Origin of the sequence: Mucilaginibacter sp. R-33 (assembly GCF_049949235.1) — a bacterium.
Taxonomy (GTDB): domain Bacteria; phylum Bacteroidota; class Bacteroidia; order Sphingobacteriales; family Sphingobacteriaceae; genus Mucilaginibacter.
Window position 1 is genome coordinate 5,592,828 of record NZ_CP188089.1, and the last position, 461,373, is coordinate 6,054,200.

Genomic DNA, 461,373 nt, shown 5'->3' on the forward strand with positions numbered 1-461,373 from the left:
CTTTTACCTCGGTCTTAAAATAGCTCTTCCAGCCTGCACTCCTCCAGTATTATCCTTTCACTTTGGTTTTGTGCGTTATATTCCCATTTTACGAGGCGGATTTGGCCATCGGCAATTTCAATGCCTGTTATATCGCCATCATCGTAACAACAGCAGCCGCTATTGAAATAGCTTGGGTCGCATGCGCTAAAATCGGGAGCCACATCACCCTTCACTTGCCGATTAACGATCTGTTTATTTAGTTCATCGGCCAGGTTATCGTCTCCGGCTTTCCTTGCTTTCGCGATATCGTTATACAGTTTTTCGAGATGGGTTAATGACCTGAATACCGGTTGATGTGTGTGCCCGGTTATTAGCAGCGTGTTTTTTTGCCTCTGGCTCCATTCATACATAATGCGGTTATGATCTGTTTTGAGCAAGTCGTTATTTGCCGGGGTATTAATATTAACCTTCAGATATGCCTGGAAAGGTGCCCATACATTGGATACAAACCATTTACTGAACCAGTTGCCATCGCTTTGCAAATCGCCCTGGTGGCCATGCGTCATGAATATATTTAGTGGTTTACCATTAACTGTTGTTTGTAGTACAGCTCCTTCATAGATCTTAATTACTTCATCATAAATTTGCTTTAATCCAACTGCCGCTAAAGGGTCATTGTCCCAAAACAGATCATGATTGCCAAATATTTTCATGAATTCTTTACGTTGTATGAACCGTTTTTCGCTTTCAAATGTGGCTTTGTTGTGCTTTTTTATGGTGATGAATAAGTTTTCCCAAAGCTCCTCGCTGTCGCCAAGATTGATGTAGAAAAATTGTTGGCTGTAGTAATAATCAAGTGCTGTAAGGTAGTTCTTCTCGGCAAGGGCGAAGATATCCATATCATCACGAGCGCCTTTATGTTGATCGGACAGGATAATGAATTTACCTTTTTCTGCATCGAAAGGTATTAAAAGGCCTTTTTTACCCGACCCGGTTAGCAGGCTTTTGTATAACCGGTTCAATGATCTGTTAACCCGCTTCTTATCCGGTCGTGACGAGAGCCTGTCGGCCAACCGGGCAACCGGCTTGGTTAACAGTTTTTGTAAAAACTTGCGCATGACTTTTTAACGTATGATATAGTGTATTGTGTTGTAAGTTGACAGTTACTTTTACCGTGTTTAAACGGGATAAAAAACGGTGAAATGACGGATGTGATATTTAGCAATAATTATATAGATTGGAGGCTAAATTTAATCCCCCAATTATATGGAAATTATTGACTTAAAAGCAGCCCGCGAAATGGTGGAAAGGTATAAAAATACCCGTAAAACCCTTATTGATAAGGAACATAGCGTTCGTGACACGGAGTCTACATGGATCCCGATTGATAAATTAAAAGCGTTTATTGACAATTTACCGGCGCATGCTACCGGGGTAAGGTTACACTTTGGTGTTCACGCCGCCGACCATGGCTATGCGCCGCACCAAACATCAGTTGCTATTGTTGGTACAGTGGCCGGAACAGGGGAGGATGAACATATTGATGCTATACAATCGGATGCTGTTGAGGCATTGGCAGGCAGTGGGCTTCAGGCTTTGAGTTCAGGAAAAGAATGTCCGCCAATGTGCAAGGCATAGAATAAATTAACCATTTGCATGAATGCTGAAATAGATGCGTTATTTTAGCATTCATGTTAGAGAGTTTTTATTTTGTAACGGATGTGGTGGCTTTTTTTTGCTGCCTTTTTACATACCGGTTGCTCGACAATAATTTTAGAACCTTGTTGCCGCTGTTAAGTTTTATCCTTGTTTACGATTTTGTAAACCTTTTTAACTGGCTAAATCTTCATCATTCAAACGCATGGTGTAATAATATTGAAGATATCCTGTTGTTTGCTTTTTTTACAAGGTTTATACAGGCATTTGATGAACGGCCCAAAAGGCGTAAAAAGGTTTTTATTGCTGCCGGTATTGTTATATTACTCTCAATTGCTGATATTTTGTTTATACAGGGGGTATTTAAAAGAGCAACCGCAGCCACAGTTATTCAAGATTTGTTTTTGATATGGATGATCTGTAATTATTATTACCGCCTTCTGAACAATGATACTGACGAATATATTGAGCTGATAACTCATCCCCCGTTTCTGGCATTAACAGGCATATTTTTTTATTACTTATCTACAACGTTTTTTTATTCATGTTTCAGTTATATGGTTTATCGAAATAATTATCATTTTTATCTGATAGCGGCAACGCTGCTTAACCTAACAACTTTTGCATTGAATTTTTTATTTTCAATAGCCTTTATATGCTCTTTCAGGAAGAACAGGTTATCCTCGTTATAATAGCGGGTTCTGCGCTAATGCTGTTGCTTGGCGTATTTATCATTGGCTTTATGCTGATGTATCAAAAAAAGCAAAATAAGAACCAGCTTGAAAAAGAACATCTTAAAGCCTCATTTAAGCAGGAGATGCTTAAAACGCAGATAGAGATCCAGGAGCAAACACTAAACGATATAAGCCGCGAGATCCATGATAATATTACCCAGGTGTTATCATTTGTGAAATTGAACCTGGGCCTGCTTAACAATAGCCTTGATGATGAAAAAAAAGCCCGTGTAAATGAGAACCGCGAACTGGTTTCGCAAACCATTAATGATTTGAGGCACCTTTCAAAAAGCATGAGCTTTGAGCATATCAGCTCACAGGGGCTTATAAAAACCCTCGAAACCGAAACCGAACGTTTAACCCGCAGCGGTATCATCAATGTTATTTTTGATGTTGAAGGAGATGTATATAGTTTAGGCGAACAGCGCGAGCTGGTGATATTCCGGATCTTTCAGGAAGCGGTAAATAATACTTTGAAATACGCTAAGGCAGCTAACCTTAAAATCGGTTTGTATTATACTGCACAAATGTTTAATTTGCTCATCGAAGATGATGGTGCTGGTTTCAATACCGAAAAGGTTGATAATAAGGGCGGTTCGGGATTGCGGAACATTGAAAACAGGGCAGCTTTAGTAGGCGCGGACGTAATTATTGCCAGCTCGCCTGGTAAGGGTTGCCAGATAAAATTGTCGTTCAATCCCCTGGTACAACAAATTTATGCTAAAGGAACCCATTCAAATAGCCTTAGTTGATGATCATAAACTCTTCAGGAGCGGTATGGCTGCTCTTGTCACCAATTTTAAAAGATACAACATACTATTTGAGGCCGCAAACGGTCAGGAACTAATTGATACGATAAGCAAAGGCATAGTCCCTGATATTATACTGTTGGATATCAGCATGCCGGTTATGGATGGGGTTGAAGCTGCACAGGTGCTGCGGGCCAAACATCCCGGTGTCAGGATTATTATTTTATCCATGTTCGAAGATGCCGAAAAGGTGCTGATCATGGTAAAAATGGGTGTAAAAGGCTACCTGCTTAAAGATTCGGAGCCGCATGAAGTTGAAGACGCCCTTTTGAAAGTTGCGCAGGGAGAGCTTTATTACCCCGAGTTTGTAACCCGTCATCTGATCACTAACTTTAACAGTAAGTTAGAAAACATAAAGCTTAATCCCCGCGAGATCGAGTTCCTTCGCCTTACCGGTACCGAACTTACTTATAAAGAAATTGCCGAAACCATGAACATCAGCGTGCGCACCGTTGATAGCTATCGCGACCAGCTTTTTGAAAAACTCCAGATCAAAAGCCGCGTAGGGCTGGTTTTGTATAGCATAAAAAATAAACTGATTGAATTGTAATTTGCTAATAAATTTAGCAAATTTGTTCGATGTCACATGAGGAAAATCCGGATTTTTTTAAAGGACGAGGGGCGCAGGTAAATACGCACAATAAGTTTCTGAAAAACAAGTATGTACTTGATCATATCGAGGGTATTGACGAGCCTTTGCTTGAAAATAGCAACACGCAGCTTTTTGAAGAAACTCCAAAAAAAATAGTAAGCGAATCCAATAGTCCCGATCTGAGCCATATGTACTCGATCAACCCGTACCAGGGTTGCGAGCATGGTTGTATTTACTGTTATGCCCGTAACAGCCATGAATATTACGGCTTTAGCGCCGGGCTCGATTTTGAGCGCAAGATCATTATTAAACCCAATGCCCCCCAGCTGCTTGAGCAATATTTCAACAAAAAAAATTATAAGCCGGTTTGCATCATGCTGTCAGGCAATACGGATTGTTATCAGCCTGTTGAACGGAAGCTTAAAATAACCCAGGCCTTGCTGGAAGTTTTTTGGAAGTATAAAAACCCGGTAAGCATCATCACCAAAAACAACGTTATACTGCGGGATCTCGATTTGCTTACAGATATGGCCAGGCTGAACCTGGTACATGTAAACATATCCATCACCTCCCTTAATGAGCAACTGAGGCAGAAACTTGAGCCGCGCACTGTAACAGCAACAGGCCGTTTGGCGGTTGTTCAAAAGCTTTCGGAAAAAGGCATCCCGGTACGGGTAATGGCAGCGCCGATCATTCCCGGGTTAAACAGTAATGAAGTGCCTAATATCATTAAAGCCGCCGCCGACAGAGGCGCTTTAGCCGCCGGTTTTACCATGGTGAGGCTCAATGGCAGCATAGCCGAAATTTTTAGCGACTGGATCTATAAGGCTTTTCCAGATCGCGCCGAAAAGGTACTGAATATGATCCGCTCGACGCATGACGGCAAGTTGAATGATAGCGATTACGGTCGCCGGATGAGCGGCGAGGGCAAGGTGGCCGAATCCATTCACCAGATGTTTAAAATGGCTTGCAAACGCTTTATGAGCGATAGGCAGATGCCAGAATATGATTATAGTTTATTTGTACCAAGGAAGGGGAAACAGACGAGTATGTTTTGAGAATTTAACAAATACCAATAACAGGCTTTGCTTATATTTAGGGACTTAAAACTTAAATCTTATGCAATCAAAAATAGAACGTTATAAAGAACAGTATACAGAAGATGATATGCCCGGTTACGATGCTATTGCTTTAAAGGAAAAAGAAGTATATGGCGAGCAGGAACCAATGCATTGGGCTACAGTTGTGCCTTATGAGTTGGGAGGCGAAGATCCTTTATGGGCTGTTGACTGCTTTGTCAGTGAAATACAGCAGTCGCATTTGCACTTTATAACTCTTGGTTTTTCAAATTTATATTTTGATGATAAGCTTGTCGAAGAAGAAGTGAGTGGTTTTGGATTTGAGATAACTTTCAGGTATTTGCCGTTAGAGGGTGAAGACAGGAAAATTGCCTGGCCTGCCAACCTGCTGCAAAACATTGCCAAATATGTTTTCAAAACCCAGCGAGGATTTGATCAATACCACTATATGTCGGCGAATGGCCCTTTACGGGTAAACACTGATACAGAGATCACGGCCTTTGTATTTTATATAGATAGCCAAATGGGTACAATTGAAACGCCACATGGCAGTGTTAAGTTTTTACAACTTTATGGCTTAACAAGTGGCGAGTATATTGGCTTGCGCAATAAGGATTTTACAGCAAAAGAACTTTTAGATAGTCATAGGGTTACAAATCCGTTATTGATCACTGATTTAAACAGGAGATAACGTTTTTTATCGCATTTTATCAATCCCAACGCCTATCCCCACCCCAAAAACATAACACAACAAATCGCCCCACAAAAAGCCCTCACCTAAAACGAGCCTGCCAAACAGTGTGTGCCTGATGGCATCTATCCATGGCGCTTTATAAAGCTGGCTAAATTCTATCGCGAAGCAAAACAGCAAAGCCGCTATAACATTGAACTTGGTAGTTTTGGTAATAAACAAAAACCTCATGATAAAGTAAACCATCGTAGCCCATAAGATGTCGCCTATAAATAAAGGGATGAATGTAAAATGGCGGGATAACAAACCGAGGATAATGGTTGCTATTGTTAATATAAAATAGGTTATCCTGGTTTTAGGCATGAGATAAATATCGGCTAAATAAATGCAAAAAAAAAGGCACCCGCCGGATGCCTTTAATATATTTAATTTTATAAATGGTTGCTTATGCTTCTTCAGCTTCTAAAGCCATTTGCTCGTCAACAAGGATACGTCCGCAATGCTCGCAAACGATGATCTTTTTACGCTGACGGATGTCTGACTGGCGCTGAGGCGGAATTTGGTTAAAGCAACCAGAGCATGAATCACGCTGAATGGTTACAACTGCAAGCCCGTTTTTAGCGTTTTGACGTAAACGGGTGTAAGCAGTTAATAAACGCTCTTCGATGTTGTCCATAGCTTTTGCAGCCTGGGCATTTAATTCGGTCTCTTCTTTTTCGGTTTCGGCAGTAATGGTGCCTAATTCTTCTTTCTTGGCGTCAAGGTCGGCCTGACGGGCTTCCAGATCGGCCAATGCTTTTTCGTAAACCTGGGTTTTGTTGGTGATTTCGAAACCGTATTCACGGATCTTCTTTTCACTCACCTGTATATCTAAGCCCTGGATCTCAATTTCTTTTGAGATAGCATCATATTCGCGGTTGTTTTTAACCTCGTTAAGCTGGCCTTCGTATTTTTTGATGTTCGCCTGAGCTTCTTTGATCAGGTTTTTACGGGTAACTATGTCATCTTCCACATCGTCAAGTTCACCTTTGATCTTTTGGATGCGGGTTTCAAGGCCTGCAACGTCGTCCTCAAGGTCGGCAACTTCCATTGGCAATTCGCCCCTTACCTGGCGGATCCTGTCAATCTTGGTGTGGATAGTTTGTAGTTCGTATAAAGCTTTAAGCTTTTGTTCTACGGTTTGTTCCATTAAATAAAATATTTGACGGGGTTTGTATTTACTTCTGTTAAACGGACGGCAAAGATAGGGAATTTTTTTCTAATTATTTCATACAATAATTGCTGCGTAAATTGTTCACTCTCAAAGTGTCCGATATCTGCAATAACTATCTTTCCTTCGGCATCAAAAAACTCGTGATACTTGTAATCTGCAGTGATAAAAACGTCGGCCCCTGCGGCTATGGCATGCTTTAGCAAAAAGCCCCCCGAACCGCCGCACACAGCTACTTTTTTAACGTGTTTGCCCAATAATTTAGTATGCCGTATCACATGCGTGCGCATCTTATCCTTTACATGAAACAGGAAACTTTCTTCATTAAGCGGCATTTCCAACTCGCCTATCATACCCGAGCCTACCTGCTGGTGCTGGTTGGTTAAATTGTAAAGATCATAGGCAACTTCTTCATACGGATGGGCCAGGATCAAAGCCATCAGGATCTTGCTCTCCAAATTGGCCGGATATACGGTTTCTATCCTTACTTCATTTTCCTTGTGGCGTTTGCCCGCTTCACCAACATAAGGGTTAGCGGCTTCATTACCCTTGAATGTTCCGGTACCTTCGGCATTAAAGCTGGTCTCGCTGTAATTGCCAATGTTGCCTGCTCCTGCATTAAACAATGCGTCGCGCACAGCGTCGGCATGGCTTAACGGAACATAGGTAACCAGCTTTTTGATAAGGTTATGTTTTGGCAAAAGTATGCGGGTGTTTTTTAAACCCAAAGTTTCGCAAATGCGGGCATTAACACCGGTCATGATGCTATCCAGGTTGGTGTGAATAGCGTATATAGCAATACCTTTACGGATAGCTTTTTCAACCACGCGTTCTACATAAGTTTTACCGTTGAATTTCTTGAGCCCTTTAAATATTATAGGGTGGTGAGATATGATCACCTGGCAGCCGGTGGCGATGGCTTCATCAACCACAGCTTCGGTGCAATCAAGCGAGACCAGGGCCTGGCTTACCTCCTGCTCCGGGTTGCCAACGATCAGGCCAGAATTGTCATAATCTTCCTGATAGTTGAGCGGTGCGAGGCTTTCAAGGTAAGCGGTTAAGGCAGATAGTTTCATTAAGTTTTTTTAGAGATAAATAACGGCTTTGTTTAGCTGCTCATTTTAGCCATTTGGTAGCTTTCATAAGCCATATTCTTATTATACTCCAAAGTTATCGACTTATTGTTGATCAAATCCACAATAGTGCCAATCCAGCAAAAACCTACTGTTAGCAAATAAACAATACCCATCCCAATCTGGCCTAATACAAAGCGCTGAATGCCGGCAAAACCTACAAAACCAAGCAAGGTAAATAACAATATATCCTGCGAGTTTTTGCGCTTATTGCTATAAACCATGTAAAAATATTTTTTCTGGCTTTCTGTCAGATCGGGGGTGGCGTGCTGTAAAAATCCCAACTCTTCTGGCGAAAAACCGGCAAACGTACTATGTGGGTCCTGGTACATGTTCATATAGGTAAGGCTTATTAAAAAGTAATAAGCCAAATTTAAATATTTACCGCATTAAAACTATAGGTTAAAAAATGATTTAAAAATTCTTTTCCATACGTAGGGGTAAACAATAGTGATGTTGTAATACCTGTATGAAAGTTTTAGTAACCGGGGCAACAGGGTTTATTGGCAGGCAGCTCACGTTGTCGCTGGCTATGCATGGTTATGATGTTAAAGCCTTATGCCGTAATACCGATCATCCATGTTTAATAAAGCATAAAAATATTGAACCGGTTACAGGCAATATCCTGTACCGGCAAAGCCTGGGCAGGGCAATGCAGGGCTGCCAGCAGGTGTATCATACAGCCGCCATGGCCAAAATGTGGTGCCGTAACCCCGATGATTACCATGAAACCAATGTTGTTGGTACCCGTAACGTGCTTGAAGTTGCGGCAGGTGCCGGTGTACAGAAAATAGTTTACACATCAACCTGCGGTGTTTGGGGCCCAACAGTAAAACATCCCATGAGCGAGAATGATCCAAGAATAGCTGGTTTCCCCATTGCTTACGAGCGTACCAAATACCTGGCCGAGCTTGAAGTGAAAAATTTTGCAAAGCAGGGAGGGATATACATCGTTACAGTAAATCCATCACGCGTATATGGCGAAGGGCCTTTTACCGAAAGTAATACAGTAGGTAAAATGGTTTCGGCCTATTTACGCGGCAAATGGCATTTTATTCCTGGCAATGGCGAACAGGTAGCCAATTATGCTTTTTTAACCGATGTGGTTGATGGACATTTGGCGGCTATGAATAATGGAACCAGCGGCGAACGCTATATTTTAGGCGGAGAGGATATTAGTTTTAATGATTTTTTCAAAACAGTACATCAGGTATCAGGTAAACAACATCGTCTCATTCATCTGCCGTTAAAGGCTATTGAATTTTATAGCCATTTTGAAAAGCTTAAATCACAGCTTACCGGGCTGCGCCCTTTCTTTTTGCCTGAGTTTGCCGAACGTTTAAAGTATGATCAAAAATACAGCAGCAATAAGGCCATAACGCAGCTTGGTTACCGGATAACCCCTTTTACAGAGGGGATGCATAAAACCATTAATTACCTTCAACAAGCCTGAAGCATGATAGATCAGACAGCCATTATAACCGGAGCCAGCGAAGGGTTGGGTAAATCGTTTGCCATTGAACTGGCGTCGCGGCAAATAAACCTGGTACTGGTATCATTGCCAGCTACCGGATTGCCTGAGCTGGCATCCTTTGTCCGTAAAAACTTTGAGGTTAAAGTGAATTATTTGGAAATTGATTTAACACTTGCCGAAAGTTACCCTGCAGTTTTTAATTACCTTAGTGATGAGCAAATTACGGCCCACCTGCTCATCAATAATGCGGGTTTAGGTAACTGGTCGTGGTTTGAAGATTTGAACATTGGGTTTTATAAAAAGCAAATTGAACTGAACGTGATTACACCTGTACTGCTTACACGCTTGTTCCTGGCCCAGGCCGATGTCTCTGCTACCTCTTATATATTGAATGTAGGGAGTTTGGGCGGCTTGTTTGTGGTGCCTAAAAAGCAGGTTTACGGTGCTACCAAATCATTTATCAGGTATTTTACCAAATGTTTGCAGCTGGAACTTCATGGCTCAAATGTGAAGATCAGCTTGCTTAGTCCTGGAGGGATCAATACCAAGCCCGAGTTGCTGGTAATGAATAATAAACTCAAAGGCATATCAAAGGCAACCATTATGGAGCCCGGGCACGTAGCACGTATAGCGGTGGATGGTTTGCTGAAAGGGAAAAAAGAGATCATCCCGGGTGTGGTAAACCGGATGCTTGTTTTATTAAACAGTTTGCTGCCTGCCTGTGTTAAAGAAATCATTATAAGGCAGCGACTGGCCACCATTATTAAAAGCTGACAGCATGATCATTTCATTACTTACCTATCGGCATATTAAAAACCTTTGCAGCTTTTTTAAGCGCACCCGCAATAGTTTTAAGCTTATTAATAATGAGCGGATCGTTATTATTTCGGGCAGCATGCGCGGATTGGTATTGTATTTTGACCGCGATGCATGCGAGGTGAAAAATGGAGAAACAGATTTTATCAGTATTGATATAACGCGCGATTTTTCGGTTGAGATGCTGATGCGGATCCTGGTTAATCACAACATGATAACTCCTGTTTTTGAAGGTTGATTGCCCTCCGGGTGCCCGCGTTTCAATTTTCCTGAGCTATTTCATCTGATGCGGAATTTTAAATTCGTACACCCGTTGTAACGTATCCGAACGATATTATCTGTCCATGTTTTTAATAAATTGATTATTAATGGTTTATATCATGGCTCGAATTTTGAAGACACAAAATCCCAGATCTTCGTTAGTAACCCTTAGCCTTTGTAATCATGATCAGAACTTACTTTAAACTTGCCTACCGCAATTTAATTAAGGATAAAGCTTATTCTATTATTAATATATCAGGTTTAGCTGTTGGCCTTGCAGCAAGTATCCTGATATTGCTTTGGGTACAAAACGAAACAAGTTATGATCAGTTCCATAAAAATGCAGGGCAATTATACCGTATAAACTGGGATGTTGATGGTTTAACTGTGGCCGGTACCCCTACCGCAATGGCCGCATCCGTAAAATCACAATTGCCGGTTGTTAGAAATGCGGTGCGCATCAGCCCGAAGAGTTACCTGTTTGAAGCCAACGATAAAAGGTTTATAGAAGACAAAGTAATTTATGCCGATCCTAATTTCCTGGATGTATTTTCATTTCCGCTTGTAAAAGGTGATCGTGCAGAAGCTCTAAAGCAAATAGATGGCGTTTTAATAACAGAAGCAACAGCCGCGAAATATTTTGGCGATCAAAATCCCGTTGGTAGGTTTTTAAAGAAAGACAATAGTGAAAACGTAATAGTGACCGGGGTTTTAGCCAACGTCCCTGCTAACTCGCACATGCAATTTGATTTTGTAATGCCAACGGCAGCGTTATACAAAGCTAACCCTAAGGTGGAAAAATACCAATGGGAGGCGCCCTATTTTCATACTTATGTTCAGTTAGATAAAAATTTTGACCCAAGCCCTGCCAATTTAAAAAAATTGGAAAGTCAGATTTTTCAGATCTATCATAAATACGAACCACAAATGAAAAGTGCGTTCCATCTTCAACCCGTTACCCAAATTCACATGGCCCCGGCGATAGAGATGGATTTACCCGGACACGGTAATGCGCTGTACCTAAAAATGTTTTTTGTTGTAGCTATTTTAATACTTGCCGTTGCCTGTATCAATTTCATGAACCTGGCTACTGCGCGTTCGGCCCGAAGGGCTAAGGAAATTGGTTTGCGTAAAGTAGCCGGAGCGCAAAGGTTTCAATTGATATTCCAGTTTTTAAGTGAAGCCGTGTTCATTGCTTTTATCGTTGTTGCTGGCACTTTGGATAGTGATTTTAGTTCTGCCACAGTTTAATCAGTTAGTTGGTAAGCAACTCGCAGTTAATTTCGGTGATGCGAAGCTCTGGCTTAGTTTGCTGTGTATTGCCTTGGTAACGGGGGTGATATCGGGCAGTTACCCGGCGCTGTTTTTATCCGGTTTCAACCCTGTTAAAGTGCTTAAGGGGAATGTGAAATCAATGGGTGGTAATTTAATTTTTCGCCACGCTTTGGTGGTTACCCAGTTTGTTGTTTCGGTGGTTTTACTGATAGGTACGATAGTTATTTACCAGCAACTTAAGTTTGTACGAGAAAGAAATCCCGGCTTTAACAAATCCAGTCTTTTATATATGGATATGAACGGTGACATGGTAGATAAAGAAGCTTTGCTGAGAAATGAGCTACGGCAAAATCCGCTCACCAGTGATTTTGCTATTACCAACGAACTTCCTATAGATGTGGGAGCCGGCGCAAACGTTTCATGGCCGGGCAAGGATCCCAAAACACTTGGTAACCCGACACCCGGGTTATATGTAAGTGAGAATTTTGCCCATCTATTCGGATTGAAGCTACTGGCAGGTCGTTTCTTTTCCGAGTCGATCAAAACCGATTCAAATAATTGTGTCATTAACCAAAAGCTACTGGGCTTGATGGGCTTTACTGATCCTGCAGCAGCCATTGGCAAACCGATGACATTGCACAACAAACCAAGTATTATTATTGGTGTGGTTAAAGATTTTAATTTTAAACCTGCCCAGTCGGCCATCGAACCCTTGATCATTGCTTTAACAGGTGGCGGTGGTACAATGGTTATACGAACTAAGCCCGGAGCAACCTTTGCAACTATAAAGGCTCTGGAGAAAATGAGTAAAGAAATTAGTCCTGCTTATCCTTTCAGCTTCAATTTTGTTGACCAGCAAATGGCAAGCCTTTACCATGGAGAGCAGCAGATGGGTAATATTTTTAAACTATTTGCGGCAATAGGCATTTTTATTTCATGTCTTGGTTTATACGGTTTATCGGCGTTTATTGCCGAACAGCGTACCAGGGAAATAGGCGTACGCAAGGTATTGGGCGCATCGGTATTTAACCTGGTTTATTTATTATCATCCGGAATTACCAGGTTGATCCTGATAGCTATCTGTATAGCATTACCGGTTGCGTGGTACGCGGCAAATACCTGGCTGGCTGGATTTGCTTATCATATTAATGTTAGCTGGCTGATATTCTTGGTGGCATCGGGGTCAGCTTTGGGTATAGCCTGGCTTACGGTTAGCTATGAATCTATCAAAGCCGCAACCGTGAACCCTATTAAGAGCTTAAGAACTGAGTGATGCTTGCGTTACATAAATGAACACCCAATTGTCCGTATCCGAACGATAATGTGCTGTTGCTTTCATTTAAGTTGTTGACATGTAGCTATTTGTGATATTGGCACTGTTTTGCATGCCACACAATTAAATAAAACGGATTTTTATGCTGAAGAACTATATCAAAACCGCCTGGCGGAACCTTGTCCGCAATAAGTTTTATTCGGTGATCAATATTGCCGGGTTAACCCTGGGCCTCGCCATTGGGATCCTGATCCTGCTTTGGGTGCAGGACGAATTTAGCTTTGATAGCTTTCATAAAAACGCATCAAATATTTACCGGGTAGAGCTTTTTGGCGGTACAGGGGCCAGCAAACAGATCTGGCAAACAACAGTGGCACCGATGGGGCCGCTGGCTAAACAGGAACTGCCCGTTGTGCAAGATCAGGTGCGCATAACCAATAACTGGTTTTTCTCATTATTTAAATACCAGGATAAAATTTTTAACGAGCAGGCGGTAGGCTTTGCTGATCCCTCCCTGTTTACTGTTTTTGATTTTCCGCTGATTGAAGGTAACAAGGCAAAGCCTTTTACGAACGATAATTCCGTAGTGATTACAAAAAGAACGGCAAAAAAATATTTCGGTAATGAAGATGCTTTAGGAAAAGTTATTGTGGCCGATAATAAAGAGAATTTTACTGTATCGGGCGTTATTGATGATTTCCCGCTTAACTCAAGCATTAATTATGATATGATCATGTCCATGAGCTATCATATCAAATATATGTTTACCAACAATAAGGTTGATCTGAACCATGATTTCAGCAATTACGCTTATGAAACCTATTTGTTGTTGAAACCGGGCACTTCTTTAAAAAAGCTATCGGCCGATTTGAATAAAGTTCACCTGAAACGGAAGCCTGAAGATACCGATGCCGATTACCTCTTGCTGCCCGCAACTAAAATGCATCTTTATAATGCGGACGGTACCGACCGGGGGATCAGCACTGTACATATCTTTATCATTATCGCCTTAGTAATATTAGTGATTGCCTGTATCAACTATGTTAACCTTTCAACCGCGCGGGCCACGCTGCGCGCCAAGGAAATAAGCATGCGAAAGATCATCGGCGCGGCAAAAACACAATTGTTTATGCAGTTTGTGGTAGAAACAGCTTTGCTGTTTATCCTTTCGTCGGTTTTAGCAGTGTTGGTAATTTATAACGTAATTCCTGTATTTAATGAAATTGCGGGTAAGCAACTGGTATTTAATCTTTCCAACTACCATATCTGGTTGGTTATTGCGGGTACCATCACTGCTACACTTGTATTGTCCAGTATTTACCCGGCGCTACTGCTTTCATCTTTTGAACCATTAAAAGCACTCAAGGGTAAAATCTCCAATGGTATTGGAGATGTGCTTTTCCGTAAGATCCTGGTAGTGGTGCAGTTTACCTTTTCAGTAGTATTGATCATCAGTACCATTGTGATCACCAGCCAGCTTAATTACATCCGGTCAAAAAATTTAGGCTATGATAAAAGTCACGTGTTTGCTTTTTGGATGCGCGATATGAAAGATCATTATGATGCTGTTAAAGCCGAACTTTTGAAACAACCGGGTGTTGAAGCCGTAACGCGTTCAAGCGGCAATATTGTTAATAATGGTGGTATTTCCGGCGATAACGATTGGGATGGTAAAGCCACCGGTCAAACGTTTATTGTACATCCCCAAGGAATTGATAAAGATTTTATTTCTTTTTTCAAGATAAAAATGGCTGCAGGTCGCGGTTTTGATGGCTCGGTGAGTGATTCGGCTCATTATATACTGAATGAGGCGGCAATTAAGGAGTTGGGCATGAAAGACCCGATTGGCAAACGTTTCAGGTTACGTAAAACCGAAGGGACAATCATAGGCGTGGTAAAGGATTTCCATTTTGCAAGTATGCGTGAAAAAATTGGGCCGATGGTGTTTTTCTACGCCCCGGATACGTATGCTTCACTGTATATTAAAACAACCGGCGATGGTGCGCCAAAAGCCATAGCAGCTGCCGAAAAAGAGTTTAAACAATACAATGGGCAATTTCCGTTTGGTTACACTTTCCTGGATGACATATTCAACAAACTTTACCAGGGCGAACAGCGGGAAGGTACATTGTTTAACTATTTTGCGGGGATAGCTATTTTAATCTCCTGCCTTGGCCTGCTTGGTTTGGCAGCTTACACCGCTCAGGTACGTACCCGCGAAATTGGTGTGCGGAAAGTTTTGGGTGCTACCGTAACAAATGTTGTTGCCTTGTTAGCAAAAGATTTTATTAAGCTGGTGCTTATTGCTATCGTTGTGGCTTTCCCGATTGCCTGGCTGGCCATGAGCCACTGGCTTGATGAATTTGCTTACCGAGTTGGCATAAGCTGGACAGCCTTTGTATTAGCTGCCGTGATTGCCCTATTGATTGCCTTTATCACTATCAGTTTTCAATCGGTTAAGGCCGCGCTGGCTAACCCGGTTGATAGTTTGCGGAGGGAATAAAGATTGATTTAGAAACGTAGAGACGCATCACATGCGTCTCCCGAATGACTGGTTTTGCGCTGATTGCTTACCTGTCCTCATGGGAGACGCATGTGATGCGTCTTTACTTTGAAAACTTAAAACAACTCCACCAGCCGTTCCAAAGCCATCCCTGTTGATCCTTTGGACTGTTGGACACTCCACTTATTAAATATTTTTTGCTCTTGATATTTTGCTTTAATTTTAAAGCGCTGTTCCAACATGGCGTTTTTATGAAAATATTCTTTAGCCTGATCCTTACCCTTTTTGCACTTTATTCATTTGCTCAAACTGAGAGTGAATTTCCCAATCAAATACATACAGTTAAGTCCGGTAAGCTTGTAAGAATAACCGGAACTAAGGTTTATATGCAGATACCTAAAGATTATCGGTATATAAAAGAGTTGGCCCGCTATCAAAAAAATGATAAGTTGTATATACAAGTTGTTGAATCAACTGCTGCAAATTTTAATAATGCCAAGACTGGTTTTACGAGGGAAGCAATTGAAGCCAAAGGGGCAAAAATTGATGTTGTAAAAGGCATTAAATTAAATCAGTTTGACGGCATTTTTGGCGATGGACCTTCCAAATATCCCGACGAAATAAAAGTGATGTTAGTTTTTGGTGACGAAACATTTGTTACCTTGATTGCGGGCGTTTGTAAAACAGCAGACGGACAAGGAAAAAAGGAGTTATTAGATATCTTGAGATCAGTTTACTATGACAAGGAATTGAAATCAGATCCGCTGGAATTGGCTAATTTTGAATTTGATCATTCCATCACCAATTTTCAATATGCTATGACCGCTTCAAATATGTTTATGTATAATGAAAATGGTAAAGCTGATGTGAACAACTCACTGGCCAATTCTTTTATCATTGCGTCACTCCCTAAAGTTACGGAAGAGAAAGCGAATGAGTTTGCCAATGATATGCTTTGGCGATACGAAAAAAAGGGTATCAAGCTTGACAATAAAACAATAAGCAAAACCAAAATAGGTAATTATACTGCCTATGTTTTAAATACTAAAACAACACTTAACGGAACGGCTGGCGTAATGTACCAGGTAGCATTGGTAGGTGAAAATTCCAGTCTTCTTTTTATGGGAAGTGCTTACAGCAATACAAGCAATTACCTTGTTAAGTTTAAAAAAACAGTAGAGTCGATAAAGATTAAGTGATTAGTTTAAAACAATTCCACCAACCGCTCTAAAGCCATTCCTCTTGATCCTTTGATCAGGATAGTTGAATTGGTAATAGGCTGTGCTTTCAAAGCAGCAATGGCATCTTCGGCAGTTTCATAAAACTTGTCCATGGTCCATGGTCCACGGTCCACGGACTGCGAAGCACCTAAAAAATCCTTTCCGATAAAGATGCGTTCATCAACAGGGGTGTCCATCGCTTTGCTGATAACAGATGCATGTTCAACAGCCGCTTCCGGCCCCATTTCAAACATATCGCCCAAAATAAGCACCTTCCTTTTAGCCTCTATTTTGCCCACGTTTTCAATAGCCACAAACATGCTGCTTGGGTTGGCATTGTAATAATCGCAGATAAGCGTATTGGTAGCCGTTTGTACAATTTGCGAGCGGTTGTTTTTAGGCTGATAACCCTCGATACCGGCGTTGATTTCATTAGCCGGTAAACCGAGATATGTTCCGATACATATGGCTACTAAAATATTGGGCAGGTTATAAGTACCAGTTAGCTGGGTTTTAACTTGATAGCTGTCGCCGGTTTTATTATTGGTCCACTCCAAAGTAAGTAAGGGAGAGTTTTCCAACAGTTCACCGCTAATGAGATTATCAATGGCATCAGTACCATAATACTCCACATGACGCAAACGACGGGCCGCAGCCATCTCCATTAAAACAGTATCATCGCTATTGATAAAGACAGCACCATCTGTTTTGCTTACTCTCCCTTTAGGGGGCAGGGGGGCAAAATAATCATACAACTCTCCTTTACCCTTCTTTACACCTTCAACTCCGCCAAAACCTTCCAGATGCGCTTTACCAACATTGGTAATTAAGCCAAGCGATGGTTGAGCAATGCTGCAAAGCAGCTCGATCTCTTTTTGGTGATTGGCCCCCATTTCAATAACGGCCACCTCGTGGCTGGCATCAATGGTTAAAATGGTAAGTGGTACACCAATATGGTTATTTAAATTGCCTTGGGTAGCCTGGGTTTTAAAATGCTGCGATAATACGGCATTGATCAGTTCTTTGGTGGTGGTTTTGCCGTTGGTACCTGTAAGTCCGATAACCGGGATGTCAAGCTGACGGCGATGATAACGCGCTAAATCCTGCAAGGTAGTTAAAACATCCTCAACCAATAAATACTGTTCGCCCAGTTGATATTCGGCGTTGTCAATTACTGCGTAAGCTGCACCGGCCTCAACTGCTTTTTGTGCAAAAGTGTTGGCGTCAAACTTATCGCCTTTGAGGGCGAAGAACAGACTGCCAGGCACGATCTTCCGGGTGTCGGTGCTAATTACGGGGTGTTTGAGGTATATATCGTACAGTTGGGTTGTGGTAGTCATGTGTGTTGAACAAATACAATTCAAAAATATGTCATCATTAGCTTGCGCACGTTTGCAACGAGTGCTTAACGTGGCTCGGCGATTGTATCGCCGGGCTTGCGTTTTAAACGCAAGCCCATTTTAAGCGCTCGTTGCAAACGAGCGCAAGATTGTTCTTTCAAACTTAACAAAAATTATTCCCCCTTGTTCATCCAGCCAATTACAGCTTTGATTTCACCGTAGCTGTAATCATCGCCTAAAACTTCTTTTAAGGGCGATAGTCTTTCAGTTCCATAACTTTCAACGGCGTCGGCAATAACAGCGATCTTTTTCTGCGGAACTATTTCGGTGATATCCAGATCGCCGTTTTGTACATAATAACTCAGGTGTGTTTCTATGGTAGCTGTAGTGAACCCGCGCTCAGCAGCTATTTCGGCAACGGTTTTTCCGGAGCGATATAGGTTAAACGTTTCGGCTTTAGTATCATTGCTTCGCGAAGAAGATTTGGTTTGCCCCGGTGATTTCGCCTTCCGCTCCCGTTTAGGCGATTTCTGTTTTATTTTTGAGCCGAGGCCTTTTTCAGCACAATAAATCTTAACCGGTTCAAGCAGTTCGCGACCATAACGGGCCAGTTTAATATCGCCAAAACCAGAAATCATTCGCAGTTCATCCAAACTTTGCGGTAGGTAGGTAGCCATTTCCTGCAGTGTAGCATCGGATACAATAACATAAGCCGGTACATTTTCACCCTCGGCAATGCCCCGCCTAACTTCCCTTAACCGGTTGAATAACGGAATCTCATAAGGCAGGTTTTCTTCATGGTGAACCTCTTCAACTTTTTCTATCTCAATAAACTCAACCTTTTGCCCGCCCTTTAATACGTCGGTGCTCTGCGCGGTAAGTTTTAATACCGGGTATTCATCGCCGGCGGTTTGCAGATAGCCCATACTAATCAACTCGCGGATGTGGTGCTGCCAGTCGGCCTTGCTGATATCTGCACCGATACCGTAGGTTTTTAACTGCTTATGTTCTTCACGGATCTTATCGCTTTTTGATCCCCGCAAAAAATCTATTACATAGTTAGCCCCGAAACGTTCATTTAACCGGGCTACCGCCGAGAGCGCTTTTTGAGCGATCAGCGTGCCATCAAAACGTTTATATTCGGTTAAGCAAACATCGCATGAGCCGCATTTGGCCGGGAATTCTTCGTCGAAGTATTTCATCAGGTATTGCCTGCGGCACGATAGCAGCTGGCAATATTTAACCATATCATTAAGCTTATTAAGCATGATGCGGCTTTGCTGCTCATTGCCTTCTACTTTGGCAAAAGCCTGCAATTTCATTGCATCGCCGGGCGAGTAAAGCAACAATGCTTCCGATGGAAGCCCATCGCGCCCTGCCCGGCCTGTTTCCTGGTAATAGCCTTCAATGTTTTTAGGCAGATCAACATGCACTACATAACGCACGTTTGATTTATTGATGCCCATACCAAAGGCGATGGTAGCTACAATGATTTTGATATCATCTCGCAAAAATGCTTCCTGGTTACGGGCTTTTATTTCGTTGCTTAATCCGGCATGGTAGGCTTCTGCAGCAAAGCCTTCACCTTTTAAATCCTCGGCCAATGCCTCGGTAGATTTGCGGGATAGGCAATAAATAATCCCCGACTCATCCTTATGTTCATTTAAAAAGGCGATGAGCTGTTTAAAGCTGTTCTTTTTAGGCGCCACGCGGTAAGTAATATTTGCCCTGTTAAATGAGGATACAAATATTGCCGGCTTATGAAGGTTGAGCTTTTCAAGGATATCTTTTTGCGTAAGCTTATCGGCTGTAGCCGTAAGTGCTATAACCGGCACCGACGGAAACTCTTCCTTAAGCCCGGCAAGCATTAAATACTCAGGCCTGAAATCATGTCCCCAAGAGGAGATACAATGTGCCTCGTCAATAGCTATCTGTGCAACTTTCAGCGTTTTTAAAAAAGGAATAAGCTTACTTTCTTTATTTTCTTTGCTTTCGGCACTGAACAAACGTTCGGGGGCAAGGTAAAGTAGTTTGATCTCATTGTTTCGGAGCCGGTTTACAAGCACCCTCGTTTCCTCGGGATTTAACGACGAATTGAGGAAAGCCGCAGGGATGCCGTTAACGTTCAGGCTATCTACCTGGTCTTTCATCAGCGCAATAAGCGGTGATATTACAATGGTCAGCCCATCGAGCAGAACAGCAGGTAACTGGTAGCACAATGATTTGCCGCCACCGGTAGGCATCAGCGCCATTACATCCTGCCCCTTAAGTATATTTTGAATGATAGCCTCCTGCTCATGCCTGAAGGTACTATAACCAAAGTATTTTTGCAGGGCCTGGATAGGTGTCATGTTTGTTAATTGCAGATATGCAAATGTGCAGATTTCAGATTATAAATGTGCGGATTTCAGATGTGCAAATTTTAGATAATGCGCATCCTATTTGTTTTGTGTTTTTATAAATAAATTCAGTGTATTTTCTAATCATTTACATATCTGCACATCTGAAATTTGCACATCTAACAATTTGCCAATATTTTTCTGCATATTAGCTTATCTCTTTTCTCCTATATATCTATTATTTATTTATGATAAAAAAACATTTACTCCTTTTTGTATTTGTAAGTTTTTTTTGCCCGGCCTTTGCGCAAAAGATCCAATCGCCGCAGGAGTTCCTGGGTTATAAACTGGGTGAGCATTTTACTCCACATTATCGTATCGCCGAATATTTTAGATACGTTGCGTCGGTTTCAAAAAATGTAAAACTTCAGCAGTTTGGTACTACCAACGAGGGCCGGCCTTTACTGGCGATGTTCATCGCTTCTGATGAAAATATTGGCAGGCTGGAAGAGATCCGTCATAATAACCTTAAACTGGCCGGGATTGAAAGCGGTGGCGGCAGCACTGCCATGCCTGTTGTTACCTGGCTAAGCTATAATGTACATGGTAACGAGCCTGCATCAAGCGAAGCTTCGATGTGGACTTTGTTTGACATGGTTGATCCGGCAAATGCTGCTACTAAAGCCTGGCTTAAAAATATGGTTGTTGTTATCGATCCTTGTTTAAACCCCGATGGGCGCGACCGCTATGTTAATTTTTATAATTCGGTAGTTGGCGCTGCGCCAGATCCCAGCCCAACATCGCGCGAGCACGTTGAACCGTGGCCGGGAGGCAGGGTAAACCATTTTTATTTTGACCTTAACCGTGATTGGGCCTGGCAGCAGCAAAAAGAAACCCAGGCCCGCGTAGGCTTATACAACCAATGGCTGCCGCAGGTTCATGTTGACTACCATGAGCAGGGTTACAACGCACCTTATTACTTTGCCCCTGCTGCCGAGCCTTACCATAAAGATATTACCCAATGGCAACGCCAGTTCCAGATCACCATTGGTAAAAACAATGCCAAGTACTTTGACCAGAACGGCTGGATGTATTTTACAAAATACGAGTTTGATTTACTGTACCCATCATATGGCGATACTTATCCTTTATACAATGGCTCTATCGGCATGACGTATGAGCAAGGTGGTATCAGTGCCGGTTTGGCTGTGGTTACCCGCAGTGGCGATACCCTTACCTTGGTGCAACGTGTGGCCCATCACCATTCAACAAGTTTAAGCACGCTTGAAATAGCCGCGTTAAATACTCAAAAGCTTTTGGATGAGTATAAAAAGTTTTTTGACAACAGTCGGGCCAATCCCCCGGGCGATTACAAAACCTATGTTATTAAAAACGATAACAATAATAAAATTAACGCGTTGGCAAAAATGCTGGGCCGCAACGGCATCCAGTATGGTTTTGGCTTAGCTAATAAAACCGTTACTGGCTTTAACTATGTTACCCAAAAAACGGAGCAATATAATGTTGGCGCAAACGATCTGGTAGTTAATGCCTATCAGCCTAAAGCAGTATTACTGCATGTGCTTTTGGAGCCCAAAACTTTTATCCCGGACTCTAATACATATGATATTACAGCATGGTCGCTTCCATACGCTTATGGTTTAAAGGCCTATGGGTTAAAAGAATCATTTAAGCCTGCCAGCACCGAGTGGAGTGTTGCTGCACCTAAGCCGCTGGTAAATACCCATGCCTATGCTTATGTATCGGCATGGCAATCGGTTAACGATGTGAAATTTTTGGCCGCTTTGCTTAAAAAGAAGATTAAAGTGCGTTATGCCGAAAAGCCATTTGAAGCAGGGGGCAGGCAATTCACAGCAGGTTCATTAATTGTTACCCGTGCAGGCAACGATCTGGCCGATTTTGACCAGGTGGTTACTCAAACCGCTGCATCACTTAATCAGGAGATCACCCCTATTTCAACAGGCTTTGTTGATAAAGGATCGGATATCGGTTCGGATGCGGTAAGGTATATCCATCAGCCTAAAATAGCATTGATTGCCGGAGATGGTATAAACTCCGAAGCAATGGGTGAGGTTTGGCATTTGTTTGAGGCACAAATTGGATATCCGGTCACTTTAATAAGGTACCAGGATTTAAGTCGCACAAAACTGGGCGAGTTTGACGTAGTGATTTGTCCCGATGGGCGTTATGAAGATTTTCCTTCAGAGAAATTACAGAACTGGATCCGTGATGGCGGTAAGCTGATAGCCGTGGATAATGCTGTATCATTACTGGTTGATAAAAAAGGCTTCCTGATTAAGCATAAGGAAGAGAAAAAAGAAGACAAGGATAAAGAAAAGGACAAGGATAAAACCGTTAAATTATATGGAGATCGCGACCGGTTAGCGCTTAGCGAGTCCATCCCCGGTGCTATTTATAAACTGAACCTTGATAATACACATCCGCTTGGTTTCGGTTTGCCTGATTATTACTATTCGTTAAAGCTGAACGACGATATCTACGACCTTTTTTCGGGCGATGATGGCTGGAACGTGGGCACCATAAAAAAGGATGGCTATGTATCGGGCTTCGTTGGTGCAGAATCAAAAAAGAAGATCAACAACGGATTGTTGCTTGGCGTACAGCCTATGGGCCGCGGTTCGGTAGTTTATATGGTTGATGATCCGTTGTTCCGTAGCTTCTGGGAAAACGGTAAGCTGTTGTTCAGTAATGCAGTATTTATGGTGGGGCAGTAGTGCAGTTTGCAGTTTGCAGTTTGCAGTTTGCAGTTTGCAGTTTGCAGTTTGCAGTTTGCAGTTTGCAGTTTTTGAATTAGCTGATTAAGTTACGATGATTTGTTAAAAAGAAAAGCGCCGGATGATAAGCCCGGCGCTTTTCTTTTGGTGAATGGGCAACTGTAAACTACCCGGTAATAACTGCAAACTGCCCACTGGCAACTAATTAGCTCCCTTTACCCTTCCTTTTTCATCATCGGCGCCGCTGCGGTGCTGACGCATTTTGATAGAACTGTTACCAAAGTTATAAGTAAAAGTAAGGCGCATTACCCGGGTATCATTTTTTTGTTTGATAACAAAGTTATTGTTCACCACCTGGCTGCTCAAATCATTGCGGCGAATGTTGAAGATGTCATCGCATGAAGCTTTGATGTTGAATTTCTTTTCCATGAATGATTTACTAACACCCATATCTACCGAGTAGCGTGGCCTGATCTTATAAATACCGTAGGTTAATGACGATTGGTAATCGCCGGTTACTTCAAAACGGTAGCCTGAAAACTTGAATGTTTGTGTTGTACGGCCCTGGAAAGCCCATTGCCCATCATTGAACTTTTGACCGGCAAGGGTATCCGACTTAAAGCCTAGGTAAAACGCGGTTGCGTTAACATTGCCCTCCCACCATTTGGTAATGGTGAATGGTGTGTTGATGTTGACATTGTAACCGGTTTGTGTTTGCAGGTTTTGATGTGTTTCAAATGAACGCTTGCCTTCTGTTAAAATCAGCTCTGTAATAGCATCGGTTGTGTGACTGTAACCAAGGCTTACATTGATAGTTTTATTATAAGTATAATTAAGCTCAAAATTTTGAGTGTATTGCGGGTTCAGGAATGCATTACCTTGCGAATAAGTGTAAGGGTCAAGGTAATAAACAAAAGGGTTCAGGTCGTCATAGCCCGGACGGTCGATACGGCGGCTGTATGAAAAGCTTATCTCGTTTTTATCATTAATGGTTTGGTTAATAAATACGCTTGGGAACAGGTTTAAATAGCTCCTCTTAACAGGTGTACTGCCAATCAGGTTACCTGTAGACCGGGTTTGCTCGGCACGTAAGCCTAATTGTACCGAGAATTTTTTGAACTGTTTGTTCAGGTTCAAATATCCGGCGTTGATTTTTTCGGTGTAAATAAACCGGTTGGTACGTGTAGTATCATTAATATAAGCACCGTTGCTGAAGATCTGCGCTTGCAGGTCATTATCAGTTTTAACGCTGCTGAATTTTACCCCGGCTTCCAGTTTGATGGTTTTGGTAAGCGGTTTGGTATAATCGGCTTTACCGGTGTATATGCTTATGGTTGACGGGGTTTGGTTACGCAGCATTTGTGGTTCATGCTGTATACTTCCATCAGGCAAAAAGTAGTCGGTATTGTACATAGCATTTGAGTTATTCTTGAATTTCGAATAATCCAAATCAATGCTCAGCTCCTGGCCGCTGGTATCAAGCTTAAGCCTGTCGTTAAGGTTAAGGGCGAAGTTTTTATAGGTTTGCCTGATATCTGATGTAGTGTGCAACGAAGAATCGGGCACGCCAAATTGTTTGCCGATAATTGTGCGGTTATCATTCAAGTCTTTTTCGCTGTTTGAATAGCCGCTTACCACAAAACCTATGGTATGTTTCGGGGTTAGGTCATAGTCGGCACCTAAACGATAGTTGTTGTAATGGTTGATGCTTGGCAGGCTTGATTTCTGGTTGAAATAAGTTTTATTGCCAAGCGAATCAGTAATGATACGGTCAATGCCAATATCATGGCCGCGTTTGTTATCACCCCTGCTTAATGAGGTAAATACATTGAGATTGCCTTGTTTGTGATTAAGGTTTAGGCTGCTGTTATCGCGCCAGTATTTGCTTTTTGCCCCACCTACAGTAAGGCTGCCGTTTGTGCCCGATTGTGTATTCTTTTTTAATTTGATGTTGATGATCCCTGAGTTACCTGCTGCATCATATTTTGCCGATGGGTTGGTAATGATCTCTATAGATTTAATGGTATTGCCATCAGTTGAACGCAGTAAAGTAGCCAGCTGCGCTGCTGTAAGATAGGTTAGCTTGTCATTGATCATGACAGTTACACCCTGTTTACCTTTCAGGCTGATGTTATCGTCCTTATCAACAGTAACGCCCGGTGCACGTTCTAAAATTTCCATGGCTGTGTTGCCTGCTGCCAGTACGCTGTTTTCAACGTTCATTACCGTACGGTCAATTTTACGCTCAATGAGCGGTTTGGTAGCAGTAATAGTTACTCCCTTTAATTCAGTACTGCCTGTGTGCAGGTTCAAAGCCGGAGCTGTAACATGCGGTGTATTTGCAGGCACGGTGAAGCTTTTGCTTACAGCTTTTTGATAGCCAACAACAGTGGCTTTAATAATATAGTTGCCCGCTTTTATGTTGTCAAAAACATAAACACCGGCATCGTTACTTAAGGCTCCTTTAACCACGGTTGAATCAGATGCGCGCAAAAGGCTTACCGTTGCATAATCAAGTGGTTTGCCCTGTTCATTGAGTAAGGCCCCGGATACCTTGGCGGCAGGCGCGGCCTGCTGGGCAAAGGATACACTACAGCTGATAGCAACAAGCAGCAGTGTATAAAATATGTTGTGTATGATAGCTTTCATTTTTAGTTCGGTTTAAAAGTAAGGGCAATACAATGCCGTTAAAGGATTGCTCCTTTTTTAAAATTTGTAAATAAGTTTTCTTTAGTTTCCGGCGTGTTTTTCCGGTTTTTAGGTTTTAGTAATTATGAGATATAGGCGATTGTTTTCATAGTATTCATGCTTTTGATTTAAATTTAGCAAAACAATCCCACCTGGCTCTTAGGCCATTTTTTAACGATTATTAAATTTATGTTGCCGGATCACCCGGAAATGGTAACTGTGTTGCTTTTTATAGTAAGATGCAAAAACAGGGGTGTTGGTTACAGATTATTTTCACTTTTTAATGCGGGCATTAAATTTTTTGCTATATCCTTAATAATCCGGAAGGTAATTGGCATTTCATTTTGGCGGGGAATGTTTGATTTGAGGTTGGTTACTCTGCTGTTTAAAAGCGGGTTACCGCTTGGTTGAAGTAGGAAGTAGAAGGGTATAATAAGCCCGCTAAAAATTAGCAGGCTTATATATTTAAAAAGTGTTTTCACAGGGAAATGGTTTATTGGGCTTTTGCTGTATCTGCGGGGCTTGCCGGTAAGGTATCCTGTTCCTGTTTGAGCGCCTTTAAGCTATCGGCTTTGAATTTAGCTGCCTTTATCGGGTCAACTTTGCATTCCAGCCCACTGGCGGTCATGATATAGGTGGCTGTGGTAATGCCATCACCATCGCTTTTGCACTCATATATATTAAAGTTGATGTTACGGTCGAGTTTTTGATCGATAATGATCTTAGCATTAAGCGGCACCTTTAAGGTAAGGTGCAGTTCCTGCCCGCGCCATAAAAAGCCTTTAGGCATTTCCAGGTGGCGGTCAAAATTTAAAACTGAATCTTTTTGTTCAAAGCGATAGGCCGCGCTGCGGGCGTTGATCAGGGCCTCCTCAAGATTGCTACCGCGGGCGCTGAAGGTTTCGATAAGTACAGGTTGTGGCACATCACTTTTTTCAATATCGATGGTAACATTGCGGTTTGGCATATCATCGCCATTAAAATCATCATCTAAAATGATCATGCCTTTAAAGCGCTCATTTATTTTTAGGCGGGTACTATCCTCATTGCTTAAATACTTGGTATCGTTCAGCTGCAGGTAATAGGTGTTATTCGCAGTTGGCTTAAGCTTAACTGTTTGGGTAAATTTACCGCCCTCACGAAAGCCGGCCGCCGTTTTTACGCCATAATATGAAACCGCACCTAATGAAGCTAACCAGATACATAACAAGGTGGTACCAATTGAGCGGTTAAATGAAGCTTTTTTAAACAGGAAGCCTATCGTTGATAAAATAATAGCTAATAAAGGTATAGATAGTACTAAAAAGCCGCTTGCCATAAAAATGCCGTTGGCCTGGTGATTAGTTATGTTGAACGGAAACAGGTTATAGATGCCCATATTACCCGCCGCAAGTAAGGCGACAAGCGAAACGATGAGCGCTATGGTCATGCCAAGGCAGGCCAATAAAACAGCAGCAGCCAATAGTTTGCCAAGCAAACTGCCGGTACCTCTTAAAAAGGCTGCAAGGTGTTCAAAAATATCGCTGATCAGGTCGCGCACCTGGTAAATGAACGGTTTGGCTTCATGTTTAAAGTTTTGAAGGTTTTCGCGTACGGTACTCAACTCTTCTTCAAAGTTCTTTTTAAAACCCTTCAAGTCCTGCTTTTCACCCTTCATGGCCATACGGTCGGCGCGGGTAATGGCTTTCGGGACAGCCATCCATAGTATAATATATATAATAAGGCCCATGGCGGCAAAAGGTACCAGGATAGCGAAGGCCAGCCTTACCCAGGCCGGGTTAATGTCAAAATAATTGGCAATACCAGCACATACACCACTGATGAGGTGATCATCCGGGTCGCGGAAGAGCCTGCGGCGTTCAGTATTATATTCAAACGGACTGCCGCCTCCTGATTTGGCATCGGTTTCGGCAGTTTCAAAATCCTGTACGCTGCCCATTTGCCCGATAACTTCCTTTACATCTGTTTCCACGATAACTTGTTTGGCATCGCGGGCAAGGATCTCGTTAAACATTTCGGCAATGCGGTTTTCAATGTCGGTAGTGATCTCCAGGCTATCGGCCGAAGTAGAAAAATGACGCTTTACATCCGTCATATAGTTCTTCAGCACTTCGTAGGCATCTTCTTCAATGTGAAAAACCATGCCGTTTATATTTATGATAATTGTTTTGTTCATGATTATAGTGAGTTTGTAGGTTTTTCTATTTTCTGTCCCCGATAGCTGTTTGAACAGCGAATACCAGTTCCTGCCAGGTTTTATCTAATTGTTCAAGTACCGCCCGGCCTTCGTCCGAGAGCACATAGTACTTTCGGGGCGGCCCGGAAATTGACTCCACCCAGTTATAGGTGAGCAGTCCGTTATTTTTTAAACGGGTTAAAAGAGGATACAGAGTACCCTCAACTACAAGCAGTTGGGCTTTCTTAAGTTCAGCAATTATGTCTGATGCATATGTTTCGCCCTTAGCTATGATGGAGAGGATGCAATACTCCAGTATGCCTTTCCTCATTTGGGTTTGGGTGTTTTCGACGATCATAATACAAAGATATATGTTTTAGATTGTATTATGCAATACATAGTACTATAATTATTATTCTTTTAGCTAAAACTTGGCTTTTTGAAAAAAAAATGAGGTTTTGAAAGAAATTACTTGACTTTTTGATAACGTAACATTACTTTTATGATTAATTAACTATTAACTGATCTTATTATTAACGAAATGAAAAAACTTCTACTCGTAAGTTTGTGCTTACTTGTGTTGTCTATGACGCAAGTATTCGCGCAAAACCGTACAGTTACTGGTACGGTTACGGCCAAAGACGACGGCCTACCCATTCCGGGAGTAACAGTAAAAATCAAAGGGACTACACAAGGTACCCAAACCAACGCAGCCGGTAAATACTCTCTCAGCGTTCCGGCAAATTCAACACTCGTTTTCTCTTTTATTGGTATGGCTTCGCAGGAAGTTCCCAGTGGCAGCAGGAGTATTTTAAACGTAGTGTTGGAATCTTCAGCAAGGAGCCTTGGTGAGGTACAGGTAACAGGTGCATTAGGTGTTAAGCGCCAGGCAAAAGAGCTTGGTTATGCTGCTACAAACATTTCAAACAAGCAACTTACCGAAACCCGCCCTACCAACTTTACCAACGGTTTAACAGCTAAAGTTGCTGGTTTGGTTGTAAGTACCGTTAACAACGGCCTTAACCCCGATACCCGTTTTACCCTACGTGGTAACCGTCACATTATTGGCAATAACTATGCGCTGGTGGTATTGAACGGTACCCCGGTTTCTCCAAACGAGGTTTCCACCATTAACCCTGATGATATCGAGAGTGTTAACGTATTGAACGGTGCGGGTGCTGCGGCCCTTTACGGTTCTGAGGCATCAAATGGTGCGTTGGTTATTACTACCAAACGCGGTAGCGGCAGCGGCCAGCCAACCATTAGCTATTCAAACACTTATTTATTAGAGTCAGTTGCCTACATGCCTGCTTTGCAAAACAAGTTTGGTGGTTATGGCGGTGAAGGTGTTCCTTACCAGGATGCGGTAACCGGTTTTATCACTACTAATGTTCCTTATGAAAACCAGTCATATGGCCCTGCTTATGATGGTAGCATGCAACAACTGGGTATCCCGCTGGAGGACGGCACTATCCAGTCATTCCCATACCAATCACCTAAAGGTCAAAGCTATGCCCGTCGTTTCTTTAATACCGGTCACAGCGATCAAAACAACATTTCATATTCATCGGGTGATGCGGCAAACTCGTTTAACTTCTCGGCTTTCCGTTTAGATCAAACAGGTATCGTTCCGAAAGATAAATACAACAAAACCCAGATCCGTATTTCTGGTACCAAAACCGCAGGTATCTTTAAAGTTGACGGTACAGCAAGCTTTTCACAAGGCAACACCGATACTTATGGTAACTACGGCGATATCTTAAGTACTATCTTCAATACACCAAGCTGGGTGCCGTTACAAAACTATAAAGATCCAACCAAACCATTTGCTGATCCAAGTACCTACTTTAACTCATATGGTATTAACCCATACTGGAGTATCAATAACTCAAGGATTACCAAACGTACGGATGTGTTTAATGGTAGCTTTAACGGCATTATTACTCCAACCAAATGGTTTGATGGTACTTATCGCTTAAGCTACAACGGCGGCACTTACCAGGAGCAAAACAGGCGCGCAGAAATTGACTACACCCCTTATGCACTGAGCGATCCTACAAACGGTGGCAGTACTGTTGGCGCAAGCTATGGTGCGTTAATTAACCCGGGTACTGTAAGTAATGTAAAAGTATTTGGCGATGGCAGCATCCCAACCAATAACAACTTTGCAGGTCCGCAAGGGTACAACCGTTTACAACAAGACCTTTTGGCCAACTTTCACAAATCATTTTTCAATGACCAGTTAAAAGCAAATTTATTGCTTGGTAATTCGATCTGGCAGCAATATGCTGATTACGTTCAGAACGGAACCAACAACTTATTGGTAAAGGATTTTTATAACGTAAGCTATTTGTTAGGTGTTCCAAGCGCTACACAGGGTACATTCAAAATCAGGCAGGTGGCTTATTTTGGTGACTTATCATTAGGTTGGAAAGACTATGCTTTCATCGAAGGTACTTTACGTAATGACCACGATTCAAGGCTGTCAGGCGCTAACCGCTCAATCTGGTATCCATCAGTAAAAGGCTCATTCGTATTTACATCGGCTTTTGATGCCTTGAAAAATAACAAGATCATCAGCTACGGTAAATTAAGGGGCGGTTACAGCCGTGTAGGTGACGTAAACGTAGGTCCATACAGCTTATTGAATACCTTCACTTCTACATCTGGTTTCCCATACGGTAATACAGGTGCATTAAGCCAAAGTACTGTATTGAACAATAAAAACCTGAAACCAGAGTTAACTTCTGAAGTTGAGGTTGGTGCTGATTTAGGTTTCCTGGATGGCCGCATTAACGCGAATGTTACTTATTACAATACGCATACTAAAAATCAAACTTTGCCAATTTCAGTTTCTCCTACTACAGGCTATACCGGTACTGTACTTAACATAGGTGAAACACAAAACACAGGCTATGAGTTTAAGTTAGATGTAACCCCATTACAAAAAACACAAACAGGTGTTGGTGTAACATTAGGCGGTAACTTTGCTATCCAAAATTCAAAAGTATTATCGTTATTCGGCGAAACCAAACAGCTTTCATTAGGTGGTTACACTATTGCAAACACCCGTGCAGTTGTAGGCCAGCCATATAGCGTTTTATATGTAACCGATGTTAATCGCGATCCGCAGGGCCGCGCTATTGTTGACCCGGTTACCGGCTATCCATCAGCTAACCCTAACCTGGTTAACGCAGGTCAAACTACTCCTAAATATGTATTAGGTTTAACACAAACTGTAAGCTACAAATTCATTACCTTATCGGTTACAGAAGAGTATCGTTCAGGTAACGTGATCTTTAGCCAAAGCTTGCAATCAGCAACTGCTGCCGGTGTATCTCAGTTCTCTGTATCTTCAGACCGTCAGCGTTTTATTTTCCCGAACTCTGTTATCAATACAGGAACCGCTGCTAACCCGGTTTATACGCCAAACACCACTGTAAGTGTTCAGGACGGTGCTTTAGGTTTCTGGGATAACGGTGCATTCTACCAGTCAGGTTCTACTTATGTAACCAGTGGTGCATTCTGGAAACTGCGTGAAGCCAACTTATCTTTCGATCTTTCAAAATGGATCAAAAAGACAGGCTTTATCAAACGTGCCAACTTTGCAATAATTGGTCGTAACTTGTTTATGTGGAGGCCTAAAACCAATAACTGGGTTGACCCTGAGTTTGCTAACAGCGCTACTAACGGCGATATTGGCGTTAACAGCACCCAGCAAATGCCGGCAAGCCGTATCTATGGTGCTAACTTAACACTGACATTTTAATTAACGTAACAATGAAAAAGTATTTATCTATCATATTTGCAACGCTTACGTTAGCGGGAAGCAGTTGCAAAAAGGACTACCTGGAGTTGTCGACCAACCCCAACCAACCGGTAACAACAACGCCGAAGCTGGCTTTAACCGGTGCTTTAAAAATAACAGCAGATATCACTAATAACGTTGGCCCGGGTGGACTCGGCTCTTACGTTAATTATGCCTGCTGGATGGGTTACCTGAGCTGGAGTACAAGCTACCAACCTAACATCGCCTTGCTTTCATATCAGATCACATCGGCAAGTTATGATTATTGGACACCACTGTATCTGAACATTGCAAACTATAACGCGATGAAGGCCTCAACTACCAATCCTTATTATCAGTCTATTGCCGAAATTATGATCGCGTTTGATTACCAGGCGCTGGTTGATAACTATAACAATGTGCCATATACTGAAGCTTTGCAGGGAACCAAAAACCTGAACCCTAAATATGATAAAGGTTCGGCCATATATGATGACCTGTTAAAACGTGTGGATGCAGCTATAGCAGCTATTCAAGCTGCTCAAAAAGCTGCCGTACCTCCGGCGGCTCCGGGTACTGAAGATATCATGTACAAAGGAGATATGACCAAATGGTTAAAATTTGCCAATACCCTTAAATTGCGTTTGGCGTTGCGTCAAAGCAACGTAGCCGGTAAAACAAGCGCCCTTAAAGCGGCCGTTGCAGCAACTCAAAGTATCGGTTATATTGACGCTACTTCCTCGGCTACCGTAAACCCCGGATATCTGAACAGCGATGCTACCGGTGGTCAGCAAAGCCCGCTTTGGAGAAATTACGGTACTACACAAAACGGCGGCGCACAAGCTAACAAAAACCAATACCAGGCTAATACCTACGGTGCTACCGTGCTTACATCAAACAGCGATGTTCGTGGTTTTGCAGTTTACACCACCACTAACGGAGCAATCAGTGCAACTGCATTGGGTGTAACTCAACCTCCTGCTGTAGCCCCAAGTAAAGTTGGTAGCGGCTTATTGAAATCAGCAACTATGGATGCTGTGATCATGTCGGCTTCCGAAGGGTTATTTTTACAGGCCGAAGGTGTTAAAAGCGGTTATATTACAACCGGCGGTTTAAGCGCGGCTAATTTATATAATGCAGGGATCTCTGCATCATATGCTGATCTTGGCTTAACCACAGCGCAGGCAAACACCTATATCGCTGCCAATCCATATCCGGCTGCCGGCACCGATGCGCAACAGGAACAAGCTATTATTACCGAAAAATGGAAAGCACTTGCTATTTACGGCGCGTTTGAGGCATTCAACGAGTTTCGCCGTACGGGTTACCCTAATGATATCCCGCTTTCAGTTTATCCTGGTGCTAATCCACCAAATCAGGTAACGCGTATCCCTTATCCTTCGGTTGAGTATCAAACAAACGCGGCAAACGTAGCCGGCGAAGGTACTATATCGGTATTTACCTCTAAAATATTTTGGGCTAAATAACATTTAAAACGAAAAGAAATGAAAACGAGATTATATATAAAATTAGCTTTAGCCGCGGTGGTTACCATGACGGGTTTTAGCTCTTGTTTAAAGGACGATAAGCATTACGTTGATTTTGCGGGTGCTGCGCCTTTGGTAGAATTACCTGCTGCAACAGGTGTCGGCAGTAAAGGAGGCATACTTCAGCCTGCCGGCCTTGATATATCGGCTACACCTGTGCCAATCAATTTATTAGTTAATTTAGCTTCACCTCATACTTTATCATCTGATTTAACGGTTAAGGTATCTTTAGATCCAGCTGCATTAACGAAGTATAATACAGACAATGGAACTGATTTTGTAGCATTACCACCTGCCTACTATAGCAGTACTTTTACAGCGGTAATTCCTGCTAATAAAAATCAGGCATATGTTGTGATCAATGTTAAATCAAACCTTATCGATCCGTCAATAACTAACTATGCTTTGCCTTTAACTATTACAGACGGCGGAGGTCAGAAGATCAGTAATTACAAAACTGTGATTTTCAACGTTCAGGCGAAAAATCCTTATGATGCTGATTATACCGAAACTGGTTATAAGTTTCACCCAACTGCAAGTGCAAACCATGACTTTAAGAGTGTAACTGTCTCCGTTTCAACTGTAAATGGTGTTACAAGTAACACTGCTGTTGGCGATTTAGGTGGTTCTGGCTACAGCTTCAATTTTGATGTTGCTGCTGATGGAAAACTAACTAACTGGGCAGTTCCGGCAGGAGCAGCTACACCGCCTCCTCCTGCTTCAGGTTTCTTTACAGAGGACAACCCTGGTGGTATCGACTATCCAACTTCAGATGGTACAGCTCCTGGCAAGGCTCCTTATGTACAAACAACGTTCAATAACACTTACAATGCCGCCAGCAAAACATTTTACATGCATTATGGCTATGGCTCTGGCGCGGGTAACCAAGCCGGATGGTCACGTAATTTTTATATAAAATTAGTTAGAAAATAATTAGCTATTTTACGTAGATAATAAAAGAGGCCGAAAGTATTCGGTCTCTTTTATTTTATAATGGTCTGTACAGAAATGCATGCTTCAATGAATAAATTTAAGATTTGCTTATTGGTTTTATTGATTATAATAGGCTGGTTATCGGCTTGTAAATCGAATAAGGCCCGAAAAACAAAAATTATTATATATACCAGGGCTCCTATTGGTTCAAAGCTCACAATTGAAAATATTGCTTTTGGTGATGATAGTCTTTTTTTGGCCGATTCCGCAACAATAAAAAATAACCATGATAGTCTTGTGCTATACGTGCCAAAAGATTATGAAAGGTTATATAGAATTAAGCTATCGGGATCGCGTTTGCAGATGATAGTCATAAACGATTCAAAACTGATCAGGATCCATGTTAATTACTTTTTTAAGAAGTATTCGATAGAAGGGTCAAGGGCTACTGCAAGCTTAACTGCGTTAGCCGATAGAAGGATTGCAATAATCGGTGTAAGAAACCGTCTTATCAGAAAGGTAGACTCGTTAAGCAAACTTAATATAAAAGGAGCGGCTGTCGATTCTTTAAAATTATCACGGGATTTGAGTGTTAAAATGCTGCATAACAATGATGTAGCTTATGCAGACACCGTTGCTAATCCTGCTGCCTTTTTGGAAATTAACAGTTTAATTGATTTTGATCAGGATTTTGAGGGTTATAAAAAGTTTATAATAAGAGCATCTAGTAGATTTCCCAATTATCGGCTCATCAAACAACTTAGGGAGGACGCTATTGCAAATGCTAAAATTTTTGAGGAAGAATATTTAGTTGGCGATAAGCTGCCTTATATAACACTACCTGATGAAACCGGGATACCATATTCAACAAGTACTTTAAATGGGAGGTATTATTTGATTGATTTTTGGTCGACCTGGTGCCAGCAATGTAAATTGTTTACCAAAGCCGAATACAAAATACTGCAAGAAACAAGTAATGTGAACCTTGCGGTAGTAAGTGTGGCGCTGGATGATCAAGAGGATGTATGGAAAAAAACCATAGTCAAAAATAAATTTAACTGGGTCCAGTTAATAGATACAAAAATGTGGCAGGGTACAGCCGCGCGTACTTTAAAATTTGATAGCATCCCTTTTAATTTCCTGGTGTCACCTAAAGGAAAAATCATAGCAAAGGCTATTAAACCGGATTCTCTTGAAAGCATCATCTCCCGGCTTAGTTTAAACAAGAAATAGGTATGCTATCGTCATGATAATTGCCTGGGAGATTACTATTAAATGAAGTGTTATGAATATGTTACAATTCGGATTTAATAGTCTGTATCAAAATATATAACTTTTCCGTCATATACATAAACCTTATATTGAATACATGAAAAAGATATTTTTTTTCGCCCTCATCACAATTAGTAAATTAAGTTTTGGCCAAACAGTTGCTGTTAATGGCACAATAACGGATTCAAAAGGTAAACCGGTTCCCTTTGCCTTTGTAAGCGATTCCCAGCACCCCTACGCAACTTATTCAGATCCTAACGGCACATTCAGTTTGCAGGCTGATCCTGCTTCAAAATTGATTATAACGGCTAATTTTCATAACGAGGTAAAAGTTAACCTCCAAAACCCAACAAATATTAAAGTTGTGATGACCGGCGATTCGGTAAGCAATAATGCGCCTGCCGAAACAAGCAACGTTAACTTTTTTAAGATGGATGATAACATAGTTGATCATAACGTATCTGTCAACAGGATTGGGACCGGGCAGGAAGGTTTGCACGGCAGCAGGTTTTTATTTAGCGATTGGGTGCACGGCTTTGGCATTACCCCTAAGGATTCCATCAAACAAAGCGATGTGTACCTGTTTAATTACGACAAAGTGGCCGGAAATTTAATATTCACCCGTACCAAAAAAACGGCGATGATCGTTGTAAAAGAAGAGATAAAGGGCTTTACCCTGTTTGATGAAAACGCGCAGCCCTATGTTTTTGAAAGTGTAGAGAGTATCAACCCTAAAAAATATGTGCAGGTTTTGTCGTCGGGCAAAAAATATAAGATTTACAAAGACCTTGGCACAACGTTTATAAAAGCGAGTTTTACTACCAATGGTATCACATCGAGCGGTAATAACTATGACGAGTATAAAGATGAGGCGGTTTATTATATTGTAAAGGCAGGCGGGCAGCCGCAAAAGGTTGAATTGAAAAGCAAGGCGATTAAAGCCGCATTTCCCACGGATGCGGATAAGGTAAAAAAGTTCTTCTCGGATAATGAAGGGGACATCGACGATAATTACCTGAAAGCGCTGGGGGATTATTTGAATCAGTAATTTATTTAACCTCATCCTTAATAAAAGGATGAGGTTATTTTAGATGATATTTGGGTTCGGTTAAAGTCCGAATGTTGCGAGACCTTGATAAGTGATTGTATTTCCATTCACAAGATTTATTGTCACGTTTATATTGCAGGTTTGACTGTCAACAACTGTAAGGCTTCCGCTTGCAGAAGCCGTTTCTAAATGAGTATGCGGCGGTGCCAGTAAAGTAACATTATACCCCGAGGTAATTGTAGTGCCCGAGTATAACACTGAATATTCATAGCCATCTTTATCAAAAGTTATTACTTGTAAAGTTCCAGGACCTGTAGCGGGGGCCGGTGTTGGATAGCTAATCGGAGCAAAGGCAAAATGAGAGCCTGAAGTGGTTCCGATCAATTTTCCTGTCACCTGAACAAAACTTGGGTTTGAGCTGCCATCGCCATAAGTTGTTTTAATATAGCTGGAGGCCTGGGGTATTGCTGAACTAGGCTGGTGTGAAGAAATATAATTATCCAGAGCATTGATATAGGTAGTTACATCATTAGTAAATAATTGTCTGGCAGTAAAAGATGCGGTTGCTACCCCTACTATAAAAATGTCTTGCCCGCCAGCATTTGAAGTTGTAATTTGGTTTTGGTCTCCTACCGAATAGCCGCCTCCGGTACAGGGTACTCCATCAACCAGATTCGGGTATTTATCGTGGTCCCAGGTTGGGGTAGCCTGCATTTTAATGCTTACGCCACCCCAGTTTCCGATATAAGTGTCAAAGTTTTCTCCGGGCTGGCGCGCCAATAATGTTAATTCATTATAGGTTCCCGGATTAGTCGCGGCAACCCTTAATTTGTCTTTGCTACCAACCGAAGTTTGTTCAACAGGTTTAAAAGAATCCTTTTGGCATGAGCTGAAACCTGCCATCAAAAGCAGCATGCCCCATAATAATTGTTTTTTCATATTGATTTGTGATATATTTTTATAAATATATAAATCAATATGTTTCGTGCCAATAGGTGTTTTAACGGTATTTGATAAATCTTTAATTGATAATAGCGGAAACGGTTGCTTTAATATTAAATTAATGTAATTATTTTTTATCCACGCTATATTTCCCTGGCCCAATAAATATTAAACCGGCAAACATAATGGCGTCTTCAATGGCATGTGCTGCATCGCCCAGCCCGCCTCCGGTGCCCAGGTGCATTAACGCGGCTACCACGAGATTTATAAACAGCAGGATGCAAACCGGCCGGAAAGCCAACCCGATGATCAGCAGGAAGCCTCCAAAGCATTCTGTAACTGCTGCAAGTAATCCCCAAACTACCGGCCAGAAATGGATTCCTACATATTTCATTGATTCGCCAATATCTTTCCAGTTTTGGGTACCACCCATCAGTTTGGGATAGCCATGATAGATAAACATAATACCCAACCCGATGCGGATGACCAGAAGTCCAAGATTTTTGTAATTGCTTAAATTGCCTAAAAGTGCCATTTAAAGATATTTTGTTGATGTGAGGGCTTAAGGTAATAAAAATGTTGGAAGGTATTAAGATATGAGAATAATTCCCCTTTGAGCGCGCGCGTTGGAATAACGATGGAGCTTCAATATTCACATCGCTGCTAAACACAGTCCTCCCCGCCGACTTCTATGCGAGACCACGCGATTATGCGCTTTTTCTTATTTAACTTGATGGCCACCCAGCTCCAGTTTGCCGACGATTTAGGTAACCCTATATGTTTATTAAATAATTGATCTTCAATAACTTGTGTTCGTATAATCGAAATTGTGTTAACCCTGTTAACCCCCTTGCTGGCTTAAGTTAACGGCTCTGTCATCTCACGAAAAGAACCACGCTTGCCACTTTTATTGGGGCTCATAGCTATTACTCCCCAATCTATCATATTCAAACTATTGTGCTTATATTACTATCACTAAACAACCCGTATGAAAGCAAGCCTTACTTTATCCTTATGTGTTTTTTCGTTACAAGCATTGGCGCAAAAAAACCCGCTGCGCCAGCATGTAAATGCTAAAGCCGATGCCTTGCAGGAGCAGGTAACAACCTGGCGGCGTGATTTTCATGAACATCCTGAATTGGGTAACCATGAGGTGCGCACCTCAGCCATTATCGCAAAGCATTTACAATCATTAGGTATTGAGGTAACAACCGGTATAGCTACTACCGGTGTGGTTGGGGTGTTGAAAGGCGGGCATCCGGGCCCGGTTGTGGCTCTGAGGGCGGATATGGACGGGTTGCCGGTTATTGAGCGTACACCTGTGCCATTTGCATCTAAAGTAAAAACTACTTATAACGGACAGGAGGTTGGCGTGATGCATGCCTGTGGGCACGATTCGCACATGGCCATACTGATGGCGGTTGCGCAGGTGCTATCGTCAATGAAAGCAGACTTGCACGGAACCGTAAAATTCATTTTTCAACCCGCCGAAGAGGGTGTTGAACCCGGACAAAAAGGCGGGGCAGAGCAAATGGTAAAAGAGGGCGTGCTGGAAAGCCCCAAAGTTGACGTGGTTTTTGGTTTGCACATTAATTCGCAAACGGAGGTTGGCAAAATAACCTATCGGCCGGGCGGCACCATGGCAGGGGTTAATGATATGCAGATCATCGTAAAAGGGAGATCCGCACATGGGGCCTATCCATGGTCGAGCGTTGACCCTATCGTAACCTCTGCCCAGATCATTAATAACCTGCAAACCATAGTGAGCCGCAATGTTAATATAACCGAAAACCCGGCAGTGGTAACTATAGGTGCTATAAAAGGCGGTAACCGCTCAAACATTATCCCCGAATCGGTTGAAATGCTGGGTACCCTCCGCTCCTTTACCCCTGCCGACGAAAAATTACTGATTGCGCGGGTAACAGAAATAGCCACTAAGACTGCCGAAGCGCAGGGAGCAACAGCTACGGTAAAAATACCCTACAGCAACCACTATCCTGTAACTTATAACGATCCCGCGCTTACCCAGAAAATGCTGCCGAGCCTGCAGCAAACTGCCGGTGCCGCTAATGTGCTGTTGCGCCCGCCTGTAACCGGTGCCGAAGATTTTAGCTTTTACCAGGAAAAGGTACCGGGCTTGTTCATATTTTTGGGCGGTATGCCAAAGGGAGGCGATCCGTTGAAAGCACCATCGCACCATACACCCGATTTTTATATTGATGAAAGCGGCTTTAGTTTAGGTGTAAAAGCTTTGTGCAATATGACTATTGATTACATGAACAGCAAAAGATAAGTTAAATGTCACCCGATGACTCTTTTTTATTGCTGCTGAAACAATAGTGATCAAAAAGTATTTTTACAACGGCTTATTCGTATATTGAACGGCCTTAATAGCATAGTGTGAAATTGTTAAGATCATGAAAAAGCATTTACTACCCCTTTTATGCCTGTGCGTGTTTATGAGCAGTTTGCCTGGTATTGCAGTTTCGGCAAAAATGATGCTGCCTGCCGATACGGTAGCTAAATTAAAGCCCGAGGTGCGCCAGGTTGTTGAAACAGTAATAAAAGCTTCCGGCACTTTCAGCATCGAAGCGGTATCTGATCTTTACGCTCCTAATGCAGTAGTGGCCGATGAACAGCCTCCTTTTTCGTGGAACGGGCAACTAGCTGGTGTACAATGGATAAATTCCGTACAAAAAGCGGTTAAGGATTTTAAGATTAGAGATTTTAAAGTTGATCTGCAGCGCATTAAAACTTTTCAGCAAACGGAGGAAATAGTTTACCTCGTAGCCCCCGTGGAATATACCGGCCTTGTGAACGGCGAGCATTTTGAAGAACAAGGGGCTTTTTCGTTCGTATTGCGGATCGTGAGCGGTAAATGGCTCATTAAAAGCCAGGCCTGGGTGCCGCGCAACGGCATGTAAAATGCCTCCTGTATTATAAACACTGCTACTTTTGCAATCTGAATTTAAAATTAAGGTTGACAAAATTTCCGCTTCAGCAAAGACGCGGGTTTTATTTATAACTTAGCTTTCATGAACGCTATCCTGCATATATTAAATGGCGATGCCGCGTTAGATGGTTTTGATCAAACCGGGCTCGACGGGGATGTTATGGTTTGGCGCGAGGTGTTTTCTGAAGGTCCTTTACAGGAAAATATCCTTTCAGGAAGTTTCTGGAGCGCGCGGCGCGATTGGATTGGGAGAACATTCGATGCCCCGGCAGATGAATATCAGCATAAAGTGATAGATGAGCTTGGCAAACTAAACAGCCGGTATACCGAGATTAACCTGTGGTTTGAATTTGATTTGCATTGCCAGGTAAACCTGCTGGGTGTATTGGAAATGCTTTCGCTAAAAACCGATATGTCGGCCCCGGCCATTTACCTCATTTGCCTGGCCGATTGTGTTCAGTTTGATAATAAGAAAGGCCTGGGTGAATTAACCGGCGAACAATTTGAAGAATTGTATGATGCCCGCGAGCGCCTGAACGAATGGGAGCTCGGCCTGGCCGCCGATGCCTGGAGGCTATATGTTAATAATGACCTCGCCGGGTTAGAAAAATGGCTCAACGAAAATACCTTTTGGGGCGGCCTCCCGCTGCTTAAGCCTGCACTACAGGCACACCTTAAACGGATGCAAACCAATGCGGATGGGTTGAGCTATATCGAACAAAAACTACTGGATATTTATAATAACGGCGCTAAAACCAAAACGGCCATTTACCACGCCTTTTGGAAAAATGAAAGTATTTTTGGCCTGGGCGATAGCGAGATCGATATCTATCTCAATAAACTGAAGGAAAAAGGGTTGATTGAGTTATAAGTTGTGTAATTTCCTGACTGAGCAGAGAGGGGCTGAACATTGGGGCGAAAGCGAGATCTTATACGCCCGGCTTAAACGCATTGCGTACCCGCCTGCTTATAGTACATAAGATCTCTCACCCGGTCCTCGTTTCGAAATGACAACGGGATATTAAAGCATTACGGCACCGTGACCGCTATCGTTGGCGACCTTTCACTCTCATTCTTCATCCTATCTAATGCTGTGACTACATAAAAATAAGTTTTACCCTTAATAACAGTATTATCATCATACCCCAGTGTGGGATCATATTTGATTTTGAGAATGTTTTTAGGGTTGTCGATGTCTATCTTTTCACCATCGTTAAAGCGGTAGATCACGTACCCATAAACCGGCTCTTCGTCTTTAGCTAAAGTTGGAGTAAGCCACCTTACCACTACACTTTTACCCACGGCTTTAGCCGTAACCTGCTGAGGGGCATTAGGCGGTATCGAATCGCGCCATAGCATTACCGGCGGCAACGCAGGATATTGGTAATAATTGTCACGCAACGAGTCGGTAAAGCCAAGCGGGTTGCTGGTGAGTGAGTTGGAACTAAAGTAAACACTGCCCTGCACCCTTGGGTTGTTACGAATAAGTTCTATTTGCTGAGGTAGCTGAGCCGGGTTTCTGAAAGCCTGAACCTTGCGCTCGTTGATGCGGTAAGCCGCCTGGCCTACATACAAATGCCTGCCATAAGTATTGTCGCCCCACCAGTCGAGCAGCTTTTGAAAATCGGCGGCACGGTTGCCTATCTGCCAGTAAAGCTGCGGATTAATATAATCAATCCAGCCTTCTTTTACCCATTTGCGGGTATCGGCATAATTTTCATAATATGATGAGCCGCCATTAGTTTCAGACCCTTCCTCATTTTGCGCTTTATTAGCCCAGATGCCAAAAGGGCTCACACCAAATTTCATGTTAGGATCATGCGCATGAACGCTATCGGCAATCATATGTATCAGCAGGTCCACATTGTGACGGCGCCAGTCTTTAATATTATCGTAACCCTCACCGTACTTTCTAAATGTTTCCTCGTCGTTTATTTTTTGACCGGCAATGGGATACGGATAAAAATAATCGTCCATGTGTACGCCGTCTATGTCGTAATTATCCACAACATCCAGTATTACCTGCACAATATAGTCGCGCACTTCGGGCAGGCCGGGGTTAAAAGTTTTAATACCGCCATAGGTAAAGAACCATTCAGGCTTAATTTTGGTAATATGCTGCGGACTAAGCGCTGCAAAGTTGCCGTCAAAAGTAGCGCGGTAAGGGTTAAACCAGGCGTGCAGCTCCATGCCGCGTTTATGTGCTTCGGTGATGGCAAATTCAAGTGGGTCATAATTAGGGCTGGGGGCCTGGCCCTGTTTACCGGTTAAATATTTCGACCAAGGCTCACGGCTTTTGGCATAAAATGCATCGGCAGCGGGCCGCACCTGTAGCATAACTGCATTGATCCCGGTTTCCTGGTGCGAATTTAATATATCGATAAGCTCTTGTTTCTGCTTTTCTGAAGGGGATTTGGAGTTGGTTGGCCAGTCGATGTTAACCACTGTGGCTATCCATACTCCCCTGAATTCGCGTTTGGGCTGCATTTTTACATCAACCGGTGCCGGTACAAGATCGGCCGGCTGCGCATTAACTGTTAAACTTGCAAACAGGATTATAATCAGAAGTATGAACCGTTGGTATATATGCATCAAATAGAATTAAATTGAAAGTTGCAAAGATATAAACTCATAACGTAGCAGGTTTATTATGAAGTATAAAAATTGAAGCCTTATTGTGTTTTAAACATTTTGTAGTTATTTTAGCTCAACGCCTAAAACAATTGATGTAATAATTTTTTAAAAAATCATATTTTTAGTGTTTTAACGTTCAATATGTTAACCATTAAGGATAAACGCATCTGTATATACTTGCAGGAAAGCGCTTTACATCAATTAACAGTTGATATTTCGTTAAAAACTAAACACTATAGCTAAGCTTTTGTTATACCACTTGCTTAACTATGCTAAAACTTAACATTTAATTGCTATGGAAAACCAATCTGGGCAACAACAACCTAAGAAAAACTCAAACGTCATTTATTTTCTTATTGTAGTAGTGCTTGCTTTATTGGGTACCGATGTGTATCTGTACCTGCAAAAAAACAACTCCGATAAAAAAATAGTTTATCAGCATGATGAGCAAACAAGGCTGCAAACCGAGCTCGACAGTCTTGAATCGCAGGTTGAACAGGTCACTGCAGGCAAAGCCAAGATGACCGCGGCACTAACCGCCAAAAACGATTCGTTAAAATCTACCATTAAAGTTTTGAGGGCCAAACTGGCCAAAGGTAAACTTACCGCACAAGAACTTGCCAAAGTACAGGAGGATGTAAAACAACTCCGTTATTTTGTAACCAAGTATACTGCCGACATTGATGAGCTCAAAAAACAGAACACATCGCTCACCACCGAAAGGGATACTTTAAAAACCAATTTGGCAACGGTTGCCAAAAAGGTGGATACGCTATCCAAACAAAATGAAGACCTTGGCGCTAAAGTGAAAGTAGCCCAGGCGCTTAAGCTGGCAACATCAGATGTGGTGGCCTATAAAATAAAAGGCAGCGGAAAAGAGGTTGATGTAACCCGTGCAAACCCAGCCAAAAAACTGAAGATTAACTTCACTGTGGCCAGCAATACTTTGGCTACAAAAGCTATGCATGATATTTATGTACGCGTCATTGATCCAACCGGAAACCTGATTACAGCACCTGATTCAGGAACTTTCAGCGCCGATGGCCAGGACCTGCAATACACCTACAAAACATCCATTGATTTTAAGGATGATGGCACACAATACACCATCGACTGGATAAACCCAACCCTGCCATTCCAGAAAGGTACTTATACCATTATGCTTTATGCTGATGGCGGCACCATGGGTAAAACAGGTGTAACGCTTAAATAATTATCGGCACTAATTTTTTCGAATTAAGTCGAATTTCACGAATAAAAAGGAGAGGCCAGGTTTGCTATGCAAACCTGGCCTCTTTGTGTTTGATATTCTAAAAGCACGTTATTGCAATAACGATGGAATTATGGATTATTCCAATTCGTGTAATTCGACTTAATTCGAAAAATTAGTGATCATTACATCTTCATTAATGCCGGGCTTATCCTTAAATAAACTTCAAAGCCAACAGGCGTGTTACCATAAAGCGGCTTTAACGCCGATGGTGAAACATTGAGCGTAGCCTGTACACCGCCAGTAACATTGGTGCTTTTGAAGCTGCTCAAAATCCGGTTTACGCCCAGGGTTAAAGCATTGATATTAAAGTTGGGGTTAAGCGGATAGGCATCGTGCATGTCCAGTTCTTCGGCATCTTTTTGCACAAATTCATATCTGCCATAAACAGCGGTTTTGTTGAGCTGTAAAGTATTCTCTAATAAAACAGACGGCTGCGTTTTATGATTGTCCGAATAATGGTTTTGCCCGTAAACCAGTGTAGTTGCTACGTAGCTGTTTTTGTTCAGCATTTTGGTATGGATGGCCGATGCAGTGAACCTGTTTACGTTTTGCCCCGGCTCGGCTTCTTCCGCGCTGTGGATCCATCCGTCTGATACTTGCAGCGCCCACTCTTTGGATGGATTATAGGATAAACGGGCCGAGTATGAGTCAAACCGCATTTTATCAAAATCATAGCGGTGCTCATCCGGCTCGCGGCCGGTAAATATGGACCCCTCCAGCTTTACATTTTTTAAGCGGAAGCCCAATGTTACAACACCAAAGGTGATATGTGTAGCATCCTGGTAATGATGACCAAGCGGCGCATCGGGGTCATTGATGGCCGAAAGGCGGTGCATAAATACCGGCGGACCTAAAGCCGGCTCTCCCGGGTAACCGAACGAGAGATAGAGGTCAGCATCCTTAGCCACGCGCTGGGTATAAGCTATACTCAACTCGGCAAAAAGATCGTGTGGGTGCTGTTTGTCGACCAATTTTTGTCCTTTGTAGGATTCGCCGGTTTGATACAGGAGCGGATAGCCGCCGTTGCCCACTAAAAAGGGATCGAACGAGAACATGGTATTAATGGAGAACAGCCCATTATTGCCTACCTTTCGCTGGGTCATGAACATAAGCCAGTTGGGTACATCAATTCTGTTACTGCCACCTCTCTTGCCCGAATTAAACAGGTCCTGGTTGTTATAGCGCGCAAAAAAGCTACCATGTACCATGCTCATCCATTTTTTACCATGGATCATGTAGGCATACATCGGAGTTTCATCAGGCAACCCACGAAGTACCTGAACCATCGCGGTTCATGGGGAGATCGCGCGAGAACTGGCTCGTCATCATCATATGGTGCATGAGCGTATCCTTTTTCATATTGCCCATATCCATAACCATAGGTTTGGTGCTGTTCATGCGCATATTCTTTTTTGTGGTATCGCTCATCTTCATATCGTGATGGTGCTGAGCGGATGCGCCCACGGCAGCCAGGCTTAGCGCAATGAACACAATATATGCTTTCATAGTAGTGTAAGTTAAAGATTAAAAAAGTTGTACTCCAGCCTGATGAGGTACATGTTTTTAGTATTCCGTTGCATATCATTATAGATAGGCGTACGGTACGAGAAATCAAGCCGGCAGGTACTGTTAAATATCAGTTGCAAAGCGGGTGCAACGTCCAGATAACTTTCGTTATGCCCTGGGTTGGTTTTGCCCAGCAGTTCACAATACAAGTTTAAATTTACCTGCTTGTAGTCGCGATAATTACGCGGCAAAAGCAAATAGCCGCCAGATAAGGTATAAGCCGCGGCATTACGTACTCTATTGGTTGAAATTTCATAGTTCCCGCTGTTATTAAACGCCCGCAAATAGCTTGCCGAACCTGAAAGTGCCAGCTTATGCAGCAACTGGGTGAAAACCACCCCGCCTTGTGCTCCGCTGTTATCCCCTTCCAAAGTGATTTCACGGTTGACTACGGGGTTGTTGATGCTTGATAGTTTAGCAAAAAATGCCCCCCTGAAATGTCGCTGAACGGTATCGATAGATAGGAACCGGTACTTGGCGTACACGCTGCCACCTTCAAAGTGCTGGCTCGAATTATAATAATCAGACATGTAAACCGAGCCATGCACCATCAAATGCCGGCTAACACCATACATGGCCTCAATAGTACTGCGGTTTTTGTACGAAGGCTTAAAGTATCCCTGGTTTTCCACGCGGATGCCCAATGAGCCGGTTGCCATATTGCTGGCCGGTTCCGTATTTACATACAGTTCCTGCGCCAATACAGGGCGTGCCATTGCCATAAGGCAAGCAGCCAATAATATCCTCTTCATAAAAAATGATGTTAAATGAAGAATTTAGATAGCTAAATGATAAACGCGGCCACTTGCAGGGGCAGTATCGGTAACCTGGCCAAGGTATTTTTTTGATACCGATTTGGGTGCGAAACCATTGTCAACCACGGTAAAGCTCACATCGCCGGTAAATGATTTATCGGCAGCGTTAAGCAGGCGGTAAGTATCGCCCCCGTAGTTAAATGTATTCTCGGCAACTTTGGTATTGGCAAAATTATAAGTGGCTTTTAAACTGTTAACCGAAAATCCCGAGCCCTGAACCTTTTTGCTGATCTGCTCGAAATTTACCGGCACGTCATTTTTAAAGGTAATGAGGTAAGTGTTACGGATCAGATCAGTTTTGATCTCGCCAATAAACGGCAGTGTGCGTAATGCTTTTTCGGTTGATTTGGCGCACAGGGCGCAGGTAAGACCGCTAACCTGGAGTTCGGCTTTGGTAAATTGGGCTTTAGCTGCTGTTACTGAAAGCGCAAATATGATGATGAATATTTTTAAAGTTTTCATGTTGATCGTGTAATTAATTGTTAGAGAATAAACTATTGATAAGGTTTACCGGGTTTAACAATTAACAGATCAAATGCGGAAGATACAGTTGCGGATAAATGTGGCGATGCCCTGAACCGATGGGTCGGGAGGGCTGCGGTCATAAAATTTGTCGGAAGAAGAAGATGGCAAGGCCGGAAACAGGCTATCGAACGACCAGCTTGGCAATTCAAAGCCAAACATCTTTGCTAAAAACGAAGTTGATTCGCCCTGGTGAGCGTCTTTTACTTTTACTTCAACCTGTTTATCCTTGCAGCATTTCATTTTGCCGCCTTTTTGGTCCATTTTGCAGTTAACCGCTGGGGCATCAATTTTTACAGATGCTACATAGTCGCCGCAAATATGGAAATTAAGAGCAAAGCCCAATACTGTAACTGTATACAGCATAGTGAGTAATATCGCTCCTGATCTTTTTACCATACTGCAAAAGTAGGTGATTAACTTGTTGATTACAAAATGTTTTTATCAGCTGGAACAACGCATTGTTTAACAAATGTGCAAATAGTGATTTTGGCATATACAAAAAAGCCCCGGCTTTGTGCCGGGGACTTCCTCTTTAAACTATTAACTGATCTTATTATTTATTCACTGTGTTACTGGGCAGCTTGTTTAGCCTGCTCCTTCATTTTTTCGTTTGCCACAATGGTGATCTCAACCCTGCGGTTTTGTGCGCGGCCATCGGCAGTGGTATTATCGGCAATTGGTTCGCTTTCGCCTTTACCGGTCACTGTCATACGTGATGAAGCTACATTACCCGCAACTAAATATGATTTTACAGCATCCGCCCTCTTTACTGAAAGTGTTTGATTATAACTGTCAGATCCGGTATTATCGGTATGGCCGATGATGGTAATGTTAGTTTCAGGGTTTTTTTGTAACGACGCTGCAAGGTTTTGCAGGTTAGTTTGAGCGGCAGATTTCAAATCTGATTTATCGGTATCGAATAAAATACCTGAATCAAATTTAACCAAGATGCCTTCGCCTTCGCGGGTTACTGTGGCGCCCGGCACGGTTTGTTTAATTTCGGCAGCTTGCCTGTCCATGTTACGGCCGATAAAAGCACCTGCGGTACCACCTACAGCACCACCTATAATAGCACCTAAAGCGGTATTACCGGCAGCTTTACCAATAAACGCACCTACTGTACCACCGGCACCTGCGCCAATAGCAGCACCTTTTTGTGTTTTTGTAAGTGAATTACATCCTGAGCCTAATATGCCTGCTGTAGCTAATGCTATACCAAGGGTGGCTACTTTTAATTTAAGCGTTCTCATCGTACTTGTATAATTATGTTATACCGTACTTTTTACAAAGCAGATGCCAAAAAAAGCGGATGGCAGTATTATGCACCGCTTCTATTAAAAGAATATCCCCCATCAATCATAGCAACATTTTTTTAATGATAAGTAAAGTTAATTTCAATGAAGTAAAGAATACAGTAATATTGATTTTTGCAACACTGCCCGATTTTTAGTACAAAGCAGCAGTAAAATTTTTGCTGCAGTACAATTTGGCATGCCTTTTTGCAGTTTTAGGAAATTACTATCAGTGTAGCCGGGAAAATAAGTTTAAAGGTACTTCCTTTATCTTTTTCAGAAATTACATTGATTTCAATATCATGAAAGGCCGCTATTGATTTTACAATAGGCAGGCCCAATCCAAAGCTGTCTTGTTGTAATGACTGTCTGAATTTTTTAAAGCGGTTAAAGATCAGCGGGATGGCGTCTTCATCAATACCAATGCCAGTATCAGCTATACTGATCATATATTTATCATTTACAGTAATGCCTGTTACCTTAATGCTGCCGCCCTCATGATTGTATTTAATGGCATTGTTAATAAGGTTAAAAAACAGGTTAAAGAGTAAAAATTTATTGATGTTGACAAAATGCCAGTTCTCTGGCATCAACATTTCGTAGCTGATGTTTTTATCCTGCAGACGAATGGAGATCTCGTCGTAAACCTCCTGTAATAGTTCGGATACCGATACCTTGTCTTCTTTTAAAAACTGTTCGTTCTCTATCTGCGAAATGAGCAGCAGCGTTTTCGTAATGCTCTTCAACCGGTTCAGGATCTTTTGCATCTCCAATAACCTGCCTTTAAGCTCATCGTTGATATCCTCCTCCTCAAACATATTTTCGATTTTTGATTGAAGAATAGAGATAGGTGTCATAAGCTCATGCGATGCGTTGGAAATAAACTCCCGCTCTTTATGAAATTTATCCGCAATGGTTTCAATCATGTTATGGATACTGATATCCAGGTGCTGAAAATCTGATGTGGTAGTACGTACCTGCCGGTAGGTATGAAAATTAGGGAATTTTTGCCCTACAAGCTTGGTTTTAATAATAAGCCGTAAAGGCTTAAGTACGTAGGTTGAATATACCTGGTCGGCCAGTACGGTAAGCAAAATCATTCCCAGCAATACCTGGAAAGCTATATTTTGCAGCGGGACGCTGGTTTCATCCAAAGTATCTACACTTTTGCCAATTTCCAGCAGGTAATTTTTGTTCTTAACCTTAAAGGTATGGCTTAATATGCGATACTCTAAAGTATCCCCCTCACTAAAAAGGCGCTTACCTCTTTTTATAGTATCCAGGAAATAATCGGGATCAACTTCGTCCAGGCTGATATATTCTTCCTTAAGCGGGAGGTAGCTGCCGTAGCCTTCGCCGTTTTCGATATAGGTTTCAATGCCCTTGCTTTTTACAATTTGCAGCAGCTTGTTTTTTTGTTTGATAAGCTTGCTGTCGACATAATTACGGCTGATATTTTTGATCAATACAGGAACAAGCAATACAAACAGTATCACGATAACCAGCTTGGAGATGGCGTTGAAAAGGGTAAGTTTTGTTCCTAATTTCAAATACTCAGGCGTTGATCTTTATTTTATAACCCAAACCACGTACCGTTTCCAGCCAGTCGGGCGGGGCATAGGCATTTAATTTTTTACGGATATTTTTAATATGCGCGTCAATATAATTGCTGTCATAGTCATTATTCACCACGCTGCCCCAGATATGCTCGCTCAGCTGCATGCGGGTAAGCGTACGGTTTTTATGTAAAATTAAATAGGCTATGAGATCAAATTCTTTTTTGGTAATGGTATTAACAACGCTATTATAATAGGATATAGTACGTGCGGTAAGGTCAATCAGGAAACCACCCAGTTCAACAATATTATTTTTAACACCAAACTTACGCCTGATGATGGCCTGCATACGGCTTTGCAGCTCAAGCAACGAAAAAGGCTTAGGCAGATAATCGTCGGCGCCAAGGTCGAGGCCTTTAATCCGGTCATTGATCTCTGCGCGGGCGGTGAGTATAATACATGCCGCCTCCGAATTAGTCTTTTTTGATTCCCTGAGCAGATCAAGGCCGTCATAATCGGGCAGGCCCAGGTCTATCAATATAAAATCATAAAGGTTTGTGGCAATTTTTTCGGATGCCGAAGTGCCGTCAAAACAAACCTCGCAGATATAGTTATAGTTTGAAAGAAAAATTTCAAGTTCGTGGGCAAGTGCTGTTTCGTCTTCTATTATTAAAACATTCATGTATTATGACTAATAAAAAACGTAGTAAAAAGTTAAATTATAAAATGACTCGCGCCGGTTAAGCAATACTCCTTCTACGTTAACAGGGATAGAATATTTGTACGAAAATTCAAACGTATAATGCGGCCGGTTATAAGCCACCGGGATTTTGAAGCTGTAATTAAGCATGTTGAACCGGCGGTTACGGCTCGCATAACGCGGGTCATATTGTATAGAAATATTGGCGGCCTCGTCCCTGAAATGATGATCAAGTGAATAGCGCTGAACAAAATTCTGCGTGCCCAGGATGAAATTAAAGGAAGGGTTAAAGGAAAGAAAATCCTGGTCGTCAAAAATGCTCCAGCTGCTTTCCCAGTATTTTGAATTGCTTATGGTTAAAAAAATGTCGTTCGATTTGCCGAAAAGATAATCAAGCACGGCACTTGTTTTCAGGTAATGCCAATCGTATGAGTTTTTAAAATTGATATCATTTGAGGAGGCCGATTTAATTACCTGCGCGGCATCCCTGGCAAAAAAGAACCGCGTATAACTTACTGAGCCTGAAAAAGCCTTCGAAAATTTGTAAAAATAACCTCCACCCAAATCAACCTCGTCAACAGGGGCATAACCCAAAACCTTAAAAGCCGACCCATATAAAAAGATACCCGACTTGGTATTATAAATCAGATCGGCAGTAACAAAAGGATATTTTACCGGGCCGGTACGGCCAAAAAACAGCACGTCGCTGCCATAACTTACCCCGGCCGAAATTGACCGTTTACGAATAATGGTGTCAGAATCGGCTACTAAGGGATGCTTACCGGCAAAAAGGCGCAAATCAGTATCCGCACCAAATACGGTGCCGCTTGCAGCCATAAAAAAAAGTAAGCAAAGGTATTTCATCAATATGGTAAATTGTTTAACCGGTTTAACTGCCATTTCTCCTCGGTATTTCGGGCGGGCGCTCCATGCCTTCGGGCCGGCGCTGCCTTTTTGGTTTGGGCTTAGGCGGTACGGCATCGTCGTCAACGGTAGCCGGCTTAGCCTGCCGCTTTGCTTTGGCTATTTCTTTTATTTTTTTCTTTTCATCCTCCAGTTGCTTTTTGGTTTTGGTAGTAGTATCAGCCGCTAATAAAGTATACGACAATGCACCCGGTTTTTTGTTACCGGCATGAGCAAGTGCATCAATGTTTTTTGTAAGGGCATTGGCAAATGATATACGTGTTGCAAATATCAATAACAGGACAATATACGCAAACCACTTTATCATTGAGGAGAAGAAAAGGTAAAAATAAGGCTCAAATAACGGTCAATTTAAATGTTTACACCAAAATGAGAAAGGTACAACAAATAACAATTCATTTACAGAAGCACTTGTAAAAATGCCGATGCAAATGAATTATAACAGATCACAATTATGATGAAAGGTTTATGAGTGTACTTGAATGTTTGAAAGTCAGAGAGCGATGTCTTTTGACGGATAAACCCGGTTTTGATCATCAATAATAACGCAGGCAACCTGGTTAAGCTGATTGATCATGTATAAGCCGGCGTTAACACCTATGGTGAGTATCGGTGTGGCCAAAGCGTCGGCAAATTCGGCAGTAGGGCTAAGGATGCTTACGCTTGTAATACCGCTAACCGGAAAACCTTTTTTAGGGTTAAATACGTTGGTGAATTTTTTATTGCTGATACTTGCATATTTTTCGGCATTAACCGATGTTGCAAAAGCAAGATTACTGATCTCCAAATCAGCAAAGGGTTGGTTTAGCTGGCTAATGTCGGCATCGGCAACAGTCCAGGGCTGCAGGTTTGGCTGTAAGCCCCATGCAAGCAGGTCACCACCAAAATTGATCACGCCGCTGCTTACACCGTTCATTTGCAATACATATTTGGCCCTGTCGGCGGCGTAACCTTTGCCGTTTGCGCCAAAACCTATGCGCATCCCTTTTTCTTTTAGAAAAACAGTTTGTTTTACAGCATCAAGCACTATGTTTTTATAGCTGGCCAGTGGAAGTGTACGTTTGGCAGTTTTTACCGAAGCGTTTTCGGCTGTGTTTTCGTTAAACGCGTTATCAGCCAGGTAGGTAATATCAAAAGCGCCGTAAGTAAGTTCTGATATTTGCAGTGCCCTGTTAATGAGCCTGAAAGTTTCACCGTCGGCTTTTACCGGGGCAATACCGGCATTACGGTTTATGTGGTTGATGCTGCTGTCATCGCTAAAAGCTGAAAGCAGTTTTTCAACCCTGTTAATTTCATCAATGGCAATGTCAATTTGCTCATCGGCCAGCAGGGGGTTATTGCCCACTACACTAATCTCAAATTTATCGCCCATTAAACGTATGTTGCGTTTGTAGACTGTTAAATTATCGGTTAAAGTTTTTATAGCCAGCATAATAATAATCTTTTAAGTATCTAAAAATGAACACACAATGCACCGTAAATTACCTTACGCGAGTTTGATCAATTACGCTACATCACTCTTTTACAAAAACTAAAGTAGCGGCGCTTTATGAAATTGAGATGAAAAAGGCTTTTTAATTAATATAATTAACTGATTTTGACATTTTTTAACACTTAAATGATAAAAAGAGTTAAAGCCGAAAAAAAACGCTAACCGAAGAGGGCAAAACTGCAGCAAGATGGAACTTGGAATTTAATAAATTTTCAGCCTGGGCATTTTGTGGAAAATCTTGAAAGTAATATAATCCATATAAAACCTGATGATGTCCGTTTTATCAGCTTGTTTTATTATCGAAAATTACGGACCAATTATCAATGATTTTCCTTTTAACGTTTAATGGCCCGTTTTTTTTGGTAATTCAATTTAAGGTTTCATAAAAACAAACGCCTATAGCCCGGTAAAAACCAGGCTGTAGGCGTTTCAATAATTTGAGTAAAAATTTATTCCAGCGTTATTTGCCTCCTGATACTTTCTTCAAGCGAAATGAAGGTTTCGGTACGTTGAATGCCTCTTACACCCTGGATCTGCTCATTCAAAACTTCACGCAGGTGAGTGGTATCATGACATACAATTTTAGCAAAAATGCTCCATTCGCCGGTAGTGTAATGCAGCTCGACAATCTCTTTAATTGTTTTTAATTGCTTTACAGCTTCATTATACTGTGATCCTTTTTCGAGGTAAATACCCAGGAATGCAGTGATGTCATATCCTAACTTTTGCGGATCTACCTCAAGGCTGGCCCCTTTTATTACACCCATCTCCTCTAACTTTTTCATCCGCACGTGTATGGTTCCGCCAGAAACAATCAACTCTTTAGCTATCTCGGTGTATGGAGTGGTAGCATTTTTCATTAATATTGATAAAATCTGGATGTCAAGATTATCAATTTCTAAATTTTGAGCTTTTCTGTGGGACATAAATTTGAATATCTATATTGAAATACAAGTTTAATTAAAATTCGATTAAAAATAAAATATTTTTGTTGAAATATTTGCAAGAAATAGATAGTCCTATTAAATTTGTATCAAGCAAAAGGGAAATGCTTAATGTTCTTTAAAGTAAAAACAATGTTGGGTGGTGAAATTTTTGGCAGACACACCTCCTTGTCCCGGTGGCGGAGATCATGGAAAACCCGAAGCGGGCTAACCACTCTGTGAAGGTTCGAATCCTTCCCCAACAGCAAGTTTAAGTACAAAGTCAGAAGTCTTAAGTCAAAAGACTTAGAACTTCAGACTAACGACTTAAGACTTACAACACTGTAGGATGGTGAAATTTTTGGCAGACACACCTCCTTGTCGCGGTGGCGGAGAAATTGGGAAACTTTTAGCAATAAAAATAACCACTCCGTGAAGGTTCGACTCCTTCTCCTACAGCTCTTCTCATAATTTAGGTTTATAATTGGTTAGTAAAGGCCCCTGCCCATCAGGGGCTTTGCTGTTTTTATAGCTTTTTTATTTTGCATTCGCCAAAATATTGTAATCAGCCTAAGTCAATTGCATAACCTTATCCGGATATCTTCATGTGCAGCCTGCCGAAAAAAGCAGGAAAAGAAATAGCCTTTCTGTATATGACCGGGCGCAACAAAAACCGTCAAAATTACAGTAAAAAATAATGTGTCATTTTTACACATTGGGTATTGTTTCGTAAAGATTTAGTTATAAATTTGGTTGGCAACAATTTATTGCAATCGATTGTGGTATATTGCTGCCTTAAGTCCTGAAACCGATCCGAACACCAATTAACCCAATCTGCAATTAAGTCGATATGAAAAAAATCGTCCTGATGGTTCTTGTGGCATTCAGCTGCATTTACTTATCCTGTAACAAAACACGCCCCAATAAACCGCGCGTGCTTATCTTTTCAAAAACAATGGGCTTTCACCATGCATCCATCGATGCAGGCATAGCCGCTATCAAAAAGCTTGGCGCCGAAAATGGCTTTGAGGTAGACACTACAAAAAACTCGGCCATGTTTAACGAGGACACCCTCAAAAAGTATTCAACTGTTATTTTCTTGAGCACCACCGCCGATGTACTTGATTACAGGCAGGAAGCGGCTTTTGAACGTTATATTCAGGCGGGAGGTGGTTATGTAGGCATTCACGCCGCTGCTGATACAGAATATGACTGGGGGTGGTATGGTCGCCTGGTTGGCGCCTGGTTTTATGACCACCCGGGTATCCATGATAAAAACCCGAATGTACAGCCCGGTACTTATAATATAGTTGACGCCAACAATGATGCAACTAAAGATCTGCCTAAAGTATGGAAACGTACCGATGAGTTTTACAGTTTCCGCAAGCCATTAGCCACGGATGTACATGTACTCATTACCCTTGATGAAAATAGTTACAAAGGAGGGAAGCGTATGGGCAACCACCCTGCCACCTGGTATCATGATTTTGACGGCGGCCGTGCATTTTATACAGCCATGGGCCATACCGACGAAAGTTATAAAGAAACAGGCTACCTGAAAATGCTGCTTGCCGGTATTAAATACGCCATAGGCGAAAATAAAGAATTGGATTACGGCAAGGCTAAAACCCAGCTGCCGCCCGATGAGGATCGCTTTAAAAAGACACAATTATCAACCGGCGAATTTTTTGAGCCAACCGAGATGACCATATTGCCGAACCTGGATATTATGGTGATCCAACGCCGCGGCGAGATCATGCTGTACAAGCACGATACCCAGAAGGTAAAACAGGTTGGCTTTTTTGATGTGTATTGGAAAGCCCATGTACCCAATGTAAATGCCGAAGAAGGGATGCTTGGCCTGGCTAAAGACCCTGAGTTTGAAAAAAACAACTGGATTTACATATATTATAGTCCTGCCGATAGTTCGGTAAACCGCCTTTCAAGGTTTACGTTTAAAAACGACACACTGGATAAAAAAACCGAGAAAGTTATTTTAGAGGTAAAAGCGCAGCGCGAGATCTGCTGCCACACAGGGGGCTCGATAGCCTTTGGTCCGGGGCCTGATAAAACCCTGTTCTTCTCGGCCGGAGATAACTCAACTCCGTTTAATGAAAAAGGACAGAAATATGTAAGCAGTGGCTATGCTCCGCTTGATGACAGGCCAGGGCACTTGCAATTTGATGCACGCCGCTCGGCCGGTAATACCAATGACCTGCGCGGTAAAATTATGCGTATCAACCTTAAGGATGATGGTACATATGAAATCCCGGAAGGTAACCTGTTCCCGAAAGGTACACCGAAAACCCGCCCGGAGATTTATGTAATGGGCGACAGGAACCCTTACCGGATCTCGGTAGATCAGAAAAACGGCTACCTGTACTGGGGCGAAGTGGGGCCGGATGCGCATAATGACAGCCTTGACAACCGTGGCCCCATGGGATACGACGAGGTTAACCAGGCTAAAAAAGCGGGCAATTTTGGCTGGCCATATTTTGTGGGCGATAACAAACCGTACCACCTTTATGATTATGCCACAGGCAAATCGGGCCCGGCGTTTGATCCTAAGCACCCGGTTAATAACTCGCGTAATAACACAGGTTTAATCGATCTGCCGCCGGCACAACCGGCATTTATCTGGTACCCTTATGGCCCATCAGCAGATTTCCCGCAGGTTGGCGCAGGGGGCAGGAACGCTATGGCTGGTCCGGTTTATTATACCGATATGTTCCCCGAAGAAACCCGCCTGCCTGATTATTATAACGGCAAGTTCTTAGCATACGACTGGATGCGCGGCTGGATAAAGGCCATCACGCTAACTCCTGAAGGTGATTTTGACAAAATGGAACCTTTCTTCCCTAAATTGAAGGTAAACTCCATGATTGATATGGAGGTTGGTCCCGATGGCAGGCTTTATGGTTTGGAGTACGGCAGTGGCTGGTTCTCACATAACCCGGATGCAGGCCTGTTCCGCATTGACTATATCTCCGGAAACCGCCCGCCTGAAATTTCATCGTTCAAGGCTGATAAAACATCGGGTGTGCTGCCATTTACAGTTAAGCTGACTGCCAAAGCCGCTGATCCGGAAAAAGATAATATTTCTTACACCTGGAACCTTGGCAATGGTGTTACTAAAGAAACAACCACCCCATCGCTTAGCTATACTTACACAACAGTTGGCGATTACAAAATTACTGTTGAAGCAAAAGACGATAAAGGTGCAGCAAGCAAAAGCGCGCCGGTTGGGATTTACGCAGGTAACGAGCAACCAACTGTTACTATCGCTATTACAGGCGGCAATAAGTCATTTTACCTGCCTGGTGTGCCGTTCAAATACGCGGTTAACGTAACCGATGGACCTGACACCAAAGCGATAGATCCAAAACGCATTTATGTTGGGCTTGATTATATCGAAGGCTTCGATAAAGCACAATCAGCCACGCAGCATGAGCAGGGCGAGCCCGAAAATCGTGGCAAAACCCTCATGCTAACTATGGATTGCAAAAGCTGCCACAAAGAAGACGGCAAATCCATAGGCCCGTCATTTGTTCAGGTTGCGGCCAGGTACAAAAAAGATCCTAATGCCATGGCCAAACTCACCCAAAAGGTAATTAAAGGTGGTGCCGGCGTTTGGGGTGAAACAGCCATGTCTGCCCATCCAAACATTAAGCAAGGCGACCTTGATCAGATCATTAACTGGGTACTTTCGCTCGATAACAGCAATCAGAAACCTTCGTTAGCGGCATCGGGCACTATTATGCCTGCTCCGCCCGAAAAACAACAAGCGGCGGCGCTGGTATTATCGGCTAAATACACCGATGATGGCGGTAACGATATTAAGAAATTAACAGGTAGCAGCATTGTATCGTTAAACAGCAGTACTTACCAGTTTAAAGGCACCGAGAAATTCAACGGGTTTACCGCCTTTAAATACAATGGCATTAACCTGATGATCTATCCGGCTACCGACGGTTGGTTTGCATTGGAGAATATCGATTTAACAGGCGTACGCTCCATTAACCTAACCAATTTCTGGCAAGCACCACCAACTGCTCCGCTTAATTTTGAATTAAGGCTCGATTCGGAAACAGGAACCCTTGCAGGTAAAGGAAGTATGCCTGTGCCTGCTAAGGATGCTAAAGGCGGCGCTGTTCACCTGGTACTTACGCCGGTAACTGACGGTAAAATGCATAAGCTGTTCTTTATATACAAACCGGCAAGTAAAGCCGCTATGACAGCAGGGGTAACATCAGTTGTGTTTAGTGCGAAGTAGCTTTCACGTGTTATGGCGGGCGGAGTTACGAGATTATCATACTATTCGCTGGCATAATTTTATTTAGATCTACAAAATCAAAAAACCGTATCATAAAATAAATGATACGGTTTTTTGATTTTGCGGTTAATGCGTCGGCATTATTAAGACGGTTTCGGATCGTTTTTAATATTATATCTTAGTGCAAATTTTGAACTTGAACCTTGCACTTCTTATGATATTACAACGGATCGGTGCCTTTTTATTATCATTTCTGCTACTTATAACAGTTAACGCCAATGGCCAGGCTCCGGCTATAAATGCATTTTCCCCTTCAAGCGGTCCTGTTGGTACAATTGTTAATCTCGATGGCGCCAACTTTAATGCAAATGCTTCCGGTAATACGGTTTATTTTGGACCGGTAAAGGCAAATATTATATCGGCAAGTAATACACATTTAACTGTTAGCGCTCCCAAAGGTGCAACTTGTCAGCCCATTACTGTTACCAATAATAGACTTACCTGTTACTCCAAACAGCCTTTTATTATAACGTTTAATAGTACACCTTTTACTGCCAGTTCATTAAACGGAAAGATTGATTTTCAATCGGGTAATTACCCTTATGGTCTTGCCATAAAGGATTTGGACGGAGACGGTAAGGCCGATATTGTATGCGTTAACAGTGGCGGCAATAATGTTTCGTTTTTAAAGAATAACAGCCAGCTGGGTGTACCAGTCTTCACACTCGCCACTCAAAAAGCAGTAAATAATTATTCAAATGGCTTAGCTGTTGATGATTTAGACGGGGATGGTAAACCAGATGCTGTAGTTGCAAACTTTGGCAACAACACTATTTCTATATTCAAAAATACGTCTGCTAATAATCAGATCAATTTTGATAATGCTGTTACATTTAATACAGGGCAAAGTCCCTACGCTATCGCGATTGCTGATTTTAATGGGGATGGTAAACCTGATCTGGCAGTTACCAACGAGTATAGTTATCCGTCGTACATTTCGATATACACTAATTCAACGCCGCCAAACGGCCCGATTTCTTTTTTAGCAGAAAGGGATTTTCCTTCATTAACCAATTCCAGAGGGATCAGCGCTACCGACGTAAATTTAGATGGCAAAGCAGATCTTATTGTGGCCAGTCAGGACGGTTTTGTCTCGGTATTTAAAAATACCTCTGCCGGCAGCACCATCAATTTTGATGCGAAAATTGACTACAGCGTGCCGTCAAGTGGCGGAGGGGCTGAAAGTGTTGTAGTTTTAGATTTTGATGGAGATTTAAAACCGGATATTGCAGTTGCTGATAATAATTTGCCTGGTAGTGTTTCCGTATGGAAAAACAATAGCTCGGCAGGTTCAGTTTCTTTTGTAAGCAGGCAGGATTTTTCTACAGGCCAAAACCCTTTTAGTATTTGCGCCGGAGATATCAATGGAGATGGTAAACCAGACCTTGCCGTAACCAACCAGGTTGATAATTCGATATCGGTACTTATAAACAGCAGTTCGTCGGGCAATATTAATTTTAATAACAAATTGGATTTTGCGACTGGTAATTATCCAAGAAGCGCTGTTATGGGTGACATAGACGGAAGTGGCAGGCCCGATCTTATTGTTGGAAACAACGCAGGCAGCACCGTGTCGATATTGTCGGCAAACAGCCAAAAACTGCCGTCAATAATTACTTTCCCGCCTCCCGAAACGATGAATATCGATAATGATAATATTCTGCATCCGGGAGCAACAAGTACAAATACTGAAACTCCTATTATCTATACAAGCAGTAATCCCGCTGTTGCTTATGTAGATGCAAACGGCTTGATCCATGTTATTGCTCCGGGTGTAACGGTAATAACTGCTTCGCAAAATGGCAATGATAATTATGACCCGGCAACTCCGGTTCCTGAAACTTTTACGATTAAGGAGAAACTCTTGCTCGTTTTCCCTCCGTTTGCAAACAAAACTACCTGTACCACCGACTTCAATGCCAATGTTAGCAGGAGCAATGCTACAATACCTGTAATGTATACCAGCAGCAATCCTGCCGTCGCTACCATAAATGCCCAGGGACTAATCCATATTACAGGCCCCGGATCCACTATTATTACGGCAAATCAAAGCGGCGACGACTTGCACAATGCCGCCACTCCTGTGTCACAGCAGCTAACCGTTATTTTGCCGGTTAGCCCGGCAGTAACTATAGCCGTCGATAATAGTCCTGTATGCGAGGGGACATCCATTAACTTTACCGCAACTCCAACAAATACGTCGGGCGGCACAATAAATTATCAATGGCAGATAAACGGCGTAAATACAGGAACAAACAGTCCGGTACTCACAATAACTTCGGCTACAACTACGGATGTTTTCGCCTGTACTATCACTGAAGTTGGCTCCTGCACGTTATCAGCCAGTTCAAATAATATAACCAACATAATCTTTTTGCCTTATAAAACCCCATCAGTGGTTATTACGTCGTCCGTTCAAACCCCGGTATGCAGCGGTACATCTGTCAGCTTCGCAGCGGTGCCAACTCCTGCAGGCGGCAATGTAATTTACCAGTGGAAAGTTAATGGCATACCGGCAGGAAATGGATTACCCACTTTTACCACTAAAACACTCAGCAATAACGACAAAGTGAGCTGCGATATAACCAATACCAGCAGCCCCTGTCTCGTTAACGCCTATGCAACATCAAACGTCATTTCAGCAGGCATAATTGGCAACTCCGGTCCTTCATTAACGGTTTCAATAAGTGCTTCCGAAAATAACATTTATGAAGGCGCCCTGGTTAGTTTTGTAGCTACATCATCAAATGCAAGTATGGTAAGCAACTACCAATGGCAGGTAAACGACATAAATGCTCCAAATGGCAACAGTTATATATTTAACACCAACCAATTAAAAAACAATGATGAAGTAACTTGCATAATTACCAGCACCGATGCCTGTAGCATACCGGTAACAAGTAGCCCAATTAAAATAACGGTACAACTTCTAAATGTTACTATACCCAATACGTTTAGCCCAAATGGCGATGGGGTAAATGATTTTTGGAGCATTCCTGCTTTATCCAACTATCCTAATTGTTCTGTGAGGATTTTCACCCGTTATGGGCAGGCGGTATATGATACAAAAGGATATGGTAAACCCTGGGACGGGACTTATAAAGGAAAATTATTGCCGGTATCAACCTATTATTATATTGTTAAACTGGATAATAAAACCCAACCTTTTAGCGGATATGTTACTATCATCAGATAGAGATTACAACCTAATCATTGGTAATTACTTTTAATTAGATATAAAACAGGGCTGTTCATGATTTATGACAGCCCTGTTTTATATTAATCAACATGTCCCTCACAGACATTATCAACTTAAAAAATCTTAAAGCCCACACTCAGTGCCCAAAGGTTTTGGCGTTTAGCAAAGCTATCGCTAACTTTGGTTAAACCGCCTTCGTAACGCAAATCGGCAGTGATTGAACCAATATCAACACCGGCCCCGGCCTGGAAACCAATATTGCTTTTGTTAAAATCATTGAATGCATTACCCACGTTATTACTTACGCTGGTGCTTTGATCAAGCGTGTAAGTATAAATAGGCCCTGCCATAATGCGGAAGTTCAGATCTTTTTGGCCAAATGACTTACCTACCAATAATGGCACATTCAGGTTAGTGAACCTTACCTTGCCACTAAATGCGGTATTATTATCATTTGATTCAAATTTACCGCCGGTGCCGCTCAGGTAAAGCTCTGGCTGTAAGTAAACGCCGTTGCCCACGCGGGCAAATAAACCAGCCTGGTAACCGGTCAGGTTTTTGTCGTTAAAATTATCGGAGCCAATTTTTGAAAAATTGACACCTCCTTTTACGCCTAACGAAAATTGTGCTTTTGCACTGATGCTTACAGCTATCAGCAATACTGCACTTAATAGATACTTTTTCATGATTTTCGATGTTAAATGTAAAGCCATAAACGGACGTTATCCTTTAAATTGTATACGGCCCTACGCTATTAATTTACTTTGGTTATAACCCGGCCCATTTTTGAGCCGTATCAGGTATTATCAATACACGAGCCAAACAATTAACAGTAGCAACTTGGTATTTTTTATATTTTTGCTGAAAATAAATTGAACATGGCTGAAATCAGTATTACCAACAAGGATTGGGAACGCGTAAAAATTAAGATTCAACGTAAATACAACCACCTTACAGACGAGCAGTTAAAATACAGCGAAGGGCAGGAAGAAAGCTTGATTACCAAACTGATGGATCTGGTAAACCGCGATCGCAAATATGTGGTTTTCACCCTAAAAAAGGCGCTGGTGAATATTGATACCAACCGACTGTAAAATAGACACTGCGGTTATACAAACTGGATAGCTTTTTTGTATTTTTATTTTTTTCGAGGATAAATGATGAAACAGGGGTTAGTGTTCAAAAAAGGATACAAAAGAGCAGGCTTATTTGCAGGTATTGCATTGCTGGCCGCGGGCATAGTGGGTTTTAATGACGACCTGTTCCAGATCTCGAAGAACCTTGATGTTTTTGCCTCTGTTTATAAAGAGGTTAATATCAATTACGTTGATGACATCAATTCGGCCAAGCTGGTAAAAACCGGTGTTGATGCTATGCTCGATGGCCTTGACCCTTATACCGAGTTTGTGCCCGAATCAGAAATTGAAGATTATAAGCTGCATTACGTAAGTACCCAATATGGCGGCATTGGTGCCAGTATTTTTTTGCGTAACGGTAAAGTATTTGTATCGGAAGTGTTTGCGGGCTTCCCGGCCCAAAAAGGAGATGTACACCCCGGCGATCAGCTCCTGAAGATAAACGATGTTGACCTTAACGGCAAAAATAACGACCAGGTAAGCCAGTTGCTTAAAGGCTCAAAGGGTGCGGCCATAAAACTGTTCATCAAACGGGATAATACACCTCAGCCATTTGAAAAAAACCTGGTTCGTGACGAGATCAAACAGCCCAATGTATCGTACTTTGGCATGGTTGGTGGCAACATGGGGTACATTAAACTGGATAAGTTTCTTGAAAATTCGGCTGCCGAAGTTACCAATGCCCTCGTGGAGCTAAAAAAGAAAAATCCCAACGGTATCATTCTTGATCTTCGCTCAAACGGCGGCGGTATATTACAGGAAGCCGTAAAAATAGTGAACCTTTTTGTGCAGAAAGATGTGGAGATTGTATCGCAAAAAGGGAAGATAAAGGAAAAGAACTTTACTTACAGCACCATCAGCGCACCGCTCGAACCCGATTTGCCGTTAGTTGTATTGGTTAACAGCCATTCGGCATCGGCGAGTGAAATTGTTGCCGGCGCCCTGCAGGACCTCGACCGCGCGGTGATTATCGGGCAGCGCAGTTATGGTAAGGGACTGGTACAGCAAACTTTCAATTTACCATACAATAGCCTGGTAAAAATTACCATCGCCAAATACTATGTGCCTTCGGGCCGCTGTATCCAGGAGCTGGATTATACCCACCGTAAGGACGATGGCAGTGTGGTAAAAGTGGCCGATTCGCTGATCCATGAATTTAAAACAAAAAACGGCCGTTCTGTTTATGACGGCAGTGGCATTTACCCGGACCTGTTTATCAAACAGGAAAAATTTGCCAACGTTACCCAGGCATTGGTGGGCAAGCTGCTGATATTTGATTATGCCACCGTTTACCACGATAAGCACGCTAAAATTGCCGATGCCCGTTCGTTTACGCTATCTGATGGCGAATACAATGACTTTATAAAATACCTGGCCGATAAAAATTACAGCTACACCACCGCATCCGAAAAATTATTAACCACCTTAAAAGTTGAAGCCACGAAGGATAAACAGTTCAACGATATCCAGGCCGAGTATGAAGGTTTGAAAACCAAACTTATTGCCAGCAAAAAGAACGATCTTGTTCAACATAAAGACGAAATAAAGCAAGTACTTGAAAACGAAATAGCGTCACGCTATTACTACGAAAAAGGCCGTTACGAAACCAACTTTAAATACGATAAGGAACTTGCGCAAAGCGTAAAAACTATGCAGGATAAAGCCCAGCTGGCATCAATATTAAAAGGTGAAGGCAGCTATAAAGTTATCGGAAAACCTGTATTGGCCATGGCAGCTAAAAAAGCAGCCGACAAAGATGACGACGACGAATAGGCTGAACACCAATCTGTTTCAATTCAAAACACACATTGTATCCAATTAGTTACCCCTTGCAATAGGTAAGGGAGTTAAACTTTTATGGCTTGTTATTGTCATATACTTACAAACAAACAATAACACCAAATGAAAAAGATAATTTTAACAGCTGCCATATTATTAAGCAGCTTAACCGTAAAAATAGCCGGCGCGCAAATAAGCTTAAATATCAACATAGGCAGTCAGCCGGCATGGGGGCCTGTAGGTTATGACCATGTAGATTATTATTACCTGCCCGATATTGACGCTTATTACGATATCAATGCCCATCAGTATGTTTATTATGATAACAATGTTTGGGTGCATGGCGCTATGTTGCCGCCGCGCTTTGGCAACTTTGATGTTTACCGCAGCTACAAGGTAGTAGTTAACGAGCGCACCCCTTGGGTTAGGAACGATGTTTACAAACGTAAATATGCTTCATACAAAGGCCGTCATGATCAGGTTGTAATTCGTGATAGCCGCGATGAAAAATACCGTAACCATTGGGTTGAACGTAAAACCGTGCGCAGGGTTGACGTAAAACAAAAATCAAATGGTAATAAACGCGGACATGATGGTCACGACAATCACGGCAATGGCCACCGCGATTAAGTTTTTGTATTGTTATAATTTTGATTGTTTTTATGAAGGACTGTCCCCCAAAAAGGACAGCCCTTTTTTCTTGCAATTCCCCTTATATCTTCCCTTAAGGGGCATAGTTGGCCTTCGGCACAAAAGTTGCCCCTTTATGTCACATTCCGGTTAACTTTAATAGTTTACCTGTATAGGTTAGCTATAAACGGACATTATATTCGTTACTTAGCTAACCGATTTATTGTTAAACGATTTAAATCAAATTACACTATGAAATATCGAATATCCATTTTGGCCCTGCTTGTAACAGCAGTATTAGGCCAAAGCTGTGTAAGCAGCAAAAAATACAAAGAGCTGGATGCTAATTACACCCAATTGCAGAACAGCACCAAAGACCTGAGCATTAAATACCAAACCAGCGAACAGGCCCTTGCCGTGGCACGTGGCCGTAACAAAAGCCTTGAAGAGCAAATTGAGCAGCAAAAAACAAATGTAACCGCTTTGCAGGATGCCTTGAACAAATGTTTAAACTCAAGCAGCCAGGGCAATGTGAATATATCAAAGCTGGTTGATGAGATCAATGCTTCAAACCGCTATATACAGCAGTTGGTTAACGCTAAAAACAAAAGCGATTCGCTTAACATGGTGTTGACCAACAACCTTACCCGCTCATTAACTCCGCAGGAAACCCAGGATGTTGATGTAAAGGTATTGAAGGGAGTGGTTTACATTTCATTATCTGATAACATGTTATATAAATCAGGTAGTTATGAAATATCTGATAAGGCTGGCGCTACTTTAAGCAAGATAGCCAAGATCATTATGGACTATAGCAATTATGATGTGCTGATTGAAGGTAATACGGATAATGTTCCTATCTCGCAGAAAAACATCCGCAACAACTGGGATTTAAGTGCTTTACGTGCCTCATCAGTAGTGCAGGCCCTGCAAACCACTTACCAGGTTGATCCTAAACGTTTAACTGCCGGTGGCCGTGGTGAGTATAATCCTATCGCGGATAACTCAACCCCGAGCGGTAAAGCACAAAACAGGCGTACTCAAATTATCATAACACCAAAATTGGATCAATTTATGGACCTGATAGGCAAAGCACCGGCCGATCAGCCCGCGCCGCCTAAACAATAATTGTAGTTTAGCTATCAATTTCAAGCCACCCGGTTAGGGTGGCTTTTTTTATGCAGCTATTTTCGTATGTTTTTGCATACAGTATTTCAAGGGCTAAAGCAGGGCTCCGGGAATCCCGGAAAGCTTTTATTTGCCATATCATTATTAACCGAATGATAACAAAAAACAGTTTTTTTAATTTGGAATATTGCTCATTTAATTAAGACGGAAAATAACTAACATTTGCTGTGTTGCAATTAATTGAGCTTGCTTCATTACACTAAGGTTGCCATTACAATGGCATTTGTTTTGAATAAATGGAGCAACAGATATTGAGACAGGTTAAACCATGGGCTTTAACCATAGTCATATAAATATAACTTATTACACGCGTTATGAAAAAGATGATTTTATCGGTAGTTATTTTGTTAAGTTGCTTCTCTGCAAAAATAGCTTCTGCACAGGTTAGTATTGGTTTGGGTATCAACATAGGCAGCCAGCCCGATTGGGGGCCTGTAGGCTATGATCATGTTGACTACTATTACATGCCTGACATTGATGCTTACTACGATGTGCCAACCCATAATTATATTTACTATGAAAACAACGTATGGGTACACCGCAGGTATTTACCTGTAAGGTATCGTAACTATAATGTTTACAATGGATATAAAGTTGTGGTAAATGAGCGTAACCCTTGGATACGCAACGCGTACTACAGGGATCATTATTCCGGCTATCGCGGCCGTCATGATCAGGTGATCATCCGCAACAGCCGTGATGTAAGATATGCCAATCACTGGCGCGGCGGCGACCGCGGATGGCATGGCGGTAACCCAAACAGAGGCGGATGGCACGGTGGCGGTGATCATGGTCATGGTGGCGGTCACGGTGGTGACGGCGGACATGGTCACGGCGGTGGTCACGGACATCACTAATAAACATTATTATATAGCATAGGCTTCCTGAAAAGGAGGCCTATTTTGTTTCCAGGGCATATCTATAAGTTCATTGAGGCTCAGTTTAAGGCATATTTACCTTCCAGCCTTCAAATGGTTTGACCGTAGCACAAATGGGACTGCCGTCTTTTGCTGTTCCCGGAAAGCTCGTTATAAGGAATGCAGTCGAATGGTGGCCAAGCTGGGTTATCATGTCCCAGGTTACTCCGGAAAGTGGAACTTTAACTCTGCGGCTCCAGCCTCCCACCTGGCCTGCATATTCACCAACGTCAATATAAAGGAATTGGCTTGCGGGCTTTCCCTGTACAAACGGCCCCGAAAATCGAGGATCATTGATCTTCTGCGGATCGCTTTTTAATTGGATCGTCAGATTAAATTGGATATCCAGCCCATCGGACCGTTGTGTCTGAATGGTTTCATATCTGTTTCCGCTGCCCTTTTGAATTCCGAAATCTACCCCCGCCGGAGGATTTTGCAGAAGAATACAAAGTTGAATATCCATATACAATTATAATTAAAACCAATCTTCAAAAGTTTATCCGGAGTATTTTCTTTTAAGCCGGGGCACTACCTAACGTTCAGGATGTAATAAGCGCTTTACTTTTGCTTATGTTTGTGTTTTATCAAATTGATTACTGATGTATACGCTTTCGGAAGAAAACTATTTAAAAGCTATTTATCGCCTTGCATTACAAGGGAAGGATTTTAAAATAACACCCACCGCCATTGCCGAATCACTCAGCAATAACCCGGCCTCAGTGGTAGATATGATCCGTAAGCTTACCGAAAAACAATTGATAGAATATGATAAAAAAAATGGCGTAAGGCTAACCCAGCAAGGCTTAAAGGATGCTACATTAATTGTACGCCGCCATCGCCTTTGGGAAGTTTTTTTACTGGAGAAATTAGGCTATCACTGGGATGAGATCCACGATATAGCCGAAGAACTGGAACACATTAACGATGCTACCCTTGCCGACAGGCTGGATAAATTCCTGGGCTTTCCTGAATATGACCCACATGGTGACCCTATACCAAAGGCGAACGGTAAAGTGCCTAAATCTTATTCCGTAAGCCTTTCTGAGCTTAAACCTGGTTCCCAAAGCCATGTTGCCGCCGTGCGCGATACCAGCAGTTCATTTTTGCAATACCTTCAACGGTTGAACATAGGGATAGGCACAAAAATTCAGTTGATTGAAAAAATTCCGTATGACAATTCGCTGGTGATAAAAATTGAAAACCGCGGGGATACCACGGTTTCGCAAAAGTTTGGCGAGAATATATTAGTAGATTAATTTTTTTAGGTTAAAGGCGAAAGGATAAAGGTGAAAGGTTTTGTTACGCTTTACAAAAAAAACCTTTTACCCTTCACCTTTGTCCTTTTACCTCTTTTATGGTTTCCCCGTTACTCTTGATGATTCTGCAAGTTCACCGTCAACGTCTACATCAAAGTAGAGGCGGTAGATCTCCCATTCATTTTTGGGTTTGTAAAACATAAATGTCATGCGGGCCGGTTGGCCTTCGTGTTTAAGCAGATAGCTGTACAGTACCAGGCTGTTTGAAGCCTTCCGCTGCATGATCAGGTCCTTGCCGAGATATTTGCCTATTACACTGCGCATGGAATCTATTTTGACAATAATCCCGGTAAGCCGGGTTGAATCCATCTGCTTATTGCTTTTAAAAATATCAATCACTGCACGGGCTGTGCCTTGCTTGTCGTATTCTTTAAAAAACTTATCAATAAAGGTTTGTACCCCGGTTACCGGAGCCGCGGCCGGAGCTGCGGTGGCAGCGGCCGCCTGGGTTTGTGCCGAAGCAACATTGCCGGTTAATACCAGCGCCGATACAATAAAAAATAAGGGTTTAAATGCTTTAAAGTAGGTGTATCGCATGTTCAAAAATGTTAATTTTTAAAAGTAGGCATTTTTTGCAAATCCCCCAATAATAGCTGTTAAGATGATTGAAATGTGGCAAAGCGGGCAGCTAAAATAAAGTTTCAAAAAATAAAGAGCCCGGTATGAGAATACCGGGCTCTTACATATTTTATATTAAAACGATTACTTGGTAACGTACATTACTTCTTTAACCGCTTTGATCACCCTTTCAGGGTTTGGCAGGTACTCCTGAATCAAAGTTGGGGCGTAAGGAAGCGGAACGTCACCGCCCATGATACGCAGGATCGGCGCGTCAAGGTAATCAAACGCGTCTTTTTGAACTTTAAAAGCAACCTCGGTAGCAATTGAACCTAACGGCCAGCTTTCTTCAATAATTACCAGGCGGTTTGTTTTCTTTACCGATTCAATAACTGTAGCATAATCGATAGGGCGTACAGTGCGCAGGTCGATCACTTCAGCGTGGATACCTTCTTTTTCAAGTTCGGCAGCGGCTGCAACAACCACTTTCATGATCTTGCCAAAGCCAACTAAAGTAACATCAGTACCTTCTTTAACAACTTTTGCTTTACCCAATGGGATATAGTAAGTTTCTTCAGGCACTTCACCTTTATCGCCATACATTAATTCCGACTCCATAAAAATAACCGGATCAGGATCAAGGATGGCTGATTTTAATAAACCTTTAGCATCGTATGGGTTTGATGGTACAACCACTTTTAAGCCAGGGCAGTTGGCATACCAGTTTTCAAAGCACTGGCTGTGCTGTGAGCTAAGCATACCTGCATTACCGGTAGGGCCGCGGAAAACAATCGGCACCGAAAACTGGCCGCCGCTCATTGACATCATTTTGGCAGCGCCATTGATGATCTGGTCGATAGCTACCAGTGAAAAGTTGAAAGTCATGAACTCGATGATAGGGCGTAAGCCGTTCATTGCCGAGCCGATGCCGATACCGGCGAAACCCAATTCAGAGATGGGCGTATCTATAACACGCTTTGCGCCAAATTCGTCCAGCATTCCCTGGCTTACTTTGTACGCGCCGTTATATTCGGCAACCTCTTCACCCATCAGGTATATATTCTCGTCGCTGCGCATTTCTTCGACCATGGCCTCTCTTAGCGCTTCTCTGAATTGTATTTCTCTCATTATCGTAAAATGATGTTTTTTTGCGAACGCAAATATAAACACTAATGTGTTAAATGCAATTAACCGTGGTATTGGTTTGATTTTTAATACATATATTTTACATTTTCATCATTCTGCAAGAAGTAAAACTTCAAACCGAACCTCAAAAACACAAATAAATACTACATTAGTTCCTAAACCTCACACAAATGAAATTCCCGTCATTAAAAAACCTGTTACAAAGCGCGGTAAATACCATTAAACGTTATCCGTTTGAAACACTTTTTGCCTTAGCTGGCACCATAGCAGCTACTATAGAGATCGAACTTAATCACCTTAACCGTATAAGCGAAAACTGGTGCATGCGCACTATCATGATAGCCAACCTTGGTTTCCTGCTTAGTCTTTCAGCTACGCTGTACACGCAAAGCAAAGGATGGAAAACAACCAAAATAGTATTAGCAAAAATTGCAGCGGCTGTGATAGCTGTACTGTTCATATTTATTATTAATCCCCCCGAACGACAGGCAGATTATACCCGGTTCTTTTTGCTTAGCCTGGCTTTTCATTTAATGGTTTCTTTTGCTGCCTTTACCGGCAAAGGCCAGATACGAGGATTTTGGCAGTTTAATAAAACTCTTTTTTTACGCTTTTTGGCATGTATGCTGTATGGCGTAGTATTGTTTGCTGGGCTGGCCGCAGCAATAGGAGCTACCAACTTTCTGTTTAATTTTAAGTTTGAGTGGGATACTTATCAGATTTTATGGGTATGGATCACAGGGATGTTCACTACTACCTTCTTTTTAGCGGGAGTACCAACAAACACTCGCGCGCTTAATGAAGATGAAAGCTACCCCAAAGGCCTAAAGATCTTCACCCAATATGTACTCATCCCGCTATCAACAGTATATGTGCTCATTTTACTGGCTTATGAAATCAAAATACTCATTGAATGGAAGCTGCCCAAAGGCCTTGTATCAAACCTGATATTAGGTTATGCCGTATTTGGCATATTATCGCTCCTGTTGGTATACCCCATCCGCGAGCAAAACGAAAACAAATGGCTCAAAACCTATACCCGCAGCTTTTACTTTTTATTAATCCCATTGCAGATATTGCTGTTTGTTGCCGTTGGCACAAGGGTATTTAGCTATGGCGTTACCGAATTCAGGTATTTTTTGATAGCACTTGCTTTGTGGCTGCTGTTCATCTCGCTTTATTTTTTACTGTTTAAAAAACAGAATATTAAGATCATTCCCATCTCACTCTGCATGCTAACCCTGCTTAGTATCTACGGGCCACAAAGTGCATTTACCATGAGTATGTATTCGCAAAGGGGTATGGTGATTAGCTTTTTTAAAAAGCATAATGGATTTAAAGATGGAAAGCTGACACTTGTTGATAGCACAAAAATCAACATGAAGGAAGGAAGCCTCGGCGCAAGCAGGCTCAGCTATTTCATTTATCATTACGACCTAAAGGGCTTGCAACCCTATTTTAAAAGAGATTTAAACATAGTTGCTGATTCATTAGCAAAACAAAAGGGGGAGTACAACAACCTGCTGGTTGACAGGGAGGGGTTAAGGACTTTAAAATATCAATGGGCAAAAAAACAATTGGGCCTAGGCCGTTTCAGTGATTATTATTATCCCTTTGCTAAGACAACAACCGATTTTTCAGAGAGCGAAAGCTATGTGTTTAGTCAAAAAGAAAATATCACGGTTGTTAAAGGATATGATATTGAACTTGCAAGCAACCTGGGGGCAGATACTGTGATTAATAACTATAATGGCATCACTATAAAGCAAGTTTATTTTGCCGAAACACACAGGTGCAGCTTAATGCTTAATAACGATATAGTTAAATTTGATCCCATTGAGATTGTGAATAAAATGATGACCGATACTACTACGCTCGAAAAATATCGTAGCAAAAAGAATAAAGATAACCTTTATATGCCAAAAGGCTATGAGCTGCCAGCAAATCTGATGCAGGTAACCAGACAAACGCCCGGTTATACTGTAGTATTTCAATTCAGCAGTATTTACTTTGATCGTTCAAAAAAAGGAAACCCAGATATAAAAAACTTTAGTGGAACATATCTCATCAAAATAAAGTAAACAGTCAGCTTATATCTTAATCCGGATATTGATTTTATCCAATAACCCCGTGAGCCATACCATTACAAAAGCAAATACAATGCATTTTATGAGGCCCCCGGTGCCCTGGCTCAGGTATTCGGGGTAGCCTATCCTGCTCATTTCATATATGGGATAAAATAGGAAGGGCACTATGTAACAGGTAAAAGTGTTGGTGCCGGCGGGCTCTATCACCTTAAACCAGTTGTATTTATTTTTAACATCAACCAGGAAAATAAAGAAAGCATATACCACCAAACTAATGCCGGTACAAATGAGCACCCATGAAGGGGTATCGCGTTCTTTGGAAATGCCGCCACTAAAATAGCGTACTATAAAGCCCAGGTTAAACAAAATTATTGCAATCAGGATCATGGCCACCCAAAGCATCTTCATTTCATTATTGGCCTTGAGGCGCATGTACAATACAGAAATAAATACCCCTGCCATGGTGAACGATTGCATGGCGCCATTACCCGCAATCCAGATATAGCCCTGCAGCTTGTCGATAAAATCAAGAAAGCCGAAATGCACATCCAGGTTAAAGAAAATGAAGAACATCCAGGCCGCCAGTTGTACCCATAAATGCCCGTCGGAATAGTAATAGATAAGTGCGCAAAGCATGTATGACCAGCCTATCAGGCCTAAAATACCCCACCAGGTAAAGTGAAGCCAAGTATGCCCGGGGTCGCTGGTACGATATAGCAACGCCATGCCTGCAAGTAACAATATACCGAAGCCCTGCAGCAAATAACGTTTAGTGGGTGACGTGTCCTTGCCGTAATCTAAAAAAATAAAGAAGAAGCTGAATGTAACCAGGCTTTCCCAAACTGGTTTGGGTAACAAGGTGGCAGCTTCATTGTAGGTTTCCATGTTGGCATGGAAAAAACCTATAAAAATGAGCGCGAATGAGCGGCTCACTATCCGTGATAATAGTTTGAAATTATCGCCCTGCTTTAACCTGTTTTGAAAAGCAAAGGGAATCGAAAGCCCGACTATAAATAAAAACGCGGGAAAAATAGTGTCGGCCAAACCCAGCGCATCAACATTTGAGCCCGCGTGTTTAAGCCATGTTGGGGTATTCGGAATGCCATCCAGGTCATTCACAAATATCATGAGGAACATTGTTACAGCGCGGAATGCATCTATTGAACGTATGCGGCTAAGAAAATTATTCATTCAGTCATGTAAATGCAACAAGCAGCGTAAATGTTTTAATTTAACGGTAATTAAATTAAAACATTACTATTACAAGGCTTTTTTAATCTCTGTCGCGGCTTAGCTTGCTGAATAAAAGTGGATTTTCATTAAGTTCGAGCCCTTCCCTGCGGTTCTTTACAATGTGGATAGCTGTAAACAGCGCTTCGCGGAAGGAAACCTCAGAAGCCTGGTTTTTTCCTGCTATATCATACGCAGTTCCATGATCGGGCGAAGTGCGCACAAAGTTTAGCCCGGCTGTAAAATTAACACCTGTTTCAAAGGCGATCTGTTTAAAAGGGATCAGGCCCTGGTCGTGATACATAGCCAGTACAGCATCGAACTGCAAGTAAGTGCCATTTGCGAAAAAACCATCGGCCGAGTATGGGCCAAATGCCAGTATATTATTTGAGCGGGCTTCTTCAATAGCAGGTATAATGATATCTTTTTCTTCGCTGCCGATAAGGCCGTTATCGCCAGCGTGCGGGTTAAGGCCTAATACCGCAATTTTTGGTTTGCGTACCCAAAAATCATTTTGCAAACTGTGGTTCATCAGTTTCAGTTTAGCCAATATTTTTTCCGGGGTAATGCTTTCGGCAATTTTTGATACCGGGATATGGCCTGTAACCACGCCAACACGTAAAGTATCGCTCACTAAAAACATCAGCGATTCGGCAGCACCATCGTATTGCTGTAAATATTCGGTATGGCCGGGAAAGTGGAATTTATCGTTCTGTATATTATCCTTGTTAATAGGAGCGGTAACCAATGCATCTATATAACCTTCCTTCAGGTCATAAACAGCGCGCTCCAATGATTTAAAAGCGTACTTGCCTCCTGCTTCCGTAACCTGCCCTATATCAATCTTTACATCCTCTTCCCAACAGTTGATCATGTTAGGTTTGCGAAAATGAGTTTGTGAAGGATCATTGATCACCAAAAAATTAAGCTCATTAATCTGGGTCGCGCGGCGGTGGAACGAAGCCACTTTGGTATGCCCGTAAACAATAGGCGTACAATAATCATAAATCTTACTATCGGCCAAAGTTTTAATAATTATCTCTAAACCGATGCCGTTTACATCGCCAATGCTGATCCCAATTTTTAATTTATCGCTCATTTTTATATGTTGATTTCACCGATTAGTTCGTGATTTCACCGATTGCCCAATGATTACACAGAATTTTAACAGTGATGATTATTAATGGTTTATAAAAGCTCAGTACTTAAAGTAAAGCTTTTACCTTTAACCTTTCGCCTTTAACCTATCTTTACACCTGCAAATAAAAGATTTTAAGCTTATAGTTCCTGATAAAAGCACAAATATGATTTAATTTGCTCAAATATTTGATTAATAATGACATTGGTAAGGGCAAAAAAACATTTAGGGCAACATTTTCTTACTGATAAAAACATAGCAGCAAAGATAGTTGACAGCCTGAAACCCGAAGGGCGTTTCGGCCATGTGCTTGAGGTGGGGCCGGGCATGGGTGTACTGTCTAATTTTCTGCTGCAAAAAAGCGAGTACGAAACATCACTCATTGATATTGATACCGAATCGTACGATTTTCTGAAAAAAAAATACCCGCAATTAGGTACCCGCCTTATCAATGCCGATTTTCTGGAGCTTGATTTTAAAAGCATTTTTCCCGAAAACTTTGCCATTATCGGTAATTTCCCCTATAACATCTCATCGCAAATACTTTTTAAGGTGCTTGACAACCGCCAGCAGGTGGTTGAGGTAGTGGGCATGTTCCAGAAAGAGGTTGCTGAACGCTGTGCCGCCAAACCAGGCAGCAAGGAATATGGTATACTCAGCGTGTTTTTACAAGCCTATTATAAAGTGGAATACCTGTTTACGGTGAAGGCCGGTGTATTTAATCCTCCGCCCAAGGTGCTTTCGGCAGTGATCAGGCTTACACGCAACGATAAACAAACACTTGATTGCGACGAGAAACTATTTTGGCAGATAGTAAAAGCGGGTTTTAATCAGCGCCGCAAAACCCTGCGCAACGCCATATCATCACTCATCAACAAAGAAAAATTGACTGATGAACCTGTCCTCGATCTTCGTGCGGAAAGATTGAGTGTAGAGGATTTTGTAAAACTTACTAACGCGGTTTCAGCGAGCAGGTAGGTAATTAAGGTTTCAGTCCCCTCCCAATCACCGACAAAAGGGAAGAAATGAGGTCTCTATATTTTTAACCCGCTACTAAAACCTGCAACTGCTGCTAAAAAATCAATGCTTATTTCCAAATCCAAATTCCCTGTATGAATTTGGTACGTCATCGGTATTGCTGAAGGCAAAGGTGAAAGTAGTACTCCAATTCTCATAGTCGGCTTTTTTATCCTGCGATGGTTCAACATGGGTTGAGCTAACCATATATACCCCCTCACGGCTCAGTTTAAAAAATACCAGGCCATTGCTGTCGCTCAATAATTTTTGCGGAACGATGGTGCCGTTCAAAGTACGTACATATTGCATCACCACAGCATCTTTCATAGGTTTACCTCTAAAAAGCACTTGAGCGGTAACATCATCGCCATAGCTTGATTTATAAGGGTTTTGCTGTATTACAATTTCATATTCCTCACCCAGGGGTTTATCGAAGTCCTTACCGTTAGCTTTATCAACAGAAATAAGGGTTTTGCTTGACTGGTGATACTTTTCAACAAAGTATTGCTGACTACTGGCCCGGGCTTCTTCGGCCATTTTATCAAGGCCTTCACTTTCAAGTGCTCTGATAAATTTATTCCTTTCCGATTCTGTTTCATCATCCCTTACCAGTTCAAAAAGTGCAAGACCGGAGTTTTGCAGCTCATAGACAAGCAGACTGCTATCGGCAGAGTTACTGACTTTTGAAAGGTCCGTTTTCTTTGAGCCTTCATACAGCATAAATTTAGTTGCCTTTGCTGTGGCAAACTTAAATTCATTTTCGGGTTTAAACTCGTTGCCGCTCAACAAGTGCAGGTTAAGCTTATCGCCTTTGTGAACGTAAAAATTATGTGGCAATAAGAAAAAATCCTGCGAACTGGCCGCAAAGCCGATCATGAGCAGTAATATAATGATGAAAATAGAGGTGCGCTTCATAGTTTTTGGATAGTATCACCAAACATACAAAGTTTTAAAAACTTCAGTAGTTTTACGTTATGATTTTTGACAGGAAAAACCTCGATAATGATACTTTGCTGGAATTTTATAAAAAAATGCTGTTTCCGCGCATGGTTGAAGAGAAGATGCTGATCCTGCTGAGGCAGGGCCGCATTGGCAAATGGTTTTCGGGTATTGGCCAGGAAGCCATAGCAGTTGGCAGCGCCCTTGCTATGAATGCCGACGAATATATTTTGCCTATGCACCGCAACCTCGGTGTTTTTACATCGAGAAATATCCCTTTGTCGCGGTTAATGGCGCAATGGCAGGGTAAACCCTCGGGCTTTACTAAAGGGCGCGACCGCTCCTTCCACTTCGGTACCCAGGAGTATAAGATCATTGGGATGATCTCCCATCTCGGTCCGCAGCTTGCCCTGGCCGATGGCATTGCCTTAGCGGATGTATTATCGGCTAAAAAAAAATCAACCCTTGTTTTTACCGGCGAGGGTGCCACCAGTGAAGGGGACTTTCACGAAGCACTTAACATAGCTTCTGTTTGGAAACTGCCGGTAATATTTCTGATCGAAAATAATGGCTATGCCCTTTCAACCCCAACCAACGAACAATATAATTGCCGCGAACTGGTTGATAAAGCCGTAGGCTACGGTATTGAAGGCCGCCGTATTGACGGCAATAACCTGCTTGAAGTTTATAACACCATAACCTCACTTAATAAAGCTATTCGTGAAAATCCGCGCCCTGTTTTGCTGGAATGTATGACCTTCAGGATGCGTGGCCATGAGGAAGCATCAGGCACCAAATATGTTCCCACTAATTTATTTGAGTGGTGGGCAGGAAAGGACCCGGTTACAAACTTTGAAAAGTACCTGATTACCGAAGGGGTTTTGTTTAAAGACATGATCTCTGTTATCCGTAAGGAGTTCGCCGCCCTTATTGAAACCGAAATTGAAAAGGCTTATGCCGAAACAGATCTTATACCGGATGTGGCCACCGAGGTGCAGGATATGTACAAGCCTTACAGCTTTCCTGCTGTACAGCCAAAATCATCGCCGGTTACCAGTAAGCGCTATATAGATGCCATTAGCGACGGGCTTAAACAAGCTATGCGCAAACACCCCAACCTGGTGATCATGGGACAGGACATTGCCGAATACGGCGGCGCATTTAAAATTACCCAGGGCTTTGTTGAGGAGTTTGGTAAGGCCCGTGTACGTAACACCCCCATTTGCGAATCGGCAATTGTTGGTGCAGGCATGGGACTTGCGCTTAACGGCTACAAAGCTGTGGTTGAAATGCAATTTGCAGATTTTGTTACCTGCGGCTTTAACCAGGTTATTAACAACCTGGCCAAAACGCATTATCGCTGGGGGCAGGGGGTTGATGTAGTAATACGGATGCCCGCGGGTGCAGGTACCGGGGCAGGCCCCTTCCACTCGCAAAGCAATGAAGCCTGGTTTACCAAAACTCCCGGCTTAAAAGTGGTTTACCCGGCTTTTCCGGCAGATGCCAAGGGACTACTGCTTGCCGCTATTGACGATCCTAACCCGGTAATTTATTTTGAACACAAATACCTGTACCGCAGTATCAGCGCCGATGTGCCTGATAATGATGTAATGATAGAGATAGGCAAGGCTAATGTGATTAAGCAAGGCGAAAAGGCCAGTATAATTACATTTGGCCTCGGTGTACACTGGGCATTGGAGTATGCAGACAAACATCCCGATCAATCTATAGAGATCATCGATCTGCGCAGCCTGCAACCCTGGGATCGGGAAGCGGTGGAAACCAGCGTTAAGAAAACAGGCCGGGTGCTGATTTTGCATGAAGATACGCTTACCAATGGTTTCGGCGCCGAAATTGCGGCCCATTTGGCCGAACATTGCTTTAAATATCTTGATGCCCCCGTAATGCGTTGTGGTAGCCTCGATACAGCCATCCCCATGAACAAAGCTTTGGAAGATCAGTTTTTGGCCAAGGCGCGATTGGAAGAAAGCATGGAACGGCTGCTGGCTTATTAGCAGGGCCCTCGAGCTATACTTCTATTCCTTTAGGTTTCATGTCGCACTGAGCAGCACCGCTAAATATTGATCTTAAATGATTATGGGCGATTAATTTTGAGTATAATGAAAGACTTACTGCTTATCTCATTGCCTTTTAAGTGAAACACATTGAGTTTTTAGAAGAAGCATAACTATGGTTAATATTTTAAGAGTTTTAAATTATTTTTCAATAAAAAAGGATTGTTCAACGGGTATTGCCGTTTGCAGTTTAGGCTCATGGCTATTACCATATTGCCAGGCTACCACGGTAACTTTTACCGGGAAACGGCTTCTCGGCGGAATAGCTGTAATATTTAATGTATTGCCTGATAGCTCCGCCGGGCCTTCTAATACATAAAACCCTACAGGCACATGTGCATCTGAGCTGGCATCCAATTTTATTCCCTTTGCATGTGCCTTTTGGTTGGGGACCGGTAAAAATGTAATATGCTGTTCCCTCCCTGCTGTATTGTGTGGCGGCACAAGCATTTGTGATTGCTGTACGGCCGGTTTATACTCAACATCTCCAGAATGGGTAGCAGCAAACCACAACTCATAACTATGCGGGTTCTCCCAAAAACCGGCCTGCGGGCTCAATCTGAAAGTGGAATCATTTATCTTGATAACCGGGCCTGTAATGCGGTTAATGGCAATAGGAATATTCCCGGCAGCATGCCCTATAGCGGAACCAACCGGCATGCCTGCCCAAACAGGTAAACGGGGACTGCCCCCGGGTACCGTATCATAAAATGCAGCATGGAGTTTAAAAGTGATGCCATCGGCTTCAGGTTCAAATTTCAGGTTTACTTGCTGGTGCGTATTACGCTGTTCAACCATTTGGCCATGTTGTACATAACCTATTAACTGGGGTTTTTGATTGCGATGTTTTGCCTGGTAAGTTATTGTTGCCCGTGCTGTTTCTTCATCAAAATACCAAAAGGCTTTTGAAGCATCGCCATTATACCTGCCTACCGGTGCTGCATCCGCGGCGGGCAATTCATTATAGCGCCATTTATCAACCAGCCAGCCGGTTTTTGTCGGATCGATATCAATCAATTTCGGAACGGTACCCCGAGGTACATTTTTTGGCAAGCGGTACTGCATGGCTTTTTTAATGTAGAAGGCCAGGTAACCGGTTTTTTCAGGCGTGGCAGCGAAATGCCCCTGTGCAGGGTTGGATAGCATACTCAACGGCAGCAACGGATGTTCCTGTCTTTCTTTTAATCCTTCATCGCTCCAGGTGTTGGCAGCTTCGTATTCGCCCATTGTTTCCAAACAAGGGATATAGTCCAGGCTTTGATCTTTACGCCAGATATCGGGAGCAAAAACGTTTCTTACATATGGCCATTGCCCGCTTACCGAGATGCAAGCAAGCGTACGCGAAGGGTTCCATGCACCAAAATAATAAGGTGCGCTTGCCGCTGCCGAATGCCCGATAGGGATCACCGGCGCTGTTTTTAATTCGCTATAACCTGAAATATCAGCGAGGTCATTGATCAACGTGTTAAACTGATCTCCGGCGCCCTCATTAAACAAAAACTTAAGATTGAAAGCCGGGCTAACCCAAATCTCCGCAACACCCAACTTGCCCATTTCCTTTCTGAATTGAGGATCTTCCAATATGGATTGCTCCTCCATATTGTTCTGGGCGAATATGACCGCCTTCACTTGCTTACAATTCGGCGATATCCATAAAAAAGCCCTCGACGGATCCCGCTTAGTACCAGCAGGCTTAACCGGCACCGACCATTGCCAAACAGCAGCTTTTGCTACCGGCAGATCCGCCAACATCAGCGAACTTAAAAAAATAAAATAAAGACAATACCTTTTCATAATTCTAATTCAATACAATTTTTAACATCGGCGCTTGCCGGCATATTAAAACACCATTGTTTATTGCCGAGCTGATTTATCGGCTCGCCTTTTATCGTAACATTATTGAGTGTGATAGTATGGTGGGCAGGTAATATGAGGTTTGATATAATTCTGCGGGCTTTTCATCAGTGCTTAACTTTATAAAATTTAGCGCCGAATAAAAAGATCACCGCGTAGCATATAATTGGCAGATAATAAGCGTGGGCTACACTATGATTGGCTATCAGCCCCATAACCATTGGAAATACCGCACCGCCTACTACGCCCATTGCTATGAAGGATGAAGCCTGTTGTGTATGACTGCCCAGGTTTTTGATCCCCAAGCTAAAAATAGTGGGGAACATAATGCTAAAAAAGAAGTTGATCATCAGCAGAGCGATGTATGATGTCCAGCCCAGGCTCTGTGCAACTATCAGGCACATTAAGATACTGCCGCAGGCAAATGCCGCTAATAATTTATTGGGCGCGATATAAGTCATTAACGACGTGCCCACAATACGCCCCAGCGCCATCATCCCCATAAAAATAATCATAAAGTAACCGGCCTTTTCATTACTGAAATGCATAATATCCACACCGTAGTTGATGAAATATGCCCATGTGCCGGCCTGTGCCGCCACGTTAAAAAACTGTGCCGCAACTGCCCATACAAAATGCGAATGCTGATATAGTTTTTTAGATGGTTCCACGTCCACGTTAACCGCATCAGGATTGACGGCCGAAGTTTCTGCATGCGGATCTGTTAAAACCGGAATTTTCAAAAACATAAAAGCAACTGCTATAAGTATAATCACGCAGCCGATGGCCACATACAGCGCTTTTACTGAGCTTAGGTCGGTTGTGTGGATAGCTTTAGGTCCAAATAAAAAATACGTGCCAATACCGGGGCCAATCATAGTACCCAATGCATTAAAAGTTTGCGCAAAATTTACCCGCTGGTCGCTCCGGCGCTGATCGCCCAGGGCCGCCGCAAATGGATGAGCAACAGTTTCTAAAGTAGCCATACCGCAGCCCATAATAAATAAGGCTATCCTGAAAAAAGTAAATGAAGCCGCGTTGGCCGCAGGCACAAACAGGAATAAGCCCGAGGCAAATAAAACCAAGCCTAGGATTACACCCGGTTTGTAGCCAAACTTCTTTAAAAAATAACCAGCGGGGATACTCATAATAAAATAAGCCCCGAACACGGAAAACTGAATTAAGCCCGACTGAGATTTGGAGAGATGGAGCACATTTTGAAAATGCTTATTCAAAATATCGCTCATGGAGTGCAGCAATCCCCACATCAAAAACAGGGAGGTAACAAATACAAAGGTTACGATGAATTTTTTCTCGGTAAAAGCTGGTTTATTGGTCATATTGTTGTTAAAATTAATTACCCGGATGATTGGCGTTAAATAAGATATTAAGTCCTCGCCTGCTATCAAAAGCCGCAGCAGCACCCATCAGTGCCGCGTCTTCTCCCAATAAAGCTAATTTTATTTTTAAACTTCCAGAATATGCTGTTAACCTGGCGGTAAGTTCATCCAGAAACATGAACGATGCTTTTGCAATATTGCCACCAATAACAATTACATCAGGACCTTCGGTTTGGATAATATCCCGGAGGAATAAAGACAGGTTGACCGCAAACTCATCAAAGATGTTCCTGACCACAGCGCTGTGTTTGGACATTGATATCAGCGAGCTCACTCCGGTAACGGACAGTCCGGTTGTTTCATGATATCGCCGTAAGAACCATCTTGTAGAGAAATAATCATCTGCAATGCTATCTTTATAAGGTTCGCCGCCCAGGTTTAAATCGTTCACAATACCATCAACGCACAAAGCTGAACCAAACCCTGTGCCCAGCGTAAGCCCAAGAACCTTACGGGAGCCGGTGCCTGCTCCCGCCACAACTTCCCCTTGTAAAAATGCTTCGGCATCATTTCGGAACAGGATATCTGCAGCATCTATCCTGAGCTCTTCAGACAGGTATAACTTAATATTTAAACCATAAATGGCCTCATACTTATGCAGGTCTTTGATCAGTGAAATCCCATTTTCATAATCAAATGGACCAGGCATGGCCAGGGCAACCTGCTGAGCCGGAGATCCGAATTTTTCATAAGCCTGTGTTAATGCTTCCGCCCAGGTTTTAAGTATTTCAGTTGCCGTTCCATGGGAGTCCACAGTTAACCGGGTACGGGTATCTTCAATGATCATTTTTTTTTCCAGATCAATGACCGCTGCCGTAATATGCGTACCGCCGATATCTGCACTGATTACATAATTATTTTTATTCTGTTGGCTCATGTATGCTATATATATTATGGATTATTTTTCCGGAGTTAAGTAAACCGCCTCTCCGCCTGATGGCAGCAGGGCAAGTTTTAATACTGTTTTACTGTTGACAGTTTTACTGCTGACCCTAACATGCGTCTCAGTATTCACCGACGGGTCATCGCTGTAAATAGTCGCTTTATACTTTTTACCGGGTTCTAAAAAACTTAGGTCAAGTTTGATTTCACGTGCATCATTGTTGGTGATAGTACCTACAAACCAATCTTTTCCGCTTCTGCGAGCTGTGGAAATGAATGCGCCGGGTGTTCCCTGCACTATTTTCGTTTCGTCCCATGTGGTTGGGATCTTGTCCCAAAATTCCAGTTCGTGCTCATTATGCTCCGCCGATGGCTTGTCATACCAATACAACGTTTGCAGCGGGCTGTAATAAATTGCGGCCAGCGCCAATTGATGGGCATGGGTAGTTTTAATACGTTTATTAAAATAACAGAAGGTATAATCGGCTGCTCCGGCAATGTATCGCGTAAAAGGCAGCACGGTATTGTGCGTGGCATCGGGCATTTCCTCGTTACCACGGATCCCTTCGGCCGACATCAGGTTTGGCCAGGTACGCTGCTCGCCGGTTGGCCGCCAGTCGTCATGAATATTTACCATGATTTGGGCAGCAGCCGCCTGCTGAATTGCTTTTTCCACCCAGGTTGTCCAGCGGTGGGATCCCTGCTGCACAAAACCAAATTTTACGCCTTTTACACCCCATTTATGATAAATGGCAAATAAACTGTCACTTTGAGCTAATAAACCTTGCTGATTAACATATAACCAAACACCAACGCCCTTATCCTTGCCATATTTGATTATACCGGAGAGGTCAAAATCAGGTATAGCAACCTTGGTAGCATCCGAGCTAAAGCTAAATGCCGGTCCGTACCATTTCCAATCAAACAGAATATATTGCAGGTTATGCTTTACCGCGAAATCAATATTTGTTTTTGCCTCATTTGTTGTCATGGCCATTACCCGCATGATTTTACCGGGTTTAATCCAATTAGTGTTGGCTATTGCCGATGGCTCATTAAGATTTAACATCATGTAATTATGTTCAATCAGGTCGCCCGGTTTTTCAGCTATCATGATTGCCCGCCATGGTGTGCCTACCGGCGAGATGAGTTGCGCCCCGCCAAACATAGAGGTTACCAGGGTGGATGATTTATCGGCACTCAGCTTAAATTTGGTGCGTGCATAATCAATTAGTTGTGCTTCCCCCAGCGCTGCAAAAAGGCCGTTAGGCAATTCGATGGTTAACGGCCGTTCGCTTTCGCCGGGCCAGTTTTTTAGCGACAGTTTGTAATACGGCGCTTGTGCCCAATTGGCAAACCAGGCCTGGGTGCCTTCAGGCATGTGAAACTCGGTGTTTTCCGCAGTGATGTTGTAGTAGGTTCCTTTAGGATTTTCGGGGAAATAATACCGGAATGCAACCCCCTCGTTATAAACCCGTACCTGCACCTGCATTACATAAATGGGATTGTCATCCTTTACCAGCGTAATATTCATTGCGTTGTAATGATCCCTGATCATAGCCCGCTCTCCGGTAACTGGTGCCCATGTGGTATCATGCCGGGAGGAATCAACGCCAGTGGTCAACAGGTTTTCGCACCAGTTTTTATGCTGATCTACCTTCAGCGCCATTGCTTTTTCTGAAAGGTTATTATCCAGTTGCAGATCGAGGACCGACTCCAGAATTACCGGTTTGTTTTTATAATCCACGCTATAGTACATGCTACGCTTCCCGGTCTCAACTTTTTGACGGAACCTGAATGTTATATTTTTATCCGGCGACCGAAGGCTAAGTACAGAATCTTTTATTCCCTGTCCCCGAACCACGCTGATAAAGCAGCTTAACCATAAACCGGTAATCAATATTATTACGTTTTTTTTCATGTCAGATAGTATTTATCCAGGTAAGACAAATAATTTCATGATTTATAATCATATGAAAAGCAATTAGCAGTAATAATTATAAAGTTGATTCCGATCTTCTTGAAAGATAGTATATTACAGATAGGTAAGGGTAGATAAATAGGAGCTAAAAAAGTGAGAGCCTGACCTGTGCGAGCATGTGCAAATTGAACCGGCCACTTTTAACCGCCCATTGGCAGCCTTCAAGGTTGAATTTCGGCCCATGGTATGATTCTCCTTCCGGATAGTTCATCAAACTCTCATCTTAAATGCCCGGGCTTGCCATAAGCTCTGCAACGTTGCAAAACCCTAACCGGGAGGAGCGTTGTTTCATGCGTGACTCAAGGTTTGCCCGATAGGTAAACGTAAAGGGCGTCAGCACCACCACTGCTTCCGAATAAAAAAAATTTGATAAGTATTTACGCAGCATTCGAAATATACTTCACCAGGCTTCTTTTGGCCACCGGCAGCAGCGTTTGTTCAAGCGGAAAAGTGATATCGCTGTGTACATAGTAAACAGCTGGGTTGGGCATAAACTTGTTCCGGTTTATGAGATGCAGTTTAATACTTTCGGGGGTATTGGTGATACTTTGTTCGTAGGCATCAACAAAAGCTACGTTAATGCCCCGGTATTTATCATCCTTGCCTTCAAAAATAGTGATCTGGTACTCGTAGATCCGGTTGGTGCGTTCTTTGCCATTCTGTAACGAAAAATAACCGTGATAGGGCATTAAAGGGATAATGCCCACCGGATCAATATTCACATGGCTTTCTACAAAATCATAAATGTCCCTGCCGGTTTTTATAGCCGGGTCCATTTTGCCTAATGCGTAAGTAATGATCTGCTCTATCTCCTGCATGCTTTGATCATCCATAATGATCTTTTGATAGGTGAGTTTTACAGCGTCGATATCAGCCTGTGTTAAGCGTTGCGGAAAGGCCTGCTGTAGCAGCGATTTATTTTTTTTAAAATCGATGAGGTTGTTATAATGAAATATCAGGTCGGCCAGGTTGGGATATAACCGGCTGTTATCGAAGTGACTGTTAATCTCCTGAAGGTAACTTAACAGGATATATTTTTTGTATTCAAAATCAATATGACCTTCAATAAACCAGTTTGCGCCTAATTGCCTCATTTTTCAGCCTCCTTTTGATAGCTTAAATTAAACAAAAAACACCAACTTTGCAATATGCCCTATGGAACCCTTTATTTAATTCCCGTACCGCTGGCCGATGACGCGGCCGCAAAATCATTTACGCCCTACCTTACTGATACCATAAACAGTATCAAAGAGTACATCGTGGAGAATGAAAAAACCGCCCGTCGCTTTTTAAAAGAGGCCGGCTTGAAAACCCCGCAAAGCGAGCTGGTAATCCATGATTATGGCAAGCATAACCGCGACATGGGCAAGGCCGATTTTTTTAAAGGCCTGCAAGCGGGTAATGATGTTGGGCTGATGAGCGAAGCCGGCTGTCCGGGTGTTGCCGATCCCGGTGCCGAGATTGTGGATAAAGCCCACCGCATGGGCATTAAGGTAGTACCACTGGTTGGCCCAAGCTCTATTTTGCTGGCGTTGATGGCTTCGGGCTTCAGCGGACAAAGTTTTGCATTTCACGGCTATTTGCCTATTGATAAGGTGCTTCGTGCTAAAAAGATCAAAGAGCTGGAAAGCACAGCCATAAAGCTTGATCAAACCCAGCTATTTATCGAAACACCTTTCCGCAATAACCCCATGCTTGAGGAGATCCTGAAAACAGGCAATCCCAAAACCAAGCTTTGTATAGCCTGCGACCTGACCGCTGCAACCGAGTTTGTGCAAACTAAAACCATTGCCGAATGGCAAAAGAAAGTGCCTGATCTGCACAAGCGCCCAACTATCTTTTTACTCTATCACGGCAATAAATGACCATAAGCCAGCAGCATACCCCGGTTGTAATAGTAGGCGCGGGCCCATCAGGTTTGATGATGGCCGCTCAGCTTTTACGCTATGGGATGCAGCCGGTAATTATTGATAGCAGGCAGGGACCAACCACACATTCAAAGGCGCTTGCCGTTCAGGCACGGTCTATGGAGATTTACCGGCAGATGGGCGTTATCGATAAAGTGCTCAATGATGGTAAACGGGGAGGGGGTGTACAGTTTAACCAGGACGGTGAAGAGGTTGCCAGTCTTTCGCTTGCCAATGTTGGCGAAACGCAAACGGCTTTTCCATTTATCCAGATGTACCCGCAGAGCAAAAACGAGCGGTTATTACTTGATTTGATTACCCTCAACTGCTGCCCGGTATACTGGAACACATCGCTGCTGTCACTAAGCCAGGATGCTGATAAGGTAACACTGAAACTGCAAAGCGGCGAGGATAAACAAACCATTACCTGTGATTGGCTGGTTGCGGCAGATGGTGCCCATAGCACTGTGCGTAAGCAACTGAGCATTCCTTTTAAGGGGGATACCTACCAGCATCAATTTTATTTGGCCGATATAAAAATAGAGGCCGACTTTGGCGATAAGGTTAACCTGTTCCTCTCAAAAAAAGGTTTCGCGGGCTTTTTCCCCATGCCCGATGAACGGAGCTATCGTGTGGTAGGCAACCTGCCCGATGAGTTTGATAAAAAGGACGAGCTTCAAATTGGCGAGGTGTTACCACATTTGCGGGATGTAACCCAACAACAGATCATTGTTGAACATACCAACTGGTTCACTACCTACCGCCTGCATCACCGCATGGCCGATAAATTCAGGGAGCAGCGCTGCTTTTTAATTGGTGACGCCGCGCATATCCACTCGCCGGTTGGCGGACAGGGGATGAATACCGGCTTGCAGGACGCCTATAACCTGGCCTGGAAACTGGCAGGTGTAATTAATAACCAGCTTAAGGTATCGGTGTTAGATACCTATGCGCAGGAAAGGATGCCGGTAGCAAAAGAGCTCCTTAATACTACTGACCGGATCTTTAAAATGATCCTGTCGCGTAACTGGTTCATTAACTTACTAAAGAAATATTTGCTGCCTGTTATTTTAAAATGGGTATGGAGGAAACCCAGCCTTCGCGAAGCCTTTTTTAAACGGGTATCGCAAACCGGTATCTCCTATCGCGACAGCGCCATAAACCTTAACTTAAGCCATGCCAGCCAGATCAAAGCAGGCGACAGGCTACCTTATCTCAAAGTGTTCGACGAAAAGCGGGAGGTGGAAACCGACCTGCATGAATGGTGCAGTAAACCGGGTTTTACGCTCATCTGTTTAGGCAAGCTCAAAGAGCTCGACCTGTTTACCATTGCCAAATGGATCACCCAAAACTATGGGGCCAGTCTTAATTTTTTTTACCTGCCGCCATCAGCAAAAAATCAACACATTTTCGATGCTTTCGCCATCAAAGAAAACCAAAAAAAAGCGCTCATCACCCGTCCGGATATGCATATCGGTTTTTTAAATGATGTGGTGGATATTGATATGATGGATAATTATTTGCTGAATGTAGCGGGGGTGAAGCCGATCATAGTTCATGGTTCATAGACCATGCTTGCCTGCGAATTGTTCCTGCCTGCGTATTTTCGCCATGAACTATGAACCATCAACCATGAACTAACGAACCACCATCACCCAGCCGCTCATCACATTGCCATTCTTTAAATCTATCACATAATAATATGTTCCTGACGGAATATCCTGGCCGTTAGATCTGCCATCCCAGGCTTCAGGATAGCCTGTGCTTTTAAACACCAGTCCGCCATAGCGGTTAAATACCTGCGTTGTCGAGGTTTGGTAAGTATTCAACGCCTCTATCGCCCAGGTATCATTAACCCCGTCACCATTGGGTGTAAAAGTATTGGGGATAACTACTTTTTTATAAACACGCACAAATACCTGGTCGGTTGCTTCGTCACCGCAGCCCGAGTTTGATGCCACGTGCAGGGTGTAGGTGATATCTTCCATTGGTGAAGCGGTAGGCGTAAGCTCAAGGCTGCTGCTCAGGTTATCGGTCGGTGTCCAGTAATAGCTTACGTTGGTTCCTTTGGTGCTGCCGTTAAGTGTTGTTGACTGGCCCTGGGTAATGTACCTGTTGGGCCCGGCATTGGCCACAGGCTTTTTTATAATATCTACTTGTACTGTGGCTGTCGAGGTACAAGTGCCGTTACTTACTGTTACAGTATAAAGTGTATTATCTGTTGGGCTGGCTACCGGGTTAGCGATACTGGCATCTGAAAGGCCCGTTGCCGGCAACCATGAATAGGTTGAGCCTCCGCTGGCATTTAATGTAACCGAACTCCCCTCGCAAATTGGCTCAACCGCATCAACAGCCGCAACGGGCTGGGCGTTTACTACCACTGTCACTGGCACCACAACCTCGCAGTTAGAGGATGATTTAACCGTAACATGATATGTTCCTGCAGCAGCAGCGGTCACATTGCTGATAGTTGGGCTTTGAATGGCCGATGTAAAACCATTTGGCCCCGTCCATTGATAGCTCACCCCGGTTGATGCACTTAGCGTTAACGTTGTGCCTGCGCAAACCGGTGTATTGGCCGTTGCTGTTGATTGAGGCGGTGCGCCAACCGTAAGTGTAAGCACATTTGATGCAGACCGGCAAAGGGCCGAATTAATATTACCCGCCTGCGCCGTTACTGCCCGGTAGTAATAAGTACCAGCCACTGATGGCGATGTTATCTGGTAATTTGAACTGGTGTTATTTGCTCCGGTAAGATCCGTCCAGGCCCCACCGCCGTTTTTGTATTGCCATAAAACGGTATAGCCACTGGGGATGGTCGTATTGAGTGTATAGGTTTGCGGAACATCTGAACAGGCCGATGCTGTATTGGCTGAGTTTGAAGTGCTGAAGCTGGCCTCTATCACAGGACCATAAGGTCTGAAAACAATATCATCAATGGCAAGGTCATTGGCAGGGGCACCGCCGGCGCTGTTATTGATCATTTTGATCACCAGATCGCCGACACCAGCCGGTAGCGTAAAATTGAACGACTCCTGCACCCATTCATAATTGTTGCTTGTGCGGGCAATGGTGCCGGTATTAAAGCTTTGAATAATTGTTCCGTCAGTTTTTTCGATGGCGAAAGTGATGTTAGGCGGGCTGATATCATTGCTCCTTAACAAATTCACTACCCAGGCCGAAAACTGGTAGGTGGTATTGGAACATAAACCGGTAATGGCGCGCTTATAAAAATAATCGGTTTTGGATACGCTGGCATTTACCACCATCATATAGCCGCCTGTATTGCCTGTATGGTCTGTGGCCGACCACCAGACGTTGCCTGCACCCGCGGTAGTATTTTCAATTGTATACGAGCCGTCGCTTGGGAAATTGGCACTGCTATATGTATAACTGGTTGAGCCCGAATCGGCAGGCAAGGCACCGGAATGTGTTGAACTGCCTGAGCCAAAGGTAATGCTCACCACAGGATCGCCAAGGCTTTGCGCGTTTGTTTTACGAACTAATATAATGAGAAAAAAGCTGATTAGGGGGAGTAACTTTTTTGCTTCCAACGGAATACTGTTTTTAAAAAAGCGCCTGCATGTAACTACTAACACACAGACGCTACTATCGCAACTATTATGAAAAGGGGTATTAATAAACCATTTATGGGGTTATAATTGGTTTATGATATAAATATTGGGACAAAGCTGGTTTTCATCAATAATGTATCGATGAATAGCGCTTTTGTATTGGTGAATGTAAAAAGGATTTGCAAAAGAGTTTAAAACGCTTGTAAATAACCGGATAATCAATACCTGATCCGTTTGGATAACCGTAAACAGGGCAGTTCTACCAGGCGATAAAACAGGTAAGCAAAACTGATACTTACAGCGATGCCTGTTAAAAATTCAAACGCCCTGAATCCAAATGTTTTTGGCAGGTGCATACCCATAAAAGCTACAAGACTGCTCCCAACAACATCATGGGTAAGGTATAGCGAAAAAGAGATTTTGGAAAAAAACGCAATAACCGGGTGGCGTTTTAACGGCAATATTAAAAGGGCAAGTGCCGTAAGGCCGGCAGCCATAGGAAGCCACCCTGCACCATATAAACCAATGGCAGTTACAGCTACGCCATATATCAAAACTTCAGTTAACCCTCTTTTACCTGTCAGGTACAGGTAATATAATATCCCAAGAGCAAAAAAAGGAAAAACGTTTAACAGTGTTGATCCGGGTACGGGTATAAATAAAGGCAATAAGCAAATCAGGGGCAGGGAGATGGCGCCCCATTTTTTTATAATAATTGGAAAGAAAACGCCGATGAACAGGTAATATTGAAACTCAATCCCCAGCGTCCAGTAAACGGGGTTTAGGTATGGGCGACCAGTAAAATTGTTGATATAAGCTAAGTGGGTTAATATGTTACTGATATCGGGCCGATAATTTGTGTTTAATAAATACCCGGCCAAAATGGTTAATAATATGGAGGCTATGTAAGGTGGCTCAATGCGTGTTATTCTTTTTAAAATGTACTTGGGGAATAAGGCCCAGCTATAATTTTCAGGAATAGCCCAGCAAATTATAAAGCCTGACAACAGGAAAAACATTTGAACGCCCAGCCAGCCGTAGTGCAGGCCGGGTAATGATTTGCCGCCAAGATGAAACAAAGCTACCGCCAATGAAGCTATTGCCCTGATATAATCAACCTGCTGGATATGTTGCCTGGTTTTATTCTCTGTTAAAGTCATTATATAAAAGCCAGTTGATTAATTTTATTGATAAGCCAATCAAGAGAATTGCGTTCATTTTACTTCTGTTTCGACCAGTTGCGTGCAAAATCATTATAGCTTTCGCTTACCGGCAGCTCAACATTTGTAAGCCGCACCTTACGATTTTGAATAGACCGGATCTTGTTGACAGGTACGATATAGCTGCGGTGAATGCGCTGAAATTTGGCGGAGGGCAATTTCTCCAATACCTTTTTCATGGGTATCAGCGTAAGGATGGTTTTATCATTAGTGATATGGATCTTGATATAATCCTCCATACTTTCAATATATTCAATAGTATCCAGATCTATTTTAACCATGCGGTATTCGGAGTATACATACAGGCTTTCGTCAGTTTCGTCGTCGGTGGGCTTGTTTTTGTACTTGTAGTAATCAAACGCCTTTTCAACAGCTTTGGTGAAGCGTTTAATATCTATCGGTTTTAAAATATAATCAATCGCTTCCAGTTCAAAACCCTCATACGCAAACTTTTTATAGGCGGTAGTAAATATTACCATGGGTTTAGTCTGCAAAGAGCGCACAAGGTCAATACCGGTAACATCGGGCATGTTGATATCAACAAAAAGAAGATCTATTGGGGTGTTTTTTAAAAATTCGGCGCCGGTTATAGCATCTTCAAAAGTATTAACCATTTGCAATGCCGGGAAGCGTGATACATATTCGCTTATAAGCCTTAAGGCCAGCGGTTCATCATCAATGGCTATACATTTAAGCACCATAATTTAAGTTTGTAAAGTAAGTTGAACAATATACTCATTATTCAGGCTGCTTATATTGAACAAATGCCTGCCAGGATATCAATGTCCAGGCGCTGTTTGGTGTTGTTTATGCCGATGCCGGTATGCTGGTAATCACTTTTCCGTAAACCAAAAACCCGGTTTTTGCAGTAAAATGAAATATTGCGCTCATTAATATTAATTCTAATATCAATAGCAGCAGGTTCGCGCTTGCTTACGCCATATTTGCACTGGCCCCGGGTATTTAAAAAAACAGCGGAAAGGCCATGAACAGTCTTAAGTTAAAAGTCTGTAGTTTAAGTAGTAAGTGAAGCGTACAGGTCAACACGTCAAAGCTTCGATTCAGACTCAAAACTTACCCATGAATAGTTTCACCTTTACCGTAGTTCTGAATTACCTGGGCTTCATACTCCAGAAATTGTTTCCAGCGGGCTTCAACATCAATTTCTTCAGAGTATTTTTTGGCCAGCCGAATAAACATAGAGTAGTGGGTTGCTTCGCTTACCATTAGTTCGTGGTAAAAAGTTGCCAGTTGTTCATCATTAATATTTTCGGACAGCACTTTGAAGCGTTCACAGCTCCTGGCTTCTATCATAGCCGAAAACAGCAGCCTGTCAATCAGCTGAGCTTCGCGGCCACCGCCTGTGATGATAAATTTTCTGAGCTCGTTCACATAGTTGTCCTTCCGCTCGCGGCCGAGGTTATAACCGCGTTTCAATATAATATCATGTACGCGTTTAAAATGATCCATTTCTTCCTGCACCAGCAGGGCCATTTCCTGTACCAATTCGCTCAGGTTGGGATTTTGAACAATAAGCGTAATGGCATTGCTGGCTGCCTTTTGTTCACAAAAAGCATGGTCTGTCAAAATTTCTTCAATATTGCTCTCTACCACGTTTTTAACCCAAAGCGGATCGGTAGGCAACTGCAGTTTTAGGATGGTTTTCTCACTCACAGCACAAAGATAGTTTTTGGAGGTGAAAGGTTAAAGGCGAAAGGTAAAAGGTATTTTTACCGTGGAGATAAAAAAATGAAGACCATCTTTGTGGGATAGTCTTCGTTATTAGCGCTTGATCCGGTATGAGTACCGGTTGCCGTGTTTAGCACATCATGCCGGCAGTAAAAACCATAACAGTTAAGTTTTTCTATACCATCAATTAAATCAACTAAAACTAAGCAGATCAATTGTAAATACCAAAACCGAATTTGCAGGGATGCTTCCGGCCGCACTATTGCCGTAGCCTTCTCTTGAGGGAATCAACAAAATAATCCGACCGCCGGTTTTTACATACGGCAGGCCCGATTGCCAACCCTTGATAAGGCCCTGCAGGCTTTGGTTAATGGTGCCCGAGTCAAATGTAGTTCCATCCAATAGTTTGCCGGTATAGGTTACTTTAACGGTCGATTTAATGGTTGGATTTGCACCTGTTCCCTGGGTTACTATCTTGTAATAAACACCAGAGCCATCAGCAGTAGCATGAAAAGCAGTGTCAGTACCGATATAAGCTTTAATAGCGGCATCATCCGTGGCTGCCTGTTTTGAGGCATCGAATTTGTCTTTTGAGCACGAGGTGAGGATCACCAATGGGGCGAATACGAATAATAGAAATTTCTTCATTAGTTAATAGTTCTGTTTGGATTAGTTTGACGCGTAAAAGCTACAGAACGCTACAATAATTGAACTTATTTTGGGAAGATTAGTTAAATTCTGTTAAATCGACAGTGAAAACCAATACCGAATTTTCGGGGATACGGCCTACGCCATTTGCACCGTAGGCAAGGCCCGAGGGTACAATGAGCAATATGGTGCCGCCCTGTTTTACCAATGGAATACCTATTTGCCAGCCTTTTATCAAACGGTCTAACGAGCTTGAAAAACCGCTTGCTTTATCAACTACCATATCATTTAACAGCGCTGCGGTATAATTTACAGTGACCAACGAATTTTCGTTAGGGTTCCTCCCCTTACCTTCGGATAAAACCTGGTAATAAATACCGGAGGGGTGTTTCTGCACTTTGATCTGCGGGTTGGCCTTCAGGTAAATGCGGATCAGCGAATCATCTGTTTTGGCTTGTTTAGCCCGGTTTAATTTCGCTGAGTTATCACATGACATCATCAGTGTAATAATAACCGCGCTTAGCAATAGAATGTGTTTTTTCATGATAGGGGTCCAAATAAAAGCCCCCTTTGCAATAAAGGAGGCTCAATTTATGTTTTGGGTTGATTAAACCGTTGTTTTTATTTTTAGTTCGGTCATTTGTGCTTCGGCAATGGTTGATGGTGAATCGATCATCACATCGCGGCCCGAATTATTTTTAGGAAATGCGATCACATCGCGAATTGAATCCAAACCTGCAAATATCGATGCCAAACGATCGAAACCAAACGCGATACCACCATGCGGAGGTGCTCCATATTCAAAAGCATCCATCAAAAAGCCAAACTGTTTCTGTGCTTCCTCCGGCGAGAAACCAAGGTGCTTGAACATCAATGATTGCAAGCCGCGGTCATGGATCCGGATAGAGCCACCACCAATTTCGGTACCGTTGATCACCAAATCATAAGCATTGGCACGTACAGCTCCCGGTTCGGTATCCAGCATGGCAATGTCTTCGGGTTTTGGCGAGGTGAACGGATGGTGCATAGCATGATAACGGCCACTTTCTTCGTCCCACTCCAGCAGCGGGAAGTCAACAACCCATAGCGGTGCAAAAGTATTTTTATCGCGCAGGCCTAAACGGTTACCCATTTCTAAACGCAGTTCGTTCAGTTGTTTACGCACCTTATCAGCGCCACCGGCCAGGATCAGCATCAAATCGCCTTTTTCGGCATTGAAAGCAGCAGCCCAGTTGGTTAACTCGTCTTCACTATAAAATTTATCAACCGATGACTTCAGGGTGCCATCCTCATTGTAACGGCAATAGATCATGCCGGTTACACCAATTTGCGGGCGTTTTAACCACTCGGTAAGCTCATCAACCTGTTTACGGGTATAACCTGCGCAGCCTTTGGCGTTTATGCCTACAACCAGCTCGGCATTGTCAAAAATGCTAAATCCTTTACCTTTAACAATGTCATTCAGCTCAACAAACTCCATCCCAAAACGCAGGTCGGGTTTGTCAGATCCGTATAAACGCATAGCATCTGAATACAACATGCGCGGCAGTTCAACCAAATCAATACCTTTTACAGTTTTGAACAGGTGACGGGTAAGGCCTTCAAAAATATTCAGGATATCTTCCTGGCTCACAAACGAAAGCTCGCAATCAATCTGCGTAAATTCAGGTTGGCGGTCGGCACGTAAGTCCTCATCCCTGAAACATTTTACGATCTGGAAATAACGGTCAAAACCGCTCACCATCAATAATTGCTTGAAGGTTTGGGGCGATTGCGGGAGGGCGTAAAATTCACCTGCGTTCATGCGGCTTGGCACCACAAAGTCACGCGCGCCTTCTGGAGTCGATTTGATCAGTACCGGGGTTTCAACTTCGATGAAATCAAGCTTATCTAAATATTTACGCACTTCCTGCGCCATCTTATGGCGAAGTACCAGGTTGTTGCGGATAGGGTTACGGCGCAGGTCGAGGTAGCGATATTTGGCACGCAGTTCCTCACCGCCATCGGTTTCGTCCTCAATCAGGAACGGCGGCAACTTGGCGGCATTAAGTACTTCAATATCAGTAACGGCAATTTCAATTTCGCCGGTTGGGATTTTGGTATTCTTGCTGGCCCGTTCAATTACATCACCGGTAACTTTGATCACAAACTCACGACCAAGCCCGCGGCTTTTTTCGCGCAGGGTAGCATCTGTATCTGTGTTAAATATCAATTGGGTTAAACCATAACGGTCGCGCACGTCGATAAAAGTGGTACCGCCCAAATCGCGCGATTTTTGTACCCAACCGCATAAAGTAACGGTTTGGCCTAAATGGCTGATATTTAATTCGCCGCAGGTATGAGTTCTAAGCATAACAATGTTTTATAAAAGTCTGCAAAAGTAGGGTTTTAGTTGGAAGTCTGGAAGTCCGAAAGTCGGAAAGTCCGAAAGTAACAGTATTCTTTCTGCATAATCTATAGGCTTACTGGCTTTTGAGTGCAGATATTCAGCTTTCGGACTTCCTGACCATTGACTTTCGGACTTAAATCCTATCTTTGCCTCATATAATTCTCAAGGGGTGCCTTGCTTTGGTTGCAAAACAAACTGCAGATTGTTTTACCAAACTGAAAGACAGGCTGAGATCATACCCAGGGAGTAAGTCAATAAGTACTAAGTTTTAAGCCTTAAGTCAAAGCGACTTTGGACTAATGACTTCTAACTCACGACTTCCCCCACACCTGATCCGGATAATGCCGGCGTAGGGATAAAGGTAAATAAGTTAAGTGTACTGCCGCGTTACCCTGGCGCGCAGATGGTTTAACTCAATTTTTGTTTTACAACATTTTGAAAAATTTATTTTTGGCTGTTATGGCCCTGTTGTTGCCTGTTATGGCATCGGCCCAGCTTTCCATTTCGGGGAAAGTGACCAATCAATCCGGCGAAGCATTGCCCGGCGCAACTATTACTATTTTAAACCCGCAGCAAAGCACTATTACCGACGCTGCAGGTAAGTATAGTTTTAACGATCTGAAAAAAGGCAATTATACCGTTAAAGCCAGCTATATCGGCTATCAACCTTTAACCAAAAGTGTTACACTTGCTGCTAATCAATCAATCAACTTTTTATTGGGCGGCAGTACATTTACTGCTGACGAGGTTACTGTAACCGCTACCCGTGCAGGTAAAAACTCACCTACAGCATTCACTAACCTCAGCAAAAAAGATCTCGAAAAAAACAACTTTGGTCAGGACCTGCCTTATTTGTTAAATCAAACGCCATCGGTAGTGATCAACTCGGATGCAGGTACAGGTATAGGTTACACAGGGATCCGCATCCGCGGATCAGACGCATCGCGCATTAACGTAACGGTTAACGGCATTCCTTTAAATGATGCTGAAAGCCAGGGCGCATATTTTGTCGATTTGCCCGATTTTGCATCATCTATCAACACCCTGCAAATCCAGCGTGGTGTGGGTACCTCAACCAATGGAGCAGGTGCCTTTGGAGGTAGTATCAATGTACAAACCGCTACCCGCAGGGATACCGCCTATGCTCAGCTCGATAACTCGGCAGGTTCATACGGTTCACTAAAAAACACCGTAAGCGTAGGGACTGGTCTGCTTGGCGGCAGGTTCAGTATCGACGGCAGGTTATCGCGCATCCGTTCCGACGGGTATATCGCCCGTGCATCGTCCCGGTTAAAATCCTTTTTTGTAAGCGGGGCTTATTATGGTGATAACAGTACTTTAAGATTAAATGTGTTCTCGGGCCATGAACGTACCTACCAGGCCTGGAACGGCGTAGCCGATTATGTAATAGGCGATGATACCCGCCCGGATAACCATACTTATAACGAATTGGGAGATATGGGCAATGGCGCGTTTTATAAAGACCAAGTTGACGACTACCTTCAGAACCATTATCAATTACTATACGATAAAAAGTTTTCGGATAAACTCTCATTCAGCGGGGCTTTACATTATACCCATGGCGAAGGTTATTATGAAGAGTACAAAAAAGGTGATGCTGTAAGTAATTACGGCTTAACACCGGTTATTTATGGTACCGATACCATTTCAACCACTAATCTTGTTCGCAGGCTTTGGCTTAATAATGATTTTTATGGTGTTACTTATGCCTTAAAATATCAGCCAACTACAAAATTGAACTTTAACTTAGGCGGCGCCTATAACGAATATAAAGGAGCACACTATGGCAATATCATTTCTGCCGAAGAAAGCATAGGAGTAGGCCCTAACTACCAATACTATCGAGATGATGCCAAAAAGAAGGACTTTAATATTTTCGGCCGCGCCGAATGGCATGTAGAGAAATTTTTGCTGTATGCCGACATGCAGTACCGCCATATTAATTATTCGTTTTACGGCATCGACAAAAACCTGAATAATGCCCAGCAAACAGCAGAGTTAAACTTTTTTAACCCTAAAGCCGGGGTTACTTATCAATTTAACGGACATAGTAACTTATACGCTTCCTTCGCGGTAGGAAACCATGAGCCCAACCGCGATGATTATGTCGACTCGCCGCCGCAAAACCGCCCTAAATCCGAAAATCTGAAAGATTTTGAGGCTGGCTACCGCTTCAGCTCACCTGTTTTTAGTGGAGAGTTGAATGGTTTCTACATGCTATATAAAAATCAGTTGGTATTAACCGGTTCATTGAATGATGTAGGCAGCCCGGTGCGTACCAACGTAAAGGACAGCTACCGCGCGGGTTTCGAATTTAGCGGAAAAGTCAAAATCACTGATCAGTTAAACTGGAGTGCTACCGCAACCCTCAGCACTAACAAGATTAAAAACTATCACCAGTTTTTCTCCAATTATGATGATGGCTCACTTGTTGAGGAAACTTTTGCCAAAACAGATATCGCCTATTCACCGTCATTTACCGGTACAAGTGTGATCAGTTACAGTCCTGTTAAAGACGGGGAAATTGCTTTCATCAGCAAATATGTAGGCAAGCAATACTTAGATAATACCATGAACCGTAATCCCGAAGGTTTTGGCATTGCGCCTGATAATGCTGCTAATCCTTATGCCGCCAACCGTTTGCTGAACAGCTTTTTTGTGAACGATGTGAGGTTGAGGTACAGCTTCAGTGTGCGCTCGGTTAAAAACATAACTGTTGGCCTGCAGGTTAATAATATCTTCAGCGAGAAGTATGAAAATAACGGTGCTACTTATCCGGATATTGAGGGGGGACACGTAATTAACTACAACTATTATTTCCCGCAGGCCCCGCGAAATTTTATGGCATCGTTGAGTCTGGGATTTTAAATGAGCACTAATTTTTACGAATTGGATCGAATTTTACGAATTGAGGATTAGGATATGCAACACTGGCTCGACCTGTTCGTTGAACAAATAAAGGAAACCACCTGGCTGCAATGGCTTGCCGTTGCGCTGGGTGTTACCGAGGTGCTGCTGGCCCGCATTAACAACATATTGCTGTACCCTGCAGGGATACTGGGTACTGCCATATCCATATTTTTGTTGATGGAAGTTCACCTGTATGCCGAATCGGTGTTGAACGGCTATTACATTGTAATGAGCATTTACGGCTGGATCCACTGGGTAAAGAAGCGTAACGAGCCTCCGGTAAAAATTACCTACTCCGCCAAAAGTGAATGGATAATAAGTTTGGCGATCAGCATTGTGGGTTGGGTGGTATTTTATTACATGATCAAAAACCTACCTGCTAAGTATTTTACACCGTCAAACGTGCCCGGCTGGGATGCTTTGGTATCCTCTACCGCCTGGGCAGGTATGTGGTTGCTGGCACGCCGTAAAATGGAGAATTGGATTTTTTTGAACATTTCCAACTTCTTCGCGGTGCCGCTTCTGTTTTACAAAAAGCTGCCTATGTTTGCCATGCTCACCATCTTCCTGTTTATTATAGCGATATGGGGGTATTTTGAGTGGAAGAAACAGGTAGAGACAGAGCGGTTGGTGGTTGGAGATTAGAGGTTAGGAAGAATGTTCAATGGCCAGACTGTATCAGGTGTTCAATTTTAAAAAGTGTAAACACCCGGCGTTTTTTGAAAAATAAACATAGTTGATAGTCAATGCTTTACGAATTGGTTAAAATTCAATTTTAATCAAGTTGAACGCCTTGGTTCTGGTAATCAGCGCTTTGTGTTTTTAAGGAGCCGAAACGTTGAACACCCGTTTTTCAAAAATTGAACACTGACAAAATACTGTCAGTATCTTTTGTTATCCTGAAGGTAAATTGAGTATTGTCTGTTACGCTTTAAGCCTTTTGCTTTCAGCTTTAAGCTAAATAAAAAATGCATCCATCACAAAATTTAAAACCCGAATGGGTTGATATCATCCGGAAAGATGCTCCTGCAGCCGAGCAGGCCGGCAAGTTGCAGCCCGATCAACTGGCGCTTATTTATGAGCAGGGCTGGTTTAAATTTTTAGTGCCGAAAGCTTATTCCGGTTTGCAATTAGCCTTGCCGCAAATGGTACGGCTGGAAGAAAGCCTGGCCTGGGCCAATGGCAGCCTGGGTTGGGTAGTAACCTTATGCAGCGGTGCAGGCTGGTTTGGCGGTTTTCTTGATGCCGGTTTAGCTGCGGAGATCATGACCGATCCGCAATTATGCCTGGCCGGCAGCGGGGCCTCAACCGGCACGGCTACCATCAGCGGAGATGGCTATATCATCAACGGTACCTGGCAATATGCCAGCGGTGCGCATCATGCAACCTATATAACTGCAAATTGCATCATTAAAAAAGGCGATGAAACTGTTTTGAATGATGAGAGCGAACCGCTGGTATTACCTTTTATTTTTGATAAAAAAGATGTACGCGTTTTTCCGGCCTGGAAATATGTTGGCATGATGGCTACCGGAAGTGATGCCTATGAAGTAAAAGACCTGTACGTTGATAAAAACCGCAGTTTTAAGATCGATCCGCAGTATACGGTTGTTAATGAGCCGTTGTACCGCTACCCCTTTCTGCAATTAGCTGAAGCAACTTTAGCAGCGAACCTTTCGGGCCTGGCGGTTCATTTTGTTGACCTGTGCGGACCCGTCTTTGATGAACGGATGAAAAACCCGCGTTTAACCGAGCCGCAAAAAGAATACATTAAACAACTATTGGCCGATCAAACCATCTTACTCAATGAAATCCGTGCGGAATTTTACGAGGCTGTTGATAACTCATGGAACAACTTTGACTCCGATGATAATAATGGCTTACAGGAAGTAAGTTTAATGAGCCGGAAGCTGGCCAAAGTTTCGCGCGAAAGTGTGGATAGGCTTTATACCTACTGTGGTTTATCTGCCGCCAACCCGGATACGGAAATTAACCAGGTATGGCGGGACCTTCATACCGCAGGTCAGCATTCGCTGTTAACCTTTGAATCGATTGATTAAAGGTATTCATTTAGCTCGTTTCTTGAAATAGCAAACACAATCAGTTGCCTGCCGGTTAACGTACCATCAGGTCTCTCACAGATTTAATTTTACCCACAAAATTGCTTGTCGTTTAAACAGCAAGTCGTCGTGTTTTGCCACTCTGGGGCAAAGGATATTTTATAACTTTACAAGCTACAAACCTTTTGCACCTCTGGTGCATCTGTCCTTGGGCAATTAATACATGTTTATTAAATTGTAAAATCCCCCAGAGGGGGAACAGGTTTGTAGAATAACGTCACACCCCTTACCCGAACCCCAGAGGGGTTCAACTTATCAAGATTACCCAAATTGACTATTGATTTTGTGGATAAACTTAAATCTGCGAGAGACCCTGAGGGAACATAAACTTTATTCCTGTAAAACACACCTTTCGCCTTTCACCTTTATCCTTTCACCTCAAATCAAACCTTCGCAAATTTCTTCACCGTTTCGGTTACATGTGCCAAATGGTGGTTGCTGTGCCATGCGTACAGGGCCAGTCCTTTTTTCAGCGATATCGTTTCGCCCGAGGCCGGGTGAACAAATGTGCGTGCCCATTCGTTTTCGGTGAAACTTTCAAACAGGGCTACAAAATGCTGATGGATGCCTTCCAGCATTTTTAATGATGGCTCAACCGGCAGGCGATAATCTGGTAGTAGCGCCCAGTCGGCCTCTTCATATGGCTTTATAGTTGGGTTATTTTCGGTAAGGGCAAGCTTAAAGCGGGTAATGGAATTCATGTGGCTATCGGCCAAATGGTGAATCACCTGGCGCAGTGTCCAGCCGCCGGTGCGGTATGGCGTATCCAGTTCCTGGTAATTAAGGCCGGCAATTGCATGACGCAGCTTCCCCGGCAGGGTAGCAATATCTTCAATCCAGCCGCGCATATCTTCGGTAGTGTAAGAAGCCGGGGGCGCAAACTTTCCTATAGGGTATTTCATTTGTTCGTCTGTCATCATAAATGTTAAAAAAATTTAAATTAGGTATTATTTTATACTACCACAAGCTTTTGGCCTATTTTAGCGTTCTGTAGATTGTTAATTTAACTAATGATAAAAAAGTTACTGGCGGTACTTTTAGTTTTTAACTGTACGCTATCCTTTGCGCAAACCATTAAAACCGATATATTAGTTGTAGGCGGAAGCGCAAGCGGAACAGCGGCCGCCATACAGGGTGCACGAAGCAAACTAAAAACCATGCTGGTTGAACAAGGCCCCTGGCTTGGCGGCAGCATGACAGCTGGCGGGATGAGCATAGTTGAAGGTAACCGCAATTTACCAACAGGCATCTGGGGCGAGTTCAGGCGCAGGGTAAGGGATTTTTACAGCAAAACCCCGGGTTATGATACGGCTTACAATGCTACGCTAAGATTTGAACCTTATACCGGGGCGGCTATCCTCAAAAAAATAACCGATACGGTAAAAAACCTCACTATAAAATTAAATACCCCATTTACAGGCATTAAAAAAGATGGCACCGGTTGGGATGTAACTATCACTCTCGACGGGAAAACCGCTACCGTAAAAGCCAAAGTAGTTATTGATGCTACCGAAACCGGCGATGTGGCCGCCAAAGCAGGCGAAACCTATGTTTATGGTTTTGAGAGTAAAAAGCAAACTAACGAAGCCCTGGCGCCCGATAATGAATCGGCACAGTTGCAGGACCTTAGCTGGATTGCTATTTTGAAAGATTTTGGTGCCCCGGCAGATAAGACCATTCCCAGGCCCGAAGGCTATGATGCCTCTGCTTATGCCTGTCTAAAAGGAAAGGATCTTAAGCAAATGCTCAATGATGGCAAGCTGCCCAACGATAAATACATGATCAAATGGGCCGAATGCGGAAACCAATTCCCTGTTACCCCTGATAATTTAAAGCCGGAAAACCGGGAAGTTTTTTATGCCAAAGCACGCTTGCATACTTTGGGTTTGATCTACTATCTGCAAACCGAACTGGGCTATAAAAACCTCGGGTTGGACGAAGGCTTTACTACACCCGATCATTTGCCATATCTCCCATATTTGCGCGAAGCTGGTCGCGCGACAAAAGGATTCGTGAGGATGATGCTGGATGATGTGTACAAACCTTACGACCGCGAATCAAAACTTTACCGTACAGCCATTGCCGTTGGCGATGCTTCCCCGGGCCAGCATTATACCGATGCCAATGCATCGAAAGTTAATTACCCGCCTTTTCCTGCCTATGGTGTGCCGCTGGGGGCTATTGTGCTTAAAGATCTGGATAATTTACTGGTAACGGAAAAGGCCATGTCGGTAACGCACCTGGTAAATGCCAGTACCATGTACCCCTCGGTACAAATGGCTATTGGGCAGGGTGCCGGTGCAACCGCAGCCTATTGCGCCTTTTTTAAAACCACCACCCAAAACTTAAATGTGCGGATAATCCAGGGCGAACTGCTCGATTTTAAAGCCAGGATCATGCCTTTTGCGGATGTTAAACCAACCGATCCGTATTTCAGGGCGATACAACAAATAGGTGCTTCCGGACTATTAAAAGGCGTACAAAAGGCAGATGGCAATACCGCGCGTTTGTTATTTCAGCCTGATTCCTTAGTTGCCACAGCCGAAATCAAACCAACACTGGAAGAGATTTATACCCGGGGCTTTTTATGGTTTAATAAAGAGAAGCCCGGCCCGGTGTTCACGGTAGGAAACCTATTATCGTTTATCAGCGAAACCACGCTAACCGATCCGCATACTTTGGAAATTGCCATGCAAAAGGCCTGGAAAGATCAATATAAATTCAGTTCTGCTTTTGATATGAAACGGCCGGTAACCCGCCGGGAGTTTGCCATACTGGCCAACAGGTTTTTTAATCCTTTTGCAAGGTCGGTGGATATTGCGGGGAGGATGGTGAATTGACGATCATTTAAAAATATCATTTTGACCTAAAAAGAGAAGTGCTGTTCGAAGTCTCTGACTTCGAATTAAGTATGCCTGCAGTCTGAGACGACAGAACCCAAAACATTTCCTGTAGTTATAAACTACAAATATAATGGTCCAAAGTCAAAGACTTCGGGCAGTGGGGGTGACATGATTAAAAACGGGTGTCATGCTGAGTGTTTAAATCCGTGGCCTCTGAAGGTGAAATGACATCTGCGTCACGTCATTGCTGTAAGGAATGAAGCAATCCCCGACAGGCTGGTAACGGGCTTCATTAGTATTTGACTTACATCGTCGCGCTCTTAGCCGCGCGGGGCCAGTTACTTTTGTCGCCACAAAAGTAACCAAAAAGGCTTGCAGCAGAGAGGCTTCTTTGCGCACAACCTGGCCCCATAGCCATCGGCACGGCCTTCACCCTGCAAAACGAACAGAACCACGGGCTGCAATTATTTTGCCCCGATTCGCACGCAATGCCTCCGCTTCTGCAAAAACTTGCTATGCCCCTGCAGCCGCACCGCCCAGCATCATTCTGCTCGTTTTCACCCGAAGCTGATCTGCTGCGAAAAACCACATTTTTTATCTTGTCATGGGTAGGCTCTAGAAGCATGGTGGGCTGGGCCTCTGTGCGCGACCCTTCGACAGGCTCAGGGTGACAGGCCCTCTTTTGTTATTTCGCTTTGAGAGCCCACCGGATTTAAACGCTACTCATGACAAAAAACAGGTAATGATAAACCTGTCTCGGCAATCGTTAACATGCCCCTGCATAACCAAGTTTTTACAACTCCAATTCCAACTGATGTCCCGGCCCAAGCTCTTTATCATCCCGCTGCTTAACCGGCAATTCGCCAAAGTTTGAAAGCGAAATGCCCAACAGCCGCACTTTTACATCATCAACACCTGTGGCAGCCATCAATTGTTTGGCCGTATGGCTGATTGTTTCCAGATCATTTACCGGTGTGGGGAAGGATTGATTGCGGGTGATCTGTTTAAAATCGTGGTATTTTACCTTGAGGGTAATGGTGCGGCCTTTCAATTCATATTTAAGCAGCCGGGTATGTACCGTGATCGCTATTTTATCCAGTTCAGCCTCCATTTCCTCAAGAGTTGTCAGGTCATAGGCGAAAGTATCTTCGGCACCCAGGGATTTAGTCTCGCGGTGGGGTTGGACTTCCCTGTTATCAATGCCGCGCACTATCTGGTAGTAAAATTTGCCAACCTTGCCAAAGTGTTTTACAAGGTCACTTTCTTCCAGTCGTTTCAGGTCGGCCCCGGTGTGCAGGCCCATCTGTTTCATTTTTTGAGCGGTTACCTTGCCTACACCAAAGAATTTTTCGACAGGCAACTGCTCCATAAAATTTTCGATGCTTGATGGCCCGATAAACTTCAGGCCATCGGGCTTATTGATGTCAGATGCTATTTTGGCTACAAATTTATTGATAGACACCCCGGCCGAAGCGGTGAGCTGCAGTTCGTCTTTAATAGCCTGTTTAATGAGTTTGGCTATTTCTATGGCCGAGCCGATGTCCTGCTTATCGTTGGTTACATCCAGGAAAGCTTCATCTAAAGAGAGCGGTTCTATCAGGTCGGTATAACGGCTAAAGATCTCCCGGATATGCTGTGATACCTCCCGGTATACATTAAACCTTGGCCTTACAAACAAAGCATGCGGGCAAAGCTGTAATGCTTTTTTTGATGACATGGCCGACCGGATGCCAAACTTCCGGGCTTCGTAACTGGCGGTGGCCACCACACCTCCCCGACCTTCGGGCAAACCGCCCACCACCAAAGGTTTACCCCGGTACTCCGGAAAATCCCGCTGCTCAACCGACGCGTAAAAAGCATCCATATCAATATGGATAATTTTACGATGGGTATTTGATGATTGCTCCGTCATGGTGATGAAAGCAAATATAGCTGGGTTGCAGGCTTGCTGCAATTGTTGTGGCAGGTTTGAGTGTCGCTAAACTCAAGTGCTACAGCAAGCGCAATGTTATTAAGTTAAGCGAACGACAGGTTGCACCAGAGGTGCAGAAGGTTTGTAGAAATCAAATAAACAGTTTTTAGTGTGCCAGAGGTACACAACCAAGGTGTTCCGTATTAACTCGCGCTCGTTTTTAACGAGTACGTAACTGGGTTTGCGTTTATAACGCACAGGCGATACAATCGCCAAACCATATTAAGCCCTCGTTGCAAACGAGCGCAAGATTGGAGAGAAATCTTCTACATCAGGCTCTACAACTATGCCTGTAAAAGTAGGGTGTAGAAGATTTCTCCTTACCAGCTCACGCACGACCCCCTCCGTTGGATCGTCGAAATGACATTTTTTTATCAATGATGAGGTTTATAAAGATGTGTCCGCACGTAGCTCTCAAGAGGGGATTTTAAAAAATGATCTTCAACTCTCCGTATCTCCCGGCAAAAACTTAAGTTTCTGCTGAAAATACACATCCCAGCTGTGCTGTTGCTTACGATCTGTCATGTGAGCCGTGTCTTCGTCATAATCGGCATTGAGCTGTTTGTATTTGGCGTCGATGCGGTTAAAGATGGCCATCGCTTCGTAGTTGTAATTATTGCTGAAACGGGTGTTGCTTACTATGCGTAACAGCTCCTGCTGCTCTAAAAACGCAATGGTGTAATGGCCCTGCTCATGTTTCAGTATTTCGCTGAGTTGCTGCGGCGTATTAACCCTGCTTTTATCAAGCCATGATTTATTGTTGTTAAGGATGAGCCTGATGTTAAAATTAAGCCGGTAGCCCCTGCCTTCGCGCCGGGCCTGGTACCGGTAATCGATGGTGCAATTGGTATAAGCTACAACGCCGCCGGCATTAGCCCGCGGCGTTCCCCAAAAATCATTGGCAGTTAGCTGGTGAAATGATTGCGCCGAAGCCGGAGCAATCATCATTAAAACACACATGGCCGCAGGGCCTATCACTTTCACTATATTTCTTTTCATTTAAAAAACTGGCGGTTTCAAACTTTTACTTTTTGACGTTGTCGGTATGTAAAAGGTTTAAGGCCATCATTTCTTTTAACGTATGTTGCATCTGATCTGTTGAGCCATCCAGGAAAATAACATTCCCTTTTGAGTTTTCGGAGAAGTGTTTGATGGATTCTGTCCACATAGTGAACAGTATAACCGAGGTATCCATATTAGCTTCGGCCATTTCTTTAGCTGCTACAGTCATACCGCGGGCAACTTCCTCACGAAACAGGGCTATACCTTGTCCGCGTAATTGCGCTGCCTCACGCTCGGCCTGAGCCGAAATCTTGATGGCGTTACCTTCTGCTTCGGCCGCTTTGGTTTTGGTGATGAGCAGGGCCTGACCTTCGTTCTCGGCAGCGGCTTTCAGGTTGTTTGAAGCAACTACCTGGCTCATTGATTTCATGATCACATCATCAAAAGTAATATCGTTTAACTGGAGATCCTGCAGGTGGTAACCCCAGCCTTCCAGTATCACATCTAACTGCTCTTTTACGTGTTCCACAATATCGCGGCGTAATATCAGTACCTCGCTCTGGCGTTTGGTGGCTACAAAAGCACGGATGGAGCCTTCAACTGTACGGATCAGGGCCTGCATCAGGTTGCGCTCATCAACAAATTTGAAAGCTACGTTTTTGATGGTTTCTTCCTGCTGGTCCAATACCGAATAAAGCAGCATGGCCTTAAAATACACATTTGCCTGATCATAAGTTACCGCCTGGAACTCCAGCTCAACCGAGCGGTTCTGGATAGAGATTTTGGAGTAAATGTTTTCGATAAAAGGGATCTTGAAATTAAGCCCCGGGGTTAGGATGCGGCGGTATTTGCCAAATACGGTGATAACTACTATAGTGCCCTGTTTTACAGACACAAACGAGGTAAAAATAGTAATAAGGATAACAACAAAAATGATGATTGTTATCAATGATCCAAATGATTCGGGCATGGTTTGGTTTATTATGTTTAAAATAAAAGTAGCATTAATTATTGGTGTGTTATTTGTTTTTTAAAAAAATGCTTATAAAAAACAACACACCTGTCATGAACTTAAAACGAACTTTTGGAGCTATATTGAGCGTGCTTGGTATAGTTGGCCTTATTTATACCGGTGTAGCTATCATAAACCATAGCGCGCAAATAACCACCATGGTGGTTATAGGTATCATCTCATTAATATTTTTTACAACGGGTATCAGCCTGGTGCGGAATACTAAGGATGAAGCAGCTTAAACGTGCACATTAGCTGCAAATTGCATAGTTTACTCACCCGGTCTACGCTTCGCTGGACCACCCTCTCTTTTCCTTCGGGAAAAGAGTGTAGAAAAATAAAGATCCCCTCTTGAGAGGGGGCGCGGAGAAGCGAGCGGGAGCAGGGGTGTGTTTCTGCTACAAGTTTACCAAAGTAGCAACACATCCCTCCGCTCCTTTCAAGAGAGAATCGCACAATCCCGCGCTTTTTTCTCTTAAGTTTAACAGCGAAGTCGGAGTGAGTAGATACGGCGTTTAATTCCTGCCCTGGTATCTATTTATAAATTCTCGCTCTGAATAACCGGATTAAGGCTGATCTCGCCCTTGTCGGATATCAGTAATCCGGCATTAGGGAAATCAGCTTCTGTAAGTTCCCTGATCCGGATAGCAGCACGGTTAAGCGAATCAAGTTCAAGCCCTTTATCATGCGCTTGCCTTAGGGATATGATGCGTCCGTTTAAAAACTCCCCCTTTTTGTTCATCTTTACTTTTAATAATGGCGCCAGGCCGCAAACCCCTGCCACACTTACTGATTTATAAGTACAAAAGTTACCGAGACTGTAAGCGATCAGCCGGTTTTTATAAACCTCCATTGCCCGGTTCACGTGCGGACCATTGCCCAATATAATATCCGCACCGGCATCAATAGCATTATGGGCAAAGGCATTTACATCGCCGCGCTTTTCACTGATGAAGGATTCCATTGCAAAAGGAATATGTTCGTAAGCTACACCCTCGCCACCACCATGAAACGATACAATGAGAATATCACATTGCTGTTTCAATTGGCTTATGATACGGGTTGCGTTCTTTAGGTCGAGAATAGGCAGGGTATTGGCATTGGGGGCAAAAGCGCAAAAGCCATATTTAACACCGTTACGTTCGAACACTGTGGAGGGGTGGCTAAGCAGTCCGCCATAATTAATCCCTATGCTATCAAGCACGTGAGTGGTACTCATCCGGCCCGTATCGCCAAAATCGCCTATATGGTTATTGGCCAGGCTCAGCAAGTTAAAACCGGCGTTTTTAAAAACGCCTGCATAGGCTGTAGGCATCCTGAATAGATAGGCCTTGCTTCGTTGATGCAGTTTATAGTGGGCGGGGTTCCCTCCGTCAAGCAAACTGCCTTCAAGGTTGCCAAAGGTTACGTCGGCGTTTTTTAGTTCGTCGGCAATAACATTAAAGCTGTTTTTAGCGCTGTCAGGCGGGAGGGTATAATTATTAGGGTACGATGTTCCGAGCATCATATCGCCAACTGCGGCAATGGAGACGGATGAATCAGGCTGAACAACCGCTGCGGTTGTTGTAGTGGTTGTATCCGGTTTAGGTGCAGGGGCCAGGATTTGTTTTTTATTTGGCGGATGGTTACACGCCTGTAAAAGCAGCGCCAGGCAGGCTGCCGTAAGCAATAAAAATTTCATTATAAAAAAAATCCCCTCACCGGGATGAAGGGACCAAATTAGTTTATTTATTTCAAAATCGTTTAGTTCTTGCTTTCGTCTACATCGTCTCCCATATCGTTGTTACCCGTCGATGCCGAACCTTTAAACTCGTCTTTAAACGAGGCTAACAACCTGCCGCCTTTATAAAAGAAACGGCTGTAGTAAGCGTCGTCAAGACTGCTGATGGCAACACCCCTTGATGATGCATGGGCAAATTTATTATTACCCAGGTAAATACCTACATGCGAAATGCTGCGGCTGTGGATCTTAAAGAAAACCAAATCGCCCTCTTTTAACTCATCCTTACCAACAGGGTTAACCATGCTGAAAATATCGCGTGAGTTACGTTTAATATCAAGGTTAAAAACTTCGCTGTACAATTCTTTGGTGAAAGCTGAGCAGTCAATGCCTCTTCTTGAGCTTCCGCCAAAATGGTAAGGGGTACCAATCCAATCGTAAACAAAGTGAAAAAGTTTCATGTTTGAGGTAGCAGATAAAGCAACTCCCATAATTTGGGAAAAGTATGCTTTACCTAAACTTTCCTGGTCGTCTTTGTTATCATCACTGGTGCTTTGGGCACTTTTGGTTTGAGCTTGTGAAGCTACGACGCTGAAAAGTAAGGCAATAGCCAGGGCAAATTTCTTCATTTAATCAGTTTGTTTGTTGAGTTAGGACAACAAATTGTTTATTAAATCAGACACTATGTCTATCGTGCTCTACAAAACTATTTATATTTTTTAAAATTGCAAATAAATGCAGCTTATTTTTCAAAAAATATAAAAAAGTGCTTTTTATTACACATCCTTTTAATAAACAGGCTTTTGTACGTGTCTTAATGTAATTTGGTTGTAATTATTTAAAGGCGTTTTTTAGTCTTTCGCGAAAAACAACGCTTCTAAAACTTCGCAAAACGATAATTTATTGCCTCCTGGTGTGTTTTTTTAAGTTCTATTTTAACCTAACAGGCTATGCCAAACTTATAAACAGCCGGTTTGTTGTGTTTAAACACACTTCAAGGCCACCAAATAAAATTTTGCAACAATTTGCTTGAGGTTTCGATATTTTGCAGGATATAATTAGATTTGCGCTTTACTCCAAAAAGGTTGTTTAATACATGAGTTCAATCGAAATAAACAAGGACACCTACCTGATGTGGTACGAACAGATGCTATTGATGCGCAGGTTCGAAGAAAAAACAGGACAGTTATACGGACAACAAAAGATCAGGGGCTTTTGCCACTTATATATTGGGCAGGAGGCTGTTTTGGCCGGAGCCATGTCTGTAATTAAACCTGAAGACAGTATGATTACCGCATATCGCGATCATGCTCATGCACTTGCTAAAGGTGTAACTCCAAACGCCATTATGGCCGAAATGTACGGTAAAGCTACCGGATGTTCAAAAGGTAAAGGCGGTTCTATGCACATGTTTGATAAAGAAAAACATTTTTATGGTGGTCACGGCATTGTGGGCGGCCAGGTACCGCTGGGTGCCGGTATCGCTTTTGCCGAAAAATATAAAGGTACCGAGTTTGTGAACATTGCCTATATGGGCGATGGTGCCGTACGCCAGGGCGCGCTTACCGAAACCTTTAATATGGCTGCGCTTTGGAAACTGCCCGTAATTTTTGTTTGCGAAAACAATGGTTATGCCATGGGTACTTCTGTTGAGCGTACAACCGCGCAGACTGATATTTATAAATTAGGCCTCCCTTATGGCATTCCTTCATCACCGGTTGATGGTATGGACCCTGCTGCGGTACACGTAGCAATGGACGAAGCTGTTCAGCGCGCACGTGCAGGCGAAGGCCCAACCTTCCTTGAAATGCGTACTTACCGCTATAAAGGTCACTCCATGTCCGATCCGCAAAAGTATCGTACTAAAGAGGAGTTGGAAAGCTATAAAGCGAAAGATCCTCTTGAGGCCACCAAGCAAACTATCCTTGCCGAAAAATATGCTGATGAAGCATGGTTTGACGAAATGGACGCTAAGATCAAAGCTATTGTGGACGAAGCGGTGAAATTTGCTGAAGAATCACCATGGCCGGATGCATCTGAATTATATACAGATGTATATGTTCAAGAAGATTATCCTTATATCAGGGACTAAGTTTTAAGTCACAAGCCGATAGTCATAAGTATTAAGTTTTTTGACTTCAGACTTTGGGCTTCCGACTTTCGACTAAGAACTAACTATATTTATACTGAATTTATAATACTATTAATATATGGCCGAAGTAGTAAAAATGCCTAAGATGAGCGATACCATGACCGAAGGGGTATTGGCGAAGTGGCATAAAAAAGTTGGCGACAAGGTTAAATCGGGCGATGTACTGGCCGAGATTGAAACTGATAAAGCTACCATGGATTTTGAATCGTATCAGGATGGTACATTGCTGTATATCGGTATACAGGAAGGTGCTGCCGCCCCGGTTGATTCTGTAATTGCCATTTTAGGTAAAGAAGGTGAAGATTACAAGTCTTTACTTGACCAGGCTGGCAGCGGCGATGCTGCAAAACCGGCCGAAGAACCTGCTAAAGAAGCCGCACCCGCTGCCGACAAAGCACCTGCCGCTACTCCGACACCAGCCGCACCAAAGGTTGACCTGTCAAGCATCCCGGCTACGGTGATCCGCATGCCATTGCTAAGCGATACCATGACCGAAGGTACCATTGAAAAATGGAACTTTAAAGTTGGCGATAAAGTAAAAGCAGATGATTCACTGGCTGATGTGGCAACCGATAAGGCTACCATGGAAGTTGTGGGTTACGAAGCCGGTACCTTGTTATATATAGGTGTTAAAGAAGGTGAAGCCGCTAAAGTAAATGATATCATTGCTATAGTAGGTAAAGAAGGCACCGACATCACTCCGTTATTACAGGATGGTGGTTCGGCCCCTGCCGCCGCTGAAGCTGCACCTGCTGCTGAAACTAAAGCGGAGGCGACTGCAACTGCTACTGCCACTGAAGCTTCTAACACTGATGACAGCCGCGTAAAAGCATCTCCGCTGGCGCGTAAAATAGCTAAAGATAAAGGTATCAACCTTAATGATGTAAAAGGCAGCGCTGAAGGCGGCCGTATCATCAAAAAGGATGTGGAAGAATATACACCATCAGCGAAACCAGCTGCTGCTCCTGTTACTGAAGCTGCACCTGCTGCCGCTCCGGCTGCTGCTGCAAAAGCACCTATCGTATTGCCAACCTTTACAGGCGAAGAGAAATTCAGCGAAAGGCCGGTTACTCAAATGCGTAAAGCTATCAGCCGCCGCCTAAGCGAAAGCTTGTTTACTGCTCCGCATTTCTATGTAACCATGAGCATTGATATGGATCAGGCTATTGTGGCCCGTACCCGTATGAACGAGATCGCCCCGGTTAAAATTTCATTTAATGATTTTGTTGTTAAAGCCTGCGCTGTTGCCTTAAGGCAGCATCCTGCTATCAACTCATCATTCCTGGGTGATAAGATCCGCACTAATGAACATGTTCACGTTGGCGTTGCCGTTGCTGTTGACGAAGGTTTATTGGTACCGGTTATCAAATTTGCCGATGGTAAATCATTAAGTCACATTTCGGTTGAAGTGAAAGAGTTTGCAGGCAAAGCAAAATCTAAAAAACTACAGCCAAACGAAATGGAGGGTTCAACCTTCACCATTTCAAACCTTGGTATGTTTGGCGTTGACGAGTTTACTGCCATCATTAACACACCAAACGCATGTATCCTTGCAGTAAGCGGTATTCAGGCTGTTCCGGTTGTTAAAAATGGTGCGGTAGTACCTGGCAACATCATGAAGGTTACCCTGAGCGCCGACCACCGCGTGGTTGACGGTGCTACAGCTGCCGCCTTCCTGCAAACATTAAAACAATTATTAGAAGAGCCGGTAAGGCTGTTGATATAAGTCGGAAGTCTTTAGTCGGAAGTCCGAAAGATAAAATGAAAAGCGATGGGTTTAGGCTCATCGCTTTTTTTGTTTAAGCTATGTCTGCAAAAAATGACACGATGACCTAATGACTTCAATGACCTTTATATCGTATATTCACGGCAAATTTTGATGTATGACACTTTATAGCTTTTTTAAGGAATTCCATTCCGGTTTCAGGTACATTGTTATTGTACTGGTATTGTTGGCCCTTATACGCGCGTTTATGGGCTGGCTGGGTAAAAGACCTTACGGCGAGGGCAACCGCAAGCTTAACCTGTTTGCCATGATCTCGGTACATACGCAATTTTTGCTGGGAATTATTTTGTTTTTTATCAGTCCGATGGTGCAGTTTAGCAAGGAGACCATGAAAAACCCTGTCACCCGTTATTTTACGGTTGAGCATTGGGTAATTATGCTTATTGCCATTGTTTTGATCACTATCGGTCACAGCAAATCGAAGAAAGCTGCCCTGCCAGAGGCTAAGCATAAAGCCATCGCTATCTTTTATTTGATCGGGATTGTACTTATTTCGGTAGGTATTATGCTTATTCCACAGTAATTCTACGTAGCTAATAGGATTTAGCAAATAAATAATTTCACAAAAAATTTGACAATTCAAATTTCTTTATAAATTTGTGACCGCGATGATTAAAAACACACATAAAAACAGCTGGTGGCACCAATTAAATTGGCAGCCGGCTTGCGCTTTTTGATCAGAGACAACCTAATCAATTGTGAACCTAAATAGGAAACCCGGCGACCCCAATTCGCCGGGTTTTTTTGTTTTAAGATATTTAAAAAATAAACATGAGCACATTTAAAATTACTACTACTTATAAAAAACTGCTGGCCGACACCACCACACCAGTGAGCATTTATCTTCGCCTGCGCGATGTATTCCCTAACTCACTGCTACTGGAAAGCTCCGATTATCACAGCCGCGAAAACAGCACCAGCTACATTTGCTGCGAACCGCTCAGCGGCATCGTGCTCAATAACGGTATCCTAAAAAAACAATACCCCGATGGCAGCCAGGAAGTACATGAGGCTGGTACGTTTGATTTGATTGAACAGCTTAACAATTTTACCGGCAGCTTTGAAACCGACTCGCTGCCGCTAAAAATGATCACTAATGGTTTGTTCGGTTATTTTACCCATGAGGCTGTTGAGCATTATGAAACCATCAAGCTGAAGCAAAGCGATAATACAGATCGGAAGATCCCGGTAATGCAGTACCACGTTTACAGGTATATCATCGCTATCGATCACTTCAAGAATGAACTCTACATATTCCACAACCAGCCCGAGGGAGCACCAACCAATGGCGGTATCGAAAAGCTGGAATACCTTATCAAAAACAAAAACTTTCCCGAATACAGCTTTAAAAGCAAAGGCGATGAAAAATCAAACCTCACCGGTGACGAGTTCATTACTATCGTAGAAAAAATGAAGCAGCATATTTACCGGGGCGATGTTTTCCAGATAGTTCCATCGAGGGCTTTCTCCCGCACCTTCCTGGGGGATGAGTTTAATGTTTACCGCGCCCTGCGTTCTATCAACCCATCACCATACCTGTTTTATTTTGATTTTGGCGATTTCAGGATCTTTGGTTCATCACCCGAGGCGCAGATCACCATTAAAAATAATGTAGCCAATATATTCCCGATAGCCGGGACCTTTAAGCGCAGCGGCGATGATGAAAAAGATGCCGAGCTGGCCCGCAACCTCGAGAATGACCCTAAGGAGTCGGCAGAACACGTGATGCTGGTTGACTTGGCCCGTAACGACCTGAGCCGTCATTGCGAAAATGTAACTGTGAAGGCATTTAAAGAGGTTCAGTATTACTCGCACCTGATCCATTTGGTATCACACGTAAGTGGAAAACTAAAGCCCGGTGTATCGGCCTTTAAAGTTGTAGCTGATACTTACCCGGCGGGTACATTGAGCGGCGCTCCAAAATACCGCGCTATGGAGATCATCGACGAAAACGAGAATATCAAACGCAGCTTTTACAGCGGTGCTATAGGTTTTTTGGGTTTTAACGGAGATTTTAACCATGCTATTATGATCCGCTCGTTTTTGAGTAAGAACAATACACTGCATTACCAGGCAGGCGCGGGCATAGTCGCCGGTTCGATCCCCGAAAGTGAGCTGAGGGAGGTTGATACCAAGATCTCGGCTTTGAGAAGGGCTTTTGAGTTGGCGGAGGAGCTGTAACTGGTGGTTAGAGACTGGAGATAAGAGATTAGTTGAATTTTAAGAAATGAACATGAAAAATATTTTAATAATAGATAATTACGATTCCTTTACCTATAACCTGGTGCATTTGGTTAATGAGCTTGGCCTGGAATGCGAGGTTTGGAGGAACGACCAGTTTGCTATTGAAGATGTGGACGCTTTTGATAAGATCATCCTATCGCCAGGGCCGGGGATTCCTTCAGAGGCTGGTTTACTGCTGGATGTAATAGCAAAGTATGCACCCACCAAAAGCATATTTGGTGTGTGCCTTGGTCAGCAGGCTATTGCCGAAGCATTTGGCGGGAGCCTGTACAATCTTAACCAACCTATGCACGGCATAGCGACGCCGATAAAAGTTACTGATGGCGGTGAAGAACTATTTGCCGGTTTGCCCGAAAGCTTTAAAGTTGGGCGTTACCACTCCTGGGTAGTAAGTGGTAATGATCTGCCCGATTCATTGCAGGTTACCGCTATTGATGAGGCCGATAATTCTATCATGGCGCTTAAGCATAAGCAGTACGATGTAAGGGGCGTACAATTTCACCCCGAATCAATCCTGACCGATTATGGTAAGGAAATGATGCAAAACTGGCTTAAGGCTTAGTTTTATGAAATAATGATAACTTTGAAAAATTGATATAACGTCCCATCAGGGTCTCCCGCAGAGGACCCTGATGTCTGCGGCCATGCATGCGGTAAGCCGCAGGGGCTTCTGCGAGAGACCTTGCGGAGAGCGGGACACTTAGCGGTGCGCAGTGGCCGCGTTAGGGATTGCAGTGTAAAGCCCACAGCGCGGATGGGGATTGCGGGCCGGAAAGGCGAGGACTTGCAACGAAAAGCCCGGGCCGCAGGCAACGCACAGGATATAAAAATTGATTAAAAATATACTTAATAACCAATAACTTACAACGATGTCAATATAAGGAACAAAGCAATTACCCCCTGTAAATCTCCCACAGAAAGAGAGGCTTCAAATGCATTTAAAATCCTCTCCTCTGGAGCGGGTTGGGTGGGCTAATTGCTTGGTACCTCGCAATAACATAAATATTAGTGCTTCGATCCTATGACGATACTTGATAAAATAGTTGCCAATAAAAAAAGAGAAGTTGCTTCGGCAAAAAAACGTACATCATATACCGTACTTGAAGAATCGGATCATTTTCACCGTGAAACCTATTCATTCAAAGAATTTTTGCTCGATCCCTCACGTACGGGTATCATAGCCGAGTTTAAGCGTAAATCGCCTTCAAAAGGTATTATTAACGATAAGGTGCGGGTTAGCGCCGTTACAACAGATTATGCCGCTGCCGGCGCTTCGGCACTTTCAGTTTTAACCGACCGCAACTTCTTCATGGGGCGCAAAGCCGATCTGGTGAAAGCGCGTTCGGTAAACAGCATCCCTGTATTGCGCAAGGATTTTATGATAGATGAGTACCAGGTGATAGAGGCCAAGTCATTAGGCGCCGATATTATCCTGCTCATAGCCGCTATACTTACACCTGCCGAAATTGATACCCTGGCCAAACTTGCCAAAAGTATAGGCCTTAACGTATTGCTTGAGGTACATAACCTCGAAGAACTGGAACGCAGCATTAACCCCAACCTGGATGCCATTGGCGTAAATAACCGCAACCTGGCCGATTTTACCGTGTCGGTTGAAACCTCTTACAAATTGGCTAAACATATCCCCGCCGAGTTTATGAAGATCTCGGAAAGCGCCATCAGCGATCCTCAAACTATCCGGCACCTTAAACTGGAAGGTTTCAATGGTTTTCTTATTGGCGAAACTTTCATGAAGCAGCAGGATCCGGGACAGGCAATGCGTGATTTTGTAGCTTTGTTATAAGCCAATCCGGATCTTTATAATATTATTATATCGGAGCCGGGGCTGAAACGCTTACCGGCAGATCCCGTAATTGTACGAGGTACACTATCATGCCTCTTTTATACCTGGTTATTTCCTAACCGGGTATTTTTTTAACCTATAAAAGAAATAATTTCACGAGGGTTTCATTGTTCATTTTATTGACGTTTTATCAAACCTATTTTTAGTATTTTACGTAAAAAGGCGCACATCATTGCCGGGTTGGTATAAAATAACAGTATTGTTTGCCAATCTTAAAACTGTGCTCAATAAGGGGAGTTGTTAAAATGAGCCGCTTGCAGCCACATTTATTGAGTATAAAGAGACTTATGAAGAACATTAATAAGCCGTTGCTTGTACTATTCCTGTTGGTTATTTGTTCATTAGCAGGGTATAGTCAAGTTTGTACATTGAATGTAACTATATCCTCAACAGCTAATACGATATGTTCGGGAAAGACTATAACATTAACCGCTAATCTATCAGGTGGTACAGGCCCGTTCACGTATATCTGGAATACCGGTGAAAATACGCCATCTATTGATGTAAACAAAGCCGGAACGTATACGGTAACGGTTAGTGATAAAACCCCGGGCTGCCAGCCAAAAGCTGCCAGTATTCAGATTACTGCTGTAGCTTCTCCAAACCCGCCTACGGTTGCTAATCAGGTTGTTTGCCCCAACACTTCAGCAACATTAACAGCAACGGCCCCCGGAGGAACTTACCAATGGTACGATGCTGATGGCAATTTCCTGTTTACAGGTAATCCATATGTAACAGGCCCAATTACCCAGGGCACCGTTTTTTATGTGGAAACAACAGTAGGCAGCTGTACCAGTACGCGAAGCTCGGTTGTTGTTAACGTAACAGGCAGGCCGGGCATCCAGGCAGATCCGGTGTGTTATGGTACCCCCGCAACGTTAATAGCCTCGGGTGCCGACAGTTATGCATGGTATGCGAATTCCTCGGGAACAGGAACTCCATTGAGCAACGATGCAACCTATATAACGCCTCCATTATTTACAAATACAACTTATTATCTTTTTACAGTAATTAAAGGTTGTGCCAGCTCCGGTATACCTGTAGTTGCCCGAATCAATGCGCCACCCGCGGTTCCTGTACTCCCCGCCGGTGGCTACAGCACTTGTTCCGGATCGGCTATTACGCTGCATGCTGATGCCTCGGGGGTAGCGGAGTGGTTTGATGTGCCTTCAGGGGGCACGCCGTTAATTTCAAGCCCTGACTATACAACACCGGTGCTCACCTCCGCGGTAACTTATTATGTGCAAACACGGGTAGGCGATTGCACAAGCGACCGCATTGCGGTGCCGGTATCTGTAACGCCAATACCGTCCGCGCCACCTTCGCAGTCACCGTCTGCCTGTTATGGCACCGGTATTACCTTAACTGCCGATCCATCGCCTACCGGCACATATAACTGGTATACAGCAGCCACAGGTGGCAGTTCGGTTGGTACCGGCAATACTTTTCAAACCCCGGCTTTAACAAGTAATAAAACTTATTATGTTGAGCATACTACCGGCGGTTGCACAAGCGAACGTACCCCGATAACAATTACTGTTACCCCTGCTCCGGATGCACCGGTTGTACCCGACGGGCCTGTAATTTGTAATGGAGCAACAGCCTCTTTAACAGCAACGTCGGCACAAGGCGGAAGTTTTCAATGGTTTACCGCAGCCACCGGCGGTACCTCTATATTTTCGGGCGATACATTTACAACTCCCGCTTTAACAGCCACCACAACTTATTATGTTCAAACCACGGTAGGAACATGTATCAGCGAGAGGTCGGCAATTACTGTTACTGTTCTTGATCCGATCCCTGCGCCTGCTGTGCAACCGGTTCCGGCAATATGTGCCGGTACAGCGGCCACACTTACAGCAACAGGCTCGCCCGATGACTATGAATGGTATGACCAGGCCACCGGCGGCAACCTGTTAATAACCGGCAATACCTATGTTACGCCCGAGCTAACAGCAAATACCACATATTACGTACAAAGTACAGCCAATGGCTGCAGCAGTCCACGTACTGCGATAACCGTGCAGGTTAACCCGCCGCCTGCCGCTCCAACGGTTAATGGAACAGCAACGGTATGCCCAGGCAATCCGGCCAATTTGAGCGTAGTGGCTTCGGGTACAACCATTCAATGGTATACTAATGCTACAGGTGGTGCACCGGTGCACACCGGTAATACTTATACTACCGATCCCCTGTTTACGCAAACCACTTTTTACGCCGAGGCCGTTAATGGCACATGTGTTAGTCCGCGTACCGCTTTCACAGTATCAATAACTCCGGTTATTGACCCCCAGTTCCGGTATCCTTCGGGCACGATATGTACTTCAGGAAGTAATGTTAAACCCACTATTTATAATCCGGCCGGAGGTACTTTTTCGTCGGCACCGGGGCTTGTTTTTGTGAGTAATACTACCGGCGAGATCAATGTGGCGGCAAGTATTCCCGGAAAATATACCATTACCTTTACCTATGGGGGCTCATGCCCGGGAACGGCCAGCCAAAGCATCTCCATAGTAACAACACCGGATGCTACTTTCAAATATGATGGTCCGTTTTGTACTAATGTGAAAAACCCGCTGCCCGTTTTTGGGGCAGGCGCCAGTGCCGGTGTTTTTAGTGAACCAACGGGTGATTTAGTATTTAAAAATGCCAGCACCGGCGAGATAGATCTGGAACAAAGCAAGGCCGGAACATATACTATAACTAATACCATAGCTGCAAGCAGCGGTTGTGCTCAAAGTATTGCCACCAGCCAGGTGAGTATTTACTATAGGGTGATAATTAGCGCAGGGCCCGATCAAACAGTATCACCGGGTGTACCGGTACAATTGGCCGGGGTTATTACAGGAGGAACTACAACAGGAAAATGGACAGGTGGCGCGGGAACATTCTCCGACCCAACAAAGAAGGATGCTGTTTACACCCCGGCCCCCGGCGAAAAAACCGCCACACTTACTTTAACTTCTGATGATCCTGTTGGCCCTTGCAACTTTAGGACGAGTACGGTAACAATTAATATAAACCCGGTGCCTGCAGCTCCAACCGCCCCCGGTAAATCTGTTTGTACAGGCAGTACAACCAACCTCGTAGCTACAGCGCCGGGCGGCACATACCGCTGGTATAGCGATGCTACCGGTGGAACACCTCTTAAAGTTGGCCCGATATTTACTACCCCGCCAATACTAAACGATATTACTTATTATGTTGCGACAACTGTGGGCGGTATTACCAGTGCGCGTACCCCTGTTTTGGTTAAGGCTATACCCCCTCCGTCAGCACCTACGGTTGGCACCAATAACACAGCAACGGTTTGTGAAGGCCAATCTGCTATACTTACCGCAAGCGGCTCAACGGGTACTTATACATGGTACAATGTTCCTGTTGGTGGCACTCCCATAAGCCAAAGTAACCCGTTTACTACTGCTCCATTAACCATCAACAGAACTTATTATGTAGAAACTAAGGTTAATGACTGTATTAGTGAGCGCACTAAAGTTGAGGTAACGGTTACTCCCGCTCCACAGGTAATAAGCAGCGCCACAGGCGATCCGATATGCAGCGGTACCGCGCTAAATTACGCGATCACTGCCGACCAGCCCGGTACCACTTTTTCATGGGACCGCCCTGCTGTTGCCGGCATCAGTAATCCAGCGGTAACGGGGCAAACATCCAGCTCAATTACCGAAACACTGTTAAATAACGATGCAAACGGCGCGGCTGTTGACGTGGCTTATAAAATAACACCATATTTAAACGGTTGCCCCGGGCCTGTATTTACATACATAGTAAAGGTAAATGCCACCCCTGTGGTTAAAAGCGCTCCGCCCGGCCCGGTTTGTAATGGTACAAGCACCAATTATGAGGTTAAATTTAACACCCCGGCAACAAGCTTTACATGGGGCAGGGAGGCCGTTCCGGGTATCAGCAATGCTGCTGTAGCGGGCCAGGCGTCACCTGTTATAAAAGAGGTGCTTTATAATACTACCAATGAGCCTGTTGAAGTTACCTATATGTTTAATTTTAAAACGGGCGACTGTGCGGGAGTTCCGTATCCGCTTAAGGTAACGGTTAACCCGGGAGCGTTAATCACCAATCCGCCGCCGCTGTCGTCTGTTATGTGTAACAACACCCCACTTGGGCTTACTTTAACATCCAATATATCTACGGCTACGTTTTTATGGAGCAGGTCGGCTGTCACCGGCATCAGCAATGCCGCGGTTACCGATCAAACCGCTAACCCTATTAATGAAGCCCTGGTTAATACTACAACAAGCCCTATCCAGGTTTCTTACACCATAACACCTGTAGCATTCGGCTGTCCGGGCACTCCAGTTAAATATACGGTAACTGTAAGGCCCCAGACATTAAAAATAGAAGGGCACAGCAACAGCCCCGTTTGCGAAGGCAATGATATTATACTGCAAACCCAGCCTATAGCGGGTGCAACATATTTATGGACCGGCCCCAATAATTTCAGACTGGAAACTCAAAGCCCAAGCACAACCATTCCAAACGCCACAGCTGCTAACGCGGGTCCTTATAATTTGTATTTGATAATCAATAACTGCCCGGGCGAACCAAGTGATCCAGTAGACGTTAAGGTTAATCCGCTTCCAATTGTTGATGCCGGCCCTTCGCATAACGTATGCGTTAATGATCCATTTATACAACTTGATGGCGATGTGAAGAGCGTATATAGAACCGGTATCTGGAGTACCAGCGGTAGTGGCACTTTCTCTAAACAAGATGACCCGAAAGGTAAGTATTTTCCATCAACAGCAGATAAGAATGCCGGTTCGGTTACTTTAACCCTTACATCAACAAGTCCTGATGGGTGTTCGGCCGTATCCAAAGATGTGATATTTAAGTTTGCGCCAGATCCTGGTGCCGATGCCGGGCCGCCAAGCATTGATAATGTTTGTAACCAAAACCCTATGGTGCAATTAAATGGCCAGCCGCTTTCAGGCACTACCGTAAAGTGGACATCGGCATCGGGCTTAGGTAGATTTATTCCTTCGGATGATGTATACGCTCCAACCTTTCAGCCAGATCCTATTGATATTGCCAAGGGCTCGGTTAAATTAACGCTTAGAGCAACCCAAGCCGATAATTGTCATACCCCCACTGATGATATCACCATCAATTTTGTTCCGCCGCCAACAGTGCAGGCAGATGCAGCCGGCGATACAAGATATGTTTTAAAAGGGCATACCATTACTTTAAACCCGGTGGTAGGCAGCGAAAACGTAAGCTATGAATGGACTCCGGCCACCGGTCTGGATAACCCTACAGCTAAAAACCCTGTAGTAACCGGCGATCAGGATATAATTTACAAACTTAAAATCACTGATAAATCAAACGGCTGTGTGAACGAAAGCCAGGTTGCAGTTAAGGTTTCGCCGGTAATAAACGTTAGCAACACCTTTACACCAAATGGTGATGGGGTAAATGATTTTTGGGAAATTAAAGGCTTAGTAGCGTATGAAAACAGCACAGTTGATGTTTACAACCGCTACGGGCAACTTTTATTTCATTCTGTTGGATATCCTAAGCCCTGGGATGGCGCTTATCAGGGAAAACCGCTACCGTCCGGTACTTACTACTATATAGTAAATACAAAGATGAATAACATTGTTATTTCGGGCTATGTAGTGATTTTGAGGTGATGGAATGCAATTAACAAACAATTTAATGAGTTACCGACGCTTGATTGTTAACCAATAAGTTTTCAGCCGCCCTGATACTGCATTTTTGATATTTTACATAAGCCGCAACTGCCCGCTTCCGAATGCTTGATTGCGATTCGTTATTGACATAGCCTGTTATAGCATCATGAAGAGTGTAGGCCTCGGGACACATGAGCCCGGTTGTTAAAAGCAGGGGATTAGCTTTGGCAGTACTAATAAAATCGCCAAAATATTTTTTGCTGATACAGGCCAAAATGATGCAATCCCGGGTTTTACTATCTGCATTTTTAAATTCGTTGGGTAGTTTGAAGTCCATCAGGCCATCATGACCAATATAAGCCAGCAATTGCGCATTGCCATTAATGCCTATAACCCGTCTGTTATAATGTATGGTATCCTTTAATTGGCCCGCGCAACTGAATAAAAAATCTTCGGTAGTTTTTTCAATAGCCTGGCCATCCCAGGCATCGGCTACTAAATAAACGTTTTTTGTGCGATGCCGAAAGATGAGCCTTTCCAATATTATTGGGCCCCTTTTTTGTTTTTTAAGCAATTGCCAGTCTTTACTTTTTATAAAATAGGCGCGCACACCGTTATTGCAGCCCCAATATAAATTGGTTTCGGGATCCTGACCATTTCCAATTGCGGGCGGCACAGGTACTATTCCCTGATATTTATTATCGCAAAGGGCAACAAAAACATGGATTACTTTAAAAGCGGTATCAGTATAAGCAATGGTTTTGAATTTGGGCACTGCTGCATGGCTGCTACCAGTTTGGGCAGGCTGTTTTACAGATGGTTTGCACGAGCAAATGAATAAACATATCGATACCGTAAAAATCCGGATCTTGATATGTGCTATGTAACTCATCGCCTGTGTAGTTAAAAATAACGCATTATTATTTTATTGATAGCCATCCCCCAAAACTGCCCTAAAGCTTCGGCCCCTTTTTTATTGGGGTGAAGATAAAAAGTACCTTGCTTACCATTCTCCGGGAAGAGATCAGTTAAATGATTTTTTTCGAAGTAGGCGAACGCTTTGGTGTCGCCCACAAAAACCTGTTTGGGATTTGTTGATGCATATTTTTTTGCAAGCGCATCTATCATCGGCATATAACTCTGCAATCTGCTCAGGCCTTCCTGCAAATATTTGGAGCCATTATAGGTGTTAGGGCTATACCATAACGGGTGCTGGAAAATGATAACCGCTTTTGGAAAATCGGCTAAAAGCTTGTCAGCTATGGTCTTTAAATTTTTTTGATAATCTTCGGGCGATACGGGTGCGCCATGCGGCCCTTGCATGGCACTGTCATTTGTACCAAGTTTTATCGAAAATATCAGCAGCGCGTTCTTAGTTGTAAAAGCGCTGGCAGCTTCTTCAACTTTGGCAAGAGTGCCGGTACCGGGTAAAAAATCAAGTGTAGTATAACCACTATGCCCCTGGTTGCTGAAGCTTACCGTATCAAAGTTCTTTTGTTTTTGCAGATAAGCTGCTGCCGTGGCTGGCGGCGCTTCAGTTGCCGGATCGGCCAACTGCACGCCCTGGGTTATGCTGTTGCCTATGAATACAATGTTTAAATTTGGTTTTTTATGCTGCGCGAATGTTATTGCCGAAGCAACGAATAACAGAACAACAGCAAACAGGTATTTTTTCATTTATAAATTGAGTATTGAAATTAAAAAATCGTTACCATTTTATACCCATATTCCAAAACATGAAAGCCCATTTATCAACCTGGCCGTTTATTAACTGGGCTGTACTTTGGCCTGCCCCATGACCGGCATTGGTTTCAATACGGATAAGTGTTGGTGCCGCTCCCTGCTGGTATTCCTGCAGGCGTGCCGCAAATTTAAAGGAATGGGCAGGTACTACACGGTCGTCATGATCGGCAGTGGTAACCATGGTAGCCGGGTAAATGCCCGGTTTAAGGGCATGATAAGGTGAATAGTTATAAAGATATTTAAACATCTGCTCTGAATCTTCGGCAGTGCCGTAATCATAGCTCCATCCGGCCCCGGCGGTAAATTTGTTATACCGGAGCATATCCATTACACCAACAGCGGGGAAAGCTACTTTAAACAAGTCGGGACGCTGGGTTAACATGGCGCCGATAAGCAAGCCGCCGTTTGAGCCACCCGAAACCGCGAGATAATCTTTCGAGGTATATTTGTTTTTGATAAGATATTCGGCGGCTGCAATAAAATCATCAAATACGTTTTGTTTTTTTAGCTTGATGCCTTTGCGGTGCCAGGTTTCGCCGTATTCGCCACCGCCCCGCAGGTTCGGTACAGCGTAAATGCCCCCATGTTCAAGCAATACGATGTTTGATGTACTGAAAGCCGGAGTTAGGCTAACACCGAAACCTCCGTAAGCGTACAGCAAAGTTGGATTTTGACCGTTTAGTACCGTCCCTTTTTTATAGGTGATGATCATCGGGATCTTTGTTTTATCCTTCGAGGTATAAAACACCTGTTTTGATTCATACTGTTCAGGATCAAACTTTGCCCCCGATTTTTTATAGACAGAGGAGGTACCGGTTTCAATATCCAGCTTAAAAATAGTTGGCGGGTATATGTAATTGGTAAAAGTGTAATAGGTAACCTTCTCTTCTTTTTTTGTGCCGAAACCCGACGCAGAGCCTATTGACGGCAACTGGATAGTACGTTCAAGTTTGCCATCCATATTATATTGCTGGATCAGCGAGGTGGCATCCTGCAGGTATTCAGCAAAAATTTTACCTCCGCCGGTAGTGGCGCTTAATACGTTTTTAGTTTCGGGGATGAGGTTTTTCCAGTGGGTGATACCCGGCTCGGCGGCATCAACAGTAACTATTTTAAAATTGGGCGAGTAGATATTGGTGAGGATATAAAGCTTGCTCCCCACATTATCCAAAACGCTGTGCTGGTTGTCAAAGTTATTTACAACGTTAATGATCTGGCTGCCGGATTTACTTAAGTCCTGGATGTAAAGCTCGTTGCCGGTTGTTGAGGTGGCGGCTGTGATCACCAAAAAACGTTCATCTTCGGTAAGATAAGCGCCTATGTAACGGCGGGGGATTTTATCACCGCCGAAGATCAGCTTATCGGCACTTTGAGGTGTGCCCAGCTTATGGTAATAAAGTTTATGAAACTGTGTCATTCCCGAAAGCTGGCTGCCTTCTGTCGGCTTATCATAGCTACTGTAATAAAAGCCATCAGTGCCATGCCATGCCAGTCCGCTAAATTTTACGTCTTTTAAAGTGTCGCCAACAACAGTTTTATCTTCGGTGTTAATAACGATGACCTTGCGCCAGTCCGAACCGCCTTCAGAGATCTGGTAGGCTGCCAGCTCACCGTTTTTGCTAAACTCGATGCCTTGTAAAGAGGTAGTACCATCGGCAGAGAATTTATTGGGATCAAGGAAAACTTCGGGCGCGCCGTTATCGCCCAACTGGCGGTACAATACATTCTGGCTTTGCAGCCCGTCGTTTTTATAAAAGTAAATGTATTTACCTTCCTTAAAGGGGGCGCTATATTTTTCGTAGTTCCATAAAAACTCCAGGCGCTTATGAATGTCGGTCCGGTACGGGATCTGATCGAGATAGTTGAACGTTACCTTATTTTCGTCCTGTACCCAGGCTTTGGTGTCATCGGCATGGTCATTCTCCAGCCAGCGGTAGGGATCGGGCACCTGTGTGCCAAAATAGGTATCAACAACATCAACTTTTTTTGTTTTGGGGTATGGAAGTGTTTTTATAGTCATTTGTGCATGTGTATAGCTGCAAAATAAAACAGCTAACGCTAATAAACAGAACGTTTTTGTCATGGTTGTTTAAATTACAGGCAACTAAAGATAGCCATTCGGGTTACATTGCCGCAAGGCAATAACGGTTCAAAAGGTTAAAAGTTGTTAATTTTGCACCCGGTTGCTGTTTAATTGCCAGTAGCAGGCTATATTAGCGGCGTGAAAAAACTGCTGTAAAATAAGGGCAAGTTATTAAAAACTAACCCCTTTAATTTTTTGCAGCTGATACCCGGTGTGATTTTTAACCAGAAAGCGGAGCCTGTTATCAACGAAGTATCAATAATAATGCGTTTTTTTACACGTTTGCTTTGCGGTTAAGGATGCAGCGGCAACTTACGGTAATACAGTTACATAATAACAAACATGAAACAAACCCTTACTTTTTTTACAGCAGGCCTTTTAATGCTGCTGGCATTTACTTCAAAAGCTCAGGATACCAACGATAAAGATGACGAAACCAAAGTAAAACTTAAACCTTATGTTGGCTTAGGTATGGGTATTTCTTATCCGTTAAGCGATTTCCAAAAGGTGGATTATAAGAATAATAAATCGGGCTTTGCAAACAAGGGCGTTACCTTCCAGCTTGACGGAGCATATTACATCTACAGAAATTTTGGTATCGGCTACACTTTCTCATACCAGGACCAAAGCAATTTTTCATATGATGACGACCTGATACTATCGCAGGGCTATACAACCGATTTTAAAGCCGACCAGGGAACTGTTACCGCTGATAAACGTTACCGTAGCTTTAACCTGTTAGTAGGCCCGCAATATACCTTTGTATGGCGAAGCCTGTCATTTGATTTAAGGGCATCGGCAGGTGCTATAAAAAGCCAAACATCACCGCAGTTAACCATTAGTGTTACCGGCGTTGACGCGCAAAGCGGCAGCATTACACAGCAAAGTGCCAAAGGCTATGCTTTTGCATATGGAGGCAGCGCGGCTATCAGGTTGGATATGGGTGCCGGCTGGGGATTATCGCTTAAAGGTAATTATGTTAAATCGCAGGGATATGATGTAACAACAACCGGGCGTACGCTTAATGTAGGCCGTTTAGTCACCAAACAGCCAATTACCGAAGGACAAATTGTATTTGGCTTATACAAAGCTTTTTAATTGAAGCTAAAGGCGAAATGCATAAAGCTTAAGGCTAAAAAACCTTAATAAGATTATTCTCTTATAAACAAGAAAAGCAGATCAACGATCTGCTTTTCTTGTTTATAAGGCATTGATAGCTTATTAGTTAACCGTGATCTGCTCTGGTTTATCGGCTACAATTTCGGGCTGACCTTTAAAAAACTCAAATGTGCCGGTTGCGCATACGTGTTTTCCTTTTATGACAGATAGGTCAAGCTTTATTGTGCTGCCTTTTACAGCTATGGTATATTTTTGCCTTGGGTAAGCTGCGCCCATGTTCAAAAGGGTAAGCGTGTCGCTCACTGCTTTGTACGAGTAAACGGTATCGCACAATGTGCCTGTTTTGCCTATATTGGCTTTAAAATCGGCCATGGTAAAACCTTTTGACTGTGCAGATGCCTTGCCGGCAAAAACAACCATGATCAATGCCGGCAGTAATATTTTTTTCATTGCTTAATATATCAGTGCTTTGGCGATTGCTGGTCTTCGTCTTTTTTATCCGGAGCAGGGGCATAGCCATCTTCAAAATTTAAAGTAAACGCTGATTCTGATGCCCGGGAGGCCGCGTTCAGTCCGGCTACATCCGGTTCGCTGTTATCAATTATTTCGTTACCGGTGTCCTGGCCTTCATTCTGCTCATATTCATTGCCGGGGTCTTTATCTTCCTGCGCATCGTCAAGATTTGGGTTTTCGGGGATTGCCATAATTTTAATGTTTAATGTATGCTGAATAACCACTAAGATACGGCGTTGTTTGTTGGGTATTGTGTAACAATCTTTATCTTTTCTGTTTGGCTGTTAAAACGTATTTTTGCCGGATATGCCGGTTCGCGACAAACTCTATTTTGCTTCTGATGTTCATTTAGGCACGGGCACATACGCCTCAAGCCGTCAACGCGAAGATAAGATTGTGCGCTGGCTGGATAGTATTAAGCATGATGCCGCCGAACTATTCCTGGTTGGCGATGTTTTCGACTTCTGGTTTGAATACAAAACCGTAGTGCCCAAAGGCTACATCCGTTTTCTTGGCAAACTTGCTGAACTTGCCGATGCCGGTGTAAAGCTTTACTTGTTTAAAGGCAACCACGATATGTGGATGTTTGATTATTTTGTAAATGAACTGGGCGCAACTATTATTAGCAACGAATTAAAAATTGAGCGCGGCGGAAAGAAATTTTTCATTCATCATGGCGATGGGCTCGGCCCCGGTGATAACTTTTACAAGTTTTTAAAAGGTTTTTTCAGGAGCCGGTTTTGCCAGTGGCTGTTTGCACGCATTCACCCAAACCTTGGCGTGGGGATAGCCAATAAATGGAGCCGCCACAGCCGGGATACCAATGCAAAAAAAGAAAACCCCAAACCGGGGGAGCAGGAATGGCTGGTAAATTTTTGCCGTGAAGAATTAAAGATCAATTTTTACGACTACCTTGTTTTTGGCCATCGCCATATACCGCTTGATATTCAAATAACCCCTCAAAGCCGTTATATTAACCTTGGCGAATGGATTTCATATTTTTCTTATGCCGTTTTTGATGGCAAGGAACTGAAGTTGGAATATTTTGTTTAGTTCATGGTTCATGGTTAATAGATCATGGTTCATGGTTTTTGATTGGTCTAATTGATATTGATAGGGTGGCTTTGCTATGATCCATGAACTATGATCTATAAGCCGAGCTACCTATGTCCCTAAACTATGATCCATAGGTGGCGCTCTATGATCCATGAACCATCATCTATAAACTAAGAAAAACAACTTACAATCCGCTGAATTAAAATATGCAGTAAAATGCGTACTTTTGTGCACTTTTTTGCAGCAAGCCTGTAAGCCGCCCGAAACATTAAATATTTCATAAGCCGGTTCAATATCAAACAGTTTTAGCTGCATCATTATTTATAAAATATGTTAGATAAATTAGAGCTGATATACGAGCGCTGGAAAAATGTTGAAGGTGAGCTAAGCAATCCTGAGGTAATGCAGGATATGAAGCGTTTTGCCCAGTTGAATAAAGAATATAAAGACCTTGCCAAAATTGTTGACGAGTATCATATATACCGCAACATTATGAGCAATATCGAAACCAATAAAGAGATCCTTGCTACCGAAAAAGATGAGGAGTTTCGTGAGATGGCCAAAATGGAACTTGACGAACTGCTTGCTCAACAGGAAGTAAAGGAAGAAGAAATTCGTCTGATGTTGATCCCTAAAGATCCTGAAGATTCGAAAAATGCTATTGTGGAGATCCGTGGCGGCACCGGCGGTGATGAAGCTGCTCTTTTTGCAGGTGACCTTTACCGCATGTATATGCGCTATTGCGAAAAACGCGGCTGGCGTACCGAACTGGTGGATTATACCGAAGGCACCAGCGGAGGTTATAAAGAGATCGTTTTTAACGTAAACGCCGAAGACGCTTACGGGACCCTGAAATATGAATCGGGCGTACACCGCGTACAACGTGTGCCTGATACCGAAACACAAGGCCGTGTACATACTTCAGCAGCTTCGGTGGTTGTATTGCCCGAAGTTGATGAGTTTGATATCGACCTGCAGGTTAGTGATATCCGTAAAGATCTGTTCTGCGCTTCAGGCCCGGGTGGACAGTCGGTAAATACTACGTATTCGGCAGTAAGGTTAACCCACATCCCTACAGGTATTGTTGCCCAGTGCCAGGACCAGAAATCACAATTAAAAAACTACGATAAGGCTTTACAGGTACTGCGTTCGAGAGTGTATGAAATGGAGCTGCAAAAGCACCTGGAAGAAACATCTAAAAAACGTAAAACCATGGTATCAACTGGCGATAGGTCGGCTAAGGTACGTACCTATAACTATCCTCAGGGACGTTTAACTGAGCACCGTATCGGACTGACTATTTACAACCTGCCTGGCGTATTAAACGGCGACCTGCAGGAGATCCTTGAATCGCTTCAGTTTGCAGAGAATGCTGAGAAGCTGAAAGAAGGGACAGTAGCGTAAAATTCGGTTAGATAATATTGAAAAGGTCCCCAATCGGTAGGTTGGGGACCTTTTTTGTTCAACCAGAATTAAAAATTATATCGAACAAAAAGAAGCGTCATTGCGAGGTACGAAGCAATCTCAAACTATACAGGGCGGACCTGCAAATCGGGGATTGCTTCGTACCTGGCAATGACGCTTTTAGATCATAAGAGAGGATAGCTTACAACTTAAACTTACCTTTCAACGCAGCCAGCTTCAAGGCCATATCGGTTTCCGGTTCTTTTTCAACCCTTTTATTAAAGTTGGGCTTGTTGTTATTGCCTTGCGGACGGCGGTCATCGTTCCTGCGCTGGTTCGGTTCGCTTTTGTCGTTCTCTTTCATGGATAGGGCAATGCGCTTGCGGTTCACATCAACCTCGGTAACAGTTACCTCAACCTTTTGATGTACTTTCAATACTTCATTAGGGTCTTTAATGTAGCGATTGGTGATCTGGCTCAGGTGAACAAGGCCATCCTGGTGAACGCCGATATCAACAAAAGCACCAAAGGCTGTAATGTTGGTGACGATGCCCGGCAGCTTCATGCCAACTTTCAGATCGCCGATGGCATTTACACCTTCTGTAAAGCTGAAAGCTTCAAACTGCTCGCGCGGGTCCCGGCCCGGTTTGGCAAGTTCGGCCATGATATCATTCAGGGTTGGTAAACCAACGGTTTCGGAAACATATTTTTGCAGCGGAATGCTTTTGCGCAGGGTTGGATTGCTCATCAGGTCTTTCACCGTACACTTCATATCAGTAGCCATTTGTTCAAGCAAGCCATAGCGCTCCGGGTGAACCGCACTGGTATCCAACGGGTTTTCGGCATTGTGGATACGGAGGAACCCTGCTGCCTGCTCAAATGCCTTATCACCCAAACGCGGAACTTTTTTCAGTTGCTCGCGGCGTTTAAAAGCGCCGTTCTGGTTGCGGTATTCTACAATGTTCTGTGCCAATTGCGGACCAAGGCCTGATACATAAGCCAGGATCTGTTTTGAAGCTGTGTTTAGCTCAACCCCCACTGCGTTCACCGCGCTAATCACAGTGTCATCTAAAGAGGTTTGCAGCTTGTTTTGGTCAACATCGTGCTGGTACTGACCTACGCCAATCGATTTTGGGTCGATCTTTACCAGCTCGGCCAGTGGGTCCATCAAACGGCGACCGATAGATACGGCCCCTCTTACGGTGACATCATAATCCGGAAACTCTTCCCTTGCCACTTCAGATGCCGAATAGATAGAAGCACCGCTTTCATTAACCATTACAATAGTCACGCCCGGTAAATTCAGGTTGCGAACAAATACTTCTGTTTCGCGGCCTGCGGTGCCGTTGCCAATAGCAATAGCCTCGATATTATATTTCTGGAACAGGTGCTGTACTGTTTTTTCGGCTTCGCGGGCCTGGCCTGCACCCGTGTGTGGATAAACAGTGGTATTTTCAAGCAGTTTGCCCTGCTCGTCCAGGCAAACCAGTTTACAACCGGTACGAAAACCCGGGTCAAGCGCCATTACACGTTTTTGACCAAGTGGCGCGCTCAGCAATAGCTGGCGGGCATTCTCGGCAAATACGCGGATCGCTTCCTCGTCGGCTTTCTTTTTGGTAAGCAGGCGCACCTCTGTTTCCATCGATGGTTTTAACAGGCGTTTGTAGCCATCGGTGATAGCCAGGCGGATTTGTCCGGCAGCCCGGTTGTTTGCCTTGATAACTGAATTTTCCAATATCTCCAGTGCATCATCTTCTTCAGGTTTCAGGTCGAGCCATAGGATCTCTTCCTTTTCGCCGCGGCGCATGGCTAATACGCGGTGCGATGGCGCTGATTTAACAGGCTCAGTCCATTCAAAATAGTCTTTGTACTTAATGCCTGCCTCTTCTTTGCCTTCAACCACTCTTGATGCAAAAGTGCCTTTTTCAACAAACAGCTCGCGGATTTTGGTACGTATTTCAGCATTTTCGGCTATGGTTTCGGCAATGATATCCCTTGCGCCGGCTAAAGCTTCTTCAACGCTGGCTACGCCTTTTTCATCGCTGATATATTCCGCAGCTATCAGTTCGGGGTCGATATTTTTTTGTTCCAATAAAACATCGGCCAATGGCTGCAGGCCTTTTTCGCGGGCTGTAGTAGCACGGGTTTTGCGTTTTGGGCGGTACGGAAGATAAAGGTCCTCCAAAGTAACCATTGTTTCTGCTTCGTTGATCTGTTTTTCAAGCTCGGGCGTTAGTTTGCCCATATCTGTAAGCGATTTCAGGATAGCCTCGCGGCGTTTATCCAGTTCGCGCAGTTGCTGTACACGATCACGAATAGTGGCAACCTGTACCTCATCCAAACTGCCGGTAAGTTCTTTACGGTAACGGGAAATAAACGGAACAGTAGCTCCTTCATCAAGCAAGCCTACCGTAGCGGTAACCTGCTTTTCAGCTACAGAAAGCTCTGCAGCTATTATTTTATAATGAATACTCATAATCAAAATTCGGACTGCGAAGTTGAGGGAATAGGCTTACAATTCAAAAAAAGATTGTTAACAAAAAGTTGAAAGTTTTGATTGGGCTATTGTTGGCAATGTAAATATAGGGTACATTTTGTTAACCGGCAGTTTTAAATTGTCTCTGCGCGGACTAAATTGCCCGATGTTAAAAATTATCCCGATAAGTAATATTGGCGCAATGGGTAATTGCGTAATGGCAATTCGGGAGATATGTGGTCATCTATATCTTTTGCTTCGCCTTTATTTCCAGGTAGCGGTTTACTGTGTTTATTGTAAGATTTTGGGGGGATGTTAGTATCGACTGGATGCCGTGACTGGCCAGCTCTTTAACCATCAGCTTTTTATCGTAAGCAAACTTTTCGGCAATAGTTTTTATGTAGATGCCTTCAACATCTTTGGCCGGTTGTTCGCTCAGGGTTTTTAATTCCGTATTTTCAAAGAAGACTACTAACAGCAGGTGAAACTTGGCTATCCGTCGTAAAAAAGGCAACTGCCTTTGTAATGCAGGTAAGCTTTCATAATTAGCGAATAAAACAACGAGACTTCTTTGTTTTATTACCCTGCGTACAGTAGTATAAAGCGCCTCCATGTTGGTTTCAAGGTAACGGGTTTTTTCCTTATATAAAACCTCCAGGATCTTATTAAGCTGAGTGTATTTGCGATCCGCAGGTATAACAGTCCCAACTTTTTCCGATACCGTGATCAACCCTGCTTTATCTTCTTTTAACAGCGCCACGTTTGATAAAACAAGACTGGCATTTATGGCATAATCAAGCAGGCTCAGGCCTTCAAAAGGCATTTTCATTGAGCGCGACTTGTCAATTACACAATATACATGCTGCGATTTTTCATCAACGTATGAGTTCACCATCAGGTTGCTGTGCCGGGCGGTAGCTTTCCAGTTAATGGTACGATAGTCATCACCTGATACATAGTTTTTCACCTGCTCAAATTCGAGGCTATGCCCAATCCGCCTGATCTTTTTTATGCCGATATCAGTTAAGCGGTTTGAAATAGCCATAAGTTCATACTTCCGCATTTGTAAAAATGAGGGATAAACCGGTAATATTTCGGTCTGTTCAAAATTGTATCTGCGCGAGATTAACCCCAACGGTGATTTCACAAACACCCTGATAAAACCAAACTCATATTCGCCGCGGCGGGTAGGCCTTAAGAGGTAAAGGATCTGCTTGTGTTCCCTGGGTTTCATCATGGTTTTAAACCAAACGTCACGCTTCTGAAATTGCTCAGGGATCTCGTCAATGATGCCAATATTTATATTAAAAGGGTAAAAGCTCTCTATATAAATACCTAATTCGTTTTCGTCGCCATTGCTTAACCTTTCAGGAGCTATCCGCTTTGCAAATACGCCGTTTGATGTTCTGTAAAGCATCAACAGATCAAGTATTACCAGGAGCACAACTATCCAAAACGCCAGCCTCGGTATGATGCCAAGCCAGGGGAAAAAGAAACCGAATATAAACAGCACTACGCTGCCGGCAAGGCAGGCGAATAGCCTGTTGTTAAAAAAAAGGTTCTTATAAAACAATCCGATCAGCTTTTTCACAGCAGCGTATTAGCGGGGAACTTCTATTTTTTGTATTATTTGTGCAATCACTTCATCAGGGCTTACACCTTCCATCTCCTTATCGGGCGTAAGCATGATGCGGTGCCTTAAAACAGGCGCAGCTACATATATTATGTCTTCGGGGGTTACAAAATCACGCCCTTTAATTGCAGCAAGTGCCTTAGCCGCGTTTATAATAGCTAATGAAGCCCGGGGCGATCCGCCAAGCTGTACCGATTTACTATTGCGGCTTTCATGAATTATTTTGGCTGCAAACTCAAGCAGTTTGGGTTCAACATGTAAAGCACGTACCTGCTGCCTTACCTCGGTAATATCCACAGAAGACAATACCGCGCTGATCTGATTTAGCTGATCGGTAGTTTTTTGCTGATGTTGCTGGGTTACAATGGCTATTTCCTCTTCAAGCGTTGGATATTTGATCTCCACCTTAAATAAAAACCTATCCAGCTGCGCTTCAGGCAAACGGTAGGTGCCTTCCTGCTCAACAGGATTTTGGGTAGCCAGCACTGTAAATGGTTCTTCCATTTTATAGCTGTGCCCATCAATAGTGAGCTGGCGCTCTTCCATCACCTCAAATAATGCCGACTGCGTTTTTGCGGGCGCCCGGTTTATCTCGTCAATAAGGATAATATTGCCGAATATCGGTCCTTTCTTAAATTCAAATTCTGTTGTCTTAGGATTAAAGACCGAAGTTCCCAAAATGTCCGAAGGCATCAGATCGGGTGTGAATTGGATCCGTGAATAACGGGCGTCAATAGCTTTAGCGATAAGTTTAGCGGTAAGGGTTTTGGCAACACCAGGCACACCTTCAATAAGGATATGACCATCTGCCAGCACCCCCGCTATCAATAGGTCAATAGATTCTTGCTGGCCTACTATAATTTGGGCAAGTGTAGCCTTGATTTGTTCAACAGCAGTATGCAGCTTACCCAGATCAGTACGTTGTTCAAAAAGTTCGTTTTCCATGTTTTACCTGGATTGGATATAAAATTGTTCAATAAGTTGGTTCAGTTTAATCAACTCATGATCTGCAATGTCTTCATGAGTAGTAATAAAATTCAAAGCCGTAGTCAGGTTAGCAGCCAGCGAATGAGGAATGCCACTTTTTTTGGCGAGCATATCAGTAAACTCCTCATCAAGGTTATTGGTTCTTAACGAATACTTATCCCTGATATAGCTTAAAAGGTAAAGAGCTTTTTTATGAGCAATATCGGCATTGTCACGTTTCTCATAATATACCTGCCCAACAACGGTAACAAAATCAACAGTAGTATTTTTTAGCGGTTCAACTACTGGTATGATTCGCTGCCGGCGTTTTGCTTCATATACTATAAAAAGTGCCATGCTGAAAAAGGACAAATAAAATGCCCACCGCAAAGAAGGGTTTCGTAAAAATACACGCATGGTTGTTTCGTCTTCTGGTCGGCCCAGGGTATAATACTGGTCCCATATTAAATTACCATCATTTTTCACAACAGATAGTGCCTTTGCCGCATAATCCATGCCCCCGCTGGTCAATAAACTGTAATTGGTAAACATAAGCGGATTAGCATTCAAAAAAATATGCCCTTTTCCAATGGTATATTTTAAAAAATTGGTTTTGTGCTTTGTGTTTTTTCCGAGTACCAGAGCTTTGGCAGTGTCAATTTTGCTAAAGTACCCGGTATTCATACCCCTTTCTGCATTGTAAAGCTGCGTAGTATCTATTTTGGGATTTGAGAAGCGAATACCGAGCGCATCTTTATTTTCAAATACAACCTGGGTTTGTACTTTAAGGTCCTTTCCCAGTTCTTCACCAAAGTATGATGCGGCTATAAAAACATCATTGCCTTCATTCACAAACTTCCTCAGCTTTATATAATCGTATTCGTTGAGGTTTATCGAGCTGCAAATTATAAGATAGGTTGCGTGCTTTATTCCGTGATCATTTATAACATTATAAAGCGGCTCGCGGTATGTAGTAACATTTGCGGCAGGAAATATATCGTTGATTTGGCTGTACAAAATATAAGTACCAAAAGGGATCTTGTCATTTACATCCAGCGTTTCGTTCCAATTAATGGCTTTTGGCCGGTTATATTGCGCAACCAGGTAAATAAGCATTAAACTGCCCAATGCAATAAGGTAAACCCTTAAACTTTTCATGACAGGCTCTGTTTAAATTCCTGAAAAATGTTATTTATCCGTTGATATGATTGTCCGTCTATCGGGAAATCCCCATACCAAACATATTCAAACTGCCTGGTAACAACTGTAAATTGTTCGCGCTGGCCTGCATTAGTTAATTCGTTAATATAGGCAGTATTGGTTTTTTCAATTTTCCAGTTTATCAGGTTAAGATCACTCAATTGTTTAAGGCTGCGTAAATAAAGCAGCCTTACCGCAAGGCGGTAATTCTTGTTTGATAAAGCATCATCTATAGCTTCGTCAAAGCTTATTTCATGAATGTTTTCAACAGCTTCTGAGTAGGGAACCGATGCGCTTTTAGCCTGCTTTTTAAAAAGATGGGGGAAACTGATGCCTAACAATTTTATTATACAATAAATGATAGCAAAAGCACCCATACCCAGTATCACATATTTTATAACATTAGCAGAGCTTTTGCCCATATTGGCACTCCCGAATAACTTTTGAAACAATTCGGCAACCCAGTTCCAAAAGCTTGCCCACAAATGCCACACCCAGCTCCAAAAGTGGTCCCACCAGCTTAGGCCTTCTTTTATAACATGGTAGTTAAAGTCTTTATCATTTTTATACTTATCCATTGCCGCTTCATTAAAATGCTTCACAGGAACGTCTACAGTATCAACTTTAATAAAAGCAGGGGCGTGTAACGGAGATGCTTTACCGGCAGGTACAACATGCCCACCCATAGCGAGATTTGTTTGATGCAGGATGTTTGATGGTTTAAACATAAGCCGGTTAGTATTGCTCTGTTGAAAACTGATCAGCAGCGGGATCATTTTTACCAAATGATTTGATCCTGTTTACAAGATTGTTTGCTTCCTTATGTTCAGTTAAGCTAAAATAAACCAATGTAATTGATATAACGGGCAGCAACCACAAAAACTGGCAAGCATGCTCAATAATAGCCTCAACTATCGCATATGTGGTGTTATAATAGGTGCCTGTTAGCCATTGGCTGCCACCATAAAATATCATTGCCGGGATAAACAATGCCATTACCGTTGCTAAAACAATAATTGACATCAGTAATATAACCCCGAATGTAAACCACCAGTTCTCTTTAATGATTTTGAATGATTTTCTTATCGCAAATTCGACACTCCCGTTCTCTATAATCATTATTGGAGTAACTAACCCAAAAATGGGAGCAAGGTATACCGAAGGGAAAAAGCAAAAGAAAAACGCGATAACCAGGGCAATACTCAATAAAATCTGGGTACCCAGCACCCTGAAAAAATAATATTTAAAATAAGCCCAAACTTCAAGCGTGGTAGGTGGCTGGTTTTCCTTTTGCTGGTATACTGCCAGATAGCTTATCGCCGTTAACACTAAAGCCGAATAGTTAACCTGCTCAAAAAGGATTTTTGCTATTCCCCAAAATGAAAACGCCGAATACTCGCCCTCCTGTGTATGCTGGAAATTAGATAGTATGGTTAACAAAGTGCTGGTTAACAAAAACATACCACATATTGCAAGGTATGATTTAAATAGCGGTTTAAAATTTTGCCGTACAATAACAAAAGTATCGCTGATGATATCTCCAAACTCACGTGTTTTACTTAACTCAATATTCTCCTTCATTTGCGATTTCAACAATTTTTAAACGGTGTGACAGGTACGCAGGATAAACTACAACATACCAAATTATAAATAAAAAAGAACCTCCCAAAATCAAGCTACTGAGCCATACCGGCATTTCTGTATGGCGTGTGATGAAGCTTTCAAAAACAGCGGCGGTCACCACAATTGGCGATATTCCAAGCATAATCTTAAGTCCGTTAAGTGCGCCTTTTTTTAACGATACCATACGGCTAAACGTTTTAGGGAATAACAGGCTATTGCCAATTATAAGCCCGGCTGCACCGGCCAGAATAATAGTTGATATCTCGAGCGTACCGTGAATCCAAATCACCAAAACCGACTGTATACCCAGACCTTTGCTAATGAACAAATATTGAAAACAGCCAACCATGAGCCCGTTACGGAATAAATTGATCACCGTTCCGGCCGATAAGGTGATACCCAATACAAAAGTGATTGCGGTTACCGTGAGGTTATTCTTCGCAATCATCCAAAACATCACAAATTCATTCTGACTTTTAAAAACACCAAATGGATCGCCCTTACTGATATTTTCATTAGTCATGTTCACATAATCATCCGAAAGAACAAACCTGATGAAGGTGCGGTCATATTTGGCTGATATAATGCCAATTAAAAAAAAGGTTATGAAAAAAATAAACGAATACAATATTTGCCTTTGATACTGTTTAAATAGCAACGGTAATTCCGTTTTCCAAAAAAACACAAACCGGTTAGCTTTTTCCTTCTTGTTTTTATAAATAGATTGATGGAAGCCTGCTGCTAACCCATTCAAATACAAAGTGGTTTTTGACTTTGGGTAAAATGTTTTTGAATAGGCCAGATCGTCGGTAACGATTATGAATCGCTCGGCAAGTTCATCAGGGTCTTTTGCAGGCTCAGTTTCATAACTTTTCCATTTGGCCGAGTTCTGTTTTATAAATAATGGCTCACGCATGTGAAAGGCTCAGTAATTTTTTGTTAAAATAATAACAATATTTGATGTTGAGATATAAAGAATTAAATTGTTAATTATATTTATTGCATGCAAACAGTAAAGATACACACTTCACAAAATATTGAAATTGATTATGAAGTAGCAGGTTTAGGCGAACGCGTTTTGGCGCGTATTGTTGATATGGGCGTTTTTATGGGAATAGGATATATTTGTTACTTTATAATTATCTTCTTTTTTTTAACAACAATACAAAACTTTAAAGGCGATAGCATTCCTGCAGTATTAATAGTAATAGCTATAATATATTCGCTTGCAGCTGTTTTTTACGATCTCGTTGCCGAAGTATTTTTTAACGGCCAAACTATTGGCAAATACGCGGTAAAAATCAAGGTAGTAAGCATCAATGGTTCACGGCCATCATTTGGGCAGTTTTTGCTTCGCTGGGTATTCAGGCTTGTTGACTTTGGGATTACTTTTGGGATAGGGGCGCTGATATCTGTAGCAGTATCCGAAAAAAAACAACGCATTGGCGATATAGTTGCCGGCACAACGGTCATAAAAACCACACCCAAAGCCCAATTAGGCGACCTGGTTTTTGCTTACCAGGATGATGAATACGAACCCACATTTAGTAACGTAGCTGATTTAAGAGATTCAGACATTACGTTGATACATGAAGTAATAAGTAATTTTAAAAGTACAGGTAACAGCCAAATAGTATATGATATGGCTGTGCGTGTTAAGGAATATATTCATGCCGATATTCCGCAGGGAATGAATGAGTATGACTTTTTGTTAACTGTAATTAAAGATTACAGCCACGTGGTTGCGCGTATGGGCGTTTAAACCGGGCTTTTTTAAAGATTATATAATTTATATAAGTACGCGATCAGTATGATGTTCCCGGTTATCAGGTAAAGCGTTTTTTTTGCGATGTGCTTTTTATCAAATTTTAACCGGCCATCAAGCAATACAAAAACAAAAGTAACGAGCAGGGGAATGGTAGCAGGGTATAACTGTAAGCTATCATGCATATGACCTTTCAATAAGGCAATAACAGAACGCTGAAAGCCGCAACCCGGACAATCATAGCCGGTGAATTTCTTAAAAGGACAGGGTATTAAATGATTTTGCAGCCATTGAATGAATATCAAATGGCTGCAAAATAAATTATAACAATGCATAATAATTATGCTTGCGGATCAAAAGGTTTTTGGTAATCGCCGGAGCCAAAACGATTGTTCATATTGGCTTCTTTGGCTGATGGGCCTAAATATACGGCATCTCCAAAACCTAAAATCATAATAAAAATAGGGTGTAACAATATAAGGCCAACAGTAAAACCTTCGCTTTTGCCAAAACTTTTACTTACCAAATTAGCCACCCATATTACAAATATAAAATTGATACAAGGGCAAATCATTAAAAGGAACCACCAGATAGGTTTACCTACTATTTCACAAAGAACAATGTAGTTATAAATGGGTATCAGGACGGCCCATCCGGGTTTGCCGGCTTTCACAAATACTTTCCAGGCTGCTGCTGCTGTTAAAATAAATATAGCCAAATAAATTACAATGACTACAGTGGGAATGCTGCCCAATCCGGGCGAAGGGTAATTTTCCATTTTAAGTGTTTAAGTTGAGGTTTTTGTTTATATAACTTATTGCAAAATATAAATTTTTTTAAATAAAAATTAAAGAGAACGTATTTATTATAGAACCTGTAATTATAATTTATCCTTAATTTTGACTTGATGCAAAGAGAACAGATTTCGGTTTTTGATATGTTTAAGATAGGCATTGGCCCGTCGAGCTCGCATACGCTTGGCCCCTGGCGTGCCGCGCAGCAGTTTGTGCAGTCGCTTGAGCAACAGGGGGTACTGCCGATGGTGCAGCAGGTTAAGATCTTATTATATGGCTCATTAGCCAAAACAGGTCATGGGCACGGTACCGATATAGCTATATTATTAGGCTTAAGCGGCGATGATCCGGTTACTTTTGAGGTTGACCAGGTAACGCCTAAAATTGAACAGATCAAAAGTTCGCATCAACTGATCATCGGTGGTATTTTACCATTAAGTTTTTATGCTGAGGATGACCTGCTGTTCCTTTTTAACGAAAGCTTACCTTATCATCCAAACGCGGTAACTTTCCAGGCATTTTTAAGTACCGGAAAGGCAATTTCTGAAACATACTACTCGATAGGAGGTGGTTTTGTCGTGAAAGAAGGTGCTTCAGGGCACTCAAAAGCGGAGGTTGACCTTCCCTTCCCTATTGATACCGCAGCCGATCTGCTGCACTGGTGTATCAAAACGGGTCTTCGGATTTCGGAAGTCGTGGCCGAAAACGAACTGGCCTGGCGCAGCGAGCAGGAAACACGCACAGGCGCATTAAATATTTTCAGAGCATTAAAAGAGTGCATTTACCGGGGGTGTCATACCACCGGTCAGTTGCCCGGCGGATTAAACGTTGCAAGGCGCGCCGCAAAATTAAACGCAAGGCTCATCGGGAATAATAAATACAGCAATTATGATGAATGGGTTGCGGCCATCAGGAATACCGGCGACAGCTTTAAAAATACTTTAGATTGGGTAAGCTGTTTTGCCTTGGCTGTTAACGAAGAAAATGCCTCATTTGGCCGTGTGGTAACCGCGCCAACAAACGGCGCCGCAGGCGTTATTCCTGCAGTGCTCCAATATTATATTGCTTTTTGCGATGGCAATACCGAGCAAAAGATCGTCAACTTTTTATTTACAGCAAGCGAGATTGGAAGTATCTTTAAAAAAGGCGCTACCATATCGGCAGCTATGGGTGGCTGCCAGGCCGAAATAGGCGTATCATCGGCCATGGCTGCTGCTGCTTTGACCGAATGTATGGGCGGTACCCAGCGCCAGGTGCTCATGGCTGCCGAAATAGCCATGGAACATCACCTCGGCCTCACCTGCGATCCTATCGGCGGGTTGGTACAGGTCCCCTGCATTGAACGGAATACTATGGGGGCCATTAAGGCAATAACAGCATCTCAATTAGCGCTGCAAAGCAATCCCGAAAAAGCAAAGGTAAGCCTTGATGCCGTAGTGAAAACGATGTGGCAAACCGCGCTCGACATGAACTCGAAATACAAGGAAACAAGTGATGGCGGATTGGCAATCAACATCCCGATTAGTTTGCCCGAGTGTTAATTGCTTACTTCTTAAACAGTCTTGAATCAAATTCAAAAAATTCGGTATTAATAATTTTTACGGCTTTAAAATCGGGGTGTAGAGGGTTGAGCAGGTAGTTGAAATCGCCCGCAACAGTGGCCGATGGTACCTGGAGCGCTAAATATTTGTTGGCTTTCACAAAGCTGTCCCCAATTTGCTGTGTTGCTTTGATCAGGGGGTTACTATTCCACTTTTCGGGTAACTGAGCAGTGCCAGGCTTGAAAATCTCTGCATTATCAGGCAGCTCAATCGTCGCCATAAAATAATCAGAAGGCATAAGTCCAAGCGGTGTATGTACGGCAACTTCGAGTACAGCCAAAGCGCGTGACGAAGAGGTATAAACCACGGCGGTTCCTTTACTGTTCCAGCGCCCGCCGTTTAGTTCAGCTCCCCTGCCGCTTAAGTCTTTAATGTAAGCTTGTTTACTTAAACGATAAACGATCATGCAAGTATGCCGTGTTCAATGCGCCCCAACTCATCGCGAATCATGTTAATACCAAAAACTGTATCCAAAAGCTCTTTAGGCTTTACCCCGCCCAGGGGAATGCTTTTATAATCCATCCAGGCGTAAAACTTATTTTCATCGCCAAAAACCTCAATACCCTTTTTATAAAGTAATTCAATCATGATTATCTTTTCAGAATATATGGGATCAAAGGTTTTGTTTTCTTTTTTATAACGTTGAATTGTACGCTCGGAAAGATGAAGGTACGAAGCCCAGTCATCAATATTAAAATGGATATGATTTGATAATTTGGTAAGATAAGGAAATGATATGCCCTCCCTTACCATGAAGGTTAAATTAACCTCATCGTCTTCAAGAAATTTATATGGCTTTGGTGCGCTCATGGCCTTTATTGTAAATTGACCATAAATTTACGACAATTGTCATGTAAAAACAAATCTTATTTTCAATTTACTTCTTTATAAAAACAGCGCCTACGTCTACTTTCAATTTATCAACCCACATCCCATACATTTTACCTGATGGATGCAAACCGTCACTGGCCAGCAAGGAAAGGTCATTTGCCGCCAATTTGGAGATGCCTGTTATCTCGACATAATTAACTTTGGCATTGCCACTTATTTTACGGTTAATATCATTGAACTGATCTATCTCAGGGCCTATTACGGCATCGTTGCCATGAGCAAAAGGAGTAACGCCATAATCGGGTATAGACAGCACAAACACATGATCCCTGATACCGCCAGCAAATTTAACGGCCGTATTTAAAACCTGTTCAAACTTAATGCGATAATTTTCCTGGCTTAAGCCATCATATTGATCATTTACACCTATCAGCAGCGTGACTAAATCATAAGTATTGCTTTTGATATTGCTTTTCTGAATAGCTTCAATGAGTTGATCGGTTGTCCAGCCGGTGCGGGCAATGATGGTTGGCGTATTTACTTTGAGGCCTCGTAACTGGTTAGCCAGTTGATTAGGAAATGCCTGTTCAGGGGGCACAGACTGGCCTATGGTATATGAATCGCCGAGGGCAAGGTATGTTAGGGTATCCTGTATCACGGTAACTGGTTTTGACGGGGGATTATAGCTAACCGGCGCCGGTGTGTTTTTGCCTGCACAGGCCGATAATGTAATTGCTGTGAGTAAACTGAAAATTATTCCCTTCATTATAATATCTCCATACCAAAAAGTACGGAAATATGATGTTTAAGGATTTTTTTTACTTCATTAATATCAACCTCATACCCAAGTTCCTGCTGCATGGAGGTAACAGCCTTATCGTCAATACCGCAGGGCACTATGTTTTTAAAATAGCTCAGATCGGTATTTACGTTAAGGGCGAGGCCGTGCATAGTAACCCAGCGACTGCAGCGTACACCCATGGCGCATATTTTACGGGCTTTGTCATTATCGGCATCAAACCACACGCCGGTATAACCTTCATAGCGACCGGCCTGCAAGCCAAAATCGGCGAGGGTAAGGATCACTGCTTCTTCCAGCGTACGCAGGTACAGGTGTATATCAGTAAAAAAATTATCAAGGTCGAGTATCGGGTATGACACAATTTGCCCCGGCCCATGGTAGGTAATATCACCGCCCCTGTTTATCGGGTAATAAACAGCCTGCTTTTCTTTCAAGCCTGCCTCATCTAACAATAGATGCTCGGGCTTGCCGCTTTTACCCAGGGTATATACATGTGGGTGTTCACAAAAAACCAGGTAGTTGAAAGTTTCATCGGCTTCAATAGTATCATAAGCTACCGCAGTCCCGGTATTTTTAGCAGCGGCTTCATAAGCCGTTTCGCGGTTACGGTTGTCTATTTTAGTTTTAACCGTTTCACTAAAAAGGGTTTCCTGTTTATCCCAGGCCTGCTGGTAATCAACCAGGCCCCAATCCTGAAAAAATACTTTCTTGTTTTTCATCATTCGCCCTTTACGTAGCCTATCATATAATCTTCATATTGCAGATAGCCCACGGTATAATCAATGGTGATATCTTTTTTATTCAATTGCGCATTCACTACGCCATGATGCTCAAACTGAAAAGGCTCCAAAAAAATGTTATCGGCAAACGAAACCTCTTTTTGCCCGTTGCACTTATAAACAGCTTCCTTGGCGCACCAACAAACATATAATTGCTCAATTTTTTGCGGGCCATTTATAAATTTCAGCTCTTCCTTACGCATAAACTTGTTGGCGATACGCTCAACTTTTTGCTTAATCTGCTCTATATCAATTCCAACCTTGTAGGTTTTGCTGATCATCACAGCGGCATAATCAAACGAATGACTCAAGGAGATATGGTAAGGGAGGTTTACCAGGTAAGGCTTGCCATGCTCATCAACTTTACAGTCAATATACTCATCGGTACGGAGCATTTTACGCAACAGCACGCGGGTCCCCAGCCAGTGCAGGTGCCGCTTGCCATTGCTCAGGCTTTCTACAAAATCCTTTTCCTGCTGATCAAGTTGCAATTGGCTGTACAGGTCTGTAGCCTCCTCCTCGATACGCCAGAGTGCAAACTCGGTGTCATCATCAATACGCTGCCTGTATGCTATCGCCATAAAAGTAAAATTGCAAAATAGGTTGCAAACATATGTCAAAAAAAATTAAATAATATCAGCGCAGCTACATATTCGTAATCAGCTGAACCATATCAGGTTTATGAGTTGTTTCTGCGCTATCTGAACGCCTTTTGCCTGCCAATATTGTTTATAAAAGCCGGCGCCGATTAGGCTAATTTTCATAATTTAGCGCCAGCAATAACCTGCCTGTATGATACTATCTGATAAGCGCATCCTCGAAGAAATTGAACAAGGCCATATTATTATTGAACCATTTAACCGCGAATACCTGGGCACTAACTCGTACGACGTTCATTTGGGCAAATATTTAGCTACTTACCGTAGCCGAGTGCTTGATGCCAAAGTTCATAATGAGATAGATGGCTTTGAAATTCCGAAGGATGGTTTTGTGCTTCAGCCCAATACCCTTTACCTGGGCGTAACGATGGAGTACACCGAAACACACCGGCATGTTCCATTTTTGGAAGGCAAATCAAGCACCGGACGTTTAGGTATCGACATTCACGCAACAGCGGGTAAAGGTGATGTTGGTTTCTGCAATACCTGGACACTTGAAATTTCATGTGCCCAGCCGGTGCGCATTTACGCCGGCATGCCCATTGGCCAGCTTATTTATTTTGTAGTTGAAGGCGAGATCGAAACGCTGTACAACAGCAAAGCCAACGCCAAATACAACAATCCTACTACACGCCCTGTTGAAAGCATGATGTGGAAGAATAAGTGGTAGGTTTAAGCCACAAGTCTTAAGTCGGGAGTCTCAAGTCGGTAGCCTTAAGTACCAAGTAGAAAATATAAGTCAAACTTTTGACCAAAGACTTCGAACTTCAGACTTAATATGACTTGGTACTTTTTTTGCGTATCTTGGTAGTTCAAGATTTATCTTTCTATGAACCTAAAACGCCTATCGGTTGGAATCCTGATCACCTTAATTGCCGGTGCTACCTTAGCTTTTATAAAACCCGATGATGAACTGGTAACAAAAATCATTGCCCAGCTTGATAAATGGCGCACCGAGCATCCGCAGGAAAAAGTTTACCTGCACTTTGATAAGCCCTATTATGCCATTGGCGAGGATATCTGGTTTAAAGCCTATGTTACTATAGGCAGTGAGCATAAGCTTTCGGCTTATAGCGAAACCCTGAATGTTGACCTTATTGATGATAACGATTCGGTAAAACGCAGCCTTAAACTGCCGTTAACAGCTGGCCTGGCCGCGGGCGATTTTGCTTTGGCCGATAGTATGACTGAAGGAAATTACCGCATCCGCGCTTATACCAACTGGATGCGAAACGAAGGCGAAGCCTATTTCTTTAATAAAACCATCACTGTGGTAAATGGCATCAGCAACAAGGTTTTCACCAAAACAGCCTATACCTACAGTACCTTAAATGGTAAACAAAAGGTAACTGCCGTAATTACCTATACCGACCTGAATGGTGTAGCCTACGTTAATAAGCCGGTAAATTACGAGATTGAAATAAATGGAAAATCCATCACAAGGGGTAAAGGCATAACCGACGATAAAGGCAACCTAACAGCCGGTTTTACTACTAATCAGGCAGTTTCAATAGCATCCGGCCATATCAATACCGAAGTGAAGCTTGATGAAAAGCATACCATAGCCAAAGCCGTACCTATAAAAACGCTATCAAATAAGGTTGATGTTCAGTTTTTCCCGGAGAGCGGAAATTTAATTAATGGTGTTTTTGAAAAAGTAGCTTTTAAAGCCGTTGGCGCCGACGGGTTAGGGGTTGATATTAAAGGCTTTATTGCCGATGATCAAAACAACCAGGTTGCGCAATTGGGCGAGAGTCATTTTGGCATGGGTACTATAACCTTTGAGCCTGAAAGTGGTAAAAACTATAAAGCGCACATCACTTATGCCGATGGCTCTGAAGGTATTTTTGATTTGCCCAAAGCCGTTGATAACGGCTATGTATTAAGCGTTAACAGCATGCGCGACGATAAGGTGTTCGTATCCATCATTCCTGGTAAAAGCACCGGTAACGGCACAGCTTCATTATCGGGTTTAACGCTGATAGCGCAATCTGGCGGCGAGCTTTGTTATGCAGGCAAAAGTAAGGATGGGGCAACATCCTTTTCGGCTGCCATCCCTAAAAATAAATTCCCATCAGGCATTGTACAGTTCACGCTGTTTTCGGCAACTGGCGAACCGCTGAATGAGCGTCTTATCTTTGTTCAAAACCCCGATCAGCTTAAGCTAGCTGTTACTTCCGAAAAACAGAACTATAAACCCCGCGAAAAAGTGACCATAAACCTCAACGCTAAAAACAGTGAGGATAAGCCCGTCGTCGGCAGCTTTTCAGCATCCGTTATTGATGAATCAAAAGTTAACACTGATGAAGCAAATGAAAGTTCTATATTTTCAACACTGCTGCTCACCTCCGACCTGAAAGGGTATATTGAAAAACCGAACTATTACTTTACTAATGTAAGTAACGAAACCAAAGCCAACCTTGACGCACTGATGCTTACCCAGGGCTACCATCGCTTTGAATGGAAACAACTGCTTGCTGATAAATTTACCCCAATAGTCTTCAAGCCTGAAAAATCACTGGAGGTAACAGGACACCTTAAAACTTTTGGCGGCAAGCCTGTACCTAATGGCAAGGTTACCCTGTTTTCAACATCGGGAGGTACTTTTATTATTGATACCGTGGCTGATGCCGAAGGTAAGTTTACTTTTAAAGACCTTGTTTTTAGGGATAGTATCAAGTTTGTGATTCAGGCGCGCACTGCTAAAGACCGCAAAAATCTCGACATCACCCTTGATAATGTAACTCCGCAATCTGTTGGCCCAAATAAAAACGCACCCGATATCCAGGTCAACATCAACGATGGCGCATCGGCCTACCTTTTAAACAGTAAAAAGCTTTATGACGAGCAGGTAAAATACGGTATTGGCAACCACACTATCGTATTAAAGGAAGTAGTGATCCGCGAAAAGCGGGAAAACCCATTTAAAAACTCTTCTAACCTTAATGGACCCGGCAATGCAGATCAAACACTTACCAGCAAAAATCTGATGTACGGGGGTGGAATGCTATCCCAAATTTTACAAGGCAGATTAACCGGTGTGATTTTTCGTAACGGTACGCCTTATTCAACCCGCAGCCCGGGAACTCCCATGCAAATTGTACTTGATGGAACCTATGTAGGAAGCGATTTCCTGGATAACTTAAATGTAAATGATATTGCCACTATTGAAGTTTTACGCAGCATTGGCAATACCGCGATTTACGGATCAAGGGGAGCTGGCGGCCTGTTGATTATCACAACCAAACGCGGCGGCGAAAGTGTTTATAATAGATATGCTCCGGGCATTGTTACTTATGCCCCTAGGGGATATTATAAAGCGCGCGAGTTTTATTCGCCTAAATATGATGATCCTAAAACCAATGCCCAAATGCAGGACCTTCGCAGCACCATTTACTGGGCACCAGGCTTATTAACTGATAAGGATGGCAATACGTCCTTGAGCTTTTTTAACGCCGATGCTAAAGGTACATATCGTGTAATAATTGAAGGTATTGATGCCGACGGTAATTTAGGCAGGCAGGTTTATAGGTATAAGGTGGAGTAATATTAAGCCCTCATTCGGCAAGTCCGGAAGATTTAAGCAATGCTAATGTTTAAACCTTTCGGGCTTATTGTTGACAACCAAACTTATTTACTGCTCAAATAATACTTCTCCCAAAAATCAACGGATTTTGACATTTCGCCTGCACCGCCCGCTGCACCACGGCCCATACCGCCGCCCATGCCATTACGACCGCCTCTTCCACCACGGCCGCCACCCATGCCGCCTCCGCCCATTCCACCTCGTCCGCCGCGACCACCGCCGCCGCCAAAGCTGCCACCGTCTTGCTCGCCCCCACCTGTGCCTGCCGGTCGCTGGAAACCGTTGATCTTAAAATTAAAAGCCCACTCATTTTTAAAAGCATCGTTACCGGCGTGGAAAAAGCTTAAGGGTATGGCCGCTTCATAAACCAAATCGCCATTGGCATCGTAATTTATGGCTGTTTTAATGCCGTAGGTGTTTGATGTGGTGATCATATCGCCATCAATATCCTTAAACCCAACAACCTTAATATATCGCAGCTTAGTTATTCGCTCGCGCATCAGCTCGTCACGGTCGGCCTGGGTAATTTCGCCGTTATCATCTTTTGGCTTGGCAAACTCCGGCTTTTCATCCGGGGCTGCCAGTGGAAAAGTAAGCATAAAACTATCTTTCTTTTTCCCTTTGGGATCAATGCTTATTGTAATCCCTGCATTCAACACTTTCATTTTATCAAGCCTGTCGCTAATGCGGATAGCGGCATACAGGTAATCCTTATCATTGGCCAGCACGTAGTTCAGCTTCTTCTCTTCATTATAGTAACGCAGGCTGTCGCCCCAGTCTTTCAGGCTACCATCAATGTTAATATTAGTGGGTGGGCTCTGTAAGCTGTTTTTAGTACTTTGGGCCGCTGAATGGTGAGCTGTTAAAAGTTGTGCAGTTAATGCTAAAACAAAAGCCGGGGATGCTTTTTTCATGTGAAGTTTTTTAGGGGTTTTATGTAACATGATTTTTAAGACCATGGAACACGATTTTAACTTTTTTATTATTGTTTTTGAGTAAATTTGTAGTTACGTATGCCAACTGAAGTACAGGAAGAAACATTTACCCTCGAAGAGTTACTTGCAGGACTTAAAGAGATGCATCGTTTAATACTCTGGAACGATGATTTTAACACTTTTGACCACGTGATCCACTGCATGATGAAATACCTGGATTACTCTGAACCCCAAGCCGAAAAGATAGCATGGAAAGTACATAACGAAGGCAAATGCGCCGTACTGGAAGGCTCCTTTACCGAAATGGAGATCTACCGGAAGATCCTTCAGCAGGAAGGGTTAACAGTTTCAGTAGAATAAAACACTAAAAACAACCGACATGTTAAAAAGATCATTTTTATTTTTTTTATTAGTCGGTTGGGCAAGCCTGACCGCCTGCGGCCAGGGCAAAAACCTGAAACTGGTAATCATCCGCCATGCCGAAAAGCCCGATGTTGGGGATAACCTTTCGTGTGCCGGATTTAACCGCTCGCTTAAACTACCCGAAGTTTTAAAAGCCAAATTTGGCCTGCCCGATCATATTTATGTGCCGGCAATGCACCTGGGTAAATCAACCGCGAGGGTGCGCATGTTCCAAACCATCTCGCCGTTTGCTGCAAAATATAACCTTTCTATCAATAGTAATTTTGAAGAAGAGGATGATAACGGCGTTGCTAAAGAGCTTACCTCAAAAAAAGGCACCATCCTTATTGTATGGGAACATAATCAAATTAAACCTTTACTGAAAGCTTTAGGTATGAAAGTTAAAGACCTGGAATGGCCCGATAGTGATTTCGACAGCATCTGGATAGTGACTTTCAAAAAAGGCAAACCGTCGTTAACGATGGATAGAGAAGGGATTACACCGGCTTCGGGGTGTAGTTTTTAAATTAAATAAGCGTCATTGCGAGGTACGAAGCAATCCCCAACAAGCAGGTCCACCCTGTATAGTTCGCGATTGCTTCGTACCTCGCAATGACGTGAAAGGGATGCCCCTGCCGACATTCAGTCTACACATATAGCATAAAACGAAAAACGCCCCGGATTTTCCGGGGCGTTTTTCGTTCTTATCTTGGGAATGCTTATGCGCTAACCAGGTAGTTCCAGCCGTGGGTATCCGGAACATTACCATATTTAATGGCATCCAGTGTATCAAATACTTTGTTCGAAAATTCGCGTGTTTTCGGATCGCTCAGGAAATACTCCTGACCTTCGTAGCTGATTGAAGCTACAGGAGCTATAGTTGCGGCAGTACCGGCACCAAAGGCATCGGTAAGTTTGCCATTTTTAGCACCTTCAACAATCTCGGCTACAGAAACTTTGCGTTCTTCAACAGTGATACCCCACTCTTTGGCTAAGGCTATAACGGTATCGCGGGTTACACCATCTAATATTGTGTCTTTTGCTTCGGCCGTGATCAGTTTACCATCCAGCAGGAACATCGCGTTAGCAGCGCCCATTTCTTCAATAAACTTATGCTCTTTGGCATCAGTCCAGATCAGTTGATCAAAACCTTCTTCGGTTGCTTTGCGGGCCGGCAGCATGGAGCTTCCGTAGTTACCGGCAGCTTTGGCATAACCCATACCGCCTTCGGCAGCGCGGGTGTAGTGTGTTTCAATTTTAACACGCAATGGTTTTGAAAAGTACGGGCCAACAGGGCCAATCAATACCATATATTTATAAGTTGAAGATGGTGTTACCCCCAGGTACGGATCAGTAGCGAACATGAACGGGCGGATATACAAAGCATGGTTTGGCTTTGAAGGAACCCAATCGCGGTCAAGGTCAACCAGAGTAGCTATACTTTGCAAAAAAATCTCTTCGGGTAAAGTAGGCATGCAAAGGCGCTCGGCCGATTTATTAAAACGGATGGCATTTTTATCCGGGCGGAAAACGGTAATTTTTCCATCAGCATGTTTATAGGCTTTCAGTCCTTCAAAAAACGCTTGTCCGTAATGAAGTGCTGAAATTGCAGGGCTTAGACCAATTTCGCCGTAGGGAATGACCGAGAGATTTTTCCATTCACCGTCCGCGTAATCGGCCACAAACATGTGGTCAGAAAAAGTTTTTCCAAAAGGTAAGTTGTCAAAGTCCGTTTGCTGCAAACGGGAAGCAGGTGTCCTGCTGATCTTGATGTCTAATGTCTCGGTCATGGCATTAAAAATTAATAAATTATAGAAAATGGCAAGTTAGGCATTTTTATGGCCTACGCCAAAAATTTGCATAGTTAAATGGTGATTATCACATATAAAACATTATTTTGACAATATGATTGCGAAGCTTAAATACTACTCAGCACGTCATCAACCCAAGCCTTACCCCAGTTCTCTTTTTCCTCTTCGCTCCATACCCAGGGATAAAAGATTCGCTTTTGAAAGCGCGGCGGCAGGTACTTTTGCCAGTTAGTGCCGCCTGTTGCCTTAATATCCTCCGGCTCACGATTAAGGTAACGCACCGCCGATTTATAATGTGAAAGCGGCCAGTTTACGTTGACATTGATATCCAGTTGACGCAATTCGTTACGCAATTCAGGAGTCAGTTGTGATGACGAATCAAATTGTTTAGCCAGCGTATTAAAGTTATGCTTAACAGCGGCCTTGCCCAGTTCAATAAATGTTTTTGAATATTTTTTCTCGAACTGTTTAAGCGTCAAAGTCTTTTTTCCGGTGGAAAGTTCGGTAGCTCCAAACTTCCAGTACAGGTATTCAAATTGTGCTTCAATAGTTGCATGTTGCAGTTCCTCACGTTTATCTTTAGCAACCAGGTTTATAAAATCCGTAGCGTAGATCTCAATCATGCGGTACTGTCCCGATTGAAAACCGCTTGCCGGCAGCAACGACATCCTGAATTTCAGAAACTGCTCTTTCTCCATGCCATCAACCATGATCTCGAACGAGTGGGTTAAGGCACGAAAATATCTGTTGATCCTTTTTAACCGCGCTGTAAAAAACTCGGCTGTCAGCGGCGCTGCTTCAGCAATTTGCCTGCACTCATGCAGGGCAAGCTTAAAATATAATTCAGTGATCTGATGATAAATGATAAAGATCTCCTCGTCGGGAAAAGGGGTTTTAGGGTTTTGTAAGCTCAACAGGGTATCCAGGTGGATATAATCCCAATAGGTTAAAAAATCGGCATAAAGCAGGCCATCAAGGTATGAGTTCATATCCTGGCCCATAGCTTCGTACTTTTCCTGCAGTTGATTTAACCGGTCTTCAATTTCGGGAGAGAAATGCATACTTCAAAGGTAATAAAATAGTGTACTGCTAAAACATATCCGTATTAGGTTGTTATAATGGATACAAGCCTTATAAATATTATTATGAAGATCAGGAAGATACTCATCGGTATTGATGAAAGCGAATTTTCACGTTATGCAGCGGCCTACGCTTTTGATATAGCCCATACCTATAATGCCGAAGTTGGTTTGGTACACATAGTTGAACCTATTATTGTGCCCACTGATACCCAGGACGGTTTATTAGGAGGGATGCCATATGATCCTAATATAAATCTGCCAGGCACAGAATTAGAAACATTGCAAACCGAGCGCTCTGCCGCATTGCTGGATCAGACGGCAAAAGAATGGGGCGAGGGACTGGAAATAGCTCAATTTACCCAGTACGGTTCTACAGCTGAAGGTATTATTGAATGCAGCCAGGAGTTTAATGCCGACCTGATAGTTTTAGGTACCCACCGTCGTACCGGTATCGATAAATTCTTTTTAGGAAACGTTGCCGAGCAGGTGGTCAACAAATCATTGATCCCTGTATTGGTTGTGCCTTATAATGAAGAGAAAAATTAATATAAAAGCCTGAACTTAATGGTATGCTCAATCGCTTTTAACTCGTTCAATACTTCAGTATCATAGCCTGTATTAACATCGGTGATTACATAACCTATTTGCGGGTTGGTAACCAGGAACTCACCCACAATGTTAATATTATGGCGGGCAAATACATCATTAATTTTAGCCAGTATCCCTGGTACGTTTTTATGGATGTGAATTAAACGGTGGGCATTGTTAACACGCGGCGGCTGCAGATCGGGAAAATTACAGCTGGTATGTGTTTTACCTTCATTCATGAAAGCCATTACCCTTTTTGGCAAAAAGTCATTACTGTGTGGGTTATGTCTTGGGTCGTCAAATATAATAATTCCGTTTTCGGCAGCGGCATCGGCCAGCTTGCGGTTACATTTGCCAAAAATACCAATCACCTTTAACCTGCCTGCATTTTGAACTTGTTCGGCACTTGGCTGATGTTCTTCGTCACAAAATAACACACCGGCTTCCTCAAGATATTTTTCTTCAACATCGTCGCGGTGGCGCATGTTGTAACCCTCTTTTTTAAGCTGGTCTAAGGCATCCTCATCCACGTTGCCCACAACCAAACATTTAATACGGTTTTTAGGGTAGGAGATGGCACGCGGCAGTTTATTCAGATAGAGGAACTCGTCAAAGCTTGGGGTAATATGGTCGGCCTTTTCAGCTACTGATTTACGTTCGATGTTTTCGGTAAAAGCGAAAAACTTTTTGATCATGCCCGATTCCTTTAACTGGAAATCAGAATAACCATCACCGATACCATAAATATCGCCCGGTAACTGAAGCTCTTTCAGCAGCTTTACCTTACCGCCCTCCTGCGAAAGCGGATTTTCGCGGTCGTAACCTATAATATTGCCTTCTTCGTCAAACACAAAAGTGTTGGCGTAGATATTTTCTCTTTTAATATGATATTCGGTAACTACCGGCGTAATGAACTCTTTGAACCCACCGGATACGATCAACACCTCGTCCTGGTGATTTTTAAAGAAGATAGTATTTCGCGAAAAAGAAGTAGAAACTTTCTTTTTAAGATGGCTGATCAGTTGCTTTAAATGATCGCGATTGGCATTGAGCAATTTCACCCTGCGTTCTAAACTTTCGGTAAACGATAGCTTACCTTCCATTGATGCATTGGTCAAATCTTCTATCTGTTTGTAGATATCTTCGCGGTCGGGGCGATTTTTTAGAGAGATCCGGGCCAGTTCATCAAGGGCCTCAACCTGTGTAAAGGTGCTATCGAAATCAATAATAAAGTACTGTTCCATCTTGGCTGCAAAGGTGCGAAAAAATTTGCTGAGGAAGTATAGAGAGTTTGTAGTTTAAATAAAAATAACCTTTTTTTGGTAATTTTATTTTTTTGTATATATTTGATTTAATTAACATTTCCCATAACCTATTAATCTCAAAATGAAATATCTAAAATCATTCACACTAAATAAGCCTTAATAATGCAGGTAATTATTGAAGATCACTTTCTGGGCGAAGTGGCCAATTACAATAAAGTTGCCGGAAAATCACCTTTTCCGGACGAAGTGATCAAAGCTTTTAGAAAACGATTGTATCAAATCAAACAGGCAAAAAGCACTGCTGATTTGAGGATGATTAAAAGTTTACACTTTGAAAAACTAAAAGGAAAGAAATATGAAGGAAAGTATTCAATACGATTGAATATATCTTACCGTTTAATATTTCGGATTGAAAACAACGAGATCAGCAGGTTAGAGATTATTTGCATTGAAGAGATCAACAACCACTACTCATAAAACTCGGGCCAGGAGCCCTTTATACTTACTATGAATAATCAGGTATTAGATCATAATGGTAAGGAAATTGAAATAGAAGCATTTCATCCGGGCGAATTTTTGCAGGAAGAAATTGAAGAAAGGGCAATCCTTAAAAAGGATGTAGCTAAAGCCCTCCATATTTTGCCGCACCATTTAAGTGAAATTTTTGCGGGCAAAAGAAATATTTCTGCAAAGCTCGCCGTAAGGCTTGAAAAGTTTTTAGGGATCAGTTCCCATTACTGGTTAGGATTGCAAATGGAATATGATTTATTTATTGCCAGAGCAGAAGAGTTATCGGTTTAACCTCTTATTATTTTAACGCCTCACAAATTTCCCCTACCGTCTTACTGATGGGCTTAAATTCAAAGCCTATCGCCTTTTTAATTTTTGAATTATCAAACTCGCGGGTTAATGAAGCTGTTTGTGCCGATGTTTTATCTATAGCCGGAACACCACCGGTTATAGCCGAAACAAAAGCGGCTCCGCGCCAGGCCAGTTCCATCATCCAGGGTTTAGCAAAAATAGCGGGCGGCTTGATGCCGAAACCTTTTGCTATCTCGGTAACCATACCTTTGTAGTCCCGGTTTTCGGCGCTGATGATATAACGCTCGGCCGTAATATTGCTGTGCATTAAACCTACCATGCATTTGGCAACATCTTCTACATCAACAAAACCTATAGTGCCCGAGGTATAAAATTTAAGCCCCTTACGTACCGTGTTGAATAAGGCGCCGCTGCCCTGGATACCGGCACTCGCGCCAATTATCAGCGAGGGGTTAACGATAACAGCGTCCAAACCTTCGGCAATGCCCCGCCAAACTTCCATTTCGCTTTCCAATTTGGATATGGCATAGCCATCATTTTCTGTTGATTGCTCCAGGTGATGGTTTTCGGTAATTAACTCTCCGGGTTTGGCTGCGCCAATAGCAGCAATTGAGCTTACATGCACCATCCTTATGCCACGGTCGTTGCAAAGGTTAACCAAATTGGCAGTCCCGGTAACATTGGTGTTGATCATCGACTTTTTATCCGCCTGCTTTAATGATACCCAGGCGGCACAATGGTAAACTTGGGTAACGCCATCAAGAGCATCGGCTAATGCAAAAATATCCATTATATCGGCGTCAACCCAGTCGATGTTTTCCTGGTATGGCAACAGTAACTTTGGAATAACTGAACTTGCCCTTTTGGTGCAGCGGATTCGCTGCCCGTTAGTGGTAACCAATAGTTTTGCCAGTTCGGCCCCGAGAAAACCAGTTGCGCCAGTTATTAAGATCATGATGCAAATGTGATTATTTTTTAGCTCAAAGCAGAAAGCCTGAGGCCGAAAGCTTTCTTTTTTAAACTTAAGCAACATGGTAAGAAAAGCTTTCTGCTTTTAGCCTTAAGCTTTAGGCTAAAAAATCTGCACATTTGTACATCTGAAATCTGCACATTAAATAATTATGTCATTAGCTGATTTTTTTACGCCGATTGATCTTAAAAAGATAGCTCCTAAAAAAGGCTATTATACCAGCCAGCTTGGCGATAAAATTGTGCATTATTCTGTCGATTTTCCAGATCTGGAAGAGAAAACGGATATCGCTATTATTGGTGTTATGGATGATCGCAATGCAACCGGCAATCCCGGCTGCTCGCTTGCTCCCGATTATATCCGCGAAAAACTTTACCAGCTAAATGAAGGCGGTTACTCTGTAAAAATCGCTGATCTCGGAAACATCCGTGCCGGCGAAAAAGTAACCGACACCTATTTTGCCGTTAAAACTGTAGTAGCCGAACTGATCAAAAAAGACATCATCCCCGTTATTTTAGGCGGGGGGCAGGATCTTACTTACGCCCAGTACCTAGGTTATGAGGAGCTTGAACAGAAGGTTGACCTGGTGGTGATCGACTCACATTTTGACCTGGATGAAGATGATCACGGCGGCAGTATCGAAACAACTTCCGGCTCTTATCTCAACAAAATATTCCTGCATGATCCAAATTACCTGTTTAACTTCAGCAACCTTGGCTACCAAACCTATTTTGTAAGCCAGGACAGCCTGCGGGTAATGGATAAGCTCTATTTTGATGTACACCGCTTAGGCGAACTAAGCGGCAATATTGCTGTTACCGAACCTGCTATCCGCAATGCCAGCATGGTAAGTTTCGATATCGGCGCAATTCGCGCTGCCGATGCCATGGGGAATGCCAATGCCACACCAAATGGTTTTTATGGTGAAGAAGCCTGCCAGCTCTGCCGTTACGCTGGCTTTAATGATAAACTTACCTCGATAGGTTTTTATGAATTTAACCCGGCTTATGACAGTAACGGACAAACTGCCTGGCAACTGGCCCAAATGATCTGGTATTTTATTGACGGTTTTTATAACCGTAAGCGCGATTTTCCGCTTAACCCTAAATCACAATACCTTATTTATAAAACCAGCTTAACCCACGACGACCAGGAAGTAATATTTGTAAAAAGCAAAAAGTCCGACCGGTGGTGGATGCAGGTGCCTTATCCTTCGGCAGGTTCGCCTAATGAGCGTTTTCATTTGGTGCCCTGCAGCTATGCCGACTATAAAACGGCAACATCAGGCGAATTGCCGGACCTTTGGTGGCGCACATATCAAAAATTAAACTGATATTCACAATTTTAACCCTTGCTCAAACGTTAGCAGCGTAGAGTTTTTATATATTTTAATGAAGAAATTATTTTTTTACATAGCCGCCATGCTGCCGGCAACGGCGCTTGCACAGGCTACAGATACCTTTGTTATTAATGGTAAATTAGGCAATGTCACCACACCTGCCAAAGTATATTTATCGTACCAACTGGGTGCTAATAATGTTACCGATTCGGCCAATGTGGTTAACGGGGCATTTTCATTTACCGGCACTATCTTTAACCCCGTTAATGCCACATTAGCGGTTAACTACAAGGGCTTACCCCTCGAAAAATTTATCGACGGCAACTATAAATATGCTGATAACGGCAGCCTGATTTCAAAGACGGCAGACGACATAGATTTTTTCCTGGAAAAAGGTACCATCACCATCACCAGCAAAGATTCGATAGATAAAGCGCAGATCACAGGGTCGCAACTTAATACAGATAATGTAAAACTCCAGGCACAGTTAAAAGCCATCATTAAAAAAGGCGAAAAGCTAATGGCTGAGGCCAAGGCTGCAACGCCGGAGCAGCAAAAATCGGCAGCTTTCAGGAGTGCCATGCAGGCAAGGTATAAAGCCCTGCAAACAGAGCAAAAGACAACTTTAAAAAGCTTTATTGCAGCCAACCCCGATAGTTATTTAAGTTTACTTGCACTAACCTCGGTAAGCGGTCCTGCTCCCGACCTTAGCGAGGTTGAGCCATTATACAATTCGTTATCTCAAAAAATCAAAGATACCGAAGCCGGTAAAATGATGAAGGTGCAGCTCGACGCCCTAAAAGTTACGGCTATCGGCTCCGAAGCTCCTGATTTTATACAAAACGACGTTAACGGAACTCCTGTAAAGCTATCGTCGTTCAGGGGCAAGTATGTATTACTTGATTTTTGGGCATCATGGTGCGGTCCCTGTCGTCAGGAAAACCCGAACGTGGTACGTAACTATGCAAGGTTCAAAAACAAAAACTTTACCGTAGTTGGGGTTTCGTTGGATAGGCCCGACGGCAAATCGGCGTGGCTTGCTGCCATTAAAAGCGACGGATTGGAATGGACGCAATTATCTGATCTTAAATTCTGGAACAACCAGGCTGCGGCTTTGTACTCGGTAACATCTATCCCTCAAAACTTCCTGATCGATCCGCAGGGAAAAATCATTGCAAAAAACCTCCGTGGCGAAGATCTTGATGCCAAACTGGAACAGTTATTTGGAAAATATAATTAATTGATACTAAGGCCCTGCCTGGGCGATATTAATTAATATGTCATATTCACCGTTGAATTAGCCGGATATTTAATACCCGGCTAATTTTATTATATTGCGATATGAACTTGACCTCAATTAAAAAAATAGCTTTAACAGCAATTGCAAGCGCCCCTGCTTTAGCTTTTGCCCAGGATGCCCAATATACTGTGCAAGGTAAAATTGGCGCCTATAACGCACCGGCGAAAGTCTATGTGCAATATCGTAAAGATGGAAAAACGGTTGTCGATTCGGCAGTATTGAACGAAGGAGCCTTTAAATTTACCGGTAAAACAAGCACAACAACACCTGTAAGCGGTTATATTTTGTTTAACCCCAAAGGTACCGGTCTGCATAGCTCAGAAGATTATCGTTCCATTTACCTTGAACCAGGTACCATCAACGTAAGCGCAACTGATAAAATTGCTGATGCCAAAATAGAAGGCACCAAAACCAATAACGATAACGAAAAATATAACCTGGCCGAAAAACCGATTAATGATGCCTATGAGGCGCTTTCGGCAAAACGTAAAACCGCCACGCCGGACCAACTTGCCGAACTAAATGCTGAGGAAAAAAAGATCGACGACCAGGATGCGCAGGTCAATAAAAAGTTTATCCAGGAAAACCCCGATTCATATGTAAGCCTGAACGCGCTTGAATCATATGCCTACAGTGCCGATTACGTAGATATTGCCCCATTGTTCAACAGCTTCAGTCCTGCTATTAAAGCAACGGAAGCAGGTAAGAAATTTGCCGAACGCCTGCCAAAATTAAAAGCTGTGGCATTAGGTGCAACCGCACCCGAATTTGCCGAAGCTGATACTGCCGGTAAAATGGTTAGCCTGTCATCATTTCGTGGTAAATATGTCCTGATAGATTTCTGGGCATCATGGTGTGGCCCTTGTCGTCGTGAAAACCCTAATGTGGTAAAGGCTTACAACGCTTATAAAGGCAAAAACTTCACCATACTTGGCGTGTCGCTTGACAGGCCGAACGCGAAAGATAAATGGCTGGCAGCTATCCACAAAGATGGTCTTACCTGGAACCATGTATCCGATCTTAAATTTTGGGACAGCAAAGCAGCCGATCTGTATGCGGTACGCGGAATCCCTCAAAACTTTTTATTAGATCCTAACGGAAAGATCATCGGTAAAAACCTAAGGGGCGAAGATCTGCAAAACAAGCTTGCCGAGATCTTTGGGAAAATTTAATAATACCAAATCATTGATCAAAGGAAAGAGGCTAATAGCCGCTTTCCTTTGATTTTTGCACCAATCAGTTGAGATTTGGTTTGCGCTTTATATGTTCCCTATCGCGCCAGCACCTTTGGTGAAATAGTTATCCCTGTTGAATCGTCCCAGTGAAAAATGATCTGTGTTGCGGTCACTTCCATACTGCCCTCGTAGTCCGTGTTAATATCCTGGCCAAAGCCCGCATAAAACTTATAAACACCTTCCTTTAGTACGGGTTGATAAAATGCATAATTATTATGTGCTGTCAATACCGCTGTACCAGTGCAAGTGGTATTAGCCAGACTCTTTATAACAGCACCGGTGAAATTTATATAATACTTATCATGTAAAGGAAATGGTACAAAAAGGCTATAGGTAAACATAAAGTTGGTGCAATATTTTTTTTTGGTGCTTATGGTAAATGCAAGGTATGCTGAATCAGACTTGGCGCTTTTTACATACTGCGGCACAAAGGTGATCGAATCACTTTTATCGAACGGAATAAAATACACCGGAGGCGCATATACAGAATCGATAACAGTTATAACTATACTTTTCGAAGTAATATCACTATTTTTAGCGCTGATGGTATAATTTCCGGCTTTGGTGAACTTTATCCGGGCAGCATTTTTTGCAGTGCGAATGGTATCAAAACCTGAAGGGGCTACCATCCAGGTAACCTCCTTGTTATCTGCTCCCACCAGCAACATCGAGTCAGGCTCGTTTATTTTTACCTTTAATTTACTAACGGCAATTTCTCCCTCAGGAGCGTTAGGCTCGCCATTCTTTTGGCACGAGGATACTACACAAAAGCACAATGCAAGTATAGCAAGGTAAAATAATAACTTTCTCATTATAAGGGATATGAATGAGCGAATTTAAAAAAAATAACTATAATTGGGATTAATAAATTTTGAGGGAAGGGGCCTTTTCAGTATTGTTCCGCTCTATTCTGACAAATCTGAAATACATGCGTAATATAGTTGCAGCGTGCTGATCAGATGTTTGGAAAGAAAAAGTTAGCAACATCAAGATATTTACAAGCAGGCGATATCCTTTTACAAGTATAAAAACTATTTTTGAGGGTCATCCCTGATTGTCAATCTATGCTAAAACGCTTTACTCTTATAGCTCTTATACTTGCTGCTTTTACTGCAACCCACGCACAAAATAAGATCAAACCTAAGAGAGACACCACCGAACTTAAACCGGTGATCATCAAAGGTTACCTGAGCGACCAGCCTGTGATAAGCGTACCGGCGTCGGTAAGTGTGCTTAACGCAGCCCAGCTCAGGATCCAGCCCGATAACTCATTTGTTAACGCGCTAAATACGGTTCCGGGGGTACGTACCGAGGAGCGTTCGCCGGGCAGCTATCGTTTATCCATCAGGGGCAGTTTATTACGTTCGCCTTTTGGCGTGAGGGACGTAAAGATCTATTTTGATGATATCCCGCTTACCGACGCCGGGGGTAACAGTTATTTAAATGCTATTGATATAGCAGCCATCCAAAAGGTTGAAATATTAAAGGGGCCGGATGGCAGCCTATTTGGGGCTAACTCGGGCGGTGTCGTGATTCTTAGTCCGCTTAACCGTTATAACGACAGCACTTATATTTCGGCGGGGGTAAACGGTGGTTCGTACGGGTTGTTTCATGAAAAAGCAGCAGTACAATTAAAAACTACCAATTACCTGCTCAACATTAACCAAAGCTTTCAAACCTATCATGGTTACAGGCAAAACAGCGATACCCACCGCAATTATCTGCAACTGGCCGATAGCTGGAACTACAGCGGTAAAAACACCTTAAAAGCATTGGGCATTTATTCCGATTTGGCCTATCAAACACCGGGTGGCTTAAACCTGGCCCAGTATACCGCCAATCCGAGATTAGCCCGCCAGCCTACGGCAACTTTGCCTGGGGCTATTCAGCAACGCATAGGTATTACTACCAAAATGTATTTAGGCGGCTTAACCAACGAATATCATTTTAACGACCACATCCGCAACGTGCTGGCTGTGTTTGGCAATCACGTTGATTTTGCCAATCCGTTTATCACCAACTACGAACAACGCAGTGAAAATACCTATGGCTTCCGCACCTATTTTGAACTAACCGGCGATAAGAAACCCAATTTAAACTGGAAAGTTGACCTCGGTTTTGAATGGCAGCAAACCAACTCGCACATTGCCAATTATGGTAATAAGAAGGGGGTAAAAGATACCACCCAAACAGTTGATGATATCCACACCAACCAGCATTTTGTATTTGCCCGTTATGCTGCAGATGTGTATAAACGCCTGCATATTGAAGCCGCGGTAAGCTTAAATGACTATGGTTATAACTTTAAAAATGTTTACCCGCTAAACCAAAACAGCTTTACTAACCGCAACTTTAGCGCGCAATTAATGCCGAGGCTTGCTTTGTCATACCAGATCATCAATCCCTTAGCATGGCGTGCGAGTGTAAGCCGGGGTTACTCAAGCCCTACAACTGCCGAGGTACGGCCAACTGATAATATTGTAAACACAAGCCTGCAGGCCCAATACGGCTGGAATTATGAAACAGGTTTCCGCCTGCGCAACAGCGATGAAACTTTTATGCTGGATGCATCTGTTTACTACTATCGCTTAAACAATGCCATAGTACGCCGCCTAAATGCTAATGAAACCGAACATTATATCAACGCCGGTGGCACCAACCAGCTTGGTACCGAGGCCTCGTTGTACTATTGGATCATCCGCCCCGGTAAATACGGCTTTATTCGTGGATTACAGTTCAATGAATCTTTCACATATAGCCATTTCAGGTTCAGGGATTATATTGTTACCAATGCTAATTATTCGGGCAACAGGCTGACTGGTGTGCCTAAAAACGTATTTGTAAGCAGTGTTCAGATCAGGTTTCCGGAAAGCCTCGCATTGTTTGTTCAGCATACCTTTACTGCAAAAATCCCGCTTAATGATGCCAGCACGGTATACGCTCCAAAATACAACCTGCTGCAGGCAAGGGTTAGCTACCAGCCAACTATCGGCCGTAAAACACACTTTGAAATATTTGCTGCAGCAGATAACTTGTTGAATGAAAAATACAGCCTTGGTAATGATTTGAATGCTGTGGGTAACAGGTATTATAATGCTGCTCCGTTGAGGAATTATTCGGTTGGGATGAATTTTATGTATTAGATGGCGGGTAGTTGATGGTTCATAGATCGTGGTAATGCACACAGCAAGCAGTGCAGACGCTCGGCTCCTGCCGAGTGTCGATTATTTCCAGGCCTCTGGCCTGTGTACGCCTTGCTTGTTTACGGCGGCCGGAGGCCGGGGGATAGTTGCCACTCGGCTGGAGCCGAGCGGCGGCGATCTTTTTCTGACTTGCAAACTGCAAACCCAAAACTGCCAACTGAAACTACGGATTCAGATTATTACTTCCTCCCTCAGCCACATTACCACCCCTGCCTTTTGGATCAAAAGCGCGGAATTTGATAACGCCACCGTTGTAATTAACCGGGCCAGTGTAAACCTTACTACCAGCGTCAGGATCTTTACCATTGGTTGTATACCGGATAGTCAAGCCTGGAAACTCTACGTTACTAAAATATTTACCATCCTGCAGGCTGATCCCTGGCTTAGGCACCCGGTAACCATAACCACCATTGTAATAAGTTAGACGCGGCAGTTCACGTTTGCCTAACACATTCAGGAAATTTGACCAGGATACCTGGTATGCCTCTTTACTTTTTACAGGGTCTTTTTCGGTAGCCCATGCCGGGTCTTGCGCCCAGGCGCGTTCGGCCAGGCCAAGCAGTCGAGGGAAAATCATGTAATCCATCCGTTCAGGGCCTTTCACTGTTTCGGCCCACAGCGCGCCCTGCAAGCCCACGATATTGCTTTTGCCATAATCCGTGAGGCGTTGCTTGCCGATGAAGATATTCCTGTTTATCGGGTTGCCTTGCTTATCAACATCAGCATTTTTAAAATAGTCGTATGGAATAAACGAAAAGAATTTATCTATCCCTAAAAACGCGCCCCAGTAATAACCCGGCTCATCAAATGATTTGTAGTTGGCCATATCGAAATACAGGTTGGTAACGCAGGTTAGCACAACCTTGTAACCACCATTAGCCAAACGGTAAGCCAAATCTTCCTGCCCTCCGCCTAATACGTTGTTCCAAACATCAACCTGTAAGTGTTCTTTCGTAAAATCCGGATTAGGTACGTAAGCCGGCTGACCGTCGAGCGTAGTTTTACGAAGCGCCATTTCTTCCCAACCTGAAAGACGAATGCTTTTTGCTTTCAGGATTTCATTAATCCTTCCGTAGAAATAATACCAAAGATCATTGGTGCTTTGTATTTCGGGATGTGTAACCCTGAGCGCCGCATAAGCCGGTGATTTTTCCCATACATTCGCAGGAACCTCATCGCCACCGAAGTGGATGGTGGGCAGTGGTGCTTCGGCTTCTTTATAAGTACTGATGATGTCATTTACAACAGTCTCAACAAAGTTATAGGTTGAAGGGAGCGATACATCGATCACGTTATCATTCCAATACTGTACCGAGCGATACTCAGATTTATCATTAAGATCATATAGCAAATATTTTTCAGCTTCGGCCTTTTTTCCTTCGGCCATTAGTCGGTCATAACGGGCATTCATCGCTTTAATAGCTCCACGGGCATGACCGGGAGTTTCAATCTCGGGTACTACGGTGATATGACGATCGTTGGCATATTTCAGGATCTCGATATAATCTGCTTTCGTATAATAGCCGGTGCCAAAAGGATTGTTAACCTCCGGGCCGGAACCGTGCGATGGAGGCAGATGGTGTTTACTATCCAGTGTATGGCCTCGTTTGGAAGCGACGGCAGTAAGCTCGGGTAGCGACGGAATCTCTATTCTCCATCCCTCATCATCCGTTAAATGCAGGTGCAACACATTAAGCTTGTACAAGCTCATCGCCTCCAGCAGTTTCAATACCTGCTGTTTTGACTGAAAGTTACGGGCTACATCCAGCATTACGGCACGGTATGCAAAACGAGGGGCATCAGCAACTTCTACACATGGGATTTGTACCGATGATGGCGTTTTAGCCAAAGCACTTGCAGGGATCAAACTTTTGAACGATTGGATGCCATAATAGATGCCAGTACTGGTCGATGCGCGGATAACCACAGCAGCTGGTTTCACACTTAGCTCGTAAGCTTCATCGCCTAAGCCGGCTTTATATTCAAATGAAATAATTTTACCTGAAGATTTCCCGGCGCCCTTTTTTTCGAAGAGGCCAGCAACATAATTACTTAAAACAGATGTTTCTTTGCTGAACCGCGCATCGGCCGATGAAACCTGAACACCTGCAGTGAACGAAAAACTGCCGCTGCTTAGGCTATAACTTACCGGTGTAGGGAAAACTTTCAGTAACTGATCGGCAGGAATATCGGCAACTGTTTTATTCCTATCGAAAACAATCTCGGGTGTTATCAACCCCTGGTAAGTTGGTTTGTACAGCGTAATGTCATACGAGCCGAAAGAATAGCCTTTTTCAGGGGCGTTATCCCAAACAAGGTATGGCCCTTCAGGCGCATCGGTAATATTTACCACGGGGTCATCGCACACAAATTCAATGCGGGCGGTTTCGCCGGGTTTCAGGTCTTTGAAGCCGGATGTTGGGGTTATGCTGTATAAATCTCCGTTAACCTGTTCAATTAGGGCGTTATCGCTGAGGGCTGCTTTGGTAAAACCACGCCCCGAATTGAAATAGATCTTCCATCCTCCGGCAGGCAAAACCTCATGACTTTTATTGGTAATCACCAGTGCGGTGAGGGCCTGATTTTTATTTTGATAGTTATTATCCATTACCTGCCAGGTGAGGTGCAGGTTGGTTACGTTCGGTTTTTTATCGTCATTAATTTTAAAACCGCTGCATACAAAAACCGCGGCGATAACCATCAGCGTAAAAATTTTGTTCATAATTGATCCTGTGCCTGGGAGATAGCAGACAAGTAAATATATTGCTTTTTAAATTATTTTAATAAGTATTTTAAAGAAGTCTTTAGTCTAAAGTACTAAGTCTTAAACAAGCATTTATCTGTCGCGGGTTTAGAGGTAGCGTACCCCGTGACTGGCATGATTGAAGTTTCCAGCTTCACTTATTTTACTTAAGCTGGAAGCTTCAGTAATGGTTCGCCACAGGTTACGCTATCGCTAAACCTGCGGCAGTATTTTACAACGAAAACTTAATCCATCCTTCACCTTCATATCCAAATATGAACTGTTTGGGGCGAATGATCTCGGCCAGGATCTCGATGGAATCAACGATGCGGGGGCCGGGGCGGTTAAAATATTGATTACCATCGGCTATATAAAACCTGTCGTTTTTTACGGCTTTGAGTGATGCAAAACCCGGGCGGTCCAAAAGGAGGTTGATCTCCCGCATGGTGCGTTCAATACTGAAGCCGCAAGGCATCACCACAATAATTTCCGGGTCCTGCTGCAGGATCTCATCCCACTCAATATAGGGCGAGTGCTTCCCTTCCTGTGCTAAAACGGGCGTTCCGCCTGCTATGTTTACCAGGCCTGGTACCCAGTTGCCGGATATCATTACTGGCTCCAGCCATTCAATACAGGCAACGGTGGGTTTGCTATCTATAAATTTCAGTTTATGCTTAATGATATCAACCCGTTCCTGCAGGCTTTCAAGCAGTTCGGCACCGGCCGCGGGTACGTTCAGTGCATTGGCAACGGTAACAATGTCGTTAAAAATATCATCGAGACTGTTAGGCTGCAGCGATATAATTTGTGCCTGTTTATCCAGGTAGTTTTCAAGCGCCTCTTCAACATCTTTTAACGATACCGCGCAAACCTCGCACTGGGCCTGGGTTACTACCACATCCGGCGCAAGGGTTTTAATTTGTTCGCGCTTTACAGTATAAACCGATAGTGCATCGGCCAGGATCTCTTTCACTTTCACATCAATATCGGCGCTGCTCAAATCATCCGGAAAATTAGCTTCGGTACATACAGGTAACTGTTTAACAGACGCCGGAAAATCGCACTCATGCGAACGCCCCACCAGGTTTTTCTCTAATCCTAAGGCACAAATTATCTCGGTAGCGGCCGGCAGTAATGAAACTATTTTTTCAGTTGGCATGTTAACACGTTTAAAGTTTGCAAATGTAAGGATTATAGATGTGCAAATTTCAGATGTGCAGATGTGTAAATTGAAGAATTAGGCGGTGTAGTTATTGCAGCTTTCATCTGCACATTTAAAATCTGCACATCCGCAAATCTGAAGTTTGCCAACTCCAATTAACAACCTATCTTTGCTGCAATGATATTTTTGACTTTTTTCATCGGGCTTATAGCTAATTTCATAGGCTATATACCACCCGGCAATATAAACCTAACTTTAGTACAGATCACTATAAACCGTGGCATAAAAGAGGCTGTACGTTTTATTACAGCTTTTTCGGCAGTTGAATTTTTCTTTACCTATTTTATTATGCATGCTGCCCGCTGGCTTTCCGGACAATTGAAACTGGGCACCATCATCGACTGGATCATGGTGGTTTTGTTTGGTGTAATGGGTTATATCACCTGGATTCATCGCAATGCCCCACCTAAAGCCAATTACTCTGAACACGCCAGTATTAAATACGGTATTTTATTAGGCTTTCTAAACCCCATGCAGGTGCCCTTCTGGATGGTTACAGGCACATACCTCATCACGCATGAATGGATCCTTGATGGCCGTGTAGCTCTTGTTATTTTTAGTATGGGTTCGGCAGCAGGTGCTTTTTTATGCTTGTTTATCTACGCCAAGTTTGCCAGGTATATACAGCAACGATTTGCGTTAAGCACCAGGCTTATCAATACCAGCATAGCTATATTATTTTTTGCTTTCGCGATGTATCATGTTGTGAAACAGATTTACTTATCGTTCTTTAAACACTAAAACAGAACCATGATTTGCTTGATTTAAGGATTGCCTGATACGGCTGATAATCGATATTAATTTCAAGATAATCCTTAAATCAAGCACATCAAGGTTCCCTTAAAAATCAAGATTCAGCACATCTACCTTATCCTGAGCCAACTGCACTTTTAATTCATCAAGCGATGAAAACTTAACATCGCCACGGATGTAATGGTGAAACTCCATCCGGATAGTTTGATTATAGATCTCTTCGTTAAAGTCAAAGATATTTACCTCGATATTGCGGGTAAGGCCATTAACCGTTGGGCGGCTGCCGATGTAGGCCATCCCTTTATACTTCTGATCAGCTATAATTACTGTTACCGCAAAAATACCATCGCATGGAATAAGCTTATATTTTTCTTCAACCACGATATTGGCTGTCGGATAACCAAGCTGACGGCCGATCTGATCGCCGCGGACAACCTTTCCCGTAATAAAGAAAGGATAGCCTAAAAAGGCATTAGCCAAATGAATATCGCCGCTTAACAGGGCGTTACGGATGCGGGTTGAGCTGATGGCCACCTCGTTAATATCCTGTTCGGGAATTTCTACCACATCAAAACCATACACAGGGCTAAGGCGCTGCAGGTCTTCAAAGCCGCCCTGCCTGTCTTTACCGAAGCGATGGTCATAGCCTATTACTATTTTTTTTGTACCAATTTTGTTAACCAGCACATCGCGGATATAGCTCTCGGCAGATTGATTGGAGAAATCTCTTGAAAAAGGGGTTATAATGAGATGGTCAACCCCGATGCGTTCCAGTAGTTCGGCCTTTTCGGCTATGGTGGTGATCAGTTTAAGGCTTTCATCCTCCGGGTGCAGGATCATGCGCGGATGCGGAAAAAAAGTAAGGATCACTGTTTCGCCACCCGTGCTTTCGGCCAGCTCCTTAATGCCTGCTATAATTTTACGGTGCCCTATGTGTACCCCATCAAATGTACCGATAGTGACTACTGCATTTTTTACCGCCGAAAACTCGTCAATGTTATTATAAACCCTCATTAATTATATGAGTAAAAACACAAAGTTAATTTTTAGTTGATGGGATTAACAACCAGAATGTTTGCGCTTTGTAAATTTCTTTTACCGTGCAGTATGCACATCTGATACCTTTAATTCCCTCACGGTGTTTACCAGTTCCATTACCTCCCAGGCGTCCTCAATCCTGAAGTTGCCGCTGCGGGTGCGCCTTAGTTTTGAAAGATAAGCCCCGTTGCCTAAAGCCGCACCAAAATCATTCACCAGCGAACGGATGTAAGTACCCTTACTGCACACCACCCTGAAATCCACCTCGGGCAGCTCAATACGGGTTAGTTCAAACCCGGTTATAGTGACGTTACGCAGCTTCAGTTCCACATCCTCGCCCCGGCGTGCCTTTTCATATAAACGTTCGCCATCAACTTTTATGGCCGAGTGCGCCGGTGGATATTGCTGAATATCGCCAATGAACTGTCGGCAGTTGTTACGCAGCATTTCTTCAGTGAGTTGGCTGATGTCGAAACTTTTGTCTGGTTCCGTTTCCATATCATATGAGGGCGTAGTTGCGCCCAATACCATGGTCCCGGTATATTCCTTTTCTTCGGCCTGGAAAGTATCAATCTGCTTGGTCATTTTACCGGTGCAAATGATCAACAGGCCTGTAGCCAGCGGATCAAGCGTGCCTGCATGGCCAACCTTAAGCTTAAGCGGCTTAAATGAATTGCGGAGCTTGCCAACCACATCAAAGCTTGTCCATTGGTATGGTTTATTAACCAGCAGTAGCTGACCTTCAGCAAATTCCTCTATTTTAGTGTACGTGTTCTTCAAATCTTTTATTTATGTCGGATCAATTTATCCGATTTTTCGCAAAGGTACGATTTTCGCCCCTATTGCCTGACAAGCTATAAATTACTGCGCCGGATCAATCTCCTTTGGTATGAGACTGATCCGGCGCGACGCAAATTAACGCGATATACTTAAAGGTTTATACTGTTTGCAACGGATGTCCGCTCAAAATTAATCCTATAATAACAGCTCCAACCACGATACGGTACCAGCCGAAAATCTGGAAGCCACGGCGCTCAAGAAAAGTAATGAATGTTTTAATAGCCAGCATGGCAACAATAAAAGCAATGATATTACCTATGGCCAGCAGTTTAATTTCTTCGCCAGTAAATACATGCCCCTCTTTATGGAAGTCATATAGTTTTTTTGCAGTCGCGGCAAACATAGTCGGCACCGCCAAAAAGAATGAAAACTCGGCGGCTGCAGTACGGCTCAGTTTCTGTGCCATACCACCAACAATGGTAGCGGCCGAACGTGATGTGCCCGGGATCATAGCCAAACACTGAAAAAAGCCTATTTTAAGTGCCGTTAAATTGCTGATATCCTTTTCTTCTTTAATCACCGGCTTGTTGAACCATTTATCAACAAACAATAAAATAATGCCGCCAACAAACAGGGTAATACCAACCGTAAGCGCGCTCTCCAATAAAGCATCTATCTTTTTGCTAAACAATACGCCAAATACCGCTGCAGGTATAAAAGCGATAAACAGTTTTAAATAAAAATTAACCGATTGGAGGAACCTTCTCCAGTACAGGAACACTACCGATAAGATGGCACCCAGCTGTATGGCAATAGTAAAAAGCTTAACAAAAGGATCGGCTGCTATGCCCATTACTGATGAAGCAATGATCATGTGCCCGGTTGATGATACAGGTAAAAATTCAGTTATCCCTTCAATAATTGCAAGGATAATAACATGGATTAAATTCATTGGGGTTTTAAGGGGTTGAGGTAGAGATATACGTTATTACAGTAGATATCTTTCACTAAAACATATCTACTGTAAAATTCAGCATGGTTACTGTATTAATTAGCCGAAGGCTTTTTAAGGATAGCGAAGAAACCCAAAGCAAAACCGCCCAAAACTACTATTGGGGCGATAACTATTTTGGTAGTGCTGTAAATGTCAGTTGTGCCCGACATCAGGACAAAACCGAAGGCAACAACAGCCACGCTGATGATCAGCATGCGGTAATTGCTTTTATCAAATATAAATTGTACCGGTTGTGCAGGCGCAGTAGCTTTTGCAGCACCGGTAGCTGCCGGCGATGTTGCAGTAGTTGTTTTTCCAGGGCCGGCTGGTTTAAATTTTTGTGCCATTTATCTTTTAATTACTGAATTATTGAGTTAATGAATTAGTGGTTGAAAGTTCAGATTAAGCCTTTAAGCTTAAACCTTTTGCCTTTAACCTCTATCTGTACAGATCGTATATTTTTAAACGTAAAAACTTGTTAACTGCTAAAAAGGTACTGAAGCCTGATATAAAAATACCCAGCCCAACTACAACTAAAAACACGATGCCAAACTCGGTGTAGTTTTGTAAAAACACCAAGTCGGGTACGTTGTCATAAGCAACATATAAAGTACCTATCAGCAGGATAATAGCAATTAACCCGCCTAATAAACCATGCCAGATCCCGTACAGTAAAAAAGGCTTGCGGATAAATCCTTTGGTTGCGCCAACCAGCTGCATCGATTTGATCAGGAAACGCTGCGAATAAATGGCCAGCCTGATGGTATTGTTAATCAACGCTACCGAAAGCACCACAAAAATACCGGCAAAGGTAAGGATGATCAAACTGATGGTCGTTACATTCTGGTTCATTTGGTCAACCAGCGATTGCTGATATTTAACCTCCTTTACTAATGGGTTCTTAAGCAATTCGGCTTTAAACTTTTCAATATCCTTGTTATTGGCATACTCCGCTTTCAGGTAAACATCAACTGACTGCGATAGCGGATTGTAACCTAAAAACTTTACAAAATCTTCGCCAAGATCTTTTTGCAGGTTGCGGGCGGCAAGCTCTTTACTTACGTATTGGGTTTGTTTTACCATTACGTTGCCATCCAACTGTTTTTGAAGTTGCAATACGTCGCTTTCGTGGGCAGCATCATCAACAAAAATATTAAGCACGATGTTTTCTTTAACATAGCTCGAAATATTTTTAGCGTACACCAGTATTAAACCCAGCAGGCCTACCATTAACAGCACCATGGCAATACCAAATACAGTTGAAATGTAGATGGTTTTTGTCTTTTTAGAGGATGCGCTTGCTTCAAATTCTTCCATTTACTCTTGTTAGATGTGAGATATTAGACATGAGATTTGAGATCACTATCCCCCCTCAAGTTAACATCATATTTCTGCGAAAATAAGAAACCCTCCCTAAAGGTAAAAGTTTATTGCTTATAAATATGTTTAATAACGCTTTAGCTTAACAGATTTAACATTTATTAACAACAGAACCGTTGATTTTGTCAGAACTCGAATTAAACGAATTAGATGAATTAATGAATTGCCTTGCATTCGATAAATTCCTTAATTCAAAAGATTCGAGTTCAGACAAAATTCTGATTCAGACAAATTAAACATCAAATTCGGATCTAAACCTGGAGTTAAACAAAGCGCTACCGCTATTGTTATCAATACATGACAAAGCCAGCAAACGAAAAAGATAAACCTTCGCCATCAGATACCCCGACCCACAGCCCCAATGACAACGGGCATAAAAGCAAGGTGCGTAAAGAAGATAAACAATATCACGCCGATAATCCGCATGGAGGCGATATTGCCAAAAAGCATGAGAAAGAAGAACAACCGGTTCATTCGGTGAAGAGTGTACCGAAGAAGTGAGTCACACAATATTTGTCATTGCGAGGAGGAACGACGAAGCAATCTCGTAGCTATGCATATCGAACATGCATTGGCTATGGGATTGCCACGCTGCGCTCGCAATGACATGATTTAATATGTATCTATCTCGCAATTCCCGCCGAGTTAAACTGAAGGTCGTACAATTTCCGGTAGTGGCCGTTCTCAATTTTAAGCAATTCCTGGTGACTGCCCGTTTCCATGATCTCGCCGTGATCAAGTACAATGATCCTGTCGGCGTTTTGAATGGTGGAAAGCCTGTGGGCTATCACTATAGCCGTGCGGCCTTCCATTAATTTATTGATGGCATTCTGGATCAGGATCTCGGTTTCCGTATCAACAGATGACGTAGCTTCGTCCAAAACCAGGATCGCGGGATTATAAACCAGCGCCCTGATAAACGAGATCAGCTGCGATTGCCCGGCCGAAAGTGTTGAGCCGCGTTCCATCACATTATAATCGTAGCCGCCGGGTAAACGTTCAATGAAATCATGTGCACCAACATCTTTGGCTGCAGCTATGATCTGCTCACGGGTAATAGTGGGATTATTGAGGCTGATATTATTGGCAATGGTATCGCTGAACAAAAAAACATCCTGTATCACGGTGGCTATCTGCGAGCGCAGGTAGTTTACGTCGTAATCATGGATATCGTGCCCATCAACCCTTACACAGCCTTTGCCAATTTCATAAAAACGGTTCAGGATATTAATGGTTGATGATTTACCTGCGCCGGTTGCCCCTACCAAAGCCAGGGTTTCGCCGGGTTTGATATGGAAGCTGATGTTTTTCAGCACCCAGTTTTCATCGTTATAGGCAAACCATACTTTATCAAAGCTAATATCGCCCTGCAGTCTGCCTGTTGTAAGTGTGCCTTTATTTTCGGCCACCTCGTCTGTATCCAGTACTTTAAAAATCCTGTCGGCACCAACCATGCCCATTTGCAGGGTATTAAACTTATCGGCCAGCTGGCGGATAGGCCTGAATAACATATTCAGCAATACTATAAAGCTGGTGATTAATCCGGGAGTAATTCCCTTGCCTGATGCGGAGATAGTTAGCATTTGACTATCTGACAGCATTCGTTTACAACCATACCAAACCAACAGGCCCATGCATATGGCAAACAGAATTTCTACTACAGGAAAGAATATCGAATAATACCAGTTGGAGCGGATATTGGCATCGCGGTACTTCTCGTTCACGGCTTTAAATTTGCGCATCTCCTGGTCTTCACGGGCGAAGATCTGGATCACGCTGATCCCTGAAATGTGCTCAGCCAGGAAAGTATTGAGCCGTGCCACCTGCGTACGCACCTCCTGGAATGATGACTTGATAGCCTCCTTAAACACATAGGTTGAAGCAAATAGGAAGGGCATCGGAATGAGCGTGATCAGGGCCAGTTTCCAGTCCTGCCAAAGCATATAGCCTATCACTGCAACCACCAACAGCATATCACCCATAATAGAGATCAACCCTTCGGAAAAAATATCGGCAATAGTTTCCAGGTCGGACACCGTACGGGTAATAAGCATACCGATAGGCGTACGGTCGAAGTATTTTAATCTTAAACTGGTAATGTGGTTAAAAATATCGATCCTCAAATCGCGGATCACATATTGGCCCAGCGCATTGGTTAAATAAGTTTGGTAGTACTGCACAATAGTTTGAATGAGAAGCTGTGCTATCATGAGCTCAACCATAAAAACCAACCCATTATAATCATCGTTCAAAATATTAACATCCAATGTACGTTGGATCAGGATTGGCTGCAGCAAAGCATTGGCTGCTATAAAAATGGTGAGGAAAGTAGCTATAACAAAGGTTTTATTATACGGCTTAACGTAATGCATTACCCGGCCGAGTAGCTTCCAGTCGAGGGCCTTTCCGGTTACGCCCCCAGAAGGGGGGGCTGCTTGCTTGGTTGCTCCCTCATTTGCTGAGGAGGGAGTTTCCTGTTTATTATCTTTTTCTTCTTTAGCCACTATATCAAAGTTAAAGTATAATTATCTATCGTCAAATCTCATCCACATTATCCACCATTGTTCCCCCTTCAGGGGGCTAGGGGGCTAATGGAGCGACCAGTTGGTAAGGATATTTAACTTCCGTCAAATACAACCCGCAAGCCGGTACGCTGGTGCCGGCATTGGAGCGGTTTTTACTTTCAATAATTTCACGGATACCTTCCGGTTGCATTTCTTCCCGGCCAATCATCATCAAGGTACCTACAATGGCCCGCACCATGTTGCGCAAAAACCTGTCGGCAGTGATATGGAAAACAATGCCGTTTTCGGTTTTCACCCATTCGGCACGGGTGATTTTGCAGTTATTGGTTTTTACCTGGGTGTTTGATTTACTGAAACAGCTAAAATCAATGTACTCCATCATAATGGCCGCGGCTTGGTTCATCAAATTAATATCAGGCATATCGCGCAATTGCCAGGAAGCCCCTTGCAAAAAAGGGTCTTTATTAAAGTGAACATGATACTGATACGAGCGCGATGTGGCATCAAAACGGGCATGTGCATCGGCATGTACCGGGATAATATTTTTTATAGCGATATCAGGTGGAAGCAGGGCGTTGAGGCCCCTCACCACCTGTTCATGGTTAATAGTTGATGGTTCATGGCCGTCAACTTTGCCATGTTCTATGAACGATGAACTATTACCCTCAACATCAAAATGCGCGAAGAATTCTTTGGCGTGCACGCCCGTATCTGTGCGGCCGCAGCCGGTTGTTTCTATGGGCTGCCGTAAAATTGTGCTTAGTGCCTTGTTCAGCAATTCCTGTACACTTACGGCATTTTGCTGTATTTGCCAGCCGTGATAGGCAGTGCCATTGTAGGCCAGTTCAATAAAATAACGCTGGTTGTTGCTCACGAGGCAAAGTTAACAATCTGCCGCCTATGCCGGGTTCATAATTTGGTCATAGTATTATGCGGGTTCGGTTATATAGGCCTTATAGATAGCCTCAAACGCCAGTTTATTTTTAACAGCCAGATTAAAAGGCTTATTGATAAAGGTATTGCTATAGCCAATGGTTTTTGCCAGGTTACGCAAAACATCAAAATAGGTTATTTCAATACCTTCGATGATCTGCACATAAAATACAATGAACACATCACGCTCCATGGCGGTTTTCCCGGTTTTAATTGCCGATATATAAGCTTCAAGCGTCATGGCTTTTATGCCAAGTACCGTCGTTTTTGATGGCGTTTCATTAATGGCGCTGTAAATAGAATCGAGATGGGTAAGCTGCTTTTGGGTAGCTTCATGACATTCCTGTACGGCCTCCTTCAAATAAGCTAAGGATGCAAGCTCTTTTATCTCTTCAAAAAAATCAATCAGATGTTTTTTACCAAAATAAATACTGTTCAGGTGCTCAAGGAAAATCCTTTTTAAATGGACGTTCTCAAATTTAACATCTTCGGGGTTTTGTTCACTAATGCGGGGCATTTGACAATTGTTTAAATACAAATAAATATACATTAAATAATTATCATTCAAAGCAAGCGATATCGCTATTAAATTAGTGCTTCTCCAATAAGCAAAACATTTATATTTGCCTTTATAATTTTTAATATCATGCTGCAACGCATCCAAAGCATTTACCTTTTGTTCGCCAGCCTTGTGCTGTTCGCCCTTTTCTTTTTTCCGCTTGCCCACAACGTCTATGTTAATGATAAACCCTCAAGCATTATGGTTACCGGTATTTACCAGGATGTGAACGGCGTACAGCAACATACCCAAACATTTGTGGCACTCACCGCTATAACAGCTATTGTTGCCCTCATTCCCCTGGTCATCATTTTTCTATATAAAAACCGAAAACAGCAAATAGCCTTCTGCTACAGTGCTATACTGGTACTTATTGGCTACAGTTTCTGGATGGCACAAACTGTTAAAGGCGCAGCAGGCAGCATTACCCTTGATACACGCACGATGGGCATTGGCCTGTTCCTTACTTCACTAAGCATTATACTGATCATCTTCGCACAAAAAAGCATAAAAAAAGATGAGAAGCTGGTAAAATCGGCCGACAGGTTGAGGTAAACCCGGGTTAGTGTTAAGTCGACAGTACTAAGTCGACAGTACTAAGTCGGCAGTTATAAGTCTGGTTTCCTTTTCTATATTTAAAACTTATGACTAACCTAAGTTCATTGTTTGCAATCCCTTTGTAAAAACCAGGTAATAGATTATGATTTTCATGCTTAATAAAGCCCCTTGTTATCTGAAAATCGGGCTTTAAAAACCGGAGAAAAAAGTAATCCTTGTTATGAAATTATTAATTAACTGGTTTTTTTTCAGTCAATTAGTAGCTTATTCTCAATAATACTACCAAACTTCATTTTATCTCAACCCACCTATTGGAATTATAAAACATTAACACTATCTTTGCGCCCGATTTGACGATGTTGTCAAATTCGTTATTTAAATTCATGAACAACCCATTTATTGAACTGGGAATCCGTCATGATATTGTTAATGCCATCTCTGAGTTAGGATTTGAGAATCCTACACCAATCCAGGAGCAGTCAATCCCGGTATTGTTAACAGGCAGCAACGATTTTGTCGGATTAGCCCAAACCGGGACCGGAAAAACTGCTGCCTTTGGCCTACCATTATTGGAACTGCTTGATTTCGAAGAAAATCATCCACAGGCACTTGTTTTATGCCCAACGCGCGAACTTTGTTTACAAATCGCGAACGACATTAAGAACTACTCCAAAAAAATGAGCAACGTACACGTTGTTGCTGTTTATGGCGGAGCAAGCATTATGGACCAGTTACGCCAGATTAAACGCGGCGTACAGATCGTAGTTGCTACACCAGGGCGTATGCTTGATATCATTAACCGTAAGGCTATTGATTTTTCGGCTGTGAAGTATGTAGTATTGGATGAGGCTGATGAAATGCTCAATATGGGCTTTCAGGAAGACATTGATAGTATCTTATCTACCACACCCGAAGAGAAAAAAACCTGGCTATTCTCGGCCACTATGCCTGCCGAAGTAAGGCGGATCGCGAAAAAATACATGACCGATCCTTTCGAGCTTACCATGGGCGCAAAAAACACCGGCAATGCCAATATCGAGCATGAGTACTATATAGTACGTGCCCGTGACAAGTATGCCGCGTTTAAACGTATTGTTGACTTTAATCCTGATATTTTTGGTATCGTATTTTGCCGTACCAAAATTGAAACCCAGGAAATTGCTGAATCGCTGATCAAAGACGGCTACAATGCCGATTCATTGCACGGTGACCTTTCACAGCAACAACGCGATAAAGTGATGAAACGCTACCGTGAGCGCAGCCTGCAATTATTAATTGCTACTGACGTTGCCGCACGTGGTATCGACGTTAACGACGTAACTCACGTTATTAACTATTCATTACCCGACGAGATTGAAAACTACACTCACCGTAGCGGCCGTACAGCCCGTGCAGGTAAAACCGGTGTATCAATCTCTATCGTTAACGCCAAAGAATTAGGCAAAATTCGCCAGATTGAGCGTGTTATTGGTAAAAAATTCGTGAAAGCTGAGATCCCTACAGGTTTTGATGTTTGCGAAAAACAATTATTCTCTATCGTTCACAAAGTACATAACGTAACTGTTAACGAAGAGCAGATTGAGCAATACCTGCCACGCATTTATGACGAGTTTAAAGATTTCACCAAGGAAGATTTCATCAAACGATTTGCTTCAATTGAATTTAACCGTTTCCTTGATTATTACAAAAACGCTCCTGACCTGAATGCCAGCGTTGAAGAAGGCCGTAACAGGTTCGAAGATCGCGGCGAACGCGGCAATGGTGTACGTGGCAACTTTACCCGTTTATTTATAAACTTAGGTTCGGTTGATGAATTTAACCGCGGCGATTTGTTAGGTTACATCTGTAACACTACCAAAATAAGCGGCCGTACCGTGGGTAAAATCGATGTTAAAGGTGTGTACTCTTTCTTTGAAGTACAAAACGAAGATGTTGATAAAGTGATGGCCAGCTTTAAAGAAGCCGAATATAAAGGTCGCCCCGTAAGGATCGAGATCTCTGGCGAGGGCACCAGCGATAACCGTAGCGGCGGCGAACGCCGTGAAGGCGGATACCGCGGTGGTGATCGTCGTGAAGGCGGATACCGTGGCGGAGATCGCCGTGAAGGTGGTTACCGTGGTGGCGAGCGTCGTGAAAGCGGTGGTTACCGTGGCAACGAAAGGCGCGAGCACAGCAATGGCGGTGGTTTCCGCGACTTTTCAGGCAAACCCCGTGAAGATCGCCCTGAGCGCAGAAGGAGATTTTAATTATCCATCATAAAAAAACCACCGATTGAAGTCGCAAGTTTAAAGTCGAAAGTTCTAAGTCTTATTTGAAGTCGTTTTATCGATTTAAGACTTAGAACTCATGACTCCAGACTTGAGGCCCAAAGGGTGGTTTTCATGAGCTTCCTTTAGTAAGAAGCATTAGTTTTAGTTTAGTTTTGTTAACAAAGCCTTTTTACCGCTGCATACGGGAACAAAGGCTTTTGTTTTATATATAAGCCCGCCTTTTCTGGTCATAAGCAAACTTCACAACCTATCCATAAAACTTATGAGCTTTAAGCATTCAGCTTTCAGCCTACATTAACGGCTAAATTCAACAATGTCCGAATCAGGATAACAAAGCGTTAGCTTACTGTCGGTAAGTTCCTTAATAAAAAACTTAGTATAAGGCCTGCTTCCCTGGTATGAGGTATAAATGGTATCATTTTTTACAAAATAATCCTCTTTGCTGGCCTGCCCGTCGTCCATAATAAAATCTTTATCCGTTATCGAAAGCTTGGTAGCACCATCTTTTGATTTCCAGTTACCTTCCAGCTTTTTATTGGCAGCCGGCGGCTGAGAACAAGCGTATATCAATAACATGCCTGCAACTGCAGCAAATATGGGAGCAAACTTTTTCATGACGGATCAGGATTTTTTTAGAACGGCTTACGCCTTTGTTGAATTTAATTATTGGGTAGGTTTATCTATCAGTTCAGATTTTTTCAGATAAACCCGGTGACCTTTTTTATTCACATAAAAATAATGCGAATATTTATCAATGTAAATGGTTTCGCCATTAGGGCCAACCTTGCCGGCATATTTCTTATCAGCTACTGTAGCTGCGCCTTTGGCCGCAACTTCGGATGTTTTATGGCCTATTTTTTTTGTGGTTTTGCTGATCTTACCACCGAGGGTTGAATCCTTATGCGTTTGAGTAAAGCCCGGGCTAACCATAAATGTACCGGCAGCAAACAGGGCTATTTTAAACAGATTTTTCATATTGACGGTAATTAAGTTTTTTAATAAAATCAACTCAATTTTTCGGCCAAATTTCTCATTTCTATCACAGGTGAGCGCTTTTGATATAAAATAGCGTAAACCGCCTCGCAAATAGGGATGCTTACACCGTATTGCTTATTAACTTCATGTAGGCAATTTACTGCATAGTACCCCTCGGCAATCATGTTCATTTCCAGTTGGGCCGATGTTACTGTATATCCCTTGCCTATCATGTTACCAAAGGTGCGGTTACGGCTAAATTGCGAATAAGCAGTAACCAGCAGATCGCCCAGGTAAGCGGATTCTTTAATATCCCTGTCGATAGGATGTACAGCGGCCACAAAACGTTCCAATTCGCGAATGGCGTTTGATATCAGCACCGCCTGGAAATTATCTCCATAGCCCACACCGTGGCAAATACCACTGGCAATGGCATATACATTCTTTAAAACAGCCCCGTATTCTGTACCATAGATATCATCAGAAATGTTTGTTTTGATATACCGGGTATTGATCATTCCCGCAAACCGCGAGGCAAGTCTTGTATCTCCGGAAGCTATAGTTAGATATGATAATTTTTCGAGCGCTACTTCCTCAGCATGGCACGGACCGCTGATCACCATAAAATCATCAAACGATATATCGTATTTTTGATGAAGAAACTCGGCAATTATCAAATTTTCATCGGGCACGATACCTTTTATAGCCGATACTATCTTTTTACCTTTCAGATCGGCAGCAGTTATATCTTTTAGCGCATCTTTCAAAAAAGCAGCCGGTACATTAAGCAACACAATGTCAGCAGCTGCGATAAGCGGTTTCAGATCGGTAGATATATTTTGTTCGGGAAGTTTGATCTCCACCGAACTCAGGTAATGCGGATTACGCGCAAACTTTTTCAAATGTTCCACAGCTTCGGCGTTACGCATCCACCAAAAAATTTCTTTTGGGGTGGTGTTATCGATAAGCATTTTAATATTAGCCGTAGCCCAGCTCCCCCCGCCAACAACTGTGATCTTGTTTAATTTTTTATCCATCAATAAATAATAGAAATATCGCTGCCTGGTTTTAATCGGCTAAGCAAATTAATGAAATATTATGCAGATTGGCGAATGATAGAAAAAGTGGGCTTAACTACTTTTTTGAGTCTTTTTGCAAGACAATAATCTGGCTCCGGGCCGATGCTTCCGTTTTTCTTTTCTAAGAAGCTGTTTAAGAATGAAGAATATTAATTGCCGTTGGTTTTAACCAACGGATTAAGAGCCGAAAACTCCTGGCTTTAGCCTAATTATGCAAGCGGATTTGGGCTGAAGCCCTCTTGTTGTGAATGCTTTATTCCGTTGGTTAAAACCAACGGCAATGAAGTTTTATCTACCGGTAAACGATATTTGTCAAAAATAAACAGTTTCTAAGATAAAGAGTTTAAGATAGTTTGCATGCTCCAGGGTTTCTTTTGTCGGGATGGTAGGTTAAAGAATAGCAGGGGAGCGCAAGATGCTATTAGTTGTTAAGCATCAATTCAAAAACACCTCATCCAAAAACACCCAGCCCGGTTTGCCTTTGGCCGGATGCCATGCCGGCACGCTTTTAAGCGGTTGGGCAACCAGTTTGATGCAGGATATCTTTTGTTCGGATTTTAACTTACATTCCAATGGAATCAAAGCAAACGGATCAGACTTTTTTGGTACCCCTGTTTTAAGTGTGCTTAATAGCTTGAGATGGTTTTGATCGGTGCCTCCCCAAACCTCAACCCCGGCGGGCAAAAAGATCTGGGAACCTGTATTGCGCATTACATTGAGACCAACCGAATGCAGATCAATTGGTTTATTAAACCACATGATCACCGTCAGATCCTTTTGCGATGCAACCCATTTTCCGTTGCCAAAATTGTCGCCGCCTAATTCTTTATCGATAATTGTTTTAGCGCCATCGCCTTTGTATTTGTCGTCAGGATATTTGACAAAGCTGATGCTATCGGGCGTATAGGCACATTTATAAACATTGAATTGCACGGTATCGCTGCCAATCCATCCCGCTTTAAACGCCCTTGTCCTGATCGCAGTACTTCGGGTAAGTATAATTCCCGGTTTGTAAGATGCAGCCTTGATACTATCAGGCACCGAACCATCAGTAGTGTACCGAATATCCGCACCTTTTATAGGGTTGCTAAGTAGTAAAGCATAACTCTGCTTAAATATAACTGCCGTATTTTTTAACTGCGGACTGGTGAGCTTAAGCGCCTTACCATCATCCTTAAAGCCGGTTAACAGGCTCAGTTTGGGGTTTTGTTTTTGAAGCGATTGCAGATCGGCCGGGTTCAGGCCGCTATTCCATACCGCCAGTTCATTGAGGCTTTTTATAGCGACGAGCTGTTTTACATCGGCTATATTAAGTTTAACACCCGTTAGTGAAATACTTTTGAGGTATTTTAAACCTGCTAATTCCTTTAAGCCTTTGCCCGTAACATCACTGAAGTTAAGGTTTAGCCTGCGAAGGTTTTCAAATTTGGCAATCGTTTTCAGGTCGGTATCCTTTACGGGCATCTTGTTCAGATCGAGCGATACCACCTGTTTTTTTATAGAACTTAACTCCTCCAGCACTTTTACATTATAGGTGCTTTTATTGTAAATATTAACCGCCAGCGCCGGCGACTCGCTGGCCAGCGGATAAACCACCCGGTAGTTGTTGTTCAGCTTTTGAATTTCCTTTTCGTTAGCTGCCGAAAAGTCATAAACCTCTTCTTCGCTTTCTGCGGGTTTTAAGTGGGTGGCGGCTATCATCCGTAATGAATCGTTAGCTGGCAGGTCGATCACTTTTTTGCCGAAGCGTGCCTTGCTTTTTACCCACAGGTAAAGCAGCATTTTTTCATCATCGGTAAGCTGCGTTTTGCCGGTAGGCGGCATGTGTTTCTTTTCGGTTTCGGGCAGGTGCACACGTTGCAGCAGCAGGCTCATGGCCGGGTCGCCGGCTATGAATAGCTTGCCGGTTTTGCCGCCTTTCATTATCGCTGCCGAATCGGTAAGCATCAGGCCACCTTTCTTTTTATCGATATTATGGCAGCTTTGGCATTTAACCTCAAATATCGGGCGGATCACATCGTTATAAACCAGGGCCTGGTCTATCGGTACCACGTTTTTGCTCTTATCCATTACCGGGCCCAAAACAAAATCATTGCCATGGGTAAGGTTGCCGCCAAGGTGCCCGGCAACAATTAAACAGAAAACGGTTATTATAGCTCCGGCTTTAGCGAGCTTTATGGTATATTTTGAGGTATGGCGGATGAGGTACACTCCATACCCGGCAAAGGCCACGCTTACTCCAAACCATTTATGCCATTGTAAAGTATCGCCTTCATAGCCCGACTCCCTTGAAAGGAACAAGCCCATGATCACCGTTATTGATGACAGTAATGCACCCAGCAGCAGCAGGTAACTTGTAAAGGTTTGATACAGTTTTTCGTTAATAAACTCGGCCCGATAACGGAAAAACTCCATCACCATGGCCAGCATCAGTATCACGATGGGGAAATGCAGAATGAGCGGGTGCATACGGCCAACCGGTTGCAGCCAGCGGGGCACAACCAGGCTATCGCCGGCTATAAGCAGCACTACAATAAAAATATTAAGGGCAAATAATGTCCCTTCCGCAAAACCTTTGTGGCTGCTTTTCATATACGCCGGGCTATATGTGTATTAATTAAACCCTTGTGAATTTATAAGGATATACTTTGCCTGATGCCCATTGGGCTACGTACAAATTCTCGTCGTTATCCACACAAACATCATGTGGGTTCAGGAAAATCTTTTCGGCCTGGGCCATTGGTTGCAGTACGCCGTCGGTATACACTGGTTCGGTACCGCCAAGGTTGGATACTACTTTGTTGTTTTTATCTAATATGGTAGTAAAGCCGGTATTCTCCTTGCTCAGGTCGGGCGAGCGAAGTACGGCAGCATACAAATGATCGCCCTTAATTACCGGGCGGCAAACGCAGGCTCCCGGAAGCTTGATCACTTCCTGTAGTTTGCCATCCATGCTGAAGCGCTTAAAGCAGTTACGGGTACGATCGGTGACCAGTAATGTCGGTGTATCATATCGCCTGTCAATCACGATACCGTGCGCATTATCTAAATGTTCGTCGCCTTCGCCCTTACCGCCGAAGAAGCCTTTTAGCTTGCCATCCTTATCATAATGGGTAACGTATTGGGCCCCATAGCCATCGGCAATAAAAATGTCGCCATTGCTGTCAATAGTGGTTTCTGTAGGGATAAACTCTTCGGCCTTTTTGTAAACGCCGGTTTCGAGCGGCACATTAATGGTCATTAATATACGGCCATCAAGCGTGGTTTTATAAACCTGGTGTTTTACGGTATCGGTTATGAACAGTACTTCGGTGCCGTTTTCATTAAACAGGGTGAGGCCATGTGCGCCGGGAAAATCATGCCCCCAGGTACTTAGCAGCTTGCCCGATTTATTATAAATGAGTACATTGTTCTTAGTCTCGTTAGTGAGCAGTAAAATGCGGCCTTTTGAATCCTGTACCATCTCATGGCAATCATTCACCGGGTTCTTCTGCGAATCGGCCTTGCTCCAGTTTTTATCCATGCGATAGCGCATATTTCCGTGGCCGTAAATTGGCCCGTTATCTTTTGCTAACATGTCTTTAGCTATAAAAAAGCCTGCTGATAAAACTGAAGTGTGCTTGATAAATTCTCTTCTTTCCATACCGTTGATTTTTATGATTGCGTTGATTTCGCTGATTATTTCTTTTGATTACACCGATTTTTTGAATTCTTGTTCATCCCGTCATTGCGAGGAACGAAGCAATCGCGAACTTTACAGGGCGGACTTGCATAGTGCCTCGGCCTCCGTGCGATTGCTTCGTACCTCGCAATGACATAGTTGAATGGGGAGGGTTTAGAGGGGGCTACGCTATTATCCCCTTCACCACATTCCCCGCTACATCCGTCAGTCTATATCTCCTGCCTTGGCTTTTATAAGTTAGTTTTTTATGGTCGATACCTAATTGATTTAAAATGGTGGCATGGAAATCATGCACGTGCACCGGATCTTTTACGATGTTGTAGCCAAACTCATCTGTTTCGCCGTAAACTATGCCGGGTTTGATACCGCCTCCGGCCATCCAGATGCTAAAACAGCGGGGATGATGATCGCGCCCATAATTAGCTTTCTCCAACTTACCCTGGCTGTAATTGGTTCGTCCGAACTCACCGCCCCAGATCACCAGTGTTTCATCCAGCAGGCCGCGTTGTTTCAAATCGGTAACCAGCGCTGCCGATGCCTGGTCGACATCTTTGGCCTGCCCTGCCATTTCCTGTGGCAGGTTGCTGTGCTGGTCCCAGCCCTGGTGGTAGAGCTGCACAAAGCGCACGCCGTTTTCTGATAGCTTACGGGCCAGCAGGCAGTTAGCTGCATAGGTACCAGGGATTAAGCATTCTGGGCCATACATTTTCACAATGTCGTCCGACTCCTTGCCTACATCCATAATTTCAGGTACCGCGGTTTGCATGCGGTACGCCATTTCATATTGCTGTACTTTGGTGTTTATTTCCGGATCACCGAACTCCTTATAATTCATGTCATTGAGCTCGGCCAGTTTATCCAGCATTTTGCGGCGTTCGTGACGGTTCAGTCCTTCAGGATCATTCAGGTACAGGATTGGGTCTTCGCCGCTGCTGAACTGTACACCCTGGTGAATGGAATCTAAGAAACCGTTACTCCATAGTTTGGAGTAAACACCCTGCCCGTTTCCCTTGCCTTTAGAGAGCAATACGGTGAAAGCCGGCAGATTTTTATTCTCGCTGCCGAGGCCATAGCTTACCCACGAGCCCATGCTTGGCCGGTTGCCCTGCTGTGCCCCGGTTTGGAAAAAGGTAAGTGCCGGATCATGATTGATGGCATCGGTGTTAAGCGATTTAATAATGCAGATGTCATCGGCAATTTTGCCTATGTGCGGGAACATATCGCTGATCCAGGCTCGAGACTCGCCATATTGCTTAAAATCATAAAATGAACCTACCAGCGGGAACGAAGCCTGCTTAGCAGTCATGCCTGTCAGGATCTGATTGCCACGAACAGATGCAGGTAATTCCTGCCCCATCATTTCGCGAAGTTTTGGCTTGTAATCAAATGATTCCAGTTGCGAAGGTGCCCCATCCTGAAACAGGTAGATCACCCGTTTGGCTTTAGGCGCAAAATTGGGAATGCCAGGAATAAAATCAGCTTCGGCTTCATCTCCCTTGCCGCTAAACAGATCAGGAATGAGCAATGAACCCAATGCTACGCTGCCAATACCCAAACTGAGCCTGGATAGAAACCTGCGCCGGTTGATGTTAAGCCTGTTTTCTAAAAAATCTTTTTCCATGTGCTCAGGTTTTTGTTATGGCTTCTTCCAGATTATACATGGTATCAACCACTTTCATCATAGCTGCCAGTGTTATTTTATCCAGATTGGCCGGTACCGGGTATTCGCCCACGGTTAGCAATTTTTCGGCATCGGCCTTTTTCATGGTTTTTAGTTCATCTGTATAGTATGAAGTTAAAATAGCCAGTTCTTTTTCCTGCGGATGGCGGCAGAGGATCAAGCGGAACGCTTTGGTGATCTTTGCTGTCGGCGTGCTTTTATCATGCAAAAGCTTTGCAGCTAAAACCCTCGCGCTTTCCAATACGGTTGGGTCATTGAGCATTACCAGTGCCTGCAATGGGGTATTGGTACGCAGGCGTTTTACTTCGCACTGGTCGCGGTTGCTGGCATCAAAAATACCTAAGGATGCTGGCGGAACGGTACGTTTAATTAGGGTATACATTCCCCTGCGGTACAGGTTTGGCCCATGCACCTGTTTGTAATTCGCCAAAATCCCCCTGCCCGAGGTGGCATTTTCCCAAAGGCCCGGCGGCTGGTAAGGGTTAACACTCGGACCGCCGATGGTTGGATTAAGCAGCCCGCTGCTGGCCAACACCAGGTCACGGACAAATTCCGCAGGTAAACGGCCCCTTGGGCCCCGGGCTAATAACGTATTATCCGGATCTTCCTTTAGTTTTTCGGGTGTGGCCGCTGCCGATTGCCGGTAAGTGGCCGACATTACCATCTGCTTTACCAGCCGTTTAATATTCCAGCCATGATCGCGAAAATCAACAGCGAGCCAGTCCAGCAGTTCGGGGTGCGATGGCAGATCGCCCTGCATACCGAAGTCGCCGGAGCTTTTTACGATGCCCTTGCCGAAAAACTCCTGCCACATTTGGTTTACAAATACACGTGCGGTAAGCGGGTTATTTTTGTTGAATAGCCATTCGGCCAAGCCTAAACGGTTTTTAGGGTAGTTATTGGTAAATGGCAAAATGGATTTCGGCGTGCCGGCCTGCACCTCATCGCCATGGGCATCATAGTTCCCTCGTTTGAGGATGTAGGTTGGCCGCACTTTGTCACTATCCGTCATGATGGATACGATGAGCTTATCGGTATCGCGCTTGTTCACAAAAGTCAGGATCTTTTTAACATCGTCGTTGCTGATCTGCATCATCGGGTTTTTAGCGTAGGTTTCGGGCCCACCAACGGTTGATTGCAAGCCCACTTCCTTCACATTGTTAAAAAAGGCATAAACCTGGTAGTACTCTTTTTGCGAAAAAGGATCGTATTTATGGTCATGGCAATGGGCACATTCCAATGTAACGCCCAACATGGCTTTGCCGAATGTGTTGGTACGGTCGGTTACATAGCTTACCCGGTATTCCTCGTCAATTACGCCACCTTCTTCGGTTATTTTATGGTTGCGGTTAAAGCCTGTTGCCAGCAACTGTTCCTTAGTGGCGTTGGGTAGTTGATCGCCCGCCAGCTGCCAGGTAATGAATTTATCATAAGGCAGGTTTTCGTTATAGGCATGGATCACCCAGTCGCGCCATGGCCATTGGGTGCGGTAATTATCATCCTGATAACCGTGCGAGTCGGCATAGCGGGCAACATCCAGCCAGTGCAACGCCATTTTTTCGCCGTATTGCGGAGTTGCCATCAGCTTGTCCACCATTTTTTCGTAAGCATTGGCGCTTTTATCGGCTAAAAACTCATCCATTAAAGCAAGGGATGGCGGCAGACCGGTCAAATCGAGTGAAATGCGTTTCAGCAGGCGTTCTTTATCCGCTTCGGGATTAGGCTCCAGGCTGGCCTGCTCCATTTTTTGCAGTACGAAATTATCGATAGCATTTTTAGGCCATGCCGTGTTTTTTACCTGCGGAACCGGGTAATTTCGCGGAGCGACAAAAGCCCAGTGCTTTTCATATTTGGCGCCCTGTTTTATCCACTTGTGAATGAGTTCGACTTCATAGGGCGATAACCTCTTTAAATTGGATGACGCCGGCGGCATCTGCTCGGTGGTGTCTTTGGTAGAGATTCGGCGATAAACCTCCGATTGCATGGGATCTCCGGGGACAAGCGCGTGCGATGATGGGTTATCTTTTAATGCCTTGTAGGCGCTCTCCGGAAGATCGAGCCTAAGGTCGGCTTCGCGATGGGACGCATCGGGGCCGTGGCATTTATAGCACTTGTCTGAAAGTATTGGGCGGATATTAAAGTTGTAGCTGATGGTATCGGGCACCTGTTCTTCGGCTATCCCGCCTGATGAATGGCAGGAATAAAGCGTGTACAGCATGCAGATGGCTATTGTAAGCCACACATAATACAACTTCCGGTACATGGGTTTAAAATTGGTTAAACAGAAATTAAAGTTATATAATTTATAGCACAATTTGCAAATACATATTTATGTACTCAAATTGATTTAACGAGGGCAATATAGCATGAAAAATGATATGTTCATACATTTTGTACAAATGTTTTAACATATAAGCAGAGGAGGACATTTTTAAAGAATAAAAGTGGAATAGCCGATGAGCCAAAAATTGAATCGACGGGATAATATTTGTTTTTTTTAATGTAAACGAGCAATGTTCTGATTGCTCATCTTTTCCAACTTTTTAATATCCCGGTAAACGATATACAAAGGGATGATCCCAAAAATACCGAAGCAGCAGTCAATGAACCGCCAATAAACGGGGATACCGCGGATTGGGCCGGCAATAAAGGCCAGCGGGAACACCATTACACAGGCAATCATGCCAAACTCAATTATCCAAATGTTTTTAACCGGATCTTTCAGCGGACCAACAAATGCCATAGCAATAACCAGGTGACCGAAAGCCAGCCAGTCGGTACCATAAGCCAGGTAAGGATAGTTTTGATTGGTTGTTTTTACAGCGAGATAAACATTGGTTAGCCAGTCCTGCATAAATCCTGGAAATACAGAGGCATGATTAGCAAGCCAGGCAAGTTCAGTTTCGATAGGGAAGGCGGTTACACCACTTAGTACCAGACCGATGATAAATACAATGACCCAGGTTTTTATTTTTTTGCGAAGTTCAGGTTCGGTTTTCATAACAAGAGCAAGGTAGGGAATTTGATTGTAGATTGTATATTCCCCTTTAGGGGGTTAGGGGGCGCAATACTTCTTTATAAAATTATCGGCTTTATCGCTGCCTATGTTGCGGATAAAATTCCAGTCATGGCAGGCACCTTCTTTGTCGCCTTGTTTAAATTTTTCGCCGGCCTGGCTTAGTACATCATTAATAAAATCATCATCGTAGCCAAGTTGTTTTTTGAGGTTAATAATGATAGCCTCTTTGGTGGTATCGGCCTTGCCTTTGTATTTATTGCTGTAGTAATTGGTCACTGCGTTTTCCAGTTCCTGCTGAGCTTTATAGCTGGCAATGGCGCTTTGCATGTCGCGGATGCTGGTAGGCCCGCAACGTGCGGGATCAGGGTCAAAACGGATGGGTTGAACGATATTGGTTTTAAGATTATACCCCGCCGGAACCACCCACTGGCCCGATGTAAGTTTAATAACCCTCAAAGCTTCATCGTCAAGGTCGATACCGGGGCCATCCTGTACTTTAGCATCATGTACCATACCATCTTTATCAACCATAAACGAAACATTGATGGTTCCCGAAATACAATTTTGCCGCGAATATTCAGGATAAATGATCTTTGTCTTCAGAAAATCATTAAACGCCTGCTGTCCGCCTTTAAACGCAGGCTGCTGGGCAAGCAATGTACTCGCTGTAAAAATGATCAACGCGATATGGAGACAAAGTGCTTTAAGCATAGTATAAATATCGACAATAAATTGTGGATTATGTTTAGATAGCCTTAGAAAGAATTATGGTTGAATAACTAAACGGATAGTCATATTTGTTTCAGTATCCCATTTGCAAGGCGGCTTACCAATCGACTTGCTGTCATTTCTTACCACCTGTTTTATCTGTACAACTAAACCGAAATCGAAGATCCGAATTCCCAAATCAAAGCACCTGGTTAAACTCCAGCCGCTCGCCATCCGGCCCGGTGATGTTGAAATATTTGCAGCCATTTTTCCAGAATTGTAAAAACACGGGCTCTGGTTCAAGCACGTTAAAGCCGCCCTCTTTAATAGTTTTAAAGGCGAGGTTGATATCATCAACATCAAAGGCTATATGATCAATGTGCCCGTTTGATCTTGAACGGATCCCGGCCAGCGAAGCTTCAGGCAATTGGTAAAGCTCCATGATCATATTGCCGCGCTGCATCATAACGCAGGTGCCGGTACCGCTGTTATCGGTAAAAGGGGCTTGCATTACATTGTTAAAGCCCAGTCTGGCGTAAAATTGTTGTGATGCTTCAATATTGGTTACCGGCACGCCGATATGTTGTATTCCGTTTATTGCTAAATTTATATGATTGCTCATGCTGATAATCAGTTGTTTATTATCGATCTAATGTATGTTTAAACACTCGGTAACAGATATGGTTGGCAACGCCGGCAAAATAAATATGCAGTAATTATCATCCATCCATCATTTTACACAAGCTTAACACATTTGATGTAAATTGCAGTTAAACTTGCACCAATTAAAACATATTAATGAAGATCGGAATTGTTTGTTACCCAACCTTTGGCGGAAGCGGGGTTGTTGCCACTGAACTTGGTAAAGCCCTTGCAGACCGTGGTCACCAGGTTCATTTTGTGACCTATAACCAGCCGGCGCGGTTGGATCTCTTTTCCGAAAACCTGTTTTATCACGAAGTTTCGGTTTCCAACTATCCGCTGTTCGATTTTCCGCCCTACGAGCTGGCCCTGGCAAGCAGGCTGGTTGATGTGGTACGTCATGAACAATTGGATGTACTGCATGTGCATTATGCTATACCCCATGCTTCGGCCGCGTTTATGGCCAAGCAAATATTAATGACCTATGGTATTTATATCCCTGTGGTAACTACACTGCACGGTACAGATATTACGTTGGTTGGTAAAGACCGCACCTTTAAACCCGTTGTTACTTTTTCCATCAACCAAAGTGATGGTGTAACAGCCGTATCGCAAAACCTTAAAGAGGACACCTATAAGTTTTTTGATATTAAGAAGGATATCCTCGTGATCCCTAACTTTATTGACCTTAGCAGGTTTAGCCTTAAACCTAAAGATCATTTTAAGAAAGCGATTGCTCCTTCGGGCGAAAAGATCCTGGTGCATACCTCCAACTTCCGTAAGGTTAAACGTACCGAAGATGTAGTGAAGATTTTTGCTAAAGTGATTAAAAAGATCCCGTCGAAACTATTGATGGTAGGCGACGGCCCCGAACGTTCCATGTGTGAGCAGCTTTGCCGCGATTTGGGCGTTACCGATAACGTGCGCTTTTTAGGTAAACAGGATGCTGTTGAAGAGATCCTTTCAGTATCCGATTTGTTCCTGATGCCATCGCAATCAGAAAGTTTTGGTTTAGCAGCGCTTGAAGCTATGGCTTGTAAAGTGCCGGTGATCAGCAGTAATGCCGGTGGTTTGCCCGAATTAAATATTGATGGCGTAACAGGCTTTTTGAAAGAGCCAGGAGATGTAGAAGGTATGGCAGAAAAAGCAATATTTATTTTGGAGGATGAAGAACGTTTAGCTAAATTTAAAGAAAATGCACTGGCACACGCCAAAGAGTTTGAATTATCTACCATTTTGCCCAAATATGAAAACTTTTACCTTGAGGTAATTGAGCAAAATAAAGCTAAGCTGTTTAACCAACAGTTGTAATAAACCTGATACAATTCAAAAAATATTCTTTAAAAGTTAAATTTTATCGGTTTCGTTAATTAATTTAGTTTTTCACTCCTAAAAGTTAAAACTTATGGCAAAGCACACACTAAAAAGCGGACAACTCCTTAAGTACATCGGAAAGAAATGGAAAAACCTGCACATTGGTCATCCATTAAAATTTATGGGGTACGATGAGAATAGTTTCGCCGACATCTGGGTGGAATACCAGGGTAAATTAATGCTTCTGGCACTTAAGGATGTGGAAACACTAAGCGTTGCTTAAGTAGATAACTTGAGCCGGTCTGTTCAAAAGACAAGGGAAAATAGCCTTACTCATGCATACGTGCTAAGTAAGGCTATTTTATTTTGTAGATTTTAGATCCCCTCTCGAGAGGGGGCGCGGTGGGAAGGAGCATTAGTAGGGGTGTGTTTGTACGATTGCCTTACTAAAGCAGAAACACACCCCTACACCCCTCTCAAGAGGGGAATCGCACATCCGGAGCTTTTAAAACTTTTGTTTTAGAACAAAAGAAACCTATATTAGCGTCACAAAAGGAAATGGTGTCTTCCTACTTAACCGCCCTAAAAAGCTGATGGCGCCTACAGACAATTAACTCACAGGCTTTTATCCTGTGCTAATTTTTTGTGGGTACATAAATATCAGCAACATGCAAAATCAAAACCAACTTTTTTCTTCGCAACATTTCGAAATTCTTAAAAACGCCCTCCGGTGGACGGTCATTATCATCCCCATAGCTGTTGTTATTGGCAGCGCGGTTGCTTTATTCTTGTGGTTGTTGAGTTGGGCTATCTATTTTAGGTTTGCACATAACTGGCTGTTGTTTTTGCTGCCATTGGCAGGTATCGCGATATTTTTCATTTATAAATTTTTTGGTGGTCCGGCCGAAAAGGGGAATAATTTAATTATTGATGAAATCCATAACCCCGGTGGCGGGGTCCCTAAGCGTATGGCCCCACTGGTGCTGATTACTACTATTATCACTCATTTGTTTGGCGGCTCGGCCGGGCGCGAGGGTACGGCAGTACAAATGGGCGGCAGCTTAGCACAAATGATAGGCAAATGGCTTAAACTAAATGATGCTGATACCCAAACAGTACTTACCGCGGGCATAGCGGCAGGTTTCGGTGCGGTATTTGGTACGCCGTTAACAGGTGCTGTTTTTGCAATGGAGGTGCTGACTATAGGCCGGGTGCAATATAATGCGCTGCTGCCCTGTCTTATTGCGGGCATTGCCGGCGATATTACGGTGGCCGCCTGGGGTGTTCATCATACGCCTTATCATATTGATATTATCCCCGTTATCCCGCATTGGTTTTCAGGCTATGTTTCAACCGACCTGTTAATGATCTTCAAAACTATAGTAGCTTCTATCGCTTTCGGGCTGGTCAGTTACCTTTTTGCCAAAATGGTACATGGCATCAAAAGTTTTTTTACCCAATACATTAAAACACCCTGGTTGATCCCGTTTATTGGCGGGCTGATCATTATCGCGCTTACTTTTGTTAATGGCAAACCCGATTACCTGAGTTTAGGGGTAGATGCCGAACATGTTGGCGCTGTTACAATCCCTTCGGCTTTTCATGCCGGCGGTGCCGATACCTGGAGCTGGCTCTGGAAAACCATTTACACTACCGTAACCTTAGGTACTGGTTTTAAAGGCGGCGAGGTAACACCGCTGTTTTATATTGGCGCTACTTTAGGCAATACGCTATCCGGCTTACTTGATGCGCCGGTTAGTTTATTTGCCGCTTTAGGTTTTATAGCGGTTTTTGCAGGCGCAACTAATACGCCGCTGGCCTGTACTTTTATGGGGATAGAGTTATTTGGCGGCGAACATGCCCTGTTGTTTGCCGTGGCCTGTTTCACAGCCTATCTTTTTAGCGGGCATACGGGTATATATGGCTCCCAAAGAATTGGAGTTACTAAGTTAACCGGTGGACCGGCCGATGACAAAACGCTTTCGGAAGCAATGAAAAGGCGCGGATATTTATATCATAAGCTGGCAAAATATAGTTTCCTTAAAGCGAAGGAATAAGCATTATTTAGTGGCTGTAACCACAATATAAGGAGATAATAGCTTGGATTCTACCGGTATGATTTTGGTAAAAACCTTGCCTGCTACCCAAACCAGCTTGGTGATGGCTTTAGCTATGGCAGGCTTGTTAGCCTTATCTTCCAGCCAAACCGAAAATTTGCCGTAATAATATGCCTCAACATTTTTTAAGCCCAATTCCTTGCAATAGCTGGCCAATAATGGAGGGTTCATACTATTGATGTTGTGTTTTTCGTAATTATTAAGGTCATAGTTGCGTTGTACCCATCCGTTAACACCGGTAAAGTTAGGCAGGGTAATAAACAGTGTGCCTCCCGGTTTAAGGAAAGAGAGGTGTTTTTCAATAATGCCTTTCGTGTCGTTAAAATGTTCAATCAATCCGCATGAAAGTACCAGGTCATATTCGGTTTCAGGTTGATATTTGAACAGGTCACCCTCAATAACCACGATGTCCCGATCATTAAGCTGATTGGCATCCAGTACTTCCTTCAAAACTTTTGGGTGCACATAAAAATCGAACAGCGTAGTTTTTAACCCGAAATACTTCTTTAAAAAAATGGCAAAATAACCCGGAAAACCTCCAAGCTCAATAGCCGACGCAGGTTTATTGGTATCGATAGTCTTTTTTAGCAGCTTATGAAAAGTATAATTAGCCGGCACATTAAAAGCCAGGTCTTTTTTTGATTCCCAGTAACCGGCCCAAAATGCCTTGTCGGTGAGTTCGTTGCTCATGGGTGCAAAGGTATAAAAAGTAGGCAGTTTCCGGTTGGCGGTTTTCAGTTGGCAGTTTTCATTGTGCAGTAAGCAGTATTTAATAAATGGGAATGTTTAACAACTTACAGTCGCCAACAGAGTACTGCCAGCTGCTTACTGTAACCCCTTAAAACTATACCCTTCCTTACTCCAAACCTCCAAAGCTCGCGGCAGTACATATTCCAATCGATCAAAAGCTTTGATGCTGTCATGAAATACTACCATCGATCCTGCTTCGGTATATTTAAGCACTCCTTTTAGGCAATCTTCAGGTTTAAGGGCCGCATCAAAATCGCCGCTGAGCACATCCCACATAAAAATATTCAACTCAGGCTTTATGGTTCTCAGCGCCCGGATCTGCGCCCTTTTTATCCGCCCATACGGGGGACGAAACAATGGCGTATCCAGCAATTTATCGGCCTGTAAAAAATTATCAAGATAGGTTTGGGTATCGGTTTCCCACCCTTTGAGATGGTTGAAAGTATGATTGCCTATGGCATGGCCGCCGGCTTTTACCTGTTCAAAAATATCGGGGTGCTTGCGTACATTGTCGCCAATGCAAAAAAAGGTGGCTTTGGCATTGTATTGTTTTAAAATATTTAATACAGCCGGTGTAACAATTGGTATAGGGCCGTCGTCAAAAGTGAGATAAATGCAACGGTCAGTTGATTTTATATCCCAGGTAAGTTGGGGATAAAGCTTTTTTAGCGGCCAGGGAGTTTTAACCAGGTACATACAGATGAGGTAGTTTGTGTTTTATCCCTATTAACAACATTTAACAAAAATAAACACTGCAATGTAATGAACAGTTGCTTACCATTGTATAGAAAAACCTTATGAAACTAAAATTATTACTATCAGTTAAAGCAACGCTCATTTGCACAATTATATTTTCGGTATGCAGCTTTAATGCCGGCGCGCAGGAAGTAATAGGCTTGCAAAAGGCAGTAGACCTGGCCCTTGAACGTAACCTTACTATTAAACAAGCCGAGTTCACATCTGCCATCACCAACGAAGATCTTAAACAGTCGAAATATAATCAACTGCCAAATTTAGCCGTAAGCCCACAGGGCTCATTCAACTTTGGCCGTAATATCGACCCTTCAACCAACCAGTTCAGCAACCAGCGTATTTTGGCGGTAAGCGGTAACTTCACCTCACAAGTTACCCTCTTTCAGGGCGGACAATTGCGGAATACGGTAATCCAGAATAAGATTTTGCTTGATGCCGATAAAACTAATGTTGCCAAAGTAAAAAATGACCTGATATTGAACGTAGTTACAACTTATCTGCTGGTATTAACCAATCAGGATCTGGTAAAAGCGGCCCAGCAGCAAATTGATGTATCTAAAATAGCTTTAGATCGCGCTCAGAAAAGTTTTGACGTGGGTAATCAAACCCTTGCCGATCTGTCGCAGGCAAAAGCGCAGCTCTCAACCAACGATCTGAATTACACCAATGCTGAAAATCAGTTGGAGCAATCGCTCCTGACTTTAAAGCAATATATGGAGATGGATCCCGGCACTGATATTAGAGTTGAAAGGCCCGACATCAGTAAGTTAAATAATGTAAAAACGGTGTACGATGCCCAGGAGGTAGTAAAAACAGCTCTTGCGGTAAACCCTGATGTTTTATTAGCCGAACAGCGTCAAAAAGCCGCTGCGCAGGGTGTTAAAATAGCGAGAGGAAATTATTATCCGTCGGTGGTTTTGTTTGGTGCTGCCGGCTCTTATTTTTCTGATGCCAAGAATACGCCTTTTGGCGCTACACCAACCGGTAAATTTGATACCGTTGGCTTTGTTCAAAACTCGCAGCAGGCGGTTGTGGTGCCTAATTACAAAGTAGGCTTCAAGAGCAACCCCTTTTTCAGGCAACTGGGTGACAACTTTAACCAGTCGGTAGGGGTAAGCTTGCAGATTCCGATATTCAACAGGTTCCTTTCGCGCACTGCGGTACGGAAAGCGAAACTGCAAAACCAAAATGCCGAAGTAACTGCGCAACTGGCGCGTAATAACCTGAGCAAAATCATTTACCAGGCAGTATGGGATTTACAGGCCGCCGATAAGCGTTATGCATCGGCGACACAGACCTACAATGCCAATAAAGATGCGTTTAATATTATACAGCAACGCTATACAGTAGGTTTGGTTAACTCGCTTGATTATAATACATCGCTGACCAATCTCAACAAATCGCAGTTTGATATGATTGAGGCACAATACCAGGTGATTTTCAGGAGCAAAGTAATCGACTATTATTTAGGCAACCCTATAACACTTTAATAAAATCTTAACCGTAAAATATCCAAATTCACCGTCATGGGAAAAACTACTAAATATATTCTGATAGGTCTTGGCGCACTGATTGTCCTGCTGATTATTGCTAAGGTAACGGGCCTGATAGGCAAGCCCGCGCTAACCCAGATAGCTACCGAAAAGGCCGAAACACGCGAAATAAATGAAACCGTATCGGCCAGCGGAAAGATCAAACCACATGTTGAGGTTAAGATAAGCCCCGAAGTATCGGGTGAGGTGGTTGAGCTGCCAATAAAAGAGGGTGATGTGGTTAAAAAAGGCCAATTGCTTTGTAAGATCAGGCCCGACATTTTAAAGTCGGGTTATGACCGGGCTATCGCGTCATACAATACCCAAAAAGCAAGCGTAGGTAATTCAAGCCAGATGCTTAAACAAGCCGAAGCTACTTATGCTAACCAGGCCGGTATTTACAAGCGCAGTAAAGAGCTTTATGATAAAAAAGTGTTAACGGTTTCGGAATTTGAAAATGCCAAAGCTGCATATGAAGGCGCTAAAGCATCGCTTGAAGCTGCCAAACAAAATGTGGTAGGCTCGCAATATGGCCTGGCACAATCACAGGCATCAGTTAAGGAAGCACAGGATAACCTGGCGAAAACAACTATCTATTCGCCGGTTGATGGGGTGGTTTCAAAGCTATCTGTTGAAAAAGGTGAGCGTGTTTTGGGTACCCAGCAATTTGCCGGTACTGAGATCATGACTATATCTGATCTGAGCAAAATGGACGTGAATGTTGACGTGAATGAAAACGACATCAACCGTATCTCCCTTGGCGATTCATCAAAAATTGAAGTAGACGCGTTTTTAGGCAAGAAATTTACCGGTGTGGTAACTGAAATAGGCAGCTCGGCAAACGTGGTAGGTACATCTGCCGACCAGGTAACAAACTTTACTGTAAAGGTAAGGATCAATGCCGATTCATATGCCGCCCTGTTAAAGAAAACAGCCGATAATCCATCACCTTTCCGTCCGGGGTTAACAGCCACTGTTGATATCAGCACCAATTCGGCCAAGGCTCTGTCGGTACCAATCCAATCGGTAACCACCCGCGAGGAAAAGAAAGAAAATAACGGTCCGCCTAAAGCTGATGAAGATAAGAGTAAACCACAAATCAGTCCGGTAGCCAAAGAATACGTATTTGTACTAAACGCAGGTAAGCTTAAACAGGTACAGGTAACTACGGGTATCCAGAACGATAGTTACATCCAGGTCTTGTCCGGCCTTAAGGGTGGCGAAGAAGTTGTATCAGCTCCATATTCGGCTATTTCAAAAACGCTTAGCGATGGGCAAGCTGTTCAGAAAGTAGATAAGTCAAAATTATTTAACGCTGATAATACTAAGTAATTGATATACGGATGTACAGATTTCAAATGTGCAGATGAATTAGTTTTAAGACGCCCGGTTTCGCCGGGCTTTTTTTGTGAACGGAATTTCCGATGATTTAAACACTCGTAAAAAAGCGCGAATTTAAGTTGAACAGTTGACAAGGTCGGGCCCTCGAAGCGTGGACAGAATGCCAGCGTGCAACCCTTCGGCCACTATTATATAGTAACTCACCGGCAATTTAAAAAAGCATATAACTCACATGCTTCAACACCTGGCGTAATTTTTCGAGGGCGATGCTCATCTGGCGCTCTACTGTTTTAGGGGAGATATTGAGCTGCACGGCAATTTCGCGATATTTCATATCGCTGAAACGGCTCAGTACAAAAATCTCGCGGCATTTTTCGGGAAGGGTAGCTATGGCAGCTTCTATCTGCAGGGCGAGTTCTTTTTCCTCCAGCCCGTTTTCGAGCGTGTTACGCAGTTCATCAAACAGGTTGTTTTTTTCGAGATAATTAACGTAAAGGTTTTCTATCTTTTGGCGCTTGAGATAATTAAGGCTCCGGTTTTGCACCATTTTAAAAAGATAGGAACTTATCGAAGCACAAAAGTTAACCTCATGCCCATGCTCCCACAAGTGAGTAAATACATCGGCAGTAATTTCTTCTGCAACGGTTAAATCATTTACAAAGCGATTGGAGAACAAAGTTAAGCGGGTATAATATAGCCTGAACAGGGTTTCGAACGTTTTCACGTCACCCTGTGTAAATGAGGTTATAGGTAGTTTGTTTTCCTGGATCATTAATCCCGCCTTTAATTAATCCGAATACTTTTTAAAAAACTTTAACAAGTTACAGAGTTTTTCATTCCGTATCAAATTTAATATGGAAATAATGAAAAGCTAAGCACAAACATTCTGTAAAAAAACAGTTATGCGTAACATGCGGGGTGCATTTCTCCGGGTAGCCGAATAAAATTGAAAAATATTTCAACAGGCTTTGAGGGTATCGGTTTTTTCGATTGTCTTAACGATAATATTACAAATGGATAACGAAGAAGTAAAACTGCTGTTGGTAAAATACATAACCGGTGAAGCTACCCCACAGGAGATGGAGCAGGTTAAACAGTGGATAAGTGCGCACCCCGAGAACGAACAGTATTTTGCACAACTGTACGAAACCTGGCACAATATGCTTTACCTGCAACCCGCGGTTGTAAATAAAGACAATGCTTATAACAAGCTTTCGGCCGATATCGAGCCAAAGCAGCCATCGCGCTATGCAAGGCTGATCACCTGGGGCAAAGTTGCCGCGGCTATTGCTTTGCTTGCGGCTGTTACTGTTACCTTATATAACAGGTACTCAAAAAATGTTGAAAGCGTAAGGCAAATAGCCGCCAACCCCGGCGCCATTAAAAAAATTGTTTTGAGCGATGGCACACAGGTTTGGCTTAACGCGGGCAGCAAGCTTAATTATACGGCCGATTTTGGTAAAACAACCCGTACCGTTTACCTGGAAGGCGAGGCATTTTTTGATATCGCGCCGGGTAAAAAGGAGGTCCCTTTTATTGTAAATACAAAAAACTACACTATAAGGGACATCGGTACAAAATTTAACCTTAAGGCCTATGCTTCCGACCCGTTTTTTGAAACCACAGTTGTAAAAGGCGAGGTATCTGTAGAAGGAAATGTAGATAACAACGCGCATGAAATGAGCCGCATTTATGTAAAGCCGCGGCAGGTGCTCCGGATCTATTATCACCCCAAAAAAGAGAATTACAGCTACGCAACCCCCGAGCCCAAAAGCCTGAACGAGATCCAGGTATCAGAGATTGACTCGGCAAAGCTTGATCGTTATGACGGCTGGAAGGAAAACCTGCTGGTATTTGATGGCGCTACCCTTAGCGAGATAGCTAAAGTGCTTGAACGAAGATATAACGTCACTATTAACATGACCGATGCCGAATTGAGCAGCATCCGTTATTCGGGCAGTTTTAAAAACATTCCCAGCATTGAAAAGGTGCTGGCTATTATAAAGGCCAATACCGCCATCAATTATTCGGTGAATGGCAATGCAGTAAACATTACACGAAACAACAATAATGATTAACCACTAAAAAAACAAAAGGAACCCTATGATCAAAAACTAACATTCTCTTTTACATAAAAACCCGGATGTGCTACCAACACGCCCGGGCCTAAAGCAATCAAAGCTAATACCCTACGCTTGGGGAAGCATCGTATTAACTGATTAACAAACAAATTTATGATTAATTTTTACAGAAAGTCCGCTCTGGCCGCCGGCCCGTGGCAAAAAACGATCAAAATTATGAAGCTGGTAACCGTTCTGCTCTTAACGGGCATTATGCAAATACACGCTGCCGCTTATTCACAAAACGTTTACAACTTTAGTGTAAGCAATATTTCTGTTAAGCAAATGTTTAAGCAAATTGAAAAAAACAGTAAATACACTGTTTTTTATAGGCTTGACCAGGTTGATGTTGACAAGAAAATAAACGTGGACGTGCAGGACGCGCCTATTGAAACCGTGATGCAGAAGGTACTGCAAAAACAGCCTTTAACTTTCCAGGTGGTTGATGATATCATCATTATAAAACCTGCCGATGCAAAGCCTGTTGTCACGGTAACTGTAACCGGTGTAGTTAAAGATGTGAGCGGTCAACCCTTACCGGGTGTTAGCGTAAAGCTCAAAGGCAGTAATTTAGGCACAGTTACCGACATCAACGGTAAATATACCCTAACCCTGCCCGACGGTAACGGCTCACTTGAATTTGGTTTTTTAGGCTTTACCACGCAGGTTATTCCGGTAAACGGACAAACAACCATCAACGTAACTTTGCTTGAAGAGTCAAAAGCGCTGAACGAGGTGGTTGTGGTTGGTTATACCACGCAGAAAAAGAAAGACCTTACCGGCGCCGTTGCGGTAGTTAACGTTAAAGACCTCAACAAACAGGCATCGTCATCAGTAAACTCGCAATTGCAGGGCCAGGCATCAGGCGTTACCGTTACCGGGTCAGGACAACCCGGCGAAGAGCCGCAGGTACACATCAGGGGTTTTAATACTTTCGGAAATAATACTCCCTTATACGTAGTTGACGGTGTGGAAACATATGATGTAAGCACGCTGAACCCTAACGATGTGGAAACCTTCCAGGTGTTAAAAGATGCGAGTTCGGCATCAATATATGGTGCAAGGGCGGCAAACGGCGTTATCATCATCACTACCAAACGGGGCAAGGGCAAAGTAAATATTCAATATGACGCCTACTACGGTACGCAAAGACCAAAAGGCGGCAATGTCTGGAATACCATTACGCCGCAGCAAATGGCCGATCTGAAACTTACGGCTAAGAAAAATTCGGGCGATAACAGCATTAAAGATGCCTTGTACAACCCAACTGGTACAGGCTCGGCTTTTACACTGCCTGATTATATCACCCCGGCCGGTGCTAAAGAAGGTGACCCATCTGTCGATCCATCAAAATACTATGTAAACCCTTTTTATACATCAGCTGCAGACCTGGGTAATTTTTACAGGATAACAAGGGCCAACAAGGCCGGTACCGACTGGTATCATGAGTTGTTTAAATCGGCCCCGATGAATAGCCACAATATATCGTTGAGCGGCAGTACTGATAACGCCAGCTATTTATTCTCGTTAAATTATTTTAACCAGCAAGGTACACTGATTGATACTTATCTTAAACGATACACGCTGCGCTCAAATACCACCTACAATGTAACTAAACACATCAGGGTGGGCGAAAACCTGGCTTATTCTATAACCAGGCAGCCGCAGGTAAATGACGGAGCATCACATTCGCAGGTTAGCACTAATGACCCGGACGGCGTTATTGCACATGCCCTGCGCGAACAGCCTATTATTCCTGTTTACGACATTAAAGGTAACTACGCGGGCAGTTACGGTACGGGCCTTGGCGATGCCAATAACCCGGTTGCTATACAGCAGCGTACAAGAAACAACCAGTCAACAAGTTATCGTTTGCTCGGTAACGTATTTGCCGAAGCCGACATTATTCCCGGCCTTACCTTACGTACCAGTTTTGGCGGCGATATCATCAACAGCAACAACCATTCGTTTTCGTTCCCTACGTATGAAAACGTTGAAAACTCTTCAACAAATACTTACAGCGAAGGCTCGGACAACAGCTATACCTACAACTGGACCAACACCCTTAGCTATCAAAAAGTATTTGGCAAACACAATGTTAACATAGTGGTAGGTACCGAGGCCGTTGAAGATCATGACCGTTATGTTGGCGGCAGCATTCAGGGTTTTTACACTTTTGATCCTGATTATGTAAACCTATCTACCGGTACCACCAATAAAAACACCTACAGCGGCAAATCTAACAACTCATTATTTTCGGAGTTTGCCCGTTTAGATTATACCTATAACGACCGCTACCTGTTTAACGCCACTATCCGTCGTGATGGCTCATCAAAATTCCCTGTTGATCAACGCTATGGTTATTTCCCTGCATTCAGCGCTGGCTGGCGTATCTCGCAGGAAAACTTCATGAAAAATATTACCTGGCTTACCGACCTGAAGCTAAGAGGCGGCTGGGGTATTATGGGTAACCAGATCAATATGGGCAGTAAAGACGCTTACGTTACGTTCAGCAATGATATTGGCCAGTCGTATTATCCTATTGACGGCTCTCTTAATCTAACTCCGGGCTTTTACCAGGACCAAACAGCCAACCCTCACGCACTTTGGGAAAAAGATATTAACTCCAACTTTGGCTTTGATGCAACCTTATTTGGCGGCAAAATAGCCGTAACTGCCGATTACTACCGCAAAGACATTAAGGACTTGTTATTTAATGCTACCCAGTTAGGTACTGCGGGCAACGGTGCTTTCCCGGCACAAAACGTTGGTAAAATGAAAACCGATGGTCTTGACCTTTCTGTTACCGGCAATTTCCGGGCCAGCAGCGATCTGAGCTTTAATGCTACCGGTACTTTAACCACTTATAATAATAAAGTATTAAAAGTATCTGATGACAGGGATTACTTCCCCGGCTCAGCAACAAGCAGGTTTGATAACCCAATTACCCGCAGCCAGGTAGGTCATTCTTTAGGCGAGTTTTATGGCTACCAGATCGTGGGCTTCTGGAATTCGCAGGCCGAAATTGACGCAGCCGACAAAGGTGTACAAACCCGCACCGGCGATCCGAATGCTTACTATCAATCAGATGTAAAGGTTGGCCGTTTCAGGTATAAAGACGTAAACGGTGATGGTGTCATTACCGATGCCGACCGTACTTTTATCGGTAATCCAAACCCGAAAGTTACTGCCGGCTTAAACCTGGGTGTAAACTATAAAAACTTTGATGCCAGCGTTTTCCTTTACGGCTCATTCGGCAATAAACTATGGAACAGCGTTAAATACTGGCGGGATTTCTATGCTTCATTCGGTACAGCAAAAAGCTATACCGCGCTTAACGATTCATGGACACCAACTCATCAAAATGCAAAGGCACCTATCCAGGAACTTGACGCATCAACCAGCAGCGGCGCTACACCAAACTCATACTTTGTTGAAAACGGCACTTACCTGCGCATGCGTAACGCGCAGGTTGGCTACACCTTTAACATTGCAGGGCTTAAAAAGGCGGGGATCCAAAAATTAAGGATCTATGTATCGGCAACCAACCTGTTTACCTTAACAGGTTACAGCGGTGTTGATCCTGAACTAAGCGGCAACACCAAAGATTTTGGTATTGACGAGGGTAGCTACGCGAGCCCGCGCACCTTCATATTCGGAGTTAATTTTTCATTATAACAGCAATATTTAAACGGATTACAATGAAAGCTAAAAAACTTATTTCCATAGCGCTTTTAAGCACACTATCGCTTGGCGCCTGTAAAAAATCATATCTCGATAAGCCTATCAACGGCGCCCTCGAGCCTCAATTTCTCGAAACAGAATCAGGAGCTAATGAACTGCTTGTAGGTGCTTATGCAGTGTTGGATGGCCAGCAGGGCGGCGATGCCGCAGTGGGCGGCGGCGGAGCATGGGAAGCATCACCGGATAACTGGGTATATGGCGGTGTAGTAGGCGGTGATGCGTCAAAAGGCAGTATTGCCGGCGATCAGCAACCGATAGAACCGATGATGAAATACAACGCCGATGCCAGCAATGGCTTTTTTGACAGCAAATGGCGGGCCGATTACGAGGGGGTATCACGCACAAACAACACTATCAAAATAACCAATAAGGTTACTTCCATATCAGCCTCAAACAAAACCAATATACTGGCACAGGCCCGTTTCTTAAGAGCGCATTATTACTTCGACCTGAAAAAGATGTTCAATAATGTGCCCTATCTTGATGAAACAACAACCGACATTAATCAACCTAACAACACAGATATTTGGCCAAAGATTGAAGCGGATTTCAAATACGCTTACGACAATCTGCCTAATACCCAAACCGAAGTTGGCCGCGCCAATAAATGGGCTGCCGGTGCATACTTAGGTAAAACATACCTGTACGAGCATAAATATGCTGAAGCAAAGGTTGTATTTGATGCGGTTATTGCGCAGGGTGTAACTTCCGATGGTAAAAAGTATGCACTTAACGCTAAATTCAACGACAATTTCAGAACGGCTACCAACAATAGCGCCGAATCTGTTTTTGCTGTTCAGGCTGCTGCCAATACTGACCCTAACGGCCCTTCACAAGCCAATAACGGCGATATGCTTAATTTTCCGTATGGCAATAGCAGTCCGTTTAGCTGCTGCGGTTTTTACCAGCCATCAATTGATCTGGTTAATCATTTCCGCACCAATTCGGCTACCGGTTTACCATATCTTGACGATTATAACAGTCACGCTATAAAAACAGATATGGGCCTGGCATCGGCCGACGATTATACCCCGGATGCCGGCACAATTGACCCGCGCCTTGACTGGACCGCCGGTCGCCGCGGAATCCCTTATCTTGACTGGGGCTTACATCCGGGAGCCGACTGGATCCGAGATCAGCAGTACGGTGGCCCTTATTCGCCTATCAAAAACGTTTACGGCCAGGCCGAGCAGGATGTAAACGGCGATAATACCTCATGGGCGCCAGGCTCAGGCATCAATTATAACATTATTCGTTACGCCGATGTACTGTTAATGGCCGCTGAGGTTGAAGCACAGGTTGGTAGCCTTGATAAAGCCGAAAGCTATGTAAACATGGTGCGTAACCGCGCAGCTAATCCCGAAGGTTTTGTACATAAATACAAAGATAATGATGATCCTACGGCAGGTTTCACCACCCAGGCTGCTGCTAACTATAAAGTGAGCCCTTATCCCGGCGGCGCTTTTGCCAGCAAAGATTTTGCGCTTAAAGCCATTTATTTTGAGCGTAAAATTGAGCTTGCCATGGAAGGGCACCGCTTTTTTGACCTTGTACGCTGGGGCATTGCCGATACCGAGCTTAATGCTTACATAGCATATCAAAGCACGTTGACCAATGATGTAAAAGGAGGTAAATTCATTAAAGGTAAAAGCGAATATTTCCCCATACCACTGGTAGAGATTGACCTAAGCGCCAAAGGTGGTACACCGCAATTGAAACAAAATCCGGGTTATCATTAAATTGAAGCTGAAAGCAAAATGCGCAAAGCTAAAAGCTAATAAACTGGTGGTCAGTTGGTAACAGGCAAATGCGCAAAAATTATAAATAACCTGGCAACTTACCGGGAAGCATACTTCCCGGTAAGTTTATTATATTGCCTTAACATCCCTGCTTTTGAAAGCTGATTATAAACATTTTTAACCCATTTTATGGACAAATCATCATCGCGGTTTTTATCGCTGGATGTATTTCGTGGCATGACTTTATGCTTCATGATCATTGTAAATACGCCGGGCAGCGGAGCAGCCCCTTTTTCGCCACTTGAACATGCCGCATGGCACGGCTTCACCCCAACCGATCTTGTGTTCCCTTCCTTTTTGTTTGCCGTAGGCAATGCCATGAGCTTTTCAATGAAACGCTACCAGGAAATGGGCAACGCGGCTGTGCTTAGCAAAATTTTCAGGCGTACGCTGCTTATATTTTTAATAGGGTACCTCATGTACTGGTTCCCATTCTTTTCAACCAGTGGCGGCTTTCATTTAAAACCTATTACACATACCCGCATCATGGGTGTTTTGCAACGCATTGCCCTGTGTTATTGCTTTGCCTCACTTATGATCCATTTCCTGTCCAAACAAACAGTCTTTATTTTATCCGGTTTGTTTTTAGTGATCTACTGGATCATCCTGCTGGTGTACGGTAACCCGGCTGATCCGCTGAGCATGACCGGCAATGCGGGCATTTATCTTGATAAATTTTTATTTGGTCCGGATCATTTATATCATGGTGAAGGTATTCCCTTCGATCCGGAAGGTGTGTTGAGCACTTTACCGGCCATTGTAAATGTAGTGGTTGGTTACTATGCCGGCAAATTCATTCAGCAAAAAGGGAAGGGATATGATACTACTACCAAACTGTTGTTAACAGGCTGCCTGTTTATCTTCTTGGCCTTATGCTGGAACATGGTTTTCCCGATCAATAAAAAACTGTGGACAAGCTCTTTTGTGCTGGTAACCACCGGGTTGGATTTAGTGATCCTCTCAGCCTTGATATATGCTTTGGAGATCAATAATTGGAACAAAGGTAATTGGGCGCGCTTTTTCACCACCATGGGCAAAAACCCGTTACCAATCTATGTACTTTCCGAAATACTGCTGATCCCGGTAAGCATGATCATAATAAGCGGCACCAACGCTGTTGAATGGATCAACACCTCCTTTTACCAGGCTATAGCTCCGGGACCTATCGGGTCATTGCTGTTTGCCATCAGCTTTATGATGATATGCTGGCTGGTGGCCTATATCCTTGATAAACGGAATATTTATATCAGGGTGTGATTGGAATTTTGGATTTCGAATGTTCGATTTCGGATTTTTTGGGTTTCATCAATTGATTTTTGATTTCACCGATTTTGTCTGAACAGGAATTTTAAGGAATTAAATAATTACAGAACGCTCTGCAAATTCAAAAAAGAATCTAATAATTCTTTTAAAATTCGAGTTCAGACAATATCCTGTCCTAAAAATCATGGTTCAGAAAATACACTTCTTAATATTATTTAAAAAGTTTAATTTGCGTACATCCAATTAAATAACAATTCTTTATGAAGAAATTATCCTTATTGCTTTGCGGCTGTATGGCACACCTGCTTTCTGCGGCCCAAACAGCGAAACCGGCACTCGCGCTTATTCCGCAACCGGTAAAAGTTACCCAAACTACCGGCCAGTTTGTGCTGCCCAAAACAGTAATTGTAGAAGCCGGTTCATCTGCCGATGTGGCAAACGTAACGGCCTACCTTAAACGAAAACTATCTGCGTCAACAGGAGCGTTCATAACCGTAAAAAGCACTGCACCAACAGCGCCCATCAGGCTAATTCTAAATAAAACAGCCGATACCGTACTCAAAACTGAAGGCTATAAATTATCTGTAACTCCTAGAAAAGTAGTGATCCGTGCTAATGATGCCGCGGGATTATTTTATGGCGTACAAACGTTTTTCCAGCTGTTGCCTAAAGAAATTGAAGGACTGGAAGTAGCCAAGGACGTAAAATGGACTGCCCCGGCAGTCGAAATTACCGACTATCCAAGGTTTGGCTGGAGAGGATTGATGTTTGATGTATCCCGTCACTTTTTTACCAAAGCCGAGGTTAAGCAATATATCGATGCTATGGTTAAGTACAAATTTAACCTGCTGCACTTGCACCTTACCGATGATGAAGGCTGGCGAGTGGAGATCAAAAGCCTGCCAAGGCTAACCGAAGTAGGATCGCACAACGTAAAAAAAGTAGGCCAGTTTGGTACGTTTACTCCACCTACACCTGATGAACCACGTACCTACGGCGGTTTTTATACCCAGGAAGATATCAAAGAGTTGGTACAATACGCCAAAGACAGGTTTGTGAACATCCTGCCCGAAATTGATGTTCCGGGCCATAGTCTCGCCGCTGTGGTTGCTTATCCCGAGCTTTCATGCACACCGGGTGCCGATAAATATGTGGTGAACTCCGGCGAGCCTTTCATGGATTGGAGCGGCCCGCATAACCGCGCTATTGTTGATAACACGCTTTGCCCGGCCAATGAAGCGGTTTATACTTTTATGGATAAAGTGGTTACCGAAATTGCACAGTTGTTCCCCTTTGGCTATATCCATTTAGGGGGTGATGAGTGCGCCAAAAACTTCTGGGAGCAAAGCGACGCTATCAAAGCATTAATGGCCAGAGAAAACCTGAAAACGATGAGCGAAGTACAGGCTTATTTCGAAAAGCGACTTGAAAAAATCGTAGAGTCGAAAGGTAAAAAATTCATGGGTTGGGACGAGATCATTGAGGGCGGTCTGGGTCCTAACGCCGCGGTTATGAGCTGGCGCGGTATCCAGGGTGGCATCATTGCCGCTAAAGCAGGTCATGAGGTGGTAATGAGCCCGACAACATTTGCATATCTTGACTATATGCAAAGCGATCGTGTAAACGAAACCAAGATCTATGCCACACTTCGCTTAAACAAAACCTATTCATGGGAGCCTGTACCTGATAGTGTTGATGCACGCCTCATTAAAGGCGGGCAGGCCAACTTATGGACCGAGCAGGTATACAATATCCGCCAGGCTGAATATATGACCTGGCCACGTGGAATGGCTATTGCCGAGGATGTATGGTCGCCAAAAGGAACTAAAAACTGGGACGGATTTTTCAGCCGGGTGGAGAAACACTTCCCGCGCTTTGATGAAGCCGAAACCAAGATAGCCCCGAGTGCTTACGACCCGTCATTTGATGCGGTGTTGAATCCTGATAGCACGTTAAAAATCACTTTAACCAATGAGGTAAACGGGCTGGACACTTATTACAGCTTCGACAACTCGTTCCCCGACAGGTTTTATCCAAAATATACAGCGCCGATAGATGCCCCTAAGGATGCAACCACGCTAAGGGTAATCACTTATCGTGGTAAAAAACCGATTGGCCGTATGGTTACCATGCCATTGGCCGAGTTGAAGAGCAGGATTAAGAAGTAAGAATAATTCATAAATAGAAAGCCCTCCGGATTGAATTTCGGAGGGCTTTCGTGTTTAAGTACGCTTATACTATCGCCAACGCTCGGCTCCAGCCGAGTGGCAACTATTAAGCGGCCTCTGGCCGCCGAAGTTCTGTTATTTTCTTGCGCTCGTTTGCAACGAGCGCTTAATATGGTTCGGCGATTGCATCGCGGATATCGCATTACAAACGAGCGCAAGGTATTTTCGCTTCGGCGGCCAGAGGCCGCTTAATAGTTGCCACTCGGCTGGAGCCGAGCGGCGGCGGCTTTTTCTATTGGCTTCATTTTTATTTCAGCTCCGGAAATTTGGCAGCCTCAAAAATACTTTTCTCGGTAGCAGCTTTTTCAACATCCTGCCATTTGCGAGGTGCATCCATTGATAGGATAGTACCCTTATCTTTACCAATGACCACGTCATCTTCAATACGTACACCTATATTCCACCATTTTTTATCACATGGACTGCCGGCAGGGATATAAATGCCCGGCTCAACGGTGATCACCCAGTTTTCTTCCAAATTACCGCGACCGCCTTTGTCATGCACATCGAGCCCTAAATGATGCGAACAGCCATGCGGGTAATATTTACGCACTTCCGAAGCATCCTTGATGATACCGAGTTTAATCAGTCCGGCCGATAATACTTCTACCGATTTTTGCTCAAGATTGGCATAGGGAACGCCTGCTTTGCATAGTTTAAAAATCTCTTCCTGTGCGTCGTATACCAATTGATAAATGGCTTTTTGCTCCTCGGTAAATTTGCCGTTAGCCGGTACAGTACGGGTAACATCGGCAGAATATCCGTGGTACTCCGCACCAACATCCATCAGCAGCAACTGGTTATTGATTTTTGTGGCCGAGTTTTCTTCATAATGCAGGATACAGCCATTTGCGCCTGCACCTACAATTGGTGGATAGCCCTCGTCTTCTGCTCCGTATCTTTTATGCACGTAAGTCATGATGCCTTCAACCTCGCGCTCGCTCATATTGGTTTTTACCGATTTCATTACTTCCAAATGGGCAAGGCTTGAGATCTCAACCGCTTTTTTCAATACGGCTATTTCCTCCGGTGTTTTTACGCCGCGCAGCTTTGAAGTAAATTCACTATATCCGGTGTTGCCGCCGTAAGTTGTGCCAATTTTTGCCTTAACATCGGCAAGCGTTGCAGAATCGGGTTTGGCCACCAATTGTTGTATAAGCGGATTGTTTTTGTGATCCTCATCAGCAAACTTATCTTTAAAATAAGTCATGAAACGGGCTAAATTTTGAGGAGTAACCATTCTTGCTATCAAATTAAGATCACTCATAACCTGCCTGTTGGTTTCCGTTATACCAGCCTTATTTTTAAAAGCTGCGATCAGTTTTTTTAGCTCGCCGGTCGATCCATCGCCGGTAACATCTTCGGGCAGCGCATCATAATACACATTGGCAAACTTTTTAAAATCAACGGGGAATTTCGCGAAATCCTCGCTGTTGTAGGCCCGCTTAAAACCAAGCTGCGATTTAGCGCCCTCAACGCCTAAACGCCTGCCTGTCCACTGCTCACGACCGGCATCCCGGTGACGTACAAACAGCACCTCGTTATAGCTGCTGTCGCCCACAGCCTGCATCTCTTTAAATACCAATAACACTGAGTTGGGTTCTTTGTAACCCGAAAAATAATACAGATCGGGATTAGGATGATAAACGTAGTTAACATCGTTCGAAAACACCTGTTCAGGGTACGAGAAGATCACCATCACCGAATTAGCGGGCATCAGGTCGCGAAGGGCCTGTCGCCTTCCGGCATGAAATTCTTTGCTTAAATAATCGGTGGGCAAGTTTTCGGCGGTTTGTCCGAAACAGCGGCTGCTGCCAGTCAGGGCAAGTAAAATTACTAATGCCCGAAAAAATGATCGCGTCATAATGATAAAGGAATAATGTCAGTCAAAAAACGGTTTAAGATACTAAATATCAGGAATTATCATGCTCACCCTTTTAGGGGGAAAGATTGATGTGCATAGTAATAAAAAACGTCATTGCGAGGTACGAAGCAATCCCAAACAATACAGAGACACTTGCATAGCTGCTCTGCCTCTTGGGGATTGCTTCGTACCTCGCAATGACGGATGTAGAAATATATTTGGGGGGCTATTTAATCTTCCTTGCCGTTACACCTTCATTGGTGATCTTAACCGGCAGGATCTTGCCATCCTTGTCAAAGTACATTTTATCAATGCAGGTAACACGATGGTTGCCATCTGTTTCGGTTAAGGGGCGGCGGTGGTAAACTATATACCATTCGTCCTTACCCGGCACCTGGATCACCGAATGGTGACCTGCTCCTGTAGCAATATTCGGGTCCTGTTTTAATATTGTCCCGATACGGTTAAAAGGACCAAACGGCGAATCGCCAATAGCATAAGCCACGCGGTAATCCGGACCAGTCCAGCCGCCTTCGCTCCACATAAAATAATATTTGCCTTTGCGTTTAAACATCACCGGGCCTTCAACATAATCTTTAGGGGTGATCAGTTTATAGGTTTCTCCGTCTTTAAACGGTTCGATACCTGTAAAGTCGTTTTTTAGCTTTACGATATTACATTGGCCCCAGCCACCGTAAATCATGTAGTATTGGCCGTCGTCATCCTTAAACACAAATTGATCTATAGGCTGCGCTTTATTGATGATCTGGCCAATGAGTGGTTTGCCCAAAAGGTCTTTGAACGGGCCTTCAGGTTTATCGCCAACGGCAACACCTATACCGCCAACTTCGTTATTGTTCTGAATATCGTTAGCGCCAAAAAAGATATAGTATTTACCGTCTTTTTCAGTTACTGCCGGAGCCCACATAGCACGTTTAGCCCACTTTACAGCGGCAGTATCGATAATGAGGGGATGCTTAGTCCAGTTAACCAGATCGGGTGATGAAAAGGCATCCATAAATACCTGGTCGTTATATTTAGCCGAATAGGTTGGATATACCCAGTATTGTTTATTGAAGATTTTGGCTTCCGGGTCGGCATACCAACCTTCAACAATAGGGTTACCTGATGTTTTCTTCTCTTGTGCTAATGCCTTATTTTCAGATATGATAATTGCCGCACCAAACGTTGCCAGTAAAACCAGTTTTTTAGGAATGATCATTGGGAAATAGATTTTTGGTCTAAGATATTAAAATAGATAAAACGTTTTAGTAATGAAACACGAATTTATTCGAATTGAAGCGAATTACACGAATTAAGAATCCTGTTCCCCGCCGGCATCCTCTGTGAGAGCCCTAAAGGAACAGAGTTCGTGTAATTCGATTAAATTAAATCAATACCCCAAATGGTATTCGTGAAAACTTTTTAATTACCCGTATTCTGCTGTTTCGGCTTCTTTTTACCCCAGCGACGGTTAGGTTTCCTTTTGGCATCTCCTTGAGGCTGTTCGGGCTTCAGGGGCTGTATCGTGGCCAGTTCATCCGGCAGCGCCATCAGCTTTATCGGTTTTTCAATCAGTTTTTCAATATTTTTAAGCTTGCGCTCATCGCGGTGGTTAACGAAGGTTATTGCGGTACCGGTGGTAGCGGCGCGGGCCGTACGACCAATACGGTGAATATAATCTTCCGGATCGCCGGGAACATCGTAGTTAATCACCAGGTCGATGCCCTCCACATCAATGCCGCGCGAAAGGGCGTCGGTACCGATGATAACCGGTAATTGCTTGTTTTTGAATTTAAGGAGAATCTCTTCGCGCTCTTTCTGCTCCAGATCGGAGTGGAAAGACATGGCGTTGATTTTGATAGCCTTAAGTTCTTTGTATAGCGCTTTAACGATCTCCTTGCGTGATGCAAAGATGATGATACTTGTAAATGCCGAATCTTTCAGAATATGCTGTACCAGCGGCGTTTTTTGCTGATCATGAACCCGGTAAACCTGCTGATCGATCCCTACAGCCGGCTGTGAGATAGCGATATTGATCTGCTCCGGATCTTTCAAAATAGCTTTTGCCAATGAGCGGATGCGGCCGGGCATGGTGGCAGAAAACAACAGCGTTTGCCTTTCTTTAGGCAGATAGCTGATGATCTTCATGATATCGTCCGAAAAGCCCATATCCAGCATCCTGTCGGCCTCATCAAGCACCAAATGGGTAAGGTGATTAAGCTTCAGCACGCCCGATGTAAGGTGGGCTATCAGCCTGCCCGGCGTAGCTACAATGATATTTACATTGTTTTGAATGCCGCGGCGCTGTTGTTCGTAAACAATGCCGTCGCCGCCGCCAAAAACAGCAATAGAGCTGATACCGGTAAAATAGGCAAGGCCTTCAACCTGCTGATCTATTTGCTGGGCAAGCTCACGGGTTGGGGCAAGTATAAGGGCACTGGTATGGTGTTTATTTGTTTTGCTGATGCTGTTTAAAACAGGAAGCAAGTAAGCGCCGGTTTTACCTGTACCGGTTTGAGCGCATGCAATCAGGTCGCGCCCTTCCATAATGGCCGGGATGGCCATAGATTGTATGGGTGTGGGGTTTACGAAACCCATGCTCTCTACACCTTCAAATAATTGCTCGTTAAATTTAAAATCCTGGAAAGTCACTATATCTTATAAGTAAATTATGCAAGGTATAAAAATTTAACGGTAAATGAGGGTTTTAGCATAATTGAGCTTCCCTTAAAGGGGTAAAATAAATCCGGTCACCTTTTATATGACACTCAACTTACCTGTACAATCAATTCAAAAATATATTTTTGAAAACCTATGAATATTATCACTCAAACACCACGCTTGCTGATCCGTGAATTTACAGCCGAAGATGAAGAACTTGTTACCGCAATAGATGCCGATGACCGGCTTACTCAATATGTGAAAAAACGTACTCCGCAAGAGAGTAAACAGGTTTTTAAAGATACGCTTAAGGAATACCAGAACGGATCGGGCCTGGGCAGATGGGGGATTTTTAATATCACAGATAACGATTTTATAGGTGTTTGCGCCCTTAAACCAAGCGATTACGACAAGAGCCGCATTGAGCTCGGCTATCGGCTGCACCTCAAATACTGGGGACAAGGTATAGCTACCGAACTTGCCGAAGCACTGATCAGTTATGGATTCAATGATATAGGACTAAAAGAGATTTGCGCCGTTACCCATCCGCAAAACGCAGCATCGCAAAGGGTGCTGATTAAAGCCGGTTTTGTACGTGAAGGGGTTGTGTTTTGGTATGGGGAGGATGTGCCGTTTTTTAGGGTGAAAAACCCCACCCAACCCTCCCCGGAAGGGAGGGCTTAAAGACATTTATTAAAAGTCTCCCCCATTGGGGGGAGATTTAGAGGGGGTGTAACTCTTCAATAATATCCCTACATCCGTTTTCAATCAGCTCAAAAACCGGTTCAAACTGGTTATCGTCATAGTATGGATCGGGAACAACCTTATCGCCTAAAAGGAGTTTTACTTTAGCAGCCTGTTCTTCGTTGCGGGCCATGTCAAGCACATCGCTCAGGTTATTACGGTCCATCACAAAAATATGGTCGAACTCGTCAAAGTCGCTTCGTTTAAACTGACGGCAAATCTGTTTGCTAATATCAATGCCATGGTTCCGTGCTGCGCGGATTGAACGTCTGTCGGGCGCTTCGCCCACATGCCATCTTCCGGTACCCGCCGAATCAACATCCCAGCCAAGTCCATTTTCATCTGCCAGGTGCTGCATAACCCCCTCCGCCAGCGGCGAACGGCATATATTACCCAGGCATACCATTAGTATTTTCATTGTTTAGTTGATTGGGTGAGTGGTTGGATTAGGTGAGTGGTTTCTCATGTTGAAAATCGACCGGTATGCAACCGCTCACCTAATCAACCCAATAAACCACTCACTCAAAAATTATCCAAATATCTGGTTCAGCAAACCGGCCAAACGTACGCCGGCTTTAACCATTTGCTGGTTAAGGGTTGCTATATGGCTAAAGTTGTATTTGTAACCAAGTTTATCACCGGTTTTGGTTTCGGCGTACAGCTTATCAGCCATCTGGTTGCTTTCGTATATCCACTGGCTCATTGGCGCTTTTTGTAACTCTGTGCGTTGAGCGGCTGTGGTGTGGTTTATCATCGCGGTGTACTCGGTGTAGCTTAACTGTTGAAGGTCAATCAGCTCGCTGTCCCAAACCGAATGCAGGTTACTCTCTTTACCAAACCATTGTACTTTTACATCGTTACCGCCCTTATCACTCAAGTGACCGGTGTGCAGTGGTTGGTGCACATCTTCAACAATATGGATCAGCATGCGCAGGTAAAGCAACTTGTTGGTTTTGGTAGTAGTTTTCTTTTTAAGTTCGGCCACCAGGAAATTCATTTTGGTATAGGCATCAGTAATAGTGTCGACCTTTAAATAAGCCTGCAGGTCCGGATAGCTGTAGGGTTTTTCCAGGTTGATAAAATGCCAGTTATACAGGTAATTGTAAGCAGGGTCTGATTTAATAAAGTCGGCCCAGTTGCTGGTAATGGCAATCGACTCATTACCCAAAATGGCTTGAATAGCTTTACGGGCTTTGGTGGTTAGGTAGCTATCCGCAACCTGGCCGCAAATGCGGTGCCCATTAGTGCCCCAGGCCATACTTTGCAGGGGGATATAAAATATCGCCACCAGCAATAAAAGTTTTTTTAAGGTTTGTGTTTTCATTACAATGGTTTTGGAATGCAGCTTGTTCTTTTTATTAAATGCGCGTTAATAGGTATTACGTTGGATGTACTTACAAACCGGATCAGCGAGTCGCTTTGCTTATGAACCTTAAAATATTCTTCATAATCGCCAAACCTGAAACAACCCTGCTCATTTTTATATGAGCCATCGGCATTGCAAAACTGCCCCTTAATGTGGAGCGTGTCCCGCCGTTGCGAATAAGTTCCCCGTATATATTCATCCCAATGGCCTTTGCTCATACACGTATCAGCCCCGTAATTAACCTTGCTAACGGTACTGATCTTCAAAAGAAATGAATCACAGCTGAATTTAATATCATATAGCGAATATGTTACCAGGCTTTTTTGCGCGGGTACTGAGTCCTGTTTCCATTCGCCCTGTAAATAACCCTCGCCGGGCGTTTGTTTATCCGGGTTCACGGTACAAGAGGCTATTATGAGGCCAAAGGCGAAAGGTGAAAGGCGAAAGGCTTTTTTTAAGCTGAAAGCTGAGGGCAGAAGGCTTAAAGCCTTAGTTATTGAGAGATAGCGCAAATTAAAGCGTTTTGGCATAAACTGCATGCATTAAAAAGCCCCTCTCCATCCGGAGAGGGGTTTGGGGTGAGGCTTATTTTAAACTGCCTATCATATTTTCGGGGCGAACCCACTCGTCAAACTGCTCGTTGGTTAGCAAGCCTAAGCCAATAGCTGCTTCGCGCAGGGAACTGCCGCTTTTTAAAGCTGTTTTGGCAATTTTGGCGGCGTTTTCATAACCAATGTGCGGGTTAAGCGCGGTTACCAGCATCAGTGAATTTTCAAGGTGTTTTTTGATGCCATCATAATTAGGCTCAATGCCTACTGCGCAATGATCATTGAACGACACACAGGCATCGCCAATTAACCTTGCCGATTGCAGGAAGTTTGCCGCCATAACCGGTTTAAATACGTTTAACTCATAATGGCCGTTTGAGCCGCCGATAGAGATGGCCACATCATTCCCCATAACCTGTGCAGCTACCATCGTAACCGCTTCGTTTTGGGTTGGGTTAACTTTACCCGGCATGATAGATGAACCCGGCTCGTTATCGGGGATATGGATCTCGCCAATACCCGAACGCGGACCAGAAGCCAGCATCCTGATATCGTTAGCAATTTTCATTAACGAAACCGCAATTTGTTTCAAAGCGCCATGGCTTTCAACAATGGCATCATGAGCGGCAAGGGCTTCAAATTTATTTTCGGCAGTGATGAACGGCAAGCCGGTAAACTGGGCAATGTACTCAGCAACTTTTACATCATAACCTTTAGGCGTGTTGATGCCTGTACCTACGGCAGTACCACCAAGAGCCAGTTCAGAAAGGTGATCAAGCGTATTGCGCAGGGCTTTTAAGCCGTGGTTCAATTGCGATACATAACCTGAAAACTCCTGGCCCAAAGTAAGCGGGGTAGCGTCCATCAAATGGGTACGACCAATTTTCACTACTGATTTGAAAGCCTCAACCTTAGCCTGCAAGGTATCGCGCAGTTTTTCGATGCCCGGAATGGTTACATCAATCAGGATCTTGTATGCCGCGATGTGCATGGCAGTTGGGTAAGTGTCGTTTGATGATTGTGATTTATTCACATCATCATTTGGGTGAATGAAGGTTTTGCCTTCGCCCAGTTTGTTGCCTTGTAATACGTGGGCACGGTTAGCAACCACCTCGTTCACGTTCATGTTTGATTGCGTGCCCGAGCCTGTTTGCCAGATCACCAGCGGAAACTCCGAAGCCAGTTCGCCGGCCAGGATCTCGTCGCAAACCTGTGCTATCAGGTCGCGTTTTTCTGCCGGCAATACACCTAAATCGGTATTGGTAAAAGCGGCAGCCTTTTTCAGGTATGCGAAAGCGTCGATAATTTCCTTTGGCATTGACGCCTCCGGACCAATTTTAAAATTATTGCGTGAGCGTTCGGTTTGCGCTCCCCAGTATTTGTCGGCAGGTACCTGTACCTCGCCCATGGTATCGTGTTCGGTTCTGAAACTCATGGTATTAAATTTTGCAGGGGCAAAGTTATGTTTTTATATGATGCGGGGGAATGCAGGGTGTAAACTTTTTGATAGGATAAATATATAAAGCCAAGCACAGGGAAACTGCTTTTAACCACATACGAATTGAAAAACAATAAATGAAAATTTTTCACACTAATTTTTACGTATTAATCGAATTACACGAATTGAATCAATTTAAGATTCGTGTAATTCGATTAATTGTGGAGCGCTTGCAAAGCATTTGTGTTGAAATTTTTCAGCACGAGATTAGTAATAAAGAGCGAATTATTTTAAATGCTCATTCCCTGTAGCCAAGCACAGGGAATGAGCATTGCGATTTTTACTATGCCGGTTTAAAAATTGACATAAAAATCCTAACAATCCCAAAATCCTAAAAATCATGGTTCAGATATGGGCGTTGCCTGCGGCCCGGGCTTTCCGCTCATACGCCTGCAGGCATTACGCTCGTGAGCCAGTATCCGCTTCAATCCCTAACGCAAATTGGGATTTAATTGTGCAATTCCATTTACTAAATCATGCCTCTACCACTTCACATCCTCAATTTTCACAACCTTGTAATCAAAGCCCAATCTTTTGGCATTCTGTTCAACTGTTTGATCAAAACCGGCCTGTTTACGGCGCTCATTTACTGTAGCAGCATCTTTTATCGGCCAAACATAATAACCAATTTTTTGGCCGTTGCACAATGGCTTAGATGTAGCCTGCGAACCGTAGATTTGCTCTTTACCTTCATACATCAGCTGCCTGTCGAGCATCATGGCGTACAACCTGAAAGGCAGTTCTTTGTTTTCGGCAGCCGTTTTTATCGCGGGCAGGTACTTATCTATTTTAGGGGAATGCTGCACTACCGACCACGCAGCTTCATTAGTTGGTTCGCCAACAAGCGTTTTGCCGGGGTAACCGTACTTGTTAAACACGTTCTCGATAAAAATCAAATTGGTTGAATCAGCCTGGCTCTGAAGCATCCAGTAATGGCCTGTAGCTTCTTCTGGTTTAACCGGTAATGTTTTCAAAACCGAATCCTTTTTGCTCGGATCCATCAGATAAGTTAAGATCTCGCGATATTTCTGATCAAGTGCTAATACACTGTCAAGCTGTCTCTTCAAAACAGGGTTAAACTTTTGCTGTGCGGATGCTGTGCTTGCCGTTATCATTAACAAGGCGATGATCAGGTTTTTCATGGTCAATAAGGTTTAAGCAAATAAACGCAAAAACCTGTATCACAAGTATAAACTATCCGCCTTTTCAAACAATTTTTTATTGCATTCGGTGGCACCTAACGAATAATTGAATCGCGATAATGCATACAGCAGCGGCAGCTTGGCCGGCGCTATCTCATTTTGCTGCAGATCGTTGAGCCAGTCGGCACCGTCAAACTCTGCCCGGTATTTTTTTTCGAGGCGATCATAGATCCGGTAGGCATCATCATAGCTAAGCCACTCCGGTTTGATGTACAGACCGGTGAGGTCGCCCATTTTTTTTCGTTCCTCCGCTTCTGCCGTATCGGCGCTGCCAAATACAAAATAAAAATACAACCACAGGGCCAGGCCAATGGCCCCGATTAACAAAGCGGTTGAATCCCTTTCGCTAAAAAAGAAGATGAAAGCAATAAAGGCTATGATCACCGAAAACATGCGCGCGTAGCCTGCAATGATGCTTTGATGATTAAGCGGAATATTAAACCCGTTACGGCTTCGCCAGGCCGACCGGGTTACCAGCATGGAACTGGTTGGGAACAGCGGAATGCCAATAACCACAAATTTGGTCTCTATCCACTGCCCGTTAACCTCATGCACTTTGCCCAAAAACAATGATCCTATTAACATATCAGGTATAATTTAGTCGCGTTATTATAAACCACAACTTATAAAAGTGCTTTTAAACAAATGTTAAATATTTATTAAAAACTAAATATTAATAAACGGCACTCCAATTATCTGTCGTTTTTTATTTACAAATAAGAAAATCAAACTTAATTAACTAAAAAATGTTAACTGTAAAAACAAATACATAAACACTACTATGAAAAAGTTAAGTTTAATTGCAATGATGGCCCTGGCGGCATTATCATTCCAGGCCTGTAAAGGCGGAGCAAAAAGCGGCAGCGGCGATAGCACAGCAGCTGCAACAACTGACACTGCCGACAGTGCCAACAAAGTAAAAGACACAACTACTACCGGCGCTACAGGCATTGCCGTTACCGCCGATGATGCAAAATTTGCAACCGAAGCGGCCAATGCCGGCTTAGCCGAAGTTGCTGTTGGCCAATTGGCCAGCGAAAAGGCAACCAATGCCAAAGTAAAAGATTTTGCTAAAATGATGGTTACCGACCACAGCAAAGCAAACGACGAACTAATGGCCATAGCCAAAACCAAAAACATTACCCTGCCATCGGCACCTGATGATGAGCATCAGAAAATGAAAGCCGACCTGGCAGCCAAAACAGGTGCTGATTTTGACAAGGACTATGTTGATGCTATGGTTAAAGGCCATAAAAAAGTTGAATCACTGTTTGAAGATGCTTCAAAAAATTGCAAAGATGCCGACCTTAAAGCATTTGCAGCTAAAACATTACCTGTTATCCAGCACCATTTAGCCGAAATTGAAGCTATTCAAAAAGGCATGAAGTAATCAGCTATTGATTAATTCAAGATAGAAAAAGGGAGATGTAACAATCTCCCTTTTTCTGTTTAATTCCCTTGTACAGGTGTAGCTAAAACGATACTTTTAACACAGCAAAATCTACTTTAATATGTCGAAACCAATAGTAACCGGCCTCATGGCCTACGGAATGTCGGGCAGGATTTTTCATGCACCGTTTTTAACTACCAATCCGGGCTTTACTTTTAAGGCCGTGGTTGAGCGCCATGAAAAAAAAGCCGGCAAAAAATACCCGGATGTGATGAGCTATGATAGCATCGACCAGCTGCTGAATGACGAGGAAATAGAGCTCATCATTGTTAATACCCCTAACAACACCCACTTTGATTATGCTGTACAAGCTCTAAATGCAGGTAAACATGTACTGATTGAAAAACCCGCAGCCGTAACTTCAAGCGAGGTGAAAGCGCTGTATGATTTGGGTAAAAAACTTGATTTGAAAGTGATGATCTACCAAAACCGCCGTTATGACAGCGGTTTCCTTTCGGTAAAGGAGGTGATTGAAAGCGGCAGGTTAGGGGAGCTGATCGAGGTTCATTTCAGGCTGGACAGGTACCGCATGGGCATCGGTGCAAAACAATTCAAGGAAACGGCGGGCGTTCCGGGCGGTGGCCTTACCTATGATCTGGGCGCGCATTTGGTTGATAATGCCATCAGTATCTTTGGCAGGCCGTTGAGCTATGAAAAAACTACCGCTGCATTCAGGCCAAACTCGCAGGTTGATGATTATTTCAATATCCACCTTAAATATCCTAATCAGCTTAATGTATACCTAACCTCGGGGTTGCTCATTGCCGAGCATACTTATGGCTTTGTGGTGCATGGCACATTAGGCAGCTTTGTAAAAATGCGTACCGATGTTCAGGAAGCACAGCTTGATGCCGACATGATGCCTACCGACGAAGGTTTTGGCATCGAACCCGAAGGCAGCGACGGTAAACTGGTACTTATGGGTGCCGACGGGCAAAAGACCGTGGAATGGATAAAGTCACCCAAAGGTAATTATAATGGGATATTTGATGCTGTATATCATACTGTGCGCCAAAATGCGTTATTCCCGGTAACCGAGGAGCATGTTGCATGGCAAATTGAATTGCTTGAAAGCTAAAAATGTTGTAACTATGCTTATTAAATGCTAATTAAAATAATGAAGAAACTGTATTTACTGCTTTGTCTGATTATTGCCACCGGGTGCAGCCAGGCACAAACGCCACCTGCTAACTCGGGCTTACCGCCATATCACATCCTCACTACAGACAGTGTTTACGTTACTCCTGCCAACCTGAAAAAAAACAAACCGGTAATGGTGATCTATTTTTCGCCCGATTGCAGCCATTGCCAGCACCTGATGTATGATCTGAAACCCGAGCTACCCAAATTAAAAAATGTGCAGATAGTGATGATCACTTTTATGCCGATGCTTAAAGGCATCCAAACTTTCCAACGCGATTTTGACCTGGCCAAATACCATAACATTACCATCGGCACCGAAGGCTACACCTACCTGGTACAAAAATTTTATAATGTGCAAACAACTCCATATATCGCTATTTATGATAAGTATGGTAAATTATTTCAAACTTATCCCAAAGTACCTAAGATCCCGGTGTTGATGGAAACGATTAAAAAAGTATAAAGTAGCTAACTTATAGCTCAAGCCGGTTAACGCAACGTTAACCGGTTTTTTTGTTTAACGTCCCATCAGGGCCTATCGCAGCCTAAGTTACCTCACAAAACTGTTGTCGTTTAATCAGCAAGGTGTGTTGTTTTGCCCCGCTGGGGCAATGGATATTTTTATAACTTTTCATGCTACAAACCTTTTGCACCTCTGGTGCACTTGCCTTTAAAAACATCTCAATAATGTTGTTTAATAAAATATACAAATCCCCAGAGGGGGAAAGGTTTGTAGAAAACAATGACCCACCCCTTATCCGAACCCCAGAGGGGTTCAACTTACTTAAACTCGCAGCGGCTATAAGAAGATCATAAAGCAATCAACAAAATCAAAACCAATCAACCGTACCGATTACGCTTCATAATAGTTACCTTTGCGGCCAATATTTAAGTTGACGATGAAGAATACCGCATTAACCGATATCCACGTAAAAGCCGGTGCCAAAATGGTTCCATTTGCCGGTTACAACATGCCCGTTCAATACACAGGCATTAACGCCGAACACGAAACCGTGCGTAAGGCTGTTGGTGTTTTTGACGTAAGCCACATGGGCGAATTCATTTTAAAAGGAGAGAACGCGCTTGATCTGATTCAGCGGGTTACCAGTAACGATGCCTCAAAACTATACGATGGCAAAGTGCAGTACTCATGCCTGCCGAATGAAAACGGCGGTATTGTTGACGACCTGCTGGTTTACCGGATCGACGAAAAAACCTATATGCTGGTGGTTAACGCTTCAAATATTGAAAAAGACTGGGACTGGATCTCCAAATACAATACCAAGGGCGTAGATATGAAAAACATATCCGACCGGACTTCATTGCTGGCTATCCAGGGGCCCAAAGCTGCCGAAGCTTTACAAAGCCTTACCGAGGTAGATCTGGTATCGATGGAATACTACACCTTTAAAAAAGGAACCTTTGCAGGTGTTGACAATGTATTGATATCAGCTACAGGCTATACCGGTGCAGGCGGCTTCGAGATCTATTTTGAAAACCAATATGCAGAGCAGATCTGGGATGCAATTTTCAAAGCCGGCGAGCCTTTTGGTATTAAGCCAATTGGCTTAGGCGCACGTGATACCTTACGTTTGGAAATGGGTTTCTGCCTATATGGTAACGACATTGATGATAACACCTCACCGCTTGAAGCCGGCTTAGGCTGGGTAACAAAATTCAATAAAGAATTCACTAATGCTGAAGCACTACAGGCACAAAAACAAGCTGGTGTAAACCGCAAACTGGTAGGTTTTGAAATGATAGACCGCGGCATCCCCCGCCATGATTATGTTATAGTTGACGCTGATGGCAATACCATAGGTAAAGTAACTTCAGGTACGCAATCGCCATCCTTGCAAAAAGCTATTGGTATGGGTTATGTGGATACAGCTTTTGCCAAAGAAGGCACCGAAATCTATATCAGCATCAGGGACAATAAAATTAAGGCACAGATTGTAAAACCGCCGTTTTATAAATAAGGCCCCCTAACCGCTGAAGGGAGGAACCTTCAAACTCCCCTCTCGAGAGGGGGCGCGGAGGAAAGAGCGGTTGCAGGGGTGTGTTATACATCGTTTATTGGCGCATATTAACACACCCCTCCACCCCTCTCAAGAGGGGAATCGCGCAGTCCCGGCTTTTTATCTCTTTTGTTATAATTCATTAATTAAAATTAAAAGATGTCTGAAAATACAACTACCCAAACTCCCCCTTCAGGGGGCTGGGGGGCACACGTTTGCCTAACCCCTGCATTACTGCCGCTTTTTAATGTGGAAGAATATATTGTAGTGGTTATTGATATTTTCAGGGCAACATCATCTATATGTTATGGTATTGAAAACGGTGCTGAGGCTATTATACCGGTATCACAAGTTGAGGAGTGTGCCGCGTATAGAGAGAAAGGGCTGGATTACCTTCTTGCCGCCGAGCGCGACGGATCGGTAGTTGATGGTTTTGATTTTGGCAACTCGCCATTTTCATACACTAAAGAAAAGGTGGCCGGTAAAACAGTAGTGTTAACCACTACCAACGGCACACATGCGCTCCATTTATCACGAAGTGCAAAAAAAATTGTTATTGGTTCGTTCCTGAACCTTTCCGCTTTAAGCAACTGGCTTAATACCCAAAACGAAAATGTGCTGCTGGTGTGTGCCGGCTGGAAAAACAATTTCAATTTGGAGGATACCCTGTTTGCTGGCGCCGTAATTGAGCAGTTAAAAGATAAAGGATTTTTACTGGACGATGCAGCCTTAGCCGCTAATGATCTTTTCCAGGTTGGTAAAAACGACATCAACGGGTATCTCAAGAAAACTTCACACGGCGAACGTCTGAAAAAATTAGGCATCGAAAAAGATATTGAGTTTTGTTTACAGGTTGATTTAACTACCGCCATTCCTGTTTTGGACGGGGAGAAGCTGGTGAAGTTGGCGGTGTAAGACACAACGGCAGTTGAAGCAAACGATAAAGAGGGCCATCACCCTGATGAGCCTGTCGAAGGGTCGCGTGCAGAGGCCCTACGCACGATGCTTCGACAAGCTACCCATGACAAGATAAAAAATGTGGTTTTTCGCAGCAGATCAGCTTCGGGTGAAAACGAGCAGAATGATGCTGGGCGGTGCGGCTGCAGGGGCATAGCAAGTTTTTGCAGAAGCGGAGGCATTGCGTGCGAATCGGGGGCAAAATAATTGCAGCCCGTGGTTCTGTTCGTTTTGCAGGGTGAAGGCCGTGCCGATGGCTATGGGGCCAGGTTGTGCGCAAAGAAGCCTTTCTGCTGCAAGCCTTTTTGGTTACTTTTGTGGCGACAAAAGTAACTGGCCCCGCGCGGCCAAAAGCGCGACGATGTAAGTCAAATACTAATGAAGCCCGTCACCAGCCTGTCGGGGATTGCTTCATTCCTTACAGCAATGACGTGACGCAGATGTCATTTCACCTTCAGAGGCCACGGATTTAAACACTCAGCATGACAGTCTTTTTTACATGTTATGATAAACGAAGCAATCCCGATTAGCAGGGCCACCCTGTACAGTTTGGGATTGCTTCGTTCCTCGCAATGACGTTCTATTTTGATTAGTTTTATTCCGCAGCAAACTCTACAAGCGCCTTTTCAATCCTGCTGATGGTTTCTTTTTTACCAAGCAGGGCGACAATATCAAATACATGTGGACCAAACTTACCGCCAACCAGCATAATGCGGAAAGGCAGCATTACATCCCCAACTTTTAAACCTTTTTCTTCGGCAAGGGCTTTGAATTTAGCTTCCAGGTCATGCGCTTCAATAGTTGCTTCGTTAGTTAGCAAAGCAATGAACGCGTGATAAAACTCTGTTTTGGCATCGGTCCATTTTGGTTTTACCGCGTTAAGGTCATACTCCTTAGGCTGCTCAAAAAAGAAGCCCGCCTGCTGGTAAAAATCAGGCAATAGCACGCAACGATCTTTGATTAAGCCAATAACTTTAGCCAGATACTCATCGTCATTAACCGTAACACCCTTATCAGCAAATACCTTTATTACCTCCGGTTTCAGGCTTTCGACCCCAGACTTCTTAATCCACTCGGCATTGAACCATTTGGCTTTCTCAAAGTCAAACTTGGCGCCCGATTTATTAACGCGTTCTATCGAGAATTTTTCTATCAACTCATCAAGCGTAAAAATCTCCTGCTCGGTACCGTCGTTCCAGCCCAAAGTTGCCAGCAGGTTCAGGAAAGCTTCCGGTAAAAAACCTAATTCACGGAAACCCGGCGTCAACTCGCCTGTTTTTGCATCAAACCAGTTCATGGCATACACCGGGAAACCCAGTCGGGCTCCATCACGTTTGCTCAGTTTACCGTGACCATCCGGTTTCAGGATTAACGGTAAATGCGCCCATTGTGGCATATCGGCCTTCCAGCCCAGGTATTCCCAAAGCAGCAAATGTACCGGGGCCGACGGCAGCCATTCTTCGCCACGAAAAGCATGCGTGATCTTCATCAGATAATCGTCAACCACAACGGCCAGGTGATAAGTAGGCATGCCATCGGCTTTTAATAACACTTTATCATCAACCAGGCCGGTTTCAAAGCTCACATATCCGCGAATCATATCATTGAAACTCACTGTTTCACCCTCCGGCATTTTAATGCGGATCACATGCGGCGTACCTGCATCAAGCAAGGCATCAACCTCGTGCTGAGGCAATGAAAGCGAGTTTCTTAGGGTATGGCGATAGGCCAGGCCGTACTGAAAATTGGGGATCTCCTTCCGGTTTTTGTCCAGCTCTTCGGCGGTATCAAAGGCATAATAAGCATGCCCTTCCATAACCAGGCGTTCGGCATATTCGCGGTAAAGTGGTTTACGCTCGCTTTGGCGATATGGCGCGTAAGGGCCGCCGGCAACCGGGCTTTCGTCGGGCTGAAGGCCGCACCATTTAAGGCAATCTAAAATATATTCTTCGGCACCTTCCACATAGCGGGTTTGGTCGGTATCCTCAATTCGCAAAACAAAATCACCGCCATGTTTTTTGGCGTATAAATAATTGAATAACACGGTGCGCACGCCGCCGAGGTGTAAACCACCTGTAGGGCTTGGCGCAAAACGGACTCTTACTTTTTTATCGGTCATGATGGGGGCAAAGATATGTTATTAAGCGCAAAGCTTATAGTTCATAGATCATGGTTCATGGCATTATAAAAGAAATGGCGCTGCTATGAACAATGATCCATCAACTATGAACTACTAACAAAAATTATATTTTACAAAGCAATTTTACGTTATTTGGGCTGTGCCCAGCATGAACCCATATCAACAGAAAAAACGTTGGAAATATTTGCTCCTTGCCTTTGCAGTGGTAATTGCCAGCGGTTCGTTATTTTACACCAGCTACCTGGTAAAAAACATTGCCCGTTCTGAGCGTACCCGTGCCCAGGTTTGGGCCATGACTATGAGGCAGTTACTAAACTCAGACGATGACGATTTTTTTAGTTATGTAATTTCTGTTCGTGACAGTTTAACCGTCCCCGCAATTATCACCGACGAAAAAGGCGAAATTATTCTATGGCGCGGATTAGACACCACCAAAACCTACAACAAGCTCGAAGCCGAGAATAAAAAAGGAAAAAAATACGACCCAACATATTTTGAGAATGAGCTGCAATACATGAAAGGCCAGCACGCCCCCATAAAGTACAAAGTTTTGGGCGACGACAATTATGTTTACTATAAAGATTCTCCTTTACTTACGCAGCTCCGGCTGTTTCCCTACGTACAGCTTACAGTAATTGCTATATTTCTATTGATGGCTTATACCGCCTTCAGTTCCTCACGTAAATCGGAACAGGACCAGGTTTGGGTGGGCCTGGCCAAAGAAACAGCACACCAGTTGGGTACGCCTATATCATCGCTCATGGCCTGGATTGAGCTAATGAAGGAAAAATTCCATGCCGAAGACGATGTTCTGATGGCGGAAATGGAAAACGACGTAAAGCGCCTTGAAATTGTGGCCGACCGTTTTTCGAAGATCGGATCCAAACCGGTACTGGAGGAGCACGGGGTTTATGCTGTAGTGAAAGATTTTGTTGATTACTTCAAAGTTCGTGTCAGCAAAAACATCAGCTTTGAAATGACGGGTAATCCGCACCTCAAGGCCGGGCTCAATATTCCGCTGTTTGACTGGGTACTGGAAAATTTGTTAAAAAATGCTGTTAACGCCATTGAGGGCAAGGGTAACATTAAGGTTGAGATTAGTGGCAACAAGGTTAAGAACCAGATTTTTATTGATATTACAGATACCGGCAAAGGCATTCCGCGCTCTAAGTTTGACACTGTTTTTCAGCCTGGCTATACCACTCGTAAACGCGGCTGGGGGCTGGGTTTGTCGCTCACCAAACGGATCATGGAGAACTACCATAACGGGCAGGTTTTTGTAAAAGATTCGGAAATAGGTAAAGGAACAACTTTCAGGATAGTACTAAAAAACACGCGCAATGATAACAAAACCAGAACCAGGTGATTATTCACCATTTGCAGCGGGATATGTGGGCCTTGTTGGCGACAATGATGTAATTAACATGCTTGAACAGCAAATGGATACCAGTTACCAGCTATTCAGAGGTTTAACCGATGAGCAGGGATTGTATGCTTATGCACCCGGCAAATGGACAGTTAAGCAGGCATTGGGCCATATGATTGATACCGAACGTACCTTTGCCTATCGTGCCCTCGTATTTTCGCGCAATCATATCGAGCTGCCAGGCTTTGACCAGGATGTTTATGTTAATAATGCCGATTTTAACAGCCAAAATATACAAGACCTCGCCGAAGAGTTCCGTGCATTGCGCCAGGCAAACCTTTATATGATTAAAGCATTCAGCGATGAGCAGCTAAATCGTAACGGTATTGCCAGCAACCATTTGTTTACTGTTGCGGCATTTGTATTTATGCTGGCCGGCCATGAGCGCCATCATTTAAATTTATTTAAAGAGCGGTACGGGATAGGGTAAGGTATTACATTATATAACGTGTCGTAACCAGTGGGGAGAATTTTTATTCTTAGTGAGGAGACGGCAAGATCGTTAAAGATAAAGACTTACGAAGTTCTTTTTAAACTTCGTAAGCCTGAGCTCCGCAATTTGCGAGAGTAAAAGAGAAGCCGTAGCTATTTTTTTATTTCTCTTTGTACAATTCTTCTTTATCCAGCACTTCTCTTTTCTCGATGCGGTATGATAAAAACAAGCCCGCCCCTCCAAAAATAGCGATCAGTGATACATATAAAAAGAAAACATCATCGTCAAAGCTATTGAATATGCCCCGGTTTAAAACATAGGCTAAAAACAAGCCGATACCAGAACCAATGAGCAGCAAACCCCATTTTAAATTTTGATAAGGAGCCGATTGTGGCTTATAACTCCTTGGATCCATGTTTCGTTCTATCATTGCTAATTTCTCCCGTTTGTTTAAGTAAACGATGCCGAAGATCATCGCGAATAAGCTGAGGGGTATTATTATTCCGGCTAATACGCCCAATTGTCCAGGTCCCATAATATTTGTTTTTTTAATTAAGTTAATACTGTTTTTTCTCTCTGTAAACACGCCACTGCGGTGTATTTGTAAGCTATGACCACATGTTTTTTAAACAGGTTACACCCTGATTGAAAAAAATTATTACTCCCTTTTAGGAGGGCGGATGGCATTTATTAACTTTGCTTTAATGATAAGTGCGGCTACTCCTTTTAACCTGCTGGGTCAGGATCTTTTATTATTACCACAAAAAGCTATTTACTGGCAGCAGCAAAGCGCCCTGATAATTGCCGATGTGCATTTGGGCAAAGTGGGCCATTTCCGTAAAGCGGGTATAGCTATACCGCGGGATATGGAGCAAAGCGACCTGGCCGTACTTTCTGATCTTATTTATGAACACAAGCCGGAAAAGTTAATTTTTTTGGGCGATCTGTTCCACAGCGATATAAATAACGATTGGGATTGGTTTATCCTTTGGCGCAGCCAGTTCCCCGCGTTAAAGATCATCCTGGTCCGCGGCAACCATGATATCATTGCAGATAAGCATTATCATAACCTGAATATCGAGCTGCATGACGAACTGTTGATCGGCCCTTTCCTCATGATGCACCACCCGCTTGCCAATGACGGGGACGAAAAAGCGGGTTACGTTTTTTGTGGGCATATCCATCCAGGGGTAAACTTAAGCGGCCGGGCACGTCAAAGTATTACATTGCCCTGCTTTGCCTTCGGCAATAAACAGGGAATTTTACCATCCTTCGGAAAATTTACCGGGCGGGTAGCTATCCGGAGCCTTCAAAACGACAGGATCTTTGCCGTTTTGAAAGATAAAGTTGTGGCTATAGCCTGATTTTCATCTCCAAAATGTACTGAATTCATCAATTTCCCTGTCATCGTATTGTATTTGGATGTTGAATACCAGGGCATTATTTTAGATTGATTCTAAATAGCTTTTTGGTCTCCAATAAGCCAAAACCTCTTCTATGTTTTGTTATTTAATAAATACTTTTGCCTAATAAATCCAATTCATAATGAGCGAATTCAAACAAACCTTAAACTCGTCGCTGGGCAAAAAGCTGATCATGGCTTTAACAGGCTTGTTTCTGTGTACCTTTTTAATTGTGCACGTAGGCGGCAACCTGTTGTTGTTTAACAACGATAACGGTTTCAGTTTTAACGTGTATGCCAACTTCCTTACGCATTTTCCGCCTATTGAAGTTATAGCATACTTGTTGTACCTTTCCATTTTAGTGCATGCACTATACGGTTTGATCCTGACTGTCAAGAACCGTAAAGCCCGCCCTGTACGCTATGCGGTAGCGGCAAAATCTGATGCCTCATGGTCATCAAAAAACATGGGCCTGCTGGGTTCAGTCCTGTTCCTGTTCATCGTTATCCACATGGGCGATTTCTGGTTCCGTTACCATAACGACAAAACCATGGGCTTTAAAGAGTACCGTACCGATTTGGCAACAGGCGAAACAAAGGTTAGCGATTACACCCCGGCCAATGCCGAATTCAGCCACTCGGTATCAACAGAAAACAATGTGGAAGTTGTAAGGGTAAAAGACCTGCACGCGCGTGTTGCTTACAGTTTCAGCAACATTATCTACGTTATATTTTACGTAATAGCCATGGGTGCTGTAGCATTTCACTTGTTACATGGTTTCCAGAGCGCGTTCCGTACGCTGGGCTGGGTACACCGTAAATATACACCGGTAGTTTACTTTATTGGTACATGGCTGTTTGCAGTTATCATTCCGCTGCTTTTTGCCGCCATGCCGGTTTATTATTACTATTTATCAACCCAGGGAGCTCACTAAGTTTAGCTGGCCAAAAGCCACAAACATAAATACAAAGAAGAGATGACATTAGATGCTAAAATTCCTCAAGGCCCATTAGCCGAAAAATGGAGCAAGCATAAATTTGATCTGAAGCTGGTTAACCCCGCCAACAAGCGTAAATACGATATCATCATTGTAGGTACCGGTTTGGCAGGCGCTTCGGCAGCTGCCACTTTAGGCGAGCTGGGTTACAACGTTAAGGCATTTTGTTTCCAGGACAGCCCACGCCGTGCGCACTCTATTGCAGCACAGGGTGGTATCAATGCCGCTAAAAATTATCAGAATGACGGTGACAGCGTTTTCCGTTTATTTTACGATACCATTAAAGGTGGTGATTACCGCGCCCGCGAAGCCAACGTTCACCGTTTGGCCGAGGTTTCGGTAAACATCATTGACCAGTGCGTTGCACAAGGTGTACCTTTTGCCCGCGAATACGGCGGCTTGTTAGACAACCGTTCATTCGGTGGTTCGCAGGTATCGCGTACATTTTACGCGAGGGGACAAACAGGACAACAATTATTATTAGGCGCTTACTCTGCGCTTAACCGCCAGATCCATGCCGGTAAAGTAAAAATGTATACCCGCCACGAAATGTTAGATGTAGTAACTATCGATGGTCATGCCAAAGGTATTGTTACCCGTAATATGCTAACCGGTGCTATCGATACGCATGCAGGCCACGCGGTATTATTATGTACCGGTGGTTACAGCAACGTATTCTACCTGTCAACAAACGCCATAGGTTCAAACGTAACGGCAGCCTGGAGGGCACACAAACGTGGTGCTTTCTTCGGTAACCCTTGCTATACTCAAATTCACCCAACCTGTATCCCTGTAACCGGCGATCACCAGTCTAAGTTAACATTGATGTCTGAGTCGCTGCGTAACGACGGTAGGGTATGGGCTCCTAAAACTGTTGAAATTGCCGAGCAGCTGCGCAAAGGCACTTTAAAGGCCGATCAGGTTAAAGAGGATGATCGTGATTACTTCTTAGAGCGTAAATATCCTGCTTTCGGTAACCTTGTTCCGCGCGACGTGGCTTCACGTAACGCCAAGGAAATGGTTGAAGAAGGCAGAGGTGTAGGAGGTTCTGGCTTCGCGGTATTCCTTGACTTTGCCGATGCTATTAAACGTTTAGGCGAAGAAACTGTTAAAGCCAAATACGGTAACCTGTTTGATATGTACATCCAGATCACCGACGAGAACCCATATAAACAACCAATGCGTATTTACCCTGCGGTTCACTATACCATGGGCGGCCTTTGGGTTGATTATAACCTGAGTACTACCATCCCTGGTTTATATGCTTTAGGCGAATGTAATTTCTCCGATCACGGCGCAAACCGTTTGGGTGCATCTGCATTGATGCAGGGTTTATCAGATGGATATTTCGTGATCCCTTATACCCTTGGCGATTACCTGGCTAAGATTGGTCCTAAAAAGGTTGATACTAACCACCCGGCGTTTGAAAAAACCAGGCAGGATGTAATTGCCCACGTAAACAAACTATTGTCGTTAAAAGGCACTAAAACCACTAACGAATACCACCGCGAACTTGGCCACATTATGTGGGAGTACTGCGGTATGGCCCGTACCGAGGAAGGCCTGAAAAAAGCCAAAGGCCTGATCCAGGCTTTGAAAGCAGATTTCTGGAAAAATGCTATCGTAACCGGCGAAAACGAAGAAGTAAACGCTTCGTTAGAAAGAGCTGGTCGCGTGGCCGATTTCATTGAACTTGGCGAGCTGATGATTGACGACGCTTTAATGCGTAAAGAATCATGCGGTGGCCACTTCAGGGTTGAATCGCAAACTGCAGATGGTGAAGCACTTCGCGATGACGAAAACTTCGCGTTTGTAGCAGCGTGGGAATTCAAAGGTGAAAACCAACCAGAAGAGTTACATAAAGAGCAACTGACATTTGAAGCAGTTCATTTATCACAACGTAATTATGCATAGTGATTGGTTGATTAGGAGAATGGTTGATTAAGTTAAACCCATTTCTCCAATCATCTATTCACTCAATCAACAAAACAACGATAACTCAAATCTAAAACAAAGATGAGTAACGGAAATATGAACCTGACGCTTAAAGTATGGCGTCAAAAAAATGCTCAAACCTCGGGTAAATTTGTAAGCTATAAAGCTGAAAATATTTCGCCCGACATGTCGTTCCTTGAAATGCTCGACGTGGTTAACGAAAGCCTGACCCACAAAGGCGATGAGCCAATTAACTTTGACCACGATTGCCGCGAAGGGATTTGCGGTATGTGTTCATTATATATCAACGGTCACCCGCACGGACCAAAACGCGGTATCACTACCTGCCAGCTGCACATGCGTACCTTCCACGACGGTGAAACCATCACTATCGAACCATGGCGCGCTCAAGCATTCCCGGTCATAAAAGATTTAGCGGTTGACCGCTCTGCCTTCGACAGGATCCAACAAGCTGGTGGGTATGTTTCGGTAAACACCGGTGGTGTACCTGATGGTAACGCTATTCCAATTCCTAAAGTTATTGCTGATGAAGCGTTCAACTCGGCTACCTGTATTGGTTGCGGAGCCTGCGTTGCTGCCTGTAAAAATGCCTCGGCTATGTTGTTCGTATCGGCTAAGATCACCCAGTTGGGTTTGTTACCACAAGGCCAACCTGAGCGCTACCGTCGCGTACAATCAATGGTTGCCCAAATGGACGAAGAAGGTTTTGGCAGCTGTACCAACACCGGTGCCTGCGAAGCCGAGTGTCCTAAGGAAATTAAATTGACTAACATTGCCCGCATGAACAACGACTATTTTAGCGCGAAACTGTTCAGGGAAGAAGAAGTACATGAGCAAGGTCATTAATTGATCTTTCTGTTAGGATATAGTAAACGGCCCGGCTTGTCCGGGCCGTTTTATGTTTTACTCAGAAGTTTTTAAAACGGCTTGATAAAATGAAATAATAAAATTTTTAGGGAATAAGCACGCAAATTTTTTTGATCCGGCTTAAGACTTAGAACTTAAGACTTCCGGCTTACTCCTCTCCCACCAGCTTAAATACCATCCCATCCATATCTTCAGAGATCCTGATCTGGCAAGCCAACCGACTTGCAGGCGGAGCGTAGGGGAGCGTATCCAATACGTCGAGCTCGGTATCCGTAGCAGTAAAATACTCTTCGGGCCCTTCTATCACCTGTACGTGACAGGTGGCACAAAGCGCCATACCACCGCAGGTGGCCAGTATATCGTACTCAGATGCCTTCAGTACTTCCATCAGGCTCAGGTTTATGCCTTCCGGAATTTCAACGGCCCTACTGCCTCCGTCGCGGTCAATTATGGTTAAATTTATCATGGCTAAAATGCGCTTACACCGTAAACGGTGGTGTATTTAAAACTCAGTTTTTGCTCGGGGTAAACATATTTGAAAGCACTTTGGGCCATTAACGCACTTTCATGAAAACCGCAGAGTATCAGCTTAAGCTTACCCGGGTAGGTATTGATATCGCCAATGGCATAAATGCGTTCGATATTGGTGCTGTAATCAACTGTATTTACCGCGATGGCCGATCTGTCGATATTCAACCCCCAGTCGGCAATCGGGCCAAGCTTAGGGCTAAGGCCAAATAAAGGAATGAGGTGATCGGCTTCAATATGGCTTACCTGCTGGTCCCGGTCAAGCAGGGTGATCTCCTGCAGGCGGTCATCGCCGGTTAAGGCAACTACGTTTGATTTAAGGATCAGGTCGATCTTGCCTTCCCTGGCCAGCTCAAATACTTTTTCGGCACTATCGGGCGCTCCGCGAAAAGTATCTCCCCGATGGACCAGGGTAACCCGCTCGGCTACATTGCTTAGAAAAACAGCCCAGTCCAGGGCGGAATCGCCGCCACCTGCAAGCACCACTTTTTTATCCCGGAAATGTTCGGGGTTCTTCACCATGTAGGCTACGCCTTTTCCCTCAAAATCCGTAAGACGGTCAATTTCTGGTTTGCGGGGTTCAAAACAGCCAAGGCCGCCGGCAATTACTACTACCTGGCAATGAACGATTGTGCCGTCGTTAGTAATGATGTCATAGGAACCGTCATTATTGCGTTGCAGGTTTTCTACCCGCTCGCCCAAACTAAAGGTGGGGTGAAACGGGGCTATCTGCAGCATCAAATTATCCACCAGTTGCTGTGCGGTAACATCAGGATAACCGGGAATATCATAAATAGGTTTATGCGGATAGATTTCGGAAAGCTGGCCGCCAACCTGTGGCAGCACATCAATAAGGTGGCAGCGCATTTTTAGCAGCCCGGCTTCAAAAACAGCAAATAAACCAACAGGTCCCGCGCCTATAATGCAGATATCGGTAGTAATTTTTTCCATGTATGATCGCCTTTGATTCAGCAATCAAATTTGCCGCTAAACTAACTGGCAATCAAATGATATAAAGTAATATGCGATTACTTTAAGTTATAATTAGCAAGGCAAAAACGTTTGAAAAGCTCAATCAATTTACTGTGTTTGCCATGCAATTGAATGAACTGAAAAGTGCGGAAAATCTCTAATCCTTTAACATCAATAATGGTGAGCTCGTTGTATTTTAATTCGCTTACTACTGATTGAATGGAAAGAAATGTCGCTGTTTCTGAGTATAAAAGGTATTGTTTTATGGCGATACTGCTCTCCAGTTGGATCTCGATGTTTAGGTCTTTAGGGTTGATTTGCACGGCGGCCAGGGCATTGAAGATAACATCCAGGGTGCCCGATCCGGCTTCCCTTAAAACCAGCGGAATGGCGGGTAATTGTTTAGGAGTGATCTCGGTTTTTTTGGATAACTTATTGTTAGCACTGGTTACCAGTACAATTTCGTCTTTAGTAAAATCGGTGTAGGATAATTGCGGCGAATGGGCAGCCCCTTCTACAATGGCAATATCTATTTTTTCGGCTAACACCAGCTGGGAGATCTGATCGGTATTGGCCTGGATAAAATTGAAAGTAACCTTGGGATATGTTTTTTTAAACATGGCCAGCAGCTTGGGCAAAATAGTTTGCGCCACGGTGGTACTGGCCCCTATGTGCAGTGTACCGGCTTCCAGGTTGTTAAGCTGTGCCAGTTCAGTTTCCAGGTCGGTGTAGGTTTGAAAAATTTTCTCGGCGTATTTTTCAAGGATCTTGCCGGCAGCGGTAAGGGAAATATTATTGCCGTTTCGTTTAAACAACTGTACACTGAGTTGCTGCTCCAGTTCCTTGATATGTTTGGTGACCGCCGGCTGGGTGATAAATAACTCGGATGCAGCTTTGGTAAAGCTTAACCGTTGTGCAACCGTATAAAAAACCTTCAGCCTGAAATCAAATATCATTGAGCCAATTTAGGAATAAATACTTTTTATTCAGCATGTCACTACGAGCGAAGCGTGGCAACCGCATACTATACAGTGCGAATATGCATTGGCTGTGAGATTGCCACGCTTCGCTTACAGCAATGCGATAATTTATGTCAATGTATCTATTTAATTCGTAGCCAATTGTGGGCTGGCATCCTTGCGTTTCAGGATCAAAGCTGCTATCAGCGCAATCACCAGGCCAACGGGCAGTATCTCCATATAAGTAAGCACGATTACGCCGAAGGGGCTTTTGTACATATTAACATAACCGGCCATGCTTGCTTCCTGTTGCTTAAGTTCGGTAGCCGTAGCACCATTGGCTTTGGCTTCCCTTAAAACATGGGCGACGTATTTGGTCATAAAATCGGGGTAAAAGTTATAGAACTCTATTAACCACACAATCACATAAACTGTTGAGGTGATCAACACAATGTAAAGACCGATCATAAAAGCTTTGCCGAAACTAATTATACCTTCGTTGTATTTATCACGGTAATTTTTGATGGCTGCAAATATCAGCGAAAACGCCAGCAACATGGAGCCATAGCCCACCCACATGTTGCCCTGAAAGTTGGGGTTGTTATAGCAAAGGGCTCCCGAAACTCCCCCGGTAGCAGCAATGATCAGGCTGGAGATTGATCCAAAAACAAATACATTCTTTTTCATATCGTTTATATTTTGATAGAGCAAATTTGGCTTGTCAGAAACTTTTCGGGCTCATACTTTAGGGTGATTTTGGAAAATATGCTGCCATTAGTACTAAAGTATGAAGCGGGTTAAGGAATAATGCTGAGCCGCTTCCCCATTTCCACGGCCTGGGTGCGGCGTTTAACCTCCATTTTTTCAAACACCTTTGCAGAATGTGTTTTGATGGTATTCAACGATACAAATAAACGCTCTGAAATTTCCTGGTTACTTAATCCTTCGGCCATTAATTGCAAAACATCAAGCTCGCGCTTGCTGAGGCCAAGCTTTTCCACCTCTGTCTGGTTAATGATAAATTCAGGTCCGTTATTTACATAAACCTGTTTTTCAACAACTACTGTTTTGGGTTTGGTAAGTTTAAGCGCCAGCCAAATTCCTAATACGGTAAAAAATACTGCTATGGCACCCATGTAAACTTCATAGGCATTATCAACAATGATCAGTTTAAGTTCAAGCCATTTCAGCAAAAACAATAGCAGCGCGAGTGCTACCGCGTACAGTATGGTATGTTTGTTTTTTGCCAATAAATTTGAAGCCATGTTATGATCACCGATTGATCTTAAAATTAGGATTATTTAAGAAAGCAGAAAAGCACACAAAACAAAAAAGCGGAAAAACATCCCGCTCTTAAATTTATAATCTGTCAAGGGCAATCCCTTAATCCTGAAAGCCCTGGCTTCGTTTATTCATCAGCTTTAGCCGCGTCCTTCTTAGCTTTTTTATCGGCTTTTAATTTTGCATAGGCTTTTTGTTGTTCGGGAGTGAAAATCTTGTTTAAGCCGGCGGCAGTACGTTGTTTAATCTTTTGATCGGCCAGGTGGCTGGTCTTTTTATCCTGTTTCAGTTTTTTCAGGCTATCGATACTTGTTGCCTGGGCAAGCAGGATAACGTTCACTTTTTTAGCCTGGTCGGCGGTAAGTTTTAAGTTTTTTTGCAGGTGTTCGGTTTTGTTGGCCGCTTTTTGAGCAGGCGTTTTTTCAACCTTTTGTTGTGCATTGGCTGCGAAATTTAGTCCGCAGGCAAGGGCGAGCAGCATCAGTAGTTTTTTCATATTTTTTATTTTTGCAGATAATTAATTTATTGACAATATAGATGAGTTTTAGTTTAAATAGATATGCATATAAGTTTCTTTGACAATTAAATTAAACCAAAGGGCTTTTTCATGGTCATACTAATGCAAAAGTTAAATTTTTAATTTAATAACCCGGATACTATGAAAAAGGCTGTTAAGTACTGGTGTGGCTTTGTTGTGTTGTTGTGTTTGTTTACCGTATTTACTGCCTTTTTGCCGGGCTATCCTATTGCAAGTTTAAAATTTCCCTATAAACAGGCGGGTTTAACGCCCGAACAGGCCGCGGCTCATTTACTGAGCCGTTTTACTTATGGGGCAACCCCGGGCGAAGTAGAAGAAGTATCCAAAATCGGCCCTGAAAAGTGGTTTGCCCAACAGTTGGATGCCCAACTTCCGGATGATTCCCTTAATCAACTCTTAAATAAATATGATGCCTTAAAACTGAGCAATACAGAAGTTGTTGCCCAATACCCCAAAGGCGCGCAGGTTTTGCGAATGGCTGTAAGGGATGGTATAGTTAACAAAGATTCGGTAAAAACAGATCGCAAAGCTTATCGCGATCAGTTGCAAAACTACATGCAGCAAAATGGATTAAAGCCCGAGCAGGAGCTGTTACGCCAATTTATCAACCAAAAAATATTAAGAGCTGCTTACAGCAATAATCAATTACAGGAAGTAATGACCAGTTTCTGGTTCAATCATTTCAATGTATCTATAGTAAAAAACGACTGTTCGCAATATATCCCCGCTTATGAGCGCGATGTGATCCGCCCTAATGCCCTTGGCAAATTTAATGATTTGTTATTGGCCACTGCCAAATCGCCGGCCATGCTATATTACCTGGATAATTTTAGCAGCTCGGGGAATAAGGACAATATGGAGCAAAGTAACAGGCCGATCCGCCGCCGGCTGATGCAGCAAATGAAGGGTGCGGATACAGGTCGTTTTGCCAATATGCCCAAACTAAACAAAGCAAAAAAAGCACAGGGGCTTAATGAAAATTACGCCCGCGAGGTAATGGAACTGCATACCCTTGGCGTTGACGGCGGCTATACCCAGCAGGATGTTACCCAGGCGGCTAAAGTACTTACCGGCTGGTCGGTTTATCCAATGGGCACTTACGGGCAGGCAGGCCAAAAACTCGTGAACCGTATTGGGGATGAAAAACTGCAAAGCCGCGGTTTTGTGCATGAGGGCGATTTTATATTTAACCCTAACAAGCATGATAATGGCGAAAAGACGGTATTGGGCCATCATTTTGCTGCCGGGGGCGGGTACGAGGAGGGCGTGCAACTGCTTAATATGCTGGCACGTCAACAAGCTACGGCGAAATTTATAGCAAAGAAAATAGCTGTGCGCTTTGTGAGCGATAACCCGCCGCAGAGCCTTATTGATAAAATGGCCCGTACCTTTATGAATAAGGATGGTGATATTAAACAGGTATTGATCACCATGGTTGACGCGCCTGAATTTTGGAGCGCGGCAGCCGTAAGGGAAAAAACAAAATCACCTTTTGAGCTGGCCATCGGCTCGGTGCGTTCATTGCATGCCGATATTACCCAACCTTACCAGCTATTTAACTGGATCAATAAAATGGGCGAAAAAATGTACTATTACCAGGCCCCAACCGGCTTCCCTGATAAAGGCCAATACTGGATCAATACCGGCGCGCTGCTTAACCGCATGAACTTTGGTTTGGCGCTGGCATCGGGCCGGATCCCCGGCGTAAAGGTTGACCTTGTTGCACTCAATAACCATCACGAACCCGAAAGCGCACAGGCCGCACTTATCACCTATAGTAAAATCATTATGCCCGGCCGTAAGCTTGATGAAACCATCAAACGGCTTACCCCCATGCTTAACGATCCCAAACTTATGGAAAAGGTTGGCGAAGCCAGCGCTAAAACTCCTGCAGCAACCGCGGTACCGACGGCTGCCAATGATGAAATGATGGATCAGCAGGCGGGTTTAAAGGGCAAACGGAAAAATAATTTTATAGCGATGCAAAGCACCTCCGGCAATAATTCTATGCTGGCGCAGGTGGTTGGCGTTATCATTGGTTCACCCGAATATCAAAGGCGTTAATTGCAGGAGGATTTAAAAATGGTATCAAGAAGAGGCTTTTTAAAATCGGGCGGACTGGCCCTTTTAGGTGTAGGGTTACTGGGCGGCATACCCGGTTTTTTAGCTGAGGCAGCCGCAAGCGAAAAAATCTTATCGCCCTATAAAAAGAAAAAAACGCTGGTATGTATCTTTCAGCGGGGGGCTATGGATGGCCTGATGGCTGTTACCCCGTTTACAGATGATTATATGAAAGTTGCCCGGCCAAACCTGTTCATGTCGGCTGCCAAAAGTGGTACAAATAATCCGCTGATAGACCTGGACGGGCGTTTTGGTTTGCACCCTGCCATGAAGGCCTTTGAGCCCATGTTTCGCGAAAAACGTTTGGGCATTGTTCACGGCATAGGCTCGCCTAATAATACCCGCTCGCATTTTGATGCGCAGGATTATATGGAATCGGGCACTCCATTCAATAAAGGTACCTCAAGCGGCTGGCTTAACCGGGCTGTAGGTTTGCTTGGGCATGACGCGCTTACCCCGTTTACAGCCGTGAGCATGACATCGGCCACGCCACGTTCTTTTTATGGCGACAACCCCTCGGTGGCCATCAGCAATTTGCAGGATTTTGCCATTCAAATGCGGGGCAACCCCGCCGGAGCCAATATCGCGGCAAGAAGTTTTGAAGATCTGTATGATCAAACCGCATCCGGCTTACTGAAACAAACCGGAAAGGAAAGTTTTGAGGCGATGAAAATGCTGCAGAAAACCGATGTTAAAAATTATACACCGGCCAATGGTGCTGTTTACCCCAGCTCGGCATTGGGCAATTCGCTGAAACAAATAGCCCAACTCATTAAAATGGATGTGGGACTGGAAGTTGCCTTTGCCGAATCAAACGGTTGGGATACCCACTTTAACCAGGGAACCGAAAACGGCATCTTCGCCCGGAACGTTGCCGACCTAAGCAACAGCATAATGGCCCTGTGGACCGACCTGGGCACCTACCAGGACGATGTTACCATAATGACCATGACCGAGTTTGGCCGTACCGTGCATCAAAACGGGACTGGTGGTACCGATCATGGTCGTGCTTCATGTAACTTTATTTTAGGTAATGATGTAAGCGGCGGGTTAGTGTATGGCGATGTAAAGCCGCTCGCTGTTGACAACCTTGAAGATGGCCGCGACCTTGCGGTAACTACCGATTTCAGGAGCGTGTTCAGCTCAGTAGCGGATAAGCATCTTGCGATAAATAATGATCATATACTGTTTCCCGACTGGAAAGGGGATAGGGTGAATGTAATGAAGGGATAAAAGCAGGCTGCCGCGGTTTTAGCGATAGCATAACCCGTGATTGGATATCCCCGAAGTTTCTAACTTCAGCTCATTCACTGGCCCAAGTTGTGCGATAACGTAAATCGGCCTAAAACCGGGCAAAGCATTTTGCCTGTGAAAGCAACAACTTTTAGCCATTAAAAATGGTGGCGCCGTTTTGTCAGTACTTTTTTCCAAAACCTTTCAGGTTTATTTTTGCTCAAAAAACATCAAAAAATCGGTGGTATAAAAGCCTTCGAAAAAGCACTGTTGAAACATTAACTTTATATTCTCTAAAGTTTTAATCATTGATTGTCAATTATTTGGCCATGTTTCACTAAAAATGTTAAAAAATTGATTATCAGCACTTATGGTGTTTTGATACGTTTCGTGTTTCACTCTTGAAATTTGGAACATGATGTTGTTTTTGAAAAAGGGGCCTGGTAATTTTTTAATTTTTTATGGGGAATTAAAATTTTGGGACACCACGTTTGTTACAATCGATTCGTATGCAACACCTCAACCGCTTTGATACATATCGACTAAAAACTGAATCAATTTTGATAACAGCTGTTTATAGTTTGTATCTAAATTTGTTTAAATCGATACGCCCATGAAAAAATTTGCCTGGCTATTATGCTTCCTGTTACCCGGCCTCGCGGTTTCGGCCCAACAAATTAAGGGGAGCTATGCTATAAAAAATGAGCAAACCGGGATGCTATTACGGGTTAAAGACGCACATTCAGAAAATGGTACCCCCCTGGTTGCTTACTATCCTGAAAACTGGAAATGCGTGACCTGGAATTTTAAACATGTTGCAGGGAATACCTATCAGCTTCAGAATTTGCTTACCAATAAAACATTTCAGCCTAAGGGCGATGCTGATGTAAACGTAGCTTTAGAGGAACAACCGCTTAATGCGAACAGCGCCAATCAGCAATATGAGTTTGAGGCGATAGACAATGATACTTTCATGATTAAACTGAAAGGGACAGACTTATACATTACGCCATCTGATAAAAAGGGCGTAGTTAACTCACAGATAGTTTTAGCTAAAAAGACGAACACAAAAGATCAGTATTGGAATATTTACGAACAATCGCCTACCATGTGATTCACTATCTGAAGATGCTGTGCTAACCAGTAATATTACAACAAGGCTTGAAATAGGATTCTGCAACTGTACCCGGCTGCAAAAGGGCGTTAATCGGCCGTAAATATAAGATTCAGCGAAACTGCTATCTCGTCGGTAACAACTGTGTTTTTTACAGCCGAAAAGAAATCCCATGCTTCCCGCTTAGGCTGCATATCGATTTTCCACTTGATGCGGTCAATTGTGGTATTTGCCTTAGCGCTGATGATATCGTTCTTTTTAATGATAGCTGCCATAAATTCAATGGGGTTGCTGATCCCTTTTATGGTAAGGATGCCGGTCACTTTAAAGTTGATTGACTGGCCAACGCGCGTAATTTCTTTAACAACCATGGTTGCTTCCGGGTACCGGTCTACTGAAAAAAAGCCCTCTTTTTTCAATTCTTCATCTACCTTTTTATTCCCGGCAGCATCGGCATGATCGGTACTGTGTATGGTATTCATATTCAGGCTAAAGGTGCCGTTTTTTGGTTCGCCGGCAACCGTATACTCCAGGCTGCCCGATTTAAAAAGCAGATAGCCGTAATGGCCGCCCATGGTTTTGCGGGTATCCCATAAAACTTTACTTTTTTTAATATCTAAATGGTAGGTTTGTTGCGCAGCGGCCGGGAGCAGGGCCATGGACAGCAACAGAATAATTGCGTATTTTCTTAACATAACATAAGTGATTTATTTGGCAAACCTACTCAGCTTCAGCGCGTTTGTTATTGCCGATATTGTAAATAAAATTGTAAACTTTGTAAATTAAATCTCAGGAATATGGCCGGTTCCAAACTACCAATGAATAAGACAACCAAACGCTTGCTGGGGCTTGGTTCCCTGCTGCTCATGACCCTTTTATGTGTTGCTTTCAGCTTTACCGGTAAGGATGACTTTGATATGGCCCGGCAGGAAATTCTACTCCGGAAAATTGGGCATGAAGTGCTATTATATTCGGGTGATAGTACATCTCGGGTGATGCCGGTACAAAAGGTTGCCGAAAATGAGTACCAGTTACGGTTTGAGAATGAATTTTCTTTTCAGCCCGATTCGCTCGAAAAAGCAATCAGCAGTGCGCTGGCAAAGGACAACCTGGCTAACGACTATATTGTGAGCGTTTTGAATTGTACAGGGAAGGATGTGATATTTGGCTATGCTATATTCAAAAATAAAAAAGATAACATAATGCCCTGCCTGGGGCGGAAACAACCTAAAAGCTGCTATGTGATCAACCTCAAATTCAAAAGCCAGGGATTGAATATGCCCTCAAAAGGCTATCTAATTGGCGGGATACCCCTACTGGCATTTATTGGGTTTGTAATTTCAATGACGGGTAAAGGCCGGAAAAATACAGTTGTAAACAGCCCTGTCCCGGATAATGGTTTTAAAATAGGTAATATTATATTTAACCCGGCCAGGCGGCAGCTGCAAAGTGCCGGAATAATTACCGAACTTACCGTAAAAGAAAATAAACTGCTGCTCATCTTTGCCCGGTCGCCAAATGAGATCATTGAAAGGAGCAGGCTTCAAAAAGAGATTTGGGAAGATGAGGGCGTAATTGTTGGCCGGAGCCTTGACATGTTCATATCAAAACTGCGAAAAAAAATGGAGCATGATCCGGCTATTAAACTGGTGAATATACACGGCAAGGGATATAAGCTGGAAATCAACGGGTAATTACTTTTGTAACTACAAGCTTCACTGCATATATGTAAAGATAAGTTACTGTCTAAATGCAATAACATGTTTTTTATAAATGATTTTTGGCGACGATAAACTTCATCAAACTTTCCGTCAAAAAAAACAGCCGATTTATCGCATCCAGGTAAATTTCGATACGATTTTGAAAGGCCCTCCCTTTATTCACTACTTTTGGATGCCGGCCAGCTTTACTTGTGGATATAATAAACATCCAAAGTAAAACCTAAAGGTGTTACATTTGCTAAAAACGCCCTGCATCTTCAGCGCTTTATTTATCACCATAATTGAAAAACAAAATGAGTAAAATTACAGTAAAAGACGGAACCGAAATTTATTACAAGGACTGGGGAACCGGGCAACCATTAGTTTTCCATCACGGCTGGCCTCTATCTGCCGACGACTGGGATGCCCAGATGTTCTTTTTCCTTGAGCAAGGTTATAGGGTGATTGCCCATGACCGCCGCGGCCATGGACGTTCAAGCCAAACCGCAACAGGCAATGAAATGGATACTTATGCAGCTGACGTTGCAGAGCTTGTTGAGGCGCTTGACCTGAAGGGTGCAATCCACATCGGTCACTCTACAGGTGGCGGAGAGGTCATCCACTACGCTGCGAAATATGGAAAAGGACGTATCGCCAAAGCTGTGCTGATCAGCGCGGTTCCTCCGGTTATGGTTCAAAGCGAAAGCAATCCTGATGGTGTTCCGATTGCAGTATTTGACGAGATACGCGAAAACACCGCAACCCAAAGGAACCAATTTTACCAGGACCTGACTATTCCGTTTTACGGCTATAATCGCGAAGGCGCTAAAGTTTCACAGGGTATCAGGGACAACTGGTGGCGCCAGGGTATGATGGGCGGTATAAAAGCACATTACGACTGTGTTAAAGCTTTTTCGGAAACAGATTTCACAGAAGATCTTAAAAGTGTAGATATTCCCGTACTTATTTTACACGGGGAAGATGACCAGATCGTTCCGTTTGCAAACTCGGCACTAAAGTCTATCAAACACCTGAAAAACGGCAAATTGATCTCCTATCCGGGTTTCCCGCATGGTATGCCTACTACCGAGGCTGCAACCATCAACAAAGATCTTTTAGCTTTTATTAAAGAATAATTTTTTCATCAATTACTGTATTGCATAAGGTCGCCTCTTTTGAGACGGCCTTTTTGTTTGTATTGACATACCAATGATCTATCCGAATCTCATTTTATACACATCTGAAAACTTGCTGTTGAAATGTTTATTATTTTTGGATGATGCATCCGGAATTTGAAACATATCTGCGAAGGAGCGACCTGGCTGAGGAGGCGGTCCGCAAGGTCAGTGATCTGGCAGTGGCAAGAAAATTGCGCCGTAATGAGCTCCTTTTTAGTGCGGGCGAAATTTGCCGGCACAAGGTATTTGTTGTAAGCGGGCTGTTGCACACCTTCAATATCTCGGCTGGGGGTAATCAGCATATTCTGCAATTTGCACCGGAAAACAGCTGGACGCTTGATGTTGAAAGTTATGACCGGCAGGTGCCCTCGCAAGTGAGCATAGGAGCAATAGAGCCCAGCACAATACTCTGCTGGCAAAAAAAAGATTTCGATATGTTACTGGCAGAGGTGCCGCAACTAAAAAAATTTGCCGAAGGCCTTATTGCCCGTAATATCCACTATAGCCGGAAGCGGATCCTGATTTCATTAAGCGCAACGCCCGAGGAAAAGTATGAGGATTTTATCCAAACCTTTCCGGACTACCTGGCTCGTTTGCCCTTGCGTATGATTGCCGCTTATTTGGGCATCTCCATAAAAACCCTTACCCGTATCCGTCACGCGCAGCTTCAGCGCTAATTGAAATTATGGTCAGTTGACCATCTTTAGCGGGATTTTATTGGAGATTTTTGGATCAAATAAAATCATTGACTTATGCGTGTATTTGTAACCGGAGCCTCAGGATTTGTAGGCTCAGCAATAGTAAAAGAACTTTTAGGGGCAGGCCATGAGGTACTTGGCCTTGTCCGTTCAGATAAAGGCGCTGAACAATTGGCATCAACCGGAGCCGAAGTATACCGTGGCGATATCAACGACCTGAAATTTATTCAGCAAGGCGCCGCCGCGTGCGATGCTGTAATCCATACGGCTTTTAATCATAATTTTTCACAGTTTAAGGCCAATTGTGAGGCCGACCGGAAGGTAATTGAAGCTCTGGGCGATGCACTGGCCGGAACAAGTAAACCTTTAGTTATTACCTCCGGAGTAGGGCTTTTGAACTATGGCCGGCTGGTTAACGAAGATGACGCGCCGCCTGCGGGATCAGATGTTATTCCACGCGTAGCTTCAGAAGAGGCCGCCGCGGCTGCCGCGGCAAAAGGTGTAAAAGTTTATACGGTGCGCCTGCCGCCGAGTGTGCATGGCGAGGGCGACCATGGTTTTGTACCGATGATCATTAATATGGCCCGGGAAAAAGGAGAATCGGCCTTTATAGCTGAAGGGAGCAATCGCTGGCCTGCCGTTCACCGTTCAGATGCCGCGGTTCTATATCGCCTGATCATAGAAAAGCAGCCTGAGCTTCGTGTGTTTCACGCCGTAGCTGAAGAAGGTATCGCATTTCGCGAAATTGCCGAAACAATAGGTCAGGGTCTGCATTTGCCTGTACTGAGCAAAACAGGTGATGAAGCGGCGGCACATTTTGGCTGGTTTTTACACTTTGCATCATTGGGCTGCCCTTCATCCAGCGAAAAAACACGCGCGGTTTTAGGTTGGCAGCCCCAAGCTACCGGTTTAATTGCTGATATCGGAGCCGCTGGTTATTTCAAGAATAACATTGATTAAACTTTTAGTTTGCTCAAAGCACAGAAGCCATCGTATACTTTTACGGCGGCTTCTGTGCGTTTATTTATTGGGTAAACAAATACTCTTATTATTCACCCCTAAGTTGATTGCTTAATCCTGGGTTTGAGGAATAGATTGCCTTTAAAAAATAAAAGCCTCCCAACCTTGCGTCGGGAGACTTTCAACCTAAACCTTATCACAATTAAACCGGTAAGTTTACCAGTTCGCACTTGTTATTACAATCCCTGTGCCAAAATTGGAAACTTTTTAAATTTTTTGTTAATGTATCCTTGTTGATACATTAACAAAAGGTTAAAAGGGAATTTACTTTACAAAAAGTGTGCAATTAAGTGTCAAAAAGACACCATGGGTTTTATTAGCATATAGAAAAGTGAACACTTTATGCCTCTTTTGCAGCTTTTTTTCTACGCAGGTAACTATCGGTTAAAAATAGCGCCAAAATTACATCAAACACGAAAAAACTTTTCATCAAAGCGTTATTAAAAATGGTATTAGCTGCAGGCAATTTTAAATTTGCAGGTAGTTTAATGTTTACAACACTGAACGGATTTCCTGAAATTTGGACATTTGACAAGGTGATAGCCAGCAGTGCCAATATGCTTAGCACAAAAAAGGCCGCAATACCAAGTATAATCTTTTTATTTATTGTTGATTTTAAAGGTGCCAGTGCCCGGTCGGCCCTAATAGCCTCCATTACATTATAGGTAAAGGCCATTGATGGTTCATCAAGTTGCAGGCCGGCAAATTCCTGGTTTAGTACAAGCAGCTCTGTGTACTTTTGTTTGTACAGCTCATCGTCCTCAATAAGCCGGGCAATGGCTTCCTGCTCAGCCGGCGTGCAGGTACCATCAATATAGTTCCAAAGTTTTTCTTCGATGGTGTTCATATCAGTTCTTTCACCTCGTGTTTTAAATTGCGCTCCAGCTTTTCTTTCAAACGCTGGCGTGCCCTAAATAGTTTAACCTTAACGGTATTTGTTTCAATACCCATTGTTTGGGCAATTTCTTCTAACGATTGCTCCCCCTTATAAAACAGGGTAATAATAGTGGCATCATCGGGCAGTAATTGTTCAATTGCCTGGTTTAGGTAATATGACCGCGATTTGTTTTCTGCGTTATTGGTATCATATGCCGATTCATGGCTCTCAACCTGCACAAATGTACCTTCATCATCAATCGAATCGGTATCTACCCGCTTCTTTCTTAAAAATGTCATAGCTGTAGTATAAACTATACTATATAGCCAGGTACTAAATTTTGACTGCCCCTGGAACGAAGCCAGCGAGCGGTATGCTTTTATAAAACAATCCTGCGCAATTTCTTCAGCATCTTCCCGACCCTTTGCAAAACGCAGGGCCAACGTGAAAACAAAACGCTGGTGCCGCTTAACCAAATCTGCGTAGGCAAATTGATTACCCGCCAGGGTTTGCTCAATAAGTTCGATATCTGAAAGCTTGCTTTGCATTATATAACCTCTGTGACTACGCTTTTGCGGGCCAGGTTACACCTTTATGTAAATATAATTTATTTTGATGGTAATAGATATTGGTATCAGGGATTGTGTGTGGGGATTTGATTGCAGTGTAAAGCCCGCAGCGCGTATAAGGGTTGCGGGTAGGAAAGGGCCGTAGGCAACGCCATTGTCTGAACCCGAATTTTAAGAATTTACTTAGCATTCTGTTAATTCTTTAATTCAAAAAAATCGAGTGCAGACAAACGACAATACCTCACGCAAGTTGAAGTTACTAATCTCAAGCGCTCCCTTTATTCGTAACATACGCCCCAACATTCAATCTCATAATTTTGTATTTTTACATTTATAAAAGGGATATTGTACGTTGATGGATGAAAACAGGCTAAATATTTTAAATAGCTCAAACAGGATGCTCAGCAAGCTTCAGTTGCTGTCGGTATTTTTTGAAGATGAACTCATTTATAAGATCTATCTGCGTACCCAGGTTATCCATAAGCTTTTTGAAACCAATCCCCAAATCGATATCAACAAGCTGGAACTTTTTCATGTGCAATTTACCACCAGTTTGGTCGACCTGCTCCGCAAGATCAAGAAGAACAACGAGAACAATGTAAGCCTCGTGCTCGACGAGATCCAGCTTACCCGGGAGATGGTTGATAAGATGGACGACAATGTGCTCACCGAGCAGGATTTCAAGATAGACAGGCAACGGCAGGCGCTGAAAGTAAACCTTTCGTTGCGGAAACTTTACCAGGTACTTTCAGATAACTCGGCTGATTATCCTTTCTCCAAAAATATCAATGCCTTCAGCCTGCGCTATGGTTCCGATTTTTTTTATAACATAACTCCAGATCTGTATAATGAACTTGTGCAACATAACTATAATGATACCTATCATAATAACTACGCTACTATTCAGCGTAAGCTGATGGGGGTATTGTTAAAACGCGAGTTCCGTACAGAGTTTTACTGTGGGTTAAAGGCCGGTAACCTGATACTGGAAGTGTATAAATTTATGGATGAAGACAGGCACTTTTTATTTTCGCCTGCCAATAATTTATTCCTATTTTGCGATGTTACAAAGCTTTCGGGCATCGAGCAGAATAACAATCTGTCAAAAAGGGAAAAACTGATGCATGAGCTGCAGGACAAAATTGATAAGCTGCAAAGCGATGTAGTTACCATGAAAGCTTACATGCCGCCCGAAATAAAAAGCCTATTAGCCGAAAACTACAAAAAAATAGCCGACATCAACTTTTTACAAAGCCTGAGCGACGTGGATGTGCAGGCCAATATTTTAAAAGCAATGCTTAATACCGATATTATATAATTTATGGAGTTTTTACATTACCTGCTTGGCCCCGACCTTAAGGCCGGCCTATTGATTGTCCTAAACCTGATTGTTATTGAGAGCCTGCTCTCCGTTGATAATGCTGCCGTACTGGCTACTATGGTACTTGACCTGCCTCCGCATCAGCGTAAAAAAGCACTACGTTATGGTATTATAGGTGCATATGTTTTACGGGGTGTTTGTTTGTTTTTAGCGGCATGGCTGGTATCTGTTTGGTGGCTGAAACCACTTGGAGGCCTTTATTTGATATACCTGAGCTTCAATTATTTTAAAGGCAAACTGAAAAAGGCCGACGGCGATGCTGAAGAGGAAACGGTTGATAAAAACAAAAATTGGCTTTACCGCTCAACCGTTGGTTTGATAGGTAATTTGTGGGCAACCATAGCTTTAGTGGAGCTGATGGACCTTGCCTTCTCTATTGATAACGTTTTTGCGGCTGTTGCTTTTACCGACCATAAGATGTTAATTTATATTGGCGTGTTTATCGGGATCCTGGCTATGCGATTTGTTGCCCAGGCTTTTGTAAGACTGATGGAGAAATTTACCTTCCTGGAAACTGTAGCTTTTATAGTAATTGGCGTGCTGGGGATTAAACTGGCCTCATCGTTATTCGTTCACCTTTATCCTGAAGCGGGATTTTCAAAAGTGATGGAAGGGGAAAGCGCTGATATTTTCACTTCGGTGTTTACTGTGGCTTTATTTATTATCCCTGTACTTACGTCATTACTGTTCAACTTCCCAAAAAGACATACTATTGAACCAGAAGTTGCAGAAGCGGCAGAGGATGTGCTGGATAAACAGTAGGTCAGTTGGCAGTGGCAGTTAGCAGTAGGCAGCAGTAAAAAGCGCAGAACTCGTGCGATTCCCTCCCTTGGGAGGGTGTAGGGAGGGGTTTCCTGAACTTTGTATGATTTTGCAAAGCGGATAAACCCCTCTCTGCCACAACACAGCTAGTCGCACCCTCCCTGCGGAGGGAATGAAAACATTACTTGAAATAACGATACAAATTAAATGTTCCTAAATAAAACAATAGCGTCTATTTTCGGCATTGGCTTTTTGAAAGGCGGGGGTACTTACGCCTCTATAGTTACCTGCGGCTTTATCTGGCTGCTATGGCAGAGCCCGGCTTTGCAAAATCCCTGGTACCTGTTGGCTATTACCATATTTGTTACCGCGCTTGGCGTATTTGTAGGCAATAAGGTTGAACCCGACTGGGGCGAAGACAGCTCGCGTGTGGTAATTGATGAGGTTGCCGGAATGCTGATAGCTATGCTGTTTATCCCTGCTAACCTGTATTTCCTTTTAGCCGGATTGGTATTGTTCCGCTTTTTTGATATTGTGAAGCCGCTTGGTGTTCGTAAAATGGAAGACCTTGGCGGTGGCTTGGGTGTAATGATGGACGATGTATTGGCCGGCGTTTACTCAAACATCCTACTTTGGGTAGGATATTTTGTGTGGATGAAATTTGGAGTACATTAGTGAAAAGAGCGGGTTTGTGAAGTTCCTCTTCCAGGTTTAATTTAACCCATAAAATCAATATGTTGGTTACATAGCTAACTTGGTTAAGTCCCCTTGAGGCTTATATCACACAAATAATTTTTTCAAAACAAAATTAACCCTGAGTTCAGTTAATCAGCAACTTATACCCTCGTCCGTGTACGTTGATGATCTCCACGTTAGGGTCGTCTTTCAGATACTTACGGATCTTGCTCAAAAATACATCCATGCTCCGACCGTTAAAGTAATTGTCATCATGCCAGATGTTCAGCAGCGCTTCTTCGCGGGTAAGCACTTCGTTTTTATGCACACACAACAGGCGCAGTAATTCAGCCTCTTTGGTAGATAGCTTTTGCTGGTTGTCTGCTGTCATGATCATCTGAGTGGTATAATCAAACGTATATTTCCCAATTTTAAAGGAGGTTTGTTTCTCCTCTTCCTTTTTGCCGATATTATCGGTACGTTTTAGCAGGGCATTTATACGAAGTAATAACTCCTCAATGCGGAAAGGCTTGGTGATATAATCATCTCCCCCCAAATTAAAAGCCTGGGTTTTATCTTCAATCATGCCTTTGGCCGTCGCAAAAATAATAGGCACCTGGGCATTGATCTTACGGATATCCTTACCAAGTGTAAAGCCGTCCTTTTTAGGCATCATCACATCCAGTATCAGCAAGTCATATGTTTGTTTGGTAAAGGCGCGTAGGCCTTCTTCGCCATCCTTACATAAAACCACGTCAAACTTACCTTTCAATTGCAGGTAGTCTTGCAGTAACAGGCCCAAATTGGCATCATCCTCAACCAGTAGTATTTTTTTCATATGTTTTTTAGTTCCGGAAGTCCGAGGTCGGAAAGTCCGGAAGTTCTTTAATCATGTCGGGAGATAGGCTGAGCTTATCTTATGGACTTTCGGACATCCCGACTTTCCGACTCGTAGATCTACGCCACTGCAAACTTCAGCTCAAACTCCGAGCCTTTCTCTTTTTCTGATTTCACGCTTATGGTGCCATTCAGGCGTTTTACTATAGTATTAACATAGCTTAAGCCCAGCCCAAAACCTTTAACGTTGTGCACGTTGCCGGTAGGGATGCGATAAAACTGCTCAAATATTTTTGATTGCTGGTCGCGGCTCATGCCTATGCCTTTATCAGCTACTTTAATAACAATCTGTCCGTTTTTAACAAAAGTACTTATCGTTATATCTGGCGCTTCGTTGCTGTATTTAATGGCGTTATCAACCAGGTTGTATAATACGTTCGAAAAATGCAGCTCATCGGCAATAATATAGGCTTTTTCGGCATCAAGGTGGAGTGTGGTTTTAGCATTGCATTTTTGCAATTTGAGCGCCATACTGTCAAGCACTATGCTCACCATCTCATTTACATCAACCGGTTTTTTCTCCAGTTTAAAGTCATTGCGTTCAATACGGGCAATGTTTAATACGCGCTCGATATGGCTGCCTAAACGGGCATTCTCTTCAAAAATGATGTTCGCTAAACGGGCTACCCGGTTTTTATCTTCGGCAATTTCATTATCCCTTAAAGCTTCACTGGCAATCATGATGGTTGACACCGGGGTTTTAAACTCGTGGGTCATGTTATTGATGAAATCGATCTTCATTTCCGAGATCTTTTTCTGCCTCAATATCGAAAAGATAGTGTAGCCGAAGCAAAGGATCAGCACCATGGTAAGGCCGCCGGTTGTAGCCATTGTAGCAGTCATATTGCTTAAGATCAGCGAGTTTTTTTGCGGAAACGAAAGCCTGATCTTTCCGGGGTCGTTGATCACCTCTTTGGTGAAAATAGGGGTTTGATAAGTATTTGCCGCCACAAACACAGGCAGCTTTTCGCCCTGGCTGTCGCTGGCATTTGAAAATATGAGCGAGTCGCTGTTGGCGGTTGTAACTTCGTAGCTGAAAGGCAGAAAAATGCCTTTATTATGAAGCTCAAAACGCAGTAACGAATCTATCCAGAAAGGGTTGATCCTTTTATTCAACGGTTCGCCCGATTTACGGTACTCTTCGGCCAGGTTTTCAATAACAGTAGGTTTGGCACCGGCACTATTCACTTTTTCAAGTGAATCGGTCTCCAGCATTTTTTTGATCTGTTGAACCTGCCGTTCCTTTTGCTTACGGGTTTGTTCCTGTACCCACAACGGATTGATGCGTGGTACCGAGATCATTTGTTTGCCAAACTGGGGGTCGACGTAGACATACCTCAGGGTATCATACTTATGAAGTTTTTTAGGATGACCTACCCTGCGGGTAATACGGGTATGCACTATCTCGGGCGTAAGTTGCTCATGTACTACACCAAACTCATCTGTATATTCTTCAACACGTACTTTAAAATCAACCGTACCTTCTGTTTGTAGTAAGCCGTTAAGCTCATCATCCATTTTTTTACGCTGGATCATGCGCTGCAAACTATCGCGCAGTAAAGCAATCCGTTTTTCGCGGGCAGATGAGTGTTTTTTTGTTTTTGGTATTCCCGCTACTTTTATTGCGCTGATGTCCCGTTCTTCATTATCGGTGCTGATGGCAGTTTGCTGGGTTTTGGTTTTTAAAAAGTTATTCGCATCCTGGCGGGTAACCTTATCTACCACATTGTTCATAGCTTCCCTCACCTGGCGGTCGAACGAATCGGACTGCATCTGGTAAGATTGCCTCAGAAAATAAAATTGCATAGCCATTACGCCCAACAGCGCAAAGCTCATTAAGCCAATAATTAAACCTATGCTCCTTTTCTTCATTTATTAACAAACAAAATTATCCTAAATCCGCACACAAAAATTGCATTTAACAAAATTTAACAAATGTACGTTCAATTTAAAACTCTGCTGCTTAATATTTTATTGTATCAATTACTGAAGATGTCTGTTTAAGGCTGTGGGTTATAACAAGAAGCGTATAAACAACAAAAGGCCCTGTTAAAGGGCCTTTTGAAATATTTTACTCAAGCTTTTCTCTATTTTATTAGAATGGCAGATCGTCATCATCGGCCGATGAGCTGATATCAGCTGACGGTGCTGCGTATTGAGGAGCAGCAGACGCGTTATTAGCAGCAGCCAGCGGGGTAACCCTCCATAACTGTAATGAGTTAAAATAGCTTTTTTTACCGGTTTTATCTGTCCATGGGCGGCCTTTAAGGTTAAAAGAAACCTCTACATCATCCCCAACTTTTACGTTATCAAGCAAATTGCAACGGTCCTGTATAGCTTCAAACTTTAAATATTCAGGGTATTGAGGGTTCTCAATATATTCAAGTATAAGTTCGCGTTTTTTAAGTGAATCGGTTACTTGCTGAGTGGCCGACACTTCATGTACCTTACCTTTAACTTCCATAATTAGTCTTCAAATAATTTAAAATGTAAAGTTAATAGTTAAGAAATTAAAATAGGGGCTTTTTAATTCTTAATTTTGCCGAATTAATATGCAAGTTTTCCACACCGAAAGTAAAATCATAATTACATGTAACAAAAGGCTTTCGCCTTACCTGCAAAGGGAGGTTGAAGCTTTAGGCTATGAGCCGGTCCGCGTTTTCCCTACCGGGGTCGAACTGAAAGGTACTGTTACAGATACCATTCTGCTTAATTTGAACCTGCGCTGCGCAAGCCAGGTACTGTATTCGTTAAAAACATTTACAGCCCGCGATCCGAAAGAGCTTTACGAAGAGCTGGTAACCATTGAGTGGGAAAAGCTGATTGATTTTACCGGTTACTTTTCGGTATCATCAAACGTAAATAACGAACACATCCTTACCCCGCTGTTTGCCAACGTAAAGGTAAAGGATGCTATTGCCGACAGGATCAAATCCATTAAAGGTATCAGGCCCGACTCTGGCCCGGAGGTTAATAAAACCCTGGTACACCTTTACTGGCAGGATGACCGCGCCGAAATTTTCCTGGATACATCGGGCGAAACACTGGCCAAGCACAGTTACCGTAAAATACCGGGTAAAGCACCAATGCTTGAGGCTTTGGCAGCATCAACCATTATGGCTACCAAATGGGATATGAAAAGCACATTCATTAACCCCATGTGCGGTTCTGGCACCCTGGCTATTGAAGCAGCATTGCTGGCTACTGATAAATCTCCGGGTTTGTTCAGGATGAATTATGGTTTTATGCACATACTGGGTTACGATGAAACCGTATTTTTTGCCGAACGCCGCAATTTAAAAGATAAAGCAAAAAAGGAAACTGGCTTTAAAATCATTGCCACCGATATCTCTGAAGACGCAGTTGACATCGCTCGCAAAAATGCCAGAACGGCCGGTGTAGAACATTTGATCGATTTTGCCGTTTGTGATTTTGAAGATACTGAGGTTCCTGCAGAGACTGGTGTAGTAATGTTTAATCCCGAATATGGTGAGCGTTTGGGCGTACATACTAAGCTGGAGATCACCTATAAGCGTATAGGCGATTTTCTGAAAAAGAAATGCCTTGGGTATAACGGTTATGTTTTTACGGGCAATCCCGACCTGGCCAAAAAGATAGGCCTGAAGGCAGCCCGCAAAATTGAATTTTATAATGGTAAGCTTGATTGCCGCCTGTTTGAGTATGAATTATACCAGGGCAGCAAACGTGAACCGAAAGAAGAAAATTAAATGAAAAAGATCCTGTTATTTATAACACTTATTTTATCATCAGTACTAGTTAAGGCACAAGCGCAATTAGCATTTCCGTTTCAGGGCGGCAGTCCTATTATGAACCGCTTTTTTAAAGACAGCCTTGTTGTATCCCCCGAAATCATTAAAAAGAAAGCAAGCGGAACAGCGGTGTTTAAGTTCACCGCTGATGAAAAAGGTGTGATCAAAAAAATAATTGTTTACTATGCGGATGATGCCATATTGGTTGTACCCATCATTGAGGCGCTAAAAAAATCAAACCACAAATGGGTTATCCCCGATCATGAAAAACTGCATGATTTTATCTTGCCGTTTTCCATTAACTTTAATGCGCCGGCAAATACAAGTAATGCTACTATAAAGGAGGCATTTGATTATTACAGCAAACGCAAGCCAATCATATCTTATAACCAGGTACCGCTTGAAGCGGCTACTTTATTGCCCACAGTAATTGTTAGTTACAATTTAGGCGAGTAGTTTTTTTAAATAAAAGTAATTTGAAAGCGACAGACTTTGCGGCCTGTCGCTTTTTTTGTCTTTATTATTAATTAATATGGTTGTTAAAACCTATGTATTTATACCGGCTTTTATAAAGGGTTGTTAATTTTTAATTAAAAAAGTATAAAATATCAGCTTTTCAATTGGTTAGCTATTAAAAAAAATTAAAATTTTGAAATCCATAACCCCTATATTTTCGTTATTTATAAACGAATTAATATGTAAATGGATGAAAGATATGCTAAGTTTCAAGATTAAGGCCATTGCTGCTAACATAAGGCAAACCAGGGAAGGATTAAATTATACCCAGGAATACCTTGCAGCCAAGCTGGGTATATCGCAAAACGCTTATAGCAAAATTGAGTTAGGCTATACAAAAATAACAGTCGAAAGGCTTTTTCAGATCGCCGCTATTTTGGAGATTGAAGTTGCCGAACTCATCGATACAGAAAAAATAGCCGCTGCTTAACGTTTTATACACAACCCCGTTGTTCTGTCTTTTGCTTAGTATCTTTGCAAAAGATGGAACATAATAAACTCATTGAAGCCACTGCAAATTTTGTGCGCAATACGCTCAGGGACGCCGAAGGTGGTCACGACTGGTGGCATATTCACCGCGTTTGGACAAACGCGAAACTCATCAACCAAACAGAAAAAACCGATCAGCTGATAGTTGAACTTGCTGCCCTGCTGCATGATATTGCCGATAGTAAGTTTCATAACGGCGATGAAGAGATTGGCCCGCGTACTGCTGGCAATTACCTGCAAAGCATGAATGTTGATACCGGGGTTATTGAGCATGTGCAGCAGATCATCAGGCATATGTCGTTCAAAGCCAGCTTTGATAAACAGTCCTTTCATTCGCCCGAACTGGCTGTAGTACAGGATGCCGACAGGCTGGATGCCATTGGAGCCATTGGCATTGCGCGTGCCTTTACCTATGGAGGTTTTAAAGGCCGGGAATTGTACAATCCCGAAATCCCGCCAAACCTTAACATGACCAGGGAAGAATATAAAAACACCACCGCTCCAACTATTAATCACTTTTACGAAAAGTTATTGTTACTTAAGGATAAAATGAATACTCCCGCCGGTAAAGCAATTGCCGAACAAAGGCATACATTTATGGAGGATTATTTAAAACAGTTTTTTGACGAATGTGGTTCAAGTTAACGCGAAAGCTTACTTTTGCGCCAAAATTGACAGCCCATGAAAAAACTTATATTTACTATAATGCCCGTGTTAATTGCCGCCGTCGCTTTGGGGCAGGATACAGTTAAACGTCAGCGGTTCAACTTCCATTTCCAGCAAACGGTAATTACCCAATACAAACCATCGTTTCATGCCGATTATAATGGCGATAACAGTTTACTTACCAAAGAAGAAACACAAAGCTCAATTACCACTACGCTTTTTGGCGGTGCAAGGCTCTGGAAAGGCGCCGAAGCCTATTTTAACCCCGAGCTTTCGGGTGGATCGGGCCTGAGCAAAACGCTGGGCGCGGCAGGTTTCCCTAATGGCGAAACTTTTCGTGTAGGCGGCGCAGAGCCGAAGATCTACATCGCCCGTTTATATTTTACCCAAAACTTTGAATGGGGCAAGGATAAAGACACTATCAGCGATGATGCCAACCAGTTAGCCGGTTTAAAAAGCAAGCGTTACTTTTCGGTTACCGTAGGTAAATTTGGCATGGCCGATTTTTATGACGGCAATGAATTTAGCCATGATCCGCGTACGCAGTTCATGAACTGGAGCTTAATGGATAACGGTGCATGGGATTATCCCGCCAATACCCGCGGGTATGTTATGGGGATCCATACCGAATTAGGGCAACCAAACTGGACATTGCGCTTTGCTTTTACCATGTCCACCACTACCGCCAACGGCGCTATCTGGGATCAAAAAATTGGTAAAGCAAACACCCAGACCTTAGAATACGAAAAACGCTATACACTTAACGGCCAAAAAGGTACTTTCAGGATCTTAGGTTTCCGTAATAATGGCAAAATGGGAGATTATCGCCTGGCACTCGCGCAAAGCCCTGTTGCCCCCAATGTTGATACCACACAAGCTTATGGCAGGCACAAATATGGTTTCGGCATCAGCGCCGACCAATATCTGACCAAAGATTTTGGGGTATTTGCCAAAGTGAGTTATAATGATGGTAAAACCCAAACATGGTATTTTACCGAGATTGACCGGTCATTGAGTTTTGGCGGCGTACTTAAAGGAAGTTCATGGAACCGCGGCGATGACGAACTGAGCCTGGCTTTTGTAGCCAACGGCATCTCAAACGCCCATCGTGATTACCTCGCAGCCGGCGGCTACGGCTTTATCATAGGTGATGGCAAGCTTAATTATGGCACCGAATTTATTGCCGAACTTGATTATAAAATAAACGCATATCAAAAAAAGTTCTGGCTTACACCCGGTTACCAGTTTTTGCTCAACCCTGCCTATAATAAGGACAGGGGACCGGTAAATGTCCTTTCGCTAAGGGCGCATGTAGAGTTTTAAACATAAAAAGGCCTCGTCATTTATATTATGATGAGGCCTTTTGTCTATATATAATATAAGCTAAAAGCAGCATGAGCAAAACTTATAGCTAATAGCTTGATTAATGTTATCCCAATTGTTAACTGATTGCCTGCCTGATCTTCTCGGCGGTAGTATTAAATTGTTCGGGGGTGAATTTTTGTTTGGGGAGTGAAAAGTTGATGCTGCTCATATCATTCATGGGTATAAGATGGATATGCGCATGGGGCACATCAAGGCCCATAACAGCTACACCAACCCGGGGGCAGGGAACGGCCTTTTTTAAACCGAGAGCTACCTTTTTGGCAAATAGCTGTAAGCCCGTATAAGTATTATCGTCCAAATCAAAAAGATAATCAACCTCCTTCTTTGGGATCACCAGCAGGTGACCTTCCGTAAGCGGAAAAATATCCAAAAAAGCCAGAAATTCATCGTTCTCGGCCACTTTATAAGCGGGGATCTCGCCTGCAACTATTTTTGAAAAGATGGTCATTATTGGTGAGTGGTTGATTATGTTGATTGGGTGAGTAGTTTGTTATGGTATTAATTAAAAGGGTGAGTAGTTAATAATTGATTACGATATCCGGAAAAACCATTCTCTTAATCAACTATTCACTGCTCACCCAATAAATTACCTGCTTATTTCCAGGATCTCGAATTCAATTTTACCTGCAGGTACGGTGATCTCGGTTTTTTCACCAACCTTTTTGCCAAGCAGGCCTTTAGCTATTGGTGATGCTACCGAAATTTTACCGGTTTTAAGATCGGCTTCACTCTCTGATACCAGCTGATAACTCATGGTAGCTCCGTTTTTCAGGTTCTTGATCTTTACTATCGACAATGCAAGTACCTTCGAAACGTCAAGTTTTGATTCATCAAGCAGGCGCGCATTGGCCAGTGTTTCCTGCATCTGGGCTATCTTGGCCTCATGTAAGCCCTGCGCTTCTTTAGCTGCATCGTATTCGGCATTTTCAGACAGATCGCCTTTGTCACGTGCCTCAGCAATAGCTTTTGATATATCGGCACGGCCGGTTGTTTTTAATCTCTGTAGTTCTTCTTTTAATTTCTCTAAACCATCTTTGGTATAGTATGATACCTCTGCCATAACGCAAAAATTAATTAATATTATTACTGTTAATCAACCAAAAAAAACCGCCCTTCCCTGTTTTAAGAAAGGACGCAATGCTTATAAAAGCAAACAAGACTATGTAAGCCCTCTGCTTACATAGTCTTGCGTTTTGGTAATTAACGAAGATAAGTGATTTAAGTTTTATTATCCAAATTTTTAAGAGGGGAATTTTTTGTTACATTATTACACAATGCCTTGTTATTCATTGGTAAAGTTGGAGCTAAGTATACACAAACAGGATTATCGGAATAATATGGTCAATTATACAGTTTCCGCGTATCCTCATTGCAATCAAACCTGATCTCATTTTTTATTCGCTCGCTTAGCACATTATTGTTCTTTAATATTTCAACAACATGTTTCCGGCACATACCGCAGTTGTGTTTATCATAAAGTGCCTCCAATGGCTCCCGGCATTCCGGAGTTTTATTGGCATAATAGATATTAGTAATGTCAATTATCAAACCCTCTAATTCAATGCCTTTATTGCTGTTTGCTATGAGGACAGTCAACAGTTTATGATCTCCCTTTTTATAATTTTCTTTTAAAAGCTCAACAAATAATGTTGGATGTTTACTAATCGCAATTTGTTTTAAAGCGAACTCCCTGATGCTTTTATTTTTAAAAAGGCCAAGCGCTTGAATAGCGAATGTCACAACTCTTCTGTTCCTTGCCGGATGTTTACAAGCCAAATCAAAAAGAAATTCTTTCTCAAGAGGAAATGGATGCTTTGTAAAAATTTTAAGTAATTTTTCCCGGTTACTTTTCTTTCGTTCAATTATTAGTTGCTGACCGATTGATTTAAGTTCGGTGCTTTTCAGTTTCCTATGGTAAAACCAAAGTTGGGTTTGTCTCAACAGCGTTTCTTCAACTATATTTTTATAAACGGGTTCCGGTGGTTTTACCTTTGTGGCACGCTGTGCCATGTTTTCCCTCACCGAATCGATGTATATCTTTATAAAGCGATTTTGTTTGGCACTGATACCCAGTTGCGCCCAGGTGTCGGTTTCCGGGTTTTCTTTTTGAAATTGATTAATGAGGTCCTCGTCCTGCCAGTCTTCCGGATCTGCTTCAAGGCGTTTGCCAAATTCTTCGGCAATAAATTTCAAGCCTTCAATACCATCAAGTTGTATAATGTCTGAGGTACCGGCCCAATCCGATCGCCAAATAGGATTGTGAACAAAGGCATCGTAAATGGTTTTCCGGGCTTCGGCATCATCTTGTCGGGCAAACATTTTAGCCAGGCTGAAAAGCTGTGTCAGTGTCCAGGTATCTTTCTGAGGTTTTAGCAGGGCTTTTAATACTGCTTTCTTTATTTTGTCTTTTTTCCCCGAAAGGCCGATAAGTTCAAAAAGATATTCCCCTCTGCTGCCTTCGCATTGTCCATCGTACGAGAAGTTTTTGACGCAGGCTTTGATGACCTCTCCCGAAAAATCAATACCGGGATAGCGTTGCAGTAGTAAATACGCTTCGCCAGTTCCCCGTCGTATGGCGCTTTTAAATTTTTGTTTGATAAGGTGGGTTTCTTTCATTAAAATATAGGTAGCACTTTAATTAATCTGGAGTTTCGTATACTTTTGTTTTATGGTATCCGCTAACATTTCAAGCCTGGCTGTCTCATCAGTTTCTTAAGCGGGGTGTTTAAGGCTTCCCTACCTGAATGTATCTGGCAGCGTTTATTATCCCGGGGCTTTACCTATGCATTACTTTCCTTTGGCCTTCTTCACCATAAAATCCAAAGCGGCTTTATCCGGCAAAGGTTTTGCGCCCGGCTTCTCAGCCAATATCATTATTTTATGATCACTTGTTGTATAAGCCGGCCATGTAGGTACGCCTTTCCCGTTCGGGTTACCGGTTTTAACAAAATTAGCCCAGTAAGTGCTCATGGTATTGGCCAGTTGCTGATCGACAGGTTCCCATGGGCGGTTCAGGAATTTGAGGTTGTCATAGGCATAAGCAACCTCGCCGGTATGGAAAGCGCCGTATTTAACAAAATCGGCAGTGGCAGGCAGGCGGCGGATAAAGCGGTAAACATAGATTTTCGACTTCGCTTTTTCGCTCTGAATATTGGCCCAGGTATAATTCTGTATCCCGAAGATCTGATCGCGGTTTATCCGCGTTTGGGAGGTCGCGGCTTCCTGGTCCGAACCCGCCGGATATAGTTTTAAAAATGCATCAGCATCGGCACCATATTGGCTTTTTATCATCTTTTTATACTCTTCAGCAGTTTTTGGCGGACCGATAAAAGCGTCGTCTTCGTTCCAGCCGGTAAGTACAGGTACATCGTTTTGTTTATGCTCATTAAAAATATCAGCGATGGTTGCGGGTAAAACATAGCCGTCAATAACCGGGCGGCTTTGGCCTTTGCCAACCAGTTCGGCAGCGGGTTTAATCCGTAGTTCGGCAATGGTGTTTGCACCCAGGGCTGTCGCTGTTTTTACACCGGCTGCCTCTGCTTCCCGCAACCCGCCTGATCCTTGCTGACTGATAAAACTGGCCCCACTCTCGGCAATTGCACCACTGAACAGCCCTTTACCTAATGGCGATGCCACCAAACAATTTACACTCATGGAACCTGCCGACTGCCCCGCTATGGTAACCTTATCCGGGTTTCCACCGAAAGCCGCGATATTCTTCTTTACCCATGTTAATGCAGCCAGCTGATCCATCAAACCATAATTTCCTGATGCATTATGCGGCGATTCCCTGGTTAATTCGGGATGGGCGAAGAAACCAAAAATCCCGACGCGGTAATTAATAACCACAAATATGATCCCCTTTTTAGCCATCGCCTCGCCATCATAAATTGGTACGCCTGCTCCGCCACTTACAAATCCACCGCCATACATATAAACCATTACAGGGCGTTTTTCTGCCGATGTTTTAGCCGCTGTCCATATGTTAAGGTACAGGCAATCTTCGCTGATGGGCTCATAGGGGATCAGGAATTCGCGCGTGTAAACACCAAAAGGGTCTGGTTTGCCCTGCATAGGGCTGGCTGCAAATTCGTTACACTTTTTAACGCCCTCCCATGGTTTTACCGGCTGTGGTTCCTTCCAGCGCAAATCTCCAACAGGCGGTGCAGCAAAGGGAATGCCTTTATAAATGTGCACATCGCCGCCCTGGTTGGTTAAGCCTGATATTTTACCTGCATCGGTAGCAACAACATCAAGGTTTTTATTTTGCGCGATGACAGAGCAAGCCAGCAGCAAAAGCGGCAATAAAAGGATGCGTTTCATTGATTATAGGTTTAAAGATTGGTTTGCTAAACTTACAAAGTTTTGGGCATTTTGTAAACACAGCCCCACCCAAACCCTCCCCGGAAGAGAGGGCTTTGAAGTCTTCCCGGCCGGGAAAGATTTACAGGGGGCTACTTTGTAACAATCCCCTATAATTAACAAAAGCATCACATTGCATTTTAAATGCTTTGCTGATATTTGGCGAAATCAAAAATCTTTTTTCGCGATGAAGTTTAAACATCTGCTGCTTATTTCCCTGTCCTTCGCTACCGTTTCGGTATCGGCCCAAAAAAAGAAAACTACAACGGCTGCCCCGGCATCTGCATCAATTCCACGCCCAAAATTAGTTGTGGGTTTGGTGGTTGACCAAATGCGCTGGGATTACCTGTACCGCTATTATGACCGTTACCAAACCGGTGGTTTTAAGCGCATGCTTAATGAAGGCTTCACCTGCGAGAATACCAATATCGATTATATCCCAACGGTAACGGCTGCCGGCCATACCTGTATCTATACAGGTTCGATCCCCGCTATTCACGGTATAGTGGGTAATGATTTTATTATCCAGGCTACGGGCAAATCCATGTACTGTACGGACGACAGCACTGTTGTAGCTGTTGGCAGCACTTCAAAAGCAGGGCAAATGTCGCCCCGCAACTTGCTGGTTAGCACAATTACTGATGAGTTGAGACTGGCTACAAACTTTCGCTCAAAAGTTATCGGTATAGCATTGAAAGACCGCGGCGGCATCCTGCCTGCGGGGCACTCAGCCAACGCTGCCTACTGGTTTGATGATGCCAGTGGTAACTGGATTACCAGTACTTATTATATGAATGACCTGCCTGCCTGGGTTAAAACTTTTAACAATCAAAAGATTGCTGAAAAATACCTAAAGCAGGACTGGAACCCGTTATATCCTATTAATACGTATGTACAAAGCGCACCCGATAACAGCGATCGTTATGAAGGTAAATTTGCCGGTGCCGCTACACCAACCTTACCGGTCAAAACATCCGAACTTTATAAGGGCCATATTGGCATGATCCGTTCTACTCCGTTCGGCAACACCATGACGCTCGACCTGGCTAAAGCTGCTATTGAGGGCGAAAAATTGGGTAAAAATACCGTAACCGACTTTTTAGCCGTGAGCCTTTCATCAACAGATTATGTTGGTCACCAGTTTGGCCCTAACTCGGTTGAGGTTGAAGATACTTATTTAAGGCTTGACCAGGACCTGGCCGCGTTTTTCAATTATTTAGATGCAACTGTAGGTAAAGGCAATTATTCGGTTTTCCTGAGTGCTGACCATGGCGCTGCCCACAACCCTAACTTCTTGAAAGATCATAACATCCTGGCAGGTGTTTGGGATGAGGGAAAAGCTGCAAAAGAAATGAACACGATGATCAGCGATAAATACAAAGTGGATAACCTGATCATCAGTATGGATAATTATCAGGTTAATTTTAACAACGCGGCCCTTGCAAAAGCAGGCATTAACGAAGAGGCTATAAAGTTAGACTGTATCGAATACCTGAAGAAACAACCAGGCATTGCCTATGCAATCGATCTGCAAAAAGTACAGACAGCTAATATCCCTGACGATTTGCGCAGCATGATCATTAACGGTTACAATGCCGAACACAGCGGTGTTATCCAGATCATCCTGAAACCGGCATGGTATACCGGTCATGGCACTAATGATCGCGGCCCAACCGGTACCACCCACGGTACATGGAACCCTTATGATTCGCATATCCCATTGGTATTTATGGGCTGGGGCATTAAGCATGGTAGTTTGACCCGCCAAACACATATGACAGATATTTCGGCTACTGTAGCATCGCTACTGCATATCCAGGCCCCTGATGGCTGTGTAGGTAAAACTATCAGCGAAGCACTGAAAAACTAAGTCTGAAGTCAGGTAAGTCCGAAAGTTTACAATACAAAACTTTCGGACTTTTCGGTTAATAATTAAAAACTTTCCGACTTTAGGGCTTGACCGAATTCGGATTTATAAAATGAAAAAATACATTTCTAAATTTCATTATCTTACACATGACCTGCCTGGTTTTAGCCACGTACAACAGGTGCAGATGGCTTGCGGCGCGGGTGCAAACTGGATACAATACCGTTGCCTTACCAAGCCCGAAGATGAGCTGATTGATGAAATAAACGAGATAGCCGAAATTTGTGACGACTGGGGCGCAACCCTCGTCATTGCCAACCATTATGACCTGATTGAACGGGTTGATGCGCAGGGTGTGCATATAGATAATAGTGATGCCGATCCGGCCAGTATCCGCAAGATTATCGGCCCGGATAAAACTCTTGGTGTATCAGCCGGAGGTGCTGATGAATTATTGAAATTACAAGACACCGGAGTGGTTGATTATTGCACTTACGGGCCTTTTGCATCCGTATTAAATGATGTGTCCAGCCTACATAAGGTGCTTGGTTTTAATGGGTATCGTGAACTGGAGAAACTGGGCATCAATATCCCGGTGATAGCAGCAGGCGGCATCCAACCGGATGATGTTGAGCCCTTGCTTCAAACGGGCATAGATGGTATTGCAATATCGTCGGCCATTAATTTGGCTGCAGACCCGGCTGAGAAGTTGAAGGAGTTTTACAGGAAGATGTATTGATTCAGATCCTATCGGTATTTGATCTGCCAATCGACCTTTTTTAATTCATCAAGCGTATAATCGAGTCTTTTTAAATACCTTTTATTTCCAAGCAAATAACTCATATCGGCACCTCCCTTTTGATATTTATTTAAGCTATCGATGTCAAAAAAATAAGCGTACAGAGTTTTGGTTTTCCCTTTATTAATATACTCAAGCCAGGCATTTTTTCCCGACTTTGTTATAAAAGAGGTGTCATTAGGTGCTACCACATGCGATTGATAATATGGAATGCCATTTTCTGTTCGCACAGTTGTATCGTTAACTATCTCTACAGCAACGTGAACCGACGATTTATTAATAACAGATAAACGCCGGTCGTAATAATCCGTGATGCAGCCGGTAAATAATAAAGGCACTGACAATAAAATTTTTGTTTTCATGATGAGGTTTATTTATCATTAATACCCTGCAAATAAAAAGGTGACCTTTTTATATTATTCTACCGTCATAAAACTTTGATTTGGTTTCAGCAATCAATAAAAACCTCATCTTTATATTTTCATTTAATATTCATCTGTTCCATCTACATTAGCAATGTCATCACATCATATTGTTCGCGAAAAACAGGAGCCGGCTTTACTGGTTTTAAGTATGGATACTTTTGAGGAGGAAATGCTGGGGCAGTTGCTGGAGTGGAGCCCGACTGTGATCTGCACTACCGGCACCGCCGAAAAGCTGGACGCATCGGGTATTAAAATCGACTGGATAATAAGTGATGGTGATTCGGGTGATTTGCAGTCGGACGTGAAGGTGATGCCTTCGGGAGGCGACAATGCGGCAGGCGCAGCTTTAAAATACCTGGTAACGCATAATTACCCGGCGGTTAATGTAATTACCGATGTGCTGGACCTGAAAGATTTTTTGTTTTATGCTGATAAAATAAACCTGGTGATTTTTAGGGAACGGCAAAAGATCTACCCGGTTAATTCGGGCTTCAGTAAGTGGAAACCCGCAGGTGAGTTCATTGAAGTACTTTCGCATCCGTCGGGCTTACAAATAAGCGGGCTTGAAACTACAGGCAATAACAGGTATAAAACCACCCATGATGGTTTTTTTACCCTTCAGTTTGAGCAACCTTTTTTGTTTATTGCCGAGGATATAGCGTAGCGAAAACAATAACCGGTACGTATTGATGGTATTGGTTCGCTTTTTGAGTGAAAAATAATTAAAAACGCGTTAAACCGTTTAAACATTTAATAGTCTATAAATTTATATCAGCAAAAAATACCATGCTGATCTGTTAAAAAATCTTTCATCATGAAAAGGACATATAAAAATCTATTAACAATTGCATTAGGGGGCTTATTGAGCTTATCCCTGGCATTCAATGCTGATGCACAACGTGGCGGCGGTTCTCGTGGCGGCGGTGGCGGAGGAGGCGGTGGTTCAAGACCGTCAGGCGGTGGTGGCGGAGGCGGTAGTTTTTCCCGTCCTTCTGGTGGTAGTTTTTCCCGCCCCTCAACTTCATTTAATGGTAGCACACGTACCTCAATAGCAGCGCCGCAGCGTAGCTACGGCACCGATTCGCGCAGCAGCTATGGCACTCCTCAACAACGCAGTTATGGTGGTCGTGATTACGCAGTAAGGCCAAATGGCACATCTGTAGCACCCCAGCGTAGCTATGGTAGCGCCGGTCGTACCGTATACAATGGTAACCGCAGCTATACTACTGTAGACAGGCGCGTTTATAACGGCGGTCGCGGTACTTATTACAGAGGCGGTTCATACGCATATGGTGGTCGCAGGGTTTATCCTGGTACTTACCATTACGGTGGCCGCGGGGGGTATTTTGGCAACCACTACTATTATCCATACCGTAACTACTATAATTCATTCTATTATCCGCGGTTAGGTTTTAGCATAGGTTTCTTACCATATGGTTACTATCCTTTCTGGTGGGGCGATTACCAATATTTTTACAGCGATGGTTTGTACTATCGTCAATACAATGACCAGTATACCGTTGTTGAACCGCCAATAGGGGCCGAGATTAAAACCCTGCCTTCAGGTGCTGAATCTATCATGATCAATGGCGAACAGTACTACGAGTTAAATGGTGTTTACTACCAGCCATACACCAAAGATGACGGCTCAACTGTTTACGTGATTGCAGGTAAAGATGGCCAATTAACTACCGATCAGGGCAACGGCGATGGCAGCAGTGTTGACCAGGGCCCGCAAATTGGTGACGTTGTAACTCAATTGCCACCGGATTGCCGCAAGATCAAGATCAATGGTGAAAAGCTGTTTGTATCTCCTGATGGTTATTACTACCAGGAAACTCAGGATGACGGCAATAAAGCTTACAAAATTGTAGGCACCCCATCTGATGATCCTGAAAATAACGACAGCGATCAAAACCCGAACCAACAGTAATTAATAAAAATTCAATATATATTATAAAGGCTGTTTCCGTAATTGGAGACAGCCTTTTTGTTTGTATAATATAGCATTTCAAATTAATGCAAACCTTTTTTAACTGCGGCGGGTAGTATATTAAGTAAAACTTAAAATTTACCATTATGCAAAATCATGATCACCGCGCCATTATTCAAAAACTATTGGATTGCGCTTTAGCTTGCGAACATTGTGCTACTGCATGCCTGCACGAAGAGGATGTTAAAATGATGGCCAACTGCATTAGTCTTGACCGGGACTGTGCTGACATATGTGTCCAGGGAGCCCGCCTATTGCAAAGAGATTCAGTTATTGCCCACCAATACCTGGTTTTATGCGAGGAGATCTGCCGTCTTTGCGCTGCGGAGTGCAGTAAACATCAGCACGATCATTGCCAGGAATGTGCCAAAGCCTGTATTGATTGCGCAGAAGCCTGCCACGCACATCATGAACCCATTACACAGGATTGAGATAATTACATTTGGCTCCTGTTTGAGAATAGTCGTCAAAAAGCGGGAGGGTCGTGCGATTCCCCTCTCGAGAGGGGGGAGGGGTGTGTTTCTGCTTTTGATAAGTCTACCGCAGAAACACACCCCTGCCACCGCTCCTTCTTCCCCGCCCCCTCTCAAGAGGGGATGTTGAAAACCCTGCGTAAGCACAAACACTATTTTACTAATTTTTTTAGGATTTAGCGTTTTCTTTTCTGAATTTTACTTTTATGAACAACCTCCCGCCATTAGCCGAACGTATGCGTCCCAAATCGCTTGATGATTATGTTGGGCAAAAACATCTTGTTGGGCCGGGAGCAGTGCTGCGTAAAGCTATCGAGTCGGGTTCATTGCCGTCGATGATATTTTGGGGGCCGCCGGGTGTGGGTAAAACTACTTTGGCTTATATTATTTCGCAATCATTGTTTCGTCCGTTTTTCGCTTTGAGTGCTATTAATTCGGGCGTGAAAGATGTAAGGGAGGTGATAGAAAAGGCATCACTGTTAAAAAAACAGGGCGAGGTACTGCCGATATTATTTATTGATGAAATTCATCGTTTTTCCAAATCGCAACAGGATTCATTGTTAGGCGCTGTAGAGCGGGGCATTGTTACGTTAATAGGCGCTACTACCGAAAACCCATCTTTCGAAGTGATCTCGGCTTTGCTGTCGCGTTGCCAGGTTTATATTTTACAGCCGCTGTCTGAGACTGATCTCATCGACCTCCTGAACAAGGCGATGAAAGAGGATGTGGTTTTGCAGGGTAAAAACATCACCATCAAAGATCATGAGGCTTTGCTGCGCCTTTCGGGAGGCGATGCCCGGAAGCTGCTCAATATTTTCGAGCTGCTGGTAAACGCTTTTGACACGCCTGAGATAGTACTGACCGATGAAGTTGTGCTGGAGCACGTACAGCAAAACATGGCACTATATGATAAAACCGGCGAGCAGCACTATGATATCATTTCGGCCTTTATCAAATCCATGCGGGGCTCTGATCCTAACGGTGCTGTTTACTGGCTGGCGCGCATGATAGTTGGCGGCGAAGACCCGCTTTTCATAGCCCGGCGCATGCTGATCCTGGCGTCCGAAGATATTGGCAACGCCAACCCAAACGCATTACTACTTGCGCAAAGTTGCTTTGAGGCTGTAAATAAAATAGGCATGCCCGAATCGCAACTGATATTATCGCAGACGGCTATTTACCTGGCAACATCGCCCAAAAGTAATTCGGCCACTACGGCTATTGGTGCGGCCATAGCATTGGTGCGTCAAACCGGCGATTTACCGGTGCCGCTGCACTTACGTAACGCCCCAACCAAATTCATGAAAAACATTGGCTACGGCAAGGATTACAAATATGCCCATAGCTACGAAGGTAATTTTACCGATCTTGATTTTCTGCCGGATGCTATCCGCGGAACAAAAATTTACGACCCCGGTAACAATGCGCGCGAAAACGAATCAAAAGAAAAGTTAAGAAAACTTTGGGGCGACAGGTATAAATACTAACTTAAGTTTCGCGTTATAGAGCCTGTTAATTAATATCATATAATGATTTGACCAATATTAATTAATTTATAGCTTTAGGCTTTATGCATTTTGCTTTTATATAAAACCTATACCTTAACTCTTAACTGTCTATACTTATGATCACTACCTTTCTCGGGCACGAACTTAAAGCTTTCTGGCGGTCAAAAAATACAGGTAAAAGTATTGCTATCCGTGTGGTAATGGCCTTACTTATCCTTTATCTTTTTGGATGTATCTTGCTTGCCGGTTTGTTTTTGAATGAAATTTTGGGGCAGGTTTTTCCGCATGATGACATAGTGGTTTCTTTTTGCGGTATCATCCTGCTTTATTTTTTGTTTGACCTCATGATGCGCATGCAATTGCAGGAACTGCCTACGTTAAGAGTGCAACCATATCTTCATTTACCTATAAAAAGGAATACGGTGGTCGGCTATCTGGCCTTTACGGCCATGCTTTCGGTTTTTAACCTGTGGCCCATTATACTTTTTGTACCTTTTATTTTAAAAGTGATCCTTACCGATTCGGGTGCTTTGCCTGCGCTCGTTTTTATATTGGCTATTATCGGCTTCATGCTTTTCAATAATTACATGGCCTTGTTTATTAAACGTAAGGCCAATCTTAATGGCTGGGTCTTCCTGGTTTTCGCAGCGGCTCTCATCCTTATTATTACCGGCGATTTCAGGTTTCATCTGTATTCGGTGCGTAATATTTCCTATCTGTATTTCGGCCATTTGCTCAGTAAACCGGTATTGGTATTATTGCCTGTTGTGCTTGCTGCAACCATGTATTACATCAATTTTGCCTACTTAAAACAAAACCTGTACCTCGAAGAGCTGAGTTCGCGCAAGGCATCGGCTTATAAAAGCAGTACGGAGTTTCCGCTGTTAAACAGGTTTGGTAAGGTTGGCGACCTTGCCGCAAACGAGCTGAAACTGATCTTCCGTAATAAGCGGCCACGATCGGCATTGGTTATGGGGTTGTTCTTTATGTTTTACGGGCTCATATTTTATACCAACAGCCATTACGGACAAACCTGGCACATTTTTGTGGGCATGTTTATGACGGGTATTTTTATTATCAGTTATGGGCAGTTCATGTATAGCTGGCAAGGCGCTCATTTTGATGGCCTGTTGGTAAGCAAGATCAATTTCCGCGATTTTTTAAAGGCAAAATACCTGCTATTTACTATGGTATCAACCGTGGCTTTTATATTGACTACGCCTTATGCTTATTTTGGCTGGCGCATTGTTTTGGTACATTTTGTAATGTACCTGTGGAACATCGGCGTCAACACAACCATTGTGCTGTTTTTTGCTAACCGCAATGCCAAACGGATAGATCTGTCAAAAGGCGCGTCGTTTAATTGGGAAGGGGTGGGGGCAACGCAAATGCTTATTTCGTTTCCCTTGATGATAACGCCGTATATCATTTATCTTCCCTTCTCACTGTTCAAACACGCCGACGTCGGCCTGGCCATGCTGGCTGGTACCGGGATCATATTCATCTTAACCCGCGATTTTTGGGTTAAAAAACTGGAAGAGGATTTTATACAAAAACGTTACACCGTTGCCGAAGGCTTCAGAAATAAATAATTCTATGATTGAAGTAAGAAATTTAAAAAAGGTTTATAACGGGATTACCGTTGTGGATGTACCCGCCCTGCAAATTAACAAAGGCGAAAGCGTTGGCCTTGTAGGTAATAACGGCGCAGGTAAAACCACACTATTCCGGATGGTGCTCGACCTCATTCGCGCCGAAAGCGGCGAGATTTTATCCAACGATGAAACTGTAGCTGGTCATGAGAAGTGGAAAGATTACACCGCTGCTTATCTCGACGAAGGTTTCCTGATAGATTACCTTACACCTGAAGAGTATTTTTATTTTATAGGAGGGCTACATAGTCATAACCGCACATATGTTGACGAGGTGTTGGTTGGCCTGACCGATTTTTTTAATGGCGAGATCCTGAAGAAAGGGAAGTACATCCGCGACCTGTCAAAAGGTAACCAATGCAAAGTTGGTGTAGCGGCCTGCCTGTTGCAGGAACCTCAATTGCTGATGCTGGACGAGCCCTTTGCCAATATCGACCCAAGCACCCAGTTTAGGCTTAAAAATCTGCTGAAAGATCTGAACAGGAATAAAGGTGTAACTACCATAGTATCCAGCCATGATCTTAACCACATTACCGATGTATGCGACCGGATTCTGCTGATGGAAAAAGGCGTGATCATTAAAGATATTGCAACCAGCTCATCAACGTTAAATGAGTTGGAAGCGTACTTTGGCGTTGAGGTCGCCCCTCCTGCCCATTAAAAGGGTGACTACCTTCAAGCCCCTTTTTAAGCATAAACAAAAAAAGCATTGCCGACAGCAATGCTTTTTTTGTTTAAAATCTTCTTTTGAAAAGCGTGCGTGCATACAAGCACTTCCTTTAGGGGGCTGGAGGAGCTTGTATTAGATCATCAGTCAGCTTCTCAAACTCGTTGATAAACTCTGTATAATGCTCCCCCGTTCCCGGACCACTAAAACCAGTATGGATTTTTTGTACGTCGCCGTTTTTATCGATAATAATGGTGGTAGGGAAACCAACCACTTTGGATAACATAGGCAGGCTTTGAGCGGTTTGTTTTTTATCGCTGGTATAGCCGGTCACCAACAATGAGTAAGGTACTTTAAACCTGTCTTTTACTTGCTGCAGCGCTTTCTTTGATTTTTCAAAATCGGTGGTGCGTTCATAAGCCAGGCCAATTACCTCAACACCTTTATCGTGATATTTGTTATAGTAGTTGACCATATAAGCAGTTTCGTCCATGCAGTTTGGGCACCATGAGCCCAATATCTGCACAATTACCACTTTGTTTCTGAACCTGGCATCCTCAAGCGAAACAGTTTTGCCATCAAGGTCCTTAAAGCTGAAAGCTATTTTTTTATACCCCGGTTTTAATGAAGTGAGTGAATATGCATCTGGAAGTTTGGCGTTTTCATCCTTTACAGCGGTCCAGGATTGAACTGCCGAATATCCGGCGTAAAATTTACCGTCGGTAATGGCTTTATCATTGCCGATAGTAGCAGTAAAAGTATAGGCATGACCGCCGTCGAAAGTAGAGAGGTAAAGTTTATTACCACTTACCGAGCCTTCTAAATAACGGTAATCACCGGTGGTGGTTAAGAAAGTACCTGTAAGTTTATTACCGTCCTGCTTAAACTCGCCAACGGTGGTATCGCGGCCCTCGCCCTCACCAAACACTGCCGACCAGCGGCCTCCGATATTAAACGCCGGTTGTTCAGTATTCTTAAAAAAGCGCCATGAAGTATTAGGCCTGGCGCTGAACGGAACAAGGAGATCATTATCCGCCAGGTGCCTTACCCAGTTGCCGTTAAGGCTATCTCCGTTAAGTTTCAGCTTAAATTCTGAATTGAACAGCGGCATATGGATAAAAACAGAATCGCCTTTGGTAGCAACATCTGTTACCTTGAAATGCTCGGCACCGTTAATGATAGCTAATTGTTGTTTGCTCCCGCTATTGTTGACCTCGAAATTAAAAGGGATTTCGGTGCCTGATTTAGTTTTAAGCGCACCGCGCCACACACCTGTTTTTAGTTTGGTTTGAGCAAAGCCGGTTTGCAGAAATAGTAATCCGCAAATACCGGCTATAATATTTTTGAAAGTCATACTTAAATATATATAGTCTACTTAATCTATATACTTTCAAAGGTATAAAAACAGCGCCGTTATTTCAACAATCCGCGCGAAATGACAATTCTTTGAATTTCAGATGTTCCTTCATAGATCTGAGTTATTTTGGCATCCCGCATCAGGCGTTCAACGTGATATTCTTTCACATAACCGTACCCGCCATGAATCTGCACCGCTTCGGTGGTGGTGCGCATAGCTACTTCAGATGCATACAGTTTTGCCATTGAGGATGCCTGGGCATAGGGTTTTCCATGATCTTTAAACCACGCTGCTTTAAGGCACATCAAACGGGCTGCCTCAATTTCAGTAGCCATATCGGCCAGCTTAAATTGGATAGCCTGGTGGTCGGCAAGCGATTTACCAAAAGTTTTGCGCTCCTTAGCGTATTGCACTACAAGTTCGTAAGCACCTGAAGCAATACCTAAAGCCTGCGAAGCAATACCTATACGGCCGCCATCCAGTACGTTCATGGCAAACTTAAACCCAAAGCCGTCTTCGCCAATGCGGTTCTCTTTAGGCACTTTAACATCGGCAAACATCAGCGAGTGGGTATCCGAGCCGCGGATGCCCATCTTGTTCTCTTTAGGGCCAACAGTAAAGCCCGGCATTCCTTTTTCAACAATAAAAGCGTTGATACCATGGTGTTTTTTTTCGGCATCAGTTTGTGCAATTACGATATAGGTAGATGCGCTGCCTCCGCTGGTGATCCAGTTCTTAGTACCATTAAGCAGGTAATGATCGCCCATATCAATTGCTGTAGTGGTTTGTGATGTAGCATCAGAGCCGGCTTCCGGCTCCGAAAGACAGAACGCGCCAATGCATTCGCCTTTGGCCAGCGGTACCAGATATTTTTGCTTCTGTTCTTCGCTGCCATATTTCTCCAATCCATAGCATACCAGCGAATTATTCACTGAAACAATTACTGATGTGGATGCGTCAATCTTTGAAAGTTCCTCCATCACCAGCACATATGATATGGCATCCATGCCAGCGCCGCCATATTGCGGAGATACCATCATGCCCAGGAAACCCAGTTCACCAAGTTTCTTAACCTGGGCAGCAGGGAATTTTTGCTGTTCGTCGCGTTCAATAACACCTGGCTTCAATTCTGTTTGCGCAAAATCACGCGCAGCCTGGCGAATCATTTTTTGTTCTTCGGTCAGTTCAAAATACATGGTATAATTAAAAGCATAAATATATAAAAATTACTATGCATGCATAGTAATTTTTACATACAAAAAAAAGAGAGCTTTTTTTGAAGCTCCCTTTCCCCTAATTAATTTAAACTATTGATTAAACCCAAAACAAAGAACAAAAAATCTCAACTTGGGCGTCTGAGAATTCAATTTAATTTTTCACAGGTAGATGTTACTAAATCTTTTATTTTTTCACAGATGATACAGGGCGAATATCTGTATACAAATCCTTTGCCATAATTATAAAATTGTGGCATTAATATTTCATGTTTAAACGTTAGTTGCTCATTTTTATAAAAGAATAATATCTGTATATAAAATGTAATGGTGTTATTTTATATTTAGCTTGCACAAAAAATACAATGTATCACATTAGCCGATCCAGTCATGCTTTTAACTGATTTTGAATACCTTAACGACACTAATAGCGCATTTAAACGCAAAGTTGCCTTACAGATTAAAACTTTACGCAAGCAAAATCAGGTTACCCAGGAGAAGTTTTTTAACGAAACGCACATAAATATTGCCCGGCTCGAATCTGGTATTATTGATATCAGGTTGGAAACACTTCGTAAAATTTGTTATTATTTTAACGTTTCCTTAGCAGGTTTTTTCCAGGAGATATAATAAATTATCATATTTTAAAAAATAAGCTGTCCTAAATTCTATTTTACCATACAGTTGTTGTATTTTAATTCATACACACACCTAAAAAATGAACAGAAAAACCCAATCCTTATCCATAGTTGCCGCCGCGCTTGGCACCTTACTTAGTGCCTGTAGCCAAACCGACAAAACAAAAGCTTACGAAGCCGGCGACCCAGTGATCCATAATATGGATACCACCGTAAAACCGGGCGATGACTTCTTTAAATATGCCAACGGAACCTGGCTTCGCAAAAATCCTATTCCGGCGGCGTACGCTGCCTGGGGCATCGGCAATGTTGTGCAGGAAGAGTTGCGCGACAAGATGAAAAAAATCAACGAGGATGCGCTTAAAGCTAATGCCCCAAAGGGCAACAACACCCAAAAAATAGGTGATTTTTATTTCAGCGGGATGGACACCGTTAACATCGAAAAACAGGGGCTTGCACCACTGAAAGATGAACTGGATAAAATTGACCGGATAACGGATATCAAAAGCCTGGTTGAGGAGTTCGCACACTTACAAAGGATTGGCGTTACACAGCCTATCGGCGCTTATGTTGGGCAGGATGCTAAGAACAGTGCAAAGATGGCTTTGGGTTTATACCAATCGGGCATTGGTATGCCTAACCGCGATTACTACTTTAATAAAGATGCGCATAGCGTAGCCATCCGTACCGACTATCAAAATAATTACCTGCCCGTCATATTTAAACTGGCAGGCCTGCCTGCTGATAGGGCCGCTGCGGCCGCTGAGAAAACTTATTCGCTGGAAACTTTCCTGGCTGATAGCAGCCGGAAACTGGAGGACCTGCGCGATCCTTATCATAACTATAACAAAATGCCACTTGCCGCGCTGAGCAAGCTGGCCCCGGATATTGACTGGAAACCCACTTTTGAAAAGATGGACTACAAAAATGCGGATACCGTAATTGTAGGACAGCCTGAATATTACAGGGCGCTTAATAAAGCACTAAAAACTTTTACTATAGATGACTGGAAGAATTACCTGCGCAAGAGCTTGGTCACTGCTTTTGGGCCATACCTGAGCAAACCGTTTGATCACGAGGTGTTTCGGTTTTATGATAAGGTGATTTATGGCAGTACGGCCCAACTTCCACGCTGGAAAAGGGTGTTGGATACTGAAAACGGTTTGATGGGCGAGGTATTAGGACAAATCTTCGTAAAAGAATATTTCCCCGAGAAAACAAAAGAGCGCTATGTGAAATTGGTTGAAGAAATGCGCGCCAGCTTTAAAGAGCATATTGAAAAGCTGGATTGGATGAGCCCCGAAACCAAGGAGAAAGCTTACTACAAATTATCAAAAGTTGTCCCTAAAGTTGGTTACCCGGATAAATGGAAGGATTTTTCAACTCTGGAAATTAACCGGGGCCCTTACGCCCTCAACGTATTACGGGCAAACGAGTGGTGGCATAATTTCAGCGCGGCTAAATTAGGCAAACCTGTCGACCGTACTGAATGGGACATCACGCCTCAAACCTATAATGCTTACTATAACCCATCAAACAACGAGATTGTATTGCCTGCCGGCATTTTTACCATTCCCGGCTACAAGGATGAGAATATTGATGATGCCGTCATTTACGGTTATGCTGCCGCTTCAACTATTGGCCATGAAATGACCCACGGTTTTGATGACCAGGGCAGGCAGTTTGATGCTGCCGGAAACCTTAAAGCCTGGTGGAAACCGCAGGATTCGGTAAAATTTAGTCAGCGTGCCAAAATGCTTATCGACCAGTTTAATGGTTACAGCATTTATGGTTTGCATGTAAATGGCAAAGCCACTCAGGGGGAAAATATTGCCGATCTCGGCGGAATAGTAATAGGTCTTGACGCGTTCAAAAAAACACAGCAATATAGAGAGGGTAAACTCATTAACGGGTTAACACCCTTACAGCGTTATTTTTTAGGATACTCATTAGGCTGGCTTACGCAAGACAGGAAAGAATCACTTTCGAGCCAGATCCTAACCAATGAACATGCACCCGGTTTTATGCGTGTTAACGGGCCGTTTACCGATGTGCCTGAATTTTACGAAGCCTTTCATATTAAGAAAGGTGATAAAATGTGGATAGATCCGGATAAACGGGTGAAGATATGGTAGGGTAGCACGGTAACGATGTGGTTGGCCGTTATATGGTCACCTTTTAGTATGTTAAAAACAGACACGAAGCAAATCCAAATCATACAGGGCGACTGTAAATCGGGATTGCTTCGTGTCTTATAGTTGCAATGACTGTAAGTTGTTAATTGTCAAGTATAAGCATATTAACGCCCTTTTTTTAGGGTTGTCCTGGGGCTGCTCCTCATGACGTCCTAACGGTTCCCTACAATATAAACTTCGTGCTCAGGAAATTGGAATCATTGTCATTTACAATTTCATTGATGATGTTTTTGTTGGTTTCGGTCATTTTAGTGGTAACTAATGAGCGGATTGAGAACGACCTTAAGGCATCATGTACCGAAAGTGTACCCTCGGCACTGTCCTTGCGCCCGGTGAACGGAAATACATCCGGACCGCGCTGGCACTGACTGTTAATGTTTACACGGCTTACTAAATTCACAAAGGGATCGATCAGTGACGAAATTTCCCTCGCATCATTACTGAAAATACTCACCTGCATACCATGTGGCGAATCTATTTGGTAAGTGATCGGCTCCTCAATATCTTCAAACGGAATCACTGGGATCACCGGTCCAAATTGTTCTTCGCGGTACAGTTTCATGTTTTCATTAACCGGGTAAACTATGGCCGGGAAAAAGAACGAAGCCGATGTTTCACCTCCGTTTTCGTTAATCACTTTTGCGCCGTTAGCTACGGCGTCATTTACAATATCGGTCAGGTAAGCCGGTTTATGAGGTTCGGGGAGCGGGGTAAGTTTTACATCCTTTTCCCAAGGCAGTCCGAATTTAAGTTTGGCAACGGCTTCGCTTAATAGCTTTAAAAACTCATCGGCAACGGCTTTATGTACAAATATCACTTTAATAGCGGTACAACGCTGGCCATTAAATGACAGCGAGCCTAAAATACACTCGCTTACAGCCTGCTGCAGGTCGGCATGTTTGGTGACTATGGCTGCGTTCTTGGCGTCCAGACTTAAAACAGCTCTTAAGCGATTAATTTTAGGGTGACGCTTTTTCAAATCATTTGCTACTTTGCTTGAGCCAATGAAAGCCAGCACATTCACCTTGCCCGATGACATCAGCCCGGGTGTTACCACTGCGCCCCTGCCATAAATGGTGTTCACCACTCCTTTAGGGAATGATTCCTGGAAGGCTTTTAGCAATGGATAATGCAGCAGTGTACCGTGTTTAGGCGGTTTAAATAAAATGGTGTTCCCCATGATCAGCGCGGGAATCAACGTAGTGAAAGTTTCGTTTAACGGGTAATTAAACGGCCCCATGCAAAGCACTACACCCAGAGGCGAACGACGGATCTGGGCCACCAGCCCCTCGGCCATTTCAAAGCGTGACGACTGGCGGTCGATATCTTTTAACGCGTCGATGGTGGCATTGATGTATTCAATGGTACGGTCAAATTCTTTAGCCGAATCAGCGTATGATTTACCTATTTCCCACATCAGCAGTTTTACCACCAGGGTACGTTGTTCGCTCATTTTGTAAATAAAGCGCTCCATACATTTAATACGGTCGGCAATGCTCATGGTGGGCCATTCACCGCGGCCATTGTCATAGGCTTCAAGCGCGGCATCCAAGGCTTCAAAAGCTTCTTTTTCGGTGCAAACCGGGTACGTGCCTATCAGCTTCCGGGTAAAAGTACCGTCCTCTGCCCAAAAACCAACAGGTGAGTAAACTTCACTTACTTCGCCGTTCCATGGTTTCATTTCGCCACCGCTCAGGTATTCGCGCTGGTGTACTTCTTCAATCTGAAATTCGGGAGGAATATTATTTTCATCAATAAAAATTGAACTGAGCTGGGTTTTAAAACTCATATTTTTTCAAGGGTTTGATTTCCCTAAGATAAAAAAAGCCTGCTTTAACAAGCAAGCTTTATGTGTTATAATGTTTACTGATTTTTAATAGCCGAAGGCATTATTGATGATCCGCTCCACCTTCTTGAAAGAATTAGCGTTTTGAAGGGCCTTTGATTCCCGGTTTCCTGCTGCTTATCAAAATCCTGGTTTAGGGAAATTAACGCCACCCGCGGCAAGCTCTTTAAGCATTTGTTCCTGAAGGTTTATTTTAGCATTGAGGAAATTGGCCGGATCAACCCAAACATTAATGGTAAACCTTACGCTGTCACTATCCAGACTAATAACGCCCACCCGTGCGGCTGGGTCGTGCAGGATATCCTTATTGGCGTCTACCACAGCTGTCATGATGGTTTTGACCTTTTCCATATCGTTGTTATAGCCTACACGCATTTCAAAGTCAAGGCGGCGGCGGCCTTCGCGGGTTATGTTTACAATAACCTCGTTAAACAGTTTTCCGTTGGGGATAATGACAGTTTTGTTATCAGCAGTAATAAGTACGGTATAAAACATTTGTATAGATACCACGCGGCCGTCCTGACCCTGGGCAACAATACTGTCGTCTATTTCAAAAGGTTTTAACAACAGTATCAGTACGCCACCTGCAAAATTTTGAAAGGTACCCGATAGGGCCAAACCGGCCGCTACCGAAAATGCGCCGATGATGGTAGTGAATATACTCATCTCCAGCCCTATGATGTTCATTACCCAAATAATGAGTAAAACATATAAAGCTGTAATGGTTAGGCTTAAGAAAAATGGCTGCAGTGACGAATGGATGCCGCGTTTCATCATGCGCATGCGAAGTCTTGCACGTAAAAACTTAATAAACCATAAACCAATAAAAAATATGATTAGTCCACCTACATAATTGGGGCCGCGGGTAATAAGCCAATGGTGGAACTGTGTGTAAAATTCGTCCAGTTTCATAACTGGGCGCAAAGTTAATAATTATCTGTTAACTGTACAGAGATACGAAGAGCTCGGGGCCCTTAAACAACATCCAGTCAACCAGGGTGCTTTGTATCTGTTTTGTTTTTTGAGATAGACGTTTCATGACCTGCATTGTTCAAATCCTGTGCCTGATTAGTGCTGTATCAGATTTGTTATGCAACAATTACGTATTACTACACCCTGGGGGAGTGAAATTTAATTAATGATTGATTAATGACTGTTGCTTTACCTTAGGATGACTATAAAAGCCTCTTTTAAAGCATAAAACCCTGTATGCTTTTGCATACAGGGTTTTGAAAGTATATGAGTTTCTATACAAACCCCCTTAAGGGGCTTTGGGCTCTTACATCATGCCGCCCATGCCACCGCCACCCATTGGTGGGCCAGCTGGAGCATCTTCAGGATCATCAGCCAATACAACTTCAGTTGTTAATAACATTGCTGCAATTGAAGCTGCGTTTTCTAAAGCTACACGACCTACTTTAGTTGGGTCGATAACACCGGCAGAAATCAGGTTTTCGTATTTATCGGTACGTGCATTGTAACCAAAGTCGGCAGTGCCTTCTTTAACTTTTTGCACAACGATTGAACCTTCGATACCAGCGTTTTCGCAGATCTGACGTAGAGGCTCTTCGATAGCGCGACGGATGATCTGGATACCAGTGTTTTCGTCTTCGTTATCGCCTTTAAGGTCAGCTAAAGAGGCAACCGCACGGATGAAGGCAACACCACCACCAGCTACGATACCTTCTTCAACAGCGGCACGTGTAGCGTGTAAAGCATCGTCAACACGGTCTTTTTTCTCTTTCATTTCAACTTCGGTAGCAGCACCTACGTAAAGTACAGCAACACCGCCAGATAATTTGGCTAAGCGCTCTTGTAATTTTTCGCGGTCGTAATCAGAAGTTGTTGATTCAATTTGTGATTTGATCTGGCTTACGCGGCCTTTGATCTCTTCTGCAGAACCAGCACCATTGATGATAGTAGTATTATCTTTGTCGATAACGATTTTCTCAGCAGTACCTAAGTAGCTAAGATCAGCGTTTTCTAATTTGTAACCTCTTTCTTCAGAGATCAAAGTACCACCAGTAAGGATAGCGATATCCTCTAACATAGCTTTACGACGGTCGCCGAAACCTGGAGCTTTAACAGCAGCAACTTTCAGTGAACCACGGATTTTGTTAACTACTAAAGTAGCTAAAGCTTCACCGTCAAGATCTTCAGCAATGATCAATAATGGTTTGCCGGTTTGTACTTGTTTTTCAAGGATAGGAAGCAATTCCTTCATCGAAGAGATCTTCTTATCGTAGATCAGGATGTAAGGATTTTCCAGTTCAGCTTCCATTTTGTCAGCATTGGTTACGAAGTAAGGAGAAAGGTAACCACGGTCAAACTGCATACCTTCTACAGTTTTAACTTCAGTTTCAGTGCCTTTTGCTTCTTCAACAGTGATAACGCCGTCTTTACCAACTTTTTCCATTGCTTCAGCAATTAACGAACCGATAACCTCGTCGTTATTTGCAGAGATAGAAGCAACTTGTTTGATTTTGTTGTTGTCTTCACCAACAGTTTGTGACTGGGTTTTCAGGTTTTCAACAACTGCTGCAACCGCTTTATCGATACCGCGTTTCAAATCCATTGGGTTTGCACCGGCAGCCACGTTTTTAATACCTGCAGTTACAATAGCCTGAGCTAAAACAGTAGCAGTAGTAGTACCATCACCTGCAATATCGGCAGTTTTTGAAGCTACTTCTTTAACCATTTGAGCACCCATGTTTTCAAGGGCGTCTTTTAATTCAATTTCTTTAGCAACAGTAACACCGTCTTTAGTGATGGCTGGTGAGCCAAATTTTTTGTCGATGATTACGTTACGACCTTTAGGACCTAAGGTTACTTTTACTGCGTTAGCAAGGATATCAACACCGCGTTTCAGGGCGTCGCGTGCTTCAACATTGTATTTAACTTGTTTTGCCATGATGTTTTAATTATTTAATTATTGAATTAGCGAATGAGTGATTTGATTTCGCTTTCAATAATCTATTTTTTTAATTTCTTTGATTTTAAACCAGCGGTTTGAACAGGAATAAATTCACTAATTCAATAACTCACTAATTCACTAATTGGTTAAAGTACCGCGTATATGTCTGATTCACGCATAATTAAGTACTCTTTGCCTTCATAGGTAATTTCAGTACCTGCATATTTACCATATAAAACCTGGTCACCAACTTGTACGGTTAAAGGCTCATCAACTTTTCCCTGTCCAACTGCAACGATGGTTCCACGTTGAGGTTTTTCTTTGGCAGTATCAGGAATGAAGATACCTGAAGCGGTTTTCTCTTCGGCTGCTGCAGCTTCCACTACAACCCTATCGCCGATCGGTTTAATGTTTAATGACATAGTTATAACTGTTTATTTTTATTTAAGTTTTTCAGCCCGATATGCAACATCAATTATGCCAACCGGGTATTATGGCAAGTATTGACAGGCTAAACTGTTTTAATGTCAGCAAAAGGTTATTTGCGTTTTGCGGCTTAACAATTTTTTAACCCGATGGTGTCAGGTTGTCAGTATGACTTAGGGATGACGGTAGGGGGAAGGCTGCATTCATCTTACTTGTAATCAATAAACAAAAATACCATTCTTAATCGTTAGATTTCATTGCCGTTGACTTTAGTCAACGGGATAATGATGAAAAAACAAAGGGCTTTAGCCAAATGTCGCGAGAAGAGTTGGGCTAAAGCCCGATTATTTATTTCCTTTAACCGTTGACTAAAGTCAACGGCAATGAATAAAATATTTTCAATGGCCTATCATGCCGTTTTCCTCACAGCCGATAACTTCTTCAACTCATCCTTAGCCTTCGCAAACCATACCTTGTTGCTCTTGCGTTCAACAGGGCTTAGATGCGATTGCTCGTTGAGCATATCGGTGAAAATTTGCCAGGCATCGTCATCGCGGCTGGCACGGATAAGGAACATACCGTATTCATAGCGGGGCTCAAAATAGGAGTAACGCCCTTTCATCAGTTTAAATTCATTTTCGGCCAACTCTTCCTGGTAAGTAAGCTCAAGCGATTTGGCATACAGGATGTGCGCTTTTGAGCGGGCAAATTGTGGTAGCTTATACAGCTTTTTAGCAATCGGGATAACCTCATTATACTGGCCTTTTTCAAAGTAAGCCACAATGAGCTGCGCCATTACATGCTCGTTTTCGGCAAAGGCGCCGGTGAGACTGTTTTTATATATTTCGAGTGCTTTATCGATAAGGCCCGCCTCCAGGTAGGCATCTGCCAATTTTACACGGTTAGCAAATGTATCAGTAAACCTGACTTCATCTTCAAGACGTTTAATTTTGGCCCCGGGGTTGATTACCGCCTCAACATTTATTTTAGGTGCACGGATGCCGCGATTAGACAGGATCTCACTGTAGATATAATACAAACATCCGAATACAGGTATTACTATAAGGATCCAAAGCCATTTTTGCTGGGTACCGCGCCGCAGGCTATGAATGATGCAAAATGCCTCTAATGCCAATATAAGATAATAATAGTTGCCGCCGCCGAAGTACATGTCTGTTTATGATATAGGATTTGGTAATATTCAAAAATAACGAAAAAGCAGCTGTAAACAAGGGTGTTTATAGCCGTAAAATAATTTTTTGCTATTGTTTGAGTATTCATTAAACCGGATTGATCTGCAGGTAAATAAAAAAGCCACCGGTTATTGTTGCCGGTGGCTTTGCGTTAAAACAGCCCTAATTGTCCCTGATCATCTATGTCGATATCATCGGGGTTGGTGATTTCAAAATCAATCTTTTTAGGCGGCTTGGGTGGTTCTTCCAATTGTTCAGTTGGTTCATCTGAACTTTCTTTCTGTGATGCTACCGGCTCGTCTTCATTTGAATCCGTTGATGTCAAAGTATCCTCTTCGTTAGTGTTGGTGTCAGCAGCTTCAGTTTCCTGGTTAATGCCGTCACTTATCAGCTCAACCGATTTTATAGGATGTTGGGAAAGACGGTTCCCCATAGCTTTCATGCCTTTAACATCGATAACATCTGCTAAGTTCAGTTCAAGCGTTTCCGCAGTCTGATCCTTGCCTTTCAGGTGCGTCATGTTTATTACCGGCGCGGCATGGCCAAGCAATACCATTTTTGATCCGGCTTCTTCACTGATCAGGCCTACCTGCTTACCAATTGCTATGTTTTCGAAAGAGAAACGTTTAACAAGGTAGTTTTTGGATTTACCTTCGATATGCACGATCGAGAACACTGCCTGCGGATCGTACTTTTCGATCAGTACCATCTTATCATCAAAGTGGTTGTTCAGATCAAAGCTGCTCAATTCGTAAACACCGTTGCTGAGCACGGTAAGAATACGATCGTCGCCATCAAACTCTCCCAGGTATTTACCCCTGCCATCGGCGTTCAGGCGTTTCAGGATATCATCGTACCAGATCTTTCGTCCAGCCAGCGTTGACACCCCCTTGGTTTTCAGGATGATCTTTTTTACCGGATATTTGGTAATGATATTCCCCATCGAACCACGGCCTTTAATAGCTATTGAAGCAAAGTCCTCATCAAACTGCAGTTTTTTAAGTTTTGAATGAGGTTTAAGCTGTACATTCACTACCTCGGCCTCACCGTTAGGGTTAGCAGTAAAATATAATACTTTTGAACCTTTGGTGCCTTTGGTGAGGTCATATTCCTTGTCGCGGGTTACACCCACTACGGAGAATCGTTTGATATAACTGATGCCACTTTCGCCGTCTTTATATATCATATTATAAACGGTGCGTTCGTCATTCTTTTTAAACACGGCAACGTGAATGATGTCCTTACCCACAAAAACCTTGTCCTGTACCTTGGTAATCATGCAACGCCCGTCCCCCCTGAAAACAATGATCTCGTCAATATCTGAGCAATCGCCGACATATTCAACCGAGTCATCTTTCTTCAGGCCAGATCCAATAAAGCCGTCGGCCCTGTTAACATATAGCTTGATATTAGCCAATGCTACCTGTGCAGCTTCAACCTTATCAAAGGTGCGCAATTCAGTTTTACGCTCCCGGCCTTTGCCGTATTTGTCTTTCAGTTTCTGGAACCAGGCAATGGTATACTCAGTGAGATGTTTCAGATCATGTTTAACCTGTTTGATCTCATTTTCCAGTGCCTTCATCTGTTCATCCGCTTTTTTAACGTCAAAGCGGGTGATGCTGCTCATAGGTTTATCTATCAGCTTTTTATAATCTTCGGGCTGAATGGTACGATAAAACTGAGGAAAGAAAGGCTCAAACAAGCGGTTCAGCACTTCAAGCACAACCTCAAAATTGCCCGAGTTTTCGTACTCAGGATTTTTATACATCCCCTCCTGGATAAAGATCTTAAGTAATGAACTGAAGAAGATCTTCTCCATTAAATCTTTCAGCCTGATCTCTAACTCCTGTTTAAGCAAATCTTTGGTGAAAAATGTGCTTTCGGTAAGCATATCGTTCACGCTCATGAAGCGCGGCTTATCATCCTGTATTACGCAGGTGTTTGGTGATATGGATACCTCGCAATCGGTAAAGGCATAAAGAGCGTCGATGGTTACATCGGGCGAGATGCCCGGAGCCAAGTGAATAATGATCTCTACATCCTTAGCCGTATTATCTTCAATCTTTTTGATCTTGATCTTACCTTTATCGTTGGCCGAGATCACGCTGTCAATTAAACTGCCGGTAGTAGTAGTAAATGGTATTTCGGTAATGGCAAGTGTTTTTTTATCGCGCTCAACAATTTTAGCCCTTACCCGTACCTTGCCACCGCGCTGCCCTTCATTGTATAAGGAAGCATCGGCCATGCCACCTGTAGGGAAATCAGGCAGCAGGTTCGGGCGCTCGCCTTTTAATACGGCTATGGAAGCGTCAATCAGTTCAATAAAGTTATGCGGCAATATTTTGGTAGCTAAACCTACCGCAATACCTTCGGCTCCCTGTGCAAGCAGCAAGGGGAACTTTACCGGCAGGGTAATAGGCTCTTTATTACGGCCATCATAGCTGGCCTGCCAAACGGTGGTATCCGGGTTAAAAACAACATCGAGCGCAAATTTTGATAACCGCGCTTCAATATAACGCGGTGCCGCCGCCGAATCGCCGGTTACTGGGTCGCCCCAGTTTCCCTGGCAATCAATCAGCAGGTTTTTTTGACCAATCTGCACCATGGCATCACCAATAGAAGCGTCACCATGGGGGTGATATTTCATAGTGTTACCGATAACATTGGCGGCTTTGTTAAAACGCCCGTCGTCCATTTCCTTCAACGAATGCAGGATGCGGCGTTGTACGGGTTTTAAACCATCGTTGATATGGGGAACAGCCCGGTCGAGAATTACATAGGATGCATAATCAAGAAACCAATTTTCATATAACCCATCGAGTGAGGCAACGGTGTGTAGTTTTTCTTCATTAGGGTTTGGTGTATCGTTTTGATGCAGATCTTCACTCATTATTCAATAAAAACTTTTGGATTGGTAAAGATACGGATTATGTACTGATGTGCAGATGAAGTGAAGTACATTTTAATGTCTTGTTAATATTGATTTATAACAAAATTGTTACGTTTGGATAGACTTGCAACAATTACAAATCACAAGCGTAAAAATTATTAATGCAACAAATAATTGATTGATATTGTCGTTAAAGCATAGCGGTTATTTGGATGCGAGAGGGTGTTGATTAATTAATTTGTTTATATATTTACCTATGGTGCTATACCCGGGTTTTTTCCTGGCTGCCCCTTAAATGAAAACTATTTTGAAGTTAAACCGGCCCTTATTGCTTATGGCTTTATCATTGCTGTGCTTTACAAAAAGCATAGCTCAGATAAGTCCAAGGCCGTTATATGCCCAAAACAACAAGAAACATACAACTGCGAAGGTTAAGCCTGGCTACTCAAAGCTCAAAACAGCAGGTACAGATCAGTTTAAAGAATTTACCAAGCTTTTGGCCCAGGCCAATGTAATTTATACCCCACCCAGGGGGTTTAAAGAGATTCCCGCTCCCAATGATGAGGATTTTTCATTTGATTATGCGTTGCAGTTGCCGGGGCAGGATTTTGAAGTATGGTTCCAGGTAAAATCCCAGAAACAGAATTATACCAGTTATGAGCAGGGGCAATATGATATTGACCGGGAAACCGAAAATCCCGATTCGATATATATAAATATGAGCAGGGCGCACGCCATAGCCTTTACCGGCGAAAGGGATAACTTTATGCGGAGCATACCGGTTAACGTTTTAAATAGATATAAAGCTGATGCCGGTAAGTCATACCTGTTAAATCTGCTCGATTTGCCTGCTACCAAGCATTATAAATACGCGCTACTTATCGCATTACAGCGTAACCATACCGGCACTATTATGGCTGTTTGTTTTACTAATGATAAAGGCCCCGAGTTTTTTAAAAATGTAGACAGGGCAAGTAATTGCTTGAAGTTTAAGCCATAGAGGATGTCAGCATGAGATAAAATTCCCCTATTGATGGGCATTACTATATCAAGAGGGGGATCACACACCCTCTCTTTTTTATAAGGATTCCCAATCCCCCAATGTTAATAAGTTGATATTTGCTCTCCGTTAATTCAGGCGGGAAGTTTTATTTTTGCAGTTAGGCGTATTTTACGCTGTTTAATTTTCTACTTTATATACATGGCAGAACCAGTTAATTATAGTGAAGATAGTATCCGCTCCCTCGATTGGAAGGAGCACATCCGTTTACGCCCGGGTATGTATATTGGTAAACTGGGCGATGGCTCTGCTTATGACGATGGTGTATACGTACTGCTTAAAGAGATCATTGATAACTCGATAGACGAGTTTGTAATGGGATCGGGCCGTACCATTGAAGTGAACATGAGCGACCATAAGGTATCGGTGCGCGATTATGGCCGCGGTATCCCTTTGGGTAAAGTGATCGACTGTGTATCCAAAATAAATACAGGCGGTAAATACGATAGCAAGGCCTTTCAAAAATCGGTAGGTTTAAATGGGGTAGGTACCAAAGCGGTTAACGCGCTTTCCAACTCATTTACAGTACAATCATACCGCGACGGCCGCACCAAACTGGCCGAGTTTGCCAAAGGTGAACTGATTCGTGATGAGAGCGAAAAAGATACCACCCAGCGTAATGGTACCGCTATCAATTTTATACCCGACGACACCATTTTCAGGCATTACCGGTTTATCCCGGAGTTTGTAGAAAGTATGATCTGGAACTACGTGTTCCTGAATGCAGGTCTTACCATCAACTTTAACAATCAAAAGTATTTTTCGGAGCGCGGCCTTTATGACCTGCTCACCCGCAATACCGATGCTGAAACCTTACGCTATCCGATTATCCACCTTAAAGGCGAGGACATTGAGATAGCCATGACCCACGGCCAGCAATACGGAGAAGAATATTACTCATTTGTTAACGGTCAAAATACTACCCAGGGCGGTACGCACCAGGCCGCCTTCCGCGAGGCGGTAGTAAAAACCGTGCGCGAGTTTTATAAAAAAGAGTTTGATGCATCAGACATCAGAGCTTCAATTGTTGCCGCTATCGCCATAAAGGTGCAGGAGCCGGTTTTTGAATCGCAAACCAAAACTAAGTTGGGCTCGCAAAATATTGGTCCGGAAGGGCCGTCTGTGCGCGGCTTTATTAACGATTTTGTTAAAAAGGAACTTGATAATTATCTGCATAAAAACACAGAAGCGGCTGATGGCTTGCTAAAAAGAATCCTGCAATCAGAAAGGGAGCGTAAGGATATTGCAGGTATAAAAAAACTGGCCAACGAGCGTGCAAAAAAAGCATCATTGCATAACCGCAAACTGCGCGATTGCAAAGTACATTTTGACGATACACACGAACGTAAACAGGATACCACGTTGTTCATTACCGAGGGTGATTCGGCCAGTGGATCGATCACCAAATCGCGCGATGTGATGACCCAGGCTGTGTTTAGCCTGAAAGGTAAGCCGCTCAACTGTTTTGGTTTAACCAAAAAAGTGGTGTACGAAAACGAAGAATTTAACCTGCTGCAACACGCTTTAAATATCGAAGACGGCCTTGATGTTTTACGTTACAATAATATTGTGATAGCTACAGATGCCGATGTGGATGGAATGCACATTCGCCTGTTGTTAATGACCTTTTTCCTGCAGTTTTTTCCCGACCTGGTGAAGGCCGGTCACGTTTCGATTCTGCAAACGCCGTTATTCCGTGTGCGTAATAAAAAGGAAACCATTTATTGCTACAGCGATGAGGAACGCCGCAACGCGATTGCCAAATTGGGCAACAAACCCGAGATCACGCGCTTTAAAGGTTTAGGTGAAATTTCGCCCGATGAATTTGGTTTGTTTATTGGTAAAGATATGCGCCTCGACCCGGTAATATTAAGGGATGCCAACGTAAAGGCGCTCCTCGAATATTTTATGGGCAAAAATACTCCAGCCCGTCAAATGCATATCGTTAATAACCTGCGGGTTGAAAAGGATGATGAAACTATCAACCCAACAATAGCTAAAGAAACTGAAGCTGAGGAAGAGTTGCCAGTGGCTGTATAAACCTTGATTTGCCTGATTAGGGGATTTTCCTGAGTTGTGTAACTTAAGAAAATCCCCTAATTTGTTTCAAGCCAGTGGTCAGTGTTTTCACCATACCGCACGATGTGGGATACGATTGCAATAATTGAAATAGCCGTAAAGTGGTGCGGTGATAACATATACCACTAGCTCAATTTTTTGTAATGCCCTAATTTTTTGTTTTGATTATGTGCTTTTTATTTAAAGAAGCCGTCGGAGTTGATATTATAGGCGAGGATTTTAATCGAACCATCTTTTTCTTTTACAAGCCTGATCGATTCAACCGCTTTATATTTGCTGTGTTTGGTGTTGTATGCAAAAACATATTCTGCAGATGGGTTAGTCCCCACAACCCTGCGTGTTTCCCATTTGTTTACCGTTGTTGAGTCAAGGTCGCCAAGTTTGTTTTCTGTTGCGGTGTATAACTCAAGTAATTTATCCTTGGTTGTAACCGCCCAAAACTGATTACTGTAAAGCTTAAAGGTGTCGTTGTACTTTTTAGCTTTTATAAGCTCAAAAAGTTTATTCGTTACTTTTTCACCGTCTTTTTTATCCTCTTCCCTGTTTATATAAGTATTGTTAAAGCTGCATCCATTTAAAGTAATGACAGTTGTAAATAAAATTAAGCAGCGAAATTTAAGTGATTTAATAAATTGCATGAGCGTGAGTGAGTTTAGATAATGGAATAAATGTAAATAAATCTTTTCAAAATTTTAATCCTGTTAAAATTTGCTTATCTTGTTTCCCCCGATTTTTTAACAAGGGTCGATAATATATGATAAGTCACGAAATTAAAATAGCCTTTGACGAATATGAGTCGCCGGCCGATCTTGATAAAGCCGACAGGCAGCTGTGCCTTGAAGCACAGAAAGCGTTAAAGAATTCCCATTCTCCATATTCCAAATTCCGTGTTGGGGCTGCACTTCGTTTGCAAAGCGGTAAAATTATTTACGGCAGTAACCAGGAAAATGTAGCCTATCCATCGGGTTTATGTGCCGAGCGGGTGGCATTGTTTAACTGGGGAGCCAATCACCCTGATGATCCTATCGAGGCTATGGCGGTAACTGCACACTCAGATGATTTTCCTATTGTAAAACCAATTACCTCATGCGGATCCTGTTTACAGGTATTAGCTGAATGCGAAAAGCAGCAAAATCAATCAATAAAAATTATATTGCATGCCGAAGATGGACCGGTTTGGATCATCAAAGGCATTGAAAACCAATTGCCGTTTTTATTTTTTGAAGAACGCATAGCTACCCCATAATGAAACTAAAATTGTTTTTACTCTTCATCGGCCTCGCACTTAGCGCCGGTGTATTGGCCCAGCAGGGTTTCCCGTTTGATAATGAGATCAGGGCATTTAAACACCAGGATAGCCTGAGCTTTCCAAAACCAGGTGGTATTTTATTTATTGGCAGTTCATCTATCCGTAAGTGGACAGATCTCGAGCAGCGGTATGCCGGTATGCCTATTATAAGGAGGGGAGTAGGCGGTTGCGAATTATGGCAGATAGCAGATTATTACACGCCTTACATCCTGTTCCCATACAAGCCACGCAAAATTTTTGTTTATGCCGGCGAAAACGATATAGCGGCAGGTATATCGGCCCAGGCGGTTGCCGCTTCATTTGCAAAGCTGTGGGAACTAATCCATCAGAAATTGCCGGATGCCGAAGTGTATTTCATGTCGATTAAACCGAGTCCGGTGCGCGCTAAATATTATGATGTGGTTTATGCCGCGAATGAGCTGGTGAAAAGCTATCTGAAAGGTAAACCAAAAAGTTATTATGTCGACCTGGTTCCGGCTATTTACAAGCCGGGTACTACAGCCCCTGATTCAAGTTTGTTTAATAACGATTACCTGCACCTTAATAGCAAAGGTTATGATAAATGGCAAAAGGTACTTGATCCGCTGGTGAAATAAAATAAAAAAGGCCCCGCACCAACGGGGCCTTTACCTACTTATATATTAAACACTAAACTAAAACTTACTTATTTAAAAACGCTGTACACGTTTGTGATTTTCCAGCCGCTGCCGGTGTTGGTAACGGTTACATAGTTGCTACGGGTAAAAGTGCTGTATTTCATATCAACTTTTACTACGGCCAGGTCGTTGTTGCTTTCAACAATTGAGGTGCTGGTAACGCAGTCCTGCTCAGTATTTTTATTGGCTTTTAATAAGTCAACTACTTCGTTTTTGGTAAAACTTAATACTTTAGTACCGCGTAACATGCTGAATTTTGCCGATTGATCTACCACTTCGTTAAAGCCTTGTATTTTGCCGCGGGTCATGGCATCTATATAAGTGTTGATGGCGTAGTTTTTGGTTAAATTGTCGCCTTCTATTTTATCTGTTGCTTTTGCAGCAGTGCCTATTACTAATAAGGCTAAGCCAAGCATGATTGATTTTAAAGTTTTCATATTGTTGTTGTTTTTTAGGTTTTTAACTTTTAAATTGTTTTTATACTCATAAGACATCGGTACCATGCATTACGTTACAGCCGATACAACTAAATATGACGATTTAACAAACATTTAACATTTTCGCATATTTTTTAGGCATGATGGTAACAATATGCCGTTGAATAATACTTATGGTTGATTTTAATACTATTATATTACAGTTTGCCGAACAGGGTGAAAAAACAGGGTGGACATACATTGAGATTCCCGCCGATATAGCGCAGGAAATGAAACCCGGCAATAAAAAGTCATTTCGTGTAAAAGGTAAACTGGATGAGTTTGAGGTGCGCGGTATGGCCCTGATGCCTATGGGCGAAGGGAATTTTATCATAGCTTTGCGAAAAGAGATCTGTAAAGCTATCCATAAACATCGCGGGGCCACGCTCCGGGTACGCCTTGAACCCGATGATGATTTTAAATACATTGTTCCGGATGATCTGCTGGAGTGTTTTGAATATGAACCTGAAGGCGGCGAGTTTTTCAATAGCCTGGCCGGAAGCCACCGGGGATATTTTATAAAATGGATTGAGAGCGCTAAAACGGAAGTTACCCGAGCTAACCGTATAGCACAAACCGTTAACGCCATGGTGCGCCGCATGGATTATGGCCAAATGCTACGCGCTCAAAAAAAAGCAAGGGAGTAACATGAGTTATGTGCCAACATTGATAAATTTGGTGATTAACAATTATTAATGGAAATCCCTTCATTTAAACTTAACGGCCGTATCTGGATAGAAATAGCCGAGGAAAAAGTACTTGGCCATGGCCGGGTTGAGTTACTTGAGCGGATCCATGCCTCGGGCTCCATCAGGCAGGCCGCGCTGCAAATGAAAATGTCATACAAGCAGGCCTGGGATTTAGTTAACCACATGAACGATGGTTTTAAACAGCCGCTGGTAATTTCAAAAAGAGGTGGAAAGGGTGGTGGAGTAGCCTTGCTTACACCATTTGGGCTGGAAATTATCGGGGAGTTTAAAGATTTGCAGCAAAAATTCTTTCAATTTTTAGAAAGGAATAGTAAAAAGTAAAGGTTTTTTCTGGGTTTAGTATTGAAAATTAAAAAACAGTATTCGTGGTGGATTGATTTGTCGATCCTATTCTGCATTTTTGCGTTGTGTTTTTTAAAATATAACGAAACCGCCATATGAGATAAGCATTCTGCAGATCTACATCAATCAACAAAAAACTAACATCAACCATGAAAAAATATGCCCTTGTATTGCTTTTACTGATTGCCGGTTTAGCAACCCATGCCCAAACCGTAACCAAAGAGTCAGTAGTAAAAGTAACCGGAGAAGTAACAAATCCACTAACCATTGGCCCTGCCGAGTTGCAGCAATACAAGCAAACCACAGTTACCCGTAAGGACAAGGACGGAAAAGCCCACATCTATTCGGGCGTAATTGTATCCGAAATACTGACTAAAGCAGGTGTTACCCTGGGCGCCGACTTACATGGTAAAAACCTTGTCAAATATCTTTTAGTTGAAGCCAGTGACGGTTACCAGGTACTTTTTGCCCTTGCCGAACTGGACAAAGGTTTTACCGACCGCGTGATCATTCTTGCTGATAAAATCGATGGTCAGCCCTTAGCCCCGGCTGATGGGCCGTTCCGAATCATTGTTCAGGATGAAATGAAGCCAGCACGTTGTATAAAACAGGTAACTGCTATGAAGGTGATGTTTGCGAAGTAGGCTGCAATTTAATCCTATTCCACCTCTTCCATCAGGGTATTAAACATCACAAACTTTTCATTAAATTTTTCCTGGTGGGTGGCCTGGAATTTGTGCAGGTGGTTCATATAAAACTGCTGAAAATGGTCAATGCTATCTGCATTGTATTGAATGCAATAGGTAACTCCTTCGTTAGGCGAATCAATAACAGTCAGGATGCGGTACGAACTGAAATGCCCGGTAGCCATGATAGCCGGGATATGGATGGTTTTGATATAGTTAAGCCATTCGTCATGAATGGTTTCGTCAATTATTATGGTATCGTTGTATACAATCATGTTGTAAAATTAGTTATTTAAGTTGATTGGGTGAATGGTTGATTTAGTGAGTAGTTGATTAAGTGACTGGTTGGCATACTCAGAACAGCAGCAATTTAGATAACCACTCGCCATTTAACCTAATCAACCACTTACCAACTTTAAGACGCATCCGGTTTATCGCCCCTTAATACTCTGAAACGTTTGCGGGCTTCGTTGATCCAGAGGCTGCCGGGATAATCGGTTATAATTTTCTGGTAATAGGTTTTGGCGATGGTTTTATCGTTCAACCTGTTTTCGTAAATATCGCCCAACATAAATACAGCATCATCGGCCCACAGGTCTGCAGGATGTTCTTCAAGTATTTTTTTCAGCAGGGGTGCCGCTCCGGCATAATCCTTCTGCTGGATTAGGATACGTGATTTAGCCATCATGATATCATCTTCTAAAGCATTATTCGGGAACTTTTTGCCAATGCTGTCCAATATTATTACCGCCTTTTCTGGATTTTGAGCGAAAATCTGCAAATCTGCCCGGGCGTACATTTTAAGTGCTGCCCCGCTGCTATCGGCCGCAAGATTATCCTGGATCAGCAACAATAGGTTGAGTGCATCATTTGCTATTAATTGCGATGTCGCAACCTTCAGCACATCTAACTGGCCTTTTGCCCAGGTGAAATCTCCGGTATAATAAGCCATTTTCGCATTTCTGAATAAAGCATCCTGCCCGATGGCAGTAGCTGGGAAATCTTTCTCAACCTGGCTGTAAAGCAGGGTGGCTTCCCAGGGTTGGTTGTTAAGCAGGTAAATATCGCCTAAATCAAGCTTACAATCGGCCAACAGGTTTGGCCTGATACCATTTAACCTGGTAGTTTCTTCCAATAATTTTTGGGCGTCCTTAAGTTTGTGAAGCTTAAAAGCTTGCAGATTGGCCAGCTTCTGCATGGCAAAGGCGGTGCTGCTGTTACGGCCAAATTCGGTGAGCAAGTCGTTATAGTCTTTTTCAAGTCCAAGCAAATCTTCGGGCAGGTATTTGCCCGATGTTACTTTCAGGTTTTTGGTGTTGATCAACTCAATCTTTGAGGGGATGTATAAGGACGATGTTTTCCCTTTGCTGATAATGTATTCATATCCGCGGATGGCTTCGTCATAAGCATCATTGGCAATGAAGGTACGGCAGAGGTCATAGATGCTGTTACCATCGTCATTTTGCCGGCGACTTAAGGCCAATGCCTGGTTAAGGGCCAGATCAAATTCTTTTTGCTGCAGGTATTGCCAGGTAAGCAGATCGGCATAAATGGTTTGCTGCGGGTCTTTCTGAATGCGCCTCAGCAAAGCTGTTTTAAGCATATCATAATCAGCGCTACCCTCGTATACATTTGAAAAAGCATTTTCTGCCTGGTTTATAAAGTTGGGGTTTTGGGGTAAGAAGTTCAGGTATTCGTCGGTGAGGGATATTTTGTCGCGCTTAAAACGGTAAAGGTTAATAAGCTCATAAGTAAACATGTTATCATTTTTAAGCAGTTTCCGTCCTTGCTGAAAAATTTTGATCGCATAATCAATATTAGCGCTTTGGTAAAACTGGGATGCCAGGGCAGTTATTTCACCCTGATCGGCAGGGAGGCTTTTGATCAGGTCATCATAAATAGCGTCAGCTTTGGCCATATTGCCCTCCTGCGTGTAAATGTTGCCCAGCATTATAGCATACTGGTGGTCATCAGGATGGCGGCGGATCAGTTTTTTGGTGATGCTTTCGGCTTCATCAAATTTTTTAAGGTTGAGCAGTGTATTTACGTATACGCTATAGTAATTCTCGTTGTTTTGCTTGTATAACTTTTGATAAATTTCAAGTGCTTTTTGCGGTTCGCCATTTGCATTATATTGCTTGGCCAGCAGCAGTTCATTGTCCTGTGCAAGCAGCCTGCTGCTAAAGCAAAAAGCAAGAATAATAACAATATATAAAGCCCTCATTTGTTCAAAAATAATCAATTAATAGGATTGCTTAAGCCAGTTTGCCATATTATTTATATAACGGTATATAAGGGTAAAATTGTAGTGACATCTTGATAACATCGAACTTATTTATCTAATTTGAGTACGTGAATAAAATGGGGTATTTGTAGCTATGTTGAGCCGGGTCAGATTTTTTCTTATTGTGAGTTGCATTATTGTCTTCTTTTCCTGCAACAGGAGTAAAGTAAGGCAAATACCCATTATTGACTTTTTTAAGACACCCGAAAGGAGCTTTTACCGAATTTCGCCCGATGGCAAATATGTTTCATACCTTAAGCCATTTAAAGATAAGCAAAACATATTTATACAGTCATTAGCTGATGGTAAGGAACGGATGGTTACTCAATTTGAGGACTATTCAATCAGAGGTGATTATTTCTGGACGTACAATAACCAGCTTGTTTTTTCGCAGGATCTTATCGCTACCGATTCGGTTAAGATGTATGCCTTTGATGTGGCTGCTAATAAAAGCCGCACTATATTATCGCTTGGTAATGTGAGGATAGGGCTGGTTAACCGCAACCGTCAGCAGCCGGATGTCATCACTATTAAAACCAATGAGCGTGATCCGGGTAACTTTGATGTTTACCGCCTCAACGTAAAAACCGGCGAAATGAAGACTTACCTGCTTAACCCGGGTAATATTACTGAGTGGTTTGCAGATGCCGACGGCAGGATCCGGCTGGAAAGGGCATCAGACGGGGTTAACGAAACCATCTTATTTCGCCCCGATGAGGATAAGCCTTTTAAGCCTATTATTGAAAATAATTTTAAGAATGCAGTAAGGCCTATAGCATTTACAGGTATTAAAAATTATTTCTATGCGCTATCAAACGTAAACCGCGACAAGACGGCCCTGGTTGAGATCAATGCGGAGAATGGTAAGGAAGAAAGGACAATTTTTAGTTGCAGCAAAGCGGATATTACCGGCTTTGAGTATTCGAAAAATAAACACCGGATAGAATTTACCGGCTGGGACGAATCAATGCCGCGTAAGCACTTCCTTGCTCCTGATGTTGAGCAGATGTACCAAACCATTCAGCAACAGCTTAAGGGTAATGAGATCAGGGTGGTTGACCGCGACAGCTCTGAGAATAAATTTATCCTCAACACTTATACCGACCGTAATCCCGGTTCATACTATCTTTTTGAAAAAAACAGTGGCAAGTTAACCAAGCTAAGCGATCTTAACTCAAGCCTCGTTCCGGCAGAGTTATGTGCCATGAAACCTATATCGTATCGTGCACGTGACGGCTTGTTGATAAATGGTTATTTAACCCTGCCCAGGGGCGATAAAAGCGAAAATTATCCGGTGGTAGTTATGCCGCACGATGGGCCATGGGGGCGCGACACCTGGGGATATGACGACCAGGTGCAGTTTTTGGCCAATCGTGGGTATGCCGTGTTCCAGGTTAACTACCGGGGATCAACAGGTTATGGTAAAGCTTTTCGCAGTGCGGGATATAAACAGGTAGGCGGCAAAATTCAGGATGATATTACCGATGGGGTACACTGGCTTATCGATACCAAAGTTGCAAACCCTAAAAAGATTGCCATTTTTGGCGGTCGTTTTGGGGGCTTTTCGGCGCTTTACGGCGTGTCATTCCATCCTGAACTATACAGTTGTGCTGTAGTACAATATGGGCTTATTAACTTTTTTACCTATATTAAAGATGCACCACCATTTGTTAAGCCTTATTTAAAAATGACCTACGAAATGGTTGGCAATCCCGAAACAGATGCCGACCAGTTAAGAGCGATATCGCCGGTTTTTCATACCGATAAAATTAAGGTTCCGTTAATTATATTTCAAGGTGCCAAAGATCAGCGGGCCAATATCAGTGAGCTTAACCAGTTTGTGCGTGAGTTGCGCAAACGGAACGTAGATGTAAAATATTTTTTAAAACCCAATGAACGTGCATATTTCAGGAGCGAACATAACCGTATGGAGATGTATGCCGAAATAGAGAAGTTTTTGGATAAGAATATGCGGGTTAAACCATAATCCGATATGGCATTACAGAAAAACGCTTACCGGCAAAACTTTACGCTGATCACCATTTTCCTGGTGTTCATTTCCATAACTTTTGTGGTAGCCCTGTTTATATCTTATAACCTCACCGCCAAGTATGTTGAAAATGAGTTTTCCTCAAAAAAGGTTGAGGTACTGGAACAAACCATTAAGCCATATTATGAATTTTTTCAGAATAAGATCCCTGAAATCACCTCCTACCAGGGTTTTCTTGATTCGGCATCGGCAGGTAAATATGCGGCCTCTGTTTTTCATGATTATAATTTTGTGCGCCGCGTTATCTTTTATGATGCCCTCATTGGCGGCAAAACTACGATGACCGTGCGCAAAAATAATTTGAACATAGCTGCTAAGGCGGTTTATCAGTATTGGCACGTTAATGACAAGGTGTACGGGGCCGAGCAGCGGAGAACAGTCAATGAAGATGATTTCAGAGAGATGGCTATTAAATTAAGTAATTATATAGCCTTTTCAGATACATCACGCGTATCAAGTCAGGATGAACTTTTTAAGGCTTTTTGGGATGTGAAACCCGATAAGATCAGTTATACCAACGTTCTCAGGCGCGAGGATGTCCGTATCTATCGTGACATGCAAATGCTGGGTAACAGCAAAGGGGCTTCATATAAGCAAAACATGATGACCTTTTATCTCGACCCGTACCTGATCAAGGTGAAAAATACGCATCCCGAGCTGTACGAAAATGTATCCATTCAACCCGTAGTATATGATCCTATTGACAGTGAGGGCGATAAACTGATAACCGAGGTGTCGTTACCGGTTGCTTTTTCTGATTACAAGTTGTTCTTTAGTTCGGCACAGGGTTATTTAACCGCCGAAATTAACCGCCGCTTTATGCCTATCGGAGCTATTGTATTATTAATGACCCTGTTTTTAATGCTAATAGGCTGGCTTATATACCGTAACCTGAACGTGAATATGAAGCTGTTCAAGCTTCAGTATGATTTTATCAACAACTTTACCCACGAGTTTAAAACACCGGTAAGTGTAATTAAAATAGCAGGGTCAAATTTACGTGGCGATGGCGAACTTACCGAAAGGCAACGCCGCCATTACGGTAAGATACTGGACGAGGAAGCTGATAAGCTGAATGAGTTGATGAACAAGCTGCTCTCATTTACACAGATTGAAAATAAATCCATTACGCTAAAAGAGGAAGAAATTGATATAGAGGACTTTATTAGCCGGTATATTGATACCTTTAAAATAAAGTACGCTGATTTTAATATTAAATTTAAAATCAACAGGGTTGAAACTTTTTATACCGATCCGGTATTATTAGGAAGTGTTTTTCAAAACCTTATTGAAAATGCATACAAGTATTCGCATCCTCAGCAAAAGGAGCTGTTCATCAATATTTCACAGGAAAAGCGCAATATTGTGTTTTCGTTTGCTGATAAGGGGATAGGGATACCAAAAAATGAACTGAATAACGTTTTTAAGAAGTTTTACAGAATAGAAAACCAATACAATCAAAACGGGAGCGTTGGCCTTGGCTTGGCATTTTGTAAAGAACTGGTTAATTTTATGAACGGTGATATAACCGTTCACAGTAAGGTTAACGAAGGTTCGGAATTTATAGTTACGCTTCCATATGAAAATTAAGATATGAACAAAGAAATTAAAATTGCGCTGGTTGAAGATGACGAGAACCTGCGTTTCCTGGTTTCAGAGCGTTTGCAATCAGAAGGGTACAAGGTACTGGAAGCCGGTAATGGCAATGAAGCTGAAACCATGATATTGGCCGAGCAGCCTGATATTGTTCTGTTAGACTGGATGCTGCCTGGCAAACCGGGCTCGGAAGTTTGCGGCAATATCCGCGAAAAAGGATTCGATAAACTCATCATCATGATGACCGCTAAAGCGCAGGATGTTGACAAGATAGAAGCCTATAACTTTGGGGTATCTGACTATATCACCAAACCCTACAACATGGACGTATTGGTGGCGCTGATTGAGAACAAAATCAAGTTTTCTCTTAACAGCGAAAAACCCGAATCATACCGTTTTGCTAACATGGAGCACCTGCCTAACACGCACCTCCTCATCCGCGATGGCCGTAAGATAGAGCTGACCATCCTCGAAAACAGGATCCTGCTTTATTTCCTTAAAAACAAAAACAAGGTTATAAACCGTGAAGAACTGATGATGGAAGTTTGGGGCTACAACGCCGATGTAAATACCCGCACCCTTGACATGCACATCGTTCGCTTGCGTAAAAAGATTGAAACCAATGCCGATTCGCCGCAGTACTTACAAACTGTAAGGGGGATAGGATATAAGTTTGTTTATAACCAGTAATCGAATAATACTCTTAAATACCCGTCATTGCGAGGAACGAAGCAATCCCCATGAAGCAGACCGGCTATGCAAATCTCTCTGTACAGTAGGGGGGTGCTTCGTTCCTCGCGATGACGTCTTTTACACAATTTATCTTATACAGCCTTCCTATAAACCCTCGCCACAATAAAGTCCCCAAAAAAAGTTTTATCCTCAATCACGCTATATCGCGTAACATCAAAACGCTTTTCGATAGCAGGCAGCTTGCTTGCTTCTATCCCGCAAAGCAACCTGAAAAAAACAAACATGCTTTTGAGCAGCACGTTTTGCCACCAGCGGCCGGTAAGCTGAAAATCGGCATTGAGCCAGAGGCCACCGGGTTTGAGCAGGTTGTGCAAATGGTTAAAAACATTGTCAACCGTTTCTTCCACAAAGTTATCGAACAAAAAAGGGGTGATCACGACATCGAAGTCGGCGGCGAGTTTTACATTTTCAACTGCATCATTAATAAAGATTAGCACGTTTTGGCCAATTTGCCTCTTTTGCGAGAGTGCAATCATATTGGCCGAAATTTCAACGTAAGTGATGTTTAAGCCTTCCGGGTATATTATGGCGAGCTCCTCCAGGATCCAGCCTGTTCCGCCGCCGGCGATGAGGATTTTACTTTTTGGTGGAATAAAGCCTAATAAATAAACTTGCGCGTTTATTAATGCCCTGCCATATACCAATTTTGAAAGCCGATCATAAAACCATGCCGAGTTATTATAATTGGCAGCCATGTTTTAATGGAGAAAATATTTAACAGCATTGAATACTACTACAATTACGTACTGTAAGATCAGTACGCCATCCATATAAAAAAAGTAATAATACTCGTTTTTTTCCCAGGCCGATCTGAAGATGAGCCAGCCGGTAAGGAACATAGTAAGTGTGAGTGCAAAGAAATCAAGGCTAAAGCCATTTTGCCTGAACAGGAACATGAGTACAATGTAGCCAGTGAGCAATACCTGGCAAAACAGATAAGCATTTTTTTTGCCCCAAACTACAGGAATGGTTTTAAGGCCTACTTTACGGTCATCAAAAAGATCACGGATGTCAAAAGGTATTGTCAGCGCACCTATAAATAAAAAGCGCTTGGCTATGAGTATTGTAGTATCGCGCATGCTGATATCGGTTAGATGATTATGCATTGATTCCAATACCGGGAACAGTACACAGCTCATTGTCCATACCAGGGTTATTAAAAAAGGCTTTAAACCGGGGATATTTCGTAAACCAAACTTGTGATCGCCTACACTAAACAGGGGTAAACCATAGCCAAATGATAAAACACTGAGAAATATGAGCAGGATCTTTGATTCGGTAGTGATGATGAAGAAAAGCGGGATCAACGATAGCAATGAGACTATAGTAAACGTTACCATTAGCCTGTAATGCGCAAAAAACCAGCGTACCCTTCTATAGGGCGACCTTTGGGGCTTGGCCGGCCTGGTGATCAGGATACAAAAATTGTAAATACCCAGTGTTGAAGTGAATAACAAGCCCAAAACAGGGAACACTGGTTTTGATCCTATTAAGTGAAAGGTTAACAAGGCCTGTGCTACAGCACAAAGCGACATGAAAATATTACTGAAGAGCAGAAAATCTAATACAGACTGTAGTAATTTCTTCATCGGTAAAAGGATAGCAGCTTCTGCCTGGATCTTTTAGGAAATTGGTAATGAGGGATCGCGGCCTGCTTTTAATGTAAATATCGTAATCTCCGGCAATATTCCAACCCTGCCGGTTAAACCAACAAAACCAAAACCTACATTTACATATAATTGTTGTTTGTTTTCCTGGTAATGACCAGCCCATTCATTATAAACATATTTTATAGGGCTATATTGAAAATGCGGGGTACGTATGCCAAATTGCATGCCGTGGGTATGCCCGGCAAACATAGCATCAATTTGTGGATATTTAGGTAATACCTCGGCCCGCCAATGCGATGGATCATGCGAGAGCAGGAGCTTTACTGGCAGGTCATCGGTGTTTTTTACGGCCAGGTCCATTCGCCCGTATTTGGGGAAGCGGCTGTATTCGCTCCAGTTTTCAATGCCTAAGATCCCTATTTCCTCACCGTCAATTTTAAGGCGGCGGTTCTCGTTCCTGAGCAGGTTCCAGCCCATGTTTTTATGGGTGGTTATCAGGTCATCATGATTTTTCTTTTTAGCCGCCGGGGAGTTCCAGTCGCCATAGTCGCCATAATCATGGTTACCCAGGGTTGAAAAAACACCGAGGGGGGCTTTTACTTTAGTGAAAATGTCCTGGTAGCTGGTCATTTCCGATGCTTCATCGTTAACCAGATCGCCGGTAAAAAATATCAGGTCAGGTTTTTCTTTCAGCAGCATTTCAACACCCCCGAGCACCGCTTTTTTATTATAAAAGCTGCCTGAATGAATATCCGAGATCTGCCCGATCCTTAAGCCATCAAAGGCCTTTGGCAGATTAGGCAGATACATAGTTTGATACAGTACATGATAATCATACGAACCTTTGGGCATGGCCTTTTTTATTGCGGCCAGGGGAACGGTTGCGGCAAGCAAGCCTGCTTTTAAAAGAAACTCGGAACGAGGAATGACATCAATATTAGTGGCAGCGGCGGGAGCAGTTGAGAGAGGAATTGAGGTATCAGTTTTTTTCCTTTTCAGCGCAATTTTTCGCCTGATATCATAGGCAAAAATGAATGGTATAAAAGTAAATTTACAGATGAGCAGGATAAATGTTACCAGTAAACAGGCTGCGCGTACACCCGTACCTGCTATGGTAATATAACCGGCAGTTAAAAGCGCGGCCACACACAAGGCCGAAAAGCCCCAATAAAAAATGGCGAATGCTTTTGATTGAAGCAATCGCCATTTTTTGAACGCGCCTCGGATACCGTATAAAACATACCGGTCGGCCAGCAGCTCAATTATGATCCAGAACAATATACTTAGCGCTTTAAAAATCATATAGCGCCATATATTTTAGTACCGGTCGTCGTCAATATCAAGGTCATCGTCATCGGGCTGCAAGTTAAATAAACTGTTAAACATATCCGAAAACGCGAAGCCATTATCCAGGAAACCTTTGTTCAATTGTGAAAATTCCGACAGGCCGTGAAGTACAAATTCCATCAGCAGCAATTGCTGGCTTTCGCCCAAACGCGGGTGGATCTTTTTTACAAGGTCTTTCAACCCCACAACTTCTTCCAGCGCTTTTTTGTATTCCTGCATGGGCATATCATCAACCAAAGCTACATTGTTGCCATCCCCAAACCAGTTAATGATAGCTGCATATGGGTTAGGGGCTTTGGCTTTCTTAGCCTTTTCCGGGTCAGGGAAAAACGATAGCAGTAAGCTTTTGATGGCTTTACCTATCAGGATATTGGCCACTTTGCCTGGTCCCTCCAGTTCACCCTCATAAACCAGCTCAATTTTACCGGTGATGGCAGGGATCACGCCTAAAAAGTCGGTAATCCGTACAAAGGTGGTTTTTTCGTGGTTGATGATCATCCTGCGCTCTGCATTACTGATCAGATTTTCATAGGCCGAAATGGTTAAACGCGCCGATACACCCGATTTTTTGTCGATATACTCAGAGTTACGGGCTTCAAAAGCAATCTGTTCCACCAGGTTTTTAACCAAACCATCAGCCTCAATAGCGATACGCTGATCATCGGTGAGGGACGCTTCCTGTTGCGTGATCTTGCGTGAAATCTCAACCGAACGCGGGTAATGTGTTAAAATCTGGCTCTCAATGCGGTCTTTAAGCGGTGTTACTATCGAACCACGGTTGGTATAATCTTCAGGGTTGGCGGTAAACACAAACTGGATATCCAGTGGTAAGCGTAATTTAAAACCACGGATCTGGATATCTTTTTCTTGCAGTATGTTGAACAGCGATACCTGGATCCGGGCCTGCAAGTCGGGCAGCTCATTGATCACGAAAATGCCACGGTGTGCACGTGGGATCAAGCCGAAGTGGATTACACGTTCGTCCGAATAGGTTAATTTTAAGGTGGCAGCTTTGATTGGATCAACATCACCAATTAAATCGGCTACGGTAACGTCGGGGGTGGCCAACTTTTCGGTATAACGCTCAGAGCGGTGGATCCAGCCGATGGGGGTATCATCTCCTTTTTCGGTTATGATGCTATGACCATACCAGGAGATTGGGTTGTAAGGGTCATCAAACAATTCTGATCCCTCGATGTATGGGATATACTCATCAAGCAGGTTAACCAGCAAGCGTGCAATACGGGTTTTAGCCTGGCCGCGTAAGCCTAACAGTAAAATATTGTGACGTGACAGGATAGCAGTTTGCAGATCGGGGATCACAGTATCTTCAAAGCCTATGATGCCCTCAAAGCCGCCTTCGCGTTTTTTAAGCTGTTCAATAAGGTTAGCACGTAATTCGTCTTTAACCGAACGGCTTTTATAGCCTGTTTGCTTTAACTGGCCGAGGGTTTTTATATCTAATAATTTACTCATGTTTTCAATTAGGGAATTTGATAATTTGGTAATTTGAAAATGGAAGTATCAAAACATTTTCAAATTACCAAATTGACTAATTTTCGAATAATAATTTACCTCACAGTCCTTCTTCTGTTTCTGATATAATCCTCAAAAATGTACTCACCAAGGCCGTTCAGGGAACTGTAAAAGGCTTTGCCTCCGTTTGTTTCTGTGAATTTACGAACAAACTGCTGCAAATAAGGGTCTTTAGCTATCATAAATGTGGTAATAGGTATTTTTAACCGTTTACATTGGGCAGCCATATTAAGGGTTTTGTTAACCACTTTCCTGTCCAAACCAATGCTGTTTTTATAATACCTGGTGCCTTCCTTTAAGCAGGTTGGCTTACCATCCGTAATCATGAAAATTTGCTTATTGTGCGTTTTACGGCGGCGGAGCAGATCGGTAGCCAGCTCTAAACCTGCATAAGTATTGGTATGATAAGGGCCAACCTGCAAGTAAGGTAAATCCTGCAAGGTTATTGGCCATGCATCGTTCCCAAATACAACAATATCCAACGTGTCCTTAGGATATTTGGTGCGGATCAGTTCGGCAAGGGCCATCGCTACTTTTTTGGCCGGGGTGATCCTGTCTTCGCCGTAAAGAATCATGGAGTGCGAAATATCGATCATGAGCACAGTTGAAGTAAGGGTTTTGTAGTCCATTTCCTCTACCTCAAGATCGCGTTCGGTCATCATGAAATCGCCTATACCGTGGTTAACCTGAGCGTTGTGGATAGACTGGGTCATGTCTATCTGATCAAGGCTGTCGCCAAACTCAAATTCGCGGCGTTCGGCATTTTTTTCATCGCCCTGGCCTGATTGTGGCGAGCGGTGATTGCCTTTCCCTGATTTTTTTAGCTTACCAAAAATCTCTTCCAGGGCAGATTGCCTGATGCTTTGCTCAGTTTTTGCCGTAATCCGGAACTCGCCATTCTCATTATTTTCGTCAAGATAACCCTTTTGTTTTAGTTCATCGATGAAATCGCCCATGCCATAATCATCGTTGGTAAGGTTATATTGTTTATCGAGTTCGTTAAGCCAGGCTAAGGCTTCGCCTGCATCGCCCGATGTATAGTTGAGCAACTCGAGGAATAATTTTAACAATTCGTCAAATCCGCCTTTAGGGATTTGATTGGGCTTAAATTTGGAAAATCCAAAACCACGCATATTTTGTCCTTTCTGTACATAAAGGAACGGAATATTTTTAGGAAAAGTTTTGCTGCGGAAGTGATAAAATAAATTGTTAGTTAAGTATGACAATTAGATTTTTGATTTCGAATATCCTATTAGCAGCAATAGCCTATTAAACCAAATCCGAAATCCCAATTCCCAAATCCGAAATTAAATATACGCCAAACTATTCAGGAGCTCAGGTGGGTATACCGGGTTAGCGCCTCGCTGGCTGGCTACGTATGAGCCAACGGAGCACGCTTTATCTACCACCTGCTGCATGGGTTTTCCCGAAAGGAGGCCGGATACAAATGTTGCCAGGAAGGCATCGCCGGCGCCTACCGTGTCGGCAACTTTTACCGGGCAGCCGGGACTGTCATAAAATTCATGGTCGTGCCATACCAGTGCACCATGCTCGCCGCGGGTTACGCAAATGGTTTGGCTATGGTATTTGGAACGGAACTCGCCAATTTGATCGCGCAGGGAAGCACTACTTCCACCGATGAGCAGGTTGGCTTCTTCCTCGTTCATTTTCACTACGTCGGCCCGGGCCACCAATGTTTCAATAGTTGACAGGGTGTAATGCGGCGGGCGAAGATTTACATCAAATATTTTTAGCGCCGGGGTTTCATCAAGCAGGTTTAACAATGTTTCTCGGGTAGTAGCGGTACGGCAAGCCAAACTGCCAAACACAATTGCCCTGGCTGCCTTGGCTGCTTTAGTGAGTGCAGCCGATGGTTGTATGTTATCCCATGAAACGGGTTGTGGAATAATATAAGTAGCGGTATTGTTTTCATCAAGCTGTACGGTAACCTCACAGGTTGGAAATTCATCGTCCTGCTGAATCAGGTCCGAATACAGGTCATTGCTTTTTAAAAAGCCTATCAGTCCATCGCCCGAGTTATCCATACCCACAGAGCTCGCAAACGCTGTTTTTACGCCTTGTTGTACCAAATGCCTGGCTACATTCATAGGGGCGCCGCCCGCTTTTTTTCCATCACCAAAAGCATCCCATAAAACTTCGCCAAAACTTAATACCTGATTTCCCATAGTTAAGTTGTTTTTAGTGTCGATGAAATCCAAATATACTGTATTGTCTGAACCGGAATTAATCGAATTGAAGAATTAATTGAATTTTTTCTTTTTAATTCTGTTAATTCGGGCAATTCTTAAAATTCAGGTTCAGACAAAAAGCTATCTTTATTATATGAGAAAAATATTACTGAGTTTAGCGTTGATGCTTGTGGCTGTGTATTGCTTTGCACAGGACAGGCAGGCCATCCTAAAAGTAATGCATACACAGGAAGAAGCCTGGAACCGCGGCGATATTGAAAAGTTTATGACAACCTACTGGAAATCAGATTCGCTGGTTTTTGTAGGGAAAACGGCCCCTGTCTATGGCTGGCAAACAACACTTGATCATTATAAGCAAACATACCCTGATAAGGCCGCCATGGGGCAGCTGGCTTTCAACATTATACAATTAAAGGTACTTGATAAAACTAACGCTTTTGTTTTAGGCGGATGGAAACTAACCCGCGAAAAAGATACGCCAGGAGGGTATTTTACGCTGTGGTTCAGGAAGATTAGGGGCGAGTGGAAGATAGTTTGTGACCACACCTCATAAGGAGATTAGCGGTTGGAAATGAAAGTTAAATGAATAGATATAGGGATTTGGAAGCGTGGAAATGAGCGATTCCTCTCTCAGGAGCGGAATTTAAAAGATACCGGATCGCAAAAATACTACTGCATGAAAAGAGGTTTAGTAATTGGGAAGTTTTTGCCGCTCCATATTGGGCATATGGCTTTGATTGGTTACGCGCTTGACCATTGTGATGAGCTTGTTGTGGTTATTGGTGCCAGCGATGATGAGCCCATTGATGGAAATATCAGGCTTGACTGGCTCGAAAAAACTTACGCAGGTAATGACAAGGTTAAACCTGTATTATTAAGCTACGATGAAGCTATGCTGCCGGGTGCGGGTGACTCGATAGAAAATATGTCGAGACTTTGGGCCAGCTATCTTAAAAAGAAGCTGCCGCCTATTGACGTAATATTTGCTTCCGAAGCTTATGGCGCTTACATGGGGCGGTTCCTGGATTGTGAAAGCGTTATTTACGAAGAACCCTGCAAAATTGTACCGGTGCCAGCAGCAAGGATCAGGGAAGAGCCTGATTTATACCTGCATCTTTTGCCCGATGCGGTTAAGGATTACTATAAAAAATCAGGCTGAATAATTCTGTTGGCAATATTTACATACGTTATTCAGATCAATCCTTAGCGAGCCAGTTCCGTTTAAAATCAGAGGGATTTTTTCCAACTGTTTTATTAAAGAGTTTATTAAAATATGATAAGCTTTCAAATCCTACAGCGTAACAGGTTTCAGTAACGTTTTTATCCTGCATGAGCAGGTTTTTGGCTACATCAACACGGTATTGGTTCACGAAATCGGTGAAAGTCATTTTAGTTTGTTTTTTAAAATAGCGGCAAAAGGCCGCTGTAGTAAAGTTCACTTTAGCCGCCACTACATTTACATCGGGTTTAAGATTGTAATTACTGCCGATATATTCATAAATAGCCCCCATCCTGATCTTATCTTTTAAAAAAAACTGCAGGTTCGGCTCGTCATTGTTTAAAATCGTAAACTCTTTTGAACCAGCCAGGATGTTAAAGATCTCCATTAACCCCATTAATTGCTGAAAAGAATCCATCCCCGGTAAAAGTTTCAGTTTTCGCACTGCTGTAGTCCTGGTATCTCCATAAAAAGCAATGCCGTTGGCGGCCTTTTTGAAAAGCTGCCCGATGGTCGAAAATTCGGGAGTGATGCCTATTGCCGTTCCCATGAAATCTTCTTTTAGCTGCGCTACTATCTGATGGTATTCGCTCCGCAGCCGGTAATCAAAGTTAAGGTGGGGAAGGTTACTGCCAATAAGCACCAGGTCATGCTGGGTGTAGCCGGAGATATGTGAACCGACGTGCCTGATCCCAGCATCGGCCTCAACATAAACTAATTCGTATTCGGGGTGATAATGCCACAGAAAAGTGTTGCGAAGCCGGGGCGAAAAGAGTTTGAACGATTTGCCAGGTTCAAAATTAATCTTCTCTAACTGTATCTTATCCATGCTATATTGAGCATAAGGTTTTAGTAAAGATAAATAAAATGATCAATGTAGAGCAAATTTTGGTCATTGTACAGGATAATCCATCTGTCATGCCAACCTAAATTTGAGTTATAAATCAAAAAGAAAATGAAGACCGAAAACGCAGCCATGACCATGGCAACCACGCCGGCTAATGCACATAAAGAGATCCCCGGTAATCCGTCAACCGCTAAATCAAGCCAGATCCGCCTTAATGAACGTAAAAACAATGAGCCGCTGAAAGTGCTTAGCGAGGCCGATTGGCAATTTTGGATAGAGAACGGTTACGTGATCATCAAAAATGCAGTGCCTAAAGTGCAAGTTGAAAAATTAGCTAATTATCTGTGGCAATATGAAGATAAGGATGCTAATGATATCAACACCTGGTATAAAAAGCCCAACGCGCAAATGCAAATGAGCGAGCTGAATAACACGGGTATGGTTGAAATTTATAATCAGCAGTTTATGTGGGATAACCGGCAATATCCTAAAGTACATGCCGCTTTTTCCGATATCTGGGGCACCGAAAAGCTATGGGTAACTATTGACCGGGCCAATCTGAACTTTCCGCTAAGGCCTGGCTTTGAATATAAAGGTTTTATTCATTGGGATTATGACCCGGAAACCAAACCTCAAAATGTGCAGGGCGTACTGGCCCTCGCCGATCAGACTGATGAAAACATGGGTGGTTTTCAATGCATCCCGGAACTATATCGTACATACGATACCTGGAAATTAACTCAACCAGAAGATAGGGATCATTATAAACCTGATATCACCGGTTTTGAAACCGTAAAAGTGAAACTGGAAGCAGGTGATCTGTTGATATTTAATAGTTTGCAACCGCATGGCATAAGACCTAATACCAGTGCAGATAAAGTGCGTATAGCGCAGTATATATCCATGATGCCAGCCCAGGAAGACAATGAAGAGCTGAGACAATGGCGCATTAACAGTTGGCAAAGCCGCGAAGCCATGCAGGGCTACGCTTTTCCGGGCGATCCGCTGGAACGGGAAAAGCAAAATCCGGTTGCTGAGCTAAGCGACCTGGGTAAAAAGCTTTTGGGCTTGGAGCGCTGGTAGATTGTATCTCCTATGTACGCGTTCTCTGGATTATTTGATAAGCAAGCCGACTGTGGGGACACGGCCTTGTGTATAAAACACAAAGCGATGGATAAAATCCATCGCTACTCCATATCATGACTTAAAACTAAAAACTTAAGACTTCAGACTTTAAAAAGGTTTCCCCGCAGCCAGCTCTCTATTAGCCCATTTAACGGCCAGGCCTTCGCGATATTTAGCATATTTGCCTTTAAACATCATTTTTAAAGCACTGTCAACACCTCCTTTAACGGCCAGGTTGTATAGGCTTGCCGCTTTACGGCTTATGCTGGCATCCCATGCGCGAAGGCTGAGTGAGTATGAGCCATCCACATATTTCATCCAGTGCCAGTAGCCGGTTGGCATAAACAGGGTATCGCCATGTTCAAGGAAAACTTCAATACCTTCTACACCGTCAAGTGCCGGGAATTTTTTGACATCAGGATTTAGTACATCATAATCCTCCAGTGCATACGTGGCATTGGGGATACAGTACAGGCGGCGCTTCCACTTGTTTTCAAACAGGATCACATGCTTACGCCCTCCAAAATGGGTATGGAAAATATGCGGAAGATCAATATCGTAGTGTAAAAAAGTAACCGAGTTTGAACCGCCAAAAAACATGGCGGGCATGCTTTCCAAAAAGCCCCCCATCAGGTCCTTGGGTAACACTATATCATCCAAAAGCTGTGGTGCTTGCTTAAATATGTTAAAGAAAAAAATCCTTAACTCGGTTGGTTTACTGCGGATAAGGTCGATATATTCATCAAAGGGCATTTCAGTTGCCGACGAATTGATGGGTTTTGACGGATCGGCCTTTGAGTTATCATATAGTGGCACTACTTTATTGCCAACAACCTGCTTTAAATATTCGGGTGTCCATTTTTCGCGGGCCGGCCAGCTTTTGGTAAGCCCTTTGATAACCAGCGGGCGACGAGGGTCTAAATAATTCTTCTTAAAGTCTTCGGGAGAAATATTTTCAACCGTATCGATCGGGTTAAGAATGAAGCACATAATAGTTTATTACTTTAGGGGGATTACGCTTATTTTAAAATAAAGTTACAATATTGTTTCTTACTCGTTTAAAAGCATTCAAAATAACGAAATAAACCCCAAAGTAGTATAAATATCTTAATATTATGGCTTGCCCGCTACAAGCGCGTTGTTAGCGCGTTTGATAGCCAGGCTCTCCTTCCAGTCCATATAATCCTTTTTAAAGCGGGCTTTCATCATATTATCGAACTTGCGCTGTACGGTTAGGTTATACAGGCTTTTGGCTTTAATGGCCCATGATTTATCCCAGGCACGTAGTGATATTGAGAACGAACCGGTAAGGTACTTCATCCAATGCCAGTAACCGGTAGGCATAAACAGGGTATCGCCATGCTCTAAAATAGCCTCCTGCCCTTCAATGCCGTCAAGCGCCGGGAATTTGGTAAAATCCGGGTTTTCGATATCATAGTCTTCCAGTGCATACGTAGCGAAGGGAATGCAGTAAAGACGTTCGGTCCATTTCTGGTCGAACAACATTACATGCTTGCGGCCATTAAAATGTGTGTGGAAGATATGCGCAAGGTCGATATCGTAATGTAAAAATGTTACGGAACCGGCGCCGCCGAAAAACATATTGGGGTATTTATCAAGGAAACCACCCATTAAATCAGACGGCGAACGATAATCTTCCAGCAGTTTTGGGGCATGTTTAATTGGGTCGAACAGGAAAATTCTTAAATCAGTAGGCTGTTTTTGAATAAGATCGATATAATCGCCAAACTTCATTTCCGTTGCAGAGGCATTGATCGCTTTAGCGGGATCGGCTTTCGAACTATCGTACAGCGGAACTGTTTGATCGCCAACGGTTTCTTTGAGGTATTCAAATGTCCATTTTTGAAGGGCAGGCCAGCTTTCAGTCGCTTTGCGGATTATAAGCGGTTTACGCGGATTTAAGTAATTGTTAACAAAATCCTCTTTGCTTATATTGTCTACACTGTCAATAGGTGTAAGCTTTATACTCATTTTCACAAATTAATTAACGGGCAAAATTAATTCTTTGTAAAAAATATGTAAATACTTTGAGGGAATTTTGAATGTTTAATGACATCTTTTTGATGTACAACCTTTTGTACCGAAGGAGCTATTAAACCAGGATATTTAATAACCTTGTAAGCACATAAGAACAATGTCGGCGATACAACAATTACTAACTCATATAAGCAAGTTTAGCTCAATTCCGGCAGGCAGGGCCGAATTGATCGATTCTTTCTTTGAACATAGAATTTACAAAAAAAAGGAGCTTCTCCTGACAGAAGATCATCGATGCTATGAAAAGTTCTTTATCATTAAAGGCTGTGTTCATTTATATTACCTGAGGGAAAACGGCACTGAACAAACTGTTGACTTTGCTTTAGAAAATTGGTGGATCTCGGATTTTAGCGCATTTCAGCAAGGTGTCGTTGCACGATTTTCCATTCGTGCCGTAGAGCTTACCGAGGTATTAAGCATTCGCGCCGAAGCTCAACGTGAACTGCTTAAATTGGTTCCTGAAATGAACGAATATTTTCATTGGGTATTTCAGCGCGCTTATGCGGCTTCGCAGATGAGGTTAAGATATCTCTATGACTTCTCTAAAGAAGAATTGTACGTGAATTTTCTTGAACAATTTCCAGCTTTTACACAGCGGGTACCCCAATACTTGCTGGCTTCTTTTTTAGGTTTTACCCCCGAATATTTAAGCGAATTAAGGAAGAAGCTACTTTCTTAAACCAGTTTAAGTAAAAGGGCGATTGTGTTTTTCACCTTTGTCAACACAATTGATAGTTATGAAAAAAGTAATTAAACAGCGCTTAGACGTTTGGAAAGAAGAGCCTTTTTATTGGGACATGATATCGTCAATAGACAGACGTTTATATCAATCTATCCTCCCAAAAGCCTGATAGAAATTATTAAGATAAAGGTTTCGCAAATTAACAAGTGTGCCTTTTGTATCGACTACCATACGGGGGAAGCTTTACAAAACGGAGAGACTGCCCGCCGCATATTTGCATTGTCGGCATGGCAGGAAAGCCCCTTGTTTACCGAAAAAGAGCGCATAGTACTTGAGGTGGTTGAAGAAATGACTTTTATTTTTAATCATGGCGTTTCGGACGAAGCATATGAGAAACTCGAGGCTCATTTTACCGTAAAGGAAATAGCAGATATTATAATCTGTATTAGCCACATGAATTTCTTAAACCGTATAGGTATTTCAACAAAAACAACAGCTGATTAAAAAATCCATTTAAAAATAATAAGATAATGATTGCAGGTAAAATTATAGCAGGTATAAAAATACCCGACAGTGCGATTGCATGTCAGGCTACTGAATTATTGCGCGAACATGGCAGCGAGCTTTTGTATAACCATTCGTTGCGGTCATATCTTTTCGCAGCGCTGAATGGTAAACAAAACAATATCCGTTACGATGCCGAGCTCTTATATGTAAGTACCATGTTTCATGATTTAGGGCTAACGGCGCATTACCGAAGCGATGATAAGCGTTTTGAGGTTGATGGTGCTAATGCCGCCAGGGATTTTTTGCGGGGACATGGCCTTCCGCCGCAATCGCTGCAATTGGTTTGGGATACCATCGCGCTCCATACATCACCTGGTATTGCAGAATATAAAGAACCCGAGGTAGCGTTGCTCAATTATGCGGTGGCGCTTGATGTCATAGGCAGGGGCTATGATCAGTTATCAAATAGTCACCGCGATGAGATTGTAAAACAATTTCCGCGTAATGACCTAAAGAAAAATATGATAGGGACTTTTTTTGACGGCTTTAAGCATAAGCCACATACGACCTATGGAAGCATCAATGCCGACATTTGTGCATGTATGATCCCGGGATATCAAAGGAAAGACTATTGTGAGTTGATCCTGCACTCGCCATGGTCAGAGTAAAAGAACCTTACTAAGGTATCTTTAATTATCTGACGGGCTACATTTAAAAATAGAAGGCTGTACCATGATTTTATAATACAGCCTCTGTTAAAAATACTGTCAACAATATTATATACAAACTGTCCGGCTTACAACTGCAAAGTGGATCAGTTGGGCATCAGTACAGCGTTTACAATATGAATAACGCCATTACTTTGAGCAACATCGTTAATGGTAATCCATGATTTGCCGCCTTTTTCGTCAACAAGATATAATTTAGCGCCTTGCGACATTACAGTTATAGTGCCGCCGCTTAGCGTACCTAATTCGGTTCTGCCTTTACCTTCTTTTACTTTGGTCAGCAGGTCGGCGGTGCTTAGCTTACCGGGTACTACATGGTAAGTTAGAGTTTTTATCAGGCCTGCTTTATTAGCCGGCTTCAACAGGTTATCAACCGCGCCTGCAGGTAATTTGGCAAAAGCTTCGTTAGTTGGTGCAAATACTGTATAAGGCCCTGCTGCCGATAATGTTGGTGCCAGGCCTGCCGCTTTTATTGCAGCTACAAGTGTAGTATGATCTTTTGATCCCGATGCGTTTTGTACAATATTTTTAGCGGGCGACATAACTGCGCCGCCAACTGTTTTCTGAGCATGAGCTTTTGGAGCAAGGGCAAAAGTCAATAATGCAAAAGCCGCGATGATTGGTTTTTTCATAATTTAATTTCAGGATAAGTACCATTTAAAGATACGATTAGTAAAGCTAAACAGATTTAAATATCATTTTGCTTTGTAACAATGTATTGACTATTACCGGGCAAATTGGTTTAAAAGAATAAGCCTGCCGCAATGTTATCCGCATACAGTTTACCTGTTGCACTAAGGTAAATAACGTTATCTTTTTGTATGATCCATTCCCTGTCTAAATATTCGGCGGCAGCTTTAAGTAATTCGTCTGATGCGCCTTTAGCTATCTGGTTCAGCTTAGTTAGTTCAAGCCCCCACATGGTACGTAGCGACGTCATGATATATTCATTCAGACGGTTCGCTTCAGTAAGTTCCTCTGTTTCGGTCGATAGTTTCCCGCTTTCGAGCGCCTGGATGTATTTGGCATTATTAGCTATGTTCCACTGCCGGGTATCGCCATTATAAGAATGCGCCGAAGGACCGATCCCTAAATATTTTACACCCTTCCAATAGTTGGAGTTATGGCGTGAATATTGGCCAGGCTTGCAAAAGTTAGATATCTCGTAATGTTCAAACCCCTGTGCATTCATCGCCTCCATTAATACCATAAACTGTTCGGCGCTTTGATGCTCGTTCATGGGTGGCTGCTTCTTTTTATTGATGAAAGCTGCCAGGGCAGTTTGCGGTTCAACCGTCATGGAATAGGTAGATATGTGCGGAACGTTAAGTTCAAATACTTTATCCAGGTTTTGCTTCCATTTGGTATCGCTGAGCATAGGATAGCCGTAAATGAGGTCGACCGTAATATTTTCAAAACCGGCGTCCTGGGCGCGTTTTACGGATGATTCGGCTTCCTGGCCGCGGTGTACACGGTTCATCCAAACCAGGTCCTCGTCAAAAAACGACTGGATCCCTATACTGAAGCGGTTAACCGGTGTTTGTTTAAGGGCTTTGAGTTTGTCGGGTTTCAGATCATCGGGGTTGGCCTCCAGGGTTATTTCTGCCACGGAAGATACGGTGTGGAGTTCGGTTAGCGTGTTGATGATCCTGCTGATTTCATCGCCATCCAAAACAGAGGGGGTGCCGCCACCGAAATAAATAGTTTCGATGGTTTCACCGTTGAGGTAACCTTTTTGCAGTTTGATCTCACTGATCAAAGCATGCAGCATTTCATCTTTGTACTTTAACGATGTACTAAAATGGAAATCGCAATAATGGCAAGCTTGCTTGCAAAAGGGGATATGTATGTAAATGCCGGCCATGTTTTTAAGAGAATGTAGTCCCATGAAAAATGGGATAGATTAATGATATTAATGTGTTGATTATCAATATTTAAATTATTTATTAGCTTCACTAATCTTTTGATTTCTATTCTATTTTATGCTACTTTTGTTACTCGGTTGTTACTATTCAGATTTGATGAGTAACAAAAGTAACAAATAAAAGACAATGGTAACTCATGGTAACTATTAGATACAAAAAGCTAAGTACAGGCAAATTTAGTGTTTATTTGGATGTCTACTCCAATACCGGTGAGGGTAAAGGCAAACGCAGTTATGAGTTCCTTAAGATTTATGTGGATAAAGATTATTCTGATTCAGCAAGCCGTGTTAGCGAGACTGATAAAGAAAAAATGAAGATTATTAAAGCGCTTCGTAATAAAAGAGAGGATGAATTGAATTTTTCTGAGCATGGGTATAAGCAACCTGCTAAGATCAATTATTACCTTCAGGACTATCTTGATCAATGCCTTGCAAAGAAGTTTAATTATAAACTGGAATGCTTGATCATTCATCTTGGAAAGTATTGCCCCAAACGAACCATATTATTCCAGGAAGTAGATGAAGAATTTTTAGATAAGTTTCAGAGTTATCTTCTTAATCAGGTTAGCAGAAATACAACTAATGCCTACATGTCCGTGTTTAGGCAGCATTTCAATAAGCTGGTAATTAAAGGGATTATTCAAACTTCCCCTTTTAGTAATTTTAGGATTATCGAGGAGGAAGACTCGGAGCGGACCATGCTCACTATTGAGGAAGTCAGAACCTTGGCTAATTTCGTTCCCAAAAGAGGAAACAGCCAGATCAGAGAAGCTTTTATATTTTCTTGTTTCACTGGTTTGCGTTTTTCGGATATTAAGAAATTGCATTACGACGAAATTGTTAACGATCTGCTAATATTTCGACCGGCGAAAACGACAAAGAAAATTGTTACTGTGCCATTGGCCGATGAAGCAAAAAAGATTATTGCAAAAGTGGTAAAGCATCCTACAAATAAGAAAGTATTTTGGGATTTGCCAACGAGTCAAGTGGTAAATGTTTACTTAAAATTCTGGGCATTGGATGCTGGTCTGAAAAAAAATCTCCATTTCCATGCTGCCCGGCACACGTTTGCAACCATCGGCTTGACTTTTGGAATCGACATATATACTATGAAAGAATTGCTTGGACACAGTAAAATTGAAATGACCCAAATCTATGCCAAAATCGTTGACGATAAGAAACGAAACGAAATGTTGAAATTTCCTAAACTTTGAATATGAAAAAGGTTTTTTTTGAAATCGGTTTGGTAATAGCGTTTACCCTGGTCTACCTTTTGGTGCCGGGAATACGCTTGCCGCTGATTATTACCTTTGGTGCATTAAGCATTTGGCTATTACCCGTTCAATTATTTTTATCTGTAAGTTTTAAAAACTGGCAGGATGAACTTAGTGGCCGTTTTCATCATTTGCCGACCCAGGAACGTTTATTGCAGGTTAAGGGTACTTTTGATGGCCTTAACCCCATAGAGGTTAACAAGCTTCGCTTGTTTTATATCAATGTGAGTATTTTTCACTACCTGTTGATGATTTTCTATGGCATGTCATTTTTGTTGATCGGCCTTTTGTTTTTGGATTTTGGTGTCTTTTCTAATGATACGTATTTTGTTGCTGTAGGTCTTTTGGGATTTATTATCACCTGTTTTACCGGCTATGTCTTGATCGGTCAGATTTTTCCGGCTGGAAACAAGAAAAATATCGACGCTGTTTTCTATCTGTTTTGGAGTAAGGACTGGCAAAAGCAACTTTCTGCACTTGGTCAGAAAGACAAGATAGATTTTCAATTACTGCCTAAACCTCTGACTTTTTATGATTTTTGGCGGCAAGGTAAAACCGCAGAAGAAAAAGAAATAGCGTTTAAAAAATTAATAGATGACCTGAACAGGCACAGTAAAAGCGGGCCACTGTTTAAATATAATGAGGAAGGCAAAATAGAGCTTACCGAAATTATACGTAACGGTGCGCCGGACAAAACGCTGGCAGGTTTCCTTAAATACTGCATTAAAGACCGTAAAACACTTTCGGAGGATATTTTGAAAAAAAATCATAGGAGGTTATTGAATTCCGTTTTTATGATCGCTCAAAACAAAGGACTTGTTGTTTTGGAGAATGAAAGGTTTAAAACCTTACCCGATGATTATGTCGAGGTATATAAATCAATCCTAAAAGAATAAACGTTTGGATAGAACTCTATAATGTAATTCAGGCGTGACGTAAAGTACGTTCATACGATATCGCCCAATCGGTCGTATAGGTCTGTTTTGTTCTGTTTTTTTGCTTCCGTTAACCAAAACGGAGGTCAAATGAATATCAATGAAAACACCAGGGTAATAGATCTTAAAGTATCAGATTTGTTGACCATTTTAAAAGAAGCAGCAACAGTTTTGCCAGCGCCATTTCCGAGTGACGAAGATGAAATAGGAGGCTATGAGGTTGCAGAGAAAACTACAGGTTATGCACGCCAGACGCTTTACCAGTTAAAATCCGCAGGAAAGATTCCCTGCATAGTTCTTCCTAATGGTGGTGTCAGATTCTCTAAAAAGGAGATCGTTAGCTGGCTGATTTCCCATAAGAGGCTAACCGACACAGAGATAGCCGAGAAAGCAGAAAATTTTATTTTTAAGCGCCGTTTGCGCAGAAAATAAGAGGAAATTTGAAACGGGAACAAATGAACCGGAAGATCCTTTAGCTCAAGAAACAAGCAGATTTTATAGTACAGCTGTCTTGTTCCGTAGTTTCGATTTTTATGATTTTCTAGACAACACTAAGATTTATTTCGGTAATTAAGAAATAAACGGCAACGGTGCCAATTCTTGTTTGTTTTTTACATTGATCCGGTAATCGCAACGACTTATTCGCTTTTTGTTGTAGGTATAATCAGTTCAGCAGGAGCAGCAGTAACCCATAAATTTCAGGCTGTTGCTGATTTAATCAGCACGTTGCCATCCGGCTCTGTTGTGTTTATAGTATTCTAGAACACATCGTGTTTGACCAAAGATTAGCATTATTTACATAAACACCAATCGGCTTTTATATTTCCTGAATTCTCAGGCTGCCATTTATTTGCTTTATCATTTTATCGAAAATCAAACCACAAGGTTCCCTTTATTGGCGTATAATTTAGCTGAATATTCTTTTGACTTTGCGGGCCTAACTGATCCGCCCGCTGGAATTTGGTGCCTATAGCGTCTATACTGTTCAGAAATCCCAGGCTCCCGTCAGGAAAGGGCGGATTGGTGTTTTCGTTCGCAGCCCCGGCAGGTTTAACCGGTTTTAACATCTGAAAAAACAGGTTCTCATGATCGCTATAAACGGTAAAGGGGCTTTGTTTATTTTCGATAGTCACCCAATATACATTGGCATGATACCCCTTAAATTCCGGGTAATCCCAGTTTTCGCCGGTTACGGTATTGTTGTAGTCCTTGTGCCAGACACCAAATTGTTGACCCTTAAGCCTGTTTTTCCAAACACGGTATGGACCACGACCCTCCCATTTCATTCCGGTTATTTTTTCCTCGGGATAATCAAATGTAATACCCGAAAAATCAAACTCCCCTGGTTGGCTATAGCTGTAATTTAATTTCGCAGGCCTACCAGGACTGAATGTCCATTTCACATTAAACTGTTGTCCGCCTTCGTATTCCGGCTCGACAATATAGGCTTTCCCTAAAAAATAATGGTTCAGTCTTTTAAGCGCGTATTTTGCGCCCGTCAGCACGGGGCCTTTGGATAGAGAGATCTCGCCTTTTCGCGTGCTCACCTTTTGCAAATACCCGGTTTGACTATCAAAATAATAGCTAATATTATCGGCCTTCACAATCAGTCCCCCATCTTGCACCATAACTTCAATTTTGGAAGATGATGCATCAGATTGCCTTTTAAAGGTATTTGCGGGCGATTTAAGCGGCCAGCTCCAGGTGAAAATCTCTTTACCATACTGATCATTTGCCGTTAAATACAACACGTCGCTCTGTTTCTTATCAACCGGTAGGTTAAGCTGTAAAAAGCCCTTAGCGCCGGGCGCCAGACTGATGGGCTCAGCATGCCCGGATGCATTTATTTTAGCTTTCAGGTCTTGCCCGCCCGGTAGCTGTAATCTCACTAATTTCCAGTTGAATGTACATTTGCTTAAATTGGTATAGATATAACGATTCTCTACCGAAAGCCGGCCATCAAATTTTTCGGGGATATAACTCGTTTCAATAGCTACCGGCGACCATATTTCTTTGATAGTATAAAAGCTGGCTTCCTTTTCCCGGTGTGGCCCTAATATGCCGTCGGGTGCTGCATTGCCCTGTATATCTATTTGCCCGTTTCTATCCGTGCGGGCCACGCCCTCGTCATGGAACGACCATAAAAAGCCACCTGCCGTATGTGGATGCTTCATCATCAACCGCCAGAAATCATCTAATCCGGCACCTTGTCCTCCATCCTGTAGACCATGCATAAATTCCGTGGGGAAAAATACTTCATTACCATATAACACTGAATTTTCAACATAATTATAATCAGGATAGTGTTTGGTATCGGTTCCATTGAATTTTTCCCACGGGTGGATAACCAATCGTTGCTGCGGATCATATTTGGCGTATTCAGTATCCAGATCTGTATTAAAGCCACCTTCGTTGCCATTATCCCATATTACAATACTGGGATGATTTACATCCCGTACCACCAGTTCCTTTACCAGCTTTTTGCCAACTTCTGTATCATACTTAGCTTGCCAGCCCGTTAATTCATTCAATACAAAAAGGCCGAGTGAATCACAAACATCCAGAAAATGCTGATCCGGAGGGTAATGTGACATCCTCACCGCATTCATATTCATTTCCTTCATAAGTTTAACATCAAGCAGGCTGATATCCTTGCTCAAGGTGCGGCCTGACTCAGGCCACTCACTGTGCCTGCAAACACCTTTGAAAATCACTTTTTTCCCGTTCACATAAAAGCCATCGTGCTGCCTTAGTTCCGCTGTGCGAAAACCAAACCGTTGCTTTACGCGGTGGATCGCACCTTTACCATCCCCAACAGACACCACCAGGTTATACAAATTGGGAGATTCGGGGTTCCAGGGTAAAATATGATTTACCTGTTGTTTCAGCGTTACCTTTTGCTGCCCCGTACGCACCTGAGTACTGAACGGTAAACCAACCGGCTGACCGTTCAGTGCTTGCACCTGAGCAGTTACTTTATGATTGCTGTTCGCGTTATTGATGAATACATCCAGCGCTAAAGCGCCGTTTGCGCTGGCGTCAATAGCAATCCTGTCTATATAAGTTTTAGGGACAATCTCCAGGTAAACGGGACGGAAGACGCCACCAAATAGCCAGAAATCAGCTTTACGCTCCGCCTGGTTCACTGACTCGTTGCCAGATCTTTTGCTTACTGCTACCTCTAACAAATTATCGCCATCGTGGTTAATTAAATGGGTTATATCATATTTAAACCGGTAAAAACCTCCCTGGTGTACTGGGCCGGCAAGTTGCCCGTTAATTTTAACCTCTGTTTCGGTCATCGAGGCTTCAAAAACTATAAAAACATTTTTATTCTTTACCGATGGGGCTAACTTAAAATGGTATTTGTATTTACCCTGTTCCTCTGGGTTTTGCGTGTCTTTATAATAATTGTACGTTCCGAACCCCTGCTGTTCCCAATTAGAAGGAACAGCTATTTTTTGCCATGAGCCACTTTTTTGCCCACTATTGATATAAAAATCCCAGTCTACGGTGTGGTCCTTATCTGTACCGGATAAATATTGATATTGTGTTCCCTGGCCCCATGCCTTTAGAGAACCGACTAAAAACAGCAAAAAGAAAATTCCTGGAATATAAATTTTAAGCGTACTATATTGTTTCATCATTTCATTTATAGAGATCTGCTCCCCAAAGCGTAATTATGAACATCTTTCTTTTACAACAAAAATGATCTTGCCATGGGTTTTTGAAAGGTTAATTTTATTAAAGCTTTACCATATTGATCAGAAAAATATCGTTCTCCCTGATTCTAAGTTTTTTTTGAAAAAGTTCCTTCATCATTGACGGTGATATTTTCTTTCAAAATTGCAGCGTCGTTATTCTGCTTTTTAAGCAAGTCGGCCTGGGTTTTACTAAGCTGGCCAGGCTTATTAAATGATAGATAGCTGGTATATGCATCGTTCAATTTGTAACCCGTTTGATAGATCTCCAGCCTGTGTTCTCCACTTCGGCATCTCGGTTAACATCAGTTCAACTTTTTTAAAATAAAAGCTGATTTTTCTAATGGCTTTGGGCGTTTTGTTTAGATTGTTACTTTGGGCAAAAACATTACAAAAAAGCAAGCAGCCTAAAATAGTTGGTGAAATTTTCTTTTTCATATTGATCATTATATGCTTTCCTATACCGGGAGACAACTGACGGTTAGGTTTAATTTCTGATTCATTATGTAGTACTAAAGGCACCTTTCATAATTTCAATTGGTACTTCGTCATTAAAAGGATAATTCATCATCCTTACCGTTGTACCTATGAGATAATCGGATCGGCCGGTTTTCGCCGGTATGTTGCAATTCTGTACGAAAGCACTCAAAAAAGTAGTTATATACAATTACACGCTTTAAGGCAGTATAATTGAATAGTTTATAATATGAGGGTGGTTCCGGACAGTAAACGGAGCTCTTAATTAAATTAGACAAGATAATCGAAGATTTCTGAGTTTTTAATGTGGCAAAACTAAGAAGTACAAGCGCAATCGATTGTTTACAAATAGGGGCACGAATGTTTATCATCTGCAATTAGTTGGTTAACAATAATAAGCCATACCAGCAGGCATGCTGATTAATTGAGAATTATTAAAATAGCATTTCTATGTACAGGTGCCTCGATCTTAACAGGAAAATCCGGCACACTTCATCCAATCTACCAGCTTAATATGCACCAACCAATTGCCCCATAATTACAATCAACGACACCTTCATATATGATGTAATATTACCATTGTGGTGTTCCTAAATCTTCATAATGAATTTTATGGTTTCCATGATTGGTATCTGCCAATAGCGGATGTGGCAACTCAAAGTCAACCTTTACTTTGCCCATTTTTTTAAATCTTTTGGCCTGTTTTGTCCTGGTTTTCTATTTAATAACAGTTTAATTAACCTATAGGTCAATAAGTTAAACGGTGGTTAACATTTGTATCCCTATTTGTAAACAATCGATTGCGGAGAGCCCTCTACATTTATCCCCTTAAAGCGACTTAATGGCCATCATATTATTTTAATTAACCGGAAGAATGATAGTGTTAATTGCGCAATCGATTGAAAAAGTATCTAATAGCCGTTACATAAACTTTAGATCGGCGTCAATTTCCAATATCCCGCTTGGTATATCAGCTAACCATAAAAATTATGCAAGAAAATCAGCCACCATGACAGTTAACAAGTAATTATAGACCACAAACAATTTATAAATCACTACCTATTTGTATGAAAAGAAAATTAATTTGTAATAGATATACCTCCATTTTTTTCGTTCTGATCTTCGTTATTATATCTCAAGGCTCCGCACTGGCCCAGCTGTCATCACGGACGATATCTGGTGTCGTGACCAGTGCGGATGATAATCAACCGTTAATTGGAGTAGGCGTTAAAATAAAGTCAACAACAACCGGAACTGCCACTGACGTAAAGGGGGCTTACCATATCAAAGCTAAAGCCGGCGATGTTCTCGAATTTACTTACCTTGGTTTTCAGCCGCTATCAGTTACGGTGGGTGAAGCCAATGAGGTATCCATAAAAATGACTCCCATGTCAAATTCTTTGGAGCAGGTTATCGTAGTCGGATATGGAACCCAGGTTAAAAAAGTCGTAACCGGAGCTACGGTACACGTTAGCGGAAGCGATTTGGCCAAAAATCATACACTGTCAGTGGATCAGGCTTTGCAAGGCCAGGCGCCGGGTGTTCAGGTGACATCCACTTCAGGTCAGCCGGGAGATGCTTTGAAAGTAAGAATAAGGGGTATCGGTACCATTGGTAATTCAAATCCTTTATACGTGGTTGATGGTTTTCCTACCTATGACATTTCAAGCCTTAATCCCAACGACATCGAATCCCTGGACGTACTAAAAGATGCTGCATCAACGGCAATTTATGGTACAAGAGCCGCAAATGGTGTTATATTAATCACCACCAAAAAAGGAAAAAGTGGTAAGACGCAAGTCTCATTCGATGCTTATTATGGGTTACAGAATCCTGCAAAAAAATTAGATTTACTGGATGCGCACGAGTATGGCATCATCATGAATGAAGCTGCAGTCAATTCTGGAAAGGCGCCAATGTATACACTTGATCAACTCAATCAATTGGGGGCGGGAACCGATTGGCAAAAGGCAGTTACGCAAAAAAATGCTCCTATTGAAAATTATAGTGTTAGTGCTTCTGGTGGCAATGACAGGTCAATCTATTCGTCTTCCTTATCTTATCAAAAACAGGATGGTATTATCGGATTGCCGGGCAAATCCAATTTTGAAAGGATTTCGTTTCGCATCAACTCTAATCATAATTTATATAAAGATATTATCAAGTTTGGTCAGAATCTGACTTATAGCCATAGCAAGCAAAGCAGCATCGGTACGGGCAATATTTATGGTAATTCGATCAAAGGGCTGCTCAATACAAGTCCTACCTTTCCTGTTCGTAACCCGGATGGAACATATGGCATATCAACCGTTAGTCCGGAAGAGGTGAATCCGGTTGCCGCTATGGATTATACTAATAATAACAGAACAATCACCGACCGTCTACTGGGCGACTTGCTTTTGGAAGCAACCATATTCAAAGGTTTGAAATTCAGGTCAGATTACGGACTCGACTTATCCTATAATTCTACCAATACATTTACACCTGTTTATTCCTTGGGTACCAATAATCAGAACACCAATTCTACAGCTGCTATGGGTTTGTATCGTAACACCCGCACAAACTGGGATAACTCACTGACCTATCAGAAATCAATGGGCAAGCATAGCCTTACAGCACTACTTGGTTCAACAGTGTTGCGGGAGACTACCTTTTATGTAAGCGGCAGTAAACAGGATTTAATTATTCCGGATTTTAACCACGCTATTATAGACAATGGTACCAATGACGCCACCCAGAAAGCATTCGGCGGAATTACGGTACCCGAGCACAACATACTTTCCTATTTTGGCCGTATAAATTATAACTATAATGAGAAGTACCTGTTAACCGCCATCGTAAGGCGTGATGGCTCTACTAATTTTGGCTCGAATAATAAATATGCCACTTTCCCTTCACTATCAGCTGGCTGGGTAGTAACGAGTGAAGAGTTTTTGAAAAATGTTAAATGGCTTGATTTCCTAAAAATCAGGGCAGGTATTGGACAGAATGGTAATGATAATGTGCCTACAAGTAATTACTATGCTTATCTGGCGACTGTAAGTTCTACCTACAACTCTTATTATTTTAATGGTGTAAAATCAACGGGGACGGTTCCAAATAAAGTACCCAATCCCGATTTAAAATGGGAAACTTCACAACAAGTTGATATCGGTTTCGATGCAACTATTTTAAGAGATCTAACCATTACTTTTGACTGGTACAACAAAACGACTAAAAACTGGCTCATTGTCGCTCCGGTGCCGGCTATTGTAGGTACAGGTGCCCCAACTGTTAACGGTGGTGATGTTTCAAATAAGGGTATTGAATTTGCTGTTAACTATCAGCACAAATTTGGTGATCTTTCACTAGGTATCGGTGGAAATATAGCTTACAATAAAAACCGGGTAACTGATATAGCCAATCAGGAAAAAATCATACATGGTGCTACAGGTGTTCTAACAGCCAGTACGGATGAGTTTTACAGGGCACAAGTAGGTTATCCTATCGGTTATTTTTATGGCTTAAAAACCGATGGCCTTTTCCAGACACAACAAGATGTAAATTCGTATGCCAAAAATGGAACCCTGATTCAGCCAGGCGCTAAGCCGGGTGATGTCCGTTTTGTTGATTTAAATGGTGACGGTAAAATAGACGCAAACGACAAGACCATGTTAGGTGATCCCAACCCCCATGAAACCTATGGTTTTAATTTAAATGCAGGTTATAAAGGTTTTGATATTTCTGTACAATTAAATGGCGTAGCCGGTAATCAGATCGTAAATGGCATTCGCACTAACGACCGGTATTATGCTAATTATACGACCGCTATTTTGGGACGCTGGACCGGTGCCGGAACCTCTAATACCATTCCCCGGGTGACTCAGGCCGATGAGGCAAACAATAATTATGGCCGATTTTCTGATCTGTATATTGAGAATGGGGATTTCTTAAGAGTAAAAACCATCAATATCGGCTATGACTTTAAAAAGGGGCTTTTGAAAAACCTACCCGTGCAACAGTTTCGTCTTTATTTGTCCGGAACAAACTTGTTTACGTTTACAAAATATAGGGGTCTTGACCCGGAAGTGGGATATGGTAATGATGGATGGGCATCAGGTACTGATTTAGGATATTATCCTCAGCCACGTACCATAATGATGGGCTTAAGTGTAAAATTTTAAAGGAAAATGACCATGAAAAAAATAATATATATAGTAGTTCTTTTACTGTCGGTTAGCTCATGTAAAAAAGGTTTATTAGATACCACTCCGATTAATCAAAAAGGGATCAGCGATTTTTATAAAACTCCAGGTGATGCTTTTCAGGGACTTGTAGCAGCATACAGCGTGCTTAACTGGAATGGCTTTGGTAACATTGCCCTTACCAGTGAGATTGCGTCTGATGATTGTTTTGGCGGTGGCGGGATTGGAGATGCCAATGTGCGGCAATGGGACCGTTTTGAATCACTAACTGATCATAATATAGATGCCTGGACAAAATATTATACCGGCATATATCGGGTTAATGTACTGTTACAAAATATCGACAAGGTCGATTTTGGTGCCAATACCGCTTTAAAAACGAGGTATATCGCGGAAGCTCATTTTTTACGCGCTTATTTTTACTTCGATTTGGTGCGCATGTTTGGCAATGTAATTTTACTCACAGCTCCGGTTGAACCAGGTAAATATAGTCAGCCGCAGGCGAATCCAGATGATGTTTATAAATTAATTGCCACCGACTTGAAGTCAGCCTCAACAGATTTAGCCGCTACTCCTTATAGCTCCATTCCAGCCGCGGAATACGGCCGTGCTACCAAATGGGCCGCCGAGTCACTTTTGGGGCGCGTGTTTTTATATTACACCGGTTATTATGCTAAAACAGATCTTGTTGGGCAGGTAACTAAATCAGATGCCATTAAGCTAATAGATGACGTAATTAATAATAGTGGCCATGCTTTGGTTCCCAAATATGCGAACCTATGGAGAGCATCCGGAGGAACCGATTTTGCCGGCCAAAACAATGTGGAGGGTGTTTTTAATATCCAATACACTTATTTAGGTTTAAAAGATTATAGTCAGCAAAATGGTAACAGAATGCAGGTTTTGCTTGGAATCAGGAGCCAGGTACTTTTACCTTATTATAAAGGTTGGGGATTCGCAACCGTAAATCCCAAATTGTGGAATGCTTTTGCCGCTGATGACCCACGCAGGGCCAATTCAATTATTTCCATTTCAGGCGAAAACCTAACCAGTCAATACGTATTGGGTGACCAATCTCAATACACAGGTTATTTTTACAAGAAATATACTCCCCTGAACGCAGGAAAACCAGAGGATATGGGTGGTGATTTCCAGATTGACAACTATGACAATTACGTAGCCATACGTTTTGCCGACGTGCTTTTGATGGGAGCAGAATTGAATTTATCGTCTAATCTTTCTGTTGCTCAGAGCTATTACAACAAAGTTCGGGACCGTGCTTTTCAGGATGCTAATCATCATAAAAATTTAACTGCTGATGCCGCGGGCCTTCAACTGATCATGGATGAACGTCGTTTTGAACTTGCCCTGGAAGGACAACGTTACTGGGATCTATTGCGACAAGGGATGACAATCGCAAAACAAACTATTGATAACACTGGCATGGGTACCGATTTCAACGTTACATTTCGCCCCGAAACAAAAGGTTTGTTAGAAATACCGCAAACTCAGATCAGTCTATCAGCAGGGAGTCTGAAACAAAACCCAGGTTATTAATCCACTTGATATCACCAATAGAAAAAAAAATGAAGATTTTAAAGAACATAGGGTTATTAATATGGGCTTCCTATTTGATGTCCGCCTGTAGTCCGAAAGAAAACAGAGCAAGTCTTGGATTACCCATTGCAAAATCAGACTTGAAGTTTTCTGTTACCCAGGAAGCGGGGTATGACAACATGATTATAGTAAAAAACAGTACCCCTGGTATTATTCCATTCTGGGATTTTGGGAATGGAAACTCTAACAAGCAGCAAGACACAACTATTTTGCCTTTTGCAGGAGATTTTTACATTAAATTTATAGCCTATTCAAAAGGCGGGCCAACGGCGGATTCTGTAAAAGTCAAAGTTTCAAAAAATGATGTTAATTATTTTAAAAGTCCTTTGTGGAATTTACTTACGAATGGAACAGACGGCAAAACTTGGGTATGGGCTGCTGATAATCCTACAGGTTGGGTTCGTGGAAACGGCCCTCAGGATGCGGTTGTTCCGCAATGGTGGCAGGTTCCGGCATCTGGTTTGGGAGCCGATTTGACTGATGAGATGACATTTAATATTAACGGAAATGCTAATTATGTAAAAGTCACAAGTAAAGGGCAGACTAAAGGTGTTTTTACGCTGGATACGCTGAATAAAACGCTTAAAATTACCGGTGCTGATATCAGTGAAGGAAGTGGAAACAGTACGGTATATAACATTGCTAAACTAAACGAGAATGAATTAACCATCGTGCAACTTGGAAATGGTTTTAGCAACCAGTGGTTGTTCAAAAGAAAGGGCTACAAATATTAGTGCGCCAATGTCAACCGGTAAGGAAGCCCCCTTGCCGGTTGTACCGGGCGCCATAAGTGCCTGCTCTTCCGAGCATATATTAAATCTCGATATTAGTATCAAACAAGTGGCTTTTATGAAAAAAACTATTTTCTTTTTATTAATCATAATATCTATTACTGCCAATGCACAGCAAGCTAAGCGCAAAAAAGCTATTATTGTGCTTACATATGACGATGGTTTAACTTCGCAATTAAACGTAGCTATTCCCCAGCTTGATTCGGCAAATCTTACTGCTACATTCTTTTTAACAGGCAATATGACTGAAACTTCATTACCGCGCTGGCGTCAGGCGGGCAAAAAAGGTTACGAATTGGCTAACCATACCTTATATCATCCGTGCCTGCTAAACGTAAAAGCCAATCCGGCCGACAATTCTGCAAATTATACACCATATATCATGGTGCGCGAAATAAAAGAAATGAACACCCTGCTTTTCGCTCTCGACGGCAAAACGGGTGGCCGCAGCTATGCCTACCCGTGTACTGAACTTGAGGTTGGCGGCGTGGACTATGTAGATACCCTACGCAAAGCAGGGCTTGCAAAATACGCCCGTATAGGTGGGGGCCCGGATGCGGTGATCACTGATTTTAAGAAGCTCGACCCGTTAAAAGTACCCTCTTGGGGCGTACCAGGTAATCAGGTAACTGGTGCTGCCCTGATAGATTTTGTGAAGAAAGTACAGCAAAGTAGGGGCCTTGGTGTTTTTATGTTTCATGGCGTAGGTGGTGATTATCTGGTTACCCCTGCCGATGCCCATCGGCAACTACTTAAATATTTGAGCCAACACAGAAATGAAATTGAAGTAACAACTTTTATAAAGGCAATGGACGAGGTGATGGCAGCTAGATAAGTAGCTATGAGCTGATATTTTACAGCTGACTTTCCGAAAGAGGCCCGTTAAACTTCAATGCAAAGCTGCCAAAATACAAATCGTCAACTTCAAAGATAAAAGGGTATGCTTCGTCAAGCACTTGCTGTTCCAATATGCGGACCAGCTTTTAGGCAAATAACAAATGACCTGTCATAACGGGATGTTCAGGGACCAGCCCGCTGGTATAGCGAAAGCAGCCGTTTTCTGCATCCGATGATGCAGCCTGGATCATCGGCGAGTTAATTTCCGTTTCTGGCGGCATGTTTGGTTTTAAATTCATAACCCCTAAAAAATGAAACAAAATGTCCTGGATAATTGCTTGTCCAGCTAAATTATCCGGAAAGGATTGGAGAGAAGCAAACCATCTAAACACAGTTTCTGTCTCTTCGGGCGAGGAGGTGCCCGCCAGGTATTTACGAACGATTTCAATGGCAATATATACTGACATGATAATAGGTTACTCTTGTTCATATGTTATGTCGGAAGCCAGGTAGGGTATCCCCTAAATGTTTAGAAATTATTTTATCTACTTTTATTTTAAAGGATTGCCTGGGTGGAAAGCTTCATAACAGTGACCAGATCTGCTTGCTTTTAAACTTAACCCGTATATTGTTAATTGACTTAGTACTGTACGCCTGTCAAATGACGTCAGTTCAGAAAGCATTAAATGTTGACCTGTTGAATTTCTCGCAGGTTCAAAGTTGTGTACCTTTGGGTGTTCTTAGGTAGTTTTGAAACGTTCCATAACCCGAATAAAAGTTGATATCAAACCCTTGTTTTCTTGACTTTGTAGATCAAACAAGATGAGTAACAAAATAAATACCATGCCATTGCAGAAGGCTCAATCCGGAGGCTTCCGGTGCCGCCTACCCGCCTATTTAATAGGAAGACCACTAAGATAATCGCTAAATTACTGTGGGCTTCAGTTAGGCTCGCACTTTTGTTGCCCAGATCGACTTTCTCGCAGCGGTGGGCGGACAGGTCGGATGGGCTTAAACGGGTGGTATCCGCATTGATAACGCAAACCTACCGGTAAGTCAAGAAGCATTATTACATATTTCCCTCACCGTAGCCGCGATAGTCCCTTTATAAGTAATACGCATGTGGTGGAACAAGCCGTGACGTTGTTTGTTAATTATACATTATGAATACCCTTCCAGACATTTATCGTCATTACCAGGAGTGTTTGAACAGGCAAGCATGGGACGAGCTGAAAATTTTTGTTGCTGAATATGTGTATTATAATGATCAGGAAATAGGTCTGACCGGATACCTGTCCATGCTTAAACAGAATTATCGGGACATCCCTGACCTTTATTTCAAGGCGGAACTGCTTGTGGCCGATTCCTCTTATCTCGCTTGCAGGTTAGTGTTTAACTGTGCGCCCGTAGGGGCCTTTATGGGGTTGCCTGTTAACGGCCGTAGGATCCGCTTTTCGGAAAATGTCTTTTATGAATTCCGTGATCATAAAATATGTCAGGTCTGGTCGGTGATCGATAAGGCAACGATCGAGCAGCAACTTCATTAGCGTACGTCTATTCTTCTGCCCACGCGTTTGATGTCGGCCCGAACAGTTTTTAACCGCAAATAAAAGCGAGACAGGTTTTCAATGCCTGCCTCAAGATACACCTTTGAGGAATCGTTATTTTCTTTCTCCAATTAAATAGTGAGGCAGCTTCAGGTGCTTTTGCTACAACAGTTTAACGTATCCCAAATAAGGTTCTGGCAGTGATATTCCTAATACCCGCATCCAACAGATTAAGGGATGGTCGTGCCAATCGCATAAAAGGATAGGATAAGCACCAGCATAAACATATCATGTTTCGGGATGGCAGGGATGCCCGTTTGCCAAATACCAAGCTAAACCTGCGCTTTGACGTAAAAGAATTGATTTGGTATAAAAAGCTTATATTTAGGTTTTATCTTTAAAGAACTATGAAGGAACAGTTTTTTGCCCATACTGACAACTATGTGAAATTCACACCTGCAGAAAAAGACCTGCTTGCTGCTGTTTTGACTTTCAGAAAAGTGAACGCAAAAACTGAATTAGTTTCTTTTTGTATTCAAAGAATTTATTAAAAATTAGGTTGCTACGCAGGGTGTCGTCGTTCCGGAAAGATCCGTTTCACTGAGCATGGCAAAAACAGTAGCGGCTGTCATGGAATTTGTCTGGAAAACTTTCCGGCTTGCAGGGCACCCACCGCTTTACAAAGGGCTTATCAATGCGCTGGGAATGACATTTATTATCAGCGACAAAAAAGCGAGAGCAGAGATCGGCTACAGGCCATTGGTAACGATCGAACAGGGACTTGATAGCATGAGGGATAGCAAGTCATCAGAGAAGGTTAGCTGATTAGCCTCCGCCTCATTTTCCTACTTATACTCCTGACGCTTTTCCATGGTCCTGACGGGCGGTTTTTTCGCGTGCTTATTTACAGATGACCGACGATGGCGAGAGTAAATTGCCCGTCGCAGGCGAATATAAGCCGGAACATCTGTTTGGGACAAGAGAGGCATTGAAAGCCAGCGGTGTATGGGGAAGACTCTTCATCAATTTGGTTAATTAAAACGATATTGACATGGCTTCAAGTGGGCTTGGTAACTGGCAGACACGTTGGCCGTAAGTGTCCGCCAGCAGGGATACTTTCTTTATAGCAGATCCATATCCCGCGCCACGTAAAAGCTAGGCACCAGCGGACGGAAGCTGGTCCGGCTACGCAGTTTGGAGCTGTCGAGTAGGCCTTCGAAGGGATCGTTGAGCGGACCGGGTTCGGCATCGAAGGTTTCCGCTGCTTTTCCCACCGAGTCGGCCAATTCATACAGGCTGATCGGCGCGTCATCTGCGATATTGAAGATGTCACCGTTCAGCCCGTCTTGCTGTAGCAGGATCAGCAAGCCCTGTGCGACATCGAGGTGGTGGACCATATGCATGCGGTACCCGGGATGGCGTCTCCACTGCTTGAGTACCGGCATGATCTCTTCGATATGCGGGTCGCGGTCGCCGTAGACAAAGCCTAAACGTAAGATCCTTACGTCAGGATGAAGTTGCAGCAGTTCCTGTTCAGCGGCGATCTTGCTGGCGGCATAGGCTCTTGGATCATTAATATCAACATGATCAGTCTCTTTGGCTGGATGACCGTAGCCAGCATGGTAAACATTGCCGGTGCTGGTAAACACGAAACGCTTAACACCGGCAGCCAGAGCGGCCTGGGCCAACGAGACGGTACCCGAATGATTGGTTTTTACAATACCTTCATTATCGGTGAAAGTACGGAACAAAGCGGCCAGATGGATCACTGCATCCATACCCGCGACCGCCGCAGGCAACGTAGCGGGTTCATATAGATCGCCAACCACTACCCGGGTTCCTGGCAGGGTTTTGGCTGCATCACGTATTAAAATGGTAACCTCATGCCCTTTGGCTATGAGGCGCGGCACTAAACGGCTGCCGACTTTTCCTGTTGCGCCTGTAATTAATATTTTCATGGCACAAAGTTGCCCGTAAAGGCACACGTACACAATCGATAATCAAACCAAAAACTATGAATTTCAAACCTTCCGAAAGGTATTCGGCGTGGTCCCGGTCAGCCGCTTAAAATAATTATTGAAATAGGCGGGGTACTCAAAACCCAGTGCATAAGCGATGTCTGCTACGCTCCAGTCAGTATACTGCAAAAGCGCTTTCGCTTCGGCAGCGATGCGTGCGGCGATATGGGCCGAGGTCGGTTTGCCGGTGACCGATTTGACCGCACGGTTCAGGTAATTGACGTGCAGGGACAGTCGGTCTGCAAATTGATGCGGGTTCCGCAAGCGCAGTGGCCTATTCGGCCGCTCGATCGGAAACTGTCTTTCCAGCAGGTCCAGGAACAAATGCGTAATCCTCCCTGCGCCGTTTTGAAATGCGACGGCATTATTAGGCGGCTGGATACGCAGGGCTTCATGAAGGATCAGGGAGATACAGTTCCTGATCATGTTGGCTTTATAAGGGTATTCTTCCTGGTAGGCCGCCAGCATTTTGCGGAAGATACTGTCCATAAAAGCCTCTTGTGCGCTGTCAAGCGGGATCACCGGGTTATCGCCCGCGCGAAACAACGGCGAATCTTGCAGTTCGCGGCTGTTCATAAAAGCTTCGGTGAACAGGCAGGCGTACCCGCTGGTCCGGTTCACGCGGCTCACAACCGAATGCGGCACATTGGGATTAACGAAGAAAAGAACGGTACCCTTGAGCTCCAGCAATTCCCCGCCGTATTGAACGGTCATGTCACCGTTGATCAGGCCCATTTTGTAAAAGTCGCGCCTGGCGCGGCGCAGCGGGAGTTCCTGCGATGCTTGCAGATCATGCACCCGAAAACCTTTTAGCCGCAAGTCCTCCATGTTCACACCCGGAATTTCCTCTGTCATCCTGCAAAGTTAACAAAATCAAACCTTACACAGCACCGGGCGGAATATCCGTTCATCAACCACGCTATCGATCAGCGAGATCGCTTATGCCGTCGGCTTTGTGCATGCGCGGTAGTTCATTAAACTTTTAAAAAAGAAACGAATTAATCGCCGCTTGAATTCAGGCAATCATTTAACCGATCTTCTGTCAATTACGGTTGATCCAATCCCCAAAAAGCGATGGCTCCACTGGCTGCATTGATATCTTTGTTTACTTTCCCCATTAGTCTCGGGAATTTGGCTACCGTTTGCGGGACGACATGCCCGCCCCCATGTACCGTGTATAGTTCAACGACCTTTTGTTCGCCCTGAAACCAGATCTTTCGGTCTACCGTTGTTGGGTCATCCTGATCTAAATGGGGCAAATGGTCGGTTTTTATCGTCTTGTTTCCGGAGTGACTGTCAGCAAATGTCTTAGCGGTGTCCTGAGTACTCAGGACATTCCCGAGGTCCTTGCCAAAGAATCTGACCCTGCCGCCATTATAAGGAATGATGCGATCTGCGGTACCATGGATCATCATCACAGGAGGCATGGGGGCCTGAAGGTCGTCGGTCCGGTTATCAGACGTTGGCAGGTTGGCTCCTACGATAGCGATGCCGGCCAGTAAACTGGTGTTGGATATGGCCAGCCGAAGTGCCATCATGCCGCCGTTGGAATAGCCGAAGATATATACCTGCCGTGGGTCGATGTTATGCGACAGCCTGAAACTTTCAATAAGCGACAGGATAAAACCGACGTCATCGATATTTTTCTTCTTTGCGGGGAAGGGTGCGTTCTTGCGGATATCGTTCCAGTTATGTCTATAGCCATCGGGATAAGCAACCACAAAACCGTATCGATCCGCCAGTTGGTCAAATTCATAACCGGTCCAGGCCCGAATCTTAGCGCCGTCGATACCCGAGCCATGTAAAACGATGACCAGCGGCACTTTGTCCTTGCTCAGGCCGCTGGGAACGTATTTCCAATAGGTACGTTTTTCAGTGCCGACGGTCAATTCTTCGCGAGATGTTTTTGAAGACAAACGAGGCGCTTTTGGCGTAGAGGCATAGCCCCAATACAAAAATGATATGGAGGCTATGAATGCTAACAGGATGGAAATTACTATTGCAATGATCATAGCTGCTTAATTTTTAATTTCGGTCAAAGATACCTACCTTTACTTACCAAAAGCCAGTAGTTTACAAAAGGTAACTACTTACCTCAAAGTAACCGGTATGACCAAGGAAGATGAATTCAGGATGGAACACCTGGGCTGTGCCGAAAAATTACAGGCCGTCGGCGACTCCTTGTACGTGATCGGCGGCAAGTGGAAACTCCGTGTGATCATTGCGCTTTCACAGGGGCATAAGCGTTTCAATGACCTGCAAAGAACCATTACCGGGATATCCGGCAAGGTGCTTTCGGCCGAACTGAAAGAATTGGAGTTGAACGGTTTCGTCGAGCGGAAGGTTCAGGCGGATACGATGCCGGTGATCGTGGAGTATGAACTTACACCTTACAGCCAAACCTTAAAAGATGTTGTCTATGCGCTGATCCACTGGGGCGTGCTGCACCGTGAAAAGATCAGGTCGGAGACTAAGCAAGATCTAACCGGGCAGTGGCAAATATAGCCGCTATGACAGCTATGATCGAAGCAGGGTTATCATTTCACTATTGGATCCCAGGTCCCCCGCTGTTCCGGCGGTGCGATCTGATTTCCCCAGTCATACATAGCTTTCAGCACCGGAATAAGCGTTTTGCCCAGTTCGCTTAATTCGTATTCTACCCGCGGCGGTTTCTCCATATAACTATGACGGATGATCAGCCCATCCTCTTCCAGTTCTTTCAGTTGCTGGCTTAATATCTTTCGTGAAATATCAGCCATTTGCATACAAAGCTTACCAAACCGGACCTTTCCTCCGTTCAGCAGGCGCACCAGTATGATGGGTTTCCATTTGTTCCCGATATAACCCACCGTTCTAACCACAGCGCAGTTTTCGGGATTTTGCAGCATCTTTCTCATTTGTTAGTTACCACTCATTTGTTAGTTACCAATAGGTTACCGCTATTTTGCTTTAGTTACCTGCTTGTAACCAGTAATAGCGGCAATGCCTACAAATATAGTGCATCTGCTTTAGTTTCTTTGTGAAACAAAAGCAAAATACAAATAGAAAAATGGAAATACAGAAGCAAATGGTCAGGGACCTCGAAGGAAAAATAGCATTGGTAACAGGTGGTACCAAAGGTATTGGAAAAGCGGTAACCGCGAGATTATTACAGGCCGGAGCAACGGTTATTGTTACAGCGCGTAACGAACCGGATGACCATAATAAACCCTATCATTTTATTGCCGCCGATCTGGCTAAGCGTGAGGATGCAGAAAAAGTCGCTGCAAAGATCACCGAACAGTACGGCGGGGTTGATATTCTGATCAACAACATGGGGGCTAACACCTTTCCAGGTGGTGGCTTCAGTACGCTTGCTGACGAGCACTGGTACCAGGCGCTGGAGATCAACCTGCTATCATCGGTACGGTTAGACCGGGCCTTATTGCCAAAAATGCTGGAAAAGAAGAGCGGTGTGATCATCCACATCTCTTCTACAAGCGGTCAGTTCCCGATCTGGGAGTCGACCATGGCCTATAGTGCGGCCAAAGCGGCCCTGAATTCATACAGTAAATCGCTGGCCGATGAGGCAGGCCCGCATGGAGTCCGTGTACTTACCGTTTCCCCCGGGCTTAATAAAACGGAAGCAATGTCCGATTTTCTCGGCCAGCTGGCAGCCAAAGAAGGTATCACTTTTGATGAGATGACCCAAAGGCTCTTTGACCGCGTTGGCGGGGTACCGCTGGGCAGAATGGCTGAACCGGAAGAAACGGCTGAGCTTATTTACTTCCTGGCATCGCCAAAAGCATCTTATATCAGCGGAGCTAATTATTTTATTGACGGCGGTAATTTTCCGGTGGTGAAATAACGCCTGATTGGACAAAAGGTGAAACTACAAGCATCTCTGAAATTGCAGGTGCGAAAGTTATACGATAACCGTTCCCTTCTTCGACAATACTTCAGGCATGGAACGGATCGAGAAGAGCGTTGATCCTTGTCCTCCTCCATATGCACAGGAGCCATTTATTGAAAAGATAATTGCCTATTTTCGAAACAGGGGCCGAAGCCATGTTCCATTCAGGATGCCATGATTTCTGTGGATGCTTCTATTTGCAGGAGTCTGACAAGCGAATGGAATGTGGTTTTAAGTTGATGAATAAAAACGTTTAAATTATAGTTTACACCAGCAATGAGAATAAAATTATTTTTGGAGATGATTAAACTACGTTTCCAGGTTACTTTCCTATTCGTCGGGTATAGTTTATTCTCATTCGCTCAAAAGTTACCGGTTGATCGCAATTCTGCCAAGGCATTCGCTGCAAATACGCGTAGTGAAACCGGACTACCGGGAAAAAACTATTGGCAAAACAGGGCTGATTACAAGATAGACATCAGATTTAATCCGGACACGAGAGAAATTGATGGAAAAGTAAATATTCAATATTACAACAATAGTCCTGATACCCTAAACCGGCTGGTTTTAAAGCTATATGCCAACCTTTATAAAAGCAATGCTATGCGTAATGTTTCTGTATCTGCCGAAGACGTCGGCGACGGTATAAGTATCACAGGTATCGAAATTGATCATCAGGCAAGATCAGATAAACAATATAGCATCAGAGGTACAAACATGTACGTCAAAAAAGTACGCTTAGCACCACATCACCGGGTTAGCATTGATATAGCTTATCATTACACGCTCAATAAAGGGTCGTTTGTACGAACAGGTCAGATCGCTGAGGGCTCCTATTTTATAGCTTACTTCTTCCCCCGTGTTGCGGTTTACGATGATGTAGATGGCTGGAACGAATATGATTATTTAGGTAAGGAAGAATTTTACAATGATTATGGGAATTTTAAGGCAAGCATAACTGTTCCGGATAGTTATTGTGTTTGGTCCACCGGAACGCTTATCAACGGTAAAGAATTATATCAGCCGGCCATCTTAAAAAAAATAGAAGAAGCCGAAAAAGGCGATAGCAGTATTAACGTTATTGATCGGGATGAAATACAAAATAAAAATGTTACTAAACACAACGCGGCCAATACATGGAATTTTGAAGCAGAAAACGTGACCGATCTTGCTTTTGCGGTAAGCGACAAATATGTGTGGAAGGCTACAAGTATTGTAGCAGATCGTCATACACAACGACGCACACGTATAGATGCCGTATATGATCCGGATCACAATACGTATGACCATGTTGCTGACTACGCCCGAAAAACGGTAGAACAGATCAGCTATCATTTTCCCGGAATCCCTTTTCCTTATCCTCATATCAGCATTGTGGATGGTCTGGATGCCATGGAATATCCGATGATGGTAAATGACCTGCCATTTAAGGATGAAAAGGATGTTGTGGAGTTTACAGCGCACGAAGTTTTTCACTCCATATTTCCATTCTACGTTGGAACAAATGAAACAAAATATTCATTCATGGATGAGGGCTGGGCAACAATGACGGAATTTACGTTTCACCCGCTGATTGCCCCGCAGGTTAAAATGGACTATGATATCAGTAGTATAAACGATTATGCCGGCCTGTCGGAAGACATGCCGTTAATGACGCCAACACCTCAGTTATACGGAAAAGCGCGTTATGGCGACAAAGATCTAAAACCCGCGCTGGCACTCTACTATCTGAAGGAAGCACTGGGGGAAAAGAAATTTATCGGTGCATTGCAGTTCTTTATTAAAACCTGGACTGGTAAGCATCCCACGCCTTACGATTTTTTCAACTGCATGAACCATGGTGCCGGCGCTGATCTCAACTGGTATTGGAAAAAGTGGCATTTCGAAAAAGCAGTACCGGATCTTGCGATAAAAAAAGTTTCTCGCAATGGTTCGATCTATCAAATTAGGATAATTAACAAAGGCAGAGTGCCGATGCCTATTCACTTACGGATTCTCATGTCAGATTCAACAACCAAAGAATTAGTGCGAACCGTCGATGTATGGAAAGATAACGATAAAGTCATGATCCCTTTACTGGCGAAAAAGAAGATAAAAAAAATTATTCTTGGAAATGCCTATGACGCAGATGTGAATCCTGCAGACAACGTCTGGTTAAATATTAATTGATCAGGAACTTGCTAACCATTAATATTATTCCTGTTTTTGCCGTAGCAGATCAGAGGGAGACAGATTAAAATGCTTTTTAAAGGCGAAGGAAAAATAAGATAAGGTTTCAAAGCCCAGTTCAACAAATATATCAGACGGCCTTTGATGCTTTTTTTCAATCAAAAAATAGGCTTCCGCTAAACGCCGGCGTACCAGCCAATGGTTTGGCGCGTCGTCAAATATGCTTTTAAAATCCCGCTTGAAGGCCGACAGGCTGCGTCCGCTCAGGTAAGCGAAACGTTCCATGCTAACATTGAATTTATAGTTACGGTTCATAAACGTGGGCGTTTCGGAGATATGTTACACCCTATTCCGTGGCAAAACTGACCACCTGTTTGCTGGCAAAGAAATGCAGCTCATGCTTTAGCAGCATAAACAAAGATAATTATTTACCAATTTCCATTTAGCCTGGTGCTGCTCTATCTATAACCTCTTTTTTCTTTTCGAAGCTTTAATATGCAAGGTGATTGCAGGATCTCCATTCTGGTTATGGCCGTTCATTGCTTTATTAGAGGCTTTCAGCGCTATTTCGCATACCTAATGAGGCTACCGATCAACTCGTTCACCCGGCGACTGTATTTGGCATTTAAAAGGACGGCCAGCGTCTGATGCATAAACTACCAAAAATGGGGTGGTCAATTTGATCCGGAATCAGGTGGTCACTTTGGTCCGGAATACCCTGGTCACTTTAAATCGGAATCAGGTGGTCAGTTTGAGCGGAATCTCCACCTTAAGCAATATACGCACAGTAAGAATCGGGTCAGTATCATGATTGAATTTTAGCCATTTTGGATGGTCAGAGTGGTTAATCCCAAACTTGCCCAAGCCGTTTGTGCAACTTTTAAACTATTCATTGGCAACAATAGATAACTATTTATTATCCTGATGTACGGGCTTTTTATTTAAAAAAATCTTCCACCCGCATAGGGGTAAGCCCCTGTTTTGTTGTCTCCCGGTTAATAAATGTTTAAAATAGCACAATTAACATCAGCGTTTGCACCAAAATAATACCGGCGTAAGTACTTATATACTGCATTTAAAGGCAGATGAGCCCGAATTTGACAGGGTTTACCTGGAGCATTATGCTGCACTGCACCACTATGCCTATACTTTGCTGGAGGATAGCGCACATGCCGACGAAATAGTGCAGGATGTATTTTTGAAAATTTTGGAGCGGAACGGGCCCATAAGTATCCATACGTCGCTTAAGGCCTACCTGTATCGGTCGGTACATAACGAGTGTATGAATTATTTTAAACATCAAAAGGTTAAACAAAAATACCAGCAACGAAATATGCACGAAGCCGATAACCACACCGACCATGCTTTGGGTAAGCTTCAATACCGGGAGTTTGAGCAGCGGTTGTTACAGGCCATTAACCAACTGCCGGAACAATGTCGTATCATTTTCCAGATGAGCCGTTTTGATGAATTGAAATATGCCGAAATAGCTGCGCAATTAGGTATCTCCATAAAAACGGTAGATAATCAAATGGTGAAAGCGCTTAAACGTCTGCGGCAGCAACTGGCCGATTACCTGCCTTTATTGATCTGTTTTTTAATTAAAATATTTAAATGAACCAACCTTTACATATAACAGATGAGCTGCTGATCGACTATGTGCTTAACGAGGTTTCGGCAGAAGAAGCCGCGCGCGTTGATAGCTGGCGTAAGCTTGATCCTGAAAACGAACGTCGTTTTGAACAATTCAGGCTGATATGGGAAAGCAGTAGAAGCTTTAAGGCCGATGCCGTAATTGATGCACAGGCATCTCTGCAAAAGGTAAAACAAAGGGCCGCCGAAATAAAGAATCAGCAGGCCAATGTTGTACCGATGCGTGGCAGGTATGGATGGCTTAAAATTGCCGCGTCGATAATTTTTATTGCTGCTTGTGCCTGGATCTGGTTTAGCAGGTTCAGCAACCCGGAGGTAAAACTTGAAAGTCAGGCAGTAGTTCGGATAGATACCCTGTCTGATGGAACAATAGTAACCGTCAACAAAAATACCCGCCTTGATCATCCTGAAAAATTTACGGGCGACCAACGCCTGGTAAACCTGGTTAAGGGGGAGGCTTTTTTTAACGTAGCCCATAACAAGGCAAAGCCTTTCGTTATAACTGCAGGCGAGGCTTTAATAAAAGTGGTGGGCACGTCATTTAACGTAAAAAACGTTAACGGCAATATTGAAATTATAGTGGAAACCGGCTTGGTGCAAGTAACCGACAGTCGCAGCAAGTTGATGATTTTACTTAAACCCCGCGAGGTAGTTTCATTAAATGCCAAAACCGGGAAATTTGTGAAGCAACATAAACAGGATAACCTGTATCAATACTATCGTAGTAAAGATCTGGTATTTAAAAATGTTAAGCTTAGCAGATTGGTAACGGTTTTGAACGAGGCTTACGATAGCCACATCATCATCGGGCGTAAAGAATTAAATGATATGGAAATAGCCGGTAGCTTTAATGCAGACAACAGCCTTGAAACGATGTTACATGTTATTCAGCTTACCCTAAACATCAGGGCCGAAGAAAAGCAGGGCACCATCATCCTTAAATAAAACATTCGCGTTAATGATTTTTTCAGATCTCCGCATACCTAAACCTTATCATTTGCTTTTTGTGCTGATGCTGCTGTTTGCCTTCGGGCAATCACGGGCCCAGGGCATTTTAAGCAAACCGGTATCTATAAATTTTGAAGGTGCGCGCCTTGGCGATATTTTACTGGAACTTGGCAAAAAAGGAGGCTTTCAGTTTTCATATAAAGCGCGGCTGCTTCCACAAGATAGCGTACTAAGTATCAATGCTGCTGATCAAACCGTAGGCAATATTTTACATATCCTTCTGCGCGATAAATACAATATCCACGAATATCAAAACTATCTTATCATCACCCAAAAACTACCCGGCCTTGCTTTTTTAGATACCGATATCACCAACGATAAAAACAGCAATTATTCGGTGAGCGGCCTGGTAGTAAGCGAACGCACCGGCGAACGCCTGATGAATGCCAGCGTTTATGTAAAAGCGCAGCTGGTTTCGGTTTTAACCGATGAACATGGCTATTTCCGCATCAAGTTCAGGGCAGATAATCCGGAGCAGATCAGCGTTACGGCAAGTAAGCTGGCCTACCGCGATACCACCATCAATTTCCTGCAAACGGTATCGGTGAGCAGCCGCTTTAACCAGGATAGTTACAACAGCGCGGTGAATCGCAATAACAGGGTTGAGCGTACCGGGATGGGCCGCTTTTTTATTTCGGCCAAGCAGCGTATCCAGAGTTTAAATATTCCGGACTTTTTTGCCCGGAGGCCGTTCCAGGTTTCTTTAACACCGGGCTTGAGTTCGCACGGCATGTTTAGTCCGCAGGTGGTGAATAAGTTTTCGTTAAATATTGCCGGGGGATACACCGCGGGAGTGAACGGATTTGAATTTGGCGGACTGTTCAATATCAATAAAATGGATGCCAAATATTTACAACTGGCCACGGTTTTTAATTTGGTGGGAGGCTCTGTTACCGGTATTCAGATAGCCGGTGTAAGCAACCGCGCTTTAGATACGGTGCGCGGCATCCAGTTAGCGGGTTTTATTAATAAGGGAGATGGCACGGTAGCAGGCCTGCAACTTTCAGCCCTTAATAACAGCGCTCATAAATTAAAAGGCGTACAAATAGGCTTGGCAAATACGGCCGATACTTCGTATGGTGCCAGTATTGGGTTAATAAATTTTATTGGTAATGGGTTTTATCGGGTATCTGCAACTACTAATGATGTAACCAATACAAACCTTTCGCTAAAAACGGGTACCCATGGTTTTTACAGCGATCTGCTGATCGGCACCAATATTTCTGCCGGAAATAAGCTTCACTCTTTTGGTTTAGGTATTGGCCATGATTTTATGCTGAGCGATAAATCGTATGTCTCGGCCGAGGCTGCTTATCAGTTTGCTTACACCGGTTTGTGGGACGACAGGTGGTTTCAGTTTAAAACAATGCTTAACCTGCAACTCTCCAAACACATCAGTGTATTGGCCGGACCAGTGTTTCATAGTTATAACCACAGCGGCTCGTTCCATTTGGATGGATATAAAAACATCACCCGGATTCCTGATTACCCCGACCAGGTTATCGGCGATGGGCACCAAACCCGTAGCTGGATAGGATGGGAGGCAGGTATTGCTTTCAATTCGGTTTTTAAGCCTATGAAAAAAACGGTTGATAACAGCCGGGCCTGGTATTTAGGTGCAGCAGTTACTACCGGTTTGGGCTGGGACGATCCATATAGCAAAGTTTACGGTGCTGAACTATTTATTCAGCGCGATCTGGGCGAACATCTTTCGGGCGTGATAACTACCGGTTTTACATTCTTTCCGGTTGATAAGGGCTACCCTCCCGTTTTTGGGAACGATAGCGTAAGTATTTATGATGTATCGCGCCGAATGATCCCCCTAAAGTTTGGTGTGCGTTTAAAAACCGGGACTGCGTTTTATATTTCAGGCGATGTTGGTGTCGCTTTCGGTTTGTATAAGCAGCCGATATACTCTTTTTCGTCTATGTCAAACTCTCCGGTTTACAAGCCTTACCGCGCCTCAATGATCTCGGCCGGGGCTGGCTTCAGCTTTCAAAGCGGCTTAGAAACCGGGTTTAAATTTGAAGATTATGGTTATTACTACAAGGAGTTTGCGTTAAGGTTGGGATATAAGATCAAGTTAAGCAAGTAATATTAACACGAATAATTCGCGTGTTGTAGAAGATTTTGACGAATTACACGAATTGATTTAATTAAATATTGCTCGGTAGTATTTACACAAGCTAATCGATCTATAAATCTATCCGCCAAACATTTGTGTAATTCGTCTTAATTCGAAAAAATTCATGTCAATATAATGTTAACTGCGTAGGGGTAAAGCCCCGTCTTGTTGTCACACCCCCAAATAACAACAATGAAGAGGTATCGCCTGCTTAAAATTATCCTACTCTCCGTATTCAGCGTTTTGCTTACCGGGGTTTATATCTCCTGCCTGCTTAAAAGCTGGCAACTGACAGCGATGATGGTGTTTGCGCTCAGTGGTTTTACCATCAAAAAAACAGTCGACCTGCTTCCTGTTGATTAATCAATCTAATTATCTAAAAATCAATTACACCACATGAAACATTTATTTTCATTATTTATCCTGATCGTCCTTTTCGCATCCTTAGCTCAGGCCCAGAATAACAGCAGCTGGCGGGTTGGCTTTGGTATTGATGCCGGCATTGCTACTTCTGATGCTTTTAAATACGCGCTTGGCGGCGATATCCGCATTCAGAAAAATATTAACCAACGCGTTTCCGGTACGTTGACCACCGGCTTTAGCCACTTTTTCGAAAAAGATCATTTTGACGGTTACAGCCAATACGGCAGCCCATATAATGTGATCCCCGTAAAGCTGGGTGTAAAATATTTTGTGGGCGATAATTTGTATTTAGGCGGAGAGGCCGGTGCGGGCTTTGCCTTTGAGCAATGGGGAACATCGTTTGTATGGTCGCCTTCGGTAGGTATGGCTTTTAAAAACGGCATCGACCTAAGTCTTAAATATGAAGATTATACTAAAGATAAAGCTACTAAAGCCATGGGCCTGCGCTTAGCTTATGGTTTTGGTGCCCGTAGTATGGCTGCTCATAAAAAGGCAGAAAATAATGCGGATGAAAGCGGAACAGAAATAGGCATCAGCTTTAACCCGGGCGTTGACATCAACTCGTCGGACAATAAAATAATAGGTGGCGATGTTACGATTTATCAACCGGTAACCAATAACCTGGTGGCTATGTTTTCGGCAGGCTATACGCATATGAACAGCCAATACCTATCAACTTATGGTATTATGGATAGCAATGGAAACGTCTACTACAACAATAACCTTACAGTGCGCAATGTCGTACCGGTTAAAGTTGGCTTAAGGGCGTTTTTGGGCGACGTGTTTTATATTGGCGGCGAGGCGGGAGTGGCATTTGCATCTCATAAGAATACGTCGTTTGTATACACGCCATCATTGGGTTTTAAGCTTCGCAACGGGCTTGATATCGGCGTTAAATATGATAACTACAGCCACCGGTTAATACAGGATGCCTTGTCGCTAAAATTGGGGTATCATTTTAAATTGTAGTATAGGGATTGCCATTCAGGCTGCTTTACCAGAAAAGATTATTAATGCTTGGACACAGCAAAGTGATCTCGGGGTTTCCAGACATTTCGACTTTATCGACGGTACTTGTCTTGCTTGTGTTTATCCTGCAAAGGCGACATCCAAATCAGAGTCCTTATTGGCGGCTTTCTTGATAGAATATGTAATTATTTTTTGCGTTTAACAGTACTTTCTAGTTCCGCCATAAACTCATCGGCATCTTTCTGTGTCCGGATGACCTGAGCAAGACTGTCTGTACGAACAGCAGTACGAGCGGGTGCAGCGTGTCCAAATAAGCTCCCATGGCCACGGTGGGCGTACCCTTTTCGATTTGCCATAACGTAGCCCAGCTAATGCCGGCCTGTTCTGAAATCTGGGTAGTGCTCAGCTTTCTGCGTAAACGGGCAAGCTTATTCTCACCTAAGTCATTAAGCACCTTTTGCGCTTTAGGTAAAAGACCAGTTGTTGCTTCATAATGTTTTATATAATAAGCAAATATAGTTAACATGTTTATTATATAAAACATTATAATGATTGCATTATTTTCAATGGTCGGGATTGATTAACCCGATGCGATTATACATAAACGCAATAAAGTCTTTGAACCTCAGGACAGTTGAGGACAGTTACGAAGTGCGATTTGTTTAAATTTGAGAATAACCAGTTATATGACTAATCGCAAGCCTTTGCGGTTTTACTTTACTTACCAGATTTTGTTTTATTATGGTGACTTATGATTGCATGAGCGATACGGAGTTGGTTGATCTGATAGCAGCTGATGACCACGATGCTTTTGCCGAAATATATGAACGTTATTTCGGGTTGCTTTATGTTCATGCCCTCAAAAAACTTCGGGATAAAGATGAAGCCCGCGATTTGGTGCAAGACCTTTTTGCTCACCTTTGGACGCGTCGCGGTTCCTTCGATCAGCACACCAATATTTCCAATTACCTTTACGCGAGTGTTCGTAACCGGGTCATCAACTTTGTAGCACATAAACAAGTGGTCGATAAATACCTGCTTTCGCTTGCAGTGGAGGATATGAAGGTAGAAGCAATTACCGATCATCGGATACGTGAACGGCAGCTGGCAGGTATGATCGAATCTGAAATTGGTGCCTTACCGCCAAAAATGCGCGAGGTGTTTGAGTTGAGCCGTAAATTGAATTATACCCACCGCGAAATAGCTATTCAGCTTAATTTAAGTGAGCAATCGGTACGGAGCCATGTTAAAGGCGCGCTGCGCATTTTACGCACCAAATTCGGCACATTTATCAATCTTCTTTTATTTTTTAAATAATTTCAAAAAAAATTACCCCCCAGTATTACGGCATCCTGTCTATCTAAATATAAACCCAAATAGACCTCGATGCAAGAAGATGAGATCCGGCAACTACTGGAGAAATACCGCAAAGGACAAGCTAACGACAAGGAAATAGCCCTGCTCGAAACTTGGTATATGCAATGGCGTAACGAACCATTCCCCGTATCGGCAGATGAGCTGGAGGAGGCAAAGCTGAACGTTTGGGAAAACCTTAGCGAGAAGCATTCGCACAAGTTTAATCGTACCCGTTGGTTTGCAGCGGCATCGTTATTGTTATTGGCGGCTATCGGTATTTATTATTTCTCGCAGAAACAATCGGCCGGGGTAAAAGTAGATGATAAGTCGGCCATAAACCGGGTAGCAAAAGATTTTAAACCAGGAGGGAACCGCGCCTTGTTAACCCTTGCCGGCGGTAAGAAAATTGTGCTTAACAACCAGCAAAACGGCCAGATTTCTGTTCAGGGCATGGCATCGGTGAGCAAAACTTCGGAGGGCAATTTATCTTATACAGATCATGCTGGTAATTCTCCCAAAGGTGATAATCTGACGAACACATTATCTACCCCCCGTGGCGGCCAATACCATCTTACCCTTACCGATGGTACGCAGGTTTGGCTCAACGCGGCCTCGTCTATCACTTTCCCCGTGCATTTTGATCAGGGTGATAGGGTTGTTACGGTTACCGGCGAGGCCTATTTTGAAGTGGCACATAAAACCAATAACCAGGTATTTAAAGTAATAGCGGGCAGGCAGGAAATAACTGTGCTGGGAACCCGCTTCAACGTAAGAAATTACGACGATGATAAAACTTCGGCCACCACATTGCTTTCGGGAAGTGTGCATATCAAAAACACCGCTACCGGCCAAATGGCCATGCTAAGGCCCGGCCAGGAAGCAAAGGTCATTAAGGCCGATGATCAATTAACCGTACGGCAGGTTAACGCCGAAAACGTCATCTGCTGGAAAAACGGCTACTTCCTTTTCGATAACCAGGGCATTGAAAGTATTATGAAAATCATGAGCAGGTGGTATGATGTGGATATCGCTTACCAGGGGCAGATACCGAAAGAGCGTTTTGGCGGTACCTTTTCGCGCTCAGCTAATCTTTCCGAAACGCTTAAAAACCTGGAGATATTGGGCAAAGTACATTTTAAGATAATGCCCGATAAGGTTATTGTAACCGAATAAATTTCCCCGAAAACAATTGATAAATTGAGTAACAACCCCAATTTTAAAAGGAAGGAGGCGATAAAAAAAGACGTATACCAAAACACTTTGACAAAACCAGGAGCGGTTGCGACGCCCCCGGTTTACCGGCCAAGCCAGGTCAGGTCATCTCAATAAGTTTTTAACCAAACAGTTAATTAAACCTAACAATCAAATGTATAAAAAATTTACTGAATTACTGTTCAGGAGGAATTCCTATGTGTATTCTAATTTGTTCTTAAAAATGAAGTTAACCTTTATTTTGATATTGCTTGCTATAGTTCAGCTCAAGGCCGAAGTATATGCACAGCGCGTAAGCGTTGAAGCCAACAACGCTTCGTTAAGCGAGGTCATTGCCCAATTGCGCAAACAGCTCGATTACGACTTTTTGTATAACAACGATGCCATTAGCGACGCGGCGGCTATAACCCTATCCGTTAAAAACGCCGATTTTAAAGAAGTGCTGAAGCAATGCCTTAAAGGTCAGCCTTTAGAATTTATCATCCGTAATAAAACCATTCTCATCATCAAAAAGAGCGGTTCGCAGGCACCGCCTACAGCCGTCAACCAGAAGGTTAACGGTATTGTGCGGGATGCAACAACGGGCGAGCTACTGGTTGGTGTATCGGTAATGATAGACGGATCGGGCACAGGTACAACCACCAACCAACAAGGTGCTTTTGCGTTGAATGTCCCCGACGCATCTTCGGTGTTGGTATTTTCCTATTTAGGTTATGCAACGCAAAAGGTAACCGTTGGCAGCCAAACTTCATTTGAGGTAAAGCTGGTAAAGACTGATAAAAACCTGGGCGAAGTAGTAGTTGTAGGTTACGGTACAAGGGCTAAAGGAGCTGTTACCGGGGCTATCTCTACCGTAAAAGCCGACGTTTTTGAAAACCGCCCGGTAACCAATACCATCGATGCCTTGCAGGGCACTGTACCTGGCTTAACCATTACCAAAGCCAGTGGCCAGCCGGGCAGTTCTACCTACGGTTTCCAGGTGCGGGGATATTCGTCAATTAACGGCAACGCACCCCTGGTACTAATTGATAACGTACCAAGCGATCTGAATACCTTCAGTACCTTAAACCCCAATGATATTGCCGAAGTAACCGTGTTGAAAGATGCTGCTGCAGCTATATATGGCGCGCGTGCGGCCGACGGGGTTATTTTGGTAACAACCAAAAAGGGCAAGAGAGGTACACCTATCATAACATACACGGGCAACTTCGGCGTTAAGCAGCCTACCTACCTGCGCAAAATGCAAAACACTCTCCAGTTTGCCACTTTTATGGATGAGGGCCTGCGCAATGCGGGTTTACAAGGCTTCCCGCAGGAAGTTTTTGATAAGATCAACGCCAATGCGGCTCCTGATCTGGATAAAGGATGGAATTACGGCGTAACCAATTACCCCGGCTTTTATGGCTATACCGATTGGAATAAGGTAATCTACAAAAACGCTACCCAGCAATTGCACAACATATCGGTATCCGGCGGAGGCGATAATAATAACTATCTGGTTTCGGTGGGCTATAACCGGGATAACGGTATAGTACGTTTTGGTGAGAATAAATCAGACAGGTATAACCTGCGCCTTAATTATGATATCAGGCCAAGCAGTAAGTTAAGCCTGGAAACCCGTACAAGTTTTGATAACCAGGCGGTATTAAATCCAACTTTACTGTCGAGCGCGCTGACCAACGTTACCAGGCAGTTTCCATATCAACCGGTGTACAATCCATTGGGCGAATTTTATGGTTACCAGGGATACGAGGGTCCTGCCCAGTACCTTGCGCAAGGTGGCATAGCGAAAGATAACCTGTCGCGTTTCGCAACCAATTTTAAATTGGATTACAGCCTGTTGCCGGGGCTTAAACTTACGGCGCAGGCAGCTTTCAGGTTTGAGTATGATAATACCAGTTCTACCAATCCTACTATCACCCGTTACAATTATGCAGGGGGGATACAGGATATTCGTAATACGCCTAATTCGGCAACCTACGGTAATAATAAGCGCTTAAATAAACTTTACCAGGCTTATTTTGATTACAACAAGCAATTTGGTGCCGATCACCGCATCAACATTACCGGCGGTGCTTCGCTGGAGCAAACACGTAATGAGGGCCAAAGCATAACCGGTTACAACTTTGCAAGCAACGATATTTTTACCCTAAATCTTGCCGACCGTACCAAAGCCGCTTATGCCAATTTCACAGGTTTGATCAATAACCAGGCGCTGGGGTCATACTTTGGCAGGGCCAGTTATTCTTTCAAAAGTAAACTGATATTTGACGTTACTGCCCGCGCCGATGGCAGCTCGAAGTTTGCGCCGGGCAAACGCTGGAGCGCCTTGTTTCCTTCAGCGGCGTTAGCCTACAACCTGTCTGAAGAAAAATTTATTAAATCTTTAGATGTTTTCGACCTGTTGAAAGCCCGTGTATCATGGGGTAAAATGGGAAATCAGGAGATTACCAGTCTTGGATTGTACGATTATATCCCGCTTATAAACCAGGTAAGAGATAGTAATGGAAACCTTGTACTTTATCCCATAGGTTCGCCTAACGCTGGCTTAACCGGGGTAAATGGTAATCCGGCCTCTACCAACCGTACCTGGGAAACCATCGAAAATAAAAACGTAGGTGTTGATGTATCGCTGATGCGCTCCCGTTTATCCTTTTCTTTCGATTATTTCAACAAAACGAATAACGATATGCTCGTGAATGTCGCTGTTCCGGCAACTTTTGGCGCCACGCCGCCATCAATTAACCAGGGGAAACTGGTGACCAAAGGCTTCGAGGCTACGGCTACCTGGAAAGACCAGATTAATGACTTCAGGTATAGCGTTTCATTGCAGATCAGCGACAGTAAAAACAAACTGGTACAGCTCAAAAATTCCGATAACTACAGTGAAGGATTAAACTTTGTGCGCCAGGGATACCCGATCTACTCTTATTTCGGCTATGTCTATGATGGCATTATCAAAACCCAGCAACAACTGGATGCCTATAAGCAATTGCAGGGCGTTCCATCACGTATCAGTATCGGTGACGTGATGTACAAGGATGTGGACGGTGATGGTAAATTAACTGCCTTCGGCGATAAAACCAAAGGACTTTCGGGCGATATGGTTTATCTGGGCAATCTTACACCACGCTATACTTTTTCATCAAACATCAATGTAGGTTACAAGCAATTTGACCTGGCTGTATTTTTACAGGGTGTTGGCAAACGTGATGTGATTTACGAGGGCAACATCAGCAGGCCTAACACCTTCTTCTGGCCAACGCTGGCTTACTACTACAATAAAACATGGAGCCCGCAGCGCCCGGATGCACAATACCCGCGCTACATTCCCGGAAACCTGGGCTATGATGATATCAACAGTTACAACTATCATGCCTCGGCTATGACGCTGCAAAACGTTGCTTATTTAAGGTTCAAAGTGATCACCCTTGGGTACAACCTCCCGTTATCAGTAGCAAGCAAGCTAAAAATGCGATCGGCGAGAATTTATGTGAGCGGGCAGGACCTATTCACCATCTCCAAAGGAACCCTTGGCGGGAATTTCGATCCTGAAGATGGCTATCGTAATGAAGGTACCTATCCATTTAACAGGGTGTATTCACTGGGGCTTAACGTAAGCTTCTAAAAAACAGATCATCATGAAAAGAAAACATATCAATACCAACACCATAAAAGTGAAGCTAGCTGTTCTTGCATTGTCAACGCTGGCAGTAGGCAGTTGTAAAAAAGACCTTAACCTGGTATCGCAGGACACTATTACAGATGCCACTTTCTGGAAAACAGGGAACGATTTCAAGCTTGCAGCCAATAACCTGTACAACGGCCTTAACGGCTTTGGCGAGGAAGACACCGAATCGGATATTGCCTTCAATACGCCTAATACGGTAAGCAACGGCAATTTGCAACCAACAGAAAACTCGTCCGAGTGGACTAACGATTATGGTTACATCCGTTCGGCCAATAATATACTTGAAAAAGGCGCCGGAAACAGTGACGCCGACATCAAACGTTATGTAGCCGAGGCCAGGTTTTTCAGGGCCTGGTATTACTGGCGTTTGTTGCGTATTTATGGCGGCGTTCCGCTAATTACCAAAGTGCTGCAAACCGGCGACCCGGAATTATTTGCACCGCGGGCTACCCGCATTGCCACTGCCGACCAGATTTTGAGCGACCTTAACACAGCTGCAACCGACCTGCCGGTACAGGCCGATCTTTCTGCACCCGATATTGGTCGTATAACCAAAGGCACGGCACAGGCCCTGGCATCGAGGGTGGCCCTGTTTGAAGGCACCTGGGAAAAATACCGCGGTGATGCCAGCGCGGCTAAATATCTCGACGCGGCAGTAACCGCTGCCCAACAGGTAATCAGCAGTGGTGTTTACAGCTTATATAAAGGAAGCGGTGCTCAGAGCTATCGCTACCTGTTTATTGAAGCTGGCGACGACTCGAAAGAATCCATACTGGACAGGCGCTATGCCCGTAATATTTTTGGGCAGGACGCACCTTATATGTACGATCAGGATGGTTATAACCCTACCCGCAAAATGGTAGATATGTACCTGGATAAAAACGGCTTGCCAATTACCGCTACTGGATCTGTTTTCCATGGATACAATACTTTTACATCCGAATACCAGGACCGCGACCCACGCATGACCCAAACCATGATCATACCCGGGACCCTTACGAATCGTGTGTTTTACCCGGTTACCAAAGTGGCAAACTGGCCGGATAAACCGCAGCGTAATTTCAATACAGGTTATATTTTATATAAATACATGTCGGAAGATCCGCTGGCCAATAACTCCGGCAGGAATGGCAGCGCGAGTTTGTTCGATTTCGATAGGCACCTGATCCGTTATGCCGAGGTTTTATTGAACTATGCTGAAGCCGTTTATGAAAAGAACGGTAGCATCGGCGATAATGATCTGAACATGAGTATTAATCTACTACGCGACAGAGTTTCCATGCCGCATCTCACCAACGCTTTTGTGGCATTGAATGGTTTGGATATGCGTACGGAGATCAGGCGCGAGCGCACCGTTGAACTATGCCTTGAAGGTTTCCGGTACGACGATCTGCGCCGCTGGAAAACAGCCGAAACCGAATTGCCCCAGGACGTGAAAGGCATAAAAATAACCGGTACCGACTGGGCGACCCGCGCACCATACAGCGATCCGAGTTACCTGACGAAGGTTGATGCTAACGGTTTCCTGATCGCAGAACGCAGCAGGAAATTTGACCCGGCTAAAGATTATTTGCAACCGCTGCCAACTAAAGAAGTGGCGTTTTACGCTGCCAACGGCAAAGAGCTTAAGCAAAACCCAGGCTGGTAATTTATAGCTAACCGGGACGAGCATGTTCTCCCGGTTAGCCTGTTTTGTAACATGTGACTTTACTGTCAACAATAAAAAGATCTAATGCAATTCAAATCAGCGCTTCAATTATTGTGTTTGTTGTTCGTATTGCCTTTTTTGAATGTGCAGGCGCAACAAAAAACCAAAAAAGCGGGAACCAGTTTAATGGGTAACCGGTTTCTTACCTTTAATACCGTTATCCGGGTAAACCAGATAGAAGTATCAAGAACCCGTAATGTTGGCGAGGATGAGCGCCCATTACACACGCCCGAACGGGTAAAGTCATTCCGGCAAGCTTTTGCAGATGGTTTCCCGGGCGGAAAAATGACATGGTCGTTTAGTTGGCTGGCTTTGAATGATACCAGCGCCGCTTACCGGGAGATCAGGAAATTGGTGGTTGGCTATTATCATCAATACGGTGATGAAATCACCTTTATACCAGGCGCTTACTTTGCCAATGCTTACAACACCACGGCACAGGTGAATAAAGATCTTCATGACGCGCTCAATATCATCAGTAAAATGGTTGGCCATGGCTATCGTCCTAAAAGTATAATAGCCGGTTTTTTATCCTCCGAAAATCAACAGTATCTCGCCGAAAAGGAGGGGATCCACGTATGCCAGGGCAATATCTGGAGCCAGTTTAGTATCGATAACCAGGATGGTGATGGCTCGGTTTGCTATCCTTTTTACCCATCAAAACAGCATTTTTGTAAACCAGCCCAAGGTAAGACCGATTTTGTTGACTGTGTTAACCTGGATGGATGGTCGGTTGATTTTTTGGCCGGAAGAAGGACTGGTTTCGCCGAAGGCTTTAATAGCAGGATGGGTGTTGGCCCGATAGAAACTATCGGTAAATACGGCGAGGAAACGGGTCTGAAAGAAATGATGCACACCATCGCTATTCATTTTGATAAAGGCTTTCAACTAAATGGCTTTGGCTGGGTAACCAATTGCTGGGAACTGTCTTTGCCGATGGATGTATCTGCACTTAAAGACTGGCTGAACGCGATCCGCAAACGCTGGCCGGATACCAAACTGATTACCCAGGGCGAGTTCGGTTTGATATGGAGGTCACACTACAAAAGCAATACTTTTAACTATCGTTTTGTTGAGCGGGGATCTGGCATAGGGGGTTCTGACGCGGATAAAGAGATCAGCTGGTTTATGAATAAGGATTTTAGGCTGGCCTTATTGAAGAAAAACGATGGAGACAGCCCCGCAAAAGTGATTGATTTTACCAATTATACTTTACCAGCGCATGAGCCTGCTGAAATGACCCGGAAATGGAGCCTGTTAGGGAATATCAACCAAAAACAAACACGCCAGCAGGATAAGCCGGTTTCGATCGATTCGTTGCCATTGGCCATTCGCTCATTAATAATCAGTCGATATCCGGATTTAATTGCGTCCGGCAAAAAGAATTAAAAATAAATCTCATAATCAATTTTTCAATACACCGCGTTCTCCTGGTCTTCAGGATTTATCTTATTGACGAAAAACCTACTCATGAACAAAAAAGCCAATCTTCAATCTGTTTTAATGTTGTTACTTCTGTTGCCGGTTTCTATCTGTTTGGCGCAGGTTAAAAATAATGCAGTGGCCAAATCGCCCCGGATTGTCAACATTGTTAATTTTATCCGTGATATTGAACCGCGGGATAGCAAGATCACGAAAGACGTGCTGTTTCAAACCGTTGTAAACCAGATTAAGCTGATGAAGGAAAACCATCTTGGCGGCACCTTCTTGTTACAGTATGATGCATTGATAGATAAGCGTTATCAGGATTTGCTGAAGACGTTGCCCAAAGATCAATTTGAGATTGGCGGATGGTGGGAACTTCCGCAGCCGCTGATTGAAAAGGCCGGGATTAAATGGCGTGGAAAATATGCGTGGGACTGGCATTCAGATATCGGTTTTTCGGTGGGTTACACGCCTGCCGAGCGCGAAAAGATCATTGATGTGTATTTTGCCGACTTTAAACAGATTTTTGGTTATTACCCTAAATCAATTGCTTCCTGGGTTATCGACGCGTACTCCCTGAATTACATGTACGACAAATACAAGATCACAGCCTCTGCAAATTGCAAAGACCAGGTTGGTACCGACGGCTTTACATTATGGGGCGGTTATTGGAACCAGGCCTATTATCCGAGCCGGGTAAACGCTTATATGCCTGCACAGCATGCCACGCAACAACTGCCGGTACCCGTATTCAGGATGCTGGGTAGCGATCCCATCCGGCAATATGCTGACGGTCGGTCTGTAACCACCCTTGAGCCTGTTTACAGGCACGCAGGAGGAAATGAACAATGGATAAAATGGTTTTTGCAAAGTTTCGCGAACGACGTTTCTCTTGGCTTTAACTATACACAAGCCGGCCAGGAAAATTCCTTTACCTGGGATGCGATGAAAAAAGGGCTGGAATGGCAGATGCCCATCATAGCCCGGCTTCGTGACGAAGGCAAGGTACGGGTGGAAACCATGGCGCAGTCGGGCGAATGGTTTAAAAAAACGTACAAAGTTACACCGGCTACCACCTTTACCGTAAGCAAAGATCTTGGTGAAAGCAATAAAAAAACCGTTTGGTACAACAGCCGCTTTTACAGAGTGAACCTGCTATGGAATGACGGCCAGCTGCGTTTAGCTGATCTGCATTTGTTTAACGAGAAGATCCCTGATAAATACCTGAATAACGTAACCACTATTAATCAAAGTTTCTTTTACACGCTTCCCCTGGTCGATGGTTTTCAATGGGGTAAAAGCGGCAACCCCGAAGGATTTCGCTTGATGATGAAAGATGGTTCGAACGAGGTTCCCGTTCAAGGCGGCGACCCTGTCTTTACTAATGTCGACAAAACAACGGCTCGTGCGTCATGGCCTGTTGGCAAAGGTCTTTTCGAAATTGATATGAAAGAAAATTCATTGACTATCACCTCAAAGAATCAAACGGGTATTGACTGGTTCCTGGATCTCTATGTCGCTGAACATGCCAAAACCGCGTTTCGTGAAGTATCGGAGAACAGCGCGCGTTACGAATTTGACGGACATCTTTACAAGCTTGTCCCCAAACAAGGTACGATAGAAAAAACTGACAATGGAAGTTTATACCGCATCAGGCCGCAAAACCACCGCATTGTGCTACTGTTGGCAGATCTTTAATTACCTGCCGGCAGTAGTGTTGTAAAATCATGATAACTAAAAAATATCCTTCATGAAAAACTACCTGAAGATATTGCACCTTGATGATCACTCGCTCACGCCCTACCATCAGCAATTGTCTGATGGCATTATGTTGGCAGCTGAACGCGGTCAGATCCAGATTAACGATATACTGCCTTCTATCAATGATCTAAGTATAGCGCTTGATGTGTCGAGGAATATAGTTGCCAAGGCCTACAGTACGCTGAAGGAAAGGGGGGTAGTAGGTTCTGTACATGGCAAGGGGCACTACATAAAGCAAATTGAAACGGGACGTTCCCTGCGGGTACTAATGCTTTTTAATAAATTGAGCAGCCAGAAAAAAATTATATACGATGCTTTTGCTAATGCCCTTGGTGAAAACGCGCGTATAACTTTTTTCATTTATAATAACAATCTTACGCTATTTAAGAAACTACTGTTTGATAAGATAGACCAATTTGATAAGATAGTTATTGCGCCCCATTTCATTTGCAATGATGAGTTGCCTGCTGATGTGTTGAACAGAATACCCGAAGAAAAGCTGATCCTGATAGGTGGTTTTTTAGAAGGGGTAAGTAGGAAGTTTTCAGCTGTATATGAAGATTTTGAAAGGGATATTTTTGATGCTTTAAGCGGTATGATCAGCTATATCCGAAATTACCAGGCCATCACCATCGTGTTTCCAAAAGATAGTTATTATTCTACAGGAATACTGTTGGGTTTTCTGAACTTTTGTAAAAAAAATGAATGCCCTCATCGTGTTACACCCAGTGCCCGTAATGAAAAAATTAACAGGGGGACGTTGTACATCACGCTTACTGATGATGACCTTCTTGGCCTTATAGCACGGGCAAAGGCCGAAGAACTGACACTAATGGAAGACTTCGGACTTATATCCTATAATGAAACACCGTTCAAGCAATTTATACTTAACGGCATAACTACCATTTCTACAGATTTTCATTTTATAGGTGAGAAAGCGGCAGAACTGGTTAAATCAGGTGTGCCGCAATGGATCAAAGCTCCGTTTTATACTATAATAAGGCCCTCAATATGAAACATCAGTTCCTGGTCCGTCGAACCTTAAACAGTTGGGTACAGTGAAATGCTTATTAAAGATAATTTTGTAAAAAGACTTGTCCGCCCGCCTCGAGAACAGCCGTCGTAAGGGGACAGGGCATCATAACCAATTATAAATATTAAAAAAGTAGCTTGATGTTCGCAGATTGCGTGCGAATAGATGTTCAACCGGCATGTATGTCATTGTTTAAGTTTAAGCCGATATGATTACCCAGGTCAGAGATGAGGAGCTGTTGGCTTTGTTGCAAAACGATGACGAGGGCGCGTTTAGGGATATTTACAATAGGTATTGGAAAAAAATGTATATCGTCGCGGCCAATCGTGTTGACAATGAGCTGGATGCCGAAGAAATTGTACAGGATATTTTTACTGCATTGTGGGTAAGGCGCAAAACCATTGTGATCGAGGGTGACGGCCTCGGCAGGTACCTAACCGCATCTGTCAAATACCGTGTTATTAAAACATTGGGAAGGTATGCGCTTAAACAGAACTATCTGAATGCCGTACCCAAAGATTGTTGTATTGACAATTCCACACAAGAATGGCTCGCGTTTGAAGAGTTGAAAGATGAACTCGCTAAATATGTAAAACTCCTGCCCGAAAAATGCCAGCTGGTATTTAAAATGAGCCGTGAACTCGGCTACTCCCAAAAACAAATAGCAATCGAATTAACCATATCCGAAAAAACCGTCGAAGCGCATCTGCAAAAAGCCTTTAAGGTGCTCCGCTCCAAATTAGCGAGTATTTTACTGACACTACTCTAATCTTCGGCCTAAGAAGCACTTCCCGCCCCAAATGACCACGTTACAGCCGCATATCCTATATGCCGGCCTTCTTGTAACCGCTCGAGGCAATCGTTCGCAAAAAAAAATTAAAAGCAGTAGGGGATTTACCCGGGCAAAGGGATACATAATCAGAGCCAATTATGACAGACAGGAAGCGAATACTTGAACTGGCCACTAGGTGGCTTACCGGAAACATTACAACTCAGGAAAAGGAAGAGTTTGCACGTTGGTACAATAATTACGACGACAGCTTTTTTGATTCAACGGCCGACGCGGAGGACGCACTAAAAGAGCGTATGTTTTCGAAAGTTTTAAACAACAGGGAATTGTTGAACGATGACACAAAAAAATTACTGCAGAGAAATAAATGGCGATGGCCGGTAAGTATTGCCGCCTCTTTGCTCATTTTGTTTTCTGTTTTGTTAATAGGCTGGCCTTTTTTAAAGGGTAAAAAAAACAGCGGCTCCCAACAGCGGGTACCAACGTTAACCCTTGAAAACGGACAGGTTATCTTATTAAGCAGCCAACAAAAAGGAATTATAGCCGGTAAAAGCATTCGCTACTTTAGTGGCGATCCGGTGGCTTTAGCGGGTAAAAAGCCTCGTCTGCCCCAAGCAAAAGCAAGTGCCGACCAACTCTTGCAGTTATCAACACCGAAGGGATTAATTTATCAGGTAACCCTTCCCGACGGATCAGAGGTGACGCTCAATGCAGGCTCGGTGTTGCGTTACCCTTCACAATTTTCAGTTAATGAACGTGTGGTAGAGCTGGAAGGTGAGGCTTTTTTCGACATAAAGAAATTAATTAAACCCACCCCGGGCAGCCATCAAGACCGAATGAACGCTGACACGCGAATCCCATTCAAAGTTAGAACAGCAGGACAAATCATCGAGGTTTTAGGTACCAGGTTTGACGTGAACGCCTACATGGATGACCGGACAACACGAACTACCTTACTTGAAGGGCGCGTGAAAGTGTGGGCCGGTGGCCCCAAAGGCGCAACGGCTATGCTTTCCCCAGGTGAACAAGCTAAATCGGGCGGGAGTGACATCATGATCACTGACGTGGATGCTGAACAATTCATCTCATGGCGTAATGGATATTTCTATTTTGACAATGCCAGTGTGCCGGCTTTAATGGCGCAGCTGCAGCGTTGGTATGATTTCGACGCCGAATACGAAACAACCATTCCTGATCAGGTATTCTCCGGAAAAATCCCAAAGAATATAGGTCTTCAGCAAACCCTGGTTATCCTGAGGAAAGCCGGTATCAACGTTCGGCTTTTAGGCGAGCACCAGGTGGTAATTAATTCGCCCTTAAAAAACCAATAATAAAACCAAATCAATTTTATGAGCAAAATCAGAGACGGTTAAATCAAAAGAGCGAAAGAAAACAGGAGTGTTTAGACCACCCCCGTTTTCCGGATTCGCGATGTGCCGCCCACCAGGGACGACTTGTTAATGGAGTTATATGTCACTATCACCCCCAATTATGCAAAACTATGCAATTGAAAATTTTATTAAACTATCTAATCAAAAAATGTCCGGACCGTGCGAAGATCAGGCACGGCATGCTGCTCTTGCTTTTCTGTTCCGCAATGTCACTGGAACTTACTGCAAAAACTTTCGCGCAGCAAATATCCCTGCATCTCGAAAAACAGCCCTTAGGCAGCGTGTTAAAAAAAATAGAAAAGCAAAGCTCGTATACATTCTTTTACAATGCGAAAGAAATTGATCTAAAAGCACAAGTATCTATCAACGTAAAAAATACCGAAGTTATTCCGCTGGTTCAGACGTTGCTGGATGGGATGCCCTATGAGATAGAGGTGCAGGGCAAAGTGATCATCATCAATAAGCAAAAACAAACAACCTTGCCCAAACAGGCCAAACCTCAGCAATTGGCCATCAAGGCGCCACAGCAGGTTAGTGGACGCGTTATTGATTCGCTCGGTAAACCCTTGCCGGGCGTATCGGTAACCATCAAAGGGACTACACGAGGAACAATTACGGATAATAATGGTAATTACCGCATTATCGCAGGAGGCGACGATATACTCGTATTTAAAATGGTAGGGTTTATCATTAAAGAGGTAGGCGTTGGTAGCCAGGCCAGGATCGACATTATTTTAAAAGAAGAGGCTTCCGGCCTCAGCGAAGTTGTTGTTGTGGCTTTTGGCGCCCAGAAAAAGCTCACAACTATCGGCGCGCAGAGCACCGTCAAGGCAGAGGATTTAAAGCAACCTGTAGCTAATTTATCCAACCTGATTGCCGGTCGTATTGCAGGTATTGTTGGTGTTCAACGCAGCGGCGAACCAGGATACGACAATTCGGAAATTTATATCCGGGGAATATCAACCTTTACCAGCAGCTCTCCTTTAATACTGGTGGATGGTGTTGAACGATCTTTCAACAATATTGACCCGGAGGATATCGCCAGCTTTAGCGTGCTGAAGGATGCATCAGCTACCGCCTTGTATGGTGTCAGGGGCGCTAATGGTGTGATTGTTATACAAACCAAAAAAGGTCATGCCGGAAAAACCAAAATTAATGTACAGTATGACCAGGGCGTAACGGAATTTACCCGCCTGCCGCAGTTTGCTGATGGGGTAACTTATATGGAGATAGCCAATGAAGCTTATAAAAACAGCTTTCCGACCGATCCCAATCCCCGTTACACTGCCGAGCGCATAGCAGCAACCAGGGCGCAGTCAGACCCTGACCTGTATCCGGATGTGAACTGGATGGATGTGATTCTGAATCGGCGCGGACAAAACCGAAGGGCGAGGGTAAATGCCAATGGCGGTTCTGATAAAGCGCAGTACTACCTATCAGTTGGCTACTATGACGAAACGGGTATGTTCAAAACAGATGAACTCGCAAAGTATAATTCTACAATGAAATTCAGCCGGTTCAACTTTACTTCCAACCTTACCCTGAATGTTACCAGAACCACTAAAGTTGACTTCGGCGTTTCAGGCTGGATTAGCAATGGTAATTACCCGGGATCAGGGACCGGCAGTATATTCAATGCTGCTTATGTATTGACACCTGTCACCATCCCTGTGCGTTATTCTAATGGGTTATTCTCTAAGATCCGTACCGGCGATGTCGATAACCCCTATACAATTCTCACACAATCGGGTTATGCAACGGAATTCAGGAGCCAATTGTGGAGTAATTTACGCCTCACCCAAAACCTCGGCTTTTTATTGCCCGGACTTTCCATAACAGGCATGTATTCTTTTGACAATTATAACAGTCATCAGATTTCCCGCACCAAATCGGTAGACGGCTTCCTGGCCACAGGACGGAATGCCACCGGCGAGTTGACATTTGAGCAAACACAAATAGGTACCAATTACTTAGGCTATAGCAGAAATAACGGGGGGACCAGGCAGTTCTATCTTGAAGGGGCTATTAATTACACCAAAACCATTAAGAAAAATGATATTTCGGCCATGGTGTTGTACAATCAATCTGACCGGGTTGATGCCTTCGCGGGAGATTTCATCAGTTCAATACCTTACCGTTACATGGGGCTTGCAGGCAGGGTGACTTACGCGTTTGACAATAAGTACCTGGCCGAAATAAATTTTGGTTACAACGGCTCTGAAACTTTCGCACCTAAAAAAAGGTTTGGTTTCTTTCCGTCATTCGGCTTAGGCTGGGTTGCCTCCCAGGAGAAGTTTTTTGAACCGGTAAAGGATATCCTTTCCTTTTTGAAGCTCAGGTTCTCTTATGGCACAGTGGGCAACAGCAATATAGGGGGCAGGAGGTTTGCCTATATCAGCACCATAACCGGACAAGGAGGCTATAACTATGGGCAAAATAATATCAACAACAATATAGACGGCCTTAATTTCGGCGATTATGCGGTTGATGTATCCTGGGAACGGGCCACAAAATATAACCTTGGTATAGAGTTTAAAACATTGCACGACGCCTTATCCGTTACCGCAGACGTATTCCGGGAAAAAAGAACGGGTATATTCAGGCAGCGCGGTGATGTCCCCTTATCGGTTGGTATCCCAAACCTGCCTTACGCAAACCTCGGCAAAGTCAACAATACCGGTGTAGATGCAACCATTGATTATCAGCAAAGTGTCGGCAGCGTTACACTGGGTATAAGAGGTAATATTAACTGGAACAGGGCTATAGTCATTGATGATGCCAACGCTCCCTGGCCTTATCCCTGGCAGCAGCGTATAGGTCGTAAACTGGGCCAGCGGTTTGGTTATATCGCTACAGGGCTCTTTCAGTCGGACGAAGACGTGCGTAACAGTCCTTATCAAACCGGTATTAATAAGCCAGGAGATATCAAATACAAGGATCTGAATGGGGATGGCAAAATAGACTCTTACGATCAGGCCCCAATTGGCTATGGCAGCATTCCCGAGATTGTTTATGGCTTCGGCCCTACAGTAAGATGGAAAAACTGGTCGCTCGCCGGTTGGTTCAAAGGGATAAGTAATGTTGATATTTTGCTGAATGGCGATGGCTTACAACCTTTCAGGCTTGGAGGTGAACGCGGCAACCTGTTCAAAGCTGTTACAAACCGCTGGACACCGGAAAACCCGACCAATAATGTGTTGTATCCGCGATTGACTTACGGAAACGACAATATGAACTATGAAACCAGCAGCTGGTGGACAAAGAACGGTTCTTTTTTGCGCCTGCAGACCGTGGAGTTAAGTTATGATTTCGCCAATACAAACTGGCTATCTAAAATCGGCGCATCTAATTTAAATGTCTATTTTATTGGTTACAACCTGTTCACAGCAAGCGAGTTTAAGCTATGGGACGTTGAGCTGGGAGATGGCAGAGGCTCGCAGTACCCACTGTTGAAAACCTACAATCTTGGATTAAGATGTTCATTCTAACCGCCAACCTCTAACACAAAGAAAATGAATCGACAAATAAAACTTATTCTTATACTGCTCTTATCGGGCGGGATTTTAAATACAGGCTGTAAAAAATACCTCGACCAGGTCCCTAATGACCGCATCACGATTGAAGAGGTATTCCGAAAAAAAGCATCGTCGGAGCAGTTTTTGGCAAATGTTTATAGCATTGTGCCCGATGAATCCAACGCGATAGACGGTTTTCCTATGGTGGGCTGTAGTGACGAAGCCGACCTGACCTGGGCAGGTGGGCCGAATTACCCTGTAAATATCGGTAATCTGAACCCTTCCAATGTGATCTTTGACCGGTGGGGTTATTACTACCAGGGTATCAGGTCCGCAACATATTTCATGAACCACATCAATGAGAATGTGGAGATCAGGGCGCTTAACGGGCAGCAGCTTATTAACCAATACCAGGCGGAAGCACGCTTCCTGCGTGCTTATTTTTATTTTCTGTTAATGCGACAATACGGCCCGGTAGTGCTTATGGGCGAAGATGTTACCCCGCCAGACGCTGTAGCCTCGCAGATGCAGATTGCAAGAAGCCCTTTTGACGACTGTGTGAATTATGTGGTTGGCGAATTGGACAAAGCAGCCGAAGTATTGCCACTGCAACCACAACGCAACGGGCAGGCAAGTGACGCGGAATACGGACGTATCACCAAGGGTATTTGTTTGGCTGTAAAATCCAGGCTCTTGCTCTACGCGGCAAGTCCGCAATACAACGGAAATACAGAAGTATCATCTTTTAAAAACCAGGATGGCAAGGTGCTGATCTCGCAGACCTATAATGCGGAAAAATGGAAGAAAGCAGCCGACGCTGCCAAGGCCGTTATTGATCTGGGATTATATTCATTATATAAAGACCCTTCAGGGAACCCTATCAAGTCATTGGACGGTTTGTTTTTCAACAGCTGGAATTCAGAACAGATATTTGTGAGGAAGGGCAATGACCTTGGAAGATGGGATGTTCACTGTACCCCAAGGCAGGCCGGCGGATGGTGCGGCCTCGCGCCAACCCAGGAGAACGTTGATGCGTATTTCATGGCAGACGGCTTGTTACCCTCAGAGTCGTCATTATATTCGGAAACAGGTTTTACCAGTGTAAATGGTGTTCAGGTTTACAATATGTTTATGAATCGCGAGCCGCGTTTTTACCATGATATAACGTATAATAACAGCATCTGGCAGGGAGGGACGATGAATGCACCCGCACCTATTACATTTTACGTTTCCGGTCCCAACGGGAGGAACGGGCATCCGACTGATTTTTCTAAAACCGGTTACCTGATCCGGAAAAACGTCGGACCGCAGACTAACGTTGGTGCGGGGGGCAATGGACAGGTGCAATCACGTGTGCTGATATTATTTCGCTTAGGCGAGATTTACCTGAACTATGCGGAAGCATTGAATGAGTTTCAGCCAGGATCGTCAGAGGCGCTTACTTATTTGAATGCAATTCGTGAGCGTGCCGGTATCCCCCAGTACGGTTCCGGGCCCAACGCCTTGCCAATACCGGCCGGTCAGGCAGCTATGCGTGCCAAAATTCGCGCTGAGCGCCGTGTTGAACTGGCTTATGAAGGGCACCGTTTTTTTGATATCAGGCGCTGGAAAATCGCTCCCCAGGTTATGGGAACCATGCACGGCATGGATATCAGCAAAGACGGGAATGACTTTTATAAACGGGTAGCTACCGCTACACCTCACCTTTTCCGACAGTCATACTACTGGTGGCCTATTACTCAATATGAGATGGACAGGAACAGGTTGCTTGTACAAAATCCATGGTGGTAAATCAAATTTTAAATCAAATGAAAAAAAATAATTATGGCAAACTGATCATTGCAGCTTCGCTTGTCATTTTTCAAAGTTGCAGGAATGATGTTGTTCTCCCTCCGCAGGACGAATCAAGCTATAACCAGATCTACATGCCCCAGGCGGTGAATGGTCTGGTTAGCAGTACGCTGGAAGTTAAGGCGACAGAGCAGTTCCTGGTTTACGGCGCAAATTACGGCGGTAAAGGTTATCCCGGCCAGGATATTAAGGTGTCTTTTAAAGCAGATACCGCTTTAGTTGCGAGTTATAATACCGCGAATGGTACATCTTACCAGGTGCTACCCCGGCAATCGTATAACTTTAGCGCAACAGAGGCAATCTTGAAGAAGGGGGAACTTGCTACTCAACCTTTAAAGGTTACTATTCAAACTACGGGTAATAATGCTATACCAATGTTCGTAAACTACCTGTTGCCTGTTACCATAAGCGCTGATTTCAAGATCAATCAAAAACTCCGGACAACTTATTTTCTTGTAAGTTCCGAACCGAGCATAGCAGATTATCCGGATTATGACCGTACGGGATGGTCTGTCGTTGACTTTTCATCACAGGAATCATCAGGCGAGGGCCCTAATAACGGGCGGGCTATATTTGCACTGGATAACAATGTCAATACCTATTGGCATGCTCAATGGACCGGGAGCGGCAGTGTTTTACCGCACTACGTAACGTTCGATATGGGCACTGTTAAATCCCTTCATGGGTTTAATTTTACCCAACGGCAAATAAACGGCGATGGAGGGAAAGCCGACTCAGTAGAGATACAAACCAGTGTGGATAAAATCAACTGGGCAAGAGCCGACGGTTTTCATTTACAAAGTGTGCAAGCGCAGCAAAAGAAATGGCTTTCCAAATTCACAGATGCACGCTATGTTAAATATGTCGTTATCAGCACCCATGGCGGGGTTTTCAGTAGCCTGGCAGAATTTGGTGCTTTTTAAAAGCAAACTTTAACCTCCCTGTTTAATATCAACAAGCAATGTATCAGCCTGGCCGGATGTCTGTACCGGCCAGGCTGTTTGCGGGAATAGGGCTGCCGGCGCGATCACTATGTTTTTTATGCTGAAACACTGCGGTACAGTTTTCCCGCTTCTATCCTTTATATTTGATTTCATTGCAAAATTGGCGGATTTCATTGCTCATAATGATTTTACAGGCATTGAATTTTTACCTGCACAGATGCATGTAACGCTGCGATCTTTCTATAATATGAAAAAGATTCTTATAGTAGTACTTTTTATTTTCTTTATGTGCTCATTCCAGGAAAGGGAGTACACATGGATTGCCATTGGAGATTCCATTACCTACCTGAATGATCATCTTGATGAAACCGGGAACAGGGTAAAAAAGGGGTACCTCACGCGTGTAGTAGAGTCAATGCCCCACTTTAGGTATGTCAATCAGGGGCACAATGGTTGGACATCGGGCGGAATAGCCGAAAATATCGGGAGCCTGGGCTTGTTTAAAGCTGATGTTTATTCGGTTTTTTTAGGTACCAATGATTGGTGGCAAGGCAGGCCCGTTGGAAATATGGATGACTATAAGCAAAATCGGGGCAATACAACCGCCTATGGCTCTTACAGGATCATCATCGACAAAATACGCAGCTTAAACCCGGAGGCGAAGATCATCATGATCACACCCATGCAGCGCAATGATTTTGTGTATATCGCCGATCCGAATAATAACGCCTACGGGTCCTATCGAAACAAAAACGGGCAATCGCTGGAGGAGTTTGCCAATGCTGTAATCGCTATCGGAAAGTATGAACGGCTAGCAGTAGTTGATCTATATCATGACCAACAACTGGGTATCGAAAAACTGGTTCATTATAAGCGCCTGAAAGATCCGGGGAAAGGAACTTACAAAGACTTCGTTTATCCCCGGTCGGTTGACATTCCTTTTGATCCCAAAAATGACGAATATCCTTACCCGCCATCAGCTGTCAATATCACTTATGATGGCTTGCATCCGTCGGATAAAGGAAATGCGGTTATTGCGAACGCGCTTTGCGCTGCGTTTAAACAACTGGGTTTGGCTCCCCGATGGGACGGACTGATCGATTTGAAAAAATACAATGAGCCATTCTGGGAAGCGGATACCATTACGGATGAAAGCATACAGATCATCAAAGACGGGAATGATGGCAGAGGGGCACTGCTTTTCAGTCCTAAAAAGATTCTGTCTGTAAAATCAACCGACCAGAGAATCACTTTTATAAAGGGGAAAGATTGGCGTTATGGCGATGAGAAGATCAGTATTACGAAAGGCTCAACGATTCCTTTTTTAAAACGGGAAGATCTCGTATTCCGGGATAGTAAACCCGGATTATCTATGAAAGGCAAAGTGCCGGGTTCTTTTGTGCTGTTTAACGAAAATGCCTATTTCAGCAGCAGGCAGATTTCAGTAACTTATATTCCCGAAAAAAACCGGAAATGGAACGGCCCGGTCCCTTCTTTTCAGGTAGCAAACCTACCCTCGGCAATTAAAAAACTGGAGACCAAAAAAGGATTGGACATTGTTTTTTATGGTAATAGCATAGAAGCCGGTTACAATGCGAGCGGTTTCGAAAACGTGCCTCCTTACATGCCTGCCTGGCCGGAGCTGGTCGTCTATCGTCTTCGCGGCGTTTACGGCGCGCCGGTTACCTATCATAATACGTCTGTGCCGGGTAAGCTGGCCATGTGGGGGTTGGATTCTGTGCAGAGTCGCGTGTGTGCCTATCGGGCCGACCTTGTCATCATCGGCTTTGGCATGAACGATGGCAGCGAAAATGTATCGCCAGTGCAATACCGCGACCAAATCAGCGGAATCATCAATGCGGTTTGGGCAAATAAGCCTGATACGGAATTTATCATTATAGCTCCCATGCTTGCTAATCCCGATGCTGTACAATCCGGGCTACAGGCAAACTATAAGACCGAGTTGGAGAAACTCGTTAAAAAAGGAATTGCCTTAGCCGATATGACGGGCGTGCACGCAGAATTGCTGAAGCATAAAAGTTACCAGGATATGACCGGCAATAATGTTAATCACCCCAACGATTACCTTGCGCGCTGGTACGCTCAAATAATCAGTGGTCTTCTGATCAAATAGTTCGCTTTACTTATATAAACAAGATGCAAATTCGCTTTTTCAAACCCTGTAGTTTGGTATTTATTATTGTTTTTCTCTCAGGTAATTTTTTAAGCTTCAACCAGGTCAAAGCGCAGGCCGGAGCTTTTAGGCTTCAATGCGAACACCTTACTACGCCAATAGGCGTAGACGAACCTTATCCCCGGCTCTCCTGGCAGATTAACGACAGAACCAACGGTGCGGCTCAAACCGCCTACGCTGTTTTTGTCTCCAAAGACAGCTCCATGCTTAGTAAGGGAACCGGAACGGTTTGGAGTTCCGGGAAAGTATTGTCATCGCTTAGCCTGATAACTTACCAGGGGAAAGAGCTACAACCTTTTACCCGTTATTTCTGGAAGGTGCGGACCTGGGACAACAACGGTCACCAAATGACTGATAGTAAGCTATCCTATTTTGAGACAGGCATGGTCAAAGCGTCGAATTGGACCGGTGCGTGGATTAGTGACGGGGGCACTATTGATAAATCAGAAGCACCATATTTCCGTAAAGTATTTAAAGTAAATAAAAAGGTTCGTTCAGCGCGTGCTTATATAGCGGTCGCCGGACTGTACGAGCTATTTATTAATGGGCAGAAAATCGGAAATCACAGGCTCGACCCGATGTATACCAGGTTCGACAGGCGCAATCTTTATGTTAGCTATGATGTTACCGGAGCGATCCAAAATAGCGAAAACGCTATTGGTGTTGTATTGGGCAATGGGTGGTATAACCATCAATCGCGTGCCGTCTGGAATTTCGATCATGCGCCGTGGCGTGCCAGGCCTGCCTTTTGCCTGGACCTCAGGATAACCTATGACGATGGCACAACCCAAATTGTGTCAACAGATGAAACATGGAAAACCCACAGCGGCCCTATTGTATTTAATAGTATATATACCGGCGAACATTATGATACCCGCCAGGAAATCCCCGGATGGAACAGGATAAATTTCAATGACGGCCGATGGCAAGGTGCTAATTACCGGGCAGCGCCATCACAAAAGATCGTGAGTCAGCTCATGGTACCCATAAGGAATGTAGAGAAAATCCTTGCTAAATCTATCGTTAAGTTTAGTGATACCAATTATGTGGTTGACCTTGGAAGGAATATTTCGGGAGTAACCAAAGTACACCTTAACGGTGATAGCGGCACCGTAGTTCGCCTTACTCATGGCGAAAGGCTTTTTACAGCTGATGGTAGCAGAAAAGGCCACGTAGACATATCTAACATAGATGTGTATTACCGGCCAAAAGATAACAACGATCCTTATCAAACCGATATTGTTATTTTGAATGGCAAAGGGCCGGTAGACTTTATGCCAAGCTTTAACTACAAAGGTTTTCAATACGTGGAGGTATGCAGTAATAAACCAATTAAGCTCGACAAGGACGATGTAAAAGGCTACTTTATGCATAGTGATGTTGAGCAGGTCGGCCATTTAAGCTCCTCAAATCCCATGATCGATAAGCTGTGGAACGCTGCTAATGCATCTTATCTTTCCAACTTATTTGGCTATCCTACTGATTGTCCGCAACGAGAAAAGAATGGCTGGACCGGCGACGGTCATTTTGCGGTCGAAACAGGCCTGTTTAACTTTGACGGTATTTCTGTTTATGAAAAATGGATGGCAGATCACCGGGATGAGCAGCAACCCAACGGCGTTTTGCCCGATATCATTCCTACCGGCGGCTGGGGTTACGGAGATGCCAATGGGACAGACTGGACGAGCACTATCGCAATCATCCCCTGGAATTTATACATGTTTTACGGTGACAGTAAAGCTTTGGCCGCTAATTATGAGAATATAAAATCCTATGTCAACTATGTAAATAAGATAAGTCCTACAGGCTTAACTACATTTGGACGGGGCGATTGGGTTCCGGTAAAATCTTCTTCCTCCCTTGAATATACGTCGTCCGTATATTTTTATGTTGATGCTAATATCCTTACTAAGGCGGCCAGGTTATTCGGAAATAAAAAAGATGAGGAGTATTATGCGAAATTGGCAACAAAAATCAGGACGGCCATCAATAATAAGTATTTCGATAAAGTTAGTTGTACTTACGGCACCGGTGTACAGACCGAATTAAGCATGGCGCTGCAATGGAAAGTTGTGCCGGAAGAATACAGGATACGGCTTGCGGAGAACCTGGCGAAACGTGTAGCAAAAGATGGCATGCATATCGATGTTGGTGTACTTGGCGCCAAGGCAGTCCTAAACGCGCTCAGCGAAAATGGTCAAGGTGAAATAGCGTATCAATTGGCGGTGCAGAAGACTTATCCTTCATGGGGTTGGTGGATAGTAAACGGCGCTACTACCCTTTATGAAAACTGGGATGTTAGTGCAACAAGAGACATATCTCTGAATCACATGATGTTTGGAGAGATAAGCGCATGGTTTTTTAAAGCGCTTGGCGGAATTAATGTCGACGAAAGACACCCGGGTTTTAAAAATGTTTTGCTTAAACCCAACTTCGTTCAGGGATTAGATAGCTTTACTGCAAGCCATGAAAGTCCCTACGGCATGATCGTTTCCTCATGGAAACGTCAAGGCAGGGATATCATTTACGACGTGTCCATTCCCGCGAACTCAACGGCAGAGGTAACCTTCCCCGAATCCGATAAAGTTGAGATCAATTTGAACGGAAAATCGCTAAGCAGGAACGTCCCAGTCCACATAACATCCGGGTCTTATCGTTTCAGGATTGGCTATCCTGCATTATAAATAAGTAATGAGCAGTATTCGATAACTATAGCCGGATTGTTATACCACCCAAGCTTAAAACTACTATTAATAATTAGTTCAACGCTTCCTTAATTATTTTCAGTCTGGTGGAATACCAACTTAAACCATCCGCCAATTTGAGGCGCACTGGTGGAAATGCTCGCATTTGTTGATAATGTTCAGTTATCCTTTGTTGACCTAACTACTTACGTTGATTGTCGCCAAACATCAACGGGCTTGAAGTTACCAGTCGGAGACTGCCTTCCGCAAGATCTATGACAGTGGCGAACACTTTGATGGGATCGCCCTGATCCGCGGCGGCGGTTCGCCCGGCGACTTTATGCCCTATGATGATGAGCAATTGGCCATTGTCGTTGCGCGGGGCCGCTTTCCTGTCATCACGGGTATCGGTCACCACAACAACCAGGGCATCTGCGATATGCTGGCCGCAGTCCACGAGAAAACGCCCACAGCTGCAGCGCAGTTCCTGGTGGACCGCGCCTTTAGCTTCCGGCAACGGCTGGAGCAACTGGCAGGTCAGATCCGCGCGTCAACTTTAGAGGCGGTAAAACTCAAACAACAGCTGCCGGCGCTCGCCACGGCTGGCTGAATAAAAAAAGACAGACTTTCCAAACGACCGTCAGCCTGCTCGGCCCTCAGGCCGGTTATGCGATCAAAAGCCAGCAAAAGGAGATCAGCCGGATCGTAACAGCGCTTGGTCATCTACCTCAAAAGAACCCGCGAACTGCGCAGTCCAACTTGCAGCATTTGGCCAAACATATCGACAGCCTTGGCCCGCAGCGGACGCTTGAACGCGGATTTGCGATCATCAGCCGGAATAATGTAATTTTGAAGGATGGACAAAGCCTGGATAAAGGTGACACGGTAATGATCCGCTTCGCCAAAGAAAAAGCCGAGGCACAGGTCACTGATATCGATAAAAATAATAGAAACTCCTGAAACCTACGAAGCTGCTTATACCGAACTGGAAGCAATCTATAATGCCATCAGCAACGACACCGTTTCCGTCGATGAACTCGCTGAAAAGGTCAAGCGTGCCGCCTATCTTGTAGAATTCTGCCAGGCGAAACTCAAAAGTACCGAAGAAGAGATCGCCAAGCTCGTCGGGCAGTTGACCAAAACCGAACTGGAATAAGCAAATCTACATAGCTATCTACTTCGTATTGTTTTTGAAAAGGCGCCGCTTATTTTTCCTAAAGCGGGTATTATTCTGGTTTGGTAATGTAAAATAAGCCGGCTAATGCCCGCTCCTGTTGGAAATATTAAACTTTCCTGATATTTTTATAAGATATTCCTTGATGGAATATGTGACCACTAATCCTTTCACCTGTATCATGAAATTAAATGGCCCTCAACTCGGAAAATTGCGCAGGATCGTAACCGATCTTTATCAATACCCTGAACTTCAACGTACGCTCAGTGATCGCTTCGATCAGCAGTTGCATATATGGGTCGAATTCAATGCCGGTTACGAGACCCAGGTCCAGACCCTGCTGCAAAAGATCAACAATAAAGGCTGGATAGACCGGCTGATCAGCGGCTTCCAGGCCGATTTTCCCGAAGATGAGGCGCTTTTGAAGTTCATCAGTGAACTGGATATGCTGATCAGGCAGCCGGCAGCCCAACAAGGCGGGCGCCCCGGCCTGGAGCGTGTTTTGAATGCTGCACCGTCCATCAATCCCGCTAATTTCCTGGTAGGGCTGGCCCGTTGCAAGCGTTGTGTCTGCCGGATCGATATCAGCACGACCGAAGGCGATTTCTCCGGAACGGGTTTCCTCATTTGGAAGGACTTGGTGATCTCCAACTATCATGTTTTCCAGGAACTGATCGAGACACCGGAAAAGGTCCAGAGTATCCTTTGTAAATTTGATTATGAGCTATCCCCGGACGGCAATACGATCAATCCGGGCATGGATGTCCGCTTAGCGGCAGGGCAGCCGGTCATTGCTTACAGTAAATTTTCCCCGCTCGATGCCGATCCGCCCGAAAACATCGACGCGGCCTGGACCAAAGGGGAACTGGACTATGCCATCGTACGGCTCGAACGGGCTGTCAGTGAGGAGCCGTTCGGCATCAAGCAGGACCAAGTTTCACAGGCACCAGCCAGGGGCTGGATAGATATCACCAGCGTGACCGCATTGCCAAAGCCAGGCAATCCCATCGTCATCCTGCAGCATCCGGACAGCCGCCCGCTGGAGATGGTCATCGACCTAAGCGGCATAACCGCGCTTGACCCTTCGGCCTTACGCGTACGCTATTCCGTGAACACGGAAGGCGGGTCTTCCGGCTCCCCCTGCTTTGACGAAAAGTTCGGAGTGATCGCGTTACACAATGTCGGCGACCCTAAACAGTGGAAGCCAACTTACAACCAAGGCATACCCATGGTACGCATTGCTGAAGACCTTCGAAACAAACAAATAAGCCTGGATATATGAGACTATCGGATGAATTACGCAAGAGCTTGAGGGCAGCGATCATAGGCCACTTTTTGCCCGCGGATCTGGAATTGTTCACCAGTGACCACCAGGATGTGCTCGGGCCGACGTTCGAGCAGGTGACCTTCGGTGTGACCGGTTATGACAGTAGTGTCGCGCGCTACATTACGAGTTTGCAATCGGAAGGCAAGATAGAGGAATTGATCAAACTTTTGAAAGCACTGCCAGCCGGTGAACGAGCCGATTTCGAGGCGTTCTTCCAGCGGTTCGATCATTTCTACGAACTCAAAAACGATGAGTTCGGCCTGCGGGAGGAACATTTCGTCAGGCACATTCTTGACGACACCCGTCCCTTTATTGGCCGGAAAGCTTTCAGAAGAGAGCTCCGTAACATCTGTAATGAAAAACGGCGCTTCTTATTGAACATTAAGGGCCCCGTGCCTGAAATGGGGATCAGTTATCTCCAGTATTATCTGCGCAGCATCAGTACCGAATTGGGCTGTTTCAAATTCATTTACATCAATGCTAATCTTGAGATCTATCTCAAAAAGAAGGAAACAAAGGTGGTAACCGCAGCTGACCTGGCGGAACTTATCTTCGCGAATCTTTCTGTCAAGGATTTCACAATCACCGGTCCACTCAAGATCACGCCTTTTCTGACCCGTCTAAATGAAGCGATGAAGGTTTCGGGCGAAAAGTGGCTGCTTTACATCGATCAGCTGGACAAGGTACCAATCACTGAGGATGCACTGGAGCTAATCGCGGCCATGCCGGATAACCTTGACCTTCGCTGTCAGGTCTTGCTGGGCAATCTTTCCGACGAGCAGATCAAAAGCTGGCACTGGGATGTACAGCAGATCACTTACGAGCACCCGCTCACGAATTTCACGGATGCGAACATTGATGAATTCTTTACGGGAGCGTTCAGCCATATGAGCAAAAAATATGATTTCGGCATCACCAATGAGGCGGATTTCCTGGCTGGCTATCAGCAGGACATCCAAGCGGTCAAAGCAGACCTCGCCAATGTCCCGAATGTAACAGCGGTTGGCCGTAAAGTTGGCTCCTGGTTCAAAAAATTCAATGAAGACCTAATCGCAGCAGAAGAATGATGTCCGAAGAGAAACCGAGAAAAAAGGTAGACCTGCAGCTGCTTTTTAGCGCGAACAAGGATGTTTCCGTAGTACAACCCGTGACACTGCCACCGCACCTGTATGTGCTGGGCGCTGTATTGGTGGACTTCAGCCGGGCAGTCCTGCAGGAATTCGACCAAGCTATCTACGGACACCAGCTTAGCGATGAAGAATGGGCTCTGTTTGCAGAGCACCTTGTTAAGTTACCCTCAGATCCGCTTACGCCGGAGGCCGAAGTAACTTGGGTGCTCGCCGAATCAGAACGGGTTCGGGCCTTAAAAGGCGTCCAAAGCAGAGACGAACTTGCGCCCATCTTAACCCGTTTAACCGGAAGAACCGATTGCAATTTGATCGAGCAAATGCTGATCGCCTATTTGAATGGGATAGCCCCAGCGCCAAGGGCGCAGTCCCTGGCAGAACTATCAGCGACCTTTACGGTAAGGCGCTGGCTCCAGGACACCCTGTTCGGGGTCCCGGATGAGAAAACGATCAGCGTCCGCATGAAGCAAGAGGAGATCTTGGAACCGTTCCGTACGCTGACCAGCGATTTTAAAGGCCGAGTAGATCAACTGGCCCAGCTGGCGGATTACGTGGACTGGATCCCGGCCGGCAGTGCCTATGCCGGTACCCTGCGGGCTGCCAGGCACTTCCTGGGTGACGGGGACAGGCCTTTACTCATCCATGGCGAGGGGGGCGTCGGCAAATCAAGTCTCTTAGCCAAATTTGTCCTGGATCATTTGAATTTCGAAGGGCGGGCTTTCCAGTTACCCTTCATTTATTTCGATTTCGACAGGCCGGGATTATCCATAGCTGATCCATTTAGGTTGATCACTGACGCCTGCCGCCAGCTGGCGCTGCAGTTTCCGAACCAGGACCATTATTTTAATGAGATCAATGATTATATTAAAAATGAAAGGCTGAAGACCGATATCAAAAGCCGCAGCTCAGACCTGGAATACCTGTTCGCCCGCTATGCCGAAAACCTGATGAGCTCGCCGGCAGCGGGTCAACCGGTACTGCTGTTGCTGGACTCGTTCGAAGAATTGCAATACCGGGCCCAGAATATCGAGTTTATCGACTTTTTTAAGTTTTTAAGCACCCTGAAAAAATTGGTCCCCCGTCTGCGGGTGGTCATGGCCGGGCGTTCAGAGACCCTGAGCGAGATCAAAGTAGAGACCCTGGCGCTGGCCGATCTCGAACCATCGGTCGCCAAAGCCTATTTAAAGGACGCAGGTGTCAGCTCCGAAAAGGCGAATTTTATCGTTCGTGAATTTGGCGGTAACCCCTTAAGCCTAAAGGCTGCTGCCGGGGTCGTGCGGAACGCGCCCGCAAATACCCCGATAGAAACGCTGTTTCGGGATATTTCCGGTACCCTGATCCAGCAAAAGCTGATCTCGCGCAACCTTCATCACCTGCATGGGGATCCGCGCTTGAAACAACTCGCCATACCGGGTGTGGTCGTCAGGCGGTTAAGCCCGGAGATCATTCAAAAGGTCCTGGCCGGTCCTTGCGGATTAGGTGAGTTGACGATCAGCGATGCCGAACGTTTGTTCAAGGATCTGTGCAAGCACGTATTTATGATCGAACAACGCGGGGAAGTTTGGAGCTTTCGGCAGGACGTGAGAGAAAGTATGGAGCTGCTGATCAAAGAAAGCCCCGAATATCATGTTAACGATGTGCATCGTTCCGCGATCAGCTATTATGAAAACGCCCGGACAACTGAGGGGCGTGCCGAGTATATTTACCACCGCTTAAAACTGGGCGGCAATATTTTTGAGCTCATCGATCAGATCGATGCCGACATCAGGCCTTATCTGGAAACCTCGATCCGTGAGTTCTTGCCGGATACACAGATCGTATTGGCCGCTCGCTTTGGGACCGCTGTCAATTCGGACCACCTGGCTGTCGTTTCAGAAGAAACCTGGGCCTATTTCGTGCAGGCACAGGAACGGTCCGGGCTGATCAGCCGTGATGTCAGTTCCCTGGAAACCTGGGCACGTTGGTTCGCGCGAAGGCCCCGTTCCTATGACCCCAGGTTATGGCTGATCGAATGCCAGGTCAACGAAAGGCTGGGAAACCTGAATTTTGCGGAATGGTTTGCCACCGAACGATATTTTCAACGGCGGGACCCGGTATATGTGAAGATCATACTCTCTTTGGCCCGGACCTATGAGATCAACCGGATGTACGCACGCGCCGTGGAGGTGTTACAGGAGATCGACGCAATGGCAATGGTTAGTGATTGGCCGCTGCTGCTGGAGTATGTCCTGCTGCAACTGCGTAACAGCGCCCGGAGCGATCAGCCTTTCGCACGATATGATAGATTACCCCGGAAATTAGTGGAAGAATGCTTACAAAATTGTGATCATCCTGCAGATTGGCCCTTTATTTACCAAGAGGTCGCCCGCAGGAATAATTTACGCGACCTGATCGATTTCGTCAAACAGAATGAATTTTTGGGCGAAAAACAATTTGTGGACCGCTATCAGATCCGGGAAAAAGAAGCGGGCAGTTCTTCGACGCTGGAAAGACTGGTCCGCAGCCGGTTCAGTCTGACCCTAAAAGAGATCAGTATGCCCGGATCACTTAGAGCAGCCGCGCATGATGTCTCGCTTTTCGCCGAATTGGATGACCTGCTCAAGAACAGGATCTCCAGCAATGCAAAGGACAAGGCACCAAGTCTATCCAAACGCCTGGTCATTTGTTGCGATGGGCTTTGGTACCCCAGTTCCCAGACCAAGCGGGATATTTTGTTGAAGACCAACGTGGAGAAGCTTTACAATGCCCTGGTCAGTCAAACGCCTGACGGGATACAACAAGTCAGCATCTATGAACGCTGCGTGCTGGAACAACAAACGTTCTTCGGTAAGTTCCTCGGGCAACTCAGCCTTCAGGATATTAGGGAATCCGTCCGGAATATCTACTATTTCATCGTCTCTAACTATCAGCCAGGGGATGAGTTGTTCTTCTTTGGCTTCAGCAAGGGGGCCTACATCGTCCGTGCCGTGGTCGGCCTGATCCGCAAATGCGGTATACTCAAGCAAAGCGATTCGAAAAAGATCGAGGAAGCGATTGAACTTTATTTTAACAGATCCATCGTGGATAACGTAGACGGCAAGGAAGCGACCAAATTCCGTGGCGAGAATGCGCACCCCCTGCCGGAGGTCACGTTTTTAGGCGTTTGGGAAACGATCGGCGCGTTAGGGATCCCATTCTCTTTATTACAGATCGTCCAAAGAAGGTCTTATCAGTTCCACGATAATGTACTTTCCAGGATCGTAAAGAATGCCTATCAGGCCTTGGCGCTGGACGAACGGCGCGCCGCCTTCAAGCCGGCACTGTGGGCGCCAAGCCGGTCCAAAAAAGCAGCGGTCAATCAATTGGAGCAACGCTGGTTCGCCGGCACACACGCGGATATCGGCGGGGGATATGCGGAAAGCGGTTTAAGCGATATCAGCCTGCTTTGGATGCTCAGCAAAGCGCAGGAACGCGGGCTTTATTTCGACAACGCCTTTTTAGCCGGATTGCGGCCTGACCCATTGGCGGAGATCCACCGCTCGCTGACCATAGAAAGTTTCTTGTCGACGAGTATCCGGCAGCCCAAACTTGACAATGAAACGTGTCAATACATTGACGGCTCTGTCCTGCACCGCATGGAACAGGACAGGGATTACAGTCCATCGAATGTGGTCGGAACGGCGGCATATAAGCAGGCTTTGGGCGACCGGTTGATGGAAGACAATGATAAAATGTTCAAGGAGCTTTAGACGCTATACACTTACTTTATTGTTCAGCTGCGTAACCCCTTCGGCTGCGATATCGATCGTCATGGCACTCAGCATGATACCCAGGAATTGCTGCCAGGTGCCGATAAAAGTGGCTTCATAGGCCCGATAGGCGGCAGCGCTGATCAGCAGGATGAAAATGGCGTAACGCAATATGGCCAGCCAGATATAGTTCGACCGGATCTTGCTCAGCCTGATCTTGGTCAGCTCCGCTCCGGAAGCCGGCGACACGGCAAAGGTCAAGGGATCGCCCGCTGCATCCGGCGCTTCCGGCTTGAACCCGAGGAGTTTTTTCAATGAAAAAGCCCCTGATCTTTCCATGCCCCCTGCACTGCGATCGCTGGCTACCTGGTTGCCCGGAACTTTAGCGGCTGCCCAGGCTTTGTCCAGCTGATCCAATAAAGTACCGTCATCGGCGCTTGTCCGGGGCGGCACAGACAGGTCCCGGGCTATGTTCCGGATCATTTCGCTCCAGGCATTGAGCGCGTCATGAAAGGCAGGCACCCGTGCAGCCTTACGGTCAAGATCCTGGTATGCGTCAGCAACGGTGCCCAGGAATAATTCGGGAAAGTGCTGGAGATCATTTTCCAGTTTGACCAGTGCCCGGATCAGTCCCGGATAGTCAGTGCCTGTCAAAGTGGCCCCGGTCAGGCGCTCTTCATATTTGGCGCCTGCATCGGTTACCCAGGCAGGCAGTTCAGGCAGGTCCTTTGGCAGGTGACCGGCTAAGCGCAGGAAGTCAAAGAACGCAGCGACCTGTGCCTTTCGCAGCTGGATGCTGTCGGCAAGGTGTGCGTTCAGGTTCCCGAGGGCGAGGTTCGCACCGGACAGATCCTTTTGATCCAATCGTTCGCCGATCGTTATCAGGTCCTGGGTGCCGGCGGTCAGATAACGTTCGGCGCCGGGGGGGCGCAGCGCTTCCCGGGCATTGAGCAGGGTGATAATGGCCGCATTGATATTCACCGTGAAAGCCTGGCGTTTGATCTCGAAATTCGACCGGATGGTTTGGAGTTTTTGCGGGGTCTGGGTATGGTCGGCAAAAAAGCTGTCCAGTTCGGCAAGCGCGTCTGTCGTCTGTTTAAGCAATTCGTCAATGTCCTGCTTCATGGGCACATCTTGTATGTCCGCCTTGAAGCTTTCCAGTTCCAGTTTCAGCTGGGTCCCATTTTCTTCGGCCTTGGTATCGGCGATCTTCGTAGCCAGCGCCGTCTTCAAAAGGAAGCTCAGTAAAAGACCAAGTACCACCGCTACCAGGATCAAGCCCTTCCACTCGTTCTTAATGACCTTGAAACTTACTTTCACGGGTGCGCTCAAAGCCTTCGAATTGATGGTAGCCGTAAAATTGGTCTCACCATCCTTTAAGCGATCAGCTGCTTTCTGGTCGATCACATAGCTGAAGGACTTGGCCGTTCCGGCGGCTAAAGCCTTGTCGGTCTTTTTGAAGTCGAGCAGGTCCGGCCTGGGCTGATCAGGGATAAAGGCTACCGAAAAATTCAGGTCATTTACATCAGCTTTGCCAACGGTCTCCCGCAGTTGTATGGGTTCGCCGGAGCTTTTTCCGTTATCGATCTTGATCAGGTTCACTTGCACCAGGTTCTCCAGGGTTGCCGCCGGCCACGCGATGGTAAAGGGTACTTTGCCGGTCTTTTTAACTCCTGCCGCATCCGTATAATTGAACTGCACGGAGAGATCGTAATTGCCCGGCCGCGGAAGCTGGGCCTTATCTACCAGGACCTCCAATTGACAGAGGACTGCGTTGTAAGTGATCGTAAAAGCCCTTTTGAGATCAGCGGTCGCGCTTTTATTGTAGAGCACTACGGCGGGTTGCACCCCTTCCAGCCGGATATTCGCCGGATCCACATTCTCTGCTTTCAGCGGAATGACCAGTGTTTCCTTCATTTTGGCGTCGAGCGTTTCCACGGTCGTATTGCCGGCTATAGTTAAAGATTGCGCACGAGCACGCTGGGCGGTGATAAACAGAATTCCACTCAACAACATGGCTGCTACGAAGCCTTTTTTTAACAGCCCGGCCTGTACAGAGCCCTGATACAATGACATCATTTCCTTATTTTAGATCTTCGTTTTTAAATAGGTTGGTCCGCTACCTCAGAATAAGCCGGCAAAGGTCGACAGGGAAAGCTTGCCGACAATGCCAAAGGAAAGCCGCTGCAAAGGCTTCCGGAAGACCTGCTCTGCATCCGGTTTCATCTTCTCGTAATTGTTGTTCACATCCGGCAACTCGACATAAAAGCCGCCCAGGAATTTGCCGGTCTGCTGGAAGAAATAAAACCCGCAACCCACATCGAAGGTGTTCGGCATCAATGCCTTATCATGGGATACCTTCCAGCGCGCGTAAGGGTCGAACAGGAGGTGGTTGGTCGCCAGCGGATCGAGCTTAACGTTATAGAGCGCATCGAAACCGATCTCATCCATATGCAGGGTGCCATAGGTCCCCGAATAAGCGGTAATGTCCTTCTGCTCAGTGAGGGACTGGTTACCGCTGGTCAGCACCTTCTTAAAAGTGTAGGTTTTTTTACTGAGCAGATCAAAATTATTAGCGAAGGCATAGTCGTAGGTCAGGCCGAAAGTAAAAGGCCCATTTTGATAATTGACACCCAAACCGATCTTATCTCCCCGCTGGTTGACGTTCTGAAAGCTGTTGTTATAATTGACACTGTCCAGTTTGGTCATTTGCTTGAATTGCGAAGAGGAATAATCACCAAAGCCGTACACGAGGAATTGGGTGTAGGTTTTTGGGCCGGCGTCCGATAACTTTTTAAGTTCCGCATTGAAGCCGGCCAGGTCCGTTTTATATTGCGCCAGCATTTTGTCGGATACCGCCGTCAACTGTTTTTTGATCGTTTGCACCGAAGATTTGTCCGTGGCCGGATTGATAACCAGCGCATCGGTAATGCTCACCGTGATATCCGCTTTCCGCAGGACGTTCAGGAACCCTTTTTTGAATTTAGCCTGGTCAGGGTCGCTTTCATCACAAAGGGCCAGTGCCGCCTCATAGATCCTTACCCGGTAGTTCCTCAAAAAACGCTGATCATAGCGGGTCATCCGGTTGAGGATGAACTGTTCCTGCACGGCATGCGAACTGCTGGTGGCATTGGACCAAGACCAGCCGCCGTATATCCGGCCTGATGCCGAAGGCACCGCATCACCCTTACTTAAAAGTGTCGATACGCCCTCCTTATTCTCGCCTTGGGCGCTGAGGCCGAGGAACCAGGTGCTTTTATCACCGACCGTCCGCTGAAGATTGTTCCAGCCGATGCTGATGTCAGTTTTGGCAATATCGATGCCAATACTTGACCCTTTGAACAGGACCGTTCCCTCTCCGTCGGCCGTTTTGGTGATACCTTGTCCGTAACTTGCCTGGCAAAAAAAAGAGAGGACCGCGGCGAAACTGACGATCTTTTTCATGCGGAAGGCAAATTAAGGTCGTCGAATTGTGTGTGTACCTCGCCGCCGGAAGGGATCAGGACCTTGCCCTGGTCCTCGGTTAGCAGATCTTTCGTGCCTCTTTTAAGCGAGATACTGCCGGCGATGTTCGGTGCGCCAACGGCGTCCCAGGAAACATCGACGATACCGGTTACCAGTTCGGCATCGATCGTGCCCTCGGCGACAACCGGGGCATTGCCTGTGATATTTTTGTACAGCTGGTCTTTGTTCAGCTCAGCGGTATGAACCCGGAGTTTGGTGAACGCTATCCCCTCGGGGTGCGTCAGTTTGAATTTGAAGGTGATCTTGGCCATGATGATATAGATAAAGGTTAATTGTAGGGTGCGAACAGCGACGATCTACTTTCCTTTCAGCAAGCATCAAAACAGGCCCAATGATCATCGGTTGAGGTTTCCTATAAAGATAATGTATATATATTTATAAATACAAATAACATTTGCGAAATATAATATTTGACCAGCCATAAACCGCTTAAGGACAGGGCGGTGAACGGCACGTTCTCGTTTTTTGGTGGCCGGTTGGCATATCAGATATGATTTTTTCCAGGGTATTTGATACCTTTAGGAAACCCTATCAACGCTTCACTATGGAAACTTTTGAGATCGCCATCGAACAAACAGGGACGCATACGGTCGCCCTGGAAAAAGCTGTACACACCGACACCCTGAATGACCGCAAGGGCTATGACCCCGCCTTCCTCGGTACCGCGCTTTCCCTTCCGAAACTGAAGGCCGGTGAGGAAAATGATCTGCCGGTGCTGACATCAGGTATCGGACCCAATGGTGACCGGATATTGGATTACACCCATTTCAGCATCGCTTTCAATACCGCGAAAAAAATGCCCTATTATACGGCTGTCAATATCTACGGTAAGACCAATATGCTCGGAATGGTCCACGAAGAAAGGGATAGCGACTCCTGGTATCAGGACGAGCGCATCAGCTCAAGGCGCGGCACCGTCCAGTATGGCAATAAAGATTATAAAGGTTCGGGCTTTGCCAAAGGGCACCTGGTGCGCTACTACGACCCGGCATGGGGCAGCGCTGAAGTATCAAAAATAGCGATAGGCGATACATTTCACTATACAAATGCTTGTCCGCAGATCCCATACTTCAACGGCGTCGTTTGGAATTACCTGGAAGATTACTGCATCGCCAGGAGTATCTTTCAGGACAATAAGATCACGCTGTTCGCAGGCCCAATCTTCAATAAAGCGCGGCAGATCAATGGCTTGTTGGCACCGATGAATTTTTGGAAGATTTTGGTTTATGAAAAAGAGGGCCAGCTCAGGGCTTTGGGCTTTTTGATGAGCCAGGAACCCTACCTAAGCAAACTAAAGCCGAAGCCAAGTGCCTTGGAAAAAGTGCTGAAGCAGGTACAACCCACCTTGACCAGGGCGGATATCGAAAGGCTCTTTAAAAAACAGGAACTGTTCACCGCCCGGATCAAGATCGCGCTGATCGAAGAAAAGACCGGACTGTCCTTTGGGTTGAATGCCGCAGATGAGTATCGAGACAAGGGACAATACGAAGGCGAGCCGATCAACCAGCCGGGTGGCGGGATGGAAAAAAGCCTGGCACCTCAAATGTCGCCGGCCCAGCTGAGTGAATTCCTCAAAGCCCTCTAAAATCGATGATCCAATGGGTGTGTGCAAGTTTTTATTTAAATTGCAAAGATTTGAAAACCTGTTTATGTTTGAACTAGGGATAACTACTTGAGGTATGCAGCTAATCGGAAAGGTCAAAATACTAGAATTTTTACAGAGCATGCCGGGAGCAACAGTTCCGCTCATCCTATGGACGAAAGAATTTGAACACAAAGCTGGAAAAAGGTTAGCAGCTCAAATTGATAATCGAATGATCGATCAATCAGTCATCTGTACTGCCTTATTTGGTATCGACGCATACGCCCTGCAATATTGTGTGAATCCGTGGCTGAGTTATGGAGTAATTAAATGGATCGGAACGCGTAACGAATTGGCTCAGATCGAAAATAATATAATAGCGGATTTACAGGCTAACGATCCCAGTCTAAAAAAAGTTGAAATTAGCTCACCGATAGAATTCAATAACAACCTTTTGCTACAAGATCGAACCATGGATAACCTTGAGTCCAAAATAAATGGCGATTCAGGATCGGGAGATCAATACCGCTCTTCTCATTCAGAAGAAGTTCACACATTCCAAACATACCGTGCTGCCTTGCAAATAATCAACGCACTTTTTGACACTCAAAATAATTCCGCACAATTTGCAACATTAAAATTCTTAGCCGATGAATTATTTTCATACGAAATCAAGAATTTTAAGCTGCCGGAAATAAAATTGCTAGACATAATCACTTATAAAATAAAAGAGCTAGGACTTCAGCCGCCATACCTTGAAACGTTGATGAGTAAAGATGATAGCATTTATAGCTATCTCTCCGGACGGCAAATGAACTTGTCCCGCGAATCAATAAATAATCTTGTTGGAAAACTTGGAATTTCCATCCCTGTTTCTGATTTATTGTGACATTTTCGCTCCCGAAAAACGGATATATTTTTCTATAGAAGACGATTATAAGCGACTTTTCTTAAAGTTGAAAGTCAAAGTGAATCTTTTTAAAGAACTATTTTGTTATTTTAAATGGCGATTCTATTTATGTCTTCACACCGGGAAGTCATTTTGGCGTATCTGATGATCTAAAGGTGGTGCTTTTTTTACTGCTCTAACGACCTCTCAGAAAATTAGTCAAAACCATTTTTCTACAATCGTAATCTATTGGTAAAATAGGATTTAATAGCTCCACCTTGCTGATGTACAAACCGCGAATATTTTGAAGATCTGATTATCCTTTTTCCTTTATTATGCTAGATCGGCGTATTTTGAATTTTTATTTAAACTATTGAATTCGTGTTGCTTATATGGTTTGGCTGTTGGCCTGTATTCTGCTTAAGGTGGTGTTTGAATGTACATAGTGGCAGTAAGCAAACTTTGAATTAGCATAAATAATTGACAAACCTTACAACTTTTAAGTTTAGGGGGTGAAGGAATTCCTTCACCCCCTTTCCCTGTTTTCGCGCCCCCTATTTTTCTTGTTTTGCTCCTGTAACATCGATCGCTGGTTCCGTTCCGGACAATGCGGAGATGTGATCGTCTCCGACGATTGTACTTTGACATGGGGGAACAAAGCATTATCCTGCTAGCACCAGGAAATATTGCGAAGCTGAGATCGTATCAAGATGGCGAAAGCGCAATGGCAGACGAGAGTCCGGTTTGTAGAAACTGAGGTGAGATGGTTGGACTGATCGCGGCTGATGTGCAGGAGGTCTATACCGGCAAGTTTGAAACTTCCGCTATTAACTGTAAAGTGAACTTAAATGCCGCTGAACTGTCAGCAGAGGAAGCAGGCTACCGCGAGCTCCCGGTCTATTATGATTTTGGGGGGCGCAAGGAAGAAATTCTGCGCGAGAATTTCATGCGCATCAATGAGGAAGTGAACGCGGTCGTCGAGCGCTTCCGTAAACCTATACCACAAGTGCAGGTACTGCCCAAAGGCAGTATGAAAACCAATTTCTGATAATCATTTAATCTATTCTGATGAAAACTACCGATGATCTGACCGGTACACTGGTACTGGTACACCCGGACTTAACCGGCGACCCGGCTAAACGCCAGGGACAGATCGGTATCGTCACCGGCGCCGACCTCTCAAACGACGATATTTTCGTCAGCTTTGGCAAAGGCGAACAGGCGCTATACAGTACCGACGCCTTACTGGTGTTCAAACCGGCGGCGGAAATTTATGGGCTTTTGATGAACGATGCGCGTAACGCTGGCAAAGAAGATTTCAAGGCGCTGTTCCAGGTGAACCTGATGCAGCAGCATAACACCTCCGGCCTGGTGCGCAAAGCCATGGACATTGTGAAAGATAACAAAGTCGTTCGTGAGTTCAGCATGGATACGCTGGAACATCAGCTGAAGATAAGCCAGAACCGCGGCTATGAATACTAAACATCCCCCGATCTTATGAAGAACAACTTCAAACCTTTACAGGAGCAGATCGCCGGCAAACTGATCAGCGCTTTGCAGGAAGGTACTTCGCCCTTTCAAAAGCCCTGGACCGATGACAATTCCTCCGGCTATGTTACACCCTTCAACCCAACGACAGGTAGTAGTTACCGCGGAATGAACGCCTTCTGGCTGGCGATGCAGGGGCATAACGATCCGCGATGGCTTACCTTTAAACAAGCAGCCGCCCATCATTGGTCAGTCCGGAAGGGTGCAAAATCGACCATGATCACTTATGTTAAAAAATTTGACATAAGACAGCTACGGGATGAACAGGGAAAACCGGTTCGCGACGCAGATGGAAAAGCAAAAACGGAATCGGTAACGCTTGCCAAACCGATGTTTATCAATGCCCTCGTTTTTAACGGCGAGCAGATCGCAGGCATTCCGCAATGGCAGCACCTCCCGGGAGAGCAACAGGCGGAACAGCAGTGGTCTGCTATTGAAAGAGCGGAACAGATCATTTCAGCCAGCCAGGCACGCATTAAACATGGCGGTAACCAGGCATATTACACCCCCGGTCGTGACCATATACAAATGCCAAAAAAGCAGCAATTCGATACCGCTGCCAAATACTATGCGACTTTGCTGCATGAACTGGGCCATTGGAGCGGCCACGAAACGCGCCTTAATCGGGATTTGAGCAACAGGTATGGCAGTCGGGATTATGCCAAGGAAGAGTTGCGCGCCGAGATCGCCTCCCTCATGATGGGCAGCGAATTGAATATCGGCCATAACTTCGGTCAGCATGCAGCTTATGTCGGGAGCTGGATAAAAGTCCTGCAGGATGATCCTGCCGAGTTGTTCAGGGCCTCGGCAGATGCGCAGCGCATTACGGACTTCTTGCTGGAATTCGAGAGAAAACGAGCGGTGTCCCTGGAATCGGACCGGAACGAAACAGGCCAGCTTGAGCCCGGCGACAGGATTCCTTACAATAACACCACTTACGAAGTGATGCCGGGGCCTGTAAATAAAACCCGCTATGTGCGGGATGATGACACCGGTGCAAAGATCAAAATCCAGCCGCAGGACGGTTTGTACCGGTCCTTGTTATCGGCCAAAAACAGTGCCCTTGGGCAGTCGATGAGCAAGGTATCTGCTGAAATGCCGGCGGTAATTTACCAGGCGCGCGGTTATGAATAAATTGCTGCTGGTATTCGCTTTCTGCCTGCCGTTGCGGCACCTGGCGCTGACCTCCGGCTATGGTTACCGGATGCATCCCCTGACCGGTCAATACCGTTTTCATGCAGGCATTGACCTGCGGGCAAATCAGGATACCGTATTTGCCGTATTACCCGGCCACATCACCTTTGCCGGATATGATGCTGTTACCGGTGCGCATATCCGGCTGTCTTCCGGTGACTTTAGTTTCCTTTACGGCCATTTATCACAGGTATTTGTCCTGGCCGGAGATTCGGTGCCGGCTTGCAGGCCATTAGGGATTACCGGTTCATCCGGCCGCGTGAGCGGCGAGCATTTGCATTTCAGCGTCAGCTATCAGCAAAAACCGGTTAATCCGTTGGCTTTTTTGCGGGACCTTACGCGTTAACCGCCGATTTGTTCCCATCCGGTCGTTGTCCGGATTTGCTGTCCGTTTACTGCTTTCCTCTGATCATAAACCCGATAGCCGTTTTCGCCTAAATCAACATTAAATGCTAACTCCCTGATATCGCCCTTACCGGCAATCATATTGCCGATCATGCCATCGGCCGCCTCACGCAATAAATCAAATTGTTCCATATTCAAAATTAAAAAAATGAGTACACCTTTTAAACCTTTGTCCGAACAGATCACAGGGAAAATGATCGCGGACCTGAAAGCCGGAACTTCCATCTTTCAACAGCCAAACAATAGTCTAAACTCCGCATTGCCGTTCAATATTGAAAGCGGCCACCGCTATGCCGGGCCTTCGGCGCTGATTTTGCTGATGCAGAAGCGGGACGATCCGCGCTGGGGGACCTCCAACCAGGCTAACCGCAACCACACCGCGGTGAAAAAAGGAACGACTGGTACGCTGATCCAGTTCATGTCCAATTACGAATACCAAAAAATGGTGGATGGCGAAGGCCAGCCGGTTCTGAAAGAGAACGGCATGCAGCGTACCGAACGTGTCAGGCTGGATGAACCCAAACAAGTGGATGCCTGGTTATTCAACGGTGAACAAATGCGCAAGCTCGAAAAATGGACAAAAGAACCGAATGTGCTTTCACCTGCCGAACGTGCGCAGGCGATCCTGGACAACAGCAAGGTAGTGGTCGAACATGGCGGGGATGATATGTTCTATGACCGCCAGTTAGATGCGATCATTATTCCTGAAATGGAACAGTTTGCCGATCCGGAACAATATTATGCTGGGGCCCTGCACCTGTTGGCGCACCGGGTAATTGCACAGGACGCTTCCGACCGTCCGCAGGCCGGCAATGATCCGGTCAGCTTGATCAGCGAGGAACTGCGCACGAATTTAGCTTCGCTGTTTTTAAGCAAAGAACTGAATTTGCCCTATGACCTGAATGAACATGCCGGTTATGTTCAAAGCTGGTCAGCAATCCTGAAAGACGATCCTGCCGAATTGTTTAAAGCGGCATCGGACGCGCAAAAGATCGTGGATCATATCCTTGGCTTTGAGCAGCAGATTGAGGAAAAAAAGGAAGCCGGGCAAAGCTTGCTGGCGGAACAAGGGAATGAAGCCGGGAAAACTGTCGGATCCGGGGTGGATACGCCGAAGGTCGATCCCACCAAACTCATCGAAGGTGAGGTCATACCCCACAACGGTACCGAGTTCAAGGTGATCAAGGCACAGAAGAACAGCGTTTATCAAATGCAGGATCTGGGCAGCGAGCGCAAATTTAAAATGAGTGCCAAAGATGAGCTTTTCGGCTTTTTGCTGGAGGCCCGGAATAATTCGCAGGAGCTAACGGTCAGCCGCGGTGCTGCTGCCGGGGAAACTGTTTATCAAGGATCAGGGGCCGTTGAACAAATTCAGAATGAACAATACCAGATAGAACGATAGATTTATGCTCAGACAACAATTTAAACGGGAAGAACTCCCGATGGAGGAATTTCGGCAGTTAGGGCTGGCCGATTGGAACGTCCTGCATATCGACGATGAAGACCTGGCAGCTTTGCTGGCGGGGCGGAGAACAGATATGCTTCGCCTCGAAAATCTGGAACAGCAGGGTCTGCGCATTCCGGCATTGGATGCGAAGCTGTCGCTTCGCCGCAATGATAACGGCGGCGTCGAGCTATTGGCGCACCCGATCTATAAATTTGCAGAAGGACCGGAATACCTGACGGATACCGAAATAGAAAGCCTGGAAAAAGGGGAGGCGCTCAACCTGGTTAAAACGATTACCGGCGATGACGGTAATAAGCGCGAGGTATTGGTTGAATTTGATAAGGAAACCAACGAATTTATCACCGTGGAAACAGATAAGATACTTCCGCCCGAAGAAATTAACGGCATACCGCTGACCCCGCAACAAAAGAAAGACTACCGCAAGGGCAGGGAAGTGGAAACTCAGGACGGTACGACGATCCAGTATTCCGCTAAAGACAAGCGGGCCATCCGTGCCGACCGCCTGGCGCTGATCGCTTCGGTACTGAGCGACGGCGGTGTTTCTTATATGCTGTTTAAAGGCCTGAATGCCTTGTTCAACAAGGAGCAGCATCGGGAGCCGGGCAGGAATTTTCATAAAGCCGTAGAAAAAATGTCCCGATCGGAAATTAATCAGGCGGCACGAGGGGGGATGCCGGAAAATGATGCGGACGAGGATATTGCCGAAACGATCAGCCGCTGATGCACCCTTACCTGACCCGTTTAGGTATCAGGCCGGAAGTACAGCGTTTCTTCCGGCCGTTTTACAGTTCTGACGGTCTCGGTAACCTGGTCTTTTCCTATGGCGAAGCGGCAGAACATTTTGGTTTTGCTTTTCATAGGATACCGGTAACCGATGAGTTTTGGCTTGCCGGTAATTTAACTTTTTCGCAAGTCTGGATGATCATCTTGTCCGGTTCAGCACTAGACGCCCTTAGCTGGATGAACAAAAAGATGGCGGGCTTTCCGCAGATCGGAAATTTGTTGTTCCTGAGTCTGGGGGCGGGTATGAGCGAGGCGCAGCTTTTACAGATTCGGTCCAGTTTGGGGGGTAAGCAATTCCGGCTCTTGTTCGGACGGGACCTGCTGGGACGTATAGCTGACCTAAAGGTGGCGGCCGGCATTAAGGGTTGCCCCTTATCGGTTTATTTGGACGAAAGTGAGCAAGTGGTAGTAAGTTTCCGCAGCCGGAATTTTGCTTTCAGCCAGGAACAATTCAGCCTGTCAGCTTTTGAGCGGGCGGCGGGTGTCCGGTTTGGCATGGCCACCGATAAACCCAAAGGATATCTTACTTTTTTTGATGAGCTAAAGGCGGAAGCCGGGCTTTGATCTGACTTAATATTAATTTTATGGAATCCTTTATTGTTGATGAGCCGCAGGCGATCACGATCCGCCCTGCGGCGGTTTTTGCCTTTATGCATGTCTTCGCTTTTATGCTGGGCAGCCTGGGCCTTTTATTGCTGGCCTGGCGCTTTTGGCCGGCATTGGTCTGGGTCAGTTTATGGTCGGCCTTATCAGGCCTGTACCGCTTTTGCTTTCTTCGAAGCGTTTGTTACGCCGTTTCCCCGGAAGTCATCCGCATCAGGCGAGGCGTTTTTGTTAAACGCACCGACCAGGTCGCATTATGCCGTGTGAAAGATTACGTTTTAACGCGGCCGTTCTTGTTGCAGCTCTTCTGTTTAATGAACCTCAGGCTGAACACCAATGACCCGGAAAATCCTGTCATATGGCTGCGCGGTATACCGGAATCGGACCTGGTGCATACACTGCGGGGCTATGTGCAGCAAGCCCGGCTGAACAATAAGATTTACGAGATCAATTAAACTTTTGTACTTATTTCTTTCTAAATAACTACAAGTTTAGTATCTTTAGGTATAAAACATGAGGGTATTTTGACCAATTTGCCCGAGGTTGCTTAGTAATAAATCTGATCATTTTACCGTAATGAAAACGTTTGTTTATTTGGTATTTACCTGTTTTATTTCTACGGGCGCATTTATGGGCGCCCTGTATTCTAAAACGCCCATGTTGCTGTATGCCCTTGGCTTTGGCATTTGGGCGCTGTTCCTGTGGGGTGTTTATCGCCGTATGAAAAAAAATGATGAGCGCCGCGACATGGAGCGACAGTTCCGGGACTATATGCGTTATCAGCTGCGTAAGCCAGCACGCTGAAAAGGTAACTAACCGGCCCGCTGTAACCGCAGCGGGTTTTTGTTTCCCCCAATTTAGAATATATATGAACTTGCGTGCCGGCAGCGACGTATTTCCGGAAGCAGAAGAGCTGGAAATGATTCGCGATCTGTAATTTATTAAAATCGGCCTGCTGGCCGACGTCTTTTTGGGCATGGCCTTTTTCGACTGGGCTTATTATGGTGTATTTGTATCGAAGGGGAATTGTCTCCCTTACCTAGCCTCGCACTTAATCATTTATTGAATTTTTTAATGTTTTATATATTAAACAATTTACCTAAGTTTGTCTATTGTATAAGACATTATGAAAAATCAACTCGTGTTGCTGCCCAAAGCGCAGAAAGTGCTTAATGATCTCGGGGAAAATATCAAACTTGCGCGGTTGCGCCGAAAGTTGAGTACGACGCAGATTTCCGAACGCGCGGGGATTAGCCGCGCCACCTTATGGCAGATCGAAAAAGGTACGCCAACGGTAGCAATGGGGGCATATTTTCAGGTATTATTCGTAATGGGACTCGAAAAAGATTTTTTGAAATTAGGCGCGGATGATGAATTGGGCCGGAAGTTACAGGATGCAGGCTTACTGATAAAAGAAAGAGCCCCCAAAAAATAGGTTATGGCCGGAAGAATTTTAGTTTATGCAGATTGGCTTGGTCTGCCCGAAATTACACAGGTGGGTACATTGACTGCCGAAGTTACCCGGGGAAAGGAGATATTTTCATTTGAATATACACCATCCTGGCTACAATCTTCGCAGTCACAAGTACTTGATCCGGACCTGCAGTTATACGCCGGCCCGCAATACCTGAATGATGATAAACCTAATTTCGGCATGTTCCTGGATTCTTCTCCCGACCGTTGGGGCAGAATGCTGATGAAAAGAAGGGAGGCCATTACCGCAAGGCAGGAGGAAAGAAAACCTGTTAACTTAAATGAATCAGATTTTCTGCTGGGCGTTTTCGATGGAACACGCATGGGCGGGTTGCGATTCAAAACTACAGCAGACGGAGAGTTTCTCAGCCATTTAACCGAATTGGCTGCCCCGCCATGGATAGCATTGCGCGACCTGGAATATGCCAGCTTAAGGTTGGAAGCCGAGGATATGAGCGCTACAGAAGAACTGCGGTGGTTAAACATGTTGATAGCTCCTGGTTCATCCCTGGGCGGGGCAAGGCCAAAAGCAAGCGTGACCGATCCCGAAGGCAATTTATGGATAGCCAAATTTCCGAGTGCGAATGATGAATACGACATAGGAGCCTGGGAAATGGTCGTTCTTGAGTTGGCGTCAATTGCAGGTATCAACGTCGCACCGGCACAGTTGCAGCAATTTTCAGGAAGGCACCGCACCTTTTTGACCAGCCGCTTTGACCGGGTAGGGCGAACGGGAAGAGTGCATTTCGCTTCGGCCATGACCTTGCTTGGGCAGCAGGATGGTGCTGATTTTTACAGCGGGGCCAGCTACCTGGATATGGTGGAATTTATCATTCAGAACGGATCCAGTGTCAATCAGAACCTGAAAGAATTATGGACGCGAATCGCATTCAATGTTCTGGTTAAAAATACGGATGACCACCTAAGAAACCATGGCTTTTTATTGCGGGAAAATGGCTGGGAACTATCTCCGGCGTATGATATGAACGCAAATCCACATGGCAGCAGCCTAACGCTGAATATTTCCGAAAACGACAATTCGCTTGACCCCGAGCTGGTTTTGTCTGTTGCCGTACACTTTCGCTTAAAGCACGAAGAGGCGAAAGCTATTCTTGAACGGGTGAAAAACGCCGTTGCTCAGTGGCAAAAAATAGCCACGAAATATAAGCTATCCCGAAGAGAGCAGGAAAATATGGCCTCCGTATTTTCCGGTGCGTAAAATCCCTCCGGCATGGTGGTGATCAAGGTTAGATTAAAAGTCCCGGCAGCGAGCGCTTAGGGACTTGTTTTCTATCAGCCTTATTCCATTCTCTCGTTTAAGACGCCGTCTTAACACGTCCATCTTATTATATTAAAGACAGGTGAATAAATTTCAGGATTTTGCGTTGTCATTGCTTAAAATTTGATAACCCAAACGTAGTTGCTTAAAACCTGAAATATCTAACCGATCATTGTTTGTCGCAGTCAAATCTTATATAAAACAAACAGTGGTGGGGCCTGTCGCGGTCATAGTATCATTAGTAAATTCACTGCAACAAAATTGAGCTGATTCATAGTGCTTGCACATAGCCGTGAACAATTTAAAGTAGGTTTCGTAATGTTCTTTTTTGTTTATCGGGCGGGCCGGCCATTTGTGTTAAAACTATTACAATCGAATCTTGTTAGTTGCTGTAATTATTTTGAGTTTTGCCAGTCATTTAACATTAATTGTTGCGTTACTTAACAAATGAACAATTTTACCAGGCTGACTGAGGATGAATTGATGGGATTGCTACAGCAGGATAAGCTCGGTGCGTTCAGGGAAATCTATCAGCGATATTGGAAAAAATTGTACGGTGACGCCCACAAGCGACTGAAAAACAGGGAGTTGTCAGAAGAGGTTGTTCAGGAAATATTTTCAAACCTTTGGCATAAACGGCATACGCTACAAATTAAGACTACTATAGGCGGTTACCTGCACCAAGCGGTTTTAAACCAAGTGGTTGATCAGTATCGCAAGCAAGCCGTTCGCGCAAAACATAACGAGGCTTTCAAACTTTTAAGTACCGAAACGGATACCGGTACTGAAGATGCCATTATGCTTCGCGACCTTACCCATACCCTCGAAACCGAAATTAGTCATCTGCCTGATAAATGCCGTTCGGTTTTTGAGCTGAGCAGAAAAGAATATAAAAGTAATAAAGAGATAGCCCAACTATTAGGTATCTCTGAAAAAACAGTTGAAAACCAGATAACTAAAGCCCTCAAAAGGCTTAGGATGAGTTTGAGCCACCACCTGGTATTGGCACTCGCTACCTTGTTGCATAAATTTTTTTAAAAAATATTGCATAGGTGTAGGGGGTACACTATTCCGCATACGTCCTATCATTTATAAACCGGAATTATATTCTTTTTCATGAAAGAACCTATACGCATCGATCTGCTTGAGAAATACATTAAAGGCGATTGCACCGAGGCCGAGATAGCATTGATAAAACAATGGTACCTAAGCTTTGAGCATGAAGATGATCATGTGTCGGCCCTTTCATCTGCCCGGGAAAAAGAACTGGAAGAACAGATCTATTTCAATATCATTGCCAACCTTGATCTTGCCGATGCACAGTCTGATACAGAAAAACCTGCTAACGTTATTGCGTTCCGTAAATGGTATGCTATCGCCGCGGCGGCTGTCGTGGTTCTGACATTATCTGTTGTGGCAGTTATCTACACAAAAAAGACAGATACACAACAATTGGCGGTTTCCCCTGTAAATGATGTACGATTATTTAACGTAACTAATAGTACCCCACATATTTATAAAGTTACCTTGCCCGATAGCAGCTCGGTTTGGCTGCACCCTTCGGCAAAAATCAGTTATCCTGATGTATTCGCTGCCGGTTCGCGCCAGGTTACCATATCGGGCGTGTGTTTTTTTGAGGTAACTAAAAATCCCAAACGCCCTTTTATCATCAGCAGCCGATCATTAGTAACCAAGGTTTGGGGTACCAGCTTTTTGGTGAGGGATGACGAGCGAAGCAACGTGGCCGATGTGTCCGTGCTTACAGGTAAGGTTTCGGTAAGTGTTAAACCTGTAGGTAAAAACAGCGGCATATCTGCCAAGCTTACTAAAGACGAGGTGATGATTTACCCGCATCAAAAAGCGGTGTATCTGAATGATAAACACACTTTAACATCGCAGGTGGTTGAAGAAGGAGCCGCAGTGAAGCAATATCGCCGCGTACACCTGGTGTTTGATAATAAGCCTTTATGTAACATTATCCCCGTGCTCGATTCGGCTTTCAATGTAAACATCAGCGTGAGTAATGAAAAACTTAATCACTATATCCTGAACGCCGATTTTGAGGGTTTTAACCTGCCCGATGTGCTCGACGCGATAAAAAAATCGCTTAATGTAGATTATACGATTGAAAACAACCATATAGAACTTAAATAACCAGCTACTCTAACCTTTCAAAAATTATAAGATGTACAGAAAAATACAAACCTAAAGAAGAAAAACACCCGAAACGATCTGCATAAAAAAACTTAGAAGTGTTGCGAGCACCCCTAAGTTTTAAGGATCAAAAGCCCGTTCCGCTAAGAACACCTCAGGGAGGTGTGCGGGCTATTAATTGTCTCATTTTTAACAAAGAAACATAACAAATATATGAATTTTCGTTTACGAAGGCCTATCCCATGGGGTAAAATCATGAAGATTACTTTTAGCCAGATCCTGATATCAATAATGGTAAGCAGCATTACTTATGCAAGCCCGATTAAAGCTCAGGAAATATTGAATAAAAAGGTAAGCATAACCTTGAGCAACACCACCATGCTCGAGGCTCTACGATACCTTCAAAAAAACAACAATGTAAAGTTTATTTATAGCGCCAGCTCATTAAATACTGATAAACACTTTTCCTTGAGCGTCACCAATCAACCGTTAAAGGCCGTTTTAGATCAGGTGTTTAAAAATAACGGTATTAACTACGATGTGATGAACGATAGGGTGGTGCTCGAAAAATCGACAGCTAATAAAGCAAATACAAATCCAATAGTCGAAATTATTCCCGCAATCCAGGAGCAAACCAACGTTACCATTACCGGTAAAGTAGTTGATAACACTGGCCAGGCCATTCCGGGAGCTACTGTTACCGAAAAAGGCACAACCAATGGCATCACTACCGGTGCCGATGGCGGTTTCAAACTTTCCGTCGCAGGGCCGCAGTCTGTTATTGTTGTTCAGTTTATCGGTTTCGCCAAAAAGGAAATTGTTGTTGGGGAGCAAGCCGTTATTAACGTAACTTTAACAGAAGATGTGAAAGCTATTAATGAGGTTGTGGTGGTTGGTTATGGTACCCAAAAACGTACTACCGTGACCGGTGCCATTAGCAGCGTTAAAGCAACGGACTTGCAAGATCAGCAGGTTACCCGGCTGGACGACGCCTTGCGTGGCCGCGTGACGGGTGTAAACGTGGTGCAAAGCTCAGGCTCGCCTGGTGCAGCCCCGCAAATCAGGGTGAGGGGTGTTACGTCACGCCTTAACAGTGATCCGCTTTACGTTATTGATGGTGTTGTGGTTGATAACGGAGGCCTGGATAACGTTAACCCTAACGATATCGAGAGCATCGATGTATTGAAAGATGCTTCGGCAGCTATTTACGGTTCGCGTTCATCCAATGGTGTAATCATCGTTACTACCAAAAAGGGTAAAAAAGGGGATGCACAGATCTCCTACAACGGTTATGTTGGTGTACAATCGGCAGTGAGCAAAGTAAAACTAACCAATGCCACACAATACGCCACGCTACGTAATCAATCGTTAACCAATGATGGTAAAGCTGCATTGTTTACAAATCCATCACAGTTTGGTGCCGGCACTAACTGGCAGGATCAGATTTTTGATAACAACGCTCTTATCCACAACCATAACCTTAACATCAGTGGTGCTACTGATAAAGCCAATTATTACACTTCATTCGGCTACCTCGATCAGCAAGGTGTGGTAATGCCTGAAATTTCGGGGTATAAAAAATTCACGTTTACGGTTAACACATCCTATAAACTGAAAAAATGGTTAACAGTAGGCGAAAACTTTACTTACGCTTACACAAAAAACAAAGCTTTTGGTAATACCAACAGTGTATTTGGCGGTCCGCTAAGTTCGGCGTTAAACCTTGATCCCATCACACCGGTTACCGTGAGCGATGGCAGCAGCCAGCCAAACGCCGCCGACTATCAAAGGGCAAACATTATCCGCAACGGCCAGGGGTTTCCTTATGGCATATCAAACTACGTAGGCCAGGAAATTACCAACCCGTTTGCTTACGCACAAACTGTAATGGGTAATTATAGCGATGCTACTAACCTTTTAGGCAGCGCTTTTGCCGAGGTTGAGCCAATTGCCGGTTTAAAAGTACGTTCGCAGATCGGCGCCAAACAGGCTTACTACGGTTCCGATGGTTTCACACCGCTTTATTACTTAAACTCAAGTACATCGAATACCACCACATCGCAGGTAACAGCTTACAACCGCAACCTTACCTGGAACTGGGATAATACCATTACCTACAACCGCTCATTTGGTAAACATAACCTTACTGCTTTGGTAGGTACCAGTGCTCAAAAATCAACATCATCAGGTTTGCAGGGCACATTCCTGGGCGAACCTGTGAACTCGTTTGATGACGCTTCTATCAACTTCGCGTTACCGGCTGCTAATAGGATTGCTGTAAGCGCGCTGGGTCTTGATGCCGTACAGCCGCATACACTGGCTTCGTACTTCGGCAGGGTAACTTATGATTACGATCAGAAATACCTTTTCTCGGGTATTATCCGTCGTGATGGTTCATCAAAATTCGGCTCCAACAACGTTTACGGTACCTTTCCATCTGGCCAGGTTGGCTACGTTGTAACCCGCGAAGGTTGGTTCCCGAAAAACACCTTTGTTGATTTCTTGAAACTTCGTGCATCATACGGTATTGTAGGTAATGAAATGGCTTTAGGTCCGTTTAGGTATGCGGCAACTATCGGCAGCGGCCGTAATGCTGTATTTGGCGATCAGTTGTATATCGGTTACAGTCCTAACGCGCCGGCAAACCCTAACCTTAAATGGGAAGAAACTCGCACAACCGATTTGGGTTTTGATGCCACCCTGTTCGATAACCTGAGCGTAACTTTTGATGTTTACCGTAAACTAACTAAAGGCATGCTGCAACAGGTTCAGTTGCCATCGTACGCAGGCTTTAGCGATCAGCCTTTTGATAACGTGGGTGATATGGAAAACAAAGGTGTGGAGTTAAGTCTAAACTATAACAACAAAGTTGGCGATCTTAAATACAGTTTAGGCGGCAATATCTCGTACAATAAAAATAAAGTGTTAACCGTAGGCGATCAAATAGATCACTTTAACATTGGTAACGTACAAAGTACTACTTACGAGATCGGTCGCTTCCAGCCAGGTCAACCATTTGGTGAGTTTTATGGGTTTAAAGAACTGGGCGTATTCCACTCACAGGCCGAAATTGATGCTTACACGAAAAATGGTCAGTTGATCCAGCCTAACGCAAAACCTGGCGACTTTAAATGGCAGGATACTGATGGCGATGGCAAGATAACCCAGGCCGACCGCCAGTTTTTAGGCAACCCGCTGCCAACGTTCACCTATGGTATTAACTTTAGCGCTAACTACAAAAATTTTGATCTGAAATTGTTTGGCCAGGGTGTTTGGGGTAATAAAATTTACCAGGCTTACCGCAGGTTAGATATCCCGGCGGCCAACTATCCGATAGAGGCGCTTAACGCCTGGACTCCATCTAATCCGGGCAGCAATTATCCGCGCCTGAGTGATACCGATCCCAATGCTAACTTTAAAAACCCATCAAACTTTTACCTGCAAAACGGTGCTTACTTCCGCATCAAAACCCTGCAGTTAGGTTATAGCCTGCCTTCAACATGGTTAAAATCTGCCGATATTAAAAGGGTAAGGGTATTTGTGAGCAGCAATAACCTGGTAACTATTACCGGTTATAAAGGCTTCGACCCTGAAATAAGCGGCGGTATTGATATGGGCCTATATCCGCAGGCACGCACATTTATGGCTGGTTTGGATATCACTTTATAATAAGAAACTACAATTATCATGAAATCGAAATATATTATATATACCGGGTTGGCCTTGATGGGAATGGGTACCGTGGTATCATGTAAAAAATCATTCCTCGAACTTAACCCCAAAGGGCAGTTTTTAGGCTCGAACTATTACGCCAATGCTGATGAGGCTTTTGCGGCTGTAATTGCGGCTTACGATCCGTTGGTTACCGAAACCGGCGGTATTGACAATACTTACTCCGATCCGCTTGGCGCGCTTAATGCTGCTTCAGACGATTGTTTTGCAGGCGGCGGCAGTTCATCCGACGTACCATCATGGCAAGTGATCAATAACTATACGCTCACACCGGCACAAGGGCCGCAAAACCAGTTTTGGGCTATCAATTTTCAAGGTGTTAACCGTACCGACGTATTGCTGGAAAACCTGCCGAAGGTACCCGGCATCAGCGCCGACCAGTTAAAACGCTTTACTGCCGAAGGCCAGTTTTTGCGTGCCCACTATTATTTTGACCTGGTGCGCTTGTTTAAAAACGTTCCGCTTATTTTAAATTCGCTCAACCTCACCAATGTGTACGATCAGCCTCAGGTTACGCCGGAAGCTGTTTATGCCCAGATTGAAAACGACCTGAAAGCAGCTATACCTGGCTTGCCTGCAACCGTGCCCATCAGCGAAGGCGGCCGTGTAACCCAGGGCGCTGCCAAAGCTTTATTGGGTAAAGTTTATCTTTACGAAAAGAAATGGGCTGATGCTGCCGCGATGCTAAAAGACGTAAATTCCAATTACGGCTACAAGCTGTTAGCCAACTACGGCGATATTTTCAGCCCGAAAAATAAATTTAACAGCGAATCGATATTTGAATTGGTACACTCAGGCTCCCAGAGCTATACCTGGAGCAACTGGAACCAGTTTAAATCAAACATCTATACCCAAATGATTGGCCCGCGTAGCTATACGGGTCCTGTTTATTATGGTGGTGGTTATGGTTTTAGTCCGGTTACTACCCAATTGGCAGCCGCTTTAAAAGGCGACCCGCGTTATGGCTATACCGTAGTAAATATTGATAGCTTAACCAAGGCAACCAACACATCTTATTCGCCAAGCTATCAAAATACCGGTTACTTTATCCAAAAGTATGCCCCCGTGTTGGCTAACAAAGTTACAACCGGTACTACTGATCTGAACTGGCCTAACGATTATATCGAAATCCGTTTAGCAGATACCTACCTGATGGAAGCTGAAGCCCAGTTGAATGGCGGCGGCGATCAGGCCCGCGCGCAAACCCTGCTTGATGCCGTGCGTGCCCGCGTAGGATTACCATCAAAACCGGCCACCCTGCAAAATATCTATGATGAGCGCAGGCTGGAACTGGCTACAGAAGGCCATCGTTGGTTTGATCTTGTACGTTGGGGCCAGGCACCAACTGTGCTTGCATTTAAAGGCTTTAAAGCAGGTGTGAATGAAATATTGCCTATTCCGTTGAACGAAACTCTTAACGGCACCAAGCTTAAGCAAAATCCTGGCTATTAATACACCAAAAATTTTATAACCAAAGGCTGTCATGTTATATGGCAGCCTTTGGCTTTATATGGGGAGGGATAAACTTACCTTTTTTGCATCCGAATATGTTTAAGCAACGCACTTTATTTTTGGCTTTATTGTTATTGATTCCGCTAAGTTTTATGCTGGTACAATGCTTTAGCGATAAACCGCAGGACCCGCGTGGTGAGATTTTTGCCGGATCGGCAAGTTGTATCAAATGTCATAAGCAGGTGTATGACAGTTATCTGCATACCGCGCATTATCTTAGTTCTAAACCAACTTCGTCAGATAACGTACATGGCGGTTTTAATGCTGACGGTAATAACGTTAAGTATGCCGACGGAACGGATGTGAGAATGGAGAAGCGCGGCGGAGGTTTATACCAGGTCACTTATACTGACAAAAAAGAAACCGGTGCCCGCCGGATGGATATCACTTTCGGAGTAAATAAAGCCCAAACTTACATGTACTGGCAGGGCTCCCAGTTATTCGAACTACCGGTATCCTATTATGATAAAGTACACGGCTGGGCCGGAAGCCCTGGATATGACGGTAGTCATCCGGATTTTAAACGACCGATATTGCAGCGCTGTTTTGAATGCCACAGTTCGTTCATCAAACAGGCATCGCAACAAAATATCGATTTGCAAAACCGTAAGATTGATTTTGAACCCGCTTCTATCATTTACGGCATTGATTGCGAGCGCTGTCACGGGCCCGCTGCCAATCACGTAAATTTTCATGAAGCTAATCCCGAGGAAAAACAACCGAAATACATTACCCGTTTTGCGTCACTAACCCGTGCACAAAAAATGGATGCCTGCGGTGTTTGCCACTCCAGCAGTAAGCAGGCATTCCAGGTATCAACTTTTAAGTTTAAGATGGGAGATACGTTGGCCCGCTTTAAAGAGCCGGACTATTTAAATATTCATACCAATGCCAACTCGCTTGATGTGCATGGCAACCAGAATGGTTTATTAACCGCAAGCAAATGCTTTGTAATGAGTAATATGAATTGTACTACCTGCCATACTACACATGTAAACAACAGCGGTAACCTGGCACTGTATTCGCAAAAATGTATGAGCTGTCATAATGAGGCGAATCATAACTTTTGCAAAGTAACGCCGAAATTAAGCGCGTTAGTGAAAAACAATTGTATTGATTGCCATATGCCGCTTAAATCTTCAAATACTATTTCAATAAATGACAACGAGGGTAAGGTAAATTCATTGTACATGGTACGCACCCACCGGATAGCAGTCTATGTGGATGAATCCAAGAAGATACTGGCTTTTTTGAACGGAAAAAAACAATAGGTATAATCTTTTGTATTTTAAGTATTCATAGAAATTCGGCTCATCTACGAGGACGGCAACATTCTCTTTTCCGACTTTTTTAGCTACGTTACTTAAGTTACTGAATATCGAGTCTATGCATTCACGACAATCATTTCGTAAAAATCGAAGAACAAGTAACTTGTCTTTATCCAATTTGTTTAAACTATCAATAATTGAGGGTGCAAGTTGAACGTTATCGAAAAGATGCTCTTTGTCCTCATTCATTGCCCCAATTCGTGTGAGGTGATTTATTATTGTATTTTCTTTTTTTCTGGGCCAGGTTTGATAAACACAAAGCGAGAGCAATGTTGTAAAACACAGAGTTAAAAAAGCGTTGTTGCGTATCTTGAGAAAGATATTGTTTGATTTCATGATAAGGTAGTTTATTTCGTTCTTATATTAGTAAAAGCAGTGTGCAGGGTTCGCTTTATTTTTTTTGTTTTTCGGAATTGCCTGGGATAATAGGAGATAGTCGTCATGAAATAATTTCTGAGAACCTGCTGACTTCCGATCGTAAAACTGTTGAAACTTCCATAATTGATGACACTCTTGTTTTCCTGAATTGATTACATAAGAAACTCTTCTGTTGTCTTCGCTTAACATGACGCTGTCTGTAAAAGTACTTTGAGTTACCCCTCCAGTTAGCGCCATTTGATAGTTTAGAGTATTTGTAGAACTCTCATCTTCGTGATTAAAACTTGGAGATATCGATCTGGGTAAAGATTCTTTCAATTTTAAATTCCCCTTTTGTATATAATAAATGTTAGTGCTGTCCACCAGTGGAGCTAATTCTTGAATAGTTGGAATTCTGACGGTGGTATTGAAACTAAGTGTATAACTCCTTACAAACTTGCCATATTGGTCGTCGATAAAACCAATATTGGCAGAAGGTGCGAAGCGGCTGTAATCGCGATCAAAGGTTTGAAAGGATTTATCCGATGTATTATTTTGATGAATAATTTTCTGCTTTAATGAGCCGTTAATACGGACGGTTTTGGCAAACCTATTAGATAGTTTTTTAGAAAAAATCTTGCTTATTGTAAAAGCGGGAGTTTCTTCAATTTTATTTATCCGAATATTGTTGCTTAAAAATTATATAATATTAATTGATAAGAAAAAGATTGTTTAATTAAGCAGCAATGTTGAAATTCCTTTTACTATGACGATTGGATCAATATTGACATTAATTGGGCAACAGAATATATAAGAATTGCTAAAGACTTTTAAATGACTGGAGACCTTTCTTAAGGATAAGGGAAACTGATCACGTTTAAAGATTATCTGATCTGTTTATTCCTTTTTATAAGTAAAAAAGAAGGAAACACCTGTTATAAGAGATGGCTCCTTAGGGGACTTTAAACCACACTTTTCAAATTCTTTTTATGTAGGACCTAAAGAAACTGGCTTCGATAAATAATCATATAACATAAAGCACTCAAATATGATCGGTGTAGTTTTTATTTAAACATTTGTATTATTATAATGAGGGATTATAGGAGTGAAGAAAACCAGGACCTGTATGCGGCCTACCCAAGGTTGGGCACTACAAAGGCAGGTATTGAAAATAACTTGCAACCGAGTACCTGGTGGCTGCGCGATGCAAGCTTTCTAAGGCTAAAATCATTGGAAATAGGCTATACGTTACCTACCCGCCTATCAAAATCATTAAAGCTTAGCAATATGAGGATTTATTTTAACGGCTTGAATTTGTTAACCTGGAGCCCTTTTAAAATGTGGGATCCGGAGCAGGGCGGCAACGGGTTTGCTTACCCTATTCAAAAGGTATTTAATGTTGGCCTTAATGTTAATTTATAACCCTAACAAATTAAAACAAAGAAGACATGAGATCATATTATAAATATATACTGATGGCCTGTTTTTGTATGACCGGCGTGTCATGCAAAAAATACCTGGACGTAGCTCCGGATAACGTGGGTACCCTTGATTATGCTTTTAGAAACCGTAACGAGGCGGAGAGTTATCTCTTCAGCTGTTACTCTACCATGCAGCAATTAAACAATGTAATTTACAATGCAGGGTTTACCACGTCGGCAGAAATTATTTACCCTAATAATCTAACCGCCAATTTTTTTGATCAAAGCGGATTCAACCTTATCAGGGGCGTACAAAGCACCGGCTCACCGGTCTTAAATTACTGGGGCGGAAGTGTTGGCAATGTCAATATCTTTCAAGGTTTAAGAAGGTGTAATACCATGTTGGAAAATATTGATAAGCCGATTGACCTGACTGAGCCGGAAAAAAAACGGTGGATTGCCGAGGTGAAATTCCTGAAAGCTTTCTATCATTATTATCTGATCCGCATGTATGGGCCGGTGATTATCATAGATAAGAGTTTCCCGATAGATGCACCGGCAGATTCTTTAAAAAGGAAGCGCTCATCTATAGACGAGTCGTTTGCTTATGTAGTATCACAACTGGATGCCGCGATCCCTGATTTACCGCTCACCATAGAGAATCAAACCAAGGAGTTTGGCCGTATTACAAGGTTCATTGCCATGTCTGTCAAGGCTGAGGTGTTGGCCACAGCTGCCAGTCCATTGTTTAATGGCAACCCCGATTATGCTGGAATTAAGGACCGAAGCGGCAAATCACTTTTCTCGGCAAGTTATGATGGAACCAAATGGAAGGCAGCGGCAGACGCGGCGAAGGCAGCGATAACTGAGTGTGAAGCAAGGGGACTGCATTTAAACACCACGCCACCAACAACCGCCGTAAACAGCGCATCTGATGAGGTAAAGCAACTTTTAACCCTACAATCATCGGTAACTGGCAAGTGGGAGCAAAACCCGGAACTCATATGGGCGCTAAACTATGGCTTTGGTTACCAGGGATTTGTTATCCCTAAGTTAACCAGTGATGCTGTTAGTATGGCTAATACTTATCCATCAAACTGGGCGGTGCCAATTGCAGAAGCCGAGCTGTTTTACACCAAACAGGGGGTGCCTATTAACGAAGATAAAACCTTCGATTATGCCGGCCGCTTTACTCCAAAAGCAGGTGACGATGCCAATAAACATTATATAAAGCAAGGCTACGAAACTGCGCAGGTTAACTTGGGCCGAGAACCCCGTTATTACGCCAGTTTAGCGTTTGATGGTAGCGTTTGGTTCGGCAATGGAAAGGTTAACGAAAGTGATGCCCCTTATGTGCAGGCGCGGGGTATTTTCGCGACGGCTGGCCCCAAAAGCTCTAATTCCACTAACATTACCGGTATTTGGCCAAAAAAACTGGCAAACTACCAAACTGTAATGGACAAAACCTTTGATGTGGTAAACTTCCAGCTACCTATCATCCGGCTATCAGGCCTATATCTTTTATATGCTGAAGCCCTGAACGAAGCCGAAGGGCCATCAGCAGAAGTATATAAGTATATTGATATGGTGCGTGCCAGGGCTGGCTTGCAGGGCGTACAAGCTTCATGGACGGCTTATTCTACCAATCCGGGCAAAGCCGCAGATAAAGACGGCTTGCGTCAGATCATTCACCAGGAAAGAAGAATAGAGTTGGCATTTGAAGGCCAAATTGGCTGGGACCTGCGCAGGTGGAAAGAATTGCAGGAAGTGTTAAGCAAACCACTGCAAGGCTGGAACATCAACGAGGGCAACTCTGCAGCGTATTACCGACCAAACACCGTCCTTATCCCTGTATTTGGTGTGAAGGATTATTTGTTCCCTATCGCAACGCAGGACATTATTATAAATGAAAATCTTGTACAAAATCCGTACTGGTAGCAGCTAGCTGATAATAAAGTGTTTGCATTGAAAATTTAAATTTTAAATTATGAAGAAGATATTTAAAAGCAGTTATTTAACATACTTTATGCTGGCCTCGGTATTGCTTATCGTGCTGGTTTCGCCAGCATGCAAGAAAGCAGAGTCTAACATCCAGGTAGTATCAACCGATCAGACTAAACCGGGTCCGGTGACCAATGTTAAGGTGGAGAACCTTAATGGTGCGGCTCGCCTGACCTATACCTTACCCAATGAGAAAAACCTGTTATATGTTTTAGCCCGCTACAACATAAATGATACCAGAACAAGGGAAACAAAAGCCAGCTATTATACCGATACCATTATAGTTGACGGTTTTGCAAGGGCTAAAGAATACACGGTGACTTTGTATGCGGTAAGCAGGGCCAACGTAATGTCTGATCCTGTTACTGTAACAGTAAAGCCGGCCACCCCGAATTACCTATACATCAATTCAAATTTGACTATCACGCCCGATTTCGGAGGTGCTAACTTTTTTGGATTTAACCCTAACAAGGTGCCGGTAGCAGTACATGTTATTACCTATAATACGATCACTAATAAATACGACGAACAGGAACCTACTTATTTAACTGGCGATACCATTAATGTTTCCGCTCTCGGTTTCCCTGCGGTGCCTCAAAAGTTTGGAGTTTTTGTTACCGATAGGTTCGGCAATGTTTCTGATACAGTTTTTAAAACCTTGACGCCTTTGTTTGAGGTTGCATTGGATAAAAAGAAGTTCTTTACCTATCACTTACCAACTGATAGCCCTATTGGTTACGGCTGGGACTTCAAGTACTTTTTTGATGACAACTTGGGCGACCCAGGCTGGCATACCTTAAGTAATCCATTGAAAATCGGATCATTTGGCTTAGGCGTTACTGCAAAAATTAGCCGTGTAAGGCTGTATAATAGGTTGCCAGACATTTACGGTTATCAAAATACCAGGCAGTTCACGATCTGGGGATCGTTGAAAGATAACCCGGCAGATTACCCGACATGGCCTGCTACAATAACGCCTGTTGGTACCGTACTGGGCGATTGGGTTAATATGGGCAATTTTGTTTATCCAAACCCTCCATCGGGCCTGCCTCCAGGTAACGCTAATGCGGCTGATATAGCTTATGGCGCGGCAGGTGTCGATTTTAAAATGCCAAGCACTGCTCCAAAGGCTAAGTATATCCGTTTCCAGTGTACCCAAACTTGGGCAGGGCTCGACTATGTCAATGCGAAAGAGATCACATTGTTTGGAGATCCTAAATAATAAGTTTTAACTAATAAATTAACGCAATGAGAAATATTTTCCGTGTTATAGTTATCTTATCTATCCTATTTGTAATAATAAATGGATGTAAAAAGTATGCTGATGATTATAAGAGATTTTTAAATGATAAAGAAGTAACTTACCCGGGCCTGGCAACCGGCGTGGGATATCGTCCAGGCAATTTACGTGCGGTGTTAGTTTGGCACCCCAGTCCCGATCCAAGCATCAAAAATTATGTCATCACCTGGAATAACGGTAAAGATTCATTAAGAGTCGATGCCACAAGCCATAGCCCCGCCGACTCCATTACAGTATCTATCCCCGGCCTCAAGGAGTATGTATACAGCTTCCGTATAGTAGCGCATGATAACAGTGGCGGCACCTCTGTAGGTCAGGATCTGAATAATGTACGCGTTTACGGGCCGGTTTATCAGTCTACACTACTTAACCGTGGTTATGATATAGCAAATCCGTATATGGTACGGCCGGATGGTTCGGTAGATTTAAATTTCGTTAAAGCTGATGCGGGCAACGTTTCCACGACTATAGAGTACACTACTAATAACAGCGGCACAAAAACGGTTCCGCTTTTGGCAAAAGACAATGTGATAAACCTGGCCGATTTCAAATTTGGCACAGTTGTAAAATACCAGTCATCGTATGTGCCAGCTACCAACGCGGCGGATGTATTTACAACGCTTGAGAAAGCCACTTTCCCAACGATCAGATATATTGCCGTATGCGATAAGTCCTTGTTTAAGGAAAATCCTTTACCAGGCGATGCCGGTGTCTACGACTACAATACCACAGTACGGAAATTGTGGGACGGAACTGTTGGGCCACAGGGTTACCCGGATATATTTCATAGTGATGGCAGCCACGGTATGCCACATGCCATAACTTTTGATATGGGCAAAGTATATAGGAAGCTTACATCGGTAGAAGAAACCGGGCGCAACTGCTGTAACAATCCCGACCAGTTTGAAATTTGGGGGATAGCAGATATTACAGGCGCAGAAACAAGCCTATCTCCGCGCGATAGCGGCTGGCAGGCGGAGATGATCGCTAAAGGGTGGACTCTATTGAAGGATATACGCAGAACCGATGATGGCCAAAACGCGCAGAAATTCGATTTCGACGCGGTACCGTCGGTTAGGTATATTCGTGTACGCATTAAACATGTTACCTCAAACGATAGTAATTATAGTAATATTAGTGAATTTACTTTCTGGAACGAAAAGTAGATTAACCTCTATAACCGATTTGAGCGTTACCGTTTGTCTCATTATGAGATAATTGTCTGGTAACTAAGATTAAGTAATTCGTTCACATGTTTCGTAAATTGTTTAAGCCGGTAGCGAATTTGTTGCCGGTTTTTTTTATGGTACGCATACGGTTTCACATGCAGATTGGTGATGACCCTGAATTGGAGATAACTGATAAACAAGCTTGTCTGCATAAGTATCTTAAGTCCGGTAAGCTACTTACCGATGCAATAGAAATCTATGTTCAATAACGATTATGTTTACGTTGGGATACCGCGGTAGCAAATGCCCATTCGACAATACGCTAAATTTCGCCCCATCATTGTTAACCACTGAACTATTCCGACCGCAACTTTTCACGGGTTGGCCAGTGCGGCTTTTATCGCCTGGAAACTCACGGTTAGCAAAGCGATAAATAAGGCAGCAACTGCCGACAGCGCGAACATCCACCAACTGATCGCTACCCGGTACACGAAACTCTGAAGCCAGGAGCGCATGGCCAGCCAGGCCAACGGCGCAGCGATCACAAAGGCTATAGCGACCAATCTCAGAAAGTCCTTGCCCAACAGCTGTACAATGCTGCTAACGCTTGCGCCGAGCACTCTGCGGACGCCGATCTCCTTGATGCGCTGTTCTGCACTGAAAGCAGTTAAGCCAAACAAGCCCAGGCAGGAGATCAGGATCGCGATCAGCGTAATGAATTAATAATCTGTGACAGCACAATATCGGTCTCATAGGTGCTTTGCATCCGCTCATTCATGAAGGTATAAACGAACGGGGTTCGCGGCAGGTTTTTATGCCACACGGTTTTGACACTACCCAAAAAGTTCGCGTAATCTTTGATGTGAATGTTGACGATAAGGTTATTGATCTCGGAAGCTTTGGACGCATAGATGATCATAAAGGGTGAAATATCGTTGTGCAGCGACTTAAAGTTAAAATCCCTGACCACGCCGGCCACCTCATATTTGTGATCCCCTTCAGAAAACAGCAACGTTCCCATGGCCTTATCAGTCCTGATCGCCAGTTGTTTGGCCAACGTTTCGTTGATCAGCACCTTGCCGGAATCGCCCGGCATCAGGTCGCGGCCCGTAGCTAATTTGAGTCCCATTGTTTTTGCAAAATGCGCATCGGCATACAGGTTCTGCTGGTCGATCGCTTCAGCCGGGTTCACCCCAGCCAGGTAAATGCCCAGTCGAAATAAGAGTCCGCGCCGCACGTTTGACAGAGATAGTACCTTCAGAGGTACGGACATCTTTAGTGGTCTTACCATTCTTGGGATTGCCCGAACTGCATTCGGCCTCATCTAAATGGTTTTCCAGTTCTACTTCCAATGCAGCATCCAAAAAACTGTTAAGTAAGGGCGCAAAAGCGCCTTCCTTACCGTAAAGAGATTTGCGCTAGCGGAGTTGCTCCAGGGCCTTCTTCTTCATTTGCTCATGCCCGAGCGATTGTTCTTGCTTCATTCTAAACAATGTTAAAGGTATTTTTTACGCTTTGAGACGGTTCATTTTACACCCTCCATAAGTGAAATCAAGGCGTTTTTCTCATAAAAATTCATGCTGTGGCTTTCATAGGATGGCTCCTGAAATCACCTTATTCATCTTCGCTTTTACCGTAAATAAAATTGTATAACTAACATCTTGGGTTATTTAATAGCCCCGTTAAAATAACAACGAGATTAATCCAAACGCCTATCCGTGCTGTTCAGAGTGTAGACTTCGCTTTGTCCTATTGCTAAATTCCATTACTACCTCAACAAGAGTAAATAACCGGTCTGATCTTTCAATCCGCGACCCGGTTTGATGATGTAATAGTAAGTGCCTGAAGGAACGTTGAGCCCGTTGTATTTACCGTCCCATGGTTTATATATTCCTTTCGATTGATATAAAAGCGCACCATAACGGTTAAAGATTGACACAACAGCATCCGGGTAACTATCGAGCTTGTCTATGAGCCACAAGTCGTTATTCCCGTCTCCATTTGGCGTAAAGGTATTAACAGGTTTGGGTGGACTAATGACATCCACATGTATTGTTGCTTGCGTACTGCAATTGCCGCTGGATATGAGCACGGTAAAATCTGTAGTTTCCAGCGGGGATACGATCGGAAAGGGATTTTCCGAAATAACCGTTTGCCCGTTAGAGCGCCAATGATAAGTCAGCCCATCGCCCGAATACTGAGGTGTGAGCTTTATTGAATTTCCCGCGATTAATGTAATACTTGACGGTGCTGTTACTTCCGGTGGGGCTTGCACCTGGATCACTTGTGAGATGGTTTGGACACAGTTGCCAAAACTGACAAAATGATAGGTGATGATATGCCTGCCGATACCAGCGGCTGACGGGTTAAAAAAACCGTCGGCACTGACCCCGTTTCCGGTAAAAAAAACGTTCATTGCCTGCAGGTGCTGGGTTTCACCCGCCTGGGATATTTTAAAAGTCCCAGCTGTCGAACATACCGGTTGGATTTCATTAAAATAAAGCTTGGGGGCGGGCAGGATGGTAATTTCCTTCGTTACCACTGAAAAGCATTTTCTTCCGCTGTAGGCGATACATTTGACCGTATAAAATTGCTCGCTGCTGCCGGAATTTTCGGGGTAACTATGTTGAATGAGCTGCCCGTATTCAGGTTTTGTATAAACTACGGAATCTTCAGGAAACTGTGTGCTATCGAAAAATAGCACAAGCCGTGTGATCTCACCAGGACCGGAAAGTGTTGAGGCGTTTCTTAAAATTACAGGGGTGCCACTGCAAAATGCCCCGTTTCCATTAAACTCGAGTGCGGCCAGAGGATCGCTGCTGTTGACCGTTAGTTCCCTGCTGATCGTAGTGTCGCAGCCGGTACTGCTGGAAACAGTAAGGACGATCAGATATTTGCCGGCGGCCGTGAAGCGATGGGAAGCGATGGACGTAAAGGCGGTATTGGGATTGGCAGGAGATGCGTTTTGATCGGAAAAACTCCAGGCAAAAGACAGCGTTCCGCCGATATTGTTTTCCGCCGGCACATCGGCCTTGAATTTCGCTGCAGCATCTGCTGTGCAAACTTCAGGCAACAGGAAGTTTACTTTTGGCCGGGCGTTGATGTTGATCGTTTTGGATAATGGGCCGCTCATGCAACCGGAATTCCCGGTCAGCGTTAGTTGAACAAGGTAGGCGCCGGGTTGCTTGTACGTATGCTTTATATCTGCCGCTGTTGAAGTGATGGTTGTCCCATCCCCAAAATCCCAGGTACGTTTGCTTGTAACAAAGTTCAGTCCCGCAGCGCTTTGATCCGAAAATTGAACCGGATGCCCCTCACAGGAACCAGCGGACCATTTGAAATCAGGTGTAAAAGTGGGGCCGATTTCCAGCATCTGCTTTTTAACGGCCTGGCATCCTGATGCATTTGTGACCGTAAGGCTGACTTCATATTTGCCCGGTGCTCCATACTGGTGAAATGGAGATGGTGTGGCTGATGTATTTTGTTGATTGCTTTGCGGATCCCCGAAATCCCACATCCATTTGGAACCGGTGCCCTGTGCCGGCGTCTGGTCTGTAAATTGTACGCCCAGGCCGCAATCATCCTTAGACTGCTTGAATGTCACATCCGGCAGGGCAATTACACGGAAACTTTCATTGAAGATATCCCTGTCGAGACCGCAATTATGGTGCCCGTCCGGATAATCCGCGGTGATAACCGATTTGTGTTCTCCCGGCTGGTTGTAAGTGAGGGGCTTGGACATAATATAGGTAAAGGTTTGCGCCCCGTTCTGTTCTCCGTAAATAGGATCGGCGTTGCCCAGGGCCAATCCATAGCCGTCAGTTACCCAGGATATTTCCGGAGACTTAAATGCGAGCGTGAGCCTGAATTGGTAGTCATCATCATCCGCACATGCTGAATCAATTTTTTCGCCGGTAGAAATGCGATAAGCTTGCAACTGGTACCGGGCTCCAAGGTTGGTGCCGGCAGAATAGGAATAGGATTCCACATTGCCAAACCCATAGGCGATAGCATTGAATCCTTCCGTTGCTGTAAGACGGAAGGTCCCGCCCATATTTTGGGGAAGCAGAAGCTGAAGATAAGAATATCCGGGAAGCGTAGGCATTGGCCGGAACTGCCCGGTGGGGGCCCGCCCGTTGACTTTGAAGCTTGAAACTGCTGCAGAAGTGAGCAATACATTGACGTATTGCTCACTGATCTTTTCCCGCCCGGAAGAATAGATCGTAATATCTTTTATGCTGAATGATATGGGGTTCAGCAGCACCATGTCGGGATCGCTGTACCCTTTGTTTGAACCATCCGTGTTGCTGCAGGATTGCGATAACGCAAACTGGGCGACCATGACGGGATTGTTTGCACTGATATGCGCAGGCTTATTGAGCGGTTGCGGCGTAGTATAAAATTCTCCGGGGCCAAGTGAGGCTACATGCTGTCCATCAATACTGATTTCTGTATAGGGCGATCCGGCAACGATCCGCAACAGTTGGCCTGCTGTACGGACCGGTGCGGCAATATCCCTACTGGCCGTACTGAAGGGTATAAAGCCGTATTCCTTGCCCCAGCTTTCAGTCGGCAGGCACTGTTGATACAAGGGATCCAGTGAATGAGGGTTGCAGCCGGCCGGCGAGATATAAACACCAGTGCTTCCGCTAAATGCCGCAAATCGCTGACAATCCCCGCTACCCGGGTCTGTGGTGACGGATACGCCGCTGAGATCTTCGGCGGACATGTACTCGTACACATCGTTGACGTCGGTTAGTTGTGCGATGGCAAGTATGTTTGGACCGCGCCTGAAAAAAACAGTTGTGTTGGGGGATGCTGCAACCACGGTAATGTAATTTTTACCTTCTGTATCGTGCTCCGGATAATTCATGCTGAAATAGCTGCTGCCCAGCGCCTCCTGTGGCAACACCAGTGTGGCAGCGGAACGCTGGCCTGCAAAAATGTGGGCGTATACGGTTACCTTTGGCATATCCGGGTCTACGGATACATGGACTGCCCTGTTATGCAGCACCTGTCCCGCTTCACCTTCATCGATGTATGCCTTTTCCCGGGGTACCTTGATTTCTGTCACCTGATGTGCGGTCACATGGAAGGTCGCAGAAAAATTCCCTGCGACAATTTGTCCCCTGGAGTCTTTTTCCCCGGTAATGAAAATGCTGAGCTGGGCAGGAAGCGTATTCAACTGTGCGTCAAAATCCGGCACATGCGTCGGGAATGCTACCCAGAAATCCCGGCCAAGACTGGAAGTTAGCTGTCCCCGTACATCCTGCCTGAAAACCATGCAGAACAGGACACAAAAAAAAGCAGTCGCGAAACGGGAGGACTTCATTAAATGAACTTAGTGGTACATACGCAGTTTAATCATTTTACAGGCAGAGGATGTGATAAGTGCCCGGTCTTTCAATCTTCCGGTGAAAATAAATGCCGGCGTATTTGTAGAAGGATAAAGTTACAGGCCTTAACGTGCAGCAAAAGTATTAAAATTAATGTTTTTTGCATTAAAATATTAATAAGTTAATAATATTTGTCATTAATGAATTTTTTTATTCTTTTTTGTAACAATACTTGTTACATTTGCGTTCAAAATCACAATGAAGTAAAATGATATTTATTGTCAGGCCTGTAGTTGTTGCTGACAAAATAGAATTTTCTTCAAAATGATGCTCCCCTGAACGATTGTTGATGTCACGTTTGCGAGTGAAAGGGAGAAGTATGCTTTAACCTTATCACGAAATATGATATCAGTATGGACCGTCTTGCGGGATCGCATCAAACAACTTGTAGCCGAACGCTTTCCTTCGGAAATTCGATTGTCAATCTTTCTTTGCCTTTTCCCTTTTATTACAAGTGCCCAGCAAATTACTCGCCAGGATTCGACTGTGATGTTTCCGCAACCTGACTCGGCGATCCTAACAACTAAATTTCAACGCATTACCGGCAAGCCGGGTTTTAGCAAACCAAATCAGCAAGCTGATTCATTAAAAGCCAAGATTAAAAATGTAGCGAAATCTGCGCTGAACCAAACAGGCCTGGCCGGAAAAAAACTGCCTTCCCTCCGTAAAAAAAGTATCGGAGCAACTTTACAATTCGAAAATGCACTGATGTTCCATCCGGTTAATGCGGCAGCCGGTCTGACAGGGGACAGGCGATATGCCAATATTTTAAGCCTGAGAACCACCATCAATGCCGGGGGGATTCCGCTCAGTTTCAATTTTTCGACCGATAAAGGATCTTCCATGCCACAACATAGCCCGGTCAATGGCTTGTTTAAATTCAACCTTGATCCGCAACGCCTTAAAGCCATGATGAGCAGCGATCTGTTACGCTACACGGAAATGAGGAAAACCCTGTTCCATGGTCAGGATCTTACCGCTTATGCCAGGGAAGAACTCAAATCGCAGGCGCTTACCCGTAACCCGGTAGAGGGATGGACAAGAGAGAATGTGCTCAGTAAATACCTGGATGACCCGGCTGTCATTAACCGTTTGTTAACGATGAATAGAGAACAGGTTCGCCGTGAACTGATGACCGAATTGGTCCGGATGAAAGGAGACGCCAAGTCAAAGGTTAAAAAACAGGCATCTTCTTTACCTGCTTACGCGATTCCGGTGCTGGACGCAGACCGGGTCAAGGCTAATCTGGACGATCTGAAAGCGATGGAAAAGAATCGGGATCTGAGTGTATATTTCAGCAACCAGGACCACCTGGCAGAGCTTCAGAACCTGAACGAAGCGCAGATTGCACAAAAAATTCAGGGGCTATCTGCGCAACCGGCTCAAAAGGTGACCCTGCAGGGTGTGCCGGACGCTGGTAACTTAGTGCCTGTTCCCGGATTTGACCTGGCAAGGATCGTCAGCAACAACCTGGCCATGCAGGCTGCAGAGCATGATACATTACGGTCCCGATTGGCCCACCGGATTTTTATCAACGTGCGCCAGAATAATGCTGCAGGTTTTGACAAGGTCATCGGTGATGAAAAACAAACACTGGAATCTAAGCTCCAACCTTTAAAAACCGGCGACCTTTCGGCTGCTTTAGATAAAGATAATCTACCGGGCACGGATTTTAAGCTTAACCAGGTCTCTGTACCCCCTCAGGTCGACAGTGTTGCGGCCGAGGTGGATGCTATCCGCAGCAGGCTGGGTGCCAGGGGACTAAATGTACGTACGATGTTGCAGCAGGAAGAATGGCTGAAACAAAGAGACGCTAAACTACCCCTGACAGAAGCATTAAGCGGCTTTGAGAATACCCGTCCGGGAAATGGGCTGCAATCGTTTTTCAACAACGTCGATGCGCTGAAGCTGGGCAGTTTCGGCAATCAGGTACCCGGCGGCGTCCAAAACACCGACCTGTTCATGTCTGGTACCCATTTGACCTATAAACTAGATGGCATTCCCCTGACCGCAGGTTACGGCGCCGTAAACGATATCGGATCTTTCAAAGATGCGGCCTATACCTCGTCTGTCTATAATCAACCCCGTAATATGACCTATCTCGCTGCGGAATTGCCAAGGGCCAGGGGCGGTAAATTGAAAATTTCAGTGATCAGTGCTTATGGTAAAGAGATCAGGAACAGCGCATATGCCTTGCCGGGCATATCCAATAACAATGTGGCGGTCACATTATCTAAAGATATGAGGCTCGGCAAACTTGGTAATATGTCACTAGATATCTCAAAGACAGCTACACTTTACAACAATAATTTCCAGGTTAACAATGAGGCTTTGCTGGACAGGAAAGCCGGGCTAACAAGTACTTTGACCAATGATTTGTTCTCGGCAATGTCTTTTGGCGCCCGTCATGACCTGGAGCTCGATAAGTTTGGGGCATCCGACAGCTTCTATTTCAATTACGCAGGTATGGGCTACCAAAATCCCGCTAATAATGGTTTTGGCGGCGCCCGGATGAAATATGGCGGAAATATCAGGAAATCTTTCCTGGACAAGAGGCTTTCTTTCGGCTTAAGGGCTGATCTGAATAATATGCCGATCAGTTACACTTCCAATGATAAATGGAAAACTTACCAGTTCCAGTTTGATACCCGTTACCAGGTAAACAAACAGTTCAGCATGAGTTTCAAGTATGCCAACGGCGGGACCGATAAAATGGTTAATAATATCATTACGCCTGTCTACGGCCTGCAAAAACTTCAGGTTGACGGCAATGTCAGGTTCAGATTATGGAAGCAATATACGGTCAGTCACCTTACCATAGGTACCCAGAATTTCAGTAATGTGACCGGAACGCAGGGGGCCGGAAACCTGCTGATGCTTAATTATACACAAACAACTGTATTCCGGATGAATTCGCTGACAACAGCCGTTTTCTATAACAAGGAGCTGTCTCCCTACCAGCTTATCGGAAATATGCTGACCGCTGATATGACTTATAGTTACAGGTTGTTTGAAAAGCTGAACTTTTCTTCCGGACTTACTTACCTGAACAATACCGGGATCGTCAGGCAAGCCGGCATCAGGCAGGGCGTGCAACTGTTAACGGCAGGGCACTTTGACCTTGATTCCTATGTGGATTTTCGCAGAAACCTGCTTAGGTCTCTTTATCCGGATCTGTATCCTTCCTGCCGCGCTGAATTAACGCTTAAATACCATATCAGTATATAATTATGATGAAGAAATACCTGTTGTTTTTGTTCCTGGCCCTTTCCGGATATGCGGCATCGGCCCAGCTCAATATCAGTTTTATCCCGGAGACCTATGGCCGCAATGTCAATGGCCTGTTCTTCTGCAGGATTACCAATTCCGGGGGAAAGCTGAACGTCAGTATGACGATTACGGTAACCGAGCGGAAAGGCGGGATTGTCTGCCGGGCCGTGCTTCCCGAGTTTTCGCTTTTCCCCGGTACAAACCCCATCCCCACGACTGCCGCACATTCGGCAGGAATACGATTTGGCGACAGCCAATTGGGGCAGATCAGCGGACGAACCGGCTCTTTTCCCGAAGGTGATTACGAGTATTGTTATGAAATTACCTATCAGCACAGCGATAACCCGCCCTTTGAGCAATGCTTTTCTTATACGCTGGCGCCGTTTGCCGAGCTGAACCTGGTTGATCCTTATAATAAGGAAAAAATATGTGATAAGCGGCCGACTTTAAGCTGGCAGCCGCTTATTCCGGTGATGGCAGGCGCAAGGTACCAATTGGTGCTCGCCGAGATCAAAGCAGGGCAAAGCCCTACAGAGGCATTGAACTACAATCTGCCTATCCTGAATCAGACTAATCTGACAGCTCCCGTATTGGTATTTCCGCCGGTGGCCAGGGAGCTTCAGGCAGATAAAAGATATGCCTGGCAGGTTACCGCCTTCAAAGACCAGACCATTCTTAACCGTTCTGAAATATGGGAATTCAACGTTCATTGCCCTGATACGCTTCAGAAAAAGGTGGATAGTGCTTCCTTCCGTTTTATCGAGGACCTGGCACAGGGTAACCGGTACCTGGCGCTTGGATCTGTTCGTTTTGCAGTGGTGAACCCCTACGTAAAACAAGAACTTCATTATAAGATCCGGGCATTGGATCGGCCTGATAAGAAAATCAAACACTTACCCAAACTTCTATTGGTAAACGGTCGCAACGAGCTTGTGGTGGAGCTGAGCGGTAACAGCGCTTTTAAGAACGGTAAGTTTTATGTTATGGATGTTACCCTGCCGGACGGCACGGTTAAAAGTTTACGATTTGAATATGAAGATCCTAATGAATAGATGCTTAGCCGGGATATGCTGTCTTTTGCTGGCAGCCTGTGGCAGGGAAAAGAAGCAAATTCAGGAGCAGGAGAACACCGGACTGACCGTGCAGGTCGCTCCACTGAATAATCCTGATGCTCCTTCCGGTTACCGGTTTAGACTTAACCTCACGCCGCAGGCCGCTGCCGGTCTCAGTGAAACTACGCGGACTGCCTTGCTTTACCGGATGGACAGTTGCTTTTACAAACAGGCGGCGGGCAAAAAAGTATATGCTGATATCGTTCAGTACGTTGCCGCGGGTACCGGAAAAACTTTTGAATACCTGGTGACTTTCGCCGATGAACCGGTACCACCAGCGGATGAAAAACTGATCTACGAGGACCGTTACCTGGATAAGAAAATATTTGCCTTCAAACCTTAGTATCACCATGACCTTTAAATACATGAATAATATTCCCAAAAGCAGGAAAATCGCTTTCGCACTGCTGGCCGTATGGATATATAACCTGGTAATCGCCCCGGTGGCGGCACTGGCGCTCACCTCGGGACCGACACAACCGGAAGTAAAGGGGTTCCAGCCCGCAACGGTTACCGACATGGTCGATCTGCAGACCGGTGATTTTAAATATAATATCCCCCTGCTGGATGTGGATGGCTACCCTATCAACCTGAATTACCAGTCAGGGACCGGAATTGATGACGAGGCCAGCTGGGTAGGGCTTGGCTGGTCCCTCAATGTCGGCAGCATCAACAGGCAGCTCCGGGGCATTCCTGATGATATGAAAGGAGATCCGATCGTCACGGACCATTATACCAAACCCAAAATCACGGTTGGCGGACGCTTACGCGTCAAGGGAGAAGTCGGCGGATACTATTCTCCAATCAAAGGTGAAGGAACCATCAGTATGGGCGTGTTCAGCGACAACTATACGGGTATCGGGGCTGAGATCGGCGCTAACCCTGGGATCTCGGTTTCACAGGGTAACGACGGCCCGCTGACCGCCGGGTTAGGACTTGGGATTCTATCGAGTACAGCCAGCGGTGTGGATGTAACCCCTTATGCGAACCTCGGCGTAAAGGCCGCGACAGATTTAAATATGACCGGTGTTGCCGGCTTGAGTGCCAATTTGGGTTACAATACGCGTTCCGGTATGAAAGGCCTGTCATTGAACTGCAGTTACGGCCCGTCATTCATGTCCAATCTGCTTCAGTTCGGCGGTACGGTGGTAACCTACAATACAGAGCCCATCTTACCGAAGATACAGGTGCCTTATAAATCTTCCTACGGATCTTTCAGTATGGATGCGGGGCCTGCCGCTGGTATTCTGTTCGCTGGCGGCGGTGGTACCGGCTACCGCTCCGTAAGGGAAGTACTGAACCGCAGCAATTCACATCCGGCATACGGGACATTATATGCCGAACAGGGAAAAAATATCCGTGGCTCGGTGATGGATTTTATCCGGGAAAAGGATAACCCGGTCATTCCGGAGTTGCCTAATCTCGCTTTACCAGTGAATACGAGCGACCTGTTTTCGTATACCAGTCAGATAGGTGGCGGGCAGTTTCGGCTTTACCGGGGCGGGACAGGGATCTTTTTTGACAACGAGGCTGCTGACGTCAACACGAATACAAGCCTGGGTTTCGATGCCGGTTTCGGCACTTACGGACACGGGGGGACCACCCTTTACAAGCAAAAAACAACAAATGTGACCAGGAAATGGACTGGTGACAATCTGTATATGAAGTCAGGCGACTTTCAGGATGCTGATCTGGTTAATCCGCTGAACCAGCACGTTTATTTCAAAAAGACCGGTGAAACGACCCTGGAAAATGCCAGCCTGAATGGCCAGTTACACGGATCTGAGGCGCTTGCCGTACAAGTTAACGGTACGACTGCCCAGAACGCTTTCACCGCTTATCCCATCTCTTCGCCGATTGCGCGGCACAACCCGGCTCCTGCCCAGACTTCCATCTCTTACCTTTCAGCTTCTGAAGCGAGGATGAGCGGATTAGATCCCCGGATAAGGACATATGCCCTGAATACCCTTGGATCTTTTCAGCCGGTTTCCAAGCCGAAACTGGCAAACCCGCTGACAGATAGTATCGTACGGGATACCGGTTATCGTAAAGGACATCATATATCAGAAATTACAGTCAAAGAAGAGTCAGGCAAACGGATGGTTTATGGTATCCCTGTTTATCAGCTCCGCCAGTCGGAATATTCTTTTGCTGTAGGCCCAAGGTCGGTATCAGGCCTTGTAAATGGAGTGGACCAGGTGGCGTCACCTGCAAATGAAAATGCGATGGGACAGGGAAAAGGCATTGATAATTATTACCATAAGGATTCACAGCCTGCTTATGCGACAAGCTATCTGTTGTCGGGCGTGCTTTCCCCCGATTATGTAGACCGGACAGGAGATGGTATTACCGACGATGACCTCGGAACGGCGATCCGGTTCAATTATTCCAGGATCAATGGCTTCCGGTGGCGGACACCCTATGCCAACGCGACGCTGAACAAGGCCCTCCTCGCAGATGCTGATGATGACAAGGCCAGCATTGTTTATGGTGAGAAGGAACTCTGGTATGTCCATTCGATCATGTCGAAAACCAAGATCGCTTTTTTTATTACCCAGGACAGGGATGATGCGCTTGGCGTATCAGGCATCAATGGTGGTGTCAATACCAACGTCCGCCAGAAGTGTCTGCGTGAGATCCGGCTTTATTCGAGATCAGACATGTCCAAGCCGATTAAAGTAGTGAAGTTCGTTTACAATTACTCGCTTTGTCCCAATACGCCAAATTCCGTCGCTATGGATGGCGCAACGCATGGCAAGCTTACGCTTACCGGCTTGAAATTTGAATATGCCAATACAACCAAGGGGAAATATTTCCCTTATACCTTTACCTACAATACGAGCTATGGTTCGGCTACTAATGTCGGCTATACAACGGCGAGCACCGACCGCTGGGGAACTTACAGGCCGGCATCAGATATTCCCGGTCTGAGCTTCCTGAATGAGGAGTTTCCCTATGCCCTGCAGGAAGCGGATGGCGGGACTAAGGGAACAATCACTTCGAACGCAGGCCAGGCTGCGTCGCTATGGCACCTGAACCATATCAACCTGCCGACAGGCGGCGCGATCGATGTGAACTATGAGGCAGACGATTATGCGTATGTACAGGACAAAAAAGCGATGACGATGGTCAAAGTAGAAGGCATTGTCTCTGCCGGGAACGTGTCTGTAGCAGATAACAATTTGATGGGCGCTACCGGTTTTAAAATAAAGATCGCACCAACAACGGATAATCCAAATGCGACGGCCTGGTTTAAGAAAAACTACCTCAACGGTTCGGATTATATCTACAGCAAGTGCTTTGTAAAAGTGGCCACGTCCAACAGCACGCCGGTCACGGGCCTGGAAAGTGATTACATCCCGACCTATAGCGAAGTGGAAAGCGTCGCTATTGTCAGCAACATGGCTTATGTTTATCTGAAAAAGAGATCGGAAGGAGGTGCCCCGGCACTTAACCCGATCATATATTCTGCATGGCAGCGGATGAAGGACGAATACCCGAGGTATGCCTACCCCGGATTCGACAGGAGGGTGGGGAACGAAGGTGCGACACAAACGCTGGCCAGTGCGGTGCAGGCAATATTTACCGCCTTTGCCAACCTGAGTGAACTGAAGGAGAATTTTTACCAGAAGGCCAGCAGGCTGGGATACGCGAACCAGCTTAGTCTTCCCAAGAGCTTCGTGAGGATTGCAAAAACGGATGGCTTCAAACTTGGCGGAGGGGTAAGGGTTAAAAGAATCACGATCAACGACGACTGGAATGATATGGGAGGCACCTCGTATCCTAAGTATTACGGTCAATCGTACGATTACACAACCACGGAAGACAATAAGGTTATCAGCAGCGGTGTCGCCAGTTATGAACCTTCCGTTGGTAATGACGAGAATCCGCTGAAACAGCCTGTGTTTTATATTCAAAAGATCAAAGGGGCACTGGATAATTTCTTTGACCTGGAAGAACCTTTCGGGGAGTCTTTTTATCCCGCCCCGTCTGTTGTATACAGTAAAGTCACTGTTACCGATCTCAGCGATGCCGGAAGCCTCGATACCAAGCCGGTTATTGTTCCGGATCCTAATCTGCAGACAGGCTATATCGTGAACGAGTTTTATACAGCAAAGGATTTTCCTGTCAAGGTAACGGTATTGCCTATTCAGAAAATGCAGAAGCCGCCTTCCGGCAAGTTCAGCCTGGTATCCACTTCAAGTGTGGACAAACTAACGTTGTCGCAGGGGTACGCCATTGAGCTAAACGATATGCACGGCAAGCCAAAAGCAGTACGTGTATTTAATCAGGCGAAATCAGAGATATCTTCGACGGTATATAATTATAATACGACAGATCCTACAGCAGGGCCGCTGAGACTGCGCAACCTGGTTAGTGTTATCAATCCCGACGGTACAGTGAGCCAGAACCAGGTCATCGGCCGGGAAGTTGAATTTTTTACCGATATGCGTGAACAGGAATCGGTCAACGATGGTAACTCCCTCAACGTTGGTTTTGACATTGTTCCTGCGTTTGCAATACCAATCCCGGTGCCGCACTGGCCTTCGTCCGGTAATACGGATTACAAATTGTTCCGCTCAGCGTGTGCCGTAAAAGTCAGCCAATATTATGGTTTAGTTTCCAGCGTGGTCAAAACGGTCAACGGATCTTCAGTGACCACGCAGAATGTGGCCTATGACGGACAGACCGGTGAGCCGATGCTGACACGGACCCAGAATGAATTTAATAAGGATATCTTTTCCCTGAACATCCCTGCTTACTGGGCGTATGCGGCAATGGGGCCAGCTTCCGCGAACCAAGGCATGGTCTTTAACCTGAATACCAACGACGACGGTACGGCAGACAGCGATTACAGCTTCCTGAAAGTAGGAGATGAGCTGATCGACCTTAACGGATCGGAAAATAACCCTTACTGGGTGACTGGTCATACGTTTATAAAGAACTCACCAATTTCAAGCATACAAACCACGCTCAAGTTTATCGTTAATAAATACGGGGAAGTGCAGCCCGGGCTGCGTAATATTAGGGCCAAAATCATCGGTTCCGGGTTTAAGAATATGCTGAATTCCGGGCTGACCAGTATTACCTCGCTCAATAACCCATTGGTCAGCAATGGTTCCGGCGGATTAAAACTGGCCCTGGGTTCAGGTGATCTCACCTCCCTGAAAGTGATCAATGCCTCTGCAAACACGTATAGTGACAACTGGTCTACACAGGTTCCGGACGTACATGTCGTTCCTTCGAACGCCCCGTATGACCTCACGATTTATCAGGGTAATCAATACGCGACCGGTGCTACGCAAACGGTCATGCTTGATCAGCAGGGACCTTATAACTCAGGGCCGGTCAATATTTACTTTGGTTTGCGGGAAACAAACGCGATGATCGGTAACAGTACTCTTTATTCCCAGAACGACAGCAATACCATGGGGGTGTTCGCGCCTTATTATGTCCCTGCGGACGGAACTTACCTGGTTGGTTACGATTCCGGGCCGAAGATGTCTTTCAGCCTGGATAATAACTGTGACGGCAATAACTGGTTTAAGCTGTTTTGGTACAGCCGGATCCCGCAACGTAACTGGCAGGTTGTACCGGTGACGCTGACCAAAGGGTGGCATAATTTCCGCATGGAGTTAACCTATTCCACGCCGAACAATGATAACCAGCCCAACGGTGGTGCTGTGGAGATTTATAACAATAACTCCGGGGAACTTTACAATGCAGGCATGAACAATGGCCAGGGACTCAACCTGATATTCAGCACGAAGAACCTGATCCAAAATCCTTCGGCAATCGTTTATACCAAAAATACAGCAGGTACTTTTTATGAATATAAATATGATGACGCCAGGAGCACGCCATATTCACCTTGTATCCCGCCGCCGGTAACGATCAACCCTTTCCTATACGGGTTTCAAAATAACTGGCGGCCGTATGAGTCGATGGTTTTCCAGAAAAACAGGGTTTATAATAACGTACTGAGTGCAGCGAACGGGAGACTGGACATCGCCAGCAGCGGTTATATCAGCAGTTTTTATTCCCATTGGTTTTTTGATCCGACGGGGGGGAAATGGAGCCGCAACAGCACCATCAATTACGGACAGGACTGGATAGCTGCAAATACCGTAACACAGTATGACCAGTATGGCCAGGAGACAGAGAATATGGATGCTCTTGGGCGCTTCAGTGCCGCAGTATTTGATTTTAAAGGTGAATTGCCTGCCGCTGTAGTCTCCAATGCACGTAACCGGGAAGTTTACGTCAACAGCCTGGAAGATGCGGCATTCCGGCCGGCAGATATAATGGCTGTCTCGCCGGTGAAGCAGACGGAATTTATCCAGCCATCTACCGGAATCAATATCAATGCACTGGCGCGAAAGCAGGATGCACATACGGGTAACTACAGTGTTACGCTTCCGTCAGACGGCCTGAGCCTGCTGACCACGGTTTACCAGTATGATCAGCCTGTAGCTCCCTATTTAAATGAGGACAGCAAATACCAGTATATCAAAAATACGGATGCTGGGGTTTATGGCATCTACCCGAATGGCTTCGAACCAGCCTGGGGAGTATCAAAGGCTAAATATATCTTCAACGTCTGGGTCAAGGATACACAGCCAACCAGCAGGACCGTGAATATAGCGCTTGGCGTTAACGGAAGCAGTTCAACACTGACCTGTAAGGCGGTCGTTGAGGGCTGGAAGCTGCTGGAAGGTATCATCGATTTGAATGCATTGCCCGGTCTGGCTGATGGAAAAGCGCTTACCATAGCTATCACACCAATTGCCGGAGCTTCCGTCCTGATCGATGATATCCGTATCCATCCGGTAAACGGACAAATGAAAAGTTACGCGTACGATGATTCGACCTTTCGCCTGATGGCCGAACTGGACGAAAACGCTTTTGCTACTTTCTATGAATATGACAGTGAGGGCCTGCTCGTCCGCGTCAAAAAAGAAACCGAACGCGGCATCATGACCATTAAGGAAACGCGCTCTTCTCAAAAGAGGGGTACGCCATTATTATAGACGATATGAAAAGAATATATATGATGAAGTTCAGTATGGTACTGGTGTCGGCAGGTTTACTGTTTTGTGTTGGCCTGGCTGCAGCGATGAAATACAACCAACAGCAGGGCAAAATAAAACCGGCTGTGCAACAAGGGCGTAAAGATACTTATGATGCGGCATTGCTGGCCAGACTCAACAGGCTGGTCGGTAGCTTGGACCTTAACAATACCTGTGCTTACCGGGCGGTGGTCAGCATGACCTCGCCGACAGACAGCATGTCTGCCATCCGGAATGTTCCCGTCGTTTTTTGCAGGGAAGGGCAAAGATGCTATTACCGTTACGGACCTGAAGAAATGATCAACGAAGGCGGGTTCAATGTGCTCATCTCCCATGAACAAAAAAAGGTCATCATCGACAGGCAAAAACCTGTTAATGCCCCAGTGACAGGAAACCTTCAGGATTTTGCAAAGGGTATGGCTTCTGAACATTATGCGCTTCAGTCAGAAGCCGGTGCTGAAGAGGAAACGATCCTGCTGAAGAATGAAAAGCATTTGACATGCAGGGAGTTTGCCATTACCTATCGCAAAGCTGACGAAAAAGTAACAAGGCTTTTTGCAAGGCTTCCTGATAGTTACGATCCGCTGGATAAAGGCAAAGACAGGAGGGTTACCATGCAGATCACAGCATGGACGAAGTCCCCCGACTGGGAAGCATATCCGCACCTTGACCGGGTGATCCGGATAGCAGATGGTAAAATTGAGCTTACAAAAAAATACATGGATTACGAACTGATCAATATCCTTAAATAACCTATGAAAAACCTTATCAAATCGGTAATTCTTGTTTGTGTATGCTTCGTGTTTTGCGGTGAAGCGGCCCTGGCAAAGATAGTTCCGATCACTGCGAGTGCGCCTGCCCCCTTTACGGGGCCTTTTCCAAAACAGGTACTCACGGTTTTTGACAATACGCCGCAAACCAATGTAATCAACCGGTCCATTATGGATGGCGTATCCCTGCGTGTCGTAGACAATATAGCGATCACCTCCAATTTCAGTTACAAGGTCACCGTGCTGATCGATTATTATGCAACGGCGTCTTCTCTTACTCCTTTCAGTTCGAAGACTGAAACCTTAGCTGTCAATTATAATACGGCTGCAGGAGCCGCGAATACCTACCAGCGCGTCGATACGCGGAATACGACCGGTGCATTGAAGATAGTCGTTACCGTACAGAGTGCTGACGTTAAAAACCCCGGGGACAATTTACCTGGTGCGGGTATGGTGCAATTGACCGGTACAGTGTCGGTTGACCGTGCCTATAATTTCAACGTTCATGATCCTGTTCTCGTGAATTCGTACCAGATCAACTCGACAAAACAGCTCCCCTTAAGCTGGACTACGGTAACCGGCGCCCATGAATATGATGTAGAATGGACCACGATCGCCGAGGGCGACGCCAATGAAAGTATTGCTGCCGCCATGCTGGCGAACACCGGGGCAGCGGCCCAGGGAGAACCGATTTTTAAAAACAATGCAAGCCGGATGACAACCTCGGCGGAGGCCTATACCATTTCGCTTGCTTACAACGATAAATACCTGTTAGCCAGGATTCGCGCCGTGCAATACACGGCCGATGGTATTCGGGTAGCAGGGGACTGGACCTATAAGGATGCAGCCAGCCCCACCAGCCACTTTTTAATTTGGGATCTGACTTCGTACTGGCATGAACCTGCGCTTAACTGGCAATATTCGGAAGCATTTGCGGAGGAGGGCAGGAAAAAAGAGGTGATCAGCTATTTTGACGGGACACTCAGGAACAGGCAGACGGTTACACTGAATAACTCTCAGAATGTACCGCTGGTTCAGGAGAATATATACGATTTATTCGGCCGTCAAACAGCCAGCATACTTCCTGCACCCGCGAAGGAGCAAATTAATGGCGTCTGGACGAATGTTCCGTATCTCCATTATTTTCAGAAACTCAATGTCAATACCAGCGCCACGCCGGCGCCTTATACTTACCGGGATGTCATCGGTACCGGCAGCGTAAACTGCGAGTTTATACCCGCCCCGCTTTCGGCAGGAAAGGGGACGAGTAAATACTACTCAACCGGCAATGATTTCCTGAATGACCCTTTATATTCGGCTTTCGCCGCGAACGCGAAATATATTCCCGATGCCCAGCAGTACCCGCTTTCGGTTACCCAATATACCGCTGATAATACCGGGCGCATTAAACTGCAGGGCGGGGTAGGACCCGCCTTTCAGCCGGGGGGCGTACCAGGCAATACCACAAAGTATTATTACGGGAAGCCAGAGCAATGGGAGCTCGACCAGCTATTTGGCAACGAGGTTGGTTATGCGGAGCATTACACCAAGAATATGGTGGTCGATGCGAACAACCAGATCAGTATCAGTTACCAAAACGCCAGCGGAAAAACCATTGCAACGGCATTGGCCGGCGGAGCGCCTACGGGAATGGACGCGCTTCCTTCGATGCCTACATCGCAGCAGCAGGTAAGCAAGGTCTTGAAACCCGAACAGTTTGTTTTTGATAATGCTTCCGTTAAACTGTCGGGTACAACTACCTACCTGGCAGCGGTAACCGGCCCCGTGCATTTCACTTTCGATATGCAAAAGCTGATCTATACCTATTCCCAGGGAAGCACGCAGATCTGCAGCAGTTGTTATTATGATATGAATGTCAAAGTCGTCAATTCCTGCGCGCCTAATACACCCTTGACGTTGACGGGTATCACCCTGCCTTTAGCAGTCGGCGCAAAAGGCAGTGTGAGTTGTACCCCGGGCTCTCAGACCGGCAGCTTTGACGCCAATTTCAATGCTATTGGCGAGTACTACATCACAGTCGAGTTTGCAATGAACCGTCAGTCGATCGAAGATTACGTCGACCAATGGCTTACCAGTGCCCAAACCAATAAGTTATTGAATACCGAATGGACTTATCTCCAGGCACAACTGGCGGCTATCGATTTCAATGGTTTACTGGGAGATTGCCGGACTGCCTTGCAGGTTTTAGGAACTAAAGCTGCGTTCACGCAAATGTTCAATGACAAACTTGCCGCAAACGGCATTGTGATCAGCAGCTACGCTACAGCGGACCAGACCAGTTACAACAACTGGGTGAGCTCGAAATACGATGCCTTACTGGCTCAGGCCCAGGCGGCGACAACTGCCTGCGATTTTTCACCCTGTGCCGACACCCAGGCCTTGATGGAGAAAGATGTCGCGCCCGGCGGTCAATATTCGCTTTTTGACGATCAGAACAAGCCATTGGAAACGGATATCAACATAATCAATGATAATTGGCGCAGGGTGTTTCCGGTAATACAGGATGTGAACGATCCGGTATACCAATCGCATTATTTTACGAAAGATGATGGCAAGGTTTCCTCGGCAAACGACGGTTCAACCTCCCTGGCAGATCTTGTTAAATACTGGAATGACAGCTGGAACGGCCTGTTCCTGCAATACCATCCGGAATACTGCAAGCTTTTATTTTGCCAGGCGAATTCATCAAATAAGGACTGGGATGAACGTGTAAAGCAGCTGGCGGTTAAGTTCACAGATATCCCGTCGATCAAGGGCGCGCCGAATGGTTTCACTTACAGCTACACCAATGGTGCTTGGCTGTTCGCTGTTGACCCCTTCTTTGCAGATGGCGGCCCTGCTTCTATTGCACTGGTACCGGGGACCAGTACAACGATTAAACAGGCAATGCTGAACGACCTGAATAATTACAGTTCAAGTGTGCTTCATTACAGTACACCCGGTGCGGTGGTTAAAAACCTTTCACAGTATATAGACTACGAACTCTATTGCAGCGGGAACTGTTCAACCGGCGACAGTCAGTCCAACAATTGCTGGAACAATTGCTCGGCGGCCGCATGCAGGGTGCCGGACCGCGACTGGTCCCAGTATAAGGCATTTTATTTCCAGTTAAAAGATGTGTATTATGACATGCTCCGGAAACAGGTATCCTGTGCGGATGCCTGTGATATCGGTACGCCATATACCGTACCGTTGGCGACAGCTAATTGTCCTGAAGTCGGCGACTTCACCATCTCCCGGGCCACGGAGTTTGATCCGGCTCCTTCCGGCACCGGTACAAATCCATGCGGACAGGCGGTTACGATTACCTACAATAAAGGGAATTTGTTGAATAACACATACCTCTATCTTTACTATGGTTCAGGTGTCGATGTGACCAATGCTCCACCGAGCATTACTATGGCGGGAGGTACTTCCAAAACTACGTTTTGCTTACCTGCCACCGTGCCGCTTGGCGCAGTCAAGATCCGCGTCGTGAATTGCACAGGAGTGGCACCAGCGCCACCGGGTACACCGACCCGGCGGACGCCATACGACGGCTATGTACAGGCTCCCCCAAAAAGTATTGATTACAGTGGGCCGAAAACAGGAAATGATTTTTACATCAGCGGAATTAGTTATGAACCGCAGGGCAATGATCCCATTTATTGGACAAAAGTAAGGGTTGCGGTCAGTCCCGACATTCCGTATTGTATCAGGAACGGGATGGTCGTTACGCTGATCAATGATGAGCCTCGCAACATCTTTCGAAACTACTGGTATCGTATCAGCATAGACGCAAACAGCGATGTCGGTGTAGCCCGCGTCCCTACGCAATATTTTAAGGTCGGCGCACATGGAGGCTTCTTAGGGTTATTTGAAACCCCGGAATATACCACTGGACGCTGGAATGTTTATGGCAGTGTAACGGACTGTGCTACCCCTGCCCCGCCCCCTGCTGGTGGCTGCTCATACAATTACCCGACTAAAACATCACGTTTTGATATCATTTCCCGGACCAATAATTTTCCGACAACAAAGGACGGACCAAATGGATCAGACGCACAAAATAATGCCTTGATCGCGATCCAGATTCAGAATAGTTGTGAAGGGAACTCGGTAGCCTGGATTAGGACATTGAGTACCGGGCTTTCAGTGTATCCCCAGGCTAAGATAGATGCCCTGACTGCTGCACTGATCCAGTTCTGTGCTGGTAACGGCGATTCAACCCATCCTTTCGGGGCCAGCACCAGCAAGACCGGATCGTCGCCTAAGGATTTTGGGGAGGTCATCAAAAATACATTGACCTACTCGGGATCTCCGTTTGCGGGATTTACGCCGACGTTGAACCCCTGGTTGCTCAATGGGCCCGGATCCTACGCTAAGCCTACACAGGCGGCAAATTACAACGTGTCCAACAGCAGCGCTGCGATAGCAGCCGTACTGGCTCAGTTTGAGGCGGCCAGGGTAGCGGCTGCTTATTCGGGCACCCTCTATCAGTACCTGGTCAGTAAGTTCGGAACGGCGATGACGCTGTCACAAACAGAATTCAGCATATTGCAGAATGCCTCGGCCGGCTGTAATTACGTATTGAGCCAGGACCTGACGCTTCCTGTTTTCCTCCAGCCGGGCGCGACAGGTTGTATTACTGCAAGTGATTTTGCCACTGCCAGAAGTGAACTGGTGGGTAATTTTCCAGGCGGGCTGACAACAGCAAGCCCAAATTACCAGCTGATTTTGACGAATTTCATGAACCAAAAGTTCGGATTTTCTTTAGGATATTCGACTTATGCTACTTATGATGCCAGTCCGTCGGGTATGCTTTGCAATGTACCTGCTTTTATACCGGTAACCCCGGATCCGTATGTCGATATTAAAGCCAATATCGGCGTGGCTGCCTCCACGGCGAGACAACTTTACAAAGTATATATCGATGAGCAGAAAGCCTTATTCCGCGCAAATTATATCGCTACCTGTGCCGCTGCCAAAGCGAACCTGAATGCCACGGCCAATAAACAGAATTATCATTATACTTTGTATTACTATGACCAGGCGGATAACCTGGTAAGGACGATCCCGCCGGAAGGGGTGAGCTTGCTTAACGCCGCGCAGATCCAGCAGGTTCAGCAGGTCAGGGACGGAGGCGACGCCGGATCCTGCGGTTCGGGTTATACCGGTCCTACGACGACGAACCTTTCAGGAGAGCTTGCGGACTTGTCGACCGCGCTTTCAAGCAACACAAATGCGGCCGCGGAGTTCTGGTTATACAGCCCTTTCACGAGCAAATATCAATACGCACAGTCGACGACCAACGGGCAATACCAGTTGCAGATTTCTGTTGACGGACCGATCCTGAGCGCGGATGTGTTTTCGGCGCCGTCGAACGGAACTTTCACACGCGCTAACCATGTTTCTGTGAATTTGGCGGCTTTGGTTCAGTTCCAGCAATGGACCCATGTAGTCGTGCAGTCGTCCAGTTTGCTGAACGGCCCCCTGAGTGTTTATGTCAACGGCAGTAAAGCGCCGGTTATCGCCGGGGCGTCATCTGCATTGCCTGCATCGGACATTACGGTATTGAAACATGCCAGGTTTTATACCCGCTTGCTGACACCGAGCGAGATCATGGTGAATGCGGCCAATAACTGCTTTATGCCGGTCAATACCGACGGGCACTGGTACAGGTTCAACATTCCGGCTGCGGGCAGTGAAACAACGATAGGGCCGACAAGTCAGCTGGAGACCAAGCTGAACGGTATTTACCCGAACCATGTGCTCGCTACCAGTTACACGTATAATGCCAGCAACCAGGTTAGCCAGCAGAACTCACCGGACGGCGGTACCAACAGTTTTTGGTATGACAGGAAAAGCCGCCTGATCGCCTCACAGAACGACAAGCAACTGGCAGGGCAGAAGTTTAGCTACACCAAATATGATGAACTTGGAAGGATCTCAGAAGTTGGTGAAAAGACTGCCTCAAGTGCGGGAATCGGTGTGGCTAATTACCTAGATGATTATACCATCGGTAATTTTTACAACACGGGTACGGACGCGCAGATCACGGCAACGTTTTATGACCAGCCGGCGTCCGGCCTGACTGGCTTAGCGACAACGATCACGCAAAACAACCTGCGCAAGAGAGTTTCTGCAAGCACTTATCGTGACAATAAAACAGACGCTGTACAACAGGCGACCTACTACAATTACGATCTCGACGGAAATGTCAATACATTATGGCAGCAGATCAACGGGTTGGGCCTGAAACAGGTCGATTATGAATATGACCTGGTAAGCGGGAAGGTGAATTTTGTGCGCTACCAGGCTGGCCAAACAGATGAATTTTTCTATAAGTACGATTACGATGCGGAGAACAGGCTGACAGATGCGTCGAGTTCAACGACGGCGATGATCCGTCCGTACCAGGGAAGTGAACTGCTGCTGGAGAATAAACGTAAGGATGCCCACTACAGTTATTACCTGCACGGGCCGCTGGCGCGAATGACGCTGGGCGATGATGCCGGGTACGTGCAGGGCCTTGATTATGCGTATACGCTCCAGGGATGGCTGAAAGGGGTTAACAGTCAGAATACTGCCAGTACCGATGATATCGGCCTGGACGGGATGACTGGTAATAACCAGACGGTTGCCAGGGATGCACTTGCTTATTCATTAGGATATTATAACGGTACCTTCAAGGATTACCAGCCTATCGGTGGTTCCGGTTCAACGGCATTTGGCTTGCAATATACCGCGCAGGCGGGAGATATAACCGGGCAGAGTCTGTATAACGGCAATATCAGTAATACCACCATGTCCTTAAGTGCGCTGAACAGCGGCGCGCCGGTCGGTTATACCTATCACTACGACCAGCTGAACCGGATCAAGAATATGCGCCAGCATAATAGCATCATCGGCGGCACCTGGAACAGCAGCAGTATTACACCTGATTTCCAGGAGAACATGACCTATGACGGAAACGGGAACATCCTGACCTTTTTCCGGAATGGTGCGGGTGGTTTGGCTATGGATAACCTGACTTACCGGTATAATAAGGATCCGAACGGACGTTTGAAGAACAACCAGCTCGCTTACGTCAACGATGCCGTGAATTCGAGCTATACCAGCGACATCGACAATCAGTCAGCAGGGAATTATACGTATGACCAGATCGGTAACCTAAACAAAGATGTACAGTCTTCTATTACCAACATTGATTGGACGGTATACGGAAAGATCAAACAGATCAGCAAAGCAAGTGGTAACATTATTTATACCTATGATGCGGCGGGAAACAGGGCAAGCAAATCTGTTGGCGGCTTAACCACTTGGTATGTTCGCGACGGACAGGGTAACCCGTTGGCTGTTTATGATAACGCATCTTCCGCGGTTAACTGGCGCGAGCAGCAGTTGTACGGTACATCGAGGTTGGGTACCTGGACACCGAATGTCAATCTGAATACGGCCACTGCTACAGCAGGAGATGACGCCTATGGAATTGCGGGACGCAAGTATTATGAACTGACCAATCACCTGGGAAATGTCATGGCAACTGTAAGCGACCGCCGTATCCAGCAGGGAGCCACGCCTTCCTTCCTCCCGGATGTGATCTCCGCGCAGGATTATTCACCGTTTGGAAAATTACAGCCGGGAACCGGGAAACAATACCTTGCGGGAAGCGCGGCCAATTACCGGTACGGGTTCAATGGCAAGGAAAATGATAATGACGTAGGTAAGGATATTGGCAATGAGCAGGATTATGGCATGAGAATTTATGATCCGAGGTTGGGAAGGTTTTTAAGTGTGGATCCGATTAGTAAGTCATATCCGGAATTGACACCATATCAATTTGCGAGTAATACACCTATTCGGGCAATAGACATTGACGGTTTGGAAGCAGCAGTTTATATGGATCCACGTAATAACATTGCGGAAGATATAAGATCTCTTATTGATAATTCAAAGAAAGCAGTGATTGGGTACGTTACGAGAATAGAAAACACCCATGAAGGTCTAATGAGAACGTATGAATATGCTACGGGGCAGCCACCAAGTTTCCGTATGAAAGTAAAAATGGGCTTTTCTGCTTTTATGATGAACAGCAAAGAAGCAAATCATTTAGTTAATCCTGCACAAATTGGAATCGATGCTTATAAAGATTATAAAGGGGGCCACTACGTACTAGGCACTTTGGGTGTACTTGCTATAATACCAGGACTTGAAGAGTTAAAGTTATCTAAATATGCCAAATTTGGAAAATGCACAGAATTTGCAGCGGAATTCTTTTCTAAATACAATAAAGCGATAACCAAAGCTGGTGGTACAGTCGAAAAATTTGAAATTAATCTAGGTAAAAATACCTTTATAGGTACAGCCGAAAAGCAATTGGCAGACAATGGCATGCATCAATTTATTGAGGTTACAAAAGATGGGAAAACGGTTATTTTTGATAATTTACATCCACAGGGGATAGCGAAAGAAGAATATGTAAAGTCTATAGAAGGTGCTGTTATTAACAAAAATGGTACTGTTACAGTGATACCAGGCTCCAAACTATTAGAAAATTATACCAAAAAAGTCAAATAATGGAAGAAAAGCAGTCTCTTTATAAATTTATTGAATTTATTTCGGCAGTAGCAAAAAAACCTGCTATTTATCAAATTTCGAACGTGGATGGGATTTATGCGATGATATTTGGATATATAGCAGGAAGCCAATCTGAAATCCTTAATGTCTTTCATCAAAATTTTAGAACATTTGTTAACGAATATTTTGCAAGTGACTTTGTCATCCAAGGCGACTACAATTGGCCGCGGTTATTTAGATTTTATTCAGCAAGCGAGTCACATTCTGTTGAATTGTTTCTTCAGGTGTTCGAACAATTCATAAATAGCCAAGACTTGTAATTGTTTATGTAAGATATTTCCAATGGAAGACATTAAACCAATGTTCAAAGATTAGAGTTTGATGTTGACTATTTAAGGATAATATAACACTTCATAGAGAAAAGTAAACGGAGCAATTTTTTTAATATAACCTTAGCCTTATAAATACGTGAAATCTATTGTCAAAGTAATAATGCTCGTTGTATGCATTGGAATTTCGGTATATGCCAGTGCTCAACTGCCGGCTATTACTTCGTTTACCCCTGCTAACGGAGCAATTGGTACCGCAATAACCCTGACAGGAACGAACTTCAATACCACAGCAGCTAATAATATCGTTTATTTCGGGGCAACGAAAGCAACTGTTTCCACAGCTACAGCCACGCAGCTTGTTGTAACCGTGCCGAAAGGGGCGGCTTATCAGCCGGTTTCGGTATTGAATACCGCCAGCAAATTAACCGGGTATTCAGCCAAGCCTTTTATCCCGACTTTTACGACGCATAACAGTATTGGCTCATCCGATATCGACCCTGCGATCGACTTCACCACAGGCAATAACCCGGTGGCCGTTGCCGCTGCGGATATTGATGGTGACGGGAATGCAGATGTGCTTTCATTAAACGGGACGAGTAATTCGTTTTCGGTATTAGTAAACGGGGCGACCGGTAGTAATATCACTTCTAATTCTTTTTCTGCCAAGACGGATATCGGCACACTGGCCAACCCGAGTGCATTTGCGGTTGCTGACCTGAATGGGGATGGCAAACTTGACATTGCCGTGGTACACCAGTTAACCAGTACGCTTTCTGTCTTTATCAATAATTCGTCATTCACTGGGCCATCTACGCACACCATCGCCTTTTTGCCCAGACTTGACTTTGGCATAGGAGGAAATTCTCTCGCGCTGGCCATCGGTGACCTCGATAAAGATGGCCTGCCCGATATTGTGACATCCAATTTTTCTGGAAATACGATTTCTGTATTAAGGAATACGAGCGTCTCCGGCACATTCGCCTTAGCTACCAAAATTGATTTTGCTACAGGTGCTTCACCGAACTCCGTTGCCATAGGGGATGTCGATAATGATGGCAAGGCCGATATCATCGTAGGAAATTATGCTGCTAATAATCTTTCTTTTTTCAAAAATGCCTCGACAGCAGGGGCCTTTACCCTGACTTCGCTAACCACCATGCCCGTGATCGCCCTGGCGGGCGCACCTACTGCCGTATTCCTGGCGGACATCGATCAGGACGGTAACGCGGATATCGTGGCGTCTAACTATCATCCGACCAGGAATGTGATTTCCATTCTGAGGAATACGCTGACCGGAACCGGTTTTGCCGCAGCGTCCGATTACGGAACCGGAAGTGAACCGGTCGCAATAGGCATAGGAGATATCGACGGCGACGGCAAACCGGATATCGCAGCGGCCAATTATAACGGAAAGACAATGTCCATATTCCGGAACAAGTCAGTTTCCGGTACCATTGATATCAACACCCTGGTAACCAAGATCGACTTTACTACCGGTAATACGCCTTATTCGCTGGGCGTAGGTGATATCGACGGGGATGGTAAACCCGACCTGATCTCGGCAAACGATATCGATAATACGATCTCCATGCTTCATAATTATAACTCCGCTGCGGTTCCAGGCCCCGCTTATCCTGAATCAACCGCTTCCAACAGTCTTGGCAGTTTTGTCAATACCGACATTCTGGAAGCAGAATGGAAGCAGGAAGCGCCAACAGGGTTTACCATTGCTCCTGATGACGGTACGACGATCAATCCAAGCGGAACTGCGGGGACAAACGCCGGCCGCTTTGTTTACTTTTCTACCATGGGCTCCATATCCCCGCTTGTACCGGTCCGGGGGAACCTGACCTTCACTGCTAAGGGCAGCGGCACCATTGAGATCCAGTTGTTAGCATCTAACAATTTGAGTATCCAGGCCCGGAAGACTTTTACATTAACAGCGGGCGTGTACCAGGACTTTGGCTGGGCGCTGACCAACCTTTACCCGCAGACGGAATATATTTTCGCGGTTGTTTTTAACGGGGGGAACTCATCGGCACAAGCTTCCGGCCAGTTCAAGAAGAATATGTGCCTTACCCTGCAGCAGGCGGGGATGAACGGCTTGTTCCGCCGCTACCGGGCTGATGCAACTTCATTAATCGGCAATACGGAGACCACCTGGTACGGCTGGAGCGACAGCTACAATGCGAGCCGTAAAAAATACCTGCAGCACTCTGCTTACGCCCGGATGCGCTTCCAGACCGATGCCACACAAATTGCGATCGAATATGTACGGGATTTTTATGATAAGCGTGTGCTGAACCTTTTCCCACTGGTCACGGTGCAGGGCAATTCTGACTTCGACGCTTCCGGTAACGTAATTACGGGAAGTAATGTGGTCAACACGGCGACTAAAGTTATATCTGGCAGGGTTTATACAATATCAGGCCTGAGAACCACCAACCCAACCTATGTTTTTTACAACAGCAGCGGAGCGCCGATGGCGGGACCGCAGGCATTGCCGGTAGTAAGCGGATCAAATCCGGTGTGCTATACGCTGACAGCGCCGGCAGGAGCAGTAACGCTTGGCTTGCTGGTACAACGGATCACGAATCCCACCAATGGTTCGGATCCGCTTAATGACACTTTTCTTGTTTATACCAATTGTATGGTACAGGAAGGCGCATATGGAACGGTAACGCCGATGGACGGGACGATCCCTTCGCCATTTGCTAACTATAATGGGGATAAACCATCCAATATTTCAGGACCGGCGATCTTTATCGACGGCAAACTTTATAAATATTACCAGGTCGAGGGGGCGGACCAGGCGAAGATCGTTCAGTATATTTCAGATGTGCTGCCTCCCGGAAACAAAACAGTGGAAGTTATGATGCCGGGACAGGGCACCTATTCGGTGAATAACGTGATCACTGATCCGCGCGTTCGCAGGGCCGGTACCTACCTGAGGGCGGTTTATCTTTCCGGCGGCACCACCACAGTAAGCCCGTCCACTACGGTAAAGCCGGGAAGTGTCTTATTTATTCATGATTCTATCCTTTCCGGTTTCAATATTTCATCCGACGCACAGAACAACGTCTGGATGATGAAGATCGCCCGCGATCCTGCTTTCTCGTTTTCGGGAGATATATTTTCAGAAGGGTATGCCGGACGTATCCTGCATACCGATACTTATGATGCCGCGCATGTGACGGCGTTTGCGCAAAAGCTGGCGAACTACAACGTAGCTAACTATTGGTTTCAGATAGGGGTAAACGACTATGGCTTCATGACACCTCTGCACAATTTTTATTCCGAATTAAAATCATTGGTAGAGCAGTTGCATGCCTTACGTCCTTCGGCTGTTATTTATATCCAGAGTACCGGCCCGGAATATTATGAAGGGCCTAATGGAGAAACCTATAGTGACAACGGACTGTCGACTACGGGACCGACCGCAGACGATTACCGCGATGTGCAGCGGGCGGTGGCCCTGGGCCCGGGCCATAGTTATTGCCGTTTCGTGGATTTCGAAAACCTTTTCGCCCCGACGCAGGATAACCTGGCGGACGGTATACACCCGACAGATGCGGGGAATGCATTGTATGCCGCGGGAATCAAATCAAACAGCACCTTACTGGGAAATTCATTGCCGTTGATGCCGCTGGCTTTTTACCGGACAGTACTCCGTCAGTTCGTGCAAAATATTCCAACGGTTTCTGTAGTAACCGCCACCGGTGGCAAAGGCCCGTATACATTTAATATTGTTTCGGGCTCAATACCAACCGGGTTGACTTTCAATACTGACGGTACGTTTACCGGTACCGCAACGCAAAGCGGAAGCTTTCCCCTGGTTGTGAAAGTTGCTGACAGCAACAACGCTTCGGTAACCGGGAATTTCACGCTGGTTGTGAAGCCCGTGCCCGGGGTTATCGTAGCGCCGCTTCACCTGCAAAATGCGCAGATCGGCGTAGCTTATAACCGGACGTTGTTCGGTGCATTAGGTTATGGTAAATATACACTGTCATTTACAGGAACATTGCCGCCGGGGATGAGTTTCAATACGACTACCGGCATACTTTCCGGGACACCCGCGGCGAACAGTGCGGCAAGTTATACCTTTAAGGTGACGGCGGTAGATCACTGGGGCAATACCGGCTTTACCAATTATACCCTTGGGGTAGGGACCGGGATGCCGCCATTACTTTCCGATAACCTGACTTATACGGTTCGGGTGTCAGCTGACAACCATCTATGGGTGACGCCACATTTGAATGATCTATATACTACTACGCTGTTTAGTTATATCGGAGCTTATTTTACTCCTCAGGGTGCAAGTGAAATCTTCCAGACCGGCACGCTGGTTAATCTTGATGCAGGGCTCAAAGATGGAGCTGAGGTAGACATGGGTGCTATGGGCTTAACACCCGGTCCATTTACGGTCAGGCTTAATAATGGTGGTATCAATCCGGGCACACTTAACGGAACGACCATCAACTATGCTGCAAATACCAGTTATAACCTTACCTCCGTAACCACTTCACCATCTGAAAAGGCAACATTTTCGGCAAGGGTGGGCACGGATGGTCATTTGCTGGTTTCTTCTCACGTACCGGTGGTGCATTCCAATGTGGTATTCACGTTTGTCGCAGCTTACGCGACCCGCGGTGGCAATACAGCCTTTCTTAACGGTTTGCGAGTGGATATTCCCGCAGGTTCTTTGGATAGCCCAGACATCGATTTCGGGCCCTTAGGCGCGAAAGGCGTTTATTCCATCCGCCTGAACTGCGGATCTGTAGGGCCTGCCTCCTCGGACGGAAAGATTATGACCTTTGACGCCAATACCGTATTTGACTTGAATTATATAACGCTGATAGACTGATATGAACATTTTTAAACAAATACCGATACTGATCGCCTGCCTCGTTTTTCCTGTGCTTGCCAGCGCCGGAGTTAATCTACCCGGTTTAATTAAAATTGATACGGCCCTCAAACTCAATAATACCGGAAATGCGATTTCCGGTATCGAGCAGCTGGCTTCAGCGCCGGACACCGGTGGTACCGGTGTTGTGTATTTGCTGTTGCAGACCTTGAAGTTTGGCGATAAAAGAATTCTCCGTATGACTATCAAAACAACGATATCCGACGTTCAAAGCATTGGAAGGGGCGCAAATGTTTTTTTTACGTTGTCAGATGGGACGGTGATCACTTTGGCAAATTTGAACAATGAACTCGCGAAATCCGATCCGGGCACGAGTACAAATCAGATTACCGGCAATTATCAGCTTGCCGACGATGATGAACTGAGACTTTGCGCTAACAAGACAGCTGGATTACAATTGCAGTACGATGGGGGCGTGTTCCGGTTTATGCTTAAAGAAGAGGAGGCTGCGGTATTGCAGCGGCAGGCAATCGCTATAAAATAGCATAGGTATGGCCGTTTGGCTACTATACTTTCCCGCGCCCACTGATAACGAGGGCTGATCTGACACGGCTGGTTAGGGTAATCCTCTAATAAAGAATGATTTATTTTCCTTTTTGGCCGGCTTAACTGCTTTGCTTTAAAAACGGGTGAAAAGCACAATTGCACAAACTCATCCGGGATAACTTCGCCAAGAGGGACTTAAGCGACACCAATTACAAAATAGGAAGATAAACCTTGGCATAACCGGCATTAACCGATATGCCCTATTTTCACCCAAAGCTCAGGGCTGCAGTCGCCCACGGTCGGTTCCGGGCCTATTGGGGAGGCCAGCTTAAAAGTTCCGGGATGGTTGTTTGGCTTTGCCGGCATGCTGTCGAAATAGTCGTATAAAGCCCTGTCGCCGGGAGCAAGGCTGTCACGATAGGCCTTGTCCTCAACCGATAAGGAATTCAAATAATCCGTATTGTTCTTCATGATAATTTGTTACTCGTCTTTAAATAAATAGGAATGATAAGGTAATTGCAGGCAGGTAATATTTGTTCTTAATACCTGCCCGAAAAAGAAGTCCAGGGCGTCAAAATACATTGCCTTTGGCTTCATAAATCCATCAATTTTCTGATCACAGGTTAATATCGTAAACACATACTGTGACCTGATCTCCCAATCGTCGTATTTAAAACGCAAAGGCTGCACATCCACGAAAGGCTGTAACAGCGTGGCCGACAGGATCGGCCCGCTTTCTATTTACCCCACTTCCCGTTCTTCGACACTTATCCTGAAACTGCCGTCCGGCAGGGAGATCAGCTTTTTATCTCCCCCTCAAAATACTTAAAATCATATTCAATCTTTTCTGCAGATCCAGCAATGCTTTCCGCAATACCTGCTTCCGGGATTTCAAGGTCCAGTATCCGAATTTGTCCGATGCCTGCTTTCAGCTCCGAGGTACCATAGTATTCGATAGCCGATTTAATTTCGTTAGCGGCTGATGTTGTTTTTATTACTTTACTGTCGACTATCAAAAAGTCGTAAACAACGGCAACCGGAAATAAGGTATCCGGCAGGTCAAGATCATTAAGGAATATTTTTGTTCATAAAGGAATGAGCATCGGTATTGCTTAATTATTAAAATTAAAGCCGTACGGCATTTGCAAAATGGAATATTTGGTTTTGTTGTGTTACTTATTTGTTACTCTGCGATTGTAAGTATTTGATTGTCATGATAACATTCAATACCGGCCATGCGGCAAAGGTAGTGCAATTATTTTTTTGACTAAAGCCGGTATTTGTGCAATAAGGGTTAGGAGACATTTAAGCTTTGTTTATCTTTAGTTCCCAATTACAACAACCATGACCTTTAAATACTTTATTTTCTTATCTGTGTGTTTGCTGGCCGGCAGAGTTGCCAACAGCCAGCACAGCAATAAAACCATTCAAATAGATATCCAAAAACTGTTAAATGCCCGCCCTGTAACTACAGTTACCGATGGTAAGTTGCAAACCTGGGTAACCGGTATTGATGGCGGAGGCAAAGGGGATGGTTATCTTACCGCGGATGCAGCAAAACTTAATGGCGATCATGATACGTATGCTTTGCCTGATAATCCATTGATCCCGGCTAATTCGTTTCACCCAGCCACCTTGCTTCATTATAAAAACGGTGACAACGGTAACCAAAGCCTAAATGTTGCCGGTATTGATAGTTTTAGCTTCGATGTTCCTCACAAAAAATATTCTGGTTTGTATCTGAGCCTTACCAGTTCCGAAGGGCCTTCGCAACTATATATTACACTAACTTATAGCGATGGTAGCGAGTTTAAAGATTTTAAATTGCCCGATTATTATAATGATATACCTGAAGGTAACTCAAACCTGAGCTACTTAGTACATGATCTGGCCAAATGGGGGCAGGGAAATAAGATAACAGAAAATGATCATCATAATATCGATGTATTGAATATTCATCCTGATCCCGGGCGCATTCTAAAAAAAGTTACTGTAAGTAAAGATAAAGCCGGATACCTTGTTTTTTGGGCCGCTACAGGAGTTACGGAATAACGTATTTACTAAATTGAACATGTCTTTTGTGTCGATTCTGCATTCTTATACAAAACAAGTGCTTAACATGGTCTGGCATGTGCCCATGCGCTATGCACGCCACATGCCATATAACGCCTTGCTTTTAACGTAGCATAGCTACAAAGCCACCACCCGACGATAATTTTATAGTAAGCGTGTCTTTGGGATTGACTAATCTTTCTTCACGGAGGATAGATGCATTGGTATCTTCTCCGTCATATATCAGTACCCCTTTTGTTGCGTGCTGTAGAAAGTTTAAAGGAATTTTAATTTCACGTGCATCGGCACCATTCATAACGCCAACCCACCAGGTGTTTCCTTTTCGGCGTGCATAAGCAACAATTTCACCCATTTGGGTACAGCTTAAAACTTTTGTCTCGTCCCAGGTTGTAGGTACCTGTTGAAATAAATCAAACATCGGGCTCTCCAGGTAAAATTTATATTCGTCCGCGAAATGCGTAATAGGAGAAAGATATACGATGGATTGAGCAAACTCATGGGCCCAGGTGAATTTTTGCGATGTAAGTTGCTCTGGGTTCAGTATTACAGGAGTAAAATCTGCAGCACCGGCGGTAAAACGCGTAAACGGTACAGATACGTCATGGTCTAACGGTGCCACTCTTTTATACCGGGTCATATGATATTCATTCCCCCTAACTGCCTCCCTCGTAATATCCATAGGGTAGGTTCTCGTCAATCCCGTTGGTTTTACACTTCCATGAAAATTAAGCATTAGTTTGAGGTCTGCACAATCTTGCATGGTACCCATGTACCATTGTATGATCGAAGAGGTTGCAGGGGGGATAAAGTCTATCTTAATACCTGCTGCTCCCAATTCTTTGATCCGCTTCAGATACGAATAACGGGCTGCCGCTGATCGCATTTCTTTAGAATCAACCCAAACAATTGATTTTACGCCAATGCTTTTTCCATACGCTATCACATCTCCCAAAAGTTGCCATTGATTTTTACCCGGCTCACTCCAATTTCGCCAGCCGTCATCCACTAAATAATATTCCCATTTTAGTTTAGCCGCTGCATCATACCAACTCTTCTGGTCAGCAAGCTTGGGGGCGCCAACGCTCCACCATTGCCATAAACAACGGCCGGGCATTACCCAACTAAAATCGTTACCCTTTTGTGGTGCCGGGCAAAGGTTTGTGAGCAGGTCTGAGTTTATAAGTTTAGTTAAATTTTTTGCTATGATGGTTGTCCTCCAGGGAGATGCTTTTTGATTTTCATAAATACCTTTAAGTACAGCATGTTCGGTATCGCTATCCGATTGTACATCCCAACCGTTGGGTGCAAAGGGGAAATTTGCTTTGAAAGAACTATCATGGCGTATAAAAGACATGTCTGAAAAGTCTTCGCAATCAGCTTCTGAAACCGAGGCAAAAATCCCGTTTACATTAAAAGTTAAGGGCCCCATTATCGGTGTATTTTGTGGAACCGATGGCAATGGAGTTACATGGCTTAAGCCTTCATATCCTTCATTATAATCCGACCAGGCAACTTGCGTTACTTTTCCGGCAAATTCCCATGAGGTCGAGTCGGCATTGATTTTTTTGGTATTGTAGGGTAATGTGTAACGTACAGCAATGCCGTCATTATAAGCACGCACAATCAGGTTGAATTTCTTCTCTCCTGTCAGCAAAGGAATTGTAGTTTCATTTGCTTCATTATATGCCATTTTGTGAGCGCCGTTGATAGTATAGGTTTCCTTTATCTTTTTATTTGAAGTGGCACCCGCAAATTTGGTTTCAACTCCAAGATCGATACCATCAACAGTTAAACCCAGGCGCGATGGTGCTATCAACATCGTATTGTTAACTGCCGCGTTGTATGATAATTTGCCTTTGGCGATGAATATGTGGACATTAATTTGTCTGTCGGGGCTGCTAATGGTGATGGTTTTTTGCTGGGCATATCCATTGTAATACAAACACAGCATAAGTAGTAATAAGCAGGTATTTATTTTCATAATTAGCGCTTTTGTCATTTAAATAAACAGTACAAAGAATTTAAATATTCCAGATCGGTATTTAGGTTAATTGTTAATTATCGGTTTAATGTCGGCGTTGGGTCGTTTAACTAACGGTTTGGCAAATAATTTACATGACTGCTTAATATTAGCTGAATTTTCAGCCATCCCTTAAATAGTTAACCACCCCGGCTTATCCTGCAACAAATATATTTTACCAGCTTTTACCCAGATTGTATTAATTAGACTTTTCTTTATAGGAATCCGACTTTTTAATGAATAGCAAGTGATTAAGGTCAAATAAATTCAAAAAAATATTAATTGATAAAATTCTGGTTCAGATAATTACCCTACTTTTGCAAAAAATAATAGCCCTTTTTAAGCTTTGAGGATCTGTTTGGTTTTTTGGTGCAGCTTGCTGTTTTTATTGAATTGTACTGTTGCTTTTGCGCAACAGGATTCAATAGTGGCTGATACGCCTTTAAAATCACCAACACGCGCTTTTCGTCCCGGTAATTCGGTGCTTGATTCGGTAGCTTATGCCATGCAAAACAGAGATAAATTTATTGCAGACTCTATTGCTATGCGTTACCTCAGGGTGCCTGACGCGGCCATGCGGGCCCAATATGCCGATAGCGTTTTTGCCCACGAATTATATCATGGCTACGGCTTTCTTGATCTCCATTCCAGGTCAAAGAGCAGGGTAATGGAGGGGCATAACCGCCCTTCGCGTGATCCCTGGGTTATTGTGCTCATTATTGCCATGCTGTTGTATACAGCTATTCTTAACCTTGCCCTGGGCAAAGATGTAAGCAATGTATTTGCCTCTTTTTACAGCAAACGCGTACTTTCGATAGCCGGTAAAGAAGAGAGTCCGGTTAGTTCGTGGGCTTTCCTGGGCTTGTTTTTGTTATTTTGTGCTACGTTCGGTTTGTTCTTATATCAACTGGCTGCGTACAAAGGCGTTTATTATAAAATAGCGGGAAGCGGCCTGTTTACTTTTCTTACCATAGTCATTATTGTATTATTTTCGCTCAAGTTTCTAATACTCAAGTTTTTAGGGTTTGTGTTTGATATTAATAAGCTGGTGAGCGAATACCTTAATATTCTGCATCTTACCTATTTTAATATCGCGTTTGTTTTTTTGCCGGTGGTTATTTGTTTTAGCCTTCTTGGTGCACAATATATTCCTGTATTACTTACGGTTACGCTTATTATCATCATTATAATTTTTATATGGCAATACATCAGGAGCAGCGTAAATATAATTTCTACCTTTCGATTTCATAAGTTTTATTTATTTACGTATCTTTGTGCCCTCGAAATTTGCCCTGTTTTGATTTTAATAAAGGCATTGAATATTAAAATTTAGGTTATTAAAAGCACTGAATTGGAAGATAGAAAGAAAAAGGTTAAAAGCATACTGGTTACTTTGCCTAAGCCCGAAAATGATAAAAATCCTTATGCCGAGCTGGCTAAAAAGCTTAACCTGAAAATTGATTTCAGATCATTTATTCATGTTGAGGGTGTGCCCGCAAAGGATTTCAGAAAAGAGAAGATCAATTTAGCTGATTTTAGCGCTGTGATCTTTACCAGTCGTAATTCGGCCGATCATTTTTTTCGCATATGCGAAGAGATGCGCTTTGAGGTGCCTGTTGAAATGAAATACTTTTGCCTTTCAGAAACGATAGCGCTTTACCTTCAAAAGTATATTCAGTACCGTAAACGTAAGATCTTTTTTGGCAAGCAAACCGCTGCTGATCTGGCGGAGGTTTTGAAAAAGCATTCGTCGGAAAAATTCCTTTATCCATGCTCGGATGTTGCTGCCGAAGAAACGCAGCGTTTTTTGCTGGAGAACGGTTATAACTTTACTCCTGCAGTGCTTTTCCGTACTGTTTGCAGTGATCTTTCCGATCTGGCCGATGTGTTTTACGATGTTATAGCATTTTTTAGCCCGTCGAGTATACAATCGCTGTATAAAAACTTTCCCGATTTTAAGCAAAACAATACACGCATCGCCGCTTTTGGGGCGACTACTCATAAGGCAGTGCTTGAGGCTGGCTTAATTTTGGATATACCAGCTCCAACCCCCGGCGCGCCGTCAATGACAATGGCTATTGAGCAGTATGTTAAGCTTGTAAATAAATAAATTAGAAATTTATTTAACCAGGCTGCAACTTTTTACCATATTTACCCGTATAACCGCTAACTAATTGTCATGTTAACAATTGGTTAGCGGTTTGTTAATTATATAGCGTTTTGTGCGGTATTGGGAAGATAAGTACACAGTTTATCGATTCAAGAAGCCAAATTATCGTTTTTTATAGCTTACATTGAGTAAAATGTAATATATTCGGACGTTGCATTGTGTTATAGTTATATAACTGATTTTGATTGTAAAATGAAGCAGATCTACTTTTTAATAATTGTTTTAGCAGGTGGTGTATTAAGTGGTTGTGGCCGCGGAGGCGGTGACCGGGGGGAAGTTGTAGGGGTTCCTGCAAGATCATTCAGGGCCGAGGTGCCTTACGGAATGGTTTATATTCCGGGTGGTAGTTTCCTTATGGGGCAAACTGATCAGGACGTAACTTTTGCCCAGATAGCCCAAACTAAACAGGTTACTGTTTCTCCTTTTTTTATGGATCAAACCGAAACCAGCAACAGTCAGTACAAAATGTTTGTGAACTGGGTGCGCGATTCAATAGCCATTACCAATTATATCAACGATAATAAATATTTCATACAGCCCAAAGGTGGCGCCGGTAATAATAATGGCGGTAAAAAATTCATCAACTGGGAGTTTGTAAAGAAAAACCCTATCTGGAGCCGCAAAGGCAACCAGGCAAACAATACTCAAAAATTGCAGGGGATGTACTATCAGGGCGATGACCGTGTGTTTGACCGTAATGAGGTTGACGTTCGCTTACTTAAATATAACTACGCTTTGTTTACGCTGCGTGATGCTGCAGATCATCATAACGATAAAACAAAACACCGTTCCGACTTCATTGTTCGTGATACTGTAGCGGTATATCCGGATACGCTTGTTTGGTTAAGCGATTTTTCATATGCTGCCAACGAGCCTATGGTTGAAAGTTATTTTTCACATCCCGCATTCCGTAATTACCCTGTTGTAGGGGTAACCTGGAGGCAGGCCAGAGCTTACAGTGTATGGCGCACACGCTATAATGACGCTTATAAAGATAAGCGCCATTTACCGCACCGTGCACCTTACAGTTTGCCTACGGAAGCCGAGTTCGAGTACGCGGCACGTGGCGGCAGGATAGGTACCGATTATCCATGGGGGGGGCCTTACATTAAAAATGCAAAAGGTTGTTTACTGGCTAACTTTAAACCGGGGCGTGGTAACTATACTGATGATGGCGGCGCGTATACTGTGCCGGTACGTTCATACTTCCCTAATGATTATGGCTTATATAATATGGCAGGTAACGTAGCCGAATGGACATTATCTGCTTTTGACGAATCAGCGTCAACATTTGTGCATGATCTTGCACCAACATTCAATTACGAAGCTAAGTCTACCGACCCCGAAATATTGAAGCGTAAAGTTGTACGCGGGGGCTCATGGAAAGATATTGGATATTTTCTTCAAAACTCAACCCGGACCTACGAATACCAGGACACCGCTAAATCATATATCGGTTTCCGCTGCGTCACCAAATACTTAGGGCGCGACATTACAGATAAACGCTAATCGAGAGTTAGTTAAACGCAAGCAAATCAAATTAAAAAATAAAAGTTTACTTCTGAATTATTATGGCTGGAAAGAAAAAACCTTACGGAATAGGCAACATCGTATCATGGGGTGCTACTGTGGTGATTATAGGGTTAATGTTTAAGATTTTGCATTGGCCTGGTGCCACTTACTGGATAGCAGGGGGACTTATAACTGAGGCTATACTGTTTTTTATATTAGGATTTCAGAGAGAAGATAAAGAAATTAACTGGGCACGTGTGTATCCTGAATTAAATGAAGACTTTCAGGGAGAGCTTCCAAAAGCAACTGTAAGAGGCGGCGGTAATACAGGTCCCTCAACAACTGCTGCGCTGGATAAAATGATGGAAGACGCAAAAATTGGCCCTGAGCTGGTGCGCAGCCTTGGTGATGGTTTACGCACATTTGGCGATAAGGTAGCCGCTATATCACGTGTTACTGATGCGGGGGAAGCTACTATAGCTTTTACAAGCAAAGTTAAAGATGCAACCGCAAGCTATGAAAAACTAAGTGTTTCTTTTGAAAAGGCATCGGCTAATTTAACAGAAATGGCTAATTCAAATGTTGATTCAAAAGCTTACCATGACCAGGTTACCCAATTAGCTAAAAACCTGTCGGCGCTTAACGCGGTTTACGAGCTGGAATTACAGGATTCAAGCGCGCACTTAAAATCAATGAATAAATTTTACCAGAACCTTTCGCTTACCATGAACAACTTTAATGAATCAATGGATGATTCAAAACAGTTTAAGGAAGAGGTAGGTCGTTTGGCTAAGAACCTGGCATCATTAAACGCCATTTATGGTAACATGCTTACAGCCATGAACCAGCCGCGTGTTTAATATAATTAATTAATTGATTACCAGAAAAGATTTATAATAGATGGCCGGAGGTAAGGAAACCCCAAGACAGCGAATGATAGGTATACTATACCTGGTACTATTGGGCCTCATTGCCCTTAACGTACCGGATAGCCTGTTAGACGCGTTTAAGAATATTACAAATAGTTTGGATGCATCAACCAGGAATGTTAATACTGGTTTGCAAAATACATACAGCGCTTTTGAGGCTACAAAATTGAAGGAACAACCTGAAAGGGCTAAACCTATTTATGATAAAGCTAAACAGGCAAGTGCTATAGCTGCAGAATTAAATACCTACGTTGAACAGCTAAAAGCAAAGCTGATTCAGGAAGGCGGCGGGATTAACCCCGAAATTGATGACGTTGATGCCCGGGATAACCTGGATATATCGCCCCGTATCATGATCAATCAGAGAAATGGGGAGAAATTGAAAGCTAAAATTGATGAAACCCGCCAAAGGTTAATGGTAGCTTTGGGTAAAGACAGCGTAGGCGTACAGTTTTCACTAAATACCATAGCGCCAAAACCGCATGGGGATGTTAGAAAATCATGGCAAGAAGCCAATTTTGGGGATGGCATACCTTTAGGCGCGGCCCTCACTACTTTAGCCAAAATTGAAGCTGATAGCAAAAACGCCGAAAACGAAGTAGTTAAGAAATTATTAGGTAAAATTGACCAGGCTCAGGTTACGCTAGATAAGTTTAGCGCAGTAGTGGTAGCTCCAAGCAGCTATGTGATAGCAGGACAGCCATATACTGCCCAGATCTTTTTGACAGCATACGATTCAAAATCAAACCCTGATATCACTGTTAACGGTAGCAGGGTATCTGTTACAGACGGTAAGGGTAATTATACCATTACCGCGAGCGGCGAAGGAAAACATACCGTAGAAGGTTTTATCACGGTTAAAAACAATACAACCGGTAAAAATGACTCTTATCCTTTCAAGCAGGAATATACAGTTGCAAGGCCTTCGGCAGTTATTTCTCCTGATAAAATGAATGTACTTTATATCGGTGTACCGAATCCTATTTCGGTATCTGCGCCTGGCGTAGCAGCCAGCGACTTAAACGTGCATTTTAGTGGTGCCGGTTCTCTTAGTGGTTCGGGCGGGCATTACACAGCAATTGTAAACAGCATAGGCAAAGCTACAATTTCTGTTAGTGGTGCAAAAGGAGCGGTATTGGGTTCAACACAGTTCCGTATCAAAAGGATCCCTGACCCTAAGCCACAGTTTGCAGGTAAAAGCGGAGGTAACACCAGTTCGGCTAATATCAGAGCACAGGACAGGCTTTTTGCCCAGTTGGATAACTTTGACTTTGATGCTAAATTTAACGTAACGCACTTTACTATGCTGGTTGTAAAACCGCGCCAGGATGCCATTATTTTATCAGGCTCAGGCGGGGAATTAACCGGCGCTATGCGTAGTGCTTTAAATACAGTTACACCAGGAACTACTGTTATATTTAAGGATATCGTTGCGGTAGGTCCTGACCATTCACCGAGGTCACTTGACCCGATTGTATTATCCGCAAATTAAACGCGTATGAAAAAGAGAATTTTAGTTGTTATCCTGTGCCTGGCTTGTATAAGCGCTTATGCGCAAAAAAAGCGCACCAAGAGGCCGCCGGCGAAAAAGGCCACCACCGCCAGGCAAACAACTCAGAAACCTGTACAGGTTCAGCCGGATAATGTTACCAGCCAGCAGCCCCTTGATACTGCGAGTAAAATTGCTGCAAAACCTTTTGACAGGCCGCTTGATGGCTATTACAAAAAGAACAATATTTTAAACGCCAAGGTTACACCGTATCCTAATTTGCGTGAAAATGATGTGGCATTTGCCAAACGCGTTTGGCGCGAAATTGATGTACGCGAAAAGATGAACCAGTACCTGGCTTCACCCAAGGGCCGTTTAATTGATGTATTGCTTGATGCCATAGCCAAAGGCGAGCTTACCGCATATGACCCGACCCCGGGTAAAAAGGATGATCCCAATGGCGATGGTTTTACTACTCCTTTAACAGGTGCACAGGCCCGTGGCCGGTTAGCATCTGACAGCAGCGTGGTTGAAAAGCGCGATAAGGATAATAACGTTATATCATCTACGCTTGTTGCAGGTGAGTTTAACCCCGATAGCGTGCTTAAATTCCGCATTAAAGAAGATTGGATCTTTGATAAACAGCGCTCGGTATTTGAGCCCCGGATTATAGGTATTGCTCCTTTGGTTAAACCTAAAGGTACAGGTACACTCGACATCGATTTTCAGCCCGCTTTTTGGATTTATTTTCCTGAAGCACGCGCGGTACTTGCAACCAAAGAAGTGGTTAGCCGTAACAGTGATGCCACCGGCTTAAGCTTTGACGACGTGTTTATAAAACGCATCTTTACCAGTTATATCGTAAAAGAAAGTAACGACAAAGATGAGCGTATAAAAGATTATGCTCAGGGTATTGATAAGCTTTACGAATCAGAAAGGGTTAAAAAGTCCCTTCTTGACTGGGAGCTTAATCTTTGGCAGTACTAATACATTAAGATTAACAAGATTATAAAACAGGCGATGAATTTTCATCGCCTGTTTTGTTTTAAGATCTGTTTTATCGGGAAGGCGGCTAAGATTTTTCATCGCACCTGCTGCCGTGCTTATTTAGCCGGTAAACATTTAACAGGATAACAATTGCTTATCTCTTTTCATATGCGATTTTCACCCCACGCATGACCAATCGCTTACTCCTTTCTACCAACTCCCCCAAAATTCCGACCAACGCCTGAAATATAGTAAACAAGGGCTTTTTAGGGTTTGCCGAGTGTTTTTGAGGCTTTGTCTATTTATATCTACAGCTGGTATAACACTTTTTAGCGATCAAAATATATGTTGTTCATTTGATCATTGAAAACAACAACACAACATATTTAAAACATTAAAACCTTACGATCATGAAAACCTCAATAAAATTATCAGCCTTATTTGTATTATTAACTGCAGGTGTATTTGCTACTACAGCAGCCAAAGCCGACGAAGACAAAATCGATGTTACCCCTAAAGCCAAAGAAGTTGTAAGCTTTAAAGCCCTTGATCATGATCGCGGTCTGAAAGTGAACTTTGCAAAAACTGAAAATGGAAAGTCAGTAGTAAAAGTTTACAATAAAGAAAATGAGCTTTTATTGAAAGACATTGTGCCAAGCAAAACCGATGTAAGCAAAGGTTATGTGTTAACCGGTTTAGAAGATGGTGAATACACTATGGAGATCACTACCGACAAACAGGTAGTTAAAAAATCAATCCATGTTTATCAGGATGGCGATCAAAAATCATTTTACATCGCCCAGTAATAAAAATCACAAACATCAATATATAAAGAAGGCCTGGTTGATTGAACCAGGCCTTCTTTATTTTAGGCGTAGTAATCTGGGAGCTATCCTTGCTTAATTTCTGCTCCTGTATTAAAATACGTCAATATGGCTTTGGCCTGTTTAAGATTTACTACCTCGAGTAGCATTTCCTCGTTAGCTTCGCGAATCTTCTTTACCGATTTAAAGTATTTAAGCAGCTTTTCGGCTGTGGTTTTGCCTATGCCTTCTATCAGCTCAAGTTCTGTTACCAATGTGCCCTTATCGCGCTTTTTACGGTGGAAGGTGATCCCAAAACGGTGTGCCTCATCACGCAGGTGCTGGATCACTTTAAGTGTTTCCGATTTTTTGTCGAGATACATGGGGTACTGATCGTTAGGATAATAAAGCTCCTCCAGGCGTTTGGCAATGCCTATCACGGTTACCTTTTTATCTATACCCAATAACTTAAGGCTATGCATGGCCGATGATAACTGGCCCTTACCTCCATCAATCACGATCAGCTGCGGTAATTCTGTTCCTTCATCCAGCATGCGGCGGTAACGGCGGTGTACGGCTTCTTCCATAGTGGCAAAGTCGTTAGGGCCTTCAACGGTTTTTACGTTAAAATGCCGGTAATCTTTTTTGGAGGGCTTTCCATCCTTGAACACTACAATGGCCGATACCGGGTATTTGCCCTGGAAGTTAGAGTTATCGAAACATTCAATATGGCGTGGCAGCTGGTTCATGCGCAGATCTTTCATCATCTGCGTGAGCAACCGGTCGGTGCGGATCTCGGGGTTCAGTTTCTCGTACTGGTCAATCTTTTCCTTTTTAAAGAACTGTACATTCTTTTGCGAAAGGTCAAGCAATTTGCGTTTTTCGCCCAGTTTTGGTACGGTGAATTTGATGTTTGGATGGTCCTCGAGATCGATATCAAACGGTACGATGATTTCCTTGCTGTCGCTGCTGTAACGGCTCCTGAACTCGGATATGGCCAGCGTAAGCAATTCCTCGTCGCTTTCGTCAAGGCGTTTTTTTAGTTCGATGGTTTGCGTTTGGATAATAGTACCATTCATCACCTTCAGAAAGTTCACGAAAGCCAGTTTTTCTTCAGATGCTATACTGAACACATCCACATCAGTAATAGATGAGTTAACAACAGTGGATTTGCTTTGGTAATTTTCAAGCAGTTCGAACTTGCGTTTGAGCCGGTGCGCCAGCTCAAAATTCATTTCTATAGCAGCCGCTTCCATCTCATTTTTTAAGCGACGAAGAACTGCACCAATCTTCCCGTTCAGAATATCCTTAATTTCTTCGATGCTGTTATCATAGTCTTCTTCGGTTTGATAGTTTTGGCAGGGGCCTTTGCAATTACCCAATTGGTATTCCAAACAAACTTTAAACTTGCCCTTATCAATATTTTCGCGGGTAAGCTGCAGGTTGCAGGTACGTAGAGGATAAGTTTCCTTAATAAGCCCTAAAATGTTATGCATCATGCTTATAGATGCATACGGGCCAAGGTATTTGGAGCCGTCTTTGATTATACGGCGGGTCCAGAAGATGCGTGGGTAATTTTCGTTTTTAATGATGATCCATGGATAGGTTTTATCATCCTTAAGCATGACGTTGTAGCGAGGCTGATGCTTCTTGATCATGCTGTTTTCCAGCAGCCAGGCATCAACCTCAGTGTCAACGATAGTAAAAGTTATAGCACGGATTTTGGATACCAGTACCCGTGTTTTGGCATTGATATGGATATCCTGGTTAAAATACGAGCCAACGCGATTGCGCAAATCTTTAGCCTTACCAATATATATCAGTTCCTGCTCACTATCCCAGTACTGGTAGACTCCGGGCTTGTGAGGGATGTTTTTTAAAGCACTTTTATAATCGAATTTCTCGCTCACTGAGTTATTGGTTTTAATGAAAACGTCATTACTAATCTGAGATATGTCATTGCGGGGAGGAACGACGAAGCAATCGCATCCTATACAGGGCCGACCTGCTTAGTTCGCGATTGCCATGCTATCGCCCGCAATGACATATTTAAAATTAACAATGACGATGGGGCATTAACCCTAAACAAAAATAATTAAAATCCCAATTTCTTATCCACTTCGGTAGTTCCCTGTTGCTGCTGGTTATAGGCTCCGCAATCCAATATGATGCTAACTCCATTTGCAGGGGCATCAAAATCAACATTCTTTTTAATGCCTAAAGCTGCATTGGCATATACCTTTTTCATGTACATGGCAAATATCGGCAGGGCACTGTTGGCACCTTCGCCCAAACGGGTGCTCTGGAAGGCAATGTCACGATCTTCGCAACCTGTCCATAAGCCGGTAACCAGTTGTGGGGTTATACCTATAAACCAACCGTCGGAGTTATTTTGGGTTGTACCGGTTTTACCACCGATAGGGTTGCGTAAACCATATTTATAGGTTAATCTTGAACCGGTACCATCTTCAATTACACCTTTAAGCATATAGGTCATCACATAAGCCGTTTGCGGGTTCATGGCTTGCACCACGCGCGGAGTATGGGTATACAATACGTTGCCGTTTTTATCTTCAATGCGTAAAATATAAGTAGGCTCTGTCCACAGGCCGTGGTTGGCAAAAGCGGAGTAAGCGGCGGTCATCTCAAACACAGAAGCATCAAACGTACCCAGGCAAATTGAGGGATAAGGCGGAACATTGGTTGTAATACCCATTTTTTTGATCAGATCAACAACAGGTTCTGGTTTAACCTCGCCCATAACGTGGGCCGTAACCCAGTTTTGTGAGTGCGCCAGTGCCTGCCTTAAAGTAATAAAGCCCGGCAAAGTTTCGGATGGCGACGAGCGCGGGCACCACGGCGCGCCATAACCACGGATAGTATCAGGCACGTTATTGATTTTCATACATGGAGAGTAGCCGTTGTCGATAGCCACAGCATAAGTAAATGGTTTGGCTGTTGAACCTACCTGGCGGGTGCCATTCTTTACCTGGTCATATTTAAAATGTTCAAAGTTGGTGCCGCCAACCCATGCCTTAACATAGCCGGTTGTGGGATCCATACTCATGAGAGCATTACGCAAAAGCATTTTACAGTAGATAATACTGTCAATTGGCCTCATCATGGTATCGATATTGCCGTGCCAGGTAAACAGGTTAAGCATGGTTTTGGTCTTGAAGTTTTCTTCAATCTCCTCGTCAGATTTTTCCTGTTGCTTCAGTTGTTTGTACCTGTCAGATTTTTGCATGCCCTGGTCAAGCAAAAATTTGAAGTTGTGGATGCTTTTGTAAAGGTTACGGCCGCGCCAGTGGTCATTGAAATGTGCCTGCAAATCTTTCATATAATCACGCTGCGCATCCTCCGCATATTGTTGCATGGTGGCATCAATGGTGGTATATATTTTTAAGCCGTCGCGGTCAAGATCGTAAGGGGTGCCATCAGGGCGGTTAATATTCTGTTCTTTAAAGATCTTTTGAAGCTCTTTCTTCAATACCGAACGGAAGTATGGAGCCAGTCCGTCAAAGTGATTGTTTTGGTGAAAATCAAGGCCAAGTGGCTTGCGTTTATATTCTTCAACCTGGCCTTCGCTCAGGTAATTTTGTTCGGCCATACGGTTTAGTACCAGGTTACGCCTTTTAAGTGCATTATCCGGGTGACGGATAGGCGAATAAATGCCGGGGCCGTTAACCATGCCTATTAAGAGGGCAGCCTGATCGGGTGTTAGTTTATCAGGCGTAGTGTTAAAATAAGTGCGCGCGGCCGATTTGATACCATAAGTGTTATAAGCACCAAAGTCGACCGTGTTAAGGTACATGGTGAGGATCTCTTCTTTGGTGTAATGGCGTTCAAGCTTAACAGCTGTAACCCACTCCTGGAGTTTTTGGATGATCCGCTTAAAAGGATTGGCCGAACGTTCTGAAAAAAGGTTAAGCGCCAGCTGTTGCGTTATGGTACTGCCACCCTGCTTTTGCCCAATGAGCAAATGCGCGAAGATGGTAAAGCTTCGGCCAAAGTCAATACCTGAATGGTCATAAAAGCGTTTATCTTCGGTAGCAACCAAAGCGTTAATTACGTTTGGCGATAGTTCGCGGTAAGTAACGTTTGAGCGGTTTTGAATATAATAAGTCCCCAATACCTGTTTATCGGACGAGATGATCTCTGTAGCCTGGTTGCTCTTGGGGTTTTCCAGGTCGCGGAACGAAGGCAGCTGACCGAACACATCAAAAATAGTGAGTGTTATCATCATAACAACAAAAGCAAAAAGGCCAAGCACAATTCGCCATATGTACCAGTTGTATCTTCTTATATCTGCAGGCTGGAGTTGATTTTTCGAGTTAAACCTTGTGTTAGTGGTTCTCATTTTCTAATAAAATTTCTGATAGTAGTCAAAATAACTATCCAATATACTTTGGGTTGCTAATTTATCCAGATTTTCTTTGGTAATGATAAAAATGCTGTATTTATCCTTTGGAACCTTCATAATATCGGGTAGCAGAGGTACAATGGTACGTGCATAATCTTTAGCATCGGCAAGGCTGTAAAAACGGCCAACGTATATCAGCTGGTTATTTTCGCCAACGCTTTTAACGTGGTGGATTACTTCGCTGCGGGTGTATCGTGTACGGTTAAACTGCCCTACTCCAAAACGTGTAGAAGCCAGATTAGTTGTACCACTGGATACATTTATCACAAAGTAATAGTTGCTGCTATCGCGCTTGCTGAATATGTAGTTTACCGCAGGTGCATTGTTAAGGGCGACCGGTTGAACAGTAGCCACAGTATCTTTTTGTTTTGGTGCCGGCTGCGTGGCTATATCCCTTGAAGTATCCGGCATTTGATGCTGCGGTAAAGGGATCTGGCCTACGGCAAGTTGTTTTGGTTGTTGAATTGCAGCCTGCTGAATTTGTGGTGCCGATGTTTTAGCCCCTGCTATTATATGCGTATCCCGTTCGGGCAGGCGCTCCTGGGGAGTTACATTTTGTGCCGATGGGGTATATGGCGGACGGTATTCTGTTTGTTTTTGATATGCTACCGGTGGGGTAAAGGGGATCTCGTTAGGATCATCATTAAATAATACCACCGGACGCGCAGCTATTTCGACCTTGTTCGAATCGATATAGGCCAGGTGTTGGTTTACCAGTGGGGCGATGAGCTTA

380 protein-coding genes, 1 tRNA gene, 2 pseudogenes and 1 riboswitch (1 of these 384 cut by a window edge) are annotated in these 461,373 nt (G+C 43.9%); of the genes and pseudogenes, 207 read left to right on the forward strand and 176 right to left on the reverse strand.

What is annotated here, in order from left to right; all coding sequences use genetic code 11:
* Nucleotides 1-14 precede the first annotated feature (14 nt).
* Nucleotides 15-1,100 (reverse strand): metallophosphoesterase, encoded by a 1,086-nt coding sequence (locus ACP26M_RS23225; RefSeq protein ID WP_426583675.1) that lies wholly within the window; start codon nucleotides 1,098-1,100, stop codon nucleotides 15-17.
* 148 nt (nucleotides 1,101-1,248) lie between these two features.
* On the opposite strand from ACP26M_RS23225, the gene ACP26M_RS23230 reads away from it, so the two are divergent.
* The 5 genes from ACP26M_RS23230 (at nucleotide 1,249) to ACP26M_RS23250 (ending at nucleotide 5,543) form a co-directional block, all read left to right on the forward strand.
* Nucleotides 1,249-1,620: a hypothetical protein gene (locus ACP26M_RS23230; RefSeq protein WP_090532224.1), complete on the forward strand. Its 372-nt coding sequence runs from the start codon at nucleotides 1,249-1,251 to the stop codon at nucleotides 1,618-1,620.
* Between the two features lie 673 nt (nucleotides 1,621-2,293).
* Nucleotides 2,294-3,124, forward strand: a complete 831-nt coding sequence (locus tag ACP26M_RS23235; RefSeq protein ID WP_426583677.1) for a sensor histidine kinase — start codon at nucleotides 2,294-2,296, stop codon at nucleotides 3,122-3,124.
* Nucleotides 3,090-3,731 (forward strand): response regulator transcription factor, encoded by a 642-nt coding sequence (locus tag ACP26M_RS23240; protein ID WP_188833621.1) that lies wholly within the window; start codon nucleotides 3,090-3,092, stop codon nucleotides 3,729-3,731. The genes ACP26M_RS23235 and ACP26M_RS23240 overlap by 35 nt, the downstream gene beginning before the upstream one ends.
* Before the next feature lie 29 nt (nucleotides 3,732-3,760).
* Nucleotides 3,761-4,831, forward strand: coding sequence for a PA0069 family radical SAM protein (locus ACP26M_RS23245; RefSeq protein WP_426583680.1), 1,071 nt, complete (start codon nucleotides 3,761-3,763; stop codon nucleotides 4,829-4,831).
* A gap of 61 nt (nucleotides 4,832-4,892) precedes the next feature.
* On the forward strand, nucleotides 4,893-5,543 hold the full coding sequence (locus tag ACP26M_RS23250; RefSeq protein ID WP_426583682.1) for a suppressor of fused domain protein: 651 nt from the start codon (nucleotides 4,893-4,895) through the stop codon (nucleotides 5,541-5,543).
* A gap of 6 nt (nucleotides 5,544-5,549) precedes the next feature.
* On the opposite strand, the gene ACP26M_RS23255 is transcribed toward ACP26M_RS23250, so the two are convergent.
* The 4 genes from ACP26M_RS23255 to ACP26M_RS23270 all read right to left on the reverse strand — a co-directional run bounded on the left by ACP26M_RS23255 (nucleotide 5,550) and on the right by ACP26M_RS23270 (nucleotide 8,224).
* Nucleotides 5,550-5,906, reverse strand: coding sequence for a DUF2809 domain-containing protein (locus ACP26M_RS23255; RefSeq protein ID WP_426583684.1), 357 nt, complete (start codon nucleotides 5,904-5,906; stop codon nucleotides 5,550-5,552).
* 82 nt (nucleotides 5,907-5,988) lie between these two features.
* Nucleotides 5,989-6,732 (reverse strand): zinc ribbon domain-containing protein, encoded by a 744-nt coding sequence (locus tag ACP26M_RS23260; RefSeq protein ID WP_090532210.1) that lies wholly within the window; start codon nucleotides 6,730-6,732, stop codon nucleotides 5,989-5,991.
* Nucleotides 6,732-7,829: a Nif3-like dinuclear metal center hexameric protein gene (locus ACP26M_RS23265; protein ID WP_426583687.1), complete on the reverse strand. Its 1,098-nt coding sequence runs from the start codon at nucleotides 7,827-7,829 to the stop codon at nucleotides 6,732-6,734. Before ACP26M_RS23265 ends, ACP26M_RS23260 begins: the two co-directional genes overlap by 1 nt.
* A gap of 32 nt (nucleotides 7,830-7,861) precedes the next feature.
* Nucleotides 7,862-8,224 carry a TM2 domain-containing protein gene (locus ACP26M_RS23270; protein WP_090532206.1) on the reverse strand — a complete coding sequence of 121 codons (363 nt, stop codon included), beginning with the start codon at nucleotides 8,222-8,224 and terminating at the stop codon, nucleotides 7,862-7,864.
* A 131-nt stretch (nucleotides 8,225-8,355) separates the two neighbouring features.
* Here ACP26M_RS23270 and ACP26M_RS23275 point away from each other — a divergent pair, with 131 nt between their 5' ends.
* The 6 genes and pseudogenes from ACP26M_RS23275 to ACP26M_RS23300 form a co-directional block, all read left to right on the forward strand.
* Complete coding sequence (locus tag ACP26M_RS23275) at nucleotides 8,356-9,339, forward strand: NAD-dependent epimerase/dehydratase family protein (protein ID WP_426583689.1); 984 nt, start codon at nucleotides 8,356-8,358, stop codon at nucleotides 9,337-9,339.
* 3 nt (nucleotides 9,340-9,342) lie between these two features.
* Complete coding sequence (locus ACP26M_RS23280; RefSeq protein ID WP_426583691.1) at nucleotides 9,343-10,134, forward strand: SDR family NAD(P)-dependent oxidoreductase; 792 nt, start codon at nucleotides 9,343-9,345, stop codon at nucleotides 10,132-10,134.
* Between the two features lie 4 nt (nucleotides 10,135-10,138).
* Nucleotides 10,139-10,414 carry a hypothetical protein gene (locus tag ACP26M_RS23285; RefSeq protein WP_188833617.1) on the forward strand — a complete coding sequence of 92 codons (276 nt, stop codon included), beginning with the start codon at nucleotides 10,139-10,141 and terminating at the stop codon, nucleotides 10,412-10,414.
* A 206-nt stretch (nucleotides 10,415-10,620) separates the two neighbouring features.
* Nucleotides 10,621-11,688 carry an ABC transporter permease gene (locus ACP26M_RS23290; RefSeq protein WP_426583694.1) on the forward strand — a complete coding sequence of 356 codons (1,068 nt, stop codon included), beginning with the start codon at nucleotides 10,621-10,623 and terminating at the stop codon, nucleotides 11,686-11,688.
* Complete coding sequence (locus ACP26M_RS23295; RefSeq protein WP_426583696.1) at nucleotides 11,663-12,985, forward strand: FtsX-like permease family protein; 1,323 nt, start codon at nucleotides 11,663-11,665, stop codon at nucleotides 12,983-12,985. Before ACP26M_RS23290 ends, ACP26M_RS23295 begins: the two co-directional genes overlap by 26 nt.
* 142 nt (nucleotides 12,986-13,127) lie before the next feature.
* Nucleotides 13,128-15,440 (forward strand): annotated as a pseudogene (locus tag ACP26M_RS23300) (ABC transporter permease); the annotation flags it as partial.
* On the opposite strand, the gene ACP26M_RS23305 reads toward ACP26M_RS23300, so the two are convergent.
* On the reverse strand, nucleotides 15,434-15,496 hold the full coding sequence (locus ACP26M_RS23305; RefSeq protein WP_223266147.1) for a YSIRK-type signal peptide-containing protein: 63 nt from the start codon (nucleotides 15,494-15,496) through the stop codon (nucleotides 15,434-15,436). The pseudogene ACP26M_RS23300 and the gene ACP26M_RS23305 sit on opposite strands and share 7 nt — an antisense overlap.
* 243 nt (nucleotides 15,497-15,739) lie before the next feature.
* Here ACP26M_RS23305 and ACP26M_RS23310 point away from each other — a divergent pair, with 243 nt between their 5' ends.
* The gene (locus ACP26M_RS23310; protein ID WP_426583698.1) at nucleotides 15,740-16,687 is read left to right on the forward strand and encodes a hypothetical protein; all 948 of its coding nucleotides are present in this window, start codon (nucleotides 15,740-15,742) and stop codon (nucleotides 16,685-16,687) included.
* A 5-nt stretch (nucleotides 16,688-16,692) separates the two neighbouring features.
* On the opposite strand, the gene ACP26M_RS23315 is transcribed toward ACP26M_RS23310, so the two are convergent.
* Nucleotides 16,693-18,048, reverse strand: a complete 1,356-nt coding sequence (locus ACP26M_RS23315) for a UDP-N-acetylmuramoyl-tripeptide--D-alanyl-D-alanine ligase (protein WP_426583700.1) — start codon at nucleotides 18,046-18,048, stop codon at nucleotides 16,693-16,695.
* 173 nt (nucleotides 18,049-18,221) lie between these two features.
* Nucleotides 18,222-20,399, reverse strand: coding sequence for a DNA helicase RecQ (gene recQ, locus ACP26M_RS23320; RefSeq protein WP_426583702.1), 2,178 nt, complete (start codon nucleotides 20,397-20,399; stop codon nucleotides 18,222-18,224).
* A gap of 236 nt (nucleotides 20,400-20,635) precedes the next feature.
* On the opposite strand from recQ, the gene ACP26M_RS23325 reads away from it, so the two are divergent.
* Nucleotides 20,636-23,143, forward strand: a complete 2,508-nt coding sequence (locus ACP26M_RS23325; RefSeq protein ID WP_373615427.1) for a M14 metallopeptidase family protein — start codon at nucleotides 20,636-20,638, stop codon at nucleotides 23,141-23,143.
* Nucleotides 23,144-23,344: 201 nt separating this feature from the next.
* Here the strand turns inward: ACP26M_RS23325 and ACP26M_RS23330 are convergent, their stop codons facing one another.
* The 3 genes from ACP26M_RS23330 to ACP26M_RS23340 all read right to left on the reverse strand — a co-directional run bounded on the left by ACP26M_RS23330 (nucleotide 23,345) and on the right by ACP26M_RS23340 (nucleotide 28,365).
* A complete protein-coding gene (locus ACP26M_RS23330; RefSeq protein ID WP_426583704.1) occupies nucleotides 23,345-25,792 on the reverse strand; it encodes a TonB-dependent receptor domain-containing protein in 2,448 nt (815 codons plus the stop codon).
* A gap of 532 nt (nucleotides 25,793-26,324) precedes the next feature.
* Nucleotides 26,325-28,007, reverse strand: a complete 1,683-nt coding sequence (locus tag ACP26M_RS23335; RefSeq protein ID WP_426583706.1) for a PspC domain-containing protein — start codon at nucleotides 28,005-28,007, stop codon at nucleotides 26,325-26,327.
* A 25-nt stretch (nucleotides 28,008-28,032) separates the two neighbouring features.
* Nucleotides 28,033-28,365: a PadR family transcriptional regulator gene (locus ACP26M_RS23340; RefSeq protein ID WP_090532189.1), complete on the reverse strand. Its 333-nt coding sequence runs from the start codon at nucleotides 28,363-28,365 to the stop codon at nucleotides 28,033-28,035.
* A 228-nt stretch (nucleotides 28,366-28,593) separates the two neighbouring features.
* Here ACP26M_RS23340 and ACP26M_RS23345 point away from each other — a divergent pair, with 228 nt between their 5' ends.
* The 5 genes from ACP26M_RS23345 (at nucleotide 28,594) to ACP26M_RS23365 (ending at nucleotide 36,594) form a co-directional block, all read left to right on the forward strand.
* Complete coding sequence (locus tag ACP26M_RS23345; protein ID WP_426583709.1) at nucleotides 28,594-31,776, forward strand: SusC/RagA family TonB-linked outer membrane protein; 3,183 nt, start codon at nucleotides 28,594-28,596, stop codon at nucleotides 31,774-31,776.
* An 11-nt stretch (nucleotides 31,777-31,787) separates the two neighbouring features.
* The gene (locus tag ACP26M_RS23350; protein ID WP_426583711.1) at nucleotides 31,788-33,281 is read left to right on the forward strand and encodes a SusD/RagB family nutrient-binding outer membrane lipoprotein; all 1,494 of its coding nucleotides are present in this window, start codon (nucleotides 31,788-31,790) and stop codon (nucleotides 33,279-33,281) included.
* 18 nt (nucleotides 33,282-33,299) lie between these two features.
* On the forward strand, nucleotides 33,300-34,274 hold the full coding sequence (locus tag ACP26M_RS23355) for a DUF1735 domain-containing protein (protein WP_426583713.1): 975 nt from the start codon (nucleotides 33,300-33,302) through the stop codon (nucleotides 34,272-34,274).
* A 363-nt stretch (nucleotides 34,275-34,637) separates the two neighbouring features.
* Nucleotides 34,638-35,507, forward strand: a complete 870-nt coding sequence (locus ACP26M_RS23360) for a TlpA family protein disulfide reductase (RefSeq protein WP_426583715.1) — start codon at nucleotides 34,638-34,640, stop codon at nucleotides 35,505-35,507.
* Nucleotides 35,508-35,643: 136 nt separating this feature from the next.
* Nucleotides 35,644-36,594: a carboxypeptidase-like regulatory domain-containing protein gene (locus tag ACP26M_RS23365; protein ID WP_426583717.1), complete on the forward strand. Its 951-nt coding sequence runs from the start codon at nucleotides 35,644-35,646 to the stop codon at nucleotides 36,592-36,594.
* 60 nt (nucleotides 36,595-36,654) lie between these two features.
* On the opposite strand, the gene ACP26M_RS23370 is transcribed toward ACP26M_RS23365, so the two are convergent.
* Both ACP26M_RS23370 and ACP26M_RS23375 read right to left on the reverse strand, forming a co-directional pair.
* Nucleotides 36,655-37,698, reverse strand: a complete 1,044-nt coding sequence (locus tag ACP26M_RS23370; protein ID WP_426583719.1) for a hypothetical protein — start codon at nucleotides 37,696-37,698, stop codon at nucleotides 36,655-36,657.
* A complete protein-coding gene (locus ACP26M_RS23375; RefSeq protein WP_426583721.1) occupies nucleotides 37,664-38,071 on the reverse strand; it encodes a DoxX family protein in 408 nt (135 codons plus the stop codon). Before ACP26M_RS23375 ends, ACP26M_RS23370 begins: the two co-directional genes overlap by 35 nt.
* Nucleotides 38,072-38,524: 453 nt before the next feature.
* On the opposite strand from ACP26M_RS23375, the gene ACP26M_RS23380 reads away from it, so the two are divergent.
* The 3 genes from ACP26M_RS23380 to ACP26M_RS23390 all read left to right on the forward strand — a co-directional run bounded on the left by ACP26M_RS23380 (nucleotide 38,525) and on the right by ACP26M_RS23390 (nucleotide 41,360).
* Complete coding sequence (locus ACP26M_RS23380) at nucleotides 38,525-39,829, forward strand: amidohydrolase (protein ID WP_426583723.1); 1,305 nt, start codon at nucleotides 38,525-38,527, stop codon at nucleotides 39,827-39,829.
* 124 nt (nucleotides 39,830-39,953) lie between these two features.
* Complete coding sequence (locus tag ACP26M_RS23385) at nucleotides 39,954-40,460, forward strand: hypothetical protein (RefSeq protein ID WP_426583725.1); 507 nt, start codon at nucleotides 39,954-39,956, stop codon at nucleotides 40,458-40,460.
* Nucleotides 40,461-40,571: 111 nt separating this feature from the next.
* Nucleotides 40,572-41,360: a hypothetical protein gene (locus tag ACP26M_RS23390; protein WP_426583727.1), complete on the forward strand. Its 789-nt coding sequence runs from the start codon at nucleotides 40,572-40,574 to the stop codon at nucleotides 41,358-41,360.
* 158 nt (nucleotides 41,361-41,518) lie between these two features.
* Here ACP26M_RS23390 and ACP26M_RS23395 read toward each other — a convergent pair whose 3' ends face one another.
* Nucleotides 41,519-43,081 carry a glycoside hydrolase family 10 protein gene (locus ACP26M_RS23395; protein WP_426583729.1) on the reverse strand — a complete coding sequence of 521 codons (1,563 nt, stop codon included), beginning with the start codon at nucleotides 43,079-43,081 and terminating at the stop codon, nucleotides 41,519-41,521.
* 337 nt (nucleotides 43,082-43,418) lie between these two features.
* On the opposite strand from ACP26M_RS23395, the gene ACP26M_RS23400 reads away from it, so the two are divergent.
* On the forward strand, nucleotides 43,419-44,336 hold the full coding sequence (locus ACP26M_RS23400; protein WP_091167247.1) for a hypothetical protein: 918 nt from the start codon (nucleotides 43,419-43,421) through the stop codon (nucleotides 44,334-44,336).
* A 182-nt stretch (nucleotides 44,337-44,518) separates the two neighbouring features.
* Here ACP26M_RS23400 and ACP26M_RS23405 read toward each other — a convergent pair whose 3' ends face one another.
* The 12 genes from ACP26M_RS23405 to ACP26M_RS23460 form a co-directional block, all read right to left on the reverse strand.
* Nucleotides 44,519-45,682, reverse strand: coding sequence for a hypothetical protein (locus ACP26M_RS23405; RefSeq protein WP_426583731.1), 1,164 nt, complete (start codon nucleotides 45,680-45,682; stop codon nucleotides 44,519-44,521).
* Nucleotides 45,654-45,902, reverse strand: coding sequence for a hypothetical protein (locus ACP26M_RS23410; RefSeq protein ID WP_426583733.1), 249 nt, complete (start codon nucleotides 45,900-45,902; stop codon nucleotides 45,654-45,656). The genes ACP26M_RS23405 and ACP26M_RS23410 overlap by 29 nt, the downstream gene beginning before the upstream one ends.
* Nucleotides 45,903-45,913: 11 nt before the next feature.
* A complete protein-coding gene (locus tag ACP26M_RS23415; RefSeq protein ID WP_426583735.1) occupies nucleotides 45,914-46,714 on the reverse strand; it encodes a hypothetical protein in 801 nt (266 codons plus the stop codon).
* A 24-nt stretch (nucleotides 46,715-46,738) separates the two neighbouring features.
* Nucleotides 46,739-47,239: a heavy-metal-associated domain-containing protein gene (locus ACP26M_RS23420; RefSeq protein WP_090532159.1), complete on the reverse strand. Its 501-nt coding sequence runs from the start codon at nucleotides 47,237-47,239 to the stop codon at nucleotides 46,739-46,741.
* A gap of 69 nt (nucleotides 47,240-47,308) precedes the next feature.
* Nucleotides 47,309-47,698 carry an HYC_CC_PP family protein gene (locus ACP26M_RS23425; protein WP_091167255.1) on the reverse strand — a complete coding sequence of 130 codons (390 nt, stop codon included), beginning with the start codon at nucleotides 47,696-47,698 and terminating at the stop codon, nucleotides 47,309-47,311.
* 173 nt (nucleotides 47,699-47,871) lie between these two features.
* The gene (locus ACP26M_RS23430) at nucleotides 47,872-48,552 is read right to left on the reverse strand and encodes an OmpA family protein (protein ID WP_090532155.1); all 681 of its coding nucleotides are present in this window, start codon (nucleotides 48,550-48,552) and stop codon (nucleotides 47,872-47,874) included.
* Nucleotides 48,553-48,809: 257 nt separating this feature from the next.
* Nucleotides 48,810-50,144 (reverse strand): sensor histidine kinase, encoded by a 1,335-nt coding sequence (locus ACP26M_RS23435; protein WP_426583738.1) that lies wholly within the window; start codon nucleotides 50,142-50,144, stop codon nucleotides 48,810-48,812.
* A 4-nt stretch (nucleotides 50,145-50,148) separates the two neighbouring features.
* Nucleotides 50,149-50,832 (reverse strand): response regulator transcription factor, encoded by a 684-nt coding sequence (locus ACP26M_RS23440; RefSeq protein WP_090532151.1) that lies wholly within the window; start codon nucleotides 50,830-50,832, stop codon nucleotides 50,149-50,151.
* Nucleotides 50,833-50,841: 9 nt separating this feature from the next.
* Nucleotides 50,842-51,750 (reverse strand): hypothetical protein, encoded by a 909-nt coding sequence (locus tag ACP26M_RS23445; protein ID WP_139160022.1) that lies wholly within the window; start codon nucleotides 51,748-51,750, stop codon nucleotides 50,842-50,844.
* Entirely contained in the window at nucleotides 51,740-52,081 is a 342-nt protein-coding gene (locus ACP26M_RS23450; protein WP_090532147.1) for a hypothetical protein, read from the reverse strand. The genes ACP26M_RS23445 and ACP26M_RS23450 overlap by 11 nt, the downstream gene beginning before the upstream one ends.
* A gap of 186 nt (nucleotides 52,082-52,267) precedes the next feature.
* Nucleotides 52,268-53,206: an FAD:protein FMN transferase gene (locus ACP26M_RS23455; protein WP_426583741.1), complete on the reverse strand. Its 939-nt coding sequence runs from the start codon at nucleotides 53,204-53,206 to the stop codon at nucleotides 52,268-52,270.
* Between the two features lie 509 nt (nucleotides 53,207-53,715).
* Complete coding sequence (locus tag ACP26M_RS23460) at nucleotides 53,716-54,192, reverse strand: Lrp/AsnC ligand binding domain-containing protein (RefSeq protein ID WP_090532141.1); 477 nt, start codon at nucleotides 54,190-54,192, stop codon at nucleotides 53,716-53,718.
* 151 nt (nucleotides 54,193-54,343) lie between these two features.
* Here ACP26M_RS23460 and ACP26M_RS23465 point away from each other — a divergent pair.
* The 3 genes from ACP26M_RS23465 to ACP26M_RS23475 all read left to right on the forward strand — a co-directional run bounded on the left by ACP26M_RS23465 (nucleotide 54,344) and on the right by ACP26M_RS23475 (nucleotide 61,718).
* Nucleotides 54,344-54,455, forward strand: a tRNA-Asp gene (locus tag ACP26M_RS23465).
* A gap of 584 nt (nucleotides 54,456-55,039) precedes the next feature.
* On the forward strand, nucleotides 55,040-58,462 hold the full coding sequence (locus ACP26M_RS23470; protein ID WP_426583744.1) for a ThuA domain-containing protein: 3,423 nt from the start codon (nucleotides 55,040-55,042) through the stop codon (nucleotides 58,460-58,462).
* 214 nt (nucleotides 58,463-58,676) lie between these two features.
* Nucleotides 58,677-61,718 (forward strand): FG-GAP-like repeat-containing protein, encoded by a 3,042-nt coding sequence (locus ACP26M_RS23475; RefSeq protein WP_426583746.1) that lies wholly within the window; start codon nucleotides 58,677-58,679, stop codon nucleotides 61,716-61,718.
* Nucleotides 61,719-61,834: 116 nt separating this feature from the next.
* Here ACP26M_RS23475 and ACP26M_RS23480 read toward each other — a convergent pair whose 3' ends face one another.
* Nucleotides 61,835-62,407 (reverse strand): porin family protein, encoded by a 573-nt coding sequence (locus tag ACP26M_RS23480; protein ID WP_091167635.1) that lies wholly within the window; start codon nucleotides 62,405-62,407, stop codon nucleotides 61,835-61,837.
* A 192-nt stretch (nucleotides 62,408-62,599) separates the two neighbouring features.
* On the opposite strand from ACP26M_RS23480, the gene ACP26M_RS23485 reads away from it, so the two are divergent.
* From ACP26M_RS23485 to ACP26M_RS23505, 5 genes are all read left to right on the forward strand, one after another.
* Complete coding sequence (locus tag ACP26M_RS23485) at nucleotides 62,600-62,815, forward strand: hypothetical protein (protein WP_090532134.1); 216 nt, start codon at nucleotides 62,600-62,602, stop codon at nucleotides 62,813-62,815.
* Between the two features lie 63 nt (nucleotides 62,816-62,878).
* Nucleotides 62,879-64,630, forward strand: a complete 1,752-nt coding sequence (locus ACP26M_RS23490; RefSeq protein WP_426583749.1) for a S41 family peptidase — start codon at nucleotides 62,879-62,881, stop codon at nucleotides 64,628-64,630.
* A gap of 129 nt (nucleotides 64,631-64,759) precedes the next feature.
* Complete coding sequence (locus ACP26M_RS23495) at nucleotides 64,760-65,266, forward strand: hypothetical protein (protein ID WP_426583751.1); 507 nt, start codon at nucleotides 64,760-64,762, stop codon at nucleotides 65,264-65,266.
* A 252-nt stretch (nucleotides 65,267-65,518) separates the two neighbouring features.
* The gene (locus ACP26M_RS23500; protein WP_090532131.1) at nucleotides 65,519-66,394 is read left to right on the forward strand and encodes an OmpA/MotB family protein; all 876 of its coding nucleotides are present in this window, start codon (nucleotides 65,519-65,521) and stop codon (nucleotides 66,392-66,394) included.
* A gap of 374 nt (nucleotides 66,395-66,768) precedes the next feature.
* The gene (locus ACP26M_RS23505) at nucleotides 66,769-67,311 is read left to right on the forward strand and encodes a hypothetical protein (RefSeq protein WP_426583754.1); all 543 of its coding nucleotides are present in this window, start codon (nucleotides 66,769-66,771) and stop codon (nucleotides 67,309-67,311) included.
* Between the two features lie 85 nt (nucleotides 67,312-67,396).
* Here the strand turns inward: ACP26M_RS23505 and ACP26M_RS23510 are convergent, their stop codons facing one another.
* Entirely contained in the window at nucleotides 67,397-67,834 is a 438-nt protein-coding gene (locus ACP26M_RS23510) for a DUF5990 family protein (protein WP_354484645.1), read from the reverse strand.
* Nucleotides 67,835-67,970: 136 nt separating this feature from the next.
* Between ACP26M_RS23510 and ACP26M_RS23515 the strand changes: the two genes are divergently transcribed.
* Nucleotides 67,971-68,627: a metal-dependent transcriptional regulator gene (locus ACP26M_RS23515; protein WP_354484643.1), complete on the forward strand. Its 657-nt coding sequence runs from the start codon at nucleotides 67,971-67,973 to the stop codon at nucleotides 68,625-68,627.
* A gap of 96 nt (nucleotides 68,628-68,723) precedes the next feature.
* On the opposite strand, the gene ACP26M_RS23520 is transcribed toward ACP26M_RS23515, so the two are convergent.
* Both ACP26M_RS23520 and ACP26M_RS23525 read right to left on the reverse strand, forming a co-directional pair.
* Nucleotides 68,724-69,224 (reverse strand): hypothetical protein, encoded by a 501-nt coding sequence (locus tag ACP26M_RS23520; RefSeq protein ID WP_426583756.1) that lies wholly within the window; start codon nucleotides 69,222-69,224, stop codon nucleotides 68,724-68,726.
* Between the two features lie 165 nt (nucleotides 69,225-69,389).
* Nucleotides 69,390-70,373 carry a pyruvate dehydrogenase complex E1 component subunit beta gene (locus ACP26M_RS23525; RefSeq protein WP_354484641.1) on the reverse strand — a complete coding sequence of 328 codons (984 nt, stop codon included), beginning with the start codon at nucleotides 70,371-70,373 and terminating at the stop codon, nucleotides 69,390-69,392.
* 188 nt (nucleotides 70,374-70,561) lie between these two features.
* Here ACP26M_RS23525 and ACP26M_RS23530 point away from each other — a divergent pair, with 188 nt between their 5' ends.
* On the forward strand, nucleotides 70,562-72,472 hold the full coding sequence (locus ACP26M_RS23530) for a DUF4153 domain-containing protein (protein WP_426583758.1): 1,911 nt from the start codon (nucleotides 70,562-70,564) through the stop codon (nucleotides 72,470-72,472).
* A 9-nt stretch (nucleotides 72,473-72,481) separates the two neighbouring features.
* Here the strand turns inward: ACP26M_RS23530 and ACP26M_RS23535 are convergent, their stop codons facing one another.
* The gene (locus ACP26M_RS23535; protein WP_321556689.1) at nucleotides 72,482-73,669 is read right to left on the reverse strand and encodes a DUF5009 domain-containing protein; all 1,188 of its coding nucleotides are present in this window, start codon (nucleotides 73,667-73,669) and stop codon (nucleotides 72,482-72,484) included.
* An 82-nt stretch (nucleotides 73,670-73,751) separates the two neighbouring features.
* Complete coding sequence (gene pdxA / locus ACP26M_RS23540) at nucleotides 73,752-74,807, reverse strand: 4-hydroxythreonine-4-phosphate dehydrogenase PdxA (RefSeq protein ID WP_426583761.1); 1,056 nt, start codon at nucleotides 74,805-74,807, stop codon at nucleotides 73,752-73,754.
* 237 nt (nucleotides 74,808-75,044) lie between these two features.
* Between pdxA and rsmA the strand changes: the two genes are divergently transcribed.
* On the forward strand, nucleotides 75,045-75,824 hold the full coding sequence (gene rsmA / locus ACP26M_RS23545; protein WP_426583763.1) for a 16S rRNA (adenine(1518)-N(6)/adenine(1519)-N(6))-dimethyltransferase RsmA: 780 nt from the start codon (nucleotides 75,045-75,047) through the stop codon (nucleotides 75,822-75,824).
* 102 nt (nucleotides 75,825-75,926) lie between these two features.
* On the opposite strand, the gene ACP26M_RS23550 is transcribed toward rsmA, so the two are convergent.
* Nucleotides 75,927-76,778, reverse strand: a complete 852-nt coding sequence (locus ACP26M_RS23550) for a DUF4198 domain-containing protein (protein WP_188833584.1) — start codon at nucleotides 76,776-76,778, stop codon at nucleotides 75,927-75,929.
* Nucleotides 76,779-76,837: 59 nt separating this feature from the next.
* Here ACP26M_RS23550 and ACP26M_RS23555 point away from each other — a divergent pair, with 59 nt between their 5' ends.
* Nucleotides 76,838-78,817 (forward strand): alpha-ketoacid dehydrogenase subunit alpha/beta, encoded by a 1,980-nt coding sequence (locus tag ACP26M_RS23555; RefSeq protein WP_426583765.1) that lies wholly within the window; start codon nucleotides 76,838-76,840, stop codon nucleotides 78,815-78,817.
* 201 nt (nucleotides 78,818-79,018) lie between these two features.
* Here ACP26M_RS23555 and ACP26M_RS23560 read toward each other — a convergent pair whose 3' ends face one another.
* The 5 genes from ACP26M_RS23560 to ACP26M_RS23580 all read right to left on the reverse strand — a co-directional run bounded on the left by ACP26M_RS23560 (nucleotide 79,019) and on the right by ACP26M_RS23580 (nucleotide 86,088).
* Nucleotides 79,019-80,671 carry a hypothetical protein gene (locus tag ACP26M_RS23560; protein WP_426583767.1) on the reverse strand — a complete coding sequence of 551 codons (1,653 nt, stop codon included), beginning with the start codon at nucleotides 80,669-80,671 and terminating at the stop codon, nucleotides 79,019-79,021.
* 167 nt (nucleotides 80,672-80,838) lie between these two features.
* Nucleotides 80,839-82,071: a sugar MFS transporter gene (locus ACP26M_RS23565; RefSeq protein WP_426583769.1), complete on the reverse strand. Its 1,233-nt coding sequence runs from the start codon at nucleotides 82,069-82,071 to the stop codon at nucleotides 80,839-80,841.
* A 13-nt stretch (nucleotides 82,072-82,084) separates the two neighbouring features.
* Nucleotides 82,085-83,008, reverse strand: a complete 924-nt coding sequence (locus ACP26M_RS23570) for an ROK family protein (RefSeq protein WP_426583771.1) — start codon at nucleotides 83,006-83,008, stop codon at nucleotides 82,085-82,087.
* A gap of 21 nt (nucleotides 83,009-83,029) precedes the next feature.
* A complete protein-coding gene (locus tag ACP26M_RS23575) occupies nucleotides 83,030-84,934 on the reverse strand; it encodes a glycoside hydrolase family 97 N-terminal domain-containing protein (protein WP_426583773.1) in 1,905 nt (634 codons plus the stop codon).
* A 437-nt stretch (nucleotides 84,935-85,371) separates the two neighbouring features.
* On the reverse strand, nucleotides 85,372-86,088 hold the full coding sequence (locus ACP26M_RS23580) for a hypothetical protein (RefSeq protein WP_354484628.1): 717 nt from the start codon (nucleotides 86,086-86,088) through the stop codon (nucleotides 85,372-85,374).
* A gap of 54 nt (nucleotides 86,089-86,142) precedes the next feature.
* Here ACP26M_RS23580 and ACP26M_RS23585 point away from each other — a divergent pair, with 54 nt between their 5' ends.
* The gene (locus ACP26M_RS23585) at nucleotides 86,143-86,859 is read left to right on the forward strand and encodes an SAM-dependent methyltransferase (protein WP_426583776.1); all 717 of its coding nucleotides are present in this window, start codon (nucleotides 86,143-86,145) and stop codon (nucleotides 86,857-86,859) included.
* Entirely contained in the window at nucleotides 86,856-88,469 is a 1,614-nt protein-coding gene (locus ACP26M_RS23590; protein ID WP_426583778.1) for an FAD-dependent oxidoreductase, read from the forward strand. Before ACP26M_RS23585 ends, ACP26M_RS23590 begins: the two co-directional genes overlap by 4 nt.
* Nucleotides 88,470-88,538: 69 nt before the next feature.
* Here the strand turns inward: ACP26M_RS23590 and ACP26M_RS23595 are convergent, their stop codons facing one another.
* From ACP26M_RS23595 to aspS, 7 genes are all read right to left on the reverse strand, one after another.
* The gene (locus ACP26M_RS23595; RefSeq protein ID WP_426583780.1) at nucleotides 88,539-90,455 is read right to left on the reverse strand and encodes a gliding motility-associated C-terminal domain-containing protein; all 1,917 of its coding nucleotides are present in this window, start codon (nucleotides 90,453-90,455) and stop codon (nucleotides 88,539-88,541) included.
* 239 nt (nucleotides 90,456-90,694) lie between these two features.
* A complete protein-coding gene (locus ACP26M_RS23600) occupies nucleotides 90,695-91,636 on the reverse strand; it encodes an acyltransferase family protein (protein WP_176625741.1) in 942 nt (313 codons plus the stop codon).
* A 59-nt stretch (nucleotides 91,637-91,695) separates the two neighbouring features.
* Nucleotides 91,696-92,397: a LytR/AlgR family response regulator transcription factor gene (locus ACP26M_RS23605; RefSeq protein WP_090532092.1), complete on the reverse strand. Its 702-nt coding sequence runs from the start codon at nucleotides 92,395-92,397 to the stop codon at nucleotides 91,696-91,698.
* 373 nt (nucleotides 92,398-92,770) lie between these two features.
* Nucleotides 92,771-93,370: a tRNA-(ms[2]io[6]A)-hydroxylase gene (locus ACP26M_RS23610; protein WP_426583783.1), complete on the reverse strand. Its 600-nt coding sequence runs from the start codon at nucleotides 93,368-93,370 to the stop codon at nucleotides 92,771-92,773.
* 207 nt (nucleotides 93,371-93,577) lie between these two features.
* Nucleotides 93,578-94,033 carry an FKBP-type peptidyl-prolyl cis-trans isomerase gene (locus ACP26M_RS23615; protein WP_426583785.1) on the reverse strand — a complete coding sequence of 152 codons (456 nt, stop codon included), beginning with the start codon at nucleotides 94,031-94,033 and terminating at the stop codon, nucleotides 93,578-93,580.
* 79 nt (nucleotides 94,034-94,112) lie between these two features.
* A complete protein-coding gene (locus ACP26M_RS23620) occupies nucleotides 94,113-94,577 on the reverse strand; it encodes an FKBP-type peptidyl-prolyl cis-trans isomerase (RefSeq protein WP_373615392.1) in 465 nt (154 codons plus the stop codon).
* Nucleotides 94,578-94,640: 63 nt separating this feature from the next.
* A complete protein-coding gene (aspS, locus tag ACP26M_RS23625) occupies nucleotides 94,641-96,386 on the reverse strand; it encodes an aspartate--tRNA ligase (RefSeq protein ID WP_354484619.1) in 1,746 nt (581 codons plus the stop codon).
* A 471-nt stretch (nucleotides 96,387-96,857) separates the two neighbouring features.
* Here aspS and ACP26M_RS23630 point away from each other — a divergent pair, with 471 nt between their 5' ends.
* The 3 genes from ACP26M_RS23630 to ACP26M_RS23640 all read left to right on the forward strand — a co-directional run bounded on the left by ACP26M_RS23630 (nucleotide 96,858) and on the right by ACP26M_RS23640 (nucleotide 101,413).
* Nucleotides 96,858-99,311: a TonB-dependent receptor gene (locus tag ACP26M_RS23630; RefSeq protein WP_426583788.1), complete on the forward strand. Its 2,454-nt coding sequence runs from the start codon at nucleotides 96,858-96,860 to the stop codon at nucleotides 99,309-99,311.
* A 54-nt stretch (nucleotides 99,312-99,365) separates the two neighbouring features.
* A complete protein-coding gene (pnuC, locus tag ACP26M_RS23635; protein ID WP_426583790.1) occupies nucleotides 99,366-99,998 on the forward strand; it encodes a nicotinamide riboside transporter PnuC in 633 nt (210 codons plus the stop codon).
* A gap of 323 nt (nucleotides 99,999-100,321) precedes the next feature.
* Complete coding sequence (locus tag ACP26M_RS23640) at nucleotides 100,322-101,413, forward strand: acyl-CoA dehydrogenase (protein ID WP_426583792.1); 1,092 nt, start codon at nucleotides 100,322-100,324, stop codon at nucleotides 101,411-101,413.
* Nucleotides 101,414-101,856: 443 nt separating this feature from the next.
* Here ACP26M_RS23640 and ACP26M_RS23645 read toward each other — a convergent pair whose 3' ends face one another.
* Nucleotides 101,857-102,393, reverse strand: a complete 537-nt coding sequence (locus ACP26M_RS23645) for a YfiT family bacillithiol transferase (protein WP_090532080.1) — start codon at nucleotides 102,391-102,393, stop codon at nucleotides 101,857-101,859.
* Nucleotides 102,394-102,483: 90 nt separating this feature from the next.
* Here ACP26M_RS23645 and ACP26M_RS23650 point away from each other — a divergent pair, with 90 nt between their 5' ends.
* The gene (locus ACP26M_RS23650) at nucleotides 102,484-104,313 is read left to right on the forward strand and encodes an FAD-dependent oxidoreductase (protein WP_426583795.1); all 1,830 of its coding nucleotides are present in this window, start codon (nucleotides 102,484-102,486) and stop codon (nucleotides 104,311-104,313) included.
* 796 nt (nucleotides 104,314-105,109) lie between these two features.
* Here the strand turns inward: ACP26M_RS23650 and dinB are convergent.
* The 3 genes from dinB to ACP26M_RS23665 form a co-directional block, all read right to left on the reverse strand.
* On the reverse strand, nucleotides 105,110-106,228 hold the full coding sequence (gene dinB / locus ACP26M_RS23655; protein WP_426583797.1) for a DNA polymerase IV: 1,119 nt from the start codon (nucleotides 106,226-106,228) through the stop codon (nucleotides 105,110-105,112).
* A gap of 501 nt (nucleotides 106,229-106,729) precedes the next feature.
* A complete protein-coding gene (locus ACP26M_RS23660) occupies nucleotides 106,730-107,287 on the reverse strand; it encodes a DUF922 domain-containing protein (protein WP_112658812.1) in 558 nt (185 codons plus the stop codon).
* A 25-nt stretch (nucleotides 107,288-107,312) separates the two neighbouring features.
* Nucleotides 107,313-108,260 (reverse strand): SPFH domain-containing protein, encoded by a 948-nt coding sequence (locus ACP26M_RS23665; protein ID WP_090534803.1) that lies wholly within the window; start codon nucleotides 108,258-108,260, stop codon nucleotides 107,313-107,315.
* Between the two features lie 95 nt (nucleotides 108,261-108,355).
* On the opposite strand from ACP26M_RS23665, the gene ACP26M_RS23670 reads away from it, so the two are divergent.
* Nucleotides 108,356-108,544 carry a hypothetical protein gene (locus ACP26M_RS23670; protein ID WP_090534854.1) on the forward strand — a complete coding sequence of 63 codons (189 nt, stop codon included), beginning with the start codon at nucleotides 108,356-108,358 and terminating at the stop codon, nucleotides 108,542-108,544.
* A 296-nt stretch (nucleotides 108,545-108,840) separates the two neighbouring features.
* Here the strand turns inward: ACP26M_RS23670 and ACP26M_RS23675 are convergent, their stop codons facing one another.
* Nucleotides 108,841-109,983 carry a CapA family protein gene (locus ACP26M_RS23675; RefSeq protein WP_426583798.1) on the reverse strand — a complete coding sequence of 381 codons (1,143 nt, stop codon included), beginning with the start codon at nucleotides 109,981-109,983 and terminating at the stop codon, nucleotides 108,841-108,843.
* Between the two features lie 62 nt (nucleotides 109,984-110,045).
* Nucleotides 110,046-110,651, reverse strand: a complete 606-nt coding sequence (locus ACP26M_RS23680; protein WP_090534806.1) for a C40 family peptidase — start codon at nucleotides 110,649-110,651, stop codon at nucleotides 110,046-110,048.
* A gap of 467 nt (nucleotides 110,652-111,118) precedes the next feature.
* On the opposite strand from ACP26M_RS23680, the gene pdhA reads away from it, so the two are divergent.
* The 7 genes from pdhA to ACP26M_RS23715 all read left to right on the forward strand — a co-directional run bounded on the left by pdhA (nucleotide 111,119) and on the right by ACP26M_RS23715 (nucleotide 123,734).
* Entirely contained in the window at nucleotides 111,119-112,114 is a 996-nt protein-coding gene (pdhA, locus tag ACP26M_RS23685; RefSeq protein WP_090534807.1) for a pyruvate dehydrogenase (acetyl-transferring) E1 component subunit alpha, read from the forward strand.
* Nucleotides 112,115-112,232: 118 nt separating this feature from the next.
* Nucleotides 112,233-113,900, forward strand: a complete 1,668-nt coding sequence (locus tag ACP26M_RS23690) for a 2-oxo acid dehydrogenase subunit E2 (RefSeq protein ID WP_426583799.1) — start codon at nucleotides 112,233-112,235, stop codon at nucleotides 113,898-113,900.
* A gap of 157 nt (nucleotides 113,901-114,057) precedes the next feature.
* Nucleotides 114,058-114,483 carry a cytochrome B gene (locus ACP26M_RS23695; protein WP_413321781.1) on the forward strand — a complete coding sequence of 142 codons (426 nt, stop codon included), beginning with the start codon at nucleotides 114,058-114,060 and terminating at the stop codon, nucleotides 114,481-114,483.
* A gap of 248 nt (nucleotides 114,484-114,731) precedes the next feature.
* Nucleotides 114,732-116,141 carry an anthranilate synthase component I family protein gene (locus ACP26M_RS23700; protein ID WP_426583800.1) on the forward strand — a complete coding sequence of 470 codons (1,410 nt, stop codon included), beginning with the start codon at nucleotides 114,732-114,734 and terminating at the stop codon, nucleotides 116,139-116,141.
* Between the two features lie 52 nt (nucleotides 116,142-116,193).
* Entirely contained in the window at nucleotides 116,194-116,766 is a 573-nt protein-coding gene (locus ACP26M_RS23705; protein ID WP_426583801.1) for an anthranilate synthase component II, read from the forward strand.
* A gap of 459 nt (nucleotides 116,767-117,225) precedes the next feature.
* Nucleotides 117,226-118,008 carry an indole-3-glycerol phosphate synthase TrpC gene (gene trpC / locus ACP26M_RS23710; RefSeq protein ID WP_426583803.1) on the forward strand — a complete coding sequence of 261 codons (783 nt, stop codon included), beginning with the start codon at nucleotides 117,226-117,228 and terminating at the stop codon, nucleotides 118,006-118,008.
* Nucleotides 118,009-118,355: 347 nt separating this feature from the next.
* A complete protein-coding gene (locus ACP26M_RS23715; protein WP_426583804.1) occupies nucleotides 118,356-123,734 on the forward strand; it encodes a PKD-like domain-containing protein in 5,379 nt (1,792 codons plus the stop codon).
* 22 nt (nucleotides 123,735-123,756) lie between these two features.
* Here the strand turns inward: ACP26M_RS23715 and ACP26M_RS23720 are convergent, their stop codons facing one another.
* Genes ACP26M_RS23720 through ACP26M_RS23730 form a run of 3 tightly spaced genes read right to left on the reverse strand, consistent with a single transcriptional unit; the run spans nucleotide 123,757 to nucleotide 127,497 of the window.
* Nucleotides 123,757-124,626, reverse strand: coding sequence for a hypothetical protein (locus ACP26M_RS23720; protein WP_426583805.1), 870 nt, complete (start codon nucleotides 124,624-124,626; stop codon nucleotides 123,757-123,759).
* Nucleotides 124,627-124,637: 11 nt separating this feature from the next.
* A complete protein-coding gene (locus ACP26M_RS23725; RefSeq protein ID WP_426583807.1) occupies nucleotides 124,638-125,411 on the reverse strand; it encodes a GDSL-type esterase/lipase family protein in 774 nt (257 codons plus the stop codon).
* Between the two features lie 31 nt (nucleotides 125,412-125,442).
* Entirely contained in the window at nucleotides 125,443-127,497 is a 2,055-nt protein-coding gene (locus ACP26M_RS23730; RefSeq protein ID WP_426583808.1) for a prolyl oligopeptidase family serine peptidase, read from the reverse strand.
* 405 nt (nucleotides 127,498-127,902) lie between these two features.
* Here ACP26M_RS23730 and ACP26M_RS23735 point away from each other — a divergent pair, with 405 nt between their 5' ends.
* The gene (locus ACP26M_RS23735; RefSeq protein ID WP_426583809.1) at nucleotides 127,903-128,658 is read left to right on the forward strand and encodes an outer membrane beta-barrel protein; all 756 of its coding nucleotides are present in this window, start codon (nucleotides 127,903-127,905) and stop codon (nucleotides 128,656-128,658) included.
* Nucleotides 128,659-128,781: 123 nt separating this feature from the next.
* Here the strand turns inward: ACP26M_RS23735 and ACP26M_RS23740 are convergent, their stop codons facing one another.
* On the reverse strand, nucleotides 128,782-129,129 hold the full coding sequence (locus ACP26M_RS23740) for a hypothetical protein (RefSeq protein WP_426583810.1): 348 nt from the start codon (nucleotides 129,127-129,129) through the stop codon (nucleotides 128,782-128,784).
* An 11-nt stretch (nucleotides 129,130-129,140) separates the two neighbouring features.
* On the reverse strand, nucleotides 129,141-129,383 hold the full coding sequence (locus ACP26M_RS23745; RefSeq protein WP_426583811.1) for a hypothetical protein: 243 nt from the start codon (nucleotides 129,381-129,383) through the stop codon (nucleotides 129,141-129,143).
* A gap of 115 nt (nucleotides 129,384-129,498) precedes the next feature.
* On the opposite strand from ACP26M_RS23745, the gene ACP26M_RS23750 reads away from it, so the two are divergent.
* Both ACP26M_RS23750 and prfA read left to right on the forward strand, forming a co-directional pair.
* Nucleotides 129,499-130,245 (forward strand): UDP-2,3-diacylglucosamine diphosphatase, encoded by a 747-nt coding sequence (locus ACP26M_RS23750; protein WP_426583812.1) that lies wholly within the window; start codon nucleotides 129,499-129,501, stop codon nucleotides 130,243-130,245.
* A gap of 333 nt (nucleotides 130,246-130,578) precedes the next feature.
* Nucleotides 130,579-131,652: a peptide chain release factor 1 gene (prfA, locus tag ACP26M_RS23755; RefSeq protein WP_091167385.1), complete on the forward strand. Its 1,074-nt coding sequence runs from the start codon at nucleotides 130,579-130,581 to the stop codon at nucleotides 131,650-131,652.
* Nucleotides 131,653-131,854: 202 nt separating this feature from the next.
* On the opposite strand, the gene ACP26M_RS23760 is transcribed toward prfA, so the two are convergent.
* From ACP26M_RS23760 to ACP26M_RS23790, 7 genes are all read right to left on the reverse strand, one after another.
* Nucleotides 131,855-134,128 (reverse strand): Tex family protein, encoded by a 2,274-nt coding sequence (locus ACP26M_RS23760; RefSeq protein ID WP_426583814.1) that lies wholly within the window; start codon nucleotides 134,126-134,128, stop codon nucleotides 131,855-131,857.
* A 244-nt stretch (nucleotides 134,129-134,372) separates the two neighbouring features.
* The gene (locus tag ACP26M_RS23765; protein ID WP_426583816.1) at nucleotides 134,373-135,719 is read right to left on the reverse strand and encodes a DUF58 domain-containing protein; all 1,347 of its coding nucleotides are present in this window, start codon (nucleotides 135,717-135,719) and stop codon (nucleotides 134,373-134,375) included.
* A 9-nt stretch (nucleotides 135,720-135,728) separates the two neighbouring features.
* Complete coding sequence (locus tag ACP26M_RS23770) at nucleotides 135,729-136,706, reverse strand: AAA family ATPase (protein ID WP_112657134.1); 978 nt, start codon at nucleotides 136,704-136,706, stop codon at nucleotides 135,729-135,731.
* Nucleotides 136,707-136,709: 3 nt separating this feature from the next.
* On the reverse strand, nucleotides 136,710-137,885 hold the full coding sequence (locus ACP26M_RS23775; protein WP_426583819.1) for a DUF4350 domain-containing protein: 1,176 nt from the start codon (nucleotides 137,883-137,885) through the stop codon (nucleotides 136,710-136,712).
* Nucleotides 137,882-138,655 carry a DUF4129 domain-containing protein gene (locus ACP26M_RS23780; RefSeq protein ID WP_426583821.1) on the reverse strand — a complete coding sequence of 258 codons (774 nt, stop codon included), beginning with the start codon at nucleotides 138,653-138,655 and terminating at the stop codon, nucleotides 137,882-137,884. The genes ACP26M_RS23775 and ACP26M_RS23780 overlap by 4 nt, the downstream gene beginning before the upstream one ends.
* 7 nt (nucleotides 138,656-138,662) lie before the next feature.
* Complete coding sequence (locus ACP26M_RS23785; protein ID WP_426583823.1) at nucleotides 138,663-139,508, reverse strand: hypothetical protein; 846 nt, start codon at nucleotides 139,506-139,508, stop codon at nucleotides 138,663-138,665.
* Complete coding sequence (locus tag ACP26M_RS23790; RefSeq protein WP_112657126.1) at nucleotides 139,492-140,466, reverse strand: stage II sporulation protein M; 975 nt, start codon at nucleotides 140,464-140,466, stop codon at nucleotides 139,492-139,494. Before ACP26M_RS23790 ends, ACP26M_RS23785 begins: the two co-directional genes overlap by 17 nt.
* 87 nt (nucleotides 140,467-140,553) lie before the next feature.
* On the opposite strand from ACP26M_RS23790, the gene ACP26M_RS23795 reads away from it, so the two are divergent.
* Complete coding sequence (locus tag ACP26M_RS23795) at nucleotides 140,554-141,312, forward strand: RDD family protein (protein ID WP_426583825.1); 759 nt, start codon at nucleotides 140,554-140,556, stop codon at nucleotides 141,310-141,312.
* An 11-nt stretch (nucleotides 141,313-141,323) separates the two neighbouring features.
* Here ACP26M_RS23795 and ACP26M_RS23800 read toward each other — a convergent pair whose 3' ends face one another.
* Both ACP26M_RS23800 and ACP26M_RS23805 read right to left on the reverse strand, forming a co-directional pair.
* Complete coding sequence (locus ACP26M_RS23800) at nucleotides 141,324-141,650, reverse strand: DUF2752 domain-containing protein (protein ID WP_112657122.1); 327 nt, start codon at nucleotides 141,648-141,650, stop codon at nucleotides 141,324-141,326.
* Nucleotides 141,651-141,655: 5 nt separating this feature from the next.
* Nucleotides 141,656-142,093, reverse strand: coding sequence for a DUF5684 domain-containing protein (locus tag ACP26M_RS23805; protein WP_426583827.1), 438 nt, complete (start codon nucleotides 142,091-142,093; stop codon nucleotides 141,656-141,658).
* A gap of 129 nt (nucleotides 142,094-142,222) precedes the next feature.
* Here ACP26M_RS23805 and ACP26M_RS23810 point away from each other — a divergent pair, with 129 nt between their 5' ends.
* Entirely contained in the window at nucleotides 142,223-143,650 is a 1,428-nt protein-coding gene (locus ACP26M_RS23810) for an L-serine ammonia-lyase (RefSeq protein WP_426583829.1), read from the forward strand.
* Between the two features lie 4 nt (nucleotides 143,651-143,654).
* Here the strand turns inward: ACP26M_RS23810 and ACP26M_RS23815 are convergent, their stop codons facing one another.
* The 5 genes from ACP26M_RS23815 to ACP26M_RS23835 all read right to left on the reverse strand — a co-directional run bounded on the left by ACP26M_RS23815 (nucleotide 143,655) and on the right by ACP26M_RS23835 (nucleotide 146,703).
* Nucleotides 143,655-144,116, reverse strand: coding sequence for an RES family NAD+ phosphorylase (locus ACP26M_RS23815; protein WP_426583831.1), 462 nt, complete (start codon nucleotides 144,114-144,116; stop codon nucleotides 143,655-143,657).
* Entirely contained in the window at nucleotides 144,113-144,520 is a 408-nt protein-coding gene (gene parS / locus ACP26M_RS23820; RefSeq protein WP_426583833.1) for a type II RES/Xre toxin-antitoxin system antitoxin, read from the reverse strand. The genes ACP26M_RS23815 and parS overlap by 4 nt, the downstream gene beginning before the upstream one ends.
* 67 nt (nucleotides 144,521-144,587) lie before the next feature.
* Entirely contained in the window at nucleotides 144,588-145,307 is a 720-nt protein-coding gene (locus tag ACP26M_RS23825; protein ID WP_426583835.1) for an SGNH/GDSL hydrolase family protein, read from the reverse strand.
* The gene (gene lipB, locus ACP26M_RS23830; protein ID WP_426583837.1) at nucleotides 145,307-146,065 is read right to left on the reverse strand and encodes a lipoyl(octanoyl) transferase LipB; all 759 of its coding nucleotides are present in this window, start codon (nucleotides 146,063-146,065) and stop codon (nucleotides 145,307-145,309) included. Before lipB ends, ACP26M_RS23825 begins: the two co-directional genes overlap by 1 nt.
* Nucleotides 146,062-146,703: a 4'-phosphopantetheinyl transferase family protein gene (locus ACP26M_RS23835; RefSeq protein ID WP_426583839.1), complete on the reverse strand. Its 642-nt coding sequence runs from the start codon at nucleotides 146,701-146,703 to the stop codon at nucleotides 146,062-146,064. Before ACP26M_RS23835 ends, lipB begins: the two co-directional genes overlap by 4 nt.
* A gap of 211 nt (nucleotides 146,704-146,914) precedes the next feature.
* Between ACP26M_RS23835 and dcd the strand changes: the two genes are divergently transcribed.
* Together dcd and ACP26M_RS23845 are read left to right on the forward strand one after the other, a co-directional pair.
* Nucleotides 146,915-147,451 carry a dCTP deaminase gene (gene dcd, locus ACP26M_RS23840; protein ID WP_090530796.1) on the forward strand — a complete coding sequence of 179 codons (537 nt, stop codon included), beginning with the start codon at nucleotides 146,915-146,917 and terminating at the stop codon, nucleotides 147,449-147,451.
* 159 nt (nucleotides 147,452-147,610) lie between these two features.
* Nucleotides 147,611-150,328 (forward strand): TonB-dependent receptor plug domain-containing protein, encoded by a 2,718-nt coding sequence (locus ACP26M_RS23845; protein ID WP_426583842.1) that lies wholly within the window; start codon nucleotides 147,611-147,613, stop codon nucleotides 150,326-150,328.
* A gap of 83 nt (nucleotides 150,329-150,411) precedes the next feature.
* On the opposite strand, the gene ACP26M_RS23850 is transcribed toward ACP26M_RS23845, so the two are convergent.
* Nucleotides 150,412-151,281, reverse strand: coding sequence for a hypothetical protein (locus tag ACP26M_RS23850; protein WP_426583844.1), 870 nt, complete (start codon nucleotides 151,279-151,281; stop codon nucleotides 150,412-150,414).
* Between the two features lie 99 nt (nucleotides 151,282-151,380).
* Between ACP26M_RS23850 and ACP26M_RS23855 the strand changes: the two genes are divergently transcribed.
* Together ACP26M_RS23855 and ACP26M_RS23860 are read left to right on the forward strand one after the other, a co-directional pair.
* Nucleotides 151,381-151,662, forward strand: coding sequence for an ATP-dependent Clp protease adaptor ClpS (locus tag ACP26M_RS23855; protein WP_090530789.1), 282 nt, complete (start codon nucleotides 151,381-151,383; stop codon nucleotides 151,660-151,662).
* Nucleotides 151,663-151,681: 19 nt separating this feature from the next.
* A complete protein-coding gene (locus tag ACP26M_RS23860; RefSeq protein ID WP_426583846.1) occupies nucleotides 151,682-152,230 on the forward strand; it encodes a histidine phosphatase family protein in 549 nt (182 codons plus the stop codon).
* A 193-nt stretch (nucleotides 152,231-152,423) separates the two neighbouring features.
* Here the strand turns inward: ACP26M_RS23860 and ACP26M_RS23865 are convergent, their stop codons facing one another.
* Nucleotides 152,424-153,494: a branched-chain amino acid aminotransferase gene (locus ACP26M_RS23865; protein ID WP_426583848.1), complete on the reverse strand. Its 1,071-nt coding sequence runs from the start codon at nucleotides 153,492-153,494 to the stop codon at nucleotides 152,424-152,426.
* A gap of 128 nt (nucleotides 153,495-153,622) precedes the next feature.
* Nucleotides 153,623-154,576: a tryptophan 2,3-dioxygenase family protein gene (locus tag ACP26M_RS23870; protein WP_426583850.1), complete on the reverse strand. Its 954-nt coding sequence runs from the start codon at nucleotides 154,574-154,576 to the stop codon at nucleotides 153,623-153,625.
* 84 nt (nucleotides 154,577-154,660) lie between these two features.
* Here ACP26M_RS23870 and ACP26M_RS23875 point away from each other — a divergent pair, with 84 nt between their 5' ends.
* Nucleotides 154,661-155,143 (forward strand): universal stress protein, encoded by a 483-nt coding sequence (locus ACP26M_RS23875; RefSeq protein WP_426583852.1) that lies wholly within the window; start codon nucleotides 154,661-154,663, stop codon nucleotides 155,141-155,143.
* On the opposite strand, the gene ACP26M_RS23880 is transcribed toward ACP26M_RS23875, so the two are convergent.
* Nucleotides 155,140-156,429 (reverse strand): HAD-IB family phosphatase, encoded by a 1,290-nt coding sequence (locus tag ACP26M_RS23880; protein WP_426583854.1) that lies wholly within the window; start codon nucleotides 156,427-156,429, stop codon nucleotides 155,140-155,142. The two genes, ACP26M_RS23875 and ACP26M_RS23880, sit on opposite strands and share 4 nt — an antisense overlap.
* Before the next feature lie 183 nt (nucleotides 156,430-156,612).
* Between ACP26M_RS23880 and ACP26M_RS23885 the strand changes: the two genes are divergently transcribed.
* Nucleotides 156,613-156,927: a type II toxin-antitoxin system RelE/ParE family toxin gene (locus ACP26M_RS23885; RefSeq protein ID WP_426583856.1), complete on the forward strand. Its 315-nt coding sequence runs from the start codon at nucleotides 156,613-156,615 to the stop codon at nucleotides 156,925-156,927.
* A 30-nt stretch (nucleotides 156,928-156,957) separates the two neighbouring features.
* A complete protein-coding gene (locus ACP26M_RS23890; RefSeq protein ID WP_188834316.1) occupies nucleotides 156,958-157,251 on the forward strand; it encodes a HigA family addiction module antitoxin in 294 nt (97 codons plus the stop codon).
* Between the two features lie 7 nt (nucleotides 157,252-157,258).
* Here the strand turns inward: ACP26M_RS23890 and ACP26M_RS23895 are convergent, their stop codons facing one another.
* A complete protein-coding gene (locus ACP26M_RS23895) occupies nucleotides 157,259-158,227 on the reverse strand; it encodes an NAD-dependent epimerase/dehydratase family protein (protein WP_426583859.1) in 969 nt (322 codons plus the stop codon).
* 166 nt (nucleotides 158,228-158,393) lie between these two features.
* Here ACP26M_RS23895 and ACP26M_RS23900 point away from each other — a divergent pair, with 166 nt between their 5' ends.
* From ACP26M_RS23900 to ACP26M_RS23910, 3 genes are all read left to right on the forward strand, one after another.
* The gene (locus ACP26M_RS23900; RefSeq protein WP_426583861.1) at nucleotides 158,394-159,575 is read left to right on the forward strand and encodes a formimidoylglutamase; all 1,182 of its coding nucleotides are present in this window, start codon (nucleotides 158,394-158,396) and stop codon (nucleotides 159,573-159,575) included.
* 58 nt (nucleotides 159,576-159,633) lie between these two features.
* The gene (locus tag ACP26M_RS23905) at nucleotides 159,634-160,821 is read left to right on the forward strand and encodes a redoxin domain-containing protein (protein ID WP_426583863.1); all 1,188 of its coding nucleotides are present in this window, start codon (nucleotides 159,634-159,636) and stop codon (nucleotides 160,819-160,821) included.
* 101 nt (nucleotides 160,822-160,922) lie between these two features.
* Nucleotides 160,923-162,053, forward strand: coding sequence for a redoxin domain-containing protein (locus ACP26M_RS23910; RefSeq protein ID WP_426583865.1), 1,131 nt, complete (start codon nucleotides 160,923-160,925; stop codon nucleotides 162,051-162,053).
* A 98-nt stretch (nucleotides 162,054-162,151) separates the two neighbouring features.
* Here the strand turns inward: ACP26M_RS23910 and ACP26M_RS23915 are convergent, their stop codons facing one another.
* Nucleotides 162,152-162,928 (reverse strand): hypothetical protein, encoded by a 777-nt coding sequence (locus ACP26M_RS23915; protein WP_426583867.1) that lies wholly within the window; start codon nucleotides 162,926-162,928, stop codon nucleotides 162,152-162,154.
* Nucleotides 162,929-163,180: 252 nt separating this feature from the next.
* Between ACP26M_RS23915 and ACP26M_RS23920 the strand changes: the two genes are divergently transcribed.
* Nucleotides 163,181-165,259, forward strand: coding sequence for a TonB-dependent receptor (locus ACP26M_RS23920; RefSeq protein ID WP_426583869.1), 2,079 nt, complete (start codon nucleotides 163,181-163,183; stop codon nucleotides 165,257-165,259).
* Nucleotides 165,260-165,482: 223 nt separating this feature from the next.
* Here the strand turns inward: ACP26M_RS23920 and ACP26M_RS23925 are convergent, their stop codons facing one another.
* Nucleotides 165,483-168,041 (reverse strand): family 20 glycosylhydrolase, encoded by a 2,559-nt coding sequence (locus ACP26M_RS23925; protein WP_426583871.1) that lies wholly within the window; start codon nucleotides 168,039-168,041, stop codon nucleotides 165,483-165,485.
* Between the two features lie 253 nt (nucleotides 168,042-168,294).
* Nucleotides 168,295-169,221 carry a cobalamin-binding protein gene (locus ACP26M_RS23930; protein ID WP_426583873.1) on the reverse strand — a complete coding sequence of 309 codons (927 nt, stop codon included), beginning with the start codon at nucleotides 169,219-169,221 and terminating at the stop codon, nucleotides 168,295-168,297.
* A gap of 180 nt (nucleotides 169,222-169,401) precedes the next feature.
* Here ACP26M_RS23930 and ACP26M_RS23935 point away from each other — a divergent pair, with 180 nt between their 5' ends.
* On the forward strand, nucleotides 169,402-170,025 hold the full coding sequence (locus tag ACP26M_RS23935; protein WP_426583875.1) for a LysE family transporter: 624 nt from the start codon (nucleotides 169,402-169,404) through the stop codon (nucleotides 170,023-170,025).
* A 99-nt stretch (nucleotides 170,026-170,124) separates the two neighbouring features.
* Here ACP26M_RS23935 and ACP26M_RS23940 read toward each other — a convergent pair whose 3' ends face one another.
* The 5 genes from ACP26M_RS23940 to ACP26M_RS23960 all read right to left on the reverse strand — a co-directional run bounded on the left by ACP26M_RS23940 (nucleotide 170,125) and on the right by ACP26M_RS23960 (nucleotide 174,166).
* Complete coding sequence (locus ACP26M_RS23940; protein WP_426583877.1) at nucleotides 170,125-171,051, reverse strand: bifunctional riboflavin kinase/FAD synthetase; 927 nt, start codon at nucleotides 171,049-171,051, stop codon at nucleotides 170,125-170,127.
* A gap of 81 nt (nucleotides 171,052-171,132) precedes the next feature.
* Nucleotides 171,133-171,864 carry a tRNA pseudouridine(55) synthase TruB gene (truB, locus tag ACP26M_RS23945; protein ID WP_426589758.1) on the reverse strand — a complete coding sequence of 244 codons (732 nt, stop codon included), beginning with the start codon at nucleotides 171,862-171,864 and terminating at the stop codon, nucleotides 171,133-171,135.
* A 148-nt stretch (nucleotides 171,865-172,012) separates the two neighbouring features.
* Nucleotides 172,013-172,807 (reverse strand): undecaprenyl-diphosphate phosphatase, encoded by a 795-nt coding sequence (locus tag ACP26M_RS23950; protein ID WP_426583879.1) that lies wholly within the window; start codon nucleotides 172,805-172,807, stop codon nucleotides 172,013-172,015.
* A gap of 95 nt (nucleotides 172,808-172,902) precedes the next feature.
* Nucleotides 172,903-173,196, reverse strand: coding sequence for a DUF3098 domain-containing protein (locus tag ACP26M_RS23955; RefSeq protein WP_426583881.1), 294 nt, complete (start codon nucleotides 173,194-173,196; stop codon nucleotides 172,903-172,905).
* A 91-nt stretch (nucleotides 173,197-173,287) separates the two neighbouring features.
* Entirely contained in the window at nucleotides 173,288-174,166 is an 879-nt protein-coding gene (locus tag ACP26M_RS23960) for a cell division protein FtsX (protein ID WP_090530733.1), read from the reverse strand.
* A 360-nt stretch (nucleotides 174,167-174,526) separates the two neighbouring features.
* On the opposite strand from ACP26M_RS23960, the gene ACP26M_RS23965 reads away from it, so the two are divergent.
* Nucleotides 174,527-174,730 (forward strand): hypothetical protein, encoded by a 204-nt coding sequence (locus ACP26M_RS23965; protein ID WP_426583883.1) that lies wholly within the window; start codon nucleotides 174,527-174,529, stop codon nucleotides 174,728-174,730.
* Between the two features lie 122 nt (nucleotides 174,731-174,852).
* Here ACP26M_RS23965 and ACP26M_RS23970 read toward each other — a convergent pair whose 3' ends face one another.
* From ACP26M_RS23970 to ACP26M_RS23980, 3 genes are all read right to left on the reverse strand, one after another.
* A complete protein-coding gene (locus ACP26M_RS23970; RefSeq protein WP_426589760.1) occupies nucleotides 174,853-176,601 on the reverse strand; it encodes an ABC transporter ATP-binding protein in 1,749 nt (582 codons plus the stop codon).
* Between the two features lie 208 nt (nucleotides 176,602-176,809).
* Complete coding sequence (truA, locus tag ACP26M_RS23975) at nucleotides 176,810-177,628, reverse strand: tRNA pseudouridine(38-40) synthase TruA (protein WP_426583885.1); 819 nt, start codon at nucleotides 177,626-177,628, stop codon at nucleotides 176,810-176,812.
* Between the two features lie 54 nt (nucleotides 177,629-177,682).
* A complete protein-coding gene (locus ACP26M_RS23980; RefSeq protein WP_426583887.1) occupies nucleotides 177,683-178,204 on the reverse strand; it encodes a DUF892 family protein in 522 nt (173 codons plus the stop codon).
* Between the two features lie 129 nt (nucleotides 178,205-178,333).
* Here ACP26M_RS23980 and ACP26M_RS23985 point away from each other — a divergent pair, with 129 nt between their 5' ends.
* Both ACP26M_RS23985 and ACP26M_RS23990 read left to right on the forward strand, forming a co-directional pair.
* Nucleotides 178,334-178,801: a DUF4293 domain-containing protein gene (locus ACP26M_RS23985; RefSeq protein WP_112657069.1), complete on the forward strand. Its 468-nt coding sequence runs from the start codon at nucleotides 178,334-178,336 to the stop codon at nucleotides 178,799-178,801.
* 386 nt (nucleotides 178,802-179,187) lie between these two features.
* The gene (locus ACP26M_RS23990) at nucleotides 179,188-181,050 is read left to right on the forward strand and encodes a DEAD/DEAH box helicase (RefSeq protein ID WP_426583890.1); all 1,863 of its coding nucleotides are present in this window, start codon (nucleotides 179,188-179,190) and stop codon (nucleotides 181,048-181,050) included.
* Nucleotides 181,051-181,368: 318 nt separating this feature from the next.
* Here the strand turns inward: ACP26M_RS23990 and ACP26M_RS23995 are convergent, their stop codons facing one another.
* From ACP26M_RS23995 to ACP26M_RS24040, 10 genes are all read right to left on the reverse strand, one after another.
* Nucleotides 181,369-181,689, reverse strand: coding sequence for a hypothetical protein (locus tag ACP26M_RS23995; RefSeq protein WP_090530718.1), 321 nt, complete (start codon nucleotides 181,687-181,689; stop codon nucleotides 181,369-181,371).
* Nucleotides 181,690-181,737: 48 nt separating this feature from the next.
* Nucleotides 181,738-182,049: a hypothetical protein gene (locus ACP26M_RS24000; RefSeq protein ID WP_426583892.1), complete on the reverse strand. Its 312-nt coding sequence runs from the start codon at nucleotides 182,047-182,049 to the stop codon at nucleotides 181,738-181,740.
* A 29-nt stretch (nucleotides 182,050-182,078) separates the two neighbouring features.
* Nucleotides 182,079-183,086, reverse strand: a complete 1,008-nt coding sequence (locus ACP26M_RS24005; RefSeq protein WP_426583894.1) for an NAD(P)H-dependent glycerol-3-phosphate dehydrogenase — start codon at nucleotides 183,084-183,086, stop codon at nucleotides 182,079-182,081.
* Nucleotides 183,087-183,563: 477 nt separating this feature from the next.
* Nucleotides 183,564-185,720 carry a DUF2231 domain-containing protein gene (locus ACP26M_RS24010; protein ID WP_426583896.1) on the reverse strand — a complete coding sequence of 719 codons (2,157 nt, stop codon included), beginning with the start codon at nucleotides 185,718-185,720 and terminating at the stop codon, nucleotides 183,564-183,566.
* Between the two features lie 25 nt (nucleotides 185,721-185,745).
* Complete coding sequence (locus tag ACP26M_RS24015) at nucleotides 185,746-186,771, reverse strand: hypothetical protein (RefSeq protein ID WP_426583898.1); 1,026 nt, start codon at nucleotides 186,769-186,771, stop codon at nucleotides 185,746-185,748.
* A 202-nt stretch (nucleotides 186,772-186,973) separates the two neighbouring features.
* On the reverse strand, nucleotides 186,974-188,431 hold the full coding sequence (locus ACP26M_RS24020) for a DUF1501 domain-containing protein (protein WP_426583900.1): 1,458 nt from the start codon (nucleotides 188,429-188,431) through the stop codon (nucleotides 186,974-186,976).
* Nucleotides 188,432-188,435: 4 nt separating this feature from the next.
* The gene (locus tag ACP26M_RS24025; RefSeq protein ID WP_426583902.1) at nucleotides 188,436-190,754 is read right to left on the reverse strand and encodes a PSD1 and planctomycete cytochrome C domain-containing protein; all 2,319 of its coding nucleotides are present in this window, start codon (nucleotides 190,752-190,754) and stop codon (nucleotides 188,436-188,438) included.
* Nucleotides 190,755-190,988: 234 nt separating this feature from the next.
* Nucleotides 190,989-191,492, reverse strand: coding sequence for a hypothetical protein (locus ACP26M_RS24030; RefSeq protein ID WP_426583903.1), 504 nt, complete (start codon nucleotides 191,490-191,492; stop codon nucleotides 190,989-190,991).
* Between the two features lie 54 nt (nucleotides 191,493-191,546).
* On the reverse strand, nucleotides 191,547-192,221 hold the full coding sequence (locus ACP26M_RS24035; protein WP_426583905.1) for an energy transducer TonB: 675 nt from the start codon (nucleotides 192,219-192,221) through the stop codon (nucleotides 191,547-191,549).
* Between the two features lie 196 nt (nucleotides 192,222-192,417).
* The gene (locus ACP26M_RS24040; protein ID WP_426583907.1) at nucleotides 192,418-192,840 is read right to left on the reverse strand and encodes a VOC family protein; all 423 of its coding nucleotides are present in this window, start codon (nucleotides 192,838-192,840) and stop codon (nucleotides 192,418-192,420) included.
* 176 nt (nucleotides 192,841-193,016) lie between these two features.
* Between ACP26M_RS24040 and bshA the strand changes: the two genes are divergently transcribed.
* The 3 genes from bshA to ACP26M_RS24055 all read left to right on the forward strand — a co-directional run bounded on the left by bshA (nucleotide 193,017) and on the right by ACP26M_RS24055 (nucleotide 196,231).
* Entirely contained in the window at nucleotides 193,017-194,171 is a 1,155-nt protein-coding gene (gene bshA, locus ACP26M_RS24045; RefSeq protein ID WP_090530693.1) for an N-acetyl-alpha-D-glucosaminyl L-malate synthase BshA, read from the forward strand.
* A 94-nt stretch (nucleotides 194,172-194,265) separates the two neighbouring features.
* Nucleotides 194,266-194,457 carry a hypothetical protein gene (locus ACP26M_RS24050; protein ID WP_090530691.1) on the forward strand — a complete coding sequence of 64 codons (192 nt, stop codon included), beginning with the start codon at nucleotides 194,266-194,268 and terminating at the stop codon, nucleotides 194,455-194,457.
* A 262-nt stretch (nucleotides 194,458-194,719) separates the two neighbouring features.
* A riboswitch (Fluoride riboswitch) is annotated at nucleotides 194,720-194,784 on the forward strand.
* Between the two features lie 58 nt (nucleotides 194,785-194,842).
* Nucleotides 194,843-196,231, forward strand: a complete 1,389-nt coding sequence (locus ACP26M_RS24055; RefSeq protein WP_426583910.1) for a voltage-gated chloride channel family protein — start codon at nucleotides 194,843-194,845, stop codon at nucleotides 196,229-196,231.
* Nucleotides 196,232-196,234: 3 nt separating this feature from the next.
* Here the strand turns inward: ACP26M_RS24055 and ACP26M_RS24060 are convergent, their stop codons facing one another.
* Both ACP26M_RS24060 and ACP26M_RS24065 read right to left on the reverse strand, forming a co-directional pair.
* Nucleotides 196,235-196,981: a class I SAM-dependent methyltransferase gene (locus ACP26M_RS24060; RefSeq protein ID WP_426583912.1), complete on the reverse strand. Its 747-nt coding sequence runs from the start codon at nucleotides 196,979-196,981 to the stop codon at nucleotides 196,235-196,237.
* Nucleotides 196,982-197,116: 135 nt separating this feature from the next.
* Nucleotides 197,117-197,737: a polysaccharide deacetylase family protein gene (locus ACP26M_RS24065; RefSeq protein ID WP_426583914.1), complete on the reverse strand. Its 621-nt coding sequence runs from the start codon at nucleotides 197,735-197,737 to the stop codon at nucleotides 197,117-197,119.
* Nucleotides 197,738-197,838: 101 nt separating this feature from the next.
* On the opposite strand from ACP26M_RS24065, the gene ACP26M_RS24070 reads away from it, so the two are divergent.
* On the forward strand, nucleotides 197,839-199,284 hold the full coding sequence (locus ACP26M_RS24070) for a TolC family protein (RefSeq protein ID WP_426583916.1): 1,446 nt from the start codon (nucleotides 197,839-197,841) through the stop codon (nucleotides 199,282-199,284).
* Nucleotides 199,285-199,320: 36 nt separating this feature from the next.
* Entirely contained in the window at nucleotides 199,321-200,658 is a 1,338-nt protein-coding gene (locus ACP26M_RS24075) for an efflux RND transporter periplasmic adaptor subunit (protein WP_426583918.1), read from the forward strand.
* A gap of 220 nt (nucleotides 200,659-200,878) precedes the next feature.
* Here the strand turns inward: ACP26M_RS24075 and ACP26M_RS24080 are convergent, their stop codons facing one another.
* Nucleotides 200,879-201,439: an RNA polymerase sigma-70 factor gene (locus tag ACP26M_RS24080; RefSeq protein WP_426583920.1), complete on the reverse strand. Its 561-nt coding sequence runs from the start codon at nucleotides 201,437-201,439 to the stop codon at nucleotides 200,879-200,881.
* Between the two features lie 241 nt (nucleotides 201,440-201,680).
* Here ACP26M_RS24080 and ACP26M_RS24085 point away from each other — a divergent pair, with 241 nt between their 5' ends.
* From ACP26M_RS24085 to ACP26M_RS24105, 5 genes are all read left to right on the forward strand, one after another.
* The gene (locus tag ACP26M_RS24085; RefSeq protein WP_426583922.1) at nucleotides 201,681-202,745 is read left to right on the forward strand and encodes a FecR family protein; all 1,065 of its coding nucleotides are present in this window, start codon (nucleotides 201,681-201,683) and stop codon (nucleotides 202,743-202,745) included.
* 219 nt (nucleotides 202,746-202,964) lie between these two features.
* Nucleotides 202,965-206,465: a TonB-dependent receptor gene (locus tag ACP26M_RS24090; protein WP_426583924.1), complete on the forward strand. Its 3,501-nt coding sequence runs from the start codon at nucleotides 202,965-202,967 to the stop codon at nucleotides 206,463-206,465.
* A gap of 23 nt (nucleotides 206,466-206,488) precedes the next feature.
* On the forward strand, nucleotides 206,489-208,270 hold the full coding sequence (locus ACP26M_RS24095) for a RagB/SusD family nutrient uptake outer membrane protein (RefSeq protein WP_354484419.1): 1,782 nt from the start codon (nucleotides 206,489-206,491) through the stop codon (nucleotides 208,268-208,270).
* Between the two features lie 189 nt (nucleotides 208,271-208,459).
* The gene (locus ACP26M_RS24100) at nucleotides 208,460-209,587 is read left to right on the forward strand and encodes an acyltransferase family protein (RefSeq protein WP_426583927.1); all 1,128 of its coding nucleotides are present in this window, start codon (nucleotides 208,460-208,462) and stop codon (nucleotides 209,585-209,587) included.
* A gap of 266 nt (nucleotides 209,588-209,853) precedes the next feature.
* On the forward strand, nucleotides 209,854-211,761 hold the full coding sequence (locus ACP26M_RS24105) for a beta-N-acetylhexosaminidase (protein ID WP_426583929.1): 1,908 nt from the start codon (nucleotides 209,854-209,856) through the stop codon (nucleotides 211,759-211,761).
* Between the two features lie 307 nt (nucleotides 211,762-212,068).
* Here the strand turns inward: ACP26M_RS24105 and ACP26M_RS24110 are convergent, their stop codons facing one another.
* The 3 genes from ACP26M_RS24110 to ACP26M_RS24120 all read right to left on the reverse strand — a co-directional run bounded on the left by ACP26M_RS24110 (nucleotide 212,069) and on the right by ACP26M_RS24120 (nucleotide 216,340).
* Nucleotides 212,069-213,685 (reverse strand): aminopeptidase P N-terminal domain-containing protein, encoded by a 1,617-nt coding sequence (locus ACP26M_RS24110; protein WP_426583931.1) that lies wholly within the window; start codon nucleotides 213,683-213,685, stop codon nucleotides 212,069-212,071.
* Between the two features lie 226 nt (nucleotides 213,686-213,911).
* Complete coding sequence (locus ACP26M_RS24115) at nucleotides 213,912-214,907, reverse strand: glycoside hydrolase family 43 protein (protein WP_426583933.1); 996 nt, start codon at nucleotides 214,905-214,907, stop codon at nucleotides 213,912-213,914.
* Between the two features lie 203 nt (nucleotides 214,908-215,110).
* A complete protein-coding gene (locus ACP26M_RS24120) occupies nucleotides 215,111-216,340 on the reverse strand; it encodes a DEAD/DEAH box helicase (protein WP_175490032.1) in 1,230 nt (409 codons plus the stop codon).
* A 162-nt stretch (nucleotides 216,341-216,502) separates the two neighbouring features.
* Between ACP26M_RS24120 and ACP26M_RS24125 the strand changes: the two genes are divergently transcribed.
* The gene (locus ACP26M_RS24125) at nucleotides 216,503-217,033 is read left to right on the forward strand and encodes a GNAT family N-acetyltransferase (protein ID WP_426583936.1); all 531 of its coding nucleotides are present in this window, start codon (nucleotides 216,503-216,505) and stop codon (nucleotides 217,031-217,033) included.
* Nucleotides 217,034-217,070: 37 nt separating this feature from the next.
* Here ACP26M_RS24125 and ACP26M_RS24130 read toward each other — a convergent pair whose 3' ends face one another.
* The 6 genes from ACP26M_RS24130 to ACP26M_RS24155 all read right to left on the reverse strand — a co-directional run bounded on the left by ACP26M_RS24130 (nucleotide 217,071) and on the right by ACP26M_RS24155 (nucleotide 222,292).
* The gene (locus tag ACP26M_RS24130) at nucleotides 217,071-217,511 is read right to left on the reverse strand and encodes a low molecular weight protein-tyrosine-phosphatase (protein WP_426583938.1); all 441 of its coding nucleotides are present in this window, start codon (nucleotides 217,509-217,511) and stop codon (nucleotides 217,071-217,073) included.
* Nucleotides 217,512-217,622: 111 nt separating this feature from the next.
* Nucleotides 217,623-218,417: a S1/P1 nuclease gene (locus ACP26M_RS24135; RefSeq protein ID WP_426583940.1), complete on the reverse strand. Its 795-nt coding sequence runs from the start codon at nucleotides 218,415-218,417 to the stop codon at nucleotides 217,623-217,625.
* Complete coding sequence (locus ACP26M_RS24140; protein WP_426583942.1) at nucleotides 218,417-218,857, reverse strand: fumarate hydratase; 441 nt, start codon at nucleotides 218,855-218,857, stop codon at nucleotides 218,417-218,419. The genes ACP26M_RS24135 and ACP26M_RS24140 overlap by 1 nt, the downstream gene beginning before the upstream one ends.
* Before the next feature lie 187 nt (nucleotides 218,858-219,044).
* Complete coding sequence (gene fumC / locus ACP26M_RS24145) at nucleotides 219,045-220,442, reverse strand: class II fumarate hydratase (RefSeq protein WP_426583944.1); 1,398 nt, start codon at nucleotides 220,440-220,442, stop codon at nucleotides 219,045-219,047.
* Between the two features lie 545 nt (nucleotides 220,443-220,987).
* On the reverse strand, nucleotides 220,988-221,647 hold the full coding sequence (locus ACP26M_RS24150; RefSeq protein WP_426583946.1) for a DUF6624 domain-containing protein: 660 nt from the start codon (nucleotides 221,645-221,647) through the stop codon (nucleotides 220,988-220,990).
* Nucleotides 221,648-221,686: 39 nt separating this feature from the next.
* Nucleotides 221,687-222,292 carry a hypothetical protein gene (locus ACP26M_RS24155; RefSeq protein WP_090530639.1) on the reverse strand — a complete coding sequence of 202 codons (606 nt, stop codon included), beginning with the start codon at nucleotides 222,290-222,292 and terminating at the stop codon, nucleotides 221,687-221,689.
* A gap of 196 nt (nucleotides 222,293-222,488) precedes the next feature.
* On the opposite strand from ACP26M_RS24155, the gene ACP26M_RS24160 reads away from it, so the two are divergent.
* From ACP26M_RS24160 to ACP26M_RS24180, 5 genes are all read left to right on the forward strand, one after another.
* On the forward strand, nucleotides 222,489-223,097 hold the full coding sequence (locus ACP26M_RS24160) for a DUF4142 domain-containing protein (RefSeq protein ID WP_090530637.1): 609 nt from the start codon (nucleotides 222,489-222,491) through the stop codon (nucleotides 223,095-223,097).
* Nucleotides 223,098-223,218: 121 nt separating this feature from the next.
* Nucleotides 223,219-224,235, forward strand: coding sequence for a Gfo/Idh/MocA family oxidoreductase (locus ACP26M_RS24165; protein WP_426583949.1), 1,017 nt, complete (start codon nucleotides 223,219-223,221; stop codon nucleotides 224,233-224,235).
* Nucleotides 224,236-224,274: 39 nt separating this feature from the next.
* Nucleotides 224,275-224,763, forward strand: coding sequence for a TlpA family protein disulfide reductase (locus ACP26M_RS24170; RefSeq protein WP_426583951.1), 489 nt, complete (start codon nucleotides 224,275-224,277; stop codon nucleotides 224,761-224,763).
* Nucleotides 224,764-225,199: 436 nt separating this feature from the next.
* Nucleotides 225,200-226,279 (forward strand): glycine cleavage system aminomethyltransferase GcvT, encoded by a 1,080-nt coding sequence (gcvT, locus tag ACP26M_RS24175; protein ID WP_426583953.1) that lies wholly within the window; start codon nucleotides 225,200-225,202, stop codon nucleotides 226,277-226,279.
* 198 nt (nucleotides 226,280-226,477) lie between these two features.
* Nucleotides 226,478-227,233: a 2-phosphosulfolactate phosphatase gene (locus tag ACP26M_RS24180; protein WP_426583955.1), complete on the forward strand. Its 756-nt coding sequence runs from the start codon at nucleotides 226,478-226,480 to the stop codon at nucleotides 227,231-227,233.
* A 637-nt stretch (nucleotides 227,234-227,870) separates the two neighbouring features.
* Here the strand turns inward: ACP26M_RS24180 and gltX are convergent.
* Complete coding sequence (gene gltX / locus ACP26M_RS24185) at nucleotides 227,871-229,394, reverse strand: glutamate--tRNA ligase (RefSeq protein WP_426583957.1); 1,524 nt, start codon at nucleotides 229,392-229,394, stop codon at nucleotides 227,871-227,873.
* 169 nt (nucleotides 229,395-229,563) lie between these two features.
* Between gltX and ACP26M_RS24190 the strand changes: the two genes are divergently transcribed.
* Nucleotides 229,564-230,781 carry a sensor histidine kinase gene (locus tag ACP26M_RS24190; RefSeq protein ID WP_426583959.1) on the forward strand — a complete coding sequence of 406 codons (1,218 nt, stop codon included), beginning with the start codon at nucleotides 229,564-229,566 and terminating at the stop codon, nucleotides 230,779-230,781.
* A complete protein-coding gene (locus tag ACP26M_RS24195; RefSeq protein ID WP_426583961.1) occupies nucleotides 230,756-231,271 on the forward strand; it encodes a DinB family protein in 516 nt (171 codons plus the stop codon). Before ACP26M_RS24190 ends, ACP26M_RS24195 begins: the two co-directional genes overlap by 26 nt.
* A 163-nt stretch (nucleotides 231,272-231,434) precedes the next feature.
* On the opposite strand, the gene ACP26M_RS24200 is transcribed toward ACP26M_RS24195, so the two are convergent.
* Nucleotides 231,435-231,809: a DUF6249 domain-containing protein gene (locus ACP26M_RS24200; RefSeq protein ID WP_274986202.1), complete on the reverse strand. Its 375-nt coding sequence runs from the start codon at nucleotides 231,807-231,809 to the stop codon at nucleotides 231,435-231,437.
* Between the two features lie 145 nt (nucleotides 231,810-231,954).
* Here ACP26M_RS24200 and pdeM point away from each other — a divergent pair, with 145 nt between their 5' ends.
* The 4 genes from pdeM to ACP26M_RS24220 all read left to right on the forward strand — a co-directional run bounded on the left by pdeM (nucleotide 231,955) and on the right by ACP26M_RS24220 (nucleotide 236,476).
* Nucleotides 231,955-232,638, forward strand: a complete 684-nt coding sequence (pdeM, locus tag ACP26M_RS24205; RefSeq protein WP_426583963.1) for a ligase-associated DNA damage response endonuclease PdeM — start codon at nucleotides 231,955-231,957, stop codon at nucleotides 232,636-232,638.
* 181 nt (nucleotides 232,639-232,819) lie between these two features.
* Entirely contained in the window at nucleotides 232,820-233,611 is a 792-nt protein-coding gene (locus ACP26M_RS24210; RefSeq protein WP_090530615.1) for a succinate dehydrogenase cytochrome b subunit, read from the forward strand.
* 42 nt (nucleotides 233,612-233,653) lie between these two features.
* A complete protein-coding gene (locus ACP26M_RS24215; RefSeq protein WP_176625388.1) occupies nucleotides 233,654-235,588 on the forward strand; it encodes a fumarate reductase/succinate dehydrogenase flavoprotein subunit in 1,935 nt (644 codons plus the stop codon).
* Nucleotides 235,589-235,690: 102 nt separating this feature from the next.
* Nucleotides 235,691-236,476: a succinate dehydrogenase/fumarate reductase iron-sulfur subunit gene (locus ACP26M_RS24220; protein ID WP_426583966.1), complete on the forward strand. Its 786-nt coding sequence runs from the start codon at nucleotides 235,691-235,693 to the stop codon at nucleotides 236,474-236,476.
* Between the two features lie 169 nt (nucleotides 236,477-236,645).
* Here the strand turns inward: ACP26M_RS24220 and ACP26M_RS24225 are convergent, their stop codons facing one another.
* The 6 genes from ACP26M_RS24225 to ACP26M_RS24250 form a co-directional block, all read right to left on the reverse strand.
* The gene (locus ACP26M_RS24225) at nucleotides 236,646-236,963 is read right to left on the reverse strand and encodes a 2Fe-2S iron-sulfur cluster-binding protein (RefSeq protein WP_091167599.1); all 318 of its coding nucleotides are present in this window, start codon (nucleotides 236,961-236,963) and stop codon (nucleotides 236,646-236,648) included.
* A 2-nt stretch (nucleotides 236,964-236,965) separates the two neighbouring features.
* Nucleotides 236,966-237,976, reverse strand: coding sequence for an NAD(P)/FAD-dependent oxidoreductase (locus tag ACP26M_RS24230; RefSeq protein WP_426583968.1), 1,011 nt, complete (start codon nucleotides 237,974-237,976; stop codon nucleotides 236,966-236,968).
* Between the two features lie 77 nt (nucleotides 237,977-238,053).
* Nucleotides 238,054-238,953, reverse strand: a complete 900-nt coding sequence (locus ACP26M_RS24235; RefSeq protein WP_426583970.1) for a LysR substrate-binding domain-containing protein — start codon at nucleotides 238,951-238,953, stop codon at nucleotides 238,054-238,056.
* A gap of 150 nt (nucleotides 238,954-239,103) precedes the next feature.
* On the reverse strand, nucleotides 239,104-239,643 hold the full coding sequence (locus tag ACP26M_RS24240) for a DUF4199 domain-containing protein (RefSeq protein ID WP_426583972.1): 540 nt from the start codon (nucleotides 239,641-239,643) through the stop codon (nucleotides 239,104-239,106).
* 110 nt (nucleotides 239,644-239,753) lie between these two features.
* Entirely contained in the window at nucleotides 239,754-240,221 is a 468-nt protein-coding gene (locus ACP26M_RS24245; RefSeq protein ID WP_426583974.1) for a response regulator transcription factor, read from the reverse strand.
* Between the two features lie 143 nt (nucleotides 240,222-240,364).
* Nucleotides 240,365-240,733: a hypothetical protein gene (locus ACP26M_RS24250; RefSeq protein ID WP_426583976.1), complete on the reverse strand. Its 369-nt coding sequence runs from the start codon at nucleotides 240,731-240,733 to the stop codon at nucleotides 240,365-240,367.
* A 162-nt stretch (nucleotides 240,734-240,895) separates the two neighbouring features.
* Between ACP26M_RS24250 and ACP26M_RS24255 the strand changes: the two genes are divergently transcribed.
* The 3 genes from ACP26M_RS24255 (at nucleotide 240,896) to ACP26M_RS24265 (ending at nucleotide 245,243) form a co-directional block, all read left to right on the forward strand.
* Complete coding sequence (locus ACP26M_RS24255; RefSeq protein ID WP_426583978.1) at nucleotides 240,896-242,839, forward strand: DUF1800 domain-containing protein; 1,944 nt, start codon at nucleotides 240,896-240,898, stop codon at nucleotides 242,837-242,839.
* An 18-nt stretch (nucleotides 242,840-242,857) separates the two neighbouring features.
* Nucleotides 242,858-244,129 carry a DUF1501 domain-containing protein gene (locus tag ACP26M_RS24260; RefSeq protein ID WP_426583980.1) on the forward strand — a complete coding sequence of 424 codons (1,272 nt, stop codon included), beginning with the start codon at nucleotides 242,858-242,860 and terminating at the stop codon, nucleotides 244,127-244,129.
* A 613-nt stretch (nucleotides 244,130-244,742) separates the two neighbouring features.
* Nucleotides 244,743-245,243 carry an RICIN domain-containing protein gene (locus tag ACP26M_RS24265; protein WP_426583982.1) on the forward strand — a complete coding sequence of 167 codons (501 nt, stop codon included), beginning with the start codon at nucleotides 244,743-244,745 and terminating at the stop codon, nucleotides 245,241-245,243.
* An 89-nt stretch (nucleotides 245,244-245,332) separates the two neighbouring features.
* Here the strand turns inward: ACP26M_RS24265 and ACP26M_RS24270 are convergent, their stop codons facing one another.
* On the reverse strand, nucleotides 245,333-245,938 hold the full coding sequence (locus tag ACP26M_RS24270; protein WP_426583984.1) for a YceI family protein: 606 nt from the start codon (nucleotides 245,936-245,938) through the stop codon (nucleotides 245,333-245,335).
* Between the two features lie 123 nt (nucleotides 245,939-246,061).
* On the opposite strand from ACP26M_RS24270, the gene ACP26M_RS24275 reads away from it, so the two are divergent.
* The 4 genes from ACP26M_RS24275 to ACP26M_RS24290 all read left to right on the forward strand — a co-directional run bounded on the left by ACP26M_RS24275 (nucleotide 246,062) and on the right by ACP26M_RS24290 (nucleotide 249,779).
* Complete coding sequence (locus ACP26M_RS24275; protein WP_426583986.1) at nucleotides 246,062-246,937, forward strand: winged helix-turn-helix domain-containing protein; 876 nt, start codon at nucleotides 246,062-246,064, stop codon at nucleotides 246,935-246,937.
* A 320-nt stretch (nucleotides 246,938-247,257) separates the two neighbouring features.
* On the forward strand, nucleotides 247,258-248,079 hold the full coding sequence (locus ACP26M_RS24280; RefSeq protein WP_090531330.1) for an alpha/beta fold hydrolase: 822 nt from the start codon (nucleotides 247,258-247,260) through the stop codon (nucleotides 248,077-248,079).
* 140 nt (nucleotides 248,080-248,219) lie between these two features.
* On the forward strand, nucleotides 248,220-248,798 hold the full coding sequence (locus tag ACP26M_RS24285) for a Crp/Fnr family transcriptional regulator (protein WP_426583988.1): 579 nt from the start codon (nucleotides 248,220-248,222) through the stop codon (nucleotides 248,796-248,798).
* Nucleotides 248,799-248,873: 75 nt separating this feature from the next.
* Entirely contained in the window at nucleotides 248,874-249,779 is a 906-nt protein-coding gene (locus ACP26M_RS24290) for an SDR family oxidoreductase (RefSeq protein WP_426583990.1), read from the forward strand.
* Nucleotides 249,780-250,179: 400 nt separating this feature from the next.
* On the opposite strand, the gene ACP26M_RS24295 is transcribed toward ACP26M_RS24290, so the two are convergent.
* Both ACP26M_RS24295 and ACP26M_RS24300 read right to left on the reverse strand, forming a co-directional pair.
* The gene (locus tag ACP26M_RS24295; RefSeq protein WP_426583992.1) at nucleotides 250,180-250,686 is read right to left on the reverse strand and encodes a hypothetical protein; all 507 of its coding nucleotides are present in this window, start codon (nucleotides 250,684-250,686) and stop codon (nucleotides 250,180-250,182) included.
* Nucleotides 250,683-251,264, reverse strand: coding sequence for an RNA polymerase sigma factor (locus ACP26M_RS24300; RefSeq protein ID WP_426583994.1), 582 nt, complete (start codon nucleotides 251,262-251,264; stop codon nucleotides 250,683-250,685). Before ACP26M_RS24300 ends, ACP26M_RS24295 begins: the two co-directional genes overlap by 4 nt.
* Nucleotides 251,265-251,640: 376 nt before the next feature.
* Between ACP26M_RS24300 and ACP26M_RS24305 the strand changes: the two genes are divergently transcribed.
* From ACP26M_RS24305 to ACP26M_RS24315, 3 genes are all read left to right on the forward strand, one after another.
* Nucleotides 251,641-252,603: a hypothetical protein gene (locus ACP26M_RS24305; RefSeq protein WP_426583996.1), complete on the forward strand. Its 963-nt coding sequence runs from the start codon at nucleotides 251,641-251,643 to the stop codon at nucleotides 252,601-252,603.
* A gap of 3 nt (nucleotides 252,604-252,606) precedes the next feature.
* On the forward strand, nucleotides 252,607-253,428 hold the full coding sequence (locus tag ACP26M_RS24310) for a TerC family protein (protein WP_426583998.1): 822 nt from the start codon (nucleotides 252,607-252,609) through the stop codon (nucleotides 253,426-253,428).
* Between the two features lie 207 nt (nucleotides 253,429-253,635).
* Complete coding sequence (locus ACP26M_RS24315; RefSeq protein WP_426584000.1) at nucleotides 253,636-254,103, forward strand: phosphatidylglycerophosphatase A family protein; 468 nt, start codon at nucleotides 253,636-253,638, stop codon at nucleotides 254,101-254,103.
* Between the two features lie 145 nt (nucleotides 254,104-254,248).
* Here ACP26M_RS24315 and ACP26M_RS24320 read toward each other — a convergent pair whose 3' ends face one another.
* From ACP26M_RS24320 to ACP26M_RS24330, 3 genes are all read right to left on the reverse strand, one after another.
* Entirely contained in the window at nucleotides 254,249-254,941 is a 693-nt protein-coding gene (locus ACP26M_RS24320; protein ID WP_090531325.1) for a response regulator transcription factor, read from the reverse strand.
* A gap of 119 nt (nucleotides 254,942-255,060) precedes the next feature.
* Nucleotides 255,061-256,872, reverse strand: coding sequence for a sensor histidine kinase (locus tag ACP26M_RS24325; RefSeq protein WP_426584002.1), 1,812 nt, complete (start codon nucleotides 256,870-256,872; stop codon nucleotides 255,061-255,063).
* Nucleotides 256,873-257,095: 223 nt separating this feature from the next.
* Nucleotides 257,096-257,464 (reverse strand): DUF3127 domain-containing protein, encoded by a 369-nt coding sequence (locus ACP26M_RS24330; RefSeq protein WP_426584004.1) that lies wholly within the window; start codon nucleotides 257,462-257,464, stop codon nucleotides 257,096-257,098.
* Nucleotides 257,465-257,552: 88 nt separating this feature from the next.
* Between ACP26M_RS24330 and ACP26M_RS24335 the strand changes: the two genes are divergently transcribed.
* The 5 genes from ACP26M_RS24335 (at nucleotide 257,553) to ACP26M_RS24355 (ending at nucleotide 261,764) form a co-directional block, all read left to right on the forward strand.
* On the forward strand, nucleotides 257,553-258,728 hold the full coding sequence (locus tag ACP26M_RS24335; RefSeq protein WP_426584006.1) for a THUMP domain-containing class I SAM-dependent RNA methyltransferase: 1,176 nt from the start codon (nucleotides 257,553-257,555) through the stop codon (nucleotides 258,726-258,728).
* Nucleotides 258,729-259,226, forward strand: a complete 498-nt coding sequence (locus ACP26M_RS24340) for a hypothetical protein (RefSeq protein WP_426584008.1) — start codon at nucleotides 258,729-258,731, stop codon at nucleotides 259,224-259,226.
* Nucleotides 259,227-259,476: 250 nt separating this feature from the next.
* Complete coding sequence (locus tag ACP26M_RS24345) at nucleotides 259,477-259,716, forward strand: helix-turn-helix domain-containing protein (protein WP_426584010.1); 240 nt, start codon at nucleotides 259,477-259,479, stop codon at nucleotides 259,714-259,716.
* A 53-nt stretch (nucleotides 259,717-259,769) separates the two neighbouring features.
* Complete coding sequence (locus ACP26M_RS24350) at nucleotides 259,770-260,420, forward strand: HD domain-containing protein (RefSeq protein WP_426584012.1); 651 nt, start codon at nucleotides 259,770-259,772, stop codon at nucleotides 260,418-260,420.
* 36 nt (nucleotides 260,421-260,456) lie between these two features.
* Nucleotides 260,457-261,764 (forward strand): carbohydrate porin, encoded by a 1,308-nt coding sequence (locus tag ACP26M_RS24355; protein WP_426584014.1) that lies wholly within the window; start codon nucleotides 260,457-260,459, stop codon nucleotides 261,762-261,764.
* Nucleotides 261,765-261,882: 118 nt separating this feature from the next.
* Here the strand turns inward: ACP26M_RS24355 and ACP26M_RS24360 are convergent, their stop codons facing one another.
* The 4 genes from ACP26M_RS24360 to ACP26M_RS24375 all read right to left on the reverse strand — a co-directional run bounded on the left by ACP26M_RS24360 (nucleotide 261,883) and on the right by ACP26M_RS24375 (nucleotide 266,150).
* A complete protein-coding gene (locus ACP26M_RS24360) occupies nucleotides 261,883-262,278 on the reverse strand; it encodes an HIT family protein (RefSeq protein WP_426589762.1) in 396 nt (131 codons plus the stop codon).
* Between the two features lie 135 nt (nucleotides 262,279-262,413).
* A complete protein-coding gene (gene greA / locus ACP26M_RS24365) occupies nucleotides 262,414-262,887 on the reverse strand; it encodes a transcription elongation factor GreA (protein WP_090530524.1) in 474 nt (157 codons plus the stop codon).
* Nucleotides 262,888-263,168: 281 nt separating this feature from the next.
* Nucleotides 263,169-264,443: a hypothetical protein gene (locus ACP26M_RS24370; RefSeq protein ID WP_426584016.1), complete on the reverse strand. Its 1,275-nt coding sequence runs from the start codon at nucleotides 264,441-264,443 to the stop codon at nucleotides 263,169-263,171.
* A 171-nt stretch (nucleotides 264,444-264,614) separates the two neighbouring features.
* Nucleotides 264,615-266,150: a carboxylesterase/lipase family protein gene (locus ACP26M_RS24375; RefSeq protein ID WP_426584018.1), complete on the reverse strand. Its 1,536-nt coding sequence runs from the start codon at nucleotides 266,148-266,150 to the stop codon at nucleotides 264,615-264,617.
* 226 nt (nucleotides 266,151-266,376) lie between these two features.
* Here ACP26M_RS24375 and pafA point away from each other — a divergent pair, with 226 nt between their 5' ends.
* Both pafA and ACP26M_RS24385 read left to right on the forward strand, forming a co-directional pair.
* Complete coding sequence (gene pafA, locus ACP26M_RS24380; protein ID WP_426584020.1) at nucleotides 266,377-268,059, forward strand: alkaline phosphatase PafA; 1,683 nt, start codon at nucleotides 266,377-266,379, stop codon at nucleotides 268,057-268,059.
* Nucleotides 268,060-268,168: 109 nt separating this feature from the next.
* Entirely contained in the window at nucleotides 268,169-268,795 is a 627-nt protein-coding gene (locus ACP26M_RS24385; protein ID WP_426584022.1) for a thiamine phosphate synthase, read from the forward strand.
* Nucleotides 268,796-268,803: 8 nt separating this feature from the next.
* Here the strand turns inward: ACP26M_RS24385 and ACP26M_RS24390 are convergent, their stop codons facing one another.
* Entirely contained in the window at nucleotides 268,804-269,217 is a 414-nt protein-coding gene (locus tag ACP26M_RS24390) for a hypothetical protein (RefSeq protein ID WP_373615192.1), read from the reverse strand.
* Between the two features lie 154 nt (nucleotides 269,218-269,371).
* Here ACP26M_RS24390 and ACP26M_RS24395 point away from each other — a divergent pair, with 154 nt between their 5' ends.
* The 6 genes from ACP26M_RS24395 to ACP26M_RS24420 all read left to right on the forward strand — a co-directional run bounded on the left by ACP26M_RS24395 (nucleotide 269,372) and on the right by ACP26M_RS24420 (nucleotide 275,567).
* Nucleotides 269,372-269,944: a thiamine diphosphokinase gene (locus ACP26M_RS24395; RefSeq protein WP_426584025.1), complete on the forward strand. Its 573-nt coding sequence runs from the start codon at nucleotides 269,372-269,374 to the stop codon at nucleotides 269,942-269,944.
* A gap of 150 nt (nucleotides 269,945-270,094) precedes the next feature.
* Entirely contained in the window at nucleotides 270,095-271,213 is a 1,119-nt protein-coding gene (locus ACP26M_RS24400; RefSeq protein WP_426584027.1) for a DUF6515 family protein, read from the forward strand.
* A 146-nt stretch (nucleotides 271,214-271,359) separates the two neighbouring features.
* Complete coding sequence (locus tag ACP26M_RS24405; protein ID WP_426584029.1) at nucleotides 271,360-271,704, forward strand: four-helix bundle copper-binding protein; 345 nt, start codon at nucleotides 271,360-271,362, stop codon at nucleotides 271,702-271,704.
* Nucleotides 271,705-271,952: 248 nt separating this feature from the next.
* A complete protein-coding gene (locus tag ACP26M_RS24410; protein WP_188834365.1) occupies nucleotides 271,953-273,233 on the forward strand; it encodes a replication-associated recombination protein A in 1,281 nt (426 codons plus the stop codon).
* Nucleotides 273,234-273,370: 137 nt separating this feature from the next.
* Nucleotides 273,371-274,846, forward strand: a complete 1,476-nt coding sequence (locus ACP26M_RS24415; RefSeq protein WP_426584031.1) for a DUF5687 family protein — start codon at nucleotides 273,371-273,373, stop codon at nucleotides 274,844-274,846.
* Between the two features lie 4 nt (nucleotides 274,847-274,850).
* Nucleotides 274,851-275,567, forward strand: coding sequence for an ABC transporter ATP-binding protein (locus ACP26M_RS24420; protein ID WP_188834367.1), 717 nt, complete (start codon nucleotides 274,851-274,853; stop codon nucleotides 275,565-275,567).
* A 118-nt stretch (nucleotides 275,568-275,685) separates the two neighbouring features.
* Here the strand turns inward: ACP26M_RS24420 and ACP26M_RS24425 are convergent, their stop codons facing one another.
* Nucleotides 275,686-276,927, reverse strand: coding sequence for a peroxiredoxin family protein (locus ACP26M_RS24425; protein WP_188834368.1), 1,242 nt, complete (start codon nucleotides 276,925-276,927; stop codon nucleotides 275,686-275,688).
* A 59-nt stretch (nucleotides 276,928-276,986) separates the two neighbouring features.
* A complete protein-coding gene (locus ACP26M_RS24430) occupies nucleotides 276,987-278,126 on the reverse strand; it encodes an acyl-CoA dehydrogenase (RefSeq protein ID WP_426584034.1) in 1,140 nt (379 codons plus the stop codon).
* A gap of 408 nt (nucleotides 278,127-278,534) precedes the next feature.
* Between ACP26M_RS24430 and ACP26M_RS24435 the strand changes: the two genes are divergently transcribed.
* Complete coding sequence (locus ACP26M_RS24435) at nucleotides 278,535-278,774, forward strand: helix-turn-helix domain-containing protein (RefSeq protein ID WP_090530481.1); 240 nt, start codon at nucleotides 278,535-278,537, stop codon at nucleotides 278,772-278,774.
* 88 nt (nucleotides 278,775-278,862) lie between these two features.
* A complete protein-coding gene (locus ACP26M_RS24440; RefSeq protein WP_426584036.1) occupies nucleotides 278,863-280,917 on the forward strand; it encodes a M13 family metallopeptidase in 2,055 nt (684 codons plus the stop codon).
* Nucleotides 280,918-281,140: 223 nt separating this feature from the next.
* On the opposite strand, the gene ACP26M_RS24445 is transcribed toward ACP26M_RS24440, so the two are convergent.
* The 6 genes from ACP26M_RS24445 to ACP26M_RS24470 form a co-directional block, all read right to left on the reverse strand.
* Complete coding sequence (locus tag ACP26M_RS24445; protein ID WP_426584038.1) at nucleotides 281,141-282,766, reverse strand: NADP-dependent glyceraldehyde-3-phosphate dehydrogenase; 1,626 nt, start codon at nucleotides 282,764-282,766, stop codon at nucleotides 281,141-281,143.
* 177 nt (nucleotides 282,767-282,943) lie between these two features.
* Nucleotides 282,944-283,735 (reverse strand): mechanosensitive ion channel family protein, encoded by a 792-nt coding sequence (locus ACP26M_RS24450; RefSeq protein WP_426584040.1) that lies wholly within the window; start codon nucleotides 283,733-283,735, stop codon nucleotides 282,944-282,946.
* A 367-nt stretch (nucleotides 283,736-284,102) separates the two neighbouring features.
* Nucleotides 284,103-285,734, reverse strand: coding sequence for a chaperonin GroEL (groL, locus tag ACP26M_RS24455; RefSeq protein ID WP_426584042.1), 1,632 nt, complete (start codon nucleotides 285,732-285,734; stop codon nucleotides 284,103-284,105).
* Nucleotides 285,735-285,883: 149 nt separating this feature from the next.
* Nucleotides 285,884-286,159 carry a co-chaperone GroES gene (gene groES / locus ACP26M_RS24460; RefSeq protein ID WP_090530466.1) on the reverse strand — a complete coding sequence of 92 codons (276 nt, stop codon included), beginning with the start codon at nucleotides 286,157-286,159 and terminating at the stop codon, nucleotides 285,884-285,886.
* Nucleotides 286,160-286,572: 413 nt separating this feature from the next.
* The gene (locus ACP26M_RS24465) at nucleotides 286,573-287,334 is read right to left on the reverse strand and encodes a PLDc N-terminal domain-containing protein (protein ID WP_426584045.1); all 762 of its coding nucleotides are present in this window, start codon (nucleotides 287,332-287,334) and stop codon (nucleotides 286,573-286,575) included.
* Nucleotides 287,335-287,507: 173 nt separating this feature from the next.
* The gene (locus ACP26M_RS24470; protein ID WP_426584047.1) at nucleotides 287,508-290,246 is read right to left on the reverse strand and encodes a DNA gyrase/topoisomerase IV subunit A; all 2,739 of its coding nucleotides are present in this window, start codon (nucleotides 290,244-290,246) and stop codon (nucleotides 287,508-287,510) included.
* Between the two features lie 334 nt (nucleotides 290,247-290,580).
* Here ACP26M_RS24470 and ACP26M_RS24475 point away from each other — a divergent pair, with 334 nt between their 5' ends.
* A complete protein-coding gene (locus ACP26M_RS24475; RefSeq protein WP_426584049.1) occupies nucleotides 290,581-291,246 on the forward strand; it encodes a hypothetical protein in 666 nt (221 codons plus the stop codon).
* Nucleotides 291,247-291,447: 201 nt separating this feature from the next.
* The gene (locus ACP26M_RS24480; RefSeq protein WP_426584051.1) at nucleotides 291,448-293,346 is read left to right on the forward strand and encodes a DNA topoisomerase IV subunit B; all 1,899 of its coding nucleotides are present in this window, start codon (nucleotides 291,448-291,450) and stop codon (nucleotides 293,344-293,346) included.
* Nucleotides 293,347-293,561: 215 nt separating this feature from the next.
* Here ACP26M_RS24480 and ACP26M_RS24485 read toward each other — a convergent pair whose 3' ends face one another.
* Nucleotides 293,562-294,023: a DUF4019 domain-containing protein gene (locus tag ACP26M_RS24485; RefSeq protein ID WP_176625316.1), complete on the reverse strand. Its 462-nt coding sequence runs from the start codon at nucleotides 294,021-294,023 to the stop codon at nucleotides 293,562-293,564.
* A gap of 116 nt (nucleotides 294,024-294,139) precedes the next feature.
* Between ACP26M_RS24485 and ACP26M_RS24490 the strand changes: the two genes are divergently transcribed.
* Together ACP26M_RS24490 and ACP26M_RS24495 are read left to right on the forward strand one after the other, a co-directional pair.
* Complete coding sequence (locus ACP26M_RS24490; RefSeq protein ID WP_426584053.1) at nucleotides 294,140-294,631, forward strand: cytidine deaminase; 492 nt, start codon at nucleotides 294,140-294,142, stop codon at nucleotides 294,629-294,631.
* Nucleotides 294,631-295,290, forward strand: a complete 660-nt coding sequence (locus ACP26M_RS24495; RefSeq protein WP_426584055.1) for a GDSL-type esterase/lipase family protein — start codon at nucleotides 294,631-294,633, stop codon at nucleotides 295,288-295,290. Before ACP26M_RS24490 ends, ACP26M_RS24495 begins: the two co-directional genes overlap by 1 nt.
* A 68-nt stretch (nucleotides 295,291-295,358) precedes the next feature.
* Here the strand turns inward: ACP26M_RS24495 and ACP26M_RS24500 are convergent, their stop codons facing one another.
* On the reverse strand, nucleotides 295,359-295,787 hold the full coding sequence (locus tag ACP26M_RS24500) for a nuclear transport factor 2 family protein (RefSeq protein ID WP_176625312.1): 429 nt from the start codon (nucleotides 295,785-295,787) through the stop codon (nucleotides 295,359-295,361).
* Nucleotides 295,788-295,960: 173 nt separating this feature from the next.
* Here ACP26M_RS24500 and ACP26M_RS24505 point away from each other — a divergent pair, with 173 nt between their 5' ends.
* From ACP26M_RS24505 to ACP26M_RS24515, 3 genes are all read left to right on the forward strand, one after another.
* On the forward strand, nucleotides 295,961-296,473 hold the full coding sequence (locus ACP26M_RS24505; protein ID WP_426584057.1) for a YdeI/OmpD-associated family protein: 513 nt from the start codon (nucleotides 295,961-295,963) through the stop codon (nucleotides 296,471-296,473).
* A 48-nt stretch (nucleotides 296,474-296,521) separates the two neighbouring features.
* Nucleotides 296,522-296,857, forward strand: a complete 336-nt coding sequence (locus ACP26M_RS24510; protein WP_426584059.1) for a winged helix-turn-helix domain-containing protein — start codon at nucleotides 296,522-296,524, stop codon at nucleotides 296,855-296,857.
* A 170-nt stretch (nucleotides 296,858-297,027) separates the two neighbouring features.
* Entirely contained in the window at nucleotides 297,028-297,522 is a 495-nt protein-coding gene (locus ACP26M_RS24515; RefSeq protein ID WP_426584061.1) for a molybdopterin-dependent oxidoreductase, read from the forward strand.
* 14 nt (nucleotides 297,523-297,536) lie between these two features.
* Here the strand turns inward: ACP26M_RS24515 and ACP26M_RS24520 are convergent, their stop codons facing one another.
* Complete coding sequence (locus tag ACP26M_RS24520; RefSeq protein ID WP_426584063.1) at nucleotides 297,537-297,839, reverse strand: DUF4286 family protein; 303 nt, start codon at nucleotides 297,837-297,839, stop codon at nucleotides 297,537-297,539.
* A gap of 140 nt (nucleotides 297,840-297,979) precedes the next feature.
* Nucleotides 297,980-299,788: a tetratricopeptide repeat protein gene (locus tag ACP26M_RS24525; protein ID WP_426584065.1), complete on the reverse strand. Its 1,809-nt coding sequence runs from the start codon at nucleotides 299,786-299,788 to the stop codon at nucleotides 297,980-297,982.
* A 184-nt stretch (nucleotides 299,789-299,972) separates the two neighbouring features.
* Between ACP26M_RS24525 and ACP26M_RS24530 the strand changes: the two genes are divergently transcribed.
* From ACP26M_RS24530 to ACP26M_RS24540, 3 genes are read left to right on the forward strand one after another with little or no spacing between them, the layout of a single operon-like run.
* The gene (locus ACP26M_RS24530; RefSeq protein WP_426584067.1) at nucleotides 299,973-301,835 is read left to right on the forward strand and encodes a prolyl oligopeptidase family serine peptidase; all 1,863 of its coding nucleotides are present in this window, start codon (nucleotides 299,973-299,975) and stop codon (nucleotides 301,833-301,835) included.
* A gap of 6 nt (nucleotides 301,836-301,841) precedes the next feature.
* Nucleotides 301,842-303,488, forward strand: a complete 1,647-nt coding sequence (locus ACP26M_RS24535) for a sensor histidine kinase (RefSeq protein WP_426584069.1) — start codon at nucleotides 301,842-301,844, stop codon at nucleotides 303,486-303,488.
* Between the two features lie 3 nt (nucleotides 303,489-303,491).
* Complete coding sequence (locus tag ACP26M_RS24540; protein ID WP_090530416.1) at nucleotides 303,492-304,184, forward strand: response regulator transcription factor; 693 nt, start codon at nucleotides 303,492-303,494, stop codon at nucleotides 304,182-304,184.
* Nucleotides 304,185-304,318: 134 nt separating this feature from the next.
* Here the strand turns inward: ACP26M_RS24540 and ACP26M_RS24545 are convergent, their stop codons facing one another.
* The 6 genes from ACP26M_RS24545 to ACP26M_RS24570 form a co-directional block, all read right to left on the reverse strand.
* Nucleotides 304,319-304,942, reverse strand: a complete 624-nt coding sequence (locus ACP26M_RS24545) for a class I SAM-dependent methyltransferase (RefSeq protein WP_426584072.1) — start codon at nucleotides 304,940-304,942, stop codon at nucleotides 304,319-304,321.
* A 3-nt stretch (nucleotides 304,943-304,945) separates the two neighbouring features.
* Entirely contained in the window at nucleotides 304,946-305,836 is an 891-nt protein-coding gene (locus tag ACP26M_RS24550) for a hypothetical protein (protein ID WP_426584074.1), read from the reverse strand.
* 33 nt (nucleotides 305,837-305,869) lie between these two features.
* Complete coding sequence (locus ACP26M_RS24555; protein WP_426584076.1) at nucleotides 305,870-307,159, reverse strand: metallophosphoesterase; 1,290 nt, start codon at nucleotides 307,157-307,159, stop codon at nucleotides 305,870-305,872.
* Nucleotides 307,160-307,174: 15 nt separating this feature from the next.
* Complete coding sequence (locus tag ACP26M_RS24560) at nucleotides 307,175-308,680, reverse strand: sigma 54-interacting transcriptional regulator (protein ID WP_090530404.1); 1,506 nt, start codon at nucleotides 308,678-308,680, stop codon at nucleotides 307,175-307,177.
* 95 nt (nucleotides 308,681-308,775) lie between these two features.
* Nucleotides 308,776-309,873 carry a vWA domain-containing protein gene (locus ACP26M_RS24565; RefSeq protein ID WP_090531322.1) on the reverse strand — a complete coding sequence of 366 codons (1,098 nt, stop codon included), beginning with the start codon at nucleotides 309,871-309,873 and terminating at the stop codon, nucleotides 308,776-308,778.
* A 174-nt stretch (nucleotides 309,874-310,047) separates the two neighbouring features.
* Nucleotides 310,048-310,926, reverse strand: coding sequence for a carbohydrate kinase family protein (locus ACP26M_RS24570; protein WP_426584078.1), 879 nt, complete (start codon nucleotides 310,924-310,926; stop codon nucleotides 310,048-310,050).
* A gap of 157 nt (nucleotides 310,927-311,083) precedes the next feature.
* Between ACP26M_RS24570 and ACP26M_RS24575 the strand changes: the two genes are divergently transcribed.
* Entirely contained in the window at nucleotides 311,084-311,503 is a 420-nt protein-coding gene (locus ACP26M_RS24575) for a YybH family protein (RefSeq protein WP_426584080.1), read from the forward strand.
* Nucleotides 311,504-311,626: 123 nt separating this feature from the next.
* Complete coding sequence (locus tag ACP26M_RS24580) at nucleotides 311,627-312,109, forward strand: adenylyltransferase/cytidyltransferase family protein (protein ID WP_426584082.1); 483 nt, start codon at nucleotides 311,627-311,629, stop codon at nucleotides 312,107-312,109.
* A gap of 37 nt (nucleotides 312,110-312,146) precedes the next feature.
* Here the strand turns inward: ACP26M_RS24580 and ACP26M_RS24585 are convergent, their stop codons facing one another.
* Nucleotides 312,147-312,998, reverse strand: a complete 852-nt coding sequence (locus ACP26M_RS24585; RefSeq protein ID WP_426584083.1) for a helix-turn-helix domain-containing protein — start codon at nucleotides 312,996-312,998, stop codon at nucleotides 312,147-312,149.
* A 126-nt stretch (nucleotides 312,999-313,124) separates the two neighbouring features.
* Between ACP26M_RS24585 and ACP26M_RS24590 the strand changes: the two genes are divergently transcribed.
* Nucleotides 313,125-314,099 (forward strand): phytanoyl-CoA dioxygenase family protein, encoded by a 975-nt coding sequence (locus tag ACP26M_RS24590; RefSeq protein ID WP_426584085.1) that lies wholly within the window; start codon nucleotides 313,125-313,127, stop codon nucleotides 314,097-314,099.
* A gap of 150 nt (nucleotides 314,100-314,249) precedes the next feature.
* On the opposite strand, the gene ACP26M_RS24595 is transcribed toward ACP26M_RS24590, so the two are convergent.
* Both ACP26M_RS24595 and ACP26M_RS24600 read right to left on the reverse strand, forming a co-directional pair.
* Nucleotides 314,250-315,131 (reverse strand): cupin-like domain-containing protein, encoded by an 882-nt coding sequence (locus tag ACP26M_RS24595; protein ID WP_091215547.1) that lies wholly within the window; start codon nucleotides 315,129-315,131, stop codon nucleotides 314,250-314,252.
* Between the two features lie 123 nt (nucleotides 315,132-315,254).
* A complete protein-coding gene (locus ACP26M_RS24600) occupies nucleotides 315,255-316,133 on the reverse strand; it encodes a cupin-like domain-containing protein (RefSeq protein WP_426584087.1) in 879 nt (292 codons plus the stop codon).
* A 163-nt stretch (nucleotides 316,134-316,296) separates the two neighbouring features.
* Here ACP26M_RS24600 and ACP26M_RS24605 point away from each other — a divergent pair, with 163 nt between their 5' ends.
* The 3 genes from ACP26M_RS24605 (at nucleotide 316,297) to ACP26M_RS24615 (ending at nucleotide 318,056) form a co-directional block, all read left to right on the forward strand.
* Nucleotides 316,297-316,878, forward strand: coding sequence for a Crp/Fnr family transcriptional regulator (locus ACP26M_RS24605; protein WP_426584089.1), 582 nt, complete (start codon nucleotides 316,297-316,299; stop codon nucleotides 316,876-316,878).
* 90 nt (nucleotides 316,879-316,968) lie between these two features.
* On the forward strand, nucleotides 316,969-317,385 hold the full coding sequence (locus ACP26M_RS24610; RefSeq protein ID WP_426584091.1) for a carboxymuconolactone decarboxylase family protein: 417 nt from the start codon (nucleotides 316,969-316,971) through the stop codon (nucleotides 317,383-317,385).
* A 26-nt stretch (nucleotides 317,386-317,411) separates the two neighbouring features.
* Nucleotides 317,412-318,056, forward strand: a complete 645-nt coding sequence (locus ACP26M_RS24615; RefSeq protein WP_426584093.1) for an HD domain-containing protein — start codon at nucleotides 317,412-317,414, stop codon at nucleotides 318,054-318,056.
* A gap of 146 nt (nucleotides 318,057-318,202) precedes the next feature.
* Here the strand turns inward: ACP26M_RS24615 and ACP26M_RS24620 are convergent, their stop codons facing one another.
* On the reverse strand, nucleotides 318,203-318,748 hold the full coding sequence (locus ACP26M_RS24620) for a fasciclin domain-containing protein (RefSeq protein ID WP_426584095.1): 546 nt from the start codon (nucleotides 318,746-318,748) through the stop codon (nucleotides 318,203-318,205).
* A 110-nt stretch (nucleotides 318,749-318,858) separates the two neighbouring features.
* Nucleotides 318,859-319,980 (reverse strand): radical SAM family heme chaperone HemW, encoded by a 1,122-nt coding sequence (hemW, locus tag ACP26M_RS24625; RefSeq protein ID WP_426584097.1) that lies wholly within the window; start codon nucleotides 319,978-319,980, stop codon nucleotides 318,859-318,861.
* 197 nt (nucleotides 319,981-320,177) lie between these two features.
* Here hemW and ACP26M_RS24630 point away from each other — a divergent pair, with 197 nt between their 5' ends.
* From ACP26M_RS24630 to ACP26M_RS24640, 3 genes are all read left to right on the forward strand, one after another.
* On the forward strand, nucleotides 320,178-321,254 hold the full coding sequence (locus ACP26M_RS24630; RefSeq protein ID WP_426584099.1) for a tyrosine-type recombinase/integrase: 1,077 nt from the start codon (nucleotides 320,178-320,180) through the stop codon (nucleotides 321,252-321,254).
* 2 nt (nucleotides 321,255-321,256) lie between these two features.
* Nucleotides 321,257-322,210, forward strand: a complete 954-nt coding sequence (locus ACP26M_RS24635; RefSeq protein WP_426584101.1) for a hypothetical protein — start codon at nucleotides 321,257-321,259, stop codon at nucleotides 322,208-322,210.
* 129 nt (nucleotides 322,211-322,339) lie between these two features.
* A complete protein-coding gene (locus ACP26M_RS24640) occupies nucleotides 322,340-322,681 on the forward strand; it encodes a helix-turn-helix transcriptional regulator (protein WP_426584103.1) in 342 nt (113 codons plus the stop codon).
* Nucleotides 322,682-323,112: 431 nt separating this feature from the next.
* Here ACP26M_RS24640 and ACP26M_RS24645 read toward each other — a convergent pair whose 3' ends face one another.
* Nucleotides 323,113-325,896: a glycoside hydrolase family 2 TIM barrel-domain containing protein gene (locus tag ACP26M_RS24645; protein WP_426584105.1), complete on the reverse strand. Its 2,784-nt coding sequence runs from the start codon at nucleotides 325,894-325,896 to the stop codon at nucleotides 323,113-323,115.
* 143 nt (nucleotides 325,897-326,039) lie between these two features.
* Nucleotides 326,040-326,195 carry a hypothetical protein gene (locus tag ACP26M_RS24650; protein WP_426584107.1) on the reverse strand — a complete coding sequence of 52 codons (156 nt, stop codon included), beginning with the start codon at nucleotides 326,193-326,195 and terminating at the stop codon, nucleotides 326,040-326,042.
* A 1,299-nt stretch (nucleotides 326,196-327,494) separates the two neighbouring features.
* Between ACP26M_RS24650 and ACP26M_RS24655 the strand changes: the two genes are divergently transcribed.
* The 4 genes from ACP26M_RS24655 to ACP26M_RS24670 all read left to right on the forward strand — a co-directional run bounded on the left by ACP26M_RS24655 (nucleotide 327,495) and on the right by ACP26M_RS24670 (nucleotide 333,854).
* Complete coding sequence (locus tag ACP26M_RS24655) at nucleotides 327,495-330,590, forward strand: SusC/RagA family TonB-linked outer membrane protein (RefSeq protein WP_426584109.1); 3,096 nt, start codon at nucleotides 327,495-327,497, stop codon at nucleotides 330,588-330,590.
* A 12-nt stretch (nucleotides 330,591-330,602) separates the two neighbouring features.
* On the forward strand, nucleotides 330,603-332,168 hold the full coding sequence (locus ACP26M_RS24660; RefSeq protein ID WP_426584111.1) for a RagB/SusD family nutrient uptake outer membrane protein: 1,566 nt from the start codon (nucleotides 330,603-330,605) through the stop codon (nucleotides 332,166-332,168).
* A 29-nt stretch (nucleotides 332,169-332,197) separates the two neighbouring features.
* Nucleotides 332,198-332,962, forward strand: a complete 765-nt coding sequence (locus ACP26M_RS24665) for a hypothetical protein (protein WP_426584113.1) — start codon at nucleotides 332,198-332,200, stop codon at nucleotides 332,960-332,962.
* Nucleotides 332,963-333,077: 115 nt separating this feature from the next.
* Complete coding sequence (locus ACP26M_RS24670; protein ID WP_426584115.1) at nucleotides 333,078-333,854, forward strand: polysaccharide deacetylase family protein; 777 nt, start codon at nucleotides 333,078-333,080, stop codon at nucleotides 333,852-333,854.
* Nucleotides 333,855-334,002: 148 nt separating this feature from the next.
* Here the strand turns inward: ACP26M_RS24670 and ACP26M_RS24675 are convergent, their stop codons facing one another.
* Nucleotides 334,003-334,323 (reverse strand): hypothetical protein, encoded by a 321-nt coding sequence (locus ACP26M_RS24675; RefSeq protein WP_426584117.1) that lies wholly within the window; start codon nucleotides 334,321-334,323, stop codon nucleotides 334,003-334,005.
* A 696-nt stretch (nucleotides 334,324-335,019) separates the two neighbouring features.
* Here ACP26M_RS24675 and ACP26M_RS24680 point away from each other — a divergent pair.
* The 3 genes from ACP26M_RS24680 (at nucleotide 335,020) to ACP26M_RS24690 (ending at nucleotide 336,228) form a co-directional block, all read left to right on the forward strand.
* A complete protein-coding gene (locus ACP26M_RS24680) occupies nucleotides 335,020-335,403 on the forward strand; it encodes an ester cyclase (RefSeq protein WP_426584119.1) in 384 nt (127 codons plus the stop codon).
* Between the two features lie 407 nt (nucleotides 335,404-335,810).
* Complete coding sequence (locus ACP26M_RS24685) at nucleotides 335,811-335,954, forward strand: hypothetical protein (RefSeq protein ID WP_426584121.1); 144 nt, start codon at nucleotides 335,811-335,813, stop codon at nucleotides 335,952-335,954.
* A gap of 55 nt (nucleotides 335,955-336,009) precedes the next feature.
* Nucleotides 336,010-336,228, forward strand: coding sequence for a hypothetical protein (locus tag ACP26M_RS24690; RefSeq protein WP_426584123.1), 219 nt, complete (start codon nucleotides 336,010-336,012; stop codon nucleotides 336,226-336,228).
* Between the two features lie 296 nt (nucleotides 336,229-336,524).
* Here ACP26M_RS24690 and ACP26M_RS24695 read toward each other — a convergent pair whose 3' ends face one another.
* From ACP26M_RS24695 to ACP26M_RS24705, 3 genes are all read right to left on the reverse strand, one after another.
* Nucleotides 336,525-337,361, reverse strand: a complete 837-nt coding sequence (locus ACP26M_RS24695) for an NAD-dependent epimerase/dehydratase family protein (protein WP_426584125.1) — start codon at nucleotides 337,359-337,361, stop codon at nucleotides 336,525-336,527.
* A 63-nt stretch (nucleotides 337,362-337,424) separates the two neighbouring features.
* A complete protein-coding gene (locus ACP26M_RS24700; RefSeq protein WP_426584127.1) occupies nucleotides 337,425-338,276 on the reverse strand; it encodes a helix-turn-helix domain-containing protein in 852 nt (283 codons plus the stop codon).
* A 191-nt stretch (nucleotides 338,277-338,467) separates the two neighbouring features.
* Nucleotides 338,468-339,433 carry an alpha/beta hydrolase family esterase gene (locus ACP26M_RS24705; RefSeq protein ID WP_426584129.1) on the reverse strand — a complete coding sequence of 322 codons (966 nt, stop codon included), beginning with the start codon at nucleotides 339,431-339,433 and terminating at the stop codon, nucleotides 338,468-338,470.
* Between the two features lie 97 nt (nucleotides 339,434-339,530).
* Here ACP26M_RS24705 and ACP26M_RS24710 point away from each other — a divergent pair, with 97 nt between their 5' ends.
* Complete coding sequence (locus ACP26M_RS24710) at nucleotides 339,531-339,926, forward strand: winged helix-turn-helix transcriptional regulator (RefSeq protein ID WP_426584131.1); 396 nt, start codon at nucleotides 339,531-339,533, stop codon at nucleotides 339,924-339,926.
* 32 nt (nucleotides 339,927-339,958) lie between these two features.
* Here ACP26M_RS24710 and ACP26M_RS24715 read toward each other — a convergent pair whose 3' ends face one another.
* Nucleotides 339,959-340,318 carry a winged helix-turn-helix transcriptional regulator gene (locus ACP26M_RS24715; protein ID WP_426584133.1) on the reverse strand — a complete coding sequence of 120 codons (360 nt, stop codon included), beginning with the start codon at nucleotides 340,316-340,318 and terminating at the stop codon, nucleotides 339,959-339,961.
* 152 nt (nucleotides 340,319-340,470) lie between these two features.
* On the opposite strand from ACP26M_RS24715, the gene ACP26M_RS24720 reads away from it, so the two are divergent.
* Nucleotides 340,471-341,268, forward strand: coding sequence for an SDR family oxidoreductase (locus ACP26M_RS24720; protein ID WP_426584135.1), 798 nt, complete (start codon nucleotides 340,471-340,473; stop codon nucleotides 341,266-341,268).
* A gap of 321 nt (nucleotides 341,269-341,589) precedes the next feature.
* Nucleotides 341,590-343,482: a M1 family metallopeptidase gene (locus ACP26M_RS24725; protein ID WP_426584137.1), complete on the forward strand. Its 1,893-nt coding sequence runs from the start codon at nucleotides 341,590-341,592 to the stop codon at nucleotides 343,480-343,482.
* A 24-nt stretch (nucleotides 343,483-343,506) separates the two neighbouring features.
* On the opposite strand, the gene ACP26M_RS24730 is transcribed toward ACP26M_RS24725, so the two are convergent.
* Nucleotides 343,507-343,797 carry a helix-turn-helix domain-containing protein gene (locus ACP26M_RS24730; protein ID WP_426584139.1) on the reverse strand — a complete coding sequence of 97 codons (291 nt, stop codon included), beginning with the start codon at nucleotides 343,795-343,797 and terminating at the stop codon, nucleotides 343,507-343,509.
* Between the two features lie 718 nt (nucleotides 343,798-344,515).
* Here ACP26M_RS24730 and ACP26M_RS24735 point away from each other — a divergent pair.
* The 5 genes from ACP26M_RS24735 to ACP26M_RS24755 all read left to right on the forward strand — a co-directional run bounded on the left by ACP26M_RS24735 (nucleotide 344,516) and on the right by ACP26M_RS24755 (nucleotide 349,660).
* The gene (locus ACP26M_RS24735; protein WP_426584141.1) at nucleotides 344,516-345,100 is read left to right on the forward strand and encodes an RNA polymerase sigma-70 factor; all 585 of its coding nucleotides are present in this window, start codon (nucleotides 344,516-344,518) and stop codon (nucleotides 345,098-345,100) included.
* On the forward strand, nucleotides 345,097-346,080 hold the full coding sequence (locus tag ACP26M_RS24740) for a FecR domain-containing protein (RefSeq protein WP_426584143.1): 984 nt from the start codon (nucleotides 345,097-345,099) through the stop codon (nucleotides 346,078-346,080). Before ACP26M_RS24735 ends, ACP26M_RS24740 begins: the two co-directional genes overlap by 4 nt.
* Before the next feature lie 13 nt (nucleotides 346,081-346,093).
* Nucleotides 346,094-348,238 carry an LA_2272 family surface repeat-containing protein gene (locus tag ACP26M_RS24745; RefSeq protein ID WP_426584145.1) on the forward strand — a complete coding sequence of 715 codons (2,145 nt, stop codon included), beginning with the start codon at nucleotides 346,094-346,096 and terminating at the stop codon, nucleotides 348,236-348,238.
* 222 nt (nucleotides 348,239-348,460) lie between these two features.
* Complete coding sequence (locus ACP26M_RS24750; RefSeq protein WP_426584147.1) at nucleotides 348,461-348,631, forward strand: hypothetical protein; 171 nt, start codon at nucleotides 348,461-348,463, stop codon at nucleotides 348,629-348,631.
* 33 nt (nucleotides 348,632-348,664) lie between these two features.
* Nucleotides 348,665-349,660 (forward strand): hypothetical protein, encoded by a 996-nt coding sequence (locus ACP26M_RS24755; protein WP_426584149.1) that lies wholly within the window; start codon nucleotides 348,665-348,667, stop codon nucleotides 349,658-349,660.
* A gap of 211 nt (nucleotides 349,661-349,871) precedes the next feature.
* Here ACP26M_RS24755 and ACP26M_RS24760 read toward each other — a convergent pair whose 3' ends face one another.
* Complete coding sequence (locus tag ACP26M_RS24760) at nucleotides 349,872-350,204, reverse strand: helix-turn-helix domain-containing protein (protein ID WP_426584151.1); 333 nt, start codon at nucleotides 350,202-350,204, stop codon at nucleotides 349,872-349,874.
* A gap of 215 nt (nucleotides 350,205-350,419) precedes the next feature.
* On the opposite strand from ACP26M_RS24760, the gene ACP26M_RS24765 reads away from it, so the two are divergent.
* From ACP26M_RS24765 to ACP26M_RS24820, 12 genes are all read left to right on the forward strand, one after another.
* Complete coding sequence (locus tag ACP26M_RS24765; RefSeq protein WP_426584153.1) at nucleotides 350,420-350,977, forward strand: RNA polymerase sigma-70 factor; 558 nt, start codon at nucleotides 350,420-350,422, stop codon at nucleotides 350,975-350,977.
* A gap of 69 nt (nucleotides 350,978-351,046) precedes the next feature.
* Nucleotides 351,047-352,189 (forward strand): FecR family protein, encoded by a 1,143-nt coding sequence (locus ACP26M_RS24770; protein ID WP_426584155.1) that lies wholly within the window; start codon nucleotides 351,047-351,049, stop codon nucleotides 352,187-352,189.
* 262 nt (nucleotides 352,190-352,451) lie between these two features.
* On the forward strand, nucleotides 352,452-355,856 hold the full coding sequence (locus ACP26M_RS24775) for a TonB-dependent receptor (protein ID WP_426584157.1): 3,405 nt from the start codon (nucleotides 352,452-352,454) through the stop codon (nucleotides 355,854-355,856).
* A gap of 13 nt (nucleotides 355,857-355,869) precedes the next feature.
* Nucleotides 355,870-357,567 (forward strand): RagB/SusD family nutrient uptake outer membrane protein, encoded by a 1,698-nt coding sequence (locus tag ACP26M_RS24780; protein WP_426584159.1) that lies wholly within the window; start codon nucleotides 355,870-355,872, stop codon nucleotides 357,565-357,567.
* Between the two features lie 84 nt (nucleotides 357,568-357,651).
* Entirely contained in the window at nucleotides 357,652-359,016 is a 1,365-nt protein-coding gene (locus ACP26M_RS24785; RefSeq protein WP_426584161.1) for a DUF3863 domain-containing protein, read from the forward strand.
* 81 nt (nucleotides 359,017-359,097) lie between these two features.
* Entirely contained in the window at nucleotides 359,098-360,750 is a 1,653-nt protein-coding gene (locus tag ACP26M_RS24790) for a hypothetical protein (protein ID WP_426584163.1), read from the forward strand.
* Between the two features lie 52 nt (nucleotides 360,751-360,802).
* Complete coding sequence (locus tag ACP26M_RS24795) at nucleotides 360,803-361,828, forward strand: GntR family transcriptional regulator (RefSeq protein ID WP_426584165.1); 1,026 nt, start codon at nucleotides 360,803-360,805, stop codon at nucleotides 361,826-361,828.
* A gap of 226 nt (nucleotides 361,829-362,054) precedes the next feature.
* Nucleotides 362,055-362,615, forward strand: a complete 561-nt coding sequence (locus tag ACP26M_RS24800; RefSeq protein ID WP_426584167.1) for an RNA polymerase sigma-70 factor — start codon at nucleotides 362,055-362,057, stop codon at nucleotides 362,613-362,615.
* 161 nt (nucleotides 362,616-362,776) lie between these two features.
* The gene (locus ACP26M_RS24805; protein ID WP_426584169.1) at nucleotides 362,777-363,967 is read left to right on the forward strand and encodes a FecR family protein; all 1,191 of its coding nucleotides are present in this window, start codon (nucleotides 362,777-362,779) and stop codon (nucleotides 363,965-363,967) included.
* 266 nt (nucleotides 363,968-364,233) lie between these two features.
* Complete coding sequence (locus ACP26M_RS24810; protein WP_426584171.1) at nucleotides 364,234-367,515, forward strand: TonB-dependent receptor; 3,282 nt, start codon at nucleotides 364,234-364,236, stop codon at nucleotides 367,513-367,515.
* Between the two features lie 24 nt (nucleotides 367,516-367,539).
* Complete coding sequence (locus ACP26M_RS24815; protein ID WP_426584173.1) at nucleotides 367,540-369,333, forward strand: RagB/SusD family nutrient uptake outer membrane protein; 1,794 nt, start codon at nucleotides 367,540-367,542, stop codon at nucleotides 369,331-369,333.
* A gap of 17 nt (nucleotides 369,334-369,350) precedes the next feature.
* Nucleotides 369,351-370,316, forward strand: a complete 966-nt coding sequence (locus ACP26M_RS24820) for a BT_3987 domain-containing protein (protein WP_426584175.1) — start codon at nucleotides 369,351-369,353, stop codon at nucleotides 370,314-370,316.
* A gap of 9 nt (nucleotides 370,317-370,325) precedes the next feature.
* Here ACP26M_RS24820 and ACP26M_RS24825 read toward each other — a convergent pair whose 3' ends face one another.
* Nucleotides 370,326-370,490, reverse strand: a complete 165-nt coding sequence (locus ACP26M_RS24825; protein ID WP_426584177.1) for a hypothetical protein — start codon at nucleotides 370,488-370,490, stop codon at nucleotides 370,326-370,328.
* A gap of 94 nt (nucleotides 370,491-370,584) precedes the next feature.
* Between ACP26M_RS24825 and ACP26M_RS24830 the strand changes: the two genes are divergently transcribed.
* The 8 genes from ACP26M_RS24830 (at nucleotide 370,585) to ACP26M_RS24865 (ending at nucleotide 382,571) form a co-directional block, all read left to right on the forward strand.
* Nucleotides 370,585-372,471 (forward strand): SGNH/GDSL hydrolase family protein, encoded by a 1,887-nt coding sequence (locus ACP26M_RS24830; protein WP_426584180.1) that lies wholly within the window; start codon nucleotides 370,585-370,587, stop codon nucleotides 372,469-372,471.
* A 23-nt stretch (nucleotides 372,472-372,494) separates the two neighbouring features.
* On the forward strand, nucleotides 372,495-375,215 hold the full coding sequence (locus ACP26M_RS24835) for a family 78 glycoside hydrolase catalytic domain (RefSeq protein WP_426584182.1): 2,721 nt from the start codon (nucleotides 372,495-372,497) through the stop codon (nucleotides 375,213-375,215).
* Between the two features lie 271 nt (nucleotides 375,216-375,486).
* Entirely contained in the window at nucleotides 375,487-375,825 is a 339-nt protein-coding gene (locus ACP26M_RS24840) for an exodeoxyribonuclease VII large subunit (protein ID WP_426589765.1), read from the forward strand.
* Nucleotides 375,826-375,860: 35 nt separating this feature from the next.
* Nucleotides 375,861-376,175 (forward strand): exodeoxyribonuclease VII large subunit, encoded by a 315-nt coding sequence (locus ACP26M_RS24845; protein ID WP_426589767.1) that lies wholly within the window; start codon nucleotides 375,861-375,863, stop codon nucleotides 376,173-376,175.
* A complete protein-coding gene (xseB, locus tag ACP26M_RS24850; RefSeq protein ID WP_426589769.1) occupies nucleotides 376,162-376,371 on the forward strand; it encodes an exodeoxyribonuclease VII small subunit in 210 nt (69 codons plus the stop codon). Before ACP26M_RS24845 ends, xseB begins: the two co-directional genes overlap by 14 nt.
* Before the next feature lie 199 nt (nucleotides 376,372-376,570).
* Nucleotides 376,571-377,671 (forward strand): trypsin-like peptidase domain-containing protein, encoded by a 1,101-nt coding sequence (locus ACP26M_RS24855; RefSeq protein WP_426584184.1) that lies wholly within the window; start codon nucleotides 376,571-376,573, stop codon nucleotides 377,669-377,671.
* Nucleotides 377,668-378,783, forward strand: coding sequence for a hypothetical protein (locus ACP26M_RS24860; protein WP_426584186.1), 1,116 nt, complete (start codon nucleotides 377,668-377,670; stop codon nucleotides 378,781-378,783). Before ACP26M_RS24855 ends, ACP26M_RS24860 begins: the two co-directional genes overlap by 4 nt.
* Nucleotides 378,780-382,571 carry a phospholipase effector Tle1 domain-containing protein gene (locus ACP26M_RS24865; RefSeq protein WP_426584188.1) on the forward strand — a complete coding sequence of 1,264 codons (3,792 nt, stop codon included), beginning with the start codon at nucleotides 378,780-378,782 and terminating at the stop codon, nucleotides 382,569-382,571. Before ACP26M_RS24860 ends, ACP26M_RS24865 begins: the two co-directional genes overlap by 4 nt.
* A gap of 3 nt (nucleotides 382,572-382,574) precedes the next feature.
* Here the strand turns inward: ACP26M_RS24865 and ACP26M_RS24870 are convergent, their stop codons facing one another.
* The 3 genes from ACP26M_RS24870 to ACP26M_RS24880 are packed head-to-tail and all read right to left on the reverse strand — an operon-like array spanning nucleotide 382,575 to nucleotide 386,347.
* Complete coding sequence (locus ACP26M_RS24870) at nucleotides 382,575-384,650, reverse strand: hypothetical protein (protein ID WP_426584190.1); 2,076 nt, start codon at nucleotides 384,648-384,650, stop codon at nucleotides 382,575-382,577.
* A 45-nt stretch (nucleotides 384,651-384,695) separates the two neighbouring features.
* Nucleotides 384,696-386,015: a hypothetical protein gene (locus ACP26M_RS24875; protein WP_426584192.1), complete on the reverse strand. Its 1,320-nt coding sequence runs from the start codon at nucleotides 386,013-386,015 to the stop codon at nucleotides 384,696-384,698.
* Entirely contained in the window at nucleotides 386,012-386,347 is a 336-nt protein-coding gene (locus tag ACP26M_RS24880) for a hypothetical protein (RefSeq protein ID WP_426584194.1), read from the reverse strand. The genes ACP26M_RS24875 and ACP26M_RS24880 overlap by 4 nt, the downstream gene beginning before the upstream one ends.
* A 293-nt stretch (nucleotides 386,348-386,640) precedes the next feature.
* Between ACP26M_RS24880 and ACP26M_RS24885 the strand changes: the two genes are divergently transcribed.
* The 6 genes from ACP26M_RS24885 to ACP26M_RS24910 all read left to right on the forward strand — a co-directional run bounded on the left by ACP26M_RS24885 (nucleotide 386,641) and on the right by ACP26M_RS24910 (nucleotide 391,655).
* Nucleotides 386,641-387,681, forward strand: a complete 1,041-nt coding sequence (locus ACP26M_RS24885; RefSeq protein WP_426584196.1) for a DNA/RNA non-specific endonuclease — start codon at nucleotides 386,641-386,643, stop codon at nucleotides 387,679-387,681.
* A 94-nt stretch (nucleotides 387,682-387,775) separates the two neighbouring features.
* On the forward strand, nucleotides 387,776-388,567 hold the full coding sequence (locus tag ACP26M_RS24890; RefSeq protein ID WP_426584198.1) for a hypothetical protein: 792 nt from the start codon (nucleotides 387,776-387,778) through the stop codon (nucleotides 388,565-388,567).
* Nucleotides 388,568-389,330: 763 nt separating this feature from the next.
* Nucleotides 389,331-389,615: a hypothetical protein gene (locus tag ACP26M_RS24895; protein ID WP_426584200.1), complete on the forward strand. Its 285-nt coding sequence runs from the start codon at nucleotides 389,331-389,333 to the stop codon at nucleotides 389,613-389,615.
* 20 nt (nucleotides 389,616-389,635) lie between these two features.
* Complete coding sequence (locus tag ACP26M_RS24900) at nucleotides 389,636-390,049, forward strand: hypothetical protein (protein WP_426584202.1); 414 nt, start codon at nucleotides 389,636-389,638, stop codon at nucleotides 390,047-390,049.
* 15 nt (nucleotides 390,050-390,064) lie between these two features.
* The gene (locus ACP26M_RS24905) at nucleotides 390,065-391,249 is read left to right on the forward strand and encodes an ArdC family protein (RefSeq protein ID WP_426584204.1); all 1,185 of its coding nucleotides are present in this window, start codon (nucleotides 390,065-390,067) and stop codon (nucleotides 391,247-391,249) included.
* On the forward strand, nucleotides 391,242-391,655 hold the full coding sequence (locus ACP26M_RS24910) for a M23 family metallopeptidase (RefSeq protein ID WP_426584205.1): 414 nt from the start codon (nucleotides 391,242-391,244) through the stop codon (nucleotides 391,653-391,655). Before ACP26M_RS24905 ends, ACP26M_RS24910 begins: the two co-directional genes overlap by 8 nt.
* Here ACP26M_RS24910 and ACP26M_RS24915 read toward each other — a convergent pair.
* Complete coding sequence (locus tag ACP26M_RS24915; RefSeq protein WP_426584206.1) at nucleotides 391,652-391,846, reverse strand: hypothetical protein; 195 nt, start codon at nucleotides 391,844-391,846, stop codon at nucleotides 391,652-391,654. The genes ACP26M_RS24910 and ACP26M_RS24915 overlap by 4 nt on opposite strands.
* A gap of 16 nt (nucleotides 391,847-391,862) precedes the next feature.
* Between ACP26M_RS24915 and ACP26M_RS24920 the strand changes: the two genes are divergently transcribed.
* The 12 genes from ACP26M_RS24920 (at nucleotide 391,863) to ACP26M_RS24975 (ending at nucleotide 405,989) form a co-directional block, all read left to right on the forward strand.
* A complete protein-coding gene (locus ACP26M_RS24920; protein ID WP_426584208.1) occupies nucleotides 391,863-393,116 on the forward strand; it encodes a zincin-like metallopeptidase domain-containing protein in 1,254 nt (417 codons plus the stop codon).
* Nucleotides 393,117-393,120: 4 nt separating this feature from the next.
* Entirely contained in the window at nucleotides 393,121-393,903 is a 783-nt protein-coding gene (locus ACP26M_RS24925) for a DUF4099 domain-containing protein (RefSeq protein WP_426584210.1), read from the forward strand.
* Complete coding sequence (locus tag ACP26M_RS24930; protein ID WP_426584212.1) at nucleotides 393,903-394,529, forward strand: hypothetical protein; 627 nt, start codon at nucleotides 393,903-393,905, stop codon at nucleotides 394,527-394,529. The genes ACP26M_RS24925 and ACP26M_RS24930 overlap by 1 nt, the downstream gene beginning before the upstream one ends.
* 20 nt (nucleotides 394,530-394,549) lie before the next feature.
* Nucleotides 394,550-395,023 (forward strand): PH domain-containing protein, encoded by a 474-nt coding sequence (locus ACP26M_RS24935; protein WP_426584214.1) that lies wholly within the window; start codon nucleotides 394,550-394,552, stop codon nucleotides 395,021-395,023.
* Nucleotides 395,024-395,144: 121 nt separating this feature from the next.
* A complete protein-coding gene (locus ACP26M_RS24940) occupies nucleotides 395,145-395,372 on the forward strand; it encodes a hypothetical protein (protein ID WP_426584216.1) in 228 nt (75 codons plus the stop codon).
* A 322-nt stretch (nucleotides 395,373-395,694) separates the two neighbouring features.
* Nucleotides 395,695-396,003 (forward strand): helix-turn-helix domain-containing protein, encoded by a 309-nt coding sequence (locus tag ACP26M_RS24945; protein WP_426584218.1) that lies wholly within the window; start codon nucleotides 395,695-395,697, stop codon nucleotides 396,001-396,003.
* Between the two features lie 3 nt (nucleotides 396,004-396,006).
* Nucleotides 396,007-397,260, forward strand: coding sequence for a type II toxin-antitoxin system HipA family toxin (locus tag ACP26M_RS24950; RefSeq protein WP_426584220.1), 1,254 nt, complete (start codon nucleotides 396,007-396,009; stop codon nucleotides 397,258-397,260).
* A 507-nt stretch (nucleotides 397,261-397,767) separates the two neighbouring features.
* Nucleotides 397,768-398,358, forward strand: a complete 591-nt coding sequence (locus ACP26M_RS24955; RefSeq protein WP_426584222.1) for an RNA polymerase sigma-70 factor — start codon at nucleotides 397,768-397,770, stop codon at nucleotides 398,356-398,358.
* A gap of 78 nt (nucleotides 398,359-398,436) precedes the next feature.
* Nucleotides 398,437-399,474: a FecR family protein gene (locus tag ACP26M_RS24960; protein ID WP_426584224.1), complete on the forward strand. Its 1,038-nt coding sequence runs from the start codon at nucleotides 398,437-398,439 to the stop codon at nucleotides 399,472-399,474.
* Nucleotides 399,475-399,687: 213 nt separating this feature from the next.
* Complete coding sequence (locus ACP26M_RS24965; protein WP_426584226.1) at nucleotides 399,688-403,143, forward strand: TonB-dependent receptor; 3,456 nt, start codon at nucleotides 399,688-399,690, stop codon at nucleotides 403,141-403,143.
* 18 nt (nucleotides 403,144-403,161) lie between these two features.
* Nucleotides 403,162-404,658 carry a RagB/SusD family nutrient uptake outer membrane protein gene (locus ACP26M_RS24970; protein ID WP_426584228.1) on the forward strand — a complete coding sequence of 499 codons (1,497 nt, stop codon included), beginning with the start codon at nucleotides 403,162-403,164 and terminating at the stop codon, nucleotides 404,656-404,658.
* Nucleotides 404,659-404,753: 95 nt separating this feature from the next.
* Complete coding sequence (locus ACP26M_RS24975; RefSeq protein ID WP_426584230.1) at nucleotides 404,754-405,989, forward strand: multiheme c-type cytochrome; 1,236 nt, start codon at nucleotides 404,754-404,756, stop codon at nucleotides 405,987-405,989.
* Nucleotides 405,990-406,409: 420 nt separating this feature from the next.
* Here ACP26M_RS24975 and ACP26M_RS24980 read toward each other — a convergent pair whose 3' ends face one another.
* Nucleotides 406,410-407,087, reverse strand: a complete 678-nt coding sequence (locus ACP26M_RS24980; protein ID WP_426589771.1) for an outer membrane beta-barrel protein — start codon at nucleotides 407,085-407,087, stop codon at nucleotides 406,410-406,412.
* Between the two features lie 405 nt (nucleotides 407,088-407,492).
* Between ACP26M_RS24980 and ACP26M_RS24985 the strand changes: the two genes are divergently transcribed.
* From ACP26M_RS24985 to ACP26M_RS25000, 4 genes are read left to right on the forward strand one after another with little or no spacing between them, the layout of a single operon-like run.
* Complete coding sequence (locus ACP26M_RS24985) at nucleotides 407,493-407,825, forward strand: hypothetical protein (RefSeq protein WP_426584232.1); 333 nt, start codon at nucleotides 407,493-407,495, stop codon at nucleotides 407,823-407,825.
* Between the two features lie 26 nt (nucleotides 407,826-407,851).
* The gene (locus ACP26M_RS24990; protein ID WP_426584234.1) at nucleotides 407,852-409,762 is read left to right on the forward strand and encodes a RagB/SusD family nutrient uptake outer membrane protein; all 1,911 of its coding nucleotides are present in this window, start codon (nucleotides 407,852-407,854) and stop codon (nucleotides 409,760-409,762) included.
* Nucleotides 409,763-409,811: 49 nt separating this feature from the next.
* Nucleotides 409,812-411,047: a DUF4959 domain-containing protein gene (locus ACP26M_RS24995; RefSeq protein WP_426584236.1), complete on the forward strand. Its 1,236-nt coding sequence runs from the start codon at nucleotides 409,812-409,814 to the stop codon at nucleotides 411,045-411,047.
* 26 nt (nucleotides 411,048-411,073) lie between these two features.
* Nucleotides 411,074-412,291, forward strand: coding sequence for a DUF4998 domain-containing protein (locus tag ACP26M_RS25000; RefSeq protein WP_426584238.1), 1,218 nt, complete (start codon nucleotides 411,074-411,076; stop codon nucleotides 412,289-412,291).
* A gap of 377 nt (nucleotides 412,292-412,668) precedes the next feature.
* On the opposite strand, the gene ACP26M_RS25005 is transcribed toward ACP26M_RS25000, so the two are convergent.
* The 4 genes and pseudogenes from ACP26M_RS25005 to ACP26M_RS25020 form a co-directional block, all read right to left on the reverse strand.
* Nucleotides 412,669-412,974, reverse strand: coding sequence for an ABC transporter permease (locus ACP26M_RS25005; protein WP_426584240.1), 306 nt, complete (start codon nucleotides 412,972-412,974; stop codon nucleotides 412,669-412,671).
* Nucleotides 412,975-413,000: 26 nt separating this feature from the next.
* The gene (locus tag ACP26M_RS25010) at nucleotides 413,001-413,531 is read right to left on the reverse strand and encodes a hypothetical protein (protein ID WP_426589787.1); all 531 of its coding nucleotides are present in this window, start codon (nucleotides 413,529-413,531) and stop codon (nucleotides 413,001-413,003) included.
* 1 nt (nucleotide 413,532) lies between these two features.
* A pseudogene (locus tag ACP26M_RS25015) lies at nucleotides 413,533-413,778 on the reverse strand (IS256 family transposase); the annotation flags it as partial.
* Nucleotides 413,779-414,062: 284 nt separating this feature from the next.
* Nucleotides 414,063-417,626: a PKD domain-containing protein gene (locus ACP26M_RS25020; protein ID WP_426584242.1), complete on the reverse strand. Its 3,564-nt coding sequence runs from the start codon at nucleotides 417,624-417,626 to the stop codon at nucleotides 414,063-414,065.
* Between the two features lie 553 nt (nucleotides 417,627-418,179).
* Between ACP26M_RS25020 and ACP26M_RS25025 the strand changes: the two genes are divergently transcribed.
* Together ACP26M_RS25025 and ACP26M_RS25030 are read left to right on the forward strand one after the other, a co-directional pair.
* The gene (locus tag ACP26M_RS25025) at nucleotides 418,180-420,918 is read left to right on the forward strand and encodes a hypothetical protein (protein ID WP_426584244.1); all 2,739 of its coding nucleotides are present in this window, start codon (nucleotides 418,180-418,182) and stop codon (nucleotides 420,916-420,918) included.
* Nucleotides 420,919-420,920: 2 nt separating this feature from the next.
* Nucleotides 420,921-422,012: a DUF928 domain-containing protein gene (locus tag ACP26M_RS25030; RefSeq protein WP_426584246.1), complete on the forward strand. Its 1,092-nt coding sequence runs from the start codon at nucleotides 420,921-420,923 to the stop codon at nucleotides 422,010-422,012.
* A gap of 4 nt (nucleotides 422,013-422,016) precedes the next feature.
* Here the strand turns inward: ACP26M_RS25030 and ACP26M_RS25035 are convergent, their stop codons facing one another.
* On the reverse strand, nucleotides 422,017-422,592 hold the full coding sequence (locus tag ACP26M_RS25035; protein WP_426584248.1) for a hypothetical protein: 576 nt from the start codon (nucleotides 422,590-422,592) through the stop codon (nucleotides 422,017-422,019).
* 517 nt (nucleotides 422,593-423,109) lie between these two features.
* Here ACP26M_RS25035 and ACP26M_RS25040 point away from each other — a divergent pair.
* The 6 genes from ACP26M_RS25040 to ACP26M_RS25065 all read left to right on the forward strand — a co-directional run bounded on the left by ACP26M_RS25040 (nucleotide 423,110) and on the right by ACP26M_RS25065 (nucleotide 444,232).
* Nucleotides 423,110-429,103 (forward strand): hypothetical protein, encoded by a 5,994-nt coding sequence (locus ACP26M_RS25040; protein WP_426584250.1) that lies wholly within the window; start codon nucleotides 423,110-423,112, stop codon nucleotides 429,101-429,103.
* Between the two features lie 5 nt (nucleotides 429,104-429,108).
* Nucleotides 429,109-429,894 (forward strand): hypothetical protein, encoded by a 786-nt coding sequence (locus tag ACP26M_RS25045; RefSeq protein WP_426584252.1) that lies wholly within the window; start codon nucleotides 429,109-429,111, stop codon nucleotides 429,892-429,894.
* 3 nt (nucleotides 429,895-429,897) lie between these two features.
* Nucleotides 429,898-438,492 (forward strand): RHS repeat-associated core domain-containing protein, encoded by an 8,595-nt coding sequence (locus ACP26M_RS25050; RefSeq protein ID WP_426584254.1) that lies wholly within the window; start codon nucleotides 429,898-429,900, stop codon nucleotides 438,490-438,492.
* Nucleotides 438,492-438,812 carry a hypothetical protein gene (locus ACP26M_RS25055; protein WP_426584256.1) on the forward strand — a complete coding sequence of 107 codons (321 nt, stop codon included), beginning with the start codon at nucleotides 438,492-438,494 and terminating at the stop codon, nucleotides 438,810-438,812. The genes ACP26M_RS25050 and ACP26M_RS25055 overlap by 1 nt, the downstream gene beginning before the upstream one ends.
* Before the next feature lie 148 nt (nucleotides 438,813-438,960).
* A complete protein-coding gene (locus ACP26M_RS25060; RefSeq protein ID WP_426584258.1) occupies nucleotides 438,961-443,688 on the forward strand; it encodes an FG-GAP-like repeat-containing protein in 4,728 nt (1,575 codons plus the stop codon).
* A 1-nt stretch (nucleotide 443,689) separates the two neighbouring features.
* Entirely contained in the window at nucleotides 443,690-444,232 is a 543-nt protein-coding gene (locus ACP26M_RS25065) for a hypothetical protein (RefSeq protein WP_426584260.1), read from the forward strand.
* 248 nt (nucleotides 444,233-444,480) lie between these two features.
* Here ACP26M_RS25065 and ACP26M_RS25070 read toward each other — a convergent pair whose 3' ends face one another.
* Both ACP26M_RS25070 and ACP26M_RS25075 read right to left on the reverse strand, forming a co-directional pair.
* Nucleotides 444,481-444,705, reverse strand: coding sequence for a hypothetical protein (locus tag ACP26M_RS25070; protein ID WP_426584262.1), 225 nt, complete (start codon nucleotides 444,703-444,705; stop codon nucleotides 444,481-444,483).
* 326 nt (nucleotides 444,706-445,031) lie between these two features.
* Nucleotides 445,032-445,250 (reverse strand): hypothetical protein, encoded by a 219-nt coding sequence (locus ACP26M_RS25075; protein ID WP_426584264.1) that lies wholly within the window; start codon nucleotides 445,248-445,250, stop codon nucleotides 445,032-445,034.
* A gap of 328 nt (nucleotides 445,251-445,578) precedes the next feature.
* On the opposite strand from ACP26M_RS25075, the gene ACP26M_RS25080 reads away from it, so the two are divergent.
* Complete coding sequence (locus ACP26M_RS25080) at nucleotides 445,579-446,286, forward strand: hypothetical protein (protein WP_426584266.1); 708 nt, start codon at nucleotides 445,579-445,581, stop codon at nucleotides 446,284-446,286.
* 124 nt (nucleotides 446,287-446,410) lie between these two features.
* Here the strand turns inward: ACP26M_RS25080 and ACP26M_RS25085 are convergent, their stop codons facing one another.
* Nucleotides 446,411-448,258, reverse strand: a complete 1,848-nt coding sequence (locus ACP26M_RS25085) for a glycoside hydrolase family 97 catalytic domain-containing protein (RefSeq protein WP_426584268.1) — start codon at nucleotides 448,256-448,258, stop codon at nucleotides 446,411-446,413.
* Between the two features lie 457 nt (nucleotides 448,259-448,715).
* Between ACP26M_RS25085 and ACP26M_RS25090 the strand changes: the two genes are divergently transcribed.
* The 7 genes from ACP26M_RS25090 to ACP26M_RS25120 all read left to right on the forward strand — a co-directional run bounded on the left by ACP26M_RS25090 (nucleotide 448,716) and on the right by ACP26M_RS25120 (nucleotide 456,220).
* Nucleotides 448,716-449,660 carry a DUF4271 domain-containing protein gene (locus ACP26M_RS25090; protein ID WP_426584270.1) on the forward strand — a complete coding sequence of 315 codons (945 nt, stop codon included), beginning with the start codon at nucleotides 448,716-448,718 and terminating at the stop codon, nucleotides 449,658-449,660.
* Between the two features lie 18 nt (nucleotides 449,661-449,678).
* Complete coding sequence (locus ACP26M_RS25095; protein ID WP_090530369.1) at nucleotides 449,679-450,437, forward strand: uroporphyrinogen-III synthase; 759 nt, start codon at nucleotides 449,679-449,681, stop codon at nucleotides 450,435-450,437.
* Nucleotides 450,438-450,689: 252 nt separating this feature from the next.
* Entirely contained in the window at nucleotides 450,690-452,006 is a 1,317-nt protein-coding gene (locus ACP26M_RS25100) for an SUMF1/EgtB/PvdO family nonheme iron enzyme (RefSeq protein WP_426584273.1), read from the forward strand.
* A 62-nt stretch (nucleotides 452,007-452,068) separates the two neighbouring features.
* A complete protein-coding gene (gene gldL, locus ACP26M_RS25105) occupies nucleotides 452,069-452,869 on the forward strand; it encodes a gliding motility protein GldL (RefSeq protein WP_426584275.1) in 801 nt (266 codons plus the stop codon).
* Nucleotides 452,870-452,909: 40 nt separating this feature from the next.
* Nucleotides 452,910-454,430, forward strand: coding sequence for a gliding motility protein GldM (gene gldM / locus ACP26M_RS25110; RefSeq protein WP_426584277.1), 1,521 nt, complete (start codon nucleotides 452,910-452,912; stop codon nucleotides 454,428-454,430).
* A 6-nt stretch (nucleotides 454,431-454,436) separates the two neighbouring features.
* Nucleotides 454,437-455,414 (forward strand): gliding motility protein GldN, encoded by a 978-nt coding sequence (gene gldN, locus ACP26M_RS25115; RefSeq protein ID WP_426584279.1) that lies wholly within the window; start codon nucleotides 454,437-454,439, stop codon nucleotides 455,412-455,414.
* Nucleotides 455,415-455,824: 410 nt separating this feature from the next.
* Nucleotides 455,825-456,220, forward strand: coding sequence for a hypothetical protein (locus ACP26M_RS25120; protein WP_112653237.1), 396 nt, complete (start codon nucleotides 455,825-455,827; stop codon nucleotides 456,218-456,220).
* 83 nt (nucleotides 456,221-456,303) lie between these two features.
* Here ACP26M_RS25120 and uvrC read toward each other — a convergent pair whose 3' ends face one another.
* The 3 genes from uvrC to ACP26M_RS25135 all read right to left on the reverse strand — a co-directional run.
* Nucleotides 456,304-458,127 carry an excinuclease ABC subunit UvrC gene (gene uvrC / locus ACP26M_RS25125; protein WP_426584281.1) on the reverse strand — a complete coding sequence of 608 codons (1,824 nt, stop codon included), beginning with the start codon at nucleotides 458,125-458,127 and terminating at the stop codon, nucleotides 456,304-456,306.
* A 185-nt stretch (nucleotides 458,128-458,312) separates the two neighbouring features.
* The gene (locus tag ACP26M_RS25130) at nucleotides 458,313-460,577 is read right to left on the reverse strand and encodes a transglycosylase domain-containing protein (RefSeq protein ID WP_426584283.1); all 2,265 of its coding nucleotides are present in this window, start codon (nucleotides 460,575-460,577) and stop codon (nucleotides 458,313-458,315) included.
* A gap of 3 nt (nucleotides 460,578-460,580) precedes the next feature.
* On the reverse strand, nucleotides 460,581-461,373 hold the final stretch of the coding sequence (locus ACP26M_RS25135; protein WP_426584285.1) for a tetratricopeptide repeat protein. The gene runs 2,174 nt beyond the window's last position; only the last 793 of its 2,967 coding nucleotides appear in the window; its start codon lies off the right edge, out of view; it ends in the stop codon at nucleotides 460,581-460,583.

Bases quoted from the DNA above. Each gene is read 5' to 3' on its own strand.
- ACP26M_RS24490 (WP_426584053.1), top strand. From the start codon at position 294,140: ATGATAAGTCACGAAATTAAAATAGCCTTTGACGAATATGAGTCGCCG.
- ACP26M_RS24945 (WP_426584218.1), top strand. From the start codon at position 395,695: ATGAAAAATCAACTCGTGTTGCTGCCCAAAGCGCAGAAAGTGCTTAAT.
- ACP26M_RS23760 (WP_426583814.1), bottom strand. From the start codon at position 134,128: ATGAGTATTCATTATAAAATAATAGCTGCAGAGCTTTCTGTAGCTGAA.
- ACP26M_RS23360 (WP_426583715.1), top strand. From the start codon at position 34,638: ATGATAGTCATAAACGATTCAAAACTGATCAGGATCCATGTTAATTAC.
- ACP26M_RS24525 (WP_426584065.1), bottom strand. From the start codon at position 299,788: ATGAGGGCTTTATATATTGTTATTATTCTTGCTTTTTGCTTTAGCAGC.
- ACP26M_RS24515 (WP_426584061.1), top strand. From the start codon at position 297,028: ATGAAAAAATATGCCCTTGTATTGCTTTTACTGATTGCCGGTTTAGCA.
- ACP26M_RS24670 (WP_426584115.1), top strand. From the start codon at position 333,078: ATGAAAAAAACTATTTTCTTTTTATTAATCATAATATCTATTACTGCC.
- ACP26M_RS24510 (WP_426584059.1), top strand. From the start codon at position 296,522: ATGGAAATCCCTTCATTTAAACTTAACGGCCGTATCTGGATAGAAATA.
- ACP26M_RS24235 (WP_426583970.1), bottom strand. From the start codon at position 238,953: ATGATATTTGATTTCAGGCTGAAGGTTTTTTATACGGTTGCACAACGG.
- ACP26M_RS24010 (WP_426583896.1), bottom strand. From the start codon at position 185,720: ATGAAAAGCAGCCACAAAGGTTTTGCGGAAGGGACATTATTTGCCCTT.
- ACP26M_RS23425 (WP_091167255.1), bottom strand. From the start codon at position 47,698: ATGGTAAAAAGATCAGGAGCGATATTACTCACTATGCTGTATACAGTT.
- ACP26M_RS24240 (WP_426583972.1), bottom strand. From the start codon at position 239,643: ATGAAAAAGAATGTATTTGTTTTTGGATCAATCTCCAGCCTGATCATT.
- ACP26M_RS24795 (WP_426584165.1), top strand. From the start codon at position 360,803: ATGAAAAACTACCTGAAGATATTGCACCTTGATGATCACTCGCTCACG.
- ACP26M_RS23605 (WP_090532092.1), bottom strand. From the start codon at position 92,397: ATGGTGCTTAAATGTATAGCCATTGATGATGAACCGCTGGCCTTAAGG.
- bshA (WP_090530693.1), top strand. From the start codon at position 193,017: ATGAAGATCGGAATTGTTTGTTACCCAACCTTTGGCGGAAGCGGGGTT.
- ACP26M_RS23695 (WP_413321781.1), top strand. From the start codon at position 114,058: ATGACACTTTATAGCTTTTTTAAGGAATTCCATTCCGGTTTCAGGTAC.
- ACP26M_RS24570 (WP_426584078.1), bottom strand. From the start codon at position 310,926: ATGGGAAATCAGGTATTAAGTTTTGGCGAAGTTTTATGGGATGCTTTT.
- ACP26M_RS24385 (WP_426584022.1), top strand. From the start codon at position 268,169: ATGAAAAAATACATTTCTAAATTTCATTATCTTACACATGACCTGCCT.
- ACP26M_RS24710 (WP_426584131.1), top strand. From the start codon at position 339,531: ATGACCAAGGAAGATGAATTCAGGATGGAACACCTGGGCTGTGCCGAA.
- ACP26M_RS23380 (WP_426583723.1), top strand. From the start codon at position 38,525: ATGAAAGCAAGCCTTACTTTATCCTTATGTGTTTTTTCGTTACAAGCA.
- ACP26M_RS24720 (WP_426584135.1), top strand. From the start codon at position 340,471: ATGGAAATACAGAAGCAAATGGTCAGGGACCTCGAAGGAAAAATAGCA.
- ACP26M_RS24605 (WP_426584089.1), top strand. From the start codon at position 316,297: ATGTCGGCGATACAACAATTACTAACTCATATAAGCAAGTTTAGCTCA.
- ACP26M_RS24725 (WP_426584137.1), top strand. From the start codon at position 341,590: ATGAGAATAAAATTATTTTTGGAGATGATTAAACTACGTTTCCAGGTT.
- ACP26M_RS23260 (WP_090532210.1), bottom strand. From the start codon at position 6,732: ATGGAACAAACCGTAGAACAAAAGCTTAAAGCTTTATACGAACTACAA.
- ACP26M_RS24415 (WP_426584031.1), top strand. From the start codon at position 273,371: ATGATCACTACCTTTCTCGGGCACGAACTTAAAGCTTTCTGGCGGTCA.
- ACP26M_RS24640 (WP_426584103.1), top strand. From the start codon at position 322,340: ATGAATATCAATGAAAACACCAGGGTAATAGATCTTAAAGTATCAGAT.
- hemW (WP_426584097.1), bottom strand. From the start codon at position 319,980: ATGGCCGGCATTTACATACATATCCCCTTTTGCAAGCAAGCTTGCCAT.
- ACP26M_RS23310 (WP_426583698.1), top strand. From the start codon at position 15,740: ATGAAAATATTCTTTAGCCTGATCCTTACCCTTTTTGCACTTTATTCA.
- ACP26M_RS24775 (WP_426584157.1), top strand. From the start codon at position 352,452: ATGAAGTTAACCTTTATTTTGATATTGCTTGCTATAGTTCAGCTCAAG.
- ACP26M_RS24085 (WP_426583922.1), top strand. From the start codon at position 201,681: ATGGATAACGAAGAAGTAAAACTGCTGTTGGTAAAATACATAACCGGT.
- ACP26M_RS24765 (WP_426584153.1), top strand. From the start codon at position 350,420: ATGAGCGATACGGAGTTGGTTGATCTGATAGCAGCTGATGACCACGAT.
- ACP26M_RS24780 (WP_426584159.1), top strand. From the start codon at position 355,870: ATGAAAAGAAAACATATCAATACCAACACCATAAAAGTGAAGCTAGCT.
- ACP26M_RS25080 (WP_426584266.1), top strand. From the start codon at position 445,579: ATGACCTTTAAATACTTTATTTTCTTATCTGTGTGTTTGCTGGCCGGC.
- ACP26M_RS23845 (WP_426583842.1), top strand. From the start codon at position 147,611: ATGAACCTAAAACGCCTATCGGTTGGAATCCTGATCACCTTAATTGCC.
- ACP26M_RS23705 (WP_426583801.1), top strand. From the start codon at position 116,194: ATGAAAAATATTTTAATAATAGATAATTACGATTCCTTTACCTATAAC.
- ACP26M_RS24425 (WP_188834368.1), bottom strand. From the start codon at position 276,927: ATGACTTTCAAAAATATTATAGCCGGTATTTGCGGATTACTATTTCTG.
- ACP26M_RS24275 (WP_426583986.1), top strand. From the start codon at position 246,062: ATGAATAAGACAACCAAACGCTTGCTGGGGCTTGGTTCCCTGCTGCTC.
- ACP26M_RS23325 (WP_373615427.1), top strand. From the start codon at position 20,636: ATGATAAAAAAACATTTACTCCTTTTTGTATTTGTAAGTTTTTTTTGC.
- ACP26M_RS25120 (WP_112653237.1), top strand. From the start codon at position 455,825: ATGAAAACCTCAATAAAATTATCAGCCTTATTTGTATTATTAACTGCA.
- ACP26M_RS24165 (WP_426583949.1), top strand. From the start codon at position 223,219: ATGTCGAAACCAATAGTAACCGGCCTCATGGCCTACGGAATGTCGGGC.
- ACP26M_RS24265 (WP_426583982.1), top strand. From the start codon at position 244,743: ATGAAAAAATTTGCCTGGCTATTATGCTTCCTGTTACCCGGCCTCGCG.
- ACP26M_RS23730 (WP_426583808.1), bottom strand. From the start codon at position 127,497: ATGACTATAAAAACACTTCCATACCCCAAAACAAAAAAAGTTGATGTT.
- ACP26M_RS24565 (WP_090531322.1), bottom strand. From the start codon at position 309,873: ATGCGTGGTTTTGGATTTTCCAAATTTAAGCCCAATCAAATCCCTAAA.
- ACP26M_RS24505 (WP_426584057.1), top strand. From the start codon at position 295,961: ATGGTTGATTTTAATACTATTATATTACAGTTTGCCGAACAGGGTGAA.
- ACP26M_RS23525 (WP_354484641.1), bottom strand. From the start codon at position 70,373: ATGAGAGAAATACAATTCAGAGAAGCGCTAAGAGAGGCCATGGTCGAA.
- ACP26M_RS24155 (WP_090530639.1), bottom strand. From the start codon at position 222,292: ATGTTAATAGGATCATTGTTTTTGGGCAAAGTGCATGAGGTTAACGGG.
- ACP26M_RS24955 (WP_426584222.1), top strand. From the start codon at position 397,768: ATGAACAATTTTACCAGGCTGACTGAGGATGAATTGATGGGATTGCTA.
- ACP26M_RS23365 (WP_426583717.1), top strand. From the start codon at position 35,644: ATGAAAAAGATATTTTTTTTCGCCCTCATCACAATTAGTAAATTAAGT.
- ACP26M_RS24890 (WP_426584198.1), top strand. From the start codon at position 387,776: ATGCAGCTAATCGGAAAGGTCAAAATACTAGAATTTTTACAGAGCATG.
- ACP26M_RS24110 (WP_426583931.1), bottom strand. From the start codon at position 213,685: ATGACGCGATCATTTTTTCGGGCATTAGTAATTTTACTTGCCCTGACT.
- ACP26M_RS23230 (WP_090532224.1), top strand. From the start codon at position 1,249: ATGGAAATTATTGACTTAAAAGCAGCCCGCGAAATGGTGGAAAGGTAT.
- ACP26M_RS23235 (WP_426583677.1), top strand. From the start codon at position 2,294: ATGCTCTTTCAGGAAGAACAGGTTATCCTCGTTATAATAGCGGGTTCT.
- ACP26M_RS23400 (WP_091167247.1), top strand. From the start codon at position 43,419: ATGGAAAACCAATCTGGGCAACAACAACCTAAGAAAAACTCAAACGTC.
- ACP26M_RS23940 (WP_426583877.1), bottom strand. From the start codon at position 171,051: ATGAGGGTTTATAATAACATTGACGAGTTTTCGGCGGTAAAAAATGCA.
- ACP26M_RS24315 (WP_426584000.1), top strand. From the start codon at position 253,636: ATGTTCCTAAATAAAACAATAGCGTCTATTTTCGGCATTGGCTTTTTG.
- ACP26M_RS24675 (WP_426584117.1), bottom strand. From the start codon at position 334,323: ATGTCAGTATATATTGCCATTGAAATCGTTCGTAAATACCTGGCGGGC.
- ACP26M_RS23805 (WP_426583827.1), bottom strand. From the start codon at position 142,093: ATGGAAAATTACCCTTCGCCCGGATTGGGCAGCATTCCCACTGTAGTC.
- ACP26M_RS25020 (WP_426584242.1), bottom strand. From the start codon at position 417,626: ATGAAGTCCTCCCGTTTCGCGACTGCTTTTTTTTGTGTCCTGTTCTGC.
- ACP26M_RS24190 (WP_426583959.1), top strand. From the start codon at position 229,564: ATGAACCCATATCAACAGAAAAAACGTTGGAAATATTTGCTCCTTGCC.
- ACP26M_RS23665 (WP_090534803.1), bottom strand. From the start codon at position 108,260: ATGCCCGAATCATTTGGATCATTGATAACAATCATCATTTTTGTTGTT.
- rsmA (WP_426583763.1), top strand. From the start codon at position 75,045: ATGACATTGGTAAGGGCAAAAAAACATTTAGGGCAACATTTTCTTACT.
- ACP26M_RS24320 (WP_090531325.1), bottom strand. From the start codon at position 254,941: ATGAAAAAAATACTACTGGTTGAGGATGATGCCAATTTGGGCCTGTTA.
- ACP26M_RS23740 (WP_426583810.1), bottom strand. From the start codon at position 129,129: ATGAAAAAAATATTACTGCCGGCATTGATCATGGTTGTTTTTGCCGGC.
- ACP26M_RS24300 (WP_426583994.1), bottom strand. From the start codon at position 251,264: ATGCAAAGCAAGCTTTCAGATATCGAACTTATTGAGCAAACCCTGGCG.
- ACP26M_RS24335 (WP_426584006.1), top strand. From the start codon at position 257,553: ATGCAAGTTTTCCACACCGAAAGTAAAATCATAATTACATGTAACAAA.
- ACP26M_RS23510 (WP_354484645.1), bottom strand. From the start codon at position 67,834: ATGGATATTCAACTTTGTATTCTTCTGCAAAATCCTCCGGCGGGGGTA.
- ACP26M_RS24270 (WP_426583984.1), bottom strand. From the start codon at position 245,938: ATGTTAAGAAAATACGCAATTATTCTGTTGCTGTCCATGGCCCTGCTC.
- ACP26M_RS24390 (WP_373615192.1), bottom strand. From the start codon at position 269,217: ATGAAAACAAAAATTTTATTGTCAGTGCCTTTATTATTTACCGGCTGC.
- ACP26M_RS23315 (WP_426583700.1), bottom strand. From the start codon at position 18,048: ATGACTACCACAACCCAACTGTACGATATATACCTCAAACACCCCGTA.
- ACP26M_RS23590 (WP_426583778.1), top strand. From the start codon at position 86,856: ATGACCATAAGCCAGCAGCATACCCCGGTTGTAATAGTAGGCGCGGGC.
- gldN (WP_426584279.1), top strand. From the start codon at position 454,437: ATGAAAAAGAGAATTTTAGTTGTTATCCTGTGCCTGGCTTGTATAAGC.
- ACP26M_RS24025 (WP_426583902.1), bottom strand. From the start codon at position 190,754: ATGTACCGGAAGTTGTATTATGTGTGGCTTACAATAGCCATCTGCATG.
- ACP26M_RS24910 (WP_426584205.1), top strand. From the start codon at position 391,242: ATGAATAAATTGCTGCTGGTATTCGCTTTCTGCCTGCCGTTGCGGCAC.
- ACP26M_RS24080 (WP_426583920.1), bottom strand. From the start codon at position 201,439: ATGATCCAGGAAAACAAACTACCTATAACCTCATTTACACAGGGTGAC.
- ACP26M_RS24760 (WP_426584151.1), bottom strand. From the start codon at position 350,204: ATGTTTTATATAATAAACATGTTAACTATATTTGCTTATTATATAAAA.
- ACP26M_RS24195 (WP_426583961.1), top strand. From the start codon at position 230,756: ATGATAACAAAACCAGAACCAGGTGATTATTCACCATTTGCAGCGGGA.
- ACP26M_RS24880 (WP_426584194.1), bottom strand. From the start codon at position 386,347: ATGGCCAAGATCACCTTCAAATTCAAACTGACGCACCCCGAGGGGATA.
- ACP26M_RS25130 (WP_426584283.1), bottom strand. From the start codon at position 460,577: ATGAGAACCACTAACACAAGGTTTAACTCGAAAAATCAACTCCAGCCT.
- ACP26M_RS23985 (WP_112657069.1), top strand. From the start codon at position 178,334: ATGCTGCAACGCATCCAAAGCATTTACCTTTTGTTCGCCAGCCTTGTG.
- ACP26M_RS24985 (WP_426584232.1), top strand. From the start codon at position 407,493: ATGAGGGATTATAGGAGTGAAGAAAACCAGGACCTGTATGCGGCCTAC.
- ACP26M_RS23335 (WP_426583706.1), bottom strand. From the start codon at position 28,007: ATGAACAAAACAATTATCATAAATATAAACGGCATGGTTTTTCACATT.
- ACP26M_RS23470 (WP_426583744.1), top strand. From the start codon at position 55,040: ATGAAAAAAATCGTCCTGATGGTTCTTGTGGCATTCAGCTGCATTTAC.
- ACP26M_RS23555 (WP_426583765.1), top strand. From the start codon at position 76,838: ATGATTTTTGACAGGAAAAACCTCGATAATGATACTTTGCTGGAATTT.
- ACP26M_RS23485 (WP_090532134.1), top strand. From the start codon at position 62,600: ATGGCTGAAATCAGTATTACCAACAAGGATTGGGAACGCGTAAAAATT.
- lipB (WP_426583837.1), bottom strand. From the start codon at position 146,065: ATGATGAAAAACAAGAAAGTATTTTTTCAGGATTGGGGCCTGGTTGAT.
- ACP26M_RS23620 (WP_373615392.1), bottom strand. From the start codon at position 94,577: ATGAAAAAACACATTCTATTGCTAAGCGCGGTTATTATTACACTGATG.
- ACP26M_RS23990 (WP_426583890.1), top strand. From the start codon at position 179,188: ATGAACAACCCATTTATTGAACTGGGAATCCGTCATGATATTGTTAAT.
- ACP26M_RS24160 (WP_090530637.1), top strand. From the start codon at position 222,489: ATGAAAAAGTTAAGTTTAATTGCAATGATGGCCCTGGCGGCATTATCA.
- ACP26M_RS24430 (WP_426584034.1), bottom strand. From the start codon at position 278,126: ATGTATTTTGAACTGACCGAAGAACAAAAAATGATTCGCCAGGCTGCG.
- ACP26M_RS23415 (WP_426583735.1), bottom strand. From the start codon at position 46,714: ATGAAGAGGATATTATTGGCTGCTTGCCTTATGGCAATGGCACGCCCT.
- ACP26M_RS24480 (WP_426584051.1), top strand. From the start codon at position 291,448: ATGGCAGAACCAGTTAATTATAGTGAAGATAGTATCCGCTCCCTCGAT.
- ACP26M_RS23420 (WP_090532159.1), bottom strand. From the start codon at position 47,239: ATGAAAACTTTAAAAATATTCATCATCATATTTGCGCTTTCAGTAACA.
- ACP26M_RS24715 (WP_426584133.1), bottom strand. From the start codon at position 340,318: ATGAGAAAGATGCTGCAAAATCCCGAAAACTGCGCTGTGGTTAGAACG.
- ACP26M_RS23450 (WP_090532147.1), bottom strand. From the start codon at position 52,081: ATGATAAAGTGGTTTGCGTATATTGTCCTGTTATTGATATTTGCAACA.
- ACP26M_RS24990 (WP_426584234.1), top strand. From the start codon at position 407,852: ATGAGATCATATTATAAATATATACTGATGGCCTGTTTTTGTATGACC.
- ACP26M_RS23250 (WP_426583682.1), top strand. From the start codon at position 4,893: ATGCAATCAAAAATAGAACGTTATAAAGAACAGTATACAGAAGATGAT.
- ACP26M_RS25045 (WP_426584252.1), top strand. From the start codon at position 429,109: ATGAAAAGAATATATATGATGAAGTTCAGTATGGTACTGGTGTCGGCA.
- ACP26M_RS23290 (WP_426583694.1), top strand. From the start codon at position 10,621: ATGATCAGAACTTACTTTAAACTTGCCTACCGCAATTTAATTAAGGAT.
- ACP26M_RS24660 (WP_426584111.1), top strand. From the start codon at position 330,603: ATGAAAAAAATAATATATATAGTAGTTCTTTTACTGTCGGTTAGCTCA.
- ACP26M_RS23615 (WP_426583785.1), bottom strand. From the start codon at position 94,033: ATGAAGAAATTTCTATTATTCGTATTCGCCCCATTGGTGATCCTCACC.
- ACP26M_RS24810 (WP_426584171.1), top strand. From the start codon at position 364,234: ATGTCACTGGAACTTACTGCAAAAACTTTCGCGCAGCAAATATCCCTG.
- ACP26M_RS24620 (WP_426584095.1), bottom strand. From the start codon at position 318,748: ATGAAAAAACCAATCATCGCGGCTTTTGCATTATTGACTTTTGCCCTT.
- ACP26M_RS24755 (WP_426584149.1), top strand. From the start codon at position 348,665: ATGAAACATTTATTTTCATTATTTATCCTGATCGTCCTTTTCGCATCC.
- ACP26M_RS24470 (WP_426584047.1), bottom strand. From the start codon at position 290,246: ATGAGTGAAGATCTGCATCAAAACGATACACCAAACCCTAATGAAGAA.
- ACP26M_RS23575 (WP_426583773.1), bottom strand. From the start codon at position 84,934: ATGAAAAAAAACGTAATAATATTGATTACCGGTTTATGGTTAAGCTGC.
- ACP26M_RS24800 (WP_426584167.1), top strand. From the start codon at position 362,055: ATGATTACCCAGGTCAGAGATGAGGAGCTGTTGGCTTTGTTGCAAAAC.
- ACP26M_RS23560 (WP_426583767.1), bottom strand. From the start codon at position 80,671: ATGAAAAGGTATTGTCTTTATTTTATTTTTTTAAGTTCGCTGATGTTG.
- ACP26M_RS23340 (WP_090532189.1), bottom strand. From the start codon at position 28,365: ATGATCGTCGAAAACACCCAAACCCAAATGAGGAAAGGCATACTGGAG.
- ACP26M_RS24870 (WP_426584190.1), bottom strand. From the start codon at position 384,650: ATGATGTCATTGTATCAGGGCTCTGTACAGGCCGGGCTGTTAAAAAAA.
- ACP26M_RS24070 (WP_426583916.1), top strand. From the start codon at position 197,839: ATGAAACTAAAATTATTACTATCAGTTAAAGCAACGCTCATTTGCACA.
- ACP26M_RS23965 (WP_426583883.1), top strand. From the start codon at position 174,527: ATGACAAAGCCAGCAAACGAAAAAGATAAACCTTCGCCATCAGATACC.
- ACP26M_RS24135 (WP_426583940.1), bottom strand. From the start codon at position 218,417: ATGAAAACACAAACCTTAAAAAAACTTTTATTGCTGGTGGCGATATTT.
- ACP26M_RS24035 (WP_426583905.1), bottom strand. From the start codon at position 192,221: ATGCTTAAAGCACTTTGTCTCCATATCGCGTTGATCATTTTTACAGCG.
- ACP26M_RS24750 (WP_426584147.1), top strand. From the start codon at position 348,461: ATGAAGAGGTATCGCCTGCTTAAAATTATCCTACTCTCCGTATTCAGC.
- ACP26M_RS24595 (WP_091215547.1), bottom strand. From the start codon at position 315,131: ATGTGCTTCATTCTTAACCCGATCGATACGGTTGAAAATATTTCTCCC.
- ACP26M_RS24280 (WP_090531330.1), top strand. From the start codon at position 247,258: ATGAGTAAAATTACAGTAAAAGACGGAACCGAAATTTATTACAAGGAC.
- aspS (WP_354484619.1), bottom strand. From the start codon at position 96,386: ATGCTTAGAACTCATACCTGCGGCGAATTAAATATCAGCCATTTAGGC.
- ACP26M_RS24770 (WP_426584155.1), top strand. From the start codon at position 351,047: ATGCAAGAAGATGAGATCCGGCAACTACTGGAGAAATACCGCAAAGGA.
- ACP26M_RS23920 (WP_426583869.1), top strand. From the start codon at position 163,181: ATGCTAAAACGCTTTACTCTTATAGCTCTTATACTTGCTGCTTTTACT.
- ACP26M_RS23650 (WP_426583795.1), top strand. From the start codon at position 102,484: ATGATAAAAAAGTTACTGGCGGTACTTTTAGTTTTTAACTGTACGCTA.
- ACP26M_RS23900 (WP_426583861.1), top strand. From the start codon at position 158,394: ATGTCATTAGCTGATTTTTTTACGCCGATTGATCTTAAAAAGATAGCT.
- ACP26M_RS23495 (WP_426583751.1), top strand. From the start codon at position 64,760: ATGAAAAAGATAATTTTAACAGCTGCCATATTATTAAGCAGCTTAACC.
- ACP26M_RS23875 (WP_426583852.1), top strand. From the start codon at position 154,661: ATGAAGATCAGGAAGATACTCATCGGTATTGATGAAAGCGAATTTTCA.
- ACP26M_RS24785 (WP_426584161.1), top strand. From the start codon at position 357,652: ATGCAATTCAAATCAGCGCTTCAATTATTGTGTTTGTTGTTCGTATTG.
- ACP26M_RS23700 (WP_426583800.1), top strand. From the start codon at position 114,732: ATGAGCACATTTAAAATTACTACTACTTATAAAAAACTGCTGGCCGAC.
- ACP26M_RS23500 (WP_090532131.1), top strand. From the start codon at position 65,519: ATGAAATATCGAATATCCATTTTGGCCCTGCTTGTAACAGCAGTATTA.
- ACP26M_RS25000 (WP_426584238.1), top strand. From the start codon at position 411,074: ATGAGAAATATTTTCCGTGTTATAGTTATCTTATCTATCCTATTTGTA.
- ACP26M_RS24535 (WP_426584069.1), top strand. From the start codon at position 301,842: ATGGCATTACAGAAAAACGCTTACCGGCAAAACTTTACGCTGATCACC.
- ACP26M_RS23475 (WP_426583746.1), top strand. From the start codon at position 58,677: ATGATATTACAACGGATCGGTGCCTTTTTATTATCATTTCTGCTACTT.
- ACP26M_RS24995 (WP_426584236.1), top strand. From the start codon at position 409,812: ATGAAGAAGATATTTAAAAGCAGTTATTTAACATACTTTATGCTGGCC.
- ACP26M_RS24665 (WP_426584113.1), top strand. From the start codon at position 332,198: ATGAAGATTTTAAAGAACATAGGGTTATTAATATGGGCTTCCTATTTG.
- ACP26M_RS23350 (WP_426583711.1), top strand. From the start codon at position 31,788: ATGAAAAAGTATTTATCTATCATATTTGCAACGCTTACGTTAGCGGGA.
- ACP26M_RS24970 (WP_426584228.1), top strand. From the start codon at position 403,162: ATGAAATCGAAATATATTATATATACCGGGTTGGCCTTGATGGGAATG.
- ACP26M_RS23660 (WP_112658812.1), bottom strand. From the start codon at position 107,287: ATGAAAAGAAATATAGTGAAAGTGATAGGCCCTGCGGCCATGTGTGTT.
- ACP26M_RS23850 (WP_426583844.1), bottom strand. From the start codon at position 151,281: ATGAAAAAAGCATCCCCGGCTTTTGTTTTAGCATTAACTGCACAACTT.
- ACP26M_RS24485 (WP_176625316.1), bottom strand. From the start codon at position 294,023: ATGCAATTTATTAAATCACTTAAATTTCGCTGCTTAATTTTATTTACA.
- ACP26M_RS23930 (WP_426583873.1), bottom strand. From the start codon at position 169,221: ATGCCAACTGAAAAAATAGTTTCATTACTGCCGGCCGCTACCGAGATA.
- ACP26M_RS23715 (WP_426583804.1), top strand. From the start codon at position 118,356: ATGAAGAACATTAATAAGCCGTTGCTTGTACTATTCCTGTTGGTTATT.
- ACP26M_RS23550 (WP_188833584.1), bottom strand. From the start codon at position 76,778: ATGAAGCGCACCTCTATTTTCATCATTATATTACTGCTCATGATCGGC.
- ACP26M_RS24005 (WP_426583894.1), bottom strand. From the start codon at position 183,086: ATGGATAAAAAATTAAACAAGATCACAGTTGTTGGCGGGGGGAGCTGG.
- ACP26M_RS24685 (WP_426584121.1), top strand. From the start codon at position 335,811: ATGAAGGAACAGTTTTTTGCCCATACTGACAACTATGTGAAATTCACA.
- ACP26M_RS24865 (WP_426584188.1), top strand. From the start codon at position 378,780: ATGATGTCCGAAGAGAAACCGAGAAAAAAGGTAGACCTGCAGCTGCTT.
- ACP26M_RS23950 (WP_426583879.1), bottom strand. From the start codon at position 172,807: ATGAATTTAATCCATGTTATTATCCTTGCAATTATTGAAGGGATAACT.
- ACP26M_RS24095 (WP_354484419.1), top strand. From the start codon at position 206,489: ATGAAAGCTAAAAAACTTATTTCCATAGCGCTTTTAAGCACACTATCG.
- ACP26M_RS24255 (WP_426583978.1), top strand. From the start codon at position 240,896: ATGAAAAAGGCTGTTAAGTACTGGTGTGGCTTTGTTGTGTTGTTGTGT.
- ACP26M_RS24805 (WP_426584169.1), top strand. From the start codon at position 362,777: ATGACAGACAGGAAGCGAATACTTGAACTGGCCACTAGGTGGCTTACC.
- ACP26M_RS24090 (WP_426583924.1), top strand. From the start codon at position 202,965: ATGAAGCTGGTAACCGTTCTGCTCTTAACGGGCATTATGCAAATACAC.
- ACP26M_RS25030 (WP_426584246.1), top strand. From the start codon at position 420,921: ATGATGAAGAAATACCTGTTGTTTTTGTTCCTGGCCCTTTCCGGATAT.
- ACP26M_RS24105 (WP_426583929.1), top strand. From the start codon at position 209,854: ATGAAGAAATTATCCTTATTGCTTTGCGGCTGTATGGCACACCTGCTT.
- ACP26M_RS24020 (WP_426583900.1), bottom strand. From the start codon at position 188,431: ATGGAAAAAGATTTTTTAGAAAACAGGCTTAACATCAACCGGCGCAGG.
- ACP26M_RS23480 (WP_091167635.1), bottom strand. From the start codon at position 62,407: ATGAAAAAGTATCTATTAAGTGCAGTATTGCTGATAGCTGTAAGCATC.
- ACP26M_RS23255 (WP_426583684.1), bottom strand. From the start codon at position 5,906: ATGCCTAAAACCAGGATAACCTATTTTATATTAACAATAGCAACCATT.
- ACP26M_RS24930 (WP_426584212.1), top strand. From the start codon at position 393,903: ATGCACCCTTACCTGACCCGTTTAGGTATCAGGCCGGAAGTACAGCGT.
- trpC (WP_426583803.1), top strand. From the start codon at position 117,226: ATGACGATACTTGATAAAATAGTTGCCAATAAAAAAAGAGAAGTTGCT.
- ACP26M_RS23780 (WP_426583821.1), bottom strand. From the start codon at position 138,655: ATGTTTAAACCATCAAACATCCTGCATCAAACAAATCTCGCTATGGGT.
- ACP26M_RS23275 (WP_426583689.1), top strand. From the start codon at position 8,356: ATGAAAGTTTTAGTAACCGGGGCAACAGGGTTTATTGGCAGGCAGCTC.
- ACP26M_RS24350 (WP_426584012.1), top strand. From the start codon at position 259,770: ATGGAACATAATAAACTCATTGAAGCCACTGCAAATTTTGTGCGCAAT.
- ACP26M_RS24325 (WP_426584002.1), bottom strand. From the start codon at position 256,872: ATGAAGAAAAGGAGCATAGGTTTAATTATTGGCTTAATGAGCTTTGCG.
- ACP26M_RS23895 (WP_426583859.1), bottom strand. From the start codon at position 158,227: ATGATCTTAATAACTGGCGCAACTGGTTTTCTCGGGGCCGAACTGGCA.
- ACP26M_RS23460 (WP_090532141.1), bottom strand. From the start codon at position 54,192: ATGTCCCACAGAAAAGCTCAAAATTTAGAAATTGATAATCTTGACATC.
- ACP26M_RS23745 (WP_426583811.1), bottom strand. From the start codon at position 129,383: ATGGCAATCCCCGAAAACCCAAATCTTGACGATGCGCAGGAAGATAAA.
- ACP26M_RS25025 (WP_426584244.1), top strand. From the start codon at position 418,180: ATGTTTCCGCAACCTGACTCGGCGATCCTAACAACTAAATTTCAACGC.
- recQ (WP_426583702.1), bottom strand. From the start codon at position 20,399: ATGACACCTATCCAGGCCCTGCAAAAATACTTTGGTTATAGTACCTTC.
- ACP26M_RS24250 (WP_426583976.1), bottom strand. From the start codon at position 240,733: ATGAAAAAACTACTGATGCTGCTCGCCCTTGCCTGCGGACTAAATTTC.
- ACP26M_RS24475 (WP_426584049.1), top strand. From the start codon at position 290,581: ATGGCTTTATCATTGCTGTGCTTTACAAAAAGCATAGCTCAGATAAGT.
- groES (WP_090530466.1), bottom strand. From the start codon at position 286,159: ATGTCATTAAACATTAAACCGATCGGCGATAGGGTTGTAGTGGAAGCT.
- gldM (WP_426584277.1), top strand. From the start codon at position 452,910: ATGGCCGGAGGTAAGGAAACCCCAAGACAGCGAATGATAGGTATACTA.
- ACP26M_RS24745 (WP_426584145.1), top strand. From the start codon at position 346,094: ATGATTTTTTCAGATCTCCGCATACCTAAACCTTATCATTTGCTTTTT.
- ACP26M_RS24820 (WP_426584175.1), top strand. From the start codon at position 369,351: ATGAAAAAAAATAATTATGGCAAACTGATCATTGCAGCTTCGCTTGTC.
- ACP26M_RS24410 (WP_188834365.1), top strand. From the start codon at position 271,953: ATGAACAACCTCCCGCCATTAGCCGAACGTATGCGTCCCAAATCGCTT.
- ACP26M_RS24630 (WP_426584099.1), top strand. From the start codon at position 320,178: ATGGTAACTATTAGATACAAAAAGCTAAGTACAGGCAAATTTAGTGTT.
- ACP26M_RS23585 (WP_426583776.1), top strand. From the start codon at position 86,143: ATGCCCTATGGAACCCTTTATTTAATTCCCGTACCGCTGGCCGATGAC.
- ACP26M_RS23680 (WP_090534806.1), bottom strand. From the start codon at position 110,651: ATGAAGAAATTTGCCCTGGCTATTGCCTTACTTTTCAGCGTCGTAGCT.
- ACP26M_RS23890 (WP_188834316.1), top strand. From the start codon at position 156,958: ATGAATAATCAGGTATTAGATCATAATGGTAAGGAAATTGAAATAGAA.
- ACP26M_RS24895 (WP_426584200.1), top strand. From the start codon at position 389,331: ATGGTTGGACTGATCGCGGCTGATGTGCAGGAGGTCTATACCGGCAAG.
- ACP26M_RS24230 (WP_426583968.1), bottom strand. From the start codon at position 237,976: ATGGAAAAAATTACTACCGATATCTGCATTATAGGCGCGGGACCTGTT.
- ACP26M_RS24965 (WP_426584226.1), top strand. From the start codon at position 399,688: ATGAATTTTCGTTTACGAAGGCCTATCCCATGGGGTAAAATCATGAAG.
- ACP26M_RS25065 (WP_426584260.1), top strand. From the start codon at position 443,690: ATGAACATTTTTAAACAAATACCGATACTGATCGCCTGCCTCGTTTTT.
- ACP26M_RS23445 (WP_139160022.1), bottom strand. From the start codon at position 51,750: ATGGCAGTTAAACCGGTTAAACAATTTACCATATTGATGAAATACCTT.
- ACP26M_RS24345 (WP_426584010.1), top strand. From the start codon at position 259,477: ATGAAAGATATGCTAAGTTTCAAGATTAAGGCCATTGCTGCTAACATA.
- ACP26M_RS24940 (WP_426584216.1), top strand. From the start codon at position 395,145: ATGAAAACGTTTGTTTATTTGGTATTTACCTGTTTTATTTCTACGGGC.
- ACP26M_RS24540 (WP_090530416.1), top strand. From the start codon at position 303,492: ATGAACAAAGAAATTAAAATTGCGCTGGTTGAAGATGACGAGAACCTG.
- ACP26M_RS24355 (WP_426584014.1), top strand. From the start codon at position 260,457: ATGAAAAAACTTATATTTACTATAATGCCCGTGTTAATTGCCGCCGTC.
- ACP26M_RS24305 (WP_426583996.1), top strand. From the start codon at position 251,641: ATGGATGAAAACAGGCTAAATATTTTAAATAGCTCAAACAGGATGCTC.
- ACP26M_RS24575 (WP_426584080.1), top strand. From the start codon at position 311,084: ATGAGAAAAATATTACTGAGTTTAGCGTTGATGCTTGTGGCTGTGTAT.
- ACP26M_RS23345 (WP_426583709.1), top strand. From the start codon at position 28,594: ATGACGCAAGTATTCGCGCAAAACCGTACAGTTACTGGTACGGTTACG.
- ACP26M_RS24705 (WP_426584129.1), bottom strand. From the start codon at position 339,433: ATGATCATTGCAATAGTAATTTCCATCCTGTTAGCATTCATAGCCTCC.
- ACP26M_RS24370 (WP_426584016.1), bottom strand. From the start codon at position 264,443: ATGAAAGAAACCCACCTTATCAAACAAAAATTTAAAAGCGCCATACGA.
- ACP26M_RS24180 (WP_426583955.1), top strand. From the start codon at position 226,478: ATGTCTGAAAATACAACTACCCAAACTCCCCCTTCAGGGGGCTGGGGG.
- ACP26M_RS24560 (WP_090530404.1), bottom strand. From the start codon at position 308,680: ATGAGTAAATTATTAGATATAAAAACCCTCGGCCAGTTAAAGCAAACA.
- ACP26M_RS24050 (WP_090530691.1), top strand. From the start codon at position 194,266: ATGGCAAAGCACACACTAAAAAGCGGACAACTCCTTAAGTACATCGGA.
- ACP26M_RS24040 (WP_426583907.1), bottom strand. From the start codon at position 192,840: ATGAGCAATCATATAAATTTAGCAATAAACGGAATACAACATATCGGC.
- ACP26M_RS23225 (WP_426583675.1), bottom strand. From the start codon at position 1,100: ATGCGCAAGTTTTTACAAAAACTGTTAACCAAGCCGGTTGCCCGGTTG.
- ACP26M_RS23810 (WP_426583829.1), top strand. From the start codon at position 142,223: ATGCAAAGAGAACAGATTTCGGTTTTTGATATGTTTAAGATAGGCATT.
- ACP26M_RS24730 (WP_426584139.1), bottom strand. From the start codon at position 343,797: ATGAACCGTAACTATAAATTCAATGTTAGCATGGAACGTTTCGCTTAC.
- ACP26M_RS24375 (WP_426584018.1), bottom strand. From the start codon at position 266,150: ATGAAACGCATCCTTTTATTGCCGCTTTTGCTGCTGGCTTGCTCTGTC.
- ACP26M_RS23905 (WP_426583863.1), top strand. From the start codon at position 159,634: ATGAAGAAATTATTTTTTTACATAGCCGCCATGCTGCCGGCAACGGCG.
- ACP26M_RS24130 (WP_426583938.1), bottom strand. From the start codon at position 217,511: ATGAAAATACTAATGGTATGCCTGGGTAATATATGCCGTTCGCCGCTG.
- ACP26M_RS23405 (WP_426583731.1), bottom strand. From the start codon at position 45,682: ATGGTTCAGGTACTTCGTGGGTTGCCTGATGAAACTCCGATGTATGCC.
- ACP26M_RS23800 (WP_112657122.1), bottom strand. From the start codon at position 141,650: ATGCATTGTTATAATTTATTTTGCAGCCATTTGATATTCATTCAATGG.
- ACP26M_RS24905 (WP_426584204.1), top strand. From the start codon at position 390,065: ATGAAGAACAACTTCAAACCTTTACAGGAGCAGATCGCCGGCAAACTG.
- ACP26M_RS24445 (WP_426584038.1), bottom strand. From the start codon at position 282,766: ATGAGTTTTAAAACCCAGCTCAGTTCAATTTTTATTGATGAAAATAAT.
- ACP26M_RS23265 (WP_426583687.1), bottom strand. From the start codon at position 7,829: ATGAAACTATCTGCCTTAACCGCTTACCTTGAAAGCCTCGCACCGCTC.
- ACP26M_RS24695 (WP_426584125.1), bottom strand. From the start codon at position 337,361: ATGAAAATATTAATTACAGGCGCAACAGGAAAAGTCGGCAGCCGTTTA.
- ACP26M_RS24395 (WP_426584025.1), top strand. From the start codon at position 269,372: ATGTCATCACATCATATTGTTCGCGAAAAACAGGAGCCGGCTTTACTG.
- ACP26M_RS23860 (WP_426583846.1), top strand. From the start codon at position 151,682: ATGTTAAAAAGATCATTTTTATTTTTTTTATTAGTCGGTTGGGCAAGC.
- ACP26M_RS23670 (WP_090534854.1), top strand. From the start codon at position 108,356: ATGAACTTAAAACGAACTTTTGGAGCTATATTGAGCGTGCTTGGTATA.
- ACP26M_RS24420 (WP_188834367.1), top strand. From the start codon at position 274,851: ATGATTGAAGTAAGAAATTTAAAAAAGGTTTATAACGGGATTACCGTT.
- pafA (WP_426584020.1), top strand. From the start codon at position 266,377: ATGAAGTTTAAACATCTGCTGCTTATTTCCCTGTCCTTCGCTACCGTT.
- ACP26M_RS24920 (WP_426584208.1), top strand. From the start codon at position 391,863: ATGAGTACACCTTTTAAACCTTTGTCCGAACAGATCACAGGGAAAATG.
- ACP26M_RS24220 (WP_426583966.1), top strand. From the start codon at position 235,691: ATGAGTAACGGAAATATGAACCTGACGCTTAAAGTATGGCGTCAAAAA.
- ACP26M_RS23330 (WP_426583704.1), bottom strand. From the start codon at position 25,792: ATGAAAGCTATCATACACAACATATTTTATACACTGCTGCTTGTTGCT.
- ACP26M_RS23925 (WP_426583871.1), bottom strand. From the start codon at position 168,041: ATGAACAAAATTTTTACGCTGATGGTTATCGCCGCGGTTTTTGTATGC.
- ACP26M_RS25070 (WP_426584262.1), bottom strand. From the start codon at position 444,705: ATGAAGAACAATACGGATTATTTGAATTCCTTATCGGTTGAGGACAAG.
- ACP26M_RS23735 (WP_426583809.1), top strand. From the start codon at position 127,903: ATGAAACAAACCCTTACTTTTTTTACAGCAGGCCTTTTAATGCTGCTG.
- ACP26M_RS24225 (WP_091167599.1), bottom strand. From the start codon at position 236,963: ATGATAAATTTAACCATAATTGACCGCGACGGAGGCAGTAGGGCCGTT.
- ACP26M_RS24260 (WP_426583980.1), top strand. From the start codon at position 242,858: ATGGTATCAAGAAGAGGCTTTTTAAAATCGGGCGGACTGGCCCTTTTA.
- ACP26M_RS23885 (WP_426583856.1), top strand. From the start codon at position 156,613: ATGCAGGTAATTATTGAAGATCACTTTCTGGGCGAAGTGGCCAATTAC.
- ACP26M_RS23720 (WP_426583805.1), bottom strand. From the start codon at position 124,626: ATGAGTTACATAGCACATATCAAGATCCGGATTTTTACGGTATCGATA.
- ACP26M_RS24170 (WP_426583951.1), top strand. From the start codon at position 224,275: ATGAAGAAACTGTATTTACTGCTTTGTCTGATTATTGCCACCGGGTGC.
- ACP26M_RS24925 (WP_426584210.1), top strand. From the start codon at position 393,121: ATGCTCAGACAACAATTTAAACGGGAAGAACTCCCGATGGAGGAATTT.
- ACP26M_RS24635 (WP_426584101.1), top strand. From the start codon at position 321,257: ATGAAAAAGGTTTTTTTTGAAATCGGTTTGGTAATAGCGTTTACCCTG.
- ACP26M_RS24000 (WP_426583892.1), bottom strand. From the start codon at position 182,049: ATGAAAAATCTGTTTAAAATAGCCCTGTTTGCTGCCGGTACATTTATG.
- ACP26M_RS24125 (WP_426583936.1), top strand. From the start codon at position 216,503: ATGAATATTATCACTCAAACACCACGCTTGCTGATCCGTGAATTTACA.
- ACP26M_RS23725 (WP_426583807.1), bottom strand. From the start codon at position 125,411: ATGAAAAAATACCTGTTTGCTGTTGTTCTGTTATTCGTTGCTTCGGCA.
- ACP26M_RS24835 (WP_426584182.1), top strand. From the start codon at position 372,495: ATGCAAATTCGCTTTTTCAAACCCTGTAGTTTGGTATTTATTATTGTT.
- ACP26M_RS24405 (WP_426584029.1), top strand. From the start codon at position 271,360: ATGCAAAATCATGATCACCGCGCCATTATTCAAAAACTATTGGATTGC.
- ACP26M_RS24440 (WP_426584036.1), top strand. From the start codon at position 278,863: ATGAACAGAAAAACCCAATCCTTATCCATAGTTGCCGCCGCGCTTGGC.
- ACP26M_RS24330 (WP_426584004.1), bottom strand. From the start codon at position 257,464: ATGGAAGTTAAAGGTAAGGTACATGAAGTGTCGGCCACTCAGCAAGTA.
- ACP26M_RS24435 (WP_090530481.1), top strand. From the start codon at position 278,535: ATGCTTTTAACTGATTTTGAATACCTTAACGACACTAATAGCGCATTT.
- ACP26M_RS23775 (WP_426583819.1), bottom strand. From the start codon at position 137,885: ATGAAAAGTTTAAGGGTTTACCTTATTGCATTGGGCAGTTTAATGCTT.
- ACP26M_RS23385 (WP_426583725.1), top strand. From the start codon at position 39,954: ATGAAAAAGCATTTACTACCCCTTTTATGCCTGTGCGTGTTTATGAGC.
- pdxA (WP_426583761.1), bottom strand. From the start codon at position 74,807: ATGAGCGATAAATTAAAAATTGGGATCAGCATTGGCGATGTAAACGGC.
- ACP26M_RS24115 (WP_426583933.1), bottom strand. From the start codon at position 214,907: ATGATCATTCCTAAAAAACTGGTTTTACTGGCAACGTTTGGTGCGGCA.
- ACP26M_RS23455 (WP_426583741.1), bottom strand. From the start codon at position 53,206: ATGCTGGCTATAAAAACTTTAACCGATAATTTAACAGTCTACAAACGC.
- ACP26M_RS23395 (WP_426583729.1), bottom strand. From the start codon at position 43,081: ATGCATATATACCAACGGTTCATACTTCTGATTATAATCCTGTTTGCA.
- ACP26M_RS23915 (WP_426583867.1), bottom strand. From the start codon at position 162,928: ATGAGAAAGTTATTATTTTACCTTGCTATACTTGCATTGTGCTTTTGT.
- ACP26M_RS24500 (WP_176625312.1), bottom strand. From the start codon at position 295,787: ATGAAAACTTTAAAATCAATCATGCTTGGCTTAGCCTTATTAGTAATA.
- ACP26M_RS23440 (WP_090532151.1), bottom strand. From the start codon at position 50,832: ATGAATGTTTTAATAATAGAAGACGAAACAGCACTTGCCCACGAACTT.
- ACP26M_RS24465 (WP_426584045.1), bottom strand. From the start codon at position 287,334: ATGTACTTCGGCGGCGGCAACTATTATTATCTTATATTGGCATTAGAG.
- pnuC (WP_426583790.1), top strand. From the start codon at position 99,366: ATGCAACACTGGCTCGACCTGTTCGTTGAACAAATAAAGGAAACCACC.
- ACP26M_RS23535 (WP_321556689.1), bottom strand. From the start codon at position 73,669: ATGAATAATTTTCTTAGCCGCATACGTTCAATAGATGCATTCCGCGCT.
- ACP26M_RS24790 (WP_426584163.1), top strand. From the start codon at position 359,098: ATGAACAAAAAAGCCAATCTTCAATCTGTTTTAATGTTGTTACTTCTG.
- ACP26M_RS23935 (WP_426583875.1), top strand. From the start codon at position 169,402: ATGATATTTTTGACTTTTTTCATCGGGCTTATAGCTAATTTCATAGGC.
- ACP26M_RS24400 (WP_426584027.1), top strand. From the start codon at position 270,095: ATGAAAAGGACATATAAAAATCTATTAACAATTGCATTAGGGGGCTTA.
- ACP26M_RS23825 (WP_426583835.1), bottom strand. From the start codon at position 145,307: ATGAAGGGAATAATTTTCAGTTTACTCACAGCAATTACATTATCGGCC.
- ACP26M_RS25035 (WP_426584248.1), bottom strand. From the start codon at position 422,592: ATGTCGGTAACCGTTGCGGGCTGGAACCCCTTTACTTCCGGTTGTGTC.
- ACP26M_RS24740 (WP_426584143.1), top strand. From the start codon at position 345,097: ATGAACCAACCTTTACATATAACAGATGAGCTGCTGATCGACTATGTG.
- ACP26M_RS24245 (WP_426583974.1), bottom strand. From the start codon at position 240,221: ATGGCTTCAAATTTATTGGCAAAAAACAAACATACCATACTGTACGCG.
- gldL (WP_426584275.1), top strand. From the start codon at position 452,069: ATGGCTGGAAAGAAAAAACCTTACGGAATAGGCAACATCGTATCATGG.
- ACP26M_RS23515 (WP_354484643.1), top strand. From the start codon at position 67,971: ATGTATACGCTTTCGGAAGAAAACTATTTAAAAGCTATTTATCGCCTT.
- ACP26M_RS23375 (WP_426583721.1), bottom strand. From the start codon at position 38,071: ATGGCACTTTTAGGCAATTTAAGCAATTACAAAAATCTTGGACTTCTG.
- dinB (WP_426583797.1), bottom strand. From the start codon at position 106,228: ATGACGGAGCAATCATCAAATACCCATCGTAAAATTATCCATATTGAT.
- ACP26M_RS24960 (WP_426584224.1), top strand. From the start codon at position 398,437: ATGAAAGAACCTATACGCATCGATCTGCTTGAGAAATACATTAAAGGC.
- ACP26M_RS24825 (WP_426584177.1), bottom strand. From the start codon at position 370,490: ATGAAATCAAATATAAAGGATAGAAGCGGGAAAACTGTACCGCAGTGT.
- ACP26M_RS24100 (WP_426583927.1), top strand. From the start codon at position 208,460: ATGGACAAATCATCATCGCGGTTTTTATCGCTGGATGTATTTCGTGGC.
- pdeM (WP_426583963.1), top strand. From the start codon at position 231,955: ATGGCATTTATTAACTTTGCTTTAATGATAAGTGCGGCTACTCCTTTT.
- ACP26M_RS23770 (WP_112657134.1), bottom strand. From the start codon at position 136,706: ATGGAAAACGAACTTTTTGAACAACGTACTGATCTGGGTAAGCTGCAT.
- ACP26M_RS24700 (WP_426584127.1), bottom strand. From the start codon at position 338,276: ATGACAGAGGAAATTCCGGGTGTGAACATGGAGGACTTGCGGCTAAAA.
- ACP26M_RS24495 (WP_426584055.1), top strand. From the start codon at position 294,631: ATGAAACTAAAATTGTTTTTACTCTTCATCGGCCTCGCACTTAGCGCC.
- ACP26M_RS23870 (WP_426583850.1), bottom strand. From the start codon at position 154,576: ATGCATTTCTCTCCCGAAATTGAAGACCGGTTAAATCAACTGCAGGAA.
- ACP26M_RS23285 (WP_188833617.1), top strand. From the start codon at position 10,139: ATGATCATTTCATTACTTACCTATCGGCATATTAAAAACCTTTGCAGC.
- ACP26M_RS24615 (WP_426584093.1), top strand. From the start codon at position 317,412: ATGATTGCAGGTAAAATTATAGCAGGTATAAAAATACCCGACAGTGCG.
- ACP26M_RS24060 (WP_426583912.1), bottom strand. From the start codon at position 196,981: ATGAGCAACGAACTCACCGACAAGGCATTTTGGGCCGGTTACTGGGAA.
- ACP26M_RS23640 (WP_426583792.1), top strand. From the start codon at position 100,322: ATGCATCCATCACAAAATTTAAAACCCGAATGGGTTGATATCATCCGG.
- groL (WP_426584042.1), bottom strand. From the start codon at position 285,734: ATGGCAAAACAAGTTAAATACAATGTTGAAGCACGCGACGCCCTGAAA.
- ACP26M_RS23580 (WP_354484628.1), bottom strand. From the start codon at position 86,088: ATGAGGCAATTAGGCGCAAACTGGTTTATTGAAGGTCATATTGATTTT.
- ACP26M_RS24585 (WP_426584083.1), bottom strand. From the start codon at position 312,998: ATGGATAAGATACAGTTAGAGAAGATTAATTTTGAACCTGGCAAATCG.
- ACP26M_RS23910 (WP_426583865.1), top strand. From the start codon at position 160,923: ATGAACTTGACCTCAATTAAAAAAATAGCTTTAACAGCAATTGCAAGC.
- ACP26M_RS23955 (WP_426583881.1), bottom strand. From the start codon at position 173,196: ATGGCACAAAAATTTAAACCAGCCGGCCCTGGAAAAACAACTACTGCA.
- pdhA (WP_090534807.1), top strand. From the start codon at position 111,119: ATGAGTTCAATCGAAATAAACAAGGACACCTACCTGATGTGGTACGAA.
- ACP26M_RS24975 (WP_426584230.1), top strand. From the start codon at position 404,754: ATGTTTAAGCAACGCACTTTATTTTTGGCTTTATTGTTATTGATTCCG.
- gltX (WP_426583957.1), bottom strand. From the start codon at position 229,394: ATGACCGATAAAAAAGTAAGAGTCCGTTTTGCGCCAAGCCCTACAGGT.
- ACP26M_RS23490 (WP_426583749.1), top strand. From the start codon at position 62,879: ATGATGAAACAGGGGTTAGTGTTCAAAAAAGGATACAAAAGAGCAGGC.
- ACP26M_RS24815 (WP_426584173.1), top strand. From the start codon at position 367,540: ATGAATCGACAAATAAAACTTATTCTTATACTGCTCTTATCGGGCGGG.
- ACP26M_RS23565 (WP_426583769.1), bottom strand. From the start codon at position 82,071: ATGACCAATAAACCAGCTTTTACCGAGAAAAAATTCATCGTAACCTTT.
- ACP26M_RS24645 (WP_426584105.1), bottom strand. From the start codon at position 325,896: ATGATGAAACAATATAGTACGCTTAAAATTTATATTCCAGGAATTTTC.
- ACP26M_RS24690 (WP_426584123.1), top strand. From the start codon at position 336,010: ATGGCAAAAACAGTAGCGGCTGTCATGGAATTTGTCTGGAAAACTTTC.
- ACP26M_RS24065 (WP_426583914.1), bottom strand. From the start codon at position 197,737: ATGTACCTGGTTAAAACTCCCTGGCCGCTAAAAAAGCTTTATCCCCAA.
- gcvT (WP_426583953.1), top strand. From the start codon at position 225,200: ATGAAGAATACCGCATTAACCGATATCCACGTAAAAGCCGGTGCCAAA.
- ACP26M_RS24075 (WP_426583918.1), top strand. From the start codon at position 199,321: ATGGGAAAAACTACTAAATATATTCTGATAGGTCTTGGCGCACTGATT.
- ACP26M_RS24875 (WP_426584192.1), bottom strand. From the start codon at position 386,015: ATGAAAAAGATCGTCAGTTTCGCCGCGGTCCTCTCTTTTTTTTGCCAG.
- ACP26M_RS23505 (WP_426583754.1), top strand. From the start codon at position 66,769: ATGAAAAAGATGATTTTATCGGTAGTTATTTTGTTAAGTTGCTTCTCT.
- ACP26M_RS23995 (WP_090530718.1), bottom strand. From the start codon at position 181,689: ATGAAAAAGTTTGCTCCCATATTTGCTGCAGTTGCAGGCATGTTATTG.
- ACP26M_RS23355 (WP_426583713.1), top strand. From the start codon at position 33,300: ATGAAAACGAGATTATATATAAAATTAGCTTTAGCCGCGGTGGTTACC.
- ACP26M_RS24555 (WP_426584076.1), bottom strand. From the start codon at position 307,159: ATGATTTTTAAAGCGCTAAGTATATTGTTCTGGATCATAATTGAGCTG.
- fumC (WP_426583944.1), bottom strand. From the start codon at position 220,442: ATGAGTTTCAGAACCGAACACGATACCATGGGCGAGGTACAGGTACCT.
- greA (WP_090530524.1), bottom strand. From the start codon at position 262,887: ATGGCAGAGGTATCATACTATACCAAAGATGGTTTAGAGAAATTAAAA.
- ACP26M_RS25085 (WP_426584268.1), bottom strand. From the start codon at position 448,258: ATGCTGTGTTTGTATTACAATGGATATGCCCAGCAAAAAACCATCACC.
- ACP26M_RS25100 (WP_426584273.1), top strand. From the start codon at position 450,690: ATGAAGCAGATCTACTTTTTAATAATTGTTTTAGCAGGTGGTGTATTA.
- ACP26M_RS23790 (WP_112657126.1), bottom strand. From the start codon at position 140,466: ATGCGTGAGCCATTATTTATAAAACAGAACTCGGCCAAATGGAAAAGT.
- ACP26M_RS24900 (WP_426584202.1), top strand. From the start codon at position 389,636: ATGAAAACTACCGATGATCTGACCGGTACACTGGTACTGGTACACCCG.
- ACP26M_RS23240 (WP_188833621.1), top strand. From the start codon at position 3,090: ATGCTAAAGGAACCCATTCAAATAGCCTTAGTTGATGATCATAAACTC.
- ACP26M_RS23600 (WP_176625741.1), bottom strand. From the start codon at position 91,636: ATGACTTTAACAGAGAATAAAACCAGGCAACATATCCAGCAGGTTGAT.
- ACP26M_RS24340 (WP_426584008.1), top strand. From the start codon at position 258,729: ATGAAAAAGATCCTGTTATTTATAACACTTATTTTATCATCAGTACTA.
- ACP26M_RS24915 (WP_426584206.1), bottom strand. From the start codon at position 391,846: ATGGAACAATTTGATTTATTGCGTGAGGCGGCCGATGGCATGATCGGC.
- ACP26M_RS24655 (WP_426584109.1), top strand. From the start codon at position 327,495: ATGAAAAGAAAATTAATTTGTAATAGATATACCTCCATTTTTTTCGTT.
- ACP26M_RS24860 (WP_426584186.1), top strand. From the start codon at position 377,668: ATGAGACTATCGGATGAATTACGCAAGAGCTTGAGGGCAGCGATCATA.
- ACP26M_RS23835 (WP_426583839.1), bottom strand. From the start codon at position 146,703: ATGGCGATAGCATACAGGCAGCGTATTGATGATGACACCGAGTTTGCA.
- ACP26M_RS24290 (WP_426583990.1), top strand. From the start codon at position 248,874: ATGCGTGTATTTGTAACCGGAGCCTCAGGATTTGTAGGCTCAGCAATA.
- ACP26M_RS24550 (WP_426584074.1), bottom strand. From the start codon at position 305,836: ATGAAGAAATTACTACAGTCTGTATTAGATTTTCTGCTCTTCAGTAAT.
- ACP26M_RS24285 (WP_426583988.1), top strand. From the start codon at position 248,220: ATGATGCATCCGGAATTTGAAACATATCTGCGAAGGAGCGACCTGGCT.
- ACP26M_RS23645 (WP_090532080.1), bottom strand. From the start codon at position 102,393: ATGATGACAGACGAACAAATGAAATACCCTATAGGAAAGTTTGCGCCC.
- ACP26M_RS24200 (WP_274986202.1), bottom strand. From the start codon at position 231,809: ATGGGACCTGGACAATTGGGCGTATTAGCCGGAATAATAATACCCCTC.
- ACP26M_RS24580 (WP_426584082.1), top strand. From the start codon at position 311,627: ATGAAAAGAGGTTTAGTAATTGGGAAGTTTTTGCCGCTCCATATTGGG.
- ACP26M_RS23970 (WP_426589760.1), bottom strand. From the start codon at position 176,601: ATGCATTACGTTAAGCCGTATAATAAAACCTTTGTTATAGCTACTTTC.
- ACP26M_RS24015 (WP_426583898.1), bottom strand. From the start codon at position 186,771: ATGGAAAGAAGAGAATTTATCAAGCACACTTCAGTTTTATCAGCAGGC.
- ACP26M_RS23530 (WP_426583758.1), top strand. From the start codon at position 70,562: ATGAAATTCCCGTCATTAAAAAACCTGTTACAAAGCGCGGTAAATACC.
- ACP26M_RS24210 (WP_090530615.1), top strand. From the start codon at position 232,820: ATGAGCGAATTCAAACAAACCTTAAACTCGTCGCTGGGCAAAAAGCTG.
- ACP26M_RS25050 (WP_426584254.1), top strand. From the start codon at position 429,898: ATGAAAAACCTTATCAAATCGGTAATTCTTGTTTGTGTATGCTTCGTG.
- ACP26M_RS23690 (WP_426583799.1), top strand. From the start codon at position 112,233: ATGGCCGAAGTAGTAAAAATGCCTAAGATGAGCGATACCATGACCGAA.
- ACP26M_RS24855 (WP_426584184.1), top strand. From the start codon at position 376,571: ATGAAATTAAATGGCCCTCAACTCGGAAAATTGCGCAGGATCGTAACC.
- ACP26M_RS24885 (WP_426584196.1), top strand. From the start codon at position 386,641: ATGGAAACTTTTGAGATCGCCATCGAACAAACAGGGACGCATACGGTC.
- ACP26M_RS23390 (WP_426583727.1), top strand. From the start codon at position 40,572: ATGAACGCTATCCTGCATATATTAAATGGCGATGCCGCGTTAGATGGT.
- ACP26M_RS25055 (WP_426584256.1), top strand. From the start codon at position 438,492: ATGGAAGAAAAGCAGTCTCTTTATAAATTTATTGAATTTATTTCGGCA.
- parS (WP_426583833.1), bottom strand. From the start codon at position 144,520: ATGAGCGCACCAAAGCCATATAAATTTCTTGAAGACGATGAGGTTAAT.
- ACP26M_RS23280 (WP_426583691.1), top strand. From the start codon at position 9,343: ATGATAGATCAGACAGCCATTATAACCGGAGCCAGCGAAGGGTTGGGT.
- ACP26M_RS24150 (WP_426583946.1), bottom strand. From the start codon at position 221,647: ATGAAAAACCTGATCATCGCCTTGTTAATGATAACGGCAAGCACAGCA.
- ACP26M_RS24950 (WP_426584220.1), top strand. From the start codon at position 396,007: ATGGCCGGAAGAATTTTAGTTTATGCAGATTGGCTTGGTCTGCCCGAA.
- ACP26M_RS23410 (WP_426583733.1), bottom strand. From the start codon at position 45,902: ATGAAAGCATATATTGTGTTCATTGCGCTAAGCCTGGCTGCCGTGGGC.
- ACP26M_RS24935 (WP_426584214.1), top strand. From the start codon at position 394,550: ATGGAATCCTTTATTGTTGATGAGCCGCAGGCGATCACGATCCGCCCT.
- ACP26M_RS23855 (WP_090530789.1), top strand. From the start codon at position 151,381: ATGCCAACTGAAGTACAGGAAGAAACATTTACCCTCGAAGAGTTACTT.
- ACP26M_RS23430 (WP_090532155.1), bottom strand. From the start codon at position 48,552: ATGAGAACGCTTAAATTAAAAGTAGCCACCCTTGGTATAGCATTAGCT.
- ACP26M_RS23865 (WP_426583848.1), bottom strand. From the start codon at position 153,494: ATGACCGAGACATTAGACATCAAGATCAGCAGGACACCTGCTTCCCGT.
- ACP26M_RS23815 (WP_426583831.1), bottom strand. From the start codon at position 144,116: ATGATCGTTTATCGTTTAAGTAAACAAGCTTACATTAAAGACTTAAGC.
- ACP26M_RS24590 (WP_426584085.1), top strand. From the start codon at position 313,125: ATGAAGACCGAAAACGCAGCCATGACCATGGCAACCACGCCGGCTAAT.
- ACP26M_RS23270 (WP_090532206.1), bottom strand. From the start codon at position 8,224: ATGAACATGTACCAGGACCCACATAGTACGTTTGCCGGTTTTTCGCCA.
- ACP26M_RS24295 (WP_426583992.1), bottom strand. From the start codon at position 250,686: ATGAACACCATCGAAGAAAAACTTTGGAACTATATTGATGGTACCTGC.
- ACP26M_RS23795 (WP_426583825.1), top strand. From the start codon at position 140,554: ATGCAAACAGTAAAGATACACACTTCACAAAATATTGAAATTGATTAT.
- ACP26M_RS24030 (WP_426583903.1), bottom strand. From the start codon at position 191,492: ATGAAAACCGAACCTGAACTTCGCAAAAAAATAAAAACCTGGGTCATT.
- ACP26M_RS24600 (WP_426584087.1), bottom strand. From the start codon at position 316,133: ATGAGTATAAAGCTTACACCTATTGACAGTGTAGACAATATAAGCAAA.
- ACP26M_RS24680 (WP_426584119.1), top strand. From the start codon at position 335,020: ATGAATACCCTTCCAGACATTTATCGTCATTACCAGGAGTGTTTGAAC.
- ACP26M_RS23880 (WP_426583854.1), bottom strand. From the start codon at position 156,429: ATGGAACAGTACTTTATTATTGATTTCGATAGCACCTTTACACAGGTT.
- ACP26M_RS24215 (WP_176625388.1), top strand. From the start codon at position 233,654: ATGACATTAGATGCTAAAATTCCTCAAGGCCCATTAGCCGAAAAATGG.
- ACP26M_RS24450 (WP_426584040.1), bottom strand. From the start codon at position 283,735: ATGAAACTGGACGAATTTTACACACAGTTCCACCATTGGCTTATTACC.
- ACP26M_RS24310 (WP_426583998.1), top strand. From the start codon at position 252,607: ATGGAGTTTTTACATTACCTGCTTGGCCCCGACCTTAAGGCCGGCCTA.
- ACP26M_RS23785 (WP_426583823.1), bottom strand. From the start codon at position 139,508: ATGAAGGAGAATATTGAGTTAAGTAAAACACGTGAGTTTGGAGATATC.
- ACP26M_RS24545 (WP_426584072.1), bottom strand. From the start codon at position 304,942: ATGGCTGCCAATTATAATAACTCGGCATGGTTTTATGATCGGCTTTCA.
- ACP26M_RS23980 (WP_426583887.1), bottom strand. From the start codon at position 178,204: ATGCCCCGCATTAGTGAACAAAACCCCGAAGATGTTAAATTTGAGAAC.
- prfA (WP_091167385.1), top strand. From the start codon at position 130,579: ATGTTAGATAAATTAGAGCTGATATACGAGCGCTGGAAAAATGTTGAA.
- ACP26M_RS23675 (WP_426583798.1), bottom strand. From the start codon at position 109,983: ATGAAATTTTTATTGCTTACGGCAGCCTGCCTGGCGCTGCTTTTACAG.
- dcd (WP_090530796.1), top strand. From the start codon at position 146,915: ATGATACTATCTGATAAGCGCATCCTCGAAGAAATTGAACAAGGCCAT.
- ACP26M_RS23750 (WP_426583812.1), top strand. From the start codon at position 129,499: ATGCCGGTTCGCGACAAACTCTATTTTGCTTCTGATGTTCATTTAGGC.
- ACP26M_RS23245 (WP_426583680.1), top strand. From the start codon at position 3,761: ATGTCACATGAGGAAAATCCGGATTTTTTTAAAGGACGAGGGGCGCAG.
- ACP26M_RS23960 (WP_090530733.1), bottom strand. From the start codon at position 174,166: ATGGAAGAATTTGAAGCAAGCGCATCCTCTAAAAAGACAAAAACCATC.
- ACP26M_RS23570 (WP_426583771.1), bottom strand. From the start codon at position 83,008: ATGAGCCAACAGAATAAAAATAATTATGTAATCAGTGCAGATATCGGC.
- ACP26M_RS24520 (WP_426584063.1), bottom strand. From the start codon at position 297,839: ATGATTGTATACAACGATACCATAATAATTGACGAAACCATTCATGAC.
- ACP26M_RS24055 (WP_426583910.1), top strand. From the start codon at position 194,843: ATGCAAAATCAAAACCAACTTTTTTCTTCGCAACATTTCGAAATTCTT.
- ACP26M_RS23520 (WP_426583756.1), bottom strand. From the start codon at position 69,224: ATGCGATACACCTACTTTAAAGCATTTAAACCCTTATTTTTTATTGTA.
- ACP26M_RS24830 (WP_426584180.1), top strand. From the start codon at position 370,585: ATGAAAAAGATTCTTATAGTAGTACTTTTTATTTTCTTTATGTGCTCA.